The organism is Flavobacterium sp. B167r (genome assembly GCF_056824315.1).
Window position 1 is genome coordinate 3,597,394 of sequence record NZ_CP124859.1, and the last position, 461,373, is coordinate 4,058,766.

The window sequence follows — 461,373 nt, forward strand, 5'->3', positions numbered from 1 at the left end:
GAGGCTGAAAATTTATGCCCATGCGAAGGTAGTTGAATTAAAAGACAACGAGGAATTATATAATCAGCTAAAGCCTTCCGAATATAAGTTCAGACCCGAGAGAATGATTTTATTTGAAATTCAGGCTTACGATTGGAATTGTCCTCAACACATTACACCTCGTTTTACAAAAGAAGATGTTGAAATGGCTTTTCAGCCCCAAAAAGAATATATTGCCAAACTGGAAAATACGATTAGAGAACTGGAAGAAAAACTGGCTCAAAAGTCGAAATAGTACCTGGAAATTAGTCCAGCAAACTTTGTCTGCGGTAATCTAAAGGTGTCATTCCAGTATGTTTTTTGAAAAAAATGCTAAAATAAGAGGTATAGCTGAACCCTAGCATGAACGCAATTTCTTTCATAGTGTATTGAGAATCCTGAATTAAAATTTTTGCAGTACTAAGAGTTTTTTCAGCAATTAACTGACCGGCGGTTTTACCTGTTTTTTCTTTTAGGACGGTGGACAAGTAATTTTCATGCAGCTGTTGCATTTCAGCATAATCTTTTATATGAAGGATCTGTTTTACTTTTCCTTTTAGCAGCTGGTCATAATGATACTCCAGATTTTGTAAAAAATCATTCAAGATATCAGGATTTTTTGACTGTACGTTATGAACGCTGTAACCGACCCAAAATTCTTGTTTTATTTTAAGCAAAATCCTCGTCAGAAGGTTTGCGCATAATTTTTTCTTAAGCGGTGAGTCCTTTTGCATTTCCTGATGAATCAGCAGAATAATCGCTCTCAGTTCCTGCTGAAATGCGGCTGATGTATGCAGAGGCAGATGTCGTTCAAACAATAAGAAAGGAAATACTTCATAGATAGAGATGCCGGCATATTTTAAAATAAAATCTTCGGAAAACAGCAAGCCGTATGTTTCGGTTACTTCTTCCCATCGTAATTCCTGCAGATCTCCCGGTTTGTTCATAAACAGCATATTAGGTCTGATCTCGACCGTTATATCTTCATATTTCATCGAACCATAGGAATCAATAACAATTCCAATGGTAAAAAGGGTAGAGCGGAATAGTGAATAAGTGTAGGGAAGCCTTTCTTTCGGGTGCAGTATTTTTGAAATGATCAGCGAAAAATCGTCATCGCCCATATGTCCTTCCGAGTAGTCGATTCCCATTACTCTAATATTATCATAGAGTTCGTATGTTTCCTTTTTTTTAATTGTGCTCATGAGTATAAATCCTATAATTGGCTTGGCGTTCTCAGATAAAGGCAATATCCTTAATCTGGAATTAGGTGTTTTGATGCATTTTTCTGTATATCCCTGGAGCAGATTGGGTTTGCGTTTTGAAAAAGCTGTAAAAGTAGTTCAGATCATTAAATCCGTATAAAAAAGCAATATCCTTCATTGATTTTTCCGAATGTTTCAGCAGGTATTTGATCTCATCGACAAGCTTTTTATTAACCCATTCGTTTACCGTTTTTTTTGTGATATTGCTTATGGTTTTGGATAAATAATTCTCATCTAAGTTCAACAACTGGGCGTGCTCTTTGATTCGCATAACTGAAAGGCATTTGCCTAGAGCAAGTTTATTAAAATTGTTTTCAATATTTTGGCGAAAGTCGATTACAATTTTATTGTTTTTTTCGTTATTTATTTTGAATTCTGATTCATTTTCTTTTTCCAACTGTACAAAAAATAAAAGGTTCAAGGTCAAATTTGCCATTAAATCATTTTTATAGCACAAATCTGAAGTTGCTATTTTATGCATTTCAATACAGGTCTGCTCAAAATAATTCATGGTATCTTGAGTGACACAGCAGCAGTAGCCGTTCCTAGTATTGAATTCCATAATATTATCGATTCCGCCTGGAAAATGTTTTAAAATGAACGATTTCTTGAACGCTATATTGTAAACTTTTACCATATCTGTCCAATGGATTTTAAAATAAGAATCGGGACAGGCCACTATTATATGATTAGGATGCAGTTCAAAAATATCATCCCCTACAGTAAAGCTTCCATTTGCATTGGTGACAATGGTGAAACTGTAATAATCCGATCTGAAGGTCGGGGAGTTAAATGGAAAAGTCAGATCCCATTCGTGCACTTTAACAATTGAAAATTCGTCATTATCAATATAATCATGATAAGAAAGCTTTAAAAACTCAATTTGATCTTTATAAGTACTGAGGGTTGTTGGTTGTGTTATCATGGCTATACAAATTGGTTATGGTAAGTTACTTGGCGAATGGTGAACTTTTTATTATTCAAAGATATGGGAAAGGAAAATTACCATTATACCTTAAAAATGGCATTAATTTATAAAATTCAAAGATTATGAGTTTGCTGTAAACTTTTTCTATAATTCTTAGGTGTCATTGTAGTCTGTTTTTTAAAGTAACGGCTAAAAGACCGACTGTCAGTAAATTGAAGTATATTGCAAATCTCTGAAATTGGACTTGATGTTTCAGTCAGCAGCATTTTAGCCTCACCTAAAATTCTGCTGTTAATCCATGCAGTTGGCGTTCTGCCTGTTTTAGTTTTTATTATTCTGCAGAAATATTCTTCATTTAGAAATTGTAATGCAGCAAAATCCCTAGCCTTTAATTGCTTAGGTTTTTTACCATTTAATATCCCACCAAAGTATTCATCCAAATCTTTGTAGAATATATTAACTACGTTTGAATTAACATTTTTACCAGAAATTAGATTTGATTGATTTTGAAAAAGCTCGTTAATTTTTATGAGCAGAAATTCTACCATATTGCCGATAAGAATCATATTTTGATTTCCTTTTTTTATTTCGTGCTTAAGCTGGTCGATGTTGCTTTTTACTATTTGGTAATTTTCAGAGTCAACGACGCTATACATAAAAGAATCTGATAATAAAAATGGAAACTCATTATAGATGTTACTAATACAGTGCTTAGCAAGAAAATTTTCAGTAAAGAATATAAAATACGCCTTGGAAATATGATCTATCGTATAATTGCGAAAATGTCCAGGCGTCGTTATAAATATACTTGACGATTGCAATCGCATCTCTTGATTATTGTAAAGATGTGTTGCGCACCCTTCATAAATGACAAATATTGTAAAGAAATTTGCTCTGTATGAATTAGATGCTTTTAGTAGTTTATTTTGATTTGATGGATCTATTTCCTGAAGCAAAAAATCTTCGAAGAAAGGTCCTACGATAGGTATTCCAAACCAATCACGGATTTCAGTTAAAGTCTTGAGCATTTCTATTTTGGTATCCATGTCATGATATATAGAAGAAAAGTAATTTCGCGATTGCACAGCTGGTTATTGGCGTTATTACATATCTAGATTTGTACTATTGATAATACTATAAGAGTGAGTTCGAATAGAGGTATATTGTTAATGTTTTTTATGTAAAATACTTAATTTCAAATTCTTATATTATGCATAATTACTAAAGAAAAATGAGTTGCGCTAATGTTATCAAACAAACCTTTTTTGAATCTTAGGTTAGTATAATCATTTGTGGTTTATTCACAGATAATGTGCTATTTTAGTTATAATTTTCACGAGGAAATAACGAAAGTATAATCTGAAACTGTATTACTAACTTGGAAATTATTTCATTTAGTAAATGTTTCTACTCTGATCTCTAAAAGTTTCGAACCTAAGCTTGCTAGGCTTGTTTTTGCTGGAATTCTGTTTTTCGAAAATGCATGTGCCACGATTTTGCCACAAACTCATAGCACTAATATTTTTAACATTTTTTAGGTTAATCAATATTTGAAGCTAACCTTTTGTAGTTTACTTGCGAGAGGAATTAACCATTTTTTATCCGTAGTTGAACGGCAATAAATAATAGAAGATTAGAGCTTTATTAAATTTCCTGTTATTGAAATGTGATTTAAATAAGTTTGCTTGTACTTAAATATTATTTCTGGGAGCTTATTCCCGCTATCCGATGTGATCTTCTGTGCTCAGCCTTGGCGGAGAAGGATTTCCGCTGCTATCAGGGCTAGGACTGTGACGGGTGCCCGTCTAGAGTTTGTAGAGCTTCGTATTTAGGCTGGTCGATCAATTAATAAATCATGGGATTTAGCTGTTTATTACGATCGTAATTTTCATGGTAACAAAGATTTTCTTTTCGAAATTTAAAGTATGTCGTACCTTTTATTGGACTAGACATTGATTTTCCGATTGTGCAAGTGATGCTTGCACAATTACCTAGGGGTCTAACTAATTTAGCACAAAGCAGTGTTTAGCTTTATATATTGGCATGGTAAGGTGTAGAAAACGGAAAATATAGATAGTTCTCATTTTTAGTTATTTCCCCTGATATAATCAGAGGTGTTTGAAATATAGAATGCTTTCTTTGTACGAACTAATATTTATGGATAATTTTTGCTTCTCCACAGATTTACGCATTTATCCATTTTTATTTTAAGGAAAGAAAATAAAAGCAAAATGATTTAAAGCTATCGTATTGTAGTATAAGTAGTAAAAAAAGGCGCCAATTATCTTCAATTGGCGCCTTTTGGCTGTGTGGTGACAGGAACAGGACAAATTTCAACATCTTTTATGGATGATTTGAAGAAATTGGCTTACCATATGTAATATTTGTCTTCTATTGGCTTTGTAAATTTGGTTTGGATGTCCTGTTGGGATTGAGGGAAATTTGTATCTAATTATACTGTTTTAGGGCAATAATTCATGTTGCATTTTACAAGATGAAACCTAAAAAAGGTTAAAGATTGGATTTTATGGCTTAAATTTATGATTGCCTTAAGTTTTATCAGGAAAACCTACTTGCAATTTAATTATACCAAAAACTTAATTTTTATGAAAGTACAAATCCGCCTTTTACTGTTCTTGTTTTTAAGCAATGTATTTATTAGTAATGCTCAAGATGTTTTACCTTTTCCAACAGCTCCTTCAGCCAGTAAAGCAGGCGCAAGTATGGCAGAATCTGTTCATAAACGCCGAATCGAAAAATCAAATCTTCCAGCCGATGCGCCGAATATTATCATTATCTTGATAGATGATGCCGGGCCAGGTTTAGCAAATACTTTTGGTGGAGAAGTCAATACGCCAGCACTGACTAAATTAGCAAATCATGGAGTTTCATATAATAGATTTCATTCGACAGCAATGTGCTCTCCTACGAGAGCGGCTTTGTTAACCGGACGAAATCACACCAGAGTAGGATCTGGACAAATTACAGAGTGGGCAAATGATTGGGATGGTTTTAGCGGGCTTATTCCTAAAACTTCAGCAACTGTTGCTGAAGTTTTAAAAAATTACGGTTATGCTACTTCTGCTTTTGGCAAATGGCATAATTCTCCACCTTTGGAAACCTCTAAAGTCGGACCGTTTGATTTTTGGGCGACCGGTTATGGTTTTGAATATTTCTATGGATTCTTAGCAGGAGAAACATCTCAGTACGAACCAACATTAATTAAAAACACGACTTACGTTTCGGTTCCCAAAACTGCTGAAGAAGGGTATCATCTTACGGATGATTTGGCCGATAATGCCATTCAGTGGATGCATGACCAAAGAGCTGTAAATCCAAACAAACCTTTTTTTATGTATTGGGCTCCAGGTGGCATACACGGTCCGCACCAAGTTAATAACAAATGGGCAGATAAATATAAAGGTAAATTTGATGATGGATGGGATGAATATAGAAAACGTGTATTTAAAAGAGAAAAAGAACTAGGATGGATTCCAGCAAACACAAAGCTTACAGAACGCCCATCAACTCTGGCTGCATGGAGCGACATTCCAGAAAGTGAAAAACCGGTTGATGGAAGTTTTTGCCGGATTTGCTGAACATACCGATTACAATGCGGGAAGAATTATTGATGAATTAGAAAAAATGGGAATTGCAGACAATACGCTTGTTTTCTATATCTGGGGTGATAATGGTTCTAGTTCTGAAGGACAAAACGGAACTATAAGTGAATTATTGGCTCAGAATCAAATTCCAACAAAAATTGAGGATCATTTAAGAGTATTGAATGATGAATTAGAAGGGTTAAGTGCTTTAGGAACTCCAAAAACAGATAATATGTATCATGCTGGCTGAGCGTGGGCTGGTTCAATTCCTTTTAAAGGAACAAAATTATTAGCCAGTTATTTTGGAGGAACACGTCAGCCCATGGTTGTTTCTTGGCCTAAAAAAATTAAAGCTGATAAAACTCCTCATGCGCAATTTCATCATGTAAATGATATTGTTCCTACGATTTATGAGGCGTTACAGATAAAAGAACCTAAAAAAGTAAACGGCTATGATCAGGATCCTATAGACGGAGTCAGTATGGTTTATACCTTTAATGACGCCAAAGCGAAAGATCAAAAACATACCCAGTTTTTTGATGTAATGGCAAGTCGAGGAATATATCACGATGGCTGGTTCGCAAGTACTTTTGGTCCGAGAGTTCCGTGGATGACTGTAACGCCGGGAATCGACAAATGGACGCCTGAAAAAGATGTTTGGGAATTGTATAATATCAACGAAGATTTTAGTCAGGCTACCGATTTAGCAAAGAAAAATCCGTCGAAATTAAAAGAATTGCAGACTTTATTTATGGAGGAATCTGTTGCCAATAAAAACATGCCGATAGGTGGCGGATTGTATGTTTTATTACATCCAGAAGCCATTAAAGCTAATCCTGCGACAGAATTTAATTATACCGGAAATATGACCCGATTACCAGAATTTGATGCGCCTAGAATTGGATATAATTCTAATAAAACCACAATTGAATTGAACGCCTCTGAAAATGCAAATGGCGTTTTATTTGCAATGGCGGGTTATGCTGGAGGTTTAACTTTATTTGTTGAAAATGGTGTTTTAAATTATGAGTACAATTTATTTGAAATACAAAGAACCAAATTAAAAGCAAAGTCAAAATTAGAGAAAGGGAAATCGACTATTGAAGTTGTTTTCAAAAGAATCCCAAATAAGGAAAGTCCAAAATTAAGCGGGGCTGAAGTAACTATTCTTGTAAATGGCAAAGAAGAAATAAAAGGAATTGTACCCACAATTATTAATTCGGGTTTTTCTGCGAATGAATGTTTTGATATCGGAACAGATTTAGGTTCGCCCGTGTCACAGGCTTATTATGATAAGGCCCCTTTTAAATTTAATGGTACAATTGAAAGCGTAAATATTAAATATTTGAAATAATAGAACCATTAAGACTTTGGTTAAATTAAAGCGACTACAAAAATTTTAATCCTGTAAATTTTTCAGCTTAAATTCTAAAATTTCTTTTTAATAGTATTTTAGTTGTTACATTTCTAGTTTGATGTAACCTAAAACTTAAATAAAAGCTAAGTTTATTTACTAACAAATAAGAATATAAGAAAGGCGTCAATTGTTTTCAATTGACGCCTTTTTGTTTTGTTGGCATTCACTAGAACCAAATTATAATAAATTTCAAGAAAGATCTAAAGAGTTTCTGTCTTTCACTGGCTTTGTGAATTTGGTTTAGACGTATTTTCAGGGATACGTCATTCATTTATCCTATTTATTGAATACGGAATTAATTGATTTTTTTTGGCAATGGCATTTTCCAGACATTGTTAATTACGTCTGGCTGTGGTCCATAAATTCTCAATACGAAATTGAAATTCTGGTTTTTAGGAGTTGGCAGCCAATTGCTTTCTTTGTCTTTTCCTGGCGATTCAGGATATAAGTAAATAATCAAATCTCCATTAGCTTCGTATTTAAGACCTTTAGATTTGCCTCCGATAGAATATCTATTTATCGGATTTGGAACCAAAAATCGTTTAGGCAGATTATACATCGTTATGCTCCAAAAATATTTAGCTTCTGGAAGATGGCCTTTAGGAAATTTCAAAATGTATTTGTTATTTCCGGATAACGGCTGATTGTCTTTATCGGTAGCGCTGCCAGTATAAACAGCTTCTTCTTTTGTATTTCCGTAAAGTCCGGTCGCAGCTGCAATTGCACGATTCATGTAATTGTTTTTAAGCGTTGCTCTTGTGCCAAACAGACTGCCGGAATCTGTAACCTCTTTTATTTTAGAATCCAGTTCTAGTTTTGCTTCGGAAATTCCTTTTTCGATAGCTTCCAAAGTTTCTTGCGGATATTTCGAACTGTTGAATGGTACACCTGGCACAATTCCAATTTTTGAAAAGTTCGTTCGAAGCTCTTTTTCGCTGCTGTCTAGACTTGTATATTGTAACAGAGAATTCAAGATATTGATAAACTCTACAGAACTATAATCGACTTCTTTCCAAGAAGGAAGCGTCATGTTGTATTTTTTTACTGGTGGAGCTGCTTGTTTGGTATATTCATGCCAGGATGATACGGTACTTAAAATGAATCGGTAAAACTGTTGATTATATTATTTAATGGATTATTTTGTTTGTCTTTCACGCGCTGAAATTTTTCTTATACTCAACAGAGATAAAAAGGTAAATAAAATGGCTACACAATATGTTAATTAACTATTTGAAGTGATGTATTCTTCGCCCCATTTATACATTTCATCGATGATTCCTTTTAATTGTTGTCCTTTTTTAGTAAGTTCATACTCTACAGTAGGCGGTACAGTTGCATATACAGTACGTGTAAGGATACCATTTGCTTCCATATTTTTAAGTTCTTTTACCAGCATTCGTGTACTGATACCGGGAATCATACGCTCAAGCTCACTAAATCGTTTTTTGCCGTAAGTCAGTAGTCCATATATGATGGACATTGACCATTTTCCACCAATTACATTCCCAATTTCTTGCAAACTGCATCTGTAATTATTTTTTTTTAAAATTTCTTCTTTCATAATGTACTGATTATCTGTTTTACTTCCCTATGTGTATAAACTTCACAAAAGTGTAACTACTTGCAAAAGTAAAGTATTGAATTTAAATTTGCAATTAATTATTTAAATACAATCATTATGACTCAATCATTAAAAGGAAAAATTGCCCTCGTAACCGGTGGAACAAAAGGGATAGGTAAGACAATAGCAGACAAATTACAAAGTTTGGGAGTAAAGGTTATTATAACAGCAAGAAAAGCACCCGAAAATCTTTTAGAAAATCAGTATTTTTTCGCTTCAGATTTATCACAAGTAAGTTCTACAGATCAATTGTCAAAAAAGATTTTGGCAGAATTTGGGACTATTGATATTCTAATAAATAATGCGGGTGCAAATGTCAACACCTTTAAAACATTTGCTGACTTGTCTGAGGAAGATTGGGAAAAAGAGCTCAATTTGAATCTGATGAGTGCTGTACGCATCAACAAAGCTTTTTTACCTGCTATGATAGCTCAGAAAGAGGGTGTAATCATCAATATCTCTACTGGTGCTGCCAAAATGCCGTTGGGTACTATGACTATGAGTTATTCTACAGCAAAAGCAGCTCTGAATGCATACAGTAAAACTTTGTCTAAAGAAGTGGGCATTCATAATGTTAGAGTGAATGTAGTGTCTCCAGGTATGGTCAATACAACACTTATGCAGGAAGCTCTTCAAAGTCTGGCAACTCAAAATAACATTTCGATCGAAGAATCGACCACTGCAGTTATGCAGAAAATCGGTGGTGTTCCCTTAAATCGTTTAGCCGAACCAGAAGAAATTGCAAACCTGGTAGCATTTTTGGCTTCTCCTGATGCTAAATATATTACAGGTGTTAATTACCTGATAGATGGTGGAGCTTTTCCATCAGTCATTTAACTTAAAATTGCTAACTATCAATTGACAAATGTTTTTAAAGTAGTAAGTCAATTTTGATGGAAACGACTAATGTAATTTGCTTTCTTCGTTTTTTGAAACAAAAGACACCCGTTATGCATTATATACTATATTTTATCACTCTGAACGAAGTGAAGGATCTAACCATATTCCAAAAAAAAATAGATACTTCGGCAAGCCTCAGTGTGACAATTGTAGTACTTTTTTCCCCATAATGCACAACGGGTAAACTTCTTGCTGTAATTCTAGTGCAGAAGGTTGATGTTTACCTGGTAAATAAATCGCAGTTCTTCAGTAGATTACTGTACCTATTTGAGGTATTAACGGTAGCATTCTAGGCCCCTGATGAAGCTTATATGGATTTCAGGTCAAAGCATAGTTTCAAATGGTGGTATGGCGTAAATTCGTTTACATTTTAAATACCGCTACGTACTGCCAATGCCTGCCACTTCTAATTAGCAGAACTTCTTAAACCTTAAATCACGCCCGAAAATTAAAACTTAAAATAATGTAGGGAGAATACCATTTGAGAGGGCCTGCCAAGATAATGGCTTTTATGCGCGCAGTCAGTATTCTATAGGTGTTGATGCTCCTTTATTGGTTCTGCTGTGGTTTCCTTCTGGAACGTGACTGGAGGTTGGAAGTAATCAACAAAATATTAGGGACTTTGACCGGACGGCAGGTTTGTTTTCACATGCCTTATATACCAAAACATTCGCTTTGCTTTTGTCAGCTTTGAGTTGCTTAGGTATGAAAGGCGTAAAGAATGAAAAGATTACCTGGTCTAAGATTTATGTGGCTTTGGGCGTTGGCTTCGTGCTGTTCTCTCAATGGGCCATTGCTAAAGCTATCTCCGATAATAGGCACTTTTCTGGATATCCTTACAATCTTATTGGGATATATTGCCTTTCTGATGGCTGGCGTATGGATGAGCCGTTTGCTTTGTACCACTTTAATGGACGATGTTTTCAAGCCAGTTACCGTCAGATCAAATTGGATATCGTGAGTATAATTGATTCTGAAAGCGATCGTATCAGCAATGATCCTGATTTACATTATTTGATAAAAGAACTGTGAAATTTTATGACATTCTAGGCAAATCAAACTTGACATTTTAAACAAAGCGTCTGAAGAAAATCATTTGTATATTTGAATTGATAAATTCAAAAAATGAGAAAATGGCAAAGCAAAACATCAATAAATTTACAGACTTAGTGTGGACGGTTACCGAGGAAGGCATCTATAAAGATGACTTGAGTCTGGATTTCCATTCTTTTGTACTGATCAATTCGGGTGAAATGAAAATCATTCAGGCAAATAAATCGTATGTCTTTGGTGCTGGAAGTATGCTGCTTTTTCCCAGAAATCAAATATCGGCGGTCATCAAACAGCCGAAAGACGGGCGACCATACAAAGCTATTGTTTTTGGATTAACCGTGGAAAGACTTAAAACATTTTACGCCAAAGAAAAACCTAATATGAGCTTTTCTCCGGACCATTCTGTAAGGGTTTTGAGTGAAGAACCTTTATTGAAAAGTTTCTTTTCTTCCATCGTTCCGTATTTTGAACTGGAGCAGAAGCTTCCCGAAAACATTGCCAGACTTAAATTTGAGGAAGCCATTTCCATTCTTCGGTATATCGAACCTGACATAGACGGAATTTTAGCTGATTTTTCCGAGCCTGGAAAGATAAATCTGGTTGATTTTATGGAGAAGCATTACAAATTTAATATGCCTTTGGAAAAATTTGCCTATCTCACAGGTCGCAGTCTTTCAACATTTATCAGGGATTTTAAGAAGGCTTTCAAAATTACACCGCAACGCTGGCTTACCAAAAAGCGATTGGAACTGGCGCATTTTCAACTTTCCAAGAAAGATAAAAAAGCGGGAGATATTTATCTGGAAATCGGTTTCGAAAATCTCTCCCATTTTTCATTTGCCTTTAAAAAACAGTTTGGCTATTCGCCTTCAGAACTGTAATTCCGCTATTTGTTTTTGAATACTTTCTTGTAAAGATTTACTTCGGCTCCGGTCGCCATTCCTTTCATCATCGCAAAAATCTCGTCCGAATAATTGCCGAGCAGATCTATTCTGCTGATTTTCCAATCGACTTTATGGTCAGTCATTACTGGACCAAATGCTTGTGCGTGTTTTATTAATTCATTTTCGTTTGCGTATGATTCCAGGAAAATAATTTCTAAGGTTTCCGGATTGTAGTGGCATTCGTGGATTACTACGCCGTCGCCCTCCTTTGGTATGCTTATTCTCGCAACTGCCATTAATTGTTCTAATTTTTCCCATTCTTCAGACTGTACGGTTGCAGACATCGTAAGTCTTAATATTGATTGTTCAGACATTTTTTTTTTTTTTAGTTATAAATTCTAAAACAAAATTACAATTTAGATAGAATTAATTGTTTGTTTAAAAAGTCAAAAAAACATTGTTTAAAATGTCAGACTTCAAATTTAAAACTAATATTTTGACAGTTTGAGCAAAACAAATTTGACATTCTGAGCAAAACTGAAATTTTGAATCCAATCTACCTTTGACAAATCATTTTAAATACAAAAATAATGAAAGCAATAGTTTTAAAAGAAGTTGGAGGTCCCGAAAATTTAGTTTTAGCAGAAGTTCCAATGCCAAAAATCAAAGAAAACGAAGTTTTGGTTCAGGTAAAAGCAGTCGCAATTAATCCTGTAGATGCATTTGTCCGCAGAAATCAACCCGCCTTGGAAATGATTTACGCAGTGAAAGGTGATGAAGAAAATATCATCTTGGGATGGGATGTTGCAGGAATTGTAACCGAAACAGGAAGCGCAGTGACGAGATTTAAAGTTGGTGATGAAGTCTTTGGAAATTTCAATTTTATTGGTCAGGCAAACGCCTATGCTGAATTTGTAGCTGCACCGCAAGACGAATTGGCTATCAAACCTGCCAATGTAAGTTTTGAGGCGGCGGCGGGTGCAACGATGGCGGCATTGACGGCCTGGGCATCATTGGTGAAATTTGCAAAGGTTAAAAAAGATGACAAAGTCATTATTTACGGAGCTTCGGGAGGTGTTGGCCATTACGCCATACAGATTGCGAAGCATTTTGGAGCATACGTTATCGGTGTTGCTTCTGGTGATAACAGAGATTTTGTTTTAAATCTTGGAGCTGATGAATTCTATGATTACAAAACACAGGTTATCGAAGATCTTATCACTGATGCCGATATTGTTCACGACGCTGTCTGGGTGGAAGCTGAAGTGAAAAGTACTGAAGAAACCCATTTAGCCCGCTCACTAAAGACACTGAAAAATGGCGGAGTTTTATCAAGCATTGTGGTTTATCCTGACCAGGAATTTATTGATTATGCCAAAGCAGACAAAAATGTAACCGTCAAAAGAGTGAACGTAACTCCGAACGACACTTATCTGAAAGACATCGAAACGATTGCCGAGCTTCTTGCTGAAGGAAAAATTTCAACCCATATTTCACACTTATTTCCATTGGCAGAAATGGCGAAGGCGCACGAAATCATTCAGACCAAAAATGCGGTTGGGAAAATAATTCTTACCCCTAATTTTACATGAAATTCAGATAAAAAAGGAATCTCTATTCGTAGAAGTTCCTTTTATTGTTTAAAAACATGTTTCTATGTTTGAATTTATTAACTTTGCAAGATGGAAAAGATTGAAAGGGTTGTTTCGGAGTTTAATAGTGAATTGAAACTTCAAGGTTTTAAAGCATTTCAGATAGAACAGGATAGTGGTGATACAAGAACCTACAGCAGGAAAGAATTCTATAAAATCTGTTTGACGACAGGTAAAAGTAAGATTCATTATTCTGATAGAACTTTCGAACAGGAAGGAACGGTTCTCTTTTTCGGAAATCCGCATATTCCTTATTCTTGGGAAACGATTTCTACTACTTATGTAGGGTATACTATTCTTTTCTCGGAGGAGTTTTTTAAGAATTCCGAACGTTCGGAGAGTCTTCAGCAATCGTCATTCTTTAAAATTGGAGGAACACCTGTTTTGAAAATCACAGAAGAACAAAGGACTTTCCTCAATACCATTTTTCAGAAAATGATTGATGAACAGGAAAGTAAATATATGTTTAAGGATGAGCTTATTCGGAATTACATTAGCCTTATTATACATGAATCGCTCAAAATGGAGCCGGAAGAAAACTTTGATCAAAACAAAAATGCTTCGTCTAGATTGAGTTCGGTTTTTTTGGAATTATTAGAAAGGCAGTTCCCAATTGAAACCACAGATACTCCTCTGAAATTAAAAACGGCACAGCATTATGCTCAATACCTGAACGTTCATGTCAATTATTTGAATCGTGCCGTAAAAGAAACAACAGGGAAATCTACTACGGATCATATTGCAGAACGTATCATCACGGAATCTAAAGCTTTATTACAGCATACAACCTGGAGTATTTCCGAAATTGCATACTCACTTGGATTCGATTATCCCACCTACTTCAATAATTTTTTTAAAAAACAAACCGGTACTAATCCAAAAGTATTTCGTCTATTGGAAGTTTGAATATCTTAGTTTTTGGTTTGAATATCGTTATTAGAAAGATTGTGTAGACTGTAACTTTGTATCTCAAGATTAGGTGGTTTTGAATATGCTCAAAACTCATTAATTAATAACGAGAACAGTAACAGTATGGAAAATAACGAGAAGCAGAATGCCGCCACATTTGGAAGAAGAGAATTTGTGACAAAAACAGCTTTGTTTGGCGCCGCATTAACTTTGGGAGGACTGCCTTCTTTCGCAGGTTCTTTATCAGGTGAATTTTTAAATCCAAATTCTGCAAACCAATTAAGAACAAGAAAACTCGGAAAACTAGAAGTTTCCGAACTTGGCTTCGGTAATATGACTTTAAATGGAGGGCATTATGGTGCCGGAGTGGATAAGGCTCAAGGAATTCGCATGATTCGCGAAGCTTATGAGCAAGGCGTTACATTCTTTGATACCGCAGAAGTTTATGGACCATACCTCAATGAGGAACTAGTTGGTGAAGCTTTGGCACCATTTCGTAACAAAGTAGCTATTGCAACAAAATTCGGTTTTAAAATCGACGGGACAAATGGTTTAAACAGCCGACCGGAACACATCAGAAAAGTAGTAGAACAATCGTTAAAACGTTTAAAGTCTGATAGGATTGACCTCTATTATCAGCACCGTGTTGACCTCACAGTTCCTATTGAAGATGTTGCAGGAACCATCAAAGATTTGATAAAAGAAGGTAAGGTTTTGCATTTTGGCTTATCGGAACCTTCTGCTAAAACAATCCGAAAAGCACACGCCGTTCAGCCAATATCGGCTGTTCAGACAGAATACTCATTTATAGAAAGAGGCGTTGAGAAAAACGGCGTACTTCAGGCTTGTGAGGATTTGGGAATCGGTTTTGTGCCTTGGGGACCTTTAGGACAAGGATTTCTTCCAGGAACATTGGATGTAAACGTACAGACGACCTGGGATCCAGAAAATAACCTACGTTCAACATTCCCTCGTTTTTCTCCTATCGTTATGAAAAACAACCAGCCCATTATTGAACTGCTGAGAACATTTGGTGCTAAAAGAGATGCGACACCAGCTCAGGTTGCTCTTGCCTGGCTATTGGCTCAGAAGCCTTGGATAGTTCCAATTCCAGGTACTACAAATACCAACCACCTGAAGGAAAATATGGGTACGCAAAAAATTCAGCTTGCAGCTTCTGACTTGGCAGAATTGGAATCAGGACTAGCAAAACTTCAGATCTACGGGGGCCGTATGGATGCCAAGCAGATGTTACAGATTGGTTACGATGAATAAACTAAAAAAAATAGCGTACACTGGCTGTTTGGGCGCGGTCAGTATAATCAGCACTGAATTTGGTATTATTGGCGTTTTACCTCAAGTAGCTTCACATTATAATATTGGAATTGATAAAGCGGGACTGTTACTCAGCGCGTTTGCACTGACTATTTTCCTCATTGGACCATTTCTTGTTCTTTTTACGTCTGGTATCAACAGAAAAAAAATGATGCTTTGGGCCATTTTCCTTTTTCTACTATCCAATATTGTTTCGGCTTTTGCTCCTCCATTTTGGCTGTTAGTCTTGCTGAGAATTTTACCTGCAGTGCTGCAGCCTGTATTCTTTTCAGCGGCTGTGGGTACAATCATCCGTACAGCATCCAAACAGGAACAGCATAAACTTATGGGAATTGTAATTGGTGGAATTGCCTTGGCTCAGGTAACCGTTATTCCGCTCAGCACCTATATGTCGAGCATATACGGATGGCAGATTAGTTTTGTTATTCAGGGATTTATTTCAATAATTGCTTTAGCAGGCATTTTGATCTTTATTCCCAATATGCCAATAAAAGAAAAGCTATCGTATGGAAGCCAATTGTTGATCCTAAAAAAGCCGCGTTTTATCATCAGCGTCATTTTTAATGTGTTCCTGATTTCGGCTTGGTTTTCGACCTACAGCTATTTTGCCGACTATCTTGGAAAAGTAAAAATGATGACAGGAGTGCAGGTAAGTTATATGTTGCTGCTTTTTGGGATAACTGGAGTTATTGCCAATTGGTTAGCCGGAAGGTTATTATCTAAAAACATTGTTCTTACAACTGGATTCTTCTTATTAGGAACCATATTGCTACCTGTGATTTTGCAGTTTTCGGGTGAGAATTTCTATTTGCAAATTATCGTCATCGGTTTCTGGGGGCTCATGTACGGCCCGGCTTTCTTAACAGCCATTTCTTATATGATTGATGCCGCACCGGAAGCACCGGAATTCGCTAACAGTCTTCAGTCTTCGTTTGGAAATCTGGGTGTTTCCACAGGAACGATTGTAGGAGGATGGTTTATTGCCAACGTGGGAATTTCTTCTACTCCGTGGGTTGGAGCTGGATTTGGAATATTGGCAGTCTTGACGATGTTTGCGAGAGAAATATTAGATAAACAAGTCAAGCTAAAAACCGCGACGGTATAATTGAATTTAGGTTTCAACTCAATAATGACCGGATGAAAAATTTTAAGAAGATAATCGCAATAAACTTAATGGTCTTAGCGACTTTGAGTTGTACTACTAACGATAAAAATAAAGAAACAATGAAAAATGACAATACAACACCTCTTTTCCCAAAAGGAAATAGATTACCTGAAGATTGGTTTACAGGCGAGGCTTTCTTGTCTCCTTTGGTTGCCAATGATAAAAACAACGAATTCTCTGCTGGAGCAGTAACTTTTGAAATTGGTGCAAGAACCAACTGGCACACACATCCAAAAGGACAGGTTTTGATAGTGACCGAAGGCAGTGGCTTTTATCAGGAAAAAGGAAAAACTGCTCAAGTTATCAATAAAGGCGATGTAGTAAACATACCGGAAAACGTAGAACATTGGCATGGAGCATCTGCAAAAACCACGATGACACACATTGCAATTACTAATTTCAAAAATGATATACAAGTTACTTGGCTAAAACCAGTTACAGACGAAGAATTTAATAAAGTTAATAATGAAGAATAAAATGAAAAAAGTAACATTAATTATAGCTGTAATAACATTGTCGATGGTACAATTATCAGCTCAGAATAAAAAATCAAATTCAAAAAAAATGGAAACAACAGAACAACAAGAACATTATACATTCAAATTGAATGATAAAGTAACAAGAACCGCTGTAACCTTCAAAAACCGTTACGGAATAACACTTTCTGGAGATTTATATCTTCCAAAAAATGTAGGAAACGAGAAATTATCAGCGCTGGCAATCAGTGGTCCTTTTGGCGCGGTAAAAGAACAATCATCTGGATTATATGCGAATCAGATGGCGGAAAGAGGTTTTGCGGTTATCGCCTTTGACCCATCTTATACTGGAGAAAGTGGAGGCGAACCAAGAAATTTAGCATCACCGGAAATTAATACTGAAGATTTCAGCGCTGCGATTGATTTCTTGGGATTACAGAAAAATGTTGACAGAAATAAAATCGGAATCATCGGAATCTGTGGTTTCGGAGGTTTTGCCTTGAATGCAACCGCTGTTGATAAACGTATAAAAGCTGTTGCAACAACCAGCTTGTATGATATGACCAGAGTAATGTCTAAAGGTTATAACGACACTGTAACGCCTGAGCAAAGAACAAAAACATTAGAAGATTTGAGCCAACAGCGTTGGAAAGATTTTGAAGCTGGAGAACCTGCGAAAGGACCAAGAAACTTGCCGGAAAAACTGACAGGAAGCGAACCTCAGTTTGTAAAAGAATATTTCGATTATTACAGAACGCCAAGAGGTTTCCACGAACGTTCTTTGAACTCAAACGGTGCGTGGTTGGTGACTAATCCAATATCTTTTATGAATATGCCTATCTTAAGTTATGTAAAAGAAATTTCGCCAAGACCTATGCTGTTGATTGCAGGTGAAAACGCCCACTCTAGATATTTTTCTGAAGATATTTTTAAAGTGGCAAATGAACCGAAAGAATTAATAATTATTCCAAATGGAGTTCACGTTGATTTATATGATAAAGTAGATATGATTCCTTTTGATAAACTAGATAATTTCTTCAAGACTAATCTGCAATAATGGAGAATCAGATATTTTTGAGGCTTAACAATGACATAAAAATGCCGGCATTTGGGCTTGGTGTTTATAGGTCGGATGGAAATGATGCATCAAAGTCGGTAGAAATTGCTTTAAGAAATGGATATCGATTGATCGACACGGCTTCAATTTATGGAAATGAAGAAGAGGTTGCAAAAGGAATTCTGGCAAGTGGGGTTTCGCGTGAGGATTTATTTATCACAACCAAACTTTGGATTTCGGATTATGGTTATGAGTCGGCGTTGAAAGCTTTTGAAGAAAGCCTGCAGAAACTTCAAACCGATTATATCGACCTATATCTCCTGCACTGGCCTGTTCCTTCGAATTTTGAAAAAACATTAGAATCGTGGAAAGCTCTTGAGGAATTACTTAAACAAAAGAAAGTTAGGGCAATTGGCGTATGTAATTTTACCGAAAAGCAACTTGACAGGTTAATTGAAAGTTCATCTATCGTTCCCGCTGTGAATCAGGTAGAATTGCATCCGTATTTTACCCAGAAAGATTTGCAGCAAGCAAATAAAAAGCTTGGAATCATTACCCAGGCCTGGTCGCCAATCGGAGGCGCATTGATCTATCATCCTGAGGAAAGGCCATTTCCGCATTTACTAGAACATCCAATAATTGTCGAATTGGCAAACCTGCATCATAAAACACCGGCTCAGATTGTCATTAGATGGCATCTGCAAAATGGCGGGTCGGTCATTCCGAAATCGGTGAGAGAGAATCGTATCATAGAAAATAATATGGTTTTTGATTTTTCTCTGTCTGATGAACAAATGAAATCGATTGACCATTTAAATCTGGAATTACGAATCGGTCCGCATCCGGATAATTACGGGGCAGAATTTTTAAGCTAATATCAATGTTAGTCAACTGAGAAAATAGTAGAATATGTCAAGGATTTTCATCACAGGCTCTGCCGATGGTTTGGGAGAGTTAACTGCAAAATCCCTAATCGCTAAAGGGCACGAGGTGGTTTTGCATGCCCGGAATAAACAGCGTGCAGAAGAGGCGCTAGCAAAAGTCAGTGGAGCTAAGGGAATTTGCATTGCAGATTTAACAAGCATTTCCGAAACTATAGATTTGGCTCGACAGCTGAATGATATCGGAGAATTTGATGCAATAATTCATAATGCAGGAGTGCTCCACGCTTCATCGGAAGAAATTTTTGCTGTCAATGTCGTTGCTCCCTATATCCTGACCTGCTTAATTGATAAACCTGAACGGATAATCTATTTAAGTTCTTCTATGCACAGAAACGGGGCTTCTAAATTGGAATCCCTAAAAAATAACGTGCAGACCTTGAATTATTCGGACTCTAAATTATTGGTCTTGATGCTCTCAATGGCGACTTCAAGAAGATGGAAAGATGTTTATGTCAATTCGGTCGACCCGGGATGGGTTCCAACTAAGATGGGCGGACCCGGTGCTACTGATAATTTGACAGAAGGATTTGAAACGCAGGTACTGCTTGCTGTTAGCAATGAGGAAAAATTTAGAGTAACCGGAAAGTACTTTTATCATCAGGAAGAAGAAGACTATAATCCAAGAGTTGATGATATTGTTTTGCAGGAAAATCTTCTAAGTATCTGTGGAAAAATTACGGATGTCATATTTCCAACAAAATAATGGTAAAAAATCAAATTTATGAAGCAAAAAATTGTAATACCCAAAATTCGCATTAAGGAGGGCATAGTAAGTGAATATTTATCGCTTGTCATGCCTTACGAAAAAATTTAGCGCCAGGTGATGGGAATTTTAACTTACTCCATTTTTCAAAGTTTAGATGCGTCTAATGAATTTATGGCATATGAAATTTTTGCCGATCAGGAAGCATTTGATCTGCATTGTGAGACTGAGCATTTTAAAAATTTCCTCAAAGAAACTGAGCACATGTACGAGGAGGAAATACTAACATATTACGTTTAGTCTTCATCCTTCAAAATGAACTAGTAATCAATATACTTTAATAATAATAAATAAAAGCAAATAAAATGGATACAACAATAGCAAAAGCCTACGGAACAGACGCGGCAATAAACCCATTGCAACAAACACAAATTAATCGCAGAGTACCTACACCGCACGATATCGAAATTGATATTCTATTCTGCGGAGTATGCCACTCTGATTTGCACGTTGCCAGAAATGAATGGAATTTTACTGTTTATCCTTGTGTGCCGGGTCACGAAATAGTAGGAAAAATTATAAAAGTTGGTGATCATGTTACCAAATTTAAAGTTGGCGATACCGTAGGTGTAGGTTGTATGGTGGATTCTTGCAGAGAATGTGAATATTGCAAAGAAGGTGTTGAGCAATTTTGCGAAGAAGGCAATATACAGACCTACAATTCTCCGGATAAACATTTGGGCGACCATACTTTTGGCGGATATTCTGAGAAAATCGTTGTTAACGAAAATTATGTGCTAAGAATTCCTGAAAACCTAGATCTTGCCTCGACTGCACCATTACTGTGTGCGGGTATCACAACATATTCGCCTCTACGCCACTGGAATGTCGGACCTGGCAAAAAAGTTGGTATAGTAGGAATTGGCGGACTTGGCCATATGGGTATAAAGATTGCAAAAGCGATGGGTGCACACGTTGTAGCATTCACTACATCAAAATCTAAATTTGAGGAAGCGATAAGATTAGGAGCTGATGAAGCAGTTCTATCTACAGATCAGGAGCAGATGGACAAGTACACCGGCAAACTACATTTTGTCCTTGATGCCGTTTCTGCTCAGCACGATATCAACGCCTACCTCAATCTTCTTAGGGTTGACGGATCACTTGCTTTAGTTGGTGCTCCCGAACACCCGCTTCCTGTAGCGGCATTTAGCCTGATAATGGGACGTAAAAACTTTGCTGGCTCAATGATTGGTGGTATAGCAGAAACTCAGGAAATGCTTGACTTCTGCGGACAGCACAATATAACAGCCGATATCGAAATGATTGATATACAAGAAATCAACGAAGCTTACGAAAAGCTTCAGAGAGGCGAAGTGAAATATCGATTTGTAATAGATATGGCATCACTAAAAAAGTAAGACTTTGGAATTGGAGGAGCAAATATTGTCCTCCAATTTTTAACTTTTTTAGAGAAAGCTGGTATTTGATATCTCAGATATTGCCTTAGACACGGTAAATGTTCCAGCTGAAGTGACTACGGTAGACAACGGTCAGCAGCTGGCTGATACTTTAAAAGATGCCTAGAGAAACCCCAATGTTGTTTTTAAAGGCGAGCTTAATTGCCAGAGGTTATACACAGATCATACATGTAGAGCGCCTTGATGAGCAGTTTCATCTGAGTACCTTTGAGACAGAAAAGGATAGGGGAAACGAGGCAGGGAGTTTATCGAGGCGTTTATTGCATCGGAGGGACTTTCTGGGATAATACCTACATGCTGAATGTCTGGTCGGATGTAATCCTGCATTGTTTTAATATTATTTTTAGGTTTAATGTTGTTTTTAGGAGCTGTTCCCGCTATCCGTTCCAATCTTTTGCGCCGAACCCCGGCACAAAAGGATTTCTAGTTCTATAGTGTCTATAAAATTAAGCAGACAGTTGATGTATTAATCAATTTTTACCTACAGTTTAACAACAGCATCTAATATCAAAAAATTACGATAAACCAAAAGAGAAAAAAATCTTATATCCTTAACGAGATTTCGAACCATCGTCCAGCTTCGATTAAGTCCGTAATAACGCCACTTCAAGACTGTTTATTTCAAACAGACTATGAATTTCTTGTGAAAAAATCGAACCACAAATATTAGGCTGCGAAGGCCTTAAAAATCTATATGTTTGCGCATAAAAAAGAGACAACTATTTGCTAGTTGTCTCCTTAAGTGAGGGACAGGACAAATTTCAACATCTTTTTTGGATGATTTGAAGCTTTTGGCTTACCATATGTAATGTCTGTCTTTCATTGGCTTTGTAAATTTGGTTTGGATGTCCTGTTGGGGATTGAGGTAAAAAGTTATATTCCTTATTGATTTCAACCAATGCACATTTTTGAGTTTGGTAAAAAAAGAAAAAATCCAAAATGATTAGTAGTCTAAATAAAAAATGGCGCCAATTGTCTTTAATTGGCGCCATTTGGCTTTGTAGTGACAGGAACAGGACAAATTACAACATCATTTTTGGATGATTTGAAGAAATTGGCTTTCTATATGTAGTGTCTGTCTTCCATTGGCTTTGTAAATTTGGTTTAGATGTCCTGTTGGGGATTGATATGAAAAATTATAAAAACTCAATTTATTTATGGCAGTAAACTAATATACAATTCTACAAATATTATTGAGGATTTGAATAGATTGTTATGCTGAATGTAGAGTTGTCTTTCTTTGGCTCTGTGAATTTCTGTTTGAGGTTTAATAGATTTGCTAACGAAAAATTAGGATAAAGTTAAGGGCGTATTTTTGCCCCCTCATTTTTTAAATCTCATGTTTAAAGTGAAAGGAAATATTTATAATTCGTCTTTTCCTTTTTACGAGAGAAAAGATGTTAAGTATAGTTCTAAAATAGATGTATTCATAGTCTTAATTACTTGTAAAATTAAAGAAAGAAGTAAATCTTTTACGTTAAGTCAAAAGGTGAGCGAAAATTATATAGAAACAGGTATAAATACTTGGTGATTGATTTTTGTGAATTGATATATTTGGGAGGTTATGGTTTTCCATAAAAAAGATTAATACAAAAGATAGATATTTGAATTATCTTATATATGATAATGAAAGCAACAGCTGTCAATAGAATTAAAAACAGGTAATTATACTTGATTCATTTATTAAAGAACTATTTTTCAAACCTAATACTGATAGGGGTATGGAAAACCGTAAAAGAAAATGAAAGTGGTTATTTAAATTTGGTATTAAAAGCTTACTAATAACATAAAGCCATCTGAAAATGTACTGTAGTCAGATACTATAAAGAAGCAATAGCGAGTTACGCACAATTACAAAAAAAAAATGCAAAAACCACAAAATATTATCGCCCAAATAAGTAAAAATCTGAAGAACAAAAAATGGAAATGTATAATTGATGGTTGTGATGAAATTGCCATAAATTCTCATTTAATTCAACAAAACGGTCTGTTAAGTAATATCACATACAATGGCCACCTTGTAGAACTAAAAATGGTAGATGCTAATAAATGGGATGATAATAATTTACCTTTTGAATTTGGAACTGTTGGCATAAGACAAGCTTTATCTCATAACGTTTTTTGTAATAATCACGATACCGAAATTTTCAAACCAATTGAAAAAGATGATGAAAATTTTGATTCATACGAAGCATTTTTATTATTTAGCTATCGAGCAGTTTGTGCTGAAATTCGCAAGAAAGAAGTTAATATCGAACAATTTACCAGGATGCTTAACGCAAACTCACTTGTAGGTAAAATTAACTCAGAAAATCTTAATTTAAATATTGAAGGCAATAAATTAGGAGTTATTGATTTGAATGTACTTAAAGAACAATTAGAAAAAGAAATTAAAAATAAGACTGACAAATATAAATACTTTGTCTACAAATATCCGAAACTTGAGATATATGCTTCAGCTGTTTTTAGTGCTAATGATTTAGATTTTTTTTCACACATATCTGAACCTGATTTAGAAAATATTTATATTCACTTTTTACCTTTAGAGGAAGAATTTCTTATTCTAGTTGGTTACAATTCTGAACAGGCTTCAAAAAAAACAATTAATTACTGTAATTCTTGGGAGAATTTATCGTTGGAAAATTTACAAAAAAAACTAACAACTTTATTTGTTACTAATGTAGAGAATTGGGGACTATCTACTGAATTATATAAAACAATTTCAGACAAAAACAAGACAAAATACATTAAGATATTGACAGAAAACCAAAATCTTTACGGTGTTTCAAAAGATATGAATTTCAATTTGTTCGAACAGTAACTGGGCTTAAAAGCCGTTTTGCGAGATTGGATTTTTAGGATGAATTTTAAAATAGTCTTGTACTTGGAAAATTTGTGTTTAACCGAAGCATCTTTATTTTCTAACCTCTCCAAGCGGCAGAATGTTGGTGATCATTGTAAGATTACACTCAAACATGACAAAAAATATTAGACAATGGGAGAACTTGACACAAGAATGTATTTAAAAACCATCATTGACTACAATGAAGTTTATGGTGAAGCAAAGGAGGTTTCCTTTGCTGATACTTTGATTAAAGACATTCCATCTGTAACCCTATTGAATTATATTTCGGGACTGAACATAAAATTGTATCTGAATGAAGTAAGCACAGAAGCATACAACATTCAAATACAGTTATTAAATGATTTTATTTTAAAAGCGGGAGAGCCAACAATAGAAATTTTCAAAAAAGTGTTTCAAAAACACCTTGACCAACAACAGTGGCCAATTGTTTTTTGGCAATATTCAAACTTATTATTTTATGAATTAATTTTCAGAAATTACAATACAAATCCAATTAGAGATCTTACAAGTGACGAAGCAAAAAGAGTTCTTGATGCTTATTTAATATTGAATAGTATTACTAGCGAAAGATTTAAAATCACAACGGAAGAAATTGAAGAAGCAGCGGCAAAAGAGGAAACAGAGAGTATATTACTTCCAAACTTTATTTATCAAAAAGATTACACTTCAACAACTGACTTTTCAAATCAAATTACAAGGAGTTTAAAACTATTTGAATATCTTGAATTTTCAGATAAATTCAAAGAATTTGTCCAAGATTATTACAAATATTTAAGTATAAAAGATTATAAAGATTTAATATACAATATACTTATTATTTTCTCTCAAGTTGGAATAGGCAGACATATAACCGAACGGAAACAAATTATTCCATTAGATAATTTGCTGCCGCTAATAAATCTTGACTATGTGAATAGTATGTCAATTAGCAATACAATCTTAACTTATAGTTCTGACAATAGTTTTAGAACATTACGTAAAAAAATGTTATATCATTATGATAAATACACTTACTTTCTACTTGACATTAATTTTCTCATTGACCAATTATATAAAGCACAAATTTTTTCATTCAAAGAATTTATAGAAAACAACGGTTATGAGGGTAACTTTCTTTCTGTAAAAGCTAAAGAGTTTATGGAAGACATTTATTTTCGACTTATTATGGAAAAATGCTTTCCAAACTATATCAGAAAATCAGGAGATGACGCAAAGAAAAGTGACGGGAATGAAATTTGTGATTATTATTTACGTAAACGAAACAATATTATTCTAATAGAATTTAAAGATATTCTACTTAGTTCAGACTTAAAAGAAAAATCAGACAAAGAATTATTATACTCTGAAATTGATAAGAAATTTTTTGAAAATCAGAAGAAAGATCCGAAGGGAATACAACAACTTTTCAATGCTGTAAAATATATTGAAAATAACGCACTTTCTTTTGACGAAATAACAGAAGAAGAAAAACTAAACATTTATCCTATAGTAGTTTATACAGACTTATCCTTTGGATACGAAGGGATAAACAAAATTTTAAAAAAGAAATTTAGGAAATTGTTAAATACTGAAACTTTTACAAAAACAACTATAAAAGATGTAACATTTATTAATCTAAGCTACTTTGAAATTCACGAAGATTATTTAAAGCAAGATTTCATCGAACTTTTTAAATTCATTGAAGAATATCATCAACACACCGAAAAACAAGAATATAGAACGACACCATTTGAGGTTTTTAGTAGATTTTATTTGAAAGATAATGTAAAAGCAGAATTAGGTAATCCTTCATTTATGTTAGAAGTTTTAAAACAAATAATTCCACCAGAGTTTAACGATGGAATTGTTAACTAAATAAAAACAAAAACGATGAGCCAATCGACCACAATTTATAGCATTTCAGAAAAAAATATTAATATTTTCAGGTTAAAATAAACAAAAAAAAAGAATTGGAAAATTTATATAACATAGAAACTTACTTAAAAGTATTCGTTGGAATAATTGGAGTAATTGCTGCATTTGGAAAATTAAGAGAAAGTTTTGCTACCATAAAAAGAAAACAAGAACTAAAACTTGATTTGGAGATTTTGGAAAAATTAAAATCAAATGACAATTTTGAAAGTTCCGAAATTGAAAAGAAAATTAATTATAAACTAAAAAAAGCATTTGATGACCGGTCAGAAAACTTGACTAACTTTTTTGTTGGAATTGCTGTATTTGTAGGTTTCGGATTTTGGACTGTTGACATATTTAGAAGTTCTATAGAATTTAACGGTTGGATAATTTTGACTTTGTTCTGCTGTTTAACTGGGATGACTATGATTTTTAGCAATGACAATAAAAAAGAAGAGAATGGGGTTTTCTATCAAATAGGTTTTTGTAACAAGGAGAATTTTAGAATAGGAATAATAATTACGCTATTGACTGGAATTCTAACAGTTATTTTAATTTGGAAACTAGATGGATTTTCTTTTTGGCAATTCCTATCAGGATTGTTTTGTGTAATTGGAATTGGTAGTCTGATAAAAAATATAAAACGAATAGAAAATTATGAATAACAGCCGCTTGAGTACCAGAACTTTTTCAAACATTTTTACAAAATAATCAATATCAAATGAAAAAAGAACTTATTGGTAATGGCGCTCATTGGACAGTTTATAGAATTACGACTGTCGAAAATGACTTTTCTAGATCTATAGTTTTTAAAGAGCCTAAATATCAAAATCCAGATAAAAACATTGCGAATTATAACTTAATATTATCAGGTAACTTACCTACGCTGTCTAGGTTTTCAAAAAAAAATATTAACGGAGTTGAAGGCATAGAAGCAGAAGACTTAAATCCGCTAAATTGCGATGGTTATTACGTTAGTCCTAATACAGTAAGGACCTCTGAAAATTTAGCCAGTTTACTATTAAAATATATCGAGAATAGTCAACAAATTATACCAGAAGAGTATAAAGAAGTTATCTTAGACTATAGGAAAAACCCTGAAAAAATAGGTAATGATAGAGATAAATTGCTTGAGATAAAAATTTTAAAAGGCGCTGAAAAATATGTTTATGAAAATAAAATTAGTGCAATTTCAAATTTTAAAAGTTTTTTAATTAAGTCAAAATCTGACATGAAAATAGCATCTGATAATGGAATAGAATTATTTACTGATGCATTCTTTTTTAGAGTTTCAGAGACAACTGAAGAAATCGACTATAAGATTGCTGATTTTGATTGCATTATCTCACACAAAAAAAATAATATTTCTCCAATAAATTTGCTAAAAGGAAATATTAATTATTTTGAAACAGCGCTGATTGAATTTATTGAATTCTTCATCGAAAAAGCTCATAAGGCGACATACATAAGTGAATTAAAAAAAGTATTGTAAAAGCCCTTTCAAGTAATTGCGAGTTTTGTAGTAAGTTCATATTTACTTTTCGCAATAATTTTTTATCTCTAAAAAAAAATAATCAATTTCGTACTTCGCAACGGATTGAAAAGACAAAATGTTAGCGGTCAGGATGTGATGATGACCTGCTGTTAAAAGAACATCAAACTGAAAAGAAAATTTAAAGACTGATTATGGTTGAATTAAAAGACTTTAAACTAGAATGTGAATGTATTTACAAAAATGAGCGCTATTCTGTTCGTGATAACGGAGCAGTATTACGTTATCCACTTGAAGGAAAACGGCCAAGACCAACAGACAACAACTGGACTTTTGGTAAACTAAATACCAAGACAGGCTATTTTGAAATTGCTTCTGAACGAATTCACCGGATAGTTGCGACGGCATTTCACAGCGAACCAGCAACAAAAGAACATGTTGTTGACCACATTGACACAAACAAACAAAACAATAGACCCGAGAATCTACGCTGGGTAACAAGATTAGAAAACATTTTACTTAATCCAATTACAGCAAGACGTATTGAACTAATCTGCGGAAGCGTTGAAGCATTTCTTGCCAACCCTTCAAAATTTCGGGACAAATTTGCAGATCCAAATTATGATTGGATGTGTGCAGTTTCATCAGAAGAGGCGCAAATAAGCTTAGAACGAATGTTATCTTGGGCAAATAGTAGCAAACCATTAAGAGGAGGTTCATTAGGAGAGTGGATATTTAATCGAGTGATGGCTGAAACTCCACCTTCCGTACAACCCAATTACATGATGTCGAAAACTCCTAATGCAGCACAACGTATTATTTTTCTTAATGATAAGCCAAACGAATTTCCGAGTACACCACAAGTGTTTGATGGTGATCCATTGACAGCATATTTTGATAGTTTGATTGCTGGAGCGCCATTCTTTAGAAACCATAATGGAGAATATATAGTCGTAAAAAGAGGATTTTCAAAAGATAAGCAGATTCTTTATGTAATGACAAGGGCTGCTTATGAATGGTTAGAAAATAAGGACGGAGAACATATCCCTGTACCCATAGCTGAACTTCCTGAAAAAGATTCTACTGAGGATTTGCCTCATGCACTTACTGAAGTAACTTATCAGGATGGTTTATTTGTGCATGCAAAGATGGACGTAGGCTTTCATCCTATAGAAGAGTTGGAGGAAATATACATTAGATATACTCAAGAGCTATAATGGCTAGATTGCACATATGGTTTCATGATTTAAGGCAAAATGCCGTACCGTTAACAGCTACATCGAATTTGGCAATAGGATTAAGATTTTTGGTTTCTGCTATTGTAAGCCGTAAACGTATGACCTATGTACTTTACAATTTTAGCAATTAACCGTTTTCATTCTCAGTATTATTTTGTTCTATATAATGTTTTACAAGTAGTAGATATAATGATTAATGAAAATTTTACCTTTAAACTTAACTAACAAACCCTAAAAAAATATATAATTATGAGATTAATCAAAGCAAGAGTTCAGAACTATAGAAGTATAAAAGATACTGGAGAATTTGAAATTGAAAAATTGAAGACAATTTTAGTTGGTCCAAATGAGGCAGGGAAAACTGTGTTATTAAAGGCATTACAACAATTAAATACACCAGATGATATTGAAGGATTTGATATTATCAGAGATTATCCTCGTTCTTTATACAATGATATTACAACGGGACGTATTAAACCAGATGATGTTGAAATTGTTAGAGGACATTTCGAATTAGAAGAAGATGATAGGAAACTTATACCTGAAGAATTTAAAGATTGTCAATATGTTATTTACAGATATTTAAACAACAAAGCTCGCCATTATCTTTTAGGTGCACCTATAAATATAAAATTTGGTGATATTTCGAAAGATCTTATTCGTTTACTTTCGCATTTAGACAAACAATTTGAAAGCGACCCATTAAATATTGAAAAAACAAAACCGAGTGAACAAGTAAAATTAATTACTGATAAACTTCATGATTCTACTGAATTTACGAAAACTAATTCACTAGAATTACTTAAGGTTTTAGAAGGCTTGTATGTTTTAGTAGATGAAGATAATGAAAAAGAAGAAGAACGATATTCTAAAATAATTGAGCAAATTAAAAAAAATGACATATATTATGATGTTCTTAAAATAATTGAAGCACGATTACCAGTCTTTGTTTTGTTTAATAATTATTTTAAAGTAAAGCCTTCAATTCATTTAGAACATCTTGCAGAAAGAATCGAAAGAAATTTATTGGAAGACGATAAATTTTATGATTATGGGAATCTTTGTCTTCTAAAATTATTAGGATTTTCGGCGAAAATTTTGGCTGAGATTGGAAAAACAAATAGTCCCGACAAAAATGATGTAGATGAATTAAAAAAATATAGAGATACTTTAGATAACAGATCGTATCAATTAAATTCAGCTAGTATAAAGTTAACAAAAGAAATTAAAAAGATTTGGAATCCAAATCCAAATAGACCTGAAGCTGAAAAAATAAGGATTACTGCTGACGGGCAATATTTGAAAGTCGTAGTAGAAGATGAACTTGGTGTAGAAATAGAACTAGACCAGCGTTCAGAAGGTTTTCAATGGATTGTTTCTTTTTTTGTAGTGTTTTTTGCTGAAGCTATGGACAAGCATAAAAATGCAATTTTACTTCTAGACGAACCTGGTATGAGCTTACACGGTTTAAAACAACGAGATTTTAGAGATACTATTTCTAGATTAGCAGAAACAAATCAAACTATTTATTCTACTCATTCTCCTTTTTTAGTTGGTCCAGATGAATTAGATCTAGTTCGTGTTGTTGAATTAAAAGACAGAGAAGAAGGAACGAAAGTTCATACGACAATTTCTTCAAGTGACCCGGCAGGTCTTCTACCTTTACAAGAAGCTCTTGGATATGATTTAGCGCAAAGTTTATTTACACAACAAAAAAATTTAATATTAGAAGGCTTAACTGATTATTGGTATATTGATGCAACAGCTTCTTTATTACGAGATTCAAATATTGAGAAATTAGATGAAAAGATTGCTTTAGTTTTTGCAAATTCAGCAGGTAAAGTTGTTTATTATGCAACTATATTGCATGCACACAATTTGAAAATTGTAGCCCTCTTAGATTCAGATTCTGCAGGAGACCAAGCCGCTCAACAAGAAAATTTAGTTCATACTTTAGGTAATAAGAATATATTAAGAACTAAAGATTTCTGTACAAATGTTCCAAAAGCAGAAATTGAAGACTTATTGCGAGAAACATTGATAGTTGTAGCAAACGAAGAATTTAAAGTGAATGTAAAATCAATATCTGATTCTCAATCTACCCGACCAATCATTGATATATTTTCAAAAGAAATTCCTAGTTTCTCTAAATATAAGTTAGCGAAAGCTTTTATAAAGTGGACAAGAAATAATGATGCGAATAATTTGACTCCAATTGAATTAGAAAATTGGAAGAAATTGATTCAAACTATAAATAAAAACTTGAAATAAATATGGCTGATTTTTTTACACCATCTCTAATTACTGCTGGAACATCTTTGATTATTTCATTAATTACATTGGTTCAATTTTATAAAAGTCAAAATAGTCAACAAAAACAATTTTATAAAAATATAAATAGGAATTTGACAACTAAACTTTATGATTTAAGACTTGAGATATATCCAAGGGCATTTGAAATAACGGATAATATTTATAAAGATAAAGGAGGGAATTTTGACACTGAAAAACTTAAAAATATTCTTAATGAGTTAATTGAGTGGAAGAAAGGGAAGTTGAGTTTAATTATTTCTTATGAGGCTTTAGCTAGTTATTATCAATTAAGAGATAACTTAATGAAAAATCCAGCAAATCATAATCTCTATTCTGTTGAACAAATAGAGAAAATCACTAATTCAAGTAATAATTTCAGGAAACAATTAAGAAGAGATTTAGGTTTTCTATTTCAGGAAGAAAAGGAAAGAAGAGGTAAAAAGTAAAATTAAGAGCTAATAGACTCATAAAATGGAATCGGGAATAAATAACATTAAAGATTTAGCAGAAATTATTTCGTATTGTGTAACTACAATTTCTTTATTAGGACTGTGGGCAACGTATATTTTTTCAAAGAAGCAAATTCATTTTACAACAATGGAAAAATGCGTTTCTAATTTTAGAGAAATTATAAAGCCCAGCGGTTTACAAAGTGATGTTTCGGCTAAATATATAGAATTTGTTAGTGAAGAACTTTTTTATCTTGAAAATGATTATTTGCCACTGATGGTTAGTATTGAATGGATAGATGGAATGATTGATTATCTGCCATTTTATGATAAAAATAAAGTTTTCATTGAGAGTGATCGTTTAGACTCGTTAAAAGATCAAAACAAGACAATCCAGCTTCTTAGGGATTATCCACGAATTCGAAAAGCAATACAAATGCATCAAGAAATTGATTTCGAAATTGTACATGTGTCAATTGAAAACGAAAATGACCGAGAAAAGAGAAGACAAGAACGAGATAAGATTATTTATGACGTTATAATTAATTTAAATATTAGCTGGTGGAAAAAAATTGGGCTTAGACAAAAAATAGCCAAACGTTGATAGTCATTTTTGGTTAGTTAAAATGGCTTTTCAGACTATCTGAAGATAAAAATAAAATCTGTTAAAGAAATATTATAAAAATGAAATTATATATAGATGAAAGTGGAAACACAGGGGAAACATTGAGCCAAGATGGAAATTTTAATTTTGTTGAACAGCCATTTTATGTACTGTCTGGCTTATTAGTTAATGATACAGCTAAAGTCGCTCTGGAAGCATTTGTTTCTCAATTGAAGGTCAAATATCGTATACAAGGAAACGAGCTCAAATCAAAAGGAATTTATAAAAGTAAATCTAACTTTCTAATAGAGTTAGTTAATTATTTAACTGATAAAAAAATTCCTGTATTTACGGAATTAATGGATAAGCTATATTGTATTCATACTCAGTTAATTGAATATTTTATTGTTCCCTATTATTCTTTAGAATTTAATGACTTAAATATTGAGAAGAAGAGAATAATTTCTGCTGAACTGGGAAAATTTTTAAATCAAGATATTTATGATAAATTTCTAATTGCTATTAAAATGAATTCTAATGAGTCGTTAGAAGAATTTTATGAGGTTTTAATTAATCACTTTGATGCAATTAATGAAGAAGAATTGAAAAAAAATGTTCAACTAACTAAAGAGGACTACTTTGATGAAAAGTCAATAAATCCAGTATCTGCATTGCGTAAATTTTTTCCGATACCTGATGAAAATCCAAACAATAGACTAATACATCTTTTACCAAATTATAACGCATTCACTAATTTAATTGGTAGAGTTCAAAAATATGTTATTGATTTTACAAGTAAAGATTATTTTGATATAATACATGATGAGCAAAAACAGTTTGATGTCATTTATAAAAAAACTATTCAATCGATGAAGCAATTAAATTTAGATTCAATTGTTGAACATACTAAACTTGCATCAAAAGGGACATTTAATCTAAATGAAAATATCAGCTTAACTTTTATAGATTCTAAGACTGATATTTCAATTCAGGTTGCTGATTTACTTTCAGGTTTTATTATGAGATTTTGGTTAGATTTCAAAAATAATAACAATGATAATGTAGAAAAATATTTGCCACTTATGATAAAATTAAATCATCCCTTTCCTGGCTCATCCATTGGTATAAATTATGTGGTTCCTTACTACGATCTCGAAGATATTACAAAAAGAATGATACAGGCTTCTATGTCTAAAAATAGTTTGTAAATAATATAAATTTTTATAAAATTAAAAAATTGTATAATGAAAATAGAACATCAAAAGATTGAAAGTTTATTAGATGAAATTAATAAATCAAATTATTACATAATGCTTTTTGCAGATGATTTTCAGTCAAATGAAGAATACAAATTATATGTAAATCATATTGAAATTATGATTGAAGAATTGGGACTAATAAATAATTTTGAAAGTAAAAAATCAACATTATATGTGACAAAATTTGGCAGAAATGTAATTGTTAATTATGGGGGTTGGGTAAAATATTTAGAACATGAAACCAAAGTTCAAAATAGAGCTGAGCTTAAATCTCAATATGATTTAAAAGTATCAAAATATTTAGCCAAGACAAGATTTTGGCCACTAATTATTTCTATTGTAAGTTTATTATTAGCTATTGCAAATATGTTAAGATAGTAGACTGAATTAATCTTTAATAAAGTCGACGTATTAAATAATTAATTGCAAAAAGCTAAAGTTAACTATAACAAAAAGAGATACATTCTGTATCCCTTTTTGTTAAGTAATAATTTGCTTTAACTCGTCTAATAATTTTAAAACATCGAGTGATTCTTTAGATTTTGGTATTCCGTTCCAATTCCAAGGGTCTTCTACAGCTTCTATCTTTAATGATAGTTTTTGAACTTCTTTGATTTGAAAGCGATCTAGTTGACCGGATCTAATTGCATCTTTACAGTATCTTATAGCATTATGCTTTATATAATTACTGCACCATTTACCCTGAGATTCGATTTGAATCTTAATAAAATTTAAACTCATATTCTTAATTTTTTAATTAAGAACCGAAGGTATTTTATATGCTAATTTTAAAAAAGGACACAAAAAATCAAGTAAATATTTTTAGTGTTTGATGAGCTAAATTGATTGTTAGTGTATTGATGTTTAATTAATTATATTTTATTCGAGTTTTTGAAATTTCATTTTTATATTTCAGTTGATTTCTTTATCTCATTAATAAAGTAGGAGGTAGGCACACCTGTTCTGGCGAAAAAAGCATTTGCAAAACGCTGGGTGCTACTGAAACCTGCTTCTTCAGCAAGTGCTTTATTAGTATAATTTCGGAACATCTTATCTTCTTTCAATAAAGCCAATACCTTTCGTTTTTTTTTTTTGCTTTTATTAATATTTGCTTCTATAGATTTTTAATATAACCCGCTAGGTTCTGTTCTACAGATTTTTCACTTTTTGCCAACTGCGATGTAATTCGTTCTCTTTCAATTTCGGTTTTATTTTGGCTCAGTTTTTTCGAAAATAAACCAATTTTTTGCCTCCGTCAAGCAACAATTATATTTAAAAAAATGAGAAGGGAGATTCAAATAATTATGAAATATTAAACCATTTGAAAATTAGATTTGAACAATAACTAGAAAAAAATAAGATATTATAAGGTCATAGTTTTTCTTCATTCTTGGTGTCGAATGAAATTCACATGGAAAAAAGCAAAAGCGAATTTGTAATAAACTTTGATATTATATTTTTTAGAATTTATTAAGTAAAATGCTCTAAATTTGCGGTCATTAAATTTTTCTATGAGAATCGTTCACCTTTCTGATATACACTTGTCCAAAGATAATTTTGATGAATTTACCTATAATTATAAGGGGGCTTTAATAAAGGACTTAACCACTTTTAATAATTCAGTTCCTATAGACTTGATTGTAATAACAGGAGATCTAGTCGATAGAGGCGGTTATTCTCTTTTTGGAATTAAAGAGTTTGAAAAATACAGCAGTCCGTATGATATCTTTAGGGAGGTTTTTATTGATCCAATTGCAGATCAGCTGGGGATTTCGAAGCATAGGTTTTTGTTTATTCCTGGAAATCATGATGTTGATGAGAGAGAAATTAGGCTATACGATGAACATAAACTCTGCAAGGAAATAAATCAGGAAAGCATAAACGATTATCTGGATAATAATCATAATTATATCGCTAATCTGAGGATTAAGAAATTCAAAGATTTTGAGAAAGAATTTCATGACGGAAACGATAACTATAATTTTGGGGTCAACCAATCCACTTATTACTACGAAAAGTCAGGATATAAAATCGGTTTTATTTTAGTAAACGATTCTTGGAGGTGTAAAAGCATAAAACTTTTAGACGATCCCAAAAAGCTTTTTTTTGGTAAGCGCCAGCTATATGAGGGACTTCAGGATCTTGAAGGTGTCAATACAGATCTAAATATATGTTTATTCCACCATTCACTTGATGATTATGAGGAAGCTCTAGCCATAAAAGGGATACTCCAGCGAAAAAATATAGAACTTTTCCTTTACGGTCACTTTCATAATACCGAGACAAACATGTTTTATACAGCTTACGGAAGCAGTTTAGGATTTAGAAGCAGGGCTGCTCTTTTTAAACCGGAAGAAAAAGATTCCGAATATCATCCAGGATATCAAATTCTGGATTTTGACCTTGCTTCATACATGTTGGTGCAGGTACATTACAGGAAATACATTTACAAGGATTCTGCTAAAAAATTTGTTGAAGACGTTGAAACAGCTCCACAAGGGGTGGATAAAAATGAACAAAATAGTTTTAATGGATTTAAGTTAAAAAGAGAAGGAAGAGCAGAAAAAACTTTTGAATTGTCTAAAGATCAATTCATGTCATGATTATGAAAAACAAAAATTATTATGAACCTAGATTTGTAAATCAATTTCAAGGTTATACAACGAATTGGTTTGGTGAGTCAAAGGATGAAAAAACATTATTTGAAGTAGTTCTCGAGAATACTAAAGTAGTTCTGCTTGGTAATCCTGGTGCAGGAAAAACCAAGGAAATGGAAATGCTTTTTGAAAAACTTTGGAGCGAAAAGGATAAAACTGGTATAATTCCGTTTTCAATTAACTTAAAGAATTTCAGAAAAATAAATAAGTTTGAAGATCTTATTATATACCAAGATTGGAAATCCCTGAACAAAGTTATCTTTATATTGGACGGTCTGGATGAGATTGCGGAAATACACGATTTTGTTTCTGCATTTGAACTTTTTATTTCACAGAATAAGCAGATGAATATTAGTTATGTACTTAGCTGCAGAACCAATATTTTTGAAAAATATCTGTTGAATATTACAGATTTTCAGACATTTTATCTGCAAGATCTAACAGTAGAACAAGCTTTAAGTCTTCTTGAGAAAAAATACGGACAGGATATAAGTAAGTATAATCTTTTGGATAAACATTACAATTACCTGAAAACTCCTTTTTTTCTTGAACTGTTTGCAGGTTATATTTCCGATAAGAGGTCTCTACCGGTGTCTGATTCTGTAATGTGGGAATTATTTATAAATAAAACTTTAGACAAGCAAGAAACAAAACAGGCTAAAAAAACTCTTTTCAATAGAATTCAATTGATTAAGAATCTTAAGAAAGTTGCATTTACCAATGAATTGATGCAGCAGAACTATTCGACGGCAGAAGAATTGGAAGAGATTACGGGTGATTATATAGAATATATCGGAAATCCTTTTACGATGGAGTTATTAGGTGAACCTAAACGCTGGAATTTTACGCATCGCCAGATACAGGAGTACTTTGTTGCTAAGATTCTTACAGAGAAAAACTTTACGGAAATACTTTCCATTATTAAAATTCACGATATCGAAAAAGAAGTAATCCATCCTTCATTATTCAATACCGTTACGTTTCTAATAAATCTATTGGCAAAAGATTCAGATACATTCAAAGATCTTATCGGCTGGCTGATAATAAACCAGATCGAAATTCTTTTCAAAGCGGATTCAGACAGAACAGAATCATTTAAAAGAGAAGTTTTTAAAGAGTATTTTAATGTGCAGTGTATTGAAAAAAAATTATGGATCGGCACCAACAGAGCTTTTACGGTTAAAGAAATTGCGGAATTTGGTGACTGTAAGGATAATTTCGATTTTTTAACTGAATTTTTAATAGAGCCAAAACAGCATTTCAGGGTTATAGTTTCGGCACTTAAACTATTAAGTTTTTTCAAGCCCGAAAGCGGAAGGCTGAATATCCTTCGCCCTTTGTTTTTGAAATTGCTGGCATCCGAAGAAATAGAGATATCTATTAAATCTGAAATTATCAGATGTATTACTTCATTAAAGATTTGCGAGACAGACCAAAAATTCTTAGATGATGTATTGAATATATTTAAAACGGAATGCAATAAGGAGATAAATGCCTCTTTACTCTTTTTAATCTACTTTGTTAAAGATATTGACAGGCTTTTTTGGTATATAAAAGCTGAGTTTTTGAGGAATTCGAATATTGTAGCGAGAAAAGAATTTGATAACGTACATAGGGGTAACGATTGGAAACTTCAGGATCTTCTGGTTCGGTTTGAGAACTCTAACCATTTTATAGAATTAGTTTCATACTACTTTATGGATTCACCGTCAATTGATTTCTATGGACATCACGAAAAAGATATAAAGGATAGGTTCCTATATTTTTCAGATTCTGAGAGCGACTTTATTGAAAGATTCGTGAAATCTGTTGACACAAAGATAAGTTACTATCATCGTGACGGTTTATTGCTGGAAATCATAAAGGAAAGCGGTAAGCAGATTGAAGCTGCCAAAGTATTACTTGCAAATAATGCTTTTTCAGAGGTAAGGGGATTTATCTCTCGTTTTGTAAACATGGAAATCCTAGTTCATGTTATAGAAAATTACTGCAAAACAGGTTTGATAAGTTCTGAAGAAATTATATTCTTTAGAAACAATATGTCAAATTATGCTACTGTCTGGGCGGTCGAGTTTGAAAGGCTCATGACTTTAGAAGGTTTTATTTTTGACTCCCCTGTACTGGACGAAAAGCAGATTGAAGAACATAGAAATAATGTTCTTAAAAGCGTGCAGGACAATTTTGATATTCTTTTTGATTCTAAAAGGCTTTTGTTGAATATCCAGCAGGTTTATGATGATAATACTATTGAGAAATTAGATCTTGATAAGATCTACAAGCTGAGCAGCGACTGGCGGAAAAAGAATAATTACCCAATTTATCATGATAGTGCGCTTAGTGTTTTGCAGTCGTTGACTCATAGCTATGGCGCCTTAACATTTGATGAAGTTACCGGTTATTTAGAAGATGGAGTTTTTATCTTTAAGACAGTTTTGGATAATTTAAAAGGCAACAGTAGGGAGAACTTAAAATTTACATTATCCTCGGATCAGGAGAAAGCATTGTTTAAATGGACCACAGCAGTGGCAGAAAAGATTGATTTTAACGATTTAGTGGATATTTTAGGCCCTTCAAACTTTGTCTATAGGAATGATTTTAGAGCCTTTAAACTAGTAATTTCGTTTCAAAAACTTTTAAAAGTCCCATTATCAAAGGAGTTTTTATTGAAATGCCTTCAATTTTACGATATTGATAATTTCAATGAAAAGGAAAGTTCATTTGCTTACCTTTTTAATGAAATTGAAGATAAAGAGCTTTTTGATTCTAAAGTTATAGACAATATGCTAAATAAGGATCTTTTCAAATTCATATTGGAGAGACATATTGATTATGCGTTAGAAAATAAGCTTACGGCGGTTTTTCCTAAAATTAGAGAATATTTTTTAAAACATGATACGGGTTATAATGCAGAGAGCAGGTTAGAACGATACCATGGACTGACCGGCGACATTGATCTGCTTAAGGAATGTGCTGCCGATATTAAGGAGCCAATCTGCTGGTCTGCAGTAAAACTGCTTGTTTTAGAAGGAGAGGAGAAGTTCTGTATTGATAAGGCAGTTGAATATCTTGAACAGGAGGAGAGTGAAAGAAAACATTATTTTTTAGCAAATGCCATGTGGGTATTATTCCACTTCAATAGTATAAAAGGTTTACATTATTATTTAAAAATGGAAAGCTTTGACTTTCATGCTGTTAATTTTTCGGATTATTCAGCTATCGATGACTATTCTACGCTAAAGGTCCTGTTTTTCCGAATCTATAAGGAGGTAATTGAGGGGTTTGGATTCGGTTACGAATCATCATTTTTTGAGGCCTATGTTTCAAATTTATCTAAGGATGATTATTCTTATAAAGAAACGCAATCGGTTTTACACGATATAAAGGAAGATCTGAAAGCCACTAATTCGGATGCACGCCTCTTCAATGTAAATCTGCTTATTGACAGCTCAAAAAATAGCTATATTAATGCCAAATCCATACCATTAAATTTCCATGAAGCTTTAAAAAGGACGGAAAGCATACTTGCTTGACCGTCCATATAAATTTTTCGCTTTCAAGTATCGCTATCAGTTGGAAAATTAATTTTTGGTTACTTTATCAATGTCATCTTGATCGGCAAAATATTCGAAATAAACTTTTAATGCAGTATTGCCTGTGTTGGCATTTATGAGTTTTAGAACTTTTGATTTTAAAATCTTGGATGTGCTGAGTTTTGTTAAGATAATATCTGAAGTGCTTTCGGTAAGCCAGGAAATTTCAAAGGAATCGTCTGCGCTGTGATCATTTATCTCAAGCAAGAATTTGTAGTATGGATGGATGTTGGAAATTTTTTCCAATATATGGGGGGGCATAATGTCTTTTCCTACTTTATAAATGAGTTCTATTACTTTTATCAGCTGTGATGCTGTTGAATAACTGAGACCCGTTAAAGTGCTTAAATTATCAAAAACGATTAGGTTTCTTCGATCTAAAGACTGCTGGATCACTACGTTATAATTGGCAGAAAATTGCAGATAATCTTTTAAGCACCCCGTAATTAAAGCTTGATAATAAAGATCGGCGTTAAATTCATTTTGCAGTGAATGCTGGATCTGCTGTTCTAGGTTTTTAACATCTGGCTTTGAAAGAATTTGCGAAAATGTGCCAAGGATATGGAAATTGCACTCTACAAGTATTATATCTGTTAGAGGCTGTATTATATCCTGTGCTTCTTTATCTAGGATAATCCCTTTGTTTTCAAGAGCCACCAGACAGTTTTTAAGCAAAAATCCTTGACTGCCTTTTATAGTCAGGAAGATGCGCACAAATTCTATTAAATCATTTCGGGTGAAGAAATCTGGTTTGTGAAACATTGGAAAAGCAAGAAAGGATAGCTCGTCAGGCGAGTAATCAAGTTCTTTTACAAAATTTAAAATCTTTCCAACGCGATATTTATCAATTGTAAAATCTAAATATGAAAGTAAAATGCAAATGCAGCTGAAAATCTTTGATGTTTTTTTTCTCAGTTCATAATTTTCATATTTTCCATCCTCTATTTTAATTTCGTTCTTGAGATAAATTATATTCTCGTCAGAGAAAAAGTTCAGAAATGCCTGGTCAAGATATTTTTGGTTTTCGCTGTTATATGGAATTAGAGAAATATTATTCCGTTGGAAATAGTTTAAGAGGTTTTGAGGGTCACAATATAATAGTATGGACTCTACAATGAAATCATCAAAACTATCAAGATGTCTGCGGTAATTACAATTCATCGAAAATGATATAATGCAGCACTCAATATGCTTTTCAAACAGCACATTAAAATCCTCGGTAAGCAAGATTCTATTGCCTCTGTAGAATTCCATGCATTCTATAATTTTTACCCGCTGGGAATTGAGCAGATCCAAAGTTGAATTGTTAATCCTGCGCTGCTGATACTCTTTAATTTTAAGATAATTATCATCTATCTGCTTCAGATAGCTGTTTAAAAGAGTGTGTTCTGAGACGTATTTCAAAATATCCTTTTTTTCAGATGATATATTAAGTTTTAATAATTCAAAATATAGATTTACTGAATTTTCCTCCCAGATATACTGACCTATTATTGTTAAATTAAATTTGCAAAGAAATGAGACTACCTCTTCTTTATTGGAGATGGAATTAGAGAGAGCTTGATGCAATAATGTTTTTGCCTGCTGATATTTTCCGAGATTAAAAAATGTAAAGGCGCTCTGAAGTAAATCCCAACTGTTTATGCTCTCCTTAATATCCACTGCCTTTTCCGCTTTGTAGAAATTTAGATTTCTATAACTGCAAATTGAACAGAGGCATATTTGATTATTTTCTATGGATATATTTATAATCTCATTGTTGTGTTCTACAGTATAAATGTTATTGTCAGTTATCGTAGAGACAATGAAATCAATTTTATGCTTTAAATTCCTGACACCTTTGAAAAACGCTGCGTTTTTTATCTGGATTGTTTTTTTTATTTCAATGTTTGAGAAAAAATCCAGGATCTGCTGGTTGTTAGTTCGCAAAGCAAATTTCGTATAATAGGTATGCGTGTTTATTTTTTCAGGAAAGCTCATTTTTTCTGCTAATCTCCACGCATGCATTCTGCGAAATTCTTTATATGAATTTAGAACGATATAAAGTTTGTCAACAATATGTTTATTTTTAATCGAACCAAAAAGTTCATTATTTGAGTGCTGGATTTCATTTACTGGATTTAACCATTTTTCCTGTATTCGTCTTATAAAATCTTCATTTCTAAACTCCTCTGTACGGCTTATTTCGGATTTTATTTTTTCATTTATTTTACTGCTTGAAATATCCCTGTATTTTAAAAATTTCTTTTTACCGCTAAGTCTGAAAATGTAATAATCTTTATTGTCATCTGTTCGAAGCGTAAAATTTCTTTGAATTTCATAAGCTGTAAAAAAGTAAACATGTTCATTTCCATCCAAATCGTCTGTATGTATTAATGCAAAGAAATCAGTTTTTACTCCTTCAATATCCTCCACATACTGGCGGGCAATTTTAACCTCGTTCGTGTTTTCAAAATACTTGGCCTGAACAATACCTCTGCAGGTAATCTTTTTTTTAGCTTCCTGTATTTCATTTAAGCTTGAAGGCATTACTTCGACTGTGAAGTCTCTTCCTTCAATGTCAACAGAGATAGTAGAAACTAAGAAATCTTTTGCCAGAATAGCCTCAGTTCTTTTTTCACCCAGATTACCGTTGAATCCCTGTTTATTCAATATATTGTCCATTTAAGAATGTTTATAATGTTGATGTAATTTAAGATTTTTTTTCATTATTTAGATTTGTTAGTGTTTACGATGAGAAATAAATCATTTTTTTTGCCACAGTAGCGCATCATGTTGTAATAGAATATATGAGCGCTGAAAGAACTAATAAGCGGTAATGAAATAATAAGAGATTTTCAATTCAGATTTCATTATCGGGCATTTAAAAGCGGTTCAAAACAATTTGGGAATCATGAAGGATTTAAAAGGACAGTTCAACTTAAGGCAGAGATGGCTTTCTTTGGCTTTGTGAATGAATATCGGGTACTTTGTATTAATGTTTTTTAGGAGCTCTTCCCGCTATGGGTTCCATTCTTTTTGCGCCGAACCCCGCCTCAAAAGGATTTGCACTGCTATCGGGGCTAAAAAGTTAAATTAAATATTATCTTTAATTGAAGATTCTAAAAATTAAATAAATGAATTTAGAACAAGAAAAAAAACTTGCGGCAAAGCAGGCAGTTAAATTACTGAGCGATAATATGATTGTGGGGTTAGGTACAGGTTCAAGCACTTTTTATGCAATAAGAGAAATTGCAGAACTTGTCAGCAATGGCCTGAAAATAAAAGCGGTGCCAACCTCTGATAAAACCAGAGAACTTGCAGAGTCATTGAATATTCCTCTAATAGATATTAATCTGGTAAATTCAATCGATATCACAATTGATGGCGCAGATGAATTTACCTCTGATTTAATTTTGATTAAAGGCGGCGGCGGTGCACTGCTCAGGGAAAAAATTGTAGCCTCATTGACAAAGCAGGAAATCATTATAGCAGATTCATCAAAAAAAGTGCAGCAAATCGGAAAATTCAAAGTCCCGATTGAAGTGATTCCATTTGCTTCAAATTATATTTTAAATCAAATTGAAACCTTAAACGGTAGCGGAAAAATCAGGATGAACCGAGACAGGCCATTTAAAACAGATCAGGCCAACTATATTATAGATGCTGACTTTGGCATTATTTCGGATCCGGCTACTTTATCTAGAAAATTAAATGAGATTGATGGTCTTGTCGGGCATGGCATATTTATCGGCCTGGCAAGCAAAGTAATTATGGGAAAAGGGGATTCGACGGTAATTTTTGATTAACGTCGAATTATTGCTTGATTTAATCCAAATCGGCAGAGGAAAGCAACTGATAAATATTTTGAGCGTAAAATAACCCCCCAAATTATTATTTTAAAAATCTAATTTTTTGGAATGGCGGATGCCATTTATAGTTTATTGATTTTTGCCCATAAGTGTTTAAAATTGGTTTATTTCTATTTAAGCATTGCAACTAGTATTCCGACAATTGTTGCAATTCCAACAACTACTGCCGTAATTACATTGACCTTTGTCCATATGGTTTCGGTTTTTTCCCCGCTGCTGCCCGATATCATGTTTTGATTGGAAATGTGCGAGGAATTGTTTACTATTACATGTCCGCCGTTATTGTGTATTGACATTTCTGTAGTTCTATTTTTTATTTCCACTCCCTGGTCTTTTAAATACTCAATGAAATTGGATTTTTCTTCACTGAACCATTTAAGGAAGCCGGCTATATCATCCTTACTGAAATCAGGCACCAGCTGTATTGAGCGGTCTTCAAGGGCAAGAGAACCATTTTTGACCTGCAGGTCAAAGGATTTATTTTCCTTGAACCATTTTTTAAAATGCTTCCGTAAGGCCGGCTTGTCCAATTTTAAGAAGTTTTCAGAAACCAGCAGATCGAAAAAATAATCCGCCTGCTGCAGTCGTTTTTCAATTTTTTCATCACAGTATTCATCCCAGCTCCTCTGGTCATAGATTTCAGGATTCTGCTTTCTGAAATCCAAACCCATCAGCAGGATAAAGCTGGAAGATTCATTCTCCACCATTTCGCGGCCGGCAGGTGATATCAAATATTCGCACTGTCCGTTTAAAGTGCTGTTAGTTCTGCCATTTACCAGTTTTACCAGTTTCAGCTCTTCAATAACATATTCCAGGGACCTGAATTTTTCAGCATTTTCATCACTGGGAACAGGCTTTGATTCGAGTGCCTGCGCAAAGGAAACCGGAGCGCTTGAATTGTAGATGGACTGCAGAAAAGTGTCAATAAGCCTTGCTTTTTCGAAATTGTCCATGTATCTTTTATCGGGTTTAAAAATGGGGTTATGCGCCTTGTGTTTTCTTCTTTCTTCTAATAGAAGGCGGTATTTCCTGCTAAAATATGTTTTTTTTTAAGAGCAATGTTTATTTTTTTCTCATTGTGAGCAGATTTTTAAATGATTTCTCTTCAGGTCTGGTGTGCGACCATTTTATGTTATCAAATGTCAGATCAGTTGTTTGCGGAGTTTGTAATTTAAATGCATACCCTGCTGCAATGGAGCATTGTTCTTAAAGCAGGAATATTCAAAGAAAGATTATCCGGATTAATGGTTTTTAAGAACTTTTCCCGCTATCCGTTCCAATCTTTTGTGCCGAACGTCGGCACAAAAAGATTTTCGCTGTTATCGGGGCTAAAATCTTAAAAAGACAATTCAGGAAAAGCCATTTTTGTTTCAGTTAAGCAATAATTAATGATCGAAGATATGCGGTAAAGATTTTAACGGCGATGAAATATAGCATTCTTAAATATTAAATATTGTCTTGATGATGAATTTTGTTATTTTTCCTTTAAGAACTTCTTAACTACAGTGTTTGTCGTGAATTTTGTAAAATTTCTTCTTTTTTTTCCAACGTAACATACATTCATTTATTTTTTTCAGTCGTCTTGTTCTTCTCGATAAATTTCACAATGTCAATATTTGCTATCAGTCGGAGAAAGCATAATATTTCTTCTGCCTGCTCAACTGTTACATTCATTCCTTCCTTTTTAAGCATTTTCTGTGCTTTTTCTGGAGATATTTTTCCCTTGTTTTGCTCATCTCTATAATTCATAATTTAGTTTTTTAGTGTTAAATTATTCTTAATATAAAGATAAGTTAAATGTTTTTACGCCTGTAAATCAGTGTGTTAAGATTGGTTTGAATCCTGACTAGTCACCTCAACAGGATGTCTAAACCGTGTATTTAAGTAAGATAAAACGTATTAAAAACACATGAAAAGCATAAAAAAAACGCTAAAACCTAAGTTTTAACGTTTTTTTAGTAGTGACCTCGACTGGATTCAAACCAGTAACCTTCTGAGCCGTAATCAGATGCGCTATTCAGTTGCGCCACGAGGCCTTTTTTATTATCAATTAGCTATTTTTTTGTAGCTTTGTTGATTGCTTATTGCGGGTGCAAAGATAGACATAAATGTGAGATAAACAAGGAAAAAATAACAGAAAATTAAAAAAAAATGATGATTGAAAATTATATACGTGATATTCAAGGGTTTCCAAAAGAAGGAATTTTGTTTAAAGATATAACTCCGTTGCTAATTAACCCTGAAGCGCGTACAAATTGCCTTAGAATTTTGCTCGATTCATTAAATGGACAAAAAATAGACAAGGTTGTTGGGGCAGAAAGTCGTGGCTTTTTCTTCGGAATTTTACTGGCTCAAGAATTAAATGCGGGATTTGTACCTGTTCGGAAACCCAAAAAGCTTCCGTTTGATACTATTTCTGCGTCTTATGAATTAGAATATGGTTCTGATAGTTTAGAAATGCATACAGATGCCATCAAAAAAGGGGATCGTGTGTTAATTCACGACGATGTGCTCGCTACAGGTGGAACTGCAAAGGCTGTGTGTGAATTAGTAGAAAAACTTGGCGGTGAAATTGTGCAGTGTAATTTCTTAATGGAGCTTACTTTTCTTAACGGAAGAGAAAAAATTAAGGAATATCCCATTTTTGCAGCATTAACTTATTGATCTAAACAAAAACAATTTTATGCTTAATAGCATAAAGCACAAGTCCGATTCGGGTTTTTATTTCGAGTTTATCAAAAAGTGATTCTCTGTAACCATCAATGGTTTTCGGACTTAAACACATTTGTGATGCAATTTCTTTATAAGTCATTTCTGTGCAGGCGTGTTTAATGAAAACAATCTCTTTTTCTTTTAAACAGATCTTTTTGTTATCGCTGTTGACTTTATTAATCAGCATTCCAGAAACAAGTTCGGTAAAATAAAAACCCTTTTCGACAACGCATTCAATGGCTTCTTTAAAAATCTCAGGTGAAGTATCTTTTAGTAAATACCCTTTTGCACCATTTGTAATCATTTTAATGATAATTTCTTCGTCATCATTAACAGATAAAGCGATTACTTTGAGGTCAGGTCTGTTGTCTTTGAGCCATTTCATAGAGCTTAATCCGTCGAGGACTGGCATATTGACATCAAGTAAGATAAGATCAATTTCAGTAGCATTATTTTCTTCGAGATAGTCTATAAACACTTTTCCGTTTTCAAAACGCTCTATAACTTCATAATCACCAAAACTCTTGATTAGCAGTTCCAGTGACTGAGAAAAAAGTAAATGATCGTCTACAATTATTAGTTTTCTTTTTGGGTTAGTTTTCATGATTTTGGGTTAAAGGATATTCTATAGTTACACTGGTTCCGGTGTTGTCTGAATGTAGAGTTAACTTGGCGCCGATAAGTTTGGCGCGCAATTTCATATTATTTAATCCGATTCCTGAATTTGACTTTTTTAAATCATAACCAATTCCGAAATCTTTTAATTCTAATGTAAAAACAGAATCGGTAGTTTCGATATGAACATCAAACAAATCGCTTCTGGAATGTTTTAAACTATTGTGCAGTGCTTCTTGAAAAATTCTGTAGATAATAAGTTCGTGTTCTTCATTTATTAAAGGCGTTGGTCCAATTTGCTTAAAATTGAATTTGATCTTTTTAAGTTTCTTAATCCTTTCTAAATCCTGCTGAATGGCTTCTAGAAAATTGTTTTGAAGCAGATTGTCTTTGTTTATAATTCGAGAAAGAATTCGTAGTTCGTCTAAAGATTTGGCTAAAACACCTTTTAAATCTTTAAGTTCTTCTATTTGAACATTTTTACTGCTGATACAGATATTAAGCTGCATAATGGCGACTGAAATAATCTGACCTATATTATCGTGCAATTCTTTACTGATTTCAGATAAAGTCTGGTCTTTTATTTCGATTCTCGTTTTCACCAGTTCAGATTGGAAATACAAATCGGCTTCCATTTTTTCTACTAAAAACTTATTTCTTTTCTTTAAAAAATAAAAGAAAATTATAAGCAGAATCACGACTAAGGTAAAGAAAACGATACCTAGGGAAATAACTAATAGTTGTATTTCTTTTCGCTCCATATAAATCCAATTATAAAACAGCTATGCGCTAGAAAATTCAAAATGAATACGACCAAACTAAAGATAGAATCGTCATGTTTAATTAGAAACCAATTGATAGCCAGCATAAAGGGTGTAAAAGGAACATGAAAAACAAGTATCCCGAGAATATACCAGAAAAACACCGATTTTTTAAAATTCAGTATTTTTTCCGAATTGAAAATCTCAACGAGATACAGGCAGGATAATATTAGAATTAATAACACACCAATTGCAAAACTATATGTATACGAACGGTTTATGTCTTCTTTGAAATATAAAATATTTAAGAAAAAGGAAACGATAAACAAAATTAAAAAAAGTACAGCCGAAATTCTATGATCTTTTTTGGTTAGCAGGGCTCTTAGAAGTAAAATATAGGCAGAGAGGCTGGCAAACATGTAGAAATTGTAAACGTGAAAATTGAGCAAACCCGTCCATTGAGTAAAGTAATAGCCTACAATTTCTATTGCTATGGAAAACCAAATCAAAATTACTAAGAATTTAGCTTTATTGCCAGGAAGTTTTGGCAGTGCAAACAAACCAACCGCTCCCGACAATAAAGCCATGTAAATGATATAAGATCTTAAAAATTCGAACATATTTTTTTAGTATAATAAGCTTGGCGGTCTTCCAATGTTTCCGTAGTTCATTGGTTCTAGGCTTTGTATATCTGCTGAAGAAGCTTCTTTCATTAAAGAAAAACTTTGAACTTGTTCACTCTTATTTACTGCTTTTTTGCCTGTAGGCACTAGAAATAAAGTTGTCAATCCGGCTTTTTCTCCATGCGCTTCATCATCTGGATAAACTCCAAAATAAAAACGGATTCCGTCTACATTGTAACCGTCTTTTGCACCATTAGTTTTAATATAATGAATGTAATTTTCTAATTCTTCTAGAGAATACCAGATGGCATTGGCATCTTCTTTTTGCGCTTTTTTTGCGGTAAGAGAAGCTTTCTTACTGTTGTAATTCACATTTAATTGTCTAGCAAATTCTTTAGTGATTAACTGACTTGGTTTTGCGGGTGGATTTTTCATGGTTTTTTATTATTAATTGGTTAAATGTTTAGTAAACAGCTTTTTGAGCTATTGTACGAAACAAAATTATCTGAAACGAAAAATTCCGACAAGGGGAAATATACCCTTTTTTGTTTGGGTAAAATTATTTAAAAAAATGGGTTAAACGGCTGTTAAATAATAATTTATAAAAAATGAATTTTACATCGTCAGTTTTGAGATAAAAACGGCAATCAAAAATGTAACCTATTAAGTAATTAACTAAAATTTTTAAATTATGTCACAACCAACACCTCTAGGCTATCCTCATGCAGGAGCCGGAACAGTAGAAATTCTTTTAGAAAAAGAAGACGGAGCAGATTTTGCAGTGCTTTTTTCACCAGATCCTAATAACATGTTATTAAGAGATGCAGGTCTGCCAATGCAGTTTTATTATTATCCAAAAGCACCACGTCTAGCCAAACACCCAGATGGAAGATTTAAATTTGCAATGCAGGTTTTTAAATCAGAAGGAGATTCTTCAACCGTAATTGGTGCTGAAGGATTAGAAGAAGAAGCAGGAGCATACACTACTTTGACTACTACAATTGATCTACCTGAAGCATTATTAAAGAAAGCGATCGACAAGCTAAAAACAAAATTACATACCAGTTACAATAACCAAAGGCAATCAAAACTTTTCGGATTGTTTTCTTATCTAAAAGGTGTCGATCGAGATTTTAATGAAACTAATGTTAGACCTATTCAATTAACAGAGAATACTATAACAATGCATGTGGTGGGAGAAAAATCACCAAATAATCCTTTTGGAGGAGCTAACCCTTGGACTTTTAACATTCAAGGAGAAGGCGCAGGAACTACATTCGGATTAGGAGATAATGCACTTTCTGTATTGATGGGGCGTAACAGTGCTTCTTTGGTCAAAAATGCTTTAGAATCGGGCGCTAATAATTTAGTAGTTGAAAACAAAATCAAGTACAAAGGTTATATGCCAACAACGACTATAAGAACAGAAGTTAAGGCGCAAAAAGTGCATAGTTATTTTTCGGCAAAAGCAAATGTAAGTGTTGGATTTGTGAATGTAGACTGGGAAAGTGAATATGAGAAAATCGTGACTGAAGGCGGTATTATAAGCGAAATTATTACTGATAATCAGTTTTCTAATGAAGAAAGAAAAAAAGTAGAGGAGGCTCTTTTTACTAAACAAAGAGATTTTGCTTTTCAACTGTTGCAGAAGCAAATTTTTGATGTAGCAGAAAAACAATTTACACCTGCATCTGCTCTTCAAAAGGCAGGCGGACTTTTCAGAATACTTTTTGGTGGCGCAAGTGTAGGAGTAAGCTTAAAACATGGCAATCAAGTTAGGAAAGTAGACTTTGCAGACGAAATCAAATTCTCTGCAATTGAGGTTTTAGATTCAAAAATCAGTGGAAATCTTACGCCTTTGACTTTAAAATCTGGAACAGATGCAAAAGCTGATTTGAAAAAATACATTACTGAAATTCAATTAGACGAAGACTTCTCAAAAGTACAGGTTATTGCTTCTTTAAATGGAGGTTTAATTAAATTGGACAAAGATAGTGATATTGTGAATGATAATCCGGTGAGCCAAGTTTCTATCGAAGTTGGATATCCAGATTCTAAAGGCAAAATAATCTGGAAAAGTTCAGGCAGAATGATCGCTCCAGAAGGAACTCCTTATGTGAAAAACACAAGTAAATCGGGTAAAGAAATCGATGCGATTTTCCCTGCAACTTGGAACGATAAATCGAAAGAAAAAAATGCTTTTGTGTTTGATTTTGTAAAAAACAACGGCTCTTCTAAAATTAAAGTAAAACAAGAAGTAATGTACGAAAAAGATAAGAGAATCAAGTTGAAAGATACAACAAGAGAATATGAATTTGAGGGAACTAAAATATTTGTGCCGCTTCCAATTCAAAACATGATCAATTATACTTTATCGACAGAAGAACTTTATGATTGCGATACTCTTGAAGTGACTTTAAAAGCGGATAAAATGACTTCAAAAAAGTACAAGTTTACGGTTGATAATTTTGAAGAAGCCATTCCTTACAGAGCTTGGTATGAGGCGGATTATACTGTGAAACCGACGGAATACAAAGTTAAATATACTTGTAAAGGTAAAATCGGTAAGAAATCTAAAAAAGTTTCTGTTTCTACAGATTACATCAAATTGGATTATCAGGAAGGAGATGTTTTATTTGAAATACCAACAGGAACTGCAGTTCAAAATACCGATATCGAGAAAATCAGAGCGCCATTTATGGAATAATTTTTTTGAGAAGTTTTTCAAAAGGGACTTGATGTCCCTTTTGTTTCTTAAATAATAACTCATTAAACCTAAAAGATTATGCCAGATTTAAACACATTTAAGCTCGACGGAACCAGATTGGTTCCCGTAAATCGATTCAATCTCGAGCCTGCGAAACCGAGTACCGTATTTATGGCTACAGCAGTTGTAAAAGAAACTGAATTTAAGGTAATACAACATCCGATTATTCATTCGATAGATATTAAACCCATTTTGATTTTACCGATTTTTGAGAATTATTTTCCTTTAATTGAAGGAGATAAGGCAATTACAGAGAATGATTTCTTTAAGGATTATTTTAAAAATGAAATCACTTTATTTTTTCCTCAAGTAGAAGTAGAACCTGACAATGGAGCTTTATTTTATTATGAAGAAGTGCCAGGAAAATCCGCAAAAGAAGGCGGACTTATGGGAAGGGTTACTCTAAAATACAGTATCAAAAACAAATCATTGCAAGACAATCAAAAAAGTATTGTTTTGAACTTAGGACAGGCAGTTTTAAACCTAAAAGTGAAAAATGATATCGTTAAGATAAACGGAATTATAAATGCTGTGACTCAAGAAATTCAGTTTGATTTAATTGATGAAGCTGTGAAAATTGCCTATTCCAATTTAGTTTCTAAAATAGGCGATTTGATGTGCAATATTGATTTGTTTTTTGATTTTAAAGGCTATTCTAAAGTAAAACGTAATTTTTTATTTGCGCGAGATTTAGCCGTTCTAAGAAGTCAAATTACAACAAAAAAGGATATCACAGCCAAGACCACATTACTACCAAAAACGATGCTTATAAATAGTCCGCTGATTGTGAAAAAAAGAACGGCTGGAACTGTAGCGCCAAAAATGGTAATTTCAGAAATTAGAAAAGACAATAATATACAAGCCGAAGTTCAGGAAGAATACGTAAAAAGCACGTTTTTGCTTAAAATCAATAAAACGATAAATTATCCGCGTTTGCCTAATGCTGATCCTAGATTGTATCAGAATAATGATGGTGCATTTGCCAATAATCCTTTTAATTTAAATGAAGATTTTTCAGAGTTCAAACAAATATTCGTTTCAGGATACAATTTTAGCAAGCTATCGATTTATAAATCAATGGTTCAGCCGAATACCTTTTTACTGATTTCTAAAACGTACAGTCTTTCAAAAGATTTAAATAGTATGAAGCCTTGTGTTACAACCATTTTTCATGCTTATGAAGAAGGAGCGGGAACGTCTGAAGAAATTTCACAAATCACTTTTGAGTTTGCCATTGGTCCCAATCTTTCTAGTTTTGATTTGGCTAAATTGAAAATTGCCTTATTGCAAAACAATTTTATAGATGGAGATTCAGCCGATTATTTTGATAAAGTGCAATTTTTGTTTCCAAATGATTTGGGAGCTGAATATGACGTAAACGGAAATTATTTTCTTCAGAAAGCGCAAATTACCTCTGATGGGAAACATTTTATATTTAAAATCTCAACCGAAAACTTATCTGAAGCCAGTATTTTGATTAATGCTTTAAACAATACGATCACGCAGTATGCAAATATCAATTTCAAGTATAAGGAAATAAAAGATACCAGTGTTATTGAACTCAATTTGGAGCAAACGATTGGGGAGATTTTAGATGCAATGATCGACAACCCGACAAAGAAGATCCAGATTAACAACCAATCAATTTCAAATTGCAAACTCAATTCTATTTTATTGGTTTACAATCAGAACGCAACGTATTTGAACAGTATTTTCTTTAAAAATTATCCGCAGTTAATTAGTAACGATGTGAAGTTTTTAGATTTTACATCATTAAATCCCACAGCTTTAGGTGAAATTAAAAATGTATTTTTTGATTTTGAAAATATTGAAAACATCAGTTCTGAGTTTAATCAGGTTGTTTCGCAATCAACAGCTTACAATAGATATATTCAAGTTCAGATTAAAAGTCAGGCAGCGGCAACAAGCAGAATTACAATCGAATTAACTGTTCAGGAAACAGGAAGTAAATTTGCTGTCGAACGATTAAAATCTGAATTCTCGACACCTATATTGTTCAATTTTATTGTAAAAAATACAGCGAACAATAATACTTTGATTTCATATCAAGTCAATTATTTTGACAAGAATGATAATCTGACAGGTTCTAAAAATGATGTTTTTGATTTTTCTAAAGCATCGATTATTACCATAAATAAAAAGTAATGACAACCATAAAATCTGGCACAAGATCTCCTGAAGTTTATTATTTAAACGAGCTTTTGTCCAAATTGAATTACAGCATACTTGTTTCCGATTATTTCGGGACAGAGACAGATAAAGCAATCAAAGATTTTCAGTTAAATAACAATCTTGTGGTTGATGGAGTAGTGGGGCTTAAAACATGGTCGGCACTTTTGGAGAAAGGCAAAAATGGTTTTTCGTTAAACAGTAAACTATTGTCAGAACAAGATTTAATCAGTTTTTCAAATCAGTTTAATTTAGAGCTCGCAGTTGTAAAAGCCGTAAACGAAGTAGAAAGCAACGGAAAAGGCTTTTTGATTGATGGACGCCCGAAGATTTTGTTTGAAGGCCATATTTTTTGGAGAGAATTGGAGAAAAGAAATATCAATCCGAAAATATATGTAAATGCAAATACGCAGGATATTTTGTTCGAAAATTATACTAAAAAGTATTATGTCGGCGGAACAGCTGAATATACGCGCTTAGAAAAAGCAATAAATTTAAGCCAGGATAAAAAAATAGCCGACGCGGCAAACTGTGCTGCTTCTTGGGGACTTTTTCAAATTATGGGCTTTAATGCAATTGCTATAGGTTATAATAGTATCGATGAATATCTAGAAAAAATGAATGAGAACGAAGGCGAACACCTCAAAGCTTTCGGATTGTTTCTTGAAAAGAATAATTTGATAGGACTTCTTCGAAACAAAAATTGGGCTTCATTCGCTTTAAAATACAACGGGCCAGCGTACAAAACCAATAAATATGATGAAAAACTAGCTAGAGCTTATGCGAAATATGTTTAATGTTTTTTTGTGTTTCAAGTTTCAGGTTTCAAGTTTCATGCTGTTTAATCGCAAAGTTGCATGTTTTTTCAAAGCGGGGGGTAGAACTAAACGCTCTTTGCGGTTAACCTGAAACTTTAAACTTGAAACAAAATTTAGAACTTGAAACAAAAAGAAAACCCGACGAGATTATCGTCGGGTTTTGTATTTTAAACTAAGAAAGAAATTATCTTAAGCTTGCACCAAGTTCAGTTTCGAAAGTCTGCTGTAATTTAGACATGATTTTATCGATCTGAGCATCGGTTAATGTTTTAGTATTGTCTTGAATAGTAAAACTCAAAGCGTATGATTTTTTTCCTTCTGGCAATTTATTTCCTTGATAAACATCAAACAAATTGATGTCTTTTAAAAGTGCTTTTTCTGTCTGTTTCGCTAGATTGAAAATACTTTCGTAAGTCGTTTTTTCATCAATTAATAAAGCTAAATCACGACGAACTTCAGGATATTTAGGAATTTCAGTGTACTTAATTTTTCCTGTAATGATTTTTAAAACCAAATCCCAGTTGAAATCTGCGTAATAAACATCTTGTTTGATACCGAAATGCTTTAAAATAGGCTTTTTAACAACACCCATTTCAACTAAAATATCATTGTTATATGTAATCGCAGTTCCTTCAGAATAAATATCTGAGTGAACGGGTGCATTACCAATTTTTTCAATTCCTAAACGAGATAAAATTGCTTTCACATATCCTTTCAACAAGAAGAAATCTGTTGTTTTTTGCAGACTTGTCCAGCTTTCTTTATTTCTGTTTCCAGAAATCAATAAAGAAAGGTGCTTGTGCTCTTCGTATCCGTTTAAATATTTGTGATACGTTTTTCCAAATTCAAATAATTTTAGATCTGAATTTTTTCTATTGATATTATAAGAAACCGCTTCTAAACCAGAAAACAATAAAGACTGGCGAAGTGTTGCTAAATCACTACTCAACGGATTCAACATAGAAACATTATGTTCTTCTTTTAATGAAGTCGATAATTTCGCGTAAGCTGCAGTTGTCAATGAATTGGCCATCATTTCGTGGAATCCTTGAGAATTCAACTGAGAAGCAATTACATTTTGTACTTTATAATCTTCTGTTCTTGGTGAATTTGAAACGGTAGCATTAAATTTCTTAGAGAAGTTAATGTTATTATAACCGTAAACTCTCAAAATTTCTTCGATTACGTCAATTTCACGCTGAACGTCTACACGATAAGCAGGAATTGTTAAACCTAAACCAGTATCAGAAACGCTATTTACTTTAATATCTAAAGAAACTAAGATTTTTTTGATAGTATCTTTTGGAATTTCTTGTCCGATAATTTTAGATACATGGCTGAAATTCAATAAAACAGAAAAATCTTCTACTTTTTTAGGATAAACTTCTACAACATCAGAAGTGATTTTTCCTCCAGCTACTTCTTGAATTAAAAGAGCTGCACGTTTTAAAGCATATTCTGTAATCGTTGGATCAATTCCTCTTTCAAATCTAAAAGAAGCATCTGTGCTTAATTGGTGTCTTTTTGCTGTTTTACGAATGCTAACTGGATCAAAATAAGCACTTTCTAAGAAAATAGAAGTAGTTCCATCAGAAACTCCAGATTTTTTTCCTCCGAAAACTCCAGCAATACAAAGCGGACCTTTTTCGTCACAAATCATTAAGTCTTCTTTGTGAAGGGTTCTTTCAACGTCGTCAAGAGTAACAAATTTAGTTCCTTCTTCAACTGTTTTCACAATCACTTTTCCGTTGATTTTCGCAGCATCAAAAGCGTGCAAAGGCTGTCCTAATTCGTGTAAAACATAATTAGTAACGTCAACAATATTATTTTTTGGAGTTAATCCAATAGCTTTCAAACGATCTTGTAACCAGCTTGGAGATTCATGAACAGAAATTCCAGAAATCGTTACACCGCAATATCTTGGAGCTAAATGAGAATCTTCAACATTTACATCAATTTTAAGAGTACGCATGTCTACTCTAAAATTGCTTACAGAAGGTGTAATCAATTCTACGTTTACACCACGCTGTAACATTCCTGCTCTTAAATCGCGGGCAGTTCCAAAATGGCTCATCGCATCGGCACGGTTTGGCGTCAGTCCGATTTCAAAAACTTCATCATTTGCAATTTGGAAAACTTCAGAAGCAGGAGTTCCAGGAACTAAATCTTCAGCTAAAACCATAATTCCGTCATGGCCAGTTCCTAAACCTAATTCATCTTCAGCACAAATCATTCCGTGACTTTCCTGTCCGCGGATTTTTCCTTTTTTAATCGTAAATTCTGCACCATCTTTATCGTATAAAACGGTTCCGATTGTTGCAACTGGCACTTTTTGTCCCGCAGCTACGTTTGCTGCACCGCAAACAATCTGAATAGGAGCTTCTAAACCAACATCAACTGTAGTAACTCTCAATCTATCGGCATCAGGATGTTTTTCGCAAGTTAGAACGTGCCCAACAACAACTCCTGCTAAACCGCCTTTAATTGATTCGTATTTTTCGACAACTTCTACTTCTAAACCTAAATCTGTAAGCAATTCAGAAGTCTGCTCAGATGTCCAATCTGTTTTAATAAATTGTTTTAACCAGTTGTAAGATATTTTCATTGTAGTTATTTAATTCTTGAATAAGGTTACAAATATAAGGATTGCGCTTTGGAGTAGGAAAAAATTAAGTGGTTTTTTCTAGTTGTTTTTTATTGGATTGAAAACGCTTAGTTTTAAGTTTTTAATAATTTCTGTACCAGAATTTTAGCAAATAAATATTGTAAAAGGCTAAAAAAACGGAATGTGTAATTTTTGTGCTACAAGATGACTGAAAAGTGCTATTCTGTTTCTTTTTATGAAGTTAAATTTGGAGTAAATCAAAAAAAGAATATTATGAGCACCTCAGTAAAAAGACCTGAATTTAAGGCAAAGTATGATAATTATATTGGTGGAAAATTTGTTGCGCCAATTAGCGGAGAATACTTTGATGTTGTTTCTCCAATTGATGGAAAAGTATTTACAAAAGCAGCGCATTCTGGAAAGGCAGATTTAGAATTGGCTGTAGATACGGCTTACGAAGCTTTTAAAACTTGGGGAAAAACTTCTGTAACCGAAAGAAGCATTTTACTTAATAAGATTGCACAAAAAATTGAAGATAATCTAGAATACATTGCAGCGGTTGAAACAGTAGACAACGGAAAACCAATTCGCGAAACACTTGCCGCCGATATTCCGTTGGCAATTGATCATTTTAGATATTTTGCAGGTGTAATTCGTGCAGAAGAAAGCTCCATTTCAGAATTAGATTCGCAAACAGTTTCTATCGCTTTAAGCGAACCTCTTGGAGTTGTAGCACAGATTATTCCGTGGAATTTCCCGATTTTAATGGCAGTTTGGAAAATTGCTCCAGCACTTGCGGCAGGAAATACAATTGTTTTAAAACCGGCTGAAAGCACGCCAATTTCGATTTTGGTTTTAATGGAATTGATTGGCGATATTCTTCCTTCGGGAGTTTTAAATATTGTAAACGGTTTTGGTGCCGAATTAGGCCGTCCGTTAGTGACTAACAAAAAAGTATCAAAAGCGGCATTTACAGGTTCGACCACTACAGGACGTTTGGTAATGCAATATGCAACAGAAAATATTATTCCCGTTACTTTAGAGTTAGGCGGAAAATCTCCAAATATTTTCTTCCCTTCAGTAGCAGATCATGATGATGATTTCTTCGATAAAGCCGTAGAAGGTGCGGTATTATTTGCATTAAATCAAGGTGAAATCTGTACATGTCCTTCTAGATTATTAATTCATGAAGATATTTATGACAAGTTCATCAAAAAAGTAATTGAAAGAACTGAAGCGATTATTGCTGGAAATCCGTTGGATAAATCTACTATGATTGGTGCTCAGACTTCGATTGTTCAGAAAGAGAAAATCATGTCTTACATCAAATTAGGAAAAGAAGAAGGTGCGGAATTGTTGACAGGAGGTGATGAAAATAATTTGGGTGGCGAATTAGAAGGCGGTTATTACATTAAACCAACTTTATTTAAAGGGCACAACAAAATGAGAATCTTCCAAGAAGAGATTTTCGGGCCAGTTTTAGCCGTTACTACATTCAAAACTACAGAAGAAGCAATCGAAATCGCAAATGATACGATGTACGGATTAGGCGCAGGAGTCTGGACAAGAGATGCACACGAAATTTATCAGGTTCCAAGAGCAATTCAGTCCGGTCGTGTCTGGATTAATCAATACCATTCTTATCCTGCGGGAGCTCCGTTTGGAGGTTACAAACAATCTGGAATTGGCCGTGAAAACCACAAAATGATGTTGAGCCAATACCGTCAAACCAAAAACATGCTGATTTCTTACGACAAAAAGAAATTAGGATTCTTTTAAAGAATATAAACTTGAGAATAGAAAGTCAATAGATTTTCTATTCTCTTAAAACCATAGAATTATGCTTCCAAAAACAATGAAAGCTGCGGTCGTTCGAGAATTCGGATCTCTTTTAAAAATTGAAGAAGTCGAAGTAAAACGCCCAGGCAGAAATGAAATTCTTGTAAAAGTAATTGCAAGCGGAGTTTGTCACACCGATTTGCATGCTATAGAAGGCGATTGGCCAGTAAAACCTAAAATGCCTTTAATCCCCGGACACGAAGCCGTTGGTTATGTTGCTGCGGTTGGACAGGATGTTAAAAATGTAAAAGAAGGAGATGCTGTTGGTGTGCCTTGGCTCTATAGCGCCTGCGGAGGCTGTGATCATTGCATTACAGGCTGGGAAACCTTATGTGAAAGTCAGCAGAATGGCGGTTACAGCGTAGATGGTGGATTTGCCGAGTTTGTTATTGCAGATGCTAGATATGTTGGAATTTTGCCTTCTAATGTAAATTTCATTGAAATGGCTCCCATTTTATGCGCAGGAGTTACTGTTTACAAAGGATTAAAAGAAACAGAAGTGAAACCTGGCGAATGGGTCGCAATTTCTGGAATTGGAGGTTTAGGTCACGTTGCAGTACAATATGCAAAGGCTATGGGGATGAATGTTGCAGCAATTGATATTGGTGATGATAAATTGGAACTGGCAAAGAAATTAGGTGCGGATTTGGTTGTGAATGCTAAAAATCAAAATCCTGGAGAATTTTTAAAGAAAGAAGTTGGTGGAATGCATGGGGCATTGATTACTGCAGTTTCTCCGATAGCATTTAAGCAAGGACTCGAAACATTGAGAAGAAAAGGTACAATGGCATTAAACGGACTTCCTCCAGGCAATTTTGATTTGTCTATTTTTGATACCGTTTTAAATAGAATCACAATTCGAGGATCTATTGTCGGAACAAGAAAAGACATGAAAGAAGCAATCGAATTTGCTGCTGATGGAAAAGTCAAAGCTACAGTTACAACTTCAAAATTGGAAGATGTAAATACGGTTTTTGATAAAATGAAAAAAGGTCAGATCGAAGGTAGAATTGTGCTAGAAATAGCGCAATCTTAAATAGTTGGTTATGTTAAAGCAGTAAATCCTTAATTGAGTTTACTGCTTTTTTTAATATTGTAAGTTATGATTAAACGAATTGATGCCACAGAAAAAGCGATAGAATTAATTAAAATTCTAAAAGAAAAACATGGTGATTTAATGTTCTATCAAGCCGGCGGATGTTGCGAAGGCACACAGCCACAATGTTTTGAAAAAGGCGGTTATTATCAACGTACCGGAGATGTTTGCATCGGAGTTGTTGAAGACACCGAATTTTGGGTAGATAAAGATTTATTTGAATATTGGAAGCATGCGCATTTTACTTTAACGGTAATTGATGCCTTTGGAGTTGGTGGTTTTTCGTTAGAAACTCCTTTAAAGAAAACTTTCCAAATAGAATACCGCATTTTCACTCCAGAAGAAGAAAAAGATTTGGATCAAGTTACTAGGATTGAGTAGTTTTTTTAGTCTCAGTCCCAGTCTCAGTTTTCAGTTTGTAAAAAAACTTAGAAGCTCAGTATCTTAGCATCTTAGAACCTTTAATTAATATAAAGCAACTGATACTGTTTAGGTGTTATTCCCTCATGTTTTTTAAATAATCGAATGAAGTAATTTGCATCTTCAAAACCTGAAAGATAGCAAACTTCATTAATTTGAAGCGTTGGATTTCTCAATAGATTTTTGGCACATTTTATTTTTTCATTCAAGATATACTCAATCGGACTCATTCCGAGTTCGCGTTTAAAGAAACGATAGAAAGAAGTTGTGCTCATACAAGCTTTTTCGCTCAGCGTTTTTAAACTCATATTTTCTTTCAAATTCTGTTTGATATATTCTGTAACTTCTTTAATCGGATTGTTATTTTCAAAAGCTTTTCCTTCGTCCAAAGATTTTACTGTCTGGGTCTGAATAATTCTAATTAGCAATTCTTTTAAAGTCAAATCTGCAAAAATGTCTTTTGTAATCGAAGTACTCATGCATTCTTTTATCAGTTTATTGATCGTTGCAGCCATTTCTATATTATTGTAAAAAAAATAATTCTGATAGTTTAACTGCCAATACATGTTATTTCCTTCTTTCGGATATTGCTCATTTAAGAAATTTAAGATTTCAGCAATTTTATCCTGATCAATAGCTAAAGCCAAACATTGCGTAGGATTGTTTTTTGAAGCCTCGGGAAAATCAATTTTCATTTCTACATTAGAAGGAACAATCACAGTTTCGCCCGGAAGATATACAAATTCAGGATCATCAAAAAGATGCATGATTTTCTTTCCGCGCAACATGCTGGTCACAACCAAATCATTAAATTTTAACGGAACTCTTTGAGTCGATTCGTAGGTTTCAAATAGATTTAATTCACAATGATTTAAATTGTAAATAGTTCTGTTTTCTACAAGAGTTTTTAATGATTTCTCTTGCGATAACTGAAGCGGATTGACTAAAAATCGTTGATTGTTCATTAAATTTAATTTTTGGTGAAGACTTTAAATTTAATGAAAATAAGGATATGAAAAGTAGATTTAACGTTTAATTATATCAGCTCTTCCACATGTTTCTTAATGTTTTCAGAAATTTTCCTTGTCGGAAGATCATTTTCATCATTCCCAAACGGATCTTCAATTTCTTCGGCAATAAGTTCTAAACTTGCCAATACATAAAATATAAAAACTACAACGGGAGCCACGAAATATCCTAAACTTACAGAATATCCAAATGGCAATGTCATGGTATAAAAAAAGATAAATTTTTTAATGAAAGCACTGTAAGAGTAAGGGATAGGTGTATTTTTAATTCGTTCGCAAGCACCACAAATATCCGTAAAAGCAACTAATTCAGCATTTAAAGTAATCAATTGATCGCCTGTTATTTTTTTTGCTTCATACAAATCATTGATTTTATGATACATAATTTTTTTCAATTGATTTGGCTTATGCTTATGCTGATCAATTTCTAGTTCAACATCTTCAAAAAGCATTTTGCCAGTATCTTCATCCTTTAAATGCTGATTAAGGATGTCTGCATACATTGGAATGTATTTTCTAAAAAACTTCTTATCATTTTCGTCTTTTAAAATCACCGAAAGTTTAATAGCCAGATTACGGCTATTATTTACAAGTCCGCCCCAAAGTTTGCGGCCTTCCCACCATCTGTCGTATGCAGTATTGGTTCTAAAAACAAGTAAAAGCGAGATTACAAAACCAAGCATTCCGTGCATAATTGGAATGTTGTGAATGTAATCGTTTTTTGTAACCTTAAAATATTCGACCTCCAGATAGCCAATTAAAGCAGCATAAACTCCAATTGCAATCATAATTGCGAATAGTTTTCTAACAGTATCCGACTTATGAAAATGAAAAATAAAAGTAAACCACTCTTTGGTGTCGTATGAAATCATTTAAGTATATTTTGAAGCAAATTTACTTAAAAATTGATATTTCCAGCTAATTCTTTTAATGCAATTTCAGACAATTTTGCTTCGTATTGTGCATTGCTGTAACGTACTTTTGCGTTGACATAATTCAGCTGAGCAGTTCTAAAATCAAGTGTTGTTATAGTTCCGATTTTAAATTTGTCAAGCGTAATTTCTAAATTCTGTCTTGCAATAGCTTCGTTATCTTCTTCTAAATCAATTAATTCTAAATTGGTCAAATAGGTTTGAAAAGCGGTGCTTAACTGTGTGTTTAAAGTCGTATTTTGCTGTTCGATGGCAAGTTGTGAATTTTCAATCTGTAATTTCGCAACCTTCTCATTACGATGCTGGTTGAAACCATCAAAAATATTCATCGAAGCATTAAAACCGTAATTGAGACCTCTATTTGATGTTTCACTTGTAAATCCTAAACTAGACTGGCTTTCAGAAAAATTATATCCTGTAGTTAATCTTAAAGTTGGGTAACGATCTGCCTTTACTTGTTTAAGCTCTAATTCGGCAATACGTTTGTTGATAATCTGAGCTTCTAATCCAGGGTTTTGTTTTTGAGCCAATTCCATTAAATTAGCTAAAACCAATTTATTGTCTACTGTAACTTTATCCGTAACTTTAAAATCAATTTTTGGATCTCTAGCCAAGTGCTGGTTCAATAAAATTTTACCATTTGCATAGGCTTCCTTTTGTCTCAGCATAGCCACTTGATCAGAATTTAAATCGACTTGCGCATTTAAAACCTCCAATTTGGAAGCTTTACCAATGCTGAAACGATTTTTAGCCAAAGTCAATCTCTGATTAGAAATTACGAGAGTAGTGTCTAGTGCAGATATTTGCTGCTGCATTTGCACCAAATCATAATAAGCTGAATTTACCTGTGCAATTTTAACTAGAATGGTTCTTTTAAGCTCAGCATCGCCAAGTTTCTGAAGCTCTTTCAGCTGATCTAATTTGGCAAACATTTTCATTCCGTCAAAAACAGTCCATCCAATGCTCACTCCATAAGTCCAACTGTTGTTTTTGGCATTGTCTAATGACGTTGAAGTGCCATCTTGCCGAACTTGAGTAGAGTTTGTAATATTATTATTGTCGGTAACATTTGCAGTTGCAGTCGGTAGCATTCCTGCATTACCAATTGTTGCATTTGTTTCGTTTATTTTGGAATTATTTTTAGCAATTTTAATTTCAAAATTATTCTCCAAAGCTATAGTCATAGCCTGCTCAATAGTAAGAACTTCCTGCGCCTTTGACTGAAAAATGCAAAGGAACAGGATAATTGCTGTACAGTATATTTTTTTGATATTCATATTCGTTTTCTTTAACCAAAAATCTGGTTTTTGGTTTCTATTTAATGCTGTCTCTTTCGTATTCGTCAATGTGGTCAAACTCAGGATAATGTTTTCTGGCTTTAGACCACATCAAATAAATCGCAGGAATTACAAAAAGCGTTAAAGCCAATGAGAAAATAGTTCCACCCACAATTACAACTCCCATACCAATTCTACTCGTAGACGCAGCTCCAAGTGACATTGCAATTGGAAGCGCTCCTAATGCAATAGCTAAACTCGTCATTAAAATTGGACGCAAACGTGCTTCTGAAGCTTCTAAAATAGCTTCTAGTTTCGGCTTTCCTTGTTCTCGTAACTGATTAGCAAATTCTACAATCAAAATACCGTTTTTGGTTACCAGACCAATTAACATTACCGTACCAATCTGGCTAAAAATATTCCACGTCTGATTGAATAACCACAATGAGAATAAAGCTCCCGCAACCGCCATCGGAACCGTTAAAATGATAATAAACGGGTCAATAAAACTTTCAAATTGCGCTGCTAGAATTAAGAAAATTAACAATAAAGCCAACCCGAAAGCGAAAGAAGTATTAGAGCTGCTTTCTACAAAATCTCGTGATTCTCCACTTAAATCGGTTGTGAAACTTTCATCCAAAACTTTAGCTTTAATTTTATCCATTTCCTGGATACCATCGCTGATACTTTTTCCTGGAGCTAAACCAGCAGAAACCGTTGCTGACATATAACGGTTGTTGTGAAACAATTGGGGTGGATTACTTTGCTCGTAAACTTGCACAACATTATCCATTTGAATTAATTCTCCGTTTCTGTTTTTTACAAACATAGAAGTCAAATCCAGAGGTTTAGATCTGTCTTTTTGGTCAAATTGTCCAATTACTTGATATTGTTTTCCGTTTCTAATGAAATATCCAAAACGTTGTCCGCTCAAAGAAAGCTGTAAAGTTTGAGCAATATCAATAATTGAAATTCCTAAACTTTCTGCTTTTTCACGATCAATTGTAACGTTGATTTCAGGTTTGTTGAATTTTAAATTGACATCTGTTGTAGAAAACACATCACTTTTGTTAACCTCATTCATAAAAAGAGGAATTTTTTCTCTCAATTTATCAAAATTAGGAGCCTGAATAATGTACTGAATTGGTAGACCTCCTCGTCTGTTAACAGCAATTGTAGGCTGTTGAATTACAGCAGTTTTAGCATCAGGATATTTTTTGGTCCATTTTGTTAATTTATCGGCAATATCTTTTTGAGACACCGTTCTTTCGTCAGGTTCTTTTAATGAAAGCCTGATAAATCCTGTGTTTGTTGCTGAAGCTCCAAAACCTGGCGCTGTTATAACTAAACTTACTTTTTTCTCAGGAATCGAATCATCAACTAATTTTGAAATTTCCTGCATAAATCGGTCTGTGTATTCGTATGATGATCCTTCAGGAGTTGTCATACGCATGGTTACAGAACTTCTGTCATCGTAAGGCGCTGTTTCTTTTGGAAGTATTGTAAAGAAAAGATAAATCAATCCGAAACAAGCAATAAGAATAGGGAAGCTGATCCATTTTCTTTCCATAAATTTTGAAAGTAATTCAGCGTAACTGCTGTTCATTTTTTCAAAAAATGGTTCTGTTTTAATATAGAATTTTGATTTTTTCTGTTCTCCGCCTTTCATTAAATAAGCATTCAACATTGGCGTTAAAGTCAGAGAAACGAAAGCAGAAATTAATACCGCGGCACCAATTACAACTCCAAATTCCCTAAATAATCGTCCAACGAAACCTTCAAGGAAAATTACTGGTAAAAATACCGCTGCCAAGGTTACCGAAATCGAAATTACGGCATAGAAAATTTCATTAGATCCTTTAATAGCGGCTTCAATTGGCGACATTCCTTCTTCTACTTTTTTGAAGATATTTTCGGTTACAACAATACCGTCATCTACTACAAGTCCCGTTGCCAGTACAATTGCCAATAAAGTTAATACGTTGATTGAGAAACCGAACAGCCACATAATAAAGAACGTAGCAATTAAGGAAACTGGAATATCAATTAAAGGTCTGAAAGCAATCGCCCAGTCTCTAAAGAAAAGATAAATAATAATGATTACCAGAATAACCGAAATCCCTAAGGTTTCCGCAACTTCTAATACCGATTTCTTTACGAAAATGGTGTTATCAAGCGCAATATTTAATTTGATATCTTTTGGAAGATCTTTTTTTAGAGCTTCATATTTTTTATAAAACTCTTTAGAAATATCTAAGTAGTTTGCTCCAGGCATCGGTACGATCGCTAAACCGATCATTGGCAGACCAGATTGACTTAACTTTGTTTCGATGTTTTCTGGTCCTAATTCAGCGCCCCCAATATCGCTTAAACGAACAATTTTATCTCCGTCTGTTCGAATAATAATATTGTTAAATTCTTCTGCTTTAGAAAGATTCCCAAGAGTTTTTACCGTAAGTTCGGTATTATTACCAGTTAATTTTCCTGATGGAAGCTCAACATTCTGTGCATTTAACGCAGTACGGACATCAGATACTGTACAGCCGTAAGCAGTCAGTTTTACAGGGTCAATCCATAAACGCATTGCGTAACGTTTTTGTCCCCAAATTTGAACACCACTCACTCCTGGAATAGTTTCTAAACGCTGAGAAATAACATTTTCTGCGTAATCACTTAATTCTAAAGAATTTCTAGAGTCACTTTGAACAGTCATCGAAATAATGGCATCACTATCAGCATCTGCTTTTGATACAACTGGTGGTGCATCAATATCTTGCGGAAGATTTCTGATGGCTTGCGAAACTTTATCACGAACGTCATTTGCCGCTTCTTCAAGATCTTTATCCAGATTAAACTCTATCGTGATGTTACTGCTTCCTTGGTTACTAGACGATGTAATATTTCTAATTCCGTCAATTGCATTTACTGCTTTTTCAAGAGGTTCGGTGATTTGCGATTCAATAATGTCGGCATTTGCACCCGTATAATTGGTACGAATAGAAACCTGCGCAGGGTCAATAGAAGGAAATTCCCTAACACCCAAAAAAGTATAACCAATAAAACCGAATAGAATAATTAATAGATTCAGTACTATAGTTAAAACAGGTCTTTTTATACTTGTAGTTGATAAACTCATTTGTAATTTTAGATTTTAGATTTCAGATTTCTGATTCATTGCTAAATCGCATCATCTTTAATCTATTATTCAAGTCTTGCGACTTTTGACTTTAAGACTTTTGGCTTTAGGACTATTTAACTTTAACTTTAATTGGAGCTTCGTCTTTTAAAGACATCACGCCACTTGTAATTAAAGTATCTCCAGGTTTTAATCCAGCTAAAATTAAAATTGAAGAATCTGTTCTAGTTGTTGCATCAACCATTACTTCTTTCGCTTGACCATTATTGGCAACATATACTTTTTTACCGTCTTGAATTGGCACAATAGCTTGAGAAGGAACTACTATAGCATCTTTAATAATATTTAAAGGCAATTTGATGTCAGCGAAAGTTCCAGGGAAAAGTTTTCCGTCATTATTATCTGCAAGAGCACGAATTTGAAGTGTACGCGTAGCAACAGCGACTTCTGGTTCGATTGCATAAATTTTCGCATTATAAGTTTTGTCTGAACCAGAAACTTTAAAATCGATTACAGATCCAGATCGTACTTCCGAAGCGTATTTTTCTGGAATAGAGAAAGTAATTTTTAATTTGCTAGTATTAACCAATTTTGCAACTAAAACAGTTGGTGTAATATAAGTTCCAGGTGAGATAGAACGCAAACCGATTTTTCCTGAAAAAGGCGCTCTAACAGAAGTTTTAGAGATTTGTGCTCTTATCAATTGACTTTGAGCCTGTGCAGAAGCAAGATCAGCTTTTGCAACATCTGCTTCTTCTTGACTGATGGCTTCTTTTTGTAATAGTAATTTTGCTCTTCTTTCGTTTTCTGCAGCCAAACCTTCTCTGGTTACAGCTTGTCTTAATTGTGCTTTTAGTTCAATATCATTAACTTTAAGAAGAATTTGACCTTTAGTTACATTGCTTCCTTCATTAAAAAATATTCCTTCCACAATTCCAGAAACCTCACTATGAATTTCAACTTGCTCATTTGCTTCAATAGATCCTGATAATGCTAAATTATTGTCAAAAGTGGCAGTTTTTATTACGATTCCATTAACAGTTGTTGGAGATTTTTTATCATTAAACTTTTTAGAGTCTTCGTTTTTGCCCTTGTTTGATATAATTCTGTAGGTCACAAAGCCACCAATTGTAATAATTAAAAGGGTGTAAATGAGGTGTTTTACTTTCATAAAATTGAGGTGAATATAGGTATGTAGTTTTCTGTTTTTAGTAAGCTCACAAATTTAACTTTTTGTTGCGAAATCGAAAGCTGTTAGCGTTTATTTAACATTTGTATGACAATGGTTTGCATTTAGACTAAAACCGTGCAAAAAGGTTTAATTGAAGATTAAATTTTTTAAAAGAAAATAAATAGAGTTAATTTAAAAAGTGTATCCTGAGACTTTTATAAACGCGCGTTGTTTCTAGTATAAGAGAATTTTTTTTCAATTTGTCTGATTTTTTTTGCACTTTATCGATTTTATTTGTAACATTGGTATGTTAAACAAAATTATGAGATTTTAACTGAAAGCTATAAGAATTGTTTGGTTTTAATGTTAAAATATGTAAATAGAAGTTATTTTTTTTGAGTTTCTACTAAAGTGAGTGAGAAATAGTATTAACAAATGTTTATTCTTTTTGTATCTAAATAATATTAAAAAATGATTTATGAAGAAAAAAATACTTCTAACTTTATGGTTCACATTTTTACTTGTTGCAATTGGTTATTTATTTTGGCAGAATGAATTTAAATACAGTCTTCCAACTCCAATTCCAAAGAATTACCACGCGATTGCAATGGGATCCAAGATTGAACTTGGTCCGTGCTGCGCATTTGACAACAAACCTATTTTTGTTCATTTTTTTAATCCCGAATGTCCTTGTTCTCGATTCAACGTGCCTCATGTTAGCGGTTTGATTAAAAAATATGGAGACCAGATTAATTTTAAAATTGTCGTTTTAAACAAACAGAAAAATTTTACTATTGATGAAATTCAGCAAAAGTTTGATGCCAAAATCCCTGTTTATTTTGACGAAGCAATTGCTAAAAAATGTGGTGTTTTCTCAACTCCTCAGGCAGTTCTGTTAGATCAGTCGCATAATTTGTATTACAGAGGCAATTACAATAAAACCAGATATTGCACAGATGCCGAAAGCAATTATGCTCAAATGGCGATTGATTCTCTTCTTAGTCAAAAAGAAAACCCTGCTTACAACGCTTTAGCCCTTAAAGCCTACGGATGTTCATTACCAAAATGTACTAAATAACTATTTCCAAAAACCTAAATCTAAAAACCTATGAAAGCAAAAGCTAGCTTAAACGAACAAGATTATCTGCACAATTTTATGTCTACAATGACACAAAAATCAGATACTATTATTAATTATGTACTTGCAGTATATTTTCTGCTTGGTATCGGTCTTTCTTTTAAATATGATACTTTCGAAATTGGTGTTGGTGTCGGGACATTGAATCTTTTGGCTTATTATTCGGCTAAATTTTTCATGAAAAACTCTAAATTTTACCAATACGTTTTATCAGTTGTTCTGGCTATTTTCATGGCGCAGTACATTTATCAAATGCATGGAATGTTTGAAATGCATTTTACGGTATTCATTGCCAGTACGATTTTGATTATTTATCAGAATTGGAAGCTTCAAATTCCGCTAACTTTATTGGTTGTGCTTCATCACGCTGGTTTGGCTTATCTTCAAAATTTCATTTACAATGATGCCAACGGACTTCAGGTTTATTTCTCGCAGGTAAATTTTGATTTGGAAACGCTAATTATCCATACCGTTTTGGCTGCAGTAGTATTTTTAATGAATGGCTATTGGGCGTACTATTTTAAAGAACATAGCGAAAACCACATTTCAAAAATTTCAGACGAATATGAATTAGAAAACATGAAATTGGCTTCGGCAAAATACAGTTCAATGTCGGCTACAAAAGATTACAATGATTTCATTCATAGAACAACTTTAGATTTAAAATTGCCAGTAAATTCGGTTTTAAAACTTATTGATGTTTCAAAAGGGCATACAGATAACGATAAATTGCTTACTTATCTTGAAATGATGAGAGAAAGCGCTAAGAAAATTGACGATTTAGTTAATGATATTCATGTAAAATCGACAAATAGCAGAAATTAAATTTTGTTTTCCGAGTAATCGGAGCCAACTTCCAAAAAATATTAATTTTTTTAAATTAATTTAAATGTAAAATTTATGGATGCGAAATTGCACCGTCCAACACCTTCTGACAGAGAAGTAGACTGGAATAAGAATAAAATATTGCTTAGTAAAACTGATAAAAAAGGAACCATTTTATATGCGAACGAAGACTTTATAGATGTTTCTGGTTATGATGAATTTGAGCTTGTCGGTCAGCCTCATAATTTAGTTCGACATCCAGACATGCCAAAAGTGATTTTTAAATTCTTATGGGACAGTATAAAATCCAGCGAAAACATTCATGTTATCATAAAAAACATGGCAAAAACGGGTCGTTATTACTGGGTTGTAACCGATTTTAAAATCGTTGCAGATACAGATGGTGAGATTGTAGGTTTCTTTTGCACCCGAAAATCGGTTCCAAACGAAATTATCGTCAAGTTTATTGAGCCTTTGTACAAGAAGCTTCTGCAAATTGAAGAAACTAGCGGCATGCACGCTTCTGAAGAATATCTAGTAGGTTTTCTAGAAGAAAGAAAAAAAACGTACATGGAATATATCGATTATATGATTGCAACTGGAAAAGACGATAAAAACAAAGTAAGCAAAGGCTTGTTTAGCGGACTTTTTGAAAAGAAAAATGAGCCTAAAAAATAATAACTAACAATATACTTCATTGTGTCTAATACAACATTCAACTTAAATTTGATCCCCCATCAAACTAAATCAAATGAATACAATAGAATGCAATGGAGTATATGTTTTTTTGTTTCAAGTTTCAAGTTTCAAGGCTCACTAATAACCTCTGAATCTAAAAAAAAAACTTAGCATCTCAGAATCTTAGCATCTCAGAACCTTAACTAATATAATTCCAAATATTTTTCTTCTTAGTCATTTCGATGAAAATCGCTCTAAGAATAGCATTTTCAGGTTTTTGAAGTGCAGAATCCTCTTTTAAGATTTTCATGGCATAATTTCGAGCCAAAGAGAGAATATCTCGATCTTTTACGATATCAGCAATCTGCAGATTCAAAACACCACTTTGCTGCGTTCCCATTAAATCACCGGGACCGCGAAGTTTTAAATCTACTTCGGCAATTTCAAAACCGTCATTGGTTTGAACCATCGTTTCCATTCTGGTTTTACTGTCAGAACTTAATTTATGTCCTGTCATTAAGATGCAATAACTCTGTTCGGCACCACGACCAACACGTCCGCGCAGCTGATGCAATTGCGAAAGCCCAAATCTTTCAGCGCTTTCTATAATCATTACACTGGCATTTGGAACGTTTACTCCAACTTCAATCACGGTTGTAGCCACCATAATATCGGTTTTTCCTTCTGAGAAACGTTTCATTTCAGAATCTTTATCAGCTGGTTTCATTTTCCCGTGAAGAATAGAAATAGAATATTGCGGAAGAGGAAAATCACGAGAAATACTTTCGTAACCATCCATTAAATCCTTATAATCCATTTTTTCAGATTCCTGAATTAGCGGATACACAATATAAATTTGTCTTCCTTTTGCAATTTCATCACGAAGAAACTTCCACACTTTCAAACGATTGGAATCGTAGCGATGTACAGTCTGAATTGGTTTTCTTCCAGGAGGCAATTCGTCAATAACAGAAATATCCAAATCGCCATACAAACTCATAGCCAAAGTTCTTGGAATAGGAGTAGCGGTCATGACCAAAACGTGTGGCGGAATTTTATTTTTCTTCCATAATTTAGATCTTTGCTCCACACCAAAACGATGCTGCTCATCAATTACAGCCAAACCTAAATTCTGAAATTGCACCTTGTCTTCCAACAAAGCATGAGTTCCAATCAGGATTTTAAGTTCACCGCTAACTAATTCTTTATGAATAATTTTTCTTTCAGAAGTTTTAGTAGAACCCGTTAAAATTCGAATGTTGATATTAAGCGTTTTAGCAAATTCCGATAAACCAAGAAAATGCTGATTGGCCAAGATTTCCGTTGGCGCCATCAAACAAGCCTGAAAACCATTGTCAATTGCCAAAAGCATGCTCATAAAAGCAACAATCGTTTTTCCAGAACCCACATCACCTTGAAGCAAACGATTCATTTGAGCGTTGCTCCCCATATCTGTTCTGATTTCTTTGATTACTCTTTTCTGAGCATTCGTTAAATCAAAAGGAAGATGATTTTTATAAAATTCATTAAAAAGTTCGCCCACTTTATCAAATGGATGTCCTTTTATTTTATGTTTTCGAATGAGATTCTTTGTAATTAATTGCAACTGAATAAAGAACAACTCTTCAAATTTCAGTCTAAATTGCGCTTTCGCTAAAATCTCAGCACTTTTCGGAAAATGAATATTAAATAATGCTGCTCTTTTCGGAATCAGTTTTAATTCTTCAATTAAAAAAGGAGGAAATGTTTCTGTAAACAATGCTTGTGTTTCCAGAAAAAGCTGTTCCATCAATTTATTAATCGTTCGGTTCGAAATTCCTTTATTGGATAAAGCTTCCGTCGAAGGATAAACAGGTTGCATCGCCGAACGCAAACTTTTTTCGTGCTCGCTTAACAATTCAATTTCGGGATGCGCCATGCTAAATTGGCTTCCATAAAGAGAACATTTTCCAAAAATCACTATAGTTTCATTCAATTTCAAACTTTCGCGAATCCATTTGTGACCTTGAAACCAGTTTAAATCGATTTGCCCTGTATCGTCAACAAAACTTGCTACAAGACGCTTTTTGTTTTTGGCAAATTCAACCGTTTTAATGTGAATTATTTTTCCAATAATTTGAACTTCAGAACCTGTATTCTGCAATTCGTTAATCTTGTAATAACGCGTTCTGTCAATATATCGATTTGGAAAAAGATTGACTAAATCTCCATATTTGTGAATGCCCAATTCCTTACGAAGCAACTGGCCGCGACTCGGACCAACGCCTTTTAAGTATTCAATTGGGGTTTCTAGAAGATTATTAGACATTCGAAGATTTAGATTTTTTGAGAAGAAAGAAGCAAGAAAAAAGATCAATTACAATCTCGTTATCTTTCTTCTTTCTTCTTTTTTCTTTAGAAAAGCGAAGATAGATTTTAATTAGGAATTTTGAAAATGAATTGTCGTTTTCAAGTCTTTGAATATTAAGTTATCGTTAAGTTGCAAAAGAAAGACGCAACTATTTTAAACAAGGAAAGTCTTATTAATAGTTAACCATCAAAAACTTTAAAAATGAAAAAAATTGGACTTTTAATTGTAATGCTTGTTTCTCTTGTTTCTTGTTCTGACGATGATGATAAGGAAAGTTATGTTGTCACAGATTATTACGGAACATGGGTGCAGTATGCTGAACCAAAGTTTGCAAATGATCCCTCTTCAAATCAATATTCTTATGTATTTAATAAAGATAATACATTTTCAAAAACTAGAAAGTATGAAAATATCAATGTAACCATGACAGGAACTTTTGAGATTATAGCCATAGAAAATAAGACATGTTTTGTATTAACTTATAAAGAGAAAAAGGATAATTCATTCATTTCCAATTGTACAGGAGGTTTGATAGAAAGCTTTACTCTGGACAACTTAGGATATTTGGCAGATGATGCTCGTGCATGCGATGCTGGTTTCGTCTATAAGAAAGCAGACTAAACTTGTAATATGTAAAATTTGTAAAACTCCGTTGGGAAACTAGCGGAGTTTTTTTGTTTTTATCTTGAGTAAAATTTTAATAAAAAAAGATAATTGCTAGATTTGTTTAAATTATAAGCCTCAAATTATGATTAAAGAAGAAAAAGTTCCTTTTGAAACTATGGTGTTTTCTGGCATTACATTCAAAGTAATTAACCGACATGATGCGCACACTATTATTGGAGATCTTACCGATTTCAACAATAATAAAATTTATAATGTTTTTGAAGACACTTGGCGTTTTCCTGATTACGAAGAAAACCCGATATTTCTATTAGCTGAAGATGATGTAGAAATGGATCTATTCGAAATGGATTTCAGTACAGAAGAACATCCAGATGTTTTTATTTTAGGATTTATTTTTAAAGGAAATCTAACGGTTACAAAGCTTATCAGTTCTTATGATACTGATAATTCTCCTGCTTTAATTGTTTTAGGAAAAACTACGACAGTCAATATTAATTTGTTCGGAAGCGTTCATTATTTGGGCGGAGGTTTGCAGTGCGATTCATTAGTCGGAGAATACAATCACGGCGAACTTTTTGTCAAAGGCGATCTTGTTGCATGGCTGATTTATACGGATGATATGTTGTTTCATTTTGAACGTTTTACAGATATTCAGGCAATTATAAGTGCCGGCAGACCCGATATTTTAATTTGCAGCAATGTTCAAGATACTGACGGATCTGTTATAACCGTAGAAAATTATTTGCCTTCAACGCATAAACTTTCTGATATTGTAGATGATGCTTTTATAGAATTTTCAAGTTATGGAAGTGAAATATTAGGCAACAATTATTTAGATGTTTTTAAAGAAGGACTTTCAATTTTAGATTACGATAAAAAAGAGAAATATTCTTATGCCGATTTTCGTAATCAGTTTATCAATATGGTTGAAGTTCTCTCTGAAAATGAGGAATTAAAAGAGAACGAAAAAATCGTTAGACACATTTCAGGAACAACTTATTTGTTTATTCCTTTTGATTATGAAGGAAAGAAATACAGCCAAATTTCTCAGGAAATTTCGAATGGTTTTAGCATTAGAATGCGCGCTTTATGGTGTCATGAAGATGAAGATATTCTGCTTATTTTAGAATATTTGAATGAAGACGGAGATCCAAAATATCAATGGATGAATGATGAAAATGCTCCAGGAATTGAGCTTTTCTGTGTAAAAAAGGCTGCGATAGAAACTTTCGAAATGTTGACTGCTGAAGTTGTTGAAAAAGAAGAAAATGATGATGACGATGAAAGAGAATATTCTGATTATGACAGCAGTTTTTCATTAGAAGAATTTGCAGTTCAATTTGGTGATTATAAAGTGCCAGCGGATTTAGTGAAATTACATGAATTTGAGCAGGAATATGGCGCGGAATCTTATTCTGAATGTTTTGGACTTACGATTACAGATGATAAAACGGGAATAAAAACATGGTCTGAGGAAGAAGAATTTTATAACAGTTTTATCGAATTTGCAGGTGCGAACGGCTCAGGAAGTTCGTATGCTTATTGGCTTATTGATGAGAATTTAAATAATTGTCCAATTGTAGTTTTTGGCGACGAAGGCGGAATTCATATTGTGGCAGAAAACACTCAAAAATTGATTCAGCTTCTAACTTTAAACACAGAAATATCAGTCGATTTTGATAAAGCTTATTTCTATAAAGACGAGGAATATTACGAAGAAAGTGAAAACTTGCAAGAGTTTCATGATTGGGTTAAGGAAGAATTTAATCTCGATGCAATAGAATCTAACGAAGAAGCAGACGAAATTGTGGCCCAAGCCCAAAAAAAATATAAGCAAAAGTTCAATGATTTCTTAGTAAAGTTTGATATTGAAATTAGCGAAGAAGATGATGAATAGTTTTTTTTATCTTTGAATTTAAATTAAAAAATAATGAAAACACATTTAGCGCTTTTACGCGGAATCAACGTTTCTGGGCATAATATGATGAAAATGGAAGCTTTGAAAGCAATGCTTGAGAATCTTGGTTTTCAGAATGTTCGAACGTATTTGCAATCTGGAAATGTCTTTGTAGATAGTGAAGAAGAAGCTTCAAAAGTTGGTTTTATGATCAAACAGGAAATTTTTAAAGTTTTCGGTCATGAAGTTCCTGTCGTAATGATTACCAAAGAAAATCTGCAATCTTGTTTTGCTAATAATCAGTTTTTTAAGGAGAAAGATATTGATACGAAAAAGCTTTATGTTGCTTTCGTTTCAACGGTTTTAAAAAAGGAAAACATCAATGATTTGAAAATTTCTCAGTTTAAACCTGATGAAGCTAGTATTGATGAAAACAGAATTTTCATTAAATATGCCGTTGGCGCTGGAAAAACACGATTTGATCAAAAATATATCGAAAAAAAATTAAATGTAACCGCAACAATTCGAAACTGGAACACGGTAACGAACTTGCTTAAAATGTATGAAGAATAATGAAAAAGTATTTTTTTATAGTTTTTGTTTTTGTAATGAGTTTAAGCTCTACAGTTTACGCTCAGAATACAAAGCAAGCTCCAGAAGATTTTAATGTCTTTTTTAAGAAATTCAATGAAGATCAGAAATTTCAAGTCGCCAGAGTTATTTTTCCTTTAAAATACAGAATGAACAATGATGATTTAGAATTAACGGATTATACCATGACAAAAGAAAAGTATAAACTTCTTAATTTGAACAAAAAGTCTGATGAGAAATATTTGAAGCGCACATTAGTTGTAAAGAAAAATAAAGTCACGCTTCAAGAAAGAGGACTTGATAGTGGAATTTATATTGATTATGTCTTTGAATTAAAAGATAATAAGTGGTTTCTAAAAACTTGGCTTGACGAATCTACTTAAGATTATTCACGAAGCCATTTCTGCATAGCCGGAAAAGGAGATTTATTTTCTTTTTCGGCTTTTTCATTTCCAAGACACAATCCCATCCACTCCAGAAGAGGTAATCCCATATAATTTGCAGATTCAAAATTCGAAATAAACCAATCAGAATTACCTTTATATCCATTTGGGTGAAATACAAACTCAGCAGGAAAATGTAAATGATGAAGCGCGGCGTATGACCATAAAATAGCTGCAATTTCGTCTCCTTGAGTTGGCCAATCTTTAGAAATTTGTGTCGAACCAACCAATTTTCTTTCAGAAGGAATTGTTACAGCAAGATGTCCAGCTTCATGTAAAATATCACCAGGATAAAGCAATTCTCATAATCAATATAAATGCAATCAGGCCCTAATTCTAAGCCTGGTAAAAAGGTTTCTTTGAGTTCTTTTTCAATAATTTCAATGCCAATTTCTTTCAAAAAGAATACTACTTTTTTTACTTCATCTTTTTCTTTTAAATCCATATCAATTTGTTTTTAAAATATTTTTCTTGATGTAAATTGTGTCTGCATTATGAAAAGCTCCTTTTTTCAGACCGCCGCCATGAGGCTGTATAAATTGAATATTTTGAGATTCATAACCTTTTTTTTTAATTGTTTCATTTACGGCTAAAATAGGCGCTTCAAAACCGAAAAAAGTAAATTGGCGATATCTTTTTTCGTTCAAAGAAAAGTAACCACTTGACTGACTTAAAGTCTCACCAACGTTGCAGTTTTCAATTGGCTGTTTCGTTTCTGAATCGTAAATATAGCCAGCAATTTGAGGTCTTTTACAACGACTAACCAAACAACTTTGCAAAGCGAAAGAAATGAAAATCAGAACAATAAATTTATAAAAAAACTTCATTTATTTTTTAATTAAATCACAATACCAAAATCCAAAATCAAAAGCGGTTTCATCATTTGTATCGCAGGCTGTGTTGGTTGAATCTTTCTTTTCTGGTTTTTCATATTTTCGGTAAACAATTTCGCCAATTTCAAAATCAATTGGTTTTGAGAATATTGGTCCATCGAAAGTAAAAGTATGAAATTCACCATTTTCACCACAAACATCTACGTTTTCTGGTAAATGATTTATAAAATCTTGATCGATAACTCTTCCAACAAAACTTTTATCTAAATATTTTTCATTTACACAAACCACAATTGTTTTAAAACCTAACGAAATAAATTCTTGAATTAAATCGTGAGTTGGAATTTTCCAAATCGGAAAAACGCCACTAAACCCAATTTTAGCCAATTGATTTTCGCGATACTGACGTAAATCTTCTAGAAATATATCTCCAAAAATAGAATGTGTTATTCCGTTTTGTTTTAGTTCCGATAGAGTTTCGGTCATTACTTTTTCATACACCTCCATCGTTGGCATTTCTGGAACTTCAAGAATTTTTAACGGAATTCCGATGTTTTTGGCTTGTTCCTGTAATAGCTCAACTCTAATTCCGTGCATTGAAATACGCTGATATTGCTGGTTCACACTCGTCAGTAAACATTCAATTTGGTAATCTTTATTTTGTAGCGTTTTATATAAAGCAAGAGCAGAATCTTTTCCGCTGCTCCAGTTAAATAAGGCTTTTTGAGGTGTAGACACGATTTGGCAGTTTTATATTGTAAACTTACAAATTTCATTCTATTTGTAAAGGAAACCTTTGTAACTTTGGAATTTCGCCTTTCAAATTCGTTTCAATGAAATACATCTTTCTATTCTTCACCAGTTTTCTATTTGCACAGCAAACTAAATACGTCGATTTCAAATCTGTTTCTGGACAATTGTCATTAAATTCGAAAGATAAAATGATTTCTGGAACTGTCGATTTTCAATTTGAGGTTTTACAAGATACTGATACTATTTTGCTTGACGCTAAAAATATGGAATTTTCAAAGGTGAAAATCGATGAAAACGAAATCATGTTCATCAATACTAGCAAAGAATTAAAATTGGTTTTCCCTTTTAAAATAGGACAAAATCATTTGAGTTTTAGTTACACTGCAAAACCAAAGCAAGCCTTGTATTTTGTTGACATGGAGAATGAAGAAGTACAAATCTGGACGCAGGGGCAGGGCAGATATACCAGCAATTGGTTTCCTAGTTTTGATGATGTAAATGAAAAATTGATTTTTAATTTAGGCATTACTTACGATAAAGATTATCAGGTAGTTTCGAATGGAGTTTTAAATGAAAAAACAGCCAACGGAAATTTAAATCATTGGCAATATGAGATGGAAAAACCAATGAGTTCGTATTTATTAATGTTGGCGATTGGAAAATATGATAAAAAAGAATTTAAATCTAAAAGCCGAATTCCTTTAGAATATTACTATGAACCAAAAGATGCAGATCGTTTTGAGCCAACTTACCGCTATTCAAAGCGTATTTTTGATTTTCTTGAAAAAGAAATTGGAGTAAAATATCCTTGGAAAATTAACAGACAAATTCCCGTTAGAGACTTTTTGTATGCAGGAATGGAAAATACGACTTCGACACTTTTTGCAACGCGTTATGTAGTAGATTCAATAGGTTTTTGCGATCGAAATTATACTAATGTTGACGCGCACGAATTGGCACACCATTGGTTTGGAGATTTAATTACAGCTGAGAGCAGTACGCATCATTGGCTTCAGGAAGGTTTTGCTACTTACTTTGCTTTGCTTGCTGAAAAAGATATTTATGGCGAAGATTATTTTTACTCAAAATTATACGACACAGCGCAACAAATCAAATTTGCTTCTCGAACCGATGCTATTCCGGTTTTAAATGCGAAAGCAAGTTCTTTGACTTTTTATGAAAAAGGAGCTTGGACATTATTCGTTTTACATGAATCTATTGGAGATAAAGCCTTCAAAAAAGCAATTAAAAGTTATTTGAATAAATATGCTTATCAAACTGTAAACACTCAGAATTTCTTCGATGAAATTAAAAAAGTTTCTGATTTTGATTTGGATAAATTTCAGAAAACCTGGCTGGAATCTACTGTTTTTGATACGCCAACTGCAAATGAATTGTTGAGTAAAAACAAAACCATTCAAAAGCGATTAGAAATTGATAAATTGAAAAAAATACCTTTGAAAGATAAAGCAGATATTTTAAAAAATACTTTAGAATCTGACGTGTATCAATCTGTAAAAGAAGCTGTTGTTGATCAATTAGAAAATGAAAAATACGAAGATAAAAAGTCTCTTTTACTTTTGGCAATGCAAACCAATAATATAAAAGTGCGTCAGAATTTGGCGGGATCTTTGACGCAAATTCCTGAAGATTTTAGAACAAATTACGAAACCCTTTTGGATGATAAATCGTATCAGACACAAGAAATTGCACTTTATTGGCTGTGGCGAAATTTCCCAAATCATAGAACAGAATATTTGGATAAATCTAAAAACTGGATTGGTTTCAACGATTATAATCTTAGAACTTTATGGCTTTCTCTTGCTTTATCTACGCCAAACTATAGCAATGAGCAAGATTCTTTGATAAATGAGCTGATTGCATTTTCGTCTACAAAATATGAAGCTACAACACGACAAAATGCATTAGAAAAGTTAATTGCTTTTAAAATTATTAACGATCAGGTTTTGAGTAACTTAGTTGGTGCTACAACACATCATATGTGGCAGTTTTCGAAATTTGGAAGAGACACTATTAGGCTTCTGCTAAAAAATTCTGAAATGCGTGCTTCATTTAATAGAATTTTACCTAATTTGACCCCCGATGAACAGTTCCAATTGAATCGTTTGTTGAAAGAGTAAATTGGAGTTGAGTAGAAGAAAGAAGCAAGACGCAAGATTTCTAGAAAAAGGTAAAAAAGTCTTTCTTCTTGCATCTTTTCTCTATCAAGTCTCAAAAAATATCCCAAAAAACAAAACCTACATTACAATTTATGAGAGCATTGGTTATTTCAGGAGGCGGCAGTAAAGGCGCATTTGCCGGCGGTGTTGCCCAGTATTTGATAGAAGAAAAAAGACACGAATACGATTTATTTTTAGGAACATCAACAGGAAGTTTACTGATTCCGCATTTAGCTCTTGGTCATATCAAAAAAATACACTCTGTATACACCAATGTAACCATGTCGAGCATCTTCAATATTTGTCCGTTTGTGGTGAAAGTTAAAGACGGAGTAGATATCGTAACTATAAATCACTTCAACGTAATACGTCAGTTTTTTAAAGGGAAACGAACTTTTGGAGAAAGTAAAGGTTTGAAAAAATATATTCAGAATAACTTTTCGCTTTCTGATTTTAATAAATTGAAGAAACTAAAAACAGATGTAATTGTAACGGTAACGAATTTTACAACAAACGAATCTGAGTATAAATCGGCTAAGGATTGTACTTATGAAGAGTTTTGCGAATGGTCTTGGATATCGAGTAATTATGTTCCTTTTATGAGTTTGGTTGAAAAGAACAACTTTGAATATGGTGATGGAGGATTTTCAAGTTTAGTTCCGATTCGCGAAGCCATAAATCGCGGTGCTACAGAAATAGATGTAATTGTTCTTGAAACAGAAGTTAATACAACAAAGACGGTAATTGGAAAAAATCCGTTTTCGCTAATGATCGATTTGTTTCGAATTGCTTTAGATCAAGTTGAAAAACACGATATTGCTATAGGAAAACTTATGGCAAATACTAAAGATGTGAAACTTAACTTATATTACACTCCGATAAAATTAACAGACAATGCGTTGATTTTCAATAAAGATGTAATGAAAGAATGGTGGGAGCAAGGTTATGAATACGCTCAGAATAAGTCTGAGGTTATGAGTGATAACAGAAAGATGTAAGAATGAAAAATGCTTTTTTATATATTTTTATTTTTATTAGTCTGAATCTTTTTAGTCAGAAAAAATTATGTAGAGTTGAAGTTTTACCTACTGAGCAAATCTTTCAGAAAAATGAAATAAATAAATACTTAAAGTATGATTTTTCAAATGTCTGGAATGCGACAGATAATGATTTAGTTTATGGAGTTATTGGAGATAACTATGAAAGAATACAGATTAAATTCACTTCAATAAAAAGAAATAAAAACAAGACAAATGAATATTTTGTTTCAGGTAAATCAAAAGTGAAATCTAATGTTTGTGATTTTAGAGGTAAAATAATAATTTTAGCAATTAATGAAGTCAAACAGCAGAAGTTTGGTGTTGATGATGAGTACAAAAATAAAGGGATAAAAAAGCAAGGTTTGCTAACTGCTGCTTACGTATTCGATGAAGATATTAAACAAAATGGCTCTGGTAAATTTTCTGGTCGATTACAATCTTTATGGTATTTGGATAAAGGCGATTTGATGCAATATAATGACATCGAAAGTGATTCTGATGGATATTTTAATAATGCTTTTACAGGTATTTGGAAATCAAATAATTCAGGTAAGGAGAAGATTTGTAATTGGGGAGATTACAGAGTTCCAAATGTAAATTGCGATTTTGATATTGGAACTGCGGAATTAATGGTTTTCCAAAAATATAAAAAGAATGGATGGGCGATTAAACCAAAATTAAATTGGTGGTTATAAAAAAGCAAGATTTACAGAATAAATCTTGCCTTATCTATTTTTTAATACCACATTTCAGCAACTTCAGATTTCATAAAACTTAAAGCAGCATTGCTTGGAGATTGCTTTTCTAATAAATCATTCAAGATTATTTCGCGAAGTTTATCAGCGTTATCAACTTTTCCGCTCATTGCAGCCTTACGAATCATTTGGATTGTTGCGTTTTTTGCTGTTGTAATAATAGTCCAACATTCTTCAGACATATAAATCTGCTGCGTTAAATTGTGCTCGAATTCATGTTCGATTTGTTCTATTAAATAATTTTCGTAATCGTGTTTATTTTGAGAAATAGGAGAAACTCGAATTAATAATTTTGTCAAATTAATACGCTCCAAAAATAAAGTCATACGCTCGTATGCCTGTAAACGCACCGGAAGAGACTCTTTGTGTGCCTGTTTGTTTAATAAAAAGGCACGCTTTTTATCGTTATTTTTAATATGCAGTTCAAAAAAACTGTAAGCAACAAATCCAGTTACAATTGCAGGTAAAGTATAACTGGCTAATTCTATAATTCTTGTAAAATCCATTGGGTTAATTTTTTACAAAAATATACTTTTTGATGAGAAATCAACTTTAAATTTATGGGAATAAACAAAAAGGAAGATGTACTTTTGCAACTTGTTTTTTACTGAGGTCAAAATATATTTTTAATGGATTCATATATAATAGTTTTTCTTTGTTTGGCAGCATTTGCTGCAGGATTTATTGATGCAATTGTTGGTGGCGGCGGATTAATCCAAACTCCGATGGGATTAATTTTATTGCCAAATCTTCCCGTTTCGACTGTTGTTGGAACTTTGAAAATTCCAGCTTTTAGCGGAACTGCTTTTGCCGCTTTTCAATATCTAAAGAAAGTGGTTATTCAGTGGAAACTCTTGATTATCATGATGTGTCTGGCAGTTCCGTCAGCATTTTTGGGGTCTGCAATTTTGACAATGGTCAGCAATGATTTTATGAAACCGCTTTTATTGGTGGTTTTATCTTTGCTATTTGTATACACTTATGCCAAGAAAAATTTCGGACAGCATGTGGCAAAAGATCATTCGGCTAGGACTCAAATACTTTATGCTGTTGTTATCAGTATAATTGTTGGATTTTATGACGGATTTATAGGGCCAGGAACAGGAAGTTTTTTCGTTGTGGCTTTTATTGCACTTTTAGGTTTCGATTTTCTTCACGCTTCTGCGAATGCTAAAATGGTAAATCTGGCGACCAATTTCGGCTCGATTTGTCTTTTTATGATTAAAGGAAAAATCATTTGGACAATCGCAATTCCGATGGCAATCAGCAATGGACTTGGAGGTTGGCTTGGAGCAAAACTTGCCATCAATAAAGGAAACGGATTCATTCGAATTTTCTTTTTAATCGTTGTAATCGGAACTTTAATACGATTTGCATACGATGTGTTTTTTAAATAAGATGCTGAGTTGCTAAGATTCTAAGCATTATGTTTTTTTAAGAAAAGAAAACTTAGAACCTCAGTAACTTAGTATCTTAGAATCTTTTTAAAAAAACTGTTTGTTTCTAGCCCCGATTGAGGCGGTATCCTCGCAGCGTAGCGGAGAGATATAGCCGAAAGCGGGAAACCATGTTTAATAAAATGCCTGATGTTTGGCTTCAAAAAAAGAAAAAACTTAGCCTCTTAGAACCTTAGAAACTTAGTAGCTTATTAAATCTTTAATTCTTATTTTTGCATAAAAGGAGAAATTTATATGCAGAAATATATTGACCAGCTTAACGAAGCGCAGAGGGCGCCTGTTCTAAAGAAAGACGGGCCGATGATAATTATTGCTGGTGCAGGTTCGGGAAAAACACGTGTTTTAACAATTAGAATTGCGTATTTGATGGCTCAAGGTGTTGATGCCTTCAATATTTTATCGCTGACTTTTACCAATAAAGCAGCTCGCGAGATGAAACACAGGATTTCGGATATTGTGGGTGCGAGTGAGGCAAAAAACCTTTGGATGGGAACTTTCCACTCTATTTTTGCTCGTATTCTGCGTGCAGAATCAGATCATTTGGGATATCCTTCCAATTTTACTATTTACGATTCTCAGGACTCGGCTAGATTGATTTCTTCGATTATAAAAGAGATGCAGCTGGATCGCGATATTTACAAACCAAAACAAGTTTTAGGACGTATATCTAATTATAAGAATAGTTTGATCACGGTTAAAGCTTATTTTAATAATCCGGAATTGGTTGAGGCAGATGCCATGGCAAAAAGACCGAGATTAGGAGAGATTTATCAGCAGTACGTGGAGCGCTGTTTTAAGGCAGGAGCGATGGATTTTGATGATTTGTTGTTGAAAACCAATGAATTACTGAATCGTTTTCCTGAGGTTTTGGCTAAGTATCAAGATCGTTTCCGTTATATTTTGGTTGATGAGTACCAAGATACGAATCACTCTCAGTATTTGATTGTTAGAGCTTTATCGGATAGATTTCAGAATATTTGTGTGGTTGGAGATGACGCACAAAGTATTTATGCTTTCCGAGGAGCGAACATTAATAACATTCTGAATTTTCAAAAGGATTACGAAGGTGTGATTATGTTCCGTTTAGAGCAAAATTATCGTTCGACAAGAAATATTGTAGAAGCGGCAAATACCGTGATGGAACACAATAAAACCAAATTGGATAAAGTAGTTTGGACAGCAAATGAATTTGGTCCTAAGATTAAGGTTCACAGAAGTTTGACAGATGCTGAAGAAGGCCGTTTTGTTGCAAGTACGATTTTTGAGCAGAAAATGCAGAATCAGTTGCATAATGGTGCTTTTGCCATTTTGTATCGTACAAACGCACAATCGCGTGCAATGGAGGATGCTTTAAGAAAACGCGATATTCCGTATCGAATTTATGGAGGTTTGTCTTTCTATCAGCGTAAAGAGATTAAGGACGTTTTGTGTTACTTACGTTTGGTTCTGAATCCGAAAGATGAAGAAGCTTTGATTCGCGTGATTAATTATCCAGCACGTGGAATTGGAGATACAACGGTTGAGAAACTTACTATTGCTGCCAATCATTACAAACGTTCGATTTGGGAAGTAATGGTAAATATCGATAAGATTGATTTGAAGCTGAATGCAGGAACGAAAAACAAGTTGAAGGATTTCGTAACAATGATTCAGAGTTTTCAGGTTATCGATCAGAATCAGGATGCTTTTTATATAACAGATCACGTTGCGAAGAAAACAGGTTTGGTTCAGGAATTGAAGAAAGATGCGACTCCAGAAGGAATGGCTAAAATTCAGAATATTGAAGAACTTTTAAACGGGATTAAAGATTTTACCGAAGGACAAAGAGAAATTGACGGAGCAAGAGGTGCACTTTCTGAATTTATGGAAGATGTGGCTTTGGCAACAGATTTGGATAAAGATACCAACGATGAAGATCGTGTCGCTTTGATGACGATTCACTTAGCAAAAGGACTGGAGTTTCCACACGTATTTGTTGTGGGAATGGAAGAAGATTTGTTTCCGAGTGCTATGAGTATGAGTACAAGAAGTGAATTGGAAGAAGAACGTCGTTTGTTTTATGTAGCATTGACTCGTGCGGAACATCAGGCATATTTGACTTATGCTCAGTCGCGTTACCGTTGGGGAAAACTAACAGATAGTGAACCTTCAAGATTTATTGAAGAAATTGATGGTCAGTTTTTGGAATATTTAACGCCAGCTGAAACAAATTATCGTTATAAATCTCCAATTGATGGTGATATTTTTGGCGATGTAGATAAATCAAAATTGCGTTTGGCAAAACCGGTAGGAGGAACTCCGCCAAAACATATTACGGATAATAATCCGAAACCAGATTTAAATATTAGAAAATTAAAACCCGTTTCAGGAAATGCACCAAGCAACGGAAATTCAAATTTATTTGATAGCAAACTGACAGTAGGGAATATTGTAATGCATGAACGTTTCGGAAAAGGTGAAGTGATAAATCTGGAAGGCGTTGGGCCAGACAGAAAAGCAGAAATTAAATTTGAAGTTGGCGGAATTAAGAAATTGTTGTTAAGATTTGCTAAATTAGATGTAGTAGGATAATAATTTTAGTTTCAAGTTTCATGTTTCAAGTTTCAAGTTGTTGGAACGTTAAACTTGAAACCTGAGACAAATTTTAACTTGAAACAAAAAAACAAATGGCTGAATTTATGAAAATATACCCAGATAAACCCAGTGAAGCTGCAATTGCAAAAGTTGTAAAAGTGCTTCAGAATGGAGGTTTGGTAATTTATCCGACAGATACTGTTTATGGTTTAGGTTGTGATATTACCAATTCGCGAGCTTTAGAGAAAATTGCAAAAATTAAAGGTGTAAAATTAGAAAAGGCCAACTTTTCATTTATTTGCCATGATTTAAGCAATCTTTCAGATTATGTTAGGCAGATAAATACATCAACTTTTAAAATTTTGAAGAGAGCATTGCCAGGCCCTTATACTTTTATTTTGCCTGGAAATAATAATTTGCCTAAAGAATTTAAAAAGAAAACAACGGTTGGTATTCGTGTTCCTGACAATAATATTATTTTAGAAATTGTTCGTCAGTTAGGAAATCCAGTTGTTTCAACTTCTATTCGTGATGAAGATGATGTGATAGAATATACTACAGATCCCGAATTAATTTTTGAAAAATGGCAACATCTTGTAGATTTAGTTATTGATGGTGGGTACGGTGATAATGTAGGATCTACTATTATTGATCTCTCAGAACATGAGCCTGTTATCGTCAGAGAAGGTAAAGGGGATATTGATATTTTGTAAAAAAATACTTTAAAAGTATAAAATCATAAAAATTATAAGTAACTTTATTATAGTTAAAATTTAGTTAGTTACTTAAAAATAATGCTATTCTTGATTTATATTTAATTGGTTATTAAAAAAATTAAGGATACATAAAAGCAGGTCAAATGACCTGCTTTTTCTGTATTATAAAGTATGTGAAACTCTAATTATTTTTGTTGTTTCTTCATTTCTTTTTCAATCATATCATAGAATTGATCGATTTTAGGCATAACTACGATACGAGTTCTTCTGTTACGAGCTTTGTTTTCAGCAGAATCGTTTGCAACTAATGGCACATAAGAGCTTCTACCTGCAGCGATTAATTTAGCTGGATTAACACCAAGGTCATTTGTTAATACACGAACAATTGAAGTAGAACGTTTAACACTTAAATCCCAGTTGTCTAAGATAACTCCGTTGCTTTTGTATGGAACATCATCTGTATGACCTTCAACCATACACTCGAAATCTGGTTTGTCATTTACAACTTTTGCAACTTTAGCTAAAACAGATTTAGCTTTGTCACTTACGTCATAACTTCCGCTTTTGAATAATAATTTATCAGCGATAGAGATAAATACAACTCCTTTTTCAACATTGATTTCGATGTCCGGATCGTTGATTCCAACTGCACCTTTCAAGCTTGTAACTAATGCTAAAGTAACACTGTCTTTTTTAGTTAAAGCGTCTTGAAGTCTTGAAATTTTCAAATCTTTTTCTTTTAAACTTTCAAGAGATTTTTCAAGGTTTTCAGCACCTTTAGTTGTTAAAATCGTTAAATCTTTAGAACTGTTGATTAGATCTTTGTTATGTTCTTTGTAGCTTTCAGCTGTTGCAGCTAATCCAGCTTTTTCTTCTAAGCACGTATTTAATTTTACAGTACATGAGTTTAACAAATCTTGAGTCTCTTTGTTTTTAGCTTCTAACTCCGCATATTTCTTTTTAGAAACACAAGATGTTAGGGCCATTAATACTGATAGTGCGATAACTATTTTTCTCATAAATTTAATTTTAATTAGACTTGATTACAAATTTAGTTTTTAATATTTTGAATACTGTTAAAGATTTCTTTAAAAAAGATCCGTTTCTTAATATAATAAAGGAAAACGATGCTTTTCGTCGAATAGTATTGTTGTATCTGAAAATCTTTTCGTTTTTTTAGATATTTTAAAGATAAACAATAAAATGAAAAATGCGCCTTTAAAATGGCGAAAGTGTGTCCAAATTTGCCTTGCGTAAGAAAACGGATGCCTGCAATTCCGTCCAAAATCATACGAAAAAAAATCACAAAGAATAATCCTCTTTTTGGGAGATTTTTTACCAGCATTAATAATGAATTCCTAAAATTTAAGTACGTTTTCTTTGGGTTACCCTGCTGCAATGTTGCACCGCCAACGTGATAAACTACAGACTGATAATTATATTTAATGACATGTCCTTCGTTTGATGCCCGCCAGCATAAATCAATTTCTTCTTGATGTGCAAAGAAGCTTTCATCAAAACCTCCTAACTCATGATAAACATTTTTTCTGATGAAAAAGCAAGCGCCTGAAGCCCAAAACAATTCGATATTATCATTGTATTGTCCATTGTCTTTTTCAATTGTATCAAATATTCTTCCTCTGCAAAAAGGAAAACCGAATTTATCAATAAAACCTCCTGCGGCACCAGCATATTCGAAATATTCTTTGTTTTTAAAATCAAGAATTTTAGGCTGAATGATAGCGGTCTGCTTTTCTCTTTCGAAAGTATCAAGAATTGGTTGGAGCCAATTTTCTGTTACTTCAATGTCTGAATTTACTAAGGCGTAAATTTCTGCATCGATATGTTGTAAAGCATCATTATAACCTTTTGCAAAGCCATAATTGCCTGAGTTTTTTACAATTTTTATGGTCGGGAAATGTTCTGCTACGTATGCAACAGAATTGTCTGTAGAATGATTGTCAGCAACATAAATTGTTGCGCCTTCTGAAAACCGAACAACAGACGGTAAAAACTGCTCCAGCAATTTTACTCCGTTCCAATTTAAAATGACAACTGCTATTTTATCCAAAAGTACTTCGTTATTAATTTGTTTAGTGGTTTTCTTTATAATCAGGCAGGTTTCTTAAAAACTCATATTTCTCGTTTTCAAAATCCATTTGACAATAAAAATGGTTCAGTCCGTTCGTGACATTCAAAAACCGTGCCTGCATTGTCATATTATAACGTGCAATTTGATCAAAAGTTGCTTGAGAAATTTTCACTTCAGGAGCTTTGCATTCTACTAATATATGTATAGATCCATCGGGGTTAAATACAACAACATCGTATCGTTTTCTTAATCCATTGACAGTTAAAACTTTCTCTACGTTTATGAGTGATTTTGGATATTTTTTCTCGTGCATCAGATAATGAACAACGTGCTGACGAACCCATTCTTCTGGCGTAAGAATTATAAATTTTTTCCTGATTTCATCAAAAATAGACACTTTATTTTCGCTATTTTTGAATCGGAAAGTATAAGCAGGGAAATTAAGTTTAAGCATAAAGCAAAAATATAAAATAGTTTTTTGTTTCAAAGAAACTTGAAACTTTAAACTTGAAACAAATTTGAATGGACGAAGTAATAAAAATTGTTAACGATATAAAAGCTGGAGATATTAAACCGATTTATTTTTTAATGGGCGAAGAGCCTTATTATATAGATAAGTTATCGGAATATATTGAAGGAAATGTTTTGGCGGAAGAAGAAAGAGGTTTTAATCAGACAGTTTTATACGGAAGAGATGTATCGGTTGATGATATTGTTTCAACGGCCAAGCGCTATCCTATGATGGCTGAACGTCAAGTTGTTATAGTAAAAGAAGCGCAAGATTTGTCCAGAACAATTGATAAAATCGAATCTTATGTAGAAAATCCGATGCAAACAACTGTTTTGGTTTTTTGCTATAAATATAAAACACTAGATAAACGTAAAAAAGTTACGAAGCTTTTAGGACAAAAAGGTATTGTTTACGAAAGTAAAAAATTATACGAAAATCAAGTTGGAGATTGGATTAAACGCGTTTTGGCAGGTAAAAAATATACTATTGATCCAAAAGCCAATGCCATGTTGGTTGAATTTTTAGGTACAGATTTAAGTAAAATCAATAATGAGTTAGAAAAATTGCAGATTATTTTGCCAAAAGGCACTATGATTACTGCCGAGCATATTGAAGAGAATATTGGTTTTAGTAAAGATTACAATGTATTTGAACTTCGAAAAGCAATTGGAGAGCGCAATCAGTTGAAAGCGTATAAAATAGCAGAGAATTTTGCGCACAATCCTAAAGAATATCCGCTAGTTATGACAACTGGTTTAGTATTTGGATTTTTTGTACAGCTTCTAAAATACCATGGATTAAAAGATAAAAGCGCTAAAAATGTTGCCAGTGCACTTGGGGTAAATCCATATTTCTTGAAAGAATATGATTTAGCAGTTAAAAATTATCCAATGCGTAAAGTAAGTCAGATTGTTGGTGCTTTGCGCGATATTGATATTAAGAGTAAGGGAGTGGGGGCCAACGCTTTGCCTCAGTCAGATTTGTTAAAAGAAATGCTTTACAAAATATTTAATTAAGCCATTAAAATTCACGATATTTGCGTTTCTAAAAATTTTACTACTTAAAATAATTGTACAATTATGGGAATGAATAAAAATACCATTTTAGGATGGGCCACTTTGATAATGGTGCTTATGGGATTGTTGCTTATAGGTCTTGGAATCTTTAGATACAGTGATGTTTCAGGCTGGGGATTTGCTGCTGTAGGAGTTGGTTTTTTTGCTAATGCTTGGGTATTCAATGCTTTGAAAGGTAGAGTTTAAAATCAAAATTTTAAAAAGAAATAAATAATTATAATAAAAAATAAAAAATGTCAGACGATAAGAAAGTAATTTTCTCAATGCAAAAATTGAGTAAAACCTATCAAGGAGCAGACAAACCAGTTCTTAAGAATATTTATCTTAGTTTCTTTTATGGTGCTAAGATTGGTATTTTGGGACTTAACGGTTCTGGAAAATCTTCACTTTTAAAAATTATTGCAGGAGTTGATAAGAACTATCAAGGTGATGTAGTTTTCCAACCTGGCTACACAGTAGGATATTTAGAGCAAGAACCAATTCTTGATGATTCTAAAACAGTTATAGAAATTGTTCGCGAAGGTGCAGCTGAAACTATGGCTGTTTTAGAAGAGTACAATCAAATTAATGATTTGTTTGGTCTTGAAGAAAACTATTCAGATCCAGATAAAATGGATAAATTAATGGATCGTCAAGCGGCTTTACAAGATAAAATTGATGCACTTGGAGCTTGGGAAATCGATACTAAATTAGAAATTGCAATGGATGCGTTACGTACGCCAGAAGGAGATACACCTATCAAAAACCTTTCAGGAGGAGAGCGTCGTCGTGTAGCTTTATGTCGTTTGTTATTGCAACAGCCTGATGTATTGTTATTAGATGAGCCTACCAACCACCTTGATGCTGAGTCAGTTCTGTGGTTAGAGCAACATTTAGCACAATACGCTGGAACTGTTATTGCAGTAACGCACGATAGATATTTCCTTGATAATGTGGCTGGATGGATTCTTGAGTTAGATAGAGGAGAAGGTATTCCATGGAAAGGAAATTATTCTTCTTGGTTAGATCAAAAATCAAACCGTATGGCTCAGGAAGAAAAAGTAGCTTCTAAACGTAGAAAAACTTTAGAACGTGAGTTGGAGTGGGTTCGTCAGGGGGCTAAAGGTCGTCAGACAAAACAAAAAGCACGTTTGCAGAACTACGATAAATTATTAAATGAAGATCAAAAACAGTTAGATGAAAATCTAGAGATCTATATCCCGAATGGTCCACGTTTAGGAACAAATGTTATTGAAGCTAAAAATGTTGCGAAAGCTTTTGGTGAAAAATTATTATATGATAATTTGAATTTTACTTTGCCACAAGCAGGTATTGTTGGAATTATCGGACCAAATGGTGCTGGTAAATCGACTATTTTCAAAATGATTATGGGCGAACAAGCTACTGATAGTGGAGAATTTTCAGTTGGAGAAACTGTAAAAATCGCTTACGTAGATCAGTCGCACTCTAATATTGATCCGAATAAATCAATTTGGGAAAACTTTGCAGACGGTCAGGAATTGATTATGATGGGTGGAAAGCAAGTTAACTCAAGAGCTTATTTATCACGTTTCAACTTTGGTGGTGGTGAGCAAAACAAAAAAGTTTCAATGCTTTCGGGTGGAGAACGTAACCGTTTGCACTTGGCAATGACTTTGAAAGAAGAAGGAAACGTACTTTTACTGGATGAGCCTACTAACGACCTTGACGTAAATACACTTCGAGCTCTTGAAGAAGGTTTAGAGAATTTTGCTGGTTGTGCTGTGATTATTTCTCACGACAGATGGTTCTTAGATAGAATTTGTACACACATTTTAGCTTTCGAAGGAGATTCTGAAGTTTATTTCTTCGAAGGAAGTTTTTCTGATTATGAAGAAAATAAAAAGAAACGTCTTGGCGGTGATTTAACTCCGAAACGTTTGAAATACAGAAAATTAATTAGATAATTTTTCTAATTAATTCCAAAATAAAAAATCCCAAATTCCAATTATAGAGAATTTGGGATTTTTTTATTTATGTACTTTTTACGTTTTGTTTGTTATTCCAAGGAACGAGGAATTTCTACAAGAAACTCCATAAAGTTTGGAAACTTGGAATTTGGAATTTTTAGATTGGGATTTTATAAAAATTTCGCTTTCAACTCAGGCGTAGGAATCATGCAGCTTTCTTTTTTGCCATACCAATTGTATCTGTTTTTTGCAACATAATCATAAATTCTGTCGCTTATAAAAATCGGTACAATTCTAAAAATCGGAATTAATTTCCAAATACCACCAAAATTTTTAGCGATTTCAAGAATTGCTGAAGATTTGTAGAAATATGCTGTTCCAGGATCATATAAAATAATACTATCCATTTTAGAAAAACTGATACCTAAATGTTTACAGATAGAAATTCCTAAATCTGACTGTAATGCTACAAATCTAAAAACATCTTTTTTGTCGTGATTGATAATAAACTGTACAGCAGAACTGCAGAGATTACAAACTCCATCAAAAAGAACTATTTTTTTATTTTTTGGAAGGCTTTCCATTCTATAGTTTTTAGGTAAGCTTTATTAAAGTTCTAGACTTTAACAGAGCTATATTAAATAAAATCAATTTTATCTATTGATTTTCAATAATTATAAATTTTAACGATCAAAAGCAGCTTTCATAGATTGATTTAAATCAACTTTTAAAAATAAGTAATGATAATTTACTTAAAAAATAAATTCATTTATTAAATCGCTTTATTTTAATTCAGGGCTTTTTTAAGGCAATTTCAAGACTTGAAAATTGCGACTGAGACTGAAAACTTATTTTTTCAATGCTTCAACCAATTCTAATTCATCCAAACTTACTTTCGAAGTAAAAATCCCATAATTTACTGTGGCTTTGTTTTTTTCGATAGAATCGATACTTCCAACAGATCTACCATCAAGCATTCTTACTCGGTCACCAACTTTTAAAATTGGTTTTGGTTTTTCTACTACAGGTTTAAGTTTCTTCTCTTTTTTCTCTTTTCGAATTTCCTCAACTTTTACCTCTACTTCAGCAATAATTTCTTTTTGTTTTTCAACTTTTGCTTTTACTTCTTTCGGAGTGGCTTTTTTACGTTTAGAATTTTCAATTTCAACAATTTTCAAAAATTCGCCAATAAGTTCTTTTTTGTTTTTGTTGTTGAAATACTTCTCAGCAATATCATCAATTTTTTGTCCAATATAAATTATCTTTTGATTGCTATCATATAATTCCTGATAGCTTTCTAATTTCTGCTGAATTTTAGTATTGATGTTTTCCATCTTTTTACTTTCTTCACGCGCTCTGGTTTCTTCTTCTTTTAAATTCAAAGAAGTTTTTTCCAATTTCGATCTCTCTTTTTGCAACGTTGCGATGGTTTTGTCAAAACGAACTTTTCCAACTTCGATTTTCTTTTTCGCACGATTGATCAATCCAAACGGGATTCCATTTTTTTGAGCCACTTCAAAAGTGAACGAACTTCCTGCCTGACCCAAAGCCAATTTGTACATTGGTTCCAATGACTTTTCGTCGAACATCATATTCGCATTCGTTGCGTATGGCAATTCGTTTGCGAGAATTTTTAAATTAGAATAATGCGTTGTGATAATTCCGAAAGCTTCACGATGATAAAATTCTTCTAAGAAAATTTCAGCCAAAGCACCACCCAATTCAGGATCAGAACCTGTACCAAATTCATCAATCAAAAACATGGTTTTGCTATTACATTTCTTCAAAAAGTAATTCATATTTTTTAATCGGTAGCTATAAGTACTTAAATGATTTTCAATAGATTGATTATCACCAATATCTGTCAAGATTCTATCAAACAAAAAAGTCTCGCTTCTTTCGTGAACCGGAATCAAAATTCCAGATTGTAACATTAATTGAAGCAATCCAACCGTTTTTAAGGAAATCGTTTTTCCTCCAGCATTTGGTCCGGAAATAACAATAATTCTGTTTTCTTGTTTTAACTCAATTGTCTGCGGGTGGGTAACTTCTTGTTTTTGTTTGTTATTCAAATACAAAATCGGATGATATGCTTCTCTAAAGAATAATCTTCTTTCTTCTGTAATTGTGGGTAAGATTCCGTTAATGCGATTTGCATATTTTGCTTTCCCAGCAACTACATCAATATCACTTAAAAAATCTTGATATTCAGTTAGTAAAGGAAGAAATGGGCGAATTACATTCGATAAATTTTTTAAAATTCTCGTAATTTCTTCTTTCTCTTCATATTCTAAATTTGCCAATTCTCTAGAATATTTTAAAGTAGCTTCTGGTTCGATGTAAGCAATACTTCCAGTTTTAGAACTTCCTAAAATCGAGCCTTTTACTTTACGACGATACATTGCTAAGACCGCTAAAACTCTACGGTTCTGAACAAAACTTTCTTTTATATCGTCCAAATATCCCAAGCCATTGTACTGAGTTAAAGCCACACCGAAACTTTGATTCACTTTTCCGCGAACCAAATTCATATTCTGACGAATTCCGGCTAGAGCAGGAGATGCGTTGTCTTTAATTTCTCCGTATTTGTCTACGATTGCATCAATTGCAGTTATAATGTCTTTTGTCAATTCTACACGAGAAGCTCTTGCATTTAGATTCGGATAATAATCATCGAATTTTTTTAAGAAGTTCAGCAAGACATTTGTTGTAGCAGAAAGATTAGCGATTTTTCTAAAACTTCCTACTTCTAGAAAACTGTCTTCGATTGCCAAAAATTTAATTTCATGCGTTATAGCATCAAATCCGTGATTTGGAATTGCGTTGTTATTTTGAAAAGAAGATACATACTCAGATGTCTGCATCAAAGATTGCATTAATTCTTCTTTATCTCTAAATGGTTTTATTTGTAAAGCCTTTTCTTTTCCAATATCGGTGTTGCAACCATCTGAAATGGTTTCTAATACAGTTGGAAATTGTAAGTCTTGTAATGTTTTTTCTGTAATACTGATCATTTAATTTCTTTATGAAAGCAAAGGCAAAAGTACGAAAACATTAATGAATTGTGAGTTATGAATTGTGAATTATAATGATAAGTTATGAATTTTAGTTTGCTTAACTTTTAACTTTAGACTTTGGGCTTTTTTGATTTTAAATAATAATTTCTGAAATTCGCATAAAAAAATTATGGACGTAAAAATGCATTCTTCTTGGAAACCTATTTTGAATGAAGAATTTGAAAAACCATATTTCAACGATTTAATTGAATTTGTAAAATCTGAATATGCAACTAAAATTTGTTACCCAAAAGGGAATCAGATTTTTTCAGCTTTTGATCATTGTCATTTTGATGAAGTAAAAGTGGTGATCATTGGACAAGATCCATACCATGGACCAAATCAGGCGAATGGTTTGTGTTTTTCTGTAAATGACGGAATTCCTTTTCCTCCTTCTTTGCATAATATTTTTAAGGAAATTGAAACGGATTTGGAGAAGCCGCTTCCAAAAACTGGAAATTTGGAGCGATGGGCAGATCAAGGTGTTTTTCTTTTAAATGCAACTTTAACGGTTAGGCAATCTGAAGCGGGAAGCCATCAAGGAAAAGGTTGGGAAAAATTTACTGATGCTGTTATCAAGCAGATTTCCGCTGAAAAAGAAAATGTTGTTTTCTTACTTTGGGGAGGTTTTGCTCAAAAGAAAGCGGCTTTGATCGATGCTTCAAAACATCATATTCTAAAATCTGGACATCCTTCTCCATTGAGTGCCAATAGAGGATTTTGGTTTGGAAATAAACATTTTAGCCAAACAAACGATTTTCTAAAATCGAAAGGAATAGGAGAAATAAAATGGTTTTAAGGTTTTAAATTATTTACACAATATTAATGAGTTTAATTTTGACTTAAATCGTTTAGAAATTATCTTATATATTATTTTCTCAAATAAACTAATCTATAATTACTTTTTAGCTAAAAATATTATTAAAATCTAATGTTTAATTTTAATAAATGACTTATGTAGATGAGAGATAAATAAAAAAAATAAAGAGGTTGAGACTTTTTTTGAGTAATTAATAAAAAGTTTACTTTTGCGCCTCGATTTAAATACCACAAATGAAGCAAAAATTACTTTTAGTATTACTTTTTCATGTTTTTTACTTTACGCATGCAAACGAAAAAATTTTAATTCCAAATACTCAATTCAATATTGATTTTAAAAAAGCTCTAATAGTTTCAAACTTGAGTGTAGATTTCATAAATTCGAATTGGACTGGTGAAAAAACTTTTATAAGTTTAGATAATGATTTAGAATTTTCTTTTCAATCACCTTTAGATATTTTAAAAATTGGAATTCCTTACAATGTAATTAATTCGATTGATAGTAAAGTATATGTATTATATTTTACAGAATTACCTCTAATAACTATTACAACTAATGAACTTATAGTTGATAGTCCTAGTGTTTTGGCTAAATTTAAACTCACTGATAGCAAAACAGGTTCAATTGTTTCTAATATTGGAATACAATATAGGGGAGCATACTCTCAAAGTTTACCTAAAAAATCTTTTGAAATCAATTTTTGGGATGATGAAAAGGGAGATATATCGAAAGATATAAGTCTTTTAGGCATGCATACTGATGATGGGTGGAATCTTCAAGCGATGTATAATGAAGCTCTCCGTTTTCATAGTAAAACTAATAATGACCTATGGAAGCTTATTCACAAGCCATCTTATTTGAATTCAGAACCTGAGGCTGTAAGTGGTATTGAAATGAAATACTGTGAATTATTTCTAAATGGTGAGTATAGAGGTGTTTATTGTATTGGTGAAAAGGTAAATAGAAAGCTTTTGAAACTAAAAAAATATAATGGACAAATAAGAGGAGAGTTATACAAAGGTGATCAATGGGGAGGAAGTACAACTTTTGATTATTTATCTGCTTTTAGCAACGAAAATTTATTCTGGGGAGGTTTTGAATACAAATATCCTAAGGAAATTACAAATTGGGAGAATTTATATAATTTTAGTGATTTTGTGATTAATGATTCAGATTCTAAATTTTACGATAATTATAAAAGTAAATTTGAAATTAATAATGCTGTAGATTATTTTATTTTTTTGAATTTACTTAGAGCTTTAGATAATAGAGGCAAAAACGCGTACATTGCTAAATATAATAGTGATAGTCCATATTTTTATGTGCCTTGGGATTTAGATGGGACTTTCGGCACTATATGGAATGGCCAACACGATAATGTAACTAATGATTTGCTTTCAAATGGTTTATATGATCGTCTTCTTAAAGATTGTTCGGATAATGGTTTTCGTGAAAAATTAAAATTTAGATGGAAGGAATTGAGAGATTCTTTAATTACGCATGATAACTTGATGGGTATGTTCACAAGTAACTATGCTTTCTTGAAAAAAAATGGTATATATGAGAGAGAAAATATTGCTTGGATGGATTATTCTGCAAATGATAATGAAATAGATTATATTTCGGGTTGGTTAACTGAGAGGTTAAAATATCTTGATATTAAATTTTCAGAAAATTGTGCTACTTTAAGTGTTGATGATTTTGAATCAATTTCTGAAGTGATGATATTTCCAAATCCAACCATGGATGTTATAAATTTAAATTTAAAGTCAAACAATTTTGGATGTGATGCTCTTATGTATGATAGTTCAGGTAAGCTATTGTTTATAAAGAATTTTGAAGGAAGCCAAACTCAGATTTCAATGAAAAATTTTGTTGAAGGAATTTATTATCTAAAATTAGTTACTAGTGAAAATAAGATAATTGTAAAAAAAATCATTAAAAAATAAAAAAAGGCCAGGAACAATATTTAGTAACTGGCCTTTTTTTTTATTTTTTTACAATTTCTTCTAAAACAGCTTTGTTTTCGTAATTCACTACTTTTAGAATAATTTCTTGATTTTTAGCTGTTTTTCCTTCAATAATATAAAGCTTTCCACTTTTAACAGGAACGTTACTTTGGTCAAAATCAACATTTCCGTAAGTTAATGTGTTTTTGACATCAGCAGTGTCAACCCATTTTTCGCTTAAAGTCTGAATGGCTTTTGGAGAATATTGAAAAGGTTTTGTTCTAAGATTATTTAAAACTCTTGCATTCGGAAAATAATTACAGCGAGTATCTTTTCCAATAAAAAATCCTGATACGATAAAACATCCCAATACGAGACCAATCAGATAATATGCAAAACGGTGTACAAACTTCATGAAATAAATTTTTTGCAAATGTACATTAAAGTTCCTTTAAAATACAAGTAAATTAATATCGTTGTCTGGCAAATCAAACCAATCGCCGATGGCCTTGTTGGTTAAAATTCCATGATAAAGATAAATTCCATTTTTAAGTCCTTTGTTGCATCGAATTGCGCTTTCAATACCACCATCTTCGGCTATCTGATGCAGATAAGGAGTTAAGATGTTACTAATTGATAATGAGGCAGTTTTTGAATAACGTGAAGGTATGTTTGGTACGCAATAGTGTAAAACATTGCTTTTTATGAATGTTGGTTTTTCGTGAGTAGTTACTTCCGAAGTCTCGAAGCAACCACCAGTATCAATGCTGACGTCAACAATCACTGCACCTTTTTTCATGTGTTCAACCATTGTTTCGTTTACAACAATCGGACAGCGCTCTTTACCTCGCATCGCGCCAATTGCTACGTCACAACGTCTTAAAGCTTTTAATAAACCTTTTTGTTGTATAGTTGAAGTAAAAATTCTTTGACTTAAATTGTTTTGAAGACGACGTAATTTTGTAATTGAATTATCAAAAACTTTTACGTTTGCACCCAATCCAATTGCGGTTTTAGCCGCAAATTCGCCCACCGTTCCAGCTCCTAAAATCACAACTTCAGTAGGAGGTACGCCAGTAATGTTTCCAAATAAAAGTCCTTTTCCGAATTCGTTGGTAATCATCAATTCTGCGGCAATAAGTATAGAAGCAGTTCCTGCAATTTCGCTCAAAGATTTTACGGCAGGATAAGACCCGTCTTCGTCCTTAATATATTCAAAAGCTAAAGCTGTAATTTTCTTTTGAGCTAAAGCTTCGAAGTAAGTTTTCTTTTTGGTTTTTAGCTGAATAGCAGAAATAATAACCGTTTCGGGATTTATCATTTCGATTTCGGCTAATGTTGGCGGTTCGACCTTTAATAGGAACGGACAGCCAAAAACTCTTTTTGTGTCTTGTGTGATTTCTGCACCTGCGTCTGCATATTCTTTATCTGTATAACTCGAACTCTCGCCAGCTCCAGATTCAATCATGACACGGTGACCTTCATAAGTTAAGGAATTGACTGCATCTGGGGTAAGACAGATGCGACGTTCTTGATAACTTGTTTCTTTAGGAATTCCTATAAAAAGTTCTCTTTTAAAACGACCAACCTCAAGTTTTTCTTCCTGCGGTATTAATTGTTGTTTTGTAAATGGAGTTAACGTGATTGACATGGATAGTGCAAAATATTAAGAGTACAAATTACGTAAAAAGTTTTAGAATTAGTGTAAAAATTCTGCTAATACTCGAAGTTAAAAGTTAAGAAACATAATAACTGTCGAAAATGGCTGAATTTTTATTTTTGCAAATATTTACCTATGGTTTTAAACCAATTGTAGTTCTCTTTTCCCATCAGAAAGCAGTTCAATATTTATTGTAGAATGTTCTTCAGGGATCAAACTTGCAATTTTTTCAGACCATTCAATAAAACACCAATTACCAGAATATAAATAGTCGTCAACCCCCATATCCAGCGCTTCGGTTTCTTTATTTAATCTATAAAAATCAAAATGGTAAACAGTCTGGTTGTGAGAAGTTTGATATTCGTTTACAAGAGAAAAAGTCGGACTGCTTGTTGCATCTTGAACTCCTAAACTTTTGCATAGCTGTTTGATTAAAGTGGTTTTTCCAACTCCCATTTCTCCATTAAAAAGGATGATTTTTTTAGGATTTGAAGCTATAATCTGCTCTGCAACTTCTTGAATTTGATCTAATGAAAAAACGATATTCATTTTTAATTACATATTTAATTAGTATCAGTCGGAGTCACAGTTTTCAGTATTCACTGAGACTGAAAACCGCGACTGAAAACTCTTATTTAGGGTTAAAAACCAAAAACGGAATGATCATTTCTTCTAATGAAATTCCTCCGTGTTGGTAGGTGTTTTTGTAATAACTCACATAATGGTTGTAGTTGTTTACGTAAGCCAAGAAAAAATCATTTTTGGCAAAAATAAACGAACTGCTCATATTTATTGCAGGCAAGCCAATGGTTTTAGGCTCCTTTACCACATAAACATCTTTTTGTTCATATGTTAAACTACGTCCAGTTTTATAACGCAAATTTAGACTTGTATTTTTATCTCCAACAACTTTAGACGGATTTTTTACATTTATTGTTCCGTGGTCGGTTGTTAAGATTAGTTTGAATCCTAAAAGCTGGGCTTGTTGAATAATTTCTAACAAAGGTGAATTTTTAAACCAGCTTAAAGTTAAAGAACGATACGCTTTGTCATCTGATGCCAATTCTTTTACCACTTCCATTTCGGTTTTAGCATGAGAAAGCATATCAACAAAGTTGTATACAACTGTCACTAAGTCATTTCCTTTTAAAGCTTTAAAGTTTTCTGCTAATTTTTTACCTCCAGCATAATTGGTGATTTTGAAATAGTCTTCTTTAATATTTAACCCTAAACGCTTCAATTGAGCCGATAAAAACTCTGCTTCATAAAGGTTTTTTCCTCCATCTTCCACATCATTTTTCCAATATTCAGGAAACTGTTTTTCCATTTCTGAAGGCATTAAACCAGAAAAAATAGAGTTTCTTGCATATTGTGTAGCAGTCGGAAGAATAGAGTAGTAGGGAACCTCTTTTTCTAACTTGTAATAATTTGAAATTACAGATTCAAAAGATTTCCATTGGTCGTAACGAAGGTTATCTATTACAACAAAAAGAATCGGTTTGTCTTTCTTTTTTATTTCAGGAACAACTAATTCTTTAAATAAAGTATTAGACTGAATCGGTTTGTCTGCTTTTGGAACAAACCAATCTTCGTAATTTCTTTCAATGAATTTTCCAAATTGAGAATTTGCTTCTACTTTTTGAGATTCCAAAATTTCGATCATCGCTGTATCGTTGATGTCTTCAAGTTTTAATTCCCAAAAAATCAATTTTTTATACAATTCGATCCAATCTTCATAAGAATTAACCATTGCCAATTCCATCGAAATTTTTCTGAACTCTTTCTGATAATCTAAAGTCGTTTTTTCTGTAATCAGCCTCGAATCATCTAAATTTTTCTTCAAACTCAATAAAATCTGATTCGGATTTACTGGTTTAATAAGGTAATCTGCGATTTTAGAACCAATGGCTTCTTCCATAATATATTCTTCCTCACTTTTGGTAATCATAATCATCGGAATAGCTGATTTTTTCTCTTTCATTTCAGAAAGCGTTTCTAATCCGCTCATTCCAGGCATGTTTTCGTCAAGAAAAACAATATCAAAATTATCTTCTTCAAACATCGCAATCGCGTCTAATCCGTTATTACAAGTAGTAACTTCGTAATTCTTTTTTTCTAGAAATAATATGTGTGGCTTTAAAAGATCGATTTCATCGTCGACCCAAAGTATTTTTATCTTATCCATAAATCAATTTAATTTTACTGCAATTTAAAGTTATAGAACTTAAAAATTATTAAAAATAGTATAAAATTACCAAAGTTTAGATATGATTTTATTTTGAATTTTAACAATTTTAAATGTATTTTATTGATAATCATTATAATTTGGAGTATGATTTTTAAATAAAAAACACCGAACTCTTTATACTTATTTACTTATATTTGTTGACCAAAAAAATAACGAGACTGTGACTCAGATCAATAAACTTAAAATATTCAACGATCCTATATATGGCTTCATTACGATTCCTAATGAGCTGGTTTACGACTTAATTCAGCATCCTTATTTTCAGCGTTTGCGCCGTATTTCACAGATGGGATTGTCTTATTTGGTATATCCGGGAGCCAATCATACTCGTTTTCACCATGCGCTAGGATGCATGCATTTAATGAAAAAAGCAATAGACACGCTACGTTTTAAAGATGTTGTGATTTCTGATGAAGAAGAATGTGCGCTTTTAATAGCGATTTTACTCCATGATATAGGGCATGGACCATTTTCTCATGCAATGGAAAAAAGTATTGTTGAAGATGTGCATCATGAAGCGATTTCTTTATTGTTTATGAATCAGCTGAATGAAGAATTTGATGGAAAATTAAGTTTGGCAATTCAGGTTTTTAAAGGAGAATATCATAGAAAATTCATGTTGCAATTGATTTCAAGTCAGTTAGATATGGATAGAATGGATTACTTAAAACGAGATAGTTTTTATACAGGTGTTGCTGAAGGAAATGTAAATTCTGAACGATTGATTCAGATGATGAATGTTGAAAATGATGTTTTAGTAATCGAAGAAAAAGGAATTTATTCTGTAGAGAAATTTTTGCTTTCTAGAAGATTAATGTATTGGCAAGCTTATTTGCATAAAACAAGTTTAGTTGCCGAATTAATTTTGATGAAAGTTTTAAAAAGAGCTAAGGAATTGGTTTTGAAAGGAGTAGAGCTTCCTTGTAGCGAACCGCTTTCTTATTTTATGCACAATAAAATTACTCTTGAAGATTTTGATGCCCAAAACTTGAATTTATTTTCGCAATTAGATGATTTTGATATTATTAGTGCTTTAAAAGCTTGGCAGAGACAAGACGACTTTGTTTTAAGTACTTTGAGTAAAATGATTATCAATAGAGATTTGCTTAAAATTAAGATGAGTGCCGAGAAAGTTTCTATGGAAGATTCTCAAGCTTTAAAAGAAAGGTTCGCAAGCCAGCATCATATTAGCCAATTGGATGCAGGATATTTTATTTTTAGAGGGAAAATTAAAAACCAAGCCTATAGTAAAGAAGCAGAACCTATTCGTATTTTGAAAAAAGATAAAACAATTGAAGATGTTGTTGAAGCTTCTGACCAACTGAATTTGAAATCGTTATCTAAATTGGTAACAAAATATTATATCTGTTTCCCAAAACAACTTATATAAAATTAACATTTAAAACCTATTTTTTATATTTTTGTCGCGATGAAATTTACAGCAGAACAAATAGCAGGAATTTTAGAAGGAGAAGTTGTTGGAAATCCCAATGCAGAAGTTTCTAAACTTTCTAAAATCGAAGAAGGAGACGAAGGATCGCTTACTTTTTTGGCTAACCCAAAGTATATCAATTATATATACACTACAAAAGCGACAGTAACAATTGTTAATGACAGCTTTATTCCGGAACAGGAAATTACAACTACACTAATTAAAGTGGAAGATGCTTATGCGGCGTTTTCTAAACTTTTGCATTTTTATAATCAGGTAAAATTAAATAAAACAGGTATCGAACCTCAGTCATTTATGTCTGAAGGGACGAAGTATGGAGAAAATCTATACTTAGGAAGTTTTAGTTATGTTGGACAAAATGTAGTTTTAGGTGATAATGTAAAGATTTATCCAAATAGTTTTATTGGTGACAATGTTACTGTTGGAGATAATGTATTCATTTTTGCAGGTGCGAAAATTTATTCAGAAACTGTAATTGGTAATAATTGTACTGTTCATTCGGGTGTTATAATCGGTGCAGATGGTTTTGGTTTTGCTCCAAACGAAGAAGGAGAGTATAGCAAAGTACCGCAAATAGGTAACGTTATTATTGAGGATAATGTAGATATTGGTGCAAATACGACTATAGACAGAGCAACTCTTGGTTCTACTATAATTAGAAAAGGAGTGAAATTAGACAATCAAATTCAGATTGCTCACAATGTAGAAATCGGAAAAAATACTGTGATAGCCGCTCAAAGTGGTGTTGCAGGTTCTACAAAAATTGGTGAGAATTGTATGATTGGAGGACAGGTAGGTATTGCAGGTCACTTAACAATAGGAAATAATGTTAGGCTTCAAGCGCAGTCTGGTGTAGCCAGAAACATTAAAGATGACGAAGTTTTACAAGGGTCACCATCTCTTGGATATGGTGATTTTAATAAATCGTACGTACATTTTAAGAATCTGCCTAAAATCGTAGCTGAAGTTGAAGAATTAAAGAAACAAATAATAAACCCAAAAAATGGAAATAATGGTTAAACAGAAGACCATCAAGAATGAAATTTCGCTAACAGGAGTTGGTTTACACACTGGAAAAGAAGTTACAATGACTTTTAAACCTGCACCCGTTAATAATGGTTTCACTTTTGTAAGAGTAGATTTGCAAGGTCAACCAGTCATTGAGGCTGATGCTAATTATGTTGTTAATACTCAAAGAGGAACAAATCTTGAGAAATTAGGAGTAAAAATTCAAACTCCAGAACACGTTTTGGCTGCAGTAGTTGGTTGCGATTTGGATAATATTATTATTGAATTGAATGCCTCTGAACTACCAATTATGGATGGTTCATCAAAATATTTTGTTGAAGCTATTGAAAAAGCTGGTATTGAAGAACAAGACGCAAGCCGTAATGTTTACGTAGTAAAAGAAGTTATTTCTTTTACAGACGAAGCTACAGGAAGCGAAATTCTTGTTATGCCAAGCGATGAATATCAAGTTACAACTATGGTAGATTTTGGTACTAAAGTTTTAGGTACTCAAAATGCTACACTTAAAAGTCTATCAGATTTTAAAGCTGAAATCGCAAGTTCAAGAACTTTTAGTTTTCTTCATGAATTAGAGTCTTTGTTAGAGCACGGACTTATTAAAGGTGGAGATTTAAATAATGCAATTGTTTATGTAGATAAAGAAATCTCTGAGTCTACAATGGCAAATTTAAAGAAAGCATTTGGTAAAGATGAAATTTCTGTAAAACCAAATGGAGTTTTAGATAACTTGACTTTGCACTATCCAAACGAAGCAGCAAGACACAAATTGCTTGATGTAATTGGAGATTTATCTTTAATTGGAGTACGTATTCAAGGTAAAATCATTGCAAACAAACCAGGTCACTTTGTAAATACACAATTTGCAAAGAAATTGGCAAAAATTATTAAAATAGAGCAGAGAAACCATGTTCCAACTTATGATTTAAATCAAGAACCATTGATGGATATTCATAAAATCATGGCGATGCTTCCTCATAGACCTCCATTTTTGTTAATTGACAGAATTATCGAAATGTCTGATCGTCACGTAGTAGGATTGAAAAATGTTACTATGAATGAGAATTTCTTCGTAGGTCACTTCCCAGAAGCTCCAGTTATGCCAGGTGTATTAATTGTTGAAGCAATGGCGCAAACAGGTGGAATTTTAGTGTTAAGCACTGTTCCAGATCCTGAAAATTATTTGACATATTTCATGAAAATTGATAATGTTAAATTTAAACATAAAGTATTGCCAGGTGATACTTTAATTTTTAAATGTGAGTTGATTTCTCCTATCAGAAGAGGAATTTGTCATATGCAGGCAAATGCTTATGCAAATGGTAAATTAGTAACCGAAGCAGAATTGATGGCACAAATAGCAAGAAAACAATAATAAATTATCAAATTTATTGTTTAGGTTTGTTGCTTCAAACTAGAATATTTTAATTAAAAATATAAAACATACAGATGAATCAACCATTAGCATATGTTCATCCAGGCGCGAAAATCGCCAAAAATGTTGTAATAGAGCCATTTACAACAATTCACAATAATGTTGTTATTGGTGATGGTACTTGGATTGGTTCAAATGTGACCATTATGGAAGGAGCTCGAATTGGAAAAAATTGTAATATTTTTCCAGGAGCTGTAATTTCTGCAGTGCCACAAGATTTAAAATTTGGAGGTGAAGATTCTCTTGCTATTATCGGTGATAATTGTACAATTAGAGAGTGTGTAACTATAAATAGAGGAACAATTGCTTCTGGCCAAACTACAATTGGAAACAATTGTTTAGTAATGGCTTATGCTCACATCGCACACGATTGTGAAATTGGAAATAATGCAATCATTGTAAACGGTGTTGCCCTAGCAGGTCACGTAGTTGTTGGGAATCACGCTGTAATTGGTGGTTTAGCGGCAATTCACCAATTTATTCACATTGGAGATCACGCTATGATTTCTGGTGGATCTCTTGTGAGAAAAGATGTTCCGCCTTTTACAAAAGCAGCTAAAGAACCGTTATCTTATGTTGGAATAAACTCTGTTGGTTTAAGAAGAAGAGGATTTACAACTGAAAAGATTAGAGAAATTCAGGAAATATATAGAATTTTATACCAAAAGAATTATAATACAACTCAAGCTTTAAGTATTATAGAAGCTGAAATGGAAGCGACTCCAGAGAGAGATGAAATTCTAGATTTTATTAGAAATTCTTCTCGAGGAATTATGAAAGGTTACTCAGGGAACTATTAAATTTTAGAGTTTAGATATCTGATTTAAGATTCTAAACTGCCGATAAAAAACAAATAACAAATAAATGAAGATTGATTCTTTGTCTAGAATCTAAATCTACATTGTAAAAACAAAAATAAAAAACAATGGCATCTACATCAGATATTAGAAACGGATTGTGCATTAAATTTAATCACGATATCTACAAAATCGTTGAATTTCTTCACGTAAAACCTGGAAAAGGTCCAGCTTTCGTTAGAACTAAATTAAGAAGTTTAACTACAGGAAGAATATTAGATAATACTTTTTCTGCAGGACATAAAATCGAAGACGTGCGTGTAGAGACGCACAATTACCAGTTTTTATATGCTGAAGGAGATGAGTTTCATTTCATGAATACAGAATCTTTTGAGCAAATTTCTCTGAATAAAAATATTTTGGATGCTCCAGATTTATTAAAAGAAGGAACAAGTGTTATGGTTCAGGTAAATACAGAAACAGATTTGCCATTATCAGTAGATATGCCGTCGTCTGTAATTCTTGAAGTAACTTACGCAGAGCCAGGAGTTAAAGGTAATACTGCAACAAATGCAACAAAATCTGCTACAGTTGAGACAGGAGCAACTATCAACGTTCCATTGTTCATCAATGAAGGCGATAAAGTTAAAATTGATACCGCTTCAGGTTCTTACATGGAGCGTGTAAAAGAATAGTTTATTTTATTAAGATAATTTGACAATGAGTCAATTAGATAATTTGTGAGTCGACATAATTTTGTATATTCACATTCTAATTGACTCATTTTCTAATTTACAAGTTTTCTAATTATACTATATGAAATTTCCAAAGAGTCATTCTTTACAAGAAATTGCTAATTTGCTTAATTGCAAATTTATTGGAGACAAAGACTTTCAAGTTTTAGGCATGAACGAGATACACGTTGTTGAGCCTGGAGATATTGTTTTTGTTGACCACCCAAAATACTATGATAAAGCTTTGCAATCGGCTGCGACTATTGTTTTGATAAACAAAGAAGTTGAATGCCCTAAAGGTAAAGCCCTTTTAATTTCTGACGACCCGTTTAGAGATTTTAATATTCTTACGAGACATTTCAAACCGTTTCAGTTCGCTAACGTGGCTATTGCTCCTTCTGCAAAGATAGGAGAGGGCACTGTTATTCAGCCTAATTCTTTTGTTGGAAACAATGTTGAGATTGGAAAAAACTGTCTGATTCATTCTAATGTTTCAATTTACGATCATACCGTTATTGGAGATAATGTTATTATACATGCTGGAACTATTTTAGGAGCCGATGCTTTTTATTATAAAAAACGTCCAGAAGGTTTTGATCAGTTGGTTTCCGGCGGAAGAGTTGTTATTGAAGATAATGTTGGTATTGGAGCTTTGTGTACAATTGATAAAGGTGTTACTGGAGATACTACAATTGGCGCGGGCACAAAACTAGACAATCAAGTGCATGTTGGACATGATACTGTAATTGGAAAAAAATGTCTAATTGCTTCACAAACAGGTATTGCAGGTTGTGTGATCATTGAAGATGAAGTAACATTGTGGGGACAAGTTGGAACTACAAGCGGGATTACAATTGGAGCAAAAGCCGTTGTAATGGGACAAACTGGAGTGACTAAGTCAGTTGAAGGCGGAAAATCATATTTTGGAACTCCAATTGAAGAGTCTAGAGAAAAATTGAAACAATTAGCCAATATAAAGAAGATTCCTGAAATTTTAAGTAAATTGAAGTAATATGTCTATTAAAGAATTTGTTCAGAAATTTTATAAGTCAGATGCCTTAATTGATGGCGAAATTTTAAAAACTTATCTGCATCCAGATGTTATACTTGAATGGAACAGCAGTAAAGGCCTCATTCAAATGAATTATGACTCTATAATTGAAATGGCAAATGAGCTTAGCCGTGCGTATGTGCGATCTAAGGTTAGAATTAGCCACATTATAGCCGAAGATGATTTAGTATCAGTGCGTTACTCTCATTTTGTAAAAACAATTGAAAATCCTAGAGAGGAAATGCTTTTGGCGCATTTTGCAACTATTTGGCAGATAAAAGACGATAAACTTTATAGAGGTTATCAAATGAGTCAATTTTCTTAATATTTTTTTGACAATAAAAGGGGCAAAATACATTACAAAACCTTATTTTTGCAACACAAATTTAAAAACTACATAAAATATATATCATGAGTGTTTTAGTTAATAAAGATTCCAAAATAATTGTTCAGGGATTTACAGGAAGCGAAGGAACTTTCCACGCTTCTCAAATGATTGAGTACGGTACTAATGTTGTTGGAGGTGTAACTCCAGGAAAAGGTGGTACAAGCCATTTAGATCGTCCAGTTTTTAATACAGTAAAAGATGCTGTAGACCAAGCTGGTGCTGATACTTCTATCATTTTCGTTCCGCCAGCTTTTGCTGCTGATGCAATTATGGAAGCTGCTGATGCTGGAATTAAAGTAATTATTGCTATTACAGAAGGAATTCCTGTAGCAGATATGATTAAAGCAAATAATTATGTTAAAGAAAGAAATTCAAGATTAATTGGTCCAAACTGTCCAGGTGTAATTACTCCAGGTGAAGCTAAAGTTGGTATTATGCCAGGTTTCGTTTTCAAAAAAGGAACAGTTGGTATCGTTTCTAAATCAGGAACTTTAACTTATGAAGCTGCTGACCAAGTTGTAAAACAAGGTTTAGGAATCACTACAGCTATCGGAATTGGTGGAGATCCAATTATTGGAACTACGACTAAAGAAGCTGTTGAATTATTAATGAACGATCCAGAAACTGAAGTAATCATTATGATTGGTGAAATTGGTGGTCAATTAGAAGCTGATGCTGCTAAATGGGTAAAAGCTGATGGTAACCGTAAACCAGTTATTGGATTTATCGCTGGAGAAACTGCTCCTGCTGGTAGAACAATGGGTCACGCAGGTGCAATCGTTGGAGGTTCTGATGATACTGCTGCTGCTAAAAAACAAATTATGAGAGACAACGGAATTCACGTTGTTGATTCACCAGCTGAAATTGGTAAAAAAGTAAAAGAAGTATTAGGATAATCTCTAATATCAAAATAATAAATTCCAAAAAAGTCTCAATATTTTGTTGAGACTTTTTTACATTTTTGAAATACTGAGGTAAAACAAAAAAATGTAGCGTCCTAGAACCTCAGTATCTTAGGAGCTAAAAAAAATAATATGTACAAAGAATTAGAAAAATTTAAATCAACAAGCAGTTTTACTTTTACTGTAAATGATAGTTTAGAAGAAGCTTGCAACGCGCCAGAAGGAAGTGCAGGAATTTTCGTTGTTTATGCTGTTGAAGCTGGTGAGAAAGAATTGATCATGGTTGGTTCTACAGGAACTGTTCAGAATGACGGAACTTTAAAAAGCAAAAATGGCGGACTTTACGACAAAATCGTAAATGGACATCAGTTTGCTAAAACAGGAAGAAAATATTCTTGGCCAGCTCAAATGAAATTAGAGAATATTTCTGAGCTAGAAGTAGTTTGGTATGAAACTTTCTCAGGAGATGTAAAAGCAATTCCAACAGCTGTAGAAGGTCAAGTTTTACAAAACTTCTTAGATGAAAACGGTAAATTGCCAAGATGGAATGTCGCTTTTTAAGCTTCTTTCAATTTAAAAATTACCAAAGAAACCTTGCTATTTATTTAGTAAGGTTTTTTTTATTTTGTTAGGTTTTTATTTTTTGGTTTTATATTTTTAGCTGCCAAAAATAAATTTATGATCAAAAATTACCTGTTTTTTTTTATTGCCTTTAATGTGTTTTCTTCAAAAGCACAAATTTTAAATTTTTCAGATTCCAAATTCATAGAAAAATTATTGCAATCTAATGGATTTAATGCAATAGCTAAAGATGAAAATCAGACAAGTATTAAGATAGATGCTAACGACGATGGTATTATTGAAGCGTCGGAAGCTATGAGAGTTTTTTTACTGAACGTTGAAAATTCAAACATTACTTCTTTAGAGGGAATTAAAAACTTTCCGAATTTAAATACTGTTTCTTGTGGAGGGAATCAAATATCTAATCTTGATTTAAGTAATTTAAAAAATCTTAAAAATTTAAATTGCTATAATAATCAAATAACATCCTTAAATCTTTCTGGCTTAACGAAGCTCACATTTTTAAACTGTAATAAAAATAAGTTAACTGAATTAAATTTTGATGATTTAGAATCCATTGTTGATGTTTTTTGTTCAGAGAATGAACTTTCTTTAATTGATGTAAAGCACCCTGAAAATCTTAGAAATTTATTCTGCAGTTACAATAAGATTGAAACATTAGATTTAACCAATTATTTAAATCTTGCAGGTTTAGAATGTTCAAATAATAAAATTTCGGTATTGGATGTAAGTCGTTCGTTAAAATTAGAAGGGTTATATTGTTCTAATAATGCTATTTCTATTTTAGAAATAAGTAATTTAACTGAGCTACAAAGATTATACTGTTATTTTAATAATTTGACTTCCCTGGATTTTACTAACTTGCTTAACATCGAAGAAATAGCTGCGTCTAATAATCAGATATCTGCGATTAATTTAAAGAATTTAAGATATTTAAAAAGATTAGAAATTGGTGCAAATAAAATAACTGCTTTAGATTTAACTGGATCAACTATAATACTTGAAACTTTAGCAATTAATAATAATAGTTTTGAGAATTTAGTTTTTGATTCATCAAAATTAAATAATGTTTTAAGTTTAAATTTCAGTTTTAGTGGTAACGTTAAAATAGATCTTTCAGCTTTAAAAAAATTAAAGTTTCTATTTTGTAACGGCTTAAATTTGGAAACAATCAATCTAAATGGACTGCCAGATCTTGAAGTGTTGGAATGCGGAGAGAATAAATTAACAAGTTTGGATATTAGTAATTTATATAAATTAAGAACCTTGCGATGTCATCAGAATAATCTAACAACGATTGATTTTGGGGAGATAAAAAATTTGCAAGGAATTGATTGTAATAGTAATCCATTTGTGTCTGCAGATTTTAGTTCATTACCAAAATTGATAAATTTAATTATCAATAATAATCGACTTTTAGAATCGCTTTTTTTGAAAAATGGTAGCACAGAATCTGTATTAAATATTTCAGGTAATCCTAATTTGAAATATATTTGTAGTGATGAAAATCAGATTATTCAAATTCAGAATTTAGTTAGACAAAATAATTATAAAAATTGTAATGTAAATTCATACTGTTCATTTGTTCCAGGCGGTGAAAGTTTTTTAATTCAAGGTAATGCTACAGTTGATTTTAATAAAAACGGATGTGATATTAACGATTTACCAGGTTCTCAAATTAAGCTAAAAATCTCTGACGGAATCAAGGAAGGAGTTATCTTTACCGATGATAAAGGGAAATATTCAGTCGCAGTTAATGCAGGTAGATATACAATTTCACCAATTTTGGAAAATTCAGATTACTTTTCAGTTTATCCAAATAGCGTTGAGTTTGATTTTACTAACTCTTATGGTGGTTTAACTCAAGATTTTTGTCTTATGCCTAATGTTATTCGTAAAGATTTAGAGGTGTCTCTTATCCCTGTTGAAGTTGCAAGACCTGGTTTTGATTCCAATTATAAATTAGTTTACAAGAACAAAGGAAATGCAATTCAAGAAGGAGCAGTAAGTCTTAATTTTGACGATTCAATTTTGGACTTTGTTTCTTCTAATTCTGCATTTTCAAGTCAAACCTCAGGTAAACTGGTTTGGGATTTTTCTAATCTAAAACCATTTGAAAGCAGAGAAATTAATTTAGTATTAAATGTAAATTCTCCAGTTGAAACACCAGCATTAAATATAGGAGATATACTGAGATATAAAGTTGTAATTAGCTCTGATGCCCTAGATGAAACACTTGATGATAATATCTTTGAATTAAAACAAACAGTTGTAGGTTCTTACGATCCAAACGATAAAACCTGTTTAGAGGGCAATGTTATCAAGCCTCAACTTATTGGGCAATATGTGCATTATTTAATTCGTTTTGAAAATACTGGAACTTACAATGCTGAAAATGTTGTGGTTAAGGATATAATTGATACTTCGAAATTTGATGTTTCAACGTTAGTTCCTACTAGCGCAAGCCATTCTTATACAACTAAAATTTCAGACGGAAATAAAGTAGAGTTTATCTTCAAAAAAATAGATCTTCCTTTTGATGATGCTAATAACGATGGTTATATTGCTTTTAAAATCAAAACATTACCGACTTTAGTTGTAGGAGATTCTTTTGAGAATGAAGCAAATATTTACTTTGATTATAATTTTCCGATTTTAACTAATAAGGAAACCTCAACCTTTAAAACTTTGGCAACGAAAGATTTTGAGTTTTCGTCTTATTTTTATGCTTACCCAAATCCAACTCAGAATGTTTTGAATGTGCTTCCCAAAGATTCAATTAAAATGCAAAGAATCACTGTTTACAATCTTTTAGGACAAGTTATTTTAACAATTCCAAATGCTCAAGATATTTCTAAAATTGATGTTTCTAAATTTCAATCAGGAAATTATATCCTTCAAGTTAAAACAGAAGTTGGAAATTCTGCAATCAAATTCATTAAGATTTAAGAAGACGTTTGTAACTTAAAAAAAGCCTTATTTTGAATAAGGCTTTTTTTTTGTCATTTTTTTGTGGAACAAATCAATTATCAAAAAAATTTAAAATCCGATTAGTTAATTAAAATTTAAATTATGGTAAATTTAAGTTTAATCTAAAAACAAAGGGCAAATACTGACAAATTTAGAAAAAGTTACATTTTTTTGTAATAAATTGGGTTTTGATTATTAGCTTTTCTATATTTATCACACAAAAATAAAAAATAATGTTAAAATTTGATTCTTTTTGTAGTTAGAAAATAAAGGTCTAATGTAAAACACTTGTTTATTTTTTGTTAAATAAAGTGTTTTCTCCTATTTCTGATTAAATAAAAATCCAAATTTTAGATATAGCTTTAATCTCATGTAATTAATCTTTTTATCTAAGGAAATTCTTAAATAAGTTGATTTTACGTCCCAAATTATTTGTATGAGCCAAATTTTAAAAAACAAGGTTTTAGACGATTTTATTCTGTGGAATAATTTGAAAAACGGGAATGAAAAATCATTCTCTCTCCTTTTTGAAAAATACTATAGAGACCTAATCAATTACGGTAATTCGCTTTGTCCGTATGAGGAAAAGGTGCAAGATTGTATACAAGATGTTTTTGCTGATATTTGGCTTTACCGTGATTCTCTGCAAGATAATGTTGTGGTAAAAGCGTATCTTCTTTCTAGCGTTAGAAAGAGAATTGCTCGTTTGCACGAAAGAGATCATGTATTTAGAAAAACAACAACTATTGACGTTTTAGAATTTCTTTTTAACTTTTCAATAGAAAACGATTTGGTTGAAGATGAAGTAACAGCCGAACGAGTTCTTCTTTTAAATAAATTATTGAATGATCTGCCGGGCCGTCAGAAGGAAGCTTTGTATTTGCGTTATCATCAAGGATTAAGTGTAGATCAAATAGCCGATTTGCTAGACGTGAATTATCAATCTGCAAGTAATCTTTTACATCGTGGTCTGTTGAGTCTCCGTAAAGAATGGAAAGGCAGTATTCCGCTTCTAGTCCTTATATCATCAGGGGTTTTTTAAAAAATTAAGAAAAAATCAAAAAAAAATCTTAAATAGGTGAGTATATAATAAAAAAAGTGTCCTCTATGTTTTTGTAACCTTAATAGTAAGATGCAAAAACGTAACAATTATACCGAAATAGAAGACTTCTTAGCCGATGAATCTTTTCAATTATGGATTTTATCTAAAGTTGATGAACAAGGCTGGGAAGAATGGACTTTGGAAAATCTTGAAAGAGCCAAGCTGGTAGAAGACGCAAGACTTGTACTGTTGGCAATGCGAGTTCCAAAATCCAATCTTTCTTCAAATGAAGTTCATGAAGCCTTAAAGGAAACTTGGCGTAAAATTGAACAAAGAGAAGAGCTTTCTCAGCAGTCTTCAAAAATCAAAAAACTTAAAGTGCAGAGATACTGGATCAGCGGTGTTGCGGCAGCTATTTTGGTTGGCATTTTCTCTGTTTGGTTTTTTAAAAATGATATTCTAACTACTGATAATGTAGTTACCTACAACGAACTAGTCCAAGATAATGATGAAGGTTTGGTTGAACAAACCAACAACTCTGAAAAATCTCAGATAATCACTTTGTCTGATGGAAGTTCTGTCTTATTGCAACCAAAAAGTAAATTAAGTTACCCTAAAATCTTTACCGGAAACGAAAGAAAGGTGTATTTATCCGGCGAAGGTTTCTTTGAAATTAGTAAAAATCCTAAAAAGCCTTTTTTTGTTTATGCTAACGAAATTGTGACTCGTGTTGTTGGAACAAGTTTTAGAATAAAAGCTTATCCTGATCAGCAAAATGTTGAAGTTCTTGTTCGCACCGGTAAAGTTAAGGTAAAATCTAATGATTTAGTTCGCTCTGACGATAGTGAAGAAATTGTATTGCTTCCTAATCAGGCGTTACGTTTTGCTCGTAAAGAATTAGTATTTAATAAAATAACGAATATAACTGAAGACCCAATTTTGGTAAATAGCGTTAGAAATATCGAGCAATTAAGTTTTGAATTTACTGATATTCCTGTAGAGCAAATTCTCGAAACAATCGAGCAGGCATATTTAGTAGATATTGATTTTCCGCATGATAAATTGAAAGACTGCCGATTAACAACTTCTTTAAGCGATCAGCCGTTGGCCGAAAAGCTGAAAATAATTTGTAAAAGCATTGGAAATGATACCAATTATGAAATGAATGGAAATCAGATTGTAATTACGACTTCTGGCTGTAACTAGACTTCGGAATTCAATCAAAAATTAAAAAGAAAAAATCCAAAAATTAAGCGAATTAACAACTAAAAAACAATTTGTAATTGCCTATGTAGAAAATGAATGCATAAAAAAAGTGCCGAGAATGCTGTAACATTATCGACACTTAAATCTGAATAAATTACTCTCTGTAAAGGGTAATTTATGATGTTTCTTAAAATACACTCGAATAGTATTAATCAAAACAAACCAAAATTATGAAAAAACCTGTTGTCAAGCAACGATTACTTCACCAAATCATGAAAATAACGCTGTTTCAGTTTGTGTTAGCGCTTGTGTTTTCAAGTGTGACTCTCGCAAATAATGTAAATGGGCAGAAAAAATTAGATACTAAAGTAACTATTACAGTTGATAACCTAACTTTAGACAATGCTTTATCTAAAATCGAAAAGTCTGCACATGTCAAATTTTCCTATAACTCAAGACTTCCTCAACTTGGAGAGAAGGTTAGTATAGAAGCAAATCAAGAAACTCTGTCTAGTATTTTGAGTAAAATATTGGTTCCTTTTAATATCACTTTTTCAGAAGTAAGCAATCAGATTGTGCTTCAGAAAACGGCTGTTTCTTTTTCTAATGCCAATAATCATGATTCTTTGTTCGAAATTTTGACTTTCGGACCAATTATCAAAGGAAAAGTTACAGATCAAAGCGGTTCGCCACTTCCTGGTGCTACTGTAATGGCTAAAGGAACAAAAACTGCTGTTTTAACAGATTTTGATGGAAATTTTTCTATCGAAATGCCTGCCAATGTAAATCGCCTTGTGATTTCTTATGTCGGAATGGAAACAAAAGAAATCGGAATTGATAATCCGACACCAACTGTTGTTTTAACAGAATCAGGGCAAAATCTTAAAGAGGTTGTCGTTACAACAGGATATGAAAAAACTTCAAAAAGAACATTTACAGGAGCTATCAGTAAAATTTCTGGATCAGAATTAAAGGTTGATGGTGTAGTAGATGTGAGTAGAATGATTGAAGGAAAAGCTGCCGGAGTTACTGTGCAAAACGTTACAGGATCTTTTGGTGCTACTCCAAAAATTACAGTTCGTGGATCTTCTTCTATTTTTGGAGATACAAAACCTTTATGGGTTATTGATGGTGTGGTTCAGGAAGATATTATCAATGTAACATTTGCAGATTTAGCATCTGGGAACTCTGCTACTTTATTAAGTTCTGCAGTTGCAGGTTTAAATGCAAATGACATTCAAAGTATTGAAATTCTTAAAGATGCGTCTGCTACTTCAATCTATGGTTCAAGATCGCTGAATGGAGTTGTGGTTGTCACAACAAAACAAGGACGTAGAGATTCTCCATTAAAAATTAACTATTCTGTAGAAAATACTGTTAGAACTGTACCAAGTTATACGCAGTTTGACATCTTGAATTCTCAAGAATCTATGAGTGTTTTTCAAGAAATGAGATCGAAAGGTTATTTGGATCAAAGTTCTTCATTAACAGCTAGATTTAGTGGGGTTTATGGTATTTTGGCAAAACAGATTAATTTATATGATAGTTCTAATGGTCAATTCGGAATTAGAAATGAACAGCCATATATTAATCAATTTTTAAAAAAATATGAATTGGCTAATACCGATTGGTTTAAAGTTTTGTTCAGACCATCAATTACTCAAAATCACTCTTTAAGCTTTTCTGGTGGAGGAAAAAATAACACTTTTTATGCTTCTCTAGGATATTATACAGATCCAGGATGGACTGTTGCGGATAATGTAAAACAGTTGTCAGCTAATATTAAAGGTACATTCTACATCAATGACAGATTAAATATTACTTTATCGACTTTAGGATCAATGCGTGATCAAGATGCTCCTGGGGCTTACGACAGCAAAAATGATCTTGTGTTTGGTAAAGTAACTAGAGATTTTGACATCAACCCATTTAATTATGTGTTGAGTACAAGCAGAACGTTAAGACCTTATGATGATAATGGAAACCGAGAATATTATCAAAATAACTGGGCACCAATGAATATTCTTAACGAATTAGAAAATAATACTTTAGATATTAAAGTAAACGATATTCGTTTTCAAACTGATTTAGATTATAAAATCAACAAAAACTTAAGCTACAACCTAACAGCTTCAGCACGTTATGCTAATACATCAAGACAACATAAAATTTATGAAGGTTCAAACGTGGTAGGTGCGTATAATGCGGGTGTTGGCGAAACTTTGAATACTCAAATTCAAAAAGACAACGTGTTTTTATATCAAAATCCAAATGATTTAACAGCGCCTAAAGTTTCTGTATTGCCAAATGGTGGTTTTTTAAGGAAGTTTACTAACGACATGACTTCTTACAATGTTAGAAATAGTATTACATACAGAAATACATTCAATGATAAGCACGAATTAGAAGGATTCTTTGGTACAGAGTTTAGATCTGTGGATAGAAATAATGACAATTTTACTGCTGCTGGTATTCAGTTTGAAAAAGGCCTTACTTCTTTTGTTGACCCTAAATTGATTGAAAAAATGGTAAATGAAGGAAACTCTTACTATGAGTTTGGAGCAGAAAGAGAGCGTACTGTTGGTTTCTTTGGTAAAATAGGATATACTTACGATCGTCGCTATACAGCTTCTATAACAGGTCGTTATGACGGTTCAAACAGACAAGGAGATACTGGTTCTTCAAGATGGTTGCCTACATACACTGTGAGTGGTAAATGGAATGTTACAGAGGAAAGTTTTATGAAAGATATTGAAGCTATTAATACATTGGCACTTAGAGCGTCTTATGGTTTAACGGCTACAGCTGGTCCAGCAACAAACTCTTTGGCAATTTATAAAAGTTACATTACAGACCGTTTTGCTGTTGGAGACAGAGAAAATGCGATTCGTATAGAAGATTTGCAGAATAAAGATTTAACATGGGAAAAACAGTATGAAACCAATATTGGTGTTGATCTTGGAATGTTTAGAAATAGAGTGCAGTTTACAACAGATATTTACCGTCGTAAGGCATTCGATTTGATTGATTATGTAATTACATCTGGAGTTGGGGGAGAATCTATTAAGCAAGGTAACAATGCAGACATGGAAACTAAAGGTCTTGAAGTTGGTTTTACTACTCAAAACATTGTTTCAAAAGATTTTAAATGGTCTACTACAGTGAATTTTTCTGTTTACGATCAAAAAATTACAAAATTGGCTAATAAACCAGCAGTATTTGATTTGATTGCTACAAACGGAGGAAATACGGTAGGTCGCCCTAGAAACTCTTTATATTCTTATCAATTTACAGGTTTGAATAATGAAGGGCTTCCAACTTTTATTTTACAAGATGGCGCAGAAGATAAAATCACAGATGCTAATTTCCAAGATACAAATGATGTAACAAAGTATTTGAAATATGAAGGATCTGTAGAGCCTAATAAATCTGTTGGTTTTGCTAACACATTCAGCTATAAAAGCTGGTCTTTATATGTGTTTGTTGTAGGATCTGGAGGAAACAAAGTAAGACTAAATCCAGTGTATAGCAACACTTATACGGATCAGACAGTTTTTACTAAAGATTTTGCAAACAGATGGATTAATCCAGGAGACGAAAATTACACTAATGTTCCTGTTATTGCAGATCAATTATTAAATAGAAATTATGGCGATAGTGATTTAAAGGTTGCTTACAATACATACAATTACTCTGATGTTAGAATTGCAAGCGGTGATTTTGTACGTTTAAAAAATGTCTCTTTAAGCTGGGAATTTCCAAGTGATTATAAGAGAAAATTAGGATTATCAACTTTTACCTTGAAAGGTTCGGCGGTTAACCCTTGGTTGATTTATTCAGACAAAAAATTAAACGGACAAGATCCTGAATTCCGTAACACAGGAGGGGTAGCTTTCCCAATTACGGCACAATACACTTTTGCAATTAATATTTCATTCTAATACTAAATTGATTATGAAAAATATAAAAATAGCACTGTCATTATTATTACTAATTACTATTAGCAGTTGTGATGATTTTCTTTCAGAGGTGCCAGATAATAGAACACAGATAGATACACCAGAAAAAATATCAGAATTATTAGTTAGCGCTTATCCAAGCAGATCATACTTTCCGATTGCGGAGGTAATGTCAGATAACGTTTTTGACACGGAATCAAAAGAATCTGTAAGCATACTTAATCAGGAGAGTTACAACTGGGAAATGCATAGTCAAATCGGAACTGATAGTGAAAATGCATTCTGGATGGCATCTTATGAGGCAATTGCTGCTGCGAATCAGGCTTTAGACGCGATCGAAAAGCTTGGAGGTAAAGAAACTCTTAATCATTTAAAAGGAGAAGCTTTAATAGCAAGAGCATACAATCATTTTATGTTAGTTTCATTTTGGGCAAATCGCTATAATCCTGCAACAGCAGGGACTGATTTGGGAGTTCCATATATCACTAAACCAGAAACTGAATTATTAGTAAAATATAACCGTAATACGGTGAAAGAAGTATTTGACTTTATAGAGCAAGACATCAATGAAGGAATGAAATACATCGCAAATGAGTATAAAGAGCCTAAATATCATTTTACTGTAGAAGCAGCGAAAGCATTTGCATGTCGTTTTTATTTAATAAAAGGCGATTGGGATAAGGTTTTGGAATATTCTGAAGGACTTGGTTCTAAACCAACAAAAATTAGAAATTATGCGGCTTTTAATGCAGTAGCTTTTGCTCAAATGCCAATCGAATATTCAAAAGTTGAACAAGAAACTAATTTATTAGTAGCTTATCCGAACTCAATTGCAAATAGATCAGCAGCATATAGATTTGCGCTTCCTGGAAATAGATCTGATGAAATATTAGGAGTACAAACTAATATGTGGGCAAAAACTAATTTAATTAGAGCAAATGGTCAATATTTTGGAGGTACAAATGTCTTTGTTCCAAAACTTTATGAGTATTTTAAATACACGAATTTGACATCTCGTACAGGTGAACCTTATACTGGTTCTGTATTATTTAGTAATGACGAAATGTATTTGAACCGAATTGAAGCATTAGTGATGAAAAACAGAATTGCTGAAGCAAATACAGAATTCGGATACTTCTTAGGAACTAGAACTTCAGGATATGACCCAACAACAGATATATTAGATGAAACAATCGTTACAGATAAATACCCTGTTATTGCGGATGAATTTACGCCATTTTATGCATTATCAGATCTTCAGAAATCTTACATCAAAGCAATTTCTGAAGCAAGAAGAAGAGATTTTATCCGCGAAGGTCTTAGATGGTTTGATATTAAAAGATTTAATCTTGTTGTAACGCATACTACTCTTGAATTTGGAAAAGAGGTAAGAATTAATGTCTTAGAAAAAGATGATAAAAGAAGAGCGTTACAAATACCGCTTAGAGCTTCAGATAATGGTATTGAAAAAAATCCTAGGTAAATTTTTAATTAGAAAGTATTATGAAGATATTCAAAACATATAAAATAGCAGTTATTGCAGGTGCCTTATTGCTGGCATCGTGCGCGCATGAAGATCAGCCAACAGAAAGTCAGTTAGATTTTTCTACACCATCTAAAACAGAATTAGATAATTGGATTGGCACAAATTTCTTAAATCCTTACAATATTAATGTTTACTACGAATGGAACCAAAATTTGGTAGACGAAAATAGATACTTATATCCGCCAATGGGAGATAAAGTTCAACCAGCAATGGAAGTTGTAAAGAAAATTTGGATTGATAGCTACAGCACTATCGGAGGGGTAGATTTTGTTAAAAAAATTGCTCCAAGAGAGTTTGTGCTTGTTGGCGGTGTAAACTTAAATACAAACGGTACTGTAACGCTTGGACTTGCAGAAGCTGGCCAAAGAGTATCTCTTTTTCAAGTTGATAACCTTAATAGAAAGAGCAGAGCTAGTGTGACGCAATTTATTCACACGATTCAGCACGAATACGTACATATTTTAAACCAGACCAAACCTTTTGACGAGCAAGCTTGGGCAAAATTAACGCCATCTGGATATACTACTTCTTGGTACGTAGAGTCAATCGCGACTTCTAGATCGTTAGGTTTCATTACAAGTTATGCGAGATTAAACATATACGAAGATTTCGCTGAGACTGCTGCTACAATCTTAACTAGTTCAAAAGCAGAGTACGACGCTATTTTGGCAAGTGTTACAGATGCTAATGCAAAAGCTAATATTAAAGCAAAAGAGGCTTTAGTGGTTAAATATTATAAAGATTCTTTCAATATAGACTTTTACGCATTAAGAGATGAAGCTCAAAAAAATACTGATGCTGTAATAAATAATTAAGGACAATAAATTTTTATAAAAATCAATATTATGAAAGTAAAACATATATATAAGTGCTTGATGATCGCTTTTACAGCCTTGCTTTTGGGATCATGTTCAAGTCCGGAAGTAGATGCGAAATTTGATCAAAATGCTACAGAACGATTAAGCGGACGTCAAAAAGAGTTAAACGACTTGTTACTTTCATCCGCAGATGGTTGGAAAGCAGTTTATTATACTGATAGTACACAGTTAGGAGGATGGACGCATTTGTTTAAATTTTTGCCAGGAGGAAAAGTAGATATGGCATCAGATTTTACAGGTAAAGACGGAGAGATAGACACAAAAATATATCAAAGTCAGTACGAAATGCAGGTTGGAAGTACTACAAGTTTAGTTTTTACTACACAGAATAGAATACATCTTTTATCTGATGCAAGTAATTATCCTACAGCAGGACTTCTTGCAAAAGGGTATTTAGGCGATTTCCAGTTTTATTATTACGGAGAAAAAAATGGTGATATTATTTTCAGAACAAATAGAAACAGCCATTTTCTTCGTTTTGTTAAAGCTACGCCAAAAGATTGGGCTGATTTAACTGGGAACGTTCCAATTATCAAAGCAATTACAGGCGATATGAATAGTCCGTTATTTAGATTATTAGAAATAAATGATGGTACAACAGCTAAAAATTATGATTTTGATTATAACACAAGTGCTCGTTTTGGTACAGGTTATTCTTTAGATCCTGATGTTAACACAAGTTACGATTTGGCATTTTCATTTAATCCAACAGGAGTTTACACAAAACTTCCATTAGAGGTTAAAGGTCAAAAACTTACTGATTTTGTTTATGATAGCACCACAAATACTTTTGTTGCTACAGCAAAAGATGGAGTTAAGGCGACTATTATGTATACAAATGCACCGCCAAGGCTTACAGATGATTACAAAGTGACATTGCCTGCGCCTGGAGGTCCGTCAACAGGTTATGGTTATATCGCAGCGAATCTAGCAAATGCTCCAACAAATTCTCAGTTGTGTAGATTTTTGCTAAATCAAATTAACAGTGCATCAGCAGCAAAAGTGAATAGAGTGCAATTTACTTTTTTCAATAATCGTACTGCAGACATCATGTATAGTTTTACAGGCGGAAAAGCAACTGTTTACCATAGAGTAACGGTTACAGAAGATGCGGTGAATAAAACTATTATTTTAAAACATTCATTTTGGCATAACGGAACAGCAGTTGTTCCAGTAGCAGATGCTTTAGTTAAAAATCTGGATGATAAATTGATGGATACGAAAGGTCTATATGTTACTAAAGAAAGCTTTAAAATAGGTTTTTCAAACACAATTTACACCTTTACTGGTGCGTCAAGCAGTTTTAGAATTACTACATATGCATTCCAATAATTAGGTTTAAAAGCAACTCAGAAAATGAGTTGCTTTTAAAATTTGCGATATAAATCAATGTAACTTATTAATTTACAGCTGTTATGATGAAAAAAGTTTTAACGCCAGCAACAATTGCAATTTTCTTTTGGGGAATAGGTTTACTTTTCATAAATGAATATTACTATGAAGATTTAAGGTCTTACTTATATATTTCTCTAATACTAGTTTTTCCTTTTATGATTTGGAACCTTATTAAACAATGGAAAAATGATAAAGCAGAAGAAACAAAAGAATTTAAGTCTTCGATTTACAGAATGTTAATTATGGCAGTAGTTATGATTATCATATTTTTTGTAACGAAGCAAAATCACATTTAAACTTTTTAGTTTTGTTTTTTTATTTTGGGGGGAGCAGCTCATTTTTATGAGCTGTTTTTTTTGTTTTATCAACATCTGAAATTCTTAAGCCAATTTTTGGATTACAAATTTTATTAAACGCCCAAATAATCTATATTTGTAATTCAAAAAATAAAACGAATACCTTAATATGAAATTACTAGAAGGAAAAGTTGCAATTATTACTGGTGCAAGCCGTGGAATTGGAAAAGGAATTGCTGAAGTTTTTGCTAAACATGGAGCAAACGTTGCTTTTACATATAGCTCATCTGCAGCATCTGCAGAAGCTTTAGAGGCAGAATTAAATAGTTTAGGCGTTAAAGCAAAAGGATACCAATCTAACGCAGCAGATTTTAACGAAGCTCAGACTTTTGTTGACGCTGTTTTAGCAGATTTTGGAACTGTTGATATTTTAATCAATAATGCTGGTATTACAAAAGACAATTTGTTAATGCGTATGTCTGAGGCAGATTTTGACCAAGTAATTGATGTGAACTTGAAATCGGTTTTTAATATGACAAAAGCGATTCAGAAAACTTTCTTAAAACAAAGAGCTGGATCTATCATTAATATTAGTTCTGTAGTTGGAGTTTCTGGAAACGCTGGTCAGACAAATTATGCAGCTTCAAAAGCAGGTGCAATCGGATTTACAAAATCTGTAGCTCTTGAGTTAGGTTCTCGTAACATTCGTTGCAATGCAATCGCTCCAGGTTTTATTGAAACTGAAATGACTGCAAAATTAAGCGAAGATGTAGTAAAAGGATGGAGAGAAGGTATTCCGTTGAAACGTGGAGGAACTACAGAAGACGTTGCAAATGCTTGTCTTTTCTTAGCTTCAGATATGAGTGCTTACATTACAGGGCAAGTTCTTAACGTTTGCGGAGGAATGCTTACCTAAGGTACTGAGGTGCTAAGTTACAAAGGTTCAAAGGTTTTTAGTATTCAGTCTATTCTGATTCTAGATTAAGCTGAACACTTTTATAGTCAAATTATTTTGACTTTTTTAAATCTGAAGACTGTAAATTGATACTGAATACTAAATAAATATGACTACAAACACGATTCTTTTATTATTGCTTTCTTTAGTAATTGCTGGTGGGTTGTCGTATTTTCAATATTTTTTTAAAGCCAAAAGTAAATCCAATGTGATTATACTTTTGGCTTTTTTACGTTTTTTGGCCATTTTCGGATTGCTAGTTTTATTGATAAATCCGATTATTTCTAAAAACTCACTCGAAATTACCAAAACGCCTTTAGCAGTTGTAGTCGATAATTCGAGTTCTATTGCGGCTTTAAAATCAGATAAAAAAGTAGTAGAATTGTACCAGAAATTGATTTCGAATGCTGCTTTAAAAGAAAAATTCGATATTCAAACCTATCAATTTGATAATGATTTTAAAACTTCTGATAAATTTGATTTTAAAGGAAATCAGACTAATTTAGATGAAGTTGCTAAAAATCTAAAAAGCATCAATAAAAATCTGATTTTCCCGACAGTTATCATTACCGACGGAAATCAAACTACAGGAAACGATTACGTATATCGCTTTGATCCTGTCAATAAAGTTTATCCTTTGGTTGTGGGAGATACAACTACTTTTTTTGATTTAAAAATCAATCAGTTAAACGTAAATAAATACGCTTTTCATAAAAATAAATTTCCTGTTGAAGTTTTTCTGCAATATGCAGGCGACAAAACAACGAATGCAGAATTTACTATTTCACAAGGAAATACTATTGTAGCAAAAGAAAAACTTTCTTTTTCGCCATCAAAGAAAACTGCTTCTTTAAATTTGCTTCTTCCAGCTGACAAAGTCGGATTACAGATTTACAAAGCAAGCATTCAATCTTCGGCAAAAGAGAAAAATGGCTATAATAACATCAAAAATTTTGCAGTAGAAATCATCGATCAAAAGTCAACTATTGTAATTGTTTCTTCAATAAATCACCCAGATATTGCAGCATTAAAACGTTCGATAGAAGTTAATGCACAGCGTAAAGTAATATTAGCTAAGCCAAATCAGGTTAATGATTTAGATGATGTTTCTGTTTTGGTTTTATATCAGCCAACAACAGCTTTCAGAGCTATTTTTGACAACAATAAATTAAAAGGAACAAATACCTTTATTATAACAGGAAACAATACCGATTTCAATTTTTTAAATCAACAACAAAACAATCTGATTTTTAAAATGAGTAATCAGCGTGAGGATTTTCTTTGTGAATTCCAATCGGCTTTTAATTTGTTTGCGATAGATAATATTGGTTTTGAAAATTTCCCGCCTTTACAAAATCCGTTTGGAAATATTAGTACTAACGGAAACGTATCGGTTTTACTTTCTTCAAAAATTAGAAACGTTTCTACCAATGCGCCTTTATTGGCTTTCGCCGAAAATCAAGGAAAAAGAACCGCTTTCCTTTTAGGAGAAAATAGCTGGAAATGGCGTTTGCAAAGCCATGTTGATAATCAATCTTTTGAAAAATATGATGTCTTTATTGATAAAATTATTCAATATCTAGCGTCATCAACTTCAAAGAAATCTTTGGTAGTAACTCACGAAAGTTTTTACAATTCAGGAGAAGAAATTATCATAAACGCGCAATATTTCAATAAAAATTATGAGTTTGACGAAAAAGCCAGACTTACAATTTCTGTTGTAAATGCTGCAACCAAACAAACTAAAAATTACGATTTACTAAAAGGAAGCAATTCTTTTTCAGCTAATTTAGAAGGACTTCCAGCAGGAAAATATAATTTTACAGTAAAAGAATTAAATTCAAATACTTCATACGCAAGCCATTTTGAAATTCTAGATTTTGATATTGAAAAGCAATTCGTAAACCCAGATGTTATCAAATTACAGCAATTGGCACAACAAACAGGGGGAAAGGCTTTCTTCGAAAACCAATCAGATCAATTGATTAATACACTTTTAGAAAATAAAGAATACAAATCAATCGAGAAAAATATCTCTAGCAAAACTCCAATTATTGATTGGGTTTGGTTATTGATTTTAATTGCTGTTTTCTTAACTACAGAATGGTTTGTTAGAAAATATAATGGGCTATTGTAGTTTTTTTAGTTTAAACTAACTTTTATAATTATGTCTAATTTTTCCGCAAATAACAATCAGAAAGATGATGTTGTTTTTAATAAATTTCAAAAACAACTAGAAAAAAATGGATTAAGCATTGAGTCAGTTGATGCAGATGGATTCATTTATGTAAATATCGGAGAAACTGACCTGAAAGTTAGTTTAGAGAATGTTAGACGAAATTTCGAAAGAGATTTTGATGAAAGGCATATCACAGATTTGGTTGAAGTAATTGTGCAACATTCCTTTAAAATTGAAGATTGGGAACAAGTAAAAGACAAAATATATTTGCAATTTGTTCCAAATGATTTTGAATTTGAAAATATTATAAACGAAAAAGTTACTAATGAATTTAGTAAAGTTTTTGCATTAAATCTTAATAATGGTTTTTCGTTTATAACTACAGACGATTTATCAGATTGGAAAATAGACGTTACAGAATTAGAAAAACAAGCCGATTTAAATTTAGGAATTCTATTAAACAAAGTAAAGATTGAATTTGAAGATGTAGATAATCATAAACTTGGAATGATTAATCTTGAAGAAGTATCGCTAAAAAGTTCTTGTCTTTTTTCTTCTAAAATAAAAAATCTAGTTGAAGATAATATTGGTTTTCCATTCTATGCTGTAATTCCCGTTAGTGACTTTTGCTATATTTTTGCAGAAGAAGATTTTGAATATTTTTCTCAACGCCTTGGTTCTGTTGTTCTTGATGAATATAATAACTCAGGATATCCAATTACTACTGAAATACTTAGGTTCTCAGAAAAAGGTGTTGAAGCTATAGGGAAATATTAAGTAAGATCAGTACAATTATGTATTTCAGGCTAAAAGCATTCTACATCTAGCTTTTTGTAATCTTTTGTCTAGTGGTTATAAATTAAAAGTCTAAAATTATGAAAGTTAAATTCTTTTTTATTGTAGCAATTTTTACGGTAATTTTTTGTTCTTTTTCATTTTCAGAGACAAATAATGCGAACAAAAACAATCTTTTGGAAAACACGATTCAGCAACGTTTTCAACTGCCTCAAGGATTTGTGAGAGAAGAGGGATCTAAAACTTCGTTTGATTTTTTTTTGCGAAATCTTCCATTAAAACCATTAGGCTCAAATGTTTTGTATTTTGATGGAACTATAAAACCAAATCGAAACGTTTATGATGCGGTTGTGGATTTACCCATTGGAAAACAGGATTTGCATCAATGTGCTGATGCCGTGATGCGTTTAAGAGCGGATTATTTTTATAGCCAAAAACAATACGATAAAATACATTTTAATTTTACAAATGGTTTTCGCGCTGATTTTAGTAAATGGGCCGCAGGTTACAGAATTGCAATTAAAGGTAACAAAACTAGTTGGGTTAAAACTGCCAAACCATCTGACAGTTATGAAACTTATTGGAAATACTTAGAAACGGTTTTTATGTATGCAGGAACGGCTTCGTTAGAAAAAGAACTGAAGCCAATTAATGTTTTAGACATAAAAATAGGGGATGTTTTTATAAAAGGAGGCTTTCCAGGTCACGCTGTTATTGTAGTTGATATGGCTATGAATCCAAAAAACAATAAAAAAATTATGCTTTTAGCGCAAAGTTATATGCCAGCGCAGGAAATTCAAATACTGAAAAATCCAAATAATAGTTCGTTGAGTCCTTGGTACAGCGTCGATTTTGGAACTTCTCTGAAAACACCCGAATGGACTTTTAGTTCCTCACAATTAAAACGTTTTTAAATGAAACGATTCTTTTTTTTAGTCCTTATATTTCAAAATGTTTTTTCTCAAGAAACTCCATTGAATGTTCAAAAATTAATTAAAGCATATCCAGATCAAATTGTTGGTTATAAGGATAATAAGATTATTTTTAGTGATAAATCAACTTTAATTTATGATGATTTTAAAAATAAAACAAATCAAGAATTATTAGATAATCCTGATATTGAGGATCAATTTAAGTATCATTATAATAAAGCAGATAAGAATTTAATTCCAAAAGAAGATGCGGGAAGAATTCGAAATGAAGCTTTTTTTAAGAAAATTTACGGAAATTCAAAATCAGAAGTTGAATCAAAAATGACTGAAATTACTTGGTGTCCGAAATTAGTCAATCAAAAAATAAAAGTAACAACCGTAAATGGAATTGATAAAATTGTAAAAAAACTCTCAACAGAATTAGATAATAATCCAGAATTTAAAAAATACATTAACGCTATTGGAGGTACATTTAGTTGGAGAAAAATTTCAGGTACAAACCGGTTGAGCATGCATAGTTATGGAATGACAATAGATATTAATGTCAAAAATTCTAACTATTGGCAATGGGATTGTAAATGTAAAAATGAAGAAGTTGCTCTTTCGTATAGAAATCAAATTCCTCTCAAGCTAGTTTCAATTTTTGAAAAATATGGCTTTATTTGGGGAGGAAATTGGAAACATTATGACACAATGCATTTTGAGTATCGACCTGAACTTTTGTTATAAACTTTAGAATTATTTTAGTGCAAAAAAAATATCACGGAGGAAAGAGGATTACGAATTAAAAATTTACGATTATGGATTTCAGGCTAAAAGTATTTTATACGGTAGCGCTCCGCCTTAATTTTACTAAAGCGGCAATGGAATTATACATCACTCAGCCAGCAGTTTCTAAGCATATTCAAGAATTAGAAGAAACGTATAAAACCAAGCTTTTTGAGCGAAATGGTTCTAAAATCGCTTTAACTCCAGCGGGAAAAATTCTTTTGAAATATACTAAAAGTATTTTTGAGATCTATCGCGAAATAGACTTTGAAATGAGTTCTTTCAATAAAGAACGTCATGGTTTACTGCGTTTGGGAGCAAGTACAACAATTTCACAATATATTATTTCTCCAGTTTTGGCTAATTTTCATCAAAAACAAAAAGACATAAAAGTCAATTTGCTGAATGGAAATACAGAACAAATCGAAAATGCTTTAATCAATAAAGAAATTGAAATCGGAATTGTAGAAGGACAATCTAAAAATCAATCTATAAAATACATTCCGTTTCTAAAAGACGAATTGGTTTTAGTTTGCAACAGCAAGAATCCGTTAGTGCAACAAAATGAAATTTCACTAAATGATTTAAAATCAATGAAATTCATCACCAGAGAACGCGGATCTGGAACACTTGAAGTTATAGAATTTGCTTTGAAAAAAGTGGGTTTAAAATTTAACGATTTGCAAATCGAAATGCAGTTAGGAAGTACAGAAAGCATAAAATCGTATTTGTTAAACTCAGATTGTTTTGCTTTTATGTCTATCCACGCTGTAGGTAAAGAGTTGAAAAATAAAGAATTGATTGTTTTAGATGTTGAACAGTTATCAATTGAAAGATATTTTTACATCATCACTTTACAAGGAAAATCAGATTCTTTATCAGAACTATTTATTCAAAATTTAGCTTTTCATTATAACTTGAAGTTATAGTCGATTGTAATTTACGATTGGCATTTTCAAGATAAACAGCGGAACTTTGCAAGGTAAATATCAATTACCTTCATTTTGAAAACAAAAGAGCAAACATCAGCACAATTATTTGAAATTAATCAATCACTGCAACAAGTACTTTTTTTTGTAGTGATTCTATTATGTTTATTTTCGATAATTTCTCCGCCAATAGCACTTTTATTAGGCATTTTAGTTGTGAACCTTTTTGGAAATCCATTTGTTGAGTTCAATCACAAAGCAATTACTTTTTTATTGCAATTTTCAGTTGTCGGTTTAGGATTTGGAATGAATGCCAACAGTGCAGTTTCGGCTGGAAAAGAAGGTTTCATTTTAACGGTTTTCTCCATATTCAGTACTTTATTTTTCGGATTTCTATTAGGAAAATGGCTTAAAACAGAGAAAAAAACATCTCATTTAATCTCTTGCGGAACGGCTATTTGCGGAGGAAGTGCAATTGCAGCCATTTCTCCTGTAATCAAATCAAATGAAAACCAGACTTCAATTGCTTTAGGAGTTATTTTTATACTAAATTCAATTGCCTTATTTGTTTTTCCGTTTATCGGGCATCAATTAGATTTGTCACAAAAAGATTTTGGTCTTTGGTGTGCGATCGCCATTCACGACACCAGTTCTGTTGTGGGCGCGGCAAATAAATATGGAGCAGAAGCGCTTCAAGTGGCTACAACAGTTAAATTGGCCAGAGCCTTATGGATTATTCCGATTTCTATTTTAACTGCATTTTTATTTAAAAGGCAATCCCGAAGCGTCGGGACAAAAATCAAAATTCCTTATTTCATTGGCTTGTTTGTTATAGCCATGTTGGTAAACACGTACATTCCGTCAACAACCATTTTTACAGCTCATTTTGTTGTCATTGCAAAAATTGGTTTAACAATTACTTTATTTTTAATTGGTGCGACTTTAAACTTCGCAACTTTAAAAGCAGTAGGAGTAAAGCCATTGCTTCAAGGTGTTTTTCTTTGGATTTTTATAGCAGGTTTAGCTTTAGTATCAGTACTTTATTTAGGATAAAATTATTTTACATTGGAGAATTTTACAATTGGTTTGTCAATCATTTTGTAAAATTTTCCTTTGAAAGAGAAGTGTCTTTCAATCTCAAAACTAAATGATTTTTTGGTTTTTGCCATTGTAGCGATTTCTTCAGGAAATTCAACATCAAAGTCATCTTCAGCTCTTTCTTTTATATTATAAATACCTTTTGTGGTAATAATAATATCTCTAAAATGTTTTTTAGAATTATCATTTACAATTTTATATGATCCAGACCAAGAGATAAATGAAGAATTGGTCAACTGATAATTATTGACTTCCATAATTGGCTGATACTGACCTCCAAAACCTGCTACGAGATATAAATAGCCTTCATAAGCGCCACCAGCTCCTCCATTTGCATGTATTAAAGTGAAAGCAAATTGATCTTCACCAATTTCAATCAATTTAGGAGTCGGACATCGTGCAAAAGCTCCAAATGCGGCAACTGCAGGCTGGAAAGACCTCATTTCCCAAACATTATTATTCTTTGCGAATTTTGCCAGACCCAACAATCCTCCAGAAAAACGGCCTGTTTGAAGTCCGTCTTCATCATGAACAGAATGATTAAAGGCTAAAATTTTAAACTCATTTCCTTTTGAATCTTTATAATCAATATTAGCTATAAGTCTTGTTGCAACACCTTCTGTATAAGGAAACATTTGATCTCCTTCAACACCATTCACATCTAGGAAAGATGAAGGTTTGCACAATTTGCATTTCCAGCTAATGAAAGTATTTTTATCAGAAAGATGATATAAATTACCTGTAAAGAGTTTTTGCATTGTTTTTTCACCATTTAGCGGATCGGAAATTTTAAGTGTTCTTTTTGGATTTAATATGGTATCGCTAACGTTTTTTAGCTGTAAATCAGTTTCTTGTGCAAAGCAAAAAGCAGAAATTAATAGAAATAAATTTAAAGTTATCTGGCGCATAAAATTGAATTATTAGTAAAACAAACATACAAAGAAAAATATTGTTAATGTGAACTTCTCTCATTTTTAGGCTCATAAATCATAAAAGTTAAAATTGTTGAATCTTAATGTTAGTATTTTTTGCGTATTCTTTAATTAAAGTTAAATTTGCTCCCTCTAATAAAAAACAAATGAAAAAAATCCAAATGAGACCAAAATTAATTGCTTTCGGAGCTTTAATTATTGGCTTTATTACTCTATCATGGGGAAATGTTGGCCATGAGCGTATTAACAAAGCTGCTGTAATGGCTTTACCAAAACAATTACAGATCTTTTTTTACAATCATATTGATTTTATCACGCAAGAAGCTTCGGTTCCAGATATCCGTAAGTATGCTTTAAATTATAAGGAAGAAGGTCCAAGACATTATTTTGATATGGAAAGCTTTGGTCCTGCAGACACTTATCCAAAGACATTAGAAGAAGCAAAACAAAAGTATGACGCTAAATTCTTAAGTGAAAGTGGAATCTTGCCTTGGTATATGGAAGAAATGATGGCAAAATTGACTAAAGCTTTTAAAGAAAAAAATAAAGCTGAAATCTTGTTTCTTGCTGCAGATTTAGGACATTATGTTGGTGATGCGCACATGCCATTGCATACTTCTGCAAATCATGACGGACAATTGACTGACCAAAAAGGAATTCATTCGCTTTGGGAAAGCAGATTGCCTGAGTTATTTGTTAAAAATTACAAATTGAATGTTCCTGAAGCGCAGTATTATCCAGATGTTCATAAAGCAATTTGGGATTTGATTAATGATACTCACACTTTTGCTCAACCTTTATTGGATATTGATAAAAAGCTGAGAACTGCAACTCCACAAGACAAAGTGTTTAAAATGGATGCTGCAGGAAATGTATTAAAAACGAAATATAACACTGCTGTTTTCTCTGATGAATATGCTAAAAAACTACACGAAGAATTGAACGGAATGGTTGAAAGCCAAATGAGAAAAGCAATTACAGCAACTGCAAGTTTTTGGTATACTGCTTGGATAAATGCAGGAAAACCAGATTTGAGCGATTTAGATGCTTCAGTAGTAACTCAAAGAAACTACCAATTTTTGCAGGATGATTTAAAATTATTTCAAAAAGGAGATTTATTCGGAATGAAAAATCAAAACGACTAAAAATTTGTTTCAAGTTTTATAGTATAAAAGGTTTCAAGTTTGCTTCGAAACCTAAAAAAAAAGCCTCAAAATTTTATGTTTTGAGGCTTTTTCAATTTTCATACTCAACTATTTTTTAACGTAAAGAACATGAAACTAGATTTTTCAGATAAGAAAACCCGACAGGTTTTAAAACTTGTCGGGTTTAAGATCGTGGAACGTAATATTTTTTTTAACGTTGAAGACGTTAAGAATTTTGCAAAGCTTTTATTTCTTTTGTAATTAATGATGAACGTTTGCGTATAACTTTTTATTCTTATCTGCTAATTCTTTAAATTGATATTCTTTCTCTTTCAATACATAAGAAGCTGATTGATAATAAGAAATAGTTTCATCTGCTAAATTCTTGTTTTCAGCTTTCAGCGGAATTTCATCATAATGAATTTGAAATTCAGGGGAAATCCCAGCTTTTTCATTAAGTTTTAATTGAAATTGTTTTATCTGCTGTTTTGGTGAAAGTATCGTCAAAACATTATCTTTTATTAAACCTAAGTCTTGATAAGTTGCTATAAAAGCTCGAGGCTGATAATCTGATTTAAATACGTCGCTGCCAAAGAATTTGCTTTCATAATCAAAGTTCAAAAGTCCGAATAATGTTGGCATAATATCAATCTGCGACATTAATTTGTTGAATTTTTGAGGCTTCATATCTGGCGTATAAATCAAAGCTGGAATTCTGTATTTGTCTAACGGAAGTTCCGTTTTTCCTGCACTTGATGCACAATGATCGGCAACAATTACAAAGACAGTATTTTTAAACCAAGGCTGTTTTTCTGCTTGTTTAAAGAATTGGCGTAAAGCGTAATCTGTATATTTTACGCCTCCATCTCGAGATTTAATATTTCCAGGAATATCAATTTTATTGTTGGGATAAGTAAAAGGTCTATGATTGCTTACAGTCATAATATGATTAAAGAAAGGCTTATTCTGTTTGGCTTCAGTACTCATAACTTTAATCACTTTGTTGTACATGTCTTCATCACAAACACCCCAAACGTTAGAAAAAGTAACTTCATTTTCTGAGAAACTTGATTTGTCAATAATTTGATAGCCGTTTCCAGTGTAGAAATCTTGCATATTATCAAAAAAAGCATCTCCGCCGTACATGAATTTTACATTGTAACCTTTTTGCAGAAAAACAGATCCTGTTGAAAATTTATTTTTATTGTCTTCTCTTTTCACAACGCTTTCTCCAGCTGTTGGCGGAAGACATAAAGTTACGGCTTCAAGACCGCGAACAGTTCTATTACCTGCCGCATATACATTAGTGAAAAGTAAACTTTTTTGAGCAAGACTATCTAAAAATGGTGTAATATTTTGTTCGTTTCCATACATTTTCATGAAATCGGCGCTCAAACTTTCAATCGTAATTAAAACCACATTTTTATGTTGTTCCAATGAATCTTCTTTTACTTCTCTCAATGTGTTTTTTCCTGAAATAGTAGGCATATCTTGTTTTAAGATGGCAAAAGCTTTCTCGTTCGGAATTGTTTTGTAGAATTTGAAATAGTCTAATTTATTATTCTGAAATGCTAAATAGAACTTGTAGACTCCATTAGATTGCAATTCGTTAACAAAAACATTTTTGGAATTCTCAGTTTTGGCTAATCCAGGAACAGCTAATAAAGAGGAAACAAATAAAACGGCATAAAAAGCTGTGATTTTCAATTTTTCACTAAAACTAGGAATTTCGTCTATGTAATTTCTAGATTTCTTGATAATGAAATAAGTGATAGTTCCCGTAATAACAAACAAAGCTGAGAATATAGGGACTACAGGGTATGATTGCATAATGTTTCCGATAACTTCATTCGTGTAAATCAGGTAATTGACAGCGATAAAATTATATTTTACACCGAATTCATTCCAAAAGAAAAATTCGCTTACGGCGTTTTGAAGAATCAGCAATACATATAGAAAGATTACAAAAGAAAAAAGCCAGAATCTAATCTTATCTCTGTGTTTTGGCAAGAAAAGAAAAAGCGCAAACAAAAGTGTTTTTAGCGAAACAAAAATCAAAACAATTTTAGGCAAAGCGCCACCATATTCATCAAAAATGCTTTTTCCAGAAATTATGTAAATTAAAAATCCAACAAATCCTGCAAGTATAATATATCCGTAAGGATTATTATATTTTGAATTGGAAATAAAAATCAGATAAAGCCACAAGAAAGCCAAAGCCAAAGAAAAAACGAAAAAGTCTGATAATAAGCCGAATGAGAAGATTTTTAAGCTTTCAGCAAATGTAAACGTACTTTGCGTTATCGGGTGAAAAAGCAATACTATTCTAAGAGTAAAACTTACAATAAAATATAATATTGTAAGATTATAAAAAGGCGAAAGTTTTTTGTAAAAATTCATTTGACTTATTTTTTTACAAAATTACTTCCGAATGATTAATGCCAGATTAAGTTCAACTTTTACCTTACTTAACGTTAACTTAAAGTTCGCTTAAGATGTTGATTATGCTTATTTGTTCTCGTATTCAGCTATTTCGCAGAGTTAAATTATTTATCTTTGGATAAAAAAAGAAAACCAAATTTTAATCAGATACGATAAATGCATATTTTAATAGTTGAAGACGAAGTAGGAATTGTCCAATTTCTAAAACAAGGTTTGCAAGAAGAAGGCTATCAAATTACTACTGCTGTTGATGGCTCGAAAGGCTTTGAACTGGTTCAAGAACAGAAATTTGACCTGATTCTTTTAGATTGGATGCTTCCAAAAATTAATGGTCTTGATTTATGCAAGGCTATTAGGGTTAAAGACCAGACTACGCCAATCATTTTTTTAACTGCAAAAGACACGGTTCAGGAAACTATAGAAGGTTTAAAAGCCGGAGCAAACGATTATATCAAAAAGCCATTTAGTTTTGAGGAATTGGTGGAACGAATTAAAGTTCATTTTAGAAATAAACAGAAAGCTGAAACCTTGACGCTCGGAAACATTACGATGGATTTATCTAGACATATTGTTTTAAAAGGGGAAGAGGAAATTTCGCTTACGCAGAGAGAATTTGAATTACTTGCCTATTTAATTCAACATAAAGGAAAAGTCTGCACAAGAAATCAGATTTTAAGAGATGTCTGGGAAATCAATTTTGAGTACGATACTGGTGTTATTGATGTTTTTATGAACGCAATTCGCAAAAAACTAAATCTTAAAATTGAAGAAGATTATATAAAAACTATCCGTGGCATTGGATATATCGCCAATGATTAATAAAATGAAATCATTATCTTTTAAGAATAGAATTGCACTAAATTATATTGTAGGTACTGGACTGTTGGTTTTAACAGTTTTCTCTGCTATTTATTTTATTGTTAAACTGACCGTTTACAACCATATTGATGAAAACTTAAACATAGAAGTTCAAGATCATTTGAAAGAATTGAAAATTGAAAATGGTGTTGTTATTTTTATGGATGCTGAAGAATGGGAGGAAAGAGAACATAATTCTGTTGATGTTAATCCTGTATTTGTTCAGTTTTTAGATTTGAATAAAAAAATTATTGAGAAGTCTCCGAATTTAAAAAATGAAAAACTTATTTTTCATGAAAATAAAGATCATTTCCAGTTTTTTGATGCCAAATTGTTAGGGAATAAAATCCGTCAGATTCAAGTTCCGCTTCATATTAAATCAAGGAAAATCGGATATCTTATCATTGCAATGTCTTTATCTGATTCTTCAAAGGTTTTGGATAATTTGATGGATACCTTATTAGTTACTTTTCCAATTATTCTTTTAATTTTATTTTTCCTGGCCAGATTTTTCGCTGGGCGCAGTATCAAACCGATTAATAGTATTATTCAAACTTCTAAGATTATTACAAAAGACAATCTTAAAGCGAGAATTCCGTTGCCAAAAACAAGGGATGAATTGTTTACTCTTTCTAAAACAATTAATAATTTGTTGAACCGAATTGAAGAAGCAATTGAACGCGAAAAACAGTTCACCTCAGATGCTTCACATGAGTTAAGAACACCTCTTACAGTAATTAAAGGAACACTTGAAGTACTGATACGTAAGCCTAGAGATAAGAATGAGTACGAAGAGAAAATAAATTATTGTATTAATGAAGTGGATCACTTGAATTCTCTTGTAGATCAGCTGCTTATGATGGCTCGTTTTGAGAATCAAAAACAAAATGTTCTCAAAGAAAATATTTATCTAAATGCTGTAGTTTTAGATGTTCTTAAATTGAATAAAGAAAAAATTCAAGCAGGAAAAATAAATGTAATTTTAGATGCTTCAGAAGAATTTTACATCTATTCAGATAATTATTTAACGGTAACAATTCTGCGAAATATTATTTCTAATGCTGTAAAATATTCAAAACCTGATAGCGAAGTTCGAATTTCCTTATCGAAAGAAAATCAGAAAATCATCTGCAATATTTCTGATCAAGGAATTGGAATTGCAAAGAAAGATTTAGAATCCATCTTGAATCCGTTTTTTAGATCAGATTCGCTTAATCATTCTGAAATTAAAGGAACTGGACTTGGTTTGTTTATTGTCAAAAGAATGACAGATTTGCTAGATATTAAATTTAAAATTGAAAGCGAAATTGGAAAGGGAACCCAGGTTTTATTAGTTTTTGAAGAATATGATAATTCGTTAAAGTAATTTTAAAATCATTAGCCAAAATGCTGTCTAAAACATTTTTTAACAATAAACTCTCGTTAAGTTAAAATAAAAATTGTTTTTTAATTATTTTATCTAGTATATTTGCAACCGAATCAAAGAAGAAAAACAAAAACAAATCATGATTACAATTCAATTACATCATCATCATTTACATTATTGCTCTCAAGCGATGTGTTAATGGTATGTGTGTAAATCATCATATTTTAAAACCCGTTTGAGTACATCAAACGGGTTTTTTATTTCAAGCTCTCTTTGTACTCAAACTATTAATCCAACAAACAACTAAAAAAATGAGTACTTTAAAAATTGCAATTCAAAAATCAGGTCGTTTAAACGAAGACAGCATTCAAATCTTAAAAGATTGCGGTATTTCAATCAACAACGGAATCGATCAATTAAAAGCCGAAGCTTCAAACTTTCCTCTTGAAGTTTTATACCTTAGAAATTCAGATATTCCACAATATTTAATTGATGGAGTAGTAGATTTAGCAATCGTTGGCGACAATCTTTTGGTAGAAAAAGGAAAAGGAATTGAAGTGGTTCAAAAATTAGGATTCTCAAAATGTAAAGTTTCTGTTGCAGTTCCTAAAACTTTCGAATACAATTCAGTACATGATTTAGCAGGACTTCGTATTGCAACTTCATATCCAAGTACAGTTAATGATTTTTTCGGTAAATTTGGTATAACTGTAGATATTCACCAAATTTCTGGTTCTGTCGAAATTGCCCCAAACATCGGACTTGCAGATGCAATTGTAGACATCGTTTCAAGCGGAAGTACACTTTTCAAAAACAACTTAAAAGAGGTTGAAGTAATCTTAAAAAGTGAGGCGGTTTTAGCAGTTTCTCCAAAAGTTTCTCCAGAAATCCAGAAACACATTGATACTTTAAAATTCAGAATTCAGGCTGTTTTAAGAGCTAGAAATTCAAAATATATTTTAATGAACGTTCCAAACGACAAAATTGAAGCTGTTGGAAAAATTCTTCCAGTTTTAAGAAGTTTAACGGTATTGCCTTTGGCTCAAGAAGGTTGGAGCAGCGTTCATTCGGTAATCGATAAAGACACTTTCTGGGACGTTATTGATCAGTTAAAAGAAGTTGGAGCAGAAGGAATTCTTGTTTGTCCAATTGAAAAAATGGTTCTTTAGGACTTTCGTCCTCAATAGGCTTTAGGCTGTAAGCTGTAAGCTCAAAACACAAGTAAGGAAAGCTTAAAGCTTACAGCTTATAGCATAAAGCATTAAAAAAAATGAATAAAATAGACAATCCAAAACCAGAAATCTGGTCAGAAATATTAAAAAGACCGACCAAAACTGTTGATGATATTGAAGTTACGGTTAAAGAAATCTTCAAAGAAGTTCAAAGAAAAGGAGATGAAGCTGTAGCAAAATACACTTCGATTTTTGACGGAATTTCTCAAGATAATTATGAGGTTTCACAGGAGGAAATCAATGAAGCAATTAGTTTGATTCCGAATGAATTAAAAGAAGCTATTGAATTAGCAAAAGATAATATTTATAAATTTCACAACGCACAAAAAACGGACAGAATTTCTGTTGAAACGATAGAAGGGGTAAACTGCTGGCAAGAAAAAAGGCCGATTCAAAAGATTGGTTTATACATTCCTGGAGGAACAGCGCCTTTATTTTCTACTGTTTTAATGCTGGCTGTTCCTGCTGAAATTGCAGGTTGCAAAGAAATTGTATTGTGTTCTCCGCCAGATAAAAAAGGAAAAATTAATCCAGCGATTTTGTATGCTGCAAATTTATGCGGTGTAACTAAAATTTTGAAAGTCGGCGGAATCCAAGCGATCGCAGGAATGACTTTTGGAACACAATCAATTCCGAAAGTGTATAAAATTTTCGGGCCTGGAAATCAGTTTGTGACTGTGGCAAAACAATTGGCAACGCAATTTGGTGTTGCAATTGACATGCCAGCTGGGCCTTCAGAATTATTAATTGTGGCCGATGATACTGCAGTTCCCGCTTTTGTCGCTTCCGATTTATTGTCGCAAGCAGAACATGGAACGGATAGTCAGGTGATTTTAGTTTCAACTTCAAAAAAACTCATTGATGAAGTAGAAAAAGAAGTTCAAGCACAATTGGAAGTTCTTCCAAGAAAAGCGATTGCAGAAAAGGCAATTGAAAACTCAAAATTAATTTATGTTAAAAATGATCAAATTGCTCTAGATTTGATCAACGAGTATGGTCCAGAACACTTTATAATTTGTTCTGAATACGATGATTTCTATTGCAACGGAATCGTAAATGCAGGTTCTGTTTTTATTGGAAACTATACACCTGAAAGTGCTGGAGATTATGCATCAGGAACCAATCATACGTTGCCAACAAATGGTTATGCAAAGAATTACAGTGGTGTAAATCTTGATAGTTTTATGAAATCGATGACATTCCAGAAAATCTCAGAAAAAGGAATTCAAAATATAGGAAAAGCTATTGAAGTTATGGCTGAAGCCGAAGGTTTGCAAGCGCATAAAAATGCTGTTACTTTACGTTTACAGTCCTGTGAGGTTTCCAAAACCTCGTAGGTCTAAGATGATTTACGATTTTTAGTCAATAAATAATACCTACGAGGTTTTGAAAACCTCGCAGGAAGAAAAATAAAACAATGAGTACTTTCGACATAAATACAATAACACGTGAAAACGTAAAATCTTTGAAACCATATTCGTCTGCAAGAGATGAGTTTGAAGAATTTGATAGAGCAGAAATGATTTTTTTGGATGCTAATGAAAATCCGTTTCAAAATGGAGTAAATCGTTATCCAGACCCTCAGCAGAATTCGGTAAAAGCCATTTTAGCTAAAAATAATTTGACAAAACAAAGTCAGATTTTGTTAGGAAATGGAAGCGACGAAGTTTTAGATTTGCTTTTTAGAGCTTTTTGCGAACCAAATAAAGACAATATTATTTCGCTTCCGCCGACTTACGGAATGTATGGTGTTTTAGCGAATATTAATGCAGTTGAAAATAGAGAAATTCTTTTAACAACAGATTTTCAACCACAAGTAGAAAAGATTTTAGAAGCAGTTGACGAAAATACCAAAATCATCTTTTTGTGTTCGCCGAATAACCCAACTGGAAATTCATTTTCAGATGAAAGTGTAGTGAAATTGCTTCAGAATTTTAATGGATTAGTGGTGATTGATGAAGCGTATATCGACTTTTCGGAGAAAGAAAGCTGGTTAGCAGAAATTGATGCCTATCCAAATTTAGTCATTACACAAACACTCTCTAAAGCGTATGGTTTAGCTGGAATTCGTTTAGGAATTTGCTATGCTTCTGAAGTTGTGATTTCAATTTTAAATAAAATTAAACCGCCTTATAACGTAAACGAATTAACGCAACAAAGAGCGATAGAGCGTTTGAAAGATTCAGATAAAATAAAACAAGAAATAGCTTCTATTATTGAGCAAAGAGAAGAATTGCTTAAAGTATTGCTTGAAGTAAGTTTTGTTGAAAAAGTATATCCGACAGAAGCTAATTTTATCTTAGCAAAAGTAGATGACGCGAACAAAAGATACAATCAATTAATCAAAAAAGGAATTGTAATTCGTAACAGAACAACTCAGCCTTTATGCGAAAATTGTCTTCGTTTTACAATTGGAACAAAAGAAGAAAATGCGGTTGTAATTAAAGAATTGAAATCATTAAGCTAAAATATATTAGCCACGAATTCACGAATTTTATTTAATTTTTAGCAATTAGTGCAATTAGCACATATTCTGTCAAGGATTTTAAGTTTAAATAAATATAATTCGAGAATTCGTGGCAGAAAAAATAAAACACATGAAAAAAGTACTTTTTATCGATCGTGACGGAACGATTGTTTTAGAACCTGAAAATTATCAATTAGATAGTTTGGATAAACTAGAGTTTTATCCAAAAGTGTTTCAATATTTGGCTAAAATTGCCAATGAATTGGATTATGAATTGGCAATGGTAACCAATCAGGACGGATTAGGAACGGACAGTTTTCCGGAAGATACGTTTTGGCCTACTCAAAATTTTATTTTAAGAGCCTTTGAAAACGAAGGCGTTTTGTTTGATGAGATTTTCGTCGACAGATCGTTTCCTGAAGATAATGCGCCAACACGCAAGCCTAGAACGGGAATGTTAACTAAATATTTAAATAATCCAGAATATGATTTGGAGAATTCTTTTGTTTTGGGAGATCGTTTGACAGATGTTGAATTGGCTAAAAACTTAGGTTCGAAAGCAATTTTTATGAACGATACAGATGGAATTGGAAGTAATGAAATTTCATCAAAACGTGAAGAATTAAACGATACAATTGTTTTGCAATCAATGGATTGGAAAACAATTTATGAGTTCTTGAAATTAGAGGCGCGTTCGGCATCAATCACAAGAAAAACAAACGAAACCGATATTTACATCAACTTAAACCTTGACGGAACTGGAAAAAGTAAAATCGATACCGGAATTGCGTTTTTCGATCACATGCTAGATCAAATCTCACGTCACGGTCAAATGGACTTGGAAATCCTTGTAAAAGGCGATTTAGAAGTAGATGAGCACCATACAATCGAAGATACAGCAATTGCTTTGGGTGAAGTTTTCGCAAAAGCGTTAGGAAATAAATTAGGAATCGAGCGTTACGGATTCTGCTTGCCAATGGACGATTGCTTAGCGCAAGCTGCAATTGACTTCGGAGGAAGAAACTGGCTAATCTGGGAAACAGAATTTAAACGTGAAATGGTTGGAAAAATGCCAACAGAAATGTTTTATCATTTCTTCAAATCATTCACAGACGGTGCAAAGGCGAACTTAAACATCAAAGCAGAAGGAATCAACGAACATCACAAAATCGAAGCAATTTTTAAAGCTTTCGCGAAAGCAATAAAAGTGGCCGTAAAAAGAGATACAGAAAAAATGATTTTACCTTCAACGAAGGGAATGTTGTAAAACGCTATAAGCTGTAAGCAATAGGCAATAAGCCTAAAGCGTATAGCCTAAAGCTTAAAGCTTTTTAAATGAAAATAGTAATTATAAATTACGGAGCAGGAAATATTCAGAGCATTATGTTTGCTATTGAAAGATTAGGTTTTACAGCGGTTTTGAGTAATGATCCTGAGGAAATTAAAACGGCAGATAAAGTGATTTTTCCTGGTGTAGGTGAGGCGAGTTCGGCAATGACAAAACTTCGCGAAAGCGGTCTAGATAATTTGATTCCGCAATTGAAACAGCCTGTTTTAGGAATTTGTCTGGGAATGCAATTAATGTGCAACAAAACCGAAGAAGGAAATACAGAAGGTTTAGGAATTTTTGACGTTGATGTTTTGAAATTTTCAAACAATGTGAAAGTACCTCAAATGGGCTGGAATCAGATTTATGATTTAAAAACCGATTTATTCAAAGGGATTTCTGAAAATGAATTCATGTATTTGGTTCATAGTTTTTACGCGCCAAATTGCGATGAAGCCATAGCCACAACGAATTACGACGTTGAATATGCATCGGCTTTAAAAAAAGATAATTTCTACGGAACTCAGTTTCACCCAGAAAAAAGTGGTGATGTTGGAGAGAAAATCCTTGGGAACTTTTTGAAAATGTAAAATTCCAATTTTTTTAAATTCCAAATTCCAATATCAAAAATCAATCAAAATATCAATTTCAATTTTAGAAAAATCTAAAATCTAAAATCAGAAATCTAAAATTTATAACATGAGAATAATACCAGCCATAGATATCATTGACGGAAAATGCGTTCGCTTGTCCAAAGGTGATTACGATACGAAGATAATTTACAACGAGAATCCGCTTGAAGTAGCGAAATCATTTGAGGCGCACGGAATCGAATATCTGCATTTGGTAGATCTTGACGGTGCAAAATCAAGTAAAATTGTCAATTATAGAATATTAGAACAAATTGCATCTCAAACGAGTTTGAAAATTGATTTCGGTGGCGGATTAAAATCAGATGATGATTTGAGAATTGCTTTCGAAAGCGGTGCAAATCAAATTACAGGCGGAAGTATTGCCGTAAAAAACAGAGCAATTTTTGAAAAATGGATTTCTGAATACGGTTCTGAAAAAATCATTTTAGGAGCTGATGCGAAAGATGAAAAAATTGCAGTTTCTGGTTGGCTAGAAGAATCAAATGAAGATTTGGTTCCGTTTATTCAAGATTACCAATCAAAAGGAATTCAGTATGTTATTTGTACTGACATAGCAAAAGATGGAATGCTTCAAGGTCCAAGTTTTGACTTATACAGCAAAATTTTAGCGGAAGCAAAAGGAATAAACTTAATCGCTTCAGGCGGAATTTCAACTTTTGATGAATTACCAAAATTAGCTGAATTAGGCTGTGAAGGAACCATCATCGGAAAAGCGATTTACGAAGGAAGAATCAGCTTGAAACAACTAGAGAACTATATAATTAGTAAATAAAACAATTGAGATAATGTGTCAATTAGAAAATTAGTCAATTATTTAGCATGTGGTTAAATTATCTAATTATCTCATTTTCAAATTATCTAATTGTATAAATTGACACATTAAAAAAGATGTTAGTAAAAAGAATCATACCTTGCTTGGATATAAAAAACGGAAGAACGGTAAAAGGCGTGAATTTCGTCGATTTGCGTGATGCCGGAGATCCTGTGGAATTGGCTGAAATTTATTCGGCTGAAGGCGCAGATGAATTGGTTTTTCTGGATATTTCGGCAACTGAAGAAAGACGTAAAACACTCGTAAATATGGTGCGAAGCGTGGCGGAAAAAATCAATATTCCGTTTACGGTTGGCGGTGGAATTTCGTCTGTGGAAGATGTTGACATTCTTCTAAATAACGGTGCTGATAAAGTTTCGATAAATTCATCGGCAGTTAAAAATCCGCAATTAATTAACGATTTGGCTCAAAAATTTGGAAGTCAATGCGTTGTCGTTGCAATCGATGCCAAACAAATTGACGGACAATGGATTGTACATTTAGTTGGCGGGAAAGTTCCAACAGAATTAAATTTATTTGATTGGGCGGTTGAAGTTGCAGAACGCGGCGCGGGAGAAATTTTATTCACTTCGATGGATAATGACGGAACCAAAAATGGTTTTGCAAATGAAGCTTTGGCTAAGCTTTCAGAATTAGTAAATATTCCAATTATTGCTTCGGGAGGCGCTGGAAACATTCAGCATTTTGTAGATTCTTTTAAAGTAGGAAAGGCAGACGCAGCATTGGCAGCAAGTGTTTTTCACTTCAAAGAAATCGAAATTAAAGCTTTGAAACAGGAACTTAGAGATAATGGAATTGAAGTTAGACTCTAAATTGTAGAGGAAAGAAGCAAGAAGCAAGATAGTATTTAATCTAAATAACAAGATTTTCAGAAATCTGAAATCTAAAATCTAAAATCTAAAATGGAAATTGACATCAAAAGCGCACACGGATTAATTCCGGCGATCATTCAGGATTCAGAAACAAAAAATGTTTTGATGCTGGGTTATATGAACGAAGAATCGCTTCAAAAAACAATAGAAACTCAGAAAGTAACTTTCTATAGCCGTTCAAAACAAAGGCTTTGGACAAAAGGCGAGGAGAGTGGCAACTTTTTGAATTTAGTAAGCATTAAAAACGACTGTGACGGAGATACGCTTTTAATCCAAGCAAAACCTGTAGGACCAACTTGTCACACGGGCGCAGATACTTGTTGGCAAGAGCCAAATAATGCTAATTATGGTTTTATTTCAACTTTAGAAAACACCATTAAAACCAGAAGAGAAAACGCAGATTCTGAGAAAAGTTATGTGGCTTCTTTATTCGAAAAAGGAATCAATAAAATAGCTCAGAAAGTGGGTGAAGAAGCTGTGGAAGTTGTCATTGAAGCAAAAGACGATAATGACGATTTGTTTCTTAGCGAAAGCGCAGATTTGCTTTTTCATTATTTAATTCTGCTTCAAGCCAAAGGATTTCAGTTAAATGATGTTGTTGAAGTTTTAAAGAAACGTCAGAAATAGTTCTTTGAATTTTTCTTTTCAAAGAAATCAAATCGTATTATGGCTGCCATAATGCGATTTTTTTTATGTCTTATATCTAAAAAAAAAGTATTTTTAATTTCTTAATAATAACTTTATGAGACTTCATTTTTGTTTGCTATTATTGCTTTATTCTGTGTTTAATTACGGGTTTAAGAAAAATGTAATGCCATATTCTTTGGTCGTTTCTAAAGCTGTTTTGATTGTTTATGGAACTATTTCTAAGGTTTCAAAGAATGAATATGAGTTCACGATAAGTCAATTTATTAAAGGGAAATCTAGCACAAAAATTAATGTAGCAATTTGGAAAGAATGGCTTTGTGATCCAAGAATGAAGAAATTAAAGTCTGGACAGCGAATGATTTTGTTTTTAGAAAAATCACCATATGGAAATTTTTATCCAATTAATGAAAGTACGGGAGAATTGTATGTAGATAACGACACTTTTCCCAATATTTTGTTGCCAAAAGATTTTTCAAGCCCAACGGTTTTAAAGAAAGGAATTTCTATGTTCTTAGAAACATATACTTTTTATGGAAGTTATGATCGTAGGTTTTTTGAGAATATGTTTTTTGTGAGGAATAAATCTATTTTTGAAATTTATAAAATGCAAATGACAAATTCGTTTTTTGAGTATTTAGTTAATGATGTAGAGTATTATAATCCAACAGAAATACATCAGATTTTAATTAACTTATAATATTACTTCACAAACTCAAAAACAGCAAATTCTTCTGGTTGATGAAATCCAAATTTTGAACTTTTATAAGGCTGTAATGCAAGATATTCTGTTGTGTTATCGTAATCGATTCTAAAAGTATTTGCTTTCCATTTAGTTCCGATTTTAGGTTTTGTAAAACCGCAGTTTTCTGCTTTTTCAAGGCTAGAAAATGGAATTTTAATTTCTACAGCATATCCTTCATTAGTGATTTTGCTGACTGATTCTAAGCCAGCAATATCAAAATCCATTGAAGTGTTCCATCCGCCGCATTCTTCTGAAATACATTTTAAAAGCAAATCGTAGTTGGCAGAAAATGCATTTACTCCGATTTCAATATAATTCTTGCCATCTCCATCTGGATCAAGAAAAATTTCTACTAAATCATCTGTGTGATAAATCTCAGAATCTTTTATCTGTGGTGTTCCAACGATTTTAGAATCGATACAATTGTAAGCGATGTACAGATTTTTTTTATTCCACGAAAGTGAAACATAAGTCTTTTGAGTAGCTTTCTCTCCTGTGTTGTGAATTACAAACGGGCCAAGAAAAGGTGCTTTCCAATCGGTTAAATCTCCGTCAACAGTTATTTTTTTATTTGTTTTATGAATGGGAATTGTTTGGGAATAAATTGATAATTGTCCGATTAAAAACGAAACAATAATAAAACACGATAGTTTCATAAAACACATAATATAATTTGAAGCTAAAATAGGGAAGAATATTGTATTACTTGAGCATTTTTTGCAACAATAAAAACAAAAAATTAACTTGAATGTTTACATTTGTTAAAATTTAGCGAAATATTTTACTCCAATTTTTTTGAATATGAAAAATTATTTTGGAAGCATTCTAGCTGCTTTCCTAATTGGTTTTACGGCCAGTGCGCAAGGACTTTTAAAGAAGTCTGAAACGGTTTTTACACATCAAGACACTCTACGCGGAAGCATTACAAAAGAAAGAGCTTGGTGGGATTTAAAATATTATCATCTTGATATTAAGGTGAATCCATCAGACAGAACAATTTCGGGATCAAATACGGTGCGTTATACTGTTTTGACAGAATACAATCGTATGCAAATCGACCTTCAGCAGCCGATGAATATTACGAAAGTTACTCAAAACGGTAAAGAGTTGAAATTTGAAAGAGACGGAAATGCTTTCTTTATTACTTTAACTGAAAATCAAAAGGTTGGTGAAACTAAAGAAATTGTAGTTTCATTTGGTGGTGTTCCAAAAGAAGCGGTTCGTCCGCCTTGGGATGGGGGAATTACTTGGAAAAAAGATAAAAACGGAAAAGATTTTATAGCTTCATCTTGCCAAGGTTTAGGCGCAAGCGTTTGGTGGCCTTGCAAGGATCATATGTATGATGAAGTTGAGAATATGTTGATCAGTGTGAATGTTCCTGGTGATTTAACTGACGTTTCAAATGGAAGACTGCAAAGCGTTAAAAAACAAAAAAATGGAACTAAAACTTTTAACTGGTATGTTGCCAATCCCATAAATAATTATGGTGTGAACATTAATATTGGAGATTACGTTAATTTCTCTGAAAAATTCAAAGGAGAAAAAGGCGATTTAGATTGTAATTATTATGTTTTGAGAGATAATTTGGCTAAAGCAAAAGAACAATTTAAAGACGCTCCAAAAATGTTAAAAGCTTTCGAAAGCTGGTTTGGGCCGTATCCTTGGTATGAAGACAGTTATAAATTAGTTGAAGCTCCGTATTTAGGAATGGAACACCAAAGTTCTGTAACGTACGGAAACAATTATCAGAATGGTCACAACGGTCATGACATAAGCGGAACAGGTTGGGGATTGAAATTTGATTACATCATTATTCATGAGTCTGGCCACGAATGGTTTGCCAACAATATCACCTATAAAGACATTGCTGATATGTGGATTCATGAGAGTTTTACAACCTATTCTGAAATTTTATTTATTGAATATTATTACGGAAAAGATGCAGCGAATGAATACGCAAGAGGAATCAGAAAAATGATTTCGAATAAAGAGCCAATTATTGGATATTATGATGTAAATAGAGAAGGTTCTGGAGATATGTATCCAAAAGGAGCTAATATGATTCACACAATCCGTCAGGTGATTAATGATGATGCGAAATGGAAATCGATTTTGAGAGGTATGAATAAAACTTTTTATCATCAAACCGTTACAACAAAGCAGATTGAAGATTTTATAAGCAAAGAATCTGGTATAGATTTTAGCCCAGTTTTTAATCAATACCTGCGTACGCCCCAAGTCCCAACTTTTGAATATTATTTTAAAAATAAAAAATTAGTTTATCATTGGATAAATTCTATCGAAAATTTTAATCTTCCTTTAAAAGTAACTTTAAATGGAGCAGAAACTTGGCTAAAACCAACAACTGATTGGCATGCTATAGATTTGAATAGCGAAAAAACAGATTTAACTGTAGATAAAAACTTTTACGTAATAGAATCTAATATCACAAATTAGATTTCTTTAAAAATAATCAGCTAAACCCAATAGATTTTTAATTTGTTGGGTTTGATTTTATAGAGAAATCATAAAATTTTAGAAAACTTAATTCGAATGTTTACATTTGTTGCAGATTAAGTTCGAATACTTTATTTATTTTATAATTCTAACCAATGAAAAATTACTTTGGAAGCATTTTTACTGCTTTTCTAATTGGTTTTACTGCCAATGCTCAGGGACTTTTAAATAAGTCAGAAACCGTTTTTACACACCAGGACACTTTACGCGGAAGCATTACGAAAGAAAGAGTTTGGTGGGATCTAAAATATTATCACCTTGATGTAAAGGTTAAACCATCTGAAAAATCTATTTCAGGTTCAAATACAGTTCGTTATACTGTTTTAACAGAAAACAATCGTATGCAAATCGATTTGCAGGAACCGATGAATATTACCAAAGTAACGCAAAACGGCAAAGAATTAAAGTTTGAAAGAGACGGAAATGCTTTCTTTATCACTTTAAACGAAAAGCAAAAAGTTGGAGATACAAAAGAGATTGTAGTTTTCTTTGAAGGAAAACCAAAAGAAGCGGTTAGAGCTCCGTGGGATGGTGGATTTTCTTGGAAAAAAGATAAAAACGGAAAAGATTTTATTGCGACATCTTGCCAAGGTTTAGGTTCAAGTGTTTGGTGGCCTTGTAAAGATCATATGTATGATGAAGTTGAAAACATGCTAATCAGCGTGAATGTTCCTGGTGATTTAACAGAAGTTTCAAACGGAAGATTGAAAAGCGTTAAAAAAGAAAAAGATGGAACTAAAACGTTCAATTGGTATGTTTCTAATCCGATCAACAATTACGGTGTAAACATCAACATTGGAGATTACGTTAATTTCTCTGAAGTTTTTAAAGGTGAAAAAGGAAACTTAGATTGCAACTATTATGTTTTGAGAGATAATTTAGCTTTAGCTAAAGAACAATTTAAAGATGCTCCAAAAATGCTGGAAGCATTCGAAAGCTGGTTTGGACCTTATCCTTGGTACGAAGACAGTTATAAATTGGTTGAAGTTCCGTATTTAGGAATGGAGCATCAAAGTTCTGTAACTTACGGAAATCAATACAAAAATGGATATTTAGGACGTGATTTAAGCGGTACTGGTTGGGGATTAAAATTTGATTTTATCATCATTCACGAATCGGGTCACGAATGGTATGCAAACAACATCACATACAAGGATATTGCGGATATGTGGGTTCATGAAAGTTTTACGAATTATTCTGAAAGTCTTTTTGTTGAATATTATTACGGAAAAGAAGCTGGTGCTGAATATGTAATTGGATGCAGAAAAAACATTAAAAATGACACTCCAATTATTGGACATTATGATGTAAATAATGAAGGATCTGGAGACATGTATCCAAAAGGAGCGACAATGCTTCATATGATTCGTCAGGTAATTAATGATGATGCAAAATGGAAATCGATTTTGAGGGGTATGAATAAGACTTTCTATCATCAAACAGTAACAGGAAAACAAATTCAGGATTACATAAATGAGCAATCTGGAATTAATTTCAACAGAGTTTTTGCGCAATATTTAACAACAACTCAAATTCCAGTTTTTGAATATATGTTTAAAAATGGAACTTTCGGATATCACTGGACAAACTGCGTTTCTAAATTTGATATGCCGGTTAAAGTAAAATTAAACGGTGTTGAAACCTGGTTGAAACCAACCACAGAATGGCAGTCAGTTAAAACAACAAGCGAAGACAGAAAACTGGAAGTTGATAAAGATTTCTATGTAACGACTTCTAATATTGTAGAATAAGTTTTAGGGAAATTCCAATTTGGAGTTTTATAAAAAGCAAACCCGACAGTTTTTAAAATCTGTCGGGTTTGCTTTTTGTTTGTTATTTCGAGGAACGAGAAATCGCACTTGAAACTCGACGTGAATTATTCTTTGCGGAAGTTCTAGTGTGATTTCTCCTTTAAGTCGAAATGACAAAAAAGGCGTTAAGAATAAGTTCTTAACGCCTTTTTTATTGGAATTTTAAAAAATTATCGATTATTAAGCTTCGCTTTCTCCTTAATAATATCAGCGATTTTTCTGTTTTCGATTTTACTTTCCAACCATGAAATAATATCAAGATAAAGGAAAGCTCTTTTTTCGTATGTGTTTTTTTCAAGTTCTACGAAACGAGTGTGCATTTTTTTGAATTCCTTCTTAATGTCAGCAGGATAGAAGTTATTTAAGTTTCTTAAGAATTTGATGATTTCTTTTTGAACTTCGTGTAAGTCATTCATTTTCAGTAAAAACTTATACGTGCTCTTCAAATGATTTTCTAAATAGTAATCCTTTCCAAGTTCATAATGCGCAATCAGAGATAATAATCTCGCAAAACACATTAAATCTTCTCGCATTGTCAAGTTCTTGTTGTTGATTATCTTATCCAAATAATTGATGCATTCATTGTATTTTTCGTTACCAAAATAAATAGAAGCAATTTTATAGAAAAACAACATTTCGTGATGTTCATCCAAATGTTCGCTATGTATTTTAAGTTTGCTTAAAATCTCAGGAATCAAATATTCACTTTCTGCAAATGTTCCTGCCAAAATATGCAGATTTAACTTATTGTTGTAAACATAAAGAAATGATAGTGATGCAATGTTATCATTTACAGGGAATTTCGGATCAGTTATAGTTTCTTCAAAAAGATTCAAATATTTCTTGAAATTAGATTTATACTTTAACATATAAAGTGATTCTAAGAAATAATGATTTCCTTTTAAGAAAAACACCGGATTCAGATAAATCATGTTTGGATTATCATAAAATAATCTTACCCATTTGTATGCAAATTTATAACTCGCCAAAAAGTCCTGAACCAAGAAGCTTCGCCATAAATTGGCATTGTAAAACCAGTATTTTTCGCGAAAGCCAAATTGACTTTCGTCAAGTTTTGAAATATGTCTGTTAAAGTAATCGTCTATATATTTGTATTCTTCATCACTTTTAACGTAACCAGTTTTCAGCATGATTCCGTACAGTTGAAGCGATAAATTAGAAAGTTTGCTTGAAATTGTATTTCTATAATTCAATTCTTTCGCCTGAACTACCAATTCGTCAGCTCGACCTTGAATACTTCGTGTAATGTATTGTGATTCGATTAATTTTTCGAATTCAACAATTTCATACGCCATATATTTTTCATCGTTTTCAAGAGCCTGCTGTTTTGTTTTATCTAGAATTTTCAAACTTTGTTTATACAATCCTTTATTATAAAGAATAACAGCAAAATCCATTTGTTCGCGAAGCTGATAACGAATGTTTTGGCTAGGAATATTTAGTCGTATACTTACTAGGATCTGTTTGTACAAGTATGATTTTAAGTTAGATAACTGTACTTTTTGGATAACACCGCTTTTAAGAATGAGTTTTTCATCGTAAACTTCAGATTTATCTAAAATGTTGAATAATTCGATAAATTTTGTGTTTGAACTCGTTTCTAATCGGCTTGCAAAAATTTTAAACTGCCTTTTTTCTGATTTCGAAAGTGATTTGATTAGAACAAATAAGAAATCTTTTTGATGGTTAGCCATTGTAAAAAATAATAATATAACTTATTGATTTTAAGTTGATTAATACGGTATAAAACGTTTTATGAACAGTATAATTTCATTAAAATGAATTTCATACTGTAATAGTACAATATATATTTGTTATCAAGATGTGAAATTACATTAAATAAATGAATATGAATAGAGAGAAAGTTCAAATTTTTGACACCACATTGCGAGATGGTGAACAAGTTCCAGGATGCAAGTTAGATACTAAGCAAAAATTAGTTATCGCCGAACGACTAGACAAAATGGGAGTTGACATTATCGAAGCAGGCTTTCCTGTGTCAAGTCCGGGCGATTTTTTATCGGTCTCTGAGATTTGTAAAATTGTAGAAAATGCAACCGTCTGCGGACTTACGAGAGCCGTGAAAAACGACATTGATGTAGCAGCAGCAGCTTTAAAGCATGCTAAAAGACCTAGAATCCATACTGGAATCGGAACCTCAGAATCTCATATACTCCACAAATTAAATACTACGCCTGAAGATATTATTGCAAGAGCAAAATTTGCTGTAGCACATGCAAAATCGTATGTAGAAGATGTTGAATTCTACGCTGAAGATGCTGGTAGAACAGACAATGCGTTCTTGGCTAAAGTTTGTGAAGAAGTTATTAAATCTGGAGCAACCGTATTGAATATTCCTGATACTACTGGATATTGTCTTCCAGAAGAGTACGGAGCAAAAATCAAATACTTAAAAGAAAACGTAAAAGGAATCGAAAACGTTATCCTTTCATGCCACTGTCATAATGATTTAGGAATGGCAACTGCAAATTCAATCGCAGGAGCTATCAATGGAGCAAGACAAATTGAATGTACTATTAATGGTATTGGAGAAAGAGCTGGAAATACTGCGCTTGAAGAAGTGGTGATGATTTTCAAACAGCATCCTTACTTAAACTTAGACACAAACATTAATACAAGAGAATTAAACGAAATGAGCCGTTTAGTTTCTGAAAGTATGGGGATGATTGTGCAGCCGAATAAAGCGATTGTTGGAGCAAATGCATTTGCACACAGTTCTGGAATTCACCAAGATGGTGTTATCAAAAACAGAGCAACTTACGAGATTATGGATCCGTTAGATGTGGGAGTGAATGAATCTTCAATCATTTTGACAGCAAGAAGCGGAAGAGCTGCTTTGGCTTACCGTGCTAAAAAAGTAGGTTACGAATTGACAAAAACACAATTAGATATCGTTTACATCGAATTCTTGAAATTTGCTGACATTAAAAAAGAAGTTGTAGATGCAGATATTCACCAAATTATTGAAGCTTCTAAAATAGAAGGAGATTTAATCAGAAGTTAATATTTCAAAAATAAACTAGGAACAATAAGGATTTAAAGACATAAAGAGCGAGAGATTATGAATTTAAAAATAGCAGTTTTACCGGGAGACGGAATTGGACCAGAAGTAATATTACAAGCTAAGAAAGCTTTGTACGCCATTGGCGAAGTGTATAAACATGAATTTGTTTTTGAAGAAGCGCTGATGGGAGCGGTTGCTATCGATAAAACAGGAAGTCCTTTGCCAGAGCAAACCTTAAATCTTTGTTTGAACACAGATGCGGTTTTGCTTGGTGCGATTGGAGATCCTAAATACGATAACAATCCTAATGCAAAAGTTCGTCCAGAACAAGGATTATTAAAACTGCGAAAAGAATTAGGATTATTCGCTAATATTCGTCCTATAAAACCTTATAAAGCCTTAATTGAAGCTTCTCCTTTAAAAAGAGAAATCATTGAAGGAGCCGATTTTACCATTTTTAGAGAATTAACAGGTGGTGCTTATTTTGGAACTAAAACACTTAATGAAGAAGGAACACATGCTTCAGATTTATGTGAATATTCAGAAGAAGAAATTACAAGAATTGCACATTTAGCTTTTAAATCGGCGCAAAAACGTCGCAAAAAGTTAACAATGGTAGACAAAGCAAATGTTTTGGAAACTTCAAGATTGTGGAGAAAAGTAGTTCAGAAAGTGAGCGCAGATTATCCAGATGTAGCTTTAGATTTCTTATTTGTAGATAACGCGGCGATGCAGTTAATCTTAAATCCGAAACAATTTGATGTGATTCTAACAGAGAATTTATTTGGAGATATTTTATCTGATGAAGCAAGTGTAATTACAGGATCTATTGGTTTATTGCCATCTGTATCATTAGGAGAAAAAAATGCTTTATTTGAACCAATTCACGGATCATATCCACAGGCAAAAGGGAAAAATATTGCTAATCCGATTGCTTCGATTTTAGCAGCAGCACTTTTGTTAGAGCATTTTGGATTAACGAAAGAGGCTCATGTAATTTATAAAGCGGTAGAAAAAGCAATTGAATACAAAGTGGTTACAGTTGATTTGAAACCAGATTCAAAATTTGGAACCAACGAAGTAGGAGAGTTCGTTTCTAATTTTATTTTCAGTAAAGACGATTTGCTGTATTTTAATAATGACAATGTAAGTATTGGACAATCTACAATTGTTTAATATTTTTTGTTAAAATGTGAATATAATAACAAGAAGTATTGGAAATGTTGAGATTTTATTTTTTTAGTTCCTGAAGTTTATTTACTTTTGTAACACTAAAAAATAAATGATGCAAATCTCAATTATTATTACTTCTGTCGTTGTTGTCAATGTGATTCACACATTTGCATCGGGAATGTTATAAATATAATTGAAAGACTATATTACAAACCTTCCAAATACTTGGAAGGTTTTTTTTTGAACAAAAAATTAAAAAATAAATATAATAATGGAATTAAATAAGTACAGCAAGACCATCACACAAGATCAAACACAGCCAGCGGCACAAGCGATGTTGTACGGAATTGGTTTAACTGAAGAAGATTTAAAGAAAGCACAAGTTGGTATTGTGAGCATGGGTTACGATGGTAACACTTGTAACATGCACTTGAACGATTTAGCAAAAGATGTTAAAAAAGGTGTTTGGGATGCAGATCTTGTCGGACTTATTTTTAATACCATTGGTGTCAGTGACGGTATTTCTAACGGAACTGAGGGTATGCGTTACTCACTAGTTTCTCGTGATGTTATTGCAGATTCTATTGAGACTGTTGCCGGAGCGCAATGGTATGACAGTATTATTGCAATTCCTGGTTGTGATAAAAATATGCCTGGAGCGTTAATCGCAATGGGAAGATTAAATCGTCCGTCAATGATGGTATATGGAGGATCTATTCACTCTGGAAAATGGAAAGGAGAATCTCTTAACATTGTTTCTGCTTTTGAAGCTTTAGGAAAAAAAGTAAAAGGCGAAATCACTCCAGAAGATTTTAAAGGTGTAATTCAAAATGCATGCCCAGGTGCTGGTGCTTGTGGTGGTATGTATACTGCAAATACAATGTCTTCTGCAATTGAAGCATTAGGAATGAGTATGCCATACAGTTCTTCTAACCCTGCTTTGAGTCAGGAAAAAAGAGACGAATGTTTGGCTGCTGGAGCTGCGATTAAAGTTTTATTAGAAAAAGATATTAAACCAAGAGATATTATGACTCGTAAAGCTTTCGAAAATGCTATTACAATTGTAGCTGTTTTAGGAGGTTCTACAAATGCTGTTATGCACTTAATTGCAATGGCACATTCTGTTGGTATTACTATCACTTTGGATGATTTTCAGGCAATTAATGATAGAACTCCAGTTCTTGCTGATATGAAACCAAGTGGGAAATATATGATGGAAGATATTCATGAGGCTGGAGGTATTCCGGGAGTTATGAAATATCTATTGAAAGTTGGGCTTATTCACGGAGATTGTTTGACAGTAACAGGAAAAACAGTTGCTGAAAACTTAGCTTCAACTCCAGATTTGCAAGATGGGCAAGAAGTTATTCATGAAATTCAAAAAGCGTTAAAACCAACTGGAAATATTCAGGTTTTATACGGAAATCTTGCTTCTGAAGGTGCTGTAGCAAAAATCAGCGGTAAAGAAGGAGAATATTTCGAAGGACCAGCTGTTGTATTTGAAGGTGAATTTGAAGTAATTCCAGGCCTTCAAGCCGGAAAAATTAAACCAGGTAATGTAGTCGTCATTAGAGGTTGTGGACCAAAAGGTGGTCCGGGAATGCCTGAAATGCTAAAACCTACATCTGCCATTATCGGTGCTGGATTAGGAAGCAGCTGTGCACTAATTACAGACGGTAGATTCTCCGGAGGTTCACACGGTTTCGTGGTAGGACACGTTACACCAGAAGCATATGACGGTGGTGGTATTGCGCTAGTAAAAGATGGAGATATGATCGCTATCGATGCTGTAAAAAATACAATCGACCTGAAGATATCTGACGAGGAATTTGCAGCTAGAAAAGCGGCTTGGGTTCAGCCGAAATTAAAAGTGGACAGAGGGGTTTTACTTAAATACGCCAGATCGGTTTCAAGCGCTTCTACAGGTTGCGTTACCGATAATTAATTTTAAAATAACAATATCAAAAAGCAAATTTCAATATCAATTAAAATTTAAAATTAATTTTTGACATTGAAATTGAAGTTTGACTTTTGAAAAACAATATACTATGAGAATATCAGGGGCAGAAGCCGTTATAAGATGTTTGTTAGCAGAAGGAGTAGATTTGGTTTACGGTTATCCAGGTGGAGCAATCATGCCGGTTTACGATGAATTATATAAATTTCAAGATCAATTACACCACGTTTTAGTACGTCACGAACAAGGTGCAACTCATGCAGCTCAAGGTTATGCAAGAGCTACAGGAAAAGTAGGAGTGGCAATTGCTACTTCTGGACCAGGAGCAACTAATTTAGTTACAGGAATCGCTGATGCTCAGATCGATTCAACTCCAATGGTTTGTATTACAGGACAAGTCGGAAGACATTTATTGGGTTCTGATGCATTTCAGGAAACTGATATTATCGGAATTTCAACTCCGGTTACAAAATGGAATTTTCAGGTAACTGAAGCTTCTCAAATTCCTGAAATTATTGCGAAAGCATTTTATATTGCTCGTTCTGGACGCCCAGGGCCTGTATTAATTGATATTACTAAAAATGCTCAGTTTGATGAGTTTGATTTTAGTTATGAGAAATGTAAAGGAATTAGAAGTTATGTTCCAGTTCCAAAACTGAATTTAGACAAAGTTGCTGAAGCTGCGGCTTTAATTAACTCTGCAAAAAAACCGCTTATCGTTTTTGGACAAGGAATTATTTTGGGTCAGGCAGAAGAAGAATTCAAAGCGGTAATTGAAAAAGCAGGTATTCCATCTGCATGGACAATTCTTGGACTTTCAGCTTTGCCAACAGATCATCCATTAAATGTTGGAATGTTAGGAATGCACGGAAATTATGCGCCTAATTTAATGACTAATGAATGTGATGTTTTAATTGCTTTTGGAATGCGTTTTGACGACCGTGTTACAGGTAATTTAAATACTTATGCTAAACAAGCGAAAGTTATTCACTTCGAAATTGATCCAGCAGAAGTTGACAAAAATGTTAAAACAGAAGTTGCTGTTCTAGGTGATGTTAAAGAATCTTTAACTGCTTTATTGCCTTTATTGGATGCAAAATCTCATGATTTATGGCTTAACGAATTTAAAGCTTTAAGAGAAGTGGAATTTAATTCGGTTATAAAAGAAGAATTAAACCCAACAAATGGTAAAGGAATTTCAATGGGAGAAACTGTTGAGATGATTAATAAACATTCAAAAGGAGATGCTATTATCGTAACAGATGTTGGTCAGCACCAGATGTTTGCTTGCCGTTATGCAAAATTCAACTCAACAAAAAGTAATATCACTTCTGGAGGTTTAGGAACAATGGGATTTGCACTTCCCGCGGCAATTGGAGCGAAGATGGGTAAACCAGAGCGCGAAGTTGTAGCAATTATTGGTGATGGTGGATTCCAAATGACAATTCAGGAATTGGGAACAATTTTTCAAACTCAAGTTCCTGTTAAGATTGTTATTTTAAATAATGAATTTTTAGGAATGGTACGTCAATGGCAAGAATTGTTTTTTGACAACCGTTATGCATCAACAAAAATGATTAATCCAAATTTTGTTGCTATCGCAGAAGGGTATCATATCAAATCTAAAAAAGTGACACAGCGTGAAGATCTGGATGCAGCAGTAGCAGAAATGCTTGCTTCTAAAGATTCTTACTTCTTAGAAGTTATGGTGGAAAAAGAAAACAACGTTTTCCCAATGATTCCAACCGGAGCTTGCGTATCAGAAATTAGATTAAGCTAAAAAAAATAAGTTTCATGTTTCAAGTTTCATGTTCTAAGTTAAGCAAAACTTGAACTTTAAACTTGAAACAAAACAAACTAAAAAATGGAAGATAAAACATTTACCATATCGGTATACTCAGAAAATAACGTGGGATTGTTAAATAGAATATCTGGAATATTCTTAAAGCGTCACATTAATATATTAAGTCTAAATGTTTCAGAATCAGAAATAGAAAATGTTTCAAGATTTATCATTGTAGTAAATACTACAGAAAAATGGGTTCAAAATATTGTTGGACAAATTGAGAAGCAAATTGAAGTTATAAAAGCATTTTATCATACAGATGAAGAAACAATTTATCTTGAAAATGCTTTGTTTAAAATCGCTTCAAGTTTGTTATTCGACGAGAAACAAATTCAGAATATCATTAAAGAAAGTCAGTCTACAATTGTAACGGTTTCTCGTGATTTCTTTGTGATTTCAAAATCAGGAAGACGTTCTGAAATAGAAGAATTATATCAAAAGTTCAAACCATACGGAATTATGCAGTTTGTGCGTTCAGGAAGAATATCAGTTTCGAAACAAAAAATGGAAATTTCAGCTTTGCTAGAAACTTTTAAATAATACAATCTTAGTTATATATCAATTATTAAATTTCATTTCATTAAATATTAAAACAAAAATGGCAAATTATTTCAATACATTACCACTTAGATTACAATTAGAACAATTAGGAGTTTGCGAATTTATGGAGCAATCAGAATTTGCAGACGGAATTGCGGCATTAGCTGGAAAGAAAGTTGTAATTGTTGGTTGTGGAGCACAAGGTTTGAATCAAGGTTTAAACATGAGAGATTCTGGTTTAGACATTTCTTATGCATTGCGTGCAGATGCAATTGCAGAAAAAAGAGCTTCTTATAAAAATGCAACTGAAAATGGTTTTACTGTTGGAACTTACGAAGAATTGATTCCAACTGCAGATTTAGTTTGTAATCTTACACCAGACAAACAGCACACAGCTGTGGTAACTGCTATTATGCCTTTAATGAAACAAGATTCTACTCTTGCATATTCTCACGGATTCAATATTGTTGAAGAAGGAATGCAGATTCGTAAAGATATCACTGTAATTATGTGTGCTCCTAAATGTCCAGGTTCTGAGGTTCGTGAAGAGTACAAAAGAGGATTTGGAGTTCCAACTCTTATTGCTGTTCACCCAGAAAATGATCCAAACGGATTTGGTTTAGATCAAGCAAAAGCGTACGCTGTAGCAACTGGAGGACATAGAGCAGGAGTTTTAAGATCGTCTTTTGTAGCTGAAGTAAAATCAGATTTAATGGGTGAGCAAACTATTCTTTGTGGTTTATTGCAAACTGGATCTATTTTATGTTTCGATAAAATGGTTGAAAAAGGAATCGATGTTGCTTACGCTTCTAAATTAATCCAATTTGGATGGGAAACTATCACTGAAGCTTTGAAACACGGTGGTATTACAAATATGATGGATCGTCTTTCAAATCCTGCAAAAATTGAAGCTTACGAATTGGCTGAAGAATTGAAAGATATCATGCGTCCATTATTCCAAAAACACCAAGACGATATTATTTCTGGAGAATTCTCTAGAACTATGATGGCTGACTGGGCTAATGATGATGTGAATTTATTGAAATGGAGAGCTGCAACAGGAGAAACTAACTTCGAAAAAACAGCTCCACAAGAAGCTCCAATCTCTGAGCAAGAATATTTTGATAATGGAGTTTTAATGATTGCAATGGTAAAAGCTGGTGTTGAATTAGCTTTCGAAACAATGACAGAAGCTGGAATCATCGAAGAATCAGCTTACTACGAGTCATTGCACGAATTGCCATTAATTGCAAACACAATTGCAAGAAAGAAATTGTTCGAAATGAACCGTGTAATTTCTGACACTGCTGAGTATGGATGTTACTTATTTGACCACGCATGTAAGCCATTATTGACTGAATTCATGAAAAAAGTTGAAACTAACATTATCGGAAAACCATTCTCAACTTCAAACGGAGTAGACAATGCAGTGCTAATTGCTGTTAATAAAGAAATTCGTCAACACCCTATCGAAGAAGTAGGAGCTTGGTTGAGAGAGTCAATGACTGCAATGAAAAAAATTGGATAATTAAAAAAAAGGGAATTCCCGCAGAATTCGATTTTGCGGGATTTGCACTGTATCAATGATTTATAATATTTTGAATTAGTAAGCACTTATTAAGATAATAGATATAGATGCATGTTGCATTCACTTAACTTCAGTAAGACAGTTAAGTGAAGCGGATTCCAAAAATGGGGTATATTTTATAAAATGTACTTGTTGAAATTTCTGTTTTAATTAATAAAGTTGCTGCTATTTTCAAAATAGAGAAAAGTTTTGCAGTGCGATTCGCAAAAATTAATTGTTATTGAAATTTGTTAAATTAAAAAAGGCATAATATCTATTTATTATGCCTTTTTTGCCCTTTTTAAATTGCTTTAAAAAACAAAAACTTAAAACAAACGCAAATAATTATCATATTTTATTAAATAAATGTTTTTTTTGATAAAATTTATAGATTAAATTATTTCACGGATACGTTCAGATTTAATACATTTATAAAAAAATTCAACACACGATGAGCTATTACAAAATTGAAAATTTAGAACAATATTTCAAGCATTACAATAAGTCAATAAGAGAGCCAAGAAAATTTTGGGGAAAAATAGCTGAGGAAAATTTCACATGGTACCAACAATGGGAAAAGGTTGTTGATTTTAATATGGCTGAAGCAGAAGTAAAATGGTTTACAGAAGCTAAAGTTAACATTACCAAAAATTGCATTGATAGACATTTAAGCAAAAGAGGAGATAAAACGGCAATCATTTTTGAGCCAAACGATCCTTCTGAAGAAGCTTTACATATAACGTATAATGAATTATACGAAAGAGTTTCAAAAATGGCAAACGTTCTTCGCGAGCAAGGTGTTCGTAAAGGAGATAGAGTTTGCATTTATTTACCAATGATTCCAGAATTAGCCGTTTCTGTTTTGGCTTGTGCTAGAATTGGAGCAATTCACTCTGTTGTTTTTGCTGGATTTTCTGCTTCTGCAGTTTCTGCAAGAATCAACGATTGTGATTCTAAAATGGTTATTACTTCTGATGGAGGTTATAGAGGAAATAAAACAATTGATCTAAAAGGAATTGTTGATGAGGCTCTAGAAACTTGTCCATCTGTCGAAAAAGTATTAGTTGCTAAAAGAACTAATACTGATGTAAAAATGAAAGAAGGCCGTGATATTTGGTTACAGCCTTTATTAGATGTAGCTCTAGATAATAGTGTTGCTGAAATTATGGATGCTGAAGATCCTTTGTTTATCTTATATACTTCAGGATCAACAGGAAAACCAAAAGGAATGGTTCACACTACTGCTGGTTACATGGTGTATACAGCGTATACTTTTAAAAATGTTTTCAATTATGAAGACAATGATATTTTCTGGTGTACTGCAGATATTGGTTGGATTACAGGTCACTCTTATATTTTATACGGACCATTACTAAACGGTGGTACAACTGTGATTTTTGAAGGAGTTCCTTCATATCCAGATTTTAGCCGTTTTTGGGATATTATTGAAAAACATAAAATTACACAATTCTATACTGCGCCAACTGCAATACGTTCGCTAGCAAAAGAAAGCTTAGATTATATTCAAAAATATCCTCTAAAATCTCTTAAAGTTATCGGATCTGTTGGTGAGCCAATCAACGAGGAAGCTTGGCACTGGTTCAATGACCACGTTGGAGATAAGAGATGTCCAGTTGTTGACACTTGGTGGCAGACAGAAACTGGAGGAATTATGATTTCGCCAATCGCGTTTGTAACACCAACAAAACCAACTTATGCGACTTTACCGTTACCAGGAATTCAGCCTGTTTTGATGGATGAAAAACGCAACGAAATTGAAGGCAATCAAGTTGTTGGAAGTTTATGTATTAAATTCCCATGGCCTGGAATTGCGAGAACAATCTGGGGCAATCACGAGCGTTATAAAGAAACTTATTTCTCTGCTTTCCCTGGAAAATATTTTACAGGTGACGGCGCTTTAAGAGACGAAGTTGGTTATTATAGAATTACAGGTAGAGTAGATGATGTTGTAATTGTTTCTGGACACAATTTAGGAACTGCACCAATTGAAGATGCTATCAACGAACACCCAGCAGTTGCAGAATCTGCTATTGTTGGAGTCCCTCATGATATTAAAGGAAATGCTTTATATGGTTACGTTATTCTAAAAGAAACCGGAGAAGTTAGAAATAAAGAAAATTTATCTAAAGAGATTAACCAATATATTGCAGATCACATTGGACCAATCGCTAAGTTAGATAAAATCCAATTCGTTTCCGGTTTGCCAAAAACACGTTCAGGAAAAATTATGCGTAGAATTTTACGTAAAATTGCTGAGGGGGATTATTCAAACTTTGGAGATACTTCAACTTTGTTAAATCCAGAAGTGGTAGAAGAAATTATGAAAGAAAGAATTTCTTAATTGAAAATTATAATAACGAAAAAAGCCTCTTAAATTTAAGAGGCTTTTTTTATGTTTCAAGTTTGAAAATTTTGTTTCAGGTTGATGTCGCTTGTGAAAAATTTTAATGCAAAGAACGCAAGTTTTTATAAGCGCAAAGTTCGCAAAGCTTTGTGAAAAAAACTTTGCGAACTTTGCGTAAACCTTTGCGTTTAAGTCAAACAACTTGAAACTTTAAACCTGAAACAAAAAACTCTATTTAATTCCCAATCTAGATTTTAGTTTCAAGAACAAAAGTCCAATTTTATATGCATCTTCAGAAGAAGAATTTCGATCGCTTTTTGGAATTTTATAAATTTCGCATAAATCATTTAGCGAAAATTGTTTGTCGTTTATATCTGTAAGTTTTCTGTACATTACATCAACATCTAAAGCCTCATTTTTCAATCGGCCACAATCTAGACGTTCCAAAGCGGCATTTAGCATTTCAATATCAAAATTGATATGATGTCCAACTAGAATAGAATTTCCTATAAAATTTACAAAAGCTTCAAGTGCATCAGGCTCAGGCATTTTTATCATTTTACTTTCAATGATAAATTCATTTGAAAGTCCGTTGTCTTGAAGATATTTGTATTGTAATAAAACTGTTTCGAAATTTTCCTTGATAACAATGCTATCGTCAATAACTGAAAAGGCTCCAAGAGATAATATAACATCCTTATCCGGATTGAGCCCAGAAGTTTCAGTTGATAAAACAACAAACTTATTAGGTTTAGTTTCGAATTTAGTTAAATAGTCTTTCCAGAAATCTGGATAGTCTTTGTTTATATTTTTAAGCCAGTCTAGCATGTTTTATGAGAATTGTGTCAATTGAAATTTACTCTTAATCAGTTCCTCAAGATCTTTCATAGGGGACAGCGCATTTTTTAATTTCTCTTTGTCAGTTTTTGACATTTCTCTTAAATTAATATATTGGCCAGAATCATCATTTTTTAATCCTTCAACAGTTCTAAATTTTGAAAGCGTTAAGAAAGCCTCTGCACAGCTTAAATAAATTTCAGCATTTTTAGAATCTGTTATTGCTAATTGCTTGAATCTCAAATGTGTATTTTGAATTCCTTTAATGTTAGCGTTTAATATTAATAAACGTGCACCATCAATTAATGGCATCAAAGCTCTTGTTTTAATGTCAAATTTCTCTTTATGAGGGCCATCTTCTTCAACAATGAATTTCTTGAAAAAACTTAAAGGAGAATTTCTTCTTAAAGCATCATTTCCTAAAAAATCAAAGAATAAAGTATTGTTTACAGCATTCTTAAAAATCACATTTTCAATCGCTTCTTCAATTTTTGGTTCTCCAAAAACAATTTCATAATCAAAGAAAATACTGCTCAAATCATTACTATTTTCACCCGGAGTATTCATCCAGCTGTTGTATTGTTTAGTCCAGTCAGTCAATGATTTACACCAAAGCATATTGCTTCCCATATGTCCGTTTGGACAATAATCGTAGCCTACTTTTTCTAATATAGAAGTCGTGCGTTTTGCCAATCTCAAGAAATAATCTTTTACTTCTCTGTATTTTTCAGGCGTTACATCTTCAAATATTAAAATACTATCCTGATCTGTAAGTAATAATTGCTCCTTACGTCCTTGACTACCAATACTTAACCATGCAAAACGTGCAGGAGGGGAGCCTAAGTCTAAAATAGATAATTCGACTGCTCTCTTAATAATTGCTAGATTAATCTCACTTGCAATATTGCTCACATGCGAGATTGGAATATTTTTCTGAATCGAATTTTGAATCAAATCTGATAGACGATCACGTATTTGTTTTAAATCTTTCGGAAGCTGAGAACGCTTAATCTCTTTAATTAATACACCAGGATTACTAGCTTGTGCTACAATAAGATCGTGTTCAGAAATAATTCCTTTAACTACAGATTTACTTGTACCATCTTTAGTAACGCACAAGTGAGTTACATTATGTTTTAACATCAATAATTGCGCTTCTGCCAAAGACACATTTTCTAAAACGGTAACAACTGGAGACGACATAATTTTGTCTATAGTTTCAGTAATAGGAAAGCGACCTGTTGCAATTTTTGATGATAAATCGGCATTGGTAACGATACCAATAGGGTGATTTTTTTCGCCACAGATGATCATATTATCTAACATGGAATCCGTCATTAATATTGCGACGTCTTTAATTATAGAATCTGCCTGTGTTGTTAATGGCGAGTTATTATAGTTAAGTGACTGAATGTATTGCATTTCTGTTTGCTGATCCAAATAATCGTTATCTGAAACTAGCTTGCCATTTGAATTCATACTGTCTTTAGTATGACGTGAGTTTACAGCAAAACTCTCCAACAAAAAGTTTAATACATCAGAATTGTTCGCGACAAAGGGTCTAAAAACAGCGATCGGAATAGCATATACAATGCTTTCTTCACGCGCTTTAGCGGTCATCATGTAATTATTTTTAGCAAAAAACGGGCGTAAACCAAAAATATCGCCTTCATGACATTTATTTATAATGGTTTCCTCAGCGTCAGCAATAGTTGTAAGATTTATGACACCAGAAGCTACAACATAAAAGTTTTCATGAAGTGGATCGTTATTTTGAAATAATACCGCATGCTTTTCTAAATTTATGACACGAATATTCGTAGCAATGTCTGATAATTCCTGGAAAGTTAGATTATCAAACGGTTTGTATTCTTTTAAAAAATCTGCAATATGTTCAGCAACTGTATTCATATATGTGATAATTTATTTTTAAAGTATCGAATGTAAAAATAGTAAAATAAACTCTTACAATGAAAGTATCTTAATAGAAACTAATTATTTTAAAAAAATGTTAAAAGATAATAACTATAAGACCTCAAAAAGTTTTTGAGTTTTCAAATTTTGAATATTTCCGTTTAGAAAAAATTATTTTTCATTTATAGCAAAATTAACTAGTCAATAATCAAGCAAGCCAATTTTGCGATATTTGAAAATATTTTAAATTGAAATTGATACAGCGTATTTATGTAGATTCTAAAACAATCTTTTCAATATCAAGTGCGCTAAATTTTCAATATTTGAAAATTTTTTAAATTAAAACTGATACAGCACAATTATGACGATTTGAATTTTTAGAAAATATCTAAGTCTATAAATCTAATGTATAATTTGTTTAAGCTGAAATTTCAATATTTGAGAATTTTTAAAAATAAAAATCATACAGCGTATTTATGCGAAGTAGAGATTTACGTTTTTAAATTATTTAAAAATATTATTTGAAAGTAAAAGAAGTCCGTTTGCAACAAATAAATTGTTTAAAGCAAAAGCATACAAGGAATCTGTAGGAGGTTTTTAAAATATTCTATTTTACATAATATAAATTATAGGTCAAATGGAAATAACTCCGAGAAGGAGCTTATTCGTATAATTTATTCAAAATCATATCTTTTGGTACAATATCGCCACCACCATTTTTAGTAAACTGGATAACCGCATCCTCTACAAATAAAACTGCGCTCGATGTAACTCCGTTTTTATCTTTAAATTTTATTTGAGCTTTATCGCCATGCGGATACACATGTCCGGAAACCTCTAGAATTCCAGAATTTAATTCCTTATGATCGCTGGTAACTTCAGCGGTTCCAAAAATCTTATAATTTGATTGAGCAATCGTAATTGTAAAAATATATTCTTTCTTGCAGTCTTTACATTTTGTATTTCCCCAAGTTCCGGAGAATTTATTTTGCTGTGCAAATGATTGTAAGGAAATTAAAAATGCCAGGAAAAGAAATTTTTTCATTGTAATTATTTTATTAAAAATCTGAATCAAATATAAATCAAAAAAGCATCACATAATTGCGATGCTTTTTCTAAAATTTTCTTAAAATTTATAATTTCTTCAAATAAACTGATTTTCCATTCAATGACACGTCAACTTGATTTGTTTTTTCATTAAAAGTTGTTCTTAAGGCATTTCCATTAAAAATTGTTACGTCGCCATATACATGGCCAGCTTCAGTAGAATTATAATCAAATTTTACTTTTTTATTGCCTGGTTCAATTCCTAGTTTGTAACTCGAAAATTTTGTTCCTCTTAAATCAAAATCTTGCTGTGAATCAATAATGTTTCCGTCTGCATAAAAATTCGTGACCGATTTGCTTAATGTAATGTCTGGATAAAATTGATTTACTTTTTTGAGAAGCTCGTATTGTTCCGTATTAGCCTCTTCCTGTTTAGATGTAATAGTTTGCGCAAATGAAATTGATGTGCATAAAACTGCTAATAATAAAAGGTACTTTTTCATAATTTTTTCTAATTTAAAGATTAATAAATAAACCGCTTGTGAAATTTTTTTAACACATAGAAACATAGGTCTTTAGGCGTTTGTTTTGCTAAATAATGTTGGCAATCACTTTAATTTATTGTTATAAACTTCTTCAAGTTATACAACAAGGTATGAAATCTTTACCTTTGCAAAAAATTATAAGCCATTTTTTAAGATAATGACAACAAAAAAATATATTCAGCTCATCCTAATATTAGGTTCTTTGACCGCACTTGGTCCATTTTCAATTGATATGTACTTACCTGGTTTCTCGGGAATTGCAAAAGATCTAAATACTTCTGTGGCCAAAGTTTCAATGAGTTTATCTAGCTATTTCATCGGAATTTCAGCTGGACAATTGCTTTACGGACCTTTATTAGATCGCTTCGGACGTAAAAAACCTTTATTTATAGGGTTGCTGGTTTACATTCTGGCTTCTTTAGGATGTGTTTATGTAACTGATATTGATCAGTTTATTCTCTTACGTTTTATTCAGGCTGTCGGTAGCTGTGCAGCAACAGTTGCATCTGTAGCGATGGTTCGTGATTTGTTTCCTGTAAAAGATATCCCTAAAGTATTTTCACTTTTAATGCTTGTACTTGGGCTTTCGCCGATGCTTGCGCCTACAATTGGAGGTTATGTTACAGAAGATTATGGCTGGCATACTGTGTTTTTTATTTTAATGTGCATGGGAATAGCCATTTTATTGGCTTCTCAAATTGGTCTGCCAAATAGTTACAAACCAGACACTTCAATATCTTTAAAACCAAAACCTATTATTTCTAACTTTTTAAAAGTTCTTAAAGAACCGCAATTTTACACTTATGCTTTTACTGGAGCAATCGCGTTTTCTGGGTTATTTACTTATGTAGCGGCCTCACCTATCGTTTTTATGGATATTTACCATGTTGATGCGAAAACGTACGGCTGGATTTTTGCTTTTATGTCTGTTAGTTTTATTGGTTCAAGTCAGTTAAATTCTGTTTTACTCAAGAGATTTTCGAGTGAACAGATGATTTTTGGAGCATTAATTTTACAATCCGTTGTTAGTATTGTTTTTCTTGTGCTTTCTTTGAATAACCTTTTAGGCTTGTACGAAACCATAGCGATTCTTTTTGTGTTTTTAGGTTGTTTAGGAATTTCAAATCCAAATACAGCGGGACTTACAATGGCGCCATTTGCTAAAAATGCTGGAAGTGCTTCCGCTTTAATGGGGGCTATTCAATTAGGTTTAGGATCTTTGGCTTCTTTTGCTGTTGGAATTTTTGTAAAAGATTCTGTTGCTCCAATGGTTTTTATTATGACCGTTACAACAATTATTGCTTTCATAGTTTTAAATATTGGAAAGAGATTTATCAAAAATAAAGTAGAATTATCAGATAGCGACGATGTTATTATTGGGCACTAAGTATTTAATTTTTTTTAAACTCCAAACTCCAATGGATTACGAAATAGAAAAAGCCAAAATCATTTGATTTTGGCTTTTTTATTGGAATTTAAAAAATTGGAATTTAAACCCTAGTTCTGATTCTTTTTGTCTGGTCTAATAATCATTCTAAGAGATTGATCTTTAGCAAAATAAGCTACCATCCAATTCCAGAATGTATTTAATCTATTTCGATATGTGATTAATGAAATTAAGTGAATAAACAGCCATATAATCCATGCAAAAAAGCCTTTAAAGTGCCATTTCGGACTTGGTAAATCAACAACGGCTTTTGCTCTTCCAATAATTGCCATCGAACCTTTATCATTATAAACAAAAGGTTTGAGAGGTTTGTTCTCTACCATTGCTTTAAAGTTTTTAGCTAGATTTAATCCTTGTTGAATTGCAACCTGTGCAACTTGTGGATGTCCATTTGGGAATTTTGCATCACCAGATGTTATAGCAGTATCTCCAATAGCGTAAATGTTGTCAACAGCGTTTACCTTATTATAAGCATCTGTTGCCATACGTCTTCCTCGACCATAACTTTCTGTTGGAATTCCTTCAAAGATTTTAGCAGAAACTCCAGCAGCCCAAATTAAGTTTTTGGTTTGTATAGTTTCTCCATTTTCAAATACCACTGTGTCATCAACGTAATCGACAACTTTGGTATTTAATTTAACCACAACACCCAATTTGGTTAGGGCTTCTAGCGTATCTTTTTGAGAATCTTTACTCATTGGAGCCAACAAAGCATCGCCTCCGTCAACTAAATATACATTACTTGCCGATGTGTCTAATTCTGGATATTCTTTTAAAAGAATGCTTTTTCGCATTTCAGCAAACATCCCAGAAACTTCTACTCCCGTTGGGCCCCCTCCTGCTACAACAATTGTAAGTAATTTACGTCTTTTACGCATGTCTTTACAAATGGCTGCTTTTTCAAGGTTTTTAAGTAATGTATTACGCATTACGATGGCATCATTTAAAGTTTTCATCGGAATCGCATTTTTCATTACGTTTTCCATGCCGAAATAACTAGTTTCCGCTCCTGTCGCAAAAACTAGATGATCGTAATCCAATTCTCCGTTGCTCAAAGTGATTTTCTTTTCGGCTGGAGAAACAGATAATAACTCGCCTAGACGAAATTGTAAGTTTTTTTTGCCAGCAAAGAATTTTCTAAATGGATAACTAATGCTCGATGGCTCTAAAAACGCAGTGGCAACTTGATATATAAGTGGAGGGAAAAAGTTATAATTATTCTTGTCTACAAGTGTTACTTGTATTTGAGGCTGATTTACAAGCTCTTTTGCTAAATTAAGACCTGCAAATCCACCTCCAATAATGACTATTTTCATATAAGTTGTATTAAGTAGGATTATAAAATAATTCCTTATAAATATACAACTTTAATATGCAATGACAATTGTCATGCTTATTTGTTTTTGAATTTTTTAACAGGTTTTTCAACTATATCGATTTTGTTTTGCAAAATATAATTTGCCATTAATTTCTCGATTAGTTCATCTTTTGTCAAGTGATGAAAAATAGTTTTTACCCTTGTTTTTTGATCTTGAGAAAGCTCATGATTTGGTTTTGTTTTGAAGATTTGTTTTGCCCATAAAAGCATATTGTTTTCTTCAAGACTTGCTGCTGAAGGTTTTTTAAATTCAGAAAATTTGATTCCTAATTCTCTTTCAAAATCAGCAATTTCGAAAACTTCTTCTTGCTGTAAAACAGTTAAAGAAAGTCCTTTTGCTCCTGCTCTTGCGGTTCTTCCGCTTCTATGAATGTAATTTTCGTAAGTGTCAGGAAGGTGATAGTTAATTACATACGAAATTTCTTTTACGTCAATTCCCCTTGCGGCCAAATCTGTTGCAACTAAAATATTAATATGGCCTTCGCGAAATTGCTCCATAATTCTATCACGAATCCCTTGTGTCAAACTTCCATGAAGCGCTCCAGAAGAAAATTTATTAATAGCTAGATTTTTGGCTAATTTATTTACGGCTGCTTTAGTTTTACAGAAAATAATTCCTCTTTCGCCATCTCTAGAATTCAAGAAATGCATTAAAACTTCTAATTTTTCAATCGGATCGACTACAATGTATTCATGATCAATTCCTTCATTTCCAACAATTTCCATGCTAGCACTTATTTGAACTACATTTTTATTCAAATAATTCTGAATCAATTGTTTAATTGTTCCAGGGAGTGTTGCTGAGAATAATAAAGTACGGTGTTTTTTAGGTAATTCAGCTATAATTTCGTCCAAACTTTCTTTAAGAATCGAAACCATTTCGTCGGCTTCGTCTAAAACTAAATATTCAGTTTGTTTAATGTCGATTGCTTTTCGCTGAATCAAATCGATTAAACGGCCAGGAGTTGCCACAACAATTTGAGCGCCTTCTTTTAATCTTTCGATTTGAGGTTTTATTGGAGTTCCACCGCAAATTGATGCAATAGATATATTTGGAATATATTTTGAGAAACTTTCCAGATTTCTAAAAATCTGTTGTCCTAATTCTCTTGTAGGAACTAAGATTATAGCTTGAACTTCAGTAGATTCTGATTTTACTAATTGCAATAAAGGCAATCCAAAAGCGGCAGTTTTTCCTGTTCCTGTTTTGGCTAAACCAACAATATCATGAGTTTCGCTCAAAAATAACGGAATTGTTTTTTGCTGAATCTCTGTTGGTTCAACAATATTTAATTCGCTTAAAGCTTTTAAAATTGGAGCCGCAAGTCCTAATGTTGAGAATGGTTTAGACATGAGTATTTTAGATTTTAGAGTTCTGATTTTAGATTTTAGATTTCCCAAAATCTTTTAAAGATTTTATTCTCCTTAAAATTACTGAACCATTAATATATTTAGAATTATTTCTAAATATATTAATGGTTTGTTTTATTAAAAATTCTTGATAAGAACTTTATGACTTTTAAACTTTAAACTTTCAGACTAAATTATCAATCTGGTTCGTTCATGATTTTCTCACGATACTTTTTACCAATTAACAAAGTTAATCTTTGTTTGTAATCGTCAACCAGCCATTCGCGGTAGTTTTTACTACATTGGCTAAGGCATTTTGAATAACGTTTGATACGATCTTCAATATCATCGTCTAATTCTTTTGCAAGAGATTTTGCTTCTTGCAAAGTTTCTGTATTGTCTACGCACATCGAAGAATGCTGTTCTAATGACTTATCCAAAACAACTTTAGAACGAAGATTTTGTTTGATAATTAATTTGTGTTCTTCATCAACATCAAAACTGACATCGGCAGTTTTGCTGAATTTAGCACGCAATTCGGGCGGCATGCTGTATTTAAAGAACAATTCAATTTCTTGATCATCACGCAGATTTTCCAAGTAAAACTCAGGAGATTTAAAAATATGCTGCCAGTTTACAGGATCGCTCCATAAACCAAAACGAGCCGCATTGTTACCTAAATCGATAACTGTAAATTCATCTTTTCCAGGTAATTTACGAGAACCACGGCCAATCATCTGGAAATATAAAGTCAATGATTTTGTTGCTCTGTTCAAAATGATCGTTTCTACAGTTGGTTCGTCAAAACCAGTTGTCAAGATTCCGACAGAAGTCAAAATTGCATCTGGAGTCTTTTTAAACCACTGTAAAATATCTTTACGCTCTTCAGAACTGCTTGTATTATCTAAGTGTCTGATATCATAACCTGCTTCTCTAAACGTTTCATATACATATAATGAAGTATGAATACCATTATTGAAGATTAATGTTTTTTTACCTAGCGAACGTTCTGTGTAAGCGTGCAAAAGTTTTTCTTGCATTAAAGTGTTGGTATACAGATCGTCAGATGATTTTACTGTGTAATCACCGTTAATACCAACTTTTAACGAAGTCAAGCCTACATCATAACTATATGTTGTCGCTTTTGCTAAGAAACCTTTGTCTATCAATGAGCCAATTGTATCTCCTACAATAAGTTCGTTGTAACTTTGGTGCATTGGCAATTTTATATTCGAACTCAATGGCGTTGCTGTTACTCCAAGAATAAAAGCATTTTTGAATGAGTTTAATAACTTTCTAAATGAGTTGTAATGCGCCTCATCAATAATAACCAAACCGATATTGTCCAGATGAAGTTTTTCATCATTAATACGGTTTTTTAAAGTTTCAACCATCGCTACGAAACAAGAAAATTCATTCTGATCTGGCAATTCTTTTACTTTACTATTAATTATTTTGTTTGTAACACCAAAACCAGTTAACATTTTTGAAGTTTGTTTACAAAGTTCTATACGGTGCGTTAAAACAACCACTTTTTTATCATTGTTTGATAAATAGCGGCGAACGATTTCAGAAAATATTACTGTTTTTCCTCCTCCCGTTGGAAGCTGATACAGTAAGTGGTGTTTTTGAGGAGCATTGTCTAAACGTTCAAAAATAGCGTCAATGTCGCCTTTTTGGTATGCATAAAGTTCTTTCTTCTCTTCTCTTTGTATTTCTAAAGTGTTTTGAGACATTGTTTATTTTTGGATTTTTGCAAAAATACACCGAAAAAACAGTTAATCATCTTTTTTTAACCTAAAATAAATATTTTTTTTAAATAAAGATTTTTTATGAGAAGGGCTTTTAATAGTCGATTTTCTCTAAAATGGCCTCAAATTCGTACTTATTTTTCCATTTTTGTTCCAAAGTTTCGCCTTGAATTGCATTAATTCGCAATTTAAAATCGTTAAAAATTCCATTTGAGACAATAAAATTGATCGCTTGCTCGAAAGAATTAAGCATACTTTTATAAAATAATTCTTGTTTGATGAAATTTTGAGAAGAAAACGTTTGCGCAATTTCAATATTATAAAGCATAATATCGGCAACAATATACGAATCTACTCCAAGCATCATGAAATGTTTTATCAGTTTTTGAGCAACAGATCTTCTCATTTTGGCTTTTGGACGCCATTTTGCCCCAGGTTTTTTAACCGGGAAATATTCGTGCGAGATTTTGACTTTTGCCTCTTGAAGCAATTTGTCTTCTTTTGGGTTGAAAACAAAGTCATAATACACCTTCACAGGGGCAAATTTTTCATACAATTCTATCAATTGTTCTTCTAATTGCTCTTTGGTTAACTCGCCTAAATATTTTTTTAAATCTCTTTTGCTCATACAGTAAAGATAATTTTTATTTTTTTATCCCAAAACTTCGAAACCAAATCCCAATTTCTACAGTTTTGGACTGATATAATTTTGAATTTTTAAATTCTAAAATCAATCCAGAATCCTTAATTTTGCTGCCATAAAACTTAAAAAATATATACATGCTCAAGATTTTCAAAGTTACTGCCATTTTAGAGGGGATCTCTTATTTAGTATTATTTGCTAATATGCTGATTATCAAAAACAATAATCCTGAACTTTATCATACATTATTACGTCCGTTAGGAATGACACATGGTGTTTTATTTATCGGATATATTATTTTAGCCTTTTTATTGAAAAAATCCATGAACTGGGATTTAAAAACTTTCGGAATCATTCTAGTTGCATCGCTTATTCCGTTCGGAACTTTTTACATAGAGAAAAAGTATTTGGAAAATGCATAAGCTCTTGGAGAAAATATTTAATTTTTTATATCCACTTTTTAGAGATTGGGGAATGAGTCGCAATTTTGCATCATATACCAGCCTGATCTTTAATATTGCTATTTTAATAGCGCTTGCTTATGTTGTTTATTATGTAGCAAAATTTATTTTAGTCACTTTGACAGCGGTTTTTGCACAAAAAACCAAAACCAAGTTTGACGATTATTTAATTCAAAATAAAACCACAAGATATACGGCCTATTTGATTCCGTTTTTCTTTATTTACAAGGCAGTTCCTGTTATTTTAGATAAATATGAATATTGGGAATCCATGTTCGGAAAAATCGTAGGCATCTATATTGTATTGTTGGTATTATGGATTGTAAGAACTGTTTTTAATTCGTTACGAGATTATTTAAAGCAAAAACCAGAATACAGCGACAAGCCAATTGACAGTTTTGTTCAGGTTATTATGATTGTGCTTTGGATTTTTGGAGTCGCCATGATAATTTCGACTTTATTCGGTATCAAAAAAGGTGAATTGCTAACGATATTAGGAACGCTTTCAGCCATTATCATTTTAATTTTTAGAGATACAATTCTAGGATTTGTTTCTAGTGTACAGGTTGCCATAAATGACATGGTTCGTATTGGAGACTGGATTACAATGGACAAATTTGGTGCTGATGGAGATGTTATCGAGATCAATTTAACGACTGTAAAAGTTCGAAATTTTGACAACACGATTACCACAATTCCGACTTATGCTTTAAGTTCCGATTCATTTCAGAACTGGCGCGGAATGCAAAAATCTGACGGAAGACGTATTAAAAGACATGTTTTAATAAAAAGCAGTACGATTCGTTTTTTAAATGATGAAGATTTGCGTGAACTTAGGAGAGTTCAGCTAATTACAGCATATATCGACACCCGTCAAGCGGAAATTGAAAAATACAATGATCTAAGAGGAATTGATAAGGCGCTTTCGCTGAATGGCCGAAATATGACTAATTTAGGTTTGTTTAGAAAATACATCATGCAATATTTAATCGATCATCCCGGATTGAATAAAGATATGCATATCATGTGCCGCCAATTGCAATCAACTGCTCATGGAGTTCCGTTGGAAATTTATGTTTTTTCTAGTGATAAACGTTGGGCTAACTACGAATACATTATGTCTGATATTTTTGATCACGTTATGGCTTCAGTGAGATATTTTGATCTTGAAATTTTTGAATTACCATCAACATTAAATTAGTTCTTTTTGTTTCAGGTTTAAAGTTTCAAGTTAAACTTAACAGCAAAGAGCGCAAAGAATTACGCAAGGTTCGCAAAGTTTTTTTTAGACAAAGCTTTGCGAACTTTTACGTTTTTAGAAATTTTAGTGTGTAAAAAACTTGCGTGCTTTGCGGTAAAAAACACAAGCCACGTCAACTTGAAACTTGAAACTTTAAACCTGAAACAAAACAAAAAACTTCTACTCCTTCTCTATTTTTTCAAAAATAAACCCTGACTCTTTATAATCGATCGGAACTTCCGGAACGTAACAAGGAAGATTAAAATAAGTACCGATAACTCCAGTTCCTAAAAACATTTTTTGGTCTTTCTTTAAAAGTGCCAAAGGGACTCTTTTCCAAGCACCGCCAAAAGAAATATAATGATAATCTCCTCGAAGTGTGTCTCCTCTTAAATCGCCACGTACATCACCAGAATCTTTTCCAGTTCCGTAATGGCTAATTTCATAGCGTCCATAAAAACGTTTATCGTTAATATGGATATCCAAAACTGCTGTGTCTTTATTGTTTATTGCACGATATAATTGATGATTGTATTTTTCTTTGTCCTCTTTAGAATTGCAAGAGGCTAACAATAAGCAGATGAAGAGAAATAATCGCATAATTTATTTTTATAAAAACAAAAATAGGTTTTACTGTGGGATTATTTAGTTAACTTTAAATAAAACTTAAAACAAAAAACATGGAAGATAGAGACACTTTTTTAAAAGAATTCAGAGGCGAAACTTTAGGAACCGTAAGTGCTCAATCTTCAGCAGATGAGTTGTTTCAGAACCAAACAATCAGACCAATTTTAAAACTTCAAAATGATTTGTTTATCGCTGTTTTTGTTAATTATATAAATAAAAATAAACGAGATTTTTATTCTTATTCCATAGATAAGAAACTTCAAGCTATCGAAAATTCCATTCAAAAAGATATTAAGTTCAGAAATTCACTAAAAGGAATCGTAATGGGACTTTTTACAATTGACGAATATGATACTTATATTCAAAATTCATCAAATTTAAATAAGCGTATGATGAATTTATTAATTGAAAGATTGAAAAGTCAAGTGCAACTTTTTGAAGTAGAATCTAATTAGATTAAAATAAAAATGTTCAACCAATTTAGAAATAAATTTCCTTTAACTGATGAAAAATGGAACGAATATATAGGTTGTTTCAATCGAATTGAAGTTCCTGCAAAAACAACTCTTTTAAAGGAAGGTGAGGTTTCAAAAAAGCTTTATATAATAGAAAAAGGATGTATTCGGGTTTGGTTTAATCATAACGGGAAAGATTTGACTTCGCAATTCTTTTTTGAAAATCAAAGCGTGTCTTCTATTGAAAGTTTTATGAAAAAATTCCCCAGTCCGGTTTTTGTAGAGACAATTGAGCCTTGTATTTTATGGTGGATTCATAAAAATGATCTTGATGTTATAATCGAAGAAATCAAAGAAATTCCAGAACTTAGAGACCGATTAATCAATATGCTTTTTCAAAGGACTTTTGATTATATGAAACATTTCTTTTCTTTTTTAAAAGATTCTCCTGCCGATCGATATCTTAATTTAATTGAAGAAAAACCTCAAATTGTTCTGAGAGTTCCGCAGCATTATATTGCATCCTATTTAGGCGTAAGTACGGTTCATTTAAGCCGGATTAAAAGCAAATTGCTTCAAAATAAATGATGTTTTCATTTGATAACAAATGTTATCGCATGCACATAAACGGCTTTATAATTTTGCTTCATAAAATTTAATAATTATGAAAGCAGCAGTAGTTTATAAAAATGGTGAATCGCCAAAATATGCAGAATTTCCAGAACTAATCGCGTCAAATGAAAATGAAGTTTTGGTATCGATTAAAGCCGTAGCAATTACAAATCTAGATAAAGGAATTGCAAGTGGAAAGCATTATTCTTCAAAAAAAGAAAACCCAAACGGATTTATAGTCGGAAGTGACGCAATTGGAGTTTTAGAAAATGGAACAAGGGTTTATGCCCGTGGAATTTATGGAACAATCTCAGAAAAAGCTCTTGTAGAAAGAAATAGAATGGTTGAATTGCCAAACGGAATTGATGATGCAATAGCCGCAGCAATGCCAAATGCGGTTGCAGGTTCGGCAATGGCATTACGTTTTAGAGCGGGAATAAAACCTGGAGAAACAGTTTTAATAAATGGAGCAACCGGTTTTACAGGACAAATGGCAGTTCAAATTGCAAAACACTACGGAGCAACGAATATAATTGTTACGGGAAGAAACGAGAAAGCACTTGAAAATCTTTTAGAATTAGGAGCTAATGAAATTGTATCTATAAAACAAAATGATGAATCTTTTGTTTCTCAGCTAAAAGAAATTCATAAAGCTACTCCAATTGATATTGTTATAGATTATTTATGGGGACATTCGGCAGAACTGATTCTTTCAGTTTTAAAAGGAAATGGAAATTTCACCCACAAAACCCGATATGTTTCTGTAGGCTCTATGTCAGGAGATACAATTCAGTTGTCTGCACAGATTTTACGAAGCGTTGATCTTCAATTATCAGGTTCTGGATTGGGGAGCTGGACAAAAGAAGAAGTGAAACTGTTGTTTTCTGAAATACTTCCTGAAATGTTTCTTTTGGCTTCAAAAAATATATTAAAAGCAAATATAGAAACCGTTTGTTTATCAGATATTGAAAAGATCTGGAATTCAGAAGTTCCTGATGGTAAAAGACTTGTAGTTGTTATTTAAAGGTTTAAGTTACTAAGTTTTTTTTTCAAAACATGAAAAAGGATGAGTAAAACTCATCCTTTTTCATGTTTCTTAAGTTTTCAAAACTTAGCGTCTCAGAATCTTAGTATCTTAGTAACTCTAACAAAGTTTCCTCAAATCTATCTCTTGGCAAAAACTGATCTTCCAAAGCTTTTGTAAATGGAATTGGCGAATCTAAACTTGCCACACGTTTTACTGGAGCGTCAAGATATTCGAAGCAATTTTCCATAATTAAAGCCGAAATATCACTTGCAATTCCACCAAACATGGTGTCTTCTTGGTAGATTATAGCTTTTCCTGTTTTCTTAACCGATTCGAAAATTGTTTCAGTATCCAAAGGCTGTAAAGTTCTTAAATCGATTAAATCGGCATCAATTTCTTGATGTTTTGCTAAAGTATCTAAAGCCCAATGAACTGGTGCTCCAAAAGAAATAATTGTTACCGATTTTCCTTCTTTAACCAAAGCCGCTTTACCTAAAGGAATTGTATAATAATCAGTCGGAACATCTTGATAAATACTTCTGTACAATAATTTATGTTCAAAGAATAAAACAGGATTAGGGTCATTAATTGAAGTATTCAAAAGTCCTTTTGCATCATAAGGAAATGCTGGATAAACTACTTTTAAACCTGGAGTTTTGGTAAACCAAGCTTCATTTGTCTGCGAGTGAAAAGGTCCTGCCTGAGTTCCTCCGCCGCAAGGCATACGAACAACGACATCGGCATTTTCGCCCCAGCGATAATGAGATTTGGCCAATAAATTTACAATCGGATTAAATCCTGTTGAAACAAAATCTGCAAACTGCATTTCTACAATTGCTTTATATCCATTAATTGACAATCCCATTCCAGTAGAAACCACAGCGCTTTCGCAAATTGGCGTATTTCGTACTCTACCTTTTCCAAAGGCATCAACAAAACCATCTGTTATTTTAAAAGCTCCGCCATATTCAGCAATATCCTGACCCATAATAACTAAATTTTTATGGCGCCACATAGATTGCTCTAAACCATTACGGATTGCATCTATAAATCGGACATTTTTTAAATCAGAATTATGTGTATATTCATCATATTGAAATGGTTTATAGACATCATCTAATTCTCCGCTATAAGTTGGTTCTATTTCAGGTTCTGCATTTGCCATTGCCCAATTTTCATCGATTTCTTTCTTGATTTCTGCATGAAATTGTTCGTCTTGTTCTGCAGTTAGAATTCCGTTTTCAGTTAAATATTTTCTGTAATTTGTAACAGGATCTCTCAATTCCCATTGATCCATTAAATCCTGAGGAACGTATTTTGTACCACTCGCCTCTTCATGCCCGCGCATTCTGAAAGTTTTAAATTCCAACAAAATTGGACGCGGATCTTCCTGCATTTCTTTTTTCAGCTGAGATAGTTTGTTGTAAACTTCAACAATATTATTTCCGTCAATAATCCAGCTTTCAATTCCGTAGCCAATTCCTTTATCAGCAAGGTTTTCGCAAGCATATTGTTCGTTAGTTGGAGTTGAAAGTCCGTAACCATTATTTTCTATAATAAACATTACAGGCAGTTTCCAAACAGCGGCAATATTCAATGCTTCGTGAAAATCACCTTCACTTGTTGCTCCTTCACCAGTAAAAACAGCTGTGATTTTTTTATTGTCTTGAAGTCTATTTGCAAGCGCGATTCCGTCTGCAATTCCTAACTGCGGACCTAAATGCGAAATCATTCCAATAATATTATATTCCTGAGTTCCAAAGTGAAAACTTCTGTCACGACCTTTTGTAAAACCGTTTGCTTTACCTTGCCATTGCGAGAACAAACGATGAAGCGGAATTTCTCTTGTTGTAAAAACACCAAGATTTCGATGCATTGGAAGAATGTATTCAGATTTATCCAAAACTGCGGTTACACCAACAGCAATGGCTTCTTGCCCTATTCCGGAAAACCATTTAGAAACTTTTCCTTGTCGAATCAAGATAAGCATCTTTTCCTCGATCAATCTTGGCTTCAATATTTTTTTATATAAATCTAGTAACTCGGTGTCAGTAAGGTTTTGTCGGTAAAAAATCATGTAATTTTTTCTTTTTTTTAGTGTTTCAAATATAACAATTTGCGTTAATTTTATTGGATTCTCAAATAAAATTTAATGAGTAATCTGCTTTTAATGCAGATTCTTAAGATTATTTTCTAAAAATATTATCTACCTTTGTTATCGAAAGGTGCTTATGGCGCCTTTCTTCTTTAAAATAAAAAATGTAAAGTATGCAAAACATTCCTAGTGTAGACTTACGTGATTTCCTTTCGGACGACCCGAAACGTAAACAAAAATTTGTAAATGAAATCGGCAGTGCATTTGAAAACATTGGCTTCGTAGCCTTAAAAGGTCATTTTCTTGATGATCAATTGGTAGACGAACTTTATGGTGAAATTAGAAACTTTTTCGCCTTGCCAATAGAAACTAAGCATAATTATGAAATTCCTGGAATCGGCGGACAAAGAGGTTATGTTTCTTTTGGAAAAGAACATGCTAAAGGACGCAAAGAAGGAGATTTAAAAGAATTTTGGCACTTTGGTCAATACGTTGACAAAGATTCAAGATGGGCTTCTGAATACCCAGACAATGTAGAAGTTACCGAATTACCACGCTTTAATGTAGTGGGTAAAGAAGCGTATCAAAAACTAGAAAAAACGGGTGTTTATGTTTTAAGAGCTTTGGCTTTACATTTAGGTTTAGATGAGTTTTATTTTGATGAATATGCAAAAGAAGGAAACTCAATTTTAAGACCAATCCATTACCCTCCTATTACTTCTGAGCCAGAAAATGCAATTCGTGCAGCGGCTCATGGAGATATCAACTTAATCACTTTGTTGATGGGAGCTCAAGGAAAAGGGTTACAAGTTCAAAATCACGATGGCGAATGGATTGATGCCATTGCTCAAGACGATGAATTAGTAATCAATGTTGGCGATATGTTATCTCGTCACACTAACAACAAATTAAAATCTACAATTCACCAAGTGGTAAATCCGCCAAGAGAATTGTGGGGAACTTCACGTTATTCAATTCCATTTTTCATGCACCCAGTAAGCGATATGCGTTTGGATTGCCTTGAAAATTGTATTGATGCAGAAAACCCAAAGAAATATGAAGATATTTCTGCAGGTGAGTTTTTATTCGAACGTTTAGTAGAATTAGGTTTAATAAAAAAATAAACTTACATAAATTCTAAAATTAAAATTCCAAATTCCAAGTTTTTCTTGGGGTTTGGAATTTAATTTTTAAATATCTTTATGCTTCGAATTTATTTTTAGAATAAAAAAAATATGGACTTAAAAGATCAATTAAAGAATCTATTTCCAGATCACGAAGAATCGAATGAACCTGAGCAAGTTGAAGAACAAGAACATGTTCTTTATGTTCAGAAAGAGCCTATGATTTGTAAATTTGAAAAAAGAAAAGGAAAACCAACTACAATAATTGAAGGTTACGAAGGCTCAGATGAAGATTTTAAAATCTTAGCCAAAGAGATCAAAACCAAATTAAGCGTCGGCGGAACTTTTAAAGACGATTCAATTATAATTCAAGGCGATTACCGAGATAAAATTATGGCAATCCTAAAAGAAAAAGGATTCAAAACCAAAAGAGTTGGAGGTTAGAAATTTTAGATTTCTGATTTTAGATAAAAAAACAAAAAAATAACCGCAAAGTTCGCTAGAAATTCAAATAGGAGTTTTTCAAAATAAGTTTACAAACTTATATAGTTTTAAGTAGCGTTTATGAAACCTCAAAACCTTAGCGCCTTTGCCTCTTTGAACCTTAAAAATATGATACAATCTTCAGAATTAATATTAAATCCAGACGGAAGTGTTTACCATTTAAATCTTCGTCCAGAACATATAGCACACGACATTATTTTTGTTGGTGACCAAAACAGAGTAGAAAAAATCACTCAATTTTTCGATTCAATCGAATATTCTACTCAAAAAAGAGAATTTAAAACCCAAACTGGTATTTATAAAGGAAAAAGAATTTCTGTTGTTTCTACAGGAATTGGTCCCGATAATATTGATATTGTAGTAAATGAATTAGACGCTTTAGTCAATATTGATTTAGAAACGCGTCAGCCAAAAGAAAAATTGACTTCATTGAATATAATTAGAATTGGAACTTCAGGATCATTGCAAGAAGATATTCCAGTTGACAGCTTTGTTATGTCTAAATTTGGTTTAGGTTTAGATAATATGCTTCGCTCCTACTTAATTGATGAAGTTTCTATTGCCGAAATCGAAGACGAATTTGTAAAACACACGAATTGGGATCCTAAAAAAGGAAAACCATACGTTATACCATGTTCTGAAACATTAGAAAAATTAATTGAATCTGATCAGATTTTTAAAGGTATTACAGCAACAGCTGGTGGATTTTACGGGCCGCAAGGAAGAGTTTTGCGTTTGAATATTCAAGATGAAGAATTAAATAATAAAATGGATAATTTTAGTTTTAATGAAACTAAAATCACTAATTTAGAAATGGAAACGGCAGCAATTTACGGACTTTCTGCTCTATTAGGACACAATGCATTATCGCTAAACGCTATTATTGCAAATCGTGCTAGCGGAACTTTTAGTGAAGATCCATATAAAGCTGTAGATGAATTGATTGCTTATACATTAAATAAATTGGCAGGAAACTAATTTAAAGTTTTTAATACCAATTATGTTGAGCATTTGGAACATCATATTAATCAAATAAAATCATAAAAATTATGTTTTTACGAGTTGCACGACATACTAATGATTTAGAAAAAATAGAAAATTTTTATGTAGATGTACTCGGGTTTGAACGATTAGGCGGATTTGAAAATCATAATAATTATGATGGTGTCTTTATAGGAAAACCGGGCTTAGACTGGCATTTAGAGTTTACTCAATCTGAAGTCGCGGCCAAACATACTTTTGATGAAGATGACGTAATGGTTTTATACCCTAAAACTATTGCAGATTTCGATAAATTAGTAAATAAATTAACGCAACAGAATATTGCAGTCATACCATCACTGAATCCGTTTTGGAATGAAAATGGAAAAATGATTCAGGATCCAGATGGCTATAGAATCGTAATATCACCTTTAAAAGCTGTAATTAGCGAAATTGAATAATGGAACAGGAAACACATAAAAAAATATTATTTAAATACTATAGTGATTATCTAGACGATGTAGTATCTGAAACCATGTGGGCAGAAATCATAGATCTAGAAAAAGGACTTTTTAAATTGGATAATATCCCGTTTTTCGGACCTTTAATTGCTACAGATGATATTTTTTATGCAGAATATGACGAAACAGAAGAACGTTTTATGCATAGAAAAACGATTCAAAATTCTGGAAATTCAATTATTCAGATTGCTGTTTTAGAAAAAGGTTTTGATAAAGAAATCATTCGCGAAAAATTAAAAATGCTTAATTGTTTGTCAGAAGGATTAAATGAAACTTTTTTTGCAGCAGAAATAACCAAAGATGTAGATTATACTTTGGTTAGAAGCATTTTGAATGAATACGAATCGCAAGATATTATCGAGTTTGCAGAACCTTGTCTTTCAGAAAAACACAGAGCCGATTTATTAAAAAATTAAACTAACCAAATTTAACCATAGGATTACGCATACAGCATACCAAGCAACTTAACTTAAACTTAAAACAAATGAAAACTGTCAAAATTGCGGGTGTTCCGGAACACTTCAATTTGCCGTGGCATCTATGCATCGAAAACGGCGAATTTGAAGAAGAGAACATCGATTTACAATGGACAAATGTACCCGAAGGAACGGGGAAAATGTGCCAAATGCTTCGCGACGGAGAAACAGATTTAGCTGTAATTTTAACTGAAGGAATTTTGAAAGATATCTCGGCGGGCAATCCGAGTAAAATCATTCAGATTTACGTTCAATCACCTTTAATCTGGGGAATTCACGTTGATGCTAAATCTGATTTTCAAACGCTGAAAGATCTTAAAAACAAAAAAGCAGCTATTTCCAGATTGGGTTCGGGATCACAATTAATGGCTTATGTGAATGCAAATGAGCAAGGCTGGGAAATGGATGATCTTGAATTTGAAATTGTAAACACTATAGATGGCGCTGTTGATGCTTTAACCAACCAAAAAGCAGACTATTTTATGTGGGAGCGTTTTATGACGAAACCTCTTGTAGATAAAGGCGTTTTTAGAAGAATTGACGACTGCCCTACTCCTTGGCCTTCATTTATTATTGTAGGACGTGATGAATTCTTAAAAAAGAATGCAAAAACAGTAGAAACAATTCTTAAAATAATCAACAAAACAACAGTTGATTTTAAAGAAATTCCAGAAATTGACAAAAAATTATCTAAACTGTTTAATCAAAAAGCAGAAGATATTAAAGAATGGTTGAAACTGACCCAGTGGTCACAGAAAAATTTGACAGAAAAATCTTTTAATAAAATTCAAAATCAATTATTTGATCTGGGAATTATTGATAAAAAAAGTATTTTTGTAGAAACAGTAAAAGCATTGTAATACTGCTTTTTGATTCGTATGATGAAATTCCCTAAAATTGACTTACCGTATTTAAAATCCAAGCTGCAGGTGAAATCACCTTGGGACAGGATTATTATTTCGCTATTGAGTCTTTTGATTACGATACCGATTTTCATCATACTACATCAAAATTTAATCGATTTAGAATGGGCATTCAATCTAGATCGTGTATTCATCTTTATTTTTGTTTTCGCAGCCATATTTTTTCTTCTGATGTATCTCAGAACTATAATTATTTTATGTGTTGCAGTTTATTTATTGATTCTATTTTACGGATCGGTAATTGGAAATTATGGTTTTAGCGAAATCTCAGAAGATTACAATTCTATGGTTTATACCATGTCTGACAACCCTTTTCCGCAGGATATTATTGTTGCTAAACTGCTTCCGTTTCCTAATAAAACTAAAATTATAAATGCTATAGAATACCAAAATCCTAAAGTGCGAAATTTTGCTATTATGGCAACTACAAAGCATTTTAAAGGTATTAGAGGCTATTCAGATTATCGAACTATAATTCAATGTTTTGCTGTTTTTAAAGAAATAAATGGCAGATGGAATTATGTGAACGATCCAAAAGAAGGTGATTACATCGCAACTGCCAGCGAATCTCTTGAATATTTCTCAGGCGATTGCGATGATCACTCAATTTTGATGGCTGCAGCTGTGCGCGCAATTGGCGGAACTCCTCGCCTTATTCATACAAAAGGACACATTTATCCTGAAATTTTAATTGGTTCAATGATTGACTTGGAAAAAGTCAATTATTTGATTAAAAATGTTCTTTTTGTGAAAGAAAGCTACGGCAAAAAACTGCATTACCACATAGACGAGCGCGGACAAGTCTGGATGAATCTGGATTATACCGCAACTTATCCTGGCGGTCCGTTTATGTATGAAGAAATTTTAGGGGCTTTAACTCTTAATTAAGCTAACTAAAAAAGCTCATTTTATTAATTTAAACGTTTTTCTGAGCTGTTTTATAAATAGCTGGTTATCAGTTTAAGTTCCGAAAACAAAGGCTTTCCGTATTAAAAGCTATTCGATTTAAGAAGTAAAAAAAATCTTCATAAATATTTGATTACGAATATTTTAATGTCATTTTTTTTTGTAACTTTTTCCTGTTTAACTTTTAATCACAAAATCATGAAAAACTCTAAATTATTTACCCTCGTAATTGCCATTGCTGTCGTCGTATTAATTGTTTCATGCCACCAAAAAAGAGACAAGCTTGTGAATTCATGGAAAGTTACTGCTGTAGAACCTAAAGAAGCGGTTTCTGATTCTACAAAAAACGCGATTTTAACCAATGGAATGCTTACTTTTACTGAAGACGGGCATGTTACAGGATATTTGCTTCGTGAAATCACGGACGGAACTTACGCGTTAACACAAAAAGGTAAAAAACTAGTTATTAAAGACGAAGTTGGAACGCCTTATGTTTGTGAAAGTACAATAACAGAAGATAAATTAATTCTAGATACCAAAGAAGCCAAACTAACATTTGATAAAATTTAAACGAAGAATTACATCGTAATTCGATACAAAAAACCATTCTCTGCAATTGCAAAGAATGGTTTTTTGATTTTTAAAACTAAATAAATATCTTTGCATTTCTTAAAATAAGCATTACTCTATGTGAAAAATAATTTCTTTCAGGAAAATTTAGTTAGCAACCGCAACTTTGTGGCTGTTAGAATATTTATCTATAAAAGAAAGGAATTATGCTTATTCTTCAAAATATCTCTTATCAGCATGAGAATAAAGACATGCTGTTTCAAAACATTAGCTTTACGCTAAACAATCACGACAAAACTGCTTTGGTCGGAAATAACGGTGTTGGAAAATCTACACTTTTAAAAATTATTGCTGGCAAATTACAGCCTTTTTCTGGACAGATTATTCAGAATTCAAAACCTTATTTTGTTCCGCAATTATTTGGTCAGTTTAACGACTTGACTATTGCTGAAGCTTTATTTATAAAGGAAAAAATAACTTCACTTAAAGAAATACTTGAAGGTGTTGTAACCGAAGAAAATCTTCAATTACTAGATGACGATTGGACAATAGAAGAACGCTGTAATGAAGCGTTGTCTTACTGGAAATTACATGATTTAGATTTAAATCAGAAAATGGAAACTTTAAGTGGCGGACAAAAAACAAAAGTATTTTTGGCCGGAATTATGATTCACGAACCCGATTTGGTTTTGTTGGACGAACCAAGCAATCATTTAGATTTTGCTGGAAGAACTTTGTTGTATGATTTTATAAAATCTACATCGAGTACGCTTTTAGTTGTCAGTCATGATAGAACGTTGCTTAATCTTTTAAATAAGACTTTAGAAATGACCAAAAATGAAATTTCGGTCTATGGCGGTGGTTATGATTTTTACAGCGAACAGAAAAAAATAGAAAATAATGCTTTAGAACAACACGTTCAAAGCAAAGAAAAGGCATTAAAAAAAGCCAAAGAAAAAGAACGAGAAAGTATTGAACGTCAGAACAAATTGGATTCTAGAGGCAAAAAAAAGCAAGAGAAATCGGTTGTGGCCAGAATTATGATGAATACGCTCAGAAATAAAGCTGAAAACAGTAGTTCTAAACTTAAAGATGTTCATGCCGAAAAAATAAGCGGTATTTCTGATGATTTAAGACAGCTGCGTTCGTCACTTCCTGCAATCGATCAGATGAAATTTGGTTTCAATACTACTTCTATTCTTAAAGGAAAAATCATTTTTAAAGCTTCAAAGATCAATTATAGTTATGGAGAAAAAAATCTTTGGAATAAGAATCTTAGTTTTGAAATATTATCTAGCGATCGCTTAGCTATAAAGGGATTAAATGGTTCTGGAAAAACAACTTTAATCAAAATTATTTTAGGAGAATTGAATCCAACAAAAGGACAAATTACTTCTTTGGCTAAAAAAGAAATTTATATCGATCAGGATTATTCTTTATTAAATCAAAATCTGAAAATTTACGAGCAAGCGCAGGTATTCAACGATTGCGGTTTGGAAGAACACGATATAAAAATGAGATTAAATCGGTTTTTATTTTCTAGAAATGATTGGGAAAAGCCATGCAATGCATTAAGCGGCGGCGAAAGAATGCGTTTAATGTTGTGCTGTTTAACGATAAGCAACGAATCGCCTGAAATTATAATTTTAGATGAACCAACAAACAATCTGGATATTCAAAATATTGAAATCCTGACTGCTGCAATAAATGAATATCAAGGCACTTTACTGGTGATTTCACACGATCAGTCGTTTTTGGAACAAATTAATATCGAAAAAAATATTTCACTTTAAAATAAAAATAATAAGCGCTGAGGATTATCTCGGCGCTTTTCTTTTACTATTAATTTGACACTCAAAATATTAAAATAAAAATTCCGTAAATTGCAGTAAAAACTGATAAATTCAGATTGCAACGTTTAATCAAAATCTAAAAATTTTATGAAACCAAAAAACAGAATTTTTCCCGCCTTACTTGCTTTTTCTTTATTAATAACAGAAACTGTTTTGCCTTGCACAAGAATTGTTTACGAAGGTTTGAATGGAACAATTATTACAGCGCGTTCTATGGATTGGAAGGGTGAAATTCCGGCCAACTTGTGGATTTTCCCTCGCGGAATTGAAAGGGCTGGTGAAGTCGGAACAAGTTCTATAAAATGGAAATCTAAATACGGAAGCGTTATTACAAGTTCTTGGGATATTGCTTCTTCTGATGGAATGAACGAGAAAGGACTTGTGGGCAATCTTTTGTGGCTTGTAGAATCGCAATATCCTGCGTTCGAAAAGAATGGAAAAGTAAAAGGTCTGGCTGTTTCTTTATGGCTTCAGTATGTTTTGGATAATTTTTCTACTGTTTCTGAAGCAGTTTCTGCATTAGAAAAGAATGATTTTGTAATTACTTCTTCGCATATTCCTGGAACAAATATTTTTGCGACGGTACATTTATCTATTTCAGATTCTAGCGGAGATAACGCTATTTTTGAATATGTAAATGGCAAATTGGTTATTCATCATGACAGAAAATATGTGGCGATGACCAATTCGCCAATCTTTGACCAACAATTAGCAATCAATGCCTATTGGAAAGGAATTCCGGGTACGATTATGCTTCCTGGAACCAATCGTGCGGCAGACCGCTTTGTGAGGGCTTCATATTATATAGACGCAATTCCGAAAACAGATAATACGAGAACGGCCTTGGCAAGTGTTTTTGGCGTAATTAGAAATTGTTCTGTTCCGCTTGGAATTTCGTCTGAAACAGAACCTAACATCTCCTCTACTCGCTGGAGAACGGTTGCCGATCAAAAAAACTTGGTTTATTATTTTGATAATGTTTTGAATCCGAATGTGATTTGGGTTGAATTCAATAAAATTGATTTTAGCGAGAAAGGAAAAATAAAGAAATTAAGTTTGGCTAATAATGAAAATTATTCAGGCGACTCATTGATAAATTTCAAGGAAACTAAGCCTTTTCAATTTGCAGGATTAGATTAATCAATTCATTCTTTTACGAAAAAAAAAACACACGTAAATCCTTCAAATTGTAAAGTTTGAAGGATTTTCTTTTTAAAAATAAATCGAACAACATTGCGCAGTCAAATGACTTCATTATATTTGCAGTCAAATAACTGCGTAATGGAAATTAGAAGAGACGTTTTTCAAGCCATAGCCGATCCTACTCGAAGAGCTATTTTAAGTTTAGTTGCTATTCAGTCAATGACTCCTGGGGCAATTGCAGAGAATTTTAATTCGTCAAGACAGACGATTTCAAAACATATTCAAATTTTAAGCGAATGCGAACTGTTGCATCAAACACAAAACGGAAGAGAAATTTATTATCATTTAAATCCAGAAAAAATGAAAGAAATTGACCAATTCATCGAGCCTTTTAGAAAAATGTGGGATGATCGTTTTAATAAATTAGAATCAATTATGAAAAACTATAAAAAATAAAACCATGGAAAAGAAAACCAAAATTCATGCAGAAGACCACCGACACGATCTTGTGATTACAAGAGAATTTGATTTGCCTGTAGATTTATTATTTAAAGCTTATGAAGATCCAGAAATTGTAGCACAATGGATGGGAACAAAAGTATTAAAACTTGAAAACAAAAAACATGGCGGATGGGAGTTTGAAACGAGTGATCCTAATGGAAATGTAGTTTTCAAAGCCAATGGCGTTATTCATGATTTTATCCCAAACGAAAAAATAGTACGCACTTTTGAGATGGAAAATATCAATTTTGCACCTCAGTTAGAATTTTTAGATTTTGAAAAACTAACTGAAAATACCAGTAAATTAACGATGCAAATTATTTACAAATCGATTGAACATAGAACAACGCAATTGAAATTGCCATTTGCGCAAGGTTTAAATATGGCGCACAACAGATTAGAAGAAATTGCAACTAAACTAAAATAAACTAATCATGACAAAACGTAATAAAATTATTTATTGGATTGCCACACTTTGGTTGGCTTTAGGAATGACAGCAACGGGAATTGTACAGCTTATACCAATGAAAGAAGAAGCAGAAATGATTCAGCGTTTAGGTTATCCGCTTTATTTTTTAACGCTTTTAGGAGTTTGGAAACTTTTAGGCGTTATTGCAATTTTGATTCCGAAATTCGGTTTATTGAAAGAATGGGCTTATGCTGGTTTCTTTTTTGCAATGTCTGGCGCTATTGTTTCGCATTTGGCTGTGAAAGAAGATGCTTCAACACTTTTCGGCCCCATATTATTAATTGTTTTAACTGTAATTTCTTGGTACTTCAGACCAGAAAGCAGAAAATGTAATTCTAATTAAAAAACTCAAAATCATGAAAAAGCAACTGACAGAAAATGAACAAGAAGAGCTTTTAAGTATTCTTGAAAAGCGTTTTGAAAAGAATAAAAGTAGACATGAAAATCTAGATTGGTCAAAAATAGAAGCGAAATTAAAAGCTAATCCGTCAAAATTATGGTCACTTGACGAAATGGAAAGAACTGAAGGTGAGCCAGATGTTATAGGTTACAATAAAAAGACTGATGAATATCTTTTTGTCGATTGCTCTGCTGAGAGTCCGAAAGGTCGCAGAAGCATTTGCTACGATCATGAAGCTCTTGAAAAAAGAAAAGAACATAAACCTGCGGACAGTGCCATAAATATGGCGCAGGAAATGGGAATTGAAATTCTAAATGAAGAGCAATACAAAGAATTGCAAAAACTAGGAAAATTTGATGCTAAAACTTCAAGCTGGATTTTAACTCCTCCAGAAATACGAAAATTGGGAGGAGCAATATTTTCAGATTTCAGATATAACACCGTTTTTGTATATCATAATGGTGCCGATTCTTATTATGCTGCGAGAGGTTTTCGCGGTTTATTGAGAGTTTAAAAAGCAAAGACCTTCAAGTAATTTGAAGGTCTTTTTTATTCTCTTAGAATTTTTTCCATTTTTTTGCCTTTGGCAATTTCATCTACTAATTTATCAAGATATCTTAATTTTTGAATTACTGGATCTTCAATCTCTTCTACGCGATAACCGCAGATAACTCCAGTGATTTTAGACGAATTCGGATTAAGTTGTGGAGCTTCAGCAAAGAAAGTTTCAAAATCTACCTTCTTTTCAATTTGTTCTTTAATTTGATCATCACTATAACCTGTAAGCCATTTTATTACGATATCAAGTTCTTCTTTCGTACGACCTTTTTTTTCTACTTTTTGAATGTATAAAGGATATACGCTAGAAAATAGTAATTTGTAAATTCTTTCCTTGTCCATTGTACTATTGATTTAGCTTAAAACTTTTATGTAAATATAAATCAAAACCAAAAAGAATAAAAATGCAAGCATTATTTTAATACCTTAGAGTTTATTAAAAGAGATCAATTTTAGACATTTAAATCGTTATTTGTATGGAAAATCAAGATAATAAAACACCAAAAGTAGTTGGCATTGGCGGCATCTTCTTCTTTTCGGATAATCCAAAGGAAGCAAAAGATTGGTATGCCAAAAATCTAGGATTTGATATCAATGCTTGGGGTTCTTCGAGCTTTGATTCTAGAGATTTAGAAAATCCAGATCAGGTAAATTCCTTGCAATGGAGTCCATTTCCAAAAGGAGATGGTTACTTTTCGCCTTCAAAAAAGGATTTTATGATCAATTATCGCGTGCAGAATATTGAAGGTTTGGTCAAACAATTAAAAGAAAATGGTGTTACAATTTTAGACAATATTGAAACTTACGATTATGGCAAATTTGTTCACATTATGGACGCTGAAGGCAATAAAATTGAACTTTGGGAATCGGTTTAATTTAATTGTGAATTATAAATGAAAAACTCCATTATTGCTAATGGAGTTTTATTTTATATGGATTTTTAATTCCAAATTTCATTCATTTCTGTCAAAATAATTGGTTTTCCTTCTGTGACTACAATTGTATGTTCATGTTGCGCCATAAAACCTCCTTTATTTCCAACCATTGTCCAGCCATCTTTTTGAGTTTCAGCATACGTAGAAGTGGTAGAAATGAAAGTTTCTATTGCAACTACAGAATTCTTCTTGAATCTTGTTTGATTAAAACGGTCTCTGTAATTTGCAATTTCATGCGGCGCTTCGTGAAGACTTCTCCCTACTCCGTGTCCAGTCAGATTTTTAATTACTTTATAGCCACGTTTTTTAGCTTCTGTTTCAATTAAAAATCCGATATCAGAAATCCGAACGCCACCTTTGATGTTGTGAATGGCTTTATGTAAAATATCTCGAGAAGCTTCAACTAGTTTTTGATGTTCATTTACGTCATTTCCAATTACAAAAGAACCTCCGTTATCTGACCAAAATCCGTCTAATTCAGCTGAAACGTCAATATTAATTAAATCGCCTTCTTGTAAAATTCTTTTTTCAGAAGGAATTCCATGGCAAAATTCGTTGTCAACACTAATGCAAGTCCAACCAGGAAATCCGTAAGTTAAATATGGTGCAGATTTAGCTCCTAAATCATTCAAAATTTGTCCGCCGTAATCGTCTAATTCTTTTGTAGATATACCAGGTTTGGCAAATTTTCTCATTTCTTTTAAAGTAAAAGCTACTGCTTCACTTATTTTTTTCATTCCTGCTAATTCTGCTTCGGTTGTAATAGACATTCTTTCGCTTCTTAAAATTAATAACGGGCTAAATTTACCACTTTTCTAGAAAACCAATCGTTATTAAAATGCTAAAAACCTTCCAAAATCAATGACTTTGAAAGGTTTTTCTATTTTTTACCAAGGACTTTCCTCGCTTTCATCTTCAATATCATTACTGAAGAATTTTCCCGTTAGGCCATTTTCATCTAATAAAGTGTGCTTTATAATGAAACTCGCCGCGCTTTCAACACTTCCCGGACCATTGTGATGATTAAAATCTGTTGCTGTGTAACCTGGATCAATTGAATTTACTTTGAATGGAAGATTCTTTAACTCATGAGCTAAAGTTACTGTAAAGGCATTTAAAGCTGTTTTAGAAGAAACATAAGAAACCGCTTTTATTGCATAATATTTCCAAGTTGGATCACTATGTAAAGTCAGTGAACCAAGACCAGATGTAATATTGCTAATTCTCGGACTGTCGGATTTTTTCAACAAATCAAGAAAAGTCTGCGTTACGGTTATGACTCCGAAGAAATTCGTATCAAAAACTTTCTGAATATTTTCTATTGAAGTCGTAGAAGAATCTTGCGGAACATCTCCTAAAATTCCAGCGTTATTAATTAAAATATCCAATTTGCCTTTTTCATTTTCGACGATATTTTTTGCAGCTAAAACACTTTCTGCATTTGTAACATCAATTTGAATCGCTTGAATGTTTTGAAATCCCTTTTCATTCAATTCTTTTACAACTTCTTCTCCTTTTAAAAGATCACGAGTTCCTAAATAAACGAATAATCCTTTTTCTGAAAGCTGTTTAACGGTCTCTAAACCAATGCTTCTATTTGCGCCTGTAATTAATGCTATTTTCATTTTTTATCTTTTTAAATTATCTGAGGCAAAGTTCCGACGATAAAAAACAAAAACATTTGCCATATGGCAAAAAGCGATTTTAACGGATATTTTTCCTAATTCTGCTCAAAGAAGATTGTGTGATTCCAAGATACGAAGCCAAATACGAAAGCGGAACTCTATTGATTACTTTTGGGAACATTTCCATAAAAGATAAATAACGAGTTGTAGCATCTTCTGAAACCAACGGACTTCTTCTAGCAACTTTCTGAATTAATGCCTTTGAAATAATTTTATGCACAATCGTGTCCCAGCCTACAATTGTGTTTAGCAATTCTTGCCAATCGGCTTTAGAAAACACGATAACTTTACAATCTGTAACTGCTTGTACATAGGCAGATGAGCAGATGTTATTGTCAAAACTTTCTAAATCTACGACAAGATTATTTTCGTCAATAAAATACTTTGTAATTTCTTCTCCTTTGTTGTTGTAGTAGCAAACGCGCATAATTCCTTCTATGATAAAACCAACTTCAGCAGAAATTTTTCCGGCTTCAGAAAAATATTCTTCTTTTTTGATTTCTTTTTCTTTGGCTTTCGTTAAAATCAAATCAATCTGTTGCTGATTCAAATTGCCAAATTGCAATATATAATTTACTAATTCTTTCATGCTCGAAAGTTAGGAATAAGTTTTTATTGAGAATTTGTCATATGGTAAAAGAATTAAACTTTGTAATTGTGAGTTTTGCTTGAAATAATCTTTTTTATTTATATTTTTTAAGAAAGTCAGTAGTTTCGTCAACTCTTTGAATATCAATAGCATCATCGCTATAATTTCTCCAATTTCTTTCTATTGATTTCCATTCTGTTTCATCAATCGTTCGGATCAATGGGAGGACTTGAAAATATCCTGCAATCTTTTTTCCAGAAATATTTTCGTATGATATTTCAATATAACTTTCTACAGATACACTTCCATAATTTGACATTTTCTGGCGCAGAAGGGATTCTTGCTGGTAACTGTGTTTGTTGTCAAAGTTATATATAAGACCTTCGTTCTTAGAAATCGATTCTCCTTGATCAGTAAAATATTTCACTATTGGAATATTTATTGGCTCATTATCTGTTTTTTCATAAACAAGATATGATATTTCTTTTTCAAATTCAAATTTTGATATTTTACTGTTATTATTATAAATATTCAATTCTGTTCTGTAAGTATTCATAGTAGAATCTACATAAATATCTTTTCGCTGAATTTCAATTTTAGGAGTATTTTCATTCTCCATAATTTTAGTTTGGACTTGAGAAATTTTATTAGCATTAGTAGCTATAATATTGGCATTAGTAGCGATTATGTTTGCTTGCTCAGAGATACTGTTTGCTGTAATAGAAACAACAATACCTGTGAATGTTAGTGCGGTAGCAGCTACAACTTCAAAGAAAATTTTATTTCTGGTTAAGAAATTGCGTAATCTAATTATTCTATTTTTCATTCGTTATTTTTTAAAATAGCGAATGTAGTAAAACTTAGTAATGAATTTATACAGTAAAAATACTTGTTTAAGTACATTTACTGTATAAATTTCAAGCATCACATTCCTGGCCAGTACAAGAAATTAAACTTATGTCCATCAGGATCTGAAAAACCAAAAGTATAACCGACTTCAAAATTCTCAGGTTCAGAGAAAATGGTTCCGTTGATTTCTTTTATTTTTTGATACCAAAGATCTACTTCTTCTACGCTCGATGCAGATAAAGAAAATACGATTTCATTATCTACAGCCGTGTTCGAGAGTTTTCCTCTTATGGCATCTTCTAATCTTTTTGGTGCGAAAAAATTTATTGCAAAATCATTTTCCCCAAAAACGAAACTCACCAATTCCTTTGTTTCTTGTCCGTTTTGTTTAAAACCAAGTGCAGTATAAAATTGAATTGTTTTCTGTATATCGTGTGAAACCAAGTTGGCCCATATCATTTTAGTTTTCATAATCTTAAGCTTTTTTGATAACTAATTTAATCAATTAATTCGGCAAAAACTTCGTTTGAATTTTTAAATTGAATAGGCATATTAAAATTAAGTACCTCTAAAATTTGATGATATTTCTTATATTAGCTCCAAAAAAATCTTTTAAATCTAAAAAGATAAACGATTCCAATTAATGGTTTTATTATAAAGCATGAAAAATATATTTCTTGTATTTGCCTTGATTTTAGGCACTTTTAGCGGCCAATCTCAACAAAAGAAAATAAAAAAAACGGTACCAGTTCCCGTTTCTTATAATCATACTGCTAAAGAGGGCCAGCGAATAGCAATAATAAAACTTAAAGGGCATGTTTATGATGTTTACCAAAATAACGTCAAAGATTTAATGTCTCAACAAACTCCAAAAGATACCTTAATCGAATATGATTTTACTTTTGAAAATACTAAATTGACTGTAGCAAATATTCAAAAATATGCTACTATAAAAGGTAAAATTGGTAGAGAGGGATTTTACAAAGTAAAAGGAGATACCTTAATTCTTACCGTTAATTACTACGATCCGTATCATGGTGGCGCGCTAATTGAAAGTTTTGTTCCAGATAAAAAAGGCTGGTTAAGAGAGGTAAAAAGTATAATGAAACCTATAGAAACAGATACTGTTTCTGAAAGGTATATTAAAACAGAAAGAATGTCAGCGCCATATTTAGGACATTAATAAAATATTGTATATGAAAATTTTAAGACCTTTTACCTCATTATTTGCTTTGATAATTAGCGGATGTGTCGGAAATATGAATCCGACTGGTGGAAATTCAACTCCAAACTATCCTTTTTTTATAACTACAGAGCCCTTAATTGTAAAGAAAATTCCAGTTCCAATTGGTACAGAGTTGGTTTACGAAGAACATTTTTTTACAGAAGGATAACAAGACCATCAACTTAAAGAAGAAAAATTGACTGAAATTAATTTTCCTGAAGGAAAAGAATTAATTTGGGGCGGTGTTCCTGTGAAATCTATCTATAAATTTTTCAATACAGAAATGCGCGGTTACACTGTTACGGCAGATTTTAGCAAATTAAGTGCCGATAATAGAACTAAATTTTCAGAACTTTGGCAAAGCTGTGATGATGGCTTAGGAATTACAATAAAAAATACTGATGACTGGTCTTTTAATAAAGAAAATATTGCTGACGTAGAAAGCTGCAGTGTGAATTATCAGCGCTATTTTAAAGAGAATGACAAACAGCAAACTTTTCTAAATGAAATGTATGCTGAATTGCAGAAAATTAATTCAAAATAAACATACGATACCCTTATGATCTTAGCTTTTGACACGTATTATTTTGACCAAAAAGCAAAAACAATCTGTCTTGAATTCGCAGAATGGAATGAAGACAAAAACTTTAAAATTTATTCTGAAACCATAGACAATGTTGAAGAATACATTCCTGGAGAATTCTACAAAAGAGAATTGCCTTGTATTTTGAGTTTATTAAATCAAATTGACCTATCTACAATTGATGTTATTGTCGTAGATGGTTTTGTTTATTTGGATGATGAAAATAAATATGGCTTAGGCGGTTATCTATACGAAAAACTAAATAAAGAAATTCCAATTATTGGTGTTGCCAAAACCAATTTTGCATCTATAGAAAAGAATAAAAAAGCACTTTATAGAGGCGACAGCAAGAAACCGCTGTACATCACTTCTATCGGAATTGATTTGGATGAAGCTTATAAAAAAGTGGAAAGTATGGCAGGCGAGTTTAGATTTCCGACTCTGCTGAAAGAATTGGATAGATTGACAAAAGAATAAAAAAAACTCCTCAAAGATTGAGGAGTTTTTTGTTATACTAATTGATTTGAACTAAGAAATCGATTATATTCTTTTATCTTGATTTTTAGTCTGTTTGCTAAATATTCATTTCCATCTTTTAGCTCGTTGTATATGGTTTCTGCTTCTGTGATATATTTTAGTTTTTTATCGTCGTTCCAATAAAATGGAGGTTCCTGCAGATTTGAGATTCTGTCCGCCATTTTAACTGCCCAAACTTCTACAGGCTGCTGTTTGATTCTTCTTAAACTGTCCTGCATTTTTTCTGATGAATCTTCGATTTTATCATCTTTAGTCAAAGCAAGAACTCCAGACGCAACCTGATTACCAAATAAGTCAATCACTTTTTCATATTTCATTTCGGTGTCTTCTATAGTATCATGAAGCATCGCACATTTAATGGCTAAATCGGAATTTATATTTTCAGTATGTCGAACGGCATTTAAAACCTCAAAAACAACACTCCCGATATGATTAAGGTATTCCACTTGCTCGCCTTCATTCGTTCCACCATATTTTTGTCCGTCATGAAGTTGAGAAACCATTTGCCAAACTTTCTGAATTTCATCTATTGCCCAGTCTTTTTGTTGTGTCATAATTTTAATTTTGATTGGATGTAATTTATTGCTTTTTCTAAAGATTTGCAATTTTTTAATTAAATTTTAAAATTTTGAATTATAAGATTTTACTTATATTCGCGTAGGGATATAGAAAAAAGAATATTTTTAACGACGTATTTTTCTAATGTGTTTCATTTTTAAAATCTTACAGAAGAGCAACCTTAAACTAAAAAACGTATGAAGCTAAAGCTAATTGTTTTGTTGACAATAATTTATATTCAAAATCCTATTTTCGGGCAAAATAACTTCTCAGATAATCCTTTAGATGCCATTTTTGAAACAAAAGATTCGGAAAATTTCTGGATAGCCTTTGACAAAATGGACAAAACAAAAGAAAATCCATTTGTTGAGTATATGCAGAAAGGTTCTCCTGGAGTTAGAGCGTTTACTGAAAACAGAATAATCAATGCCGATTCTCTTTTTACAGTTGTGAAAAAAAGAAAAGCAGATTATGAACTTTCACGAAATATTCTAGAAGGTCTTTCTTCTAAAGAAAAACGAGTGAGAGCTATTTACAGCGCATTAAAATATTGGTATCCAAAGGCAAAATTCCCACCTATTTATTTTGTTTATGGAAGATTCAATTCGGGTGGAACTTCTGCTCCTGAAGGTGTTGTTATCGGAATAGAAAAGCTTCAAAATCTAGATGGAATTTCGGGTTTAATTGCGCACGAACTCATACATTATCAGCAAAATATAACAGGTAAAGACATGCTCTTAAAATGGTGTTTGATGGAAGGCGGCGCAGATTTTATTGGCGAACTTATTTCGGGAGAATCAATTAATCAGTTTTCATACCAATTTGGAGCGCTAAATTATGTCAAGAATTTGTATCAAGATTAAAAAATACAGATAATCAAGATTGGTTGTATGGAACTTCCAAAAAAGACGACAGACCAAATGATCTTGGCTATTGGATGGGTTATAAAATAATAGAATCTTATTTCAATAAACAAAAAGACAAGCAAAAAGCAATTAATGAGATTCTGAATATAAAAGATCCACTGCAATTCTTAAAACAAAGCGGATTTTTAGATACTTACATTAGCAAGTACCAAAAATCTAAGAAAGAAAGTTTTGATGCGTTTTTTTAAATTTATTTTCAAAACAAATAAAAATATAAAGTCTTTAAAGACATAGCATAAAAAAACTCCTTAAGAAATTAAGGAGTTTTTTTTGCAGATATTATAAAACAAACATTCTAATCATTTTTATTATTTCAAATATTTAATATTCACACTTTCAATTGTTCCATTAAATTTAAAAGGCGCTTTTTCATAATAAGCTTGCGACACTGGCGAACCCAAATCTGTCCCAATATCAAAACATTCATTAGCAGAGAAACCTGAATTAATAATTGTGGGTACAATTCCTTTTATTTCTTCTTTGCCATTGACAAGAATAGTTACTTCTGCCCCACTCAATTTTGGACTTTCTTTATTTGGGATTCTTTTAAAAACAACTTCAATAGTCGATTTTCCTTTCTCTAATTTTGATTTTGCTTTTAATTTGGTTCTTTGTATTTCAAACAAATTGTACTCATAATTTAGAACACCGTTTTCAACAAATAAAGTCAAACCTCCAGCATAACCTCCTATTGCAAATAAAACGCCATTAGCATTTTCAGAAGTGTTCAATTCAATTATGGCTTTATTAGAGTTGTAGCCAATTCTTGGCGCATCAAATTCTGGTAATCGGGTCATATTTCCTGTATAATTAAACTCTGTCGCAGGATTTGCTTTAATGGCTTCTGGATGCAATAAAACATACAATCCACCACCTACTGGCATGTTTTTATTGGCAACAGATTCTTCCATAAATAAATTTTGCAATTCTTTTAATTTTGCTGGATTTTTCTTTGCCAAATCAGTAGCCTGACTAAAATCTTCGTCGATATTATACAATTCCCAAACATCTTTTTCAGGAGTCCATTTGTCGATTCCCGGAGTTACGGTCATCCACGGAACTCTCGGACCAAAAGTGCTTGCAAACCAACCATCGTGATAGATTCCGCGACTTGCCATTACATCAAAAAACTGAGTATGTTTTTGATCTTTCGCTTTAGCGTCATTAAATGTATAAACCATACTCACTCCGTCGATTGGATCCTGATCATAGCCGTTTACTTTTTTAGGTTCTTTTATCTGTAACGCCTCATAAATAGTTGGAACAATATCATTTACATGATGAAATTGCGCATGAGGAGTTTTATCAGCTTTAATTTTTTTAGGCCAAGAAATAACCATTGGCTGACGTGTTCCTCCAAAATAACTGGCTAATAATTTTGTTCCTTTAAAAGGAGTTGATCCTGCCCACGCCCAGCCAGCATGATACATATTATCTGTTTTTGGAGTTCCTAAAGCACTTAATCCTCCTAATTCATCATTTAGTACTCTTAAATGATCTTCAATTTTTGTCGGAATTTGATTCTGAGCCAATAATTCACTTATAGTTCCGTTTTGTCCTTCAGAGCTTGAACCATTGTCGCCCCAGATATAGAAGATAAGCGTATTGTCAGCAATTCCCATTTTCTCTAATTCATCTATAATTCTTCCTGCATTATAATCCGTATGTTCGGCAAATCCGGCAAATACTTCCATTAGCCTTCTTTGAAAAGGTTTTTCACTTTCCGGAATGTCACTCCATGCAGCCATATTTGACGGACGCTCAGTAAGTTTTGTATTTTGAGGAATCCATCCTAATTCTTTTTCTCTTTTAAATACACGTTTTCTATATTCATCCCATCCATCATCAAATTTACCTTTATATTTATCAGCCCACTTGTTGTTTACTTGGTGTGGCCCGTGAATTCCACCTGGAGCCCAATACATAAAAAAGGGTTTATTTGGATTTACAGATCTTTGGTCATGCATCCATTGAATGGCATTATCAGCCAAATCATCCGTAAGATGATACCCTTCTTCAGCAGTTTTTGGAGCTGCAACGTAAGTTGTATTTTTAATTAATGTAGGTTCGTATTGAGAAGTTTCTCCTGCTAAGAATCCATAGAAATATTCAAAACCATAACCTGTTGGCCAGAAATCAAATGGTCCAACTTTAGAGGTTTCCAAAGGCGGAGAATTATGCCATTTCCCAAAAGCGGATGTGCTGTATCCGTAATTCTTTAAAACTTCGGCCACTGTTGCAGAAGTTTTAGGAATAAGTCCGCTAAAACCATCCCAGTCATTTGCCCATTCCGTAATTTGTCCAGATCCTACTCTGGTATGATTTCGTCCCGTCAATAAAGAAGCACGTGTTGGCGAGCACATTGCTGTCGAATGAAATCGATTATAAGAAATTCCGTGATTTGCTAATTTTGATAATGCTGGTGTATTTACTTCTCCACCAAAAGTGTTTGACAAACCTGGCCCGGCATCATCTATTAAGATAATGATGATATTTGGCGCGTTGGCAGGAAGATTTGATTTTTCAATTCGGCGTTTATGAACAGATTCTGCCATACTTGCACCTGCTTTACTTGCTGAAGGAGTTTGTGGAAATGGTAAAACATCTTGAGCATTACTGATAAATGTGTTGCTTAAAAACAAGAACAGCAAAAGGCGGATTTGTACTTTCATAATAATTAAGTTTTCGGTGTAATTAATTTATTAAGTAGGTTTTGCTTATAAAATTTAAGGCAATCATAAATTTAAGGCTTGAAATCTAATTTTAAAACTCTTTTATGTTTCATCTTATAAAATGGAACATGAATTATTATCAGGAAAAGCTATTAAGCGTAAAATTAGATGATGTTTTTATGGAGTTCTTTTAAAGTTATTTTTGAGGCATACAAAATTTCAAAATCATATGCCTTTGGAGTTTTTAAAAATTTCTGGCCCTTTAGAACTTCTTTACGAACCATTTTATGCATGATTTGAAAAAACTCACTTCGATTAAAATCATATTTCTTCGCTAATTTTCAAAGTAGAAAGATCATCGGAATCATACTCACTTTTAGTAAGAAAATATTCGATAAATTAAAAATCCTTTTGATATTTTAAATACTTATTGTTATATATTTGACCCTAACCTTTATCAAGATATATCTACTCAATTGAGAGGTGATATGTCTGATGTTGTCAATAGTATACTAGTTGACGGCAATTTTGCGAGACATCTCACATAACATTAATTAACAAGAAATAATAAATGAAATTAACAATTACAATCGGACTTCTTTTAATTGGACATCTTACATTTGGACAAGACAGAATTCAAAAAATTGACAGTTTACTCAATTCTCTTTATTCACAAGAGAAAATCAATGGAAATTTTCTAATTGCAGAAAAAGGAAAAGTTGTTTACAGCCATAGTTTTGGACTTGCAAACGAAACAACAAAAGCTAAATTAAACGAAAATTCGATTTTTGAATTGGCATCTTGCTCAAAGCAGTTCACAGCTATGGGTATAATGATACTTAAAGAAAAAGGGAAGTTGAATTTGGACGATGACATTAAAAAATACTTACCCGAACTTTCTTTTTATAAAGGTATAACTGTAAGAAACTTATTAAATCATACAGGAGGTCTACCAGACTATATGAGCCTTATGGATAGTTTATTTGACAAATCTAAAATTGCCACTAACAAAGACATCATTAATATATTTAGTAAACATCAACCAAAAATATTATTTGAGCCAAATACTAAATGGGAATACAGCAACACGGGCTATGCACTATTGGCATCAATAATTGAGAAAGCATCTGGTTTGACATATGCGGACTATCTAAACAAAGCTATTTTCCAACCGTTGAAAATGAAAAATTCCTTTGTGTACAATCGTAGATTATCGCCAAAGAAAATTGACAATTATGCTTTTGGTTATGTTTACTCCGATAGTTTGAAAAAATATGTTTTACCAGACGAATTGAAAGAAACTAAAATAGTTATTTGGCTTGATGGTGTTGTTGGAGATGGAGGAGTTAATTCAACTGTAAAGGATTTATTGATTTGGGATAGAGCATTATACAGCAATAAATTACTCACAGAGGAGGGAATAAAAGAAGTTTTTGAACTAGCAACTCTGAAAGACGGAGCTAAAAGGAATTATGGTTTTGGCTGGGGAATAGAAAATAACCCTGATTTTGGAAAAATTGCAAATCATAATGGTGGTTGGCCAGGTTATGTAAGTTTTATCGACAGACATATTACAAATGATAAAACAATAATAATACTTCAAAATCACAACAACGTATCAATTCCTTCAAAAGCAATTAGAAGTATTTTGTATAATAAACCGTTGCCTGTGCAAAAATTCAGAAAAGAAATTAGTATTGCAGCTGAAGAACTTCAAAAGTTTGTTGGGACTTATGAAGTTGAAAAAAAATTTGAAATCAAAATTTCATTAGATAAAGACCAGCTATTTTCACAATTGACAGGACAAGATACGTTCAGGATATTTGCAGAAAGTGAAATGTTATTTTTCTATAAAGTAGTAGATGCACAAATACAGTTTGAAAAGAACGAAAAAGGAGAAATTTCAAATTTGTTTTTATTACAAAATGGAAATAAGATAGTAGCAAAACGTACGCAATAAAATATGATGCCGAGGGAATATTGAAGAATGATATTGAAAGATATAATGAAATAAGAGAAGAAATAATAAATTATATTTCGCCAAAATATTAAAGTATCGATAGAAGATTTTTTTAGAGAAAATAAAAGTATAAGTGTAATTAAAAAAATAAAAACAAAATGGGAGTTGATCTAAACGTTATAATCGGACATAACCTTACATCAAAAGAAATTATGGATTTCCCTAATTTATTGAACAAGAACAAAGAGCTTAAGGATGTCTATCTTAAAGGAATTAATAGTAAGATAGAACACGGCGCAACTGTTGAACGAATATTATCAATTCTTGAAAAAGAATACTTTTGGGAAAACATTACTGAAATTGATTTGTTAGATTCCTGGAAAAATAACGAAACTCCCGAACTAGTTTCGGAATACGGTTATATATCCCATTTGTTAAATACTTATTTTGGATTTTTGTATTTTAATAAACGAACTATTGATATTACTTATCTGCCTGAACATAAATATGCTAATTTAAAATATGAAGCGCATAGAGAATTTATATTCAATTTTAGTAAAGCACTCGCTAAGTTAGTAGGTTCTGAAAAAATTATTTATTGTGCAGATACTGGCCCAACTGAAATTATAGAATGTTGGGCAACAGAAGGGATGGAAATTGAGTCAGTACTAGATCTTGCCATAACAGAATTTGGCATGCCATCGACAGTAGTGGAGCAAGCTATTGATGAAAGATTTATAGTTGAAGATGTTCAAAATCCTATTTATTGAAATAAAGAAGGCATAAAAAAACTCCAAAATCATAAGGCTTTGGAGTTTTTGTAGACACTAAAGTCTCTTAATGCAAATAATATTTTATAATAACTATTTATTGATCAGTTTTTCAAGCCTTACCATCATTTCATTTTTCTCTTTCAACATCCGTTCGTATAATTCAATTTTTTCATCATATAATTGAACGATTTTATCAACAGGATTGAAAGAGGGCTGATAGCTAAATCCAGAAGCGACCGCATTATCTTTAAAATCTTGAAATGAATATGTATTTGCAATAATATTTACAGCTTGCTCTTCATCAAAATTCCTAAACGCTTCAACCGGAATTTTTAATGCTTCTGAAATTCCCTTAAGTATATCATCTTCAATTACATCTTTTTGCTCTAGCATAGAAATTTTCTTTTGATTCCAGTCATTTCCCAAATCAAAAGCTAATGCTTCCTGTTTGATTCCAAGCATTTCTCTGAAACGTTTTACGTTTCTTCCTTGATGAATTTTCTGTTCCATAAATAAGTATTAGTTTTCTGATGTTCAAAGATAAAAAAAAACTCCAAAATCATAAGACTTTGGAGTTTTTGGAATTCTGTGGGCGATGAGGGGTTCGAACCCCCGACCCCCTCGGTGTAAACGAGGTGCTCTGAACCAGCTGAGCTAATCGCCCTATTTTACTAGGTTGCTATCGTTTGTGATTGCGAGTGCAAATATACAGCTAGATTTTATATTTGCAAGCCTTTTTTTGAAAAATATGAAAAAAAAATCCGTAAAATATTTATAAATCTATTTATCAGTGAATTAAAAAAGTAAAAAAATCCATAACTTTTAAATTTTAGTTAAAAATCAAATACTCCAAAGCTAATTCGGAATATTCTTTTTGTATTCATTTGCTATAGTCATACCTTTGCGTACCTTAATTGTATATTCAAATGGCAAGATTTCAAGAAAATGATTTACCGAAAGCTAAATTAAACTCTAATTCCCTTCAAAAAGCACTCCGAATTTTTAAATACGCTAAAAACCACAAATGGAAATTCTTCCTAGGTTTGATTTTTCTATTTTTAACAAGCGCCACTGCCCTAGCCTTTCCTAAACTAATGGGAATGTTAGTAGACTGTGTTACCAATAAAGACCTTTCTAGAGCAAACGAAATCGCAATGGGATTGTTGGCAATTTTAATTCTTCAAGCTATTTTTTCTTTTTTTAGAATTTCATTGTTTGTCAACTTTACAGAAAACTCACTTTCGAACATTCGTTTTGCTTTATATGAGAATCTGATCAAATTACCAATGTCATTTTATTCTCAAAAACGTGTTGGAGAACTTAACAGTAGAATTAGTGCTGATATTTCGCAATTGCAAGATACTTTTAGTACTACTATTGCTGAGTTTTTACGCCAGTTTATTCTAATTATTGGAGGTTTTATAATCTTAGGAAATATTAGTCCAAAATTAACTTTAATGATGTTGGCAATTGTTCCTCTTGTGGCGGTTGCAGCCGTTATCTTCGGGAGATTCATTCGTAAATACGGAAAAAAAACTCAGGACAAAGTTGCCGAAAGTCAGGTTATTGTTGAAGAAACGTTACAAGGAATTAGCAATGTAAAAGCTTTTGCTAACGAATGGTATGAAATTCAGCGTTATAAAAACAAGATTAGAGAAATTGTGAAAATTGCTATCAAAGGTGGTCAATACAGAGGTTATTTTGCTTCATTTATTATTCTTTGCCTTTTCGGATGTGTGGTTGCTGTCGTTTGGTACGGAATCACATTAACTATTAAAGGTGAAGTTGAAGGCGTTGGTGATTTGATTTCATTCGTTCTTTATACCACTTTTATTGGTGCTTCTTTTGGAGGAATTGCCGAAATGTATGCGCAAATTCAAAAAGCGGTTGGCGCTACAGAACGTGTTTTTGAATTGTTAGAAGAAACTCCTGAAGAAATCAACGCTAAACCAAGACTTTCTGCGGTTGAAAAAATAAAAGGAAATGTAGCTTTCAATAATGTTGCTTTTAGTTATCCGTCAAGAAAAGAAGTTCAAGTTTTAAAAGATGTGAACTTCAATGCCGAATTTGGACAAAAAATAGCGATAGTTGGACCAAGTGGTGCTGGAAAATCTACAATTTCTTCTCTTTTATTGCGTTTTTACGATATAACTTCTGGAGAAATATTGGTGGATGGGAAAAATATTTATGATTATGATTTAGAAGATCTCCGCGGAAATATGAGCATCGTTCCTCAAGATGTTATTTTATTTGGAGGAACAATTAGAGAAAATATTGCTTACGGAAATCCAAATGCTTCTGACGAAGAAATTATCGTTGCAGCTAAACAAGCTAATGCATTCAATTTTGTGGATGGTTTTCCAGAAAAATTTGAAACTTTGGTTGGAGAACGTGGAGTTAAACTTTCAGGAGGACAGCGCCAGCGTATCGCAATTGCAAGAGCATTGCTTAAAAACCCAAGTATTTTGATTTTAGATGAAGCTACATCATCTTTAGACAGTGAAAGCGAAAAACTGGTTCAAGAGGCTTTGGAAGTTTTAATGGAAGGAAGAACAAGTATTATCATTGCTCACCGCCTTTCTACAATTAGAAATGCTGACAAAATCTTAGTTTTAGACAACGGAAAAATTTCCGAGGAAGGAACACATCAGGAATTAATAAACTTAGAAAACGGAATTTATAAGAACTTAAGTAATTTACAGTTTAGTAATTCATAAGGATTTCGATTCCGCTCAATCTGACAATAAAAAAACTCCAATCAAAAAGATTGGAGTTTTTTTTTATATATGTAAACTGAGACAGAAAACGGAAAAATTATTTCCCTTTTCTACGTTTACGTTCAGCTTTAATCATAGATAGTTCTCGGCTTGTTTGTCCAGCAACTGAAGTGTTTTCTTCTGCACGACGAATCAAGTATGGCATAACATCTTTAACAGGTCCAAATGGCAAGTATTTAGCATCATTATAGCCGTTTTCAGCTAAGTTGTAACTAATATTATCACTCATTCCATATAATTGTCCGAACCAGATTCTAGAATCGTTTTTAGCGATTCCTTTCTCAGCCATCATTTCCATTAATTTGTATGAACTCAATTCGTTATGAGTTCCTGCAAAAATGGCCATTTTATCAATATGTTCTAACATATATTGAACAGCACTATCGTAGTTAACGTCGGTAGCTTCTTTAGAAACGCAAATTGGAGAAACATAACCTTTTTCTTCTGCTCTTTTATTTTCTTTTTCCATGTAAGCACCACGAACCAATTTCATTCCGATATAGAAACCTTCAGTTTTTGCAACTTCATGAAGTTTTTTCAAATAATCTAATCGATCCCAACGGTACATTTGCAAAGTATTGAATACAATCGCTTTATCTTTATTGTATTTACGCATCATGTCGGTAACCAAATCATCAGCAGCATCCTGCATCCAACTTTCTTCACCATCAATTAGTAAGGCAACATCTTTTTTATGCGCTTCTCCGCAAACTTTATCGAAACGAACTACTACTCTATCCCATTCTGCTTGTTCTGCTGGAGTAAGAGTTTGTTTTTCTCCTATTTTCTCATACAATTCGAAACGGCCTAAACCAGTTGGCTTAAAAACTGCAAACGGAATTGCCAAACGTTCTTTAGCAAAATCGATTGTTCTTAAAGTCATTTCTAAAGCGGCATCAAACTGCTCTTCTTCTTCTTTTCCTTCAACAGAATAATCCAAAACAGACGATACTCCTTTTGTAAACATTTTGTCTACAACAGTAAGACAGTCGTTTTCGTTTACACCACCACAAAAATGGTCAAAAACAGTTGCACGAATTAATCCTTCTACTGGTAAATGAGCTTTAATTGCAAAATTAGTTACAGCTGTTCCAATTCTTACAAGAGGTTCACTGTCAATCATTTTGAAAAGGAAATAAGCTCTATCAAGCTCAGTGTCGCTTTTTAGTGAAAACGCAACTTGGGTGTTGTCGAATATCTTTTCCATTAAATTTATTTTTTATGCAAATATAGAGAGTGTTTTGAATATTCTTTATCAAACGGCATCATATTTTTGTATATTATTAATAAGAATGTCAAAAGCATTAATTTATGAAGTAAATGTTTACTAGTTAAAAGAATTTTATCTTAAATTTAAAGAAGCAAACCCGTATTTTACACAAATTAGCCTTAAAATTTGAATATTATTAAGCTAAAAATGCCTTATTTTGCGCTTTAAATTAACCGAAAGAACTATGCAATCTATTCAAGCCAATAATTATCTCGTACATTTTAATGAGAATGCTTACGAAGCTTTAAATAAACATTTAAGAGAAAATAAATATTCAAACATATTTATAATTGTTGATGATCAGACTAATGAATATTGCTTGTCTAGATTTATTCCGCTTTTGGAAACGGATTTAGCAATCGAAATCATAGAATTTGAAGCTGGAGAAGCAAACAAAAATATAGAAACTTGTATCGAGATCTGGAATATCTTGACTGAACTTGGTGCAGACAGAAAATCTCTTATTATTAATTTAGGAGGTGGCGTTGTAACAGACTTAGGTGGTTTTGTTGCATCTACTTTTAAAAGAGGTGTAGATTTCATCAATATCCCGACTACTTTATTGTCTATGGTTGACGCTTCTGTTGGAGGAAAAACAGGAGTTGACTTAGGAAATCTTAAAAATCAGATTGGAGTTATCAATGTACCTCAAATGGTATTAATTGATACGCAATATTTAGAAACTTTACCGCAAAGCGAAATGCGTTCTGGTTTGGCTGAAATGCTAAAGCACGGTTTAATATATGATGCACCATACTGGAGACAGTTTTCAGATTTAAAATCAATTGTTTTTGATGAATTAGATCAATTGATTTATCGTTCTGTTGAAATCAAGAATGAAATCGTCATTCAGGATCCGACTGAGAAAAACATTCGTAAAGCCTTAAATTTCGGGCATACTTTAGGACATGCAATTGAAGGCTATTATTTAGAAAGCGAAGAAAAGACTACTTTACTTCATGGAGAAGCTATTGCGGTTGGAATGATTTTGGAAAGCTATATCTCTCTTCAAAAAGGATTAATTTCTCAAGAAGAATACAGAGAAATCAAAGCTGTAATAAAAGACATTTACGACGATGTAATTTTTGAGGAAAAAGACATCGATCCGATCTTAGAATTGCTAATTCATGACAAAAAAAATGAATATGGTTTAATCCAATTTGCATTAATTGAAGGAATCGGGAAAATAAAAATTAACCAATCCGTTGAAAATAAATTGATTCTAGAAGCGTTTGAAGATTATAAATCTTAAACTTTTTTTAATCAAAAGCATTGCATTTGGTATATATTATTTTTTACATTTGCCCCATGAAAACAAACAAGCATCAAAGGCGCTTTAGCTCTTACCGAAACAGACTCAACAGTTCTTTATTAAGAATGTTGGACCGTTTTTATAATAGTAAAAGTCCTCTTTGTTTTGATGTTTTCCAATGTACAAAAGCAGAGCATGAAAAACTGCCGATTATATTTGCCAATATTAGAGTTTGAATTTAAGATTAAGTCCCTAAAAGCCTAAAATTAAGTTATAATTACAATCTCTAAATATTGATAAATAAATGAATACAAAATATTCGGATCTAATAAACCAAACATATTATTTTCCACAAACGGAATTTAAACTCAACAAGGACAACTTACAATTTCATAATATTGATTTAATGAAATTGGTTGAACAATATGGTACGCCATTAAAATTCACTTATCTTCCTCAAATTTCTGAAAACATCAACAAAGCAAAAGCTTGGTTCAGGAAATCGATGGAAAAAAATAAATACGACGCAAAATACTATTACTGTTATTGCACAAAAAGCTCTCATTTTGAATACATTATGAACGAAGCTTTCAAGAATAACATTCATATCGAAACTTCTTCTGCTTTTGACGTGAACATTGTTGAGAATTTATTAGAAAATGGAAAAATCAACAAAAGTACGTATGTAATTTGCAACGGTTTCAAAAGAGACGAATACATTACTAATATTGGCAGATTAATCAACAACGGACATAAAAATACTATTCCGATTATTGATAACTATGAAGAGTTAGATTTGCTTCAAGCAGAAATTAAAGGGAAATTCAAAATTGGAATCCGTATTGCTGCTGAAGAAGAGCCTAAATTTGAGTTTTATACCTCTAGATTAGGTATTGGTTACAAAAACATAGTTTCTTTCTATAAAAAACAAATCCAGGAAAATGATAAATTAGAGCTGAAAATGCTTCACTTCTTTATCAATACTGGAATTAATGATACTTCATATTACTGGAATGAGCTTGTAAAATGTATTAAAGTTTACATTGCTCTTAAAAAAGAGTGCCCTACTCTAGACGGCTTGAACATTGGTGGTGGTTTCCCTATTAAAAACTCACTTGCCTTTGAATATGATTACCAATATATGATTGATGAAATTATCAATCAGATTAAAATTGCTTGTGATGAAGCTGAAGTGGATGTTCCAAATATTTTTACGGAATTTGGTTCGTTTACAGTAGGCGAAAGCGGTGGTGCAATCTATCAGATTTTGTATCAAAAACAACAAAATGATAGAGAAAAATGGAACATGATTGACTCATCTTTCATTACCACTTTACCAGATACTTGGGCTATAAATAAACGTTTTATCATGCTGGCTATTAACCGCTGGAATGATACTTACGAGCGGGTACTGTTGGGAGGTCTGACTTGTGATAGTGACGACTATTACAACTCTGAGCAAAACATGAATGCAATTTACCTGCCTAAGTACAACAAAGAGAAACCTTTATACATTGGATTCTTTAATACTGGCGCTTATCAAGAAACAATTGGAGGATACGGCGGTCTGCACCACTGTCTGATTCCACAGCCAAAACATATTTTAATTGATCGCGATGAAAACGGAATTCTGGCAACAGAAGTGTTCTCAGAACAACAGACTTCAGACGATGTTTTAAAGATTTTAGGCTACAAAAAAAAGTTATAAAAAAACGGCAGGTTAAGTAAAAGAAGTTATTTAAAATTCTTAATTTGCATTAACATCCAAAAAGGTTAAACTTTTTAATTCAAAAAAAAAAAAACAAAAAAAATGAAAGGACCAATCAGTCAGTTTATTGAAAAACATTATTTGCATTTTAACTCTGCTTCATTAGTAGATGCTGCAAAAGCTTACGAGCAGCAATTAGCTGATGGTGCTAAAATGCTGGTAAGTATGGCTGGCGCAATGAGTACAGCAGAAATTGGTAAAATTTTTGCCGAAGTAATCAGACAAGACAAAGTGCATATTATTTCATGTACTGGAGCAAACTTAGAAGAAGATATCATGAATTTAGTAGCTCATTCTCACTACGAGAGAGTTCCTAACTACCGTGATTTGACACCAGAAGACGAATGGGCTTTATTAGAAAAAGGATTAAACCGTGTTACAGACACTTGTATTCCTGAGCATGAAGCTTTCCGTCGTTTACAAAAACACATTTACAAAATTTGGAAAGATGCTGATGATAAAGGTGAGCGTTACTTCCCTCACGAATTTATGTATAAAATGTTGTTGTCTGGCGTTTTAGAAGAATATTATGAAATTGATCTAAAAGATAGCTGGATGTATGCAGCTGCAGAGAAAAATTTACCGATTATCGTTCCAGGATGGGAAGATAGTACAATGGGTAATATCTTTGCTTCATACGTAATTAAAGGAGATTTAAAAGCATCTACCATGAAATCTGGAATTGAATACATGACTTTCCTTGCGGATTGGTATCCAAAAAACAGTTCAAACGGAATTGGATTCTTCCAAATCGGTGGTGGTATCGCGGGTGACTTTCCTATCTGTGTTGTACCAATGTTGTACCAAGATATGGAAATGCACGATGTTCCATTTTGGAGCTATTTCTGCCAAATCTCAGATTCAACAACTAGTTATGGTTCTTACTCTGGAGCAGTTCCAAATGAAAAAATCACTTGGGGTAAATTAGACATCAAAACCCCTAAATTTATTATTGAATCGGATGCTACAATTGTTGCTCCGTTAATTTTTGCATATTTATTAGATTTATAAAATAATTTATGAAAAGAGTTATAGTAGACTACGCCAAACTTACCAATGAAATTTTAAACCTTTTGGTTGAGAAATTTCCTGATGGTTATGATGATTCGGATGTAATCCGTTTTAGAAATGCTAAAAACGAATTGGTTGAAGCTGTAGAAGTTCGTACTGAAGATACAATTTACTTGGTAAAAATTAGTACTAAGCTTGCAGACAGAATTGAAAACTACGATGAAGATGATGATATTGATGTTGACGTAGATGCAATTGCACAAGTTAAAGGTCTAGATCTTGATGATGATATTAGCAACGATGACGATGAAGAGGATGATAATCTAGACAAGCCTGATACAGATGGCGGTGAAGATGATGATGAAGACGATGACGACAAAGCTGACACTGATTATGATGAAGACGAAGATGATGAAGATTAATTCATTTTCTTTTTAATAAATAAAAGGAACTCTATTTCGGAGTTCCTTTTTTTATGATATGCAGAAATAATAAAACTAATTATATTTTTATTTTTATAGGATTATTTTTACATTTAAATCTTGAATAAAAAATATACGCCTATGACTTCAGACATTTTACATACTACTTTAAAAGAGAATTTTGGTTTCGAAAAATTCAGACCCAACCAAGAAACCATAATTAATACGATATTATCCGGACAAGATACTTTGGCAATTATGCCTACAGGAGGAGGAAAATCAATATGTTTTCAACTTCCAGCTTTAATTTTGCCAGGAATTACAATTGTAATATCACCTTTGATTGCTTTAATGAAAGATCAGGTTGATAGTTTAAAAACTAACGGAATCTCTGCTTGCTACATTAACAGTTCACAATCATCGCAAGAGCAGCAATATTATATTGATAATTTAAAATCCAATCATTTTAAATTGGTTTATATCGCACCAGAAAGTCTTTCTTATTTGGATATGGCTTTTAACGAGTTGAACATTAGTTTAATAGCAATTGATGAAGCACACTGTATTTCATCTTGGGGACACGATTTTAGACCAGCTTACACTAATTTAGGTTATTTAAAAAGTCGCTTCCCTTCTACTCCAATTTTAGCATTGACTGCTACAGCTGATAAAGCAACACGTACAGATATATCAAAACAATTAAATTTAAAGAATCCGAAGACATTTATCGCTTCTTTTGATCGTGAAAATTTAAGTTTGGAAGTTCGTCCTGCTTTAGATCGTGTGAAACAAATCATTGATTTTATTGAAAATAAACCCAATGAATCTGGAATCATTTATTGTTTAAGCCGCAAAACAACAGAAGAACTAGCCGAAAAGTTGAAAAAAAACGGTATTAAGGCAAAAGCTTATCATGCTGGTTTAGATAATGACACGCGCGCAAAGACTCAAGATCAATTTATAAATGATGACTGTCAAGTCGTTTGTGCAACAATTGCTTTCGGAATGGGGATTGATAAATCTAATGTTCGCTGGGTAATTCATTATAATCTTCCAAAAAACATAGAAGGATATTATCAAGAAATTGGACGTGCTGGCCGAGATGGACTTCCAGCCGAAACGGTTTTATTTGAAAGTTATGCTGATGTAATTCAGTTGCAAAAATTTGCATCAGAAGGATTGAACTCAGACATTCAACTTGCTAAGTTGGATCGAATGAAACAATATGCTGATGCCGTAAGCTGTAGAAGAAAAATCTTGTTGTCTTATTTTGGAGAACTGGTAACTGAGAATTGCGGAAACTGCGATATTTGCAAAAATCCTCCAACTTTTTTCGATGGGACGATTCTCGCGCAAAAAGCATTGTCTGCTATTGTACGTTTGAAGGAATCTGAACCTCTAGCTGTAATTGTCGATTTTTTAAGAGGCTCGAGAAACGCGTATATCTACGAAAAAAATTATCAAGAGCTAAAAACGTACGGAATTGGCGATGATGTTTCTTGGTATGATTGGAATCAATATCTTATTCAATTAATTAATTTAGGATATTGCGAAATTGCATTTCATCAGCACAACAAAATTCTACTCACTCCTTTTGCAAAGAAAGTTTTGTTTGAAGGCGAAAAAGTAAAATTAACGACGGTTATTAAAAAAGTAATTGATAAAAGTGAGGTTAAAGAAGCGAAACCTAAAATTGCTAAAAATTCTCTTTTTGAAACATTACGTAAATTGCGTTATGAAATTGCAAAGGAAGAAGAGGTTCCTGCTTATGTCATATTCAGTGATGCCTCATTAAGACAAATGGAAATTTTACGACCAATGACCGATGAAGATTTTCTTGCTGTTGAAGGTGTTGGAAAAGCTAAGCTCGAAAAATATGGAGACACTTTTATAAAAGCAATTATTAAATTTCACAGAAATAAATCGGTTGTTAAAAAAGAGAAAAAAGATAACACCTATAAAAAAACGTTAGAATTATTTGAAAACGGAATTTCTGTAGAAGAGATTGCTGAACAACGAAACTTAAGCCAAACGACAATTATTTCTCATTTAGCAAAATTATATGTTGACGGCTACAACTTAGATTTAAGTCAATTTGTTTCTGAAGATGAAATTTCACAAATAACAAAAGCACAAATTGAATTAGAAAATCCAAATGCACTAAAACCGTACTTTGATTATTTTGAAGAAAAAATGTCTTACGATAAGATTCGATTTGGTTTGGCTTCTATTGAGAGAAAAAATCAAAAAGCATAAAAAAGCTTTGACTCTATTCAGCCTGACATACTATCTATTGTCAGGCTAAGCAGAGTCGATGCCCACGTTTATAAAAGCAAAAAAGCTGTACCTTTAAGTACAGCTTTTTTTATAAGTATCTTTTACAAATATCTTTCTTCAAAAACTTTTTGATGATGCTTTTGATGTCCAATCATGACAAAACCTAAAGCGCGAACAGAAATTTGATTATTAGAAGCTGTGCCAATTCTCTTAAGCTGTTCTTCAGATAAGCTTTTATAAAACAATAAAGTTGAATGTCTTACGGCTGAAAGTTCAGTTAGTAATTCTTGAATACTTCTCTTGTTTGAATCGGTATTATCTGCATAATCACTTTCTTCAAAACTTGGTAAAGGTGTTTTGTCGTTTCTTGAAAAACGTAAAGCGCGATAAGCAAAAATTCGCTCCGTATCTATAACATGTTGAATAATATCTTTGATTGTCCACTTCCCTTCTGCGTAGCGATAATCAAATTTATCTATCGGAATATTTTGAACAAATCGGATAAATTCATGAAGAGAAATTTCCAATTCTTCAATTAAAATACCATCTCCAGCTGCTTCAACATAAGTTCCAAAACGACCTGAATATTCATTTTCTAATAATTCTGCTGCTCTCATTTTTTTTATTTTAAGCTGAATTTCTACTTGCATTTGTATTTCCGAAAAGAGATCTTGTTACGATTTTCTCATAAACTTTAATCAATTCTTCATCAGGATTTTGCTCTTTGTTTAACTCGTTAATTCTTAACAAAGCATATTGCTGAATTGTCAGTAATGGTAAAACAATACGTTCTCTAATTTGAATTGAAGCAATACCGTCCGGATAATTTTCCATTAAAGTTTTGTGATCTGCAATTTTTAATAAAAGACGTTTTGTCTCTGAGAATTCATCGTAAATAATCTGCCAAAATTCACCAAACTCAGGATCATTTCTCATATAAGCCGTCAATGGCAAGAATGATTTTGCTAATGACATCATACTGTTTTCAAGTAAAGTCTTGAAAAATAATGAATTATGATACAAATCACTTACTTTATTCCATTGTCCAGATTCTTCAAAATGTCTTAAAGCAGATCCTACTCCAAAGAATCCTGGAACATTTTGTTTCAATTGACTCCATGAACCCACAAACGGAATTGCTCTTAAATCTGCAAAATCTAAAGATTCAGATTTACTTCTTTTTGAAGGGCGACTTCCAATGTTTGTTTTAGAATAATATTTCAACGTACTCATTTTTTCTAAGTACGGAATAAACTTCGGATGATTTTTGAAACTTAAATATTTCTCGTAACCTAAATTGGCTAAATCTGTCAAAATTTGAGTTTCTTCAGCGCTCAGTTCATTTTTCTCTTTACTAAATACTTGGTTTGTAACACCGGCACTCAATAAGTTTTCGATATTATAACGACAAGAATCTAAAGTTCCAAAATTTGAGCTAATAGTTTGACCTTGAACTGTAATTTGAATTTCGTTGTTTTCAATTTTTGGACCAAGAGACGCATAAAATTTGTGTGTTTTTCCACCGCCACGAGCAGGAGGTCCACCACGTCCGTCAAAGAAAATTGCTTTAATACCGTATTCTCTAGAAATTTTAGTCAACAAGATTTTAGCTTGATAAATACTCCAGTTAGCCATTAAATACCCACCATCTTTAGTTCCGTCAGAGAATCCAAGCATAATAGTTTGCTTGTTTCCTCTTGATCTCAAGTGTTTTGCATATTCTGGATTCGTATACAATTGCTCCATAATAGTATGCGCATTTTGTAAATCATCCACAGATTCGAAAAGCGGAATAATATCAACAGTTGGCTTCTCCCAATTATTCAAACGAATCATGGCAAAAGTCTCCATAACATTTAGAGCGCTTTCATTATTGCTGATAATATAACGATTCGCTCCTTCTTCACCATTATTATGTTGAATAGTTTTAATAGCTTGAACAGATTCTAAAGTATATCTTGTAATTTCATTTTCGAAATCAGCTGGATTTAAATTTCCTTTAACTTTCGATAAAACATCAATTTTTTGATCTTCTGTCAATTCGAAATAGTTTTTAGGGAAAATATCAGAGCCAGAGTTCAAATAATGATCCACCACGTCTTTGAATACTACATTATGAATTTTACTATTTTGACGAATGTCTAAAGTTGCAAAATGGAATCCAAATAAATTGATTTTCACTAAAAGCGCTTCCAATTCATCCAAATATAAAGATTGATGTTTCTCAATAATTATAGTTCGAATTTTATCCAATTGCGTTGATAATTCTTCTAGAGTGATAAAAATATCACCTTTAGAATAAAATACAGAACGATAAAGTTTATGTTCAAGTTCTGCTACTAAAGTATCTACACCTGAGAAAGTTAACTTTCTTTTTAAATTTCTCATTTCTACATAATAACATTTTAAAATAGAAGTACGTAGACGATCTGCAACTTTGAGTGTAATCTCTGTCGTAACAAAAGGATTTCCGTCACGGTCACCTCCTGGCCAGAAACCAAGTTTAATTAATTGGTTTTGAATTGGAGTTCCTTCTGAAATGTTTTTTTGAAGATAATGTACAATTTCTCCAGCTGTAGCGTAAAATACATTTTCTAGGTACCAAATTAAACTTACCGCTTCATCGTAAGGATTTGGTTTTTCTTTCTGAATAAAAGGAGTTTTTCCTAATTGAGCTAGCAATTGTTTAATTTGTAGCAAATCATTTTGACGAATTGCTTCTGTCAAATCATTTATAATTCCTAAAACTGGTCCAGGATAAAACTGAGTTGGATGTGCTGTTAAGACCGTACGAACATTGAAGTTTTCTAGAAACTCAATTAACTCATCGTCTTTCTCCTTCGCATCAGATTTCTCTTTAATGTCGCGAAGAGAACCACGTCCTTCCATGTTGTTAACTTCTGGAAAAGCGGCATCTTCAATCGCATCAAATAATACAATTTGACGTTCAATGTATTGAATAAATCGAAACATAAGATCGATTTTTTCCGCTTCGGAAGAATTGCTTAAGAATTTATTTGAGAAGAAATCAACAATTTCTTTTGGAGTTTCCTGTTTTTTAAAGCCCGTTTCGCAAGTTTCTGTAAATAAAGGAAGTAAAACTCCCGTATTATCTATAGAATCAAAAGGTAATGTTATAAAAACACTATTATAAATGTGGTATTTTGATAGAACATCTTGATTAAAACGTTCAATTTTTGGCAACGTATACATAATCGTGTTATAGTTGGTTGGTTAATTAGTCATAAAAAAACCCCAAGAATAAACTTGAGGTTATAATTTAATATAGCATTCAAGAAAAGTTCTTACATATTTTTGAAAATAGTATGCATCAAACGCTTCTTATCGTTTATACTTTCCTCTAATGAAATCATTGTTTCTGTTCTGTAAACACCTTCAATATCGTCAATCATGAAGATAACTTCTTTCGCGTGTTTAGTATCTTTTGCTCTAATTTTGCAAAAGATGTTGAATTTTCCTGTAGTTACAGATGCTACAGTAACGAATGGAATTTGATTAATTCTTTCTAATACAAATTTAGTTTGAGATGTATTATTAAGAAAAACCCCTACATAAGCAATAAATGAATAACCTAATTTATCGTAATCCAAGGCTAATGAAGATCCCATGATTATACCGGCATCCTCCATCTTTTTTACTCTAACATGTACTGTACCAGCAGATATCAATAGTTTTTTTGCAATGTCAGTAAACGGAACTCTCGTATTGTCTATTAACATATCTAAAATCTGGTGATCTACTTCATCTAAACGAAATTTACTCATAATTGTTTAATTAATATTACTAATTGCTATTACAAAGTATAAAATTATATATAAAAAACAACAAATTCACATAAAAATTAACTTTTTATTAATCCGTTAACAAATTTAACATTTTTATTTAAATAAAAATTTGCTTTCTGACCCGTTTTAGGAAGATTTTGGAAATCGTCCGAATATTCTGCTCCTTTTGCATCGTATTCGTAATGACCAAAATAATTTTCCAAGTCACCTACTTCAACGATGTAGGCGTTAAAATGAATCTTATTTTCGATTAATTCTTCTTTGTATTGTGCGACAAAATTCGTAATAATTTCGATACCATCATAATTTATTTTGACATTTTTATACATAAAATCATAAAAAACCACGTTATTTTGTGAAATATTCAAATATTCACCAAATCGATTATCTACTAAATCGTTTTCGAAAATTTGCTTAAAGCTTAAAATTAACGAGAAAAAAATGAATTTTCTTGTTATTTCACGATCATAGTCTTCTGGGAAGTGTCCTGCCTCAAATAAGATGGTTGGAACTCCTAAAAATTGAAAAGTGTCTCCTATACAATTAATATTGAAGGAATCATCAAAACGACCCACTTGCCCTGGAATATATTTTTGAAGTTCTTCATTGATTCCTGCAATGATATTTATGGCTTTTAATCTGTTATCATTCACTTCTCTTTCTTCATTATAAGAAGGAGCTAAAAAAGAAACTGTTGCTGGTTTTCCTGTCGTGCCTGCTCCAAAAATAGTACGCTGGTCGTGAAGGTTAAAACAAAAATCTGGTTTGAATTTCTCAAATGCTTGACGCAAAACTTTACTTTCTGGCTGTGTTAGGTCTTGGGAATCTCTATTTAGATCTACTTCGTTGGCATTTACTCGCGTATAAAGTCTTGCGCCATCTGGATTTAGAATCGGAATGCAGTAGAATGTAAATGTATCCAGCATTTGCTTAGCAAAATCAGTATTGTTATTTAATAGATTAATGAAATCAAATAAAGCTTTTGTTGTTGTGCTTTCGTTTCCGTGCATTTGTGACCACAGATAAGCACGCACTTTTCCAGTTCCGATTTGATAACTATATATAGGTTCTCCCAAAACAGAATTGCCAATAATCTCCACTTGGCCATTAGTGTTTAACTTATCTAAAAGAGGTTTAATATGGTCTAAAGTAAGATATCTCCCAGATATTGACTGTTCTTTATATTGTGTAAAAAGCTGTTCTAAATTCATTGTGTGTTGATTAGTTTACAAAAGTAAATATCTTTATTTTTACAATTGTAAACAAAATAAAAAATTAATAATTTAGAATTGTAAACAGTTTTAAATAACATTTGTTATAAAAAATTCCAACCTGTTTCAATTGAGTCTATTAAATTAGATTTACAATATTAAATATATAAATTTCAGATAATTATAAATACTTATTTAAATTTTTTATTTAACATAAAGCTAAATTACTATTAAAATTGCAACAATTATATTGTTGGTATATTTCTTTTTGTTTACATTTGTAAATAGAATAATTTAAAGCAATAATTTACAATGGTAAACATAGACGATTTTGTAAAAAGACTTGAAACTCTATTAGATTATTATGGTTTAAATGCATCTGCCTTTGCCGATAAAATTGGAGTACAACGCTCTAGTATGTCTCATCTTCTGTCTGGAAGAAACAAGCCAAGTTTAGATTTTGTTATGAAAATTCTGGAGGTTTTTCCAGATGTAGATTTATATTGGATTTTGATTGGAAGAGGAAATTTTCCTAAAAATAATGAAGAAATCGAAGTTTCAAATATCCCACCTTCTCTTCCATCGAATAAAAATGTTAGTGCTGATTTATTTACTTCGAATGAAATAAATGAAGAAGAAAAAAAAGAAACAAAAAAATCAGCAGCTCCAAAAAATGCAAATTTTAATTTGGAAGATGATGAAATTGAAAAAATAGTCTTGTTCTACAAAAATGGAACTTTTAAAGCTTATTCTCCATGATTTAAAATTAGCGCGTATTTGACTCTTTGTCTAGAAAATTTTCAAATACGCGATTCTCACGCGTTTGGATAAATTCTCCAAAATTATAATTTAAAGCCATTTTCAGGAATTTTTCCCAAAACTCCTATATAATGTTTTTTTAAGATTTCTAAATCGGCTTCATAATTTCCAGTTGGAAAAAATGCCTCGCCAAGATTTACTTCTTTCTTGCCCCAATCAAAAGTTACGGGAACTATTGGAACATTCGCTTTAAGCGCTATAAAATAAAATCCAGTTTTTATTTCTTTTACTGCTTTTCTCGTTCCTTCTGGTGCAACAGCTAAACGAAAGGTTTCTTTTCTATCAAAAATAGCAGCAATTGAATCTACTTTATTCAATCCACCAGAACGATCTAAAGGTTCGCCTCCAACACTTCTAAAATAATAACCAAACGGAAATCGGAATAATTCTTTCTTTCCTACCCAATTCATTTGAACTCCTGAGATTCCACGAGTAAAAAGTCCAAGATAAAAATCATGATTGCTCGTGTGAGGCATCACCATTAATACACATTTTTTCACTTCAACATTTTCGAGACCTACTATTTTCCAGCCCATTAGCTTAAAAAATATGAATTTGTATAATTGTTTTTTCATTAAAGATGCAATATTTGGTGCAAAATAAAAGATTTAATGCTAAATTTGAGTAAAAGCATAAAAAATGATTCAAAAAATTTTCAGTTACATAATTCCAATAAAAATATTTAAAAAGAAATCAGCTAGAAGCAAAACGATAGAAGTCACTTGGGCAAATGGTGAATTGGTATTGGATACTGAAAACACAAATTATTCATACGGAAGTTTACAGCGTATATTAAGGTACGGACTTCGAAATATTGGCTATGACAAAATTTTAGGGATGGAACACATTTTATTGTTAGGTGTAGCTGGCGGAAGCGTCGTTAAAACATTAGTAAATGAAATTGAATACAAAGAAAAAATAACTGGAGTAGAAATTGATCCAGATATGATTCAGATTGCAAATGAATATTTTAATCTTAACGAAATTAAACAGTTAGAAGTTGTTATTGATGATGCTTTTGAATTTGTTTTGAAAACAAAAGACAAATATGATCTCATAATAATTGATATTTTTGAAGATACGAATATGCCAAACTTTTTGTTTGAGAAGTTTTTTGTTGACAGAATCTGCACGATTTTAAAAGACGATGGATTTGTTTTATTCAACACAATGATATTGGACGAAGCACATAATGTTCGAAACAGAAAGTATATTACAGAAGTAAACCCCAAATTATTTAAAACCAAAATGCTTCCTCGAATTGAAGTGCACAACGAATTAATAATTATAAATAAAGTTGCCTAATTTTATGAAACCCCTAACCTCTATATTAAATTCCCAGCCACCTACTAAAATTATTGATGCCTCAATTAATATTACAGAATATACACCGTTAAATTTATCGGTTGCAAATAAAGAATTGGTAAGCCAAAAATTAGATACTTCAGAAGATTTTGAAAAATATATTTCGAATCTACTAAAAGAAAACAAGGCAAAAGTTGCATTTGGCGGTTATATAGAAGGCCGATTTTTATATCAAAGAAGTCCCATTTTTTTGGATGCTTCAAAGCCTGAACGTAATATTCACATCGGTTTAGATTTATGGGCAGAAGCAGGAACAGCAGTGCTTGCCGCGCTTGACGGAACAGTACATAGCTTTAAAAACAATATTGGCTTAGGCGATTACGGCCCGACTATCATATTGGAGCATGAATTAGAAAATGAGAAATTTTATACTTTATATGGACATTTATCGTTAGAAAGTATAGAAAATTTAAATATCGGAGACCAATTAAAGAAAGGTGAAAAGATTGCTACTTTAGGAAATGCCTCAGTAAATGGCGATTACGCACCTCATGTCCATTTTCAGATTATCCATAATATTGGGGATTATTGGGGAGACTATCCAGGAGTCTGCAATACACAAGACCTAAATTTTTATATCGAAAATTGTCCCGATCCTAACTTATTATTAAAAATTACTTAAATAGTTATGAAGAAAGCAGGATTGATTATATGTTTGTTATTATTAATTGGATGTAAATCGAAAACAGTAAGTAGAGATACAGAAGATTTGAAAATTAAAAAAGTTTCAGGAACAGAAGTAGATGCAAATCAACAGCGTAAAGCGTATGATTTAGGAAAGAGAGTCTTAGAAACTTGTAACACTTCAAAATTTAAACCTTTTAATGAAACTGAAGTAACTAACTCGGTTATGGAAAACACTACAGAAGAGCGTTTAACCAAGACCTGCCAAAGATTTAGACAATATTACGGAAGTTTTATAGATTTAAAATTAGATGGAGTTTACAAAACCAAACATGAAGTGATTTACCGCTATCATGCATTGTACACTAAAAAAGTGGCCAATAAAGAATTACGCATTTTTGTAAATGAAGACAATCTTATTTCTGCCATAAAATCAATGGATTGGGATGAGAAATTTGATGCCAAATTAGCCGATCAATAAATATTATACATATGAATTTTAAACTACCGCTACTCCTGTTATTATTTATTTCAACTTTTGCTTCAGCGCAGCAAACTATCAGTGTAAAAGGTTCTGATCCTTATCCGGCGACACAAGAATATACTTTTATATGTGATAAATATGCTTACTCTGGCGAAATTAAAGTCCAAATAGCTAAAACAGAAAAAGGTGGTGTTTTAAAATTAACCGTTTCGACAGCAAGCGATAAAGCAAAAATTGCTGGTGGCGTTTATGTAGATTTGACAAATGCAGATGTTATTGCCTGCACAGACAAAAATGTAAAAGAATCGGCAGATGGAAAAACAACTGCTTACTATTATTTTACACCTGCAGAATGGCTAAAGCTTAAAAAGACAGATATTTATGCAATAAGATTTATAATTGCTGGCGGACCAGATATTTCAGGAAATCTAACGGGACATTTTACAGCTTATAGCAAAATAAAGTATTTCTCAACAGCATTTGATAAATCTAAAAAAACATTTGATACAGCTAAAGAAATTAGTGTTTTATAATGATTTTTTAATCTAATAAATCTTTATATTTAACATAAATATATTTTTATGAATTCAAATGAAGCCTTAATTACAAAATTCTACACCGCTTTCGCTAATGCTGACGCTAAAACCATGAGCGAATGCTATCATCCGAAAGTTCATTTTATTGATCCAGCTTTTGGCTTATTAAAGGAAGATCAGGTTTCTAAAATGTGGGAAATGCTGCTTTTAAAAAGTAAAGGCAATTTAAAAATTGAATTTTCGAACATAAAAGCGGATGATTCTACAGGTTCCGCAAATTGGATCGCTACTTATAATTTCAGTAAAACAAACAGAAAAGTCGTCAATAAAATTGTTGCCGAATTTATTTTCCAAGACGGATTAATTATCAAACATACTGATAGTTTTGATGTATGGAAATGGTCAAAACAAGCCTTTGGTTTAACTGGCTACTTATTAGGTTGGACAGGATTTTTTCAGAAAAAAGTCCAAACACAAGCACTATTATCGCTTAAAAATTTTCAAAATTCTAAGTAAGGCAATAAGTTACAAAAAGTATACATTAAATTTAATACCTGCATACGTTTGATCTAATTATTTGGTTGCGGACTCTGCGTAAATAAAAATAGCCATAGATTATAAAATTAGAATGATGAAAAATCAATTTTAATTTTATAATCTGTGGCTAAATATTTTTAGAAATTATTTAAGACTTAAACCAGCTCTCAACCAATTCATCTTCAAACGAAGTCGCATCTTTATGAATAAACTCATTACGCATTTTATCATACGAATAATCCGAAGCCCAAGTTTTATGATTTGCAGCCATTTCTTTTATACTATTACATACAAAAGCAATTTCAGCATCAGTCGTAGTTGGATGAATCGACATTCTAATCCATCCCGGTTTTTTTATCAAATCACCAATTGTAATCTCGTTAACCAATTGATTAGAAGTTTCCTGATCAACATGTAATAAAAAATGACCATAAGTTCCCGCACAGCTGCATCCGCCTCTAGTTTGAATTCCAAAACGGTCATTCAAGATTTTTACTCCTAAATTAAAATGTAGATCATCAATAAAAAATGAAATTACACCAAGACGTTCTTTGTGTTGTCCAGCTAATATTTTAATATTTTCAATCGGCTCCAATTCAGAGAAAACATAATCTACAATTTCATGTTCGCGTTGCATGATGTTTTCAATTCCCATCTCTTCTTTCAATTCAATGGCAAGCGCTGTTTTAATAACTTGAAGAAAACCAGGAGTTCCGCCATCTTCACGATCTTCGATGTTATCAATATATTTATGCTCTCCCCAAGGATTTGTCCAGCTTACAGTTCCTCCGCCAGGACAATCAGGAATCATATTATTGTATAATTTCTTATTGAAAATTAAAACACCAGAAGTTCCAGGGCCACCTAAGAATTTATGCGGAGACATAAAAACTGCGTCCAAATATGATTCTGGATCAGCAGGATGCATATCAATTTCAACATAAGGACCAGAACAAGCAAAATCAACAAAACAAACTCCATTATACTGATGCATCAATTTTGCTGCTTCATGAAAAGGAGTTCTTAATCCCGTAACATTCGAACATGCTGTAATAGAAGCGATTTTTATCGTTCTATCTTTATATTTTTCTAATAAAACTTCAAGATTTTCTAAATTAAAAAGCCCTTTATCGCAAGAAGGAATAATTTCAACATCTGCAATTGTCTCTAACCAAGAAGTCTGATTAGAATGGTGTTCCATGTGAGAAATAAAAACAATTGGTTTTTTATCAGCAGGAACATTCGTAAAGTTTTTTAGGTTTTCAGGAATTTTCAATCCTAAAATACGTTGGAATTTATTGATAACTCCCGTCATTCCAGTTCCATCCGTGATTAAAACATCGTCATTATTTGCATTGGCATGACGTTTAATTATATGTCTTGCATGATGGTACGCTTTTGTCATAGCAGTACCAGATACGGTAGTTTCAGTATGTGTATTGGCTACAAAAGGGCCAAATGAATTTAACAGTTTTTCTTCAATCGGACGATATAATCTTCCGCTGGCAGTCCAATCGGTGTAAATTATTGATTTTCTGCCATAAGGTGACGTAAATTCTTGGTTTATACCGACAATATTCTGTCTAAATTCCTGAAAGTAAGCTTCCAGTGTCATGGTACTATTTTTGCTATTCATTAGTTGTGCCTTGTGTTTGACTGCAAATATATAGATTTTTTATAAAATTGCGAATTTATCAATACCAAACTTCAAACACTACATTACCGTTTGGTATTTTTAGTTAAAAGAACTTTTTTTTAATAAATTATCATAATATCCTATCAAATTAATAGGCATTAAATTTAAAGAAAGCATTATTTATGGGAAATTTATCAGTTGCTACCTTTGGTGGTGGATGTTTTTGGTGTATTGAAGCTGTAATTCAGCGTTTAAACGGTGTAGAATCTATAAAATCAGGTTACTCAGACGGATTTATAAAGAATCCTGCTTATCGCGAAGTATGTACTGGAAGAACTGGGCATGCAGAAGTGATTCAAGTGACTTTCAACCCTGACATAATTTCATATCATGACTTAATTTTTATATTCATGACAAGTCATGATCCGACTACTTTAAATCGTCAAGGAGGTGACAGCGGAACTCAGTATCGTTCTATCGTTTTGTATCATAATGACGAACAAAAAGAAATTGCTGAAAAAGTATTCGAAGAAGTACAGCCAGCTTATGCAGATCCGATTGTAACGCAATTAAAACCTTTTGAAGTATTTTACGAAGCCGAAGATTATCATCAAAACTATTATAATGAAAATCAAGAAGCTGGATATTGCCAAGTTGTAATTGATCCAAAAATTCAAAAACTTAAAAAAATGTATGCTGATAAATTAATCGGCTAATTTTAAGTTTAGTCACAGATTGAAAAATCAAAATAATCTTTTAATCTGAGGCTAAAAAAAGAAAGAAAACCTAAAATGAAAAATCTTAAAATAAAAAATCGTTTTACTGCCGAATTACCAGCGGATCCAGATTTAACTAATGAAGTTCGTCAGGTTAAAAACACGCTGTTTTCGTACGTAAATCCAACAAAACCTTCAAATCCAAAACTGATTCACGCCTCTGAAGAAGTGGCAGAATTAGTTGGTATTTCTAAAGATGAAATTCAATCTGAAGAATTTCTAAATGTGTTTTCTGGAAAAGAAATTCTTCCAGAATCGCATCCTTATGCAATGTGTTATGCAGGACATCAATTCGGAAATTGGGCAGGACAATTGGGCGACGGTCGTGCAATCAATTTGATGGAAGTTGAAAACGATAATCTGTTTTATACGCTCCAATTGAAGGGAGCTGGAAAAACTCCCTATTCAAGAACAGCAGATGGTTTGGCTGTTTTGCGTTCTTCAATTAGAGAATATTTATGTGCAGAAGCAATGCATTATTTGGGTGTTCCTACTACTCGATCGCTTTCACTTGCTCTTTCCGGAGATCAGGTTTTAAGGGATATTTTGTATAACGGAAATCCTGCTTATGAAAAAGGTGCAATCGTTTGCCGTGTTGCTCCATCGTTTATCCGCTTTGGAAGCTACGAAATGCTAACATCTAGGAATGAGCTGAAAAACTTGAAACAATTTGTAGAATATACCATTCAGTATTATTTTCCTGAAATAAAAGGAGAGCCGAAAGAACAGTATTTACAATTCTTTCAAAAAGTTGCAGATACCACTCGCGAAATGATTTTGCATTGGCAACGTGTCGGATTTGTTCATGGTGTAATGAATACCGATAATATGTCGATTCATGGAATTACAATCGATTACGGCCCTTACGGATGGCTAGAAAATTACGATCCAGATTGGACTCCGAATACAACAGATAGCCAAAATAGAAGATATCGTTTTGGAAATCAGCCACAGGTTGCACAATGGAATTTGTTTCAATTGGCTAATGCACTTTATCCGTTAATTAATGAAGCTGCTCCTTTAGAAAAAATCCTAGATACATTTATTACAGATTTTGAATCTGATTATAAAGAAATGTTTTTAAGTAAATTAGGAATATTTACTTCAAGTGATGCTGATGATAAAATAATTAAAGGTTTAGAAGAAATTTTGAAATTATCAGAAACTGATATGACGATCTTTTTTAGAAATCTAAGTCAGATTAAAAAAACAGATTCTGTTGAAGATGCGATTAAAAAAATAGAATATGCATTTTATATTCCAGAAGAAATTAAAGAAAAAATTCTGGAAGCTTGGCAGAAATGGTTTACGGTTTATTTGAAAAGATTAAATGCTGAAAAACTTTCAGATGAAGAAAGAGCTTCAAAAATGAATCAAATTAATCCGAAATATGTATTGCGAAATTATATGGCACAATTGGCTATTGATGCCGCAGATAAGGAAGATTATTCTGTGGTTGATGAATTATTTCAGCTTTTAAAAAACCCATATGACGAACAGCTAGAATCTGAAAAATGGTTTGCAAAACGTCCAGATTGGGCAAGAACTAAGGTTGGTTGTTCTATGCTTTCTTGTAGTTCTTAATTTTTTTTGCCACGAATTTCACCAATTTTTACAAATAAAAGATTAAAATTTGTGTCAATTAGTGAAATTCGTGGCTTGTATTTTTATTTCGAGCTTATATAATCCACAATCATATTAGCATGAATTCTTGAGTTTTCAATAAACCATTTATGCGTCTGCATTCCACCACAAACTACTCCGGCGAGAAATAAACCTTCAACATTAGTTTCCATTGTTTCTGGATCATAAACTGGAATTTTTAATTCATCATCAGAAAGATGAATTCCCATTTTTTCTAGAAAAGTCAAATCTGGTTTATAGCCTGTTAAAGCTAAAACGAAATCATTTTCTATTGTAACCTTTCCGTCTGGAGTTTCAATTTCTACTTCATTTTCTCTAATTTCAGTAATATTCGATTGAAAATAAGCTTTTATGCTTCCTTCAGCGATACGATTTTCAACATCAGGTTTTACCCAATATTTTACACGACTATTAATTTCGTTTTTACGAATAACCATAGTAACCTCTGCTCCTTTTCTCCAGCATTCTAAAGCGGCATCTACAGATGAATTATTAGCTCCCACAACCAAAACTTTTCTAAAAGCATATTCGTGAGCTTCTTTATAATAATGGCGAACTTTGGGTAGACTTTCTCCTAAAACATTCATTTCAATCGGAATATCATAAAACCCCGTTGCGATTACGACATTCGATGCTTCATAATTTTGTTTGTCAGTTTTAATCTTGAAAATTGCGTTTTCTTTCTGAACATCAAGAACTTTTTCAAACAAATTAATATTAAATTTAAAGTATCGATGAATATTTCTATAATATTCCAAAGCTTCTTGACGTCCAGGTTTTGGAGCCAGACAGTTGAACGGAATCTCACCAATTTCTAATCTTTCTGCAGTAGAGAAAAAGGTCATGTATAACGGATAATTAAAAATGCTATTAACTATCGCGCCTTTTTCTATAATTAAATAATTTAAATTTTTCTTTTGAGCTTCTATCGCACAGGCAAGGCCAATTGGCCCACCTCCAACAATAATAAGATCGTATTTTGATTCTGTCATTTTATTTTTGCCAATCTTTATATGGATTTTTGCTTAAATAAGCATTGTAATATCTTTCGTCGTTTGTTACTTCTTCACCAAGCCATTCCGGTTTTTCAAAGGTTTCATCTTCAGAATTCAATTCGATTTCGGCAATTACTAAACCTTCGTTTTCACCATAAAATTCATCTACTTCAAAAACATGATCGCCAGATTTTATTTCGTAGCGTGTTTTTTCAATTTTACCTTTTTCGCATAATTTCAGAAGTTCTTGAGCTTCGTCTAACGGAATTTCATTTTCCCATTCAAAACGTGACATGCCACCACTATGGCTTATTCCTTTAATGGTTATAAAGCCTTTATGTCCTTTAATTCTAACCCTAACTGTACGCTCAGGAACAGAACTTAAATAGCCCTGAGCAATCTTATTCTCGGCAAAAGCTTGTTTCTTGAAAGCATCAGATTTTACAAGAAACTTTCTTTCTATTTCAACCATTTTGAATGTAAATTATTTTTTATGCAAGTTACTCATTTTAATTAAGCCTTTCAGATTATAAAAAATGAAAAATATGTTAATTCGTTTCCTTTATTAAAAACATGAAGCATCAAAATAACTGATTGTTAACATCTTGTAATTATTATTTTAAGTAATTTTGAGAGTTTCTACTCCTCATTAAACATCTAGTTATGAGTACAAAACATATTTATCATAACTTAAATTACTACGATTTAAATTCTAAAATACAACGATCATGAATGTACCTTATGTAATACCAATAGCGCTAGGTGTAATCTGCGGCATTTTAGGTTACATACTAGGAAAAATCAATTCTAAGAATGATAATGCTCTTTCAACATCACTACAGTCCGATTTAGATGTTTGTAGAGCACATACAAAAAATTTGAATACAAGAATTTTAAAACTAGAAGCAGAGCTTGCAATAAAAAATAAAGTATCACTTCCTGTAATAATTCCTTTTGAACCTCAATTGGCTTCTAATGTTTTAGGTAAAAAAATAAAGGAAAATGACTTAAAAATAGTGGAAGGAATTGGTCCGAAAATAGAATCTTTATTTATTAAAGCTGGAATAAAAACATGGCAAAATCTTTCTCAGACATCGACAGATAAACTACAGTCAATTTTGGATGCGGGTGGAGAAAACTACGCCATGCATAATCCAAGCACTTGGGCGAGACAAGCATTAATGGCTTATCAAGGAAAATGGTTGGAATTAAAAGATTGGCAAGATAGTTTGTTGGGCGGGAAAGAGTGAGGAAAAAAGACGCTAAGGTTCTAAGATACTGAGATACTAAGATTTTAATCTTGTGTGTTAAAGTTGATCAAATCCCAACTTTTAGCTTTTAAGACTCAGGATCTTAGAATCTCAGAAACTTAAAAACTTGACCATTTCCTAGAAGTATTATACCAAAGCTGGCCATTTTTTACTTCAAGCGGGCAATCTATATTATTAGTATATAAAGCTCCAGTTCCTAAACCTTGTGGCATATCTGAATTTAAGGTGAATGTCCATTGCGCAATCGCGTTCAGTCCGATATTGCTCTCTAGTGCCGAAGTAATCCACCAACAAATATTATATTTTTCTGCTAAAGTGATCCATTCTTGCGTGCCACGAAATCCGCCAATAAAACTTGGTTTTAAAATAATATACTGAGGTTTGATTTCTTGGAGCAATTTTTCTTTTTCTTCTAATGAAAACACACCAATCAGTTCTTCGTCTAAAGCAATTGGAAATGGAGTTTGTTTGCAGAGTTCAGCCATTTCTAGAACTTGACCTTTTTTAATTGGCTGTTCTATGCTATGAAGTTGAAATTGATTTAATTGTTTCAATTTATCTAAAGCTTCTATTGAAGAAAAAGCACCGTTTGCATCTACTCTGATTTCTATTTCTTCTGGAGAAAAATGGCTTCTGATAAATTGTAATAATTCTAATTCTTTATTGAAATCAATAGCCCCTATTTTAAGTTTTATACAGTTAAAACCATCTGCTAATTTCTCTTCTATTTGCTGTTTCATAAAAGCAGCTTCCCCCATCCAGACCAATCCGTTTATGAGGATTGAACTTGAATTATTAGTGAAATCTGATGGAAATAAAATATATGGATTCTCACTTTTAAGAGATAAAAAAGCCATTTCTAAACCAAATTGGATAGAAGGAAATTCTAATAATGCTTCCCAAAGTGCCGTTTCTCCTAAATGAATATTATCACATGCCCATTTCAATTTTTCTTCGTAATCTGGGCGATCATCTGCACTTAAACCTCGAAGTATTCCGCACTCGCCTATTCCTTTTTTGCCATTTTCTTCTAGAGTTATAAACCAAGTTTCTTTCTCGGTCATAATTCCTCTAGAAGTTCCTGACGGACGTTTAAATTCTAGTAAATATTTTTGATAAGATGCGTTCATTTTTTTAAGGTTCTGAGATGCTAAGGTACTGAGGTGCTAAGTTTTTTTTAAAAGCCTTTAAAAAGCACTTCGCTCTTAGTTATATAGTTTTAAGATTTTTTCAAAATCTTTTGATGGCAATCCTGCTTTTTCAAAAGCTTGAAAATCTAGTTTTGTTTTTTCAATCCAACTTAAACTATCGGTTACATTTTGAGTTTGATACTTTTTGTAAATGGCTTTAGCAGCGCTATAATCGTCGGTAACCAAATAAGTGTGTGCTAAATTTAATTTTACCAATAATTCTGTATCATCCAATTTCTCACCTTCTTGAAGCACTTTTAACGCTTTTGCGTATTGTTTGGTCAATATATAGCAATAGCCTAACGAATTGTAATCTAATGCAGTTGCTTTTCCTTCGCTAACAATTGTATTCAATTTTGGAATTGCTTCGTTATATTTTTGAATTTTGATTAAAGAGGCTATTTGTGTTCTTAAATCGTTGAATACGTTTTTAGATATATCCGCATCTTGGTAACAGCTGTTTCCGAAATCTTTATAGACTTTTGTTTTTTCGACAGCTAATAATTTTTGAAACTCATCATAGCGATATTGCTTCATAATTTTATTTAAAATGCAAACGCAGAAATCATCTGAATTGGCCATTTTTTGTGCCATTGTAGAAGTTTTGCAGAGACTTATAATTTCATTTTTGTTATCCTGATTCCAGCCGCGGCTTAGTTTTGTGTCTACCCAAGGCACCACTTCTAAAACCACTTTCTGACTCAAAATCCAGTTTTTGCTTTCAAAGCCAAACCAAATTGTACTGATATTTTCTTTTAAGCAAGAAGATTTGTTCACAGATAGACGTTTAGCATCTTTGCTTACTGGTTCTGCTTGAGAATAGCAAGCTTTATCGATTTTACCATCTGAAACATATTTTTTTGCAATTTCATCGGATGTAAAAATCGAATAGGTACATTCATCATCGCCTGAAATTTTTGACATCAGGAAAACGGCTCCTGCAGATCCTTGACTTATACCTGTCGGATCTGGAATAGCTTTTAATACAGACACCAAACTATTGGCCATTTCTTGGTTTTTGTCTAAAAGTGTGATTCTGTATACAATTTCTGTAGTTCCAACGGGCAAATCTTCTGTTGGTATAGAAATTCTATCGCGTGCAGGAACCATAATTTCTTTGGTTGTTGCTCGCTCTTTATCCCAATAACCATCTTTTTGCGAAAATGCATTAAAGGAAACGGTAATAAGTAATGATAAAATTATTTTGAAAGTTATACTGCGTGATGATGCTTTAAGTGCCACGGATTTTACAGATTAAAATGATTTTTTTCTTTAAAAACTCAAAATTCAAATAACATAGATTATGCCAAATAACTTTCTTATGGAATCGAGTGCCCTAGCCCCGATAGAGGCGGTATCCTTTTTAAGGCAATTTTTCTTTGCCTTAAAAAGATATAGCCGAAAGCGGGATTAGCTCCTTATAATTCAATAGATTCTCCGATTGGTAAAAGCATTAAATCTTTTCCTTTATCGAAAAATTTGCGAATTGCTTCATCGTGATTGATTTCGATATAACCAAAAGTATCGTAGTGATATCCTAAAACTTTATCGCACTCTACAAAATCTGAAGCAATAATAGCGTCTTCAACATCCATTGTAAAGTTATTTCCGATTGGAAGAATTGCTAAGTCTAATTTTGTGCGAAGCGGAATTAATTTCATATCGTAAGTCAAAGCAGTATCTCCAGCGATGTAAATATTTTTATGCTCGCCTTCGATGACAAAACCTCCAGGATTTCCTCCGTAAGAACCGTCAGGAAAGCTGCTTGAGTGAATTGCGTTTACATATTTTACTTTTCCGAAATCAAATTTCCAGCTTCCACCGTGATTCATTGGGTGAGAATTGAATCCTTTTGCAGCATAATAATCTGCAATTTCAGCATTTGAAACGATAACAGCTTTTGTATTTTGAGCAATTGCTTCAACGTCTAACACGTGGTCGGCGTGTGCGTGTGTGAGCAAAATATAATCAGCTTTTATTGTGCTAAGATTGATTGTTGCTGCTTGCGGATTCCCAGTAATAAATGGATCCACAATGATATGTTTTCCTCCTACCTCAATTCCTAATGAAGCGTGCCCGTAGTATGTGATTTTCATTTTGTTGCCTATTTAAGTTTAACGTTGTTTTATCTTCCTCCTAAAAAGAGGTTTACAATAATGTCTGAAATCAGCGAAATCATACACACCGTAAGTAATACAGAAAGCAAGAATGTGCTTAATGCCAGTTTTTTCAATTCTGGATCCAATAATTTTGGGTCTTGATTTTTGTAAACTGTGATTAAATGTTTTGTCAACGGAATATATGCTAACAAAAACAAGTATTGGTCAAAGTTATAATCGCTTAAAATGGCGAAAATAACCACCAAAAGCATTGCGCCACCAATCAAAGTATAATGGTATATTTTAGCTTTTTCAGCTCCCATTTGTACTACAATAGTGTTTTTGCCTGCTTTTTTATCTGATTCTTGATCGCGCATATTATTTAGGTTTAAAACCCCAACGCTCAATAATCCGATTGCTACAGCCGGAAGAATTAAAAGCGGATCAACCTCTTTTGCGTACAAAAAGTTTACGCCTAAAGTACTTACTAATCCGAAGAAAATAAAGACGAATAAATCTCCAAATCCTCTGTATCCATAAGCGGAATTACCAACTGTGTAGCGAATTGCAGAAACAATAGCTGCGATTCCTAGCAATAGGAAAAAGATTGAATACCCAAAATTGTCCTTTCCGAAAGAAAAATAAATTAATATGATTGCAGACAATAAAGTTAAAAGTGAAGTAATAATAATGGCTTTTTTCATTGCCTGAGGCGTAATAACACCGCTCTGAATAGCGCGTTGTGGCCCTACTCGATCTGCATTATCAGTACCTTTTACTCCATCACCGTAATCGTTTGCAAAATTGGATAAAACCTGTAATCCTAATGTTGTCAATAGAGCAAAACCAAAAACTTTCCAACTGAATACTTCTGTTGGAGTGTTGATAGTTTCTGTTGGATTTGACAAAGCATAAATACTTCCAACTATAATTCCGGAAACTGATAAAGGTAATGTGCGCAGTCTTGCGGCTTCAATCCAATGTTTCATTATTTATTATTTTAGATTTTAGAGTGTAGATTTTAGATTTATTTTTAATTCTGATTTTTAGATTGCTTGAATATCAAATCTTAAATCTAAAATCAGAAATCTACATTTTATTATGGTAACCACTTATTTTCACCGAAGTTTGGTTTTCTTTTTTCTAAGAAAGCGTTTCTTCCTTCTTTAGCTTCTTCGGTCATGTAAGCTAAACGAGTTGCTTCTCCTGCAAAAACTTGCTGTCCGACCATTCCGTCGTCTGTTAAGTTCATTGCAAATTTCAGCATTTTTATAGATGTTGGTGATTTTTGAAGAATTTCCTGCGCCCATTCGTAAGCAGTCGCTTCTAACTCATCGTGTGGAATTACAGCATTTACCATTCCCATATCCATAGCTTCTTGAGCTGAATAATTTCTACCTAAAAAAAAGATTTCACGAGCTTTTTTCTGACCTACCATTTTAGCCAAATATGCTGATCCGTAACCACCATCAAAGCTTGTTACGTCTGCATCAGTTTGTTTAAAAATAGCATGTTCTTTGCTCGCAAGCGTCATGTCGCAAACTACGTGCAAACTGTGTCCGCCTCCTACAGCCCAACCCGGAACTACAGCAATAACGACTTTAGGCATAAAGCGAATTAAACGCTGTACTTCTAAAATATTTAAACGGTGCTGACCATCATCTCCAACATATCCTTGATGTCCGCGTGCATTTTGATCTCCACCACTGCAGAAAGAGTAAACTCCGTCTTTTGTTGAAGGTCCTTCAGCAGAAAGTAAAACAACTCCTATTGAAGTATCTTCTTGCGCATCGTAAAAAGCTTGGTATAATTCTGAAGTAGTTTTAGGACGGAATGCATTCCTAACATTTGGTCTGTTAAAGGCTATTCTCGCTACTCCATTGCATTTTTTATAAGTTATATCTTCAAATTCTCTGGCTGTAATCCAATCCATTTCGATTTTTTGTTTTAATAATTATACGGTAAAAATAAATCATTTTTACTAGTTTACCTACTCAATCGGTCTTAAGTCTTTACTAATATGGCTTCAAATGTTAACAATTAGCATTTCCTTACAAAAAATAACATTTTTTAACATTAGTTTAGAAAAATAATAATTAATTTTACAGCCTAGAAATCAATTAGATACAAATTATTTCTAAGATTTCAGATTGATTTTCTTTCACTGATTTATTAACCTAAAAAATGATTTTTTTGAGAAAATTTAAAAAATTTGTCGCTCATTTTTTTAGGGTTTTAAGTAATAAACCTCAATTAAAAGAGCAAATGATTTATGTGTTTGTCGAAACTTCAAAAAGAAAAAAGTAACACCTAAGGTTAAATGTTAGAATTGTCTATTAATTAGTATAGGAATGATAACGAAAAGAGGAAAAAAGTACTAATTCACCACTTTCTAAAAGTTATTTATAAAACCAATGGATGAGCCGTGAAATTCTTTTTTTGCTTTTAAGATAGATACATTGATTGTTTAAAAGACATACCGTCAATAGAACGATTTCAAAAATACGTAAGGCTATTGTTCTGAGATGGATTCGAATTATTTTATTTCTGTTTTTTTTTAATTACAATTTTTTTTAAAACTGAATAAAAAGCGAAAGGCTGCCTGTAATGGGCAGCCTTTCGTGTTATACTAATTTTGCTAAAGCAAATAAATTTCGAATTTTTAGATTTTTAATCTTTAACCAGATAAATTCCGTCTTCTTTAATTTCAATCAGTTTTTCTTTGTATAAAGATCCAATTGCTTTTTTGAATGATTTTTTACTCATTTTCAAAACAGTTTTAATGTCTTCAGGATGAGAATTATCGTTTAAACGAAGAAATCCTCTGCTGGCTCTTAATTCGCTTAATATTTTTTCTGCATTTGGTTCAATGCTTTCAAAACCTTGAACTTGAAGCGCAACATCAATTTTGTTATCTGGGCGGATGTTTTTGATATAACCGCGTAATCTGTTTCCAGTTCTAATCGAATCATCATAAACTTCGTCTTTGTACAAAAGGCCTTTGTGACGCTCGTTTATAATTACATTGATCCCCATATCGGTAATATGAGAAACAATTAAATCAACTTCTTCTCCAGTTTCAACCGTTAATTGATCGTTACTCAAAAACTGATTTGTTTTACTTGAAGCCACCAAACGATTGGTTTGTTTATCTAAATATAAATAAACTAAATAGCGTTTTCCTTTTTCCATCGGGCGCGCTTGTTCTTTAAACGGAACGAGAATATCTTTTTCCATTCCCCAGTCCATAAATGCACCAACATTATTGATGTAATTTACTCTCAAAAGAGCAAATTCATTCAATAAAATGTACGGAACCAAAGTAGTTGCAACTGGTCGCTGTTCGTGGTCTAAGTAAACAAAAACGATTAATTCTTCTCCAATTTCAAATACTTTTGGGACATATTTGTTTGGAAGCAAAACATCGTGAACTCCATCTGGATCATTATCAGGGTCTCCTAAAAACAAACCAACTTTGGTGTCACGTAATATAGTTAAGGTATTGTATTTTCCTATTTCTAGCATTTTAATATATTTCTAAGCAGTCGAACTGCTAAGTTTCTGAGGCGCAAAGGTACGAAGTTTGAAGCCGTACAAAGAAATTAATTTAACAAAACTTAATTTGTAGGTAAAAATTAAAAAATCCTTTTATTTATAAATGTTATAAAGGGATTTTAGATTATGGCGATTTATACTTTTTAATATAAGTATTTGAAATACTGCTTCAAAACCTTATCATTTTCAAATGTTGGCGTAAAAACTTCTAAAATGCAAGGAGCTTCATTTGAATTATATAAAGACTGAATTCCGTTTTCTAATGACTCGATATCTAGCGCTGTGAAATAATTAAATCCGTACATTTTTGCCAAATGCTCAGCAGTCAATTTATGTGATGTTTCAAAATAAGTGTTAAAAACAGGTTTTTCTTGGTGTCCAGGCAAGATTCTAAAGATTCCTCCTCCTCCATTATTAATCAAAATAATTTTGAAGTTCTTAGGAATATAAGAGTTCCACAACGCATTGCTGTCGTACAGAAAGCCTATATCTCCTGTAATAAAAACGGTTTGTTTTTCGTTTCCAACTGCTGCGCCAATTGCTGTAGAAGTACTTCCATCGATTCCGCTTGTTCCTCGATTACAAAAAACTTCGATAGAATCATCGATGTCAATTAATTGAGCATAACGAATGGCAGAACTATTGCTAATTTGCAACATACTGTTTTTAGGCAGTGATTCGATTACTTTTTCGAAAACTTTAAAATCTGAAAATTCAATTTTACTTAAATAATCTGTTCTTCTTTCTAATCTTGTTTTGTAAACCGTATCAATATTATTGAAATAATTACTTTTTACAAAAGATGTTTTTGAAAACAAATCTTTAAAGAAATCATTAGGCTGCATTTCAAAATGCTTTGTCAATGCTTCAAATGTATCATAAGCTCTCAAAGTATCAATATGCCAATGATGATTTGGCTTGTATTTTCTCAAAAATCCTTTAATTCTTTTTGAAACCACCATTCCTCCAAAAGTAATTAATACTTCAGGATTAAACTTCTTAAAATCAAAATCATCGAAAGGAGTAATTAAAGTATCTATTGAATTAATAAAACTCTCGTTATGAAGGTTTGAAGTCGTTTCTGTAAGCACTACAACTGACGGATCTGAAGCTAGATTTTCGATAATTTCTTGATCAATAGTATTCGCTTCATTTACTCCAACCAAAACTAATTTACGCTTTGCATTATTCCAAATAGAAACAAATTCTTCACTATTTTCTATAGTTTTTGGAAAATTGTCAGGTTGTAGATTTGTGACTTTTGACTTTACCGAAAGTTCTTCTGTCGTTTCATATAAAGGTTCTTCAAAAGGTGCATTGATATGAACTGGGCCTTTTTTCTGAATGGCCGTTTCAATAGCCAAATTGATTTTCAAATCATTTTCTTCAGATGCTTCTTCGGTTAAATTGGCATTAAAAACAGAATGATTAGCAAAAACATTTTCCTGACGAATCGTTTGTCCGTCGCCAATGTCAATTTTACTTTGCGGACGATCTGCAGAAATTACAATCATTGGAATTTGGCTGTAAAATGCTTCTGCAAGAGCCGGATAATAATTTAATAAAGCTGATCCTGAAGTGCAAACAATTGCAGTTGGCTGTTTGGTTTGCTGTGCAATTCCTAAAGCAAAAAAAGCGGCACATCGCTCGTCTGCAATACTGTAACAGGTAAAATTTGGATTTTGAGCAAATCCGATAGTTAAAGGTGCATTTCTAGATCCTGGAGAAATTATTATATTAACAATGCCTTTGGCAGATAAAATTTCGATAATGCTTTGTGCAAGCGCTATTTTGGGGTAAATCATTCCGGTGGTGTATTACTTTTTTCAAAGAAAAATCCTTATTTAATTTTTCTTTATCTTGCTTACAAAGTTACAAACTTCGCACTTGATTTATATTATAATTAGGAATATATTAAGGCTCTTTCTCAAAAAAGAGGATATATTTGTAAAATCGAATAATTAATAAAAGCCAGACCCAATATGCGTTTTTTACTTCTACTTTTTTTATCTGTTACTTTTCAAACCATAACTTGTCAGAATCAATTTGTTCCTGTTGATGTTCCGTACCAAACGGCTTTAGAAAATGCTAAAAAAGAAGGAAAACCGCTTTTTGTTATGCTTTATGCAGATTGGTGCCCGCATTGTAATTTGATGAAAACGGAGGTTTTGAGCGATCCAACAGTTATTGATTTTTTGAACAAGAATTTTGTCTGCACTTATAAAAATATTGATAAAGAAGAAGGAATTGTATTAAAGAATAAATTCAATACCAAATCGCTTCCAACCTTTTTATTTATTGACAGCAATGAAACGCTAATTTATGCTTTGAAAGGCGAAATGAAGAAACCTGAATTTCAGAATGAGCTAAATAATGCTTTAAATCCGAAGATGCAATTGCCTCATTTAGAGAAACAATTTCTTGCCGATCCTAGTAATTCAGATAAATTCTTTTATTATTTAAATACTTTAAGAAAAGGAAAAGACAGAACAGAATTATCAGTGCCAACACATATTTATTTGAACACGCAATCTGACAGACAATTGGTCAGCGAATTGAATTGGCGCGTTATTGCTAACGGAGTTACAGATATTAAATCTAGAGAATTTCAGTATGTTTTAAACCATCAGAAAGAATTTGCTACTGTAGCATCTCAAAGCCGTGTTGACCGTAAAATTGAAAGCATCGTAAACGAGTTGCTTCGTCCTTTGGTTGATAATTTAGACACTGTAAACTATTATAAACAGAGAGAAATTGCCAAATCTATTAGATTACAAAAAACTGATTCTTTGGTTTTTAAATATGATTTAACATTGGCTGAAAGAACTGAAAAATGGAATTTCTATAAAAAAGTTACTCTCGAAGACACTCAGAAATTGGTTTGGAATGATGCAAGTTTCTTAAAAGATATAGGAAATACTTATTTCAAACATATTAAAGACACTGAAAGTTTGAAAAAAGCAATTTCCTGGGTTGATCGTTCTTTAGAATTAAATGATTCTTATGATGGCAACTTGCTTGAAGCTAAGCTTTATAATAAAATAAAAAACAAAAAGAAAGCTTTAGAATATGCCAAAAATGCCAAAGCTATAGCCAAAGAAATGGACTGGAATTCTAAAGAAGTAGACACTTTATTAGCTGAATTGAATACCAAATAACTACAATAATTACCAATGAGCATTATTTTAAGACCTGCAACAACAAACGATTTACAAAAAATTCTAGAAATTGTAAATCATTCCATTTTGCATACTACTGCAAATTATAGCTACGAAACTCAAACTTTAGAAGTTCAGACAAAGTGGTTTGAAGATAAAACAGCAAAAAATCTACCTGTAATTGTAGCTGATTTAGATGGCGAAGTGGTTGGTTTTGGAAGTTATGGGCAATTTAGAGAAAAAATAGGCTATCAATATACTGTAGAACATTCTGTTTATGTGGTTGATAATATTATCGGAAAAGGAATTGGTTCTAAACTTTTGACAGAATTGATTCGTTTAGCAAAAGAACAAGGATATCATGTAATGATTGGCGCAATTGACGCTGATAATGCAGGAAGCATTGCTTTTCATGAAAAATTCGGATTCGTAGCTACTGGAACAATTCGTGAAGTTGGCTACAAATTTGACCATTGGTTAGATTTGGTTTTTATGCAGCTAATTTTAGTTTAACCGCAAAGAACGCCAAGAATTACGCAAAGTTCGCAAAGTATTTAAAAACTCTGTTCCTTTGGCCTTTGTAACTTTGAAACTAAAAAAAAACTCAAATTTTGAATATTCAAAATTTGAGTTTTTTTTATGCTTTAGCTTTTAAGCCAATTAATTACTTCAGGATCTGTTGGTAAAGTTCTTGGTTTAATTACTTTTACTAATTCTCCTTTTTCATTGATAAGGTATTTTTGAAAATTCCATTCTACTTCAGAATCTTGCAAACCGTTTTTCGATTTTTCAGTTAAGAATTTGTAGACATCACACATGTCGCTTCCTTTAACTGAAACTTTGCTCATCATTGGAAAAGAAACTCCGTAATTCTGTTGGCAAAATGATTCGATTTCTTTATTTGATCCTGGTTCTTGAGATGCAAAATTATTTGCTGGGAAACCAACAATTACAAAACCTTTATCTTTATATTCTTTGTAAATAGCTTCTAAATCTTTGTATTGTGGCGTTAACCCGCATTTTGAAGCTGTGTTGACAATCATGACTTTTTTACCTTTCAAAGATGCAAAGTCAAAAGTGTCTCCTGATAGATCTTCTACTTTAAATTGATAAATTGTTTCTTTTGCCATGGCTTTATCTTTTTTAGATAATTTGTTTGTACTGGTTTGAGCATTTAATCCTGTCGCCGACAAAATAGCTGCTCCAAATAGCATCAATAATATTTTTTTCATCTGATAATTTTTTATAAAATTAGCTAAAATCCATTTCACAAAAACTATTTTAAGTCTTTAATTTTTGCCAATCAAAAGTTAAATAAAAAATGAAGCCTAACGTTAATCAGACGTTAGGCTTCTCCCCATACAAACAAATCAAACCATGAATTAATTATTATGCAATCTTTAATAAGTTATAGTTGATGACTCGGTTATTTCGAAAATTTCTTCACCCCCCATATGTCAAACGTCTCTCAAAAAATATTTTAATGGCTTGTATGATATAAATTTAAATGCTAAAACAGTCGCGAGACATATTAAAAAAATCTTCTGTTTTGGAAGTCCGAGTGCATCAACTATATGATATTTTAAATCGTAATATTTATACAGTTTGCCAAAGCATCTTTCAAAAAATCTTTTTCTGTAAAAATGGTCATTGCCAAAACTGCTGTTAGTCCTACTATTAATATTTTTACTATTATTTTGCTATCCATAGGTTTCTTAATAATATTATAACAACAGTTTTTTGAATTTTCTTTGACTATCTGAGATCTTTCTCGTCTTATTAAATACATTTACGTAAGCGGATTGTTTTTGGTTTTAAAAAAAAGCAAAAAAAATGTAATTTTTTTCTGAAGCCTTTGTTTTCTTAGGCTTTAGACTACTAAAAAAAATAAAAAAATCACGAAAAAATAAATTAACTTTATATCAGGTTAACATATAATGCTTCAATTTCTAATATTTAAACTTAAAATTCCTAATTTATGAGTCAAGAAGAACTGTTAGTTTTAATTTACAAAAAGGACGAAAAAGCCTTCACACATTTGTACGACATGTATTCAAAAAGTTTATTTTCTGTCATTCATGTCCTAATTAAAAATCGAGAGGAAGCCGAAGATGTACTTCAGGATGTTTTTGTCAAAATCTGGAAAAACATTGACTCGTACAACGAAAGTAAAGGACGATTTTACACTTGGATCTTAAATATTGCTCGAAATACGTCTATTGATAAACTTCGTTCTAAAGATTATAATAACGGTCAAAAAAACCTTTCTTCAGATAATTTCGTAAATCTCTTAGACGAGAGCAATAAATTGAGCCATAAACTAGATGCAATCGGAATTCAGGAATTTGTAAAAAAACTGAAACCAAAATGTATCGAAATAATCAATTTACTGTTCTTTAAAGGATACACCCAGCAAGAAGCTTCAGAAGAATTGGCAATGCCACTGGGGACTATAAAAACGCAAAACAGAAACTGTATTAACGATTTACGTAATTATTTGAAAATATAATGGAAGCACAAGAATATATAGAATCAGGAATTTTAGAGCTGTACGTTTATGGCTTATTAAGCGAAAAAGAAAATCTAGAAATTGCCGAACTAGCTAGAAAGAATCCTGAAGTAGATCAGGAAATCATTTCGATAGAAAAGGCTATCATTGCACTTTCGTCGAGCTTCTCTCCTTTCCATTCGGTGGAAAATTTTGAAAAAATTAAAGCTCGTCTGGAATTGAAACATGGAAAAGTAGTTGAGATGAAACCTGCTTCAAACTGGTCGCAGTATGTGGGTTGGGCAGCAGCAGTACTTTTACTCTTAGGTTTAGGATACCAAACTTTAGAATTAACAAAAACAAAAGAAGCGATTTCTACTGTTGGAACTGAGAAAAACAAAATAGAAAGAGAATTTGCTTATTTAGGAGAGCAGAATAAGGAGATTCAGAAAAACTTAAACATTGTAAGAGATATTAAAAACACAGGCGTAACTCTTGGAGGTCAAGCTGTGTCTCCAAAATCTTTCGCAAAAGTATACTGGAATCAAGAAACTAAAACGACTTATATTGATGCTGCTGGTTTGCCAGCTCCGCCAAAAGGAATGGTGTATCAAGTTTGGTCTTTAAAATTAAGTCCGGTTCTTACACCGACAAGCATTGGTTTATTGGATAATTTTGAAGGAAATTCTCAGAAAATCTTTGCTGTAAGCCAAACCGATTCTGCAGAAGCATTTGGAATTACGTTGGAACCAGCCGGAGGAAGCCTTACTCCAACAATGACACAGCTTTACACTTTAGGAAAAGTTTAAAAAATAGCCTTTTATAGAAAACCAAAACGCATGTTAAATTTAATATGCGTTTTTTTATTATTTTTAATTGAACAAAAAAACAAATCATGTCGGGAATTTTTCTTTTAAGAATAGCAGTTGCCATAATACTTCTCACCCATTCTGTTTTTGGAATGTTCAACAATGGCATTAATGATTTTGGAAATTTATTTCTAAACCATATCGGTTTTGCTCCTTTTGGCGTATTTCTGGCTTGGAGCATCAAATTATCTCATGTTGCAGCAGCAATTCTTCTTATCAGTAATAAATATGTAAAAGTAGCTGGATTTGTAACGATTTTCATTCTCATTATGGGAATTATTTTAGTTCATTTTAAAGACGGCTGGTTTGTAGTTGGCGGAGGAAGAAATGGTGTTGAATACAATTTTCTTTTGATCATTGTTTTGTTTGCAATAATGTACCCAAACGGTTTTCAAAAAAGTAAAAAATACTAATCTTTAAATTCATTTAGAAATGGAAATAATGTGCAAAAACTGCGGTCAGATTTTTAAAGGTCATTATTGCAATAATTGTGGCCAGTCTGCAGAAACGCACAAAATAAATGCTCATTTTTTATGGCATGATATTCAGCATGGTTTATTGCATTTTGACAAAGGAATTTTATATTCGCTAAAACAACTATTTACTCGCCCAGGAAATTCTGTTCGTGAATTTATAGAAGGAAAAAGAGTTCACCATTTCAAACCTTTGTCTTTAGTTGTGCTTCTGGCAACACTTTATGGCGTTTCCTATCATTACTTTCATATCAACATGTTTCCTAAGCCAGACAGTAAATCAATAGATTATTATGAATTTAACGAATGGATGGCTACCCATTATTCTTGGATAATCATTGCAACAATTCCAATTTACACTATTGGAACTTATGTTGTTTTTAGAAAACAAGGTTACAATTATTTTGAGTTTTTTGTATTAAATACTTTCAAAGCATCGCAGCGTCTTTTTGTCCAGCTTTTGACGTTTCCAATACTACTCTATTTAAACGGTACGCCACATATTCAAAAATTTTCTTCTGCAACTTATATTATTGGGCTAATATTGATTTTTTGGACTAATATTCAGTTCTTCAATAAAATATCAAGAACAAAGGCCTTCTTCTTAAGTATTTTAAGTCATATACTATTTTTGATTTGTTTCTTTATAATTGTAATAATAGTGTTTGCTATTTTAGGAAAATTACCTGAATAAAAAATAAACAAATCGTATAAAAAAAAGGTTCGACATTACGTCGAACCCTTTCTATTTGAATTAATAAGTATCGTGAATTATTATTTCTTTACTTTTTTAGTTTTATAGTATTTGTGGTACTTTGGATAAGTGATAGCTCCAATTACAGTAATTGTAATCAAGCAATAGTAAATCCAGCTTAATGAATGCGCTTCTCCGCTTGCGTAAGAGTGTAAACCTACTAAGTGGAAGTTTACTCCATAATATGTAAACAAGATTGAAACAAAAGCATACATCGTCATTAAGTTAAAGAACCATTTCCCTCTTAAAGCTGGTACAAAACGAGCGTGAATTACAAAAGCATAAATCATGATCGAAATTAAAGCCCAAGTTTCTTTTGGGTCCCATCCCCAGTAACGTCCCCAACTTTCATTTGCCCATTGACCTCCAAGGAAGTTTCCAATAGTCAACATGATAAGACCAATTGTAACCGCCATTTCGTTAATATAACTTACTTCTTTAATATGTAAATCCATTTTAGCTTTGTTTTTATCATTCGTAAAGAAAATCAATATCAAAGCAACAAAACCTAAAATCATTCCTAAAGCAGTTGGACCATAACTTGCAACAATTACTGCCACGTGAATCATTAGCCAATAAGAATTCAAAACAGGCTGTAAGTTTGCGATTTCTGGATCAACCCAATTTAGATTTGAAGCCATGAAAATCATAGAGGTTACAAAAGCAGCTGAAGCTACCGTTAGTTTTGATTTTCTATGGAAAGCCAATCCGAAGAACATCGTTGACCAAGCTACATAAACGATAGACTCGTACGCATTACTCCAAGGTGCGTGACCAGAAATATACCAGCGTGCAATTAAAGCAAGAGTATGCAATGCAAATATTAATCCTATTAATATATGGAAACCATTTACTGTTATACGCAAGAACTTTTTATCAAAGAAAATATTGAATAATGTAAAAATCAGCATTAGAATTCCTGCCATAGAATACCAATAAGTCATCTTTGGTAAAACATCATAAGTATTATAAGCAACTTCAAGATCAATTTTTTGTTCACTTGGTCGTACTTTAGCTCCAAATTTCTTTTGGAATCCATTTATACTTTCTACCAACTGATCTGCTGTATCCCAGTTTTTAGAAATTGAACCGTTGTTTAATGCACTAAAATATAGTGGAAGGATTTGTCCCACATAAGTAGAATCCATTCCTTTAAAACCAGCATTATCACGTTCTAGATAAGAAACCCATTTATTATTTGAATCGTTTGGAATAGGGAAAATTTTCAAGATCCTTCCACTTAATGCAGATTCCATTATATTTACTTTTTTATCTGTTTCAATAAAGTCTTTCTCAAACTGATTTGGATTTGCTGCTTTATAAGCTGCATCTAAATAAGGAGAAAGCTTATAATTTCCTTGTTCATCAAAGAATTTTACAAATGGCGCATATTTATCTTTTGAATCAATTCCGATAATTTTACGAATACTATCGTTTCCTGATTTTATATAAATTATTGGAACTTGAATCCAAACCTGTGCGTATTGCGTCATAGATAAGAAAACCTGATCAGAATTCATTCCATTATAATGATCATCATGACTTACTTTACGAAGTAATTCAGATGAAAACGTATTAATCGGCTTCATTCTTCCTCCAGCATCCTGAATAATCAAACGACCAAATTTTGCTGCGTGTGATTCTGGCGCTTTATAGATATTCAATAAAGAATCTATTTGTTTCTTACTCGGTGCAGCTGTAACGTGATTAGCATGATCATTTGGATCTGCACTGTGATTATGCTCGTGTTCGTGAACATGCCCCGGAGTATGAACATGTGGCGCTTCTTGAGCAAATCCATTTAAACCAATCAATAAAAATAAAATAGTGATTAGCTTATCTTTTTTCTTCTGAATCGCTTCTAATTTCTTTTTCAAATCGCCAAAACGAGAATGCTTAGTAAACATAATTGCCATTAAACCAATGTATAAAAGAAAATAACCCAAGTAAGTAATATTAGTTCCCCAAAAATCATGATTTACAGACAAAACAGTTCCTTTTTCGTCTGGATCAAATGAAGATTGGAAGAAACGGAATCCTTTATAATCTAAAACGTTATTCATAAAAATATCTGCATCAAAAGTTTCTGTAGAATCCTGAACAGTCACTTTACTTTTGTATGAAGAATAACTTTTTTCTGTACCAGGATATTTCTCTGCAATAAAATCATTTAAACGAATTTTAAATGGTAAAACATATGCTTTACTTCCGAAGAATAAAGAATATTCTATATTACCAATTTTAACCGTTTTAGCTTCTCCAACTTGACCTTTGTTACCAAAAACCATTACTTCTTTTTCTTGCCCTTCGGCTTTAACTTTAACAACCAAAGCATCTGTATGAGATTTAGCTTTAAAGTCATTATTAGATTCATAATCCACTTTTCCTTTTAATGGTGGCTCTGGGAAAACAATTCTAATATCTCCAATGCTGTACAAAGAACGCATCATTAAAGGCTGTACGTTATCTTTAGTAACTTTTCCTTTAAACTGATCTGCCATTCGCATAAACTCACCTTCAAAAGGAGTTTGAATAGTATATTCTTTACCAGTTGTATTGATGTTAATTGCTCCGTCAGTAGGCTTATTTAAAGCGAATAAAACGTTGTGAATGTTCTGAACTTCACCTTCTTTTAGGTAATGTTCTTCACGTCCGCCTGCTCCTGCTTCAACTAATTTTAAATATAAAATTCCGTTTGGATCTGGTTTTACAACTTCTTTAGCTCCCATGATGTAATTTGAATACGTAATTTCAAAAGGAGTTTCATCAAATTTTCCCGAAAGAGAAAAATCATTGTTAGTCACAGGAGAAAGCAACAGATTTTTCTCGAAAACTCTACGTTTCATTTCGCCTTTATATTCACCGTCTACAAAAACAGTCAAGAATGTTTTATCTGAATAAACTTGATTTTCTGCTGCGCCTTCGCGAATTGGCATCATTCCTTCGTAACTAATATAACGAGTAATAAAAGCTCCTAAAATGATAAAAACAAAGGCAAGGTGAAGTAAAAGAGTTGCCCATTTTTCTTTTTTATGCAGTTGGTATTTTTTGATATTTCCGAAGAAATTAATCATAAAGATGGCCATAATTGCCTCAAACCACCATGTATTGTAAATTAGTATTCTAGCTGTATCGGTATTGTATTTACTTTCGATAAAAGTTCCAACACCCATTGCAATTGCGAATGTTAAAAAAAGAACAGCCATTAAACGTGTAGAAAACAAAAAAGAGAATATTTTTTTATCCATTTCTTAGGGATTACATTGTATAAAAGTGCGACAAAAGTACTTAAAAATGTTGATTAGCAGGCTCTGGCTTTTGTTAATAAAAACCAAAAATAAAGACTAATTTTCAAACAAATTCACAATATAGGAAGTTTAAACTTACAAAATAAATAAGTTTTTATTAAACAATGATTTTTATCAAAAAAGTGTTATAATTCAAACAAAAAAATGAACAATAAAAACTTCGAAAAACCATTATCAATAATCGATAGGCTCTTAACATTAAAAAAATAATACTAATTTTGCTTTCATGATTCAGATAACAATAATCGGTTCCGGCAATGTTGCGCAGCATTTGATAAAGGCTTTTTCTGCGAGCAAAATTGTTGAAATAAAACAGGTTTTTTCGCGAAAGAAAGAAGCTTTACTTCATTTAATTGATTCTGAAAAGATTGTAACAGATTTTCAAGAATTGGAACCATCAGATTTGCACATTATTTCGGTTTCAGATAATGCGATTACAGAAGCTTCAGATCAGATTCCTTTTAATAATCAATTGGTTGTTCATACTTCAGGAACATCTTCAATAGAACTTTTAAATCCGAAAAATCGTCGTGGCGTTTTTTATCCGCTTCAGACATTTTCAAAAAACAAAACATTAGATTATTCTGTTGTACCCTTCTGCTTAGAAGCAGAAAACACCGCCGATTTCAAGCTTTTGGAAAGCATAGCAAAAAGTGTTTCAACAGCAGTTTATTCCATAAGTTCAGAGCAACGAAAGGCGCTTCATGTAGCGGCTGTTTTTGTTAGCAACTTTACGAATCATTTGTACCAACTTGGGCACGAAATCTGCGAAGAAAACCAAGTTCCATTTGCTGTTTTAAAACCTCTGATTCAAGAAACAGCAGACAAAATCAATACGCTTGATCCTATTGATGCACAAACGGGTCCAGCAATTCGTCACGATTCTAATACAACCAATGCGCACTTGGCCTTTTTACAAGACGAAAACAAAAAAAATATCTATAAAATCCTAACACAATCTATACAGCATAATGGCAAAAAGTTATAAAGAAATAATGAATGACATCACAACGTTTGTTTTTGATGTAGATGGCGTACTTACAGACGGTTCTGTTTTTGTAACCAATGAAGGCGAAATGTTAAGAACAATGAATATTCGTGATGGTTATGCAATGAAAGCAGCCATTGAAAGCGGTTATCATGTATGCATTATTTCTGGAGGAAGCAATGAAGGTGTTCGCGTTCGTCTTCGCAATTTAGGCGTTAATGACATTCATTTAGGAACTCCTGATAAAGTGAAAACCTTTACAGCTTACTGCGAAACTAACAATATCAAACCAGAAAATGTATTATACATGGGAGACGATATTCCAGATTTTCATGTTATGAAATTGGTAGGACTTCCAACTTGTCCGCAAGACGCAGTTCCCGAAATTAAAACGCTATGTCGATATATCTCACACGTAAAAGGCGGACGCGGCTCAGTAAGAGATGTTATTGAACAAGTGATGAAAGTGCAAGGAAAATGGATGGATTATTTTAACGGAAAACACGATTAGAGTTTTCAGTCGCAGTCACAGTTTTCAGTTAGAAAAAAAACTTAGCCCCTTAGAATCTTAGCCACTCAGAACCTTAAAAAAATGAAATTCCTAAAACTTATTCGTTATAAAAACCTTTTAATGCTTGCTTTTATGCAGCTGCTTTTTCGTTATGCCTTTTTAAAACAACAAAATGTTCCATTGGCATTAGCTGACTGGCAATATGGATTATTGGTTTTAAGCACTGTTTTACTAGCAGCCGCAGGCTATGTAATCAATAATATTTACGATGTAGGAACCGATAGCATCAACAAACCAAACGATGTTGTTGTTGGAAAAGGAATCACAGAAACTGCTGCTTACAATATTTATATAGGGTTGAACATTTCTGGTGTTGCAATTGGTTTTATTCTTTCGAATATTATCATGAGGCCGACTTTTGCTTCGCTTTTTATTTTAATTGCTTCGCTTTTATATTTTTATGCTACGAGTTTAAAACAAATTATGATTTTAGGCAATTTTGTAGTGGCTCTGCTTTTAGCGGCAAGCGTATTAATAATTGGAGTTTTTGACCTTTTTCCAGCGACAACAGGCGAAAATCAAGCTCAAATGGCAAGTCTTTTTTCTATTTTAACTGATTATGCTTTATTTGCTTTTATAATTAATTTTATTCGTGAAATTGTAAAAGATATCGAAGATGCAAATGGCGATTATAACATGGGATTGAATACTTTACCTGTTGCAATTGGAATTAACAGAGCTGCAAAAATTGCTTTAGGTCTTACTATTATTGCGTTTATCTTATCTGCGCTTTATTGCAATACTTATTTCATGCAAAATAAGCTTTACATTACTGTATTTTATTCTTTTGCAACAGTTTTGGCTCCGTTGCTTTATTTTATTGTCAAAATTTTCAGTGCAAAATCTCAAAAAGAATTTCATCACTTAAGCAACATCTTAAAACTTATTTTGTTCTTCGGAATTTTATCAATCTTGGTTATTGCCTTAAATATCAAATACAATGCTTAAAGAAAAACTAAAAAAATATAAAATCATTTTAGCTTCGGGTTCGCCTCGCAGACAGCAGTTTTTTAAGGATTTAGATCTTGATTTTGAAATCCGTTTAAAAGATATTGAAGAAATTTATTCGCCAGAATTGAAAGCAGCAGAAATCACCGATTATCTTGCTGAATTAAAGGCGAATGCTTTTGAAGGCGAATTGGCAGCAAACGAAATTTTGGTTACAAGTGATACAATCGTTTGGCATCAGAATAAAGCTTTAGGAAAACCAAAAAGTGCCGAAGAAGCTTTTTCTATGATCAAATCGATGTCTAATGCAACGCATGATGTAATTACTTCGGTTTGTTTTAAAACAGCAGACTCTTCTACTCTTCTACACGATATTACCAAAGTAACTTTTAATGATTTATCTGACGAAGCTATTTTATATTATATCGAAAATTACAAACCTTACGACAAAGCTGGTGCTTATGGCATTCAAGAATGGTTTGGTTTTATGGCAGTTGCAAAAGTTGAAGGCTCTTATACAAATGTTATGGGACTTCCGACAGCCAAAGTTTATGAATTTTTGACTACATTAGTGTAAAAAAATATTTATGTTTTCTGTTAAAGAGTATAGCCGCGAAATAATTGCCACAATAGTTCTCATTGCTATTTTGATTGTGCTGCGAATGGTAATCGCCAAGTTAATAAAACGTTTTGCTTATACAAGCCAATTATTTGAACACCGTACCAATTTGGTTATCAAGTATATTAATATTTTGATGAACATTCTTGTTGTAACGAGTTTAATTGTAATTTGGGGAGTTCAAACAGAAGATATTTTTATTACGATTTCTTCTATTGCAACGGTTATTGGCGTTGCAATGTTTGCACAATGGTCTATTTTGAGCAATATTACTTCTGGAATGGTTTTGTTCTTTTCCTTTCCTTTCAGAATTGGAGATACGATTAAAATACACGACAAAGATTTCCCAATCGAAGCTGAAATTGAAGACATCAATACTTTTCACGTAAGTTTAAAAACAAAAGAAGGAGAAAAAATTGTTTTCCCAAACAATTTACTGCTACAAAAAGGAATTTCGATTATTCCTGCAAAGTATGAAGAACGCGAGTTTTTTGACTAAAAATCGAATGGGAATTTTATAACGGGCACAAAAAAAGCTGGAACATAAATTGACAAATAAAGTGTAATATTTGTTTTATAAATTCAGCTAAATAAAAACAAATGACTCGGCCTATAACATTACCCTTTTATGCAAAACTTTCTTTTATTCTTGTTACCTTAATTTGTTTTGCATTCATTTTTTGCATCGGAAAAAATATTCTTATACCAGTTTTATTGGCATTTCTATTTGCCGTTTTACTGCTTCCGATTTTTACTTTTTTTAATACGAAACTTAAATTTCCAAGACATCTTGCAGCTATAATTTGTCTTGCTGTTTTTATCTCTGTTATTGCTACTGTGCTGTTTTTCATTTCCTATCAGGTCACTTATATGGCAAATGATTTTGATACAATAAAGAAAAATGCAAATTCCTTTCTTATTGAAATTCATAAATTTATAAAAGACAATTTTGAAGTAAGCATTGGTGAGCAAAAGAAATATTTGGATTCGGTTACCAAAGATTCCGTTAAAACGGGCCAGGCAAAATTGGGTTCGTTTATTGTTTCTATAAGTGATGTTCTTCTAGACAGCACCATTATGATTATTTACACTTTTCTGTTTTTAATTTATAAAGAACATTTTAAACTCTTTTTTGCCAAATTAATCAGACAAGAAAATCATGCTGTTTTGCAAGATATTTTGTCTCAGATTAAAGTTTCCATCAACAATTATATCGTAAGTTTAATTATTGAAATGATCGTTGTCTCGGTCTTGACGAGTTTAGGTTTATGGATTATTGGTGTAAAATATTTCATTTTACTCGGATTAATCACAGGAATTCTGAACCTGATTCCTTATATCGGAATTTTTGTTGCTGGAATTATTACCGTTTTAGCATCGTTAACAGGATCTGGCGAAATTTCAGTAATTCTCGGAATCCTTATTGTAAATATTATTGTTCAGTTTATTGATAATAATCTCCTTGTGCCGCTAATCATTAATTCTAAAGTAGAAATAAATGCTTTTGTTTCCATAATGGGAATTATTGTTGGAGGTGCCGCCGCTGGTATTGCGGGAATGTTTTTAGCGATTCCGCTTTTAGCTATTCTTAAAATTATTTTTGATCGAATTGACTCGCTTTCTGCCTGGGGTTATCTCATGGGAAATCATGTTCCAAGAAAATTTGTCTGGAGAAAAAGAAAAATTACAACAGAAAATTAAAAATAACGTTATGCTAGCATAGCATTTAATTATTCCTTATATTCATAAAGCTTATAACTATCAGAAGAAAACTACCGAATGTCTTTACACAAAAAAATATTGTTTTTTATTTTGCTGTGCTTTTGTTTACAAAGCGGATATGCTCAGGTAAATCAAAGCAAAAAAGAGCCAAAAGCACAAAAAGACACGACGGAAATATATACCAAAATCAGAAATTATTCTAAGAAAAATAAGTTTACGCAAACCATGCATAAATTATTTTTCAGGTCTAAAAAGCCAAAGAAAAAAGACGAATTGCTCATTCCGATTGATTCAACAAATTACGAAGGGAAAATTATACGAAAAATCAATATTATTACTTTAGATCCTTTTGGGCATTCTGTTGCTGATACAGCGCAAATGCCTAAAAACTGGGGAGAAAAAACGGGTAATCGACTTCATTTGAAAACGAAAAAGTTTGCTATTTATAATTTATTGCTTTTCAAGAAAAATACTCCTTATAACACCTATAAAGTTCTTGAGACTGAGCGTTTGATACGTGCGCAGCGTTATGTTACGGCGGTTCGAATTTCCAACCAAAGTGTTGGGCAAGCTTCGGATTCTGTGGATGTTACAATTCGTGTTTTAGATTCGTGGAGTACAATTCCGAGATTTTCTATTTCTAGCAACCAAATGTCTATTGGTTTTAAAGAAAAAGACTTTTTTGGAACTGGACAACAATTAGAATATCGTTTCACCAACCGTTTTGATGACGGACGAAATGCCAATGAAGCAACTTACACCGTTCCGAATATTAAAAATACGTATATCGGTACTGTTTTTCATTACAATATGGATTTAGACAATAACTATATTAAAAGTATAGATGTTGAGCGAGACTTCTACTCTCCTTTAACTAAATGGGCGGGCGGAATTTATGTAGATGAAAGCTACAGAAGAGATACGCTCCAAGCGCCTGATCTTACATTTGCCTATCAGCCAAAAAAATACACTTCGCAAGATCTTTGGGCTGGACATGCTTTTAAAATGTTTGAAGACCAACATAAAGCGATAACCAATCTAATTGCAACAGCTCGTTTTTTGAATGTGAATTATAGCGAATCGCCTTCTGAAATTTATGACCCAAATCACTTTTATTCTTCTGAAAAACTAATTCTAAGCGGAATTGGATTGAATACTCGAAAATTTATAAAAGACAGTTATATTTTTAGAAACGGACAAACAGAAGACGTTCCGATAGGGCGAATTTATGGGGTTACATTTGGATATCAATATAAAAACACTTTTTGGCGGCCTTATGTTGGTGCGCAGTTTTCTTTTGGAAATTATTATCGATTAGGTTTTCTGAGCATGAATTTTGAAGCTGGAACTTTTTTCCATCAATCCAAAACATACCAAACCTCATTTTTGTTTGAATCTAATTATTTCACAAAGTTATTTAGCGTTGGGAATTGGAAAATTAGACAATTCGTAAATCCGAAAATCATTATCGGAATTAACCGAGACGATATAATTGGAGATCAATTAAACATTAATGAACAAAACGGAATCGCAGGATTTAACAGCTATTTGTACGGGACAAGTAAAGCCGTTTTGTCATTGCAAACACAAACTTATTCTCCACATTCTTTATTAGGATTCCGTTTAAACCCGTTTTTTAATTACTCCGTTGCGGTTTTAGGAAGTCCAGAAATCGCTATGACAAAGAATAAACCTTATTCTAAACTCACCGTTGGACTGGTGATTAGTAATGACTATTTGGTTTTCAGTTCATTCCAACTTTCGCTTTCCTATTATCCGAGTATTCCACAGCAAGGAGATAATGTTTTTAAAACAAATACTTTTGAAACTACAGATTACAAACTTCAAAGTTTTGAACTTGCAAAGCCTAGGGTTGTCAATTACAGATAATTTTTTTTCTTTTTTTTTTGAAAATTTCAGAAAAAATAAAAAACCTTAACCGTCAATAAATTAAGGGATTTTGGATGTTTTTTTATTCGTCAAAATACGTTTTTATTCGACAAAATACATCTGTTTTATTTTTTTGGCACAGTATATGAATATCGCTATTCAAGATTAACATTTTAAAATTAAGAAAAGATGAAAACGATAAAATTAGCAATCGCCGGATTATTTCTAATGGTTGCAAACGCCACACAAGCCCAAGTATCTGTAAACGTAAATATTGGAACTCCACCAGCTTGGGGACCATCGGGATATTCAGAAATGGAATATTACTATCTTCCAGATGTTGAGGCTTACTATGATGTTCGCGCTTCTCAATTCATCTATTTTGGAGGAGGAAAATGGGTAAGAGCATCGTACTTGCCTAGACAATATAGAAACTATGATTTGTATGGAGGTTACAAAGTAGTTTTGACAGATTACCACGGTAGAACTCCTTATACTTATTTCGATCGTCATAGAGTGAAATATTACAAAGGATACCATGGAGCTCCTCAAAGACCATACAAACCAAGACCTGTATATGGTTACAGTGAGCGTCGTCACTACGATCGTAAAGATTACAAACACTACGACAAACACGACAAACATAATAAACACCATGATAGACATGATCATGACGACCACGATCGCGGACATGGACATGGAAGAAGATAATGCTAAATTACTAGCAATCAATGCAAGAGAGTATCAATAAAATGATGCTCTCTTTTTTTGTGATTTGTTTAATCTAATCTTTTGTTAAAATGTTGTATTTTTAATATAAATAATTGTACTGCAATAAGTTTCGCCAGAGAAACCTCATATGCAATGCTTTTATAATATATATTTGCGCCGAATTTAAAAATCAAAAAGAAATTTATGAAAAAGAATGTTTATTTGCTTTCATTTTTAGCAATGTCACTGTTAATAGGTTGTGACGATAACAATGACAACAAAAATGATGGACAGTCGTCAAATAACATTACCATTACCTCAGATCAATCTACGCTTAACCAAAGGCTTGACTTAACTAATTCTGGGGTAATTTCGATCGAAAATGGATCTTTAACAGGTAAAGCTGCAGAGACAGCCAGCACTTCTTTTCCTCTCGTTCAAATTGCCGAAGTAAAACCGCCAGTTGATGCAAACGGAAGAACATTACAAGCAACCCACATTACAGTAAACGGAAATTATGCTTATGTTTCTTATATCATGAGAGGCGATACTTATTCTGGAGCTATTGACGTGATTGATGTTTCAGATCCGTATAAACCAAAATTGGTTACTTCTGCCCTAATTCCAAATACTGATATTACATCTCTGACTTTCTCGGGATCAAATTTAATTATCGGAGCTGCAAAAGATGTAGACAAAGACACTCAACTAGCAGGAAATCCAGCAGTTGTATTTAACATGGAACTGAGTTCAGGATTGCTTACAGATAAATTAAAGCCAAATTATTTAGAAAGCAGAGTTACAACAGACGTTGCGGCTAATGCTTCTAACTATTTTGCAGTAACAGGAGATAATGGAAGTTTATTCAAAATAAATAGTTCTACAAAAGTAATTGCAGGAAAAGCTGCTATGGCCGATTTACGTTCTATTGCTTTAACGAGTGATAAAGTAGTGACTTTAAGCGGAACTAAAGGAGTAAATGTTTACAATCAGTCGACTCTTGCGTTGCAAAAAAGCTTTACAACATCTTTAGACGTTAGCGGAGCTAAAAGAACAATGGATGTTGATGGAACAAAACTTTTTGTCTCTGAAGGTCCAAATGGTCTTGGCGTATACGATATCAACAGTGGGTCAAAATTACAAACTATCGGAATTACAACTTCTGCTGAAGACAATGTAACAAATGCTGTTTCTTTCAATGATGGTTATGCATTTGTGGCTAATGGAGCTTTGGGACTTAATGTTTATCAATCTACAACACAGCTTAATTTATTAGGTTCTGTTGGAATTGCAGGTTCTTCAAACTATGTAAAGTCAAGCGGTAATTATATTTATGTAGCAAGCGGAACTGGTGGTTTGAAAATCATTAAAATGGAAAAACCAAATACTACTTTTGCAAGTTGTTTAACTTACGGTTTGTATAATCAAGGTAGAGATTTGATTTTAAATTCTAATGAAACAAAATCGTACCAAGGCGCAACAGCTATTAATTCGGCAATTATTAATTCTGGTGCAGTTTTAACGCATTGTGGTTCTATTGCAGTTCTTAGCAACTTGACAATAAACAGTGGTGGTACTTTTAACATGAGAGGAAGTTTATCTCAAGGTAAATACCAACAATCATCTCCTACAGAGTTAATTATCAACAGCAATTCAACTTTGCAAATTGAAGGTTCTGTTGTGATTTGGGGAGATTTAAGATTGAACAGTGGAGCTAAAATCAATTTTATTGGCAACACTTCATCAATCACAATTTATGGAAAAGTTACAAAAGGAACTGGCGTAACTATCACAGGAAACTACGTTGATACAGAAAATAAATTGAAATAAGCAGAAACGGCATCAAATATATATTTTTAGAAAAAGCTGTCAGATATAAACTGGCAGCTTTTTTTGTTTTATTCTTAAAATATTGATCAAATAATCAATCATTAACATTTCATTTAAATACTGTTCCGTAAAATAATTAGTATTTTTGAGGCACTTTCAAAAAAACATTAACCAGAATATGCGAAAAATACAGGTTCAAATCTTTCTTTTATTTTTTATAGGTTTTCAAATTTCATTTGCACAACAGCCACAAAAACTAAATTCAGTTGAAATTTACAATCAAATTAAGAAACTAAATTTTTTAGGTTCTGTTTTGTATCTCGCGGCGCATCCTGATGATGAAAACACTAGAATGATTTCATATTTAGCCAATGAAATGAATGCCAGAACAGGCTATTTATCACTAACTCGCGGAGATGGTGGGCAAAACCTAATTGGCCCGCAATTGCGTGAATTACTTGGTGTTATTAGAACTCAGGAATTAATTGAAGCTAGAAAAATTGATGGCGGAGAACAGTTCTTTTCAAGAGCAAATGATTTTGGTTTTTCGAAAAATCCTTCAGAAACTTTAGATATTTGGGACAAAGACAAAGTTCTTGCTGATGTAGTTTGGACAATCAGAAAATTTCAACCAGACATTATTATCAATAGATTTGATCATCGTTCGCCAGGAACAACACACGGGCATCATACTTCTTCTGCGATGTTGAGTGTTGAAAGTTTCAAATTAACAAATGATCCTAAAGTTTATCCTGAACAATTAAAATATGTTACGCCTTGGCAAGTAAAACGTCAATTCTTCAATCCTTCTTGGTGGTTTTATGGAAGCCAAGAAAAATTTGATGCTGCCAATAAATCAAAATTTACAAAACTTGAAACTGGTGTTTACTATACTGGAATCGGAAAATCAAACCAAGAAATTGCTGCTTTAAGCCGAAGCCGTCATCAATCGCAAGGATTTGGTAGCACTGGAGTTCGCGGTGAAGAAACAGAATATTTAGAGTTAATTAATGGTGAAAATCCGAAAGAACGAGATAATTTATTTGACGGAATCGATACGAGCTGGAATCGCGTTAAAAATGGAAAACCAGTTGGAGATTTAATCTCTACAATCATTTCAAAATACGATTTTAGCAATCCATCCGCAAGTATTCCAGATTTAGTTAAAGCTTACGCTATGATTCAAGCTTTAGACGATACGCACTGGAAAACGATTAAACTTTCTGCTATAAAAAATATCATTGCATCTTGTTCTGGTTTATATCTTGAAGCTGTTGCAAATGAGCAAGAAGCAACTCCAGGAAGTGCAATTAAACTTAGTCTTGAGGCAATTAACAGATGTGCCGTAGGAATGCAATTAATTAGTGTAACAACACTTCCAGACAATCAAACGACAGCTCAAAATGTTATTTTAAAGAATAATAACGACCAGAGAATCAATCTGCAAATACAGCTTCCAAATAATATTGAATATACGCAGCCTTATTGGTTAAAAGAAAAAGCTACGGTTGGAATGTACACGGTTTCTAACCAAGAGATCATTGGCATTCCTGATATTATCAGAGATGTAAAAGTTATTTTTAACGTAAAAATCAATGATGTTGAAATTCCGTTTGAGCGCACTGTTGTATACAAATATAATGATGGCGTGAAAGGCGAAATGTATAATTTCCTCGATATTGTTCCAGAAGTAACTACTTCGATTTTAGAAAGAGTTTTAATTTTTGGAAACACAAAAAGTAAAATGGTTCCCGTGAAAGTGCGCGCAGGAAAAGATAATGTAAAAGGAAATCTACAATTAGATTTGCCAAAAAGTTGGTCAGTTTCTCCAAAAGAAATTCCATTTGCTTTAGACAAAAAAGGAACAGAACAAATCTTTTATTTTGAAGTTACTCCGCCAGTAAATCCAGAAGAAGTTACAGCAAAAAGTGTTGCCATTGTTGACGGTAAACGTTTCGACAAAGATCAGACTATAATTGAATTCAGCCATATTACCAAACAGATGGTTTTAAAACCAGCGGAATCAAAATGTATTAGAATCGACTTGAAGGTTTCTGGTGATGCTATTGCTTATATTATGGGCGCTGGAGACGAAGTTCCAGAAAGCTTGACGCAAATGGGATACAAAGTTTCGATTTTAAAACCTGAAGAAATTACACCTGAAAAATTAGATTCTTTCAGCACTGTAATTACTGGAATTCGTGCTTACAATACCGTGAACGCTTTGGCAAACAAACAAAATATACTTTTCAATTTTGTAAAAGGCGGTAAAAATATGATTGTTCAATACAATACAAATGGAAAATTGGTAACCGATAAAATCGCTCCATATCCGTTGAAATTATCAAACGATCGTGTAACAGAAGAAAATGCTAAAATTACATTCTTAGCACCAAATCATCCTGTTTTAAACACGCCAAACAAAATCTCTGAAAAAGATTTCCAAGGTTGGACGCAAGAACAAGGTCTATATTATCCAAACGAATATGATCCTGCCTTCACTCCTATTATTTCGTCGCATGATAAAGGAGAATCTGCTAAAGATGGAGCTTTGCTTGTCGCGCCATACGGAAAAGGATACTATATTTATACTGGTTTGAGTTTCTTTAGAGAATTGCCAGAAGGTGTTTCTGGAGCATATCGATTACTATCGAATATTATTTCTCTAAAACAACCCATTGAAGCTCCTAAACAAGATTTAAAGCAATAAAATATGGAAGCTAAAAAGACAAAAAAATGGAAAAAGAGCTACACTTATGTTTTGGTGGCTAATGCAATTTATATTGCTATTTTTTTCTTAATCATGCAATTATACTCATAACCTATGCAGCTATTTGACTGGATCGTACTTATTGTCACTTTATTATTTATTGTTGGATACGGCTCTTGGAAAACCCGAGGAAGTAAAAACGTGGAAGATTTCATTTTAGGAAACAATGAAACGCCTTGGTACACTGTCGGACTTTCTGTAATGGCGACACAAGCCAGCGCAATTACGTTTTTATCTACGCCTGGACAAGCGTATCATGACGGAATGGGTTTTGTGCAGTTTTATTTTGGTCTGCCAATTGCTATGATTGTTATTTGTTTGACTTTTATTCCGTTATACCACAAAAGTAAAGTTTTTACGGCTTACGAATTTTTAGAAAGAAGATTTGATGTTAAAACTCGATCGCTTGCAGCAATTCTATTTTTAGTGCAAAGAGGCTTAGGAACAGGTTTGACCATTTATGCTCCTGCTATTATTTTATCTGCTCTTTTAGGATGGAACTTAACTGTAATGAACATCATTATTGGTGTAATGGTTATTATTTATACTTTTTCTGGAGGAACAAAGGCGGTAAACGTGACGCAAAAACAGCAAATGTTTGTAATCATGTCTGGAATGTTTATCACGTTTTTCCTGATTTTACACTATCTGCCAAACGATATGACATTTAACAGCGCATTGCATATTGCAGGTGCGAATGACAAAATGAATATTGTTGATTTTTCTTTTGATCCTGAAGAAAAATATACTTTTTGGAGCGGTATTACAGGAGGTTTCTTTTTGGCTCTTGCTTATTTTGGAACAGACCAATCGCAAGTTGGACGTTATTTATCTGGAAAATCGGTTCGAGAAAGTCAGATGGGATTAATCATGAACGGACTTCTTAAAGTTCCGATGCAGTTCTTTATTCTCTTGACGGGAGTTATGGTTTTTGTCTTTTTTCAATTCAATCCAGTGCCGCTAAATTTTAATCCGAATAATAAAATAGCGATTGAAAAGTCGGCTTATAAACAAGAATATCATGTTTTAGAAGAAAAGCTTGTTAAACTTTCAGAAGATAAAAAGGTTATTAATTTATTGTATATCGATCAGTTGAATCAAGATTTTGACAATCCAATTTTACGTAAAGAATTGGTTGCTTTATCAAATAAAGAAAAAGATCTTCGTGATAAAGCCAAAGAAATTATTTCAAGAGCCGACAGTAATACAGAGACAAATGATAAAGATTACGTCTTTTTCCACTTTATCCTTCATTATTTGCCAAAAGGTCTTATCGGATTGTTATTGGCCGTTATTCTTTCAGCGGCAATGTCTTCTACTGCTTCCGGATTAACTGCATTGGCATCTACAACAGCGATTGATATTTATAAACGAAATCAGAAAGTAGAAAAATCAGATAAGCATTATTTGCATGTAACGAAGTTTTTTACGCTTTTTTGGGGAGTTATAGCCATACTTTTTGCCTGCGTAGGAACTTTGTTTGAAAACTTAATTCAGCTAGTAAACATTATCGGTTCTATTTTTTACGGAACAGTTTTAGGAATATTCCTTGTGGCTTTTTATACCAAAAGAGTTCGGGCAAAATCTATGTTTATTAGTGCAATTATAAGTCAATTAACAATTTTTGTTATCTATTATTTCATGATTTACAGCCAAGAAAAACTAGGTTATTTATGGCTGAATTTTATCGGAGCTATTTTGACGATTGTATTGGCGCTTTTAATTCAGTTTTTATTTTTTAAAAAAGAAGAGATAAATACTAGTATTGAATACTAGAATAATCTATCTTCATTTAAAAATTGATAGAGAAAAATGAAAATTAAATTTTGCCTCGTTTTTGCTTTTGCAATTTCGATATTAAACGTTCAGTCGCAAAACTTTAATGCTGCAAAACTTGACAGTCTATTTAAAGCTTTAAATGATAAAAATCTTTTTAGGGGCAGCATTTCCATTTCTAAAAATGGGAAGCAGATTTATTCAAACTCAATTGGTAAAGCAGATATAGCTGATAATATATCTTTATCAGCTAATACTAAATTTCGTATTGGTTCGACAACTAAAATTTTCACTTCAGCTTTGGTATTAAAAGCTGTTGAATTAAAAAAAATCAGTCTTGACCAGACTATTCATTCTTTTTTTCCAACAATTATAAATTCGCAAAAAATTACTGTCCGCAATTTACTAAATCACAGAAGCGGAATCCATGAACTTTTGGCGGCCGATGAATTTGCTAATGGATACACTGAAGCAAAGTCAGAAGAAGAAATGATTTCAATTCTAAGTAAATTTCAAAGTGATTTTGAACCCGATACGAAAGCCGATTACAGCAATTCCAATTATTATTTGCTTACTTTAATTCTCGAAAAAACGTATAAAAAAACATATTCAAAACTATTAGAAGAACAAATAATAAAGCCTTTAGAGCTAAAAAATACTTATTTTGGAGGTAAAATAAATATTCAAAACAACGAATGTTACTCTTATTATTTCTCTAATAAATGGGAAAAAGATACCGAAGGAGATATGTCGGTTCCTTTAGGTGCAGGTGCAATTGTTTCGACTGCTTCAGATTTAACTCTTTTTATTGAAAAACTTTTTCAAGGCAAAATAATTAGTCCTAAAAGTTTAAAAATGATGACACAAATCCAAGATAAATACGGAATGGGAATTTTTGCTCTTCCTTTTTACGACAAGGATGGATTCGTTCATCGCGGTCAAATCGACAGTTTTAGTTCTGTTTTATCTTTTTTCCCTGATGAAAAGTTAGCTATTGCAATAATTACAAACGGTTCTGTTTATGATAAGAAAAAAATCCTAATAGCTGCATTAAGTAATTATTTCAATAAAACTTATACCATTAACTTTGAAGGTTATGAACCAACTAAGGAAGATTTGGAAACCGTAGTCGGCATTTATAAAAGTCCTGATAGCCTACAAGAAATCACTATTTCTATCAATAATAAAAGATTGTACGCAAATTTCACTAACCAATCTCTTTTTCTATTGGAACCATTATCAAAAAATAAATTCGAAAATATCTGGGAGGGAAATAAATTTGATTTTGGACTCAAAAACGAAATTATTTTTGAAGCTAATGGAAAACAAATTAAATTCTATAAAATCTAAAATTCAATAGATTAGCAAATTCTTTAGAATATGATTCTCATTTTTTCTAAGTAAAAAATATTATTTTAGTGTATCGTAAGATTACTATTGTAACTTCTAAAATCATCATTATGAGAGATTCAAAAAAATACAGCAACAAAACCAAAGCTGCTTTTATTCTGTTAATCGTGATGCTGATTATTTTACTTGGAAATTTTAATACGCTTCGAAATTCTAAAAACGTAAATGATAATATCAATGCGATTTATAAAGACAGATTGGTTGTAGCGCATTATATATTTCAATATTCTAAAGAACTTCATTTTATAAAAGCCGAAGCTGAAAAACTAAATATAAGTGATAACATCAAAAAAAATGAAATCATTCATACGCTTGATATCATTCATGATATTGACGATTTTTACGCTAAAACAGTTTTAACGAATAAAGAGAAACAGTATTTTGACGCATTTTTAAGTTCATGCAAAGAAATAAACAAGCAAGTTGAAAACAAAAATTGGGACAAAATTGCCAATTCTAGTGCCGAAGCTTTAAAAACATTAGAGGCACTTTCTCAAATTCAGATTGAAGAAGGAAAAGATAAACTTGCCGTTGCAAATGCAATGTATAGTAGAAATAATGTACTTGGCCAACTTCAAATTGGGCTTCTTATTGTTTTAGGAGGAATTACTTTTTATTTATTAATTATAAAGAAAATAAAAAGGACGGTAAAAATCCCTGAACCGCCCTCTATGAATTAAAAATTATTATAATTTTCTTTCTTCTTCTTTTATTGAAAGATCGTTTATGCTAGCAAACCTTTTTTGCATCAGCCCATTTGAATCAAATTCCCAGTTTTCATTTCCATAAGCTCTAAACCAGTTTCCATCAAGATCCTGATATTCGTACTCAAATCGAACTGCAATTCTATTTTCTGTATGCGCCCAATATTCCTTTTTAAGTTTATAATTTTTCTCCTTTTTCCATTTTTCTGTTAAGAACGGTACTATTTCTTCTCTCCCATTTACAAATAGATTTCTGTTTCTCCACTCGCTGTCAATGGTATAGGCTTTCGAAACTCTTTCTGGATCTTGACTATTCCAAGCGTCTTCTGCTAATTGAATTTTCTCTATTGCTGTTTCATAAGTGAAAGGTGGCAATGGCAATTTTTGTTCCATAATAATTAAATTAAAGTTTGAATAATTTTCTTTGTTTGCTCAATGAGCTGATTTGATTTAAAAAGTTGGCTTTCTATAATGCAACTCTCAAAAAGTAGATACACGTGATCTGATAAAAGATTATCATTTATAATTTCACTAAAATAAACACGCAAATCGGCTTTATGGTTTTGAATTACTGTTAAAATCTTAATATTATCCGATTGGATTTCGGATAAAATATTTAGAAAACTGCAACCTCTAAAATTTTCATTTTTATTCATATAAATTAAGAAATCAAATGAAGCCAAAATTTTCAGCTTTATGTCTTCTTCTTTCGCTGTAAATTTTTGTAATTCTTCAAACCAAAACAAATGACGCTGGTTTAAAAAAGCAACACATAGATCCTCCTTAGATTTAAAATGCTGATAGAAACTTGCTTTTGCAACTTTTGCCTCTTCAATAATTTGATTGATTCCTGTAGCATTATACCCTTGTCTGTGGAACAAACTAAATGTTTTTTCTAATATTCTTTCTTTTGGCAACATACCGTTATAATTTATATGTGCAAATATATAACATTTTTCAAAACAAACAGACAAGTCTGTCTATTTTATTTTGTAAAAAAAATTCCAAAACCCGTAAGCTTTGGAATTTGATATTTAAATATTGGAATTTAATAATTCAAAAAAAATATTATCTGCTCCACTCAGCGATACTATCTTTGTTCAATTTAACGTAATCAGTATTGTTTGCAGCTTCTGCAGATGCTAAAGAAGCTTTTGCTGTTTCGATTGCACCTTTTTTATCGCCTTGTTTTGCTTGAATCAACGCTTTTAATCTTGAAACATAATATGGTTTGTCAGAACTCATATCAAGTGCTTTGTCTACGTAAGTTCTTGCAGTATCGATATTTCCGTTTGATTGGAATAAATATTGAGAAGCTGAAAAATAATCATTCCAAGTTGGACCTGCTAGAGCTTTATCAATACTCGCTACAGCAATTTTTGCCGTTGGAACTTCAAATTTTAAAGCTACATGAGAGTTTTCCCAAGAGATATCTAAATAACCAAAATTTGGATCTAATCCGTTGATGCCAATTGTGAATGTTTCAACAGGAGTTGGCAATGCTTCTTCTTTTACAGTAGTTTTTAAAGCTACATAAGCATCGCTCCAGTTTTCTGGCAATCCCCAGTTATCAGTAGAAAGATAGAAAATGACATCCCAGCTTTCAATTCTAGGAACTGTATAAATTGAATATTTTCCTTTCTTTAACGTTTTACCGTCGATTATTACGTCGTCGCTAAAGTTAATGATTGTATTTTCGTTAGCTCCTGTTCTCCATAATTTCCCAAACGGAACTAAATTTCCGAACACAGCTCTTCCTCTTGCTCCTGGTCTTGAATACGTAACTTCAACATCGGTTAAACCAACAGTTTGCTTAATATATCCTTTTGGACTTGCTTGTGGTGTTTTTACTTGTGCTTCTGATGCTAATGGTGCTAAGATCAGGGCTAAAGCAATAAGTAGTTTCTTCATTATTTTAAGTTTTATTTTTTTCAAATTTACAAATTCAAACAGCTACAAATGTTAAATTTTATATAATTCAAGACTTTAGCTGTGATATTTTTTCAGCATTTAATTCGCTGAAATGATCTATAACTAAGTCAGCTTCTGATAAATCCTGACGATGTGAATGCTCGCTCTTATATCCTACGCAATAAATTCCTGCGCCTTTTGCTGCTTTTACACCATTTGTACTGTCTTCAATTATGATACATTCTTCCTTTGGCGCAACTGATAATGAAGCAGCATGAATAAATATCGCCGGATTTGGTTTTGACTGAGGAAAATCTTCTCCGCTCACAATATCAGTAAAATATTGGTGCAGATTGAATCTTGTAAAAACTCGATCAATAGTTACTTTTGATGCTGACGAAGCCAAAATTAACTGTATTCCGTTATTGTACAAATCTTTAATTAAATCTTCTACACCATCCAAAAGATGTAAATCTTCTTTAGTATCAAAAGCATCATTAAAAATAGTTCTTTTTCTCTGAATCAAATCTTCTACTTCCTGCTCTACAGTTGGAAAATAGCTTTTTAAGGTTTGAAATGTATTTCGAGTTGAAAATCCTGTAAATGTGGTATACATTTCTTCAGGAACTTCGATATTCAATTCTGAAAATTGTAAATAATAAGCATAACGATGAACTGGCTCTGTGTCAACAATTACGCCGTCCATATCAAAAATTACTGTTTTAATCATTTTATTTAAAGGTGCTAAGGTTCTAAGGAACAAAGGTTCAAAGGTTTTTTTTACTGAAAACTGAGACTGTGACTAAATTACTTGGAAAGTATATGTCTAATCACTGTTTCTGCTGCGTGTAAGCCAAATAAACCTGGCATATAGCTATTTGTTCCGTAGAAAGATTTCTTGAAGTTTTTTCCGTCTGTCAATTTTAAGCTTTTTTCGTCTTGAATTTCAGAAGAGAAAACTACTTTCAATTTATTGATTTTTACTTCTTTTAAACGCTTACGAATTGTTTTTGAAAAATAGCAGTTAATTGTTTTAGAAATATCTGTCACTTTTACTTTTGAAGCCAACATTTTTCCGCCAGCGCCCATGCTGCTTATGATTTTTACTCTCTTTCTCTTTGCTGCAATAATCAAATTTAATTTGGGAGTAATACTGTCAATGCAATCTAAAACATAATCAAATTCTGGAGAAACAATCTCGAAAGCACGTTCTGGAGAAAGAAATTCTTGAACTCGAGTTAGATTTAATTCTGGATTAATATCCATTAAACGATCGCCTACAATTTTAATTTTTGGCTCACCAACTGTTGAATGCAAAGCTGGCAATTGACGGTTAATATTGGTAATATCTACAACGTCTCCGTCTACAATCGTCATGTTCCCTACTCCTGCTCTTGCTAAAAATTCTGCTGCAAAAGATCCAACACCGCCTAGTCCAACGACTAAAACATTAGATTTTTGTAAATTTTCTAATCCTTCTTTAGTAAACAAAAGCTCAGCTCTTTCTGTCCATTCTGCCATTATATTCTTTTTTTTTGTTTTAGTTTTTTATTTTTTTTTGTTTCAAGTTTCAAGTTCTGCTCGTTTGTCAAGCTGAGCGAAGTCGAAGCCCATTCCAATTGGAGCGCCCTTCGACTTCGCTCAGGGTGACAAATAGCACTTTACTATTCAAATACACTTTTATAATTACTTGAAATAATATCTTGTAATTCTTTTATCCTTAATTTTTTATATTCCGAAGCTAATTCATAAACTTGCTGAATAGATTCTTCCATTGTATCAGTTTCTAAGAAAAAACGATCATTCGGAACATTCTGAAAAACCGTTTTCAAATCTGGATTTCTCAATAGATATTTTCCAAACGAAAGATAAAATCCGGCAGCAATTAATTGTTCCGCAAGCTGATTATTCTTTGAAAAACCATGAATAATCATTGGAACTTTTATCTTTATTTTTTTCTTAATTGCCATTACTTCCTGAAAAGCAGCAACACAATGTATAACTACAGGTTTGTTGAATTTTTCGGCTAATTCTAATTGTTTTTCAAAAACCGAAATCTGCAAATCAAACGGAACTTCAATTCTTTTATCTAAACCGCATTCACCAATTGCAAGACAATTTTGAGTTTGCAATTTTTCTTCTATAATTTTCAAATCTTCATCAATTCGATTTTCGTCAATGTACCAAGGATGAATTCCGATAGAATAAAACGGAATCGTAGCGTCAAAATCTTTCGGATACTGATTAACCAGCTCTAAAACATTAGATTGATGGGTAAATTGATGTGTATGAAAATTAAAATATTCCATTAATGAAAATCTTTTACACCCGCTTTAATTGCAATTTTCAAATCGTTTTCTAGAGGAACAAGCGGACAAGAATACTTGTAATTATAGGCACAATACGGATTGTAAGCTTGATTAAAATCAATTGCTATAATGTTTCCTTTCGGAACTTCTAGATCAATATAACGGCCTCCAATGTAGCTTTCTTTGCCAGTTGTTAAATCTGAAAAAGGCAAGAAAAGATGATTTTTATATTGTTCCTGAACTAAAAGTTCTAAACTTTGGTAAACTGCTAATTGATAAGCTTTTCCATTTATTTTAAAATGTAAAGTTCCGTATTTAGTATATTTTGGAGTACGAGTTCCAGAGGTTTTCATTTCAAACGCTTTTCCGCCTTTAGCTTTCACCAAAGTAGCGTTTACAAAATAAGTTTCAGAAATAGGGAAAAACTCTAAGCTTTTAAAAGTCTTTAAATCTTCAGCCATTAATGGACTGGTCTTAGGATCAGCATATTCTGAATTGATTTTCTTTTGGAATTTTTGAGCATCGGCTTTATTAAACTTTTTTTGAGCAAAGCCAAAATTAAATACCAACAATAAAGCTAGGGCGTTTATAGTTTTCATCTTAGAAATTTTATGCAAAAATAGTTCAAAAGTAACAAAACAACAACCACTTAACGAGACAAAGTTTGTTAACTTTGTAACGATAATTTATCACACAAAATGCTTAAAACAGCCATTACACACTACATTAACAATTTCCGAGGCTTTACTAGAGAAGTATGGATTCTTGCCATTGTCACTTTTATCAACCGCGCTGGAACAATGGTTCTTCCTTTTTTATCTAAATATTTAAAAGAAGACCTTCATTTTACCTACAATCAAGTCGGATGGATTATGGTCGCTTTTGGGTTTGGATCAATGTTGGGTTCTTGGCTGGGAGGTAAACTATCAGATAAAATAGGATTCTATAAAATAATGATTTTCAGTTTATTTACTAGTGGAGTTTCTCTTTTCTTTGTACAATATATTACTACTTTCTGGGCGCTTTGCGGTGCAATGTTCGTTCTTATGACAATTGCCGATATGTTTCGTCCAGCTATGTTTGTTTCTTTGGGCGCTTACGCCAAACCAGAAAACAGAACGCGTGCGCTTACACTTGTACGTCTTGCTGTAAATCTTGGTTTTGCCGCAGGACCAGCTCTTGGAGGTTTAATTATTATGGGAATGGGATATTCTGGTCTTTTCTGGGTTGACGGAGCTTCTTGTATAATCTCGATTTCGATTTTTGCTTTATTAGTGAAAGAAAAGAAAAAAGCAACTCACGACGATAAAGCAGAAAGCGCCACAGATGTAAAATCTGTTTTTCATGATAAAATTTTCTGGGTTTTCTTGTTTGTAAGTTTCATTACAGCTATGATTTTCTTCCAGTTATTTACAACTCTTCCTTTATATCATAATGAAAAATTTGGTTTAAGCGAATTCCAAACGGGTCTGTTAATGACTTTAAACGGATTATTAATCTTTTCTCTTGAAATGCCAACCGTTGGATTTTTGGAGCGAAAAGCTTTTCCGAAGATTCGAATTATAATTATAGGATCTTTTGTTATGGCGAGCAGTTTCTTTTTACTTCTTATTAACTTCTGGGCAGGAATGTTGGTTGTAAGCATGATTTGTATTTCTATCGGAGAAGTTCTGACTTTTCCATTTTCTAATGCATTTGCTTTAAGTCGTGCGCCTCGCGGACAAGAAGGCCGTTACATGGCGCTTTATACTATGAGTTTCAGTCTTGCTCATATTATCAGTTCCAAAGCTGGTTTTGAAGTCATTACTCGATTTGGATACCAAATTAACTGGCTTTTCATGGCGTGCATCGGCGTAGTTGCCACCGGATGTTGTATTTGGATTAAAAATGCTTTAGTTAATGAGAAGATCTCTTAAAAACATAAAAAAATAGCACTAGAATTTCCAGTGCTATTTGCTTTTTTAATAGTAGATAAACTTGTCTGACTCTTTTATAAATTTTGTACAATAAATTATTGCTAATAAAGTGCAAAGGCAAAGAAGTTACCAAGCCATCAACGGATAGTTACAATCATTTGCATTAGTCAAAATTTATTTTCGTGGTCTTCACTCATTTCTATCATTTTATATTTTTCCGTTTTAAAAGAATCAAAGGCAAAAAGATTAGATTGCCTAATAGCAGAAATAGTATAACAAAATAGAAGTAACTTATACAAAAGTAAGTATCGTGAATTGCAATGACATAAAGTTGCATGTCAAAATAAAAATACACTAAAAGGAAAAAGTTAATTACTAGAAAAATCAGATAGCATTTACTTATTGTTTTCATTTATCTCCTGTTGTTAAAAAAAGCATTAAACATTGTGAAATTACCAAGATAAATATCCCCAAAACTTATATCCAAAAATTTATTATCGATTAACAAGTCAGGAAACTTTTTATATAAAAGTTTGTCTTCAACTATCTTTTCGACTGCAAGAATTAGTTCATCAATTTTTCTTGTGTCTAATTTTTCTCTTTCTAGTTCTTCAATTCTTGCCTTAGAATAAAAAGGCTCAGCTGGATGTTGTCCTTTTGTGATGGTGTAGTATGGTAATAAAAAACTTAGGTACAAAGAAATTGAATATAATTCTCCTTCTTCGAATACGTTCAGAAAAAAAGTGTAACATCTATCTTGATTACTATCCAATATAGAAAAATCTTCAAAATCTTTTAAAATTGAATCATCTTGAAATTCTTTTTTTATATTATTACGTACTATTTGGTTTTTATCAAAATAGTCAATTGTAGATTGTAATCTTTTATATTCGAAAGCACTTAAATATTTTTCCTTATCATCCCAAGGGCATATATTCTTAGGATAATATAGGTTTGCAAAATTTGTCAAAACATCTTCTATCATTTTCAATTTTAATTTAAATTCCAATTTTCTCTTTTATTCTTTTAATCAATTTATTGATTGTGTAAATCAAATCATTCACAATTACCAGTTTCGCTCATGTTTGTTCTATAATTTGTAGCAGGTAAAGGAGATGTAGAATTAAAATTTACCGTCCCTCCGTTAGTATGATTTCTATAATTCCTTATTACAAGCTCTTGAAATTTGGTACGTAATGTTAGCTCATTTATAACAGTTTTAGTATAGAGCTTAGCCATCTCTTTCATACTTTCATTTAAAGACATAGCTGTAACTGTAGCAGCTGTACCTGCACTGACAGCTCCATTTCCTTTATTATAATCGATTGGCATACCAAAAAGCACTGCTTGAGGAAATATCATTGTATAGGTTACTTCTGTCCTCTGTTGAGTAAGAACAACGATTCTATATGTTATGTTTTTAACGGCAGCCTCTTGCCAATTAGCTCCTTTCTTTGATGTAAAATAAAAGCTCTGACAACTAGGCGGTGCAGTTGCAGCAGTGGTAGTTCCACTATCCGTAGTTCCACTTCCTCCACCAGTAGGAGTTCCCGAGTACCCACCTGAGCCACCATCGCCAAATGCACCAGCAATACTAAAATCTTTTGGTGTTCTAGGTGGTGATTTTTGCTCAACAATGACATTATTTAATGGAATTGCCCCTGCTCCTCCTCTCTGTAATGTGTCGTCACGTTCAGAGCCGATGCCTTGCTCATCAAACATTTCTATCATTTTAGCAGTATTGCTATCACTAGCATCCTCGCCAAAAAGTGTCATCACATCCGTTACATCAGCAATAACAAGACCGTCTTTTAATCTAGCTCCTTTTAGAAAGCCCTGTTTTAAATCCCAATTGATGATGTAACCGCTAAATAAAGTTAAATCTCCAAAACCCTGCTTTTTTTGCTCATCATCAATTTTTTCATTTGATTCGGGAAATATCTCCTGCAATATAGCTTGTAACTTTGAGTCCGATTCATACAAATATAACATTTTCTGTCCTTTGTAATCGGGGTTTTCGGGATTGTCCTTAACCGGTACAGTGATTCCGGTAGCACTGCCATCTAATTTAATTATTTTGGCATTTTCCCAATAGTAAGCTAGATTTCTAAAAGCCTGATTAAATTCTCCTTCTTCCAATTTACTGGTCGCAGAATTTGATTTGTAGCTTTCAAACCAATCTTTAGCCTCAGCAATTTTCGGATCTTGGCTTACTAATTGACCTGTGTCGATTTCTTCATTGTCGCAATTGGTGGTTAGTGTGGCGGCAGTAAAAACTAAAAAAAGGGCTAATACTTTTTTAAAACTTTTCATAATAAAATAATTTTCTGGTTAATAATTTGTTAAATTAACCTTTGATTATTTTATTAAAGGGATTTAAAAGTCATTTTACTATCAAAATAAGACACTCTCTAGTTTTGAAAATTAATTTGAAAAACTGTATGATGCTATTGTTTAGAAAAGCCAATCGACTTTAACTTTTTAAAACCCTATATTTCAGTTTATTAATATTAAATTTGAATAGGATTTCTGTATTCAAAATTGAAATCAAACTTAATTTTTAGTTAAATAACTATTTTTATAGTTGTGTAACTAAAAAAATAGTTGTAGGTTTGAATCAAATTAAAAGATGATGCAGAAGTTAACAAACAAAGAAGAAGAAATTATGATGATTTTATGGAAGCTAAAAAAAGCTTTCGTAAAAGAAATTCAAGCAGAAATCACAGAAGATCAGCCACATTACAACACATTATCTACAATTGTGCGTAATCTGGAAGAAAAAGCATATGTAAGTCACAATGCTTTTGGAAACACACATCAGTACTTTCCGATTGTGCCAATTGAAGATTACAGAAAAGGATTTATGAAAACCGCAATCGATAATTACTTTAATAGTTCTTATAAAAGCATGGTTTCCTTTTTTGCTAAAGAAGAAAAAATTTCAGCAGACGAATTGCGTGAGATTTTATCAATGATCGAAAATAAAAACGAAAAATAAATAATCGGTTTATGGAAGCAATTTTCATTTATATCGCCAAATCAAGCAGTTTAATGCTTCTATTTTATTGCGCTTATTATTTCTTACTGCGCAAGGAAACATTTTTTAACAGCAACAGGTGGTTTCTACTATCAGGTTTGATTGTCTCAGTAATTTTACCATTATTGACTTATACAAAGGTGATATGGATAAATGCTCCTTCCGATTTCAATACAAATATCCAAAATACACTATCAAATACATCGAATCAAGAATTGGCAGATTTGAATTGGAATTATATTATTCTTGGGCTTTACGGCCTTGGGCTTTTGATCTTCATTATAAAATTAGCAATTGATTTTTACAGTTTAAATTCAATCATTAAAGGAAAAAAAATCAAACAGCAAGCCGATTTCAAATTCATAGATGTAAAAGAAAATATTGCACCTTTCTCCTATTTTGAATACATAGTTTACAACTCATCAATGTATACACCTTCAGAATTAGAAAATATAATTGAACATGAAAAAGTGCATAGCGATCAAAATCATACTAGAGACGTATTGATTTCTAGACTCTTCAGTATTATTTTCTGGTTCAATCCAATTGTTTGGCTTTATAAAAAAGCAATCACTCAAAACTTAGAGTTTATTGCTGACAGTGAAGCTTCTAAAAAACTTTTAGACAAAAAAGCCTATCAGTATACGCTTTTAAAAATAACAACACACGAAACTTGTGTTGCAATCACCAATCATTTTTATCAATCATTAATCAAAAAACGAATCGTTATGTTAAACAAAAATCAATCAAAAAAGAGAAATTCGTGGAAGTATTATGCTGTAATTCCAGCTTTAGCAGCCTTTGTATTATTATTTCAAATTGAAGTAGTTGCAAAAGAAAGGCAGCAAAATGTTAAAGCAGTTTCAAAAGAAATCGAATCTGTTGATGTTTACAAAATTTGGAAAAGTTCTTCGGATTCAGATTTAAAAGAAATTAAAGAGAAATTAAAATCAATTCACAATATTGATTTTAAAGTTTCTGACATCAAAAGAAACTCTGAAAACGAATTAACATCAATCAAAGTTGATGTAATTAATGGAAAAGACAAATCTCAATCAATTCAAACAGGAGACAAAACCATTAATGGCTTTGGAATAGTTGTCATTACAAACAAAGATGGAAAGAAAAAAGCTGGCATTCAGACTACTGATGAAAAAATCACTGTTAGCAGAAAACTAACCAAAAATGACAAAACCAACACGACAGAAATTAAAAACACAACTACTAATACAGAAACCAATGTTAACTCTAATTCTAATACTAGTACAAAAACTAACAGTAATACTAATTCAAATACTAGCACTACTGTAATTATAAATAAAGACAATAAGTCTGATGGAGGCTCTACTGTTGCTGTTTCAAATGGCACAAAAACTAAGGTAAAAACAGGTTCTCTACTTGTAATTGTAAACGGAGAAGAAATGCCTGCTGGTTTTGATACAGAAAGTATTCCAAATGATAATATAGAATCTGTAAGTGTTTTAACAGGAACTAATGCGACTAGCAAATACGGAAATAAAGCCGCTAATGGAGCAGTGGAAATTGAAACTAAAAAATAAACCGTTTTAATTTTTAAATAATTAAAAATGCAAAAACTAACCAACAAAGAAGAAGAAATCATGCACATTTTATGGAAGCTTAAAAAAGCTTTCGTGAAAGAAATTCAAGCAGAGATTTTAGAAGATCAGCCACATTACAACACTTTGTCGACCATTGTTCGTAATTTGGAAGAGAAAGGTTATGTAGCGCACAATGCTTTCGGAAATACGCATCAGTATTATCCAGCAGTTAGCATCGAAGATTATAGAAAAGGTTTTATGAGCACTGCAATTGATAATTATTTTAATAGTTCATACAAAAGCATGGTTTCTTTTTTTGCTAAAGAAGAAAAAATCTCGGCAGATGAATTGCGTGAAATCTTAAATATGATCGAAAATCCAAAAGAAGATAAATAATCAAAATAGTTATGGAAGCACTTTTCATTTTTATCCTAAAATCAAGCGGGTTACTAGCAATGTTTTATTTTGCTTACATTTTTTTACTTCGCAAAGAAACTTTTTTTAATAGCAGCCGCTGGTTTTTACTCGCTGGATTAATTACTTCTGTTGCACTGCCTTTTGTAGTTTACACGAAAGTAATTTGGGTTGAGACTCCGCCTGCGACAGATCCGATAATCACTACTACAACGAATTTAGAAAATGTTCCTTCAAATTATGATGTTGCTTTTTATAAAGCTCATCATATACCTACAACTGTATCTGTTGTTCAAGAAGAAAATTTTGAAATTAATTGGAGTTTAGTTTTAGCGGTGGCTTACGGAATGGGCTTCTTAGCTTTTATGATCAAATTTGTGCTTGATTTCTACAGCCTTAACTCTGTTTTAAAAGGAAAAAAGATTGAACAGCAAGAAGATTTTAAATTTATCGATATTAATGAAAATATCGCTCCTTTCTCTTATTTCGATTACATTGTATATAACTCATCACTATATACATCGGCAGAATTAGAAAATATTTTGGAACACGAAAAAGTGCACAGTGACCAAAAGCATACTATTGACGTTTTGATTTCGAGAATTTTTTGTATTCTATTTTGGTTCAACCCAATTATTTGGCTTTACAAAAAAGCTATTTTACAAAATCTTGAATTCATTGCTGACAGTGAGGCTTCTAAAAAAATTGCCGACAAAAAAGCGTACCAATACACGCTTTTAAAAATAACAACGCACGAAACTTGTGTTGCAATCACCAATCATTTTTATCAATCATTAATCAAAAAACGAATTGTCATGTTAAACAAAAATCAATCAAAAAAGAGAAATTACTGGAAATATTCGGCAGTAATTCCTGCTCTTGGCGCATTTATTCTTTTATTTCAAATAAAAACTATTGCACAAGAAAAGAAACAAAATGAAGTTGCAACTATCCAAAAAGATACAGTCAAAGATGCTCAAGAAACAATTAAAATCACAAAAAATACAAGTGACAAAGAATTGAATGAATTGCCTGGAAAATTAAAAACAAATCATAATCTTGATGTTGAAATTTCGGATGTAAAAAGAAATACCAAAGAAGAATTAACTGCGATTCAAATCAAAGTAAAATCAGATTCTGGTAAAAAACAAACCATCAAAATTGACGGAGACGAAGCTATAAAAGACTGCGAATTAGCAATTGGAACTGATGAAAAAGGAGCAAAATCTATCAATATTAGTACAGATAGACACTTTAGAACTCCGATGACAATTAGAAAAGAAAGAGTTGTTGTTCGCAATCAAGGAGAGTCAGATGTTGTTGCTCCAGTACCTCCAACTCCACCGACATTTCCTGGCGGACCAATGCCTCCTGTACCGGCAATTGACATGTCTAGAATGCCAAAACCTCCAGTTGCTCCTAAAAATCCAAATGATAAAGTCGCAATGGCTAAATTTGAAAAAGACATGGAAGCTTTCGGCAATCAAATGGAAGCATTTGAACCGCAAATGAAGGAATATGAAAAACAAGTTGAAGCTATAATGGCACAAAGATCTGGTGTCTATGAAAAAGAAATGGCTAAATATGAAATTGCCATGGAAAAATTCAGCGCCAACATGGAAAAGTTCAACTATGACTTTAATTTTAAATTTGGAGATGACTCTAAAGATCATGAGGAAGATATGAAGCAATATGAGCTTGATATGAAACAACATGCAAAAGACATGAAGGAGCAAGCGAAAGAAATGAGACAGCATGCGAAAGAAATGAGACTACAGCAAAAAGATATTAGAGAAATGGAAAAACAGAAGAAAAAAGCCTAATTCTTAAGAATTAATCTAATGAAATTACACAAAAGACTTTGTATCATACACAAAGTCTTTTTTTTATATCTTTGAAAAAACAAATCTACTATGTATAAATTATTAGCCAAACTAAATAAGTTGCTTTTGCCAAGTTTTACCAAACAAGGTTTAGATATTTCAAAAGCAAAAAAATGGCAAATGGCTATTATTGGTTATCGTGCCTATGTTACAAAAAAAGCTTTAGGCAATTAATTCAAAATACATTATATATCCGACAGAAATAAATCTTGTCTGATTCTTTCTTACTATTTATGAAAAATAGAGAAATCAACCTACCTCCTGTTCCAGCAGTATTATTAGCAATTATTAGCGTACAATGCGGAGCAGCAATTGCAAAAACTTTGTTTCCTACAATCGGCGCAGCAGGTACGGCATCTATGCGTATTGGCGTTTCGGCATTAATTTTATTACTAGCCTACAGACCAAATTTTAAAGCCGTAACAGCACAGCAATGGAAAATTGTGATTCCATATGGCTTATCTTTAGGTGCAATGAATTTGATTTTTTATTTTGCAATTGAAAGAATTCCAATCGGTTTAGCCGTTACCTTAGAGTTTGTTGGACCTTTGTTACTCGCCATAACAGGCTCAAAACGTTTGGTGGATTATTGTTGGGTTTTATTAGCCGCAATCGGCATTTTACTGATTGCCCCTTGGACAAACGATCGCTTAGATACTATCGGAATTCTATGTGCACTTTTAGCTGGAGCTTTTTGGACAGCTTATATAGTCTTAGGAGGTAAAATTTCAAAAATAATGAATGATGGTTACGCTGTTTCAACAGGAATGCTCTTTGCAGCGCTTTTGGTCTTGCCATTTGGTTTTCTAGAAAACGGTTTAAGCAATCTTACACCTAAATTATTCGGAATGGGAGTTGCTCTTGCGCTTTTATCAAGTGCAATTCCGTTTACTTTAGAAATGAAAGCATTAGGAAAACTTCCACCTCGCACTTTTAGCATTTTAATGAGTTTAGAACCAGCAGCAGCTTCTATTTGCGCTTTTATATTTCTTCAAGAAAATTTGAGTTTCTACGAAATCCTAGCTGTAGTTTGTGTTGTAATTGCTTCTGCAGGAAGCACTTTGACTGCAAAAAAATAAATTAAAAAAATATCAAAATAAAAAATCCAAATCCCAAGCTTAAGTTGGGATTTGGATTTTATTTTTGAATTTAATCATTACTTTTTAGGAAGCAAAACTGTATCAATAACGTGAATCACACCATTTGATTGATTAACATCTGCAATTGTAACTTTTGCTTTATTACCATTTTCATCGCTAATGTATAAGTCTTTACCTTTCATCCAAGCAGTAATAGTACCACCAGCAACTGTTTTAATACTTGCTTTGCCTTTACCTTCTTTAACTGCTTTTGCAATATCAGCTGAAGTCCATTTTCCAGCAACAACATGATAGGTTAAAATTCCCTGAAGCATTTTTTTATTCTCTGGTTTCAATAATGTTTCTACGGTTCCTTTTGGCAATTTATTAAACGCAGCATTAGTTGGAGCAAAAACAGTAAACGGACCAGCTCCTTTTAATGTTTCAACTAAATCTGCTGCTTTTACTGCCGCAACCAAAGTGGTATGATCTTTTGAATTGACAGCATTTTCAATAATATTTTTATTCGGATACATCGCTGCACCACCAACCATAACTGATTTTTGTGCATTTGATGTAAATGCAAATCCTAAAGCTAAAACTGCAAGGGCTAAAAATTTTCTAGTTTTCATATTTAATGATTTAAAGTTATAAGCTCATTTACGCAGGAAAAATTGTTTTGGTTTTAAATTAAAAATATTTTCCTCAAGGAAACATTGCTTAATATCATAAATCTCCAACAAAATCAACACTTTAGAATACTCAAAAAAAATTCCAAAAATTTTAAGAATATTCAATTTTTGTTTCTGTTTTATTATTAAATTTAAAATCAAAACTCATCGATATGAAAAATATGCCAAAGAAAGTCAGGAGCAAAAAACTAAGTTCTAGAGTAGATTTAACTGCAATGGTCAGCGTTTCATTTCTGCTGATTATATTTTTTATGGTTGTTGGAGAATTGTCTAAATCTACATTTTTAGAATATCCGCATTACAATGAAGGTTGTGGAGCAATTGTAGATTGTAATAAACCAGACGAAAATATGATTCTGACTGTATTATTAGATGATAAAAATAAAATAATTACCTATTCAGGACTAATATATTATCCAATAGAAGCTCCAAAAGAAATAATCTATGGCAAGAATGGTATCCGAAAAGAATTAATTAGAATTAATGAAAGGGTTTTAGAATATTCTTCGCATTTAGGTCGACCTGGAAGAGGCGTTCAAATCGTCATTAAACCTAGTAAAAAATCAAATTATGGTAATTTAGTAGATATTCTCGATGAAATGAAAATATGCAATATTAATTCGTATTCTATTGTTGACCAATATACTCCAGAAGAGACAAAATTATTGGCTTCAAATTAAACCTATAAAATTTAGAATTATGCAAAACCTTCCCAAAAAAGTCAGAAGCAAAAAACTAACCTCAAGAGTAGATTTAACTGCAATGGTCAGTGTTTCATTTTTGTTGATTATATTTTTTATGGTTGCAACAGAATTAAGAAAATACAAAGCTGTGGATTTAAGTTTACCAGACAATGATGCTTATACATGTGGATGGAGAGGGGGCTGTGGAGGAGAAAACAGATCTTATACAATATTGCTTGGAGAAGAAAATAAAATAGTATCGTATATGGGATTTTTAGAGGTGCCCCAAGTTGCTCCGAAAAAATTAGGATATGGTAAAGATGGAATCAGAAAAGAGCTTTTAAAACAAAATAAAAGAATGTTAGATTATTCTGCTCAATTAGGAAGACCAGGAAGAGGAATGGTTGTTATTATCAAACCTAGCAAAAAAAGTAACTTCAAAAATTTGGTAGATATTTTGGATGAAATGGCGATAGCAGATATAAGCACATATGCAATTGTAAATGATTTCACACCAGAAGAATCAAAATTATTAGCTTCAAAATAAATTCAGAAATATTATTAGAAAAAGGTTTTAGACTCAATCAAACTGACATAACTTGAAACGTCAAACTTTAAACAAAAAAAAGAAAAGTCCCACATTACTATGGGACTTTTCTTTTTAAATTTTTGTCTTGTCCTGAAATAGCGATACACAAAAAGTATCATTATGGAAAAAGATCAAGAATTGCGATATATTAAGCGCACCCAGAAAGATTACAGTATGTCTTTTAAACTTCAAATTGTTCAAGAAATAGAACAAGGAAGAACCTCAATTACTCAAGTTAAAAAAGATTATGCTATTCAATCCCGTTCAACAATTGTTCAGTGGCTGCGAAAATTTGGTAACTTTGATTGGGACAATCAAACACCTTCTATTATGCAAAAATCTCCTGAACAGAAAATAATGGAACTTGAAGCCAAAGTGAAGTTATTAGAAAAACAAAAAGCATTTTTAGAACAGCAGGCTTTCGTCGCTGATAAAAAAGCTATTATTTTCGATATGATGATTGATATAGCAGAAAAAGAATATCAAATTGACATTCGAAAAAACTCACCACCCGAACAATCGACCATTTTAAAAAAGAACACCAACAAACAATAATGTTTGCCTGTACTTTGTTCGGGATTGACCGGCAGGTTTATTATCGTCGAGTAAAAAAAAGTAACTCCAGGAAGCTTTTGGCTTCAGAAGTTGTTAATATGGTTTTGAAAATTAGAAATACAATGCCTCGAATTGGAGCAAGAAAACTGTATTACCTTTTAAAAAGCGAGTTGAATCAACTTAAAATAGGCCGAGATAAATTTATAGATATACTTAGAGCAAATCATTTACTGATAATGCCAAAACGTTCTTATCATATAACAACAAACTCTCATCATAGATTTAGAAAACATCAAAATCAAATATTAGAGCTACAGATCTGCAGGCCGGAGCAAGTCTGGGTATCAGACATAACCTATATTGGAAAAAAAGAGAATCCATGTTATTTAAGTCTAATAACTGATGCTTACTCTAAACGAATAATGGGTTTTAATGTCGCAGATAATATGAATGCTCATAGTAGTTTAACAGCTTTAAAAAATGCAATAAAAAAACGCAGAGATAGAGGCAAAACATTAATACATCATTCAGATAGAGGAATACAATATTGTTCTGATCAATATCAAAAACTATTACATAAAAACAATATAAAATGCAGTATGACAGAAAATTCCGATCCCTATGAGAATGCAGTAGCTGAGAGAATAAATGGAATTTTAAAACAAGAATTTAATATTGACAAGTTTAATCTAAAACTTGATGTAATAAAGGTTTTAGTAAAAAATGCAATTGACATTTATAATAACAAAAGACCACATTATTCCAATTATATGCTCACTCCAAGTCAAATGCATCAACAAAGTGTAGTAAAGATGAGAACTTATAAAAGAAAAACACCCGCAATAAAAAATATTACAGGTGTTTAATTAAATATATTTGTCTAATAATCTGTATCGATTATTTAGGACTAGTCATTTAATAAATTTTATACTTGAATTTCCTTTGTCTGATTTTACTTTTATAATGTAATTACCAGTTCTAAGCTTTGAAATATCAATATTCGAAGTCGTTTTTGCGTTTGGAATTGCAATTACCAATTGCCCTAAAATATCATAAATTTCAAATGATTTTATTTCAATGCTTTCGTTCTGCGAAATATTTAAAAACTGATTTGCCGGATTCGGATATAAACTTAAATATCTAGAGAAATTAAAATCTTCTGTTGATAAAACACTTTTAAATGTTGAAGTTGCTTTATTGGTCAAAATAGGAAAATTATAATCAAAATAAATATTTGCATCGTTAGTAAACGTATCTCCTACTTGCAATGTTGGTTTTGTTTTTATTTTAAAAGCAATATAACCATCATTATTTGCATCATCGAAAGGAAGATTAATTCCTTCAAAAATAAATTCTACTTTGTTTCCTTCTGAAATTTTAGTTATAAAAGGATGGCTAGAACTTGTTGTAATTAATGATGAAATATCAAATTTCGATAAATCAATCATATCTTTTACAACAATATTTTGTGCCATGTAAGTTCCTGTGTTTTCAAAACGAATCATGTAATGCACATACTCCCCTATTAATTTTGAAGTAATCACAGAACCTTCTAGACACGTTTTGTCATTTGGATCGTAAGAACCAACAACTGTCTGATTTAAAGAAAATGTATTATCCAAAGGTGTTTCATCATTGTCTTGCGATGAGATAACGGCTGTGAATTTTAGAATATCCCCATTATTTACTGCAGGTATACTAGTTGGTGAATTTACTTTTACTGTTAAAATAATTTCTTTAGATTCATAAGGTCTCATATTTCCAAAATTCCATAATAGCTTATTTGTCACTTGCGAAGATGTCGCCGGAGTTGCTGAAATTACATCTAAAATAGAATCATCAAAAGTTAGGTTTACTGTTCCAGATTGCGCTACATTTCCTTTATTCTTGTAAATAAGTTTGTAAGACGCGTTAAATCCTGGTCTAGCCGGATCGATCGGTAAAACGGCTACTTCTAAGTCAGAATGCATGCCATTTGGTGTAATACAAAAATTTTGATGCAACGGACTTGTCTGCGATGGAAAGTCAACATTTATAACTGATGGCGTAATCGAAAAATAAGTAGGATTTTCTAAAACAGGTATTACAGAATGTGTTCCTGCTGGCAAGGCAATAGAATAATTAATTCCATTGGCTATATAACTTGAAGTGTCAGTCCCATTAGATATATTAAGCTTTAAATTTGACAAACTTAAATCTTGAGTATCACAACCGTTATTATCTGCGTCTATTTTATTATCTCCTGAAACAATAAAATATTGTCCTACTGGATTAAATGAGCAATAGGCATTTACACTACAATTGGTATACCCATAATTATTTAGAAGACTTTGAACTTGCGACAATTGGCTTTCATCTGCACAAACGTATAACAAATTTGGATTTTCAGAAAAATTTAAATTTTTAGCTTCGTTACTGCCATTTCTTATATACAAAAAGTTTAGCCCATTGTTTGAGCAGTTAAGCTCTTCTAATTTACCCAAATCACTTACATCTAACATTTTCAATTGGTTATAAGAACACTCCAATTTTGTTAGACTTGCTAATTGCGTTAAATCTAAAGCTGTAAGCTTGTTATTTATACATCTAAAACCTTTCAGTTTTGGCAAGCCATTAATATTTAAATATTGCAATTGATTGCTACTGCAATTTACATATTCAAGTTTTTCTAAACCATTCAAATTTAATGACGAAATAGCATTTCCATCACAATAAAGTTCAATAAGATTGGCTGAACCGCTTACATTAAGGCTCATTATTTGATTAGAAAAACACTCTAAATAACCCAAATTAGTTAATCCGTTAAGATCTAATTGCAGTAGTTTATTATAAGTACATGATAATGAAAAAAGTTTTGTTAAGCCATTCACTTTTAGTGATGTCAATAGATTAGCACCGCATTCCAAAGATTCTAAATTTGTAAAACTTCTGACATCTAATTCAGCCAATTGATTTCCTGAACACCATAACTTTTTAAGTCCAGTTATACCTTGCAGGTTTAAGGTAGTCAATTTATTATTTGTAGCCGCAATTTCAGTCAGATTAACTGCCCCATTTAGACTTAATGTTCCTAGCTTTGGATTTCCTGTACATTGAAGATATTTCAAATTCGTTAGTCCATCAGCTATTATTGTGGTTAGCTCTGGTAAATTTTCAATTAGTAAATATTCTTTACTCTGAATATTAGAATAAGCTAGATAGACCAATTTCTTTAAGACATTAAAATCAATATCATTCATAATTGGATTATCACTACAGTTTAAAAATTGAAGATTGGTAAAATTTTCTAATCCTTGTAATGAAGTGATATTAGAGTTACTAATATCCAAATAAGTTGTGTTTAACGCCTCACTGATTTCAATTTCAGAATTGGAGTTGGTATTTACAGGAGATGTTAGCAATTTCATTTTAAGATTAAAATCTTGAAATGAAACAAATTGTGCATTGGCAACATTAAAAAAGCATAAAGCCAAAACAAAAAAGTAGAGTTTCTTCATATGTGGTATTTTCATACAAAAATAACTTTTCAAAACTATAACACAACTTTATTTGTTAAAATTTGCAAACTTAAAATTATGAAACAAAAAAAAGTCCCACATTACTGTGGGACTTTCTATTTAGAGGAAACTAAGAATTATTTTTTCTCAGTTTTTTCCATTTTAGCTTTTAATGCAGCTAATACATCATTGTTATCTCCTAAAGTTGCAGCTGGTGCATTAGTAGTAGAGTTAGATGAAGTATTTTCAGTTGCAGCTTTCACATTTTTCTCTTCTTCTTCACGGAAGATAGCAGTGTGAGAAGCAACTACTCTTTTGAATTCTTTGTTGAATTCGATTACTTTGAAATCAGCAGTATCACCTTTTTTCAATTTCTTTCCGTCTTCTTTTTCAAGGTGACGAGTTGGAATGAAAGCAACGATATCATCTCCGAATTCTACAGTAGCTCCTTTATCAACGATTTCAGAAATCTCACCGTTGTGGATAGTTCCTACAGCGAAAGAATCTTCGTATTGATCCCAAGGATTAGCAGTAGTTTGTTTGTGACCTAAAGATAATTTACGTCCTTCAACATCTAATTCTAATACAACTACATCAAGTTTTTCACCAACGTTTACAAACTCAGATGGGTGTTTGATTTTCTTAGTCCAAGAAAGGTCAGAAATGTAGATTAATCCATCAATTCCTTCTTCTAATTCTACGAAAATACCAAAGTTTGTAAAGTTTCTAACGATACCTGTATGTTTAGAACCTACTGGGTATTTAGAAGTAATATCAGTCCATGGATCTTGAGATAATTGTTTGATACCTAATGACATCTTACGATCGTCTCTGTCTAAAGTTAAGATAACTGCCTCAACAACATCTCCAACTTTCACGAAGTCCTGAGCAGAACGTAAGTGAGTAGACCATGACATTTCAGAAACGTGGATTAAACCTTCAACACCTTCTGCAACTTCGATGAAAGCACCGTAATCAGCGATTACAACTACTTTACCTTTAACTTTATCACCAACAGCTAAGTTAGCATCTAAAGCATCCCATGGGTGAGCGTTTAATTGTTTCAATCCTAATTGAATTCTTGTTTTCTCATCATCGAAATCAAGGATTACAACGTTTAATTTTTGGTCTAATTCAAGAACTTCACTTGGGTGGTTGATTCTGCTCCAAGAAAGGTCAGTAATGTGAATTAATCCGTCAACACCACCTAAGTCAATAAACACACCATAAGAAGTAATGTTTTTAACAACACCTTCTAATACTTGTCCTTTTTGTAATTGACCGATGATTTCTTTTTTCTGTACTTCAATATCAGCCTCGATAAGAGCTTTGTGAGATACAACAACATTTTTGAATTCGTGGTTGATTTTTACCACTTTGAATTCCATCATTTTGTTTACATATACATCGTAGTCTCTAATTGGCTTAACGTCAATTTGAGATCCTGGTAAGAACGCCTCGATACCGAATACGTCAACGATCATACCTCCTTTAGTTCTACATTTAACAAAACCGTTAACGATTTCTCCAGTTTCATTAGCTGCAATAACTCTATCCCAAGATTTGATAGTACGTGCTTTTCTGTGAGATAATACTAATTGACCTGTTTTATCCTCACGGATGTCGATTAATACTTCAACTTTGTCACCTACTTTTAATGCTGGGTTGTAACGGAATTCGTTTAAAGAAATAACACCTTCAGATTTAGCATTGATATCAACGATAACGTCTCTATCTGTAATTCTAACAACAACTCCTTCAACTACTTCTTCTTGATCTGTAGCGATGAAAGTTTTTGATACTAGTTCCTCAAACTCTTGTAAGTTTTTCTCATCTACTGCATCAATTCCTTCTTGGAAGTTATGCCAGTTAAAATTTGCTAAAAACTCTTCTTGTGATTTTAATTGTTCAGACATGCTGATAAAAAAATTTGTATTCTGCTTTTCTCGAGTTTCTCTATGTGATAGAAAATACAGAAGTTGTTTTACATAAATGGTTGATTCCTAATGGAAACTCTTCTCCACCAAAAGGACTGCAAAATTAATACATTTTTCTGAATTAACAAAACAAAACCGATATGATTATCAATATGATAATAAGAAGCAGAAGATTTTCGGTTTTTCACGAAGTTTAGTCCCGCTATCCGTTCCAATCTTGTTTGCCGAACCCCGGCAAACAAGGATTTCCACTTCTATCGGGGCTAGATTACAAGTTTTGTTTTTCATAAGTCTTTTACAAAAGAAACCCGACAGGTTTAAAAACCTGTCGGGTTACTATGTATCTTCAATCTTTGTAAAAGTTTGAAACCTCGACAAACATTATTTCTAATCTTAATGACTCAAATTCTCAATCTCTTTAGGATCATGCTTATGTTTAAACAAAACAGCAAAAGCAATTGCAATTACCAAAGCATAAAGCGCAAATGACAACCAGATCGTATGCCAGTCTTTCATTAAAATTGGATTTGCAAAAATTCCGTCAGCAGAAACTGAGTTTCCTTGTCCTTTTACAAATTCTACCATTTTCTCATTAGTTGCATCTGTTTGTAAGAACCCAGCTAGTTCAGTTGTATTGGCGAATGATTTTGTAAAAAAACGATCAATTGCCCAACCAGAAGTTAAACTTCCTAAAACTGCTCCTACTCCATTAGTCATCATCATAAATAAACCTTGTGCAGATGAACGGATTTTAGAATCAGTATTGCTTTCTACAAATAAAGAACCCGAAATATTGAAGAAATCAAATGCCATTCCGTAAACAATACAAGATAAAATAATCATCCATAAACCGTTTACAGGATCTCCAAAAGCAAATAATCCGAAACGAAGAACCCAAGCCAGCATACTAATCAACATAACTTGCTTGATTCCAAAACGTCTCAAGAAAAACGGAATCGCCAAAATAAATAACGTTTCAGAAACCTGAGAAATCGACATAATAATAGTCGAATATTTAATTACAAACGAATCTGCATATTTTGGAAAATGTTTAAATTCATCTAAAAACACATCCCCGTAAGCATTTGTCAATTGAAGCGCTCCTCCTAAAAACATAGAAAACACAAAAAACAAAGCCATTTTGTAGTTTCCAAATAGTTTGAATGACTCCAAACCAAAAGTCTCTATCCAAGTTGCATTTTCTTTAATCAAACGTTGCGGCTCACATTTTGGCAATGTAAAAGCGTAAACTCCAAGAATTAAAGCTCCAACTCCAGCAATATAAAACTGATATTCGGTTGCTTTACTTCCGCTTAAATTTGTAATCCACATGGCAACAATAAAACCAATTGTTCCCCAAACGCGAATTGGCGGAAAATCTTTTACAATGTTTTTATTATTTAATTTTAAAGAAGTATAAGATATTGAATTACTTAAAGCGATAGTCGGCATATAACAGCACATTGCTAAAAGCATTACAATAATAAAAGTATCTGGTGTAGTAACTTGTGCAATTGCAAACAAAACTACTGCGTATAAAATATGAAGAACCCCGTAAAGTTTTTCTGCATTTACCCATCTGTCGGCAATAATACCAGTTAAAGTCGGCATAAAAAGAGAAGCGATTCCCATAGTTCCAAAAACTAATCCAAATTGCGTTCCTTCCCAGTTTTTTGTGCCAAACCAATAATTTCCAATTGTTATAAGCCAGGCTCCCCAAACAAAAAATTGAAGAAAGCTCATTAAAATCAATCTATTTTTAATCGCCATATGATAAAAATTGTTCTTTAGTAAAAATGAAGCGGTAAAACTACCATTTAAAATAATATCTGCAAAAAATTACGCTGTTTTAACAACATCATTCACTAATTCTAAAACTGCCGCAAATTGTTCCTCTTTATTTAGGTAAGAATTATCAATTTCTATTGCATCTTCAGCAATTACAAGAGGAGAATCTTCACGATGCGTATCCATATAATCTCTTTCGACAACGTTTTTCAAAACTTCTTCATAAGAAACATTATCTCCTTTTTGCTGCAATTCATCAAAACGTCTTTGTGCACGTGTTTCTGCACTTGCCGTCATGAAGATTTTTAATTCAGCATTTGGAAAAACTACAGTTCCAATATCTCTTCCATCCATTACAATTGCTTTGTTAGCTCCCATTTCTTGCTGCTGTTCTACCAACTTAGCACGAACTTCTGAAACTGCTGCTACTTTGCTCACAAAATTAGAAACTTCGATTGTTCTAATTTGTTTCTCCACATTTTCACCATTTAAATACATTTCTGCAAAACCTAAATCTGAATTAAATTTAAATTCTAGTTTAATATCAGATAATGCTTCAACCAAAACCTCTTTCTTAAAAAAATCAGCTCCAATCAAATCGTTTTTCATAGCAAAATAGGCAACCGCACGGTACATCGCTCCTGTATCTACGTAAACATATTCCAATTCTTTTGCCAATTGTTTTGCAAGAGTGCTTTTACCTGTAGATGAAAATCCGTCGATAGCAATGGTAATTTTTTTCAATTTTTTATTTTTTAATTTTTATTCTTTTAAATGACAATAATTTTAATAATAAATACTCATCAAAATATCCGATTCAGAACTATCAATTAGTCGCGATATTCTATCAAAGTATTTTTTATTAACCATAGGACAGCCAAAGCTATTGCAAATGTAGCCATCTTTCTCTTTATATGGAACATCATAATAGTAATGAAAAACAATATCTCGTTTAAAAGCATTATTATTGCTTTTATCCAATCCATAAAGCCTATATGCTTTACCAAACTTTCCATAATAATGCTTTCCGATGTAATATTTTCCTAATGAAGTGCTTAATGAATTAGGAACGTTGCTAAAACGAAGTTTTCCTTTAATTCCAGTTTCAGAACCAGAACCATTAGCAACCAAACCTTTGTCGATAATTTTATCTGCTTTTAAATCATAAACAAAAAAGCGATTTTTTCCTGAGCGAATCTTCATATCAATAAAAAAAGCAATTTTATTATTGTATTTAGGATTTTCGCCTATAAGCTTTTTCACGTCAGCAATTTGAGATTCAATTCTTTTGTTATCAGAAGATAGCAAATCAATTTCCTCACTATCAGGCAACAAAAAATATCCAGCAAAAAGTGCTAGAATAAAAAGAAATACGATAATAACTTTTTTCATTGATTTATGATTCAGAAAAAACATTTTGCTATTGAAAACTGAAGAATTCTCGACAATAAAAATTTCTTGATTTTGTTAACGCTTCTTAAAAATCTTTATTAATAGTAAATATCCATAAGAATATTTGACTTAGAATTATCTATAATCTTTTCTATTCGTTTAAAGAACTGTTCGTTAACCATTGGGCAACCATGACTATTACTGATATAATAATTTTGCTCTTCGTAAGGAACCGCAGAATAATGATGCAAAACAATAGCTCTTTTCAAAGCATTATCATTGCTTTCTTCTAAACCGGCTAATCTATATGCTTTTCCGAAAATCCCTTTGTAAGTTTTGCCTACAGAATATCTGCCAAGCGCTGTGCAATTGGAATTTGGAGTATTGCTAAATTTAAGCACGCCTCTAACTCCTGTTTCAGAACCTGAGCCATGAGCAACAAGGCCTTGATCTACAACTTCGTCTTTCTTCAGATCGTAAACAAAAAAGCGATTTTTACCTGATGGAACTTTCATGTCAATTAAAAAAACAACTTTTTGATTGTATTTATGATCTTCACTAATCATATCTTTTATAACAGAAATTCGGCTGTTAATTCTCTCCATTTCTATAGTAGAAATAGTTTCGTCTTCTTTAAAAGAAAGTTTAGAATCCGTAAAAAAGCTTATTGTAATAAACAAAGCCAAATAAAACAGTTTCATGTAATTATTGTAAGTTTAAAGTTAAACCAAAAAGACTTGTATTTGCTGCCAAAGTATATCTAGAATAGGAATAATTGAATTTTAGTTTATTCATCCTTAAACCAAAACCTAAAGAGACTCCCGAAAAGTTGCGCTGTTCGGCTACTCTCAATTCTTCGCCTCTTCTAAAATTATATCCGATACGAAAATTAAATGCTTTTTTAGGAAAAAGTTCAACCCCAAAAGCAACGTGTCTTAAAGCATTGTTTACAAAAGAAACTTTCTCTGGACTTGTAGAACCGTCGATATTAGTTTCTCCACGATTAGGATTTGAAAAAGAAATATTCCACTGCTGTAGATTTTCTAGCGAAAGATGCCAGCGTATCGGCACATGTTCTAATTCTTGCGAAATACCAGCCACAATCTCAAACGGAATATTTTCTTTAATTCCTGAATAAGTAGTAAACTGTGTACCCATATTTCTAAATACAAGAGCAAAGTTCAAATCGTTCGGTTCATTTAAATATAAGAAACCCAAATCAACTGCGCCACCTATCGAATTATAACTTTCTAAAGATGAAGTAATTAATTTAGCACTCGCACCGATATAAAAGTCTGTATAAGGAACATTGTACGCATATCCGAATGATAATGCGCCCTCGCTTCCTGTAAAATTTGAAGTTGCCTGACCGTTTTCGTCATATCCTTCAAATGTACCATAGTTTACATAAGTAACTCCAGCATAAAACGTCTGAAGGTGTCTATCATAAGTATATGCATACGATGCCGTCCCGTAAGAAGCTTCGCCATAATAGCTACCATAATTTAATGCTAAATGATTATCCATGTCTGCGTTTATAAGAGCAGGATTTGACATGGCCTGATTAACGTCTTCATCATATATCGTAATAATATCTCCTCCTAATGCCGCTTGTCTTGGCGAAGTGGTCAAATTTAAAAATTGATAAGTGTAGCGCCCTCCAACTTGTCCGAAAGAATACGAACAAATCAAGATTATAAAAAATAAAACAACTTTTTTGAGCATTTGTTTTTGGCGCACCTATATGGGAATAACGCAACTGCAAATATAAAATTATATAACACTAAAAATAAAGTTCAAATAAAAAAATCCAAATCCCAATCGTTAAAATTGGAATTTGGATTTATATATTTCGTTAAAAGATTTTTATTTTAACTCTTTAGCGTTTTTCACCTTTTGATCTGTTAAAGCTAAAGCTAAAACTTCACTCATTTCTTTCACATAATGAAAATTCAAACCTTCTAAATATTCTGCTTTGATTTCATCAATATCGCTTTTATTTTCGTGGCAAAGAATGATCTCTTTAATTCCTGCTCTTTTTGCAGCTAAGATTTTTTCTTTAATACCACCAACCGGCAATACTTTTCCGCGAAGAGTGATTTCGCCTGTCATAGCAAGATTTTTCTTCACTTTTTTCTGAGTCAAAAGAGAAACTAGAGACGTAAGCATTGCAATACCTGCACTTGGCCCGTCTTTTGGAGTTGCCCCTTCTGGAACGTGCAAGTGAATATTGTATTTTTGGAAAATTTCTGTACTTAAACCCAATTTCTTGGCATTTGCTTTAATATATTCTAATGCAATTGTAGCAGATTCTTTCATTACAGTTCCAAGATTTCCTGTAATAGTCAAAGAGCCTTTTCCTTCAGAAATCAAAGATTCAATAAACAGAATATCTCCACCAACACTTGTCCAAGCTAAACCTGTTACAACACCTGCGATATCATTATTTTCGTATTTATCACGCTCTAATCTTGGCACACCCAAAATTGCTACAACATCTTCATCTGTAACTTTTTTGTTATACTCCTCTTCCATTGCAACAGATTTTGCCGCATTTCTAATTACTTGAGCAATTTTTGTTTCTAAATTACGAACACCTGATTCTCTAGTATAACCTTCAATGATTTTTTCTAATTGCTTTTTGCCAATAGTTAAATCTTTTGCAGTTAAACCGTGTGCTTCCAATTGTTTTGGAAATAAATGTCTCTTAGCAATTTCAACCTTTTCTTCAATTGTATAGCCTGACATTTTGATTACTTCCATTCTGTCACGCAAAGCAGGCTGAATTGCCGCCATATTATTTGAAGTTGCAATAAACATTACTTTAGATAAATCATAACCCATTTCAAGGAAATTATCATAAAAAGCACTGTTTTGCTCAGGATCTAAAACTTCTAATAAAGCTGAAGATGGATCACCGCTGTTTCCGCTTGATAATTTATCTATCTCATCTAAAATAAATACCGGATTTGAAGTTCCCGCTTTTTTCAAGCTCTGAATAATACGTCCAGGCATTGCTCCAATATACGTTTTTCTATGACCGCGAATCTCAGCTTCATCACGCAAACCGCCTAACGAAATACGAACATATTCTCTTCCTAAAGCTTCAGCAACAGAACGTCCGATTGAAGTTTTACCAACTCCCGGAGGCCCTGTTAAACATATAATTGGCGATTTCATATCATTTCGCAATTTTAAAACTGCCAAATGCTCAATCATTCTTTTCTTAACTTCATCAAGTCCGAAATGATCTTTATCTAAAATTTTCTGTGCGTGTTTTAAATCGAATTTATCCTTCGAAAATTCACCCCAAGGCAATTCTAAAAACAACTCTAAATAATTTCTTTGAATTCCAAAATCAGGCGACTGCGGATTCATGCGACGCATTTTAGACAATTCTTTTTCGAAATGTTTCTGCGTTTTTTCGTCCCATTTTTTAGTTTTAGCCTTCAGTCCCATTTCGTCCATTTCCTCTTCCTGAGAAACGCCACCCAATTCTTCTTGAATGGTTTTCATTTGCTGGTGAAGGAAATATTCTCTTTGCTGCTGATCTAAATCAAAACGAACTTTTGACTGAATATCGTTCTTCAATTCTAATTTTTGAAGTTCAACATTCATATAACGTAAAGTCTCTAAAGCGCGTTCTTTCAATCCGTTTATCGATAAAAGACCTTGTTTTTCTTTTACTGATAAATTCATATTAGAAGAAACAAAATTGATCAAGAACGACTGGCTTTCAATGTTTTTGATTGCAAAAGTAGCTTCAGAAGGAATATTTGGACTTTCCTTAATGATTTGAATTGCTAATTCTTTTACAGAATCTAAAATAGCAGTAAATTCAGAATCATTTTCATCTGGACGATCTTCTGCAACTTCCTTAATAGTTGCTGTCATATATGGTTCTTCTGAAACCACTTCTTCAATTTCGAAACGTTTTTTTCCTTGAAGGATAACTGTTACGTTTCCGTCAGGCATTTTCAGTACACGTAAAATGCGTGCAACAGTTCCTACTTTATGAATATCGTCTTTTGATGGATCTTCATCTTCTTCATTAATTTGAGATACAACTCCGATGATTTTTTCACCAGCATTTGCATCATTAATTAATTTAATTGACTTATCTCTTCCTGCTGAAATTGGAATAACAACTCCTGGAAATAAAACAGTATTACGTAAAGGTAAAATTGGAAGCGAAACAGGAAGTTCTTCATTATTCATTTCCTCTTCGTCTTCTGGAGTCAACAATGGAATTAATTCTGCCTCTGAATCAAATTCTTGAAGTGACAGATTGTCAATAGTAAGTATTTTATGGTTTGACATAATAAAATATAAGTCGTTTTGTCATTAAAAAATTTGTGCTATCTGTAAAAGAGTATTGCTTAGCGAAGCTTTTACTGAAAACACGTTTCGTATTTCAATTACAAGATTGGCCATAAAAATAGACAATCATTATGCCAAAACAAACTTAAAACTTAAATAATTCTAATTAGTCAATTTTAAAATACAATCCATTTTAAAGTTTAGAAAATAAAAAACCCGAAAATGTATTTTTCGGGTTTCAATTATATTTATATATCAATTACTTCAAAGAGTACGAAACTAGTTCTGAAGTAGTACCTGATGATTCTAATTTTACAATTCCAATATCCTTCGCAATCCAATAAAATGCATCTGATGAAGAATTTTGTCCTTGTGCGCTAGCTTCAATATGCAACTTAAACTTAATAACATTACTATAAGTTACTTCTTTTACTTTTAAGCTTATTCCTTTTTCTAAAATAGTACCTGTGTAATTTGCATTCATTTTTAGAGATGGAAAATTTGGTATGTTAAAGCTTGTTTCCATAGAATAAGATCCTGTCCATGTTTGATTTACGTCAAGATAATCCTTAAAAAGAATAAATTCATAACCAGTTGTTTTTCCACTTATTCCTTCAGAACTGTAATTCACTTCATCAATAACGATGTAATAATCTCCTTTTACTTTTTTAAGTGAAGCGCCTGCTGTTCCATAAATTTCGTCAGTTGCTCCAAATAACTGGTTAAATTTATAATAAGTATTACCATCTTTATCAGATGAACTTTGAATTTTCACTGTGCTTTGAGCACCATCTTGATTAAAAACCCATTGATTGCCCACTTTAGAAGGCCAATAATCTCCTGTTGATTCTCCAGCGCTTACTTTAGAATCGTCATTGCTACATGATGTTAGCATAAATCCTGTCATAACAAACAGGATTGCAAAGCATTTGTTTAGTTTTCTCATAATTGAATTTGTTTTTGGCGTTAAATTTTTATGTGAAATTATAGCAATGAATTTATTATACCTTACGACATTACGTAAAATGAAAAAATATTTTTTATTTTTTTATCAAAACTGTAACAAACAAAAAAAAGCCAAGTCTATATTTAAAACCAAAAGCTACTACTTGAATATAAACAACCAAAATATCGAAGAACTAATTGCGCTTTGCAAAACCAACAATCAAAAAGCGCAGTTTGAAATATACAATCGCTATTGCAAGGCGATGTATAACGTGGCTTTTCGTATTGTAAAAGACGAACATTTTGCACAAGACGTCATGCAGGAAGGTTTCTTAAAAGCTTTTACAAAAATCAATGACTATAAGCAAGAAGTGGCTTTTGGCGCATGGTTAAAAAAAATAATCATCAATTATAGTATCGATTTTTATAAGAAAAAAAACTCTTTTCAAGTAGAAGATTTAAGTAAACAGCTTTATAAAATTGAAGAAAATGACGGAATTATCTCCGATAACATTGACTTAAATTCTCTTAAAGTAAAACAGGTTTTAGATACAATTCTGCAGCTGAAAGATAATTACAGAATGGTGCTGACGCTTTTTTACATTGAAGGTTATGATCAAGAAGAAATCTGCGAAATTTTAAACATCACATACGCAAATTGCAGAACAACTTTGAGCAGAGCCAAAGATAGTTTGAGAAAAAAATTGGAAGAGATATAAAATGAATTGGAATTATGAAAAATGAAAAAGACAATTTAGACGAATTATTCAACAGATTTGAAAACAAATGGGATATTCAGGAATTAAATTCTGATCATCAAATGGATTTTCTGCAAAAATTAAATAAAAAAGAACCCAAGAAAAAGTATTGGTTCGCAACTGCTATTGCCGCTTCGATCGTATTAATGCTTGGAGTATCTCTTTTCTATAAAAATGAAAAACCAAAAGAATTCAAATTTGCTTCTAATGAAACTAAACGCACTGATTCTATTTTCAATATTCTAATTGAAAATGAACTGGTAAAATTGAAAGAGAAAAACTCTCCAGAAAATCAGCAGATTATTAATGATGCTATGAATCAGATGAAAACTTTTGACGCTGATTATCAAAAAATCATAAACGAACTGCAAAAAAATGGTGAGAATAAACAAATTATTTATGCGATGATTAGCAATCTCCAAACGCGTATTTCTTTTTTACAAACCGTTTTAAAAAGAATTGAAGACAACGAAAAACTAAAAAATACTTCTAATGAAAAAACACTATAACTTACTAATATTCTTTCTTTTGATTCCTTTATTAGGGTTTTCAAATGACGACACTTACATCACAAAACAAAAAAATATTAAAAAAACTTACATCGTAAACTCAAATGCCGGTATCGATGTTGACAACAAATACGGAAACATCACAGTTGCAACTTGGGACGAAGATAAAATAGATCTTGATATCACAATTAAGGTAAATGGACCAAATGAAAATTGGGTAAACGAACGATTAAATAGCATCGATATAGATATCACAGCGCTTAAAGGACTAGTTTCTGCTGTGACAAAACTTGGAAGCTCTAATGTTAAAAGCAAAGGAAGCAACAACAGTTTTGAGATCAATTATGTGATTAAAATTCCGAAAAATGGTTCAATTAAATTACTTAATAAATACGGCAATATTGCTGTTTTAAATGCAGAATCTACTACAGATATTGACTGCAAATACGGCAAAGTTGCTTTAGGAAAATTAAACGGTTCTAGTAATCAAATCTTCATTCAATATTGTCAAAATTCAAGCATTGATTACATAAAAAGTGGAAATATCGATGCAAGATATTCTAATCTTAAAATTAATGATTCTGGAAATTTGAATCTGAATGCAAATTATACAGATGTGAATATTAGTGACGGCCAAAATATAAAAGCAAATTGCAACTACGGAACGCTTAAGTTTCAAAAAATCAATTCTTTGAGCGGTTCTGGAAACTATTTGACTTTTGTTATTGGAGAAATCTCAAGCAACTTTAGTTATGATACTAATTACAGCAAAATCAGTATTGGAACGGTGACGGAGAAAGCTGGAAATATTACCATAAATTCTGGTTACACCGATGTTTCGATTGGCTACGTACCAAATTATGCTTTCGATTTTGATATTTCTGCAAGATATTCAAACATTAAATATGATAATTCTTTAGAAATTTCTGTTTCTGAGGTTAAAAGCAATAGCAAAAGAATTGCAGGCTATTACAAGAAAAAAGGTCAGAATAAAATCAACATTAATTCAAACTATGGAAATGTTTCACTAACAAAAAATTAATCATCTAAAAATCAAAACAATGAAAAAGTCAATTTTACTTACAGCATTAAGCCTATTTTTTATCGCAGTAAATTCTAACGCACAAACAAAAATAAGCGGAAATGGCAATGTTACTACCGTAACAAGAACTACTGGAGACTATGAAGGCATCAAAATCGCTGGATTCTTTGATGTGGATTTAGTGGCAGGAAAAGAAGGGAAAATTATCCTTAAAGGAGAAGAAAATTTATTATCTAAAATTAAAGTCGAAGTTGAAGGAAATGAATTGAAAGTTTATGTTGAGAAAGGAATACAACTTCGCACTAGCATTGGCAAAAAGATAGAAGTAACAGTTCCTTTCGAAAAAATATCAGCCGTTACTTTGTCTGGATCTGGTGATGTTAAAAGCAAAAATAAAATCAATAGCAATAGTTTTTCTGCAAAACTTTCAGGATCTGGTAATTTTGATTTAGATGTTGATTCTAAAAATTTTGATTTAGCTCTAAGCGGTTCTGGCGATATTGTTTTAAAAGGAAAAGCAGATTCTTTTACGAGTAAAATATCAGGATCAGGAAATGTGAATGCTTCTAATTTAAAATCGCAAGCTGTAGACGTAACTGTTTCTGGTTCTGGAAATAGTGTAGTAACCTGCGAAACAAGTATAACTGGAAGAGTTTCTGGTTCTGGAAATATTAAATATCTAGGAAATCCAGAGAAAAGAGATGTAAAAGTTTCTGGTTCTGGAAAAATTTACAAAGGTTAATTATTTTAAATAGAATATCGCAAATTACAAAACTATCATCAATCAATAATCAATTGCAATTTGCGATATGTCATAAAAGACGTTTCAATTAATTTGAAACGTCTTTTTTATGTACTCTTCTCAATAAAAATATTGCTGTAATAAAGAAAACTCCTAAAATTACAATTGCCGCACGCGGACTTCCTGTAATCTGATCGATGATTCCGTAAACACACATCCCGATTACGATTCCAATTTTTTCTGCAACATCATAGAAGCTAAAAAACGATGCTGTATCTTCAGTATCAGGCAATAGCTTTGAATAAGTTGAACGAGATAACGCCTGAATTCCTCCCATTACAAATCCGGCAATTGTAGCCATTACATAAAAATGAATAGGTAAAGAGATAAAATAAACAATTGCACAAAAAACAACCCAAATGGCATTAATTCCAATAAGAGTTGGAACATTACCCCATTTAGCTGAAGCCCTAGAAGTCAATACAGCCCCTACAACAGCAACTAATTGAATAATTAAAATACAAATTATTAAACCAATTGTACTTTGTTCTTTGCTTTCCCACTGAATTTCTTGCGCGCCAAAGTAAGTTGCCACAAGCATTACAGTTTGTACTGCCATACTAGAAACAAAGAAACCACCTAAGTAACGTTTCAATGGAATATTTTCCTTTAATAATGCCCAAACCTTCTTTAATTCTTTAAAACCATTAAACACAACAGATTTTGTTAATTTTTGGCCTGTTTCTTTACTTCCTTTCGGCAAATAATAATATGTGTACTGGCTAAATAAAATCCACCATACTCCTACCATTATGAAAGAATAACGCATCGCTTTCATTGCAGCTTCGCCATCCGTTCCTGAAATTCCAAAAAGTTTTGGCTTCATGATCATCGCTAAATTGATAATCAGCAAAATCACACTTCCAATATATCCTAATGAATATCCTTTTGCACTAATTCTGTCTTGCTGTTCTTCAAATGCAATATCTGGAAGGTACGAGTTGTAAAAAACCAAACTTCCCCAATAACCTAATAATCCAAGGAAATAAAACAATAATCCGACATAAATATTATCTAAGTCAAACCAATATAATCCCATACAAGATAAAGCCCCTACGTAACAGAAAAACTTCATGAATGATTTCTTGTTTCCAACATAATCGGCAATTCCAGATAATAATGGCGAAAGAAATGAAACCACCATAAAAGCAAAAGCGGTAATAAAACTAATTAAGGCTGAATTTTTAAGATGCATTCCGAAAACATCGATATAATGATCACGGTCGCTAAATAAAGCTTCATAAAAAATTGGAAAAACTGCAGAAGCAATTGTCAAGGTATAAACCGAATTTGCCCAATCATAAAACGCCCAGGCATTTAAAAGCTTCTTATCTCCTTTTTGTAGGTTTTTCATAGAAAAGATTTTGTTAAATAGGCTACGAATTTATCTATTTTTTATGATAAACAAACAGAAATTCTTCAAATCATACATTAATAAATTATGAACATCAGCAAAACAAAAAAGCTATTCAAAAATGAATAGCTTTTAAGTATATTTTTTATTGCATTATCTGCATTATCTGCATTATTTTATCGTTCCCACTTTAAGTGCGATTGCTCTTGCTTCTGGAATTAAAGCTTTAATATTCGCAATTCTAGATGCATCAGAAGGGTGAGTACTCATAAATTCTGGAGTACTTGCTCCACCTGATTTTGCTGACATTCTTGTCCAAAATGCCACAGCATCATCTGGATTATAACCTGCAATAGCCATTAGTGTTAAACCAATTTTATCAGCTTCAGTTTCATTTCCTCTACTAAAAGGAAGCATTACCCCTACCTCTGAACCAACTCCGTAAGCTTGAGCAAAAATTTGTTGAGTGGCTTCAGATTTTCCGCTAGTTGCGGCTCCCAAAGCAGCTCCTCCAATTTGCTGTAATTGCGCTGCAGACATTCTTTGCGCTCCGTGATTTGCCAGAGCGTGAGAAACCTCGTGCCCCATTACGGTTGCTAAACCAGATTCGTTTTGTGTAATAGGCAAAATTCCTGAATAAACCACAATTTTCCCACCAGGCAAACACCAAGCATTAACTTCTTTATTATCAACCAATTTATATTCCCAGCGATAATCTTTTAAATACTGGGTTTGTCCTAAATAGGTCAGATATTTTTCGGCTGCAGCCTTAATTCTAAAACCAACATTTTCTACAAGTTTTGCATCTGCTGTTCCTGTAATAACTTTGTTTTCAGATAAAAAAGTACTGTATTGCTGAAAAGAAGTTGGAAACAATTCGCTATTTGAAACAAAATTCAAGTTTTGTTTTCCAGTAATCGGATTTGTTGCGCAAGCCATAACAAGGGCACCAAAAATTCCTAAAAACATATATTTTTTCATAATTCGAGCTATTTTCTAACAAAAATACAATTAAAAAAAATAAAATATTTTACACATTAGATCAAAAAAATATCAAAATTTAACTATTCTCCAACAATATGAAGTTCATTGAACTCTTTATCAACTATTAAGAAATTATTCTGCTCAAAACTAATTTTATCAAATTCGATTTTTTCATTGTCAATTTCTATTTCCACAACTTTAAAAGGCAATCCGATAAGATTGATTTTGTATTTAGTATATGGAGTTATATATTTTCCTTCTTTATGAAGCTGAATAATCAATTCTTTTTCTTTTCCAATATTTCGTAGAGATAAATAGCTATATCGCCCTTTTTTATAATCGTAACCGTCTTGAGCATCTTCATAAACAGCCGACTGTTCTTTACCGTTATAATAATAAACATCAAGTGTCAATTCATCAAATTCTAATTCTCCCACATATTGCTGAACAGGATATTTTGGGATAATAGCGCCTGCTTTCACAAACACCGGAATCTCATCAAATTTTGTGTCAATCCAGATTTCTTTTCCTCCTATAAACAATTCATTTGTCCAATAGTTATACCACTCGCCTCTAGGAATATACATACGTCTACCTACAGCGTTAGGTTCAAGTATAGGACACACTAAAATTTGATTTCCAAAGATAAATTCGTCGTTGCGATAATGGGTCTGCGTATCATCCTGATCGTAGTAAACCAAAGGTTTTAACATCGGAACTCCTTCTTCAATATACTGCCAAAACATGGTGTACAAATAAGGCAGTAATTGGTAACGAAGACTCACAAATTTTCTCGTAATATTGATTACTTCTTCATCAAAAGCCCAGGGTTCTTGATTTCCGTGATCTCCAGAAGAATGCGTTCTACAAAACGGATGAAAAACACCTAACTGAATCCAACGCGCATATAATTCGCCTGTTGGCTGTTCAGCAAAACCTCCAATATCTGAACCTGTAAAACCCATTCCAGAAATAGAAAGCCTCTGAACCTGAATATTTGCAATCCATAAATGCTCCCAAGTTGCCACATTATCACCTGTCCAAGACGATGTATAACGCTGAGCACCAGCATAAGCAGATCTTGTAATGACAAATGGACGTTTTGGATACGCAAATCGTTTTACCCCATGATAAGTAGCTCTTGCCATTTGCGTTCCGTAGATATTGTGAGCTTTTCTATGACTGCACGGATTTCCATCATAAATATGGCGAACATCCATCGGAAACGTTTTATTTGGAACCTCCATAACGGCAGGTTCATTCATATCATTCCAAACTCCTTTTACTCCAATGTCTGCAATTAATTCTTTAAATAATCCAGCCCACCATTCTCTAACTACGGGATTTGTATAATCTGGAAAGTTGCATTCTCCTGGCCATACTTTTCCTTTCATATAAGGACCATCGGCTCTTTTACAGAAATAATCTTTTTCTAAACCTTCTTTGTAAACCCAGTAATCTTTGTCAATTTTAATTCCAGGATCAATAATTACGATAGTTTTAAAACCATCTTCTGCCAGTTCAGCAACCATTCTTTTTGGATCAGGAAAGTAATTTTTATTCCAAGTAAAACATCTAAAACCGTCCATATAATCAATATCCAAATAAATAGCATCACAAGGAATTTGAAGCTCTCTAAACTTAGATGTGATTTCTTTGACCTTACTTTCAGGATAATAACTCCATTTACATTGATGGTATCCTAAAACCCAAAGTGGCGGTAATTCTGGTTTTCCTGTTAAGTCGGTATAAGTCGTAACAACATCTTGCATTTGAGGACCGTAGACAAAATAATAATTCATTTCGCCACCTTCGGCCCAGAAACTTGTTACGTTTCTTCTTTCCTGACAAAAATCAAAAAATGTTCTAAAAGTATTATCGAAAAATATACCGTACGATTGTTTGTTATGAAGGCCAATATAAAAAGGAACCACTTTGTATAAAGGCTCCTGATCTTTTTGGTAAGCATATTGGTCAGTGGCAAAATTTTCTACTCTTTTGCCTTTAAGATTCATTTGAGTGGCTTTATCGCCAAGTCCATAATAACATTCTCCGTCTTTAGAATATTTGCTCATTTTTACGATATTTCCTCCATATTCATAGCTTTCTTCCCAATGAAAGCCAAGTTCATCTTCAAGAATTAGGAAATCATTTAAATCGTAAACCGCAAGACGAAGATCTGCCTTCTGGATTTTACATTTCACCTTACTTGTTTTGATTTGAAAGTAGGTATCTTCTTCGGTAACTTCCAAAAAATTATAACCATGAAGCTGTGTTTTATCAATGGCATAAGAAAAGTCGTTGCTAAAATAGCCTTTTGTAGTAAAGCGAAATCGGATTAAGCTATCGCGAAGAATTGTAACTTTTAAAATTACTTTGTTATCCGTATTAAAAAAAACAGAATCTCCTTCATGTTCATAAGAGACAATTTTTGATGGATATAAATCGCCTTTGTATTCTAATGATGTGTTTGTAATCATATCTCAAATGAATTAATTTATAGCATTTTCCTTGTACTCAAACATACAAAAAATGTCTTTAACACTCTATGAATAAAAGGTTTATTCACGAAAACGTTTTTTTTGAATGAGTGCTAAATTACCAAACAAAAAATAAACAATTTGATAATTTTGAAACGATATAATGTCAAAATCTTACTTCAAGATTTTTATTTAATTTAATGCATATACAGTAATACTCAAAGGTGGAAGAACTAACTCTGTAGAAAAATCTCTTCCGTCATAAGATATCGATTCTATTTTTAATGCTTTAGAATTTCCTACCCCACTTCCTCCATAAATTTGGGCATCACTATTAAAAATCTCCTGCAGTTTCCCTTTTTTAGGAATACCAATTCTATAATTTTCACGAGCGACTTGAGTAAAATTGCAAACTACAATGATATTCTCATCTGGATTATTTCCTTTTCTGATGTAAGATAAAATAGCATTTTGATGATCCGAATAATTAATCCATTCAAAACCATCGCCTCTAAATTGTTTTTCATATAAAGCTGGCTGTGATTTATACAACTGATTTAAATCGGTAATCAATCTTTTTATACCAGAATGAAAATCATATTGCAGCAAGTGCCAGTCTAAACTTTGTTCAAAATTCCATTCCTTTGTCTGTCCGAATTCAGCTCCCATAAACAACAGTTTTGTTCCAGGATGCGTAAACATATATCCGTATAATAATCTCAGATTAGCGAAACGCTGCCATTCGTCGCCCGGCATTTTATAGATAAGAGATTTTTTACCATAAACTACTTCGTCATGAGAAAACGGAAGCATGAAATTTTCAGTAAACGCATAAGTCATTGAAAAAGTCAATTCGTTCTGATGGTATTTTCTGTAAACTGTTTCTTTTTGAAAATACTGTAAAGTGTCGTGCATCCAGCCCATCATCCATTTCATTCCGAATCCCAAACCTCCTATAGAAGTTGGTTTAGAAACCATCGGAAAAGAAGTACTTTCTTCTGCAATAGTTTGAACTCCATTAAAATTAGAATAGATTACTTCGTTAAATTCTTTAAGAAAACTTATTGAATCTAGATTTTCTCTTCCGCCAAAAATATTAGCTTCCCATTCACCATCTTTTCTAGAATAATCAAGGTATAACATCGAAGCTACAGCATCAACTCGAAGTCCGTCGATATGATAATTTTGAAGCCAAAAAACAGCATTACTTATTAAAAAGGCACGAACTTCATTTCTTCCATAATTAAAAACCAAACTTTTCCAATCCGGATGATAGCCTTTTCGGCGATCTGGATGTTCATATAAATGCGAACCATCAAAGTAACCTAATCCATGTGCATCATCTGGAAAATGCGATGGAACCCAATCCAAAATAACACCAATTCCTTCCTGATGCAATTTATCTACCAAAACCATAAAATCCTGCGGTTTACCAAAACGAGAAGTTGGCGCAAAATATCCTGTTAACTGATAACCCCAAGAAGGATCATAAGGATATTCCATAATTGGCATAAATTCGACATGCGTAAAACCTGTTTCTTTCACATATTTTACTAAATCATCTGCAAGTTCAAGATAAGTTAAAAAACGATTATGGTCAGCTCTTTTCCAAGATCCTAAATGCACTTCATAAACAGAATATGGTTTATCTAAAGCATTATACTCTTGACGATTTTGCATCCAATTTTCATCTTTCCAATTATAATCTAAATCCCAAACAACAGATGCAGTATGTGGTGGTTTTTCGCAATAAAGTGCAAACGGATCAGCTTTTTCTGTAATTACACCATTTATACTAGATTGAATTTTATATTTATAAAGCGCTCCCTTTGAAATATTAGGAATAAATCCTTCCCAAATACCAGAAGAATCCCAGCGAACATTCAAAACATGTTCGTCATGTGTCCAATAATTGAAATCTCCAACAACAGAAACCGAATGAGCCGTTGGAGCCCAAACAGCAAAATAAACACCTTTTACTCCTTCAACTTCAACTAAATGAGCACCTAATTTTTCATATAATCTGAAATGTTTTCCAGCTTTGAATAAATCTATGTCAAAGTCAGTAAAAAGAGAATGTGGGATTACTTTACTCATATTGTTTTAGAGAATAATTGGATTTAGATTTTTGGAATTTGGAATTTTATCTTGATTATTTCAGCGTTTATTCAATTCTAAAATTGTCTGCAAGCGTAACTCCTTTTTTTACAACAACAATTCCGTCTTTAATACTGTACAATTCATTCGTAAAATTGTCTAAATGCTTTCCTCCACTTATGTGAACATTGTTTCCAATACGCACATTTTTATCGACCAAAGTGTTTTTGATAAAACAGTTTTCACCTATACCTACGTGTATTTTATTGATATTGCTTTCATGGTTCAATTCTTCCAAATCTTGATAGAAATCATTTCCCATAACGTAGCAATTCTCTAAAATAGTTCCTTCGCCAATTCTGGAACGAATACCAATTACAGAGCTTTTAATCTCTTTGGCATTAATAATACAGCCTTCAGAAATCAAAGATTGATTGATTATAGAATTTCTGAATTTAGATGGAGGCAATAATCTTGGCCTAGTAAAAATTTTATTCTCATTATCGAATAAATTAAACTCAGGAATATCAGCTGTTAAGCCAATATTAGCTTCAAAAAATGATTCAATATTTCCGATATCTGTCCAATATCCTTCATATTGATAACTTAATATTTTATGTTTTCCAACCGCTTGCGGAATAATTTCTTTACCAAAATCTTTTGTTTCTGGGTCAGCCATTAGCTCCTGTAACAATGATTTATTGAAAATGTAAATCCCCATTGAAGCCAAGTATTTTTTACCCTTTTCCTGCATGTGTTCGCTTACCTCCGATTCCCATTCAGGCAACAGCGATGGATGCGGTTTTTCAATAAAAGCCTCAATAACACTTTCGTGATTCGTTTTTAAAATTCCAAATTCTGGCGCATCTTTAGCATTTACTGGTAAAGTCGCAATAGAAATTTCAGCGTCAGCAGCGATATGCGCTTCAAGCATTTCATTAAAATCCATTTGATACAATTGATCTCCTGAAAGAATTAAAGCGTGATCAAAATCATGTTTCAAAAAATGTGACATACATTGTCTCACAGCATCTGCCGTTCCTTGAAACCAAGTCGGATTATCTGGAGTTTGTTCTGCTGCCAAAATATCTACAAATGACTGACTTAAAATACTGAAATTGAAAGTGTTTTTAATATGAGCATTTAGAGATGCAGAATTAAATTGTGTTAAGACAAATATTTTAAAAATATCGGAATTGATACAATTAGAAATCGGGATGTCGACCAAACGATATTTTCCTCCAATAGGGACTGCAGGTTTTGACCTTGTTTCTGTCAATGGAAATAAACGAGAACCTTGTCCACCTCCTAAAATAATGGCAACTACATTTTTCTTTTTAAACTTCATTTTGCTGAATTATTAAGTTGTATATTTCGATATAATCTTGGCAAACTCTTTCCCAGGAATGGTCTGCTGACATTCCTCGTTTTAAAACCTTTTTGAAATTTATTTTGTCCTCATACAACCCAACAGCACGATTTATTGAGTAGCAGATGTCGGCTACAGAAGCCTGATCATGGCAAACGCCATTTCCTTCATCTCCAAAATCAACAACCGTGTCCCTTAATCCTCCTGTTTTTCTAACAATCGGAATTGTTCCGTAACGCATCGCATACATCTGATTTAATCCGCATGGTTCGACCCTAGAAGGCATTAAAATATAATCTGAACCTGCATAAATCAAATGCGCTAAATCTTCATTATAACCTATATAAACATTGTAATTTCCTTTATAATCATTTCGCAATTGAGTTAACTGCGACTCTATTTCTGAATTTCCTGAACCTAAAATTAGAATATTAATTTCCTCAAAATTTTCAGATAAAGCCAAAGCAGAAGCATGTGGAAGCAAGTCACCTCCTTTTTCTTCAAATAATCTTCCAATAAAACTAAATAAAGGTTTTGATGCATCTAATTCAAATTGTTCGCAGAGCTTTTCTTTATTCTTTCTTTTTCCAATTTCAAAATCTTCAATCGAATAATTTTCTGCAATCATCTGATCTTTCATCGGATTCCAGACTTCAATATCAATTCCGTTTAAAATTCCTTTAGATTTATTTCTCACAGAATTAAATAAAGATTCCAAACCATTTGCTGAAATATTAATTTCATTTAAATAACTTGGAGAAACTGTCGTTACTGCATTGGCACATTTAACACCAACAGCCAAAGAGTTGATAGAATTGCTCCATTCTAAAAATCCAACATGCTTTAAATCAAATTCAGGCAAGTAATACAATTTATCAAAACCAAACCAACCTTGGTACAATCCATTATGTATTGTTATAACTGTTTTAACATGCTGCAAATTTTCATATTTATAAGCAAATTGAAGTAAAAATGGAATAACTCCTGTGTGATGATCATGGCAATTAATAATATCTGGAGTATTATTTCGTGCTAAAATCCAATCAAGGGCAGCAATTTGAAAAGACAAAAATCTTTCGATATCATCTTCATAACCGTAAACATTTGGTCGATTAAATAATTCATTAATTTCTATTAGGTATAATTCAAAACCTAACTTATTAGTTATTTCTTTTAGAACGCTAAACGGAAAATTAAAATCTCCTAACTTAACTATTCCCCAATGAACACATTCGAAATTATTTTCTTTTCTGAACTTAGTGTCATAGCAAGGAATTACAACTCTAACATCATGACCCGCAGATTGTTGATATTTAGGTAACGCACCAACTACATCACCCAAGCCACCCACCTTTGCAACAGGATAACATTCTGCACTAATATGAAATATTTCCATTTCAGAAATTAATTTATGATTAGACATAAGAAGCAATCATATATGTACTACTTTTATGTTTTTTAAATTTAGCAAAAAAACGACCAAAAACCTTCACTTAAATAAGTTTTATTGAAATGGCAAAAAAGGCAATTAATCCTACTAAATCATTAAAAATTCCTAAGATTATTATAATATCTGCGAAGATTTGCGCATTTATGTCAACAAAATTAGTTACAAAATTTGCTGCAAAGATTTTTACTACACCTATAAAACATAAAGTTCCTAAACGAGAGTTAGAAATGGATACTAAAAGTATTCAAAAACTAATTCATGTTCCTGCGGTTGACAAAAGTGTAGTTACCTATACTTATGGACAAAGCCAACGCAAAGTTTTATTGGTACATGGCTGGTCTGGAAGAGGAACTCAACTATTTAAAATTGCCCATGAACTTTTGGCAAAAGGCTATTCGACTGTGAGTTTTGATGCGCCTGCACACGGAAAGTCAAAAGGTAAAACAACAATAATGTCTGAATTTATAGCTTCTATTTTAGAAATAGAAAAACAATTTGGGCCTTTTGAAATTGCAATCGGACATTCTTTAGGCGGAATGTCAGTTCTAAATGCGATTAAAGATGGACTTAAAGTAGAAAAAGCTATAATTATCGGGAGTGGTGATATCGTTCAGGATATCTTAGACGAATTTACTTTTAAGTTAGGTTTAAAAAAGGAAATTAGTGATCATTTAAGAGATACTTTTGAAAATAAATATCAACTTAAAATGGATGATTTCTCAGCTTATAAAGCTGCACAAAAAATAAAAATTCCCGTTTTAGTAATACATGACAAAGATGATCCTGAAGTTTCTGTTAAAGCTGGAATACACATTAATGAAAATCTTGAAAATGGAACTTTATTTTTAACTGAAGGATTAGGTCATCGAAAAATACTTGGAAATCAAAATGTTATCAAAAAAATTCTAGAGTTCATTAAAATCAATTAACTTTATAGATAAGCAACTCACTATCAACAACAAAGAATATGGATTTATTTGGAGAAACATCAGATTGGGAAACTAAATTAAAACCCCTTTTAAAAAAGTATAAAAACAAAAAACATCCTTTAGATTATCAAAATCCATATCAATTATTGGTTATGGTTGTTTTATCTGCTCAGGATTCTGATGCTAATATTAATTCGATTGCACCCGTTTTATTTGAAAAATTTCCCACATTAAAAAGTTTATCAAAAACCGATTTAGAAACTTTTTTGCCATATGTAGCTAAAGTTAGAAATCATGGAACTAAAGCGCAATGGCTTTTGGATATTGCAAAGAGCATAAAAGAAGACAATGATATTCCTTTAACAATGAATCAATTAACAACATTAAAAGGGATAGGAAGAAAATCTGCAAACGTAATTTTAAGAGAAACTGGGAAACCAGCAGAAGGAATTATTGCAGATTTACATGTAATAAGAGTTGCTCCCAGAATTGGAATAATTAAAGAATCTAAGGACGGAAATAAAGTAGAGAAAGATTTGATGCAAGCTTTGCCAAAAAATATTTGGTCTGAAATAGGAATGGCAATTTCATTTTTAGGCCGTGAAATTTGCAGACCAAAACCAAAATGTCCAGAATGTCTTTTAAATGACATTTGTTTGTACTACAATACTGAAATCCTAAAAAACTAATTATTTTCTTCGCGTATCAATTATATAAATAATTTTCCACGAATCTTTTTCTTTAAATAACGTAAAAGTATTTACACCCGAGTGACTGAATTTGTCATTCAAATAAAATTCATACGGTGCCCAAACATGAGCCATTGTTCCATCAATTTGAATATTATAATTCAATATTTTTTCTTGAAATTTTATATTTGAAGGAATTGTTGCAATAGATTTATAAAATTCTTTTGCACTTTCATCAGATAATTTATTCCCTTTGACAGTATTTTTGATAATAGATTGCAATATCATTTTATCTGAACAAACTAATTTGATCTTTGCAGAATCTCGTTGATGAAATCCTTCAAAAAACAATTCAATACATTTTTGCACTTCTTGTTTTTGAGCATTAGAAGATAATCCTAAAAGAAGAAAAAATATAATAGTATAAATTCTCATAGTTATATTTTTTTTAAACACCAAATTGAGAAAAGTGATGATCTAAATGTTTGGCAAACATATTATTCCATTCTTTAGAAGACAATTTTCCAAAAGAAGGCGATTCTTTACCTTCAAAATTATTCTCTCCTAATTCTAAAGTTTTATTGATATACGATATAAGTCTTTCTTTTTCAAGTTCAAAATTACGTCCTCCATTGATAATAAATTGTGGAGCCGTTCTTATATTTTTAGGATAAGGAGATTCGTCTACAACTTTATTCTTTACAAACCATTTCAAAATGAATCTCATAAAAGCGTTTGGCTTTTTATGAATATCATCATACACCATTTCATATGTCACATTGCAGTGAGCCAACATGTGATCAACAGACATTTTACCCCAAAGTGGCTGAGAGTCAAACTTTAACTGATTAATTCTATCTATAAGTTGATCACAATCTTTTTTAATAAAAACATTTTGCATAATTCTGAATATTATTAAAGTAAAAATATAAAATTTAATAGAATCACTCAATTTTATGCAAAAAAAAACTCCAATTAACAAAAGCCAATTGAAGTTTTAGTACTCAGAGCGGGACTTGAACCCGCACGAACATTGCTGTTCACTGGATTTTAAGTCCAGCGTGTCTACCAATTTCACCATCCGAGCATTATGTGGTACCTCCAGGGATCGAACCAGGGACACATGGATTTTCAGTCCATTGCTCTACCATCTGAGCTAAGGTACCTTATTACTTATATTTCTATAAGTAAAAATTTGAATAAAAAAACATTAAAAAAATGTTTTCCAAAGAAAGGCGACGACATACTCTCCCACATAACTGCAGTACCATCTGCGCAGGCGGGCTTAACTTCTCTGTTCGGGATGGGAAGAGGTGAGCCCCGCCGCAATAACCACCTTAAGGTTTTTAGTCCAAAGCCAAAGGTCATAAAGCTGCAAAGCCTTTCGGCTTTTGACTTTAATCTTTCGACTGAAAGACTGCTCTTGCGTCGAGCAAATATTTTAACATACTGGGATAAAGAAAAGTTTTTATCGTTTAGAAAGTTTCCTCCCCCGATCTGCATCGGGGGAAAAGGGTGTGCATAAGCTTACGGATTATTAGTACTACTCGACTATGACATTACTGCCTTTACATCTATAGCCTATCAACGTGGTCATCTTCCACGATCCTTAAAAGAAATCTCATCTTGTGGTGGGTTTCGCGCTTATATGCTTTCAGCGCTTATCCCTTCCCAACGTAGCTACTCTGCGGTGCCCCTGGCGGGACAACAGATACACTAGAGGTTAGTCCAATTCGGTCCTCTCGTACTAGAATCAGATCCACTCAAATTTCTAACGCCCGCAGTAGATAGAGACCGAACTGTCTCACGACGTTCTGAACCCAGCTCGCGTGCCACTTTAATGGGCGAACAGCCCAACCCTTGGGACCTTCTCCAGCCCCAGGATGTGACGAGCCGACATCGAGGTGCCAAACCCCCCCGTCGATATGAGCTCTTGGGGGAGATCAGCCTGTTATCCCCGGCGTACCTTTTATCCTTTGAGCGATGGCCCTTCCATGCGGAACCACCGGATCACTATGCTCTACTTTCGTACCTGATCGACCTGTATGTCTCTCAGTCAAGCTCCCTTATGCCATTGCACTCTACGCACGGTTACCAAGCGTACTGAGGGAACCTTTAGAAGCCTCCGTTACTCTTTTGGAGGCGACCACCCCAGTCAAACTACCCACCAAGCACTGTCCTCTTCATCGAAGAGTTAGGCCTCAGATAAACAAAGGGTTGTATTTCAACAATGACTCCACAACGCCTGGCGACGCCGCTTCATAGTCTCCAACCTATCCTACACATCATTTATCCAAGGTCAATACTAAGCTATAGTAAAGGTGCACAGGGTCTTTTCGTCCCACTGCGGGTAAACGGCATCTTCACCGTTACTACAATTTCACCGAGCTCATGGCTGAGACAGTGTCCAGATCGTTACACCATTCGTGCAGGTCGGAACTTACCCGACAAGGAATTTCGCTACCTTAGGACCGTTATAGTTACGGCCGCCGTTTACTGGGGCTTCAATTCAATGCTTCTCCGAAGATAACATCTCCTCTTAACCTTCCAGCACCGGGCAGGTGTCAGGCCCTATACTTCATCTTGCGATTTTGCAGAGCCCTGTGTTTTTGATAAACAGTCGCCTGGACCTCTTCACTGCGGCCCCCATTGCTGGGGGCGACCTTTCTCCCGAAGTTACAGGTCTATTTTGCCTAATTCCTTAGCCATGAATCTCTCGAGCACCTTAGGATTCTCTCCTCAACTACCTGTGTCGGTTTACGGTACTGGTGCCAATTGCCTGAAGTTTAGAGGTTTTTCTTGGAAGCCCTTAGGCGCACTATCTCTTTGTCCGAAGACTCCGAGTACTATCGTATTTCCCCAAAAGATGTGGATTTGCCTGCATCTCTTATAGGTAGGTACTTCAACGAACTATTCCGTCAGTTCGCGGCGCTTTCATCACTCCGTCACCCCATCACAGCAATTGGCAGTACGGGAATATTAACCCGTTGGCCATCGACTGTCCCTTTCGGGTTCGCCTTAGGACCAGACTAACCCACAGCTGATTAGCATAGCTGTGGAAACCTTAGTTTTTCGGTGTGCGGGTTTCTCGCCCGCATTATCGTTACTTATGCCTACATTTTCTTTTCTGACCGGTCCAGCATGCCTTACGGCACACCTTCAGCCCTGTCAGAATGCTCCCCTACCACTTTGCATTACTGCAAAATCCATAGCTTCGGTAATATGCTTATGCCCGATTATTATCCATGCTCGTCCGCTCGACTAGTGAGCTGTTACGCACTCTTTAAATGAATGGCTGCTTCCAAGCCAACATCCTAGCTGTCTGGGCAGACAAACCTCGTTCTTTCAACTTAGCATATATTTGGGGACCTTAGCTGATGGTCTGGGTTCTTTCCCTCTCGGACTTGGACCTTAGCACCCAAGCCCTCACTGCTGTAAAACATTATATAGCATTCGGAGTTTGTCAGGAATTGGTAGGCGGTGAAGCCCCCGCATCCAATCAGTAGCTCTACCTCTATATAACTATTATCAGCGCTGCACCTAAATGCATTTCGGGGAGTACGAGCTATTTCCGAGTTTGATTGGCCTTTCACCCCTACCCACAGGTCATCCGAAGACTTTTCAACGTCAACCGGTTCGGACCTCCACACTGTGTTACCAGCGCTTCATCCTGCCCATGGGTAGATCACACGGTTTCGCGTCTAACACTACTGACTAAAGCGCCCTATTCAGACTCGCTTTCGCTGCGGATCCGTGGCTTAACCACTTATCCTTGCCAGCAGCGTTAACTCGTAGGCTCATTATGCAAAAGGCACGCCGTCACCCCACGAAAGGGCTCCGACCGCTTGTAAGCGCATGGTTTCAGGATCTATTTCACTCCGTTATTCACGGTTCTTTTCACCTTTCCCTCACGGTACTGGTTCACTATCGGTCTCTCAGGAGTATTTAGCCTTAGCGGATGGTCCCGCCAAATTCAGACAGGGTTTCACGTGCCCCGCCCTACTCAGGATACCGCTATCCATTACGCTTGTTGCCCATACGGGGCTATCACCCTCTATGGCGTCACTTTCCAGCAACTTCCGGTTCCTTGCGCATGAAATGTCGCGGTCCTACAACCCCAGCACTGCCGTAACAGCACTGGTTTGGGCTAATCCGCGTTCGCTCGCCACTACTTACGGAATCACTTTTGTTTTCTTCTCCTCCGCCTACTTAGATGTTTCAGTTCAGCGGGTTTGCCCACCTATCGGTGTGCTATGTCTTCAACATAGCGGGTTGCCCCATTCAGGTATCTGCGGATCAGTCGGTGTGTGCCCGTCCCCGCAGCTTTTCGCAGCTTATCACGCCTTTCATCGCCTCTGAGAGCCTAGGCATTCCCCATGCGCCCTTATTTTGCTTATTGCACCAGTCTTGTAAATTAAAACAAGACCGTTTTTTTTTGTTTTTTGCAATAAATTGCAAAAAACGCTTTCTACTTTCTTATTATTTTCTTATCCCAATATGTCAATGAACTTTATTTCGCTTTAGGCTTTAAGCAATACGCTTTAAGCTTTCTCAGCTTACGGCATACAGCTTACAGCTTATAGCCCTTGGTGGAGAATAACGGAGTCGAACCGTTGACCTCCTGCGTGCAAGGCAGGCGCTCTAGCCAGCTGAGCTAATCCCCCATTTTTAAATGATGAGTTATGAATTATGAGTTATGAATGCTCATAAACGCTCAACTTCTAAAATTTCCTTTTTTTAAGTCAAATAGTAGTCCCGGGCAGACTCGAACTGCCGACCCCTACATTATCAGTGTAGTACTCTAACCAGCTGAGCTACGAGACTCTGTTTTTCTTAATTTTTCATTTTTTTTAAATTAACAGCAAGAGCAATACAATTTTAAAGATCCAAAAACCCTATCGGGCATCTTATTTCCCAAGCGTGCTTGCGCTAACACTCGGGCTCTAGAAAGGAGGTGTTCCAGCCGCACCTTCCGGTACGGCTACCTTGTTACGACTTAGCCCTAGTTACCAGTTTTACCCTAGGCAGCTCCTTGCGGTCACCGACTTCAGGCACCCCCAGCTTCCATGGCTTGACGGGCGGTGTGTACAAGGCCCGGGAACGTATTCACCGGATCATGGCTGATATCCGATTACTAGCGATTCCAGCTTCACGGAGTCGAGTTGCAGACTCCGATCCGAACTGTGACCGGCTTTGTAGATTCGCTCCTGGTCGCCCAGTGGCTGCTCTCTGTACCGGCCATTGTAGCACGTGTGTAGCCCAAGGCGTAAGGGCCGTGATGATTTGACGTCATCCCCACCTTCCTCACAGTTTGCACTGGCAGTCTTGTTAGAGTTCCCGACTTGACTCGCTGGCAACTAACAACAGGGGTTGCGCTCGTTATAGGACTTAACCTGACACCTCACGGCACGAGCTGACGACAACCATGCAGCACCTTGTAAATTGTCTTGCGAAAGGTCTGTTTCCAAACCGGTCAATCTACATTTAAGCCTTGGTAAGGTTCCTCGCGTATCATCGAATTAAACCACATGCTCCACCGCTTGTGCGGGCCCCCGTCAATTCCTTTGAGTTTCATTCTTGCGAACGTACTCCCCAGGTGGGATACTTATCACTTTCGCTTAGCCACTGAACTTGCGCCCAACAGCTAGTATCCATCGTTTACGGCGTGGACTACCAGGGTATCTAATCCTGTTCGCTACCCACGCTTTCGTCCATCAGCGTCAATCAATTGGTAGTAACCTGCCTTCGCAATTGGTATTCCATGTAATCTCTAAGCATTTCACCGCTACACTACATATTCTAGTTACTTCCCAATAATTCAAGTCCTGCAGTATCAATGGCCGTTCCACCGTTGAGCGATGGGCTTTCACCACTGACTTACAAGACCGCCTACGGACCCTTTAAACCCAATGATTCCGGATAACGCTTGGATCCTCCGTATTACCGCGGCTGCTGGCACGGAGTTAGCCGATCCTTATTCTCACAGTACCGTCAAGCTTGCTCACGAGCAAGTGTTTCTTCCTGTGCAAAAGCAGTTTACAATCCATAGGACCGTCATCCTGCACGCGGCATGGCTGGTTCAGGCTTGCGCCCATTGACCAATATTCCTCACTGCTGCCTCCCGTAGGAGTCTGGTCCGTGTCTCAGTACCAGTGTGGGGGATCTCCCTCTCAGGACCCCTACCCATCGTAGCCTTGGTAAGCCGTTACCTTACCAACTAGCTAATGGGACGCATGCTCATCTTTCACCGTTGTGACTTTAATTATAAAATGATGCCATCCTATAATGCTATGAGGTATTAATCCAAATTTCTCTGGGCTATCCCTCTGTGAAAGGCAGATTGCATACGCGTTACGCACCCGTGCGCCGGTCTCTACATCCGAAGACATATACCCCTCGACTTGCATGTGTTAAGCCTGCCGCTAGCGTTCATCCTGAGCCAGGATCAAACTCTTCATCGTATATTTTAATATTATATCTCGATGCCTTATTCAGGTTCTTTTAAAATCTTCCGATTCTACTGCTCTTATTTCTTTTGTTCCGATTTTCATCGGAACGGCTGTCAATTCAATATGTCTACGAACGTGTATTTCTGTCTTTTCGCCTGTATCTCAAAGCGGATGCAAAACTAAAAATTCTTTTTGTTTCTCGCAAGAAAAATTTGAAAAAATTTTGAAACTTTTTTTCGTTTCCATTCTCTCATTTTTCTTACCAATCTCTCAAGGAACTTTACGCGTTTTGCGGGGTGCAAATGTAAAAAGCATTTCCGAATCTCACAAGCTTTTTTTAACCTTTTTTGAAAATAAATTTTCAACCCGGTTTAAATCTTCTTGCCAGTATTTCAGTGAACGTCTTTCGCTGTTGCGGGTGCAAAAGTAGCACATCTTTCCACTTATACAAGCCTTTTTTACCCCTTTTTTCAATGTTTTTCCACTCTTTTTCTTAACTCGCTGACAACTCCCGCTTTACATTTCATCTTTTTTTGGTCCTGCGTAGGGTTTTTCTGGGTTCGGGTGCGGTTTTGGCATTTTCCGGCGAGTTTCGATCTTGGTTTTTGCCGGATTTTCAGGTTTTATGCGCCTTTTTAGCCATTTCTATGCTTTCGAAATTTTATTTCCTCCGAAAATCCTCTTCCGAAGACCGCTCCCCCTAGCCCCGATAGGAGCGGAAATCCTTTTTATGGCGGGGTTCGCCATGAAAAGATTGCAACGCATAGCGGGAATAAGCTCCTAATTCCAAAACTCGAAAGGCTGCGCTGCGCTCAGACGGACAACCCATACTTATATATTATATGTGTCAAAACTAAATCGTGAGGCTTCGACTTCGCTCAGCCAGACAATCTATATATTTATATTATATAAGTAAAAAACAAACCCGACAGCTTTTGGAAAACTGTCGGGTTTGTATACTATAATATATATGTAGAATTATTTCTTGTTTATCTCTTTTGCTTTATGCTGCCACTTTTCTGCTAGATCTTCGTAGTTTACTGGATTTGCTGGTTTTTGACTTACCAATCGTCCAGATTCAAAAGCTCTAACCAAAATTGTTTCTATTAAATAGTCTTCGTTAACATCGTATGGCTTGTATTCTTCTTTTAAACTAATGTCAAATAAATTGGCGGTTGTGTTAGACACGAAGGCTTTGAATCCGCTTTTTAACGTTTTTATGAGTTCGTAAGTTGTGATCCCTGTTTGACGATGCACTAATTTTACCAAAATTTGCCCTTGTTTTCTAGAAAGCTTTTTAAGTCTTTCTTCGAATTCGTTATTTAAGTAATCTTCAACGATCTTAAAATACTTCTTCTTTTCACGGCTTGTTTTTAGGCGAGCCATTCCATTATTCAATGCTGTTAATCTATCCGCTGCCAGTTTAGCATAGGGATATACTTTATATACTCTATTTTGAAGAATCTGAAATTGCTTCATTTCTTCTGGACTCATCTTCTGCCCTTTCGAAATAATTATTTCTGGCAGTTGGATAGTATCTCCTAAAATAGAATCTCTCTCTGTTAATATATATCCCATTTGTTCGTTCTCTTTTGGAGTAACTTGGGCTTTTGACGAAAAACAAACTAGTAGTATAAATAAAAAGGTGGTTAATCTCATTGAATCATAATTTAAGTGTAAAATTATATATTTATATACAACTCTGATACCAAATTTATATTTTAGCGGAAAAATATTTTTATGAGTACAAATTCTATCTTAAATGATACTTCTATAGCATTCTTAGAAAGCTACTTAAATAATGCTTCTCCTACTGGTTACGAAAGTGAAGGCCAGAAACTTTGGATGGATTATTTAAAACCTTATGTTGATACTTTTATAACTGATACTTACGGAACTGCTGTTGGAGTAATCAATCCTGATGCTCCTTATAAAGTTGTAATTGAAGGACATGCTGATGAAATTTCATGGTATGTAAATTATATTACGGAAGATGGTTTAATATATGTTATCAGAAATGGTGGTTCTGACCATCAGATTGCTCCTTCTAAAAGAGTAAACATTCATACTAAAAACGGAATTGTTAAAGGTGTTTTTGGATGGCCAGCAATTCATACGCGTTTGCGTGATAAAGAAGAAATTCCTAAATTGAGTAATATTTTTATTGATTTGGGTTGCGAGAACAAAGAGCAAGTTGAGGCTTTGGGAGTTCATGTTGGATGCGTGATTACTTATCCTGACGAATTTATGATTTTAAACGAAAATAAATTTGTTTGTCGCGCTATTGACAATAGAATGGGCGGTTTTATGATTGCTGAAGTAGCTCGATTATTAAAGGAAAACAATCAAAAACTTCCTTTTGGTTTATATATCGTGAACTCTGTTCAAGAGGAAATTGGCCTTCGCGGAGCTGAAATGATTGCGCACAGAATAAAACCAAATGTTGCAATTGTTACTGATGTTTGCCACGATACCACTACTCCAATGATTGACAAAAAAGTAGAAGGTGACCTTAAAATGGGTAAAGGCCCTGTTATTGGTTATTCGCCAGCTATTCAGAATAAATTGCGAGATTTGATTGTAGATACTGCTACGGAAAATAAAATTCCGTTTCAGAGGCATGCCACTTCACGTGCAACAGGAACAGATACCGATGCTTTTGCTTATAGTAATGGTGGTGTTCCTTCAGCGTTGATTTCCCTTCCACTACGCTACATGCATACCACTGTAGAAATGGTTCATAGAGATGATGTTGAAAATGTGATTCAATTGATTTATGAGTCATTACTGAAAATTGAGAACAATGAGACGTTCTCTTATTTCAATTAAAAATAATATCCCACCAAATTCGGCTGTTTCTTGAAATGGCCGAATTTTATAAATTTCTCCAACAATGAAAATATTACTGCTCGAAGACGATTTTACTTTATCTAAAGAAATCTCAGCATTCTTTACCTCAAAGAAGTTCGAGTGTATTCCTTATTATGATGGTTCTTTATTGCTAAAAAAGTATTTTCCATACGAATATGATTTGATTGTTCTCGATATTAATGTTCCTGGAACAAATGGAATAGAGGTTTGCAAAGACATTCGTAAAATTGACAATAAAACACCTATTATAATGCTGACTGCTTTTAGCGAAATTGAAGACAAATTATCTTCTTTCGATAATGGTGCGGATGATTATTTGGTGAAGCCATTTCATTTTGATGAATTATTTGCAAGAGTACAATCTCTTTTAAGACGAAAGGAAGTTCCGCAACAGGTGGAAAGCAAAATTGTGATAAATGATTTAGAAATTCTTGAAGAAGACATGAAAGTTTTTAGATCTGGTGAAGAAATAAAACTTACTCCAAAAGAGTTTAAACTCATTTTAATTTTGGCTCATGCCAAAGGAAAAGTGCTTTCGAAACAGTTTATTGCAGAAAAACTTTGGGATTATCATATAGAAACCAATCAGAATACGATTGAAGTTTATATTAACTTTTTGAGAAAAAAAATCGATAAGGATCATGAAATAAAACTTATTCGTACCAAAGTGGGCTACGGCTATTATCTAAGCGATCAAGAATGACATTAAAAAATCGGATATCACTTTTAGTCAGTTTACTGTTTACCATCCTTTTTGGGCTGGCTTCAACAGTGATATTCATTTTGTATTCTAATTACCGAAAAGAAGAATTTCGCGATCGATTAGAAGTTAAGGCTTTGTCGAACATTAAATTGTTAGTGAATGTCAAACAAGTCGACAATCAACTTTTAAAAATAATAGATCAAAATTCTATTAACAAATTGTATGACGAAAAAACTTTAGTTTTCGATTCTAATTACAAACTAATTTACAGCAGTATCGATGATGCAAAAATCAATTGGTCTGTTGATGATTTGAAATATTTAAAAAAGAACAAAACCTTTTTTAAACAACAGGGAGATTATGAAGTATACGGCGTTTTTTATGATACAAACGACAAAGATTTTTATGCTTTAATATCAGCAACTGATGATTATGGCAAAAAGAAATTGCTTTTTCTGCGCTATACTTTAATTATATCTTACATCTTTTTTACTTGTTTATGCTGGGTTATAACTTCTTTCGCTGTAAGAAAAGCAATGAATCCTTTGAATGCTTTTCATCAGAAAATAAAAAACATTAACGAAAATAATCTCGACGCCAGAATTGCATCCAACAGCACCAAAAATGAAGTTGATTTGCTTGCGGATGAGTTTAATTTTATGATGGATCGAATTGAGCTTTCGTATCAAAAACAGAAAGAATTTACTGCTCATGCCTCACATGAATTAAGGACTCCACTTTCTAGAATGACTTCTCAGATTGAAAATGCTATTGCAGATCCAGATATAAAACCGAAAAACAGCTCTTTCTTAAGAAACATTTTAGCTGATGTCAATCATTTAGGCGAGCTAATTAATTCGCTGCTCATTCTTTCAAAAGTTGACAATAGAAACACAGAGAACAACGAAATTCAGCGTTTGGATGAAATCTTATTTTCTTCTATCGAAAAAATCAACAAAACATTTCCAGATTTTGTTATTCTTTTTGAAATGGAAGAAAGCGACGATTTGGATACTGCATTAGAAATAAAAGGAAATAAAAATCTTTTAGAAATTGCTTTAACCAACATATTAAAGAATGCCTACATTTATTCAGACAATAAGCAGGCAAAAGTAAAAATAAGCACTGATCATTACCATCTTATAATTTCTGTTTCAAATACAGGAAATACGCTAAGCGAAGAGGAACAAAAAAATCTTTTTGAACCTTTTATGCGTGGGCAAAACTCAAAAAAAACTTCAGGTTTTGGACTTGGTTTAAGAATTGTTAATCGTATTTTGATAGTTCACCGAGCAAACATAACCTACTCAATTCCAAGTATTAACACGAATTTATTTCAATTGTTTTTCGATTTATAAACTTTTTTAAGCTATTTTTAAGGTAGATTTTAAGCTCCCCTAAAGCCTGTTGATAGCATATTTGTATAATCCTAAATTAATACAATGAAAAAGTTATTCGCATTGCTGTTGTTTGCAGTTTTAAGTCAGACTGCAATAGCACAAAAAACAGTTACTCTTCAAGACTGTGAAAGCCAATTCTTAAAAAAGAATTTATTTTTACTGGCATCGCAATATAACATCGATGCTTCAAAAGCCTTAACCATCCAAGCTCGTATTTGGGATAATCCGGTAATAAGTGCCGAATTAAATGCGTACAACCCAGAAAGGGATAAGTTTTTTGATATTGGTAAAGAAGGTCAGAAAGTCTTTGGCATTGAGCAGCTTATTTATCTTGGCGGTAAAAAACGCAATGAAGTTAAATTGGCTCAATCTAATGCACAATTGGCAGAACTTCAATTTAATGACTTATTGCGCACCTTAAAATTTCAATTACGAAAAAGTTTTTTTACTGTTTACTACAATACCAAAAACCTTGAAAATACCGATAAGCAATTGGCTCATATCGAAAACCTGATTAATTCTTATTCTATTCAGGCACAAAAAGGAAACATTCCGCTAAAAGATGTTGTGCGTTTACAGTCCCTGTATCTTAATTTCAAAAATGAACGTTTAGAAGTAATTAATGATAATATTGACGAACAAGCCAATTTAAAACTTCTTCTAAATGAAACAGAAAATGTAGTTCCTGTTGTTAGCGCAGATGATTCTAATAAATATTTGAAAGTAATAGATTTTGATCTAAAAAGCTTTGAAGAACAAGCCATTGCCAACCGACCAGATTATTTAGCTAAACAAAAAGAAATTGACGCTAATGAACTGAATGTAAAACTTCAAAAATCACTATCTATCCCCGACATTACTGTAGGAGCAAATTACGATCAGCGAAGCGGTGCTTTTAATAGAGAAGCAAACGTCAATGTTGCGATTCCGCTGCCACTTTGGAATAAAAATAAAGGGAATATTAAATATGCACAAACTATCTTGGAACAATCAAAAGTTGAAAAACAAAATTTTGAATTGCAGCTTCAAACCGAAATTACTTCTGCATGGACAAAATGGGATGAATCCAGACAAAATTATTCTGTAATCAAACCAACTGTAAATTCAGATTTTGAAGCTGTTTACAACGGAATGCTGACCAATTTCCAAAAACGAAATGTAAGCCTTTTAGAATTTACCGATTTTATGGAAAGCTACAATCAAGCAATCATTCAATTAAATGAATTGAAGAAAAAAGTGGTGATCGCAGGCGAAGAACTAAACAGTACCATCAACAAAGATTTATTTTAAAAAAAATTATAGAAATGAAACATATATTATTCTTAGGAATCGCAATTGTAAGTTTATCTCTCACGAGCTGCAAAAAAGAAGTTGAAAATCCTGAAACAAATACTTCTTTTGTTTTAAGCAACGATATGCTAAAAACCACTACAACAGCAAATGCAGAAATGCAACCGCTAAAAAACGAGCTTAGTTTTTACGGAAAAATTACTGCTGACAACAATAAAATGATCGACGTTTATCCGTTAGTTGGTGGAAATGTGATGAAAGTCAATGTTGAACTTGGCGATTATGTAAAAAAAGGACAAGTTCTGGCGACAATAAAAAGTACTGATGTAGCCGATTTTGAAAAACAATCTATAGATGCTAAAAGTGATTTGCTTGTAGCGAAAAATAATCTGAAAGTAGCTCAGGAATTATTTGATGGCAAATTGAATTCTGAAAGTGATGTTCTTCAAGCAAAATCTGAGGTGAACAAAGCCCAGTCGCAATTAAGCAAAATTCAAGAAACGTATAAAATTTACAATATCAAAGCAGGATCTATTTACGAAGTAACGGCTCCAATTAGCGGTTTTATTATCCAAAAAAGCATCAATCAAGATATGTTATTGCGTAATGACCGTTCTGAAAACATCTTTGATATTGCAGAAATCAGCGAAGTTTGGGCAATGGCTAACATTAATGAAATAGACATTAATAAAGTAAAACTAGGAACTGCAGCAGCTGTTACTACTCTAAGCTATCCTGATAAAACTTTTAACGGAAAAGTAGATAAAATCTACAATGTAATTGATCCTGAAACAAAAGCAATGCAAGCAAGAATCAAATTGAGCAATCCTGATTACATGCTAAAGCCTGATATGAATGCGAATATCAAATTATCTTTTAATGAAAACCAATCTATGATAGCCGTACCTAGTAAAGCGATTGTTTTTGACAAAAGTAAAAATTTTGTTGTGGTATTTAAAGACCGTAATAACATAGAAACGAGACAAGTAGAAGTTTACAGAGTTGTTGGCGACACAACTTACGTTTCTAGTGGTTTAAAAGAAAATGAAAAGGTAATCACAAACAATCAGCTGTTTATTTATGGTGCTTTAAATAATTAAGACATGAACAAATTCATAAAAAATATAATTGCTTTTTCTTTAAAGAACAAAGCATTCACCTTCTTTTGGGTTGGAATATTGGCTGTTGCAGGATTTATTTCTTTCAAAAATATGCCTATTGATGCCTTTCCAGACGTTACTAATACGCAAATCATAATCATTACACAATGGAATGGGAAAAGTGCCGAAGAAGTAGAACGCTTCGTAACTTCTCCAATTGAAATTTCCATGAACTCCGTGCAAAAGAAAACAAGCGTTCGAAGCATTACGATGTTTGGATTATCGGTCATTAAAATCATTTTTGATGATGGTGTTGATGATACATTTGCTCGTTTTCAAGTCAATAATTTACTTAAAAATGTTTCGCTTCCAGATGATGTCGAACCAGACGTTCAGCCACCTTATGGTCCAACAGGAGAAATTTTCAGATATATTGTAAAAAGTAACAGCAGAGACAGTCGAGAATTGTTGACTTACCAAAACTGGGTGATCGACAAACAATTGCGTTCTGTTCCCGGAGTTGCTGATTTAAATGTTTTTGGTGGTCAAACTAAAACGTATGAAGTTGGAGTTGATCCAATTAAATTAGCAAAATATAACATTACACCGCTTCAAGTATTTAATGCCGTGGATGCAGGAAACTTAAACGTTGGTGGTGATATTATAGAAAAAAATGGTCAAGCATTTGTAGTTCGCGGTGTTGGACTTTTAAAATCAATAACAGATATTGAAAACATCATTGTTGATGATGCTGGAGGAAATCCAATTTTAGTAAAAAATGTAGCTTCCGTTTACGAAAGTTCAATGCCAAGAGTGGGGCAAACTGGTCTTGACAGTAATGACGATGCTGTGGAAGGTATTGTGGTAATGCGAAAAGGCGAAAATCCACAAGAAACTTTAGCTTTAATAAAAGCTAAAATCAAGGATCTTAACGACAATGTTCTTCCGAAGGACATAAAAATTGAAACTTTTTACGATCGTGATAATCTGATGAATTTCACGACGGAAACAGTTATGCATAACTTATTTGAAGGTATTATACTTGTCACTTGTGTCGTATTCCTTTTTATGGCCGATTGGAGGACTACTTTTACCGTTTCTATCGTCATTCCGCTTTCTCTATTATTTGCCTTTTTATGTCTTAAAATGATGGGAATGAGCGCCAACTTATTAAGCTTAGGTGCTGTCGATTTCGGAATTATTATTGATGGAGCCGTCGTAATGGTTGAAGGATTATTTGTAGTTCTAGACCATCGAGCGCATCAATTGGGAATGGAAAAATTCAATAAAATTGCAAAAGGAAGCTTAATTAAGAAAACGGGAACAGAAATGGGTAAAGCCATTTTCTTTTCAAAATTAATCATTATTACAGCTTTACTTCCTATTTTCTCTTTTCAGAAAGTAGAAGGAAAAATGTTCTCTCCCCTAGCCTTTACATTAGGTTTTGCATTATTGGGAGCACTTATATTTACTTTGACTTTGGTGCCGGTTCTTTCACATATTTTGCTAAATAAAAATGTAAAAGAAAAACATAATCCGTTTGTTAATTTTTGGGATAGAATTGTAAGCAAAGGATTTAAATGGACATTCAAACATAAAGTACAAACTCTAATTGCTTCAATTGCATTATTAGCTGGGGTTTTCTTTTCAGCAGGTTTCTTAGGAACAGAATTTTTGCCTCAGCTAAATGAAGGTGCATTATGGGTTACTGCCGAGCTGCCAATGAGTACTTCTCTTCCTGAAAGCGTTAAAACTGCAGCAATAATTAGAAAAGACTTAGAAAGTTTCCCAGAGGTTAAAAAAGTTCTATCTCAAACTGGCCGAAGCAATGACGGAACAGATCCAAATGGTTTTGGTTTTATTCAGCTGCAAGTTGATTTACTTCCAAAAAAGGAATGGAAACGTAATATTTCTATGGATGATCTTATTAATGAAATGGACAATAAATTAAAAGTTCATCAAGGAATTACTTATAATTACTCTCAGCCCGTAATTGATAACGTTGCCGAATCTGTGGCTGGATTTAAAGCTTCAAATGCAGTTAAAATTTATGGCGATGATTTGAATAAATTAGATCAATTGGCTAATGAAGTTTTGGCTCAGATTAAAAATATTCCGGGTATTAAAGATGCTGGTATTTTAAGAAATGTTGGTCAGCCTGAAATAAGTGTTATTCTGGATCGAGAAAAAATGGCGGCTTATGGAGTAACTTTAAGCGATGCTCAAGCGGTTTTAGAATTAGCTTTTGGAGGAAAAACAGCTACTCATAAATATGAAGATGAAAAAAGATTTGATGTGCGAGTTCGTTTTTCTAAAGAATATCGAAAAGATGAAAAAGATCTGGAAGAGCTAAAAGTTCCAACAATAAGCGGTGCCAAAATTCCGTTTAAAGAAATCTGTGATATTAAAAGCATAACAGGACCAGCATTTATTTATAGAGATAATACCAAACGTTTTATTGGAGTTAAATTCTCTGTGCGTGATCGAGATTTAGGAAGTACAATTGCCGAAGCACAATCAAAAGTAAATCAGTTAAAACTTCCTGCAGGTTATACAACAGGTTGGACTGGAGAATTTGAAAATCAGGTTCGAGCAAGTGCACGTTTGGCTCAAGTTGTGCCAATAAGTTTAATTGGAATTTTTGTACTGTTATTTATTTTGTTCGGAAACTTTAAAGATTCTCTTCTTGTTTTAGCCAATGTTCCGTTTGCCATCATTGGAGGAATCATAGCGCTTCACATTACAGGAATGAATTTCGGAATTTCTGCTGGTGTTGGATTTATAGCGCTTTTAGGAATTTGTATTCAAAATGGAGTTATCTTAATTTCTGAATTCCATCATAATCTGAAAGCCAAATTCTCGCTCGAAGAATCCATTTTTATAGGAGTTAAAGCCAGAACAAGAGCCGTAGTTATGACAGCATTAATGGCTTCAATTGGATTATTGCCAGCTGCAATTTCAACAGGAATTGGTTCAGAATCGCAGAAACCGCTTGCTATTGTTATCATTGGAGGTTTAATGACAGCAACTGTTCTAACCTTATTGGTATTCCCTATTTTATTCTGGATATTCAACAGAAAGAAACATGTGCCAATAGAGTAAATAATCAAAAAAAATTAGTTTTAAATCAATTTGTTGGGATTTAAAAAGAAAGAAGCATCATTTTCGTAATGATGCTTTTTTTATTTGAAAAGATTTCACTTTAAAACAAAAAAATGACCTTTTGCTCAGAAAGGTCATTTTACTAACTCAAAACTTTCAAACTGTTATTTCAAATCTTTCAAAAGCACAATAGACTCTGAAGCATTTGATCCTTGTGCATATTTCAATGCAGTATAACCTTTCTCATTTTTAGCTTTAGGATTTGCTCCATTAGCCAATAAAACTTTAATAATTTCATGTTTATTATAAAGTGCGGCGATCATTAATGGAGTTAAATCTTCAGAAACTAGATTAACATCTGCACCGTATTCAATGAATTTTTTAACCGTTTCTAAATCTCCTTTGCTAATTGCAACATTTAATGGATTAGCTGCATAATCTCTTAACTCAAGTGTGTTTTTAACAATTGAATTTCCATTTGAAGCCATTGCTACATTTCCAAATGTTACTAAGGCTAGTCCTAAATAAATAACTGATTTTTTCATAATGATTGATTGTTTATTAATTGATTATTGATGATTTAAATTCTGATGTAAAAGTAATTTATTTTATCGTATTATGCATTACAAAGTACCATGTTTTAACCAATTCTTAACACTTACTTAATAAAACGATAATTAAAGACCCCAAACGTTACCAAATTAATGGTTTCACTATAATAGACTACAGAAAACAGAATATGTTACAATAAATCTTATTTATTTTCAAACTTTTTAAAATCGTTATTCTTTTAAAAGGTTCTAGAAGAAAAAAGTGCAATTCAGTTTCTCTGAATTGCACTTTCTTTTTCTATTTGCGATTCTTACGATTCTCTTTTATGGTCTTAAAAATAGCTATTGAATCTGTTGCTTTTGCATATTCGGCATAATTCAAAGCTGTAAAACCATGCGAATTTTCGATTGACGAATCTGCACCATTCGCCAGCAGAATTTTAATGATCTCACAATAATTAAATCTTGCCGCGATCATTAATGGCGTCATATTATTAACCATTTTATTAATATTGGTTCCGTATAATATAAATTTCTTAACGGCATCAATATCGCCTTTACTAACTGCTAAATGTAATGGTGATTTTCCGTAATCCGAAAACTCAACCTGATTTCTAATTTTCAAATTGCAATTTGATGCTCCTGATGCATTTGTAAAAATAAAAATTGCACCTAAAATAATTACCGCTTTTTTCATAATGATTGTTTGTTAAATGATTGATGATGATTTTCTATTTAGACGACTTAAAAAACAATTAGGTTGCATGATTGAATAAAAAAAGCGCAATTCAGTTGAACTAAATTGCGCTTTTTACTATTTTACCTTGAAAATAAAAAATGCCCTGTGTACGGTATACAACAGGGCAATTTTATTTTTTATAATAATTAAAACCTTATTACATTATTTTGAAGAAAGATATTCTAATACATTTTTTTCAATACGCTGATCAATATTATCAATATCAGCTTTTACAAATTTCTCTCCTAGAATATTCTCATACAATTCGATATATCTTTCAGAAACAGATTCAATGTATTCGTCTGTCATATTTGGAATTTGCTGCCCTTCTTGACCTTGAAAACCATTTTCGATTAACCAACGACGAACAAACTCTTTAGATAATTGTTTTTGCTCCTCTCCTTTTTCTTGTCTTTCAGCATATCCTTCAGCGTAAAAATAACGAGAAGAATCTGGAGTATGAATTTCATCAATTAAAACAATAACACCGTCTTTTGTTTTTCCGAATTCGTATTTTGTATCTACTAAAATTAAACCTCTTTGAGCCGCAATTTCAGTTCCTCTTTGAAATAAAGCACGAGTATATTTTTCTAAAACTAAATAATCTTCTTCAGAAACAATTCCTTTTGCTAAAATGTCTTCACGAGAAATATCTTCGTCATGAAAACCATTATCTGCTTTGGTAGTTGGCGTAATAATTGGCTCAGGAAATTTATCATTTTCTTTTAAACCTTCAGCCATTGTTACACCGCAGATTTGTTTTCTTCCTGCTGCATATTCGCGAGCAGCATGTCCTGACAAATAACCGCGAATAACCATTTCTACTTTAAAAGGCTCACACAAATGTCCAACAGCAACGTTTGGATCTGGAGTTGCAATCAACCAATTTGGAACGATATCTTGTGTCAATTCCATAAATTTTGTTGCAATCTGATTTAGGATTTGTCCTTTGTACGGAATTCCTTTTGGCAAAACTACATCAAAAGCCGAAAGTCTATCGGTAGCCACCATTACTAAAAGCTCGTCGTTAATGCTATAAACTTCTCTAACTTTTCCGCGGTAAACTGATTTCTGGTTCGGGAAATTAAAATTTGTAGTTGTGATTGTATTGCTCATTTTGTTGTGTTGTTTTTTATGAATGCAAATTTAAAATTATTTCACAGAGTTACACCATGAAATTTTAAGATTCAGAAATAAAAAAATCCCTGAATAATTTATACAGGGATTTAGTTTATTTGTATATGTAAATTAGCTGGCTGCCAATTCTTTATTTAGAATTTTCGATGCAATATATCTCGCTACTCCATCTTCGGCATTTGTTTCAATTACTTCCAAATCAGAAAGCTCTTCTTTTAGCGATGCCGGCGCATTGCCCATAATAAGTCCTTTTCCAGAAGCAGAAAGCATTTGAACATCATTGTAGCCATCTCCAAAAGAAACTGCTTCTTTTAAAGTAAAGCCTTCTTTTTCTAAAACTCTTTCAATAGAAACCGCTTTGTCAATAGATTTATCCATAAATTCTAAACAAGTCGGCAAACTAAAAGCATGATGCAAATGTTCTGAAGAATTAGCTAAAATTTCATCTTTCAATTTCACTAATTTCTCATGATCGCTGCATGAAAAGAAAATTTTAATTGATGAAAAATCTTCAAGCGTTTTATAATCCACTAATTCTGGATGATATTTTAATTCTTCTTGAAAAGCATTTAATTTTTCATTCCATTTATTGGTTTGCCAAACATTTTCTTTGAATAAAACAACTGTAATTTCTGGATCGATTTCTACGTTTAAAGCCGCTTTGACCACATCGCTATTCAAGTTAAATGCAAAAAGTTCTTCTTTATTTGGCGAATGGATTCTAGCTCCGTTTGAACTTACTAAATAAACTGGAATTTCAAGTTTATCAATAATTCCCATCGCATCCAAATGGTGACGACCTGTAGCTACAACAATTAGATAACCTTGATTGTGAAGTTCTTGAAAAATTGATTTAGTATAATCTGAAATTCTGTGTTGTGGGTTGAGTAAAGTTCCGTCAAGGTCACTTACTACAACTTTTATATTTTTAAGTTTTGTCATATTAATAATCAAATAGGTATAATTGCAAATTTAGGATTTTAAGCGCGTAAGACCAAAGTTTAGCAAGTTTGAAAGCTTAAAATAAGGCAAGTTTATTATTTATTTAACTATTTCGTCAAATATCATTAAATCTATTTTTCTTTAAAAAAAATATTCGTTTTATATCTCTTTTAAAAAACAGATATAAAACGAATATTAATAAATGTTAAAACACAATTCACGATTTACATTTAACATTTGACTAAAATTATTATTAATCGTGATTCTCGATTTGCTTGTAAGCATCGATTACCTTTTTAACCAATCTGTGACGCACGATATCTTTATCATCAAGATAAATAATTCCGATTCCGTCGATGTCTTTTAAAACTAAGATCGCTTCTTTAAGACCAGAAATAGTTCTTCTTGGCAAATCGACCTGTCCAGGATCACCTGTAATCATAAATTTGGCATTTTTCCCCATACGGGTCAAAAACATTTTCATTTGTGAATGTGTGGTGTTTTGTGCTTCATCAAGAATTACGAAAGCATTATCCAATGTACGCCCACGCATAAACGCAAGTGGCGCAATTTGAATGATTCCTTTCAAAATATAATCCTCTAATTTTTCGTTCGGAAGCATGTCACGCAATGCATCGTAGAGCGGTTGCATGTAAGGATCCAGTTTTTCTTTCATATCCCCAGGAAGAAAACCGAGATTTTCACCAGCTTCTACCGCAGGACGCGTCAGAATGATCCTTTTTACTTCTTTATCTTTAAGCATTTTAACCGCCATAGCGACACCGGTATACGTTTTTCCGGTTCCAGCAGGACCAATAGCAAAGACCATATCGTTTTTCTTAATCGTATCAACCAGCAATTGCTGATTTGGTGTCATTGCCTTGATAATCTTACCGCCAACACCATGAACTAAGATTTTGTCATGATCGTAAGCTCTTTTATCTTCTTGACCATCACTCATAATTACACGCTCAATTACATTGTCATCAATATTATTGTAACGAGTAAAATGAAGCATCAATCTTTGAAATCTTTTTTCGAATTCGTCTAAAACTTCTTTTTCGCCAAATGCTTTTAAAGTTGTCCCTCGCGCTACGATTTTAAGCTTCGGGTAATACTTTTTAATGATTTCTAAATGGCTGTCCTGCGCGCCCCAAAAATCTTTTGGTGCTATATCTACTAGCTCGATTATTCTTTCGTTCAAATGAAGTAGTTTTAAATTAAAATAATTCCTTTTAATATTTAGTGGTTGTCGGGTCTTTTTTTAGTGACAATATACTGTCGCAGTTTTCAGTTTTTGTTTTCTAAACTTAAATCCGTGTTACTGAATATTGTAACTTGCAAATGCTTTAAAAAACACAAATTGTCTTTTGTTTCTTTCAATTTGCGTTTACTATTATTAGCTTTGCATTTCTCAAATTTAATGAAATTTAGATTTAAATACTATCAATAGTTATAAACAAAATTATGTCAATAATTACTCTTACTACAGACTACGGCTTAAAAGATCACTTTGTGGGGTCGCTGAAGGGTAAAATACTTTCTGAAAACTCAGAGGTTCAAATCATTGACATTTCTCATGATATTGATCCCTTTAATACTGCCGAAGCTAGTTACATAATTGGAGCTGCTTATTTAAGCTTTCCAAAAGGTACTGTACATCTAATTGGTGTCGATATTGAACGCAATAAAGAGAACCAGCATATTGCTATGCAATGGAACGATCACTACTTTATTTGTGCCGATAACGGAATCTTAAGCATGCTTACGCAGAAAATCGTTCCGCAGAAAATCGTGGCGATTAATATTCACGATCGTTTCCCGATTGAAGCTACAGATTTGGATATTTTTATTCAGGTTGCTTCGCACTTGTCAAAAGGCGGTTTATTGAACGTAATTGGAAAAGAAATTCAATCTATTAAAGAAGCGACAGAACTGCAAGCTCTTGTAGCCGACGATGGAAATTCGATTAAAGGAAACATTATTTATATTGATCACTTTGGAAATGTTGTAACAAATATCTCTAAAAAACAATTCTTAGAAATTTCGCGTGGTCGTCCGTATGAAATTGTAATGAAACCTAAAAGCATCAAAACGATTCTTCCAAATTATTCGGCAATTGCTTCTTCAGATAAATATCCTATCAAAACTTATGAAGGAGAGAAACTGGCTATCTTTAACGAAGCTGGTTTCCTTGAAATTGCTATTTTCAGAAGTAATCCTTCAAAAGTTGGGTCTGCAAATAGTCTGTTAGGATTGAATTATCGTGATGTAATTACGATTAAGTTTTCTTAAAAACTATTTTAGATTTTAGATTGCACATTTTAGATTTTGAAACTTCAAATTTTGGAATTTGGAATTTCTCTATTCGAATTTCATTTTTTTATAAAAACAACAATCAAATTTGGTATTTTTGCGCACCTGTAAGACTTTAGGCTTTCAAAAAATCTAAAATCTGCAATCTAAAATCTAAAATAAAAAGAATGTTCGTAAGAATAGTAAAAATGAGTTTTCACGAAGAAAAAATTCCTGATTTTCTGGAGAATTTTGAATCAGTGAAAGAGAAAATACGAAATGCAGAAGGAAATCGTTTTTTAGAATTGTATCAGGACAAAAATGACAAATGCATCTTTTTCACTTACAGCTATTGGGAAACCGAAGCCGATTTGGAAAATTATAGAAACTCTGAACTCTTCAATAGCGTTTGGAATTTTACAAAGAAATTATTCAATGCAAAACCAGAAGCGTGGAGTGTTGATAAACTTGTTTCTTTAGTTTAACGTTTCAGGTTTCAAGTTAATATTGGAACTGAAAATTGAAACGATTTAAACGCAAAGCACGCAAGGATTTAATCTTAAGAAGCTTTTTAAAAACGTAAAGTTAGCAAAGCTTTAAATAAAAACTTTGCAAACTTTGCGAAAACTTTGTGCCTTTGCGGTTAAAAATAAACACAAAGTAAAGCAACTTGAAACGTGAAACATGAAACAAAAAAAATAATCGATTAAACGGTTAAACAAAATAAAACGATTAAACAAAAATTAAATGAAATCAATCATTTTACGAGAAATAAAATCCTTTTTTGGCTCTCCTATTGGCTATTTAGTCATTGCGATTTTCTTAATAAGCAACGGACTATTTTTATGGGTTTTTGAAGGAGATTACAATATTTTAAAAACAGGTTATGCCGATTTAACTCCTTTTTTCACAATAGCGCCTTGGATTTTAATTTTCTTAATCCCAGCCGTTACAATGAGAAGTTTCTCTGACGAAAAAAAACAAGGAACTTTGGAATTGTTATTGACAAAACCTTTATCTATTTGGGAAATCGTAAACGGAAAATTTTTCGGTTCATTTTTGTTGATCATTTTGGCTATTATTCCAACCTTAATTTATGTAAAAGTAATTTCAGATTTAGGTGCGCCAGAAGGAAACCTTGATATGGGAAGCACAATTGGTTCTTATTTCGGATTATTGTTTTTAATTGCTTCTTATTCAGCAATCGGAATCTTCACTTCTACCCTTTCAGAAAATCAGATTGTGGCTTTTATTATTGCGGTTTTTCTTTGCTTTTTCTTCTATTTTGGTTTTGAAGGATTGAGCTCGCTAATTCCAAGTTCAAATGGTTTCATTTCAGCTTTAGGAATGCAGAATCACTTTAAAAGTATGAGCCGTGGCGTAATTGACACTCGCGATATTATTTACTTTCTAAGTATTGCAATCGCTTTCTTGTCTTTTACTGTTTATCAATTAAAATCTTACAAAGCTTAATGAAACTATCTACCAAACATAATTTAAAGACATTAGGTATTACCATTTTCGTTTTAGTTGTTTTAAATGTACTGGGAACGCTCTTTTTTCATCGTTTTGATTTAACAAAAGACAAGCGTTATACTTTATCTCCAACTTCATTAGGGATTATCAAACAAATCAAAAATCCGCTTTCTATAAAGATTTATATGAATGGAGATCTTCCTGCAGATTTTAGACGTTTGCAGCAAGAAACCAAACAATTATTAGAAGAATTTCAAGCTTATAATAGCAATATTGTTTTCGAATTTGTTGATCCGTTAGAAAATGAAGAAGAAAGCGAAGAATTGACAAAATCTCTTTTCAAAAAAGGATTAACGCCAATAAACATAACTGTTGACGACAAAGGAAAACAGTCTCAAGCAATGGTTTTTCCTTGGGCAATTGCGGTTTATAATAATAAAGAAGTAAATATTCCTTTATTGAAAAATATAATGGGAGCTTCTACGACGCAAAAAGTTATCGGATCGATTCAGCATTTAGAATATTCTATTGCAGATGCGATTAATAAAGTCACAAAAGACAAGCAGAAAAAAGTTGCCATCATAAAAGGAAATGGCGAATTGAGAGAAAGGCATATTGCCAACATGTTGAAGCAAATTCACGAAAGTTATCTTATTGGTCCATTTACATTAGATTCAGTTACTAAAAATCCGAGTGGAACTTTAAGTGAACTTAAAAAATACGATTTAGCAATTATTGCAAAACCAACAGAAAAATTCTCTGACGAAGAAAAAGAAGTTCTGGATCAGTTTATTATGCATGGCGGAAAAACGCTTTGGTTAATCGATCAAGCGGCTGCAGACATGGATAGTTTGTACAATGACATGGGTGCGACTTTGGCTTATCCGAGAGATTTAAATCTGAATGATATGTTCTTCAAATACGGATTTAGAATTAATCCTGATTTGGTTAAAGACGAACAGGGAACTCCAATAAAATTGGCTACTGGCGAACAAGGAAGCGCAACGCAATATCAAGATTTTATTTGGAAATTTGCACCACAGGTTTTCCCAACAAGCCAACACCCGATCGTTAAAAATCTAGGTGGAATCAAATTTGATTTCGCGAACCCGATTGACACGTTGAAAAACGGAATCAAGAAAACGGTTTTATTGCAATCGTCTCAATATTCTAAAACTGTAGGAACGCCAGTCGAGGTTAATCTGAACATGGTTACTGAAAAAACGACTCCGCAAGAGTATTTAAATAAAGGAAACAAACCGCTTGCTGTTTTATTAGAAGGTTCTTTTCATTCGGCTTTTGAAAATAGAGTTTTGCCTTTTAAAGACAATTCTTTTACGGCGCAAGGAAAACCAAACAAAATGATTGTTGTCGCTGACGGAGATATTGCAAGAAACCAATTAGACAAAAATATGATGCCAGTTGAATTAGGTTACGACCAAAGAACTGGCCAATTATATGACAACAAAGACTTCATCATGAATTGTATCAATTATCTTCTTGATGACACAGGACTTATTAACATTAGAAGTAAAGATGTTGAATTGCCTTTATTAGATAAAGAAAAAGTTTACGAAAGTTATACTTTAACCCAATTCATAACTATCGGAGTTCCAATTCTTATTTTATTGATCTTTGGACTTGTGTTTACATTTATTAGAAAAAGAAAATACAGTAAATAGATGTTAATAAAAAAATGTAATACTTTAGATAGTTTAAGATATATTTGTAATCCGTATATTTAGCCCTTTATTTGCTAAAAGATCCATCAAAAAATAAAATAAAACAGATGAAATTTATAGTATCGAGTTCGTACTTATTAAAACAATTACAAGTTTTAGGTAGTGTAATCAATAGTAATAATACGTTGCCTATTTTAGACAACTTTTTATTTGAACTAAACAACAATGAGTTGACCGTTTCGGCTTCAGATCTTGAAACGACTATGTCGGCTACATTATCGATCGATTCTACAAGTAAAGGAAGCGTAGCAGTTCCTGCAAAACTTTTGCTTGAAATTTTAAAAACTTTTCCAGAACAGCCATTAACTTTTACTGTTGAAGATAACAACACAGTAGAAATTAGTTCAAACTCTGGTAAATATGCATTGGCTTATGCCGCAGGAGAAGAATTTCCAAAAGCGGTAAGTCTAGAAGATCCATCTGTAACGCTTGTTCCTGCAGAAGTTTTGGCAACTGCGGTAAGCAAAACTATTTTCGCTGCTGGAAACGATGATTTACGCCCGGTAATGTCTGGAGTATTCTTTCAGTTTTCACCTGAAGGATTAATTTTCGTAGCTACAGATGCCCACAAATTGGTAAAATATGCTCGTACAGATGTAAAAGCATCTCAGGTCGCTGATTTTATCATGCCTAAAAAACCTTTAAACATTTTAAAAAGTATTTTAGGAACTTCAGATGCTGAAGTAAAAATCGAATACAACGATTCAAATGCGACTTTCTCATTTGACAATTATATCTTAATGTGTCGTTTAATCGATGGAAAATACCCTAATTACGAAGCGGTAATTCCAAAAGAAAATCCAAACAAATTAATGATCGATCGCTCTTTATTTTTAAGTTCTGTTCGTCGTGTTGCGATTTTCTCTAACAAAACTACACACCAAATCCGTTTGAAAATTGCTGGAGCTGAATTAAACGTTTCTGCGGAAGACATCGATTACTCAAACAAAGCAGAAGAAAGATTGACTTGTGATTATCAAGGAGATGATCTACAAATTGGCTTCAACTCTCGTTTCTTAACAGAGATGCTTACAAACCTTCAGTCAGACATGATTATGCTTGAAATGTCTTTACCAAACAGAGCTGGAATTTTAACTCCAGTTGATGGTTTAGAAGAAGGAGAAACAGTTACTATGTTGGTAATGCCTGTAATGTTAAATAGTTAACATTAAAGTTTCTTTATGTTACAGGGATATTTTTTAGTTTCAAATTAAAGATATATCATTGTAAAAAAAAAGATATCGCTATTAACCAACCATTTTTTATACCTAGAAACCGCAATTCCTTTTAAAGAGTTGCGGTTTTTTATTTTCGTTTTATTTTACCGCAAAGGCGCAAAGTATACGCAAAGTTCGCAAAGTTTTTTTTCAAAGCTTTGCGAACTTTGCGTTTTTACTAAGTACTCAAAAATAAAAAATCTTTGCGCACTTTGCGGTTAAGATCAGCACAAACCAAAAACTTGAAACATTAAACCTGAAACAAAAACAAACAATTTTCCGTACCTTTACAATATGAAAATAGAAATTTGGTCGGACATTATGTGTCCGTTTTGTTATATCGGAAAAAGACAATTGGAAACTGCTCTTTCAGTATTTCCAAATAATGAATTTGAAATTGAATGGAAAAGCTTTCAGCTAGATCCAACAATAACTTCGCAACCTGACATTGATGTATATACGTTCTTAGCAGAAAGAAAAGGCATGTCAATTGAACAATCTAAAGAAATGCATAAAGGTGTCGCAGAACGCGCTAAGAGTGTTGGGTTAGATTATAATTTTGATAAAGCCGTTATCTCAAATTCTTTAAATGCACATAGAATCATTCAATTGGCCAAAACGAAAAATATTGGCGATAGAATGGAAGAAATTTTCTTTAAAGCTTATTTTACTGATGGACAGGATTTAAACAATGGTCAAATCTTGATTAAATTAGGTGTTCAGGCTGGTTTAGAAGAAAATGAAATTAGAGAAGTTCTAGAAAGCGAAGACTTATTTATTAAAGAAGTTGAGGCAGATATTAAAGAAGCTGGAGAAATTGGCGTTCAAGGAGTCCCTTTCTTTGTGTTTGATCGCAAATATGCTGTTTCAGGCGCCCAGCCAATTGAAACATTTGTAAAAACAATTCAGGAAGTTTTGAAATAAAACTTTAATCTTATAAAAACCTAAAAGCGTGCTGTTTATATTTAAACAGCACGCTTTTATCATTTAGCTCTACTAAGAAACTAAAAAATTAATGTCCAGCTTTACCTTTAGAATCGTTAGATTTTGTTGTAGTGCTTTTTCCTCTAGAACCAGATGTTGATTTTTGAGTTTTTCCAGAATCTTTCATTCCAGATTTCGAATCTTTTCTTGAAGTTTCCATAATGTTATAATTTTTTAAATTATTAGTTATACAAAGTTGCAAAATACGTAAGTGCTTATTTTACAGAATTATATTTGAGTTTTACAAAATAGAAATTAGGTTCAAATTCCCAATAAACAAATCATATAAGATTAAAAGCAAATCTTATAATTTTTTTAAACTTCTAATTTTCAAATTTGTATATATCAAATTTAGAAAGCTTACTAATTTAAAACAGCAGCCATGAGAAAAGATCACAACCAATATACTGCAAACTTAAATGCTTTTAAATGCAGTAAACCCGATCATATTGACACCGCACATGAAAATGAGGCACTGGATCAAGAATTTACTTCGGGACAAAATGAGGATAATAATTATAGAAACCACTGTGCTGACCCTTCTGATGATTGTTATGAAATTATAGAAAGTGGACTAAATTTAGCTGAAGACAACACTCCTTTTTCAACTTATGATACTACAAATCCTTACGACAGTTATAATTTAGATCATGAAGATGACAAATATAATTGTCCTCCTTATAGAAATTTTGAATACTAAAAACATTTAAATATTTATGTCGCCAAAAAATGATCAAGAGATTATGAATGAATACTTGTCTAATGAAAGAACTTTGTTAGCATGGCTTCGCACGGGAATAGGTATAATGGTTTTCGGATTTGTAGCAGTAAAATTTTCTTTATTTCTACAACAACTTCCTGCTGAATATTTAGCAGAAACTGTTGCTCCAAAAAGTAGTTTTACTATTTATCTTGGCATTGGATTACTTATAACAGGCGCATTGACAATCCTGCTCTCCTATTTGAGATACAATCATACAATTAAACTATTAAAAGCTGGAAAATATCAGTACTCAACAGCAACGTTAACTTTTATAACGATGCTTCTTTTTGTGTTGAGCATTTTATTAATAGCGTATTTAATCATTGCATCAAGCAAATAATTATATAATTACCAAAACATGAATGTACCGTTATTGCAATTTAATGATAAAGGGATTTACTGCCAGCAGGCAGATGTCTACCTTGATCCTTGGCGTCCAGTAAAAAACGCCATTATTACGCACGGTCATTCTGATCACTCAAGATGGGGTCATCAAAATTATATCACACATCATACAAACGTTGCCATTATCAAGTATCGTTTGGGTGAAATTAATGTTACAGGAAAAGATTGGAATGAAACGTTTACTGTAAACGGCGTAAAATTCTCACTTCATCCTGCTGGTCATATCATTGGTTCTGCACAAATTCGGGTTGAATACAAAGGCGAAGTTTGGGTTTTTACTGGCGATTATAAAACTGAAGATGATGGAATTTCAGTTCCTTATGAAGTTGTAAAATGCCATTCGTTCATAACAGAATGTACCTTTGGACTTCCTGCTTTTAACTGGGAATCACAAAAAGATGTGATGACCGAGATTAATAATTGGTGGGTAGAAAATCGAGCTGAAGGCAAAACATCCATACTTTTTGGATATTCTTTAGGCAAAGCACAACGTTTATTAAAATATTTAGATCCAAGTATAGGTACAATTTATACGCATGGTGCAATCGAAAATATGACAAATGTCGTTCGCCCGTTAATTGATTTGCCTCCCACAGTTAGAGTGACTCAAGAAACTAAAAAAGAAGATTTACTAGGAAATATGGTGCTAGCTCCTCCAAGCGCACATGGAAGCACTTGGATTCGAAAAATGACTCCTTTTGTGACGGGAACGGCAAGCGGCTGGATGGCATTTCGAGGCGCCCGAAGAAGACGTGCAGTAGACCGCGGATTTGTAATCAGTGATCATTGCGACTGGACGGGATTATTAGAAAGCATTAAAGCAACCGGTGCCGAAAAAGTAATCTGCACTCACGGATATTCAGACATATTCTCAAAATATTTAAGAGAATTGGGTTACGACACCAGAACCGCAAATACCCAATACGAAGGAGAAACGAATGACGTAGTCAATGATGAGTTATGAATTATAAATTATAAGTTCAACTCGTAATCCATAATTGAAAACTGATAACTCATAACTCATAACTCATAACTCATAATTAATAATTAATAATTCAAAATGAAAAACTTTGCCGAGCTTATAAAAACCCTAGATAGTTCTAATAAAACATCGGTAAAAGTTGATGCGTTGACGAATTATTTCCTGAAGGCAAGTGACGAAGATAAGGTGTGGACAATCGCTATACTTTCGCATCGTCGCCCTCCCCGACCAGTTAATACGACTTTATTACGATTATGGGCAAATGAATTGGCTAATATTCCGCTTTGGCTTTTTGAAGAAAGTTATCATATCGTTGGGGATTTAGCAGAGACCATTGCATTAGTTATTCCGACCACAAAAGAACATTCCGATAAAAGTCTGACTGAATTTTTACAGGAAATTATTGCTTTAAAAAAGAAAACTGATTCTGAGAAAAAAGAATATTTGCAAACTAATTGGCTGAACTTGAATTATTATGAACGCTTCGTTTTTACTAAATTAATTACAGGCAGTTTCAGGATTGGTTTAAGTCAGAAGTTGATGACACGTGCGCTTTCTAAAGCAGAAAATATTGACGAAGATACATTGGCTTATAAATTAATGGGCGATTGGAATCCAAATACAATTACGTTTCAAGAGTTGATTTTAGATGAAAGAAGCAGTGATTATTTATCAAAACCTTATCCTTTTTATTTAGCTTATCCGATTGAAGGCGAGTTGGAAAATTTAGGAAATCCTGAAGATTGGAGCGCCGAACATAAATGGGACGGAATTCGTTCGCAAACCATTATTCGTGAAAACGAAATTTACGTCTGGAGTCGTGGCGAAGAATTGGTAACCGATAAATATCCAGAATTCAATTCTTTTATCGGAAATATTCCAAACGGAACTGTAATAGATGGCGAAATCCTTCCTTACATAGAAAATGAAATTGGAACTTTTAATGATTTGCAAACCCGAATTGGTCGAAAAAATGTTTCTGCTTCAGTTTTGAAAAAAACTCCCGTTATCATAAAAGCGTATGATTTATTAGAATGGCAAGGAAATGACATACGAAATTTTCCTTACGAAGAACGGCGAAACTTATTAGAAGAATTATTTACTGCTTTAATTGGAAAAGATATTCCGTTGCAACTTTCTGAAAGAGTCACCTTTTCTACTTGGCAAGACATTGCAAATGAAAGATTGAAATCTCGCGAAATGAAAAGTGAAGGTTTAATGCTCAAACGTAAAGATTCTCCCTATCTCGTAGGAAGAAAAAAAGGCGATTGGTGGAAATGGAAAATTGAACCTTTAACCATTGATGCCGTCCTCACCTACGCTATGCGCGGTCACGGACGACGATCAAATTTATTTACCGATTACACTTTTGCTCTTTGGCAGGAAAATGAAAATAATGAACGCGAACTCGTGACTTTCGCGAAAGCGTATTCCGGTTTAACCGATGCTGAGTTTAGAATGGTGGATGATTTTATTAAAAAAAACACTTTAGAACGATTTGGTCCTGTAAGAAGTGTAACTCCAAAATTAGTTTTTGAAATTGGTTTTGAAGGTATTGCACTTTCAAAAAGACATAAAAGCGGAGTTGCAACTCGCTTTCCGCGAATTTTAAGATGGCGACACGACAAAAAAATAGAAGATGCTAATTCCATAGAAGATCTAAAAAATATGATTTTATAAATGAACAGAGAGCAGTTATTTACAATCGCCAGCAATTGGTTTGAAAGTCAGGGATGGAAACCTTTTCCGTTTCAGACGCAGACTTGGACTGCTTTTCTGCAAGGTAAAAATGGTTTATTGAATGCGCCAACTGGAAGCGGAAAAACGTATGCTCTTTGGCTCCCAATCATTTTAAATTACATTAAAGAAAATCCGAATTATAAAACCACCCGAGGCAAAGCCGAACGGAGCGTAGCTAAACATAACACTGGACTAAAAGCGATTTGGATTACGCCACTTCGTTCATTATCCGTAGAAATAAAACAAGCCGCAGAACGAGTTTTAACCGATCTAGATATTCCAATGACGGTTGGAATACGTTCTGGAGATACTTCTTCAGCAGAAAGAGCCAAACAAAAAGGCAAAATGCCCGATTTATTGATTACTACTCCAGAAAGCCTTCAATTGCTTTTGGCTTCAAAAGGCTATGCAAATACTTTTAAAAATTGCAGTTCAATCGTTATTGATGAATGGCATGAACTATTAGGAACAAAACGTGGAGTTCAAGTAGAATTGGCTTTATCTAGACTTAAAACAATAGCTAATAAAATTAGAATTTGGGGAATCTCAGCCACAATTGGAAATCTCCAGCAAGCACAAGAAGTTTTACTCGGAGTTGATTCTGAAGCTTACAACAATTCGGTTTTAATAAAAGCGGTAATCAATAAAAAAATAAAAGTCGTTTCGATTATTCCAGAAAAGATGGATACTTATCCGTGGCGTGGGCACATGGGATTGCATTTAATTGATGAAGCAGCTAAAATTATAAAAGCCAGTAAAACCACTTTAATATTTTTGAATGTTCGTTCGGCTTGTGAAATCTGGTATCAGCGATTATTAGAAAAATATCCTGAATTTGCTGGAGAAATGGCCATGCACCACGGAAGTATTGATCGAGAAACAAGACTTTGGGTGGAGAATGCCATTCGGAATGAAGAACTTAAAGTCGTAGTCTGCACTTCGAGTTTAGATTTGGGCGTTGATTTTGCTCCTGTCGAATCCATTATTCAAGTTGGCGGACCAAAAGGTGTTGCACGTTTTATGCAGCGTGCCGGAAGAAGCGGACATCAGCCTGGAAAAGAAAGTGTTATTTATTTTCTAGCGACGCATGCCATCGAATTGATAGAAGCTTCTGCTTTAAAAAAAGCAGTTGAAAACAGCGTTATTGAAGATCGGGTTCCATATTTAAACAGTTGGGATGTTTTGGTTCAATATCTCAATACGTTAGCCGTTTCAGATGGATTTTATCCTGATGAAATTTTCAAAGAAATTCAAGGCACATTTAGCTACCAAACCATTTCCGCAGAAAATTGGAATTGGATTTTAAATTTTATTACACAAGGCAGTCAAAGTCTTCATGCGTATGACGAATTCAAGAAAGTAGAAATCGATGAAAACGGCTGTTATAAAATCAATAGTCGAATGATTGGAATGCATCACAGAATGCAAATTGGAACAATTGTGGGAGATGCTGTGATGAATGTAAAATTTATAAGCGGGGGTTATATCGGAACTATTGAAGAATGGTTTATATCGAAATTAAAGCCAGGCGATACTTTTATTTTCGCAGGAAAAAAACTCGAATTGTTCAAAATCAGAAACATGCAGGTTTTGGTTAAAAAAGCGAGTCCAAAGAAAGAATCTAAAATTGCAAGCTGGATGGGCGGACGTTTGGCTCTTTCTTCTCAAATGAGCGAGTTGCTTCGAAAAGAATTGTATCGCGCCAATACTGATAATCTTTCGCCAGAATTAAAAGCTCTTCAACCTTTATTTCAAAGACAGCGAAAAGAATCTATTGTGCCAAGTTCAGATGAATTTCTAATTGAAACTTTTAAAACCAGAGAAGGATTTCATGCTATTTTTTATCCTTTTGAAGGACGTTTTGTTCATGAAGCTTTAGCTAGTTTATTGGCTTACAGAATTAGTTTATTGCAATCCATTACTTTTTCTTTGGCTTATAATGATTATGGTTTTGAATTGCTTTCTGACCAAGGAATTGATATTGAAGGAGTTTTGGACAATAATCTTTTTTCAACTGAATATGTTCATCATGATTTGCAGAAAAGCTTAAATTCGACCGAAATGGCTCGTAGAAAATTTAGAGATATTGCTGTAATTTCGGGATTGGTTTTTACTGGTTTTCCTGGAAAAATGGTTAAAACCAAACATTTACAAAGCGGTTCACAGTTATTATTTGAAGTTTTCAGAGATTATGAGCCAGATAACTTATTATTGCATCAGGCATATCGAGAAACTTTTGAACATCAATTAGAAGAAGGACGTTTAATTTTAGCTTTAGAAAGAATTGCTAATCAGAAAATTATCTGGAAACAATGTTTAAAGCCAACACCTTTTAGTTTTCCTATTATTACTGATCGATTGAGAGAAAAATTGTCAAGCGAAACTTTGGCAGAAAGAATTCAGAAAATGACCGCTTCTTACATGAAATAATACTTTATGAAAATTCAAATAAAAAACGAAACTTTTATACTTCATCCAAGTGGAGCAGTTTTTTGGGAATCTAAAAAAATCATTATTATTTCTGATGTTCATTTAGGAAAAGTAACGCATTTTAGAAAGCATGGAATCGCGATTCCGCAAGATGCAGTTTCAGAAAACTTTAGAAAAATAACTGATGTTTTAGCATATTTTGAACCAGAAAAAATTCTCTTTTTGGGAGATTTATTTCACAGTGTCATAAATTCAGAGTGGGATTTATTTGAAGAATGGATTTCAAGCCACAATCAAGAAACGTATTTAATTGCAGGAAATCACGATATAATTGATCAGAAACATTATTATAAAATTGGAGTTCTTGTGATAGATATTTTAGAAATCGACAATTTTTTCTTCACACATCATCCAACAGAAAAAGAAGATTTTTTTAATTTTTCAGGACATATTCATCCTGGAATAATCTTGCGAGGTTTGGGAATGCAGAGCTTAAAATTGCGCTGTTTTTTTCAAAAAAAAAATCAAATGATATTGCCCGCTTTTGGAGAATTCACAGGGAAATTTATTTTGAAACCTGAAGAAGATGATCTTGTTTATGCGGTTGCTGGAAATGAAGTTATTTTGATAAATAAAAACAATTGAAGGTGCATATTAATTTTATTTACAATTAATTGAAGTTAATTATTTAAAGTTTTAATTTGTATTTAAAAAACATATTCTGTTAAGAATATCTCGTTGAAAAAATAACGTCACATGTTTCGTGTTCCTTTAGAGACAACTGTTTATACGGAAATATATTGGCGCAATAATCAAACGTTCCTACGGAACGGATACTCGCAATCTAAATTTGGTTCTACCGACGAGACATTACTAGGGAATGATTTTTTTTAAATTTAAAACCCAAGTTAAACTTATTTATTAAGATTTCTATATTTTAAAATTACTGTTCAATTTCTTCCAATATTGCTAAAACATATTTACTATCAAATTGTCAAAATTTCATTTTGTAAAACAAAAAACGAGTCAACTCTTCTCGAATTAACTCGTTTCTATTTTCAAATTTTACAACTGTATTTTTAATGCATTATTGAATATTGCGATTGGAATGTGCGCTTTCTATCAACGCACTGATTTTTACTAAAATTAAATTCTCGTATGCGTCTTGCCTTTCGTCGCTTCTTTTTCCTGAACTAAATCCTTCACTAATTCTATGATTCTTCAAAAACTGACTTTTCTTTGCTCCTACAGCATAATACCAGCTTCCTATTTCTGATTGAACAAAAATTACGGCTTCATCAAGGTTCATTATTTTCTTCTTTGAAATTAACGGACTTGTTTTATAAATCGCATTATTACGAACATCAAACGTAAACTGAATCTCAGATGTAATTTTAATATCATATAAAGAATGCAGAAAAAAATATATTAAAAATATACCAATCACCCATCGCATTTCTTCTCCCAAATCATTAAAAAACAAAATTAAAGCTATTATTCCTGCCGTTGTTCCGGCAAAAAACCACCAAGATAGATTTAGTGATGGCTTTTGCGGTTTTAATGAAAAAGAATACAGGTTTTCTTGAATGTTATATTTTTCTCGAATGCTCATCTAATATTTCATTGATTTCGTTAATCAAATTTTGCATCGATCTGGTTGTAAAGCCTTGAGCAATTCCAGTATATTTTTCCTTGTTTTCTTTAATATAATAAAGATTTAAAGAAACGTTTGTCGTTATAAGATTATGTCTCACTTTGACTAATTCAAAATTGACAAAATCAGAAATTGGAATTTGAACTGGCTTATTAATTAATCCATTTTTTATTATAAACTCATTCTTGTCCAGATCAATACTAAATTCTTCCTGCCAAATTGAAATAAAACATATAATGGATAAGACTCCAAAAATACCAATTACTGCATTGTTCTTATAATAAATGCCTCCAACTGTAAAAGCGATCATTCCTAACACTACAAATAAGCCAAAGCCGTATTGTCTTTTCATAACATACAGATTTCCTTCTTTTGTGAACTTCTTTAATTCAGTCATTTTTACTCAATTTTAACACCATCGATAATTAAGGAATCACAAATAAGCGAGATATATGCACTTGTGTAATCGGCTGTTAACTGATCACTTAAAGAATCGACTCTTCCTTTTGTAAAATCAAATTTTCTAGCAGGAAGTTTTCCAAATTGATCTGTCATTGTAATCTGACCATCAACTCCTGCTTTATTTTTCATAAGAACAGTCAATAAAGCAATATCTTGTTTTTCAAAATCAAGAGAAAAATAATAATTGTTTTTCACTTCCGATTTATCGGTTCCATCTGCTGCAGCGACACTTGATTTTGTAAAAGAAAATGTTGCAGTTCTCAATACAGCTTTTACCGTTTTACTTCCATCTTTCAAAGTGATTTCAATTTTAATGCGTTTATCTTCTTGTCCATAAGTCAATGATGATAAAAAAAGACACGCTACCATTAATAATGTAAAAAAATTCTTATTCATAATTTTGTAGTTTTTAAAATAATTTATAACCGCAAGATTACTACTAAGATCAGCTTGCGACAATTCGCAATTGGCAAATGGATGCTTTAGATTTTTATTTGGTAATTCTATGCCAGAATTGAGAAAAAAGTACTTTTAACTACTTCTTTACAGAGGCTTTACAAAGAATTTTTAACTCAAATTTACGGGGTATTTTTTTTGGTCAGTCGATTTTCAATTTGTACTTTGGTCTTAATTACCACGATATATGCACCAAAAAATCACTTTAAATCCTATAAAAAACAGAAAAATGAAATGGTTATTCTTGTTTCTGATTTTGTTCTTCTTCACCACTTTAAATTCCCAAATTTCGGCTGTAGAAAAAATTGCTTCTTACGGTTATTCCAAACGTTTTTCTGATTCATCTGCCAGTAAAAAAATGCAGCTGCAAGCTCTTAATTTAGCCAAGAAAAAAAATAACATCGACGATGAAGTAATTTGTTATTCGTATTTAGCTCTTACACAAAGACGTTTATTGCATTTAAAAGAATTTACCCGCTACGCTGACACGGCATATATTTTGGCTCAAAAAAGCAGCAAAATAAGAGTTAAAGCTTTTGCTTCTCTAGCAATGGGAGCTTTAAAGTCTTACATTGATGACAAACCCCAGGCAATTGACCATTTATTGAATTCTTACGAGCTTTTTTCAAAAATAAATGCTCATGATCAATGTGCTAAAATTGCTTCCGATATATCGTATCTATTTTCTCCCGCATCTCCAGAAAAGGTTCATAAATATGCACAAGAGGCTTTAGGACACGCTTATAAAGCAAAAGATCCCGAAAGCGAATTGTATGCTAGATTAGCTTATGGAGGCTATTTGACCGACAAACTTGAATCTGGGGATGGAAAAGATTGGGAAAAGACTTTAGCTTTTTTGAAAACTACAGTTGAATTGGCTGAAAAACAGTCTTTTGATATTATCAGTAAAAGCAATATCGGAATCGCTTACATAAATCTGGCAGATCTTTATTCTAAAGGTCCGAAACCAATTAATGAAACTGCATTGCTCGAAAATCTTGAAAAAGCTACTGCAATTGCCAAAAAATACAATATAAAAATCATCTACAGAAGTGCCATCGGTCTTCAAGGTTTTTATTATACCGAAAAAGGAAATTATGTAAAAGCCGAAATGCTTTTTATTGAAGGTATAAAATACCAGCAGAGTCTGCCTTATACTGATAATTATTTATTGGCAACCTTTTATAATTCTCTAAAAGAAGTTTCGGCAAAACGTCATGATTTTGAAGCGTATTATGCATACGATACATTATATGCAAAATATAATCAGTTGAAATATAACGAAACCACTCAGAAACTTTTGCAGAATGCAGATGCCAGATTTGAGTCTTCCAAAAAAATGGAACGCATCAAACAACTTGAATTGGAAAATGAACTCGAACAGCAAAATAAACTTTTAGGTTACGGAATTGCTGGAGTTTTATTGATCGGACTTGTTTTTATGTTTCGCTCCTACTATTTCAGGCAGCGTTATTATTTAAAACGTGAGGAAATTTTAAAACAAGAACAAACCAACAGTGAATTGAAACTGCAATTAATGGAAAAAGAAACCATTGAAAATCTTGCAACAAGACTTTCGCTAGAAAGAAGATTGTTGCGTTCTCAAATGGATCCGCATTTTATTTTTAATGCTTTAGGAAACATTCAGAGTATGATTTTGCAAAAAGACACAATTCCTGCAGTTTCTTATTTGAATAAATTCGCCAAACTTACGCGTCAGATTCTAGAGCAATCTCGAAAAGAAATCATTTCTTTAGAAGAAGAAATCGGCACTTTAAAAAACTATATTGAATTGCAGCAATTGCGTTTAAATAATAGTTTTGAATATGATATTGTTTGCGACGAATCTGTTGAAGATGATATTCTTATTCCGCCACTTTTGATTCAGCCTTTTATTGAAAATGCCGTTGAACACGGATTAAAGCCAAAACCAAAAGAAGAAAAAGGTGTATTGCAAATTAATTTCTCACAGCAAACAGATCAAAAAAATCTAATTTGCACCATTAAAGATAACGGCATCGGACTTACCGCTTCGAGAAAATTGAAGATAAACGAAAATCATAAATCACTTTCTACAACTATTACAGACGAAAGATTATCGAAGATGCAAAAAGACTATCCGTATGCTGGCTTTCAGGTTTTAGAACGTAATGCAGACAACGGAGAAACGGGTTGCGTTGTTATTATTAATATTCCAATATTGTAAAAAATGTACAAAACTATCATTATAGAAGATGAACAGCGCATTCGCGAAGCTTTATCAATCATGCTGGAAATGGTTGCTCCAGAAGAAATTCAGATTATCGCTTACGCGGAAAGCGTTGAAGAAGCCGTAAAACTAATTGACCGACAGCAGCCCGATTTGGTTTTTATGGATATCATGCTTCAAAACGGAACTGGATTTGACGTTTTAAAACAAATTTCCTTCAACTCTTTTCATCTTATATTTACAACTGCTTACGAACAGCATGCTATTAACGCTTTCAAATACAGCGCTATAGATTATCTTTTAAAACCAATTGATCCAGATGAACTTAAAACTGCAATTGAAAGAATTTCACTTTTAAAAGAAAGAGTTTTAGAAAAACAGCAATTAAACGAATTACAAAACAACCTTTCTAAAACTCCAGACCGAATTATTTTGCCAACTCAAGAGGCGATGTATGTCGTTAAATTAGAACAAATTACAAGATGCGAAACTTCTGGTTCTTATACGACTTTCTTTTTAACAGATGGACGAAAAATCATGGTTTCCAAGCCTTTAAAAAATTATGAAGATTTACTGGAACCTCCAATGTTTTTCCGTGTTCATCAGTCGCATTTAATTAATGTGAATTCAATTGTAAGTTATTCTCGAGAGGGAATGGTTCACATGAATGATAAATCGGTTGTGCCAATTTCTCGAGGAAAAAAAGAACAATTTTTCAAATTAATGAAAGAAGAAATTTAACAATTGTTTAAAATTAGTTTCAATTAAACATGAGAATTAACTTTCTTTATCAAGTAAAATCTAAGTTTAAAAGCAATTAATCTATTTCTTCAAGTTCATAAAAATGGCACATAACCCTTCAAAAAGGCGTTTTTAACATTCTAAAACTGCTTTTTGACAAATTTTAGATTTAACAAATCTTTTCTCATCCAAATTATTGTCATATATTTGGTAGGGAAAATTCTAAAATTTAAAGCAAAAAGCAAATGCAAAAGAACGCACTGGGTGTCCTAAAAGAGCACGAAAACAAATTATTAACGATATGGTCTCAAATTCTTTCGAATAGTGGAGCGGATGATGGAGCGGTTGAAGAAGAAGAGTCAAAAGAATTTGCTTCGCTCTTTTTATCTGCATTAGCCAAATCTGATGAAAAATATGAGAACTCAGCAGAGTTTGAAAAAGTTCATGATCTTATTATTGGAATCTCTTCTTCTAGAGGAAAACGTGGTTTCTCTCCAAGAGAAAACGGGCATTATTTAATCTCATTTAAAGAAGCGGCATCTCAAATTCTTTCTGAAGAAATTACAGATCCGGCACAACTTTACAATGCGAATCTAAAATTAGGTGCTATTTTGGATAACATGATGATCATGACTTTCGAGGCTTTCATGAGAGGAAGAGAAGACGTAATTTCTAGACAAATTGATGAAATCAGCGAAATCTCTACTCCTGTTATCACCGTTTGGGATGGTATTGTTGCTTTGCCAATTATTGGAACTTTAGACAGTTCAAGAACACAAACTGTAATGGAAAGTCTTTTACAGCAAATTGTTGATACTGGAAGTTCTATTGCTATTTTGGATATTTCTGGTGTGCCAGCCGTAGATTCTCTTGTGGCTCAACACCTTATCAAAACAGTTAGTGCTACTCGTTTAATGGGAGCAGAATGTATCATCAGCGGTATTCGTCCAGAAATTGCTCAAACTGTTGTGCATTTGGGAATTGATCTAAGCGGCATTACAACCAAAGCTTCATTAGCAAGCGCTTTAAAAACAGCTTTTGAAATGCTTCAGTTAACTGTTGTTAAAAAAAGAAAAATTGTAGAATAAAGATTTAAGATTTTTTATGGAAAGAATTCCTATACTAAAAATGGGAGATTTTCTGCTTGTGACCATTCAAGTAGATTTGTATGATCAGTTGGCAGAAAATCTTGAATCAGATTTAATAAATACGATAAGTAAACATAGTTCAAAAGGTGTATTAATAGATATATCTGCAGTTTCTATCATTGATTCGTTTATGGGACGAATTCTTGGAAATATTGCTGTAATGTCAAAAATATTAGATGCACAAACTGTTGTAGTAGGAATGCAACCCGCAGTTGCTATTACTTTGGTAGAACTTGGATTATCATTAAATGGAGTCATAAGCGCCTTAAATGTAGAAAGAGGCATGGATTTACTTCGCTCAAAAATGCACATAAGCGACAACGAAGAGCAGGAGTATGACGACGATATCGAATAGCAAAGAAGAAGCGCCCGTTGTAAAAGAACAGGATGTTGTACCAATACGTAATCGAGTAAAAGAATATGGTGTAAAAGCTGGTATGAGTATTTTAAATCAGACCAAACTTATTACAGCCACTAGCGAACTTTTGCGTAATCTTCTGAAATATGGCGGTGGCGGAAGAGTTATTATCGAGTCTGTGAGCAACGGACGCGAAAATGGCGTACGCGTTACTTTTATTGATAACGGTCCCGGAATAGCTGACATATCTCTGGCAATGAAAGATGGATACAGTACAGGAAAAAGCATGGGATTAGGTTTGCCAGGAACAAAAAGACTTGTCAATGAATTTGACATTAAATCAGAACTAGGAAGCGGAACTACCGTTACTATAACAAAATGGAAAAATGGATAATACGTTTTCCACTTATAAAATAGATGACAGAAGTCTCATTGCTTTTATAAAAAGAGAAATACATAATCTTGCCCTTCAATTGGGCTTTACCCCTCATAGAGCAGCAGAAACAGATATAATTGTTGCAGAACTTACTTCTAATCTAATGAAATTTGCAAATGGTGGCGAACTGCTGTACCGTGCAAATTTTGATGGCGAGCAAAATGAAATAGAAATCTATTGTTTAGACAATGGTGTTGGTTTTGATAATGTTGCTAAGATTATGAATGACGGTTATTCGTCTTCTAATACACTTGGTCATGGTTTAGGATCTATTAAAAGATTAAGCAATGTTTTTCAGATTTATTCTATGAAAAACTGGGGTTGCGTGCAATACGTCAAAATCTGCGAAAAAGCAGATCTTATTTTACCTTCCATAAAAAGCGGTTTAAATACTGCCTCTATTGCTGTCAATTACCCAGGTGAAAAACTTTGCGGAGATGGGTATTATATAAAACAAAACAGCAAAGGTTTTCAGATATTTGTAGGCGACGGACTAGGACACGGTGAAAGTGCTAATGAAGCAGTTGAAGCTGCGATAAAAGCATTTAGACAATCTGGAGAATCTGATCCGTCAAATATTTTAAGAGATATTCATCCAACAGTAAAAAAAACCAGAGGATTAGTAGCAACAATAGCTTCTGTAGATTTAAAGTCTGAAGTGTGGAATATTTGCGGTATCGGAAACATTAACACCCGCATATATAACGGATTGGAAAACAAAACCTATACTCCTTACAATGGAATTATAGGCCATAATATTCCGCGAACTTTAAACAATACAATTGTCCCTTATAAAAAACATCAGATCATTATTATGCATAGTGACGGTTTGCGAACAAGATGGAATTTAAATGACTTAACTTCCATTTTTAAACAAAGTCCTGGAATAATAGCATCGGCACTTTATAAGGAGAATGTAAGAGGAACTGATGATGCAACAATTTTGGTAGGCAAAATAAATTGAGCATGATAAAAGAGATCATACAAATAAATCTTGACAACGAAATGGACTTAATATTAGCCCATAAACGTTGTATGAAAATTGCAGAAATGTGCGGTATGCCCTCTTCGTTTCAAACTAGATTTTCAACCGCGGTGTCGGAGGTTGCCAGATGTGCCATTGCTAAAGGAGCAAACTCACTATTAGTATTGGGCCTTGACATTATAAAAGCTACGCAAAAAGAAATTATTGCCACAATCACAGATAAAGTTGACTTGAAGAGCTGTAATCCAGAAGCTTTTATTTACGCGTCAAAAATTTCTAGAGACATACAATATAATTACTCTGATAATCTTTCTACAACAAAAATTAGCCAACCTATTCTGGCGCCTGGACTTTTGTCAGAAACCAAGATAAAAAGCATTATAGATTATTTTAAATCCGAACCGCCTTTATCTCCTTATGATGAAATTAGAAAGAAAAATATTGAACTCATTGCGCTATCTGAAAAGCTGACAGAAAGTGAAAATAAATACAAACAATTAGCCAATACTATTCCGATTCTTATTTGTGTTTTAAATGAACGCAACAATGTCTTATTGGTAAATGAATCTCTGGAAAAACATCTAGAAAATCCTCTGTTAACTTTTGACAGAAAAACATTAGTTAATTTTATTCATTTAGAAGATATTGATTCTATTCTTGAGGGTTGGAACAAAGCCAAACAAAACCGATCTAATTTCTTGGGAGAAACCAGAATCAAGAAGGGTTCAAAATACATTTGGCATTTAATTTCCATCGTTCCAAATAAAACTGAAGATGGAAGTTTTAACAGCTGGCTTGTTTATTTTGTAGATATCAATGCTCAGAAAATGATGGTGGAAACCTTGAAAGACAACACCGAATTAAAATTAACCAAAAACGAATTGGAAAGCGCCAATGCTAAACTTCGTTTTAAAAATAAAGAATTAGAACAATTCGCTTACATTGCCAGCCATGATCTTCAGGAACCTCTAAGAAAGATTATGATTATGCTTTCTCGCGCAGGAGAACATTTGAGCGAAGATCAGAAGAAAAAGTATTATTTTGACCGAATTACACTTGCAGCGGGAAGATTATCCAACTTAATTACCGATGTTCTAAACTACTCCAGAATTGATAATCAAGAACAATATTCTAAAGAAGTGGATCTTAATGAAATTCTAACCGACGTTTTGAGTGATTTAAGTCTAGTTATTGAAGAAAAAAATGCTTTAATAAATGTAAATCCGCTTCCAAAAGTTTTAGGGCTTGACACGCAACTTCGTCAATTATTTTATAATCTAATAAACAATTCTCTTAAATTTAATACCGCAGAACCGACTGTGACTGTTACTTACGAAGAAACTCCTAAAGATGAAAACTTGCCATTAGGGTTTGAAAATTATGATGTGATTTCAATTTCAGACAATGGAATTGGAATGGACAGCAAATATTCAAATAGAATCTTTGATATGTTTCAGCGTCTTCATGAGCGCGATCAATATGGAGGAAATGGTATCGGACTTGCATTGTGCCGAAGAATTATTGAAAACCATAATGGTATAATTAATTTTAGCAGTAAGCCAGGAGAAGGAACAACTTTTTGGATTTATCTTCCTAAGAAAAAAAACAACTTATAAATTAATCCTCCACCAATACCAATCATAACCTACCGATAACAAAGTGACTATTTCGAGTCCTATTCATAGTATTTATTTTTGCCCCAATAAATAACTCAAACTATGAATAACAAAACACTTTCTATTCTTAGCTATGTCACTATTATTGGCTGGATTATAGCTTTTATCAAAAGCAAAGATTTAACTCCTAAAAGTGATTTAGTAAGATACCATTTAAAACAAGGATTCGGAATTTTTCTAGTTTCTTTAGTAATAAATGTTGCTTTATCTATTATTGTAACTATTGTTCCAGCGCTTTACTTTTTAAGCTATGTTGGATACGTTATTTTCATTTTATGGATTTTCGGAATCATAAATGCTGCTAACGAACAAAAGAAACCAATTCCACTAATTGGACAAGTTTTTGAAGATAAATTCAATTTTATTGACTAATCTGTCTTGCTTTTTTTAGCTGACGTTTTTATTTTTTGGATGTAGGAGATGATTCTCAGAGAACTTCAATGGCTATGGCAGCACTGAATAGTATTTGAGGATCTTTCTACTTTAAAACTGAAAACAAAAATTTACGACAATCCTTCCAATTGCTGAAAAACAGGAATTAAAGCTTTTCCTTTTTCAGTCAGATTATATTCGATATGAAGAGGTTTCAGTTTGATAGTTACTTTTTCTAAAAGACCTTCTTCTTCCAATTCTCTCAAAGCTGTCGCCAAAGATTGTTTATTTGAGCCTTGAATTTGGCGCAATAAATTATTAAAACGCAAAGGCGATTCTACAGCCAAACGAAAAATTTCTGCCTTCCATTTGCCAGATAACATTTTTAGGAGCCTTTGTGCCGGACAAGTTTCTGTTTCTTCCATAATTATTGCGGGTAGTCAAAAAAAATTGACTTATTGTTTTGGAAAGATTTTTAATTAAAATTTGTTTTTAATTCTAAAGTAAAAATATAAAATGAAAGCAAAGAAACCAAGCGAAATGAGCCTTGAAGAGCTGTTAAAAAAGCAGAAGACGATTAAAACAACAATTAAAGCTTTAATTCTAATTGCTATTTTGCTGCTTCTCATTATTGTATTCCTATTCCTCGAAAAAGGTTTTTTAACTTTAATGACATTTCCTTTATCAATGGCGTTTTTGATTGTGAACTCTAATTTTCTTAAAGAAATTCAAAATGAAATAGCCATAAGAAACTTATAATAAAATAGTTTTCTTTTTTAAATTTAATTTTTCTTAACCGAAAGTCTTTCAAAAAAAATTACATTTGGGCTCCCTAAATAAGCCCATAAATTATGATTAATAACAAAAAGACCTTTTATTTTTTCTCCCTATTTTTTCTTCTTTTATTCTCGCAATTTAACTACGCACAACAGCAAAAAACAGTTAAAAAAGAAAATCGCGGAAGACTATTTAACGACACAACAGCAACAGACAGTGATTACTTAATGGCAATTGAAAAAGCCGGAGAAGTACTCGAATCTGCTTATAATGACATTGATTTTGCTGGTGATATACATCATCTTTTTGGCGATATGAAACGTACAGAAAGCAAGCTAGAATTGATTTTAGCTAGTTTGAAAGGAGCAAACCCGAATGTGCGAAACCAGCAGATGTATCGCATTGTACTGCAAGAAATTCAACAAGAACTGGAAGAACAGAACAAAGCGATTAACGCTCGAAATCAGGATCTTGAAAACATTAAAAAACGTGTAATTGATCTTCGTAAAGACAAAACTTTAATTTCATTATTAAAGGATACTATTCGCCGTAAACAGTTTAAGAAAGAATTCGGAAATCTTAGAAAAAGATACGTTGCCACTGATAGTTTGATGACTAAAAACCAAACTACTTTAAACAATAAAAAACGACTTACAGTACAGCGAAAAATCTCTGTTTCTAATGCTTTGGTAGCCGTTGAAGGAAAACTAGAAAAGTCTGGAATCAGTATTTTCAACAAAGAATATCCTTCTTTATGGCAGATTAATGATTCTGCAGCAAAGAAAAGAGTAACGCACAACATAAAAGCGAAAATTATAATTGAAGAAAATGTTGCCGCATACTACTTAGGTTACAAAGCCGGCGGACTTGTTACGCTGTGTTTCTTTATGGGACTTTTATTTTGGTACATTTCTCGAAATATCAAATTCCTTAAAGCAAATGGTTATGCTGAAAACCTAAACCTTTTAAATTTCAAATATTTAAATCGAGGCATTTTACTTCCTATTTTAGTTATTGCACTAAACATTGCCATAGTTACCAATTTGTACGCTCCTGCCCTATTTTTAGAATTGATTCAGCTTTTTCTTCTTGGAGTTTTAATTTTTCTTTTTAAAAATCAATGGTCTGGAGTTGCCATGAGAAACTGGCTTTTCCTATTAGGATTATTCTTTGCGCTTTGCTTTCTAGATTTATTTATCACGATCGGATTATTGCAGCGCTTGGCTTTTGTAGCAATCAATGTTTTAGGTATTCGCTACGGATTGGTTCAGATTAAAACACTTAAAGAAGAACTTTATATAAAAGCCTTTTTTAAATGGGCAAGTATCATTTTTATTGGATTAAATATTTTATCAATTCTTTACAATTTATTCGGAAGAGTTTCTCTTTCTAATATGTTAAGTCTTACAGCATTTATATCACTTACTCAAATTGTTGCTTTAAGTGTTCTCTTGAAGATAATTTTAGAAATTATTTTACTTCAAATTTACACCACTAGAGTAAAAAGAGGAATCGAAAAAATGTTTGATTATGAAAGTTTATCAGACACTTTGAAAAAGCCTTTTATTATTGTAATCAGTTATATGTGGCTGATTGTAATTACTTCAAATTTGAATATCTGGGAATCGCTTCGTGGTTCTTTAGTGAAATTATTAAGCCATCCTAATACTATCGGAAGTATTACTTTTACATTGGGTAGTGTTGTTTTATTCTTTATTATTATCTGGGCCGCACATTTACTTCAAAAATATGTTGCTTATTTCTTTGGTGAAATTGATGATGAAAACGAAGAGAATATTAATAAAAGACAGCATTCAAAATTGCTTATCACGCGATTGGTTGTTTTAATAAGCGGTTATCTTCTTGCTGTTGCGGCTTCTGGAATGCCATTAGACAAATTAAGTATTCTTTTAGGAGCTTTAGGTGTCGGTGTCGGACTTGGACTTCAGAATGTGGTAAACAATTTTGTATCGGGAATTATCTTGATTTTTGACAAACCGATTCAGGTTGGTGACGTTGTCGAAATTAGTTCAGAATCTGGCCGTATTAAATCGATGGGATTGCGTACAACTAAAATTAATGCTCCAAATGGTGCCGAAATTATTATTCCAAACGGTAATTTATTGTCTCAAAATATTACGAACTGGACATACACAGACAATTTCAAATTGGTTGAAATCACTTTTGAAATCAATGGAGAAACAATTCCGGAAGAAATTAATACCGTGGTAAATGAAACGCTTGCGAATCTTACTTTAGTAAACAATTCAAAGCCATCACAAATATACTACAGCTCAATTTCTGATGGAAAATATAAACTTCTAATCAAGTTCTGGTGTAGCATTTATAAAACAGAAGAAACGATAAGTTCAGCACGACAAGAACTTTATATTAGTTTCAAAAATAAAGGCTTAACTTTTTCAAGTTAGGTTTAAAAATAAAGAAAGGCGGTAAATTAAATTACCGCCTTTTTTTATGTTAATTTTTTAATTTCTTCATGTTTTCACACTAATGTGTTAAATTATAAGACTTTACTCAAAAACAGGTAAAAACCCGTGCATCCACAATTTAGTTATAAAGTAATTTAGCATTGTAGTAAAATACTACGGAAAAACTAATACTAACAATTAAATCTTACAAACTATGGAAGTTTTCCTTGGAACAATTTTGAGTTTCGCTTTTAATTTCGCCCCTAGAGGATGGGCTTTTTGCAACGGCCAAGTCATGTCGATCTCACAGAATTCTGCATTATTTTCATTACTAGGAACAACTTTCGGAGGCGATGGCGTGTCGACATTTGGTCTTCCTGATCTAAGAGGAAGAACTCCTATTCATTTTGGTCAAGGGCCAGCTCTAAGTAATTTCACAATGGGCGAAAAAGCAGGTAATGAACAATTTACTTTATCAACATTAAATATACCTGCTCACGGACATACCCTTGCGACTACTGGGACAGGAACAGTAAGTCTAACTGCAAATTCTGTAGTTGGAGGAACAATTACTAATATAACTGATGGGGGAAATAACTCTTTTTCTTCTGGTGGTTCAACACCAAACATCTACAGTGAACCAGGAGGAAGTGGGACTGACAAAATTGGAGGCTTTACTGGAACTGTAGCTTTGGCAGGTAACACAGGATTAACTGGAGGAACTCAACCTTTTCCTTTACGTAATCCATATCTTGTTGTTAATATGTGTATTGCAACATCTGGAATTTTTCCTTCTAGAAACTAATAAACTTAAATAGAGGCATTATTTGCCTCTATTTTTAATCTCATTTTATGGATAACGATATTAAAATAGGCATTTTAATTCCAAAGTCGCAACAATATCCTTCATTAGACAAAGATTTTATAAGAGGTTTAAAACTCAATAATCTAAACGTAAAATTTTTTGTAGAAAGTATTGGTATTGGTGCAGATGAAAAACTAATAATTGATAAACTTCAGAAGCTTAACTTTCAAGAAGATATATCAATTATAATTGGTTTTCTGGGTCACTATAACATGCCTGAAGTCTATAAATATGCTTCTAATAATGATATTTTATTGTTAGCCGCAGATTTAGGGGCAGCAACTCCCTATCAAACATCTGATTACAAGAGCATATTTATAAATTCATTGGGATTAACTGATTCTTGCTATTATTTAGGCCAATATTTTACCCATAAAAAGTATCAAATAGCAACTTCTACTTCATTTTATGATTCAGGATATGGTTTGATTGCTGCTTTAGAACATGCTTTTAATAAACAAAATCATTTTACGGGGCATTATATCACTCCTTTTGTGCCGAGAGAAAATGAAGCGACACATATGGATCATATTATAAATACACAGCAACCCAATGCTATTTTTGCATTTTATAGCGGTTTATATGCAGAAGAAAATGCTGATTTTCTAAAACAAAATAAACTTACTCAAAAATACCCCTTTTATGTAACACCTTTTTTTATCAATGATAAAATTTTGGACGAATACAAAAATAATCCTCACGAGCTTTATGTAGTCAGCAGCTGGATGCAAAATGACACAGACTCAACAGATTTTACTTCAGAATATAAAGCTGTTTACGATGAAAACCCAACCCTATTTTCAATTTTAGGTTATGAAAATGGGCTGATATTAAAGAACATACTTTTAAAAGCTAACAATTTTAAAACAAGTTCTTTAATTGAAGAAATGCACAAATTAGATATTGAAGGCCCAAGAGGCAGTATCCGATTTGATAAGAATACCAACAGAACCAAATTCAATCATTATATATACCAATTAAATTTGGATTCTTTCAATAATATAAGCTTTAGAAAAATTGAAACATTGATAAACGATGGAGATTTTATTAAGGCTTTTGCTTCACTAACGAAACCTAACCACATAGGAGGCTGGGACAATGCTTATCTATGTCACTAACTAAATTGTATGTTATGAAAAAAAAATTACTTTTATTTTTTACGTTCTTTTGCCTATTTGGTTTACATCAAAATATAAAAGGACAGACTTTAGGGCCTGGTGATATTGCTTTTATCGGCTTTGATACTGGAGGCCAAGATGGGTTCAGTTTTATTGCCCTAAAAGCTTTACCAGCTGGACAAATTGTATACTTTACTGAAGAAGGTTTATCTGTAAATGGCTGGATAGGAAGCAATGAACCACACATTAGATGGACAATTCCTCAGAATGTAACCGTAGGAACAATCATATCTGTGATCGAAACTGTAGCAAACAACAACACCTTTACTGCAACTGCAAGTGTAATTGGTGATGTGACAAGTAGTTTTGTAATTAATCCTACAGGGCCCGCTTACAACTTTAATCTATCTGCAGGGGACCAGATGCTAGCCTATCAAAGTGTTGGAAATGTAATGAGACCTACAATGACACCAGTATCAGTTCCGATACCAGACCCAGAACCGGTACAAACAAATATAACTTTTATAGCGGGTGTTCATGGCGATTACAATGATAATAATTATGATTCAGTTACACATTGGAATAATCCTGCTATAACAGCAAGTCTTGGTGGAGGAGAAAGTATAAAACCATGGGGATTAGAAAACGGAAAAAATTGTGTTTCATTATTTCCTGGGATTACAGAACCATCACAATTTTTTGCAAAATATACGGGTCCCTTAGTGGGTACTGCTACTGCTATAAGAACAAGCATTAATACGTACAGTAACTGGATTATTACAACGCCAACTTCTACACCTGCAGGCAGTCAAGGAATCTTACCTGTTAACTACACTACTCCAAATATAAGCCTTATTAGTGCTCCAACAGTAACCACAACAACTCCTGTAACAACTTTTGGAGCAATGTCTGCTACGTTAGGAGGCTCAAACGATAATGGTGGTGATACTGGTACTATAAATAGAGGAATTGTTTGGTCATTATCGACAAATCCTGTAATTGGTGGTCCTGGTGTAACACAAGTCACAGGAAATGTGGGAACTGGAAGTTTTACTGTTCCAGTCAATTCGCTTCCTTCTGGAGCAATGATACACTATAGAGCATATGCGCAAAATTCAGTAGGAATAGCTTACGGAAGTCCTGCCTCATTTACAACCAACGCTGCTCTATCTGCTACACAATCGCAGACAGTTGCTTGTAATGGCTCTAGTAACGCAACAGCTACAGTAACTCCTTCAGGTGGAAAATTACCTTACACTTATGTGTGGTCTAATGGTGCTACAACAGCTACAATAACAGGTTTAGCGGCGAACACTAATTATACTGTTTTAATAACTGATGGCGAAGGAACTTCGATTTCTAAAAGCTTTAATATAATTCAAAACCCAGCTATATTAGGCGGAATTAGCGTAACTAATGTTTCTTGCTTCGGAGGAAATAATGGTGCAATAGACCTTACTCCAAGTGGAGGAAGCGGATCTTACACCTACAATTGGAGTGGCGGAATAACAACTCAAGACAGAACCGGTCTTACAGCCGGCACTTATTCCGTTATCATTACCGACTCTAATGGATGCAGTCAAACAATAAATAATATTGTTGTTAATCAGCCGGCGGTAATTGGCGGATCAATATTAATAACTACTGTAGCATGTAATGGAGGTAATACTGGAGCCATAGATCTTACACCTGCAGGAGGAACTGGACCTTATACTTTCTTATGGAATGATGGAGTAACTACAACTGAAGATAGAACAGGACTTATGGCAGGTTTATACTCTGTTACGATTACCGATGCTAATTCTTGTTCTGGAACTATTAATAATATTCTAGTAACGCAACCTCCTGCAATTTCTACATCAGGAGTACTAAATCATATTGCTTGTTTTGGAGGAAATACAGGAAGTATAACTCTTACTCCAAGTGGCGGCACAGGAACTCTTACCTATTTATGGAATGATGGAGTGACTACACAAAACAGAACAGGACTAATTGCAGGTACATATAACCTAACAATTACTGATGCTAATACATGTTCAAAACCTTTTAGCTTTACTATTAATCAGCCTAATTCTCCGCTTGGAGGAAGTGTGACAGTAGGCAATGTTTCATGTAATGGTGAATCTACTGGCTCTATTGATCTTACCCCAACTGGAGGAACCTCTCCATATACATACAATTGGAATGGTGGAGCAACAACTCAAGATAGAACAGCACTTACTGCAGGAACTTATTCTGTCACAATAACAGATGCTAACGGATGTACTTTTCCTATAAGCAATATTGTTGTTGGTGAGCCTAACACAGTTTTGAGCGCATTAGCTGGAGGAGGTCAAACAGACGTGTCGTGTAATGGAGGCGGCAATGGTACTGCAACGGTTGCACCAACAGGAGGAACACCTACTTATACCTATTCTTGGGACACAAATCCCGTTCAAACAACTGCTACGGCAACAGGTCTTTCTGCAGGCACTTATACTGTAACAGTAACTGATGCTAATGGATGCCAAGCAACTAGAAGCTATACTATCGGGCAACCAGCTGCAGCTTTAAGCGCATTGACTGGAGGAGGTAAAACAGACGTATCATGTAGAGGAGGCAGTAATGGGTCGGCTACGGTTGCGCCAACTGGAGGAACTCCTGGTTATACTTATTCATGGGCACCTTCTGGAGGAACTGCAGCAACAGCAACAGGTCTTGCTGCGGGAGTTTACACCGTAACGGTAACAGATGCTAATGCATGTCAAGCATTTAGAACTTTCACTATAGGACAGCCAGCTTCGGTTTTAAACGTGTTAACTGGAGGAGGCAAAACGGACGTATCCTGCAATGGAGGCGCTAATGGGACTGCAACGGTTTCTCCAAACGGAGGAACTCCTAGTTACACTTATTCTTGGGATACAACTCCTACTCAAACAACTGCTACAGCAACAGGTCTTGCAGCGGGCACTTATACCGTAACGGTAACTGATGCTAATGCATGCCAAGCAACTAGAACTTTTACTATTGGACAGCCAATTGCGCCTTTAAGCGCATTAACTGGAGGAAGCCAGACAGATGTTTCCTGCAATGGAGGTGCTAATGGAACTGCTACAGTTGAACCAACTGGAGGAACTATTGGTTATACTTATTCTTGGTCGCCTTCTGGAGGAACTGCAGCGACAGCAACAGGTCTTGCAGCAGGCACTTATACCGTAACCGTAACCGATGCAAATGCTTGCCAAGCTACTAGAAGTTTTACTATTAACCAGCCAACAATTTTATCTGCTTCAAAATCATCTACAGATGCTCTTTGTAAAGGCAGTGCTACGGGATCAGCTACAGTGACTGCTACAGGAGGAACTGGCACATATACTTATATATGGAGCCCTTCTGGAGGAACTGCGTCAACAGCTACTGGATTAGCTACAGGAAATTACATCTGTACCATTACAGACGGTAATGGCTGTAGCCTTACTGAAAACTTCTTCATAGGTGAACCTTCAGAATTAACTGTAGGTGGTTCTACCACAAATGCAACCTGTTCAACTGGTGGTGATGCTACAGCTTCCCCATCTGGAGGTGTTGGAAGTTATACTTACTTATGGTCTCCAGGAAATGAAACAACCCAAACTATTACCAATCTTACGGCAGGAACTTATAGCTGTCTTGTTACAGATGGCAATGGATGTACTGCTTCTAGGACTTTTGCCATAACTACAACCAATACATTGATTGCGTCTACTTCGCAAACAGATTTACTATGTAATGGCGGAAATACGGGATCTGCCTCTGTAATACCATCAGGAGCATCTGGACCATTCACTTATGCTTGGTCACCTTCTGGAGGAAATAGTGATACAGCTACTAATCTTGCAGCAGGAAACTATTCCGTAACTATTACGTCTAATAATGGATGTTCTATTGTAAAAAACTTTACAATCAATGAACCTCCAGCACTTGTAATCACAAAAACTGGACAAACAAATGTCAGTTGTCATACTGGCGCTAACGGAACATTGTCTGTTAATGCAACTGGAGGAACTCCTGGTTATACTTATTCATGGGCACCTTCCGGAGGGACAGGCGCAACAGCATCAGGTCTTGCTGCTGGAACTTATGCTTTAACGGTAACAGATGCTAATGGTTGTTTTAAAACAGAAAGCTATACAATTACACAGCCAGATGCACTTATACCATCAATATCTAAAACTGATGTTTCTTGTAATGGAGGTTCAAACGGATCTGCAACCGTAAGCGTTACAGGAGGAACTGGAACATACACCTATTTATGGACACCTTCTGGAGGAACTGCTGCTACAGCATCAGGTCTTTCTACTGGAACTTATACGGTTACTGTAACAGATGCTAACTTATGTCAAGTTACAGAAAGCATAGTCATTGGACAACCTACTTTACTTGAAGCAACAATATCAAAAACAGATGTTTTATGTAATCAGGCAAATAATGGAACTGTAACAGTAATTCCTTCTGGAGGAGCTGAAAATTATACGTACTCTTGGTCTCCATCTGGAGCAACAACAGCAACAGTAACAGGATTAAGTCCAAACACCTATACCGTTACCGTTACAGATGCAAACGGATGTTTCGTAACAAAAACTATTCAAGTTATGGAGCCTCTTGCTCTTACTGCAACAGATTCTCATATAAATGTAACGTGCCATGACGGTAATGATGGTACTGCTTCAGTAGTCGCTACTGGAGGAACAGGCAATTATAGTTATTTATGGGCACCTTCTGGAGGAACTGCTGCAACAGCAACTGGTCTAAAATCAGGAACTTATACGGTAACTGTTACAGATCAAAATTTGTGTTCAGTTGTAAATACAATCGTTATCACAGAGCCTGATGCTTTAACTTTAACTGCAAGTGCTATAGACGTTTCATGTCATAACGGAAATAACGGATCGGCTACAGTTATCGCAACTGGCGGTACAGGTGCTTACTCCTACTCTTGGTTACCATCTGGCGCAAACACTGCTTCTGTAACTGGTCTAACAGCAGGAACTTATGTGGTAACCGTTACAGATGCCAACTCTTGCTCAGCTTCTATTGCTATTGATATATTGCAGCCTGCAAATCCTGTGGTTTTAAACACTTCGGCTGCAACTGGCATAACTGTAAGTGGCGCATCTTTATCTGGTTCTGCATCTTCTGACGGAATAAATACAGACAAAGGGCAATGTTTAACAGAAGTTGGTTTTGTCTACGCAATGCATGCAACTCCTACGACTGCAGATACTAAAATAAATGCTACTGCTACATTAGGAACATTTACAAGCACTTTATCAGGACTTAGAGGAAATAGAACGTACTACGTTAGAACTTATGCCATAAACAGCAACGGTTTTGTAAATTATGGAAATGAAATTAGCTTCACGACACCAAAATACATTCTTACTATAACTGCAGCCGCAGGAATTACTAAAGTATATGGCAGCGCTGATCCTATATTCAACTATACACCGCTAGGTTTTGCCAACGGAGATACATCTTCTATACTTAGCGGTCTGCTTTCTAGAGATGCTGGTGAAAATGTTGGAAAATATAACATTAAACTTGGAACAATCGACGCTGGTGCCGATTATACAATTCAGTTTACCGGTGCAGAATTTGAAATTACTAAAGCCAACCAAACGATTACTTGGAATCAAACTTTAGAATTTGGATGTCAAGATTCAAGCTCAGTAGCTTTAACTGCGACAGCAGATAGCGGATTGCCAATTTCGTACACTATTGCAAATGCAGCATTGGGTACAATTTCAGGAACTACTTTAAATATTACTGGATCAGGTAGCTCAACAATTACGGCTATACAAAATGGTGATCAAAATCATAATGCCGCAACATCCGTTGTTAAACCGATCGAAATAAGCCAATCTGGACTTGTTATACAGCAATGGGCAAATGTGCTTTTCTTTGATAACAAATCGAACAACTTTGTAGCTTGGCAATGGTATAAAAACGGAGTAGCTATTTCTGGCGCAACTCGCCAATATTACAGCGAACTTCTGCCTTTAAATGGTACTTATTATGTAATTTCAAAAGACAAAAACGGAAATTCAATCAAATCTTGTCCAATTGAAACTACTGGAACCATTTTTACTAAAAAGATCAAAATATATCCAAACCCAGTTAAACCTGGAAGTGAATTTACTTTAGAGTGTGATTTTAGCGAATCTCAATTAAGCGGTTCTGAGGTAGTCATTTACGACATTGCAGGGAGATTAGTCCAAACTATTCCAAATGTAAAAGCCAAAAATCAAATTACCGCACCATCACAAGTAGCCTTATATATTGTCGTTCTTAAGTTGGCTGATGGTCAGTTAAAAACAATCAACTTATTGGTTAAATAAAAATGAGATTTAATTTAAAATTACGAGCAATGAAAATTAAAACCACGATAGCCATACTACTACTGTTTAATGCCACTATAAAAGCACAGGAAATTAATGTTAAGATCAATGGAGGTCCGTCGGGGATTCTTTATGATAGCAATATCGGAGATAGCAAACTCAAATTTGGTGGAGGAATAGGTGTTGGATACACCTATTTCTTCAGCAGCCATTGGGGAGTTTTGACAGGAATTGATGTTATGTATAATCAAAATAGTTTTGAATTAAAAAACGGAAATACAATTTCAAGTTACGAAGTTGATGATCAAACTTCAGCATTTGAATATCAAGTAACTCCGACAAACTATAAAGAAGATCAGCATTTTATTTCTGTTGCAGTTCCACTTATGATGCAATACAGAACTTTTGTTTCACCAAATACTCAAGTGTATTTTGGATTTGGAGGAAAAATTCTATTTCCAGGAAAACAAACGGCAAAAGCTTCTGCTTCCGAATTGCAATTGAGTGGTTATTATCCAGATATGAATCTTACAGTTGACGATCTGCCTTCTCACGGATTTGGTAAAGTAACCAATTGGCAAGATAAAACAACAGTAAGCTTAGATCCTACTTTTCTTTTAAGTGTAGAAACGGGTCTTACTTTCAAACTAAAAGAGAAAACACAGCTTTACACTGGTTTATATCTCGATTACGGTTTGACTGAAATAGCAAAAGAAAATGCCAATCTTAACATCGTTGCTTACAATCCGACTGGATTAGATAATATCCAAGCAAATGGTACAAGCGGAAATAGAAAAATTGTTCAGGAAAGCCGTTATTTTTCTGCGGGAATCCAGCTGAAACTAGGTTTTATGCTAAGTAAAAATAAGCCAGAACCTGTACAGCAAAAAGCAGAAGCAGTAACTCAAACAGAAGCGCCTGTTCAGCAAGCACCTCCTGCACAGCAAAAAGTTGTTGAACCGACTCCTGCTAAAAAAGAACTGACGCCAGCTGAACGAACATTAGTTGAAAAACCTCTTATGTTCCAAAAAATCGGAAATACCAGCGTAACGCCAGAACTGGCTACAAGATTAGATGAAATCGCCAAAATTCTGAAATCGAATAATGATACAGATTTAAATATCACAGGATATACTTGCGATATAGGAACTGAATCTCGTAATCTCGAAATCGGAATGAAGAGAGCGCAAGCCGTTTCTGATTATTTACAGAATAAAGGAATTGAATCTAACCGTATGCATTTATTTTCAAAAGGAGAAAGCGAACCTTTAGTTCCCAACACTCCAGCCGAAAATAAACCTCTAAACAGAAGAGTTTCACTTACGCTGATAGACGCGAAATAAATTCTAAAAATTTCAAAAATTAAAGCCTGAAAAAAGAGATTAGTTCTCTTTTTTTAGGCTTTTTCTTTGGAACAAAAGCTTTAGAATATCTAAATAATACTTTTAAATAATCTGCATCTTCTACCCAAAATACTTAATCAAAAAACTCCTTCACCGCGTAATATAAAAAAATAAATATTTAACACTATGATTAGAATCATGTTTTAAAAAAAATGATGATAATACATTTACCCTATTAAAATTATATGCTAAAACAGATTTTAAAACAAGTTTAAATACCCTCAGCTTTAAACATTATCTAAGCCGAAAATTCAACAATTAATATGGACAAGAACTTTTTAGTACAGGAGATAATCCGATTGAAAAAAGAAAAAAATGCTGTGATCCTGGCTCATTATTATCAAGATGAGAATATTCAAGAAATAGCAGATTTTATCGGAGACAGTCTTGAATTGGCTAAAAAAACTCAAAACACAAATGCCGATATCATTGTTTTTGCTGGAGTTCATTTTATGGCAGAAACAGCAAAAATTTTAAACCCAAATAAAAAAGTTGTTCTACCCGATTGGAATGCTGGCTGTTCTCTTGCAGATGGCTGTCCTCCAAAAGATTTCAAATTATTTAAAGAACAGCATCCCGATCACGTTGTGGTCACATACATCAATTGTTCTGCTGAAATAAAAGCCATGAGCGACTTAGTTTGCACTTCGGCGAATGCCAAAAAAATAATTGAATCTATTCCTGTAGAACTAAAAATAATATTTGCGCCAGATGAAAATTTAGGCAAATATCTTCAAAAAGAAACCAAGCGCGAACTCGTCTTATGGAAAGGCTCATGCGTTGTGCACGAAGCCTTTTCATTAGACAAACTAATTGAGATATACAACAAAAATCCTACTGCAAAAATTGCAGCACACCCTGAATCTGAAAGTCATATTTTAAAAGCAGCACATTACATTGGCTCGACTTCGGGAATTATTAATTTCATTAAAACGGATCCTACTGCCGTTTTCATTGTGGCCACAGAAGCCGGTATCCTACATGAGCTTGCAAAAGCAGTGCCTGATAAAACGCTGATTCCGGCTCCTACCACAGAAGACAACAGCTGTTCCTGCAGCGAATGTGCTTTTATGAAAATGAATACACTCGAAAAACTGTATTTGTGCCTTAAAAATGAAAGCCCAGAAATGCTGGTTACAGAAGAACTGAGAACAGAAGCGCTAAAACCTATAAAAAGAATGCTTGAACTCTCATAAAAAACGCAACAATGCTAAATCAAAATAACATGCTTAAAACAGATATATTGATCATAGGTTCTGGTATTTCAGGATTATTTTTTGCCATGAAAACGGCAAAAAAACGTCCAGATTTATCGATTGTTATAATGACGAAAGAAACTGCCAAAAATACCAACACACGACTGGCTCAAGGCGGTATTGCGGTAGTTACAGACCATTTAAAAGACAGTTTTAATAAACACATACATGATACGCTTCGTTCTGGAGGAGGTTTGTGTGATAAAGAAGTTGTTGAGATGGTTATTAAACAAGCTCCCGAAAGGCTTCAGGAATTAATCGAAATTGGAACTTCTTTTGACAAAGATGAAAAAGGCCAATGGGATTTAGGTCTCGAAGGCGGACATTCTCAACATAGAATATTACATCATAAAGATAGCTCCGGACAAGAAATTGAGAGCAAATTGCTCAAAATTATTAAAAAGATGCCCAATATTGAACTTTTAGAAAATCATATGGTCATTGACATAAATGCCGAAACAAAAAAAGCTAAAACTACTTGTACCGGAGTTTTCTTTTATGAAAAAAAACACAATCGCATCAAATACATGAGAACGCGAACTATCGTTTTAAGCACTGGAGGATGCGGACAACTTTTTGAAAACACGACAAACCCAAAAATCGCAACGGGCGACGGATTGGTAATGGCAGCGCGTGCAGGAGCAGAAATTGCAGAGATGGAATACATTCAGTTTCATCCAACAGCTTTATTTACAGGAAAAGAAAATCCGTTGTTTTTGATTTCAGAGGCTGTGAGAGGTTTTGGCGCTCATATTGTAAACGAAGAAGAGAAAAGATTTTTATTTAAATATGATATCAGAGGTGAATTGGCAACAAGAGACATGGTGTCAAATGCTATCAGCAAAGAACTTCAACTGAGCGGAAAAGATCATGTTTACTTGGATTGCAGACATCTGGATGCACGCAAATTTTATGCTCATTTTCCAGTAATTGCAGCTCATTGCAATGAATTGGGAATAAAACCTGAAAAAGACTTGATTCCAGTTGTTCCTGCTGCTCATTATCAATGTGGCGGAATTAAAGTAGATTTAAATGGAGTGACTAATATTAAAAACCTCTATGCAATTGGCGAATGCGCTAGAACTGGACTTCATGGAAAAAATCGTCTCGCATCAAACTCACTTCTTGAAGCTTTAGTATTTGCTCATCAAGCTTCAGAGAATGTTGATCGAACTATTGCTGAGTTTGTTTTTTCATCCAAAATATTAATTCCGAAGTTTCCAAAAGCAGAGCAAACCGATGATTATCATTCTTTTGAAATACTAAAAAAAGAATTGCAAAAATTGGTGACTTCATTTTACACAAGCGAAGAACGCGATTCAGATTTCGCTTTCGAGAAAATTAAATCATTGCATAATGATGCCGTTTCGCTTACAGAAACACATGAAATCACTATTCCGTTTATAGAATTTTCGAATATGATCGCAACCTCATTGCTTATTATCAAACAATGTAAAGCCGCGCCAAACAAACAAATGTGCTGAAACCAAAGTTAATTTATACATCCCCTACACTATGAAACTAACAAGCAAAACCACAATTGGTGAAATCGTAGCAGACGATTTCAAAACAGCAGCCATTTTTACAAAATTCAATATCGATTTTTGCTGCAAAGGTCATCGAACAATCGAAGAAGTCTGTAAAAAAAGAGATATTGAAGAAAGTGTTCTTATTGAGCATATTGAAAAAGCAAGAAGCAGTTCTGCCAACCAGTCTTTCGATTATAAAACCTGGACAGCAGACATGATTGCAGATTATATCACAAAAATCCATCATAAATATGTTGAAGAAAAATCGCCCATTATTCTTCAATACTTAAATAAATTATGCGGTGTTCACGGTGCGATTCATCCTGAGCTTCATGAGATTCATACTATTTTTTCAAAATCGTATTTAGATCTAACAGCTCATATGAAAAGAGAAGAGTTGGTTGTTTTTCCTTTTATTAAAAAAATGAAAATCGCACACAGTAAAGGTCAAGAGCTGGAAACACCGCCTTTTTTATCTATTGAAACCCCAATTGCAACATTAAAAGACGATCATGTTACCGAAGGAGAACGCTTTAAAAGAATTGCGGCTTTAACCAACAATTACACCCCTCCTATTGAATCTTGCAATACGTACAAAGCCGCTTTTGCCATGCTCGAAGAATTTGATAAAGATTTGAAAAAGCATATTCATTTGGAAAACAACATTTTATTTCCAAAAGCAATCGAACTTGAAAAAACATTTGAAAAAGTGTCATAAATTAAAAAAATACCATGGAGAAATATGTAATCAAACGCAACGGAGATTATAAGCCTTTTGAAGCTTATAAGATTCAGGATGCCATTCAAAAAGCCTTTCAAAGCGTCAATCAACCTATAGATCAGAGAATTTTCAAAACTGTTCTTTCTGATCTTGAGGTAAAATTTTCGTGGCCTGTAGAAGAAATTCAGGACATGATTGAAAGAGCGCTTTTTGAGAAAGGCTATTTCCAGGCCATGCGTTCGTTTATAATTTATCGTCACACGAGAAAATTACAGCGAGAACATATTAATGGTTTAAACGACGACACGACATATATTGACAGTACACAAACTGTCGAAGAATACATCAATCAATCGGATTGGAGAATTAATGCCAATGCCAATATTTCGTATTCAAACGCTGGGTTAGTCAGCAATACCGCAGGAAAAGTGATTGCCAATTATTGGCTTGACAAAATATATAACAAAGAAGAAGGTTCTGCTCATAGGAATGGCGACATACACATCCATGATTTGGATTGTCTTACCGGATACTGCGCTGGTTGGAGCCTGCGTGTGCTATTAAATGAAGGTTTTAATGGCGTGCGCGGCCGTGTCGAGAGCAGACCTCCTTCTCATTTTAGAGAAGCTTTAGGTCAAATGGCTAATTTTCTGGGAATTTTGCAAAGCGAATGGGCAGGCGCTCAAGCTTTCAGTTCTTTTGATACGTATTTGGCTCCTTATGTTTTTAAAGATCAGCTTTCTTATGAAGAAGTTTTAAAAGGAATCAGAAGTTTTGTTTACAATCTGAATGTGCCAGCACGTTGGGGTCAATCGCCTTTTACGAATATCACTTTAGATTGGAATGTTCCAGAGGATTTAAAAGAACAGATTCCAACACGAAATGATCTTCATTTGTTCTCGAATATTAAAAATGAAAATCTGATTTTAGAAGCCCTAAACAGAGGCGTTAAAAAACTAATAGATTTAAAATATGGAGATTTTCAAAAGGAAATGAATCTCATTAATAAAGCCTATTACACAATTATGACTGAAGGAGATGCAAACGGACAGCCATTTACATTTCCGATTCCGACAGTAAATATTACAGAAGATTTTGACTGGAAAGGAGAAAATGTCGATTTATTATTTGAAAATACAGCTAAAATAGGTTCCTCTTATTTTCAGAATTTTATTGGAAGCCAATATATTTTGGATGAAAATGGAAATCGTGTCGAAAATCCAGAAGCTTACAAACCAAACGCCGTTCGAAGCATGTGCTGCCGTTTGCAACTCGATTTAAGAGAGTTATTAAAACGAGGAAATGGTCTTTTTGGAAGTGCAGAAATGACAGGAAGCATCGGCGTTGTAACCATAAATATGGCACGTTTGGGATATTTGCACAAAGGAAACATTATCAATCTGTTTGAGCATTTAGATGAATTGCTTCTAATAGCCAAATCGACTTTAGAGAAAAAAAGAATCTTTATTCAGGAAATGTACGACCGCGGACTTTATCCTTACACGCAACGCTATTTGAAGCATTTTAGAAATCATTTTTCGACTATCGGTGTAAACGGAATGAACGAAATGGTTTTGAATTTTTCTGAAGGAAAACAAAATATTACATGCAGTTCTGGAATTCATTTCGCCACAGAAATTCTAGATCATATTCGATTGCGAATGAAGGAATTTCAAGAAGAAACGGGAAATCTTTACAATCTAGAAGCAACTCCTGCCGAAGGAACAACCTATCGTTTTGCGAAAGAAGATAAGAAACGTTTTCCTGAGATTATGCAAGCGGGACAAAACGAGAATATTTACTATACGAATAGTTCACAAATTCCGGTCGATCATACCGACGATCCTTTTGAAGCCTTATTGCTTCAAGATGAATTACAATGCAAATATACTGGCGGTACAGTTTTGCATCTTTACATGAGAGAAAAAATAAGCAGCCCAGAAGCCTGTAAAAGCTTCGTAAAAAAAGTTTTAACCAGCTTTAAACTGCCATACATAACTGTAACACCAATTTTCAGCATCTGCCCTATTCATGGCTACTTAAACGGTGAACATGAATATTGTCCAAAATGCGACGAAATTTTACTCAAAAAAAACAATCAAAAACACTTGGCTTATGAGAACGAAAACGCTTAAAATTCTAGAAGAAAAAAAATCCCAAAGAAGTAAATGTTTGGTTTATACGCGTGTAATGGGATATCACAGACCTGTAGAAAGTTTTAATATTGGAAAAAAAGGTGAACACCAACAACGCACACATTTCGAAGAAACCATTATCTATTAAAGGAATATTTAGCCTCACGCCTTTTACTTTATTAGATTATCCGCATAAAACAGCTTGCATAGTGTGGTTTGCGGGCTGTAACATGCGGTGTTTATACTGCTACAATCCTGATATTGTTTTAGGAAAAGGAAAAATTGATTTTAATGAAGTTCTTTCTTTCCTAAAAACTAGACAAGGATTATTAGACGGAGTGGTTTTAAGCGGTGGCGAATGCACTTTACACAAAAATATAATTGATTTTATAAAAGAAATCAAAGCAATGGGATTTGCGGTTAAAATAGATACCAACGGTTCCGATCCTAAAATATTAAATAGCCTGATTCATAACCAATTAATTGATTATGTTGCGTTAGATTTCAAAAGTCTTCCTCATACCTTTAAACACCTAACGCAATCAGGCTTATTTTCTGAATTTGAAGAAAGTCTTTCGCTTTTAATTCAATCGAATATTCCGTTTGAGGTTCGAACGACTTTTCATTCTTCCTTAATTTCTGAAAATGATTTTGTGAAGATGATTGAATATTTAGAAACAAAGAATTTTGAAGGAAATTATTATGTACAGCTTTTTATGAATAATGTGCCAACACTCTCAAAACTAGACGATTCGGATAAAGAAATAAGTCTTAAAGATTTTTCAACTCCAAAAATAAAAGTTATTTTTAGGGAGTAATAACTTCAAAATGAATGTTATATGACTTTACATCATTGTGTACTAATAATTCATCTTTTAGCGGCAACAATCTGGGTTGGCGGTCATTTACTTTTGGCAATTTGTTATCTTCCAACAGCATTAAAGAAGAAAGATCCTCAGATTATTTTAAATTTTGAAAAGAAATTTGAAACACTCGGAATGTCGTCTCTTGCTCTACTTATTATTACAGGAATCTGGATGGCATATGATTTTGGTGTAAAAGCAGAAACTTGGTTTCATTTTTCAAGCGGATTTGAAACAGTAGTTTCACTAAAATTGATTTTACTTTTTTGTACTTTCATTTGTGCAATCTGCGCACAATTTTATGTTATTCCAAACCTTAATAAATATAATCTGTATCGAATTGCCATAATAATTTTAACGGTTACTTCCATTGGAGTTGCCATGCTTATTCTAGGATCTACCCTGCGTTATGGCGGAATTGATTGATTTTAGATATAATTTAATTTACTAAAAATCAAAATATTAAAAAATAATATCTCAAAAATTTGTATAAATGACCAATCGGTCATATATTTGCATCGTAAATATGACCTATCATGACAAAAGGTGAAGAAACCAGACAATTTATTATAGAAAAAGCCGCTCCTATTTTTAATACAAAAGGAATCGCTGCAACTTCTATGAGCGATATTATGGAGGCAACCAAATTGTCTAAAGGAAGCATGTATGTTCATTTTGAAAACAAAGATGTTTTGGCCTGCGCCGCTGTAGATCATAATATGAAAATATTGAGCAATAAAATTCAGGCTGAACTTTCTCAAGGAAAAAGTGCTGCAGAACAGTTATTTGCTTATATCGATTTTTTTAGCAATCCGATAAATCCGCCGCTTATTGGTGGCTGTCCTTTATTGAATTTCGGAACAGAAGCAGACGATACAAATCCGATTGTAAAGGAAAAAGTAAATAATGCCATTAAACGAGGACAGCAGCTTTTGACTTCAATCATAGAAAAAGGAATCATAAATAAAGAGTTCGATCCAAAATGGAATGCAACCGAATTTTCGACTGTTCTTTTTGCTATGTTAGAAGGCGGGCATTTGATGTCTAGAATGTCTGGAAACAATGACAATATGAAAACAATAGTGCAAACACTTAAAAAAAATATATCCGAAAAAAAGATATAATTTTTTTTATATAAAATATGACCGATTGGTCATTTATTAAATAATTATAAAAACAATTACCATGTCAAAAACAATTTTAATTACAGGAGCTTCAAAAGGATTTGGAAGAACTTGGGCAGAAGCATTTTTAGCTAAAGGATATAACGTAGCCGCAACAGCTAGAAATCTTGAAACTTTAAACGACCTTAAAGAAAAATACGGAAACACTATTCTACCTTTAAAATTAGATGTAAACAACCGCCAAGAATCTCTTGAAGTGATTCAGAAAGTAAATGATCATTTTGGAAGAATTGATGTTTTGATTAACAATGCAGGTTATGCACTTACAGGTGCCGTTGAGGAAGCAAGCGAGCAAGAAGCGAGAGAGCAATTTGAAACCAATTTCTTTGGAACTTTATGGTTATCGCAAGCAGTATTGCCAATCATGAGAGAGCAAAAAAGCGGTCATATTATTCAGGTTTCGTCTATCTTAGGATTAGCAACTTTACCAACTGCAATGGGACTTTACAGCGCTTCTAAATTTGCTGTTGAAGGTTTTAGCGAAACATTAGCATCAGAAGTAAAACAATTCGGAATTAATGTAACTTTATTAGAACCAAACGGTTATGCGTCTAATATCTGGCACACTGGAATTACAAGTGAAAGTTTACCTTATTATGACGAAATCAAGAAAGCATTAGCAGAAAGAGAAAACATATTTGGAAAAGTAGAAGCAACAGCTCCAGCAATTGTAAACTTAGTAGAAAATGAAAATCCACCGTTACGATTATTACTAGGAAAAATAGCGTTTCCTTTCGTAAAACAAAGCTACGAGCAAAGATTAGAAAACTGGGAAAAATGGAACGATGTTTCGGTTGAAGCACACGGTTAATTCATTTTCAATATAATCTAACTCAATTTGGTTTAATCTAAATCAAACATAGCCCAAGGTTTCAACCTTACGGACACGAAAGGAAAAATTCTCAATTCGTTCCCAAGGTTGAAACCTTGGGCTATGTTTATTTAGAAAACCAAAAAAAAGCTGTTTATATTCAGCTTTTTTCACCTTAGCATCTTAACATCTTAGAATCTTAGAAACTTAGAATCTTAGCATCTCAGAACCTCAGAACCTCAAAAAATCAAAAACTCCCAAAAGCATTCCGATATTTATCCATTACCGTTTTGAATAAATCTTTATTTGAAGGAGGCGAAAGCACAATTGCTCTCGAACCAGAATTTATTGATTCTTGAATGCTTTCTAAATTTTTACCTCCAGTTGCCATTATAGGAAAATCTGGAAATTTATCTGTAATCTCTTTTACAATTTTACTGGTGTGTGCGCCTCCAGAGACATGAAAAACATCAACACCTGCATCAATTTTTCCTTTTAGAAAATTATAATCGGATGAAGTAACGGTTGATATAATCGGTATGGCTATTTTTTCTCTTATTTTTTTAATGTCTTTATTTTCAAAAGGAATATTGACAATGATTCCATGCGCGCCCATTTGCTCTGCATAAATTGCCATTTCCAGCGATTTCTTTCCCTTTGTTGTTCCGCCTCCAACGCCGCATACAATAGGTTTTCCAGCAAAATCAATTAGCGTTTTGATTATTTTTGGTGAAGGTGGAAAAGGATAAACCGCCAAAATCGCATCGGCATCATTATTTTCTATAAGTGCCATATCCGTAGAAAAAAGAAACGATTTTAAATTTTCATTTTTCAATAGCAACCCCTGACAGTTTTTACCAATTATTTCTGGCGTTGTAAGCGCTTTGTTAACGGGTTTGTTTCTTCGAAATAATCTTTCCCAAAACGAAGTTTTCTTTTTGCTTCCCCAAAATGATTCTGAAATTAAATTGATTTCCATGGTCGTAATTTTTGTATTATAACCAAATTTAGAATATTGAATTTTACTTTTTTTATAAAATAAGAGCGAAAAATTATATTTTGTAATGAGTTGGGGAAAATTTGTAGTGAAATTTAAAAAAGACCGATGATTTTAAAAAATTATATTCCAATCTGTTCACTTTGACAAACAAAATAATTATCCAATAAACAAATATAAATTAGAAATTTAGAACTTTACAAAGTGAACAGATTGTTATGATTTTTAGAATTGGGTTGCAGAAACGGTTATTCTTTTCTATTTTTATGAAATCGTGAGAAACTCTAATCACTCGATTTAATATTTAAAATAAGAGAAAATTAAAATGAGCAACGACAAAAAACTAAAAGCTGTCGCTTTCGGAGAAGTACTTTGGGATATTTTTGGCAATGAAAAGAAAATTGGTGGAGCACCTTTAAATGTGGCACTTCGCATGAAAGCCCTAGGCGTTGATTCTAATATGATTAGCTGTGTAGGAAATAATGCCGATGGAGAAGCAATTATAAACGAAGTCAACAAACTAGGTTTAGAAACAAAAACTATTTTAAAGTCTGATGATTTCCCAACAGGATTGGTAAACGTAACATTAGACGAAAGCAAATCGGCTACTTACGAAATTCTTTATCCTTCTGCTTGGGACAAAATTATTCTAAACGAAGAAGCTAGAGAATTAGTCGTAAACTCAGATGTTCTAATATACGGAAGTTTGGTTTGCAGAGATGAGGTTTCTAGAGCAGCATTAGAAGAATTGTTGCATCACACACATACATATAAAGTTTTTGATGTCAATCTTCGAAAACCGCATTATGATTACGAAATTCTACAGCACTTGATGCAATCCGCTAATTTTATCAAATTTAATGATGAAGAATTAACTGAAATTAGTACTGCCCTTGATTCTCCTTACAGCACTTTAGAAGAAAACATGAATTTCATTTGTTCTTTAACCAATGCTACAGCGATTTGTGTGACAAGAGGTAAAGACGGCGCTTTGTTATTATGGGATAAGCATCTTTATGAAAATGAAGGTTATACCGTAAAAGTTGAAGATACTGTTGGTGCCGGAGATTCATTTTTAGGCGCTTTGGTCACTTCGCTCTTAAACGGAAAAGAACCGCAAGCAGCCTTAAATTTTGCCTGTGCCACGGGGGCTTTAGTCGCCGGGTCTGCGGGTGGAAATCCAGAAATTTCAATCTTAGATATTGAAAATCTGATCAACAAAAATTAAAAGAAAAAACTACAGCCTGATTCAAAAAATCAGGCTTTTTTTATACTTACCACATACCATTTCCCCTTGTAAACATGGGAAATATGTAAATTTAAAATGTAATTATTTCTTCCTAATCGATACAGGCGGTGTAAATTGCATTTTCAAAATAATTAATGAAGAATGATGAAAAAATTACGAATTTCACTTATCAATATACACGGCCTTTTGAAGGGTTCTGGTCTCGAAATTGGTCGAGATGCTGACAACGGAGGTCAGACTAAATACATATACGAATTAGCAGAATTTTTATCACAGCATGAAGATGTAGAACACGTTCATATTTTTACAAGATTAATAGATGATCCTGCTCTTTCGCCAGAATATGCGGTGCCTGTTGAAATTATAAATGAAAAACTGGACATAAGACGAATTCCGTTTTTAGGAAAAAAATACCGAGCAAAAGAACAGCTTTGGGAAGGTCTTGACACTTTTGTGAACGGCGCAATGCAGCATATTAAACAACACAACATTTTTCCAGATTGGATTCATTCGCATTATGCTGATGCGGGTTATGCCGCCGCCGAATTATCAGCTGTTTTAAATATTCCTTTCGCACATACGGGACATTCTTTAGGGTTTTACAAAAAGAAAAAACTCATCGAAAGCGGAGAAAATGAAGAAGAATTAGAGAAAAAATTCAAGTTTAAAGCCAGAATTGCTGCTGAAGAAAAAACCTTAGAATTAGCAGAATTTATCGTTACTTCTACCGAACAGGAAATTGAAACCTACAAAGTTTATAAAAACTTCGAACTAGGAAAATACCACGCAATTTCTCCTGGAATTGACACCAGAAAATTTGTTCCTTATTATTATCAGGAAAATGATTCGGATAAACATATGGAAGAAGCGCAACGAAAATATTGGGTTGCCGAAACAATTTCTAAATTCTTAACCAACCCGCATAAACCTATTATTCTGGCACTTTCGAGACCTGACCGCCACAAAAACTTGAACACTTTAATTGAAGTTTACGGAAAAGACAAAGAGCTTCAAAGCATCGCCAATTTGGTCATTTTTGCCGGTATTCGAAAAGATATTGCGAAAATGCCCGAATCTGAAAAGAACGTTTTAACCGATTTGCTTCTTTTGATGGATAAATACGATTTGTACGGAAAAATGGCAATTCCGAAGAAACATGATGTTGAAAATGAAGTCTCGATTATCTACCGTTATGCCGCAGAAAAAAGAGGCGTTTTTGTGAATTTAGCATTACATGAAAACTTCGGCTTGACCGTTATCGAATCTGCTAGTTCTGGACTTCCTGTTGTGGTGACAAAAAATGGCGGGCCTTCAGAAATTATTCCGGTTTGCCAAAATGGAGAATTAGTAAATCCGCAAGAAGAAAGTGAAATTAAAAAAGCCCTTCGAAATATTTTAACTGATGAAAATCAATGGAAATATTATTCGAATAATGGAGCGATTAATATTCAGAAATATTACAGCTGGATTAGCCACGTCAATCAGTATGTGGATTTAATCAATGAAAATCTCTCCGTTTCTTCGGCTGGGATTAAAAAACAGCATTATCCAAATATCAATATTAGCCGTTTAAAACGAAAAATCGATCACTTATTGGTTTCCGATATTGACGGAACTTTAATTGAACCAAAACTGGCTAATCCAGGTTTGAAAGAACTCAAAACTCATTTGATCAATCGTACAGATAAAATGGCTTTTGCAATGGCTTCTGGCCGAAACTTAGCTTTAGTCAAAAAAGTAATCGACGAAGAAGAATTTCCTCTACCCGACTTTATTATTTGTTCAGTCGGAACTGAAATATATTACACAAATGGAAAGGATTATATTTTGGATAAAGGATGGGCAAAATTCCTTTCTGGAAGATGGAAAAGAGAAGAAATTGTTAATAAACTTAAAGAGATTAAATGGATTAAATTACAGGAAGAGGAAGCTCAAAATCCGTATAAAATCTCCTATTACTATGATAAAGAGCAATACAATCATGACGAATTAATCGCTGTTTTAGGAACGGGCTGGTACAAAGTCAATATTATTCCGAGTCATGGTCAGTTTTTGGACTTTATTCCCAAAAGAGCTTCGAAAGGAAATGCAATCAAGTTTTTATGCCGAAAATGGTCGATTCCGTTAGGAAACGTAATTGCTGCGGGAGATTCTGGAAATGATGTTGATATGTTTAGAGGTCCAGTAAAAGGAATTATCGTTGGAAACCGAAGCGCCGAACTTGCCGATTATGAAACTACAAAAGGTATTTATGTCGCCAAAAATTCAGCCTCAGAAGGAATTTTAGAAGGACTGAAATATTATAAAATCATTAAATAAAAAAAGCCACGAATTGCACGAATTTTCACGAATTCAAAATTTGTGTGAATTAGTGAAATTGCTTCGCCTATTCGCTATCGCTCGGGTCGTGGCAAAAAAAATATACAATCATTAAATAAGTAATAAATGTATTCAGGTTCAGGATTTAGCAATTGGGAAATTGGAGATGTTGATGTATTTATAGATGAAAAAGGAATTCATCATTTATTTCATTTAATCATCCCTAATCACGATTATATTGCACATGCAGTTTCAAAAGATGGTCTTTCGTGGAAAAGAGTAAAAAATGCCCTATTTGTAGGCGATCCAGGAGAATGGGACGATGATATGTTATGGACAATGCATGTCAGTAAAAAATCGGATGGCGAAGGTTATGAAATGTATTATACCGGACTTAAACGCCAAGATAAAGGAATTGAACAAAAAGTGGGAAGAGCCGTTTCAACGGATTTGCTTACTTGGAAAAAAGAGAATTTGTACGGACTTCCTTTTAAAAGTGAGGCGCCGCATTACGAAGGTAAAAATAACAATCCCAGAGAATGGATTAGTTTTCGAGACCCGTTTAAATATCAATATAAAAACGAAGATTATTTGCTGATTTGTGCTAGAAGTGCCTCTGGACCAACTTATAGAAGAGGTTGTATTGGCGTTGCCAAAAGAGAAAAAGAAGGTTATGTATTGCAAAAACCTCTACATATTCCGTATGTGTACGATGATGTAGAATGTCCTTGTGTCTTTGAAATGAAAGGAACTCATTATTTATTGGGATCAATTCGGGAAGATATTAAAGTCCGTTATTGGTCTTCAAATGAATTTAGGGGTGAATATTCCGCTTTTCATAATAATGTATTGCTCCCGCAGGGAAATTATGCTGCAAGGGTCGTAAAAGACGGCAAACATTTTCTGGTCTATAATTTCTATTTCGCAGACGGAAACGTTAATACACATCGCGTTATTCCGCCACCAAAAGAATTAGATGTAGATAAAAGCGGTAGGCTTAAACTGAAAAGCTACTATTACTGGCAAAAATTGTATCAGAAGACAATTCATCAGAAAGATTTGCCACAACCTATGCCAATCTTAGGAAATCCTACTGCCGAATTTGTTTTGGAAAATGAAAGCAAATGGCGTTTTGGATGCCGCAGCGGTTATGAAATTTACGGATTCGAAAAACCTTCAAATGATTTTGTTTGGGAAGGAACGCTTTCTGTAGAAGGAATGGGAAAAACGGGTTTTGTAATTGAATGTGATAAAGAAGGAACGGGATATTACATTTCAATCGATTTTATGAATGGTTTCGTGCAATTTAGAGCTTGGGGATTTAATGAAAAGGATGTCAAAAACAATTTTATCTTTGAAAATATCCAAACTAACCAATTTGAAATTGGAGAAGAAAAACAGATTTATTTTAAGATAATCCGATACGGAAATTATTATGAGCTATCAATAAATGATTTCGTAAAACTGACTTTACTTGACTTTAAATACAACGAAGGAAAAGTAGGAATCTATGTTTGCTCTGCCGTAATTTCGATAAGCGATTCGAAAATTCATGTTATACCAGAACCTGAAAACGAATATGCGGCTTCAGATCCTGAAAAATACAACGAAGATTATAATAGAATGATGCAGATTGATACTCGTACAAACATCAATTAATTTATGTATTTATGAAAATAGAAATCAAAAAAATAACATATTTAGCATTACTTTGTCTGGCTTTTAATTTTTCTCAGGCCCAGCAAAAAAATGATGCTGAAAAATGCCGTTACACCAAAACACCTCAAGGTTATCTGATGGTTCTTCGCGAAGGCGATAATGTTTTAGAACAAATCGAAAAACTGGCCAAAGAACAAAATATTCCTTCAGCAAACTTTACTGGAATTGGTTTTGCACAAGACGCCACTTTCGGGTTTTATGATTTTAGCCAAAAGAAATTTCATCCCAAAACTTTCAATAAAGTCGAAATGGGAAGTATTACAGGATCTATTGCCTGGAGCGGAGAAAAACCTTCTATACATATGCACGGCTTAGCAACCGATGACAAATTTGATGCTTACGGCGGTCATATTTTAGGATTGAAAGTTGGAACTGGTTCTATGGAAATTTATATCACAGTAAATCCTGAAAAACTAGAAAGAAAAGTAGAACAACCGTTGAATGCTAATGTTTTACAATTGCCTTGTTTGAAATAAATTTTTACTCACGCAATTATTAAATTTAAACACATAGAAACATAGTTTTATATTGTGTATAAAGGCGTTTCACTCACATCAATACAATAGCACTCTAAGTGGTAAACTTCGTCAAAGTGACACAAAACTATCTGTTAGAAACTAGTTTCTTTTTGTACTCTTTTCCAAATCAGAAATTCTATGTTTCTATGTGTTTAAAAAACTAAAGCAACAATCAATACAGTTGTTTTTATTTTGAAAGATAAAACTTATATTGGCATTCCAAACTGATACTTTTATAAAATGCCACAAAGTCCTTCTCCAGAAGATGTAAAACGAGTTTTCGAGAATTATTTTACTGCCGATATGAATGTCTGGAAAGGATTTTCGGAGAAAATAAAAGTCCGTGAATTTGATAAATCTGAAATCATAAAAGATTATCACGGCGTCGAAAAATATCTCAACATCATTATAAAAGGCTCAGCTGGATTATTTGTTTGGGATGGCAAAAGAGACATTTGCATCAATTTGCTTTACGAGAATAGCTTTATAAGCGATTATATGTCTTTTTTAAACCAAAAACCATCTGTTATTAAGACCGAAGCTTTAGAAGATTTGGTACTTTGGTCGATTTCACATCAAGATTTAAATGAATTATACCAAAGATCTGAAACAGGTTTGCGAATCGGAAAAGCCATTTCTGAAATGCTTTATGTACGCAAACAGCAGGAACAGATTAATCTATTGACGCTTTCTCCGCAAGAACGTTATCTAAAACTGATTGAAGGGCGTCCAGAAATATTTCAAAGAACACCATTAAAAATCATCGCTTCTTATTTGGGATTAACAGCAGAAAGTTTAAGCCGAATTCGAAAAAGAGTTATGGAAAAATGATTTCTTACCCAAAGTCAATTTTATTTTCATTTTGGCTCACTAAGTTTGCTTCACTAAACCAAACAAAATAACCGATGAAAAATAAAATCAACTTTGGAGCCATTATAGTTTATTATGCAATTGCAATTATCTGTAGATATGTTGCCGTAAAAACTGATTTGCTGGCAGGAATCGAAAACGAATATTTAAAAATATTACTTCGCGGTGTTGGACCGGCGATTGGTGCTTTTGCTGCAATTAAAATCTTTTCACTTTCAAATCCGCTTTCATTAAAAGGAATATATAAAACGGCACTTATTCCATTCGCAATTTATTGGATAATTCCTGCCGTTTTAATCGCTGGAGTTTATTATGTAACGTTGGGTAAATTTCCAATCTTATTAATGTTTACCATTTTAGTTTACGGACTTTTAGAAGAAATTGGCTGGCGTGGTTTTTTACAAGAGCAATTAAAATCGCTTCCTAAATTTACTTCAATCTTGATTATTGCAGTTCTTTGGTTTGTGTGGCATTTAAATTTCGAAATCACTTCAAGCAATCTACTTTTCTTCGGAATCCTCTTCTTAGGAAGTTGGGGAATCGGAAAAGTATACACGAGTACAGGTTCATTATTAGCCGTTGCGGGCTTTCATTCTCTAAATAATTTCTTTGTGAAAGGAGTTCATCAAACAGAACTTATTTTAATCGTGGTTTTACTAGTAATATGGATTGGTTTTATTATTCTTTATAACAGAAAATATAAAGTTATAGCAAATCCAGCTTAACTGATAAGGTTTAATTTTTTTATTTTTTAAACAATATTAAATTTTTTAAACACATAGAAACATAGTTTTATATTGCGTATAAAGGCGTTTAACTTGCATCAATTCACATAGACTGGAGATCCTAATCTTCGTCAAAGTTACTCGCAAAGCTATGTGTTAGAAACTAGTTTCTTTCTCTTCCCTATTTTTAAAGTAAAAAAAAATCTATCTCTATGTGTTTAAAATTAATTTTTCAATTTAAAAACAATTCTAATTTAATCTTTCTGTAGTTTCCATTCTTAAACAATGTTCGCTTCCCAAATACAACGGATCTCCATGTTTCTCAGACCAAAATCCGTCTAAAATATCTTTTGTAATGCATCTGTAAACGGCAACGCCTTTGTAGGTTTTATTGTCATCGCCTTTGTAACTGAAATTGATTACCAGAATATTATCTTTAAAAAAACCTGTGCCCTTTTGTTTATGCGAATTGATAACCCAATCTGCTTTAATTCGATTATTTTGATCTAAAGTTAGAGTCAAAACACCTTTGTACGTTATCTCATTGCTCTCGTCCTGGTTGCTTCCCGAAACGGAATAAGTGCCTACTAAATCTTGTATTGTCATTTATTTAACGCGCTATTTTTCTGCAAAAATAAAAATTATCTTTTAAATGAATTTCCTCCAATTTTTCTAATCAAAACTCATTATAATCTTTTAAGATAAAAATTGAAATTTTGTTAATTTCTTAAGGAATTAAGTAAGACCATTTCATAATTTATAACTAAATTGGTAGAATGAGAACAAATCCCGACGTACTTATTATTGGAGGTGGTCTTGCAGGTCTAGCAAGCGCTCTACACCTATCTAAAAAAGGGTTAAAGGTGATTCTTATCGAAAAAAACACGTATCCAAAACATAAAGTTTGCGGAGAATATATCTCCAATGAAATCCTTCCCTATCTATTTTGGTTGGATATAGATGTCAGAGAACTTAAGCCTACAAGTATTTCAAATTTTGAATTTACAGCACAAAACGGTAAAACGGCAAAAACTAAACTTCCTCTCGGCGGTTTCGGAATCAGCCGTTATGAATTGGATAATTTTTTATTTGAAAAAGCAGTAGAAAATGGCTGTACGATTATAACAGAAAACGTTTCTAATATTTCTTTTGAAAATGACATTTTCACAGTAACTACTTCCGAAGAAATTCTTTCAGCAAAAATAGTTTTAGGCGCTTATGGCAAAAGATCGAATATTGATCAGGTTTTGTCTAGAGATTTTATTCCTAAAAAATCACCTTGGCTTGCCGTAAAAGGACATTACAAAGGAAATTTTGATGAAAGTCTTGTGGCTTTATACAATTTTCAAGGCGGTTATTGTGGCGTTTCTAAAGTCGAAAATGACATTATAAATATTTGTTATTTAGCCGATTTTGAGACTTTCAAAAAATATAAAAACATCGAAGATTACCAAAAGTCGGTACTTTATAAAAATAAAAAACTGAAGTCTATTTTTGAAAACAGCACTTCCCTATTCGAAAAACCTTTAACGATCAGTCAGATTTCATTCGATAAAAAAGAACCTGTAGAAAATCATATTTTAATGATTGGAGATACCGCAGGATTAATTCACCCGATGTGTGGCAACGGAATGGCAATGGCGATTCATAGCGCCAAAATAGCTTCTGAATTAACTCTTGATTTTTATTATGGAAAGATCGAAACCAGAAATGAATTCGAAAGAAAGTATATTAAAGAATGGAAAAAGCATTTCAGCAAAAGATTATTCTTCGGGCGGCTATTGTCCAAAGCATTGACTCATAAAAATTTGACTCATGTAATAACAACCCTTGCGGCATCGATTCCGGCATTGCTTTCATTTATTATAAAACAAACGCACGGACGTCCAATAACAATTGAATAAATGAGTATAAACACCAAATATAGAACAGAAGAAATCGAAATAATGGACGATTTTTCGCTTCAAAGCGAAGAACTTATCGGAGCGTTAGATCAAATTGCTTCTATAAATCAGTTGCTTGGCGGAAATAAACTAACGCTCCATGGCATAAAAGAACTTTTAAAAAAGACTGATATTTCTAAAACAATCACCATTGCTGATATTGGTTGCGGAAATGGTGATATGCTGCGAATGCTTGCCAAATATGAAAAAAAACGAAATCTGGATTTTAAATTAATTGGTATTGATGCAAATGCTTTTACAATTGATTATGCTAAGAAACTTTCTAAAGATTATCCAAACATAGAATATCTGTGCATGGATATTTTTAGTGAAGATTTCAAAGAGCTTAAATACGATATTGTTCTGTGCACATTGACATTGCACCATTTTACAACAGCTCAGATTGCTGATGTTATGAATGTTCTAAATAAAAATGCTTCAATAGGAATTGTTGTAAACGATCTTCATCGAAGTAAAATTGCTTATCGATTATTTGAATTGATCAGCGTTGTTTTTAATCTCAATAAAATGTCGCGCAATGATGGTTTGATTTCTATTTTAAAGGGATTCAAAAAGAACGAATTGGAACATTTCTCTAAAAAACTAAATCTAAAAAACTATTCCATAAACTGGAAATGGGCTTTTCGCTACCAGTGGATAATTTCAAAAATATGAGTGTAAAAATAACCACGGCTGTTAAACAGCTTCCGCAATATTCTCGAACGATCGAAGAAATACTTCCGCTTGTAGAAGTATGGCTTGAGGGTCAGGAAGAACGTTTTATTAAAAAGGTAAAAAAGATGTTCGAGGGCGCTTCTGTAGATAAACGTTATTCTATCATGGAACCTTCAGAGGTTTTTACCGCTACTTCATTCGAAGAAAAAAATGATATATATAGCCGTGAAATGATTGTTTTAGGACATCAAGTTCTAGAAAAAGCATTAGAAAAAACAGGCTGGAATCCGCAGAGTTTAGATTATATTATTACCGTAAGCTGCACTGGGATTATGATTCCTTCGCTTGACGCTTATTTGATTAATAAAATGAAATTAAGACAAGATATTGTTCGCCTTCCCGTAACAGAAATGGGGTGTGCGGCAGGAATATCTGGAATTATTTATGCGAAGAATTTTTTAAAATCAAATCCGGGGAAACGTGCTGCGGTGATTGCGGTCGAATCACCAACTGCAACTTTTCAATTAGATGATTTCTCAATGCCGAATATTGTGAGCGCAGCTATTTTTGGAGATGGTGCCGCTTGCTGTTTATTGTCTTCAAAAGAAGAAGATTCTGGCCCTGAAATTCTAGACGAACAGATGTATCATTTTTATGATGCCGAACACATGATGGGTTTTAAATTGACTAACGGTGGATTGCAAATGGTTTTGGATATTCAAGTTCCAGATACGATTGCGTCTCATTTTGGCGATATTATTCATCCTTTTTTAAAACAGAATAATCTGGATATTAAAGATATAGATCACATGATTTTTCATCCTGGCGGAAAAAAAATCGTAACAACTGTAGAATCACTTTTCAGTGGAATGGAGAAAAATATTGATGATACGAAGGAAATTCTAAAACAATACGGCAATATGTCGAGCGCAACGGTTTTGTATGTTTTAGAAAATATTATGAATCGAAATCCGAAAAAAGGAGAAAAAGGTTTGATGCTGAGTTTTGGCCCAGGATTTTCGGCACAAAGAGTTTTATTGCAATGGTAATTTGAAAACTTATGAAATTAACTGACATTATCGCACAGCTTCCATACAGCGAACCTTTTTTGTTTGTTGATGAATTGCTTCACGCAGACGAAAATGGCGTAACAGGAACGTATACCTTCAAAGAAAATCTTGATTTTTATAAAGGTCATTTCAAAGATAATCCTGTTACTCCAGGCGTTATTCTAACTGAAACAATGGCGCAGATCGGAATGGTTTGTTTAGGAATCTTTCTGTTGGGAAATGAATTGGGAGAAAACACCGTAATCGCCTTCACTTCTGCTGATATGGAGTTTTTAAAACCTGTTTATCCCAATGAAAAAGTAACGGTAACTTCTGAGAAATTGTTCTTTCGTTTTGGAAAATTAAAATGTAATGCAGTTATGAAAAATGAAGCTGGACAAGAAGTTTGCAGAGGCGTTTTGGCAGGAATGATAACAAAAAGATTATGAAGAAACGAGTTGTAATAACAGGTCTTGGAGTTGCCGCACCAAATGGCGTTGGAATTCCTGCGTTTACTCATGCGCTGAAAAACGGCATTTCGGGCATTCGTCATGATTCTCAGTTGGAAGAATTACAGTTCTCTTGTCAGATTGCGGGTCAGCCGCAAATATCTGACGAATTGAAAGCGCAGTATTTTACAGAACTCGAACTTCGCGGCTTTAACAGTACAGGAATTTTGTACGGCGTTATTGCAGGCATGGAAGCTTGGAACAATGCTGGTTTACCTTTAAACGAAAATCCAGATTGGGATAGCGGAACCATCTTCGGCGCTGGAACTTCTGGAATTGATAAATTTCGCGAAAGCATATATAAAATAGATGAACTGCAAACCCGAAAATTAGGAAGTACAGTTGTCGCTCAAACCATGAACAGCGGTGTAAGCGCTTATCTAGGCGGTAAAATCGGATTAGGAAATCAGGTTACGACGAATTCTTCGGCTTGTACAACTGGAACTGAAGCAATATTACTGGCGTATGACCGAATACATTCTGGACAAGCCAAACGAATATTAGCAGGAAGTACTTCTGACAGCGGTCCCTATATTTGGGGAGGATTTGATGCGCTACGTGTTTGTTCTTCTAAATATAATGACAATCCAGAAAAAGGTTCAAGACCAATGAGCGCTTCGGCTGCAGGATTTGTTCCCGGAAGCGGTGCAGGTGCATTTGTTATTGAAGATTTGGAAACTGCTCTAGAGCGTGGTGCTAAAATTTATGCTGAAATTTTGGGTGGAAATGTCAATTCGGGCGGACAACGCAATGGCGGAACCATGACAGCTCCGAATAGTATTGCCGTTCAAAGATGCATTAAAACGGCTGTCGAAAACGCAGGAATCAATTCGAATGAAATTGATGCCATAAACGGACATTTAACAGCCACAACAAAAGACAGTCTGGAAATAGAAAACTGGACAAAAGCATTGGAAAGAAACGGTTCTAATTTTCCATATATTAATTCGCTCAAAAGCTTAACAGGCCATTGTTTAAGTGCTTCTGGAAGTATAGAGAGCGTTTCCACAATTTTACAGCTTCACGAAGGATTTTTGTTTGGAAATAAAAACTGTGATGATCTTCATCCTGAAATTACAGCACTAATTGATCCGTCAAAAGTGCTCTTAGAAACTATAAAAACTAACCCAAAAATAATTGCAAAAGCCAGTTTTGGTTTTGGCGATGTAAACGCGTGCATATTATTTAAAAAATTCGGAAATTAAAATGAATAGAACTGAACTTATCGAAAAATTAAAAGTTATCATCAAGCCTTTTGCAACAAACCAAGAAGCATTTGAAAATCTTACCGAAGAAACCGATTTTATTAAAGATTTGAATGTAAATTCGGCTAATCTAGTTGATATTGTACTTGATATTGAAGAGAATTTTGATATCGTAATCGACAATGTTGATATGGAACGCATGCTTGATGTAAAAACAGCGGTTGAAATCATTGAAACCAAACTTGCACAAAAATGATTGGCAACGACATTATAGACCTCGCACGGTCACGTGTAGAAAGCAATTGGCAGCGCAAAGGTTTTTTAAAAAAGCTTTTTACCTGTGAAGAACAATTGCTTATACAAAATTATGCCGAACCAGAAATCATGGTTTGGCTTTTATGGAGTATGAAAGAGGCTGCGTATAAAATCTATAATCGTCAAACCAAAATACGCGAATTCAGCCCGAAAAAGCTTTCTTGTTCTTTAGATACCTTAAATTATAATCTTGCATTAGGGAGAGTAATTTGCAATGAAAATGTATATTATACCCAAAGTATATTTTCGTTAGAAAGCATCCATACAATTGCAGTAGACAATTTAGAAAACATCAAAAATGTAATTGAAATTGAAAATCAAGAAATTGTAAAAGACGCAAACGGAATTCCATATTTAAAAACTTCAGATTCACTTCAGGATATTTCAATAAGCCATCATGGGCAATTTAAAAAATGGGTAACTATTAGCTAATAAATCTATGAAGATACTTTTTACAAAATCGATACTGCTTTTATTATTACTTACTTTATTTTCTTGTGAAAATAAAAAACCTAAACCACTTGATAAACTAGCATATAAAGCTGGCGTAATTTTATCTTTTGACGACGCTTATGTCGACGAGTGGTCTGAAGCCGATCAAGCATTAAGAAAATATTCTTGGAAAGCTACTTTTAATGTCTGCCGAATAGATTCTATTGGAGCTCCCGAGATTAAAACACTTCTTGAAATGCAAAAATACGGCCATGAAATTGCTGGACACGGTTATCATCATTACAATGCAGTTAAGTTTACAAAGCAATATAGCATAAAAGAATACTTGAAACAGGAAATTGATCCGATGATTATTTCCATGAAAAAGAAAGGATTCAACGTTACTTCTTTTGCTTATCCTTACGGCGAAAGATCAGATTCTTTGGATCGAGCTTTATCTCCTCTGTTTAAAATTATTAGAGGAAGAGCATTTGGTGGCGAAATTCCAGAAAAACAAGACAGTTATTTTAATAATTCTAAAATTGTTTTTGCATTTGATATTGATAATAGCCACATACATTTTAGCATTCCGTATGTGCTTGAACTATTAGATTATGCCAAAAAGAATAATAAGATTCTACTTTTATGCGGCCATAAACCTGTAAAAGAAATCACTGAAAATTATCAGGTGAAAATTGAAACTTTAGAGTTTATCTGTAAATATATGAAACTGAATGATCTTAAATTCTATAAACTTTCAGATTTAGACAATTTGGTTCCGCCGCAACTTTGATTTAAAAACAGAATAAGAATTAAAGCAGAACCAAGAGAATCTAATTTAAACAAAAGCGTTAAATTAGACTCTCTTTCTGATTCATTTTTAAGAACTTAAAAATTATAAATAATCAAAAACTATATTCAAGAAAACATTTTTTCAGAGAATGCAGGAACTTTTAATTACTTTTATCAGCACAAAAACTCATTTTATTTCTTTCAGCAATAGTTATCGGTAATGAATAAAGTATTATCAGTCGAAGACGATCCGAGAGTTGCTTCTTTTATTACGAGAGGACTTGAAGAATCAACTTTACAGGTAAAACTATAACATTAGAGAAATAATCTCTAACAATAGTTAAAAACTAAATAAAAAAACGAGCTTGAAAAATTTTGAAGCTCGTTTTTTTTTATTAAAATAAAGATAATATGTAAACTTTTTTCGGGACGAGACAATTTAGACAATCCAAAATATCACGAGCGAGACGCTCGCGCCAGCGAGGGAGTAAACTTATTTTAGGACAAGACAGGTATCTTGAATTTAAAAAAGTTAAGAGTGTTATATAAATACACCCTTGACTTTGCTCTAATTTTGTTTGCATATCCAAGTCTCCACTAGCAAAAAGTCTAGTCGAACTGGTTAATCTACATTAAATTGATTAATCTTTTTTATAATTAAACACCAAAAAACAAATTGTAATACCAAATACACTCCTAAACAAGTTAATTCAAAATGAACGCTCCCACTATTAATTTCATAAAAATAATATGTCTTTTTATATTCAACTAAGACTCCATTTATATTTTGCCAGCTAGTTACTGTTTCTTTTGTGAAAATTCTATTCAAATAGTAAATTAAATACATCAGATTAGATCCACTAAAGACTAAATATGATATTAATTTGCTTTTTATAAAAACATACATGTTAAATAAAAAAATTGGCAAACTAAAAAGTGAATATTGAAAACACAAAATAAATACAAATGGAGATGAATTAAACATTCCACTAATAATCACAGAGAAAAAATATAATAAGAATAAATTTTTCAACAAGAACAAATTAAATTTAAATCGATTACTTTCCATAAAATATTATTTAAATTGATTTCAACATAAACAGTTAATGAGACACTACCATATTTTTTCATGACAATTAAAAGTTTAATTTATAAGCTTCTGTATAGTAGAAAAAATTACCAAAACGACTTATTTTTACATTTAACAAATTAGTTATTTCTTAATCTTATATTTCCCGTCTATTCCAGTTGGCTTTTAGGTCTATAAATTTCTTTTTTCCCATTTTGATATTTAGTTTCATCTTTATCTAAAATTCAATTGTCATAATTTTTTTTGTAGATATAAAATTCAGTCTCCTCAAAACCATCGATACCTGTTTCCCATTGATAAATCATAATAGAACCTTTTTTTATCACTCTTTGAAATTTGAATTGAACTATATCCAAGAAGAAGATTAAAATTAAATACTTTTCCATTTTCCTCTTATGATTTTACATTTGTATGAAATATCAATATTTCTAAATTGCTCATCAAATGTAAAATCTTTGTAATACAACGTGTCCGTTTTTTTGTGTCTTCATCAAAATCACCTATTACTTTTTTTTCTTTTTGTGAAAAAACCACAAAAGAATTTAACAATATTATTGCGTAATATATTTTTTTCATTAAAACTTTAATCTTCAGATTTATATAATCTATTCACAACATAATAAGTTAGAAATAATTCAAGAATAAAATATATTAAGATTGTTGTAATTGCTGAAAAATTAAATGATTTTGGATCATTAAATAAATCATATTCAAAAAAAGCAACGCAACAAAATTGAAATATACAATGTAAACATAATACGGAAAGATATATATATTTAAGATTGGTCGTAACCGCTCTTTCAATTAGGATTAATATAAAAATTGTAAAACATACTATTGCAAGAACTATTATTTCTAATGCTAATAATATAAGATTACCAGAGGTGTTATTTGGGGTATATGAATCTAGAGAGCTAATCAATCCTCTAAATATAAAGAATTGAATAAAAAATGCTAAAAGAATAAAAGAAATATTTTTTTTCATTAGAATTTTAATTTATAGGCATCTGTATAATAAAAATAATTTTCACTAAAGAAACTAAATTTCGTATGAAGTAAATTTGTTATTTCTTTACCTTCTAAAGGCGTGGGGTAATTGCCTTCATAAATCATGTATTTAATCGTAAATTCTTTAGCTTCCTTTGCTTTTTTTAAATAATTTGTAACGTATGTAGAGTCGCCACTAGCTAAAAGTCTTTTAGGACTAGAATAAAAAACTGGTATATAGAACTCTCTTTTACCTCTTTTTTTAGCAATTTCATAATCTATAATTCCTTTGAGAGAACATTTATTGTCTACTGCAAATTTTGTCATTTTTTCAAAAACTGATATATCAAATTGTTTTAAGTCAAGTCTAAATTTAAGCGAAAGTAACCAAGCTAAGTTTTTTACGTAATTTAAATACCAGTCTGGTCTTATGTAAATCATATCCGGATAGCCTCCATCTACGGTTAGATGTTCTGTGGTAAAATACCCGCCACCATACATCTTAAACTTATCTTTCGGGTTAAGCAAATATATTTCTCGTAGTTCTTCTTTCAATGTTTTGCCGTTGAAAGCTTCCCTTTGATAATTTTCATTTGTCAAAAAAGAGTATCCGTACTTTTTGGTAAACTCATTAATTCTAACGATCCATGGCTCTACATCTTTCGCCAATGATTTACCACCTTTCCCTTTCCACCTAGCAATTGCCAGAGATAAGTTTTTATCTCCTAAATGCAGATCATAAGCCACTAAATTTGCAGGCTTGATATTATCTAACTTTGTATGAGCATAAGTATCGCCAAAACGATGCAATAATTCACCTAATTGACGTATTGAATCTTCACGATTGTTTGGATTGATTCTAAGCCATAAAATTTTGACAGCTGTCATAAATTCTTCAATCCCGTGAAATCCTCCTGTCAAGGAATGAACGGGTCCTTGATAATCTGGATCTGCCCATGTAGAATTCAATTCAAAGTCAATTTCACCGTGAATGGTCGTATCTGGAGCTTCTGTTGCAATAGCCAATTCTTCTGCATTTTCTTCACTCATTCCGAGCATCAAGCATACTAAATATACTGTACTGTAATGACCGTCTGTTTCGTAAAAAACTGGTTTATCAACTTTTGTTTCTATAATGGGAGCTTTTATAGGCTCGCCGTACGTATGCTCAGCGGCTGTTTCACGTATAAAACCTTTTGCATTAAATGTAATATCGCCCTCAGAGTATATATAATGAGTACCTCCAGTACGTTTGGTTATACTTCCTTCAACAATTCTTATTCTGCTCATAGTTTTTTAGTTTTGTTTGGTTTGCTCCCCACTGTTGTTTTGTATTTTGTTTTGAGCATTTTTATTGATGTCTTTTTCGCTGCTGTTGGTAAAACTTTCTTTGCTATTTTCATACCTGTCTTTTTCTGTATGCGACTCAAAGTCTCCTTGAATGTGCTCTAAATATTTTCCACCAATGGCAGCATTGAAATCGCCCGTAACGCCAAGCTCTTTAATTCCTCCTATTTTTTCAGTGTGGTTTAAGCCAACCTTATCATTTTTACTTGCGCTAACATTATTTTCCATGTTTTTCCCAACATTTATGTTTAAATTCTCTCCAACATTGATGTTGAGATTTTTTTGGATATTTAATGTTGCATTTCCTTCTCCGTCAAAAAATAAGTAGTTGCCGTCGGGCGTGCTTTGTTTCCAGCTTCCTTGTGCATCATTGCTAAGGGTCTCGATTCCGCTTCGGGTTTTTAATGCTTTTATATTGTTTTTTTCGTCAAAATATTCAGGTATTGCTTTTCCGTTATAATGCGAGCCTGAAACATACGGGCGTTCTACGTTTCCGTTTTCAAAACTTACGAGGACTTCGTCGTCTATTTCAGGCCTGTTGTATTGTCCCCAGTTTTTGCCGGAATATTGCTGTACCACACGCATCCAGCCGCTTTTGCTCGACCATCCGCTCCAGAAGAATTCGACTTTAATGCGCCCCATTTTTTCGGGGTCGTTATTGTCAATTACTTTTGCGGGCTGGCTTTCAGCGGGAGCGAATGCATTTGCGTCTGTGTAGTGCGGCGCTGCGACATCGGCAGGAATGGCTTTGAATACGCAGGTATAGTTTCCGTTCACTTCAGAGCGGTGGATAATTTCAATAGCGAGCAAATGGTGCTGTACATTTTTGTTTTCAATGTAAAAAGTCTGTCCCAAACCTATTGGCAGATAAGATGTACCGCTGTAGAATATGCTGTTGGCATCGCGTCCTGCCGTCTGCATTTTTACCATTTCATCGATTTCGTCTTTATTTTGTGCATTGTCTGTATAAGCGCCATTTTCAAGTCCTGGCCTTACAATGTAGGGCTGTTTAAAAACGGCAAGCGTTGCAAAACGGTCTTGGCTTCCTACTGCGGTTTTTTCTGCACCGTTTTTTATTCCGCTCGCGCTGCCGTAGTCATAGCCGCTGAATGAAACCTTGTGCGGAACCAGATTGGCTTCGATGCTGAAATTATGCAGCGAGGATTCGTTTATAAGCTTTATTTCGGTGTTTTTAATTTTTCCAAACTGCATGCGCATTCCGTCAAAATAGAACCATTGCGCATAGCGGGCAGAAAGGCGCTTGAGGAAATTGAAGCTGGTCTCATTGTACTGGGTCTTGCATTTGAATTCCTTTGTATAGGTAGGCACGATGGTGTCCCTCTGGTAGAACTCTCCCGAACTTTCTTCGGCAAGAATTTCGAGTCCGATCTGCTGGATGTTTTTCTCGTGAAAGATTCTCGATTTGGGCATATCGTCAAGAGCAATGGTATGGCTTGTTCCCATAACGTGCAGTCCTGCTGGGCTTCCGTGCAAGTCGGTGGAGGTTAATTTTGTGATTCGGCCTTTAGACATCAGTCGGATGTCTTTTACCTTAAAGGTGAAGATCACTTCGCTACCCATGTAGCTGCTGATGGCTTTTTCCTGATCTTGGGGTGCGATAATGGCTTTTCCGGTATACTGCCAGAAAAAGGAAAAATGATGGTGGTCTGCCATTTTTTGCGACAGCTCCAGATTGTAGTAAATGACGTTTTGAGAGAAACCTTCTATGGTAATATGAACCTGTTCTGAGAATTTTGACATTTTATAGGCGTTTAGTTAGTTTTGATTTGTAAATATATATTTACAAATCAAAACTAACTAGGTATAAAAAGCCATTTTTCTATCAAAATAGGACATTATAGAAAAGTGGTAGGAATAAGTCAAACTCAGGTTTGAGAGCAAGGTTTTTCGATTCTTTCAAACATAGATTATTCAAAACAATAACGGATAAGTACTAAAAGCTTTTTACAATTTTGTACTGTTGAATGAATATTACGCCCTTAAAATTCTGATTTTAACCTAAAAAAAAGCTGTCAGTATAGACAGCTTTTTTTTAGGTTTCAAAACATAGTATTTTCTTCATTAGGATTAAAACTTCCTTTGTCTGGATATTTAATGCTATCCTTCAATTCTTCTACCCTTTTTGGATCAAAATTAGGCAATTGCAATTCGTTGTTTTCTTTCCATTTTTTAACTGTTTTAGATACCTCTTCCGCTTTTTCATTAGAAATTGGAATATCTCTCGTCATATAAAGTGTCTGCGAAGGATAAGCCAGAGAGGTTCCGCTTTTTTCTATGATATCCAACATTCGTAATAAAAGATCTTCTTGCACTTCTTGTGATGTTTCGAAATTTATCGCTTCAATGTAAGACGTAATTTCAACTTTTAAAGCATCGGCAGTTATACCTGTGAAACGTACAATTGGTGGCGAATTTAAAACTGCAGGATGTGAGAATAATAAAGATTTTAATTCTACAAGCAGATAACGCATCTGATCGGGAGTAGTTTCCATTCTAAAGCCAAAAACCGGGTTGAATATAAAACGGTCGCGATGCGCATAATTTTCTATTTTACTAGCCGACAACTGACCATTCGGAATCGTTACAATGCTACGCGCTGCAGTACGAAGCGTTGTAGAACGCATTCCGATAGATTCTACAGTTCCTTTTATATCGTCAATTCGGCAGTAATCGCCAACTCGTAGTGGCTGATCAGCAATTAGACTCACGCTACCTACGAAATTTTCTATTGTTTTTTGAGCTCCTAAAGCCAATGCAATCCCCCCGATTCCTAGTGCCGCAAGTCCAGCTGTAACGTCTACTCCAATAATTCCTAATATTGCAATAATTCCGATAACGACAATCGCTGCTTTCATAGTACGGCTTAAAAATAATACGGCAGATACCGCAGAAGCACGTCCTCGACTGTTCATTCTATTTCTTGTAAACATGCTCACAAAATCGGTCATTCTCCAAAGCAGGATTAGAAAAGCTACAATTCCGATTGTGATTATTATGATGCTAAATCGCTGGCGAACTATTATAGAAATTCCCATTTTTTGTGTAAGCGCCACAAACAAAATTACCGTCAGATACATCTGAACTGGAAGCGTAAAAGCCTCTATAACAGCATTGCCTTTATCACTATCTGCTTTTTTCCAGACTTTTTGAAGCAGAAATATAAAAACAAATATAAGCAGTCTGGAAAGCAGATATGTAATAACTGTCATGATAACCACTACTCCCCAATGCCCAATAGGGACATTTCCAAATTTTCTTTCTTTTAAGGCTTTTGGCAATATTCTGTCTAGAAAAGTTTTTTCTCCGCTAATATCTGCTGAAAGAATTGCTTCTATTGTTTCTGCAGAAAAAAGCCATAAAGCCGGCTGGCTATCATCTGATTGATTTTCTAAATAAAGCTGTATATTTATTTTATCTGTAGAAATATTTCCGACCAAATCTACGCCTGTTGCCAAATTATCGTCTATCCGTCCTAATTCTTTGTTGCTTAGAATTGATGAAGGCGAGAAATTTCCTCCTTGATCCAATAATTGCTGAAAAGTTTTTGCTATCCGTATTCTTTCTGATGTTTTGCGATAGGCACGTTTACTAAGCATAAAATACTGGCTCGCACGCAGATAATTCTGATCGCCGATTGCTTTGATAAATCCGTTGACAGTTCCTTGCGGCGTTCCTCTCCCTAATGAATCATCTGGAATTTTTTCAGGTTCTTCTGTTGTAGTTTTTGCTCCGCCTAAAAGCTGTGCTTCTAGTTTACAAGGAGTTATCATTACTACTGACATCAACAGTAAAAAAGAGAATAAACGTTTAGTACCTAAAATCATATTTTTTTGCTTTAGCAACTTAGACTATTAAAAATAAGAAATATAGAAGAAAAACAACTTGTTTACGGTGTCTTTTTTTAATTTTCAATATAAAAGCCTTCGCTAGATTTCATAAGAGCAATTCTGGAACTCTGTACAAATTCTATTAATCCGAATTGATTTAATTTTTCAGTCCAAACAATTATTTCTTCATCTGTTCCTGTAGCTTCTAAGATTGTATATTCTTTTTGAATCTCTGAAATTTTGAAATTATTTTCACGAAATAAACTTTCCATTTTAGTATCAGTCATAAATATGGCTGTCGGTATTTTAAACAACGTAATCTGTCTGCAAACAATTTCCTCATTAGAAGAATAATAACATTTAAAAACTTCTATAATTTTCTCTATTTGCGCTGCTAAATTTATGACTGCATCTAGCGTTTCATTTACCACAATTGTATGTCTGTACATTTTATCAATTTCGCAAATAGACATATTAAGGCTCAAAATGGCTATTTGTTTTCTTATAAACATTGAGCTCAGTTTAGTGATTAATCGTAGTTGATCTTCAGAATAGATTGTAAGAGTAAATTCGTTTTTCATTGTTTGATTTTTATGGATACTTTTTTTTAGGCTGTGAGGGAAATAAAAAAAGCCTTTCACATTATTGAGAAAGGCTTTTTTTTGAATAGACAATAAAATCCTGACTCGTCATGTGATACGAATAATGATAATAGAAATAATAATGCTATTCTGAATTGAATTTTTCATAACTGCTGTAAACAAAAAAACCTCCCGCTGAGGGGAGGTTTTCTAAATTGTATTTTTACTTATTTATATAACATCCCTCCACTACTATCGAATGATAATAATGATAATAATTGTAGCGATGTTAATGATGTTTTTCATTTGTTTGATCTGATGCGCAAATATATTGATATTTTTAAATCTGTAAACATTATTTCTAGGATATGGATAAAAAAAGAGAACCAAAGTTCTCTTTTTCAATTTTATTTCAACAGTCTAAACCAATAGTTCTGTAATTTAATAATAAACAGACAACAAGATTTTTGAATTTGAACTCTCTATATATTTTGCAAGTTTTTTAAAAAATTCTTCGTTAACCATCGGACAGCCATGGCTATTAATAATGTAGTAGCCTTGTTCATCCTGCGGAACTTCTTTGTACTTGTGCAATACAATAGCACGTTTCATGGCATTGTTGTTACTTTCGTCTAATCCTGCAAGTCTAAAAGCTTTTCCGAAAACGCCATTATATGGTTTTTCTACCGAATATCTTCCTAGAGAAGTGCAATTAGAATTTGGAAGATTGCTAAATTGAAGAATATCTCCTTTTATTCCTGTCTCAGAACCAGAACCATGTGCCACCAATCCTTGCTCGAGGATTTGATTATTTTCTAAGTCATAAACAAAAAAACGGTTTTTTCCTGATTTAATTTTCATATCAACAAGAAAAGCAATTTTTTTGCTATATTTCTGATTACCAGAGGTAAAAGCCTTAATTTCATTTACATGTTCTGTAAGTCTTGCAAATTCAAGTTCATTCAGTATTTCATCGTCTTCTCTTACATTCATAGTAGTGAAAGAACTCAAGGAAATAAGCAGTGCCACTAAAAATATTCTCATATCAAACTGATAGTTAAGTTAATAATGATAATTTGGGGTAATTGATAATTTGTTGCTGCAAAATTATACAGAAAGGTTATACAATTCCCATTTTATAAGTTAAAGATATTATAAATATCTGAAAACAACAACATTAAACGTTAAAGTTTGATTAATAAACGTTAACCTGTAACATAAATCGATCATAGTTTCAATTTTTATAAACAGCCTAATCATTCTTTTTAACCTTTTCGAAGAAGAATTACCAAGCCTTTACCAACCGGACTACCCATAATATAAAAAGTGGTACATTTTGGTGATACAGCAAAACAATACATTTGATCAAAAATCATAAAGCATCAAAATAAAAAATGAACGAACAATTAAGAAACGACTGGAGCAAAGAAGAAATTCAAGCCATTTATGATCAGCCTTTATTAGAATTGGTTTATCAGGCTGCAACTGTGCATCGCAACTGGCATAAAACCTCGGAAATACAGGTATGCACTTTGCTTTCTGTAAAAACAGGCGGTTGTCCGGAAGATTGCTCTTACTGTGGCCAAGCGGCACGTTATCACACTGATATAAAAGTTCAGGCTCTTCTTCCAACAGAAAAAGTACTTGAGCATGCACAAAAAGCAAAAGATGGAGGTTCTTCCCGCTTTTGCATGGCCGCAGCTTGGCGCGAAGTTCGCGATAACAAAGATTTTGACCGTGTTATTGAAATGGTAAAAGGCGTTAATGATCTTGGTTTGGAAGTTTGCTGCACACTAGGAATGCTTACCGAAGAACAAGCAATACGACTTCAAGAAGCAGGTTTGTATGCCTATAATCACAATTTGGACACTTCAGAAAGTTATTATGATGAAATTATCAGTACACGCAAATTTGATCAGCGCCTTGATACTATTAATAATGTTAGAAAAGCAGGTATTACGGTTTGTTCTGGCGGAATTATTGGTTTGGGAGAAAGCTCAGCAGATCGCATTTCTATGTTGGCAACTTTAGCAACAATGCCCGTTCACCCAGAATCTGTTCCTGTCAATGCATTGGCTAGAGTAAAAGGAACGCCTTTAGAAAATAATCCGAAAGTGCCAATTTGGGATATGGTACGAATGATTGCCACAGCACGTATTATCATGCCTGCATCTGTTGTTCGTTTGAGTGCAGGACGCATTGAAATGACCGAAGAAGAACAAGCTTGGTGTTTTATGGCTGGGGCCAATTCTATTTTTAAAGGAGAACGCGAAACCTTATTGGTAACACCAAACCCAGGATTATCTGAAGATATGCAAATGTTCCAAAACCTCGGACTTAAGCCTTTAACTAAAGAAGCTAAAAGTTCTTGTTCAGTGGCTTAAAACAAAAAAATATCACCCTTTATAGCCCGTAAAAACTGCGCAATCTTGAAAGCTTTCAAGATTGTACAGTTTTTTTTTAGCTAAAGAACTTTTTCAGAAGTGAAAATAACCGATTCTAAAAACGGATATAATATCTGACAAAAAGAATATTTTAGAAGATAATTTTTATCTTTGAAATTCAGACTTTTTAATCTAAATGGCTTTATCTTTGAGCCTATAGAAACCAACATTCAATATGGAACAGAAAATTCATCAGGGAAGAAATGTAAAACGATTTAGAGAAATGCTTAACATTAAACAGGAAGCATTGGCTTATGATCTAGGAGAAGAATGGAACCAAAAGAAAATTTCTATGTTGGAACAGAAAGATGTAATTGAAGAAAGCCTTCTTAAACAAATCTCAACCGTATTGAAAATTCCAGTTGAGGCTTTTCAGAATTTTGACGAAGAACAAGCTGTAAATATTATTTCGAATACTTTTAATATTGAAAAAGATGCTTACATAGGAAATGCTAAACCTGTATTTAACATCAATCCGTTAGAAGAACTAAAAAAATTACACGAAGAAAAAATTGCTTTATACGAACGCATGCTGAAAGAAAAAGATGAAATGATGACTAGACTTGAAAAGTTGCTAAGCAAATAAGCTTTTCTAAAAAAAATATTCAAATAAAAAGAAGCCACTCTGTTATGGAATGGTTTCTTTTTTTATTTTGATTACACTCACGACATCTTTTTATCGGTAACTTTATATTTCTAAGAAAGAAGAAAAAAATGTACAAAAAAGCCCTACAACCACTAATTGACAATTCTACAGTTATTCTAATTATGGGGACTATGGCGGGCGAACAATCTATTGCTAAGCAAGAATACTATGCCAATCGAGGAAACCTGTTTTGGAAAATTCTGTTTGATATTTTTGAAGAAGAATTCAGCACTTCTTATGAAGATCGAAAAGCGCTGGTTAAAAAATATAACATCGGTCTTTGGAATGTTTTAGAAAGCTGTAAAAGAGAAGGAAGCAGTGATGCTACAATTACAGAAGAAAAAATAAACGATTTTGAAGGTCTGCATAAACAATTTCCGAATATCAAATATGTCTTTTTTGAAAGCAAAGCCGCCGCAAAATACTTCCAGAAACATAGTGTGTCTCAAGAAGGCATAACCTATATAACTTTACCTTCTACAAGCGGACTAAATGCAGGCTTAACAACAGCCGAGAAAATGGAACAATGGAAAATAGTATCTCAAACGGCACTTTCTGAAAGGTGCTGAAAATTATGCCTATAAAGAATTAACTATTTCTCATGATGTAAAAAAGTATTTCTTCTTCTAATTCCCTTGAGAGATTTTCAAACTTTACCCTGCGTCTGTAGTTTTTTTCGCTTTTCTCTTTGTAAAGTTCAGTTTTAGCAGTGCTAATGCAATAAGCATCGCAGATAACCTTAAATTTTTCGTCGAGTATGTACAATTCTTTCATCGAGTCAAAGTACGCTGCAAATTTAACATTATACAATTCGTCAGGAATAGCGGCCATAGGTTTGATTGTATTTAATTAATACTGTATTTTACCTTATAGATTCATTTTCAAAACTTCGATATATGAGTGATAAATTTCTTTATCGGAAATAATATTTAAAATTAAAATGAAATACTTTAATCTCTTTCTTTTAATCTTTAGAAAAGGTTTCAGATTATAAACTGAAACCAGAAATTGTAAAATGAACCGTTGCCCGCTAAAATGCAACGTGATGATTTTATGTGTTTTAGTAAATATTCCAAATTTAGAATCACAAAATTGTTAATTAACATAATAGGTAAAAAAAAACGTACTATTACTTATCTAATTATTCATTTTCTACAGTTTCTGTTTTGAGAGGAGTAGATTTGAAGAATGCTATAAATTCCTTAAACCATTTTTTGCATCTTATACTATCAATGAAAACATCATAAGTATTTTCAAAAAAAATTTCTTGTTTAAATAAAAAGTAGCAGACAATAATAACTTCAGAACTTTATTTAATTTTTCATCAAGTCAATTTAGAAAGCTAATCTTATTGATTTAAAACATTAAAAAGAATCATATCTTATTGAAAAACAAAAACATAATAAATCCATTAATACTATAAAAATGCATAACTTCTCGAGAAGAGTTTTTCTTTCATTAGCCAAAATCAAACGAAAAAGAAGAAAGCAAACACCTTAACTTCCAGTCTCAACTTCAACAAATGTTAAATATTGAGTAAAGCCCCGTAAACTCTAATATTTTTCTTTATATTTGTAATAGATGCTCTAAGAAAGTAATTTTAAAAATTCTTACAGTTGCGATAAAATATTTTTCTCCAACTCACGTTTCAATAACAAAAGAACTTTAGACTTCATTTTAGAAGCATTAAAAAAAATGTAATACCAAATAGCCCCAGACTATGAAAAAAATTACTCTAATGATCTGCTTACTGTTCGCTGCAGGAGTAAGTGCTCAACAAGAAAAAGGAATTATCGGATACACTAACTGGTTAGACAACTGGACAGAATTCAAGCCACAAAAAGCTGAATCTAAAGAAGCTAATCAAATACTTGCCGGTAATATTACCGAAAACACAAAACTAATGAAAAGAAACGTATACATCCTTCAAGGTAATGTATATGTAACTAATAATGCTATCTTGACAATTGATCCAGGAACTGTAATCATTGGAGATGTTGCAAGCAAAGGAACCCTTATTATTACTAAAGGTGCCAAAATCATAGCAGAAGGTCAAGAAACTGATCCTATCGTTTTTACTTCAAACGCTAGTATGAAAAAAGCGGGCGATTGGGGTGGCTTAGTAATCCTTGGAGATGCTCCAATTAATAAATTTGGAGGTGTAGGTTCTTATAATATGGATCTTGATCCTGCTCTAACTGTATACGGCGGTAACAATGTGGCTGCTAGCTCTGGAGTTTTAAAATTTGTTAGAATTGAATTCGCAGGAAAAAAAGTAAAAGGAGCAGATAGCTTTAACGGACTTACTGTTGCAGGAGCAGGAAATAAAACTGTTTTAGAAAACATCATGGTAAGCTTCTCAGGTGGAGATTCATTCGCTTTTTATGGTGGAGATTTAAGTGCTTCTCAACTAGTTTCTTACAAATCAATCAACGACGATTTTAAAATTACACAAGGATCGCAATTACGTTTGTTTAACTCTTTAGCTGTTAGATCTTCTTACTTATCAAGTAATAAAGATGGTTCAAGATGTCTTGAAGTGAAAGCTTACGAAAAGAAAAGTGAAACTGACTTTACTAGAAAATCTACTTTCGTTTCTGCTTCAAACCTTACTATGCTTAATGATAGTGAGAACATCAAAGCTGATATTCAGTCTGGCTTAGTTAAAGAGGCAATTTACGTAGCTGATAATACTTCTCTAGAACTTAAAAGAAGTGTTGTTTCAGGATTTAATCCAGCTGTTTTATTAGATAGCCAAACTGTAGTAAATGGTGACAATTTAAAGAAAATCAAATTTCAAGAAATGTTTTTCAACCAATGTACTGGTAACATTTTTACTGAAAACAACAAAGATAACGCTGATTTAGAGAACTGGTACGGAAATAGCATTTTCTCTAATGTTTATTCACAAACAGACAACAAAGAAACTTTCGTGGATCTTTACAATGGAAAAAGACCAGATTATAGATTGCAACTAGGGAAAATTACTGCATCAAGCGGCAAATAAATCTCTAAAATATCATAAATCAAAAAGGAAACACCAATAAAATAATAGGTCGTTTCCTTTTTTTTGTTTAATATTTACTGAAAATCGAACACAATGATGATCAAAACTTTTTTACTTCAACCCGTCTTCTGAAAAGAAATCTGTTGCTATAAATTTATATAAGAAAAGAGATATCAAATATAATTGATATCTCTTTTTCAATTTAAGCAAGCTTTAATCCAAATCGAAAGCTTTGCCTAAATGTTCTTCCATAACAAAATACGGATCATTTGTCTGTGTCATAGATCTCATATGAATTAAACTAGTTTTACTCATCATTCTAAGCATCTGTCTTCTCTCACATTGCACAATTTTACCGTTCTCCTCTCTCTGACCTGCTGTAAAAGCACTCCTACCATGCGCGCACAAATGATTATTGACAAAAATAACATCTCCTGAATCAGGTATATATTCACTATTGATAAGTTCTTTTGCCTCGTTCCAGAATTCCGTTAAATTGTACAATGCTTCAGGAGTCTGTCCTGCCTTTTCATTAAAAATCTGCTCTGCAGCATCAAATCTTATAAAAGGCAATTCTTTGTTTCCGTATAGCACTGAAGCCAGCGGACCTTCATTAGTTTCCTCATCATAATTGGCATCTTTGGGGCATTGATAAATTGGCTCAAAAAGTTTTTCCATTACAGGGTTTATTCTACCGTGTGACCTTACAGAATAAAGAGTTGAAGGAACTCTCTCTTCATTTCGGAGATACAAGAAACTCAAAAAATCTGCCTGATGAAGAAGAAATGCATCTTCTGTATGAACATATAAATCGGTTTTTGATCCTGATCCTGTCTGCGTAACAGCCATCTTTTCATCCGGAATTACGGCATGAAGTATTCCCCCACCCTTTCGCTGCGCATAATACTGAACAGGCTTAGATGGTACAGCTCCATGCAACAGTGAGCAAATAAAGCCATATTTATTAAGTTTTGAGTAATCTGCACTCTGCCAGTTTGCAGGTGTCGGCCCTAAATATTCCTGATCCACCTCTAGAAGTCCCTTAAAAACAATTGCACCATATTGGTCTGCCGAAAAGTCTGTTCCAAACTGACTTAAAATCCTAGCTATTCTTTCAGGCAACAGTTGGAAAGAATAAAGATGAAGAGCTGCGATATAATCTGGGTTTTCATAGGAACGAAATGCCTTCTCTAAAAGAGTCCCAACATTAGACAAAATGTTTCTCTCTTGGGGCGTAATTTCTACAATCAGTGGACTTGTAGGAATTTGATAAGCATAATTTTCTCTAACTGGTATTTCATCTTCAATTACTGACTGTGATTTCATTTCTTACGTTTATTTTATAGTTAATAAAGATTTGGATAAATAAAAAACACAAACTACTGAAAACAACCAATATACAAATAAAACTTCATCAAATACATTATTAAAATGTAAATAATTTCGTATATTTTTTTACTGTTTTATTTTTTTTATAAAGATTAATTTCTACATTTGTTTACGCTGTTTTTATTCATTCTAAATAAAATCTACTTACAAATATATTTAGTTTTGCATTTTAAAAAAAGAATTTTCTTAATTAATTTTTAAAAAAAATATGAATATTAGTACGAAAGTCAATGAAATTAGGCTGTCAGAATGTGTACATCGACAGAAAAAAATTTCAAAAATCATCCGAGCCAGACGAAGTATCTACGCAGGAGATTTTATAAAAAAGGAAATTCCAGACAAACTATTAGAGGAAATTTTGATCAATGCGCTTTGGGCGCCAAACCATAAAATGACCGAGCCGTGGAGGTTTCTTGTTTTAAAAGACAGCTATCTCGAACAATATGGCATTTTCATGGCAGATTACTTCAGTGAATCTTATTCCGAACTCAGTGCACAAGCTAGGATCGAAAAACTGGAATATCTAAAAAAATATCCTCTAAATGCGGCCTGTCTAATTGGTATCATAATGGTACGGAATACCAAAATTAATCTTCCCGAATGGGAAGAAATTGCTGCCATATCATCAGCTGTCCAAAATATTGCTTTAACCTGCACGGCATACAACATTGGAAATTACTGGAGTACCAAACAGGTTGCAATAGATTATGTTTCACAATTTGGGCTTGCTGACAATGAAAAATCACTAGGCCTACTCTATCTCGGATATTATCCTTCTGATTTAAAAATTTCCAAAAAAAAGAGAACTCCTATATCGAAGAAAGTTTCCTTTTTAAAATAATCATTAACTGAACTATAAAATTTAAAACTATGAACAATACGGTCCCTACCACACAGGAATCTAAAACCACGCTTACTGAAGCGGAAAATTTTAAAGACATTTTCAGCCAGCATTCTAATAAAGAATATGCAACTGCTGTAAAATCTGCGCAAGAAAGAGTCAGCCGTTTCTTAAAAAACACTACCAAACCGTTCACAGGAATCAGACCAGACGAAATGAAACGTATGGTTGAGGCAATTGATCTTGATGAACCGCTTCAAGATTATCAGAGCCTTTTTGATGAAGTTGATGAAATTTATGTTAACCACGCTACAGCTTACCATCTTCCTGAATACATTGCGCATTTAAACTGCCCTGTTGTTATACCAGCACTTGCGGCAGAAGTTTTAATAAGTGCCATAAATTCTTCGCAAGACACTTATGACCAGAGTGCTGGAGGAACTTTTATCGAAAGAAAACTAATCGATTGGACAAGCGAACAGATTGGTTATAAAAATGGAGACGGAATTTTTACCGCTGGAGGTTCGCAAAGTAACTTAATGGGACTTCTTCTAGCGAGGGATTACTACGCTTTGGAATACCAAAAATGGAATATTAAACTTGACGGTCTTCCTGCTGATGCTTCAAAATTTAGAGTTTTTGTTTCGGATAAAGCGCATTTCAGTAACCATAAAAATTCTTGGATTTTAGGATTGGGTGAACAAGCAGTCGTTCACGTCGGTGTCGATGAAAGATATAGAATGGATCCTGAAAAATTGGAAAAAGCCATTGATTCAGAAATTCAAAAAGGAAATATTCCAATTGCGATTACGGCAACTGCAGGTACTACCGATTTTGGAAATATTGATCCGCTTCACCCGATTGCTGCCATAGCAAAACGCCACAATATCTGGCTTCATGTTGATGCCGCTTATGGTTGCGGACTTTTATTGACTGATACGCACAGACATCTTTTACAAGGAATTGAACTAGCTGATTCTGTAACAATTGATTATCATAAATCATTTTTTCAGCCTATCAGCAGCAGTGCTTTTATCGTAAAAAACAAATTGCATTTAAATATTATCAAGCATCACGCTGATTATTTAAATCCAAAAGAACAAGATTACGATGCACTTCCAGCTCAAATTAATAAATCAATTATTCAGAGTACGCGTCGTTTTGATGCCCTAAAATTGTGGTTCACGCTACGTTATCTGGGCAGAGAAAAACTGGGACATTACACCGACACCATCATCGAAACTACTCAACAGGCCGCATCACTTATTGAATCAGATGAAAATTTTGAATTATTATGCGAATCTGATATGGGAGTTTTAGTGTTCCGTTATCTGGATGGTCCTGCCGAATCTAATTCTTGCGAAGTCAACAAATACATCAAAGAAAAACTTTTTTTCAGCGGAGATGTTTTAGTAGCCAGTACAAAAGTGAATGGCGAATTCTATTTAAAGCTTACCATTTTCAACCCGCTGACTACTGTAAATGACATAAAAAACATTCTTAATCAAATAAAACAAAACGGAAATGAATACCACAGACTTAACTAATTATCAACAGCTTGCTGAACAAGTAAACTTTAAGTCTCTGCTGAATTGTTATTGCAGAGAATTTAGCAACTGGAGCCGTTATGAAGGCATTCCTAAATATGATCCCGCTCTAGCTGATTTTATGCAAACGATTAATCATTCTTCTTTTTTGAGATTTGATTTTGCTTCAATTGGGCAAGAAGTTTTCGCCCCTTTAGCTTACTTTTCAGAAAGTGGTGTCCATGCTTTTATTTTTCCAGTTGTATCTCGCGATCTTGCTACAGATGCATTTAGAGAAATAAATCCAATGGAATTTGCTGGGTTTGCCGCGCTTTATTCTAAAGAAGAATATCCTGATGCAGACGCAAATTCAACACAGCAACGCATGGAAAACAGCATTTCCAATCTCGCTTTATATCTTGAATATCATAAAGAAAATGGTTTCAGCGCTAATAGCCCAGAAATGAGATTTATAGAAGCTGAACAGTCTTTAGTTTTAGGACATAATGTACATCCATTGCCAAAAAGCAGAGAAGGATTTACCAAAGAAGAATTATTTCAATATTCTCCAGAAACTAGAGGAAACTTTCCGCTGCATTTTTTCCTTATTCATCCTGAAAATGTAATTGAAAAAAGTGCTGCCGATGATCTTCCTACCGATTATCTTCGAAAAGAAATTTTAAAATATAACAGTAAAAATGCTGAAGAACTTCTGACTTTATATCCTGATTTTAAAGTGGTTCCTACTCATCCTTGGGAAGCTTCTTATTTATTGGAACTTCCTGAAGTAAAAGAAATGGAGGCTAAAAAACTGCTTTTTGATTTGGGCCAATTGGGACCAGATTATACTGCAACTTCATCTGTGCGAACAGTTTACAATGCCCAAAGCAAATGGATGTATAAATTCTCATTACACGTAAAAATCACTAATTCTTTCCGTGTGAATTACTTGCATGAATTAAATCGCGGTTATGATGCAGCCAGACTTATGAAAACAGATTGGGGAAAAGGAATTCAAAAAGATTATCCCCAAATTCAGCTCATTACAGATCCCGCTTTTATTGCTGTCACTTATAACGATCAAGTTATTGATGGTTTTAGCACGAGTATTCGCGAAAATCCTTTTAATGAAAATGCTGCTTTGAAAAATGTTTCTATGGTTGCTTCTCTTTGTCAAGAAGGATTTTTGGGTGAACCAGCAAGAATTCATAATGTAATCAGTGAGGCGGCGAAAAGAACAAATGCTTCTCCAACAGAAATTGCTATTTCTTGGTTCAAGCAATATTTGAATATTTCGATTACTCCATTGGTAGGTATTTTTAACAAATATGGTTTTGGCTCAGAATTTCATCAGCAGAACGTGCTGGTAGAGTTTGACGAAAATCTTTTTCCATCAAAACTGTATTTTAGAGATAATCAGGGCTATTTTTTCAGACAAGGAAAAGTTCCAGAACTAGAGAAATTGATTCCGAATTTTGGTGAAGAAAGCAGATCTTTTATTGCTGAAAAAAGAATTATTGATTTTTGGGGATATTATCTACTTGTAAATCATTTGTTTGGAATTATAAGCATTTTAGGAAGCAACAAATTAGCTGACGAAACTGCATTGCTCGAACTTCTTTATCAAGCTTTAAAAAATGAAGAAGATTTAGATACTACAGGCATGATTTCACATTTTACCAATAGTGTGAAATTAGTGGTGAAAGGAAATCTGCTAACCAGTCTAAACAATATGGATGAAGCAAGTGCTCCAAGAACCAATCCTGCTGTTTATAAATCATTTCCAAATCCGCTTAACAAGCATTTTTTCTCTAAAAAACTTATAAATCCAAGAGAAAACAGTACTGTTTTTAAACGTTTTTTCGAAAAAGAAAATGTCACTATAACACTGCGTCCGGTAGATATAGATAAAGATTTAGAAATGCTGCACGAATGGTTTCATCGTGAGCATGCTCTGAAAATCTGGCAAATGAACTGGCCGCTTCGCGAGTTGGAAGCCTATTACAGAATGCTATTGCCTGGAGATCATTCGCATAGTTTTATAGGTGAAGCAAACGGCGTTCCGACTTTTAACATAGAAGTATATTGGGCTAGCCGAGACATTGTTGGCAATTATTATGATGTCCTTCCTTCTGATTATGGAACGCATCAATTTATCGCGCCAACCGATCCTAAACTAAAATACGGCTCTCCAGCGACACAATCGATGATGGATTTTGTTTTATCGGAATCAAAAGTCGGCAAAATGGTCGGAGAAGGATCTGTAGATTCAATTGCTTCGATGATGAATAAAGCCCATGTTGGTTTTAAAATCGAAAAAGTGATTGAAATGCCACATAAAAAAGCTAATCTAAACTTCTGTTACAGAGAATGGTATTGGGCAAAATTCCCTGCTGCCAAAGATTTTCAAAATATTGAAGTTTCAACTGCCCAAGTCTAATCATAAAAAATACTTCCATGAATACAGAAAAAATATATTCCCTAATAGGAATCGGTATCGGGCCTTTTAATCTTGGTCTTGCAGCTCTAATTGAACCCGTTGAAGAATTATCAGCTTTATTTTTTGACCAGTCAGAAAGCTTTGACTGGCATCCTGGTCTTATGCTTGACAATGCCAATCTGCAAGTTCCGTTTTTAGCCGATTTGGTTACTATGGCAGATCCATCAAACCAATACAGTTTTTTAAATTACATTAAAGAAAGTGGGCGTTTATACCGATTTTACATTCGTGAAAACTTCTTTATTTTCAGAAAAGAATATAATCAATACTGCCAATGGGTCGCTTCAAAATTATCGAATTGCAGGTTTTCTCATAAAGTTGTATCTATTGATTATGTTGATGATCTTTATAAAATCTTAGTTCTTAATACAAAATCAAATACTACTGAAACTTTTTATTCTCATAAAATTGTTTTAGGAACTGGTACTTCACCGCATATTCCAGGATTTATAAATCAAGAAGAGCTGTCTAATGTAATTCATACTTCAAAATATTTGTATTTCAAACCAGAGATTAATGAGAATTCAACCGTAACCATCATTGGATCAGGACAAAGTGCAGCCGAGGTTTTCCGTGATCTTCTTCCAGAAACTCAAAATGGATTGCAGTTAAAATGGTTTACGCGTTCTTCACACTTTTTCCCTTTGGATAATAAATCAAAATTGACTTTGGAATTAACTTCTCCAGAATATGTAGATCATTTTCACAGTCTTTCTCATGAAAAACGTCAACAATTGCTATCTAGACAACATGGTCTTTACAAAGGAATTGATCAGGAATTAATTAATGAAATCTTTGACACTCTTTATGAAATGAGTCTAGAAGGCAAACCTTTAAATGTTGAGCTGCGTTCCAATCTAAAATTGACTTCTGTAAATGAAAAAACGGATGGTTCTTATCATCTAGATTTTACTCATACCGAACTAGAAGAATCGTTTGAAGATCAAACTGATTATCTTATTATGGCGACAGGTTACAAGTACAAAGAACCTGCAATTCTTTCTACTATTGAAAACAAAATTCAACGTTTGGAAAATGGTTTGTTTAATGTGAATCGTAACTATACGATAGATAAAAACGGAACTGATATTTTCGTTCAAAATGCTGAATTGCATACACATGGGCTTTCTACTCCAGATTTAGGAATGGGTGCTTATAGAAATTCATGCATAATTAATCAGTTAGCTGGGCGCGAAATTTATAAAGTTGAAAAACGTATTGCGTTTCAAGAATTTGGTGTAAAGAAAACGGAATCTGAACAGCCGAAAGCTACTATTTTGGAATTGATAAACGAATAATCGAATGAGCATGACACTTTCAGAAAATACATTTAAAGAGACAAAACATTTGAACTCTTCTACATGGAACAAAGTAAATCGAAATCTTCTAGCCAAAAGCATTTCAGAACTGATGCGAGAAGATGTGGCGAAACCAGAAAAAATAGGAACTGAAATAGATGGTTTGACACATTTTAAATTGCAGACAGATAGCGAGAATATTTATTATCGTTTTACTGCTTACCCAAGATTTTTAAACTATTGGCATATTGTAAAAGAAAGCATAGTTAAAGTTGAAAACGAAATAAAGCTAGATCATATTGATGTGCCGAGTTTTTTCATGGAAATGCAGCAGACTTTTCAAATTAACTCTTTTACACTCGCTCATTATGTTGAAGAATTGCTTCATACTTTATATGCTGATGCTTTTATTCATTCTAAACGTCGTTTGTCTGCCGCTAAATTAGCTGATGCCGATTTTCAGACTATTGAACACAGCCTTGACGGACATCCATGGGTAATTGTAAACAAAGGCCGAATAGGTTTTGATACTCAAGATTACGAAAATTACACGCCAGAATCGGGCCAGAAAACAAAACTCATATGGGTCGCTGCTCATAAAAAAAGAGCTATTCTGCGCCTTCAGCCTGAAATGGATGAACAATCGTTTTACGAAAATGAAATTGGTTCTGAAAAAATAAAAGCTTTTAAAGATAAATTGGCGCAGTTACATGTAAATCCTGAAGATTATATTTTTATTCCAGTTCACTTATGGCAATGGCAGAATAAATTGGTAATGCAGTTTGCAAGCGATATTGCGTCTAAAAATCTTATTGCTTTAGAAGAAACGGAGGATATTTACAGTCCACAACAAAGTATTCGTACTTTTTTCAATCAAAGCAGTCCGCGAAAACATTATGTCAAAACTTCGATATCGATTTTAAATACCAGTCATATTAGAGGTTTATGTCCAAAACAATTATTTATTGCGCCACGACTGACTTCTTATTTGAAAGATATTCTAAAAAAAGACGATCATTTGCAGAAAATGGATGTGATTCTTTTGGGCGAAATGGTGACAGCTTCTTACACCCATCCGCATTACAGTAAAATTGAAAATCCTCCTTATCAGTATAATGAATACTTGGGAGTTTTATGGCGTGAAAGTCCAGTTAGTTTTTTAAAACACGGAGAGAATTTAATGACTATGGCTGCGCTTTTATACGTAGACGATCATGGAAAAAGTCTTGTAGAAGAACTGATTGAAAAATCTGGTCTTTCAACAGAAAAATGGCTGAAAGCCTACATGAGAGCTTATCTAAAACCTGTACTTCAGATTTATTATCAGCATTCTTTATGCATTGATCCGCATGGACAAAACGTAATTCTGGTTTTAAAAGATTATGTTCCAACGCGTATTGCTTTGCAAGATTTTGCTGGTGATATTTTAATTAATGAAGAAGGAAAGAAAAAACTTCCTCAGGAATTTATTGAAAATTTATTTAATGCCTCTCCAAATCCTGAAAACGCGCCATTAACCATATTAATAGCTGTTTTTGATGCTTTTTTCAGATATCTGAGCGATGTAATGATTACTTCTGCAGGCTATGATGAAATTTCTTTTTGGAATTGTGTCCACGATATTATTATGGAATATCAGCAGGAACATCCTGAACTGAAGGACATGTTTGACAAGTATAATTTGTTTATTCCTGAGTTTAAACGTCTTATTTTCAACAGTCGACGTTTATACAATGGTTATGAAGAAACAGCTGGTTTTCCTCACATGAAAAAAAGCGGTTTTATTCCAAATCCATTGCATCAGCTTGTCAATCAAGAAGTAATAATAGAAAAAGAAAACGCATGAAAGAAGCTATTTTAAAGACACGCTCTTTCTTCAATCTTTTAAAACGTTCACTTACAGGAAGCGAAAGCAACTTTACGTCGGGCAGCATAAACAAAACCATTTTTCTGCTTTCTGTGCCAATGGTTGCCGAACTTTTAATGGAATCATTATTTGTCTGTTCTAACTTATTTTTTGTCAGCAGACTAGGTACAGATGCCATTTCTATTGCAGGTGCGGCAACTACTTTTATAACCTTTTGTTATTCTGTTTCAATCGGTTTGGGTATTGCGGCTTCGGCTATGATTTCTAGAAGAGTTGGCGAGAAAAAGTTCAAAGCTGCCGGAAATACTGCCATGCAGGTTATCTATTTAACTGTTCCTATTGCTGCGCTTATAAGCTTAGTTTGTTCTATTTGGGCTGCAGAAATAATGCAAGCAATGGGACTTTCGGCTGCAATGATTCAGCAAGGAGCATCGTACAGTGTTTTGATGTTCGCGTCAAGCGGATTTCTAATTCTTCGAATTGTAGTCAACGGAATATTTCGCGGTGCAGGTGATGCATCAACAGCCATGAAAATACTCTGGCTTTCAAACGCAGTAAACATTCTTTTATGTCCCGTTTTCATTTTCGGTTGGGGTCCTATTCCTGGTTATGGTCTTCTAGGTGTCGGTTTGGCAACTTTAATTGCCCGCGTTATCGGAGTACTGCATCAGGCTTGGTATCTCGTTCGAGGAAAAACAATTTTAAGAATTGGAAGAGCGCAACTTTTAGTCAATAAAGAGGTTCTAAAACGAGTTGTAAAACTGGCATTTGGAGGAACTGTCCAATTCATTATTCCTGCTTCAAGTTGGGTTATTATGATAAAAATAATGTCCTATTTTGGAGCCAATGCGCTTGCAGGATACATTTTGGCTCAGAGAGTAACTTCAATTGCTACAATGCCTGCATGGGGATTGGGCAATGCAGCAGGAATTTTGACTGGCCAAAATCTTGGAGCAAAACAGCCTGAAAGAGCTGAAAAATCGGTTTGGAGAGCAGGAATGTTCAATATGGTGTTTCTGATTTCAATCGGAATTTCTTGGATATTTCTTGCTTCGCCTGTTGTCAGAATATTTACTGATAATCCCGAAGTTATTTCTTTCAGCACGAGATACATTCATTTTATTTCTATGGCATATATTCTTTTAGGCTATACAATGGTGATATCACGAGCGCTGAATGCTGCAGGAGAAGTAAAATCGGTAACCTGGCTTTATATCTTAATGTTTTACATCGTACAGATTCCCCTAGCCTATGCTTTGGGCATTTCTTTCAAACTGGGATCTAATGGCGTTTTCTCGGCTATTCTTATCTCAGAAATCGTATTGGCGGCTGCCTGCATAACTGTTTTCCGCAAAGGAGGATGGAAACATACTAAAGTTTAATAACTCAATTATAAATTTAATTTAAAACCATAAAAAATGAATACAATAGAACAATTACACGGTGCATTTGCAAGAGCTTTTGAAATTCCTGTTGAGGAAATAAACGATCAATTAGAATATCAATCTATATCTGAATGGGATTCTATGAGCCATCTCGTTTTAGTTCAAGAACTTGAAAGCACTTATAATATTTCTATCGAAATGGAAGATATTTTGGAGATGGGCAGCGTAGCTAAAATTAGAGACATCTTGAAAAAATACGGATATGAAATTAATTAGAACATCCTTGATATATGGAATTATATAATTTAATTAGGAAAAATGAAAAACTGGTCTTTACAGATTCCGGCACGGGCATTTCAAAATCTATTGAAGAAATGCATCAGTCGTTGGAAATTGAAAACCTACGTTCGGTAGTTTTTATTTACAATGACAATCAGCTTCCTGCTGTAGAAACATTATTAAACTTCTATCAGAGCAGATATACAGTTGCGTTATTAGGCATGGGAATGCTCGAGAATTTCAAAGAAAATCTCGAGCAAAAATACACGCCTTATTATATCTACGATCCTTCTCGCAGCTCAATTGACGGTTACACTTCTGTGAATGCTTCAGAAACGATTGTATTGTTTAAAAGAAATACCAATATCCTTTATCCAATACATGAAAAAATTAAGCTTCTTCTAAGCACTTCAGGAACTACAGGTTCTCCTAAATTTGTGAGACTTTCAGATGAAAATCTTGTTGCAAACGCAAAATCAATTATGGAGTATATGCCTATTGAAAGCGAAGACGTTGTACCTTTAAATGTTCCTATAAATTTTGTTTACGGACTCTCTATTTTTACAACAAATTGCATCAAAGCAAAAGAGATTGTCTGTACAGATAAAGATGCTTTTCAAAAGGAGTTTTGGGAAGATTTTAAAAAATACGGATTTTCAACTTTAGGAGGAGTTCCTTATTTCTATGAAATGCTTTACAGTATTGGATTCTTCAGAAAAGATCATCCTTCGCTAAGATATTTAACTCATACTGGCGGAATGCTGAACCACAAATTGATTGAAGCAATCGCATCTTTCAGTGAAAAATTCAACAAAAAATTCTTTGCGCAATACGGACAAACCGAAGCGTGCGGCCGTATGGCTTATCTGCCGCCAAAAGATCTTTTGAGAAAAGGAACTTCCATTGGAAAACCAGTCAAAAATGGGCAATTTGAAGTTGATCCTGAAACTTCAGAACTAATTTATAGCGGTCCGAATGTATTTGGAGGTTACGCCAACATCAGAGATGATCTTAAATTTTTTGAAAAGCAGGAAAAACTGTATACTGGCGATAAAGCTAGAAAAGATGAAGAAGGATATTACTTTATTGTAGGTCGAATCAAAAGAATTGTAAAACTGTTTGGGGTTCGATTCAATCTTGACGAAACAGAACTTCTTTTAAAAGATGCTTTGGGAGGACAGACAGTGATTTGTCTTGGAATAAATGATAAATATCTGGCTGTTATGTATACGGATGAGAGTTTAACCAAAGAACTGATTCATAAGGTTCTAAAAGCCAAACTTAATCTACATTCCAGTTCTATCAAAACCATACACATTACTGATGTGCCGCTCACAGCAAATGGAAAAGTCAATTATCCGTTATTGAAAAGCACTTTAGAATCTGAAATATTGGTCTAATCGAAAAAGCCCCTCATTACGAGGGGCTTTTGTTTATTTATTTGCTTTAACGTTAAAACTTAAAAGCTAAATTTATTAAAAAGTGAGCTGGTGCTTGTGGTGCTCCCCATGAACTCCAGTACTTTTCATTTGTAATATTATTTAACTTAAGACCAATTCTCCAATTAGACTGCTCATAAAAGACAGTCTGATTAAAAATGGTATATGACGGGATATAGAAAGTATTTGCTGTAGTCAAATAACTTTTATCGACATAATTAGCTCCTGCGCCAATTCCTAAACCTTTGAGCGTGTTTTGGAATTTGTATGAAGCCCAAAAATTTATCACATTAGCCGGAGCATCCTGCGCTTTATTTCCTTCAATTGCTTTATTTGCATCACTAGTTTTTACAATACGATTGTCATTGTAAGCATATCCTGCTGTAATATCAAGTCCCGCAACAGGATTGGCAATAAGTTCAAACTCTACTCCTTTGCTTACCTGTTTCCCATCCTGCTGATAAACAAGATCTGCTTGTCTGATCACTGCATTATCATTGGTAATATTATAATAACTGAAAGTTGTACTTAATTTTTTATTGAAAAGTTCTGCTTTTACACCTGCTTCATACTGATTAGCATACAATGGATCTAAAATTAACTGACTCCCATCCGGCTGGTTAACAGGCGCTAAATTCTGAAATCCGTTCATGTAATTTCCAAATACAGAAATTTGATCTTTTAAAATCTGGTACACAAGTCCCAATTTTGGAGATAATGAATTCTGGCTGTATCCTGGCACCGCACCACTTTCTTTTCTTTCGAAATTATCAAAACGAAGACTTGCCATCGCAAACAAACGGTCAGAAACTCCCAAAACATAAGAACCATATCCACTAAAAGTATATTCGTCACGTCCTGCTCGAATCACTGGTGCAAGCAACACAGCATCAATATCTTTTCTTCTAACTGGCGTAAAGTTAGTTGTCACGTCAATTGTTCTAAACGCAGCAGCTGGTGTTGGCGTTGACGAAAATGTATCGGTATAATATCTGTAGTTAATACCTCCTAAAATTTTATGCTTTAAAATTCCTGTAGAAAATTCACCATTAATATTTTCTTGAATATTAGTATAATTGCTTGAAATAGGTCCAAAAAGTGTAGCTCTAATAGTAGCAGTAGTTGGTGCAGTCCATGTTGGCAAAACTTGGTAGCTGTAATCTACATCTTCATTTACATATGAGAACAAAGTAGTCGATTTCCATCTCTCTGAAATTTGATATTCTCCCTGCACAAATGCTTTTGTTGACGACGTTTTTGCATCAGCATCATCATGAACAAGTGATTTTTTGTAATCTAGCATTATTTGGCTTGGATTAGTTATACCTGAAGCAACGGTAGCAGCCGGATACAACGGTCTTGTATTGTTTACATTAAACAATTCTGCATCGATATTGAAGGTAAGTTTCTCACTTGCTTTGAAAGTGATGCTTGGCGCGAAAGACAAAGTATTATTAAATCCGTAGTCTAAAAAACTCTTTTCTCTGTTTACAGCTGCATTCAATCTGAAAAGAACTTTTTTATCTTTAGTTAAAGGCGTATTAACATCTACAGTAAGCCTGTTAGTACTAAAACTTCCTCCCGTATAAGACACTTCAGTAGCAGTAGTTTCGAAAGGTTTTTTGGTAACCAAATTGACAACACCTCCAAAAGAAGAAGCTGAAGAACCAAATAATGTTCCAGATGGTCCTTTTAAGACTTCAATTCTTTCCACATTTGCAATGCCTACAGAAGATCTTCCTGAAAGAGTCTCCATACCGTTTCTTGAATTTATGCCTACGCTAAATCCTCTAAAAATTACAGCAAATCCTCCTGACGGATAATTTAAAGGCACGACTCCAGGCGCATTTCTTACAGCACCAGCGACATCAATAACAATCTGTTCCTGAATCAGTTCTTTATGTATAACATTATATACTTGCGGGTTTTCAATGTTTTTAAGTGGCATTCTCGCTACGTAAGTAGTTTTCTTAGAGATTAAACTTTTTCTGTTATTAATCACCACTTCTTCTAGTTCCTTATTAGAAACTTTAAGCTGTACATTTATAGTTGCTGTTTTGCCATTCTCTACCATAACTTCTTGCTCAGAAATCTCGTAACCCGTTAAAGATACTTGCAGAGTATAATTATTTTCTCTTATTCTGTTAAATTCAAAATAACCGTCTTCATTTGTAAAAGTACTGTACTTTGAATTTTTAAGAATAACGTTTACTTCCGATGCAGGTTTCCCATCTGAAGTTGTGATTCTTCCGTTAATTTTTCCATGCTGTTGTGCATAAGAAGCTGTTATAAAGAAAAAGCTAAAAATAAATAAGAAATGTAATGCTTTTAAACTAAAATATTTCATCTGATTATAAATTTGGTTAGTATTGTTTTTATTCATTCTAAATAAAAACGACGCAAAAATATAAATTAATATTAGTTTAACAAGCAAATACTTCACTTAATCACAAAACTTATTAAATATCAAAGGAATCAGAATTGAACATCTTTAAGCCTTTTCAAATATTTATTTAGAAATTCTTTAAAAAAAAATCAAAATAATTCCTATTCATTCCAAATAAATATAAATTTGTGCACTTTTTTTAATTAGAAAAACAGGTTTTACTTCACACAATAGTTTAAATGAAAGGACTTAAAAGGAAAATCGGATTATTGCATTTATGGCTTGGAATAGCTTCTGGTCTAATAATTTGTATTGCAGCATTAACTGGAAGTCTCTTGGTTTTTGAAAAAGAAATTGACAGCACCCTTAATCCCGAATATTACAATGTTTCAGAAATTGGAACAGAAAAAAAAAGTTTAGATTACTGTGTTGATGTACTTAAGAAACAATATGAAGTAAAAGAAATAACCCGCATTAGCACATTTAGCAACCCGTCTCGCACCATCCAAATATTTGGAAAAGATTCAAAAAAAAAGATCCATTTGTTTTCTATCAACCCTTACACTGGTAAGGTTCAGGTATCGAATCTTCAGAAAAGCAGATTTTTTGCTATCATTCTAGAAATACATAGACAGCTACTAATGGGAGAAACTGGTGGCATAATCATGGGAACATCATGTTTGATTTTTGTTTTTATGCTAATCTCAGGACTAATATTATGGTGGCCTAAAAAAGTCAAAAACTTAAAACAACGGCTTAAGATAAAATGGGATGCTTCCTTTAAAAGAATTGTTTGGGATCTGCACTCAACAATTGGATTCTACTCCTTTTTTATTTTATTAATTATTTCTTTAACGGGATTATTTTTTGCCTTCACCTGGTTTCAAAACGGTATCCTTTATCTCGCCGACGGAAACAATAAAAGACCATCTGCCAAAATTGAAAACCCAACAAAAGCAGATCATGGTTTAATAAAAACAGATTTTTACCAAAGTATTTATGATCAAACTGATAATCTTTTTCTTTATAAGGGAAACATACAAATCAGAATGCCGGCCGATACAATAAATAGCATTTTAGTATTAAAAGAAAATACTGAAAAGCTTATTCCCTATCAGTCAAGTGCTGCTTATTTTGACAAATATACAGCCGAAAATATTGAAGCAAGATCTTATGCATCTTTTTCAAATGGAGACAAATTAAAACGTCTTATTTACCCGATTCATACTGGAAGTATATACGGTCTGCCTACAAAGATTCTTGCTTTGCTGGTTTCATTGCTTGCAACGACACTTCCTGTTACAGGTTTTCTAATATGGCTTGGAAAAAAGAAAAGAAAATAAATCCGTATTAAGTCAATAAAACACCCAACAACACACTAAAAAAACACTTAATTGTTATATAAATAAAAAGTCTGAGAAATCTCTCAAGAGAATGGAAGCGCCTTTTGAGAGACCCAAAATAATACCTATAATCACTAATATATAATTAACAGTACCTTTATCACATCTCCAGCATTAACTTGAGTTCCTAGAGGAATTATCGCCCATTAGGTAAAGAAACCTTTGGCATAATGACATCTTTATATCAGTCTATTATACTTTAACTCAATTCAAGCGTTATCCATTACAAAATATTCCAAACCTAGACCATAAAAACCATCTTCCACTTTTCCATATAAGAATCAAAATACTCTATCAGAAAAGGTATAACCTACATACAAATTAAGTAAAAATGAATTAGCAGTTTGCGCTGACATTGCCAATGAAAAGAAAAAACGGCAACTAATAAATAATACTTTTTCATAATTTTTAACTTTAATTAGAAATAGCTTCAATCATGTTGAAAATTATAAAATGAAACCTTTTTTATTATATTTACCTATCTACAAGATTTTATGAGAGATTGTATTATTAAAAAACTAATTTCTTACTTATGTAAACAGGATATAATACATTCAGACGATAGAATTGAAAACAGTAATAACTAATTCAAATAAATTTTAGAAGTTCTTTTGGACGAAATAATCTTAAAAACAATATATATAATGGCAAACAAAATTTTCGAATATGAACTCACCATCAAAGAATTTCATCTTGACACATTTGGTCATGTAAATAATGCAACCTATTTACAAATTTACGAAGAAGCCCGGTGGCAGTTCATAACTGAAAACGGCTATGGTTTGGACAAAATTAAAAATACAGGTTTAGGTCCGGTTATCCTTGAAATCAATCTTAGATTTATAAGGGAACTAAAACTAAGACAGAAAGTAGTTATTTACTCGCAAACTGGAGTATATGATGGAAAAATCGGAACAATAAAACAATGGATTACTGACAGCGAAAATAATATTTGTTCTGATATAGAAATGAAAATAGGATTATTCGATACATCCCTACGTAAATTAGTCAAACCGACCGAAGAATGGCTAAAAGCTATAAGATAATACCACAGTTTACTAAATACATTACAGGAAAATCAATTTTTATTTGCACAAAGAATAATTTCAGAAAACAGAATTTAGCAAGCGGGTAGCCTTAGAACTTTCATAATTTTGAAACTGGATCAACCAGAGATAACTTACCAATTTAAGCTAAACATAATAAGTTTTCTGCAAATAACATCTCATGCCGAAGGAGGAATTTAGCAGTCAATAGTTTGTTAAAAACAGTTACTGAATAATTTATTTAAATTCTGAACTGTGCCGAGAGCTGAATATCTTCAGAAAGATTTTCATCGAAAAAAGGGAGAGTGGTTTATAGGTTTTATCCAAAAGTTTTATAAAACAGAAAACCCCATCCGTATCGGATGGGGTTTTCCAAAGAAAGGCGACGACATACTCTCCCACATAACTGCAGTACCATCTGCGCAGGCGGGCTTAACTTCTCTGTTCGGGATGGGAAGAGGTGAGCCCCGCCGCAATAACCACCTTAAGAAGTTATAATTGCTTTGGGCAATCCTTTCAATTAATAATTGCAGTTTGCAGTCAATAATTAAAATAATATTTTAACATACTGGGATAAAGAAAAGTTTTTATCGTTTAGAAAGTTTCCTCCCCCGATCTGCATCGGGGGAAAAGGGTGTGCATAAGCTTACGGATTATTAGTACTACTCGACTATGACATTACTGCCTTTACATCTATAGCCTATCAACGTGGTCATCTTCCACGATCCTTAAAAGAAATCTCATCTTGTGGTGGGTTTCGCGCTTATATGCTTTCAGCGCTTATCCCTTCCCAACGTAGCTACTCTGCGGTGCCCCTGGCGGGACAACAGATACACTAGAGGTTAGTCCAATTCGGTCCTCTCGTACTAGAATCAGATCCACTCAAATTTCTAACGCCCGCAGTAGATAGAGACCGAACTGTCTCACGACGTTCTGAACCCAGCTCGCGTGCCACTTTAATGGGCGAACAGCCCAACCCTTGGGACCTTCTCCAGCCCCAGGATGTGACGAGCCGACATCGAGGTGCCAAACCCCCCCGTCGATATGAGCTCTTGGGGGAGATCAGCCTGTTATCCCCGGCGTACCTTTTATCCTTTGAGCGATGGCCCTTCCATGCGGAACCACCGGATCACTATGCTCTACTTTCGTACCTGATCGACCTGTATGTCTCTCAGTCAAGCTCCCTTATGCCATTGCACTCTACGCACGGTTACCAAGCGTACTGAGGGAACCTTTAGAAGCCTCCGTTACTCTTTTGGAGGCGACCACCCCAGTCAAACTACCCACCAAGCACTGTCCTCTTCATCGAAGAGTTAGGCCTCAGATAAACAAAGGGTTGTATTTCAACAATGACTCCACAACGCCTGGCGACGCCGCTTCATAGTCTCCAACCTATCCTACACATCATTTATCCAAGGTCAATACTAAGCTATAGTAAAGGTGCACAGGGTCTTTTCGTCCCACTGCGGGTAAACGGCATCTTCACCGTTACTACAATTTCACCGAGCTCATGGCTGAGACAGTGTCCAGATCGTTACACCATTCGTGCAGGTCGGAACTTACCCGACAAGGAATTTCGCTACCTTAGGACCGTTATAGTTACGGCCGCCGTTTACTGGGGCTTCAATTCAATGCTTCTCCGAAGATAACATCTCCTCTTAACCTTCCAGCACCGGGCAGGTGTCAGGCCCTATACTTCATCTTGCGATTTTGCAGAGCCCTGTGTTTTTGATAAACAGTCGCCTGGACCTCTTCACTGCGGCCCCCATTGCTGGGGGCGACCTTTCTCCCGAAGTTACAGGTCTATTTTGCCTAATTCCTTAGCCATGAATCTCTCGAGCACCTTAGGATTCTCTCCTCAACTACCTGTGTCGGTTTACGGTACTGGTGCCAATTGCCTGAAGTTTAGAGGTTTTTCTTGGAAGCCCTTAGGCGCACTATCTCTTTGTCCGAAGACTCCGAGTACTATCGTATTTCCCCAAAAGATGTGGATTTGCCTGCATCTCTTATAGGTAGGTACTTCAACGAACTATTCCGTCAGTTCGCGGCGCTTTCATCACTCCGTCACCCCATCACAGCAATTGGCAGTACGGGAATATTAACCCGTTGGCCATCGACTGTCCCTTTCGGGTTCGCCTTAGGACCAGACTAACCCACAGCTGATTAGCATAGCTGTGGAAACCTTAGTTTTTCGGTGTGCGGGTTTCTCGCCCGCATTATCGTTACTTATGCCTACATTTTCTTTTCTGACCGGTCCAGCATGCCTTACGGCACACCTTCAGCCCTGTCAGAATGCTCCCCTACCACTTTGCATTACTGCAAAATCCATAGCTTCGGTAATATGCTTATGCCCGATTATTATCCATGCTCGTCCGCTCGACTAGTGAGCTGTTACGCACTCTTTAAATGAATGGCTGCTTCCAAGCCAACATCCTAGCTGTCTGGGCAGACAAACCTCGTTCTTTCAACTTAGCATATATTTGGGGACCTTAGCTGATGGTCTGGGTTCTTTCCCTCTCGGACTTGGACCTTAGCACCCAAGCCCTCACTGCTGTAAAACATTATATAGCATTCGGAGTTTGTCAGGAATTGGTAGGCGGTGAAGCCCCCGCATCCAATCAGTAGCTCTACCTCTATATAACTATTATCAGCGCTGCACCTAAATGCATTTCGGGGAGTACGAGCTATTTCCGAGTTTGATTGGCCTTTCACCCCTACCCACAGGTCATCCGAAGACTTTTCAACGTCAACCGGTTCGGACCTCCACACTGTGTTACCAGCGCTTCATCCTGCCCATGGGTAGATCACACGGTTTCGCGTCTAACACTACTGACTAAAGCGCCCTATTCAGACTCGCTTTCGCTGCGGATCCGTGGCTTAACCACTTATCCTTGCCAGCAGCGTTAACTCGTAGGCTCATTATGCAAAAGGCACGCCGTCACCCCACGAAAGGGCTCCGACCGCTTGTAAGCGCATGGTTTCAGGATCTATTTCACTCCGTTATTCACGGTTCTTTTCACCTTTCCCTCACGGTACTGGTTCACTATCGGTCTCTCAGGAGTATTTAGCCTTAGCGGATGGTCCCGCCAAATTCAGACAGGGTTTCACGTGCCCCGCCCTACTCAGGATACCGCTATCCATTACGCTTGTTGCCCATACGGGGCTATCACCCTCTATGGCGTCACTTTCCAGCAACTTCCGGTTCCTTGCGCATGAAATGTCGCGGTCCTACAACCCCAGCACTGCCGTAACAGCACTGGTTTGGGCTAATCCGCGTTCGCTCGCCACTACTTACGGAATCACTTTTGTTTTCTTCTCCTCCGCCTACTTAGATGTTTCAGTTCAGCGGGTTTGCCCACCTATCGGTGTGCTATGTCTTCAACATAGCGGGTTGCCCCATTCAGGTATCTGCGGATCAGTCGGTGTGTGCCCGTCCCCGCAGCTTTTCGCAGCTTATCACGCCTTTCATCGCCTCTGAGAGCCTAGGCATTCCCCATGCGCCCTTATTTTGCTTATTGCACCAGTCTTGTAAATTAAAACAAGACCGTTTTTTTTTGTTTTTTGCAATAAATTGCAAAAAACGCTTTCTACTTTCTTATTATTTTCTTATCCCAATATGTCAATGAACTTTATTTCGCTTTAGGCTTTAAGCAATACGCTTTAAGCTTTCTCAGCTTACGGCATACAGCTTACAGCTTATAGCCCTTGGTGGAGAATAACGGAGTCGAACCGTTGACCTCCTGCGTGCAAGGCAGGCGCTCTAGCCAGCTGAGCTAATCCCCCATTTTTAAATGATGAGTTATGAATTATGAGTTATGAATGCTCATAAACGCTCAACTTCTAAAATTTCCTTTTTTTAAGTCAAATAGTAGTCCCGGGCAGACTCGAACTGCCGACCCCTACATTATCAGTGTAGTACTCTAACCAGCTGAGCTACGAGACTCTGTTTTTCTTAATTTTTCATTTTTTTTAAATTAACAGCAAGAGCAATACAATTTTAAAGATCCAAAAACCCTATCGGGCATCTTATTTCCCAAGCGTGCTTGCGCTAACACTCGGGCTCTAGAAAGGAGGTGTTCCAGCCGCACCTTCCGGTACGGCTACCTTGTTACGACTTAGCCCTAGTTACCAGTTTTACCCTAGGCAGCTCCTTGCGGTCACCGACTTCAGGCACCCCCAGCTTCCATGGCTTGACGGGCGGTGTGTACAAGGCCCGGGAACGTATTCACCGGATCATGGCTGATATCCGATTACTAGCGATTCCAGCTTCACGGAGTCGAGTTGCAGACTCCGATCCGAACTGTGACCGGCTTTGTAGATTCGCTCCTGGTCGCCCAGTGGCTGCTCTCTGTACCGGCCATTGTAGCACGTGTGTAGCCCAAGGCGTAAGGGCCGTGATGATTTGACGTCATCCCCACCTTCCTCACAGTTTGCACTGGCAGTCTTGTTAGAGTTCCCGACTTGACTCGCTGGCAACTAACAACAGGGGTTGCGCTCGTTATAGGACTTAACCTGACACCTCACGGCACGAGCTGACGACAACCATGCAGCACCTTGTAAATTGTCTTGCGAAAGGTCTGTTTCCAAACCGGTCAATCTACATTTAAGCCTTGGTAAGGTTCCTCGCGTATCATCGAATTAAACCACATGCTCCACCGCTTGTGCGGGCCCCCGTCAATTCCTTTGAGTTTCATTCTTGCGAACGTACTCCCCAGGTGGGATACTTATCACTTTCGCTTAGCCACTGAACTTGCGCCCAACAGCTAGTATCCATCGTTTACGGCGTGGACTACCAGGGTATCTAATCCTGTTCGCTACCCACGCTTTCGTCCATCAGCGTCAATCAATTGGTAGTAACCTGCCTTCGCAATTGGTATTCCATGTAATCTCTAAGCATTTCACCGCTACACTACATATTCTAGTTACTTCCCAATAATTCAAGTCCTGCAGTATCAATGGCCGTTCCACCGTTGAGCGATGGGCTTTCACCACTGACTTACAAGACCGCCTACGGACCCTTTAAACCCAATGATTCCGGATAACGCTTGGATCCTCCGTATTACCGCGGCTGCTGGCACGGAGTTAGCCGATCCTTATTCTCACAGTACCGTCAAGCTTGCTCACGAGCAAGTGTTTCTTCCTGTGCAAAAGCAGTTTACAATCCATAGGACCGTCATCCTGCACGCGGCATGGCTGGTTCAGGCTTGCGCCCATTGACCAATATTCCTCACTGCTGCCTCCCGTAGGAGTCTGGTCCGTGTCTCAGTACCAGTGTGGGGGATCTCCCTCTCAGGACCCCTACCCATCGTAGCCTTGGTAAGCCGTTACCTTACCAACTAGCTAATGGGACGCATGCTCATCTTTCACCGTTGTGACTTTAATTATAAAATGATGCCATCCTATAATGCTATGAGGTATTAATCCAAATTTCTCTGGGCTATCCCTCTGTGAAAGGCAGATTGCATACGCGTTACGCACCCGTGCGCCGGTCTCTACATCCGAAGACATATACCCCTCGACTTGCATGTGTTAAGCCTGCCGCTAGCGTTCATCCTGAGCCAGGATCAAACTCTTCATCGTATATTTTAATATTATATCTCGATGCCTTATTCAGGTTCTTTTAAAATCTTCCGATTCTACTGCTCTTATTTCTTTTGTTCCGATTTTCATCGGAACGGCTGTCAATTCAATATGTCTACGAACGTGTATTTCTGTCTTTTCGCCTGTATCTCAAAGCGGGTGCAAAACTAAAAATTCTTTTTGTTTCTCGCAAGAAAAATTTGAAAAAATTTTGAAGCTTTTTTTTTCGCCTCCATTATCTCATTTTTATTGCCAATCTCTCAAGGAACTTTCCGTGTTTTGCGGGGTGCAAAGATAGGAGCTTTATTTAGATTTCCTAGCATTTGCAATGACTTTTTTTCAAAAATTTTTCAAAACACACATAACTCACTGATAATATTAAATTTACATTACCTGATTTCAAAGTAAACACAAAGCTTTATCTTACATTTTAGAAAAAAGTGCCATTTTAATGAATTTTTATACTCTTTATATTAAAGTAAAAATCAATATTTAGCCCAAAAATTAGTTTTTCATCAATTACCTAGATATAAATTAGCACAAAATACAAATTTTAAAAATAAAATGTTACCTATTATGATTTTCATATATAGAACATACAATAGACTTTTGTTAAGATTTCAGTTCCTGAACATATTTGCAACAAAAAAAGAGCTGTTGGCAAAAACAGCTCTTTATAAGGTTTTTCAAGTGAGTATACAAGCTTACTAATTCAAATACTTCTAAAATAAAATGAGTGAAAAACCAATATATTATTAATATTCAGGTGCGGCAACCTTGAGTTTCGATTTCATGATTACTTCAACTGTACTCGGTTTAGCGAAAAACTCTTTTGCAAAAGTTTTTATATCTTCTGCTGTAACTTCATTTAATGTTTTCTTGTAAATAGCATCGTCTTTAAAAGTTTCATTGCTCACTATCATCTTATTTAAACTCCCTAACCAAAATCCGTTGGTCATAACCTTCTCTGCTCTCGATTTTAAAAGTGTGTTTTTAACCGATTGAACGTCTTCTTCTTTTGGCGCATTTTTTTGGATTGCTTCAATCTGCTCATAGACAATTTTAGTCAGTTTTTCTTCTTTTTCGGGATCACTATCAAAATTGATTGTCATTGAGTATTCGTCAGAAGGCAAACGGCTTACTCCAGATTGCACATGAACGCCATAACTTCCGCCTTCTTCTTCACGAATTAAATCCAAGTATTTTTTAGATAATAGTTCTGATAAAATATGCGATACAAATACATTCTTATAGTTATAAGGAAATTGTTTTACAAAACGAATATAAACGCTTGCTTTTGGAACATTCATTTCTCGAACCAATAACTGCTTTACTATTCCTGGTGCTGGATCAAGATGATTGTCAACAAAATTTTCTTTTTTGTTTGCGTCAGATTTTATACTCCCAATATACTTTTCGATTAACGCAATCGAATTTTCAGGAAGATTTCCAGTAAACACAAAAGTGAAATCACCCGCATTTTGAATTCTTTGTTTGTAAAGTTCTGATGCTTTTTCGAAACTCAATCTTTTCAAAAATTCTTCATTTAATAATGGAACTCTTTTACTGTGATTGTAATTTAACTGCGAAATGCTATCTTGAAAAACTTTTGGATTCGTATTGATTGTATTTTCTAATGAATTGCTGAAACTAGTCACCATTCTAGCGTACGAATCTTTATCAAATCTTGGCTCCTCAAAATACAGATACAGCAGTTGCAGCAGCGTTTCGAAATCCTTCAGATTGCTTGAACCTTCAAAACCTTCTGACAGCTCGGTGATATAAGGTTTAATATTAATGATTTTCCCGTTCAGCTTATCATTCAAATCAGTGCTTTTAAATGTGCCCAAACCTGAATTTTCTACCAGACTTACCGCAATTTGCGCCGAAGGAATATCTTCTGTTTTAATTAATGAACTTCCTCCAAAACTGAAAGCAGAAAATAAAACTTCGTCTTTTGCTAAAGCCGTAGGATATAAAACAACCTTTGCTCCATTTGCTAAAACATAAGTTTTTGCTCCTTCAATTCCTTCAACCGGCGTTTCTTTTTCCACTTTAGAACCTTTCAATTCAGTGGCTATTAAAGGTTTATCTGTATCGGTCTCTTTATATTTTTCAAGAGCCATTTTCTTAACAGATGCCATAATCTTTTCGTAATCTGCTTGTGACGGATAGACCGCATCCTTTTTATCTGGGCCAGTAACGGTCATGACGATATTGTCTGCTGTCTGAAGTTTCTTAACCGCCTGGTTTACTTCTGCAAGAGTTATAGAAGCTAATCTCACTTTTACCTTTTCATATTGCGTTTCAATGCTCTCAAACGGCACAGCTTTCAGGAAGTAATTAACCAATTCTTCAGAAAGCGCCTCGCTTTCGAATTTATCTTTGTTATTCAATAAATTTTCGAACGAGCTCAAAACTGCTTCCTTGTTACGGTCCAATTCTTTTTGCGTGAATCCGTAACGAACTGCTCTCTCAGTCTCAATCATCATTTCTTTGAAACCTTCTATAGTTTTATTGTTTTTTGGAGTTACATACAAATAATAAGAATTCGTAAGTCTTGAAACTTCTGAAGATCCAGTTCCTATATTTAAAACAGCCGTTTCATTGTTTTGAATGAATTCTTGATAGCGCCTGTTCATCATATCAGTACAAAGATTATTAATTAAATCTCTTCTAATTGTTTCGTTGTTTTTTACTTTATCAAAATCCTTTTTAAAATATAATACAACGCTAGTTTCCTGCGCTTCTTTGTCTTTCGCCAGAACATAATTCATTCCTTTATTTTTAGGAACCGAAACATAATAGCGCTCAGCAGAATTTTTAGGCATTTCGATAGAAGAAAAAGTCGCAATAATCTTCTTTTCAATTTCTACTGGGTCAATATCTCCAACTACAATAACAGCTTGCAAATCTGGACGGTACCACTTCTTATAATAATCCCTTAGAACTTGATAATCAAATGTATTGATTAGATTTAAATCACCGATAACATCACGTTTTGCATATTTAGAATCTTTATACAACACTTTATCCGTTTCTAAACGAAGTCTGAAGTCTGAGTTTCTTCTTGTACGCCATTCCTCGCGAATTACACCGCGTTCTGCATCGATTTCTGCATCTTTTAAAGAAAGAAAACCAGACCAATCGTGTAAAGCCAAAAGACAAGAATCTATTAATTTCGAATCATTTGCTGGAACATTACTTAAATTGTAAACAGTTTGATCTTGTGCAGTATAAGCATTAATATCTTTACCAAAACTGACTCCTTTTTTTTCCAGCATATCAATGATGCCTTTTCCTTCAAAGTTTTTTGTTCCGTTAAAAGCCATGTGTTCTAAGAAATGCGCCAGTCCGTTTTGGTCGTCGTTTTCTAAAATAGCCCCCACATTTTGGGCGAAGTAAAAACAAACACGGTCTTTTGGCCATTCGTTATGAAGAACATAATATTTCATTCCGTTTTTCAGTTTTCCTGAAACTACATCTTTGCTCAGCGGAACGGTTGTCGAAAACTGAGCGGCGCTCTTAAATCCAATTAAAAGGACAAAAAGCCAATATTTTGATTGAAAGATTTTCATTTGATATTTTTTGATTTTTGGGTTGTTTTTTTAAACACATAGAAACATAGGTTTTTTATTTCTTTTAAAAAGATAATTGAAGAAAAACTAGTGTCTCAACACATAACTACAAGGTTACTGTCTATGTTTATATAAATGAGATGCCTTTTCACTCAATCCTAATGCTATGATTCTATGTATTTAAAAATTAAACCCAATGAATTTTAAGTTATTTTTTGAAATTCCGGACTCCTTCTTGAAGCCAATTGTAATAAGCGTTAATATCTGGATTGTAAGCCGACGGTTTATTTAAATCATTTTCATTATGATCCATTAAAACATAATACGGCTGTGCATTGGTTTTGTATTTCAGAATCTGAAGTTCGCTCCATTTTTGACCTGTATATTTTAAAACTTTACCTGTAATTTTAGAAATAACTTGTTCATTTTCTGGCAAAGGCCTTTTGTCGTCTACATACAACGAAATCAAAACGACATCATTATTTAAAACCGAAAGCACTTTTGGATCTGGCCAAACACGTTCTTCCATTTTTCGACAGTTGACACAAGCATAACCTGTAAAATCTATCATTACGGGTTTGTTTACTCTTTTCGCGTAAGCTAAACCTTCATCATAATTATGGAAAGTCGGAATTCCATTTGGCCCGCTTTCTGCACCTTCAGGCAATGCACTCTTTTCTGAACTTGGAGCTATTGCATTTCCAAAACCATTTGGAGATTCGCTGTATTGTTTAGCTGGCGGAAACCCGCTGATGTATTGCAAAGGGGCACCCCATAATCCCGGAATCATATACACCACAAATGACAACACGACAATTCCTAAACTCAATCTTCCAACAGAAATGTATGTTGTGGGAGAATCATGTGACAATTGGATTTTTCCAAATAAATAGAATGCTAATACCGTGAATATGGCAATCCAAATAGCCAAAAACACTTCTCTTTCCAATAAATGCAATTGCAAAACCAAGTCGGCGTTGCTTAAAAATTTAAAGGCTAAAGCCAATTCTAAAAAGCCTAAAACCACTTTAACCGAATTCAGCCATCCGCCTGATTTTGGCAGGGAATTCATCCAGCCTGGAAAAGCTGCAAATAAAGTGAACGGTAAAGCTATGGCTAACGAAAATCCTAGCATTCCAACAATTGGCGCAATTCCTGCCTGACTAGCCGCTTGAACCAATAAAGTTCCAACAATTGGCCCTGTGCATGAAAATGAAACTACAGCTAATGCCAATGCCATAAAGAAAATTCCGAAAGCGCCACCAATTTCTGATTTCTTGTCAATCTTGGTCAGCCATGAACTTGGCAAAACAATTTCGAAAGCACCTAAAAAGGATAATGCAAAAACCAGTAAAAGCAGAAAGAAAAAGACATTAAAAACAACGTTTGTTGCCAAAGCATTTAAGGCATCTGCACCAAAAATTGCAGTCACTAAACTTCCTAAAATCACATAAATTACAATGATGAAAATACCATACATCATAGCGTTTCTGATTCCCGCGGCTTTATTTTTACTTTGTTTGGTAAAAAAACTCACCGTCATTGGAATCATCGGGAATACGCATGGCGTAAACAAAGCCGCAAGACCTCCTAAAAAGCTGAAGAAAAATAGTGTCCAAAGGCTTTCTTCAGGGGCTGTTTTTCCCGAAGCAGTTTCTGAATTATTTAAACTTTCAGGAGTGTCTTTGCTGGCAATGCTAACAGAATTTGTTGTGTTGTTTGTGGTATCCTGTTTAGTAATTGATTCGTCTTTTGCAGGCAAATCTTTATTTTTATCTTCTATCGCTACACTTGCTGCATCTTCATTTTTAACCGGTGCATCCGATTTTTTGAAGGTAAATTTCACCTCTTTCTCTCCTGGAGGTAGACAGCTGTTGTCATTACAAACCATAAAAAACACAATTGCATTTATGGTAAAAGCATCTGCGGATTTACGTTCTATAGTTTGAGTAAAAATGGCTTTATCTGCAAAATATTTAATCCGCATATTAAAAACTGGATCATCTACTTCATGTCCAGCAGGTTCGGCTACAGAACCGATGGTTTTATAGTTTTTAGACTTCGGAAAAGTAAAACTCGTCGGTGCTGGCCCACCAGATGGAACGTTTTGAGAATAAATATGCCAGCTTTTATCAATTTTGGCTATTATACTCAAGGTATATTTGTTTTCTCCTATTTCTTTCACGGATGTCGTAAACGAAACGGGATCGTAAATTTGGGCAGTAAGGTTACTTACCGCAAAGAAAATTGCGATAAAAAGGAATATTTTTTTCATGATGTTAGAATGAAATACTAAAGTTGTTTTGCCAATCTTTGCGCCCTTCGACTTCGCTTAGGGAGACTTATCCAGAACTTCTAAATATCAAGTAAAGTTTGTCAGGCTGAACGTCCCGAAACTTCGGGAGAAGCTCCGCTCCCACTTGATAATTGTTATTTTTTATAACGGGTCAAAATCCATTTTGAAATATCTGCCATTACTTCTTCGGCAAAAACTTCATCTAGTTCTTTGACTTCGCTTTGCGTGCAGGTTTTACAATGCTGATACATATGATTTAGACCTGGATAAATCTTTGTCGTCAGATCTTTTGTAGCAAGATATTTTTTAAATGAACTGATATTTTCTTCTGCTGGAACTTGAATATCTTTATCGCCGTTTGCAACCATTACAGGAATGGTAATCTTAGGCAGAAAATTTTCTGGCTTATAGTGGATATTATAACGATACCATTTTCTATCTGCATCTTTTCCATAACGGTATAAGAAATCTTTTTCTCTTCCATCCCAAAGATGTATTTCTTTTAATGTAGTAGAATCTTGCTTTTTCATCCATTCATTTAACTTCACTTCCATTGCGGGTTGAGCCGATTCGCCGTCTTTGGTATTGTAAACAATATCAAACATGATGTTGTACATTTCCATTTGTTTTGCCACCACTTTATCTGAAAACTTATAGCTTTTAAGGATTGCTGTATTTTGAAGATTCAGCATTTCCAATCCGCTTACTCCAACTCCAGATAAACTGACCATAAACTTTACGTCTTTATTTCTCGAGCTCACAATAGAAGCAATCATACCTCCTTCGCTATGGCCAATCAGCCCGATGTGAGAAGCATCAATATTTTTATCGCTTTTCAAATAAGCAATTTCTGCATCAACATCATCAGCAAAATCTCCAGTTGTAGCATTTTGAAAATCACCCGTTGTTTTTCCAATTCCTCTGTCGTCTACACGTAAAGAAGCAATTCCGTTTCTTGCCAAATAATCTGCTAAAACTGTAAAAAACTCTCTTCCAATGTAGGTATAATTTCTTTCGTGCTGACCAGTTCCTGAGATTAAAATCGCTAACGGATATTTCTTTTTTCCTTGCGGAATAGTCAAAGTTCCTCCATAAGTCAATTTGGTATTTTTTCCAAGGAAAGTCATATCAATAACCTGATACGGATAAGGTTTCTTGGGATGCTGCGGAAAATCTAACGGTTGGATTTCTTTTTCTTTCTTTAAAAAAATTGCGCCGTTTGCAATGGAGTAATAATTAAATATTCCTGCAATTCCAGTTTTTTCTGAGTTGAATTTTCCTTTAAATGAAAAACCATACATTTCACTTTTAAAAGAAAGACTATCTCCTGCAATCTGCGTTCCTACTTTGATTTTATTCATTTCAAATTCAGGAATGCTAACTGTTAATGAGTCTGTTTTGTACTTTGCTAAATCTCCGGATAAAATAATACGCGAAGAGTTATATTGTGCCTGCCAGATGGTTTGAGAAAAACCAGTCTGACAGAACAATACAAAAATACTGAGATATAAAAAACGAACAATTTTCATTACTTAACCTTTTTTAACTAAATTATTTTTTCTCAGATTTTAAATATTCAACGATAATCGAAATTTCGTCAGCCAATTCGCTTGGGCTTCCAAAATAACCATTCGACATCCATCTTAATTTTCCATTTTGGTCGATGATCATTTTTTCTGGAATTCCTGAGAAATGAAATGCTTTCGAATAATTGTCATAAACTGCATCGTATTTTCCTGTTTTCGGGTTTTTACTGTCATAAAGAACCGTAAAATCAAATCCTTTTTCTTTAATGAAAGCCTGAGTTTGCGCTTTAAAATCTTTGATGTATTCCATTGTATCAACAAAATAGAATTTCACATTCTCATCAGCTTTGTATTTGTTCACTGCCATATTCATTCCTGGCATAGCATTTTTACAAGGTCCGCACCACATTGCCCAGAAATCCAAAACCACAATTTTACCTTTTTGGTCGGCTAGTTTTACTTTTCCGCCACGGCTGCTTTCCATCTCAAATCCGTCGATTGGAAGATTAATCAATTCTGCGATTAATTTCTTTTTGTGATCTTCATTTGTATCTGATTTTAAAGACTGAAAATAAGCATCAAAATCTGCTTCTTTCTTTCCTTCTTTCACAAATAAATCTTTTAAAGTTGCAATAGCTGCAGGCGTAATTTTATTTGCTTTTGAAGCTGAAACTAGGTAAGCTTTTGCTTCCGCAGTTTTCCCTTCTCTTAAAAGCATTCTCGCATAAACTTCGTTGTATGGTGCATCTTCAAACTTCATAATAGGTTTGATTTTTTCTAAATATTTTTTAGATAAATCATAACTTTTGAAAATTTCTAAAAGCTTCGCATAAGTAAAATATTCTCTGGCTGCACTTTTTAACGTTTGTGCTTTCCATTCATTTGGAGATAATTTTCCAAGGTATTCTTTTGGTACAAATGCTTCTCTGCTTTCCATTTCTGGAATAATAACATCTGCATATTTTTTAAGTGTTTCCAAAGATGCTTTTTCAGTTCCTTCCTGATCTCTGTCAAAAGGAATAGAAATTAAATGCCACGCATAATCTACCAACATATTGAATGAAACCGTTTTAACGCTGTTGATAGCATAACTGTAATCCTTGTTTTTTACGATATAATTGTAAACAATACTTTTTACCATTTTATCGTAAAAAAGGCTTTCTGTGTCTGTTAAAACATCTTCAAAATTACGTTGAGGAAAGTTTTTTTCAAATGCATCATACAGCGCTACTTTTTTATTAAAATCTGTTTCACTAAATACTTTTTTGATTTCGATATCACGAGCCCAAACTCCGTTTGGATATCTCTTTAATAAAACATTCTGAACAGAATCTGCAAAAACTTTATGTTCTGGCTGCGCCATTAAACCAATCGCTTTCTGAATGTTGTATTGTGTTGGATTGTCTAATTCCTTTTCTGCTAAAACAAAACGAACTTCTCTTTTTATTAATTTTGGCTGTTGTTCTCCAGTTTCAAGCTGTTTGATTTTTGCACCCTCATAAAAAATATGTGTACGTGCATTTGGATGGTATTTTAATTCATTATTAATCCAAAACAATGTCACCTCTTTTTTGGTATAAGCACTGTCGTGAACAATATTCGGTACTTGATCTTGTAAATCTGGACTTCTTAAAAATCCCCAACCGATATAAGAACCTTCATTTTTATCCAGAATCCATGAATATGTCATTTTTTCTCCATTATCTTTAATGGTATCCGATTTAAAAACACAGGTAATAAAAGAAGCTTTTTTAGAAAGTTTCATTTTAGTCTGCCATTTTTTATCACCAGCTGATTTTAAAGTAATATCGTCTGCAAGCCATCTGAAATTGTCATAAGTATAAACAACACCTTCAACATGAGTTGCATTTGCAAGAGGTGTGTTAGCTGCATTGTAAGTTATAGTAACTTCTTCACCTGCGTTTGGATGTTCTGGCGAAACAAGAAATTTTTCTCCCCCGCTTTGAGCCAATAAAGTACTTGTGATACCGAAAAATAATAGTATCAGTTTGATATTTTTCATTTGTTTGTTTTTTGAAATTTAGTGCACTCAAAAAAACTTGAGTGCACTTTTATGATTATTATAATTATGGATTCTGCTGTAAGTTTGGAGCGTATTCAAAATAAATTGGGGCAAATGGCATTTGATAACGATCACTGTTTGGGGAAAGTGTAAATGTTTGTCCGGCAAAAGTGTGTGTAATTGTTATGGCAAATTCTGGTTCTTTATTTAATCTTTTCAAATCAAACCATCTAAAACCACCTGATCCCATTAATTCTCTTCTTCTTTCTGCTAAAACTTTGTTTAAAGCATCTTTACTGTCTGTTGCCGTCAAAGCCACAAATTGTTCGGCTCTAAATCTTTTTTGTCTCAATTTATTGATTTCAGCCATTGCTAATTCTCCAGAACCTGCTCTTGCAAGACATTCTGCTTTTATAAGCATCATTTCTGGTACAGTTGGACCTGCATTTCTGCTTTCTCCTGTCAAACCTTCTTTTGCGTAAGTTCTTCCTACTGTATATTCAGAATTAAAACTGCTTGTTGGCTGTGTAAACAATACATAACGTAAATCATTAGTATCGAATGAACTAATCAATTCGTTACTTAATGATAACAATTGAGGCGCATAAGTGTAAGTACTATATCCATTCCACTTCGATAATATCAACTCATTATCGAGTTTTCTTGACGGATAGGCTGCAAATTCATAATCTTGCAAATTGTTCAATGTACTTTGTAACGCTAATGATTTTTCGGCATTTTCTAATGCTAAAGGATAATTGCGCATGCACAAATATGCTCTGGACAAAAGTGCGTATGCTGCTGCTCTTGAAGGGAATGCTACATTATTACCCGTATTAACTGGTTTTAATCCCGCATTAACAGCATCATTTAGATCACTAAGAATTACATCATATGCAGCCTGAACCGAAGTTCTTTTGATATCATCTGAAACAGTTGCAGTTGTAAAAAGAACAATTCCTGGATCTGTCGCAGAAGTTGTGGCGTCATAAGCCTTTCCAAAGGTATTTACCAAAGTCAGAAAAATAAAAGCACGGTGTACTTCTGCTTCTCCTTTTAAAGCAGCCTTTTCGGCTTCTGTTCCGTTTTTGCTTTTCATTACTTCATTAATCACAACATTAACATAAGATAATGCGGTATATAAACTGTTCATATCATAATCATTTTCACCATCAAAATAGACAACATCAGACCATTTATACAAATTGGTAAAAGGACGATAATAATCAGATCCTCCTAAAGCTGTAGCTTGTGCATCATTTTGAAAACTAATATCATCTGATGCTACATCTACAATTCCATAAGATTTATCTAATATGGAGCTATTATTAAGAAGATATCTGTAATTGGAAGTTTCTTCTGGTATTAATTTTCCTTCGGTCTTGATATCTACATAGTTATCACAGCTTAAAACAATTGCTCCTACTGCAGCAATGGCTATGTATTTTAAATATTTTTTCATCTTAAAAAATTAAAAATTAACATTAAAACCAATTGAATAAATCGCCATTGCAGGCAGTTTCATATTAGCTCCTGTGTAAGGTAAAAAGTCAGGATCTAGACCGTCTTTATTTTTTCTCCAAAAGAAACCAAGATTTCTGGCCGTAAAAGTTACCGAAGCTCCTCTCACAATTCCTCTATCAATCAGACTTGTCATATCGTATTTTAGAGAAAGTTCTCTAAAGCGAATGTGATCTCCATCGATAATTCGATCATCTCCATTAATATATCTTACATAACTTAATCCTGTTGATCCCTGAATTCCTGGTACGGAAGTCGTAGCTTCGTCTCCCGGATTTCTCCATCTTTGATCGATATCAGTATTTAAATCATATTGACTAAATCTACCTTGTCTATTTACGTAACCTCCGTAAGTAGGTTTAAACATTACGTAATCAAACTTATAAGTTGCTAAAACATACAAAGAGAATTTTTTGTAATTGAAGGTCTGACTGATACTTCCATAATATGAAGGGATATTTGTTCCCATATATTTCATGTCTTCAATATCTTTTAAAGAAGTAAAAGAATTTACAATATTACCCTCTTTGTCATATACCTGAGTTCTACCTGTTGCATCTAATCCTGCTGATCTAAAAGCAAATATGCTGTTCAAAGGATAACCTTCAACTGGCGGAGTTGTTCCTGAACCGTTTAGATATTGACTGAAATTTTGAAAACGTGAATCTGTAACATCTGTTTTATTAAAAGAAACTACAAGAGCAGAATTCCATGAAAAATCTTTTGCTTTAAGTATTATTCCGTTTAAACTTAAATCGATTCCGTGTCCTGCTAAAGTTGCTGCATTTTGAATCAACGAATTGTTTGATGTTCCGTAAAATGGCGAAACAGGAAACTCTACAATTAAATCTTTACTATCTTTTTTGTAATATTCTACAGAACCATTTAATCTGCTGTTTAGGATAGAGAAATCAACACCAAAATTTAAAATTGCGGTTTTTTCCCAACGCAAATTAGGGTTTGCTGGCTGCGTAATAAAAGCATAAGGTTGTTGCGAAAAAATGTCTGACTCACTTAAACTAATGTTTGTAAAAGGAAAAACATCTAAATTGATATTTCCATTAAAACCATAACTGGCTCTTAAACTCAAACTATTAACAAAATTTACGTCTTTTAGGAAAGATTCATCTTTAATGTTCCATTTTGCTCCTGTAGACCATAATGGAGTTCTTCTTAATTTTTTACTTACTCCAAAATTATTATAATCATCTAAACGTGCACTTCCTGTAAGTGTATATCTATTTTTGAAAGTATAACCTGCATTAGCATAATAAGATAAAAATCTTCTTGTTGCATCTTTATGTGTATCACCATTAGGAAAAGTATAATTATATCCGTTTACGTCAACATAATTTTGTGATGGAAGACTTATAGAAGTCTGAGTTTGTGACTTATACCCATAAAGTACTCTCGAATCTATGGTTTCTCCTGTTTCTCTTGCTTCAATACCTCCCATAGCGTTAATCAAATGATCTTCGCCAATAATACCATCATAATTTAGTTGTCCTCGCATTGTAGAACTAGTTTTTCCAAATCTATTACTTTGAAAAATTTCTCCTAACGGAATTGCGTTTACTAAATCGCCGTTACTATTTATTGATGTTGCCGAATTGATCATGTCGCGGGCAAAATATGTATTTTCGTTGTACATATTATCATTTGATGAAGTTGAAGTTTCTATAGAATAAGTCCCAACAGCATCTAAACCTTTTAATAATGGAAGTGTAGCAGAAATGGTCGCACCAAAATTTTGCTCATTTACTGGATTATCCCTGTTAGCTAATTCATCTATATAGTTGTAAGTCCATGGCAAATATCCCGCTTGTTCCAACGGAATAGTTTGTCCGCTGTAATAATGACGGTAATAATCAACGGATTTCCCATCATCTCCCACAATTTGATCGTAAGGCAATAAGGTATTCAATGAAGTTCCTAATGGCGAAAGTCCCAAGCCATTTTCATTGTATTTGAAGATAGAACCTCTTAAGCTTGTCGTCATTTTTACATAATTAAAAAGCTTAAAATCCTGATTAGACAATAAAGTCAAACGTTGTCCGCTGCTTCCCTTTGCCTGCGTTTCTTCTTTAGAATAGGATCCTGACATGAAATATGAATAATTATTCTCTGCTCCACTAAAAGACAAATCATAATTTTGAGTTGTTGAAGCTTGCAACAAATATTTCTCTGCCTGACCATAAGTATTACGGTTACGTAAAACATCTAATCCAGCATTTTTCTGAGCTTCTGTTATTTCGCCTCGTTTGTACTGAAACATTAAATCCATTCCTTGACTTACAGGAGAAGTTAACATGTACGTTACACTCGTTGGATCTGTAACTAAATTTTTATCTACAAATTCCTGCTCTAAATTTAAAACCTGAGAAGAATTCATTAATGGTAATTTTGATAGCGAAGGTTTATTAGAGAAACCATAATTTTGAGAAAAATTAATTCTCGTTTGTCCCGATTTTCCTTTTTTGGTATTAATTACCATTACACCATTTGCTGCTCTTGCACCGTAAATAGAAGCTGCTGCCGCATCTTTTAAGAAAGTAATTTTTTCTATATCATTTGGATTAATCGTTCTGATGTCTAATTCTGTAGGTGTACCGTCAAGTACAATCAAAGGCATATCATTTGAATCTATTGTAGATTTTCCTCTAATCGCAATATTATAAGCTGTTTTTTCAGCTCCCGCGCCAAATTTTCTTCCGTACACAAAAGTATTGTCAGAATCTAATACGTCTAACTGAAGACCAGCCACCTGACCTTCTAGTCGGTGTAATACGTTATTAACAGGAACTTTTTCTAGGTCTTTTGCGGTAAGTGTAACAAAAGATCCAGTAGAACGTTCTTTATCAATGTTTTGATAACCTGTTGAAATGATTTTAACCTCGTCTAGTTTGTTTACATCTTCCAATAAAATAGGATTAATAATCAGATTATCGCCTACTGTAATTTCGAGTTTTTTGTAACCCATGTACTCAATAACAAGGACATCTCCTTTTTGAGCTAAAATTTCATAAGATCCATCAAAATTGGTATACGTCGATACTTTTGTTCCTTTTACCCAGATCGATGCACCAATTAAAAATTCTTTTTTAGCATTCGTTATAACTCCTTTAATTTTTACTTTTTCTTCTAAAACAGAAGAAGTTACAGGTTTTACTTTTGTATTTAATGCAATAACAATCAATTTGTTATTTACAAATTCTGCTTTATAATTATCTCCAATTATTTCTTTGATAACGGTCATTATATCAGTATTATTAACTGAAATATCTACTTTTCGCTGTGCATCAAAAATATCATCACTGTAGAAAAACGCAACATTTGTTTTTCTTGTAATGGTTTTCAATACAGATGATACTGACTGGTTTCTAGCATTAATGCTTACTTTTTGGGAATAGGCAAAAGCAACTATGTTGAAAAGAAATATGGTTAATATTAGGGATTTCTTCATAATGTCAAGAAATTTATCCCAAAGCGCGGATTTTACCCCACAATCTTTTGCGGATAGGATTTTTTTCATACTTTTAAATGTTTTGGTTGGTTAATAGAATTCGAACTCTTTTTTCGACTTGAACAAATACTAGCCGGGAAATGGTGCAAACATTTTCCGGTTTTCTTTTTTAGTTACTTACGGTTACTTCATACGTTTGGTTTACTTTGGTTATTTTATATTTCACATTCGATGTTTTACTAATAATATCCAGAAAACGATCAATTGGTTCATCTTTTAAAACGATTCCGGTAAATTTGATTTGCTCTAATGCTTTTTGTTCGAACTTCACATTAAAGTTGTACCATCTCGCCATTTTAATTAAGATGTCTTTCAGGTTTTCATTCTCAAAATAAAACTTGCCGTCTTTCCAAGCGGTATAAACAGAAGCATCTACATCTACGACTTTTAAACCTGAATTTTTAGAACGAGCTTGCTGTCCTGGATTTAAAACAACAGTTTGGCTTTCTTCTGAAACTTTTACTTTTCCTTCAGCCAGAGTAGTTTCAAAATTATGATCTTCGGTGTAAGCACTTATATTGAAATGCGTTCCTAAAACTGTTACGCTTCCAGATTTCGTTTTTACCGTAAACGGACTATGAGCATTTTTGCTTACTTCAAAATAAGCTTCTCCTTCTAAGGTTACATTACGCGAAGCGCCGCTAAACTCAACAGGATATTTTAAAGTAGATTTTGAGTTAAGCCAAACTTTGGTGCCGTCTGAAAGATTTACAGCATAAATTCCGCCCACAGGAACAATTAAAGTATTATCACCTGTTGAAACTTTTCCATTCAGTGCTTTTGCATCATAAACCAAAACATGATTTACATTTGATATTACACCATTTTTAGAAACGATTTTTTCTTTTTTAGGTTCTAAAGAAACTTCTGTCCCGTCTGCTAAAACTAAAGTCGGATGATTATATTTTGGCTTAATGCTTTTTACAACCACCTCTTGCTTTTTTGCTTCTCCCTCTTTTTTACCTTTATTTATATAAAAGAATACCGAAGAAATTCCAGCTAAAAAAACTAAGATAGCAGCATATTTACCTATTTTCTTATAATTAAAAATGGAAATTACAGGCGTTTCAATAAAACCTATTTTTTCTTTAATTCTTTCAAAAGCCAAATCTGTATTGAAAGTATTATAAAATCTCTCTTTAGACTTCAAAGTTTCCAAATCAATAACTTTCTGATAATATTCTTGATTTTCGGGTACAGAAAGCCATTCCTGCAAAAGAGCGTTTTCTTCAATCGATAATTCTCCCACAAGAAGTTCCTTTCTAATAAGAGCAGCGATTGTGATTTCTTTCTTTCCTAAAGACATATTTTTTGATATTAAGTATCGGTTATTAACACTTTAACTAAATGTTATATAACTAAGAGTACAGAATATCAAAAAAGGGTGGAAAGATTTTTGATTTTTTTTAAAGAAAAAGCAAAATAAATAAAAGTTCGGAGTGATTCTTGAGTTTTTCCTTCAATAATTCGATGGCGCGAGCACGCTGAGACTTTACTGTATTGATAGAAATATTAAGTTTTTCGGCAATATCTTTATACTTCATTCCTTCTAAGCAAGAAAGTTCAAAAACCTCTTTACATTTTTCTGGCAACGAATTCAAAGCTTCAATTAAAGTCGAATACAATTCTTCTTCCAGAATATTAAAATCAAACTCAACTGTTTCATCAGAAAATTTGTGATCCAGTTCGACGGTTTTTGGTTCTTTTTTTAAAATTAAAAGAGAACCATTTCGAACCATTTTATATAGATATGATTTAACGTCGATTATCTTTTCAAATTTAACACGATTTTCCCAAAGCTGCAGCATGACGTTTTCTACAACTTCCTCTGCTAAAAAAGTATCTTTTACAAAATTGAAACTGTAGCTCACAAGGCGTGGATACAAAGAATAAAAGAGTTCTTTGTAATATGCTTCATCAATTTTAATATTTCCTTGCTCTAAGCTAATCTTTATCGTTCTTTATTTCGCAAATATATATTTAATATCAACAAAACATTAATTTTACCAAACAATTATCATCAAATCCCTTAAAGTACTGCAAAAAGTAAGAATAAAACACTGTTTTAAAATTATCGTTTCAAAATTGGTATTTAAGATCAATCAAATAACACATAGATGCAGCTCTATCCAACCATCTCCCTAGCTATTAGTTCAGATCCTGATGTCTTACGGCAATATAACGAAAACTTTTAAAGCCCACTTAGATCTTAATTTATCAGAAAAAGAAAAAACATAACATTCTAACTAACTATTTCCACTTCCTCCCACTTAAATTTTTGTGTTAAAAACACATTTAATTTTGTTTATTTTATAATAAAATTCATAACTTAATATTGTATTTGATCGTCTAAAAGCAAAAAACATCGATGTAATGCCTTAAAAAGCCCATTAGCTTTTTAAGCTTTGTATAGACTGCAGCTATCAAGCATCTTTTTTTTTGCGTATTATGACTTTCAGAGAAATTTAAATCTTAAATAGCAGAAAGAGGAAAAAAATTACGTAATTTATTTTATGGTTTTACTAAATGCCAGACACTCTATAGTGTCCTGATATTCTATGCTGTTATTTAAAATTTAGGAAATAGTCACGGCCAATGCCTTTTTTAAATTTTTAAATTATCAAATCATGAAAAAACTTTTCTTATCAGCCCTACTTTTTATAACTGCGCAGTATGCAGTATCATTAAATTCGAATCCGTTGCCACACCTTGCCGCTATTGGGCACGGCAACTTAATGCCCTTTGAGGCTAGCCCCTCAGCATCTGTGGGACCGTTGGAAACGGAAAAGCACCGCGTATGGCTCAATCTGACCAATGAAGAAGGTCTTTTCAAACAGCTCCTGCTCGGGTACATGGCTGGAGCTACCAATGGATTTGATTTCAATTATGACGCTGTATCTCTGGATGCCAATAGATATGCAGATTTTTACAGTATTAACGAAGACAAAAAACTAGTAATTCAAGCCCGAGGACTTCCTTTTGATCCTTCAGACACAGTACCACTGGGGTACAGATCTGCCATAGTTGGAAATCTTACCATTTCCATTGACCATGCTGACGGCGATATGGCTAAAAAGGACATCTATCTTCAGGATAAAGAGACAGGAACGATGCACAATCTGAAAACTGGGCCTTATACCTTCTACACCAATACTGGCATTTTCAATAACCGCTTTGTATTGCGCTATGCTCCGGAAGGCAAGTTGGGAGTGAATGTTCCAAAAAATAATCAGCCAAATTTTTATGTCTCAGTGAAAGATAGAGTCATAAGCATTAATTCTGAAAAGGTTTCTTTAAGGAATGCTGCAGTTTTTGACATTAACGGAAAGCTGCTGTTCAGTAGCCAAAATGACGGCACATACCATATTGAGATCGCTGGTATACAAGCACATTCTCAGGTTCTTCTTGTTCAAGCCACTTTAGAAGATGGCAGCATCATAAGCAGAAAAGTACTCTTTTAGTTTTCCATTCATCAGACAAATCAAACCGTGCGGATCATCAGATTTCCGCACGGTTTTCTATAAAATTAAAATTTCATTCAAAACTTGCTTTCCAATTGTGCTATTGTTAAGCGCTTCAAACTTTACGCTGATTATGCTACAGCAGGAAAATATTATAATTACAGTGTAAAATAGAGATGAAACAGTTTCGTTCCATCCCCCTTTTTATATTAATTTCTTCAAATATGCTTTTTCCAATACTCCAACAGACTCACCTTTCACCAGTCAAAATCATTCTATAAAAAATCTTTCTTAAATCTGTAACGCTAATTTCCGTTAGATTGGAATCCATTCTTTATGCATTTACATTGCGAAAATTACATAAAAGTCCAAAAACACAAGAGACGACTTGTTGGTCGCCTCTCGTAATACTCAATACTTAATAATTTATACTCTTTTCAGTTTGTCCAAAAATAGATCAATCGTTCTTTAGAAATCTGTAATAGGAGTTGTTATATCACTAAAATGTCATGATAGATTTAATTATTTTACATTAATAGTAATATCAACAGGTTTTAACCACTGACTTGTGAATTTAACTTTTATAGGCTCTGCCTTATCTCCGCTGGCTTGAATGTAAGCTGCAATATGTCCATGGAAAACTCGCTGCACGTTATCGGTATAATCGGTCATGTCACTGTTGTTCCCTGCTTCAAGTCCTAATAGTACTCCGGGTCCGCTTATTGTGCAAGTAACTTCATTATCTGAAAGCATTACTGGAAGTCCATTCTGATCTTTTACTTGAACCATGATTTTAGCAACACCTTTGTCTTTGCTAATCGAAATATTTTTATTGTCAATAGTTAATTCTACAGGCTGTTGTGTTGTATGAATTGCATAACGGCTTACTTGTTTATCTGTAGCATCTAAACCGATAACCTCCAATTTACCTGAAGCAAAGGGAATATCCCAATATATAATTCCTGTTTGTTCATCATAAACTTTCGTTTGTCCGACTACATTTCCGTTTAATTCCAAACGTGCTTTTGCAGCATTCGTGTAACAAACTACACGGATTTTTTGACCTTCTTCGTAATTCCAAATTGACCAAGCATCTTTAGAAATATCTTTTTCATTCGTTAACGGATAAGTTCCCAAATAAGCCATCGGTTTATCTGACCATAATGACTGGCGGAAATACCCTCGAGGTTTGATAACCCCAGCAAAATCAACTAATCCAGAATAAAATCCTCTCGAAGGCCATCTTCCTGATTCTCCTAAATAATCGATTCCTGTCCAAAGAAATTGCCCAAAAATATGTTTGTTATTTTTTACTTCCAGCCAAGCTTTCGTATCATGACCGTTTTCACTTCCATAAATCACTCTGTTTGGATATTTTTCGTGATCTGACTGGTATTTGCTTTCTGTGTAATTGTATCCTGTAATGTCTAAACTGCCAGGATATTCCGTTTCGTTAGACATTGCGACACCTGCCAAACCAGCAGTTGTTGGGCGCGATTTATCGTATTTTTTAACTGCAGCAACCAATCTTTTTGCAATCGCTCCCAGACGCATGGCATCTGGCGCATCTTTTTTATAACCTCCATAAGTTGCTTGTCCGAAACCATCTTTTCCTTTATCTAGAACAGGATGCGAATACGGATCATTTGGATAATCGACTTCATTACCAATACTCCACGCAAAAACAGAAAGATGATTTCTATCTCTGCGTACAAAATCTTCCAAATCTTTTTCTGCCCAATCAGCAAAAATATCAAATGAACCTTCGTAGCCTGGTGTTCCGTAATTCCAACCTTCTAACCATTTACGTTTCGGAAACTCCCATTCGTCATACGCTTCATTCAGAACCAATAAACCTAATTCATCACAAAGTTCATAAAATTCAGGCGCTTGCGGGTTATGACTTGTACGAATAGCATTTACTCCAATTTCTTTAAGCGTTTCCAATCTCGTTTTCCAAACTTCTCTTGGAACGGCCGAGCCTAAAACTCCAGCATCGTGATGCAGACAAACACCTTTCATTTTCATCCATTTCCCGTTTAGAGCAAAACCATTATTTGCGTCGAATGTGAAACTTCTAAAGCCCGTTTTCGTTACTGTCTTATCGATTTCTTTTCCGTCTTGTAAAACAGTAGTTTTCAATTCATATAAATTCGGATTATCTAAATCCCATAATTTAGGATTTTTGACATTGATTTTTGTCGAAATTTTTCCTTTTTGATTGGAAGGAATCTCAACTTTAGAAGAAGTTTTGGCTATCGATTTTCCATCTTTCGAAATTAATTCATTTAAAACCGTTAAAGTTGTTTTTGCTGAAGAACCGTTTTCTACATCAACTTCTACATTCAAAATTCCGTTTCCATTTTTTACTTCAGGATACGCGTAAACGCCCCATTGTGCAATATGAACTGGATTTGCATACACAATCCAAACATCTCTGTAAATTCCCGAACCGCTATACCATCTTGAATCGGCACTTTTACTATGGTCTACACGAACAGAAATAGTATTTTCTCCGCCATATTTCACGAATGGAGTTGCATCATAAGCGAAAGAAATATAACCATTTGGACGTTTTCCTAACGAATGTCCGTTGATAAAAACTTCACTTCTGTTGTAAACTCCTTCAAAATACAGATATACTTTTTCACCCGATTTGCTTTTCGGAATAGTTAAAGATTTTCTATACCACGCAATTCCGCCAGGCAGATACCCTTGGCTGCTTGCCAAAGTCGGACTCAATTGTCCTTTTATACTCCAATCATGTGGGACATTTACCTGCTTCCATTTGCTGTCATCAAATGAAATATTTTTAGCATCGGCAACATCCTGGAGATTAAATTTCCAGTCATCATTGATTTTATTTGAATCTCCAAATGAAATTTGACTGATAGCTGAAAAGCAGGAGAAAAGAAGTACGGGCAATATAATTTTAGTTGTAAACACTATATTTCGTTTTAATTAATTTTTAAATTTTATTTTAATGGTTTAATCGTGTAAGAAAGTCCTTTTTTAGTATCAAAAACAGCAGTATATCCAATAGAAGATTTCTCGCTTTTAATATTCAGCTTTTCAATTATAAAAGGCTCTGCTGATCTTACAGTACATTTACCACCAATATTAGAGACAATTTTTGTTTGGCTCATTTTACCTTCAGTCCATTTTATGTCTACAGTAAAATTGCCTTTTGCCGTAATTCCTTTTATTTCTCCATCTGTCCACGCGTCTGGAAGAGCGGGAAGCAATTGAATTTCTTTATTCTGACTTTGCATCAGCATCTCTATTACTCCTGCTGTTCCTGCGAAATTTCCATCAATCTGAAAAGGCGGATGCGCATCAAATAAATTCGGATAACATCCTCCATGCCTGCTGTATTTCGGATCATTATCTTTCGTCAATCGCAATTGATTTTTGAATAATCTGTAAGCATGATTTCCGTCTAAAAGTCTTGCCCACATGTTTACTTTCCAAGCTAGACTCCAGCCCGTTCCGTCATCGCCGCGCAATTCTAAAGTTTTCTTTGCCGCCGCTGCAAGCTCAGGAGTTTTCAATGGAGAAATTAAATTGGCTGGATGTAACGCATAAAGATGCGAAGTGTGCCTGTGATGCGGATCTTCATCTTCAAAATCTTTGTACCATTCTTGCAATTGTCCTTTGCTTCCAATTTGAAAAGGCAATAATTCACCCGCTGCTTTATCAACTGTTTGTCTAAATTCAGAATCGATATTGAGTATTTTAGAAGCTTCGCTTGTGTTTTCAAATACATCTTTTATAATACCAAGATCCATTGTTGAAGCTGTTGTAACAACTCCTCCTTTTTTTCCATCATAAAAATATTTGTTTTCAGGTGAAGTCGAAGGCATGGTTACCAAATACCCGCTCTTATCTTTTTGCAACCATTCTAAACTAAATTCGGCAGCACCTTTTATAATTGGATACACTTTTTTCAAATATTCTTTGTCGCCTGTATAGAGATAATGTTCCCATAAATGCCTGCTTAACCAGTTGGCTCCCATATACCAGTTTGCCCACATTGGATCACCTTTTCCGAAATCGCCAACAGGATTGGTCATTGCCCAAATATCTGAATTATGATGCAAAACCCAACCTTTTGCGTGATAATAACTTTTGGCAGTTTCGGCTCCAGTTACAGATGCATTTTTTATGTATTCGTCAAGCGGAAAAAACAATTCAGATAAACTTCCCGATTCAACTGGCCAGTAATTCATCTGTAAATTAATATTTGTGGTGTAATTACTGCTCCAAGGCGCACGAAGTTTATTGTTCCAAATTCCTTGTAAGTTTGCTGGGGTATTGTGCGTACGCGAAGAAGAAATTAGAAGATAACGACCGTATTGAAAAAATAAAGCTTCCAATCCAGCATCTTTTTCTCCTTTTGCATATTGTTCTAATCGAATATCAGTTGGAAGATTATTTTTCTTCGCTTCTGTTTCATTTAATTGTAATGAAACTCGATTGAAGAATTTTTGAAAATCGGCAATGTGTTCTTTTAATAAAACATCATACTTTTTAGAAACAGCTTTTTTAATCGGAACTTCAGCAAACTTATGCTCGTCTTTTCCCTGACTGTCTGGGCATTTATCAAATCCGTTGAAACTGGTTGCTCCTGAAACGAAAAGTAAAATCTCACTTGCATTTTTAATCACCATTTTATTTCCGTCAAAACTTATTTCCCCATCTTTTACAACTGGTTTTATAATTAATTCGAAACGCATTCCTCTACAACCCGTTGGATCTTCATAAACAACTGGTTCTTTGTTATAATCAATATAATTAGGATCTGAGTGTGAAGGCGCTTTTCCTTTTAAAACCAAAGATTGGTTTTGTATTAATTTTTCATTTCGTAAAAGACTTCCTGCATCAATCGTGATAGAAAGTTTCTTTGCCTGATCTGCTGAAAGTTTAATTACAATACACTGTGCTGGAGCAGAAGCAAAGATTTCTCTTTTATAATTTACGCCGTCAACTTTAAAATTAGTCACCGCTAATCCTGTTTGAATATCAAGACTTCTGTTGTAAGAATCCGGTTTTTGTCCTTTAAAATCCTGATTTAAAATCAAATCTCCTAAAGGCATAAAGCTTTCGCTATAAGGCCCCTGCATGTTTTTAGTCAAATTATACGCTTTCTCAAAATCTTCTTTCGTAAGCGCTTCTCTAATTAATGCCAGGTTTTTAAAAGCATCGGGATTTACATTTTTCTGTACAGGTCCGCCACTCCACAAAGTAGCTTCATTTAACTGAATTAACTCAGAATCAACTCTTCCAAAAACCATTGCGCCCAAAGTTCCATTTCCAATAGGAAGCGCTTCTGTCCATTCGACAGCGGGTTTATCGTATTGAAGTTTTAAATCTTGTGAATAACACGAAAATCCAATAATTAAAGCAATAAGTACAAAGACCTTTTTAAAAAAATGATAAAGCATGGTATTTTTAAATAATAATTTACAATTAATTCATTTTCACTTTTAAAACCGTTATTGAATACGCAGGAAGAATTAATTCTTGATTTCCCTTTATTATTTTATATTCACTTTGTTTTGGGGTGATTTTTTTTGGATCGGAAAAAGTATTTTCATCTTGTGTACTTGAACTTGCCAATCTAATTAGAGTGCCTTTTGAACCTAATTTCGCTCCTTTTAAATCAATACTAACTTCTTGATTTTTAGCGGCCGTATTAACCAATTTCACAATAATTTCTTTGGTATTTATATCTTTTACTGCCGATGCATATAAATCATTTTGACCAATTAAAGCTTTTCCTTCTTTTGTAATATTCAATAAATCGGTTCCTTTATTGGTTGAAAATAATTGCTGAACATAGTAATTCGCCGAACCGTAAGATTGTAAATTATTGAACCAAATCATGTCTGGTGTCCATTGCCAAGCATCTTCGTGAGCCATCAAAGGCGCATACGATGTTAATTGAACCACCTCTGCGTTTCGTTCTAAGCCAGTCATAAATGCCGCTTCAGAAAAAGCACATTCCCAATTGTTTCTGTTATTAGGGTTTGCACCTGAAACACTTTGCGCAGCATATTCTCCAGCAAATATTTTTGGACCTTTTCTATCGTAATTATCATAACGGCCTGCATTTTCTCTAAACCATTTCGGGCTTTCGTAATAATGCTCGTCAACCAATTCTGCGTTCAGTTTTTTAAGCTCTTTCATTGCATAATCAAAATGCTCGCCTTTTGGCGAAGGCCCGCTTCCTGAGACAATAATAATGTTTGGATATTTTGCTTTGATAGCTTTTTCAAAAACTTTATATCTTTCAATATAAGCTTCTCCCCATTGCTCATTTCCTACTCCAATATATTTTAAATTAAATGGTTTTGGATGTCCCATATCCGAACGCATTTTTCCCCAGGTTGTCGTAACATCACTGTTTGCAAATTCGATCAAATCTAAGGCATCTTGAATGTAAGGATCCAATTCGTCCATCGGAGCTAATTCTCCTGTATTGTATTGGCAGGCCATTCCGCAACTTAAGATTGGAAGCGGTTCTGCACCAATGTCTTCTGAAAGCTGAAAATATTCATAAAATCCTAAACCAAAACTTTGAAAATAATCTGGTGTTAGCTTATGGTTGAATTCGACATTCCAACGGTTCATCATCGTTTTTCTTTCGTCCACGTTTCCAACTGATTTTTTCCATTGATAACGATCTGATAAGGTTCTTCCTTCTACAATACAACCTCCAGGAAAACGTAAAAATCCTGGTTTTACATCGTATAAAAGTTGCACAAGATCTTTCCTAAGTCCGTTTTTTCTCCCTTTCCAAGTGTCTTCGGGGAAAAGCGAAATCATATCCAGATCGATAGTTCCGTTTCCTTCAAAAGTTATTTTGAGTTTTGCTTTTGCTTCTGTTTGATTACCAATTATTTGCGCCGTATAATTTGTCCATTGCTCCGATTTCGGTATAATATTAGTTTCTCCAATTACTTTTTGATCCTTATCAATTAACTGAATAATGATTTTTTTGATCGCTCCGTCATGATTGGCTGCTTTTAATGAAAGATTGTATTTCGCATCTTTCTTCACTCCCATTCCTCTGAAACCTTCATTTATCAAAATATAACCTTTATCATTGTTAATTTCTACTCGACAAAAATTAGTATTGTTGGCAGCTAAATTAATTGGCACAGCACTCCCCGATTCTTTATTCATCGAAGATCTTTTTGTGTTTGGCTGCTCCCATCCCATTAACGGTTTATCAAATTCAAAAGATCTGTTTTTGATCATTTCGGCATATAATCCGCCATCTGCGGCAAAATTGATGTCTTCAAAAAACAAACCGAACATCGTTGGCTGAATTTTAGTTATTGTTTTCGAAGCATCAACTTCTAAAATTGTTTTTTGAGCATTCATATAAAAACTGCTCAGTATCAAACCGCAAATGGTAAATTTTGAGAGGATCGTATTTTTCATAGTTTTTGAAATGAACTGGTTATTTCTTTATAGCCTCTAATTTAGCAGGAAAAGCCGATTCTCCATCTAAATTAATCACTTTTAATATATCAACATTTTTACTTTCTACAGCATGTTTGAAATAATCTGGGCGATTTTTTCCCCATTGAACGGTGCAATTCTGCACTTTTATACTTTCAGCAGTATCGAAATAAAAACCTGAAGTGCTTCCTTTTACAAAACCCTCCACATTTGCAGGGCGTCTGTCATATAATCCGCCTGGAAAAGAAGTCGTTTTATCTATAAAAACACTCACATTATCAAAGACAATATTCTTGATTTTATCTTTTGATTCGCCGCTTACAAATATCCCATTTTCTCCTGTACATTGAATATTAGAAAAATAAATATTTTTGATTTCGCCTACTTTTCCTTCTGTTGCTCCTTTTGGAAAACGCCAATTTGCATCTTTATGATTTCCTTTAGCCCTGCTAAAAGCCGTTACATAAATCGGTTCTGCCTTTCCCCACCACGTATCGGTGTTTAATTTGCTTTCTATAATGATATTTGAAAAAATAACATCGCTTACCGTTCCTTCATCTCTGTTCTGAATGCCCAAAGCGCGGTTGCTGTTTTTAATGATGCAATTATTGATAACCACTTGTCTGATTGCATCCATATTTTCTGATCCAATTTTAATGGCGCAGCTACTGCTTGTCATTGTACAATTGGTTACGGTAATATTTTCGCACGCACCAAATTCTTCAAATTCTCTTCTGTTTTTCAAACAAATGCAATCATCTCCGCTTTCGATATAACAATCGCTGATTCTCACATTTTTAGAATGATCTAAATCAATTCCATCGCTGTTACGAACTTTCAAACTATTTAACAAAGTAATTCCGCTGATTACAACATCATTACATCCAATTAAATGTACAGTCCAATAAGCCGAGTTACCAATATGAACATCATGAATTCTGATATTTTTTCCTCCAATAATCGTCAAAACATGAGGTCTTGGATCTAATACCTTAAATGGTTTTAAAACATAAGCGTCATCTTCTTCTGCTCCCATAAAAGAAATTCCGTTTCCATCAATTTTTCCGCTTCCGCTAATGGTGAAATCTTCTATATTTTCGCCGCCAATCCAAATTGTTCCTTCACCCGGATTGGTTCTGAAAGCACTTTTTGTATATAATTTTTCATCTGGACTTGCCAATAATTTAGCCCCAGCTTCAATATGCAAATCTACCTTTGATTTTACGTCAATTGGTCCTGACAAAAAGGTAAATGGTGCCGAAAATAAAACTCTTCCGCCTGTTTTGCTACAAGCATCAATTGCTTTTTGAATCGCCGCTGCATCATTCGTTTTTCCGTCTCCCTTTGCTCCGTAACTTTTAACATCATAGACTTTCTGTGCAGAAATTGTTAGAGAAATACAGAAAATAAGTATCGTGATTATAGATTTCTTTTTCATGCTTTTATATTTTAATCTTTATTTTAATTCTAGTTGCGAAGTTCTTTAACGTAGATTTTTTAGATTTAAATAAAAAAAATCTGCTTAAATCTTTTAAATCTGCGTGAAACAAAAAAAATTGCGACTTAGCATTTTTTTAGCTAATTCTTAATGCGCTGGCAATTCAAATTTATTTTGTTCTGGCTCAATTTTTCTTTTTAAAGATTCGCTGTCTAGATTGCTCGACAAAACATCTTTAAAAATAATTTGATCTTTTTTATCCGAAGGAACATCAATTGCATTCATCGTCAGATTCTTAACATCATCAAAAACAAAAGCTGGACGAAAATCTTCTTTATCCAAAATCAGTTTTATGTTCTTCATTACGATTCCGCTTACGTGACGGACATAAAATCCCCAAGAAGGCAGTTCTCCAAACATGGTAAATTCTGGATAACCGTTTATATTTTCTTTGACGTCTTTCAATCGGCTTAAAGGGTGGTACGCCATTCCTTTTGAAGCTCTTCCCGGATATATAATTTCAATATTTTCTAAAGTTACATTTTCGATCAAATGTCCCGGAATCCCAGCAATAGAAGATGGAAAAGGATTATGGAAATAATCTACTTCTGGCCCTCTCATATCGTAATCAATATCTGGACGGCCAAATGGAACCTGGACTTTTACGTTTTTTACTGATACATTTTTGATAGATCCTGGTTTATCTCCGTTTCTGTGACCTAAGCGAATTAAGATTGCATTTCCTGTATTGACAGCCGTAATATCTGAAACTTTGATGTTTTCGATTTCTGCACCATCGACAGATTCAATAGCAACTGCCGACCTGAAGGTATCAAAAACCTTGATATTTTCAATAGTTACATTTTTAAAACTGCCATAAGAACCTGTTCCAAATTTCACTGCATTGGCACTTGACCTTATGGTACAATTACCAATGTAAATGTTATTATTGTGCAGTCCTGGTACCTCCGATTTTAGACAGATTCCGTCATCGGCAGAGTTTATGTTGCAATTGGTAATTCGGACATTTTCGCAACCGTCAAGATCAATTCCGTCATTGTTCCAGTACGCTCTGCTTTCCACTTTCATAAAATCAATGACAATATTCTTGCATTCTCTGAAGCATTGCGTCCAACCTGGACTGTTTTTCAAGATAATCTGCTTCATTGTAACAGAGTCGCACTTTACAAACGAAATCAGTTTTCCCCTTCCATCTTCAGGCCGCATTCTTTTGTAATTGTATTTCGGATCAATGCGCACTCCCGTGTGATGCAGTGAATCAATTGCTAACGCTAGTTCTCTTCCTTGTCCGTCAATAATTCCTTTTCCTGTTACAGCAATATTTTTAGACTCAAAAGCAATAATAAAGGCTCTTATTCCTTCATATTTTGGATAATCTTCTGGATTAATGCTTCCTAATAAAATGGCACCTTCTTCAAAAAATAATTCCACATCATTTTTCAAAACAATACTTCCGGACAGAAATGTACCCTTTGAGAAAACGACTTTTCCTCCTTTGTTTTTATTTGCGGCATCAATCGCTTTCTGGATCGCTTTTGTATTTAAGGTTTTTCCATCTCCAACGGCGCCATATTTTTTAATGTCAAATTCCTTTTGCGCCGAAACGGTTAGCGAAAGGCAAAAAACAATCAACACTATTATAGAATTTCTTTTCATTTTTTTTATTTGATCTTTATTTTATTCTCGCTGCTGATTTATGTTTCACGCAGATTTAAAATGATTTAAGCAGATTATAATTGATATTTAAAAAAAATCTAATTAGATCTGCTAAAATCTGACAGATCTGCGTTAAAAAAACACCTTAATTTCTGAACTACCAGAAAACAGTGTACAAAGCCACTAAAACCCCGATAATGATAAAAGAACCCACTATAAATCCTGAAGATACTTTATACATCGAAGTATCGACTTCAATTTTATGAATTTCAGCTTCTTGTTCAGATACTGGTTTTAGCAGACTTATTACTACCATTATCAAAACAATGATTATAAAAACGATAGTCATTCTATCTAAGAAAGGATAATCAGGAAAAGCGCCTTCTGTCCACATCGGCAGAAATTTCAAAACCGCTGCAATAGGCACAGTCAGCAATGCACCTGCCAATCCTGCTGTTGGAGTAGTTTTTTTCCAAAACATTCCAAGAAGAAAAATCGCCAAAACTCCAGGAGAAAAGAACCCTACATATTCTTGTATAAACTGATAAGCCTGATCTAAAGATTTTAATGCTGGCGCCACAAAAGCAGCGATGATCATACAGACCACCACACACCATCTTCCGGTACGAACAAGCTTTTTTTCAGATGCCTGAGAATTGAAATATTTTTTATAAATGTCTAAAGAGAAAATAGTAGAAATGCTATTGGCTTTCCCAGCCAAAGAAGCTACAATTGCTGCAGTTAAAGCGGCTAAAGCGACTCCTTTTAATCCTGCGGGAAGTAAATTCATTAAAGTTGGATAGGCTTGATCTGGTTTTAAAACTCCAGCTGCATCGACCATTTCCTGCTGAAACATTCCGTTCTCATGCATCACAAACATGGCGATACCAGGCAAAACGGCAATAATCGGAACCAATAATTTTAGGAAAGCGGCAAATAAAATTCCTTTACGAGCTGTTTTTAAATCGGCTCCCAACGCTCTCTGAACAATGTATTGATTGCATCCCCAATACGCTAGATTATTAATTAGCATTCCACCCACTAAAACCGACATTCCTGGCAGTTCATTATAATGCGGGTTGGATTTTTCTAAAATCATATGCAGATGTCCAGGTGCTTGATCTGCAATTACAGAAAGTCCTTTTAAAATATCTTTTCCAAAACCAAACTGCTCTGACAATAACGTCAAGGCAAGATAAGTCGTAACGAGACCTCCGAGAATTAAAACAATTACCTGAAACATATCGGTATATCCGATTACTTTCATGCCGCCCAAAGTTACAATTACAGCAAACAGACTCAATCCGATTACACAAAACTGAAAGCTTATCGGTGCAATAGAAGAAATGGCTAAAGCTCCTAAATATATGATGGAAGTAAGATTAACAAATACATAAATTAAAAGCCAAATAATGGCCATAATTGCACTAACTGTACCGCTATATCGTTTGGCTAAAAACTGCGGCATGGTGAATATTTTATTTTTCAGATAAATAGGCAGAATAAACATGGCCACAATAATTAGAGTGGCTGCCGACATCCATTCGTAAGAAGCAATCGCAAGTCCAATCGCAAAACCCGAACCGCTCATTCCGATAAAATGCTCTGCTGAAATATTAGAAGCTATCAATGATGCCCCAATTGCCCACCAAGTAAGCGAACCTTCAGCTAAAAAATATTCCTGAGAACTCGTTGCAGCAGTTTTTTTAGTTCTGTAAATATACATTCCATAGCTCGTGACTATGATAAAATATATAAAGAATACTATGTAATCTGCGGTTTGTAATACATTCATAATTGTGTGGTTATTTTGTGGTTAGATAGTAAAATGTATTTTAAAATTTCATAGGCATCATATCTTAAGAAACCATTTGTTTTTATAAAGAAAATAAAGCAAGAGAAGCTGTACGACGGTTACAGACAGCGCAACAAATACAGGCTGCCAGATAATTGGCAGGTATTGTATGAGTCCACCGAAAAAATAATCTGCGGTATGTTTAAAATCCACAGAACCTTCAGCTGCCATATAAATTAAAATCGAATTTGAACCAATTAAAATCAATGGGAATGCCCATTTGTGAAAACCAGATAAATCGATTATCAAATAGAAAAAGACAAAAAATAAAATACTGAATCCGCCGACAAAACAGACAAAAGAACTTGTCCATAAATGTTTATTGATAGGAAAATCAATATCCCATATGAGCCCCGCAATAATTAGCAAAATAGCCGTCAAAGCCATCAAAAGTAGTTTTACACTTATCGAAAACTGATTTTTTGCTTTTAAAAATGTTCCTGTAAAAACTCCAAGCAAAGCTGTAGAAATCGCCGGAAGAGTCGAAAAAATCCCTTCAGGATCATAAACAGTGCTATGCAATCTTCCTGGCAAAAACAGACGGTCGATATAACTTTCTAATGATCCTTCTTTGGTTAAGACTCCTGCTCCAAACTCAGGAACAGGAATCCATTTCATAGCTGCATAATAACCAATTAAAATAGCTAAAAACCAAATTAACTGTTTCTTCAAATTAAAATTCAAATAAATGATTCCGGCAAAAAACCAAGCGAGTCCGATTCTTCCCAAAACACTCGCAAAACGGGTATGATCAAATCCGTCAAAACGCAATAATCCATTTACGACAAAACCTAAAACCAGTAAAATACCGGTTCTTCTCAGCATAGAAAGATATATTTTTCGTTTTTCATCTACAGGTAATTCCTGCGGCGTTAGTACACCTGCCAGACTCATTTTCTTCTCGAAAGAATATGGCATGGAAACGCCTGCTACAAACAAAAACACAGGGAAAATCATATCATAAAATGTAATGCCATTCCATTCCGCATGATGCAGTTGCGATGACATCCAAACAAAAATCGGAATTGGTGCAGCTTTCGCTAAAGCGTGAATAATATGTTCACCGCTCATGATCCAAAACATCACAAATCCGCGAAGCGCATCTAAAGAAATTAATCTTCCATTTGTAGGGTTACTCATTTTAGTTTTCAATTTTCGGTCGCAGTTTCATTTAGTTTTCAGTCGCAGTCACAGTATTCAGCGCTAACTGCGACTGAAAACTGCGACTGTGACTAAAACCCAAGCAACAGGTTATTTTAGTTAAAGTGGTTTAATAATAAATCCGTAGCTGTATTCGCTTTCGGTTAATTGATATTGTTCGTGCGGCGGTAATCCCCAGCTGTTGTCTCCTCCTAATCCGCGTTGGGTTAGATCGACACAAACGACAACTTCATCTCTCGGAGTAATATCGCTGGAATGAATATTTTTCTTAGAAATTCCTCCATCAAAATCACTCGGATAATTATTCAAAGTACTCATACCTAAAGGTTGCAGACCTTTTATCTCCAAGCCATTTCCTTTATTGCTTGACAATCTAAACCAGCGTATATCAGTCTTGTATCCATTTTCTTGTGGGCGTGTATAAGGCACATATTGGTCTGCAACTTTACTGGTATAAATTCCTTTGAAGGAAGATGTTTTTCTGTCTGGATAATTTTCTAAAGGTCCTCTTCCGTAATAATCCAGGTTTTCCAATGTATTTTTTAAAGTGAAAATCATTCCGAAACGCGGTAATTCTGGTACAGGATTATTTCCTTTTTTATAAGAGGCCTGAATTTCTAAAGAACCGTCGTTTTCTAATGCATATTTAATCGTATAGTCTGAAGCAACATCATTCAATTTTAAATTCGCAACGATGTATTTTTTGCCGCCTTCTTCACTTTCCTGAATGCTTTCAAGCGATGTGTTTTTTCCAGCTGTTCTCCAGACATTCGTTCTAATCTGCATTTTATTTCCAATATCATTATCGGTTGGAGCTCTCCAAAAATTTGGTTCTGGATATTCTTTAAAGTATTGCTCGCCTTTTAAACTGTAATACGAAATCAATCCTGTTTTTTTACTGATTTTAACGGTAACATTTTCTGAAGTCAGAACAAATTGGTCTTTTTCATCTTGAACTTTTACAGTACTTGATTTTT

Annotated in this window: 391 protein-coding genes, 8 tRNA genes, 6 rRNA genes and 1 pseudogene (2 of these 406 cut by a window edge); 250 read left to right on the forward strand and 156 right to left on the reverse strand. The window is 33.3% G+C overall.

The features are described 5' to 3' along the window. Positions 1-274, forward strand: the end of a protein-coding gene (locus tag QLQ96_RS16120; protein ID WP_482491738.1) for a pyridoxamine 5'-phosphate oxidase family protein. It extends 347 nt beyond the left edge of the window; 274 of the gene's 621 nt are visible here — the last part of the coding sequence; its start codon lies off the left edge, out of view; the stop codon is at positions 272-274. 10 nt (positions 275-284) lie between these two features. Here the strand turns inward: QLQ96_RS16120 and QLQ96_RS16125 are convergent, their stop codons facing one another. The 3 genes from QLQ96_RS16125 to QLQ96_RS16135 form a co-directional block, all read right to left on the reverse strand. Beyond that, a complete protein-coding gene (locus tag QLQ96_RS16125; protein ID WP_482491739.1) occupies positions 285-1,223 on the reverse strand; it encodes a helix-turn-helix domain-containing protein in 939 nt (312 codons plus the stop codon). A gap of 61 nt (positions 1,224-1,284) precedes the next feature. Further along, a complete protein-coding gene (locus tag QLQ96_RS16130; protein WP_482491740.1) occupies positions 1,285-2,208 on the reverse strand; it encodes a helix-turn-helix domain-containing protein in 924 nt (307 codons plus the stop codon). A gap of 116 nt (positions 2,209-2,324) precedes the next feature. Beyond that, the gene (locus tag QLQ96_RS16135) at positions 2,325-3,257 is read right to left on the reverse strand and encodes a helix-turn-helix domain-containing protein (RefSeq protein WP_482491742.1); all 933 of its coding nucleotides are present in this window, start codon (positions 3,255-3,257) and stop codon (positions 2,325-2,327) included. Positions 3,258-4,817: 1,560 nt separating this feature from the next. Between QLQ96_RS16135 and QLQ96_RS16140 the strand changes: the two genes are divergently transcribed. From QLQ96_RS16140 to QLQ96_RS16150, 3 genes are all read left to right on the forward strand, one after another. Continuing rightward, complete coding sequence (locus QLQ96_RS16140; protein ID WP_482491743.1) at positions 4,818-5,810, forward strand: sulfatase-like hydrolase/transferase; 993 nt, start codon at positions 4,818-4,820, stop codon at positions 5,808-5,810. Further along, positions 5,785-6,066 (forward strand): sulfatase-like hydrolase/transferase, encoded by a 282-nt coding sequence (locus tag QLQ96_RS16145; protein ID WP_482491745.1) that lies wholly within the window; start codon positions 5,785-5,787, stop codon positions 6,064-6,066. Before QLQ96_RS16140 ends, QLQ96_RS16145 begins: the two co-directional genes overlap by 26 nt. Positions 6,067-6,138: 72 nt before the next feature. Continuing rightward, positions 6,139-7,170: a hypothetical protein gene (locus QLQ96_RS16150; protein ID WP_482491747.1), complete on the forward strand. Its 1,032-nt coding sequence runs from the start codon at positions 6,139-6,141 to the stop codon at positions 7,168-7,170. A 358-nt stretch (positions 7,171-7,528) separates the two neighbouring features. Here QLQ96_RS16150 and QLQ96_RS16155 read toward each other — a convergent pair whose 3' ends face one another. Together QLQ96_RS16155 and QLQ96_RS16160 are read right to left on the reverse strand one after the other, a co-directional pair. After that, positions 7,529-8,263: a DUF1214 domain-containing protein gene (locus tag QLQ96_RS16155; RefSeq protein WP_482491749.1), complete on the reverse strand. Its 735-nt coding sequence runs from the start codon at positions 8,261-8,263 to the stop codon at positions 7,529-7,531. A gap of 192 nt (positions 8,264-8,455) precedes the next feature. Beyond that, positions 8,456-8,794, reverse strand: coding sequence for a winged helix-turn-helix transcriptional regulator (locus tag QLQ96_RS16160; RefSeq protein WP_482491750.1), 339 nt, complete (start codon positions 8,792-8,794; stop codon positions 8,456-8,458). Between the two features lie 117 nt (positions 8,795-8,911). Here QLQ96_RS16160 and QLQ96_RS16165 point away from each other — a divergent pair, with 117 nt between their 5' ends. The 3 genes and pseudogenes from QLQ96_RS16165 to QLQ96_RS16175 all read left to right on the forward strand — a co-directional run bounded on the left by QLQ96_RS16165 (position 8,912) and on the right by QLQ96_RS16175 (position 11,688). Continuing rightward, entirely contained in the window at positions 8,912-9,691 is a 780-nt protein-coding gene (locus QLQ96_RS16165; RefSeq protein WP_482491751.1) for an SDR family oxidoreductase, read from the forward strand. A 565-nt stretch (positions 9,692-10,256) separates the two neighbouring features. After that, positions 10,257-10,679 (forward strand): annotated as a pseudogene (locus QLQ96_RS16170) (YWFCY domain-containing protein); the annotation flags it as partial. 208 nt (positions 10,680-10,887) lie between these two features. Then, a complete protein-coding gene (locus QLQ96_RS16175) occupies positions 10,888-11,688 on the forward strand; it encodes a helix-turn-helix domain-containing protein (protein ID WP_482491752.1) in 801 nt (266 codons plus the stop codon). Positions 11,689-11,693: 5 nt separating this feature from the next. On the opposite strand, the gene QLQ96_RS16180 is transcribed toward QLQ96_RS16175, so the two are convergent. Beyond that, complete coding sequence (locus QLQ96_RS16180; protein WP_482491753.1) at positions 11,694-12,065, reverse strand: hypothetical protein; 372 nt, start codon at positions 12,063-12,065, stop codon at positions 11,694-11,696. A 216-nt stretch (positions 12,066-12,281) separates the two neighbouring features. Here QLQ96_RS16180 and QLQ96_RS16185 point away from each other — a divergent pair, with 216 nt between their 5' ends. From QLQ96_RS16185 to QLQ96_RS16280, 20 genes are all read left to right on the forward strand, one after another. After that, positions 12,282-13,283 (forward strand): NADP-dependent oxidoreductase, encoded by a 1,002-nt coding sequence (locus QLQ96_RS16185; RefSeq protein WP_482491755.1) that lies wholly within the window; start codon positions 12,282-12,284, stop codon positions 13,281-13,283. Between the two features lie 90 nt (positions 13,284-13,373). Then, complete coding sequence (locus QLQ96_RS16190) at positions 13,374-14,249, forward strand: helix-turn-helix domain-containing protein (RefSeq protein WP_482491757.1); 876 nt, start codon at positions 13,374-13,376, stop codon at positions 14,247-14,249. A 126-nt stretch (positions 14,250-14,375) separates the two neighbouring features. Continuing rightward, entirely contained in the window at positions 14,376-15,527 is a 1,152-nt protein-coding gene (locus QLQ96_RS16195; protein ID WP_482491758.1) for an aldo/keto reductase, read from the forward strand. After that, complete coding sequence (locus QLQ96_RS16200; protein WP_482491759.1) at positions 15,520-16,692, forward strand: MFS transporter; 1,173 nt, start codon at positions 15,520-15,522, stop codon at positions 16,690-16,692. Before QLQ96_RS16195 ends, QLQ96_RS16200 begins: the two co-directional genes overlap by 8 nt. Positions 16,693-16,811: 119 nt before the next feature. Beyond that, entirely contained in the window at positions 16,812-17,228 is a 417-nt protein-coding gene (locus QLQ96_RS16205) for a (R)-mandelonitrile lyase (protein ID WP_482491760.1), read from the forward strand. Between the two features lies 1 nt (position 17,229). Continuing rightward, positions 17,230-18,285: an alpha/beta hydrolase gene (locus tag QLQ96_RS16210; protein ID WP_482491761.1), complete on the forward strand. Its 1,056-nt coding sequence runs from the start codon at positions 17,230-17,232 to the stop codon at positions 18,283-18,285. A 41-nt stretch (positions 18,286-18,326) separates the two neighbouring features. Further along, positions 18,327-19,160 carry an aldo/keto reductase gene (locus tag QLQ96_RS16215; RefSeq protein WP_482491763.1) on the forward strand — a complete coding sequence of 278 codons (834 nt, stop codon included), beginning with the start codon at positions 18,327-18,329 and terminating at the stop codon, positions 19,158-19,160. Between the two features lie 34 nt (positions 19,161-19,194). Continuing rightward, positions 19,195-19,932 carry an SDR family NAD(P)-dependent oxidoreductase gene (locus QLQ96_RS16220; RefSeq protein WP_482491764.1) on the forward strand — a complete coding sequence of 246 codons (738 nt, stop codon included), beginning with the start codon at positions 19,195-19,197 and terminating at the stop codon, positions 19,930-19,932. A 120-nt stretch (positions 19,933-20,052) separates the two neighbouring features. Beyond that, on the forward strand, positions 20,053-20,232 hold the full coding sequence (locus QLQ96_RS16225; protein WP_482491765.1) for a putative quinol monooxygenase: 180 nt from the start codon (positions 20,053-20,055) through the stop codon (positions 20,230-20,232). Between the two features lie 65 nt (positions 20,233-20,297). Further along, positions 20,298-21,353: an NAD(P)-dependent alcohol dehydrogenase gene (locus QLQ96_RS16230; protein WP_482491766.1), complete on the forward strand. Its 1,056-nt coding sequence runs from the start codon at positions 20,298-20,300 to the stop codon at positions 21,351-21,353. Positions 21,354-23,277: 1,924 nt separating this feature from the next. Further along, positions 23,278-24,234, forward strand: a complete 957-nt coding sequence (locus QLQ96_RS16235) for a hypothetical protein (RefSeq protein WP_482491767.1) — start codon at positions 23,278-23,280, stop codon at positions 24,232-24,234. A 174-nt stretch (positions 24,235-24,408) separates the two neighbouring features. Further along, positions 24,409-26,133 (forward strand): hypothetical protein, encoded by a 1,725-nt coding sequence (locus QLQ96_RS16240; RefSeq protein ID WP_482491768.1) that lies wholly within the window; start codon positions 24,409-24,411, stop codon positions 26,131-26,133. Between the two features lie 95 nt (positions 26,134-26,228). Continuing rightward, the gene (locus QLQ96_RS16245; RefSeq protein ID WP_482491770.1) at positions 26,229-26,837 is read left to right on the forward strand and encodes a hypothetical protein; all 609 of its coding nucleotides are present in this window, start codon (positions 26,229-26,231) and stop codon (positions 26,835-26,837) included. A gap of 56 nt (positions 26,838-26,893) precedes the next feature. Continuing rightward, positions 26,894-27,664 (forward strand): hypothetical protein, encoded by a 771-nt coding sequence (locus tag QLQ96_RS16250; protein WP_482491771.1) that lies wholly within the window; start codon positions 26,894-26,896, stop codon positions 27,662-27,664. A gap of 194 nt (positions 27,665-27,858) precedes the next feature. Further along, on the forward strand, positions 27,859-28,881 hold the full coding sequence (locus QLQ96_RS16255) for an HNH endonuclease signature motif containing protein (protein WP_482491773.1): 1,023 nt from the start codon (positions 27,859-27,861) through the stop codon (positions 28,879-28,881). A 270-nt stretch (positions 28,882-29,151) separates the two neighbouring features. Further along, positions 29,152-31,173 carry an AAA family ATPase gene (locus QLQ96_RS16260; protein WP_482491775.1) on the forward strand — a complete coding sequence of 674 codons (2,022 nt, stop codon included), beginning with the start codon at positions 29,152-29,154 and terminating at the stop codon, positions 31,171-31,173. 2 nt (positions 31,174-31,175) lie between these two features. Then, the gene (locus tag QLQ96_RS16265; protein ID WP_482491776.1) at positions 31,176-31,661 is read left to right on the forward strand and encodes a hypothetical protein; all 486 of its coding nucleotides are present in this window, start codon (positions 31,176-31,178) and stop codon (positions 31,659-31,661) included. Positions 31,662-31,686: 25 nt separating this feature from the next. Then, the gene (locus QLQ96_RS16270) at positions 31,687-32,268 is read left to right on the forward strand and encodes a hypothetical protein (protein ID WP_482491778.1); all 582 of its coding nucleotides are present in this window, start codon (positions 31,687-31,689) and stop codon (positions 32,266-32,268) included. A gap of 80 nt (positions 32,269-32,348) precedes the next feature. After that, positions 32,349-33,476 carry a DUF3800 domain-containing protein gene (locus tag QLQ96_RS16275; protein ID WP_482491780.1) on the forward strand — a complete coding sequence of 376 codons (1,128 nt, stop codon included), beginning with the start codon at positions 32,349-32,351 and terminating at the stop codon, positions 33,474-33,476. A 36-nt stretch (positions 33,477-33,512) separates the two neighbouring features. Then, positions 33,513-33,905 carry a hypothetical protein gene (locus QLQ96_RS16280; protein WP_482491782.1) on the forward strand — a complete coding sequence of 131 codons (393 nt, stop codon included), beginning with the start codon at positions 33,513-33,515 and terminating at the stop codon, positions 33,903-33,905. A gap of 102 nt (positions 33,906-34,007) precedes the next feature. On the opposite strand, the gene QLQ96_RS16285 is transcribed toward QLQ96_RS16280, so the two are convergent. Both QLQ96_RS16285 and QLQ96_RS16290 read right to left on the reverse strand, forming a co-directional pair. Continuing rightward, positions 34,008-34,268, reverse strand: coding sequence for a hypothetical protein (locus tag QLQ96_RS16285; protein WP_482491783.1), 261 nt, complete (start codon positions 34,266-34,268; stop codon positions 34,008-34,010). A gap of 164 nt (positions 34,269-34,432) precedes the next feature. After that, positions 34,433-34,600 (reverse strand): hypothetical protein, encoded by a 168-nt coding sequence (locus QLQ96_RS16290; protein WP_482491784.1) that lies wholly within the window; start codon positions 34,598-34,600, stop codon positions 34,433-34,435. A 438-nt stretch (positions 34,601-35,038) separates the two neighbouring features. On the opposite strand from QLQ96_RS16290, the gene QLQ96_RS16295 reads away from it, so the two are divergent. Next, positions 35,039-36,130 (forward strand): metallophosphoesterase family protein, encoded by a 1,092-nt coding sequence (locus QLQ96_RS16295; protein ID WP_482491785.1) that lies wholly within the window; start codon positions 35,039-35,041, stop codon positions 36,128-36,130. Positions 36,131-36,132: 2 nt separating this feature from the next. After that, positions 36,133-39,714, forward strand: a complete 3,582-nt coding sequence (locus tag QLQ96_RS16300) for an NACHT domain-containing protein (protein ID WP_482491786.1) — start codon at positions 36,133-36,135, stop codon at positions 39,712-39,714. A gap of 48 nt (positions 39,715-39,762) precedes the next feature. Here QLQ96_RS16300 and QLQ96_RS16305 read toward each other — a convergent pair whose 3' ends face one another. Next, a complete protein-coding gene (locus tag QLQ96_RS16305) occupies positions 39,763-42,438 on the reverse strand; it encodes a hypothetical protein (protein ID WP_482491788.1) in 2,676 nt (891 codons plus the stop codon). Positions 42,439-42,890: 452 nt separating this feature from the next. Between QLQ96_RS16305 and rpiA the strand changes: the two genes are divergently transcribed. Beyond that, positions 42,891-43,562, forward strand: a complete 672-nt coding sequence (gene rpiA / locus QLQ96_RS16310) for a ribose-5-phosphate isomerase RpiA (protein ID WP_482491790.1) — start codon at positions 42,891-42,893, stop codon at positions 43,560-43,562. Between the two features lie 173 nt (positions 43,563-43,735). Here the strand turns inward: rpiA and QLQ96_RS16315 are convergent, their stop codons facing one another. The 3 genes from QLQ96_RS16315 to QLQ96_RS16325 all read right to left on the reverse strand — a co-directional run bounded on the left by QLQ96_RS16315 (position 43,736) and on the right by QLQ96_RS16325 (position 45,661). Continuing rightward, positions 43,736-44,578, reverse strand: a complete 843-nt coding sequence (locus QLQ96_RS16315) for a hypothetical protein (protein WP_482491792.1) — start codon at positions 44,576-44,578, stop codon at positions 43,736-43,738. Between the two features lie 607 nt (positions 44,579-45,185). Further along, complete coding sequence (locus QLQ96_RS16320) at positions 45,186-45,374, reverse strand: hypothetical protein (protein WP_482491794.1); 189 nt, start codon at positions 45,372-45,374, stop codon at positions 45,186-45,188. 213 nt (positions 45,375-45,587) lie between these two features. Beyond that, a tRNA-Arg gene (locus tag QLQ96_RS16325) sits at positions 45,588-45,661 on the reverse strand. 115 nt (positions 45,662-45,776) lie between these two features. On the opposite strand from QLQ96_RS16325, the gene QLQ96_RS16330 reads away from it, so the two are divergent. Then, entirely contained in the window at positions 45,777-46,289 is a 513-nt protein-coding gene (locus QLQ96_RS16330) for an adenine phosphoribosyltransferase (RefSeq protein WP_482491796.1), read from the forward strand. A 1-nt stretch (position 46,290) separates the two neighbouring features. Here the strand turns inward: QLQ96_RS16330 and QLQ96_RS16335 are convergent, their stop codons facing one another. The 4 genes from QLQ96_RS16335 to QLQ96_RS16350 form a co-directional block, all read right to left on the reverse strand. Then, positions 46,291-46,941, reverse strand: a complete 651-nt coding sequence (locus tag QLQ96_RS16335; protein WP_482491797.1) for a response regulator transcription factor — start codon at positions 46,939-46,941, stop codon at positions 46,291-46,293. Then, on the reverse strand, positions 46,931-47,587 hold the full coding sequence (locus tag QLQ96_RS16340) for a sensor histidine kinase (RefSeq protein ID WP_482491798.1): 657 nt from the start codon (positions 47,585-47,587) through the stop codon (positions 46,931-46,933). Before QLQ96_RS16340 ends, QLQ96_RS16335 begins: the two co-directional genes overlap by 11 nt. Positions 47,588-47,685: 98 nt before the next feature. Further along, entirely contained in the window at positions 47,686-48,333 is a 648-nt protein-coding gene (locus tag QLQ96_RS16345) for a hypothetical protein (protein ID WP_482491799.1), read from the reverse strand. 6 nt (positions 48,334-48,339) lie between these two features. Next, positions 48,340-48,771, reverse strand: coding sequence for a hypothetical protein (locus tag QLQ96_RS16350; RefSeq protein WP_482491800.1), 432 nt, complete (start codon positions 48,769-48,771; stop codon positions 48,340-48,342). Positions 48,772-49,027: 256 nt separating this feature from the next. Here QLQ96_RS16350 and QLQ96_RS16355 point away from each other — a divergent pair, with 256 nt between their 5' ends. The 3 genes from QLQ96_RS16355 (at position 49,028) to QLQ96_RS16365 (ending at position 54,090) form a co-directional block, all read left to right on the forward strand. Next, positions 49,028-51,043 (forward strand): hypothetical protein, encoded by a 2,016-nt coding sequence (locus QLQ96_RS16355; RefSeq protein WP_482491801.1) that lies wholly within the window; start codon positions 49,028-49,030, stop codon positions 51,041-51,043. Positions 51,044-51,121: 78 nt separating this feature from the next. Next, complete coding sequence (locus tag QLQ96_RS16360) at positions 51,122-53,269, forward strand: hypothetical protein (RefSeq protein ID WP_482491803.1); 2,148 nt, start codon at positions 51,122-51,124, stop codon at positions 53,267-53,269. Further along, the gene (locus QLQ96_RS16365) at positions 53,269-54,090 is read left to right on the forward strand and encodes an N-acetylmuramidase domain-containing protein (RefSeq protein WP_482491804.1); all 822 of its coding nucleotides are present in this window, start codon (positions 53,269-53,271) and stop codon (positions 54,088-54,090) included. Before QLQ96_RS16360 ends, QLQ96_RS16365 begins: the two co-directional genes overlap by 1 nt. Before the next feature lie 205 nt (positions 54,091-54,295). On the opposite strand, the gene pheT is transcribed toward QLQ96_RS16365, so the two are convergent. Further along, entirely contained in the window at positions 54,296-56,716 is a 2,421-nt protein-coding gene (pheT, locus tag QLQ96_RS16370) for a phenylalanine--tRNA ligase subunit beta (RefSeq protein WP_482491806.1), read from the reverse strand. Positions 56,717-56,989: 273 nt separating this feature from the next. Between pheT and QLQ96_RS16375 the strand changes: the two genes are divergently transcribed. The 3 genes from QLQ96_RS16375 (at position 56,990) to QLQ96_RS16385 (ending at position 60,032) form a co-directional block, all read left to right on the forward strand. Beyond that, positions 56,990-58,495 carry an aldehyde dehydrogenase family protein gene (locus QLQ96_RS16375; protein WP_482491807.1) on the forward strand — a complete coding sequence of 502 codons (1,506 nt, stop codon included), beginning with the start codon at positions 56,990-56,992 and terminating at the stop codon, positions 58,493-58,495. A gap of 61 nt (positions 58,496-58,556) precedes the next feature. Next, positions 58,557-59,591, forward strand: a complete 1,035-nt coding sequence (gene adhP, locus QLQ96_RS16380) for an alcohol dehydrogenase AdhP (protein ID WP_482491808.1) — start codon at positions 58,557-58,559, stop codon at positions 59,589-59,591. A 66-nt stretch (positions 59,592-59,657) separates the two neighbouring features. After that, positions 59,658-60,032, forward strand: a complete 375-nt coding sequence (locus tag QLQ96_RS16385; protein WP_482491810.1) for a DUF779 domain-containing protein — start codon at positions 59,658-59,660, stop codon at positions 60,030-60,032. Positions 60,033-60,112: 80 nt separating this feature from the next. On the opposite strand, the gene QLQ96_RS16390 is transcribed toward QLQ96_RS16385, so the two are convergent. From QLQ96_RS16390 to QLQ96_RS16410, 5 genes are all read right to left on the reverse strand, one after another. After that, a complete protein-coding gene (locus QLQ96_RS16390; RefSeq protein WP_482491812.1) occupies positions 60,113-61,036 on the reverse strand; it encodes an AraC family transcriptional regulator in 924 nt (307 codons plus the stop codon). A 71-nt stretch (positions 61,037-61,107) separates the two neighbouring features. Further along, the gene (locus QLQ96_RS16395) at positions 61,108-61,971 is read right to left on the reverse strand and encodes a bestrophin family protein (RefSeq protein WP_482491813.1); all 864 of its coding nucleotides are present in this window, start codon (positions 61,969-61,971) and stop codon (positions 61,108-61,110) included. Positions 61,972-61,997: 26 nt separating this feature from the next. After that, positions 61,998-63,308, reverse strand: a complete 1,311-nt coding sequence (locus tag QLQ96_RS16400; RefSeq protein WP_482491815.1) for a TolC family protein — start codon at positions 63,306-63,308, stop codon at positions 61,998-62,000. A gap of 37 nt (positions 63,309-63,345) precedes the next feature. Then, positions 63,346-66,444: an efflux RND transporter permease subunit gene (locus QLQ96_RS16405; protein ID WP_482491817.1), complete on the reverse strand. Its 3,099-nt coding sequence runs from the start codon at positions 66,442-66,444 to the stop codon at positions 63,346-63,348. A 112-nt stretch (positions 66,445-66,556) separates the two neighbouring features. Continuing rightward, complete coding sequence (locus QLQ96_RS16410; RefSeq protein ID WP_482491818.1) at positions 66,557-67,615, reverse strand: efflux RND transporter periplasmic adaptor subunit; 1,059 nt, start codon at positions 67,613-67,615, stop codon at positions 66,557-66,559. Positions 67,616-68,093: 478 nt separating this feature from the next. On the opposite strand from QLQ96_RS16410, the gene QLQ96_RS16415 reads away from it, so the two are divergent. The 3 genes from QLQ96_RS16415 (at position 68,094) to QLQ96_RS16425 (ending at position 70,256) form a co-directional block, all read left to right on the forward strand. After that, positions 68,094-68,693, forward strand: coding sequence for a DUF6436 domain-containing protein (locus tag QLQ96_RS16415; protein WP_482491819.1), 600 nt, complete (start codon positions 68,094-68,096; stop codon positions 68,691-68,693). Between the two features lie 30 nt (positions 68,694-68,723). Next, positions 68,724-69,578: a hypothetical protein gene (locus QLQ96_RS16420; RefSeq protein ID WP_482491821.1), complete on the forward strand. Its 855-nt coding sequence runs from the start codon at positions 68,724-68,726 to the stop codon at positions 69,576-69,578. A 75-nt stretch (positions 69,579-69,653) separates the two neighbouring features. Then, entirely contained in the window at positions 69,654-70,256 is a 603-nt protein-coding gene (locus QLQ96_RS16425; RefSeq protein ID WP_482491822.1) for a PAS domain-containing protein, read from the forward strand. Positions 70,257-70,455: 199 nt separating this feature from the next. Here the strand turns inward: QLQ96_RS16425 and recG are convergent, their stop codons facing one another. After that, complete coding sequence (recG, locus tag QLQ96_RS16430; RefSeq protein WP_482491824.1) at positions 70,456-72,564, reverse strand: ATP-dependent DNA helicase RecG; 2,109 nt, start codon at positions 72,562-72,564, stop codon at positions 70,456-70,458. 243 nt (positions 72,565-72,807) lie between these two features. Between recG and QLQ96_RS16435 the strand changes: the two genes are divergently transcribed. The 4 genes from QLQ96_RS16435 to QLQ96_RS16450 all read left to right on the forward strand — a co-directional run bounded on the left by QLQ96_RS16435 (position 72,808) and on the right by QLQ96_RS16450 (position 76,104). Beyond that, the gene (locus QLQ96_RS16435) at positions 72,808-73,227 is read left to right on the forward strand and encodes a hypothetical protein (RefSeq protein ID WP_482491826.1); all 420 of its coding nucleotides are present in this window, start codon (positions 72,808-72,810) and stop codon (positions 73,225-73,227) included. 127 nt (positions 73,228-73,354) lie between these two features. Next, positions 73,355-75,130: a hypothetical protein gene (locus tag QLQ96_RS16440; protein WP_482491828.1), complete on the forward strand. Its 1,776-nt coding sequence runs from the start codon at positions 73,355-73,357 to the stop codon at positions 75,128-75,130. Positions 75,131-75,163: 33 nt separating this feature from the next. Continuing rightward, entirely contained in the window at positions 75,164-75,703 is a 540-nt protein-coding gene (locus QLQ96_RS16445; RefSeq protein ID WP_482491830.1) for a DUF1697 domain-containing protein, read from the forward strand. Continuing rightward, positions 75,703-76,104 (forward strand): hypothetical protein, encoded by a 402-nt coding sequence (locus QLQ96_RS16450; protein ID WP_482491831.1) that lies wholly within the window; start codon positions 75,703-75,705, stop codon positions 76,102-76,104. The genes QLQ96_RS16445 and QLQ96_RS16450 overlap by 1 nt, the downstream gene beginning before the upstream one ends. A 2-nt stretch (positions 76,105-76,106) precedes the next feature. Here the strand turns inward: QLQ96_RS16450 and QLQ96_RS16455 are convergent, their stop codons facing one another. The 4 genes from QLQ96_RS16455 to QLQ96_RS16470 are packed head-to-tail and all read right to left on the reverse strand — an operon-like array spanning position 76,107 to position 77,735. After that, positions 76,107-76,463 carry a hypothetical protein gene (locus tag QLQ96_RS16455; protein ID WP_482491833.1) on the reverse strand — a complete coding sequence of 119 codons (357 nt, stop codon included), beginning with the start codon at positions 76,461-76,463 and terminating at the stop codon, positions 76,107-76,109. Beyond that, a complete protein-coding gene (locus QLQ96_RS16460) occupies positions 76,415-76,609 on the reverse strand; it encodes a hypothetical protein (protein ID WP_482491835.1) in 195 nt (64 codons plus the stop codon). The genes QLQ96_RS16455 and QLQ96_RS16460 overlap by 49 nt, the downstream gene beginning before the upstream one ends. A gap of 1 nt (position 76,610) precedes the next feature. After that, positions 76,611-76,991, reverse strand: coding sequence for a hypothetical protein (locus QLQ96_RS16465; protein ID WP_482491836.1), 381 nt, complete (start codon positions 76,989-76,991; stop codon positions 76,611-76,613). Continuing rightward, positions 76,992-77,735 carry a Dph6-related ATP pyrophosphatase gene (locus QLQ96_RS16470; RefSeq protein ID WP_482491837.1) on the reverse strand — a complete coding sequence of 248 codons (744 nt, stop codon included), beginning with the start codon at positions 77,733-77,735 and terminating at the stop codon, positions 76,992-76,994. A gap of 95 nt (positions 77,736-77,830) precedes the next feature. Between QLQ96_RS16470 and QLQ96_RS16475 the strand changes: the two genes are divergently transcribed. The 3 genes from QLQ96_RS16475 to QLQ96_RS16485 all read left to right on the forward strand — a co-directional run bounded on the left by QLQ96_RS16475 (position 77,831) and on the right by QLQ96_RS16485 (position 81,665). Next, a complete protein-coding gene (locus QLQ96_RS16475) occupies positions 77,831-79,891 on the forward strand; it encodes a M1 family metallopeptidase (protein WP_482491839.1) in 2,061 nt (686 codons plus the stop codon). 131 nt (positions 79,892-80,022) lie between these two features. Beyond that, complete coding sequence (locus QLQ96_RS16480) at positions 80,023-80,928, forward strand: patatin-like phospholipase family protein (RefSeq protein WP_482491840.1); 906 nt, start codon at positions 80,023-80,025, stop codon at positions 80,926-80,928. A gap of 2 nt (positions 80,929-80,930) precedes the next feature. Further along, entirely contained in the window at positions 80,931-81,665 is a 735-nt protein-coding gene (locus tag QLQ96_RS16485) for a hypothetical protein (protein ID WP_482491841.1), read from the forward strand. A gap of 41 nt (positions 81,666-81,706) precedes the next feature. On the opposite strand, the gene QLQ96_RS16490 is transcribed toward QLQ96_RS16485, so the two are convergent. After that, positions 81,707-82,231, reverse strand: a complete 525-nt coding sequence (locus QLQ96_RS16490) for a DUF7935 family protein (protein WP_482491842.1) — start codon at positions 82,229-82,231, stop codon at positions 81,707-81,709. Between the two features lie 123 nt (positions 82,232-82,354). On the opposite strand from QLQ96_RS16490, the gene QLQ96_RS16495 reads away from it, so the two are divergent. From QLQ96_RS16495 to QLQ96_RS16505, 3 genes are all read left to right on the forward strand, one after another. Continuing rightward, complete coding sequence (locus tag QLQ96_RS16495; RefSeq protein ID WP_482491844.1) at positions 82,355-83,122, forward strand: sulfite exporter TauE/SafE family protein; 768 nt, start codon at positions 82,355-82,357, stop codon at positions 83,120-83,122. A gap of 294 nt (positions 83,123-83,416) precedes the next feature. Continuing rightward, positions 83,417-85,753: an ATP-dependent helicase gene (locus QLQ96_RS16500; RefSeq protein ID WP_482491845.1), complete on the forward strand. Its 2,337-nt coding sequence runs from the start codon at positions 83,417-83,419 to the stop codon at positions 85,751-85,753. Between the two features lie 95 nt (positions 85,754-85,848). Beyond that, on the forward strand, positions 85,849-86,469 hold the full coding sequence (locus tag QLQ96_RS16505) for an L-threonylcarbamoyladenylate synthase (RefSeq protein ID WP_482491847.1): 621 nt from the start codon (positions 85,849-85,851) through the stop codon (positions 86,467-86,469). Positions 86,470-86,657: 188 nt separating this feature from the next. Here QLQ96_RS16505 and QLQ96_RS16510 read toward each other — a convergent pair whose 3' ends face one another. The 3 genes from QLQ96_RS16510 to QLQ96_RS16520 are packed head-to-tail and all read right to left on the reverse strand — an operon-like array spanning position 86,658 to position 89,018. Next, positions 86,658-87,491 (reverse strand): OmpA/MotB family protein, encoded by an 834-nt coding sequence (locus tag QLQ96_RS16510; RefSeq protein ID WP_482491849.1) that lies wholly within the window; start codon positions 87,489-87,491, stop codon positions 86,658-86,660. 32 nt (positions 87,492-87,523) lie between these two features. Then, complete coding sequence (locus tag QLQ96_RS16515) at positions 87,524-88,543, reverse strand: glycosyltransferase (RefSeq protein WP_482491851.1); 1,020 nt, start codon at positions 88,541-88,543, stop codon at positions 87,524-87,526. A 22-nt stretch (positions 88,544-88,565) separates the two neighbouring features. Then, entirely contained in the window at positions 88,566-89,018 is a 453-nt protein-coding gene (locus tag QLQ96_RS16520) for a type I restriction enzyme HsdR N-terminal domain-containing protein (RefSeq protein ID WP_482491852.1), read from the reverse strand. 68 nt (positions 89,019-89,086) lie between these two features. On the opposite strand from QLQ96_RS16520, the gene holA reads away from it, so the two are divergent. From holA to ettA, 3 genes are all read left to right on the forward strand, one after another. Beyond that, positions 89,087-90,091, forward strand: a complete 1,005-nt coding sequence (gene holA, locus QLQ96_RS16525) for a DNA polymerase III subunit delta (RefSeq protein ID WP_482491854.1) — start codon at positions 89,087-89,089, stop codon at positions 90,089-90,091. Positions 90,092-90,154: 63 nt separating this feature from the next. Next, positions 90,155-90,337, forward strand: coding sequence for a CAL67264 family membrane protein (locus QLQ96_RS16530; protein ID WP_035643908.1), 183 nt, complete (start codon positions 90,155-90,157; stop codon positions 90,335-90,337). A 47-nt stretch (positions 90,338-90,384) separates the two neighbouring features. Continuing rightward, positions 90,385-92,076: an energy-dependent translational throttle protein EttA gene (ettA, locus tag QLQ96_RS16535; RefSeq protein ID WP_053471416.1), complete on the forward strand. Its 1,692-nt coding sequence runs from the start codon at positions 90,385-90,387 to the stop codon at positions 92,074-92,076. 173 nt (positions 92,077-92,249) lie between these two features. On the opposite strand, the gene QLQ96_RS16540 is transcribed toward ettA, so the two are convergent. Then, positions 92,250-92,663 (reverse strand): thiol-disulfide oxidoreductase DCC family protein, encoded by a 414-nt coding sequence (locus QLQ96_RS16540; RefSeq protein WP_482491855.1) that lies wholly within the window; start codon positions 92,661-92,663, stop codon positions 92,250-92,252. A gap of 264 nt (positions 92,664-92,927) precedes the next feature. Then, positions 92,928-95,093, reverse strand: a complete 2,166-nt coding sequence (locus QLQ96_RS16545) for an endonuclease MutS2 (protein WP_482491856.1) — start codon at positions 95,091-95,093, stop codon at positions 92,928-92,930. Positions 95,094-95,265: 172 nt separating this feature from the next. On the opposite strand from QLQ96_RS16545, the gene QLQ96_RS16550 reads away from it, so the two are divergent. Continuing rightward, a complete protein-coding gene (locus tag QLQ96_RS16550) occupies positions 95,266-95,934 on the forward strand; it encodes a uracil-DNA glycosylase (RefSeq protein ID WP_482491858.1) in 669 nt (222 codons plus the stop codon). 254 nt (positions 95,935-96,188) lie between these two features. Continuing rightward, a complete protein-coding gene (locus QLQ96_RS16555; protein WP_482491859.1) occupies positions 96,189-97,904 on the forward strand; it encodes a CotH kinase family protein in 1,716 nt (571 codons plus the stop codon). 40 nt (positions 97,905-97,944) lie between these two features. Here the strand turns inward: QLQ96_RS16555 and QLQ96_RS16560 are convergent, their stop codons facing one another. The 4 genes from QLQ96_RS16560 to porX form a co-directional block, all read right to left on the reverse strand. Next, positions 97,945-98,319, reverse strand: a complete 375-nt coding sequence (locus tag QLQ96_RS16560) for a DUF4258 domain-containing protein (protein ID WP_482491860.1) — start codon at positions 98,317-98,319, stop codon at positions 97,945-97,947. Between the two features lie 36 nt (positions 98,320-98,355). Further along, positions 98,356-99,555, reverse strand: a complete 1,200-nt coding sequence (locus QLQ96_RS16565) for an alanine dehydrogenase (RefSeq protein WP_482491861.1) — start codon at positions 99,553-99,555, stop codon at positions 98,356-98,358. A 150-nt stretch (positions 99,556-99,705) separates the two neighbouring features. Beyond that, a complete protein-coding gene (tsaE, locus tag QLQ96_RS16570) occupies positions 99,706-100,113 on the reverse strand; it encodes a tRNA (adenosine(37)-N6)-threonylcarbamoyltransferase complex ATPase subunit type 1 TsaE (protein ID WP_482491863.1) in 408 nt (135 codons plus the stop codon). Positions 100,114-100,195: 82 nt separating this feature from the next. Then, positions 100,196-101,749, reverse strand: a complete 1,554-nt coding sequence (gene porX, locus QLQ96_RS16575; protein ID WP_482491864.1) for a T9SS response regulator signal transducer PorX — start codon at positions 101,747-101,749, stop codon at positions 100,196-100,198. Between the two features lie 223 nt (positions 101,750-101,972). Here porX and QLQ96_RS16580 point away from each other — a divergent pair, with 223 nt between their 5' ends. From QLQ96_RS16580 to QLQ96_RS16695, 24 genes are all read left to right on the forward strand, one after another. Continuing rightward, positions 101,973-103,202 carry an HD domain-containing protein gene (locus tag QLQ96_RS16580; protein ID WP_482491865.1) on the forward strand — a complete coding sequence of 410 codons (1,230 nt, stop codon included), beginning with the start codon at positions 101,973-101,975 and terminating at the stop codon, positions 103,200-103,202. Between the two features lie 39 nt (positions 103,203-103,241). Then, the gene (lpxD, locus tag QLQ96_RS16585) at positions 103,242-104,285 is read left to right on the forward strand and encodes a UDP-3-O-(3-hydroxymyristoyl)glucosamine N-acyltransferase (protein WP_482491866.1); all 1,044 of its coding nucleotides are present in this window, start codon (positions 103,242-103,244) and stop codon (positions 104,283-104,285) included. After that, entirely contained in the window at positions 104,278-105,666 is a 1,389-nt protein-coding gene (locus tag QLQ96_RS16590; RefSeq protein WP_482491867.1) for a bifunctional UDP-3-O-[3-hydroxymyristoyl] N-acetylglucosamine deacetylase/3-hydroxyacyl-ACP dehydratase, read from the forward strand. Before lpxD ends, QLQ96_RS16590 begins: the two co-directional genes overlap by 8 nt. A gap of 74 nt (positions 105,667-105,740) precedes the next feature. Further along, entirely contained in the window at positions 105,741-106,526 is a 786-nt protein-coding gene (lpxA, locus tag QLQ96_RS16595; RefSeq protein WP_482491868.1) for an acyl-ACP--UDP-N-acetylglucosamine O-acyltransferase, read from the forward strand. A gap of 125 nt (positions 106,527-106,651) precedes the next feature. After that, entirely contained in the window at positions 106,652-107,218 is a 567-nt protein-coding gene (gene efp, locus QLQ96_RS16600) for an elongation factor P (RefSeq protein ID WP_482491869.1), read from the forward strand. 121 nt (positions 107,219-107,339) lie between these two features. Further along, positions 107,340-108,269, forward strand: coding sequence for a UDP-3-O-(3-hydroxymyristoyl)glucosamine N-acyltransferase (locus QLQ96_RS16605; RefSeq protein WP_482491871.1), 930 nt, complete (start codon positions 107,340-107,342; stop codon positions 108,267-108,269). A 1-nt stretch (position 108,270) separates the two neighbouring features. Beyond that, the gene (locus QLQ96_RS16610) at positions 108,271-108,633 is read left to right on the forward strand and encodes a nuclear transport factor 2 family protein (protein WP_482491872.1); all 363 of its coding nucleotides are present in this window, start codon (positions 108,271-108,273) and stop codon (positions 108,631-108,633) included. 86 nt (positions 108,634-108,719) lie between these two features. Further along, positions 108,720-109,592: a succinate--CoA ligase subunit alpha gene (sucD, locus tag QLQ96_RS16615; RefSeq protein WP_133523977.1), complete on the forward strand. Its 873-nt coding sequence runs from the start codon at positions 108,720-108,722 to the stop codon at positions 109,590-109,592. A 138-nt stretch (positions 109,593-109,730) separates the two neighbouring features. Beyond that, complete coding sequence (locus QLQ96_RS16620) at positions 109,731-110,159, forward strand: hypothetical protein (protein WP_482491873.1); 429 nt, start codon at positions 109,731-109,733, stop codon at positions 110,157-110,159. Positions 110,160-110,276: 117 nt separating this feature from the next. Further along, positions 110,277-113,129, forward strand: a complete 2,853-nt coding sequence (locus QLQ96_RS16625) for a DUF7619 domain-containing protein (RefSeq protein ID WP_482491874.1) — start codon at positions 110,277-110,279, stop codon at positions 113,127-113,129. 457 nt (positions 113,130-113,586) lie between these two features. Continuing rightward, a complete protein-coding gene (locus QLQ96_RS16630) occupies positions 113,587-114,192 on the forward strand; it encodes an RNA polymerase sigma factor (RefSeq protein ID WP_482491875.1) in 606 nt (201 codons plus the stop codon). A 90-nt stretch (positions 114,193-114,282) separates the two neighbouring features. After that, positions 114,283-115,398, forward strand: coding sequence for a FecR family protein (locus QLQ96_RS16635; protein WP_482491877.1), 1,116 nt, complete (start codon positions 114,283-114,285; stop codon positions 115,396-115,398). A gap of 230 nt (positions 115,399-115,628) precedes the next feature. After that, positions 115,629-119,339 carry a SusC/RagA family TonB-linked outer membrane protein gene (locus QLQ96_RS16640; RefSeq protein ID WP_482491878.1) on the forward strand — a complete coding sequence of 1,237 codons (3,711 nt, stop codon included), beginning with the start codon at positions 115,629-115,631 and terminating at the stop codon, positions 119,337-119,339. A gap of 13 nt (positions 119,340-119,352) precedes the next feature. After that, positions 119,353-120,840 (forward strand): RagB/SusD family nutrient uptake outer membrane protein, encoded by a 1,488-nt coding sequence (locus tag QLQ96_RS16645; RefSeq protein WP_482491879.1) that lies wholly within the window; start codon positions 119,353-119,355, stop codon positions 120,838-120,840. 20 nt (positions 120,841-120,860) lie between these two features. Continuing rightward, positions 120,861-121,718: a zinc-binding metallopeptidase gene (locus QLQ96_RS16650; protein WP_482491881.1), complete on the forward strand. Its 858-nt coding sequence runs from the start codon at positions 120,861-120,863 to the stop codon at positions 121,716-121,718. 30 nt (positions 121,719-121,748) lie between these two features. Beyond that, positions 121,749-123,113, forward strand: coding sequence for a DUF4302 domain-containing protein (locus tag QLQ96_RS16655; protein ID WP_482491882.1), 1,365 nt, complete (start codon positions 121,749-121,751; stop codon positions 123,111-123,113). Positions 123,114-123,196: 83 nt separating this feature from the next. Beyond that, positions 123,197-123,472, forward strand: coding sequence for a hypothetical protein (locus QLQ96_RS16660; RefSeq protein WP_482491884.1), 276 nt, complete (start codon positions 123,197-123,199; stop codon positions 123,470-123,472). Between the two features lie 169 nt (positions 123,473-123,641). Then, complete coding sequence (fabG, locus tag QLQ96_RS16665) at positions 123,642-124,388, forward strand: 3-oxoacyl-[acyl-carrier-protein] reductase (protein ID WP_071637930.1); 747 nt, start codon at positions 123,642-123,644, stop codon at positions 124,386-124,388. A 148-nt stretch (positions 124,389-124,536) separates the two neighbouring features. Beyond that, positions 124,537-126,564, forward strand: coding sequence for a hypothetical protein (locus QLQ96_RS16670; RefSeq protein WP_482491886.1), 2,028 nt, complete (start codon positions 124,537-124,539; stop codon positions 126,562-126,564). Positions 126,565-126,594: 30 nt separating this feature from the next. Beyond that, positions 126,595-127,383: a hypothetical protein gene (locus QLQ96_RS16675; protein ID WP_482491888.1), complete on the forward strand. Its 789-nt coding sequence runs from the start codon at positions 126,595-126,597 to the stop codon at positions 127,381-127,383. A gap of 98 nt (positions 127,384-127,481) precedes the next feature. Then, positions 127,482-128,315 (forward strand): DUF4846 domain-containing protein, encoded by an 834-nt coding sequence (locus QLQ96_RS16680; protein ID WP_482491890.1) that lies wholly within the window; start codon positions 127,482-127,484, stop codon positions 128,313-128,315. Then, on the forward strand, positions 128,316-129,062 hold the full coding sequence (locus tag QLQ96_RS16685) for a M15 family metallopeptidase (RefSeq protein ID WP_482491891.1): 747 nt from the start codon (positions 128,316-128,318) through the stop codon (positions 129,060-129,062). Positions 129,063-129,133: 71 nt separating this feature from the next. Continuing rightward, positions 129,134-130,030, forward strand: a complete 897-nt coding sequence (locus QLQ96_RS16690) for a LysR family transcriptional regulator (protein ID WP_482491893.1) — start codon at positions 129,134-129,136, stop codon at positions 130,028-130,030. Between the two features lie 75 nt (positions 130,031-130,105). Next, positions 130,106-131,083 carry a YeiH family protein gene (locus tag QLQ96_RS16695; protein ID WP_482491894.1) on the forward strand — a complete coding sequence of 326 codons (978 nt, stop codon included), beginning with the start codon at positions 130,106-130,108 and terminating at the stop codon, positions 131,081-131,083. Positions 131,084-131,085: 2 nt separating this feature from the next. Here the strand turns inward: QLQ96_RS16695 and QLQ96_RS16700 are convergent, their stop codons facing one another. Further along, positions 131,086-132,036: a hypothetical protein gene (locus QLQ96_RS16700; protein ID WP_482491896.1), complete on the reverse strand. Its 951-nt coding sequence runs from the start codon at positions 132,034-132,036 to the stop codon at positions 131,086-131,088. 170 nt (positions 132,037-132,206) lie between these two features. Here QLQ96_RS16700 and QLQ96_RS16705 point away from each other — a divergent pair, with 170 nt between their 5' ends. Next, a complete protein-coding gene (locus QLQ96_RS16705) occupies positions 132,207-133,205 on the forward strand; it encodes a zinc dependent phospholipase C family protein (RefSeq protein ID WP_482491898.1) in 999 nt (332 codons plus the stop codon). Positions 133,206-133,466: 261 nt separating this feature from the next. Here QLQ96_RS16705 and QLQ96_RS16710 read toward each other — a convergent pair whose 3' ends face one another. After that, positions 133,467-135,605, reverse strand: coding sequence for an LTA synthase family protein (locus tag QLQ96_RS16710; protein ID WP_482491900.1), 2,139 nt, complete (start codon positions 135,603-135,605; stop codon positions 133,467-133,469). A 198-nt stretch (positions 135,606-135,803) separates the two neighbouring features. Here QLQ96_RS16710 and QLQ96_RS16715 point away from each other — a divergent pair, with 198 nt between their 5' ends. From QLQ96_RS16715 to QLQ96_RS16765, 11 genes are all read left to right on the forward strand, one after another. Continuing rightward, positions 135,804-136,466, forward strand: a complete 663-nt coding sequence (locus QLQ96_RS16715) for a response regulator transcription factor (RefSeq protein ID WP_482491901.1) — start codon at positions 135,804-135,806, stop codon at positions 136,464-136,466. A 4-nt stretch (positions 136,467-136,470) separates the two neighbouring features. Next, positions 136,471-137,871, forward strand: coding sequence for a sensor histidine kinase (locus QLQ96_RS16720; protein WP_482491902.1), 1,401 nt, complete (start codon positions 136,471-136,473; stop codon positions 137,869-137,871). 311 nt (positions 137,872-138,182) lie between these two features. Next, complete coding sequence (gene hisG / locus QLQ96_RS16725; protein WP_482491904.1) at positions 138,183-139,040, forward strand: ATP phosphoribosyltransferase; 858 nt, start codon at positions 138,183-138,185, stop codon at positions 139,038-139,040. A 101-nt stretch (positions 139,041-139,141) separates the two neighbouring features. Continuing rightward, positions 139,142-140,440 carry a histidinol dehydrogenase gene (gene hisD, locus QLQ96_RS16730; protein WP_482491905.1) on the forward strand — a complete coding sequence of 433 codons (1,299 nt, stop codon included), beginning with the start codon at positions 139,142-139,144 and terminating at the stop codon, positions 140,438-140,440. A gap of 80 nt (positions 140,441-140,520) precedes the next feature. Further along, positions 140,521-141,570 carry a histidinol-phosphate transaminase gene (gene hisC / locus QLQ96_RS16735; RefSeq protein ID WP_482491907.1) on the forward strand — a complete coding sequence of 350 codons (1,050 nt, stop codon included), beginning with the start codon at positions 140,521-140,523 and terminating at the stop codon, positions 141,568-141,570. A gap of 130 nt (positions 141,571-141,700) precedes the next feature. Then, complete coding sequence (gene hisB, locus QLQ96_RS16740) at positions 141,701-142,837, forward strand: bifunctional histidinol-phosphatase/imidazoleglycerol-phosphate dehydratase HisB (RefSeq protein WP_482491908.1); 1,137 nt, start codon at positions 141,701-141,703, stop codon at positions 142,835-142,837. A gap of 68 nt (positions 142,838-142,905) precedes the next feature. Continuing rightward, positions 142,906-143,487 (forward strand): imidazole glycerol phosphate synthase subunit HisH, encoded by a 582-nt coding sequence (gene hisH / locus QLQ96_RS16745; RefSeq protein WP_482491909.1) that lies wholly within the window; start codon positions 142,906-142,908, stop codon positions 143,485-143,487. Between the two features lie 109 nt (positions 143,488-143,596). Next, a complete protein-coding gene (gene hisA, locus QLQ96_RS16750; protein ID WP_482491910.1) occupies positions 143,597-144,322 on the forward strand; it encodes a 1-(5-phosphoribosyl)-5-[(5-phosphoribosylamino)methylideneamino]imidazole-4-carboxamide isomerase in 726 nt (241 codons plus the stop codon). A gap of 116 nt (positions 144,323-144,438) precedes the next feature. Then, positions 144,439-145,194, forward strand: coding sequence for an imidazole glycerol phosphate synthase subunit HisF (hisF, locus tag QLQ96_RS16755; RefSeq protein WP_482491911.1), 756 nt, complete (start codon positions 144,439-144,441; stop codon positions 145,192-145,194). Positions 145,195-145,284: 90 nt separating this feature from the next. After that, entirely contained in the window at positions 145,285-145,881 is a 597-nt protein-coding gene (gene hisIE / locus QLQ96_RS16760; protein ID WP_482491913.1) for a bifunctional phosphoribosyl-AMP cyclohydrolase/phosphoribosyl-ATP diphosphatase HisIE, read from the forward strand. Between the two features lie 115 nt (positions 145,882-145,996). Beyond that, a complete protein-coding gene (locus tag QLQ96_RS16765) occupies positions 145,997-146,599 on the forward strand; it encodes a hypothetical protein (protein WP_482491914.1) in 603 nt (200 codons plus the stop codon). A 2-nt stretch (positions 146,600-146,601) separates the two neighbouring features. Here QLQ96_RS16765 and QLQ96_RS16770 read toward each other — a convergent pair whose 3' ends face one another. Next, complete coding sequence (locus tag QLQ96_RS16770; protein WP_482491915.1) at positions 146,602-147,300, reverse strand: carbohydrate-binding family 9-like protein; 699 nt, start codon at positions 147,298-147,300, stop codon at positions 146,602-146,604. Positions 147,301-147,445: 145 nt separating this feature from the next. On the opposite strand from QLQ96_RS16770, the gene QLQ96_RS16775 reads away from it, so the two are divergent. Continuing rightward, on the forward strand, positions 147,446-149,101 hold the full coding sequence (locus QLQ96_RS16775) for a M1 family metallopeptidase (RefSeq protein ID WP_482491916.1): 1,656 nt from the start codon (positions 147,446-147,448) through the stop codon (positions 149,099-149,101). 155 nt (positions 149,102-149,256) lie between these two features. Further along, complete coding sequence (locus tag QLQ96_RS16780; RefSeq protein ID WP_482491917.1) at positions 149,257-150,912, forward strand: M1 family metallopeptidase; 1,656 nt, start codon at positions 149,257-149,259, stop codon at positions 150,910-150,912. Positions 150,913-151,142: 230 nt separating this feature from the next. Here the strand turns inward: QLQ96_RS16780 and QLQ96_RS16785 are convergent, their stop codons facing one another. Continuing rightward, positions 151,143-152,687, reverse strand: coding sequence for a hypothetical protein (locus QLQ96_RS16785; protein ID WP_482491918.1), 1,545 nt, complete (start codon positions 152,685-152,687; stop codon positions 151,143-151,145). Positions 152,688-152,842: 155 nt separating this feature from the next. Here QLQ96_RS16785 and QLQ96_RS16790 point away from each other — a divergent pair, with 155 nt between their 5' ends. From QLQ96_RS16790 to acs, 7 genes are all read left to right on the forward strand, one after another. Then, positions 152,843-154,018, forward strand: coding sequence for a 2-isopropylmalate synthase (locus QLQ96_RS16790; protein ID WP_482491919.1), 1,176 nt, complete (start codon positions 152,843-152,845; stop codon positions 154,016-154,018). Positions 154,019-154,075: 57 nt separating this feature from the next. Beyond that, complete coding sequence (gene leuB / locus QLQ96_RS16795; RefSeq protein ID WP_482491921.1) at positions 154,076-155,194, forward strand: 3-isopropylmalate dehydrogenase; 1,119 nt, start codon at positions 154,076-154,078, stop codon at positions 155,192-155,194. Positions 155,195-155,462: 268 nt separating this feature from the next. Continuing rightward, on the forward strand, positions 155,463-157,136 hold the full coding sequence (gene ilvD / locus QLQ96_RS16800) for a dihydroxy-acid dehydratase (protein WP_482491922.1): 1,674 nt from the start codon (positions 155,463-155,465) through the stop codon (positions 157,134-157,136). Between the two features lie 103 nt (positions 157,137-157,239). After that, the gene (gene ilvB, locus QLQ96_RS16805; protein ID WP_482491924.1) at positions 157,240-158,928 is read left to right on the forward strand and encodes a biosynthetic-type acetolactate synthase large subunit; all 1,689 of its coding nucleotides are present in this window, start codon (positions 157,240-157,242) and stop codon (positions 158,926-158,928) included. An 84-nt stretch (positions 158,929-159,012) separates the two neighbouring features. Beyond that, complete coding sequence (gene ilvN / locus QLQ96_RS16810) at positions 159,013-159,534, forward strand: acetolactate synthase small subunit (RefSeq protein WP_482491926.1); 522 nt, start codon at positions 159,013-159,015, stop codon at positions 159,532-159,534. 58 nt (positions 159,535-159,592) lie between these two features. Further along, positions 159,593-161,062 carry a ketol-acid reductoisomerase gene (gene ilvC / locus QLQ96_RS16815; protein ID WP_482491927.1) on the forward strand — a complete coding sequence of 490 codons (1,470 nt, stop codon included), beginning with the start codon at positions 159,593-159,595 and terminating at the stop codon, positions 161,060-161,062. A gap of 490 nt (positions 161,063-161,552) precedes the next feature. After that, the gene (gene acs, locus QLQ96_RS16820; protein ID WP_482491929.1) at positions 161,553-163,463 is read left to right on the forward strand and encodes an acetate--CoA ligase; all 1,911 of its coding nucleotides are present in this window, start codon (positions 161,553-161,555) and stop codon (positions 163,461-163,463) included. A 234-nt stretch (positions 163,464-163,697) separates the two neighbouring features. On the opposite strand, the gene QLQ96_RS16825 is transcribed toward acs, so the two are convergent. From QLQ96_RS16825 to QLQ96_RS16840, 4 genes are all read right to left on the reverse strand, one after another. After that, positions 163,698-164,294 (reverse strand): 3'-5' exonuclease, encoded by a 597-nt coding sequence (locus tag QLQ96_RS16825; protein ID WP_482491930.1) that lies wholly within the window; start codon positions 164,292-164,294, stop codon positions 163,698-163,700. A 3-nt stretch (positions 164,295-164,297) separates the two neighbouring features. Next, positions 164,298-166,214, reverse strand: coding sequence for a DUF294 nucleotidyltransferase-like domain-containing protein (locus QLQ96_RS16830; protein WP_482491931.1), 1,917 nt, complete (start codon positions 166,212-166,214; stop codon positions 164,298-164,300). Between the two features lie 664 nt (positions 166,215-166,878). Further along, entirely contained in the window at positions 166,879-167,262 is a 384-nt protein-coding gene (locus tag QLQ96_RS16835) for a hypothetical protein (protein ID WP_482491932.1), read from the reverse strand. An 88-nt stretch (positions 167,263-167,350) separates the two neighbouring features. Further along, positions 167,351-167,767 (reverse strand): hypothetical protein, encoded by a 417-nt coding sequence (locus tag QLQ96_RS16840; protein ID WP_482491933.1) that lies wholly within the window; start codon positions 167,765-167,767, stop codon positions 167,351-167,353. Between the two features lie 199 nt (positions 167,768-167,966). On the opposite strand from QLQ96_RS16840, the gene QLQ96_RS16845 reads away from it, so the two are divergent. After that, positions 167,967-169,196, forward strand: a complete 1,230-nt coding sequence (locus tag QLQ96_RS16845) for a multidrug effflux MFS transporter (protein ID WP_482491934.1) — start codon at positions 167,967-167,969, stop codon at positions 169,194-169,196. Between the two features lie 110 nt (positions 169,197-169,306). Here QLQ96_RS16845 and QLQ96_RS16850 read toward each other — a convergent pair whose 3' ends face one another. From QLQ96_RS16850 to QLQ96_RS16865, 4 genes are all read right to left on the reverse strand, one after another. After that, entirely contained in the window at positions 169,307-170,572 is a 1,266-nt protein-coding gene (locus QLQ96_RS16850) for an NAD(P)/FAD-dependent oxidoreductase (RefSeq protein ID WP_482491935.1), read from the reverse strand. A 77-nt stretch (positions 170,573-170,649) separates the two neighbouring features. Further along, positions 170,650-171,987, reverse strand: coding sequence for a DEAD/DEAH box helicase (locus QLQ96_RS16855; RefSeq protein WP_482491937.1), 1,338 nt, complete (start codon positions 171,985-171,987; stop codon positions 170,650-170,652). Between the two features lie 194 nt (positions 171,988-172,181). Beyond that, positions 172,182-173,720 (reverse strand): DEAD/DEAH box helicase, encoded by a 1,539-nt coding sequence (locus QLQ96_RS16860; RefSeq protein WP_482491938.1) that lies wholly within the window; start codon positions 173,718-173,720, stop codon positions 172,182-172,184. A 109-nt stretch (positions 173,721-173,829) separates the two neighbouring features. Then, positions 173,830-174,363, reverse strand: a complete 534-nt coding sequence (locus QLQ96_RS16865) for a DUF6155 family protein (RefSeq protein ID WP_482491940.1) — start codon at positions 174,361-174,363, stop codon at positions 173,830-173,832. Positions 174,364-174,515: 152 nt separating this feature from the next. Here QLQ96_RS16865 and QLQ96_RS16870 point away from each other — a divergent pair, with 152 nt between their 5' ends. Then, complete coding sequence (locus QLQ96_RS16870) at positions 174,516-174,800, forward strand: DUF3817 domain-containing protein (RefSeq protein WP_482491942.1); 285 nt, start codon at positions 174,516-174,518, stop codon at positions 174,798-174,800. Next, a complete protein-coding gene (locus tag QLQ96_RS16875) occupies positions 174,793-176,040 on the forward strand; it encodes a mechanosensitive ion channel family protein (RefSeq protein ID WP_482491943.1) in 1,248 nt (415 codons plus the stop codon). The genes QLQ96_RS16870 and QLQ96_RS16875 overlap by 8 nt, the downstream gene beginning before the upstream one ends. 219 nt (positions 176,041-176,259) lie before the next feature. On the opposite strand, the gene QLQ96_RS16880 is transcribed toward QLQ96_RS16875, so the two are convergent. Continuing rightward, positions 176,260-176,679: a hypothetical protein gene (locus QLQ96_RS16880; protein ID WP_482491944.1), complete on the reverse strand. Its 420-nt coding sequence runs from the start codon at positions 176,677-176,679 to the stop codon at positions 176,260-176,262. Between the two features lie 80 nt (positions 176,680-176,759). Here QLQ96_RS16880 and QLQ96_RS16885 point away from each other — a divergent pair, with 80 nt between their 5' ends. From QLQ96_RS16885 to QLQ96_RS16895, 3 genes are all read left to right on the forward strand, one after another. After that, positions 176,760-177,161 (forward strand): glyoxalase, encoded by a 402-nt coding sequence (locus QLQ96_RS16885; RefSeq protein ID WP_482491946.1) that lies wholly within the window; start codon positions 176,760-176,762, stop codon positions 177,159-177,161. Positions 177,162-177,173: 12 nt separating this feature from the next. Then, entirely contained in the window at positions 177,174-177,749 is a 576-nt protein-coding gene (locus QLQ96_RS16890; RefSeq protein WP_482491947.1) for a Crp/Fnr family transcriptional regulator, read from the forward strand. Between the two features lie 76 nt (positions 177,750-177,825). Beyond that, complete coding sequence (locus QLQ96_RS16895; protein ID WP_482491948.1) at positions 177,826-178,797, forward strand: quinone oxidoreductase family protein; 972 nt, start codon at positions 177,826-177,828, stop codon at positions 178,795-178,797. A 103-nt stretch (positions 178,798-178,900) separates the two neighbouring features. On the opposite strand, the gene QLQ96_RS16900 is transcribed toward QLQ96_RS16895, so the two are convergent. Beyond that, positions 178,901-180,877, reverse strand: coding sequence for an alpha-ketoacid dehydrogenase subunit alpha/beta (locus tag QLQ96_RS16900; RefSeq protein ID WP_482491950.1), 1,977 nt, complete (start codon positions 180,875-180,877; stop codon positions 178,901-178,903). A 191-nt stretch (positions 180,878-181,068) separates the two neighbouring features. Here QLQ96_RS16900 and QLQ96_RS16905 point away from each other — a divergent pair, with 191 nt between their 5' ends. From QLQ96_RS16905 to QLQ96_RS16970, 14 genes are all read left to right on the forward strand, one after another. Further along, on the forward strand, positions 181,069-182,019 hold the full coding sequence (locus QLQ96_RS16905; protein ID WP_482491952.1) for an isopenicillin N synthase family dioxygenase: 951 nt from the start codon (positions 181,069-181,071) through the stop codon (positions 182,017-182,019). Positions 182,020-182,130: 111 nt separating this feature from the next. Then, on the forward strand, positions 182,131-182,463 hold the full coding sequence (locus QLQ96_RS16910; RefSeq protein WP_379694558.1) for a translation initiation factor: 333 nt from the start codon (positions 182,131-182,133) through the stop codon (positions 182,461-182,463). Positions 182,464-182,631: 168 nt separating this feature from the next. Continuing rightward, positions 182,632-183,501 carry a nucleoside phosphorylase gene (locus QLQ96_RS16915; RefSeq protein WP_482491954.1) on the forward strand — a complete coding sequence of 290 codons (870 nt, stop codon included), beginning with the start codon at positions 182,632-182,634 and terminating at the stop codon, positions 183,499-183,501. A 71-nt stretch (positions 183,502-183,572) separates the two neighbouring features. Next, positions 183,573-183,965: a VOC family protein gene (locus tag QLQ96_RS16920; RefSeq protein WP_482491955.1), complete on the forward strand. Its 393-nt coding sequence runs from the start codon at positions 183,573-183,575 to the stop codon at positions 183,963-183,965. Then, complete coding sequence (locus QLQ96_RS16925) at positions 183,965-184,441, forward strand: DUF4265 domain-containing protein (protein WP_482491956.1); 477 nt, start codon at positions 183,965-183,967, stop codon at positions 184,439-184,441. The genes QLQ96_RS16920 and QLQ96_RS16925 overlap by 1 nt, the downstream gene beginning before the upstream one ends. A 68-nt stretch (positions 184,442-184,509) precedes the next feature. After that, on the forward strand, positions 184,510-185,361 hold the full coding sequence (locus QLQ96_RS16930) for a substrate-binding domain-containing protein (protein WP_482491958.1): 852 nt from the start codon (positions 184,510-184,512) through the stop codon (positions 185,359-185,361). Between the two features lie 18 nt (positions 185,362-185,379). Further along, positions 185,380-186,312 carry a transglutaminase-like domain-containing protein gene (locus QLQ96_RS16935; protein WP_482491960.1) on the forward strand — a complete coding sequence of 311 codons (933 nt, stop codon included), beginning with the start codon at positions 185,380-185,382 and terminating at the stop codon, positions 186,310-186,312. A 216-nt stretch (positions 186,313-186,528) separates the two neighbouring features. Continuing rightward, the gene (locus QLQ96_RS16940) at positions 186,529-186,900 is read left to right on the forward strand and encodes a hypothetical protein (protein WP_482491961.1); all 372 of its coding nucleotides are present in this window, start codon (positions 186,529-186,531) and stop codon (positions 186,898-186,900) included. Positions 186,901-187,106: 206 nt separating this feature from the next. Next, entirely contained in the window at positions 187,107-188,693 is a 1,587-nt protein-coding gene (abc-f, locus tag QLQ96_RS16945; RefSeq protein ID WP_482491963.1) for a ribosomal protection-like ABC-F family protein, read from the forward strand. Between the two features lie 147 nt (positions 188,694-188,840). After that, a complete protein-coding gene (locus tag QLQ96_RS16950) occupies positions 188,841-189,893 on the forward strand; it encodes a linear amide C-N hydrolase (RefSeq protein WP_482491964.1) in 1,053 nt (350 codons plus the stop codon). A gap of 141 nt (positions 189,894-190,034) precedes the next feature. Continuing rightward, positions 190,035-190,352 carry an ArsR/SmtB family transcription factor gene (locus QLQ96_RS16955; RefSeq protein WP_482491965.1) on the forward strand — a complete coding sequence of 106 codons (318 nt, stop codon included), beginning with the start codon at positions 190,035-190,037 and terminating at the stop codon, positions 190,350-190,352. Between the two features lie 4 nt (positions 190,353-190,356). Then, on the forward strand, positions 190,357-190,824 hold the full coding sequence (locus tag QLQ96_RS16960; RefSeq protein WP_482491966.1) for an SRPBCC domain-containing protein: 468 nt from the start codon (positions 190,357-190,359) through the stop codon (positions 190,822-190,824). Positions 190,825-190,831: 7 nt separating this feature from the next. Next, positions 190,832-191,209, forward strand: a complete 378-nt coding sequence (locus QLQ96_RS16965) for a DoxX family protein (RefSeq protein ID WP_482491968.1) — start codon at positions 190,832-190,834, stop codon at positions 191,207-191,209. Positions 191,210-191,222: 13 nt separating this feature from the next. Continuing rightward, the gene (locus QLQ96_RS16970; protein WP_482491969.1) at positions 191,223-191,780 is read left to right on the forward strand and encodes a DUF4256 domain-containing protein; all 558 of its coding nucleotides are present in this window, start codon (positions 191,223-191,225) and stop codon (positions 191,778-191,780) included. 35 nt (positions 191,781-191,815) lie between these two features. Here QLQ96_RS16970 and QLQ96_RS16975 read toward each other — a convergent pair whose 3' ends face one another. Then, positions 191,816-192,166: a DUF2200 domain-containing protein gene (locus QLQ96_RS16975; protein ID WP_482491971.1), complete on the reverse strand. Its 351-nt coding sequence runs from the start codon at positions 192,164-192,166 to the stop codon at positions 191,816-191,818. A gap of 134 nt (positions 192,167-192,300) precedes the next feature. On the opposite strand from QLQ96_RS16975, the gene QLQ96_RS16980 reads away from it, so the two are divergent. Beyond that, complete coding sequence (locus QLQ96_RS16980; RefSeq protein ID WP_482491973.1) at positions 192,301-192,699, forward strand: VOC family protein; 399 nt, start codon at positions 192,301-192,303, stop codon at positions 192,697-192,699. Positions 192,700-192,764: 65 nt separating this feature from the next. Here QLQ96_RS16980 and map read toward each other — a convergent pair whose 3' ends face one another. The 5 genes from map to QLQ96_RS17005 form a co-directional block, all read right to left on the reverse strand. Beyond that, the gene (gene map, locus QLQ96_RS16985) at positions 192,765-193,529 is read right to left on the reverse strand and encodes a type I methionyl aminopeptidase (protein ID WP_482491974.1); all 765 of its coding nucleotides are present in this window, start codon (positions 193,527-193,529) and stop codon (positions 192,765-192,767) included. A gap of 117 nt (positions 193,530-193,646) precedes the next feature. Further along, positions 193,647-194,384 carry an SDR family oxidoreductase gene (locus QLQ96_RS16990; RefSeq protein WP_482491976.1) on the reverse strand — a complete coding sequence of 246 codons (738 nt, stop codon included), beginning with the start codon at positions 194,382-194,384 and terminating at the stop codon, positions 193,647-193,649. A gap of 79 nt (positions 194,385-194,463) precedes the next feature. Beyond that, positions 194,464-195,033 carry a Crp/Fnr family transcriptional regulator gene (locus QLQ96_RS16995; protein ID WP_482491978.1) on the reverse strand — a complete coding sequence of 190 codons (570 nt, stop codon included), beginning with the start codon at positions 195,031-195,033 and terminating at the stop codon, positions 194,464-194,466. Between the two features lie 94 nt (positions 195,034-195,127). Next, the gene (locus QLQ96_RS17000; protein ID WP_482491979.1) at positions 195,128-195,859 is read right to left on the reverse strand and encodes a hypothetical protein; all 732 of its coding nucleotides are present in this window, start codon (positions 195,857-195,859) and stop codon (positions 195,128-195,130) included. A gap of 98 nt (positions 195,860-195,957) precedes the next feature. Beyond that, positions 195,958-196,353 carry a VOC family protein gene (locus tag QLQ96_RS17005; RefSeq protein WP_482491980.1) on the reverse strand — a complete coding sequence of 132 codons (396 nt, stop codon included), beginning with the start codon at positions 196,351-196,353 and terminating at the stop codon, positions 195,958-195,960. Between the two features lie 190 nt (positions 196,354-196,543). Here QLQ96_RS17005 and QLQ96_RS17010 point away from each other — a divergent pair, with 190 nt between their 5' ends. Genes QLQ96_RS17010 through QLQ96_RS17025 form a run of 4 tightly spaced genes read left to right on the forward strand, consistent with a single transcriptional unit; the run spans position 196,544 to position 198,167 of the window. Then, on the forward strand, positions 196,544-197,065 hold the full coding sequence (locus QLQ96_RS17010) for a hypothetical protein (RefSeq protein ID WP_482491981.1): 522 nt from the start codon (positions 196,544-196,546) through the stop codon (positions 197,063-197,065). Positions 197,066-197,078: 13 nt separating this feature from the next. Continuing rightward, the gene (locus tag QLQ96_RS17015) at positions 197,079-197,276 is read left to right on the forward strand and encodes a hypothetical protein (protein ID WP_482491983.1); all 198 of its coding nucleotides are present in this window, start codon (positions 197,079-197,081) and stop codon (positions 197,274-197,276) included. Positions 197,277-197,303: 27 nt separating this feature from the next. Continuing rightward, a complete protein-coding gene (locus QLQ96_RS17020) occupies positions 197,304-197,651 on the forward strand; it encodes a hypothetical protein (protein WP_482491984.1) in 348 nt (115 codons plus the stop codon). Positions 197,652-197,666: 15 nt separating this feature from the next. Continuing rightward, positions 197,667-198,167: an endonuclease V gene (locus QLQ96_RS17025; protein ID WP_482491986.1), complete on the forward strand. Its 501-nt coding sequence runs from the start codon at positions 197,667-197,669 to the stop codon at positions 198,165-198,167. A gap of 32 nt (positions 198,168-198,199) precedes the next feature. Here QLQ96_RS17025 and QLQ96_RS17030 read toward each other — a convergent pair whose 3' ends face one another. Beyond that, on the reverse strand, positions 198,200-198,781 hold the full coding sequence (locus QLQ96_RS17030; protein ID WP_482491987.1) for an HD domain-containing protein: 582 nt from the start codon (positions 198,779-198,781) through the stop codon (positions 198,200-198,202). A gap of 201 nt (positions 198,782-198,982) precedes the next feature. Here QLQ96_RS17030 and QLQ96_RS17035 point away from each other — a divergent pair, with 201 nt between their 5' ends. Next, positions 198,983-199,648 (forward strand): hypothetical protein, encoded by a 666-nt coding sequence (locus tag QLQ96_RS17035; RefSeq protein ID WP_482491989.1) that lies wholly within the window; start codon positions 198,983-198,985, stop codon positions 199,646-199,648. Between the two features lie 23 nt (positions 199,649-199,671). Then, positions 199,672-199,899 (forward strand): gliding motility protein GldB-related protein, encoded by a 228-nt coding sequence (locus tag QLQ96_RS17040; RefSeq protein ID WP_482491990.1) that lies wholly within the window; start codon positions 199,672-199,674, stop codon positions 199,897-199,899. Positions 199,900-200,019: 120 nt separating this feature from the next. Here the strand turns inward: QLQ96_RS17040 and QLQ96_RS17045 are convergent, their stop codons facing one another. Beyond that, positions 200,020-202,383: an arylsulfatase gene (locus tag QLQ96_RS17045; RefSeq protein WP_482491992.1), complete on the reverse strand. Its 2,364-nt coding sequence runs from the start codon at positions 202,381-202,383 to the stop codon at positions 200,020-200,022. A 571-nt stretch (positions 202,384-202,954) separates the two neighbouring features. On the opposite strand from QLQ96_RS17045, the gene QLQ96_RS17050 reads away from it, so the two are divergent. Together QLQ96_RS17050 and QLQ96_RS17055 are read left to right on the forward strand one after the other, a co-directional pair. Further along, positions 202,955-204,343, forward strand: a complete 1,389-nt coding sequence (locus QLQ96_RS17050) for a serine hydrolase (protein ID WP_482491993.1) — start codon at positions 202,955-202,957, stop codon at positions 204,341-204,343. A 158-nt stretch (positions 204,344-204,501) separates the two neighbouring features. Next, entirely contained in the window at positions 204,502-205,113 is a 612-nt protein-coding gene (locus tag QLQ96_RS17055) for a hypothetical protein (protein WP_482491994.1), read from the forward strand. 93 nt (positions 205,114-205,206) lie between these two features. Here QLQ96_RS17055 and QLQ96_RS17060 read toward each other — a convergent pair whose 3' ends face one another. Together QLQ96_RS17060 and QLQ96_RS17065 are read right to left on the reverse strand one after the other, a co-directional pair. Further along, positions 205,207-205,626, reverse strand: a complete 420-nt coding sequence (locus tag QLQ96_RS17060) for a helix-turn-helix domain-containing protein (RefSeq protein ID WP_482491996.1) — start codon at positions 205,624-205,626, stop codon at positions 205,207-205,209. Between the two features lie 79 nt (positions 205,627-205,705). Further along, positions 205,706-205,780: transfer RNA gene (locus QLQ96_RS17065), tRNA-Val, on the reverse strand. Positions 205,781-206,042: 262 nt separating this feature from the next. Here QLQ96_RS17065 and QLQ96_RS17070 point away from each other — a divergent pair. Beyond that, a complete protein-coding gene (locus tag QLQ96_RS17070) occupies positions 206,043-207,833 on the forward strand; it encodes an ABC transporter ATP-binding protein (protein WP_482491997.1) in 1,791 nt (596 codons plus the stop codon). A gap of 97 nt (positions 207,834-207,930) precedes the next feature. On the opposite strand, the gene QLQ96_RS17075 is transcribed toward QLQ96_RS17070, so the two are convergent. Further along, positions 207,931-209,100, reverse strand: a complete 1,170-nt coding sequence (locus QLQ96_RS17075) for a proline dehydrogenase family protein (protein ID WP_482491999.1) — start codon at positions 209,098-209,100, stop codon at positions 207,931-207,933. A gap of 247 nt (positions 209,101-209,347) precedes the next feature. Here QLQ96_RS17075 and aroB point away from each other — a divergent pair, with 247 nt between their 5' ends. From aroB to recQ, 5 genes are all read left to right on the forward strand, one after another. Continuing rightward, positions 209,348-210,415: a 3-dehydroquinate synthase gene (gene aroB / locus QLQ96_RS17080; protein WP_482492000.1), complete on the forward strand. Its 1,068-nt coding sequence runs from the start codon at positions 209,348-209,350 to the stop codon at positions 210,413-210,415. A 304-nt stretch (positions 210,416-210,719) separates the two neighbouring features. After that, positions 210,720-212,123: a type III PLP-dependent enzyme domain-containing protein gene (locus QLQ96_RS17085; RefSeq protein WP_482492002.1), complete on the forward strand. Its 1,404-nt coding sequence runs from the start codon at positions 210,720-210,722 to the stop codon at positions 212,121-212,123. 102 nt (positions 212,124-212,225) lie between these two features. Next, positions 212,226-213,194 carry a deoxyhypusine synthase family protein gene (locus tag QLQ96_RS17090; RefSeq protein ID WP_482492003.1) on the forward strand — a complete coding sequence of 323 codons (969 nt, stop codon included), beginning with the start codon at positions 212,226-212,228 and terminating at the stop codon, positions 213,192-213,194. Between the two features lie 8 nt (positions 213,195-213,202). Further along, positions 213,203-213,616, forward strand: a complete 414-nt coding sequence (locus tag QLQ96_RS17095) for a DNA primase (protein WP_482492005.1) — start codon at positions 213,203-213,205, stop codon at positions 213,614-213,616. A gap of 141 nt (positions 213,617-213,757) precedes the next feature. After that, the gene (gene recQ, locus QLQ96_RS17100; protein ID WP_482492007.1) at positions 213,758-215,872 is read left to right on the forward strand and encodes a DNA helicase RecQ; all 2,115 of its coding nucleotides are present in this window, start codon (positions 213,758-213,760) and stop codon (positions 215,870-215,872) included. Between the two features lie 122 nt (positions 215,873-215,994). Here recQ and QLQ96_RS17105 read toward each other — a convergent pair whose 3' ends face one another. From QLQ96_RS17105 to QLQ96_RS17120, 4 genes are all read right to left on the reverse strand, one after another. After that, a complete protein-coding gene (locus tag QLQ96_RS17105; protein ID WP_482492009.1) occupies positions 215,995-216,510 on the reverse strand; it encodes a DinB family protein in 516 nt (171 codons plus the stop codon). A 10-nt stretch (positions 216,511-216,520) separates the two neighbouring features. After that, positions 216,521-219,106: a phosphoenolpyruvate carboxylase gene (locus QLQ96_RS17110; protein WP_482492010.1), complete on the reverse strand. Its 2,586-nt coding sequence runs from the start codon at positions 219,104-219,106 to the stop codon at positions 216,521-216,523. Between the two features lie 92 nt (positions 219,107-219,198). Further along, positions 219,199-219,678, reverse strand: a complete 480-nt coding sequence (locus tag QLQ96_RS17115) for an Lrp/AsnC family transcriptional regulator (protein ID WP_007805990.1) — start codon at positions 219,676-219,678, stop codon at positions 219,199-219,201. 77 nt (positions 219,679-219,755) lie between these two features. After that, positions 219,756-220,910: a M14 family metallopeptidase gene (locus QLQ96_RS17120; RefSeq protein ID WP_482492013.1), complete on the reverse strand. Its 1,155-nt coding sequence runs from the start codon at positions 220,908-220,910 to the stop codon at positions 219,756-219,758. Positions 220,911-221,222: 312 nt separating this feature from the next. Here QLQ96_RS17120 and QLQ96_RS17125 point away from each other — a divergent pair, with 312 nt between their 5' ends. Continuing rightward, on the forward strand, positions 221,223-221,669 hold the full coding sequence (locus QLQ96_RS17125; protein WP_482492014.1) for a helix-turn-helix domain-containing protein: 447 nt from the start codon (positions 221,223-221,225) through the stop codon (positions 221,667-221,669). Positions 221,670-221,752: 83 nt separating this feature from the next. Here the strand turns inward: QLQ96_RS17125 and QLQ96_RS17130 are convergent, their stop codons facing one another. Beyond that, positions 221,753-222,304 carry a 1-acyl-sn-glycerol-3-phosphate acyltransferase gene (locus QLQ96_RS17130; RefSeq protein ID WP_482492015.1) on the reverse strand — a complete coding sequence of 184 codons (552 nt, stop codon included), beginning with the start codon at positions 222,302-222,304 and terminating at the stop codon, positions 221,753-221,755. A 64-nt stretch (positions 222,305-222,368) separates the two neighbouring features. On the opposite strand from QLQ96_RS17130, the gene QLQ96_RS17135 reads away from it, so the two are divergent. Genes QLQ96_RS17135 through QLQ96_RS17155 form a run of 5 tightly spaced genes read left to right on the forward strand, consistent with a single transcriptional unit; the run spans position 222,369 to position 225,254 of the window. Next, positions 222,369-223,034 (forward strand): spermidine synthase, encoded by a 666-nt coding sequence (locus QLQ96_RS17135; protein WP_482492018.1) that lies wholly within the window; start codon positions 222,369-222,371, stop codon positions 223,032-223,034. Positions 223,035-223,038: 4 nt separating this feature from the next. Beyond that, entirely contained in the window at positions 223,039-223,716 is a 678-nt protein-coding gene (locus QLQ96_RS17140) for a peptidoglycan DD-metalloendopeptidase family protein (protein WP_482492019.1), read from the forward strand. A 6-nt stretch (positions 223,717-223,722) separates the two neighbouring features. Continuing rightward, positions 223,723-224,199: a hypothetical protein gene (locus QLQ96_RS17145; protein WP_482492020.1), complete on the forward strand. Its 477-nt coding sequence runs from the start codon at positions 223,723-223,725 to the stop codon at positions 224,197-224,199. 11 nt (positions 224,200-224,210) lie between these two features. Continuing rightward, on the forward strand, positions 224,211-224,735 hold the full coding sequence (locus QLQ96_RS17150; RefSeq protein WP_482492021.1) for a hypothetical protein: 525 nt from the start codon (positions 224,211-224,213) through the stop codon (positions 224,733-224,735). Between the two features lie 48 nt (positions 224,736-224,783). Next, complete coding sequence (locus tag QLQ96_RS17155; protein WP_482492022.1) at positions 224,784-225,254, forward strand: nuclear transport factor 2 family protein; 471 nt, start codon at positions 224,784-224,786, stop codon at positions 225,252-225,254. A gap of 169 nt (positions 225,255-225,423) precedes the next feature. On the opposite strand, the gene QLQ96_RS17160 is transcribed toward QLQ96_RS17155, so the two are convergent. After that, positions 225,424-226,911, reverse strand: coding sequence for an aminotransferase class V-fold PLP-dependent enzyme (locus QLQ96_RS17160; protein WP_482492023.1), 1,488 nt, complete (start codon positions 226,909-226,911; stop codon positions 225,424-225,426). 182 nt (positions 226,912-227,093) lie between these two features. Here QLQ96_RS17160 and msrA point away from each other — a divergent pair, with 182 nt between their 5' ends. Further along, complete coding sequence (msrA, locus tag QLQ96_RS17165; protein ID WP_482492024.1) at positions 227,094-227,627, forward strand: peptide-methionine (S)-S-oxide reductase MsrA; 534 nt, start codon at positions 227,094-227,096, stop codon at positions 227,625-227,627. 75 nt (positions 227,628-227,702) lie between these two features. Continuing rightward, entirely contained in the window at positions 227,703-229,271 is a 1,569-nt protein-coding gene (locus tag QLQ96_RS17170) for a protein adenylyltransferase SelO (RefSeq protein WP_482492025.1), read from the forward strand. An 83-nt stretch (positions 229,272-229,354) separates the two neighbouring features. On the opposite strand, the gene QLQ96_RS17175 is transcribed toward QLQ96_RS17170, so the two are convergent. Together QLQ96_RS17175 and QLQ96_RS17180 are read right to left on the reverse strand one after the other, a co-directional pair. Then, on the reverse strand, positions 229,355-230,323 hold the full coding sequence (locus QLQ96_RS17175) for a YpdA family putative bacillithiol disulfide reductase (protein ID WP_482492026.1): 969 nt from the start codon (positions 230,321-230,323) through the stop codon (positions 229,355-229,357). Position 230,324: 1 nt separating this feature from the next. Further along, the gene (locus QLQ96_RS17180; RefSeq protein WP_482492027.1) at positions 230,325-230,798 is read right to left on the reverse strand and encodes a CYTH domain-containing protein; all 474 of its coding nucleotides are present in this window, start codon (positions 230,796-230,798) and stop codon (positions 230,325-230,327) included. Between the two features lie 256 nt (positions 230,799-231,054). On the opposite strand from QLQ96_RS17180, the gene QLQ96_RS17185 reads away from it, so the two are divergent. Beyond that, positions 231,055-231,576, forward strand: coding sequence for a hypothetical protein (locus QLQ96_RS17185; protein WP_482492028.1), 522 nt, complete (start codon positions 231,055-231,057; stop codon positions 231,574-231,576). 119 nt (positions 231,577-231,695) lie between these two features. Here QLQ96_RS17185 and QLQ96_RS17190 read toward each other — a convergent pair whose 3' ends face one another. The 7 genes from QLQ96_RS17190 to menD all read right to left on the reverse strand — a co-directional run bounded on the left by QLQ96_RS17190 (position 231,696) and on the right by menD (position 240,246). Next, complete coding sequence (locus QLQ96_RS17190; RefSeq protein ID WP_482492029.1) at positions 231,696-232,727, reverse strand: o-succinylbenzoate synthase; 1,032 nt, start codon at positions 232,725-232,727, stop codon at positions 231,696-231,698. 75 nt (positions 232,728-232,802) lie between these two features. Continuing rightward, positions 232,803-234,002, reverse strand: coding sequence for a tetratricopeptide repeat protein (locus QLQ96_RS17195; RefSeq protein WP_482496975.1), 1,200 nt, complete (start codon positions 234,000-234,002; stop codon positions 232,803-232,805). A gap of 203 nt (positions 234,003-234,205) precedes the next feature. Continuing rightward, on the reverse strand, positions 234,206-234,883 hold the full coding sequence (locus tag QLQ96_RS17200; RefSeq protein ID WP_482492030.1) for a metal-dependent hydrolase: 678 nt from the start codon (positions 234,881-234,883) through the stop codon (positions 234,206-234,208). Between the two features lie 29 nt (positions 234,884-234,912). Next, positions 234,913-235,875 (reverse strand): 1,4-dihydroxy-2-naphthoate octaprenyltransferase, encoded by a 963-nt coding sequence (gene menA, locus QLQ96_RS17205; RefSeq protein WP_482492032.1) that lies wholly within the window; start codon positions 235,873-235,875, stop codon positions 234,913-234,915. 110 nt (positions 235,876-235,985) lie between these two features. Then, positions 235,986-236,819: a 1,4-dihydroxy-2-naphthoyl-CoA synthase gene (locus QLQ96_RS17210; protein WP_070908004.1), complete on the reverse strand. Its 834-nt coding sequence runs from the start codon at positions 236,817-236,819 to the stop codon at positions 235,986-235,988. Positions 236,820-237,556: 737 nt separating this feature from the next. Beyond that, positions 237,557-238,411, reverse strand: coding sequence for a CvfB family protein (locus tag QLQ96_RS17215; protein WP_482492034.1), 855 nt, complete (start codon positions 238,409-238,411; stop codon positions 237,557-237,559). A 173-nt stretch (positions 238,412-238,584) separates the two neighbouring features. Next, complete coding sequence (gene menD / locus QLQ96_RS17220) at positions 238,585-240,246, reverse strand: 2-succinyl-5-enolpyruvyl-6-hydroxy-3-cyclohexene-1-carboxylic-acid synthase (RefSeq protein WP_482492036.1); 1,662 nt, start codon at positions 240,244-240,246, stop codon at positions 238,585-238,587. 177 nt (positions 240,247-240,423) lie between these two features. On the opposite strand from menD, the gene QLQ96_RS17225 reads away from it, so the two are divergent. Together QLQ96_RS17225 and QLQ96_RS17230 are read left to right on the forward strand one after the other, a co-directional pair. Further along, entirely contained in the window at positions 240,424-241,599 is a 1,176-nt protein-coding gene (locus QLQ96_RS17225) for a thioredoxin family protein (RefSeq protein ID WP_482492037.1), read from the forward strand. Positions 241,600-241,614: 15 nt separating this feature from the next. Beyond that, positions 241,615-242,112: a GNAT family N-acetyltransferase gene (locus tag QLQ96_RS17230; RefSeq protein ID WP_482492039.1), complete on the forward strand. Its 498-nt coding sequence runs from the start codon at positions 241,615-241,617 to the stop codon at positions 242,110-242,112. 131 nt (positions 242,113-242,243) lie between these two features. On the opposite strand, the gene QLQ96_RS17235 is transcribed toward QLQ96_RS17230, so the two are convergent. Further along, positions 242,244-242,831 carry a glutathione peroxidase gene (locus tag QLQ96_RS17235; protein ID WP_482492041.1) on the reverse strand — a complete coding sequence of 196 codons (588 nt, stop codon included), beginning with the start codon at positions 242,829-242,831 and terminating at the stop codon, positions 242,244-242,246. Positions 242,832-243,181: 350 nt separating this feature from the next. Then, positions 243,182-243,307, reverse strand: coding sequence for a hypothetical protein (locus tag QLQ96_RS17240; protein ID WP_482492042.1), 126 nt, complete (start codon positions 243,305-243,307; stop codon positions 243,182-243,184). A gap of 270 nt (positions 243,308-243,577) precedes the next feature. Between QLQ96_RS17240 and QLQ96_RS17245 the strand changes: the two genes are divergently transcribed. The 4 genes from QLQ96_RS17245 (at position 243,578) to QLQ96_RS17260 (ending at position 246,123) form a co-directional block, all read left to right on the forward strand. After that, positions 243,578-244,108 (forward strand): RNA polymerase sigma factor, encoded by a 531-nt coding sequence (locus tag QLQ96_RS17245; RefSeq protein ID WP_482492043.1) that lies wholly within the window; start codon positions 243,578-243,580, stop codon positions 244,106-244,108. Further along, positions 244,108-244,896, forward strand: coding sequence for an anti-sigma factor (locus tag QLQ96_RS17250; RefSeq protein WP_482492044.1), 789 nt, complete (start codon positions 244,108-244,110; stop codon positions 244,894-244,896). Before QLQ96_RS17245 ends, QLQ96_RS17250 begins: the two co-directional genes overlap by 1 nt. 86 nt (positions 244,897-244,982) lie before the next feature. Continuing rightward, complete coding sequence (locus QLQ96_RS17255; RefSeq protein ID WP_482492046.1) at positions 244,983-245,369, forward strand: DoxX family protein; 387 nt, start codon at positions 244,983-244,985, stop codon at positions 245,367-245,369. Positions 245,370-245,388: 19 nt separating this feature from the next. Further along, positions 245,389-246,123, forward strand: coding sequence for a DUF3667 domain-containing protein (locus QLQ96_RS17260; RefSeq protein WP_482492048.1), 735 nt, complete (start codon positions 245,389-245,391; stop codon positions 246,121-246,123). A gap of 80 nt (positions 246,124-246,203) precedes the next feature. Here QLQ96_RS17260 and QLQ96_RS17265 read toward each other — a convergent pair whose 3' ends face one another. Beyond that, positions 246,204-249,431 (reverse strand): cytochrome c biogenesis protein, encoded by a 3,228-nt coding sequence (locus QLQ96_RS17265; RefSeq protein ID WP_482492050.1) that lies wholly within the window; start codon positions 249,429-249,431, stop codon positions 246,204-246,206. Positions 249,432-249,717: 286 nt separating this feature from the next. On the opposite strand from QLQ96_RS17265, the gene QLQ96_RS17270 reads away from it, so the two are divergent. The 13 genes from QLQ96_RS17270 to QLQ96_RS17330 all read left to right on the forward strand — a co-directional run bounded on the left by QLQ96_RS17270 (position 249,718) and on the right by QLQ96_RS17330 (position 265,406). Next, positions 249,718-250,479, forward strand: a complete 762-nt coding sequence (locus QLQ96_RS17270; protein WP_482492051.1) for a Rossmann-like and DUF2520 domain-containing protein — start codon at positions 249,718-249,720, stop codon at positions 250,477-250,479. Then, on the forward strand, positions 250,463-250,990 hold the full coding sequence (locus QLQ96_RS17275; protein ID WP_482492053.1) for a KdsC family phosphatase: 528 nt from the start codon (positions 250,463-250,465) through the stop codon (positions 250,988-250,990). Before QLQ96_RS17270 ends, QLQ96_RS17275 begins: the two co-directional genes overlap by 17 nt. 81 nt (positions 250,991-251,071) lie before the next feature. Beyond that, positions 251,072-251,998, forward strand: a complete 927-nt coding sequence (locus QLQ96_RS17280; RefSeq protein ID WP_482492055.1) for a geranylgeranylglycerol-phosphate geranylgeranyltransferase — start codon at positions 251,072-251,074, stop codon at positions 251,996-251,998. After that, the gene (locus QLQ96_RS17285; protein ID WP_482492057.1) at positions 251,991-252,575 is read left to right on the forward strand and encodes a Maf-like protein; all 585 of its coding nucleotides are present in this window, start codon (positions 251,991-251,993) and stop codon (positions 252,573-252,575) included. The genes QLQ96_RS17280 and QLQ96_RS17285 overlap by 8 nt, the downstream gene beginning before the upstream one ends. A 10-nt stretch (positions 252,576-252,585) precedes the next feature. Continuing rightward, positions 252,586-253,116, forward strand: coding sequence for a mechanosensitive ion channel domain-containing protein (locus QLQ96_RS17290; RefSeq protein WP_482492058.1), 531 nt, complete (start codon positions 252,586-252,588; stop codon positions 253,114-253,116). A gap of 101 nt (positions 253,117-253,217) precedes the next feature. Further along, a complete protein-coding gene (locus tag QLQ96_RS17295) occupies positions 253,218-254,318 on the forward strand; it encodes an AI-2E family transporter (protein ID WP_482492060.1) in 1,101 nt (366 codons plus the stop codon). Positions 254,319-254,396: 78 nt separating this feature from the next. Next, entirely contained in the window at positions 254,397-256,229 is a 1,833-nt protein-coding gene (locus QLQ96_RS17300) for a hypothetical protein (protein WP_482492062.1), read from the forward strand. 189 nt (positions 256,230-256,418) lie between these two features. Then, positions 256,419-256,940 carry a hypothetical protein gene (locus QLQ96_RS17305; protein ID WP_482492064.1) on the forward strand — a complete coding sequence of 174 codons (522 nt, stop codon included), beginning with the start codon at positions 256,419-256,421 and terminating at the stop codon, positions 256,938-256,940. Between the two features lie 204 nt (positions 256,941-257,144). Beyond that, positions 257,145-258,770 carry an LVIVD repeat-containing protein gene (locus QLQ96_RS17310; protein ID WP_482492065.1) on the forward strand — a complete coding sequence of 542 codons (1,626 nt, stop codon included), beginning with the start codon at positions 257,145-257,147 and terminating at the stop codon, positions 258,768-258,770. A 178-nt stretch (positions 258,771-258,948) separates the two neighbouring features. Continuing rightward, entirely contained in the window at positions 258,949-261,480 is a 2,532-nt protein-coding gene (locus QLQ96_RS17315; RefSeq protein WP_482492066.1) for a PIG-L family deacetylase, read from the forward strand. 114 nt (positions 261,481-261,594) lie between these two features. Then, entirely contained in the window at positions 261,595-263,316 is a 1,722-nt protein-coding gene (locus tag QLQ96_RS17320; RefSeq protein ID WP_482492068.1) for a sodium:solute symporter family protein, read from the forward strand. 36 nt (positions 263,317-263,352) lie between these two features. Beyond that, the gene (locus tag QLQ96_RS17325) at positions 263,353-264,666 is read left to right on the forward strand and encodes a serine hydrolase domain-containing protein (protein ID WP_482492069.1); all 1,314 of its coding nucleotides are present in this window, start codon (positions 263,353-263,355) and stop codon (positions 264,664-264,666) included. 110 nt (positions 264,667-264,776) lie between these two features. Further along, entirely contained in the window at positions 264,777-265,406 is a 630-nt protein-coding gene (locus tag QLQ96_RS17330; protein WP_482492070.1) for an MCP four helix bundle domain-containing protein, read from the forward strand. 6 nt (positions 265,407-265,412) lie between these two features. Here QLQ96_RS17330 and QLQ96_RS17335 read toward each other — a convergent pair whose 3' ends face one another. The 7 genes from QLQ96_RS17335 to QLQ96_RS17365 all read right to left on the reverse strand — a co-directional run bounded on the left by QLQ96_RS17335 (position 265,413) and on the right by QLQ96_RS17365 (position 270,249). Beyond that, the gene (locus QLQ96_RS17335; protein ID WP_482492072.1) at positions 265,413-265,823 is read right to left on the reverse strand and encodes a DUF1348 family protein; all 411 of its coding nucleotides are present in this window, start codon (positions 265,821-265,823) and stop codon (positions 265,413-265,415) included. 5 nt (positions 265,824-265,828) lie between these two features. Next, positions 265,829-266,350, reverse strand: coding sequence for a TetR/AcrR family transcriptional regulator (locus tag QLQ96_RS17340; RefSeq protein WP_482492073.1), 522 nt, complete (start codon positions 266,348-266,350; stop codon positions 265,829-265,831). Positions 266,351-266,498: 148 nt separating this feature from the next. Continuing rightward, positions 266,499-267,341: a DUF2911 domain-containing protein gene (locus QLQ96_RS17345; protein ID WP_482492074.1), complete on the reverse strand. Its 843-nt coding sequence runs from the start codon at positions 267,339-267,341 to the stop codon at positions 266,499-266,501. A gap of 67 nt (positions 267,342-267,408) precedes the next feature. Continuing rightward, complete coding sequence (locus QLQ96_RS17350; protein ID WP_482492075.1) at positions 267,409-268,071, reverse strand: HAD family hydrolase; 663 nt, start codon at positions 268,069-268,071, stop codon at positions 267,409-267,411. Positions 268,072-268,148: 77 nt separating this feature from the next. Further along, a complete protein-coding gene (locus QLQ96_RS17355; RefSeq protein WP_482492076.1) occupies positions 268,149-268,862 on the reverse strand; it encodes a tRNA threonylcarbamoyladenosine dehydratase in 714 nt (237 codons plus the stop codon). Between the two features lie 143 nt (positions 268,863-269,005). After that, positions 269,006-269,650 (reverse strand): TatD family hydrolase, encoded by a 645-nt coding sequence (locus tag QLQ96_RS17360; RefSeq protein ID WP_482492078.1) that lies wholly within the window; start codon positions 269,648-269,650, stop codon positions 269,006-269,008. Beyond that, the gene (locus QLQ96_RS17365; protein ID WP_482492079.1) at positions 269,650-270,249 is read right to left on the reverse strand and encodes a DUF1684 domain-containing protein; all 600 of its coding nucleotides are present in this window, start codon (positions 270,247-270,249) and stop codon (positions 269,650-269,652) included. Before QLQ96_RS17365 ends, QLQ96_RS17360 begins: the two co-directional genes overlap by 1 nt. Positions 270,250-270,348: 99 nt before the next feature. Here QLQ96_RS17365 and QLQ96_RS17370 point away from each other — a divergent pair, with 99 nt between their 5' ends. Next, positions 270,349-271,566 (forward strand): MDR family MFS transporter, encoded by a 1,218-nt coding sequence (locus QLQ96_RS17370; RefSeq protein WP_482492080.1) that lies wholly within the window; start codon positions 270,349-270,351, stop codon positions 271,564-271,566. A 412-nt stretch (positions 271,567-271,978) separates the two neighbouring features. Here QLQ96_RS17370 and QLQ96_RS17375 read toward each other — a convergent pair whose 3' ends face one another. Both QLQ96_RS17375 and QLQ96_RS17380 read right to left on the reverse strand, forming a co-directional pair. Further along, entirely contained in the window at positions 271,979-272,551 is a 573-nt protein-coding gene (locus tag QLQ96_RS17375; RefSeq protein ID WP_482492082.1) for a hypothetical protein, read from the reverse strand. 71 nt (positions 272,552-272,622) lie between these two features. Beyond that, positions 272,623-273,879 (reverse strand): hypothetical protein, encoded by a 1,257-nt coding sequence (locus tag QLQ96_RS17380; protein ID WP_482492084.1) that lies wholly within the window; start codon positions 273,877-273,879, stop codon positions 272,623-272,625. A gap of 319 nt (positions 273,880-274,198) precedes the next feature. Here QLQ96_RS17380 and QLQ96_RS17385 point away from each other — a divergent pair, with 319 nt between their 5' ends. The 6 genes from QLQ96_RS17385 (at position 274,199) to QLQ96_RS17410 (ending at position 279,538) form a co-directional block, all read left to right on the forward strand. Continuing rightward, on the forward strand, positions 274,199-274,564 hold the full coding sequence (locus tag QLQ96_RS17385; protein WP_482496977.1) for a BlaI/MecI/CopY family transcriptional regulator: 366 nt from the start codon (positions 274,199-274,201) through the stop codon (positions 274,562-274,564). 11 nt (positions 274,565-274,575) lie between these two features. Beyond that, complete coding sequence (locus tag QLQ96_RS17390) at positions 274,576-276,162, forward strand: M56 family metallopeptidase (protein ID WP_482492086.1); 1,587 nt, start codon at positions 274,576-274,578, stop codon at positions 276,160-276,162. Between the two features lie 27 nt (positions 276,163-276,189). Next, a complete protein-coding gene (locus tag QLQ96_RS17395; RefSeq protein ID WP_111368968.1) occupies positions 276,190-276,558 on the forward strand; it encodes a BlaI/MecI/CopY family transcriptional regulator in 369 nt (122 codons plus the stop codon). A gap of 11 nt (positions 276,559-276,569) precedes the next feature. Next, a complete protein-coding gene (locus QLQ96_RS17400) occupies positions 276,570-278,399 on the forward strand; it encodes a M56 family metallopeptidase (protein WP_482492088.1) in 1,830 nt (609 codons plus the stop codon). 90 nt (positions 278,400-278,489) lie between these two features. Beyond that, positions 278,490-278,633, forward strand: coding sequence for an SsrA-binding protein (locus QLQ96_RS17405; RefSeq protein WP_111368963.1), 144 nt, complete (start codon positions 278,490-278,492; stop codon positions 278,631-278,633). 59 nt (positions 278,634-278,692) lie between these two features. Beyond that, a complete protein-coding gene (locus QLQ96_RS17410; protein WP_482492090.1) occupies positions 278,693-279,538 on the forward strand; it encodes an EamA family transporter in 846 nt (281 codons plus the stop codon). 77 nt (positions 279,539-279,615) lie between these two features. Here QLQ96_RS17410 and QLQ96_RS17415 read toward each other — a convergent pair whose 3' ends face one another. Next, on the reverse strand, positions 279,616-280,170 hold the full coding sequence (locus tag QLQ96_RS17415; RefSeq protein WP_482492091.1) for a fasciclin domain-containing protein: 555 nt from the start codon (positions 280,168-280,170) through the stop codon (positions 279,616-279,618). A gap of 212 nt (positions 280,171-280,382) precedes the next feature. Between QLQ96_RS17415 and QLQ96_RS17420 the strand changes: the two genes are divergently transcribed. From QLQ96_RS17420 to QLQ96_RS17435, 4 genes are all read left to right on the forward strand, one after another. Further along, the gene (locus QLQ96_RS17420; protein ID WP_482492093.1) at positions 280,383-280,910 is read left to right on the forward strand and encodes an ExbD/TolR family protein; all 528 of its coding nucleotides are present in this window, start codon (positions 280,383-280,385) and stop codon (positions 280,908-280,910) included. Between the two features lie 19 nt (positions 280,911-280,929). Continuing rightward, positions 280,930-281,460: an ExbD/TolR family protein gene (locus QLQ96_RS17425; RefSeq protein ID WP_482492095.1), complete on the forward strand. Its 531-nt coding sequence runs from the start codon at positions 280,930-280,932 to the stop codon at positions 281,458-281,460. Positions 281,461-281,622: 162 nt separating this feature from the next. After that, the gene (locus tag QLQ96_RS17430; RefSeq protein ID WP_482490792.1) at positions 281,623-282,057 is read left to right on the forward strand and encodes a transposase; all 435 of its coding nucleotides are present in this window, start codon (positions 281,623-281,625) and stop codon (positions 282,055-282,057) included. Continuing rightward, complete coding sequence (locus tag QLQ96_RS17435) at positions 282,057-282,923, forward strand: IS3 family transposase (protein ID WP_482490791.1); 867 nt, start codon at positions 282,057-282,059, stop codon at positions 282,921-282,923. Before QLQ96_RS17430 ends, QLQ96_RS17435 begins: the two co-directional genes overlap by 1 nt. A gap of 45 nt (positions 282,924-282,968) precedes the next feature. On the opposite strand, the gene QLQ96_RS17440 is transcribed toward QLQ96_RS17435, so the two are convergent. The 9 genes from QLQ96_RS17440 to QLQ96_RS17480 form a co-directional block, all read right to left on the reverse strand. After that, on the reverse strand, positions 282,969-285,554 hold the full coding sequence (locus QLQ96_RS17440) for a DUF7619 domain-containing protein (protein WP_482492097.1): 2,586 nt from the start codon (positions 285,552-285,554) through the stop codon (positions 282,969-282,971). Between the two features lie 137 nt (positions 285,555-285,691). After that, positions 285,692-287,470, reverse strand: a complete 1,779-nt coding sequence (gene rpsA, locus QLQ96_RS17445) for a 30S ribosomal protein S1 (protein WP_482492099.1) — start codon at positions 287,468-287,470, stop codon at positions 285,692-285,694. Between the two features lie 414 nt (positions 287,471-287,884). Next, positions 287,885-289,261: a nucleoside permease gene (locus QLQ96_RS17450; RefSeq protein ID WP_482492101.1), complete on the reverse strand. Its 1,377-nt coding sequence runs from the start codon at positions 289,259-289,261 to the stop codon at positions 287,885-287,887. A 69-nt stretch (positions 289,262-289,330) separates the two neighbouring features. Continuing rightward, positions 289,331-290,023: a (d)CMP kinase gene (gene cmk, locus QLQ96_RS17455; RefSeq protein WP_482492103.1), complete on the reverse strand. Its 693-nt coding sequence runs from the start codon at positions 290,021-290,023 to the stop codon at positions 289,331-289,333. Positions 290,024-290,065: 42 nt separating this feature from the next. Next, the gene (locus QLQ96_RS17460; RefSeq protein WP_482492105.1) at positions 290,066-290,671 is read right to left on the reverse strand and encodes a murein L,D-transpeptidase catalytic domain-containing protein; all 606 of its coding nucleotides are present in this window, start codon (positions 290,669-290,671) and stop codon (positions 290,066-290,068) included. Between the two features lie 98 nt (positions 290,672-290,769). After that, positions 290,770-291,372 carry a murein L,D-transpeptidase catalytic domain-containing protein gene (locus QLQ96_RS17465; protein WP_482492107.1) on the reverse strand — a complete coding sequence of 201 codons (603 nt, stop codon included), beginning with the start codon at positions 291,370-291,372 and terminating at the stop codon, positions 290,770-290,772. Between the two features lie 4 nt (positions 291,373-291,376). Continuing rightward, on the reverse strand, positions 291,377-292,396 hold the full coding sequence (gene porQ, locus QLQ96_RS17470) for a type IX secretion system protein PorQ (protein WP_482492109.1): 1,020 nt from the start codon (positions 292,394-292,396) through the stop codon (positions 291,377-291,379). Positions 292,397-292,537: 141 nt separating this feature from the next. After that, entirely contained in the window at positions 292,538-294,991 is a 2,454-nt protein-coding gene (gene lon, locus QLQ96_RS17475; protein ID WP_482492110.1) for an endopeptidase La, read from the reverse strand. A 259-nt stretch (positions 294,992-295,250) separates the two neighbouring features. Next, positions 295,251-295,937 (reverse strand): hypothetical protein, encoded by a 687-nt coding sequence (locus QLQ96_RS17480; RefSeq protein WP_482492111.1) that lies wholly within the window; start codon positions 295,935-295,937, stop codon positions 295,251-295,253. A gap of 163 nt (positions 295,938-296,100) precedes the next feature. On the opposite strand from QLQ96_RS17480, the gene QLQ96_RS17485 reads away from it, so the two are divergent. From QLQ96_RS17485 to QLQ96_RS17500, 4 genes are read left to right on the forward strand one after another with little or no spacing between them, the layout of a single operon-like run. Continuing rightward, positions 296,101-296,655, forward strand: coding sequence for an RNA polymerase sigma factor (locus QLQ96_RS17485; protein ID WP_482492112.1), 555 nt, complete (start codon positions 296,101-296,103; stop codon positions 296,653-296,655). Between the two features lie 14 nt (positions 296,656-296,669). Beyond that, the gene (locus QLQ96_RS17490; RefSeq protein ID WP_482492114.1) at positions 296,670-297,203 is read left to right on the forward strand and encodes an anti-sigma factor; all 534 of its coding nucleotides are present in this window, start codon (positions 296,670-296,672) and stop codon (positions 297,201-297,203) included. Continuing rightward, positions 297,187-298,245 (forward strand): hypothetical protein, encoded by a 1,059-nt coding sequence (locus QLQ96_RS17495; protein ID WP_482492116.1) that lies wholly within the window; start codon positions 297,187-297,189, stop codon positions 298,243-298,245. The genes QLQ96_RS17490 and QLQ96_RS17495 overlap by 17 nt, the downstream gene beginning before the upstream one ends. 19 nt (positions 298,246-298,264) lie before the next feature. Next, positions 298,265-298,987, forward strand: a complete 723-nt coding sequence (locus tag QLQ96_RS17500; protein ID WP_482492118.1) for a head GIN domain-containing protein — start codon at positions 298,265-298,267, stop codon at positions 298,985-298,987. A gap of 88 nt (positions 298,988-299,075) precedes the next feature. Here the strand turns inward: QLQ96_RS17500 and QLQ96_RS17505 are convergent, their stop codons facing one another. From QLQ96_RS17505 to QLQ96_RS17530, 6 genes are all read right to left on the reverse strand, one after another. Then, entirely contained in the window at positions 299,076-300,401 is a 1,326-nt protein-coding gene (locus tag QLQ96_RS17505) for an MFS transporter (protein WP_482492120.1), read from the reverse strand. Positions 300,402-300,572: 171 nt separating this feature from the next. Beyond that, positions 300,573-301,382 carry a M48 family metallopeptidase gene (locus QLQ96_RS17510; RefSeq protein WP_482492122.1) on the reverse strand — a complete coding sequence of 270 codons (810 nt, stop codon included), beginning with the start codon at positions 301,380-301,382 and terminating at the stop codon, positions 300,573-300,575. Between the two features lie 83 nt (positions 301,383-301,465). Continuing rightward, on the reverse strand, positions 301,466-303,865 hold the full coding sequence (locus QLQ96_RS17515; protein WP_482492123.1) for a glycoside hydrolase family 31 protein: 2,400 nt from the start codon (positions 303,863-303,865) through the stop codon (positions 301,466-301,468). Between the two features lie 192 nt (positions 303,866-304,057). After that, positions 304,058-305,962, reverse strand: a complete 1,905-nt coding sequence (gene glgB / locus QLQ96_RS17520) for a 1,4-alpha-glucan branching protein GlgB (RefSeq protein WP_482492124.1) — start codon at positions 305,960-305,962, stop codon at positions 304,058-304,060. Between the two features lie 67 nt (positions 305,963-306,029). Then, a complete protein-coding gene (locus QLQ96_RS17525; RefSeq protein WP_482492126.1) occupies positions 306,030-307,310 on the reverse strand; it encodes a glucose-1-phosphate adenylyltransferase in 1,281 nt (426 codons plus the stop codon). Next, positions 307,300-308,727, reverse strand: a complete 1,428-nt coding sequence (locus QLQ96_RS17530; RefSeq protein ID WP_482492128.1) for a glycogen synthase — start codon at positions 308,725-308,727, stop codon at positions 307,300-307,302. The genes QLQ96_RS17525 and QLQ96_RS17530 overlap by 11 nt, the downstream gene beginning before the upstream one ends. 116 nt (positions 308,728-308,843) lie before the next feature. Here QLQ96_RS17530 and QLQ96_RS17535 point away from each other — a divergent pair, with 116 nt between their 5' ends. Both QLQ96_RS17535 and QLQ96_RS17540 read left to right on the forward strand, forming a co-directional pair. Beyond that, complete coding sequence (locus tag QLQ96_RS17535; RefSeq protein WP_482492130.1) at positions 308,844-309,710, forward strand: alpha/beta hydrolase; 867 nt, start codon at positions 308,844-308,846, stop codon at positions 309,708-309,710. Positions 309,711-309,748: 38 nt separating this feature from the next. Then, entirely contained in the window at positions 309,749-310,399 is a 651-nt protein-coding gene (locus tag QLQ96_RS17540) for an endonuclease III domain-containing protein (protein WP_482492131.1), read from the forward strand. Here QLQ96_RS17540 and QLQ96_RS17545 read toward each other — a convergent pair whose 3' ends face one another. The 10 genes from QLQ96_RS17545 to QLQ96_RS17590 all read right to left on the reverse strand — a co-directional run bounded on the left by QLQ96_RS17545 (position 310,400) and on the right by QLQ96_RS17590 (position 318,507). Beyond that, entirely contained in the window at positions 310,400-310,834 is a 435-nt protein-coding gene (locus QLQ96_RS17545) for a nuclear transport factor 2 family protein (RefSeq protein WP_482492133.1), read from the reverse strand. It lies immediately after the preceding gene. Positions 310,835-310,847: 13 nt separating this feature from the next. Then, the gene (locus QLQ96_RS17550) at positions 310,848-311,300 is read right to left on the reverse strand and encodes a DUF1569 domain-containing protein (RefSeq protein ID WP_482492135.1); all 453 of its coding nucleotides are present in this window, start codon (positions 311,298-311,300) and stop codon (positions 310,848-310,850) included. Positions 311,301-311,400: 100 nt separating this feature from the next. Then, a tRNA-Leu gene (locus QLQ96_RS17555) sits at positions 311,401-311,486 on the reverse strand. Positions 311,487-311,492: 6 nt separating this feature from the next. Next, positions 311,493-311,565 (reverse strand) — tRNA-Phe (locus QLQ96_RS17560). A 64-nt stretch (positions 311,566-311,629) separates the two neighbouring features. Next, a 5S ribosomal RNA gene (rrf, locus tag QLQ96_RS17565) occupies positions 311,630-311,739 on the reverse strand. A gap of 177 nt (positions 311,740-311,916) precedes the next feature. Next, positions 311,917-314,799 (reverse strand): 23S ribosomal RNA (locus tag QLQ96_RS17570). Between the two features lie 187 nt (positions 314,800-314,986). After that, a tRNA-Ala gene (locus QLQ96_RS17575) sits at positions 314,987-315,063 on the reverse strand. 86 nt (positions 315,064-315,149) lie between these two features. Then, positions 315,150-315,223, reverse strand: a tRNA-Ile gene (locus tag QLQ96_RS17580). A 123-nt stretch (positions 315,224-315,346) separates the two neighbouring features. Beyond that, positions 315,347-316,860: ribosomal RNA gene (locus QLQ96_RS17585) — 16S ribosomal RNA — on the reverse strand. The 16S, 23S and 5S rRNA genes sit together here with 4 tRNA genes alongside, the layout of an rRNA operon. A gap of 966 nt (positions 316,861-317,826) precedes the next feature. Continuing rightward, positions 317,827-318,507 carry a DUF4294 domain-containing protein gene (locus QLQ96_RS17590; RefSeq protein ID WP_482492136.1) on the reverse strand — a complete coding sequence of 227 codons (681 nt, stop codon included), beginning with the start codon at positions 318,505-318,507 and terminating at the stop codon, positions 317,827-317,829. 81 nt (positions 318,508-318,588) lie between these two features. Here QLQ96_RS17590 and QLQ96_RS17595 point away from each other — a divergent pair, with 81 nt between their 5' ends. The 6 genes from QLQ96_RS17595 (at position 318,589) to QLQ96_RS17620 (ending at position 327,314) form a co-directional block, all read left to right on the forward strand. Further along, positions 318,589-319,677, forward strand: a complete 1,089-nt coding sequence (locus QLQ96_RS17595; RefSeq protein WP_482492138.1) for a M42 family metallopeptidase — start codon at positions 318,589-318,591, stop codon at positions 319,675-319,677. Positions 319,678-319,741: 64 nt separating this feature from the next. Continuing rightward, positions 319,742-320,422 carry a response regulator transcription factor gene (locus QLQ96_RS17600; protein WP_482492139.1) on the forward strand — a complete coding sequence of 227 codons (681 nt, stop codon included), beginning with the start codon at positions 319,742-319,744 and terminating at the stop codon, positions 320,420-320,422. Continuing rightward, positions 320,419-321,780, forward strand: coding sequence for a HAMP domain-containing sensor histidine kinase (locus QLQ96_RS17605; RefSeq protein WP_482492141.1), 1,362 nt, complete (start codon positions 320,419-320,421; stop codon positions 321,778-321,780). Before QLQ96_RS17600 ends, QLQ96_RS17605 begins: the two co-directional genes overlap by 4 nt. Before the next feature lie 84 nt (positions 321,781-321,864). Further along, positions 321,865-323,112, forward strand: coding sequence for a TolC family protein (locus QLQ96_RS17610; RefSeq protein ID WP_482492143.1), 1,248 nt, complete (start codon positions 321,865-321,867; stop codon positions 323,110-323,112). 14 nt (positions 323,113-323,126) lie between these two features. Beyond that, a complete protein-coding gene (locus QLQ96_RS17615; RefSeq protein WP_482492145.1) occupies positions 323,127-324,212 on the forward strand; it encodes an efflux RND transporter periplasmic adaptor subunit in 1,086 nt (361 codons plus the stop codon). Between the two features lie 3 nt (positions 324,213-324,215). Continuing rightward, complete coding sequence (locus tag QLQ96_RS17620) at positions 324,216-327,314, forward strand: efflux RND transporter permease subunit (protein ID WP_482492147.1); 3,099 nt, start codon at positions 324,216-324,218, stop codon at positions 327,312-327,314. 164 nt (positions 327,315-327,478) lie between these two features. Here QLQ96_RS17620 and QLQ96_RS17625 read toward each other — a convergent pair whose 3' ends face one another. The 5 genes from QLQ96_RS17625 to QLQ96_RS17645 form a co-directional block, all read right to left on the reverse strand. Next, positions 327,479-327,859, reverse strand: coding sequence for an ankyrin repeat domain-containing protein (locus tag QLQ96_RS17625; RefSeq protein ID WP_482492149.1), 381 nt, complete (start codon positions 327,857-327,859; stop codon positions 327,479-327,481). A 304-nt stretch (positions 327,860-328,163) separates the two neighbouring features. After that, positions 328,164-328,562 carry an ankyrin repeat domain-containing protein gene (locus tag QLQ96_RS17630; protein WP_482492150.1) on the reverse strand — a complete coding sequence of 133 codons (399 nt, stop codon included), beginning with the start codon at positions 328,560-328,562 and terminating at the stop codon, positions 328,164-328,166. 204 nt (positions 328,563-328,766) lie between these two features. Continuing rightward, complete coding sequence (locus QLQ96_RS17635; RefSeq protein ID WP_482492151.1) at positions 328,767-329,720, reverse strand: phosphoribosylaminoimidazolesuccinocarboxamide synthase; 954 nt, start codon at positions 329,718-329,720, stop codon at positions 328,767-328,769. A 132-nt stretch (positions 329,721-329,852) separates the two neighbouring features. Further along, positions 329,853-330,683 (reverse strand): Cof-type HAD-IIB family hydrolase, encoded by an 831-nt coding sequence (locus tag QLQ96_RS17640; RefSeq protein WP_482492153.1) that lies wholly within the window; start codon positions 330,681-330,683, stop codon positions 329,853-329,855. 253 nt (positions 330,684-330,936) lie between these two features. Continuing rightward, the gene (locus tag QLQ96_RS17645) at positions 330,937-331,887 is read right to left on the reverse strand and encodes a PhoH family protein (protein WP_482492155.1); all 951 of its coding nucleotides are present in this window, start codon (positions 331,885-331,887) and stop codon (positions 330,937-330,939) included. A 263-nt stretch (positions 331,888-332,150) separates the two neighbouring features. On the opposite strand from QLQ96_RS17645, the gene QLQ96_RS17650 reads away from it, so the two are divergent. The 6 genes from QLQ96_RS17650 to QLQ96_RS17675 all read left to right on the forward strand — a co-directional run bounded on the left by QLQ96_RS17650 (position 332,151) and on the right by QLQ96_RS17675 (position 338,337). After that, positions 332,151-332,978 (forward strand): SAM hydrolase/SAM-dependent halogenase family protein, encoded by an 828-nt coding sequence (locus QLQ96_RS17650; protein ID WP_482492156.1) that lies wholly within the window; start codon positions 332,151-332,153, stop codon positions 332,976-332,978. A 188-nt stretch (positions 332,979-333,166) separates the two neighbouring features. Further along, positions 333,167-333,463 (forward strand): putative quinol monooxygenase, encoded by a 297-nt coding sequence (locus QLQ96_RS17655; protein WP_482492157.1) that lies wholly within the window; start codon positions 333,167-333,169, stop codon positions 333,461-333,463. A gap of 262 nt (positions 333,464-333,725) precedes the next feature. Beyond that, positions 333,726-334,451, forward strand: a complete 726-nt coding sequence (gene gldF, locus QLQ96_RS17660; protein ID WP_482492158.1) for a gliding motility-associated ABC transporter permease subunit GldF — start codon at positions 333,726-333,728, stop codon at positions 334,449-334,451. Continuing rightward, entirely contained in the window at positions 334,451-336,136 is a 1,686-nt protein-coding gene (gene gldG / locus QLQ96_RS17665; RefSeq protein WP_482492159.1) for a gliding motility-associated ABC transporter substrate-binding protein GldG, read from the forward strand. The genes gldF and gldG overlap by 1 nt, the downstream gene beginning before the upstream one ends. Positions 336,137-336,243: 107 nt before the next feature. Continuing rightward, positions 336,244-337,362 (forward strand): DNA polymerase III subunit beta, encoded by a 1,119-nt coding sequence (dnaN, locus tag QLQ96_RS17670; RefSeq protein WP_306156501.1) that lies wholly within the window; start codon positions 336,244-336,246, stop codon positions 337,360-337,362. 345 nt (positions 337,363-337,707) lie between these two features. Further along, positions 337,708-338,337: a DsbA family oxidoreductase gene (locus QLQ96_RS17675; RefSeq protein WP_482492161.1), complete on the forward strand. Its 630-nt coding sequence runs from the start codon at positions 337,708-337,710 to the stop codon at positions 338,335-338,337. A gap of 88 nt (positions 338,338-338,425) precedes the next feature. On the opposite strand, the gene QLQ96_RS17680 is transcribed toward QLQ96_RS17675, so the two are convergent. Then, entirely contained in the window at positions 338,426-338,557 is a 132-nt protein-coding gene (locus tag QLQ96_RS17680) for a hypothetical protein (protein ID WP_482492163.1), read from the reverse strand. 222 nt (positions 338,558-338,779) lie between these two features. On the opposite strand from QLQ96_RS17680, the gene QLQ96_RS17685 reads away from it, so the two are divergent. From QLQ96_RS17685 to pdeM, 6 genes are all read left to right on the forward strand, one after another. After that, positions 338,780-339,097 (forward strand): hypothetical protein, encoded by a 318-nt coding sequence (locus QLQ96_RS17685; RefSeq protein ID WP_482492165.1) that lies wholly within the window; start codon positions 338,780-338,782, stop codon positions 339,095-339,097. Positions 339,098-339,113: 16 nt separating this feature from the next. After that, positions 339,114-339,500 (forward strand): YidH family protein, encoded by a 387-nt coding sequence (locus QLQ96_RS17690; RefSeq protein WP_482492166.1) that lies wholly within the window; start codon positions 339,114-339,116, stop codon positions 339,498-339,500. Between the two features lie 18 nt (positions 339,501-339,518). Beyond that, complete coding sequence (locus QLQ96_RS17695) at positions 339,519-340,529, forward strand: ligase-associated DNA damage response exonuclease (protein WP_482492168.1); 1,011 nt, start codon at positions 339,519-339,521, stop codon at positions 340,527-340,529. Between the two features lie 96 nt (positions 340,530-340,625). Next, positions 340,626-342,227, forward strand: a complete 1,602-nt coding sequence (locus QLQ96_RS17700; RefSeq protein ID WP_482492170.1) for an ATP-dependent DNA ligase — start codon at positions 340,626-340,628, stop codon at positions 342,225-342,227. Beyond that, complete coding sequence (locus QLQ96_RS17705; RefSeq protein WP_482492171.1) at positions 342,228-344,717, forward strand: ligase-associated DNA damage response DEXH box helicase; 2,490 nt, start codon at positions 342,228-342,230, stop codon at positions 344,715-344,717. A gap of 6 nt (positions 344,718-344,723) precedes the next feature. After that, the gene (gene pdeM / locus QLQ96_RS17710) at positions 344,724-345,362 is read left to right on the forward strand and encodes a ligase-associated DNA damage response endonuclease PdeM (protein ID WP_482492172.1); all 639 of its coding nucleotides are present in this window, start codon (positions 344,724-344,726) and stop codon (positions 345,360-345,362) included. A 442-nt stretch (positions 345,363-345,804) separates the two neighbouring features. Here the strand turns inward: pdeM and QLQ96_RS17715 are convergent, their stop codons facing one another. Genes QLQ96_RS17715 through QLQ96_RS17725 form a run of 3 tightly spaced genes read right to left on the reverse strand, consistent with a single transcriptional unit; the run spans position 345,805 to position 347,229 of the window. After that, on the reverse strand, positions 345,805-346,329 hold the full coding sequence (locus tag QLQ96_RS17715) for a hypothetical protein (RefSeq protein ID WP_482492173.1): 525 nt from the start codon (positions 346,327-346,329) through the stop codon (positions 345,805-345,807). Beyond that, complete coding sequence (locus QLQ96_RS17720) at positions 346,307-346,768, reverse strand: hypothetical protein (RefSeq protein ID WP_482492174.1); 462 nt, start codon at positions 346,766-346,768, stop codon at positions 346,307-346,309. Before QLQ96_RS17720 ends, QLQ96_RS17715 begins: the two co-directional genes overlap by 23 nt. A gap of 2 nt (positions 346,769-346,770) precedes the next feature. Beyond that, a complete protein-coding gene (locus tag QLQ96_RS17725; RefSeq protein ID WP_482492175.1) occupies positions 346,771-347,229 on the reverse strand; it encodes a hypothetical protein in 459 nt (152 codons plus the stop codon). A gap of 289 nt (positions 347,230-347,518) precedes the next feature. Between QLQ96_RS17725 and QLQ96_RS17730 the strand changes: the two genes are divergently transcribed. The 8 genes from QLQ96_RS17730 to QLQ96_RS17765 all read left to right on the forward strand — a co-directional run bounded on the left by QLQ96_RS17730 (position 347,519) and on the right by QLQ96_RS17765 (position 355,214). Continuing rightward, positions 347,519-349,495 carry a sensor histidine kinase gene (locus QLQ96_RS17730; RefSeq protein WP_482492176.1) on the forward strand — a complete coding sequence of 659 codons (1,977 nt, stop codon included), beginning with the start codon at positions 347,519-347,521 and terminating at the stop codon, positions 349,493-349,495. Positions 349,496-349,498: 3 nt separating this feature from the next. Next, a complete protein-coding gene (locus tag QLQ96_RS17735) occupies positions 349,499-350,239 on the forward strand; it encodes a LytR/AlgR family response regulator transcription factor (protein WP_482492177.1) in 741 nt (246 codons plus the stop codon). 245 nt (positions 350,240-350,484) lie between these two features. Next, on the forward strand, positions 350,485-351,327 hold the full coding sequence (locus tag QLQ96_RS17740) for an STAS domain-containing protein (RefSeq protein ID WP_482492178.1): 843 nt from the start codon (positions 350,485-350,487) through the stop codon (positions 351,325-351,327). Between the two features lie 16 nt (positions 351,328-351,343). Further along, on the forward strand, positions 351,344-351,742 hold the full coding sequence (locus tag QLQ96_RS17745; RefSeq protein WP_482492180.1) for an STAS domain-containing protein: 399 nt from the start codon (positions 351,344-351,346) through the stop codon (positions 351,740-351,742). Next, positions 351,723-352,139, forward strand: coding sequence for an anti-sigma regulatory factor (locus QLQ96_RS17750; RefSeq protein ID WP_482492182.1), 417 nt, complete (start codon positions 351,723-351,725; stop codon positions 352,137-352,139). The genes QLQ96_RS17745 and QLQ96_RS17750 overlap by 20 nt, the downstream gene beginning before the upstream one ends. Beyond that, positions 352,132-353,145, forward strand: a complete 1,014-nt coding sequence (locus tag QLQ96_RS17755; protein WP_482492184.1) for a SpoIIE family protein phosphatase — start codon at positions 352,132-352,134, stop codon at positions 353,143-353,145. Before QLQ96_RS17750 ends, QLQ96_RS17755 begins: the two co-directional genes overlap by 8 nt. 2 nt (positions 353,146-353,147) lie before the next feature. Continuing rightward, positions 353,148-354,782 (forward strand): sensor histidine kinase, encoded by a 1,635-nt coding sequence (locus QLQ96_RS17760; protein ID WP_482492185.1) that lies wholly within the window; start codon positions 353,148-353,150, stop codon positions 354,780-354,782. A gap of 102 nt (positions 354,783-354,884) precedes the next feature. Next, positions 354,885-355,214, forward strand: coding sequence for a DUF4870 domain-containing protein (locus QLQ96_RS17765; protein WP_482492187.1), 330 nt, complete (start codon positions 354,885-354,887; stop codon positions 355,212-355,214). 131 nt (positions 355,215-355,345) lie between these two features. On the opposite strand, the gene QLQ96_RS17770 is transcribed toward QLQ96_RS17765, so the two are convergent. Continuing rightward, positions 355,346-355,639: a winged helix-turn-helix transcriptional regulator gene (locus tag QLQ96_RS17770; protein WP_482492189.1), complete on the reverse strand. Its 294-nt coding sequence runs from the start codon at positions 355,637-355,639 to the stop codon at positions 355,346-355,348. 91 nt (positions 355,640-355,730) lie between these two features. On the opposite strand from QLQ96_RS17770, the gene QLQ96_RS17775 reads away from it, so the two are divergent. From QLQ96_RS17775 to QLQ96_RS17845, 15 genes are all read left to right on the forward strand, one after another. Next, a complete protein-coding gene (locus QLQ96_RS17775) occupies positions 355,731-355,973 on the forward strand; it encodes a redox-active disulfide protein 2 (protein WP_482492191.1) in 243 nt (80 codons plus the stop codon). Between the two features lie 92 nt (positions 355,974-356,065). Then, entirely contained in the window at positions 356,066-358,420 is a 2,355-nt protein-coding gene (locus tag QLQ96_RS17780; RefSeq protein ID WP_482492193.1) for a mechanosensitive ion channel family protein, read from the forward strand. Between the two features lie 214 nt (positions 358,421-358,634). Then, complete coding sequence (locus QLQ96_RS17785) at positions 358,635-359,225, forward strand: phage tail protein (RefSeq protein ID WP_482492195.1); 591 nt, start codon at positions 358,635-358,637, stop codon at positions 359,223-359,225. 47 nt (positions 359,226-359,272) lie between these two features. Then, positions 359,273-360,403: an ABC transporter substrate-binding protein gene (locus tag QLQ96_RS17790; protein ID WP_482492197.1), complete on the forward strand. Its 1,131-nt coding sequence runs from the start codon at positions 359,273-359,275 to the stop codon at positions 360,401-360,403. A 14-nt stretch (positions 360,404-360,417) separates the two neighbouring features. Next, complete coding sequence (locus QLQ96_RS17795) at positions 360,418-366,759, forward strand: MBG domain-containing protein (protein ID WP_482492199.1); 6,342 nt, start codon at positions 360,418-360,420, stop codon at positions 366,757-366,759. Between the two features lie 29 nt (positions 366,760-366,788). Further along, on the forward strand, positions 366,789-368,102 hold the full coding sequence (locus QLQ96_RS17800; RefSeq protein ID WP_482492201.1) for an OmpA family protein: 1,314 nt from the start codon (positions 366,789-366,791) through the stop codon (positions 368,100-368,102). A gap of 323 nt (positions 368,103-368,425) precedes the next feature. Beyond that, positions 368,426-369,358 carry a quinolinate synthase NadA gene (gene nadA / locus QLQ96_RS17805; RefSeq protein WP_482492202.1) on the forward strand — a complete coding sequence of 311 codons (933 nt, stop codon included), beginning with the start codon at positions 368,426-368,428 and terminating at the stop codon, positions 369,356-369,358. 11 nt (positions 369,359-369,369) lie between these two features. Further along, the gene (gene nadB / locus QLQ96_RS17810; protein WP_482492203.1) at positions 369,370-370,902 is read left to right on the forward strand and encodes an L-aspartate oxidase; all 1,533 of its coding nucleotides are present in this window, start codon (positions 369,370-369,372) and stop codon (positions 370,900-370,902) included. A 31-nt stretch (positions 370,903-370,933) separates the two neighbouring features. After that, positions 370,934-371,665, forward strand: a complete 732-nt coding sequence (gene ric, locus QLQ96_RS17815) for an iron-sulfur cluster repair di-iron protein (protein WP_482492205.1) — start codon at positions 370,934-370,936, stop codon at positions 371,663-371,665. 14 nt (positions 371,666-371,679) lie between these two features. Beyond that, positions 371,680-373,803, forward strand: coding sequence for a ribonucleoside triphosphate reductase (locus QLQ96_RS17820; protein WP_482492206.1), 2,124 nt, complete (start codon positions 371,680-371,682; stop codon positions 373,801-373,803). Next, entirely contained in the window at positions 373,784-373,951 is a 168-nt protein-coding gene (gene nrdD, locus QLQ96_RS17825; protein WP_379699840.1) for an anaerobic ribonucleoside-triphosphate reductase, read from the forward strand. Before QLQ96_RS17820 ends, nrdD begins: the two co-directional genes overlap by 20 nt. Next, positions 373,905-374,621 carry an anaerobic ribonucleoside-triphosphate reductase activating protein gene (locus tag QLQ96_RS17830; protein ID WP_482492208.1) on the forward strand — a complete coding sequence of 239 codons (717 nt, stop codon included), beginning with the start codon at positions 373,905-373,907 and terminating at the stop codon, positions 374,619-374,621. The genes nrdD and QLQ96_RS17830 overlap by 47 nt, the downstream gene beginning before the upstream one ends. Positions 374,622-374,642: 21 nt before the next feature. Next, positions 374,643-375,092, forward strand: coding sequence for a copper resistance protein CopD (locus tag QLQ96_RS17835; RefSeq protein ID WP_482492209.1), 450 nt, complete (start codon positions 374,643-374,645; stop codon positions 375,090-375,092). Between the two features lie 110 nt (positions 375,093-375,202). Next, a complete protein-coding gene (locus QLQ96_RS17840; protein ID WP_482492211.1) occupies positions 375,203-375,790 on the forward strand; it encodes a TetR/AcrR family transcriptional regulator in 588 nt (195 codons plus the stop codon). Positions 375,791-375,851: 61 nt separating this feature from the next. After that, positions 375,852-376,661 (forward strand): SDR family NAD(P)-dependent oxidoreductase, encoded by an 810-nt coding sequence (locus QLQ96_RS17845; RefSeq protein ID WP_482492212.1) that lies wholly within the window; start codon positions 375,852-375,854, stop codon positions 376,659-376,661. Positions 376,662-376,908: 247 nt separating this feature from the next. Here QLQ96_RS17845 and QLQ96_RS17850 read toward each other — a convergent pair whose 3' ends face one another. After that, a complete protein-coding gene (locus QLQ96_RS17850) occupies positions 376,909-377,640 on the reverse strand; it encodes a hypothetical protein (protein ID WP_482492214.1) in 732 nt (243 codons plus the stop codon). Between the two features lie 343 nt (positions 377,641-377,983). On the opposite strand from QLQ96_RS17850, the gene QLQ96_RS17855 reads away from it, so the two are divergent. From QLQ96_RS17855 to QLQ96_RS17880, 6 genes are all read left to right on the forward strand, one after another. Next, positions 377,984-378,886: a carbohydrate kinase family protein gene (locus QLQ96_RS17855; RefSeq protein ID WP_482492216.1), complete on the forward strand. Its 903-nt coding sequence runs from the start codon at positions 377,984-377,986 to the stop codon at positions 378,884-378,886. A 162-nt stretch (positions 378,887-379,048) separates the two neighbouring features. Further along, positions 379,049-381,226: an HAD-IIB family hydrolase gene (locus tag QLQ96_RS17860; protein WP_482492218.1), complete on the forward strand. Its 2,178-nt coding sequence runs from the start codon at positions 379,049-379,051 to the stop codon at positions 381,224-381,226. A 126-nt stretch (positions 381,227-381,352) separates the two neighbouring features. Then, positions 381,353-382,885, forward strand: a complete 1,533-nt coding sequence (locus QLQ96_RS17865) for a glycoside hydrolase family protein (protein WP_482492220.1) — start codon at positions 381,353-381,355, stop codon at positions 382,883-382,885. Between the two features lie 11 nt (positions 382,886-382,896). Further along, entirely contained in the window at positions 382,897-383,421 is a 525-nt protein-coding gene (locus QLQ96_RS17870; protein ID WP_482492222.1) for a PPC domain-containing DNA-binding protein, read from the forward strand. Between the two features lie 282 nt (positions 383,422-383,703). Continuing rightward, on the forward strand, positions 383,704-384,294 hold the full coding sequence (locus tag QLQ96_RS17875) for a Crp/Fnr family transcriptional regulator (RefSeq protein ID WP_482492224.1): 591 nt from the start codon (positions 383,704-383,706) through the stop codon (positions 384,292-384,294). Between the two features lie 74 nt (positions 384,295-384,368). Then, positions 384,369-385,058: a CPBP family intramembrane glutamic endopeptidase gene (locus tag QLQ96_RS17880; protein WP_482492226.1), complete on the forward strand. Its 690-nt coding sequence runs from the start codon at positions 384,369-384,371 to the stop codon at positions 385,056-385,058. Positions 385,059-385,307: 249 nt separating this feature from the next. On the opposite strand, the gene QLQ96_RS17885 is transcribed toward QLQ96_RS17880, so the two are convergent. Beyond that, on the reverse strand, positions 385,308-385,664 hold the full coding sequence (locus QLQ96_RS17885; RefSeq protein WP_482492227.1) for a hypothetical protein: 357 nt from the start codon (positions 385,662-385,664) through the stop codon (positions 385,308-385,310). A 170-nt stretch (positions 385,665-385,834) separates the two neighbouring features. On the opposite strand from QLQ96_RS17885, the gene QLQ96_RS17890 reads away from it, so the two are divergent. Genes QLQ96_RS17890 through QLQ96_RS17925 form a run of 8 tightly spaced genes read left to right on the forward strand, consistent with a single transcriptional unit; the run spans position 385,835 to position 391,979 of the window. After that, complete coding sequence (locus QLQ96_RS17890; RefSeq protein ID WP_482492229.1) at positions 385,835-386,962, forward strand: NAD(P)/FAD-dependent oxidoreductase; 1,128 nt, start codon at positions 385,835-385,837, stop codon at positions 386,960-386,962. Continuing rightward, positions 386,963-387,676 carry a methyltransferase domain-containing protein gene (locus tag QLQ96_RS17895; RefSeq protein WP_482492231.1) on the forward strand — a complete coding sequence of 238 codons (714 nt, stop codon included), beginning with the start codon at positions 386,963-386,965 and terminating at the stop codon, positions 387,674-387,676. Continuing rightward, positions 387,673-388,725 (forward strand): type III polyketide synthase, encoded by a 1,053-nt coding sequence (locus tag QLQ96_RS17900; RefSeq protein ID WP_482492233.1) that lies wholly within the window; start codon positions 387,673-387,675, stop codon positions 388,723-388,725. Before QLQ96_RS17895 ends, QLQ96_RS17900 begins: the two co-directional genes overlap by 4 nt. Before the next feature lie 11 nt (positions 388,726-388,736). Next, positions 388,737-389,174: a 3-hydroxyacyl-ACP dehydratase FabZ family protein gene (locus tag QLQ96_RS17905; RefSeq protein ID WP_482492235.1), complete on the forward strand. Its 438-nt coding sequence runs from the start codon at positions 388,737-388,739 to the stop codon at positions 389,172-389,174. Beyond that, positions 389,171-390,439 carry a beta-ketoacyl-[acyl-carrier-protein] synthase family protein gene (locus QLQ96_RS17910; protein WP_482492237.1) on the forward strand — a complete coding sequence of 423 codons (1,269 nt, stop codon included), beginning with the start codon at positions 389,171-389,173 and terminating at the stop codon, positions 390,437-390,439. The genes QLQ96_RS17905 and QLQ96_RS17910 overlap by 4 nt, the downstream gene beginning before the upstream one ends. Before the next feature lies 1 nt (position 390,440). Next, positions 390,441-390,695: an acyl carrier protein gene (locus tag QLQ96_RS17915; RefSeq protein WP_482492239.1), complete on the forward strand. Its 255-nt coding sequence runs from the start codon at positions 390,441-390,443 to the stop codon at positions 390,693-390,695. After that, the gene (locus QLQ96_RS17920) at positions 390,692-391,186 is read left to right on the forward strand and encodes a 4'-phosphopantetheinyl transferase superfamily protein (RefSeq protein ID WP_482492240.1); all 495 of its coding nucleotides are present in this window, start codon (positions 390,692-390,694) and stop codon (positions 391,184-391,186) included. Before QLQ96_RS17915 ends, QLQ96_RS17920 begins: the two co-directional genes overlap by 4 nt. A 7-nt stretch (positions 391,187-391,193) precedes the next feature. Continuing rightward, the gene (locus QLQ96_RS17925; RefSeq protein ID WP_482492242.1) at positions 391,194-391,979 is read left to right on the forward strand and encodes a polysaccharide deacetylase family protein; all 786 of its coding nucleotides are present in this window, start codon (positions 391,194-391,196) and stop codon (positions 391,977-391,979) included. 2,073 nt (positions 391,980-394,052) lie between these two features. Here the strand turns inward: QLQ96_RS17925 and QLQ96_RS17930 are convergent. The 5 genes from QLQ96_RS17930 to QLQ96_RS17950 all read right to left on the reverse strand — a co-directional run bounded on the left by QLQ96_RS17930 (position 394,053) and on the right by QLQ96_RS17950 (position 400,875). Further along, the gene (locus QLQ96_RS17930) at positions 394,053-395,345 is read right to left on the reverse strand and encodes a hypothetical protein (RefSeq protein WP_482492243.1); all 1,293 of its coding nucleotides are present in this window, start codon (positions 395,343-395,345) and stop codon (positions 394,053-394,055) included. A 6-nt stretch (positions 395,346-395,351) separates the two neighbouring features. After that, positions 395,352-397,076 (reverse strand): type VI secretion system Vgr family protein, encoded by a 1,725-nt coding sequence (locus QLQ96_RS17935; protein WP_482492244.1) that lies wholly within the window; start codon positions 397,074-397,076, stop codon positions 395,352-395,354. A 386-nt stretch (positions 397,077-397,462) separates the two neighbouring features. Continuing rightward, positions 397,463-399,247: a mechanosensitive ion channel family protein gene (locus tag QLQ96_RS17940; protein ID WP_482492245.1), complete on the reverse strand. Its 1,785-nt coding sequence runs from the start codon at positions 399,245-399,247 to the stop codon at positions 397,463-397,465. A 77-nt stretch (positions 399,248-399,324) separates the two neighbouring features. Then, positions 399,325-399,831, reverse strand: coding sequence for an acetolactate synthase small subunit (locus tag QLQ96_RS17945; protein WP_482492246.1), 507 nt, complete (start codon positions 399,829-399,831; stop codon positions 399,325-399,327). 441 nt (positions 399,832-400,272) lie between these two features. Further along, positions 400,273-400,875 (reverse strand): murein L,D-transpeptidase catalytic domain-containing protein, encoded by a 603-nt coding sequence (locus QLQ96_RS17950; protein WP_482492247.1) that lies wholly within the window; start codon positions 400,873-400,875, stop codon positions 400,273-400,275. A 350-nt stretch (positions 400,876-401,225) separates the two neighbouring features. Here QLQ96_RS17950 and bioB point away from each other — a divergent pair, with 350 nt between their 5' ends. The 3 genes from bioB to QLQ96_RS17965 all read left to right on the forward strand — a co-directional run bounded on the left by bioB (position 401,226) and on the right by QLQ96_RS17965 (position 403,490). After that, positions 401,226-402,215: a biotin synthase BioB gene (gene bioB, locus QLQ96_RS17955; RefSeq protein WP_482492248.1), complete on the forward strand. Its 990-nt coding sequence runs from the start codon at positions 401,226-401,228 to the stop codon at positions 402,213-402,215. A gap of 235 nt (positions 402,216-402,450) precedes the next feature. Then, positions 402,451-402,861 (forward strand): XRE family transcriptional regulator, encoded by a 411-nt coding sequence (locus QLQ96_RS17960; RefSeq protein ID WP_482492249.1) that lies wholly within the window; start codon positions 402,451-402,453, stop codon positions 402,859-402,861. A 128-nt stretch (positions 402,862-402,989) separates the two neighbouring features. Then, positions 402,990-403,490, forward strand: a complete 501-nt coding sequence (locus QLQ96_RS17965; RefSeq protein ID WP_482492251.1) for a DNA-deoxyinosine glycosylase — start codon at positions 402,990-402,992, stop codon at positions 403,488-403,490. Positions 403,491-403,509: 19 nt separating this feature from the next. Here the strand turns inward: QLQ96_RS17965 and QLQ96_RS17970 are convergent, their stop codons facing one another. Beyond that, the gene (locus tag QLQ96_RS17970; protein WP_482492253.1) at positions 403,510-403,752 is read right to left on the reverse strand and encodes a hypothetical protein; all 243 of its coding nucleotides are present in this window, start codon (positions 403,750-403,752) and stop codon (positions 403,510-403,512) included. A gap of 889 nt (positions 403,753-404,641) precedes the next feature. Here QLQ96_RS17970 and QLQ96_RS17975 point away from each other — a divergent pair. Further along, positions 404,642-405,928, forward strand: a complete 1,287-nt coding sequence (locus QLQ96_RS17975; RefSeq protein WP_482492255.1) for a hypothetical protein — start codon at positions 404,642-404,644, stop codon at positions 405,926-405,928. A gap of 213 nt (positions 405,929-406,141) precedes the next feature. Here the strand turns inward: QLQ96_RS17975 and QLQ96_RS17980 are convergent, their stop codons facing one another. Then, entirely contained in the window at positions 406,142-407,254 is a 1,113-nt protein-coding gene (locus tag QLQ96_RS17980; RefSeq protein WP_482492257.1) for a Fe(II)-2OG oxygenase family protein, read from the reverse strand. Positions 407,255-407,525: 271 nt separating this feature from the next. Between QLQ96_RS17980 and QLQ96_RS17985 the strand changes: the two genes are divergently transcribed. Genes QLQ96_RS17985 through QLQ96_RS18020 form a run of 8 tightly spaced genes read left to right on the forward strand, consistent with a single transcriptional unit; the run spans position 407,526 to position 418,413 of the window. Continuing rightward, positions 407,526-408,158: a nitroreductase family protein gene (locus QLQ96_RS17985; protein WP_482492258.1), complete on the forward strand. Its 633-nt coding sequence runs from the start codon at positions 407,526-407,528 to the stop codon at positions 408,156-408,158. Positions 408,159-408,187: 29 nt separating this feature from the next. Then, entirely contained in the window at positions 408,188-409,705 is a 1,518-nt protein-coding gene (locus QLQ96_RS17990) for a pyridoxal phosphate-dependent decarboxylase family protein (RefSeq protein WP_482492260.1), read from the forward strand. Then, positions 409,683-412,124 (forward strand): GNAT family N-acetyltransferase, encoded by a 2,442-nt coding sequence (locus QLQ96_RS17995; RefSeq protein WP_482492261.1) that lies wholly within the window; start codon positions 409,683-409,685, stop codon positions 412,122-412,124. The genes QLQ96_RS17990 and QLQ96_RS17995 overlap by 23 nt, the downstream gene beginning before the upstream one ends. A 17-nt stretch (positions 412,125-412,141) precedes the next feature. Continuing rightward, positions 412,142-413,482 (forward strand): lysine N(6)-hydroxylase/L-ornithine N(5)-oxygenase family protein, encoded by a 1,341-nt coding sequence (locus tag QLQ96_RS18000; protein WP_482492262.1) that lies wholly within the window; start codon positions 412,142-412,144, stop codon positions 413,480-413,482. A gap of 4 nt (positions 413,483-413,486) precedes the next feature. Further along, positions 413,487-415,328, forward strand: coding sequence for an IucA/IucC family protein (locus tag QLQ96_RS18005; RefSeq protein WP_482492264.1), 1,842 nt, complete (start codon positions 413,487-413,489; stop codon positions 415,326-415,328). Next, positions 415,325-416,731, forward strand: a complete 1,407-nt coding sequence (locus QLQ96_RS18010; protein WP_482492266.1) for an MATE family efflux transporter — start codon at positions 415,325-415,327, stop codon at positions 416,729-416,731. Before QLQ96_RS18005 ends, QLQ96_RS18010 begins: the two co-directional genes overlap by 4 nt. Before the next feature lie 36 nt (positions 416,732-416,767). Next, on the forward strand, positions 416,768-417,010 hold the full coding sequence (locus tag QLQ96_RS18015; protein ID WP_091130053.1) for an acyl carrier protein: 243 nt from the start codon (positions 416,768-416,770) through the stop codon (positions 417,008-417,010). Positions 417,011-417,024: 14 nt separating this feature from the next. Next, positions 417,025-418,413 (forward strand): AMP-binding protein, encoded by a 1,389-nt coding sequence (locus tag QLQ96_RS18020; RefSeq protein WP_482492268.1) that lies wholly within the window; start codon positions 417,025-417,027, stop codon positions 418,411-418,413. Positions 418,414-418,465: 52 nt separating this feature from the next. Here QLQ96_RS18020 and QLQ96_RS18025 read toward each other — a convergent pair whose 3' ends face one another. Next, positions 418,466-420,799: a TonB-dependent siderophore receptor gene (locus QLQ96_RS18025; protein ID WP_482492269.1), complete on the reverse strand. Its 2,334-nt coding sequence runs from the start codon at positions 420,797-420,799 to the stop codon at positions 418,466-418,468. 278 nt (positions 420,800-421,077) lie between these two features. Here QLQ96_RS18025 and QLQ96_RS18030 point away from each other — a divergent pair, with 278 nt between their 5' ends. Together QLQ96_RS18030 and QLQ96_RS18035 are read left to right on the forward strand one after the other, a co-directional pair. Further along, positions 421,078-422,181 (forward strand): PepSY-associated TM helix domain-containing protein, encoded by a 1,104-nt coding sequence (locus QLQ96_RS18030; RefSeq protein WP_482492271.1) that lies wholly within the window; start codon positions 421,078-421,080, stop codon positions 422,179-422,181. A 704-nt stretch (positions 422,182-422,885) separates the two neighbouring features. Then, positions 422,886-423,287, forward strand: coding sequence for an acyl-CoA thioesterase (locus QLQ96_RS18035; protein WP_482492272.1), 402 nt, complete (start codon positions 422,886-422,888; stop codon positions 423,285-423,287). 377 nt (positions 423,288-423,664) lie between these two features. Here QLQ96_RS18035 and rrf (QLQ96_RS18040) read toward each other — a convergent pair. The 13 genes from rrf (QLQ96_RS18040) to QLQ96_RS18100 form a co-directional block, all read right to left on the reverse strand. Beyond that, positions 423,665-423,774, reverse strand: a 5S ribosomal RNA gene (rrf, locus tag QLQ96_RS18040). A gap of 149 nt (positions 423,775-423,923) precedes the next feature. Beyond that, positions 423,924-426,806: ribosomal RNA gene (locus tag QLQ96_RS18045) — 23S ribosomal RNA — on the reverse strand. A gap of 187 nt (positions 426,807-426,993) precedes the next feature. Then, positions 426,994-427,070 (reverse strand) — tRNA-Ala (locus QLQ96_RS18050). A gap of 86 nt (positions 427,071-427,156) precedes the next feature. Further along, a tRNA-Ile gene (locus tag QLQ96_RS18055) sits at positions 427,157-427,230 on the reverse strand. Positions 427,231-427,353: 123 nt separating this feature from the next. After that, positions 427,354-428,867: ribosomal RNA gene (locus QLQ96_RS18060) — 16S ribosomal RNA — on the reverse strand. 755 nt (positions 428,868-429,622) lie between these two features. Beyond that, positions 429,623-432,445 (reverse strand): M16 family metallopeptidase, encoded by a 2,823-nt coding sequence (locus tag QLQ96_RS18065; RefSeq protein ID WP_482492273.1) that lies wholly within the window; start codon positions 432,443-432,445, stop codon positions 429,623-429,625. Between the two features lie 208 nt (positions 432,446-432,653). After that, the gene (locus QLQ96_RS18070) at positions 432,654-434,720 is read right to left on the reverse strand and encodes a protein-disulfide reductase DsbD family protein (RefSeq protein ID WP_482492274.1); all 2,067 of its coding nucleotides are present in this window, start codon (positions 434,718-434,720) and stop codon (positions 432,654-432,656) included. A gap of 155 nt (positions 434,721-434,875) precedes the next feature. Then, complete coding sequence (locus QLQ96_RS18075; RefSeq protein WP_482492276.1) at positions 434,876-436,270, reverse strand: alpha/beta hydrolase family protein; 1,395 nt, start codon at positions 436,268-436,270, stop codon at positions 434,876-434,878. A 22-nt stretch (positions 436,271-436,292) separates the two neighbouring features. Further along, complete coding sequence (locus QLQ96_RS18080; RefSeq protein WP_482492278.1) at positions 436,293-438,290, reverse strand: TlpA family protein disulfide reductase; 1,998 nt, start codon at positions 438,288-438,290, stop codon at positions 436,293-436,295. Positions 438,291-438,354: 64 nt separating this feature from the next. Then, positions 438,355-439,752, reverse strand: a complete 1,398-nt coding sequence (locus tag QLQ96_RS18085; protein ID WP_482492280.1) for a RagB/SusD family nutrient uptake outer membrane protein — start codon at positions 439,750-439,752, stop codon at positions 438,355-438,357. A 9-nt stretch (positions 439,753-439,761) separates the two neighbouring features. Further along, positions 439,762-443,343 (reverse strand): SusC/RagA family TonB-linked outer membrane protein, encoded by a 3,582-nt coding sequence (locus QLQ96_RS18090; protein WP_482492281.1) that lies wholly within the window; start codon positions 443,341-443,343, stop codon positions 439,762-439,764. A gap of 100 nt (positions 443,344-443,443) precedes the next feature. Next, positions 443,444-444,640 carry a FecR family protein gene (locus QLQ96_RS18095; protein WP_482492282.1) on the reverse strand — a complete coding sequence of 399 codons (1,197 nt, stop codon included), beginning with the start codon at positions 444,638-444,640 and terminating at the stop codon, positions 443,444-443,446. Between the two features lie 100 nt (positions 444,641-444,740). Then, on the reverse strand, positions 444,741-445,289 hold the full coding sequence (locus tag QLQ96_RS18100; RefSeq protein ID WP_482496979.1) for an RNA polymerase sigma factor: 549 nt from the start codon (positions 445,287-445,289) through the stop codon (positions 444,741-444,743). Between the two features lie 672 nt (positions 445,290-445,961). On the opposite strand from QLQ96_RS18100, the gene QLQ96_RS18105 reads away from it, so the two are divergent. Further along, positions 445,962-446,795: a T9SS sorting signal type C domain-containing protein gene (locus QLQ96_RS18105; protein ID WP_482492284.1), complete on the forward strand. Its 834-nt coding sequence runs from the start codon at positions 445,962-445,964 to the stop codon at positions 446,793-446,795. Between the two features lie 522 nt (positions 446,796-447,317). On the opposite strand, the gene QLQ96_RS18110 is transcribed toward QLQ96_RS18105, so the two are convergent. The 8 genes from QLQ96_RS18110 to lacZ form a co-directional block, all read right to left on the reverse strand. After that, positions 447,318-449,741 carry a glycoside hydrolase family 2 TIM barrel-domain containing protein gene (locus tag QLQ96_RS18110; RefSeq protein ID WP_482492285.1) on the reverse strand — a complete coding sequence of 808 codons (2,424 nt, stop codon included), beginning with the start codon at positions 449,739-449,741 and terminating at the stop codon, positions 447,318-447,320. A gap of 29 nt (positions 449,742-449,770) precedes the next feature. Beyond that, complete coding sequence (locus tag QLQ96_RS18115; protein ID WP_482492287.1) at positions 449,771-452,239, reverse strand: glycoside hydrolase family 95 protein; 2,469 nt, start codon at positions 452,237-452,239, stop codon at positions 449,771-449,773. Positions 452,240-452,264: 25 nt separating this feature from the next. Further along, positions 452,265-454,244, reverse strand: a complete 1,980-nt coding sequence (locus QLQ96_RS18120) for an alpha-L-arabinofuranosidase C-terminal domain-containing protein (RefSeq protein WP_482492289.1) — start codon at positions 454,242-454,244, stop codon at positions 452,265-452,267. A 19-nt stretch (positions 454,245-454,263) separates the two neighbouring features. Further along, positions 454,264-455,703: a glycoside hydrolase family 28 protein gene (locus QLQ96_RS18125; RefSeq protein WP_482492291.1), complete on the reverse strand. Its 1,440-nt coding sequence runs from the start codon at positions 455,701-455,703 to the stop codon at positions 454,264-454,266. Positions 455,704-455,850: 147 nt separating this feature from the next. Then, positions 455,851-457,380, reverse strand: coding sequence for a glycoside hydrolase family 28 protein (locus QLQ96_RS18130; protein WP_482492293.1), 1,530 nt, complete (start codon positions 457,378-457,380; stop codon positions 455,851-455,853). A 157-nt stretch (positions 457,381-457,537) separates the two neighbouring features. Then, the gene (locus tag QLQ96_RS18135) at positions 457,538-459,175 is read right to left on the reverse strand and encodes a sodium:solute symporter family transporter (protein WP_482492295.1); all 1,638 of its coding nucleotides are present in this window, start codon (positions 459,173-459,175) and stop codon (positions 457,538-457,540) included. Positions 459,176-459,232: 57 nt separating this feature from the next. After that, positions 459,233-460,375: an acyltransferase family protein gene (locus QLQ96_RS18140; RefSeq protein ID WP_482492296.1), complete on the reverse strand. Its 1,143-nt coding sequence runs from the start codon at positions 460,373-460,375 to the stop codon at positions 459,233-459,235. Positions 460,376-460,495: 120 nt separating this feature from the next. Beyond that, a protein-coding gene (lacZ, locus tag QLQ96_RS18145) for a beta-galactosidase, LacZ type (RefSeq protein ID WP_482492298.1) crosses the window boundary here: on the reverse strand, positions 460,496-461,373 show its 3' end. It continues 2,260 nt past the right edge of the window; only the last 878 of its 3,138 coding nucleotides appear in the window; the start codon falls outside the window, past its right edge; it ends in the stop codon at positions 460,496-460,498.

What these genes read in the sequence shown, in the direction of transcription:
- QLQ96_RS16125 (WP_482491739.1), bottom strand. Translation starts at nt 1,223, where the DNA reads ATGAGCACAATTAAAAAAAAGGAAACATACGAACTCTATGATAATATT.
- QLQ96_RS16130 (WP_482491740.1), bottom strand. Translation starts at nt 2,208, where the DNA reads ATGATAACACAACCAACAACCCTCAGTACTTATAAAGATCAAATTGAG.
- QLQ96_RS16135 (WP_482491742.1), bottom strand. Translation starts at nt 3,257, where the DNA reads ATGGATACCAAAATAGAAATGCTCAAGACTTTAACTGAAATCCGTGAT.
- QLQ96_RS16140 (WP_482491743.1), top strand. Translation starts at nt 4,818, where the DNA reads ATGAAAGTACAAATCCGCCTTTTACTGTTCTTGTTTTTAAGCAATGTA.
- QLQ96_RS16145 (WP_482491745.1), top strand. Translation starts at nt 5,785, where the DNA reads ATGGAAGTTTTTGCCGGATTTGCTGAACATACCGATTACAATGCGGGA.
- QLQ96_RS16150 (WP_482491747.1), top strand. Translation starts at nt 6,139, where the DNA reads ATGGTTGTTTCTTGGCCTAAAAAAATTAAAGCTGATAAAACTCCTCAT.
- QLQ96_RS16155 (WP_482491749.1), bottom strand. Translation starts at nt 8,263, where the DNA reads ATGACGCTTCCTTCTTGGAAAGAAGTCGATTATAGTTCTGTAGAGTTT.
- QLQ96_RS16160 (WP_482491750.1), bottom strand. Translation starts at nt 8,794, where the DNA reads ATGAAAGAAGAAATTTTAAAAAAAAATAATTACAGATGCAGTTTGCAA.
- QLQ96_RS16165 (WP_482491751.1), top strand. Translation starts at nt 8,912, where the DNA reads ATGACTCAATCATTAAAAGGAAAAATTGCCCTCGTAACCGGTGGAACA.
- QLQ96_RS16175 (WP_482491752.1), top strand. Translation starts at nt 10,888, where the DNA reads ATGGCAAAGCAAAACATCAATAAATTTACAGACTTAGTGTGGACGGTT.
- QLQ96_RS16180 (WP_482491753.1), bottom strand. Translation starts at nt 12,065, where the DNA reads ATGTCTGAACAATCAATATTAAGACTTACGATGTCTGCAACCGTACAG.
- QLQ96_RS16185 (WP_482491755.1), top strand. Translation starts at nt 12,282, where the DNA reads ATGAAAGCAATAGTTTTAAAAGAAGTTGGAGGTCCCGAAAATTTAGTT.
- QLQ96_RS16190 (WP_482491757.1), top strand. Translation starts at nt 13,374, where the DNA reads ATGGAAAAGATTGAAAGGGTTGTTTCGGAGTTTAATAGTGAATTGAAA.
- QLQ96_RS16195 (WP_482491758.1), top strand. Translation starts at nt 14,376, where the DNA reads ATGGAAAATAACGAGAAGCAGAATGCCGCCACATTTGGAAGAAGAGAA.
- QLQ96_RS16200 (WP_482491759.1), top strand. Translation starts at nt 15,520, where the DNA reads ATGAATAAACTAAAAAAAATAGCGTACACTGGCTGTTTGGGCGCGGTC.
- QLQ96_RS16205 (WP_482491760.1), top strand. Translation starts at nt 16,812, where the DNA reads ATGAAAAATGACAATACAACACCTCTTTTCCCAAAAGGAAATAGATTA.
- QLQ96_RS16210 (WP_482491761.1), top strand. Translation starts at nt 17,230, where the DNA reads ATGAAAAAAGTAACATTAATTATAGCTGTAATAACATTGTCGATGGTA.
- QLQ96_RS16215 (WP_482491763.1), top strand. Translation starts at nt 18,327, where the DNA reads ATGCCGGCATTTGGGCTTGGTGTTTATAGGTCGGATGGAAATGATGCA.
- QLQ96_RS16220 (WP_482491764.1), top strand. Translation starts at nt 19,195, where the DNA reads ATGTCAAGGATTTTCATCACAGGCTCTGCCGATGGTTTGGGAGAGTTA.
- QLQ96_RS16225 (WP_482491765.1), top strand. Translation starts at nt 20,053, where the DNA reads ATGGGAATTTTAACTTACTCCATTTTTCAAAGTTTAGATGCGTCTAAT.
- QLQ96_RS16230 (WP_482491766.1), top strand. Translation starts at nt 20,298, where the DNA reads ATGGATACAACAATAGCAAAAGCCTACGGAACAGACGCGGCAATAAAC.
- QLQ96_RS16235 (WP_482491767.1), top strand. Translation starts at nt 23,278, where the DNA reads ATGCAAAAACCACAAAATATTATCGCCCAAATAAGTAAAAATCTGAAG.
- QLQ96_RS16240 (WP_482491768.1), top strand. Translation starts at nt 24,409, where the DNA reads ATGGGAGAACTTGACACAAGAATGTATTTAAAAACCATCATTGACTAC.
- QLQ96_RS16250 (WP_482491771.1), top strand. Translation starts at nt 26,894, where the DNA reads ATGAAAAAAGAACTTATTGGTAATGGCGCTCATTGGACAGTTTATAGA.
- QLQ96_RS16255 (WP_482491773.1), top strand. Translation starts at nt 27,859, where the DNA reads ATGGTTGAATTAAAAGACTTTAAACTAGAATGTGAATGTATTTACAAA.
- QLQ96_RS16260 (WP_482491775.1), top strand. Translation starts at nt 29,152, where the DNA reads ATGAGATTAATCAAAGCAAGAGTTCAGAACTATAGAAGTATAAAAGAT.
- QLQ96_RS16265 (WP_482491776.1), top strand. Translation starts at nt 31,176, where the DNA reads ATGGCTGATTTTTTTACACCATCTCTAATTACTGCTGGAACATCTTTG.
- QLQ96_RS16270 (WP_482491778.1), top strand. Translation starts at nt 31,687, where the DNA reads ATGGAATCGGGAATAAATAACATTAAAGATTTAGCAGAAATTATTTCG.
- QLQ96_RS16275 (WP_482491780.1), top strand. Translation starts at nt 32,349, where the DNA reads ATGAAATTATATATAGATGAAAGTGGAAACACAGGGGAAACATTGAGC.
- QLQ96_RS16280 (WP_482491782.1), top strand. Translation starts at nt 33,513, where the DNA reads ATGAAAATAGAACATCAAAAGATTGAAAGTTTATTAGATGAAATTAAT.
- QLQ96_RS16285 (WP_482491783.1), bottom strand. Translation starts at nt 34,268, where the DNA reads ATGAGTTTAAATTTTATTAAGATTCAAATCGAATCTCAGGGTAAATGG.
- QLQ96_RS16295 (WP_482491785.1), top strand. Translation starts at nt 35,039, where the DNA reads ATGAGAATCGTTCACCTTTCTGATATACACTTGTCCAAAGATAATTTT.
- QLQ96_RS16300 (WP_482491786.1), top strand. Translation starts at nt 36,133, where the DNA reads ATGAAAAACAAAAATTATTATGAACCTAGATTTGTAAATCAATTTCAA.
- QLQ96_RS16305 (WP_482491788.1), bottom strand. Translation starts at nt 42,438, where the DNA reads ATGGACAATATATTGAATAAACAGGGATTCAACGGTAATCTGGGTGAA.
- rpiA (WP_482491790.1), top strand. Translation starts at nt 42,891, where the DNA reads ATGAATTTAGAACAAGAAAAAAAACTTGCGGCAAAGCAGGCAGTTAAA.
- QLQ96_RS16315 (WP_482491792.1), bottom strand. Translation starts at nt 44,578, where the DNA reads ATGGACAATTTCGAAAAAGCAAGGCTTATTGACACTTTTCTGCAGTCC.
- QLQ96_RS16320 (WP_482491794.1), bottom strand. Translation starts at nt 45,374, where the DNA reads ATGAATTATAGAGATGAGCAAAACAAGGGAAAAATATCTCCAGAAAAA.
- QLQ96_RS16330 (WP_482491796.1), top strand. Translation starts at nt 45,777, where the DNA reads ATGATGATTGAAAATTATATACGTGATATTCAAGGGTTTCCAAAAGAA.
- QLQ96_RS16335 (WP_482491797.1), bottom strand. Translation starts at nt 46,941, where the DNA reads ATGAAAACTAACCCAAAAAGAAAACTAATAATTGTAGACGATCATTTA.
- QLQ96_RS16340 (WP_482491798.1), bottom strand. Translation starts at nt 47,587, where the DNA reads ATGGAAGCCGATTTGTATTTCCAATCTGAACTGGTGAAAACGAGAATC.
- QLQ96_RS16345 (WP_482491799.1), bottom strand. Translation starts at nt 48,333, where the DNA reads ATGTTCGAATTTTTAAGATCTTATATCATTTACATGGCTTTATTGTCG.
- QLQ96_RS16350 (WP_482491800.1), bottom strand. Translation starts at nt 48,771, where the DNA reads ATGAAAAATCCACCCGCAAAACCAAGTCAGTTAATCACTAAAGAATTT.
- QLQ96_RS16355 (WP_482491801.1), top strand. Translation starts at nt 49,028, where the DNA reads ATGTCACAACCAACACCTCTAGGCTATCCTCATGCAGGAGCCGGAACA.
- QLQ96_RS16360 (WP_482491803.1), top strand. Translation starts at nt 51,122, where the DNA reads ATGCCAGATTTAAACACATTTAAGCTCGACGGAACCAGATTGGTTCCC.
- QLQ96_RS16365 (WP_482491804.1), top strand. Translation starts at nt 53,269, where the DNA reads ATGACAACCATAAAATCTGGCACAAGATCTCCTGAAGTTTATTATTTA.
- pheT (WP_482491806.1), bottom strand. Translation starts at nt 56,716, where the DNA reads ATGAAAATATCTTACAACTGGTTAAAACAATTTATTAAAACAGATTGG.
- QLQ96_RS16375 (WP_482491807.1), top strand. Translation starts at nt 56,990, where the DNA reads ATGAGCACCTCAGTAAAAAGACCTGAATTTAAGGCAAAGTATGATAAT.
- adhP (WP_482491808.1), top strand. Translation starts at nt 58,557, where the DNA reads ATGCTTCCAAAAACAATGAAAGCTGCGGTCGTTCGAGAATTCGGATCT.
- QLQ96_RS16385 (WP_482491810.1), top strand. Translation starts at nt 59,658, where the DNA reads ATGATTAAACGAATTGATGCCACAGAAAAAGCGATAGAATTAATTAAA.
- QLQ96_RS16390 (WP_482491812.1), bottom strand. Translation starts at nt 61,036, where the DNA reads ATGAACAATCAACGATTTTTAGTCAATCCGCTTCAGTTATCGCAAGAG.
- QLQ96_RS16395 (WP_482491813.1), bottom strand. Translation starts at nt 61,971, where the DNA reads ATGATTTCATACGACACCAAAGAGTGGTTTACTTTTATTTTTCATTTT.
- QLQ96_RS16400 (WP_482491815.1), bottom strand. Translation starts at nt 63,308, where the DNA reads ATGAATATCAAAAAAATATACTGTACAGCAATTATCCTGTTCCTTTGC.
- QLQ96_RS16405 (WP_482491817.1), bottom strand. Translation starts at nt 66,444, where the DNA reads ATGAGTTTATCAACTACAAGTATAAAAAGACCTGTTTTAACTATAGTA.
- QLQ96_RS16410 (WP_482491818.1), bottom strand. Translation starts at nt 67,615, where the DNA reads ATGAAAGTAAAACACCTCATTTACACCCTTTTAATTATTACAATTGGT.
- QLQ96_RS16415 (WP_482491819.1), top strand. Translation starts at nt 68,094, where the DNA reads ATGAAGAAAAAAATACTTCTAACTTTATGGTTCACATTTTTACTTGTT.
- QLQ96_RS16420 (WP_482491821.1), top strand. Translation starts at nt 68,724, where the DNA reads ATGAAAGCAAAAGCTAGCTTAAACGAACAAGATTATCTGCACAATTTT.
- QLQ96_RS16425 (WP_482491822.1), top strand. Translation starts at nt 69,654, where the DNA reads ATGGATGCGAAATTGCACCGTCCAACACCTTCTGACAGAGAAGTAGAC.
- recG (WP_482491824.1), bottom strand. Translation starts at nt 72,564, where the DNA reads ATGTCTAATAATCTTCTAGAAACCCCAATTGAATACTTAAAAGGCGTT.
- QLQ96_RS16435 (WP_482491826.1), top strand. Translation starts at nt 72,808, where the DNA reads ATGAAAAAAATTGGACTTTTAATTGTAATGCTTGTTTCTCTTGTTTCT.
- QLQ96_RS16440 (WP_482491828.1), top strand. Translation starts at nt 73,355, where the DNA reads ATGATTAAAGAAGAAAAAGTTCCTTTTGAAACTATGGTGTTTTCTGGC.
- QLQ96_RS16445 (WP_482491830.1), top strand. Translation starts at nt 75,164, where the DNA reads ATGAAAACACATTTAGCGCTTTTACGCGGAATCAACGTTTCTGGGCAT.
- QLQ96_RS16450 (WP_482491831.1), top strand. Translation starts at nt 75,703, where the DNA reads ATGAAAAAGTATTTTTTTATAGTTTTTGTTTTTGTAATGAGTTTAAGC.
- QLQ96_RS16460 (WP_482491835.1), bottom strand. Translation starts at nt 76,609, where the DNA reads ATGGATTTAAAAGAAAAAGATGAAGTAAAAAAAGTAGTATTCTTTTTG.
- QLQ96_RS16465 (WP_482491836.1), bottom strand. Translation starts at nt 76,991, where the DNA reads ATGAAGTTTTTTTATAAATTTATTGTTCTGATTTTCATTTCTTTCGCT.
- QLQ96_RS16475 (WP_482491839.1), top strand. Translation starts at nt 77,831, where the DNA reads ATGAAATACATCTTTCTATTCTTCACCAGTTTTCTATTTGCACAGCAA.
- QLQ96_RS16480 (WP_482491840.1), top strand. Translation starts at nt 80,023, where the DNA reads ATGAGAGCATTGGTTATTTCAGGAGGCGGCAGTAAAGGCGCATTTGCC.
- QLQ96_RS16485 (WP_482491841.1), top strand. Translation starts at nt 80,931, where the DNA reads ATGAAAAATGCTTTTTTATATATTTTTATTTTTATTAGTCTGAATCTT.
- QLQ96_RS16490 (WP_482491842.1), bottom strand. Translation starts at nt 82,231, where the DNA reads ATGGATTTTACAAGAATTATAGAATTAGCCAGTTATACTTTACCTGCA.
- QLQ96_RS16495 (WP_482491844.1), top strand. Translation starts at nt 82,355, where the DNA reads ATGGATTCATATATAATAGTTTTTCTTTGTTTGGCAGCATTTGCTGCA.
- QLQ96_RS16500 (WP_482491845.1), top strand. Translation starts at nt 83,417, where the DNA reads ATGCAGAAATATATTGACCAGCTTAACGAAGCGCAGAGGGCGCCTGTT.
- QLQ96_RS16505 (WP_482491847.1), top strand. Translation starts at nt 85,849, where the DNA reads ATGGCTGAATTTATGAAAATATACCCAGATAAACCCAGTGAAGCTGCA.
- QLQ96_RS16510 (WP_482491849.1), bottom strand. Translation starts at nt 87,491, where the DNA reads ATGAGAAAAATAGTTATCGCACTATCAGTATTAATGGCCCTAACATCT.
- QLQ96_RS16520 (WP_482491852.1), bottom strand. Translation starts at nt 89,018, where the DNA reads ATGCTTAAACTTAATTTCCCTGCTTATACTTTCCGATTCAAAAATAGC.
- holA (WP_482491854.1), top strand. Translation starts at nt 89,087, where the DNA reads ATGGACGAAGTAATAAAAATTGTTAACGATATAAAAGCTGGAGATATT.
- QLQ96_RS16530 (WP_035643908.1), top strand. Translation starts at nt 90,155, where the DNA reads ATGGGAATGAATAAAAATACCATTTTAGGATGGGCCACTTTGATAATG.
- ettA (WP_053471416.1), top strand. Translation starts at nt 90,385, where the DNA reads ATGTCAGACGATAAGAAAGTAATTTTCTCAATGCAAAAATTGAGTAAA.
- QLQ96_RS16540 (WP_482491855.1), bottom strand. Translation starts at nt 92,663, where the DNA reads ATGGAAAGCCTTCCAAAAAATAAAAAAATAGTTCTTTTTGATGGAGTT.
- QLQ96_RS16545 (WP_482491856.1), bottom strand. Translation starts at nt 95,093, where the DNA reads ATGATCAGTATTACAGAAAAAACATTACAAGACTTACAATTTCCAACT.
- QLQ96_RS16550 (WP_482491858.1), top strand. Translation starts at nt 95,266, where the DNA reads ATGGACGTAAAAATGCATTCTTCTTGGAAACCTATTTTGAATGAAGAA.
- QLQ96_RS16555 (WP_482491859.1), top strand. Translation starts at nt 96,189, where the DNA reads ATGAAGCAAAAATTACTTTTAGTATTACTTTTTCATGTTTTTTACTTT.
- QLQ96_RS16560 (WP_482491860.1), bottom strand. Translation starts at nt 98,319, where the DNA reads ATGAAGTTTGTACACCGTTTTGCATATTATCTGATTGGTCTCGTATTG.
- QLQ96_RS16565 (WP_482491861.1), bottom strand. Translation starts at nt 99,555, where the DNA reads ATGTCAATCACGTTAACTCCATTTACAAAACAACAATTAATACCGCAG.
- tsaE (WP_482491863.1), bottom strand. Translation starts at nt 100,113, where the DNA reads ATGAATATCGTTTTTTCATTAGATCAAATTCAAGAAGTTGCAGAGCAG.
- porX (WP_482491864.1), bottom strand. Translation starts at nt 101,749, where the DNA reads ATGGATAAGATAAAAATACTTTGGGTCGACGATGAAATCGATCTTTTA.
- lpxD (WP_482491866.1), top strand. Translation starts at nt 103,242, where the DNA reads ATGAAATTTACAGCAGAACAAATAGCAGGAATTTTAGAAGGAGAAGTT.
- QLQ96_RS16590 (WP_482491867.1), top strand. Translation starts at nt 104,278, where the DNA reads ATGGTTAAACAGAAGACCATCAAGAATGAAATTTCGCTAACAGGAGTT.
- lpxA (WP_482491868.1), top strand. Translation starts at nt 105,741, where the DNA reads ATGAATCAACCATTAGCATATGTTCATCCAGGCGCGAAAATCGCCAAA.
- efp (WP_482491869.1), top strand. Translation starts at nt 106,652, where the DNA reads ATGGCATCTACATCAGATATTAGAAACGGATTGTGCATTAAATTTAAT.
- QLQ96_RS16605 (WP_482491871.1), top strand. Translation starts at nt 107,340, where the DNA reads ATGAAATTTCCAAAGAGTCATTCTTTACAAGAAATTGCTAATTTGCTT.
- QLQ96_RS16610 (WP_482491872.1), top strand. Translation starts at nt 108,271, where the DNA reads ATGTCTATTAAAGAATTTGTTCAGAAATTTTATAAGTCAGATGCCTTA.
- sucD (WP_133523977.1), top strand. Translation starts at nt 108,720, where the DNA reads ATGAGTGTTTTAGTTAATAAAGATTCCAAAATAATTGTTCAGGGATTT.
- QLQ96_RS16620 (WP_482491873.1), top strand. Translation starts at nt 109,731, where the DNA reads ATGTACAAAGAATTAGAAAAATTTAAATCAACAAGCAGTTTTACTTTT.
- QLQ96_RS16625 (WP_482491874.1), top strand. Translation starts at nt 110,277, where the DNA reads ATGATCAAAAATTACCTGTTTTTTTTTATTGCCTTTAATGTGTTTTCT.
- QLQ96_RS16630 (WP_482491875.1), top strand. Translation starts at nt 113,587, where the DNA reads ATGAGCCAAATTTTAAAAAACAAGGTTTTAGACGATTTTATTCTGTGG.
- QLQ96_RS16635 (WP_482491877.1), top strand. Translation starts at nt 114,283, where the DNA reads ATGCAAAAACGTAACAATTATACCGAAATAGAAGACTTCTTAGCCGAT.
- QLQ96_RS16640 (WP_482491878.1), top strand. Translation starts at nt 115,629, where the DNA reads ATGAAAAAACCTGTTGTCAAGCAACGATTACTTCACCAAATCATGAAA.
- QLQ96_RS16645 (WP_482491879.1), top strand. Translation starts at nt 119,353, where the DNA reads ATGAAAAATATAAAAATAGCACTGTCATTATTATTACTAATTACTATT.
- QLQ96_RS16650 (WP_482491881.1), top strand. Translation starts at nt 120,861, where the DNA reads ATGAAGATATTCAAAACATATAAAATAGCAGTTATTGCAGGTGCCTTA.
- QLQ96_RS16655 (WP_482491882.1), top strand. Translation starts at nt 121,749, where the DNA reads ATGAAAGTAAAACATATATATAAGTGCTTGATGATCGCTTTTACAGCC.
- QLQ96_RS16660 (WP_482491884.1), top strand. Translation starts at nt 123,197, where the DNA reads ATGATGAAAAAAGTTTTAACGCCAGCAACAATTGCAATTTTCTTTTGG.
- fabG (WP_071637930.1), top strand. Translation starts at nt 123,642, where the DNA reads ATGAAATTACTAGAAGGAAAAGTTGCAATTATTACTGGTGCAAGCCGT.
- QLQ96_RS16670 (WP_482491886.1), top strand. Translation starts at nt 124,537, where the DNA reads ATGACTACAAACACGATTCTTTTATTATTGCTTTCTTTAGTAATTGCT.
- QLQ96_RS16675 (WP_482491888.1), top strand. Translation starts at nt 126,595, where the DNA reads ATGTCTAATTTTTCCGCAAATAACAATCAGAAAGATGATGTTGTTTTT.
- QLQ96_RS16680 (WP_482491890.1), top strand. Translation starts at nt 127,482, where the DNA reads ATGAAAGTTAAATTCTTTTTTATTGTAGCAATTTTTACGGTAATTTTT.
- QLQ96_RS16685 (WP_482491891.1), top strand. Translation starts at nt 128,316, where the DNA reads ATGAAACGATTCTTTTTTTTAGTCCTTATATTTCAAAATGTTTTTTCT.
- QLQ96_RS16690 (WP_482491893.1), top strand. Translation starts at nt 129,134, where the DNA reads ATGGATTTCAGGCTAAAAGTATTTTATACGGTAGCGCTCCGCCTTAAT.
- QLQ96_RS16700 (WP_482491896.1), bottom strand. Translation starts at nt 132,036, where the DNA reads ATGCGCCAGATAACTTTAAATTTATTTCTATTAATTTCTGCTTTTTGC.
- QLQ96_RS16705 (WP_482491898.1), top strand. Translation starts at nt 132,207, where the DNA reads ATGAAAAAAATCCAAATGAGACCAAAATTAATTGCTTTCGGAGCTTTA.
- QLQ96_RS16710 (WP_482491900.1), bottom strand. Translation starts at nt 135,605, where the DNA reads ATGAATTTTTACAAAAAACTTTCGCCTTTTTATAATCTTACAATATTA.
- QLQ96_RS16715 (WP_482491901.1), top strand. Translation starts at nt 135,804, where the DNA reads ATGCATATTTTAATAGTTGAAGACGAAGTAGGAATTGTCCAATTTCTA.
- QLQ96_RS16720 (WP_482491902.1), top strand. Translation starts at nt 136,471, where the DNA reads ATGAAATCATTATCTTTTAAGAATAGAATTGCACTAAATTATATTGTA.
- hisG (WP_482491904.1), top strand. Translation starts at nt 138,183, where the DNA reads ATGAGTACTTTAAAAATTGCAATTCAAAAATCAGGTCGTTTAAACGAA.
- hisD (WP_482491905.1), top strand. Translation starts at nt 139,142, where the DNA reads ATGAATAAAATAGACAATCCAAAACCAGAAATCTGGTCAGAAATATTA.
- hisC (WP_482491907.1), top strand. Translation starts at nt 140,521, where the DNA reads ATGAGTACTTTCGACATAAATACAATAACACGTGAAAACGTAAAATCT.
- hisB (WP_482491908.1), top strand. Translation starts at nt 141,701, where the DNA reads ATGAAAAAAGTACTTTTTATCGATCGTGACGGAACGATTGTTTTAGAA.
- hisH (WP_482491909.1), top strand. Translation starts at nt 142,906, where the DNA reads ATGAAAATAGTAATTATAAATTACGGAGCAGGAAATATTCAGAGCATT.
- hisA (WP_482491910.1), top strand. Translation starts at nt 143,597, where the DNA reads ATGAGAATAATACCAGCCATAGATATCATTGACGGAAAATGCGTTCGC.
- hisF (WP_482491911.1), top strand. Translation starts at nt 144,439, where the DNA reads ATGTTAGTAAAAAGAATCATACCTTGCTTGGATATAAAAAACGGAAGA.
- hisIE (WP_482491913.1), top strand. Translation starts at nt 145,285, where the DNA reads ATGGAAATTGACATCAAAAGCGCACACGGATTAATTCCGGCGATCATT.
- QLQ96_RS16765 (WP_482491914.1), top strand. Translation starts at nt 145,997, where the DNA reads ATGAGACTTCATTTTTGTTTGCTATTATTGCTTTATTCTGTGTTTAAT.
- QLQ96_RS16770 (WP_482491915.1), bottom strand. Translation starts at nt 147,300, where the DNA reads ATGAAACTATCGTGTTTTATTATTGTTTCGTTTTTAATCGGACAATTA.
- QLQ96_RS16775 (WP_482491916.1), top strand. Translation starts at nt 147,446, where the DNA reads ATGAAAAATTATTTTGGAAGCATTCTAGCTGCTTTCCTAATTGGTTTT.
- QLQ96_RS16780 (WP_482491917.1), top strand. Translation starts at nt 149,257, where the DNA reads ATGAAAAATTACTTTGGAAGCATTTTTACTGCTTTTCTAATTGGTTTT.
- QLQ96_RS16785 (WP_482491918.1), bottom strand. Translation starts at nt 152,687, where the DNA reads ATGGCTAACCATCAAAAAGATTTCTTATTTGTTCTAATCAAATCACTT.
- QLQ96_RS16790 (WP_482491919.1), top strand. Translation starts at nt 152,843, where the DNA reads ATGAATAGAGAGAAAGTTCAAATTTTTGACACCACATTGCGAGATGGT.
- leuB (WP_482491921.1), top strand. Translation starts at nt 154,076, where the DNA reads ATGAATTTAAAAATAGCAGTTTTACCGGGAGACGGAATTGGACCAGAA.
- ilvD (WP_482491922.1), top strand. Translation starts at nt 155,463, where the DNA reads ATGGAATTAAATAAGTACAGCAAGACCATCACACAAGATCAAACACAG.
- ilvB (WP_482491924.1), top strand. Translation starts at nt 157,240, where the DNA reads ATGAGAATATCAGGGGCAGAAGCCGTTATAAGATGTTTGTTAGCAGAA.
- ilvN (WP_482491926.1), top strand. Translation starts at nt 159,013, where the DNA reads ATGGAAGATAAAACATTTACCATATCGGTATACTCAGAAAATAACGTG.
- ilvC (WP_482491927.1), top strand. Translation starts at nt 159,593, where the DNA reads ATGGCAAATTATTTCAATACATTACCACTTAGATTACAATTAGAACAA.
- acs (WP_482491929.1), top strand. Translation starts at nt 161,553, where the DNA reads ATGAGCTATTACAAAATTGAAAATTTAGAACAATATTTCAAGCATTAC.
- QLQ96_RS16825 (WP_482491930.1), bottom strand. Translation starts at nt 164,294, where the DNA reads ATGCTAGACTGGCTTAAAAATATAAACAAAGACTATCCAGATTTCTGG.
- QLQ96_RS16830 (WP_482491931.1), bottom strand. Translation starts at nt 166,214, where the DNA reads ATGAATACAGTTGCTGAACATATTGCAGATTTTTTAAAAGAATACAAA.
- QLQ96_RS16835 (WP_482491932.1), bottom strand. Translation starts at nt 167,262, where the DNA reads ATGAAAAAATTTCTTTTCCTGGCATTTTTAATTTCCTTACAATCATTT.
- QLQ96_RS16840 (WP_482491933.1), bottom strand. Translation starts at nt 167,767, where the DNA reads ATGAAAAAGTACCTTTTATTATTAGCAGTTTTATGCACATCAATTTCA.
- QLQ96_RS16845 (WP_482491934.1), top strand. Translation starts at nt 167,967, where the DNA reads ATGACAACAAAAAAATATATTCAGCTCATCCTAATATTAGGTTCTTTG.
- QLQ96_RS16850 (WP_482491935.1), bottom strand. Translation starts at nt 170,572, where the DNA reads ATGAAAATAGTCATTATTGGAGGTGGATTTGCAGGTCTTAATTTAGCA.
- QLQ96_RS16855 (WP_482491937.1), bottom strand. Translation starts at nt 171,987, where the DNA reads ATGTCTAAACCATTCTCAACATTAGGACTTGCGGCTCCAATTTTAAAA.
- QLQ96_RS16860 (WP_482491938.1), bottom strand. Translation starts at nt 173,720, where the DNA reads ATGTCTCAAAACACTTTAGAAATACAAAGAGAAGAGAAGAAAGAACTT.
- QLQ96_RS16865 (WP_482491940.1), bottom strand. Translation starts at nt 174,363, where the DNA reads ATGAGCAAAAGAGATTTAAAAAAATATTTAGGCGAGTTAACCAAAGAG.
- QLQ96_RS16870 (WP_482491942.1), top strand. Translation starts at nt 174,516, where the DNA reads ATGCTCAAGATTTTCAAAGTTACTGCCATTTTAGAGGGGATCTCTTAT.
- QLQ96_RS16875 (WP_482491943.1), top strand. Translation starts at nt 174,793, where the DNA reads ATGCATAAGCTCTTGGAGAAAATATTTAATTTTTTATATCCACTTTTT.
- QLQ96_RS16880 (WP_482491944.1), bottom strand. Translation starts at nt 176,679, where the DNA reads ATGCGATTATTTCTCTTCATCTGCTTATTGTTAGCCTCTTGCAATTCT.
- QLQ96_RS16885 (WP_482491946.1), top strand. Translation starts at nt 176,760, where the DNA reads ATGGAAGATAGAGACACTTTTTTAAAAGAATTCAGAGGCGAAACTTTA.
- QLQ96_RS16890 (WP_482491947.1), top strand. Translation starts at nt 177,174, where the DNA reads ATGTTCAACCAATTTAGAAATAAATTTCCTTTAACTGATGAAAAATGG.
- QLQ96_RS16895 (WP_482491948.1), top strand. Translation starts at nt 177,826, where the DNA reads ATGAAAGCAGCAGTAGTTTATAAAAATGGTGAATCGCCAAAATATGCA.
- QLQ96_RS16900 (WP_482491950.1), bottom strand. Translation starts at nt 180,877, where the DNA reads ATGATTTTTTACCGACAAAACCTTACTGACACCGAGTTACTAGATTTA.
- QLQ96_RS16905 (WP_482491952.1), top strand. Translation starts at nt 181,069, where the DNA reads ATGCAAAACATTCCTAGTGTAGACTTACGTGATTTCCTTTCGGACGAC.
- QLQ96_RS16910 (WP_379694558.1), top strand. Translation starts at nt 182,131, where the DNA reads ATGGACTTAAAAGATCAATTAAAGAATCTATTTCCAGATCACGAAGAA.
- QLQ96_RS16915 (WP_482491954.1), top strand. Translation starts at nt 182,632, where the DNA reads ATGATACAATCTTCAGAATTAATATTAAATCCAGACGGAAGTGTTTAC.
- QLQ96_RS16920 (WP_482491955.1), top strand. Translation starts at nt 183,573, where the DNA reads ATGTTTTTACGAGTTGCACGACATACTAATGATTTAGAAAAAATAGAA.
- QLQ96_RS16925 (WP_482491956.1), top strand. Translation starts at nt 183,965, where the DNA reads ATGGAACAGGAAACACATAAAAAAATATTATTTAAATACTATAGTGAT.
- QLQ96_RS16930 (WP_482491958.1), top strand. Translation starts at nt 184,510, where the DNA reads ATGAAAACTGTCAAAATTGCGGGTGTTCCGGAACACTTCAATTTGCCG.
- QLQ96_RS16935 (WP_482491960.1), top strand. Translation starts at nt 185,380, where the DNA reads ATGATGAAATTCCCTAAAATTGACTTACCGTATTTAAAATCCAAGCTG.
- QLQ96_RS16940 (WP_482491961.1), top strand. Translation starts at nt 186,529, where the DNA reads ATGAAAAACTCTAAATTATTTACCCTCGTAATTGCCATTGCTGTCGTC.
- abc-f (WP_482491963.1), top strand. Translation starts at nt 187,107, where the DNA reads ATGCTTATTCTTCAAAATATCTCTTATCAGCATGAGAATAAAGACATG.
- QLQ96_RS16950 (WP_482491964.1), top strand. Translation starts at nt 188,841, where the DNA reads ATGAAACCAAAAAACAGAATTTTTCCCGCCTTACTTGCTTTTTCTTTA.
- QLQ96_RS16955 (WP_482491965.1), top strand. Translation starts at nt 190,035, where the DNA reads ATGGAAATTAGAAGAGACGTTTTTCAAGCCATAGCCGATCCTACTCGA.
- QLQ96_RS16960 (WP_482491966.1), top strand. Translation starts at nt 190,357, where the DNA reads ATGGAAAAGAAAACCAAAATTCATGCAGAAGACCACCGACACGATCTT.
- QLQ96_RS16965 (WP_482491968.1), top strand. Translation starts at nt 190,832, where the DNA reads ATGACAAAACGTAATAAAATTATTTATTGGATTGCCACACTTTGGTTG.
- QLQ96_RS16970 (WP_482491969.1), top strand. Translation starts at nt 191,223, where the DNA reads ATGAAAAAGCAACTGACAGAAAATGAACAAGAAGAGCTTTTAAGTATT.
- QLQ96_RS16975 (WP_482491971.1), bottom strand. Translation starts at nt 192,166, where the DNA reads ATGGACAAGGAAAGAATTTACAAATTACTATTTTCTAGCGTATATCCT.
- QLQ96_RS16980 (WP_482491973.1), top strand. Translation starts at nt 192,301, where the DNA reads ATGGAAAATCAAGATAATAAAACACCAAAAGTAGTTGGCATTGGCGGC.
- map (WP_482491974.1), bottom strand. Translation starts at nt 193,529, where the DNA reads ATGTCTATTACAACCGAAGCAGAATTAGCAGGAATGAAAAAAATAAGT.
- QLQ96_RS16990 (WP_482491976.1), bottom strand. Translation starts at nt 194,384, where the DNA reads ATGAAAATAGCATTAATTACAGGCGCAAATAGAAGCATTGGTTTAGAG.
- QLQ96_RS16995 (WP_482491978.1), bottom strand. Translation starts at nt 195,033, where the DNA reads ATGAAAGAATTAGTAAATTATATATTGCAATTTGGCAATTTGAATCAG.
- QLQ96_RS17000 (WP_482491979.1), bottom strand. Translation starts at nt 195,859, where the DNA reads ATGAAAAATAGAATAATTAGATTACGCAATTTCTTAACCAGAAATAAA.
- QLQ96_RS17005 (WP_482491980.1), bottom strand. Translation starts at nt 196,353, where the DNA reads ATGAAAACTAAAATGATATGGGCCAACTTGGTTTCACACGATATACAG.
- QLQ96_RS17010 (WP_482491981.1), top strand. Translation starts at nt 196,544, where the DNA reads ATGAAAAATATATTTCTTGTATTTGCCTTGATTTTAGGCACTTTTAGC.
- QLQ96_RS17015 (WP_482491983.1), top strand. Translation starts at nt 197,079, where the DNA reads ATGAAAATTTTAAGACCTTTTACCTCATTATTTGCTTTGATAATTAGC.
- QLQ96_RS17025 (WP_482491986.1), top strand. Translation starts at nt 197,667, where the DNA reads ATGATCTTAGCTTTTGACACGTATTATTTTGACCAAAAAGCAAAAACA.
- QLQ96_RS17030 (WP_482491987.1), bottom strand. Translation starts at nt 198,781, where the DNA reads ATGACACAACAAAAAGACTGGGCAATAGATGAAATTCAGAAAGTTTGG.
- QLQ96_RS17035 (WP_482491989.1), top strand. Translation starts at nt 198,983, where the DNA reads ATGAAGCTAAAGCTAATTGTTTTGTTGACAATAATTTATATTCAAAAT.
- QLQ96_RS17045 (WP_482491992.1), bottom strand. Translation starts at nt 202,383, where the DNA reads ATGAAAGTACAAATCCGCCTTTTGCTGTTCTTGTTTTTAAGCAACACA.
- QLQ96_RS17050 (WP_482491993.1), top strand. Translation starts at nt 202,955, where the DNA reads ATGAAATTAACAATTACAATCGGACTTCTTTTAATTGGACATCTTACA.
- QLQ96_RS17055 (WP_482491994.1), top strand. Translation starts at nt 204,502, where the DNA reads ATGGGAGTTGATCTAAACGTTATAATCGGACATAACCTTACATCAAAA.
- QLQ96_RS17060 (WP_482491996.1), bottom strand. Translation starts at nt 205,626, where the DNA reads ATGGAACAGAAAATTCATCAAGGAAGAAACGTAAAACGTTTCAGAGAA.
- QLQ96_RS17070 (WP_482491997.1), top strand. Translation starts at nt 206,043, where the DNA reads ATGGCAAGATTTCAAGAAAATGATTTACCGAAAGCTAAATTAAACTCT.
- QLQ96_RS17075 (WP_482491999.1), bottom strand. Translation starts at nt 209,100, where the DNA reads ATGGAAAAGATATTCGACAACACCCAAGTTGCGTTTTCACTAAAAAGC.
- aroB (WP_482492000.1), top strand. Translation starts at nt 209,348, where the DNA reads ATGCAATCTATTCAAGCCAATAATTATCTCGTACATTTTAATGAGAAT.
- QLQ96_RS17085 (WP_482492002.1), top strand. Translation starts at nt 210,720, where the DNA reads ATGAATACAAAATATTCGGATCTAATAAACCAAACATATTATTTTCCA.
- QLQ96_RS17090 (WP_482492003.1), top strand. Translation starts at nt 212,226, where the DNA reads ATGAAAGGACCAATCAGTCAGTTTATTGAAAAACATTATTTGCATTTT.
- QLQ96_RS17095 (WP_482492005.1), top strand. Translation starts at nt 213,203, where the DNA reads ATGAAAAGAGTTATAGTAGACTACGCCAAACTTACCAATGAAATTTTA.
- recQ (WP_482492007.1), top strand. Translation starts at nt 213,758, where the DNA reads ATGACTTCAGACATTTTACATACTACTTTAAAAGAGAATTTTGGTTTC.
- QLQ96_RS17105 (WP_482492009.1), bottom strand. Translation starts at nt 216,510, where the DNA reads ATGAGAGCAGCAGAATTATTAGAAAATGAATATTCAGGTCGTTTTGGA.
- QLQ96_RS17110 (WP_482492010.1), bottom strand. Translation starts at nt 219,106, where the DNA reads ATGTATACGTTGCCAAAAATTGAACGTTTTAATCAAGATGTTCTATCA.
- QLQ96_RS17115 (WP_007805990.1), bottom strand. Translation starts at nt 219,678, where the DNA reads ATGAGTAAATTTCGTTTAGATGAAGTAGATCACCAGATTTTAGATATG.
- QLQ96_RS17120 (WP_482492013.1), bottom strand. Translation starts at nt 220,910, where the DNA reads ATGAATTTAGAACAGCTTTTTACACAATATAAAGAACAGTCAATATCT.
- QLQ96_RS17125 (WP_482492014.1), top strand. Translation starts at nt 221,223, where the DNA reads ATGGTAAACATAGACGATTTTGTAAAAAGACTTGAAACTCTATTAGAT.
- QLQ96_RS17130 (WP_482492015.1), bottom strand. Translation starts at nt 222,304, where the DNA reads ATGAAAAAACAATTATACAAATTCATATTTTTTAAGCTAATGGGCTGG.
- QLQ96_RS17135 (WP_482492018.1), top strand. Translation starts at nt 222,369, where the DNA reads ATGATTCAAAAAATTTTCAGTTACATAATTCCAATAAAAATATTTAAA.
- QLQ96_RS17140 (WP_482492019.1), top strand. Translation starts at nt 223,039, where the DNA reads ATGAAACCCCTAACCTCTATATTAAATTCCCAGCCACCTACTAAAATT.
- QLQ96_RS17145 (WP_482492020.1), top strand. Translation starts at nt 223,723, where the DNA reads ATGAAGAAAGCAGGATTGATTATATGTTTGTTATTATTAATTGGATGT.
- QLQ96_RS17150 (WP_482492021.1), top strand. Translation starts at nt 224,211, where the DNA reads ATGAATTTTAAACTACCGCTACTCCTGTTATTATTTATTTCAACTTTT.
- QLQ96_RS17155 (WP_482492022.1), top strand. Translation starts at nt 224,784, where the DNA reads ATGAATTCAAATGAAGCCTTAATTACAAAATTCTACACCGCTTTCGCT.
- QLQ96_RS17160 (WP_482492023.1), bottom strand. Translation starts at nt 226,911, where the DNA reads ATGAATAGCAAAAATAGTACCATGACACTGGAAGCTTACTTTCAGGAA.
- msrA (WP_482492024.1), top strand. Translation starts at nt 227,094, where the DNA reads ATGGGAAATTTATCAGTTGCTACCTTTGGTGGTGGATGTTTTTGGTGT.
- QLQ96_RS17170 (WP_482492025.1), top strand. Translation starts at nt 227,703, where the DNA reads ATGAAAAATCTTAAAATAAAAAATCGTTTTACTGCCGAATTACCAGCG.
- QLQ96_RS17175 (WP_482492026.1), bottom strand. Translation starts at nt 230,323, where the DNA reads ATGACAGAATCAAAATACGATCTTATTATTGTTGGAGGTGGGCCAATT.
- QLQ96_RS17180 (WP_482492027.1), bottom strand. Translation starts at nt 230,798, where the DNA reads ATGGTTGAAATAGAAAGAAAGTTTCTTGTAAAATCTGATGCTTTCAAG.
- QLQ96_RS17185 (WP_482492028.1), top strand. Translation starts at nt 231,055, where the DNA reads ATGAATGTACCTTATGTAATACCAATAGCGCTAGGTGTAATCTGCGGC.
- QLQ96_RS17190 (WP_482492029.1), bottom strand. Translation starts at nt 232,727, where the DNA reads ATGAACGCATCTTATCAAAAATATTTACTAGAATTTAAACGTCCGTCA.
- QLQ96_RS17200 (WP_482492030.1), bottom strand. Translation starts at nt 234,883, where the DNA reads ATGAAAATCACATACTACGGGCACGCTTCATTAGGAATTGAGGTAGGA.
- menA (WP_482492032.1), bottom strand. Translation starts at nt 235,875, where the DNA reads ATGAAACATTGGATTGAAGCCGCAAGACTGCGCACATTACCTTTATCA.
- QLQ96_RS17210 (WP_070908004.1), bottom strand. Translation starts at nt 236,819, where the DNA reads ATGGATTGGATTACAGCCAGAGAATTTGAAGATATAACTTATAAAAAA.
- QLQ96_RS17215 (WP_482492034.1), bottom strand. Translation starts at nt 238,411, where the DNA reads ATGCTAGAAATAGGAAAATACAATACCTTAACTATATTACGTGACACC.
- menD (WP_482492036.1), bottom strand. Translation starts at nt 240,246, where the DNA reads ATGATTTACCCCAAAATAGCGCTTGCACAAAGCATTATCGAAATTTTA.
- QLQ96_RS17225 (WP_482492037.1), top strand. Translation starts at nt 240,424, where the DNA reads ATGCGTTTTTTACTTCTACTTTTTTTATCTGTTACTTTTCAAACCATA.
- QLQ96_RS17230 (WP_482492039.1), top strand. Translation starts at nt 241,615, where the DNA reads ATGAGCATTATTTTAAGACCTGCAACAACAAACGATTTACAAAAAATT.
- QLQ96_RS17235 (WP_482492041.1), bottom strand. Translation starts at nt 242,831, where the DNA reads ATGAAAAAAATATTATTGATGCTATTTGGAGCAGCTATTTTGTCGGCG.
- QLQ96_RS17240 (WP_482492042.1), bottom strand. Translation starts at nt 243,307, where the DNA reads ATGGATAGCAAAATAATAGTAAAAATATTAATAGTAGGACTAACAGCA.
- QLQ96_RS17245 (WP_482492043.1), top strand. Translation starts at nt 243,578, where the DNA reads ATGAGTCAAGAAGAACTGTTAGTTTTAATTTACAAAAAGGACGAAAAA.
- QLQ96_RS17250 (WP_482492044.1), top strand. Translation starts at nt 244,108, where the DNA reads ATGGAAGCACAAGAATATATAGAATCAGGAATTTTAGAGCTGTACGTT.
- QLQ96_RS17255 (WP_482492046.1), top strand. Translation starts at nt 244,983, where the DNA reads ATGTCGGGAATTTTTCTTTTAAGAATAGCAGTTGCCATAATACTTCTC.
- QLQ96_RS17260 (WP_482492048.1), top strand. Translation starts at nt 245,389, where the DNA reads ATGGAAATAATGTGCAAAAACTGCGGTCAGATTTTTAAAGGTCATTAT.
- QLQ96_RS17265 (WP_482492050.1), bottom strand. Translation starts at nt 249,431, where the DNA reads ATGGATAAAAAAATATTCTCTTTTTTGTTTTCTACACGTTTAATGGCT.
- QLQ96_RS17270 (WP_482492051.1), top strand. Translation starts at nt 249,718, where the DNA reads ATGATTCAGATAACAATAATCGGTTCCGGCAATGTTGCGCAGCATTTG.
- QLQ96_RS17275 (WP_482492053.1), top strand. Translation starts at nt 250,463, where the DNA reads ATGGCAAAAAGTTATAAAGAAATAATGAATGACATCACAACGTTTGTT.
- QLQ96_RS17280 (WP_482492055.1), top strand. Translation starts at nt 251,072, where the DNA reads ATGAAATTCCTAAAACTTATTCGTTATAAAAACCTTTTAATGCTTGCT.
- QLQ96_RS17285 (WP_482492057.1), top strand. Translation starts at nt 251,991, where the DNA reads ATGCTTAAAGAAAAACTAAAAAAATATAAAATCATTTTAGCTTCGGGT.
- QLQ96_RS17290 (WP_482492058.1), top strand. Translation starts at nt 252,586, where the DNA reads ATGTTTTCTGTTAAAGAGTATAGCCGCGAAATAATTGCCACAATAGTT.
- QLQ96_RS17295 (WP_482492060.1), top strand. Translation starts at nt 253,218, where the DNA reads ATGACTCGGCCTATAACATTACCCTTTTATGCAAAACTTTCTTTTATT.
- QLQ96_RS17300 (WP_482492062.1), top strand. Translation starts at nt 254,397, where the DNA reads ATGTCTTTACACAAAAAAATATTGTTTTTTATTTTGCTGTGCTTTTGT.
- QLQ96_RS17305 (WP_482492064.1), top strand. Translation starts at nt 256,419, where the DNA reads ATGAAAACGATAAAATTAGCAATCGCCGGATTATTTCTAATGGTTGCA.
- QLQ96_RS17310 (WP_482492065.1), top strand. Translation starts at nt 257,145, where the DNA reads ATGAAAAAGAATGTTTATTTGCTTTCATTTTTAGCAATGTCACTGTTA.
- QLQ96_RS17315 (WP_482492066.1), top strand. Translation starts at nt 258,949, where the DNA reads ATGCGAAAAATACAGGTTCAAATCTTTCTTTTATTTTTTATAGGTTTT.
- QLQ96_RS17320 (WP_482492068.1), top strand. Translation starts at nt 261,595, where the DNA reads ATGCAGCTATTTGACTGGATCGTACTTATTGTCACTTTATTATTTATT.
- QLQ96_RS17325 (WP_482492069.1), top strand. Translation starts at nt 263,353, where the DNA reads ATGAAAATTAAATTTTGCCTCGTTTTTGCTTTTGCAATTTCGATATTA.
- QLQ96_RS17330 (WP_482492070.1), top strand. Translation starts at nt 264,777, where the DNA reads ATGAGAGATTCAAAAAAATACAGCAACAAAACCAAAGCTGCTTTTATT.
- QLQ96_RS17335 (WP_482492072.1), bottom strand. Translation starts at nt 265,823, where the DNA reads ATGGAACAAAAATTGCCATTGCCACCTTTCACTTATGAAACAGCAATA.
- QLQ96_RS17340 (WP_482492073.1), bottom strand. Translation starts at nt 266,350, where the DNA reads ATGTTGCCAAAAGAAAGAATATTAGAAAAAACATTTAGTTTGTTCCAC.
- QLQ96_RS17345 (WP_482492074.1), bottom strand. Translation starts at nt 267,341, where the DNA reads ATGAAGAAACTACTTATTGCTTTAGCCCTGATCTTAGCACCATTAGCA.
- QLQ96_RS17350 (WP_482492075.1), bottom strand. Translation starts at nt 268,071, where the DNA reads ATGATTAAAACAGTAATTTTTGATATGGACGGCGTAATTGTTGACACA.
- QLQ96_RS17355 (WP_482492076.1), bottom strand. Translation starts at nt 268,862, where the DNA reads ATGGCAGAATGGACAGAAAGAGCTGAGCTTTTGTTTACTAAAGAAGGA.
- QLQ96_RS17360 (WP_482492078.1), bottom strand. Translation starts at nt 269,650, where the DNA reads ATGGAATATTTTAATTTTCATACACATCAATTTACCCATCAATCTAAT.
- QLQ96_RS17365 (WP_482492079.1), bottom strand. Translation starts at nt 270,249, where the DNA reads ATGAAAACTATAAACGCCCTAGCTTTATTGTTGGTATTTAATTTTGGC.
- QLQ96_RS17370 (WP_482492080.1), top strand. Translation starts at nt 270,349, where the DNA reads ATGCTTAAAACAGCCATTACACACTACATTAACAATTTCCGAGGCTTT.
- QLQ96_RS17375 (WP_482492082.1), bottom strand. Translation starts at nt 272,551, where the DNA reads ATGATAGAAGATGTTTTGACAAATTTTGCAAACCTATATTATCCTAAG.
- QLQ96_RS17380 (WP_482492084.1), bottom strand. Translation starts at nt 273,879, where the DNA reads ATGAAAAGTTTTAAAAAAGTATTAGCCCTTTTTTTAGTTTTTACTGCC.
- QLQ96_RS17385 (WP_482496977.1), top strand. Translation starts at nt 274,199, where the DNA reads ATGCAGAAGTTAACAAACAAAGAAGAAGAAATTATGATGATTTTATGG.
- QLQ96_RS17390 (WP_482492086.1), top strand. Translation starts at nt 274,576, where the DNA reads ATGGAAGCAATTTTCATTTATATCGCCAAATCAAGCAGTTTAATGCTT.
- QLQ96_RS17395 (WP_111368968.1), top strand. Translation starts at nt 276,190, where the DNA reads ATGCAAAAACTAACCAACAAAGAAGAAGAAATCATGCACATTTTATGG.
- QLQ96_RS17400 (WP_482492088.1), top strand. Translation starts at nt 276,570, where the DNA reads ATGGAAGCACTTTTCATTTTTATCCTAAAATCAAGCGGGTTACTAGCA.
- QLQ96_RS17405 (WP_111368963.1), top strand. Translation starts at nt 278,490, where the DNA reads ATGTATAAATTATTAGCCAAACTAAATAAGTTGCTTTTGCCAAGTTTT.
- QLQ96_RS17410 (WP_482492090.1), top strand. Translation starts at nt 278,693, where the DNA reads ATGAAAAATAGAGAAATCAACCTACCTCCTGTTCCAGCAGTATTATTA.
- QLQ96_RS17415 (WP_482492091.1), bottom strand. Translation starts at nt 280,170, where the DNA reads ATGAAAACTAGAAAATTTTTAGCCCTTGCAGTTTTAGCTTTAGGATTT.
- QLQ96_RS17420 (WP_482492093.1), top strand. Translation starts at nt 280,383, where the DNA reads ATGAAAAATATGCCAAAGAAAGTCAGGAGCAAAAAACTAAGTTCTAGA.
- QLQ96_RS17425 (WP_482492095.1), top strand. Translation starts at nt 280,930, where the DNA reads ATGCAAAACCTTCCCAAAAAAGTCAGAAGCAAAAAACTAACCTCAAGA.
- QLQ96_RS17430 (WP_482490792.1), top strand. Translation starts at nt 281,623, where the DNA reads ATGGAAAAAGATCAAGAATTGCGATATATTAAGCGCACCCAGAAAGAT.
- QLQ96_RS17435 (WP_482490791.1), top strand. Translation starts at nt 282,057, where the DNA reads ATGTTTGCCTGTACTTTGTTCGGGATTGACCGGCAGGTTTATTATCGT.
- QLQ96_RS17440 (WP_482492097.1), bottom strand. Translation starts at nt 285,554, where the DNA reads ATGAAGAAACTCTACTTTTTTGTTTTGGCTTTATGCTTTTTTAATGTT.
- rpsA (WP_482492099.1), bottom strand. Translation starts at nt 287,470, where the DNA reads ATGTCTGAACAATTAAAATCACAAGAAGAGTTTTTAGCAAATTTTAAC.
- QLQ96_RS17450 (WP_482492101.1), bottom strand. Translation starts at nt 289,261, where the DNA reads ATGGCGATTAAAAATAGATTGATTTTAATGAGCTTTCTTCAATTTTTT.
- QLQ96_RS17460 (WP_482492105.1), bottom strand. Translation starts at nt 290,671, where the DNA reads ATGAAAAAAGTTATTATCGTATTTCTTTTTATTCTAGCACTTTTTGCT.
- QLQ96_RS17465 (WP_482492107.1), bottom strand. Translation starts at nt 291,372, where the DNA reads ATGAAACTGTTTTATTTGGCTTTGTTTATTACAATAAGCTTTTTTACG.
- porQ (WP_482492109.1), bottom strand. Translation starts at nt 292,396, where the DNA reads ATGCTCAAAAAAGTTGTTTTATTTTTTATAATCTTGATTTGTTCGTAT.
- lon (WP_482492110.1), bottom strand. Translation starts at nt 294,991, where the DNA reads ATGTCAAACCATAAAATACTTACTATTGACAATCTGTCACTTCAAGAA.
- QLQ96_RS17480 (WP_482492111.1), bottom strand. Translation starts at nt 295,937, where the DNA reads ATGAGAAAACTAAACAAATGCTTTGCAATCCTGTTTGTTATGACAGGA.
- QLQ96_RS17490 (WP_482492114.1), top strand. Translation starts at nt 296,670, where the DNA reads ATGAAAAATGAAAAAGACAATTTAGACGAATTATTCAACAGATTTGAA.
- QLQ96_RS17495 (WP_482492116.1), top strand. Translation starts at nt 297,187, where the DNA reads ATGAAAAAACACTATAACTTACTAATATTCTTTCTTTTGATTCCTTTA.
- QLQ96_RS17500 (WP_482492118.1), top strand. Translation starts at nt 298,265, where the DNA reads ATGAAAAAGTCAATTTTACTTACAGCATTAAGCCTATTTTTTATCGCA.
- QLQ96_RS17505 (WP_482492120.1), bottom strand. Translation starts at nt 300,401, where the DNA reads ATGAAAAACCTACAAAAAGGAGATAAGAAGCTTTTAAATGCCTGGGCG.
- QLQ96_RS17510 (WP_482492122.1), bottom strand. Translation starts at nt 301,382, where the DNA reads ATGAAAAAATATATGTTTTTAGGAATTTTTGGTGCCCTTGTTATGGCT.
- QLQ96_RS17515 (WP_482492123.1), bottom strand. Translation starts at nt 303,865, where the DNA reads ATGATTACAAACACATCATTAGAATACAAAGGCGATTTATATCCATCA.
- glgB (WP_482492124.1), bottom strand. Translation starts at nt 305,962, where the DNA reads ATGAGTAAAGTAATCCCACATTCTCTTTTTACTGACTTTGACATAGAT.
- QLQ96_RS17525 (WP_482492126.1), bottom strand. Translation starts at nt 307,310, where the DNA reads ATGAAGTTTAAAAAGAAAAATGTAGTTGCCATTATTTTAGGAGGTGGA.
- QLQ96_RS17530 (WP_482492128.1), bottom strand. Translation starts at nt 308,727, where the DNA reads ATGGAAATATTTCATATTAGTGCAGAATGTTATCCTGTTGCAAAGGTG.
- QLQ96_RS17535 (WP_482492130.1), top strand. Translation starts at nt 308,844, where the DNA reads ATGGCAAAAAAGGCAATTAATCCTACTAAATCATTAAAAATTCCTAAG.
- QLQ96_RS17540 (WP_482492131.1), top strand. Translation starts at nt 309,749, where the DNA reads ATGGATTTATTTGGAGAAACATCAGATTGGGAAACTAAATTAAAACCC.
- QLQ96_RS17545 (WP_482492133.1), bottom strand. Translation starts at nt 310,834, where the DNA reads ATGAGAATTTATACTATTATATTTTTTCTTCTTTTAGGATTATCTTCT.
- QLQ96_RS17550 (WP_482492135.1), bottom strand. Translation starts at nt 311,300, where the DNA reads ATGCAAAATGTTTTTATTAAAAAAGATTGTGATCAACTTATAGATAGA.
- QLQ96_RS17590 (WP_482492136.1), bottom strand. Translation starts at nt 318,507, where the DNA reads ATGAGATTAACCACCTTTTTATTTATACTACTAGTTTGTTTTTCGTCA.
- QLQ96_RS17595 (WP_482492138.1), top strand. Translation starts at nt 318,589, where the DNA reads ATGAGTACAAATTCTATCTTAAATGATACTTCTATAGCATTCTTAGAA.
- QLQ96_RS17600 (WP_482492139.1), top strand. Translation starts at nt 319,742, where the DNA reads ATGAAAATATTACTGCTCGAAGACGATTTTACTTTATCTAAAGAAATC.
- QLQ96_RS17605 (WP_482492141.1), top strand. Translation starts at nt 320,419, where the DNA reads ATGACATTAAAAAATCGGATATCACTTTTAGTCAGTTTACTGTTTACC.
- QLQ96_RS17610 (WP_482492143.1), top strand. Translation starts at nt 321,865, where the DNA reads ATGAAAAAGTTATTCGCATTGCTGTTGTTTGCAGTTTTAAGTCAGACT.
- QLQ96_RS17615 (WP_482492145.1), top strand. Translation starts at nt 323,127, where the DNA reads ATGAAACATATATTATTCTTAGGAATCGCAATTGTAAGTTTATCTCTC.
- QLQ96_RS17620 (WP_482492147.1), top strand. Translation starts at nt 324,216, where the DNA reads ATGAACAAATTCATAAAAAATATAATTGCTTTTTCTTTAAAGAACAAA.
- QLQ96_RS17625 (WP_482492149.1), bottom strand. Translation starts at nt 327,859, where the DNA reads ATGAAAAAATCAGTTATTTATTTAGGACTAGCCTTAGTAACATTTGGA.
- QLQ96_RS17630 (WP_482492150.1), bottom strand. Translation starts at nt 328,562, where the DNA reads ATGAAAAAAGCGGTAATTATTTTAGGTGCAATTTTTATTTTTACAAAT.
- QLQ96_RS17635 (WP_482492151.1), bottom strand. Translation starts at nt 329,720, where the DNA reads ATGAGCAATACAATCACAACTACAAATTTTAATTTCCCGAACCAGAAA.
- QLQ96_RS17640 (WP_482492153.1), bottom strand. Translation starts at nt 330,683, where the DNA reads ATGACAAAACTTAAAAATATAAAAGTTGTAGTAAGTGACCTTGACGGA.
- QLQ96_RS17650 (WP_482492156.1), top strand. Translation starts at nt 332,151, where the DNA reads ATGTCAATAATTACTCTTACTACAGACTACGGCTTAAAAGATCACTTT.
- QLQ96_RS17655 (WP_482492157.1), top strand. Translation starts at nt 333,167, where the DNA reads ATGTTCGTAAGAATAGTAAAAATGAGTTTTCACGAAGAAAAAATTCCT.
- gldF (WP_482492158.1), top strand. Translation starts at nt 333,726, where the DNA reads ATGAAATCAATCATTTTACGAGAAATAAAATCCTTTTTTGGCTCTCCT.
- gldG (WP_482492159.1), top strand. Translation starts at nt 334,451, where the DNA reads ATGAAACTATCTACCAAACATAATTTAAAGACATTAGGTATTACCATT.
- dnaN (WP_306156501.1), top strand. Translation starts at nt 336,244, where the DNA reads ATGAAATTTATAGTATCGAGTTCGTACTTATTAAAACAATTACAAGTT.
- QLQ96_RS17675 (WP_482492161.1), top strand. Translation starts at nt 337,708, where the DNA reads ATGAAAATAGAAATTTGGTCGGACATTATGTGTCCGTTTTGTTATATC.
- QLQ96_RS17680 (WP_482492163.1), bottom strand. Translation starts at nt 338,557, where the DNA reads ATGGAAACTTCAAGAAAAGATTCGAAATCTGGAATGAAAGATTCTGGA.
- QLQ96_RS17685 (WP_482492165.1), top strand. Translation starts at nt 338,780, where the DNA reads ATGAGAAAAGATCACAACCAATATACTGCAAACTTAAATGCTTTTAAA.
- QLQ96_RS17690 (WP_482492166.1), top strand. Translation starts at nt 339,114, where the DNA reads ATGTCGCCAAAAAATGATCAAGAGATTATGAATGAATACTTGTCTAAT.
- QLQ96_RS17695 (WP_482492168.1), top strand. Translation starts at nt 339,519, where the DNA reads ATGAATGTACCGTTATTGCAATTTAATGATAAAGGGATTTACTGCCAG.
- QLQ96_RS17700 (WP_482492170.1), top strand. Translation starts at nt 340,626, where the DNA reads ATGAAAAACTTTGCCGAGCTTATAAAAACCCTAGATAGTTCTAATAAA.
- QLQ96_RS17705 (WP_482492171.1), top strand. Translation starts at nt 342,228, where the DNA reads ATGAACAGAGAGCAGTTATTTACAATCGCCAGCAATTGGTTTGAAAGT.
- pdeM (WP_482492172.1), top strand. Translation starts at nt 344,724, where the DNA reads ATGAAAATTCAAATAAAAAACGAAACTTTTATACTTCATCCAAGTGGA.
- QLQ96_RS17715 (WP_482492173.1), bottom strand. Translation starts at nt 346,329, where the DNA reads ATGAGCATTCGAGAAAAATATAACATTCAAGAAAACCTGTATTCTTTT.
- QLQ96_RS17720 (WP_482492174.1), bottom strand. Translation starts at nt 346,768, where the DNA reads ATGACTGAATTAAAGAAGTTCACAAAAGAAGGAAATCTGTATGTTATG.
- QLQ96_RS17725 (WP_482492175.1), bottom strand. Translation starts at nt 347,229, where the DNA reads ATGAATAAGAATTTTTTTACATTATTAATGGTAGCGTGTCTTTTTTTA.
- QLQ96_RS17730 (WP_482492176.1), top strand. Translation starts at nt 347,519, where the DNA reads ATGAAATGGTTATTCTTGTTTCTGATTTTGTTCTTCTTCACCACTTTA.
- QLQ96_RS17735 (WP_482492177.1), top strand. Translation starts at nt 349,499, where the DNA reads ATGTACAAAACTATCATTATAGAAGATGAACAGCGCATTCGCGAAGCT.
- QLQ96_RS17740 (WP_482492178.1), top strand. Translation starts at nt 350,485, where the DNA reads ATGCAAAAGAACGCACTGGGTGTCCTAAAAGAGCACGAAAACAAATTA.
- QLQ96_RS17745 (WP_482492180.1), top strand. Translation starts at nt 351,344, where the DNA reads ATGGAAAGAATTCCTATACTAAAAATGGGAGATTTTCTGCTTGTGACC.
- QLQ96_RS17750 (WP_482492182.1), top strand. Translation starts at nt 351,723, where the DNA reads ATGACGACGATATCGAATAGCAAAGAAGAAGCGCCCGTTGTAAAAGAA.
- QLQ96_RS17755 (WP_482492184.1), top strand. Translation starts at nt 352,132, where the DNA reads ATGGATAATACGTTTTCCACTTATAAAATAGATGACAGAAGTCTCATT.
- QLQ96_RS17760 (WP_482492185.1), top strand. Translation starts at nt 353,148, where the DNA reads ATGATAAAAGAGATCATACAAATAAATCTTGACAACGAAATGGACTTA.
- QLQ96_RS17765 (WP_482492187.1), top strand. Translation starts at nt 354,885, where the DNA reads ATGAATAACAAAACACTTTCTATTCTTAGCTATGTCACTATTATTGGC.
- QLQ96_RS17770 (WP_482492189.1), bottom strand. Translation starts at nt 355,639, where the DNA reads ATGGAAGAAACAGAAACTTGTCCGGCACAAAGGCTCCTAAAAATGTTA.
- QLQ96_RS17775 (WP_482492191.1), top strand. Translation starts at nt 355,731, where the DNA reads ATGAAAGCAAAGAAACCAAGCGAAATGAGCCTTGAAGAGCTGTTAAAA.
- QLQ96_RS17780 (WP_482492193.1), top strand. Translation starts at nt 356,066, where the DNA reads ATGATTAATAACAAAAAGACCTTTTATTTTTTCTCCCTATTTTTTCTT.
- QLQ96_RS17785 (WP_482492195.1), top strand. Translation starts at nt 358,635, where the DNA reads ATGGAAGTTTTCCTTGGAACAATTTTGAGTTTCGCTTTTAATTTCGCC.
- QLQ96_RS17790 (WP_482492197.1), top strand. Translation starts at nt 359,273, where the DNA reads ATGGATAACGATATTAAAATAGGCATTTTAATTCCAAAGTCGCAACAA.
- QLQ96_RS17795 (WP_482492199.1), top strand. Translation starts at nt 360,418, where the DNA reads ATGAAAAAAAAATTACTTTTATTTTTTACGTTCTTTTGCCTATTTGGT.
- QLQ96_RS17800 (WP_482492201.1), top strand. Translation starts at nt 366,789, where the DNA reads ATGAAAATTAAAACCACGATAGCCATACTACTACTGTTTAATGCCACT.
- nadA (WP_482492202.1), top strand. Translation starts at nt 368,426, where the DNA reads ATGGACAAGAACTTTTTAGTACAGGAGATAATCCGATTGAAAAAAGAA.
- nadB (WP_482492203.1), top strand. Translation starts at nt 369,370, where the DNA reads ATGCTAAATCAAAATAACATGCTTAAAACAGATATATTGATCATAGGT.
- ric (WP_482492205.1), top strand. Translation starts at nt 370,934, where the DNA reads ATGAAACTAACAAGCAAAACCACAATTGGTGAAATCGTAGCAGACGAT.
- QLQ96_RS17820 (WP_482492206.1), top strand. Translation starts at nt 371,680, where the DNA reads ATGGAGAAATATGTAATCAAACGCAACGGAGATTATAAGCCTTTTGAA.
- nrdD (WP_379699840.1), top strand. Translation starts at nt 373,784, where the DNA reads ATGAGAACGAAAACGCTTAAAATTCTAGAAGAAAAAAAATCCCAAAGA.
- QLQ96_RS17835 (WP_482492209.1), top strand. Translation starts at nt 374,643, where the DNA reads ATGACTTTACATCATTGTGTACTAATAATTCATCTTTTAGCGGCAACA.
- QLQ96_RS17840 (WP_482492211.1), top strand. Translation starts at nt 375,203, where the DNA reads ATGACAAAAGGTGAAGAAACCAGACAATTTATTATAGAAAAAGCCGCT.
- QLQ96_RS17845 (WP_482492212.1), top strand. Translation starts at nt 375,852, where the DNA reads ATGTCAAAAACAATTTTAATTACAGGAGCTTCAAAAGGATTTGGAAGA.
- QLQ96_RS17850 (WP_482492214.1), bottom strand. Translation starts at nt 377,640, where the DNA reads ATGGAAATCAATTTAATTTCAGAATCATTTTGGGGAAGCAAAAAGAAA.
- QLQ96_RS17855 (WP_482492216.1), top strand. Translation starts at nt 377,984, where the DNA reads ATGAGCAACGACAAAAAACTAAAAGCTGTCGCTTTCGGAGAAGTACTT.
- QLQ96_RS17860 (WP_482492218.1), top strand. Translation starts at nt 379,049, where the DNA reads ATGATGAAAAAATTACGAATTTCACTTATCAATATACACGGCCTTTTG.
- QLQ96_RS17865 (WP_482492220.1), top strand. Translation starts at nt 381,353, where the DNA reads ATGTATTCAGGTTCAGGATTTAGCAATTGGGAAATTGGAGATGTTGAT.
- QLQ96_RS17870 (WP_482492222.1), top strand. Translation starts at nt 382,897, where the DNA reads ATGAAAATAGAAATCAAAAAAATAACATATTTAGCATTACTTTGTCTG.
- QLQ96_RS17875 (WP_482492224.1), top strand. Translation starts at nt 383,704, where the DNA reads ATGCCACAAAGTCCTTCTCCAGAAGATGTAAAACGAGTTTTCGAGAAT.
- QLQ96_RS17880 (WP_482492226.1), top strand. Translation starts at nt 384,369, where the DNA reads ATGAAAAATAAAATCAACTTTGGAGCCATTATAGTTTATTATGCAATT.
- QLQ96_RS17885 (WP_482492227.1), bottom strand. Translation starts at nt 385,664, where the DNA reads ATGACAATACAAGATTTAGTAGGCACTTATTCCGTTTCGGGAAGCAAC.
- QLQ96_RS17890 (WP_482492229.1), top strand. Translation starts at nt 385,835, where the DNA reads ATGAGAACAAATCCCGACGTACTTATTATTGGAGGTGGTCTTGCAGGT.
- QLQ96_RS17895 (WP_482492231.1), top strand. Translation starts at nt 386,963, where the DNA reads ATGAGTATAAACACCAAATATAGAACAGAAGAAATCGAAATAATGGAC.
- QLQ96_RS17900 (WP_482492233.1), top strand. Translation starts at nt 387,673, where the DNA reads ATGAGTGTAAAAATAACCACGGCTGTTAAACAGCTTCCGCAATATTCT.
- QLQ96_RS17905 (WP_482492235.1), top strand. Translation starts at nt 388,737, where the DNA reads ATGAAATTAACTGACATTATCGCACAGCTTCCATACAGCGAACCTTTT.
- QLQ96_RS17910 (WP_482492237.1), top strand. Translation starts at nt 389,171, where the DNA reads ATGAAGAAACGAGTTGTAATAACAGGTCTTGGAGTTGCCGCACCAAAT.
- QLQ96_RS17915 (WP_482492239.1), top strand. Translation starts at nt 390,441, where the DNA reads ATGAATAGAACTGAACTTATCGAAAAATTAAAAGTTATCATCAAGCCT.
- QLQ96_RS17920 (WP_482492240.1), top strand. Translation starts at nt 390,692, where the DNA reads ATGATTGGCAACGACATTATAGACCTCGCACGGTCACGTGTAGAAAGC.
- QLQ96_RS17925 (WP_482492242.1), top strand. Translation starts at nt 391,194, where the DNA reads ATGAAGATACTTTTTACAAAATCGATACTGCTTTTATTATTACTTACT.
- QLQ96_RS17930 (WP_482492243.1), bottom strand. Translation starts at nt 395,345, where the DNA reads ATGAGCAGAATAAGAATTGTTGAAGGAAGTATAACCAAACGTACTGGA.
- QLQ96_RS17935 (WP_482492244.1), bottom strand. Translation starts at nt 397,076, where the DNA reads ATGGCAGACCACCATCATTTTTCCTTTTTCTGGCAGTATACCGGAAAA.
- QLQ96_RS17940 (WP_482492245.1), bottom strand. Translation starts at nt 399,247, where the DNA reads ATGATTTTAGGTACTAAACGTTTATTCTCTTTTTTACTGTTGATGTCA.
- QLQ96_RS17945 (WP_482492246.1), bottom strand. Translation starts at nt 399,831, where the DNA reads ATGAAAAACGAATTTACTCTTACAATCTATTCTGAAGATCAACTACGA.
- QLQ96_RS17950 (WP_482492247.1), bottom strand. Translation starts at nt 400,875, where the DNA reads ATGAGAATATTTTTAGTGGCACTGCTTATTTCCTTGAGTTCTTTCACT.
- bioB (WP_482492248.1), top strand. Translation starts at nt 401,226, where the DNA reads ATGAACGAACAATTAAGAAACGACTGGAGCAAAGAAGAAATTCAAGCC.
- QLQ96_RS17960 (WP_482492249.1), top strand. Translation starts at nt 402,451, where the DNA reads ATGGAACAGAAAATTCATCAGGGAAGAAATGTAAAACGATTTAGAGAA.
- QLQ96_RS17965 (WP_482492251.1), top strand. Translation starts at nt 402,990, where the DNA reads ATGTACAAAAAAGCCCTACAACCACTAATTGACAATTCTACAGTTATT.
- QLQ96_RS17970 (WP_482492253.1), bottom strand. Translation starts at nt 403,752, where the DNA reads ATGGCCGCTATTCCTGACGAATTGTATAATGTTAAATTTGCAGCGTAC.
- QLQ96_RS17975 (WP_482492255.1), top strand. Translation starts at nt 404,642, where the DNA reads ATGAAAAAAATTACTCTAATGATCTGCTTACTGTTCGCTGCAGGAGTA.
- QLQ96_RS17980 (WP_482492257.1), bottom strand. Translation starts at nt 407,254, where the DNA reads ATGAAATCACAGTCAGTAATTGAAGATGAAATACCAGTTAGAGAAAAT.
- QLQ96_RS17985 (WP_482492258.1), top strand. Translation starts at nt 407,526, where the DNA reads ATGAATATTAGTACGAAAGTCAATGAAATTAGGCTGTCAGAATGTGTA.
- QLQ96_RS17990 (WP_482492260.1), top strand. Translation starts at nt 408,188, where the DNA reads ATGAACAATACGGTCCCTACCACACAGGAATCTAAAACCACGCTTACT.
- QLQ96_RS17995 (WP_482492261.1), top strand. Translation starts at nt 409,683, where the DNA reads ATGAATACCACAGACTTAACTAATTATCAACAGCTTGCTGAACAAGTA.
- QLQ96_RS18000 (WP_482492262.1), top strand. Translation starts at nt 412,142, where the DNA reads ATGAATACAGAAAAAATATATTCCCTAATAGGAATCGGTATCGGGCCT.
- QLQ96_RS18005 (WP_482492264.1), top strand. Translation starts at nt 413,487, where the DNA reads ATGAGCATGACACTTTCAGAAAATACATTTAAAGAGACAAAACATTTG.
- QLQ96_RS18010 (WP_482492266.1), top strand. Translation starts at nt 415,325, where the DNA reads ATGAAAGAAGCTATTTTAAAGACACGCTCTTTCTTCAATCTTTTAAAA.
- QLQ96_RS18015 (WP_091130053.1), top strand. Translation starts at nt 416,768, where the DNA reads ATGAATACAATAGAACAATTACACGGTGCATTTGCAAGAGCTTTTGAA.
- QLQ96_RS18020 (WP_482492268.1), top strand. Translation starts at nt 417,025, where the DNA reads ATGGAATTATATAATTTAATTAGGAAAAATGAAAAACTGGTCTTTACA.
- QLQ96_RS18025 (WP_482492269.1), bottom strand. Translation starts at nt 420,799, where the DNA reads ATGAAATATTTTAGTTTAAAAGCATTACATTTCTTATTTATTTTTAGC.
- QLQ96_RS18030 (WP_482492271.1), top strand. Translation starts at nt 421,078, where the DNA reads ATGAAAGGACTTAAAAGGAAAATCGGATTATTGCATTTATGGCTTGGA.
- QLQ96_RS18035 (WP_482492272.1), top strand. Translation starts at nt 422,886, where the DNA reads ATGGCAAACAAAATTTTCGAATATGAACTCACCATCAAAGAATTTCAT.
- QLQ96_RS18065 (WP_482492273.1), bottom strand. Translation starts at nt 432,445, where the DNA reads ATGAAAATCTTTCAATCAAAATATTGGCTTTTTGTCCTTTTAATTGGA.
- QLQ96_RS18070 (WP_482492274.1), bottom strand. Translation starts at nt 434,720, where the DNA reads ATGAAAAAAATATTCCTTTTTATCGCAATTTTCTTTGCGGTAAGTAAC.
- QLQ96_RS18075 (WP_482492276.1), bottom strand. Translation starts at nt 436,270, where the DNA reads ATGAAAATTGTTCGTTTTTTATATCTCAGTATTTTTGTATTGTTCTGT.
- QLQ96_RS18080 (WP_482492278.1), bottom strand. Translation starts at nt 438,290, where the DNA reads ATGAAAAATATCAAACTGATACTATTATTTTTCGGTATCACAAGTACT.
- QLQ96_RS18085 (WP_482492280.1), bottom strand. Translation starts at nt 439,752, where the DNA reads ATGAAAAAATATTTAAAATACATAGCCATTGCTGCAGTAGGAGCAATT.
- QLQ96_RS18090 (WP_482492281.1), bottom strand. Translation starts at nt 443,343, where the DNA reads ATGAAAAAAATCCTATCCGCAAAAGATTGTGGGGTAAAATCCGCGCTT.
- QLQ96_RS18095 (WP_482492282.1), bottom strand. Translation starts at nt 444,640, where the DNA reads ATGTCTTTAGGAAAGAAAGAAATCACAATCGCTGCTCTTATTAGAAAG.
- QLQ96_RS18105 (WP_482492284.1), top strand. Translation starts at nt 445,962, where the DNA reads ATGAAAAAACTTTTCTTATCAGCCCTACTTTTTATAACTGCGCAGTAT.
- QLQ96_RS18115 (WP_482492287.1), bottom strand. Translation starts at nt 452,239, where the DNA reads ATGCTTTATCATTTTTTTAAAAAGGTCTTTGTACTTATTGCTTTAATT.
- QLQ96_RS18120 (WP_482492289.1), bottom strand. Translation starts at nt 454,244, where the DNA reads ATGAAAAATACGATCCTCTCAAAATTTACCATTTGCGGTTTGATACTG.
- QLQ96_RS18125 (WP_482492291.1), bottom strand. Translation starts at nt 455,703, where the DNA reads ATGAAAAAGAAATCTATAATCACGATACTTATTTTCTGTATTTCTCTA.
- QLQ96_RS18130 (WP_482492293.1), bottom strand. Translation starts at nt 457,380, where the DNA reads ATGAAAAGAAATTCTATAATAGTGTTGATTGTTTTTTGCCTTTCGCTA.
- QLQ96_RS18135 (WP_482492295.1), bottom strand. Translation starts at nt 459,175, where the DNA reads ATGAATGTATTACAAACCGCAGATTACATAGTATTCTTTATATATTTT.
- QLQ96_RS18140 (WP_482492296.1), bottom strand. Translation starts at nt 460,375, where the DNA reads ATGAGTAACCCTACAAATGGAAGATTAATTTCTTTAGATGCGCTTCGC.